432 protein-coding genes, 2 tRNA genes, 1 other RNA gene and 3 pseudogenes (2 of these 438 cut by a window edge) are annotated in these 452672 nt (G+C 71.1%); 214 read left to right on the top strand and 224 right to left on the bottom strand.

The window, feature by feature from the left end; all coding sequences use genetic code 11:
• Window positions 1–251, bottom strand: partial view of a 3'(2'),5'-bisphosphate nucleotidase CysQ gene (locus LTT61_RS11740; RefSeq protein WP_233019966.1) — the 5' end (the start) only. Its footprint begins 463 nt before the window's first position; 251 of the gene's 714 nt are visible here — the first part of the coding sequence; the start codon lies at window positions 249–251; the stop codon falls past the left edge of the window.
• A gap of 257 nt (window positions 252–508) precedes the next feature.
• Here LTT61_RS11740 and LTT61_RS11745 point away from each other — a divergent pair, with 257 nt between their 5' ends.
• Complete coding sequence (locus LTT61_RS11745) at window positions 509–1927, top strand: ArnT family glycosyltransferase (protein WP_233019967.1); 1419 nt, start codon at window positions 509–511, stop codon at window positions 1925–1927.
• A 5-nt stretch (window positions 1928–1932) separates the two neighbouring features.
• Here LTT61_RS11745 and LTT61_RS11750 read toward each other — a convergent pair whose 3' ends face one another.
• Genes LTT61_RS11750 through LTT61_RS11775 form a run of 6 tightly spaced genes read right to left on the bottom strand, consistent with a single transcriptional unit; the run spans window position 1933 to window position 7202 of the window.
• Window positions 1933–3147, bottom strand: a complete 1215-nt coding sequence (locus LTT61_RS11750) for a cytochrome P450 family protein (protein ID WP_233019968.1) — start codon at window positions 3145–3147, stop codon at window positions 1933–1935.
• Window positions 3148–3157: 10 nt separating this feature from the next.
• Window positions 3158–4399 (bottom strand): cytochrome P450, encoded by a 1242-nt coding sequence (locus LTT61_RS11755; RefSeq protein ID WP_233019969.1) that lies wholly within the window; start codon window positions 4397–4399, stop codon window positions 3158–3160.
• Complete coding sequence (locus LTT61_RS11760; RefSeq protein WP_233019970.1) at window positions 4396–5001, bottom strand: GTP-binding protein; 606 nt, start codon at window positions 4999–5001, stop codon at window positions 4396–4398. Before LTT61_RS11760 ends, LTT61_RS11755 begins: the two co-directional genes overlap by 4 nt.
• A complete protein-coding gene (locus tag LTT61_RS11765; protein WP_233019971.1) occupies window positions 4976–5320 on the bottom strand; it encodes a DUF742 domain-containing protein in 345 nt (114 codons plus the stop codon). Before LTT61_RS11765 ends, LTT61_RS11760 begins: the two co-directional genes overlap by 26 nt.
• The gene (locus LTT61_RS11770) at window positions 5317–5742 is read right to left on the bottom strand and encodes a roadblock/LC7 domain-containing protein (RefSeq protein ID WP_233019972.1); all 426 of its coding nucleotides are present in this window, start codon (window positions 5740–5742) and stop codon (window positions 5317–5319) included. Before LTT61_RS11770 ends, LTT61_RS11765 begins: the two co-directional genes overlap by 4 nt.
• Entirely contained in the window at window positions 5742–7202 is a 1461-nt protein-coding gene (locus tag LTT61_RS11775; protein ID WP_233019973.1) for an ATP-binding protein, read from the bottom strand. The genes LTT61_RS11770 and LTT61_RS11775 overlap by 1 nt, the downstream gene beginning before the upstream one ends.
• Before the next feature lie 520 nt (window positions 7203–7722).
• On the opposite strand from LTT61_RS11775, the gene LTT61_RS11780 reads away from it, so the two are divergent.
• The 7 genes from LTT61_RS11780 to LTT61_RS11810 all read left to right on the top strand — a co-directional run bounded on the left by LTT61_RS11780 (window position 7723) and on the right by LTT61_RS11810 (window position 12448).
• Entirely contained in the window at window positions 7723–8529 is an 807-nt protein-coding gene (locus tag LTT61_RS11780) for a hypothetical protein (RefSeq protein ID WP_233019974.1), read from the top strand.
• Between the two features lie 151 nt (window positions 8530–8680).
• Window positions 8681–8962 carry a hypothetical protein gene (locus tag LTT61_RS11785; RefSeq protein WP_233019975.1) on the top strand — a complete coding sequence of 94 codons (282 nt, stop codon included), beginning with the start codon at window positions 8681–8683 and terminating at the stop codon, window positions 8960–8962.
• 323 nt (window positions 8963–9285) lie between these two features.
• Window positions 9286–9900: a hypothetical protein gene (locus LTT61_RS11790; protein ID WP_233019976.1), complete on the top strand. Its 615-nt coding sequence runs from the start codon at window positions 9286–9288 to the stop codon at window positions 9898–9900.
• A gap of 496 nt (window positions 9901–10396) precedes the next feature.
• Window positions 10397–10780 carry a MarR family winged helix-turn-helix transcriptional regulator gene (locus LTT61_RS11795; protein ID WP_233019977.1) on the top strand — a complete coding sequence of 128 codons (384 nt, stop codon included), beginning with the start codon at window positions 10397–10399 and terminating at the stop codon, window positions 10778–10780.
• A gap of 95 nt (window positions 10781–10875) precedes the next feature.
• Window positions 10876–11487 carry a hypothetical protein gene (locus tag LTT61_RS11800; RefSeq protein WP_233019978.1) on the top strand — a complete coding sequence of 204 codons (612 nt, stop codon included), beginning with the start codon at window positions 10876–10878 and terminating at the stop codon, window positions 11485–11487.
• 409 nt (window positions 11488–11896) lie between these two features.
• Entirely contained in the window at window positions 11897–12175 is a 279-nt protein-coding gene (locus LTT61_RS11805) for a hypothetical protein (RefSeq protein ID WP_233019979.1), read from the top strand.
• Window positions 12176–12226: 51 nt separating this feature from the next.
• A complete protein-coding gene (locus LTT61_RS11810; RefSeq protein WP_233019980.1) occupies window positions 12227–12448 on the top strand; it encodes a hypothetical protein in 222 nt (73 codons plus the stop codon).
• A 61-nt stretch (window positions 12449–12509) separates the two neighbouring features.
• Here the strand turns inward: LTT61_RS11810 and LTT61_RS11815 are convergent, their stop codons facing one another.
• Genes LTT61_RS11815 through LTT61_RS11825 form a run of 3 tightly spaced genes read right to left on the bottom strand, consistent with a single transcriptional unit; the run spans window position 12510 to window position 14171 of the window.
• Complete coding sequence (locus LTT61_RS11815; RefSeq protein ID WP_233019981.1) at window positions 12510–13352, bottom strand: helix-turn-helix domain-containing protein; 843 nt, start codon at window positions 13350–13352, stop codon at window positions 12510–12512.
• On the bottom strand, window positions 13349–13864 hold the full coding sequence (locus LTT61_RS11820; RefSeq protein ID WP_233019982.1) for a DUF6879 family protein: 516 nt from the start codon (window positions 13862–13864) through the stop codon (window positions 13349–13351). The genes LTT61_RS11815 and LTT61_RS11820 overlap by 4 nt, the downstream gene beginning before the upstream one ends.
• Window positions 13842–14171, bottom strand: a complete 330-nt coding sequence (locus LTT61_RS11825; protein WP_233019983.1) for a hypothetical protein — start codon at window positions 14169–14171, stop codon at window positions 13842–13844. Before LTT61_RS11825 ends, LTT61_RS11820 begins: the two co-directional genes overlap by 23 nt.
• 255 nt (window positions 14172–14426) lie before the next feature.
• Between LTT61_RS11825 and LTT61_RS11830 the strand changes: the two genes are divergently transcribed.
• The gene (locus tag LTT61_RS11830; RefSeq protein WP_233019984.1) at window positions 14427–14780 is read left to right on the top strand and encodes a hypothetical protein; all 354 of its coding nucleotides are present in this window, start codon (window positions 14427–14429) and stop codon (window positions 14778–14780) included.
• Between the two features lie 66 nt (window positions 14781–14846).
• On the opposite strand, the gene LTT61_RS11835 is transcribed toward LTT61_RS11830, so the two are convergent.
• From LTT61_RS11835 to LTT61_RS32935, 6 genes are all read right to left on the bottom strand, one after another.
• Window positions 14847–15677, bottom strand: coding sequence for a hypothetical protein (locus LTT61_RS11835; RefSeq protein ID WP_233019985.1), 831 nt, complete (start codon window positions 15675–15677; stop codon window positions 14847–14849).
• Window positions 15678–15681: 4 nt separating this feature from the next.
• Window positions 15682–16140, bottom strand: a complete 459-nt coding sequence (locus LTT61_RS11840; RefSeq protein ID WP_233019986.1) for a hypothetical protein — start codon at window positions 16138–16140, stop codon at window positions 15682–15684.
• A gap of 1458 nt (window positions 16141–17598) precedes the next feature.
• Entirely contained in the window at window positions 17599–18846 is a 1248-nt protein-coding gene (locus LTT61_RS11845) for an AAA family ATPase (protein ID WP_233019987.1), read from the bottom strand.
• Window positions 18843–20369: a bifunctional DNA primase/polymerase gene (locus LTT61_RS11850; RefSeq protein ID WP_332909247.1), complete on the bottom strand. Its 1527-nt coding sequence runs from the start codon at window positions 20367–20369 to the stop codon at window positions 18843–18845. The genes LTT61_RS11845 and LTT61_RS11850 overlap by 4 nt, the downstream gene beginning before the upstream one ends.
• A complete protein-coding gene (locus LTT61_RS11855) occupies window positions 20326–20832 on the bottom strand; it encodes an HNH endonuclease (protein ID WP_233019989.1) in 507 nt (168 codons plus the stop codon). Before LTT61_RS11855 ends, LTT61_RS11850 begins: the two co-directional genes overlap by 44 nt.
• Before the next feature lie 34 nt (window positions 20833–20866).
• On the bottom strand, window positions 20867–21088 hold the full coding sequence (locus LTT61_RS32935; protein WP_420094772.1) for a helix-turn-helix domain-containing protein: 222 nt from the start codon (window positions 21086–21088) through the stop codon (window positions 20867–20869).
• Window positions 21089–21451: 363 nt separating this feature from the next.
• On the opposite strand from LTT61_RS32935, the gene LTT61_RS11860 reads away from it, so the two are divergent.
• Window positions 21452–22636, top strand: a complete 1185-nt coding sequence (locus LTT61_RS11860; protein ID WP_233019990.1) for a tyrosine-type recombinase/integrase — start codon at window positions 21452–21454, stop codon at window positions 22634–22636.
• Window positions 22637–22757: 121 nt separating this feature from the next.
• Here the strand turns inward: LTT61_RS11860 and LTT61_RS11865 are convergent.
• From LTT61_RS11865 to pgm, 4 genes are all read right to left on the bottom strand, one after another.
• Window positions 22758–22830 (bottom strand) — tRNA-Ala (locus LTT61_RS11865).
• A gap of 89 nt (window positions 22831–22919) precedes the next feature.
• On the bottom strand, window positions 22920–23624 hold the full coding sequence (locus LTT61_RS11870; RefSeq protein WP_233020969.1) for a DsbA family protein: 705 nt from the start codon (window positions 23622–23624) through the stop codon (window positions 22920–22922).
• A 60-nt stretch (window positions 23625–23684) separates the two neighbouring features.
• Entirely contained in the window at window positions 23685–25013 is a 1329-nt protein-coding gene (locus LTT61_RS11875; RefSeq protein WP_233019991.1) for an MFS transporter, read from the bottom strand.
• Entirely contained in the window at window positions 25006–26643 is a 1638-nt protein-coding gene (pgm, locus tag LTT61_RS11880) for a phosphoglucomutase (alpha-D-glucose-1,6-bisphosphate-dependent) (protein ID WP_233019992.1), read from the bottom strand. Before pgm ends, LTT61_RS11875 begins: the two co-directional genes overlap by 8 nt.
• 427 nt (window positions 26644–27070) lie before the next feature.
• Here pgm and LTT61_RS11885 point away from each other — a divergent pair, with 427 nt between their 5' ends.
• Window positions 27071–28342 (top strand): lipase family protein, encoded by a 1272-nt coding sequence (locus tag LTT61_RS11885; protein WP_233019993.1) that lies wholly within the window; start codon window positions 27071–27073, stop codon window positions 28340–28342.
• A gap of 52 nt (window positions 28343–28394) precedes the next feature.
• Here the strand turns inward: LTT61_RS11885 and LTT61_RS11890 are convergent, their stop codons facing one another.
• Window positions 28395–29888, bottom strand: a complete 1494-nt coding sequence (locus tag LTT61_RS11890; RefSeq protein WP_233019994.1) for an MFS transporter — start codon at window positions 29886–29888, stop codon at window positions 28395–28397.
• Window positions 29889–30012: 124 nt separating this feature from the next.
• On the opposite strand from LTT61_RS11890, the gene LTT61_RS11895 reads away from it, so the two are divergent.
• Both LTT61_RS11895 and LTT61_RS11900 read left to right on the top strand, forming a co-directional pair.
• Window positions 30013–30696, top strand: a complete 684-nt coding sequence (locus tag LTT61_RS11895) for a TetR/AcrR family transcriptional regulator (RefSeq protein WP_233019995.1) — start codon at window positions 30013–30015, stop codon at window positions 30694–30696.
• Window positions 30697–30756: 60 nt separating this feature from the next.
• On the top strand, window positions 30757–32058 hold the full coding sequence (locus LTT61_RS11900; RefSeq protein WP_233019996.1) for a D-arabinono-1,4-lactone oxidase: 1302 nt from the start codon (window positions 30757–30759) through the stop codon (window positions 32056–32058).
• Here the strand turns inward: LTT61_RS11900 and LTT61_RS11905 are convergent.
• The 10 genes from LTT61_RS11905 to LTT61_RS11950 are packed head-to-tail and all read right to left on the bottom strand — an operon-like array spanning window position 32051 to window position 36923.
• Complete coding sequence (locus LTT61_RS11905; protein WP_233019997.1) at window positions 32051–32779, bottom strand: SIR2 family NAD-dependent protein deacylase; 729 nt, start codon at window positions 32777–32779, stop codon at window positions 32051–32053. The genes LTT61_RS11900 and LTT61_RS11905 overlap by 8 nt on opposite strands.
• Window positions 32780–32789: 10 nt before the next feature.
• Window positions 32790–33359 (bottom strand): alkaline shock response membrane anchor protein AmaP, encoded by a 570-nt coding sequence (locus LTT61_RS11910; protein ID WP_233019998.1) that lies wholly within the window; start codon window positions 33357–33359, stop codon window positions 32790–32792.
• Window positions 33356–33961 (bottom strand): DUF6286 domain-containing protein, encoded by a 606-nt coding sequence (locus tag LTT61_RS11915; protein WP_233019999.1) that lies wholly within the window; start codon window positions 33959–33961, stop codon window positions 33356–33358. Before LTT61_RS11915 ends, LTT61_RS11910 begins: the two co-directional genes overlap by 4 nt.
• Window positions 33958–34329, bottom strand: coding sequence for an alkaline shock response membrane anchor protein AmaP (locus LTT61_RS11920; RefSeq protein ID WP_233020000.1), 372 nt, complete (start codon window positions 34327–34329; stop codon window positions 33958–33960). The genes LTT61_RS11915 and LTT61_RS11920 overlap by 4 nt, the downstream gene beginning before the upstream one ends.
• Window positions 34326–34514 carry a hypothetical protein gene (locus tag LTT61_RS11925; protein WP_233020001.1) on the bottom strand — a complete coding sequence of 63 codons (189 nt, stop codon included), beginning with the start codon at window positions 34512–34514 and terminating at the stop codon, window positions 34326–34328. Before LTT61_RS11925 ends, LTT61_RS11920 begins: the two co-directional genes overlap by 4 nt.
• Before the next feature lie 2 nt (window positions 34515–34516).
• A complete protein-coding gene (locus tag LTT61_RS11930) occupies window positions 34517–35011 on the bottom strand; it encodes an Asp23/Gls24 family envelope stress response protein (RefSeq protein WP_233020002.1) in 495 nt (164 codons plus the stop codon).
• Between the two features lie 58 nt (window positions 35012–35069).
• Window positions 35070–35390, bottom strand: a complete 321-nt coding sequence (locus tag LTT61_RS11935) for a hypothetical protein (RefSeq protein WP_233020003.1) — start codon at window positions 35388–35390, stop codon at window positions 35070–35072.
• A complete protein-coding gene (locus tag LTT61_RS11940; RefSeq protein ID WP_233020004.1) occupies window positions 35387–35755 on the bottom strand; it encodes an Asp23/Gls24 family envelope stress response protein in 369 nt (122 codons plus the stop codon). Before LTT61_RS11940 ends, LTT61_RS11935 begins: the two co-directional genes overlap by 4 nt.
• Window positions 35752–36375, bottom strand: coding sequence for an anti-sigma factor family protein (locus LTT61_RS11945; RefSeq protein WP_233020005.1), 624 nt, complete (start codon window positions 36373–36375; stop codon window positions 35752–35754). The genes LTT61_RS11940 and LTT61_RS11945 overlap by 4 nt, the downstream gene beginning before the upstream one ends.
• Window positions 36366–36923 (bottom strand): RNA polymerase sigma factor, encoded by a 558-nt coding sequence (locus LTT61_RS11950; protein ID WP_233020006.1) that lies wholly within the window; start codon window positions 36921–36923, stop codon window positions 36366–36368. The genes LTT61_RS11945 and LTT61_RS11950 overlap by 10 nt, the downstream gene beginning before the upstream one ends.
• Window positions 36924–37134: 211 nt before the next feature.
• Here LTT61_RS11950 and LTT61_RS11955 point away from each other — a divergent pair, with 211 nt between their 5' ends.
• The 3 genes from LTT61_RS11955 to LTT61_RS11965 all read left to right on the top strand — a co-directional run bounded on the left by LTT61_RS11955 (window position 37135) and on the right by LTT61_RS11965 (window position 39086).
• Window positions 37135–38052: an oxygenase MpaB family protein gene (locus tag LTT61_RS11955; protein ID WP_233020007.1), complete on the top strand. Its 918-nt coding sequence runs from the start codon at window positions 37135–37137 to the stop codon at window positions 38050–38052.
• A gap of 174 nt (window positions 38053–38226) precedes the next feature.
• A complete protein-coding gene (locus tag LTT61_RS11960; RefSeq protein WP_233020008.1) occupies window positions 38227–38640 on the top strand; it encodes an arsenate reductase ArsC in 414 nt (137 codons plus the stop codon).
• A gap of 50 nt (window positions 38641–38690) precedes the next feature.
• Window positions 38691–39086 (top strand): VOC family protein, encoded by a 396-nt coding sequence (locus LTT61_RS11965; protein ID WP_233020009.1) that lies wholly within the window; start codon window positions 38691–38693, stop codon window positions 39084–39086.
• A 70-nt stretch (window positions 39087–39156) separates the two neighbouring features.
• On the opposite strand, the gene LTT61_RS11970 is transcribed toward LTT61_RS11965, so the two are convergent.
• Window positions 39157–39852 carry a helix-turn-helix transcriptional regulator gene (locus LTT61_RS11970; protein ID WP_233020010.1) on the bottom strand — a complete coding sequence of 232 codons (696 nt, stop codon included), beginning with the start codon at window positions 39850–39852 and terminating at the stop codon, window positions 39157–39159.
• A gap of 19 nt (window positions 39853–39871) precedes the next feature.
• Window positions 39872–40363, bottom strand: a complete 492-nt coding sequence (locus LTT61_RS11975) for a hypothetical protein (RefSeq protein WP_233020011.1) — start codon at window positions 40361–40363, stop codon at window positions 39872–39874.
• Between the two features lie 295 nt (window positions 40364–40658).
• On the opposite strand from LTT61_RS11975, the gene LTT61_RS11980 reads away from it, so the two are divergent.
• Window positions 40659–41084: a PRC-barrel domain-containing protein gene (locus LTT61_RS11980; RefSeq protein WP_233020012.1), complete on the top strand. Its 426-nt coding sequence runs from the start codon at window positions 40659–40661 to the stop codon at window positions 41082–41084.
• 58 nt (window positions 41085–41142) lie between these two features.
• Here the strand turns inward: LTT61_RS11980 and LTT61_RS11985 are convergent, their stop codons facing one another.
• Window positions 41143–41472 (bottom strand): plasmid stabilization protein, encoded by a 330-nt coding sequence (locus LTT61_RS11985; protein ID WP_233020013.1) that lies wholly within the window; start codon window positions 41470–41472, stop codon window positions 41143–41145.
• A gap of 104 nt (window positions 41473–41576) precedes the next feature.
• On the opposite strand from LTT61_RS11985, the gene LTT61_RS11990 reads away from it, so the two are divergent.
• Complete coding sequence (locus tag LTT61_RS11990) at window positions 41577–41777, top strand: hypothetical protein (RefSeq protein WP_233020014.1); 201 nt, start codon at window positions 41577–41579, stop codon at window positions 41775–41777.
• A 43-nt stretch (window positions 41778–41820) separates the two neighbouring features.
• Here the strand turns inward: LTT61_RS11990 and LTT61_RS11995 are convergent, their stop codons facing one another.
• From LTT61_RS11995 to LTT61_RS12005, 3 genes are all read right to left on the bottom strand, one after another.
• Window positions 41821–42693, bottom strand: coding sequence for an IS5 family transposase (locus LTT61_RS11995; protein WP_233018227.1), 873 nt, complete (start codon window positions 42691–42693; stop codon window positions 41821–41823).
• A 143-nt stretch (window positions 42694–42836) separates the two neighbouring features.
• Window positions 42837–43265 carry a DUF4254 domain-containing protein gene (locus LTT61_RS12000; RefSeq protein WP_233020015.1) on the bottom strand — a complete coding sequence of 143 codons (429 nt, stop codon included), beginning with the start codon at window positions 43263–43265 and terminating at the stop codon, window positions 42837–42839.
• Window positions 43266–43430: 165 nt separating this feature from the next.
• Window positions 43431–44735 (bottom strand): glycosyltransferase 87 family protein, encoded by a 1305-nt coding sequence (locus tag LTT61_RS12005; protein WP_233020016.1) that lies wholly within the window; start codon window positions 44733–44735, stop codon window positions 43431–43433.
• Window positions 44736–44910: 175 nt separating this feature from the next.
• Here LTT61_RS12005 and LTT61_RS12010 point away from each other — a divergent pair, with 175 nt between their 5' ends.
• A complete protein-coding gene (locus LTT61_RS12010; protein WP_233020017.1) occupies window positions 44911–45462 on the top strand; it encodes a TerD family protein in 552 nt (183 codons plus the stop codon).
• A 4-nt stretch (window positions 45463–45466) separates the two neighbouring features.
• Here the strand turns inward: LTT61_RS12010 and LTT61_RS12015 are convergent, their stop codons facing one another.
• Window positions 45467–45733 (bottom strand): hypothetical protein, encoded by a 267-nt coding sequence (locus LTT61_RS12015; protein WP_233020018.1) that lies wholly within the window; start codon window positions 45731–45733, stop codon window positions 45467–45469.
• Window positions 45734–45876: 143 nt separating this feature from the next.
• Between LTT61_RS12015 and LTT61_RS12020 the strand changes: the two genes are divergently transcribed.
• Complete coding sequence (locus tag LTT61_RS12020; protein WP_233020019.1) at window positions 45877–47535, top strand: TerD family protein; 1659 nt, start codon at window positions 45877–45879, stop codon at window positions 47533–47535.
• Window positions 47536–47539: 4 nt separating this feature from the next.
• Here the strand turns inward: LTT61_RS12020 and LTT61_RS12025 are convergent, their stop codons facing one another.
• Window positions 47540–48589 carry an alpha/beta hydrolase gene (locus LTT61_RS12025; protein ID WP_233020020.1) on the bottom strand — a complete coding sequence of 350 codons (1050 nt, stop codon included), beginning with the start codon at window positions 48587–48589 and terminating at the stop codon, window positions 47540–47542.
• A gap of 115 nt (window positions 48590–48704) precedes the next feature.
• On the opposite strand from LTT61_RS12025, the gene LTT61_RS12030 reads away from it, so the two are divergent.
• Entirely contained in the window at window positions 48705–49736 is a 1032-nt protein-coding gene (locus tag LTT61_RS12030; RefSeq protein ID WP_233020021.1) for a hypothetical protein, read from the top strand.
• Here the strand turns inward: LTT61_RS12030 and LTT61_RS12035 are convergent, their stop codons facing one another.
• Entirely contained in the window at window positions 49737–50528 is a 792-nt protein-coding gene (locus LTT61_RS12035; RefSeq protein WP_233020022.1) for an SAM-dependent methyltransferase, read from the bottom strand.
• Between the two features lie 204 nt (window positions 50529–50732).
• On the opposite strand from LTT61_RS12035, the gene LTT61_RS12040 reads away from it, so the two are divergent.
• The gene (locus LTT61_RS12040; RefSeq protein ID WP_233020023.1) at window positions 50733–51413 is read left to right on the top strand and encodes a DUF899 domain-containing protein; all 681 of its coding nucleotides are present in this window, start codon (window positions 50733–50735) and stop codon (window positions 51411–51413) included.
• Here LTT61_RS12040 and LTT61_RS12045 read toward each other — a convergent pair whose 3' ends face one another.
• Window positions 51414–52493, bottom strand: coding sequence for a hypothetical protein (locus LTT61_RS12045; protein ID WP_233020024.1), 1080 nt, complete (start codon window positions 52491–52493; stop codon window positions 51414–51416). It abuts the gene before it with no gap.
• A gap of 102 nt (window positions 52494–52595) precedes the next feature.
• On the opposite strand from LTT61_RS12045, the gene LTT61_RS12050 reads away from it, so the two are divergent.
• Window positions 52596–52955: a hypothetical protein gene (locus tag LTT61_RS12050; protein ID WP_233020025.1), complete on the top strand. Its 360-nt coding sequence runs from the start codon at window positions 52596–52598 to the stop codon at window positions 52953–52955.
• On the opposite strand, the gene LTT61_RS12055 is transcribed toward LTT61_RS12050, so the two are convergent.
• The 5 genes from LTT61_RS12055 to LTT61_RS12075 form a co-directional block, all read right to left on the bottom strand.
• Window positions 52947–54149 carry a hypothetical protein gene (locus LTT61_RS12055; protein ID WP_233020026.1) on the bottom strand — a complete coding sequence of 401 codons (1203 nt, stop codon included), beginning with the start codon at window positions 54147–54149 and terminating at the stop codon, window positions 52947–52949. The genes LTT61_RS12050 and LTT61_RS12055 overlap by 9 nt on opposite strands.
• Window positions 54146–54550 (bottom strand): hypothetical protein, encoded by a 405-nt coding sequence (locus tag LTT61_RS12060; protein ID WP_233020027.1) that lies wholly within the window; start codon window positions 54548–54550, stop codon window positions 54146–54148. The genes LTT61_RS12055 and LTT61_RS12060 overlap by 4 nt, the downstream gene beginning before the upstream one ends.
• A gap of 563 nt (window positions 54551–55113) precedes the next feature.
• On the bottom strand, window positions 55114–55947 hold the full coding sequence (locus tag LTT61_RS12065) for a GAF domain-containing protein (RefSeq protein WP_233020028.1): 834 nt from the start codon (window positions 55945–55947) through the stop codon (window positions 55114–55116).
• 95 nt (window positions 55948–56042) lie between these two features.
• Entirely contained in the window at window positions 56043–57191 is a 1149-nt protein-coding gene (locus tag LTT61_RS12070) for a hypothetical protein (RefSeq protein WP_233020029.1), read from the bottom strand.
• Window positions 57192–57382: 191 nt separating this feature from the next.
• The gene (locus LTT61_RS12075) at window positions 57383–58684 is read right to left on the bottom strand and encodes a hypothetical protein (RefSeq protein ID WP_233020030.1); all 1302 of its coding nucleotides are present in this window, start codon (window positions 58682–58684) and stop codon (window positions 57383–57385) included.
• Between the two features lie 404 nt (window positions 58685–59088).
• On the opposite strand from LTT61_RS12075, the gene LTT61_RS12080 reads away from it, so the two are divergent.
• Together LTT61_RS12080 and LTT61_RS12085 are read left to right on the top strand one after the other, a co-directional pair.
• Window positions 59089–61182 (top strand): hypothetical protein, encoded by a 2094-nt coding sequence (locus tag LTT61_RS12080; protein WP_233020031.1) that lies wholly within the window; start codon window positions 59089–59091, stop codon window positions 61180–61182.
• Between the two features lie 294 nt (window positions 61183–61476).
• A complete protein-coding gene (locus tag LTT61_RS12085) occupies window positions 61477–62211 on the top strand; it encodes a transposase (RefSeq protein ID WP_233020970.1) in 735 nt (244 codons plus the stop codon).
• A gap of 133 nt (window positions 62212–62344) precedes the next feature.
• Here LTT61_RS12085 and ssrA read toward each other — a convergent pair.
• From ssrA to prfB, 9 genes are all read right to left on the bottom strand, one after another.
• Window positions 62345–62713, bottom strand: a transfer-messenger RNA (tmRNA) gene (gene ssrA, locus LTT61_RS12090).
• A gap of 47 nt (window positions 62714–62760) precedes the next feature.
• Complete coding sequence (smpB, locus tag LTT61_RS12095; protein ID WP_233020032.1) at window positions 62761–63234, bottom strand: SsrA-binding protein SmpB; 474 nt, start codon at window positions 63232–63234, stop codon at window positions 62761–62763.
• Window positions 63235–63282: 48 nt separating this feature from the next.
• Window positions 63283–63498: a hypothetical protein gene (locus LTT61_RS12100; RefSeq protein ID WP_233020033.1), complete on the bottom strand. Its 216-nt coding sequence runs from the start codon at window positions 63496–63498 to the stop codon at window positions 63283–63285.
• A 50-nt stretch (window positions 63499–63548) separates the two neighbouring features.
• Window positions 63549–64604 carry a metallophosphoesterase gene (locus LTT61_RS12105; protein ID WP_233020034.1) on the bottom strand — a complete coding sequence of 352 codons (1056 nt, stop codon included), beginning with the start codon at window positions 64602–64604 and terminating at the stop codon, window positions 63549–63551.
• A complete protein-coding gene (gene recQ / locus LTT61_RS12110; protein ID WP_233020035.1) occupies window positions 64604–66460 on the bottom strand; it encodes a DNA helicase RecQ in 1857 nt (618 codons plus the stop codon). Before recQ ends, LTT61_RS12105 begins: the two co-directional genes overlap by 1 nt.
• Window positions 66461–66543: 83 nt before the next feature.
• Window positions 66544–67449, bottom strand: coding sequence for a permease-like cell division protein FtsX (ftsX, locus tag LTT61_RS12115; protein WP_233020036.1), 906 nt, complete (start codon window positions 67447–67449; stop codon window positions 66544–66546).
• The gene (gene ftsE, locus LTT61_RS12120) at window positions 67449–68138 is read right to left on the bottom strand and encodes a cell division ATP-binding protein FtsE (protein ID WP_233020037.1); all 690 of its coding nucleotides are present in this window, start codon (window positions 68136–68138) and stop codon (window positions 67449–67451) included. Before ftsE ends, ftsX begins: the two co-directional genes overlap by 1 nt.
• 187 nt (window positions 68139–68325) lie before the next feature.
• Window positions 68326–69090 carry a mechanosensitive ion channel family protein gene (locus LTT61_RS12125; RefSeq protein WP_420094805.1) on the bottom strand — a complete coding sequence of 255 codons (765 nt, stop codon included), beginning with the start codon at window positions 69088–69090 and terminating at the stop codon, window positions 68326–68328.
• Between the two features lie 217 nt (window positions 69091–69307).
• A complete protein-coding gene (gene prfB / locus LTT61_RS12130) occupies window positions 69308–70429 on the bottom strand; it encodes a peptide chain release factor 2 (RefSeq protein WP_233020039.1) in 1122 nt (373 codons plus the stop codon).
• Window positions 70430–70743: 314 nt separating this feature from the next.
• Here prfB and LTT61_RS12135 point away from each other — a divergent pair, with 314 nt between their 5' ends.
• From LTT61_RS12135 to LTT61_RS12160, 6 genes are all read left to right on the top strand, one after another.
• Complete coding sequence (locus LTT61_RS12135; RefSeq protein WP_233020040.1) at window positions 70744–72126, top strand: AAA family ATPase; 1383 nt, start codon at window positions 70744–70746, stop codon at window positions 72124–72126.
• Window positions 72123–72632, top strand: coding sequence for a hypothetical protein (locus tag LTT61_RS12140; RefSeq protein ID WP_233020041.1), 510 nt, complete (start codon window positions 72123–72125; stop codon window positions 72630–72632). The genes LTT61_RS12135 and LTT61_RS12140 overlap by 4 nt, the downstream gene beginning before the upstream one ends.
• Complete coding sequence (locus LTT61_RS12145) at window positions 72629–73303, top strand: RNA ligase family protein (protein ID WP_233020042.1); 675 nt, start codon at window positions 72629–72631, stop codon at window positions 73301–73303. The genes LTT61_RS12140 and LTT61_RS12145 overlap by 4 nt, the downstream gene beginning before the upstream one ends.
• Before the next feature lie 86 nt (window positions 73304–73389).
• Window positions 73390–74172, top strand: coding sequence for a histidinol-phosphatase (hisN, locus tag LTT61_RS12150; protein ID WP_233020043.1), 783 nt, complete (start codon window positions 73390–73392; stop codon window positions 74170–74172).
• Window positions 74173–74360: 188 nt separating this feature from the next.
• Window positions 74361–75770, top strand: coding sequence for an acyl-CoA dehydrogenase family protein (locus LTT61_RS12155; protein ID WP_420094773.1), 1410 nt, complete (start codon window positions 74361–74363; stop codon window positions 75768–75770).
• 38 nt (window positions 75771–75808) lie between these two features.
• A complete protein-coding gene (locus LTT61_RS12160; RefSeq protein ID WP_233020045.1) occupies window positions 75809–77029 on the top strand; it encodes an acyl-CoA dehydrogenase family protein in 1221 nt (406 codons plus the stop codon).
• 85 nt (window positions 77030–77114) lie between these two features.
• Here the strand turns inward: LTT61_RS12160 and LTT61_RS12165 are convergent, their stop codons facing one another.
• Window positions 77115–77540, bottom strand: a complete 426-nt coding sequence (locus tag LTT61_RS12165) for a DUF4189 domain-containing protein (protein WP_233020046.1) — start codon at window positions 77538–77540, stop codon at window positions 77115–77117.
• A gap of 228 nt (window positions 77541–77768) precedes the next feature.
• Here LTT61_RS12165 and LTT61_RS12170 point away from each other — a divergent pair, with 228 nt between their 5' ends.
• From LTT61_RS12170 to LTT61_RS12205, 8 genes are all read left to right on the top strand, one after another.
• Complete coding sequence (locus LTT61_RS12170) at window positions 77769–78347, top strand: DUF4352 domain-containing protein (protein ID WP_233020047.1); 579 nt, start codon at window positions 77769–77771, stop codon at window positions 78345–78347.
• Between the two features lie 40 nt (window positions 78348–78387).
• On the top strand, window positions 78388–79032 hold the full coding sequence (locus tag LTT61_RS12175; RefSeq protein WP_233020048.1) for a hypothetical protein: 645 nt from the start codon (window positions 78388–78390) through the stop codon (window positions 79030–79032).
• Between the two features lie 182 nt (window positions 79033–79214).
• On the top strand, window positions 79215–80840 hold the full coding sequence (locus LTT61_RS12180; RefSeq protein ID WP_233020049.1) for an acyl-CoA synthetase: 1626 nt from the start codon (window positions 79215–79217) through the stop codon (window positions 80838–80840).
• A 230-nt stretch (window positions 80841–81070) separates the two neighbouring features.
• Window positions 81071–82711, top strand: coding sequence for an acyl-CoA synthetase (locus LTT61_RS12185; protein ID WP_233020050.1), 1641 nt, complete (start codon window positions 81071–81073; stop codon window positions 82709–82711).
• A gap of 50 nt (window positions 82712–82761) precedes the next feature.
• Window positions 82762–84054, top strand: a complete 1293-nt coding sequence (locus LTT61_RS32655; protein WP_269821877.1) for a TerD family protein — start codon at window positions 82762–82764, stop codon at window positions 84052–84054.
• A gap of 91 nt (window positions 84055–84145) precedes the next feature.
• Complete coding sequence (locus LTT61_RS12195; protein WP_233020051.1) at window positions 84146–84724, top strand: hypothetical protein; 579 nt, start codon at window positions 84146–84148, stop codon at window positions 84722–84724.
• Window positions 84725–84852: 128 nt separating this feature from the next.
• A complete protein-coding gene (locus LTT61_RS12200) occupies window positions 84853–86301 on the top strand; it encodes a PepSY-associated TM helix domain-containing protein (protein ID WP_233020052.1) in 1449 nt (482 codons plus the stop codon).
• 241 nt (window positions 86302–86542) lie between these two features.
• Entirely contained in the window at window positions 86543–87022 is a 480-nt protein-coding gene (locus LTT61_RS12205; protein WP_233020053.1) for an SRPBCC family protein, read from the top strand.
• Between the two features lie 66 nt (window positions 87023–87088).
• On the opposite strand, the gene LTT61_RS12210 is transcribed toward LTT61_RS12205, so the two are convergent.
• Complete coding sequence (locus tag LTT61_RS12210) at window positions 87089–87358, bottom strand: hypothetical protein (protein WP_233020054.1); 270 nt, start codon at window positions 87356–87358, stop codon at window positions 87089–87091.
• A gap of 12 nt (window positions 87359–87370) precedes the next feature.
• A complete protein-coding gene (locus LTT61_RS12215; RefSeq protein ID WP_233020055.1) occupies window positions 87371–89062 on the bottom strand; it encodes a sodium:solute symporter family protein in 1692 nt (563 codons plus the stop codon).
• Window positions 89063–89391: 329 nt separating this feature from the next.
• Between LTT61_RS12215 and LTT61_RS12220 the strand changes: the two genes are divergently transcribed.
• From LTT61_RS12220 to LTT61_RS12230, 3 genes are read left to right on the top strand one after another with little or no spacing between them, the layout of a single operon-like run.
• Window positions 89392–90003, top strand: coding sequence for a pyruvoyl-dependent arginine decarboxylase (locus LTT61_RS12220; protein WP_233020056.1), 612 nt, complete (start codon window positions 89392–89394; stop codon window positions 90001–90003).
• A complete protein-coding gene (locus tag LTT61_RS12225) occupies window positions 90000–90569 on the top strand; it encodes a hypothetical protein (RefSeq protein ID WP_233020057.1) in 570 nt (189 codons plus the stop codon). The genes LTT61_RS12220 and LTT61_RS12225 overlap by 4 nt, the downstream gene beginning before the upstream one ends.
• Window positions 90569–92092: a GGDEF domain-containing protein gene (locus LTT61_RS12230; RefSeq protein WP_233020058.1), complete on the top strand. Its 1524-nt coding sequence runs from the start codon at window positions 90569–90571 to the stop codon at window positions 92090–92092. The genes LTT61_RS12225 and LTT61_RS12230 overlap by 1 nt, the downstream gene beginning before the upstream one ends.
• Here LTT61_RS12230 and LTT61_RS12235 read toward each other — a convergent pair.
• On the bottom strand, window positions 92089–92877 hold the full coding sequence (locus LTT61_RS12235; RefSeq protein WP_233020059.1) for a DUF6319 family protein: 789 nt from the start codon (window positions 92875–92877) through the stop codon (window positions 92089–92091). The two genes, LTT61_RS12230 and LTT61_RS12235, sit on opposite strands and share 4 nt — an antisense overlap.
• 157 nt (window positions 92878–93034) lie before the next feature.
• Here LTT61_RS12235 and LTT61_RS12240 point away from each other — a divergent pair, with 157 nt between their 5' ends.
• A complete protein-coding gene (locus LTT61_RS12240) occupies window positions 93035–94459 on the top strand; it encodes a DoxX family protein (protein WP_233020060.1) in 1425 nt (474 codons plus the stop codon).
• Between the two features lie 69 nt (window positions 94460–94528).
• On the opposite strand, the gene LTT61_RS12245 is transcribed toward LTT61_RS12240, so the two are convergent.
• The 3 genes from LTT61_RS12245 to LTT61_RS12255 form a co-directional block, all read right to left on the bottom strand.
• The gene (locus LTT61_RS12245) at window positions 94529–94969 is read right to left on the bottom strand and encodes an STAS domain-containing protein (RefSeq protein ID WP_233020061.1); all 441 of its coding nucleotides are present in this window, start codon (window positions 94967–94969) and stop codon (window positions 94529–94531) included.
• A 192-nt stretch (window positions 94970–95161) separates the two neighbouring features.
• Entirely contained in the window at window positions 95162–95485 is a 324-nt protein-coding gene (locus LTT61_RS12250) for a hypothetical protein (protein ID WP_233020062.1), read from the bottom strand.
• 47 nt (window positions 95486–95532) lie between these two features.
• Window positions 95533–96354 (bottom strand): mycofactocin-coupled SDR family oxidoreductase, encoded by an 822-nt coding sequence (locus tag LTT61_RS12255; protein WP_233020063.1) that lies wholly within the window; start codon window positions 96352–96354, stop codon window positions 95533–95535.
• A 215-nt stretch (window positions 96355–96569) separates the two neighbouring features.
• On the opposite strand from LTT61_RS12255, the gene LTT61_RS12260 reads away from it, so the two are divergent.
• Complete coding sequence (locus LTT61_RS12260; RefSeq protein WP_233020064.1) at window positions 96570–96851, top strand: hypothetical protein; 282 nt, start codon at window positions 96570–96572, stop codon at window positions 96849–96851.
• Here LTT61_RS12260 and LTT61_RS12265 read toward each other — a convergent pair whose 3' ends face one another.
• Complete coding sequence (locus tag LTT61_RS12265) at window positions 96852–98174, bottom strand: cryptochrome/photolyase family protein (protein WP_233020065.1); 1323 nt, start codon at window positions 98172–98174, stop codon at window positions 96852–96854. It abuts the gene before it with no gap.
• 7 nt (window positions 98175–98181) lie between these two features.
• Window positions 98182–98805, bottom strand: a complete 624-nt coding sequence (locus LTT61_RS12270; RefSeq protein WP_233020066.1) for a lipocalin family protein — start codon at window positions 98803–98805, stop codon at window positions 98182–98184.
• A 154-nt stretch (window positions 98806–98959) separates the two neighbouring features.
• Here LTT61_RS12270 and LTT61_RS12275 point away from each other — a divergent pair, with 154 nt between their 5' ends.
• Complete coding sequence (locus tag LTT61_RS12275) at window positions 98960–99838, top strand: MerR family transcriptional regulator (RefSeq protein WP_332909241.1); 879 nt, start codon at window positions 98960–98962, stop codon at window positions 99836–99838.
• A 10-nt stretch (window positions 99839–99848) separates the two neighbouring features.
• Here the strand turns inward: LTT61_RS12275 and LTT61_RS12280 are convergent, their stop codons facing one another.
• A complete protein-coding gene (locus tag LTT61_RS12280) occupies window positions 99849–101201 on the bottom strand; it encodes a TIGR01777 family oxidoreductase (protein WP_233020067.1) in 1353 nt (450 codons plus the stop codon).
• A gap of 83 nt (window positions 101202–101284) precedes the next feature.
• Between LTT61_RS12280 and LTT61_RS12285 the strand changes: the two genes are divergently transcribed.
• On the top strand, window positions 101285–102067 hold the full coding sequence (locus LTT61_RS12285; protein ID WP_233020068.1) for a nuclear transport factor 2 family protein: 783 nt from the start codon (window positions 101285–101287) through the stop codon (window positions 102065–102067).
• A gap of 5 nt (window positions 102068–102072) precedes the next feature.
• On the opposite strand, the gene LTT61_RS12290 is transcribed toward LTT61_RS12285, so the two are convergent.
• Window positions 102073–103059, bottom strand: a complete 987-nt coding sequence (locus tag LTT61_RS12290) for an AurF N-oxygenase family protein (RefSeq protein WP_233020069.1) — start codon at window positions 103057–103059, stop codon at window positions 102073–102075.
• A gap of 121 nt (window positions 103060–103180) precedes the next feature.
• On the opposite strand from LTT61_RS12290, the gene LTT61_RS12295 reads away from it, so the two are divergent.
• Window positions 103181–103579, top strand: a complete 399-nt coding sequence (locus LTT61_RS12295; protein WP_233020070.1) for a hypothetical protein — start codon at window positions 103181–103183, stop codon at window positions 103577–103579.
• Between the two features lie 353 nt (window positions 103580–103932).
• On the opposite strand, the gene LTT61_RS12300 is transcribed toward LTT61_RS12295, so the two are convergent.
• Complete coding sequence (locus LTT61_RS12300; RefSeq protein WP_233020071.1) at window positions 103933–105009, bottom strand: alkene reductase; 1077 nt, start codon at window positions 105007–105009, stop codon at window positions 103933–103935.
• Between the two features lie 61 nt (window positions 105010–105070).
• Window positions 105071–105646 (bottom strand): hypothetical protein, encoded by a 576-nt coding sequence (locus tag LTT61_RS12305; RefSeq protein WP_332909242.1) that lies wholly within the window; start codon window positions 105644–105646, stop codon window positions 105071–105073.
• 116 nt (window positions 105647–105762) lie between these two features.
• On the opposite strand from LTT61_RS12305, the gene LTT61_RS12310 reads away from it, so the two are divergent.
• On the top strand, window positions 105763–105930 hold the full coding sequence (locus tag LTT61_RS12310) for a hypothetical protein (protein WP_233020072.1): 168 nt from the start codon (window positions 105763–105765) through the stop codon (window positions 105928–105930).
• 52 nt (window positions 105931–105982) lie between these two features.
• Here LTT61_RS12310 and LTT61_RS12315 read toward each other — a convergent pair.
• Window positions 105983–106056: transfer RNA gene (locus LTT61_RS12315), tRNA-Met, on the bottom strand.
• A 428-nt stretch (window positions 106057–106484) separates the two neighbouring features.
• Here LTT61_RS12315 and LTT61_RS12320 point away from each other — a divergent pair.
• Complete coding sequence (locus LTT61_RS12320) at window positions 106485–107036, top strand: transglycosylase family protein (protein ID WP_233020073.1); 552 nt, start codon at window positions 106485–106487, stop codon at window positions 107034–107036.
• A 63-nt stretch (window positions 107037–107099) separates the two neighbouring features.
• Here LTT61_RS12320 and LTT61_RS12325 read toward each other — a convergent pair whose 3' ends face one another.
• Window positions 107100–110072: a UPF0182 family protein gene (locus tag LTT61_RS12325; RefSeq protein ID WP_233020074.1), complete on the bottom strand. Its 2973-nt coding sequence runs from the start codon at window positions 110070–110072 to the stop codon at window positions 107100–107102.
• A 113-nt stretch (window positions 110073–110185) separates the two neighbouring features.
• Between LTT61_RS12325 and LTT61_RS12330 the strand changes: the two genes are divergently transcribed.
• Window positions 110186–110782 carry a PPA1309 family protein gene (locus tag LTT61_RS12330; RefSeq protein ID WP_233020075.1) on the top strand — a complete coding sequence of 199 codons (597 nt, stop codon included), beginning with the start codon at window positions 110186–110188 and terminating at the stop codon, window positions 110780–110782.
• Between the two features lie 85 nt (window positions 110783–110867).
• On the opposite strand, the gene LTT61_RS12335 is transcribed toward LTT61_RS12330, so the two are convergent.
• The gene (locus tag LTT61_RS12335) at window positions 110868–111893 is read right to left on the bottom strand and encodes a PDZ domain-containing protein (protein WP_233020076.1); all 1026 of its coding nucleotides are present in this window, start codon (window positions 111891–111893) and stop codon (window positions 110868–110870) included.
• 105 nt (window positions 111894–111998) lie between these two features.
• Here LTT61_RS12335 and LTT61_RS12340 point away from each other — a divergent pair, with 105 nt between their 5' ends.
• The 3 genes from LTT61_RS12340 to LTT61_RS12350 all read left to right on the top strand — a co-directional run bounded on the left by LTT61_RS12340 (window position 111999) and on the right by LTT61_RS12350 (window position 115866).
• Complete coding sequence (locus LTT61_RS12340) at window positions 111999–113489, top strand: zinc-dependent metalloprotease (protein ID WP_233020077.1); 1491 nt, start codon at window positions 111999–112001, stop codon at window positions 113487–113489.
• 89 nt (window positions 113490–113578) lie between these two features.
• Window positions 113579–114439: a hypothetical protein gene (locus LTT61_RS12345; RefSeq protein WP_233020078.1), complete on the top strand. Its 861-nt coding sequence runs from the start codon at window positions 113579–113581 to the stop codon at window positions 114437–114439.
• 71 nt (window positions 114440–114510) lie between these two features.
• On the top strand, window positions 114511–115866 hold the full coding sequence (locus LTT61_RS12350; protein ID WP_233020079.1) for an ABC1 kinase family protein: 1356 nt from the start codon (window positions 114511–114513) through the stop codon (window positions 115864–115866).
• Window positions 115867–115938: 72 nt separating this feature from the next.
• On the opposite strand, the gene LTT61_RS12355 is transcribed toward LTT61_RS12350, so the two are convergent.
• The 3 genes from LTT61_RS12355 to LTT61_RS12365 all read right to left on the bottom strand — a co-directional run bounded on the left by LTT61_RS12355 (window position 115939) and on the right by LTT61_RS12365 (window position 119043).
• Window positions 115939–116259 (bottom strand): WhiB family transcriptional regulator, encoded by a 321-nt coding sequence (locus LTT61_RS12355; protein ID WP_378650884.1) that lies wholly within the window; start codon window positions 116257–116259, stop codon window positions 115939–115941.
• Between the two features lie 136 nt (window positions 116260–116395).
• A complete protein-coding gene (locus LTT61_RS12360) occupies window positions 116396–116731 on the bottom strand; it encodes a hypothetical protein (protein WP_233020080.1) in 336 nt (111 codons plus the stop codon).
• A 134-nt stretch (window positions 116732–116865) separates the two neighbouring features.
• Window positions 116866–119043: an ATP-dependent DNA helicase UvrD2 gene (locus tag LTT61_RS12365; RefSeq protein WP_233020081.1), complete on the bottom strand. Its 2178-nt coding sequence runs from the start codon at window positions 119041–119043 to the stop codon at window positions 116866–116868.
• Window positions 119044–119135: 92 nt separating this feature from the next.
• Between LTT61_RS12365 and LTT61_RS12370 the strand changes: the two genes are divergently transcribed.
• A complete protein-coding gene (locus LTT61_RS12370) occupies window positions 119136–119369 on the top strand; it encodes a mycoredoxin (protein ID WP_233020974.1) in 234 nt (77 codons plus the stop codon).
• A 1-nt stretch (window position 119370) separates the two neighbouring features.
• Here LTT61_RS12370 and nudC read toward each other — a convergent pair whose 3' ends face one another.
• Together nudC and LTT61_RS12380 are read right to left on the bottom strand one after the other, a co-directional pair.
• Window positions 119371–120270: an NAD(+) diphosphatase gene (nudC, locus tag LTT61_RS12375; protein ID WP_233020082.1), complete on the bottom strand. Its 900-nt coding sequence runs from the start codon at window positions 120268–120270 to the stop codon at window positions 119371–119373.
• 20 nt (window positions 120271–120290) lie between these two features.
• The gene (locus tag LTT61_RS12380) at window positions 120291–121343 is read right to left on the bottom strand and encodes a potassium channel family protein (protein ID WP_233020975.1); all 1053 of its coding nucleotides are present in this window, start codon (window positions 121341–121343) and stop codon (window positions 120291–120293) included.
• A gap of 144 nt (window positions 121344–121487) precedes the next feature.
• Here LTT61_RS12380 and LTT61_RS12385 point away from each other — a divergent pair, with 144 nt between their 5' ends.
• Window positions 121488–121883: a hypothetical protein gene (locus tag LTT61_RS12385; RefSeq protein WP_233020083.1), complete on the top strand. Its 396-nt coding sequence runs from the start codon at window positions 121488–121490 to the stop codon at window positions 121881–121883.
• 124 nt (window positions 121884–122007) lie between these two features.
• On the opposite strand, the gene LTT61_RS12390 is transcribed toward LTT61_RS12385, so the two are convergent.
• Window positions 122008–125562, bottom strand: a complete 3555-nt coding sequence (locus tag LTT61_RS12390) for an ATP-dependent helicase (protein WP_233020084.1) — start codon at window positions 125560–125562, stop codon at window positions 122008–122010.
• A complete protein-coding gene (locus LTT61_RS12395; protein WP_420094774.1) occupies window positions 125493–128960 on the bottom strand; it encodes an ATP-dependent helicase in 3468 nt (1155 codons plus the stop codon). Before LTT61_RS12395 ends, LTT61_RS12390 begins: the two co-directional genes overlap by 70 nt.
• Window positions 128961–129066: 106 nt before the next feature.
• On the opposite strand from LTT61_RS12395, the gene LTT61_RS12400 reads away from it, so the two are divergent.
• The 4 genes from LTT61_RS12400 to LTT61_RS12415 all read left to right on the top strand — a co-directional run bounded on the left by LTT61_RS12400 (window position 129067) and on the right by LTT61_RS12415 (window position 132754).
• Window positions 129067–129843, top strand: a complete 777-nt coding sequence (locus tag LTT61_RS12400; RefSeq protein ID WP_233020085.1) for an alpha/beta hydrolase — start codon at window positions 129067–129069, stop codon at window positions 129841–129843.
• On the top strand, window positions 129840–130145 hold the full coding sequence (locus tag LTT61_RS12405) for an MGMT family protein (RefSeq protein ID WP_233020086.1): 306 nt from the start codon (window positions 129840–129842) through the stop codon (window positions 130143–130145). The genes LTT61_RS12400 and LTT61_RS12405 overlap by 4 nt, the downstream gene beginning before the upstream one ends.
• A gap of 100 nt (window positions 130146–130245) precedes the next feature.
• Window positions 130246–130968, top strand: coding sequence for a VOC family protein (locus LTT61_RS12410; protein ID WP_233020087.1), 723 nt, complete (start codon window positions 130246–130248; stop codon window positions 130966–130968).
• 10 nt (window positions 130969–130978) lie between these two features.
• Window positions 130979–132754 (top strand): NTP transferase domain-containing protein, encoded by a 1776-nt coding sequence (locus LTT61_RS12415; protein ID WP_233020088.1) that lies wholly within the window; start codon window positions 130979–130981, stop codon window positions 132752–132754.
• Between the two features lie 47 nt (window positions 132755–132801).
• Here the strand turns inward: LTT61_RS12415 and LTT61_RS12420 are convergent, their stop codons facing one another.
• From LTT61_RS12420 to LTT61_RS12430, 3 genes are all read right to left on the bottom strand, one after another.
• Window positions 132802–133743, bottom strand: a complete 942-nt coding sequence (locus tag LTT61_RS12420) for a hypothetical protein (protein WP_233020089.1) — start codon at window positions 133741–133743, stop codon at window positions 132802–132804.
• 368 nt (window positions 133744–134111) lie between these two features.
• The gene (locus tag LTT61_RS12425) at window positions 134112–134897 is read right to left on the bottom strand and encodes a helix-turn-helix transcriptional regulator (RefSeq protein ID WP_233020090.1); all 786 of its coding nucleotides are present in this window, start codon (window positions 134895–134897) and stop codon (window positions 134112–134114) included.
• Between the two features lie 258 nt (window positions 134898–135155).
• Entirely contained in the window at window positions 135156–135941 is a 786-nt protein-coding gene (locus LTT61_RS12430) for a helix-turn-helix domain-containing protein (RefSeq protein WP_233020091.1), read from the bottom strand.
• A gap of 346 nt (window positions 135942–136287) precedes the next feature.
• On the opposite strand from LTT61_RS12430, the gene LTT61_RS12435 reads away from it, so the two are divergent.
• From LTT61_RS12435 to LTT61_RS12460, 6 genes are all read left to right on the top strand, one after another.
• A complete protein-coding gene (locus LTT61_RS12435) occupies window positions 136288–139980 on the top strand; it encodes a nitrate reductase subunit alpha (RefSeq protein WP_420094775.1) in 3693 nt (1230 codons plus the stop codon).
• A 10-nt stretch (window positions 139981–139990) separates the two neighbouring features.
• Window positions 139991–141691, top strand: a complete 1701-nt coding sequence (narH, locus tag LTT61_RS12440; protein WP_233020977.1) for a nitrate reductase subunit beta — start codon at window positions 139991–139993, stop codon at window positions 141689–141691.
• Window positions 141688–142368: a nitrate reductase molybdenum cofactor assembly chaperone gene (narJ, locus tag LTT61_RS12445; protein WP_233020093.1), complete on the top strand. Its 681-nt coding sequence runs from the start codon at window positions 141688–141690 to the stop codon at window positions 142366–142368. Before narH ends, narJ begins: the two co-directional genes overlap by 4 nt.
• Entirely contained in the window at window positions 142365–143099 is a 735-nt protein-coding gene (narI, locus tag LTT61_RS12450; RefSeq protein WP_233020094.1) for a respiratory nitrate reductase subunit gamma, read from the top strand. Before narJ ends, narI begins: the two co-directional genes overlap by 4 nt.
• Window positions 143100–143165: 66 nt before the next feature.
• Window positions 143166–143354, top strand: a complete 189-nt coding sequence (locus tag LTT61_RS12455; RefSeq protein ID WP_233020095.1) for an antitoxin VbhA family protein — start codon at window positions 143166–143168, stop codon at window positions 143352–143354.
• A gap of 10 nt (window positions 143355–143364) precedes the next feature.
• Complete coding sequence (locus tag LTT61_RS12460) at window positions 143365–143940, top strand: Fic/DOC family protein (protein ID WP_233020096.1); 576 nt, start codon at window positions 143365–143367, stop codon at window positions 143938–143940.
• Here LTT61_RS12460 and LTT61_RS12465 read toward each other — a convergent pair whose 3' ends face one another.
• From LTT61_RS12465 to LTT61_RS12475, 3 genes are all read right to left on the bottom strand, one after another.
• A complete protein-coding gene (locus LTT61_RS12465) occupies window positions 143941–145680 on the bottom strand; it encodes an N-acyl-D-amino-acid deacylase family protein (protein ID WP_233020978.1) in 1740 nt (579 codons plus the stop codon).
• 8 nt (window positions 145681–145688) lie between these two features.
• Window positions 145689–147323, bottom strand: coding sequence for a class I adenylate-forming enzyme family protein (locus LTT61_RS12470; protein WP_233020097.1), 1635 nt, complete (start codon window positions 147321–147323; stop codon window positions 145689–145691).
• An 80-nt stretch (window positions 147324–147403) separates the two neighbouring features.
• Complete coding sequence (locus LTT61_RS12475; RefSeq protein ID WP_233020098.1) at window positions 147404–148441, bottom strand: NAD(P)-dependent alcohol dehydrogenase; 1038 nt, start codon at window positions 148439–148441, stop codon at window positions 147404–147406.
• Between the two features lie 122 nt (window positions 148442–148563).
• Here LTT61_RS12475 and LTT61_RS12480 point away from each other — a divergent pair, with 122 nt between their 5' ends.
• Window positions 148564–149178, top strand: a complete 615-nt coding sequence (locus LTT61_RS12480; RefSeq protein WP_233020099.1) for a TetR/AcrR family transcriptional regulator — start codon at window positions 148564–148566, stop codon at window positions 149176–149178.
• Here LTT61_RS12480 and LTT61_RS12485 read toward each other — a convergent pair whose 3' ends face one another.
• The 8 genes from LTT61_RS12485 to LTT61_RS12520 form a co-directional block, all read right to left on the bottom strand.
• Window positions 149179–149634: a VOC family protein gene (locus tag LTT61_RS12485; RefSeq protein WP_233020100.1), complete on the bottom strand. Its 456-nt coding sequence runs from the start codon at window positions 149632–149634 to the stop codon at window positions 149179–149181.
• An 81-nt stretch (window positions 149635–149715) separates the two neighbouring features.
• On the bottom strand, window positions 149716–150660 hold the full coding sequence (locus tag LTT61_RS12490) for an alpha/beta hydrolase (protein WP_233020101.1): 945 nt from the start codon (window positions 150658–150660) through the stop codon (window positions 149716–149718).
• A gap of 58 nt (window positions 150661–150718) precedes the next feature.
• Window positions 150719–151420 carry a sirohydrochlorin chelatase gene (locus LTT61_RS12495; protein ID WP_233020102.1) on the bottom strand — a complete coding sequence of 234 codons (702 nt, stop codon included), beginning with the start codon at window positions 151418–151420 and terminating at the stop codon, window positions 150719–150721.
• A complete protein-coding gene (locus tag LTT61_RS12500) occupies window positions 151417–152667 on the bottom strand; it encodes a uroporphyrinogen-III synthase (protein ID WP_233020103.1) in 1251 nt (416 codons plus the stop codon). Before LTT61_RS12500 ends, LTT61_RS12495 begins: the two co-directional genes overlap by 4 nt.
• A 10-nt stretch (window positions 152668–152677) precedes the next feature.
• Window positions 152678–153073 (bottom strand): nitrite reductase small subunit NirD, encoded by a 396-nt coding sequence (gene nirD / locus LTT61_RS12505; protein ID WP_233020104.1) that lies wholly within the window; start codon window positions 153071–153073, stop codon window positions 152678–152680.
• Between the two features lie 65 nt (window positions 153074–153138).
• Window positions 153139–155670, bottom strand: coding sequence for a nitrite reductase large subunit NirB (gene nirB / locus LTT61_RS12510; protein ID WP_233020105.1), 2532 nt, complete (start codon window positions 155668–155670; stop codon window positions 153139–153141).
• 29 nt (window positions 155671–155699) lie between these two features.
• Window positions 155700–157133 carry a nitrate/nitrite transporter gene (locus LTT61_RS12515; protein WP_233020106.1) on the bottom strand — a complete coding sequence of 478 codons (1434 nt, stop codon included), beginning with the start codon at window positions 157131–157133 and terminating at the stop codon, window positions 155700–155702.
• Window positions 157134–157377: 244 nt separating this feature from the next.
• Entirely contained in the window at window positions 157378–158631 is a 1254-nt protein-coding gene (locus tag LTT61_RS12520; protein WP_233020107.1) for an MFS transporter, read from the bottom strand.
• Between the two features lie 65 nt (window positions 158632–158696).
• On the opposite strand from LTT61_RS12520, the gene LTT61_RS12525 reads away from it, so the two are divergent.
• Together LTT61_RS12525 and LTT61_RS12530 are read left to right on the top strand one after the other, a co-directional pair.
• Window positions 158697–159368 carry a FadR/GntR family transcriptional regulator gene (locus LTT61_RS12525; protein ID WP_233020108.1) on the top strand — a complete coding sequence of 224 codons (672 nt, stop codon included), beginning with the start codon at window positions 158697–158699 and terminating at the stop codon, window positions 159366–159368.
• A 133-nt stretch (window positions 159369–159501) separates the two neighbouring features.
• Window positions 159502–160977: an MFS transporter gene (locus LTT61_RS12530; protein WP_233020109.1), complete on the top strand. Its 1476-nt coding sequence runs from the start codon at window positions 159502–159504 to the stop codon at window positions 160975–160977.
• A gap of 50 nt (window positions 160978–161027) precedes the next feature.
• On the opposite strand, the gene LTT61_RS12535 is transcribed toward LTT61_RS12530, so the two are convergent.
• The 3 genes from LTT61_RS12535 to LTT61_RS12545 all read right to left on the bottom strand — a co-directional run bounded on the left by LTT61_RS12535 (window position 161028) and on the right by LTT61_RS12545 (window position 164318).
• Window positions 161028–161879, bottom strand: coding sequence for a TIGR02569 family protein (locus LTT61_RS12535; RefSeq protein WP_233020110.1), 852 nt, complete (start codon window positions 161877–161879; stop codon window positions 161028–161030).
• Between the two features lie 102 nt (window positions 161880–161981).
• The gene (moeZ, locus tag LTT61_RS12540) at window positions 161982–163178 is read right to left on the bottom strand and encodes an adenylyltransferase/sulfurtransferase MoeZ (protein ID WP_233020111.1); all 1197 of its coding nucleotides are present in this window, start codon (window positions 163176–163178) and stop codon (window positions 161982–161984) included.
• A 99-nt stretch (window positions 163179–163277) separates the two neighbouring features.
• A complete protein-coding gene (locus tag LTT61_RS12545; protein ID WP_233020112.1) occupies window positions 163278–164318 on the bottom strand; it encodes a DUF3152 domain-containing protein in 1041 nt (346 codons plus the stop codon).
• 170 nt (window positions 164319–164488) lie between these two features.
• On the opposite strand from LTT61_RS12545, the gene LTT61_RS12550 reads away from it, so the two are divergent.
• The gene (locus tag LTT61_RS12550) at window positions 164489–165181 is read left to right on the top strand and encodes a TetR/AcrR family transcriptional regulator (protein ID WP_233020113.1); all 693 of its coding nucleotides are present in this window, start codon (window positions 164489–164491) and stop codon (window positions 165179–165181) included.
• 56 nt (window positions 165182–165237) lie between these two features.
• Here the strand turns inward: LTT61_RS12550 and LTT61_RS12555 are convergent, their stop codons facing one another.
• Window positions 165238–165465, bottom strand: coding sequence for a DUF3107 domain-containing protein (locus LTT61_RS12555; RefSeq protein WP_233020114.1), 228 nt, complete (start codon window positions 165463–165465; stop codon window positions 165238–165240).
• A gap of 122 nt (window positions 165466–165587) precedes the next feature.
• Entirely contained in the window at window positions 165588–166127 is a 540-nt protein-coding gene (locus LTT61_RS12560) for a YceI family protein (protein WP_233020115.1), read from the bottom strand.
• A gap of 100 nt (window positions 166128–166227) precedes the next feature.
• Between LTT61_RS12560 and LTT61_RS12565 the strand changes: the two genes are divergently transcribed.
• Window positions 166228–167061 (top strand): helix-turn-helix domain-containing protein, encoded by an 834-nt coding sequence (locus LTT61_RS12565; RefSeq protein ID WP_233020116.1) that lies wholly within the window; start codon window positions 166228–166230, stop codon window positions 167059–167061.
• 9 nt (window positions 167062–167070) lie between these two features.
• Here the strand turns inward: LTT61_RS12565 and LTT61_RS12570 are convergent, their stop codons facing one another.
• The 3 genes from LTT61_RS12570 to LTT61_RS12580 all read right to left on the bottom strand — a co-directional run bounded on the left by LTT61_RS12570 (window position 167071) and on the right by LTT61_RS12580 (window position 169784).
• Window positions 167071–167760: a ferritin-like fold-containing protein gene (locus LTT61_RS12570; RefSeq protein ID WP_233020117.1), complete on the bottom strand. Its 690-nt coding sequence runs from the start codon at window positions 167758–167760 to the stop codon at window positions 167071–167073.
• A gap of 17 nt (window positions 167761–167777) precedes the next feature.
• Window positions 167778–168857, bottom strand: a complete 1080-nt coding sequence (locus LTT61_RS12575) for an alpha/beta fold hydrolase (protein ID WP_233020118.1) — start codon at window positions 168855–168857, stop codon at window positions 167778–167780.
• Window positions 168858–168926: 69 nt separating this feature from the next.
• Window positions 168927–169784 (bottom strand): SCO6745 family protein, encoded by an 858-nt coding sequence (locus LTT61_RS12580; protein ID WP_233020119.1) that lies wholly within the window; start codon window positions 169782–169784, stop codon window positions 168927–168929.
• A 344-nt stretch (window positions 169785–170128) separates the two neighbouring features.
• On the opposite strand from LTT61_RS12580, the gene LTT61_RS12585 reads away from it, so the two are divergent.
• From LTT61_RS12585 to LTT61_RS12605, 5 genes are all read left to right on the top strand, one after another.
• Window positions 170129–171985, top strand: coding sequence for a DEAD/DEAH box helicase (locus LTT61_RS12585; protein ID WP_420094776.1), 1857 nt, complete (start codon window positions 170129–170131; stop codon window positions 171983–171985).
• 119 nt (window positions 171986–172104) lie between these two features.
• Entirely contained in the window at window positions 172105–173334 is a 1230-nt protein-coding gene (locus LTT61_RS12590; protein ID WP_233020120.1) for a hypothetical protein, read from the top strand.
• 24 nt (window positions 173335–173358) lie between these two features.
• A complete protein-coding gene (locus tag LTT61_RS12595) occupies window positions 173359–173979 on the top strand; it encodes an acid phosphatase (protein ID WP_233020121.1) in 621 nt (206 codons plus the stop codon).
• Window positions 173976–174461, top strand: coding sequence for a GNAT family N-acetyltransferase (locus LTT61_RS12600; protein WP_233020122.1), 486 nt, complete (start codon window positions 173976–173978; stop codon window positions 174459–174461). Before LTT61_RS12595 ends, LTT61_RS12600 begins: the two co-directional genes overlap by 4 nt.
• Window positions 174461–175129, top strand: a complete 669-nt coding sequence (locus LTT61_RS12605; RefSeq protein WP_233020123.1) for an endonuclease V — start codon at window positions 174461–174463, stop codon at window positions 175127–175129. The genes LTT61_RS12600 and LTT61_RS12605 overlap by 1 nt, the downstream gene beginning before the upstream one ends.
• Window position 175130: 1 nt before the next feature.
• Here LTT61_RS12605 and LTT61_RS12610 read toward each other — a convergent pair whose 3' ends face one another.
• Window positions 175131–175565 (bottom strand): hypothetical protein, encoded by a 435-nt coding sequence (locus LTT61_RS12610; RefSeq protein WP_233020124.1) that lies wholly within the window; start codon window positions 175563–175565, stop codon window positions 175131–175133.
• Window positions 175566–175628: 63 nt separating this feature from the next.
• On the opposite strand from LTT61_RS12610, the gene LTT61_RS12615 reads away from it, so the two are divergent.
• On the top strand, window positions 175629–176582 hold the full coding sequence (locus LTT61_RS12615; RefSeq protein WP_233020125.1) for a diacylglycerol/lipid kinase family protein: 954 nt from the start codon (window positions 175629–175631) through the stop codon (window positions 176580–176582).
• A 246-nt stretch (window positions 176583–176828) separates the two neighbouring features.
• The gene (locus LTT61_RS12620; protein WP_067659745.1) at window positions 176829–177083 is read left to right on the top strand and encodes a WhiB family transcriptional regulator; all 255 of its coding nucleotides are present in this window, start codon (window positions 176829–176831) and stop codon (window positions 177081–177083) included.
• Window positions 177084–177184: 101 nt separating this feature from the next.
• Here the strand turns inward: LTT61_RS12620 and LTT61_RS12625 are convergent, their stop codons facing one another.
• Window positions 177185–178699 (bottom strand): sensor histidine kinase, encoded by a 1515-nt coding sequence (locus LTT61_RS12625; protein ID WP_233020126.1) that lies wholly within the window; start codon window positions 178697–178699, stop codon window positions 177185–177187.
• A 12-nt stretch (window positions 178700–178711) separates the two neighbouring features.
• Complete coding sequence (locus tag LTT61_RS12630) at window positions 178712–178927, bottom strand: biotin/lipoyl-binding carrier protein (protein WP_233020127.1); 216 nt, start codon at window positions 178925–178927, stop codon at window positions 178712–178714.
• 92 nt (window positions 178928–179019) lie between these two features.
• Here LTT61_RS12630 and LTT61_RS32940 point away from each other — a divergent pair, with 92 nt between their 5' ends.
• Window positions 179020–179094, top strand: coding sequence for a 50S ribosomal protein bL37 (locus tag LTT61_RS32940; protein WP_110293457.1), 75 nt, complete (start codon window positions 179020–179022; stop codon window positions 179092–179094).
• A gap of 65 nt (window positions 179095–179159) precedes the next feature.
• Here LTT61_RS32940 and rsrA read toward each other — a convergent pair whose 3' ends face one another.
• Together rsrA and LTT61_RS12640 are read right to left on the bottom strand one after the other, a co-directional pair.
• Window positions 179160–179462 carry a mycothiol system anti-sigma-R factor gene (gene rsrA / locus LTT61_RS12635; protein ID WP_269821879.1) on the bottom strand — a complete coding sequence of 101 codons (303 nt, stop codon included), beginning with the start codon at window positions 179460–179462 and terminating at the stop codon, window positions 179160–179162.
• On the bottom strand, window positions 179459–180103 hold the full coding sequence (locus tag LTT61_RS12640) for a sigma-70 family RNA polymerase sigma factor (protein WP_233020128.1): 645 nt from the start codon (window positions 180101–180103) through the stop codon (window positions 179459–179461). Before LTT61_RS12640 ends, rsrA begins: the two co-directional genes overlap by 4 nt.
• Before the next feature lie 201 nt (window positions 180104–180304).
• Here LTT61_RS12640 and ybaK point away from each other — a divergent pair, with 201 nt between their 5' ends.
• The gene (gene ybaK, locus LTT61_RS12645) at window positions 180305–180796 is read left to right on the top strand and encodes a Cys-tRNA(Pro) deacylase (RefSeq protein ID WP_233020129.1); all 492 of its coding nucleotides are present in this window, start codon (window positions 180305–180307) and stop codon (window positions 180794–180796) included.
• 149 nt (window positions 180797–180945) lie between these two features.
• Window positions 180946–181221 (top strand): hypothetical protein, encoded by a 276-nt coding sequence (locus LTT61_RS12650; protein ID WP_233020130.1) that lies wholly within the window; start codon window positions 180946–180948, stop codon window positions 181219–181221.
• Window positions 181222–181224: 3 nt separating this feature from the next.
• Here the strand turns inward: LTT61_RS12650 and LTT61_RS12655 are convergent, their stop codons facing one another.
• Window positions 181225–181998, bottom strand: a complete 774-nt coding sequence (locus LTT61_RS12655) for an SOS response-associated peptidase (RefSeq protein WP_233020131.1) — start codon at window positions 181996–181998, stop codon at window positions 181225–181227.
• A gap of 169 nt (window positions 181999–182167) precedes the next feature.
• Between LTT61_RS12655 and LTT61_RS12660 the strand changes: the two genes are divergently transcribed.
• From LTT61_RS12660 to LTT61_RS12700, 9 genes are all read left to right on the top strand, one after another.
• Window positions 182168–183676, top strand: coding sequence for an aldehyde dehydrogenase family protein (locus LTT61_RS12660; protein ID WP_233020132.1), 1509 nt, complete (start codon window positions 182168–182170; stop codon window positions 183674–183676).
• A gap of 144 nt (window positions 183677–183820) precedes the next feature.
• Window positions 183821–185131: a 3-phosphoshikimate 1-carboxyvinyltransferase gene (gene aroA / locus LTT61_RS12665; RefSeq protein WP_233020133.1), complete on the top strand. Its 1311-nt coding sequence runs from the start codon at window positions 183821–183823 to the stop codon at window positions 185129–185131.
• Window positions 185080–186132, top strand: coding sequence for a ribosome small subunit-dependent GTPase A (gene rsgA / locus LTT61_RS12670; protein WP_420094806.1), 1053 nt, complete (start codon window positions 185080–185082; stop codon window positions 186130–186132). Before aroA ends, rsgA begins: the two co-directional genes overlap by 52 nt.
• A 244-nt stretch (window positions 186133–186376) precedes the next feature.
• Complete coding sequence (locus LTT61_RS12675) at window positions 186377–186847, top strand: Panacea domain-containing protein (RefSeq protein ID WP_233020134.1); 471 nt, start codon at window positions 186377–186379, stop codon at window positions 186845–186847.
• 432 nt (window positions 186848–187279) lie between these two features.
• The gene (locus LTT61_RS12680) at window positions 187280–187618 is read left to right on the top strand and encodes a DUF732 domain-containing protein (RefSeq protein WP_233020135.1); all 339 of its coding nucleotides are present in this window, start codon (window positions 187280–187282) and stop codon (window positions 187616–187618) included.
• Window positions 187619–187722: 104 nt separating this feature from the next.
• Entirely contained in the window at window positions 187723–188337 is a 615-nt protein-coding gene (locus LTT61_RS12685) for a CatB-related O-acetyltransferase (RefSeq protein WP_420094807.1), read from the top strand.
• Window positions 188338–188426: 89 nt separating this feature from the next.
• Complete coding sequence (locus LTT61_RS12690; protein ID WP_233020137.1) at window positions 188427–188837, top strand: helix-turn-helix domain-containing protein; 411 nt, start codon at window positions 188427–188429, stop codon at window positions 188835–188837.
• Between the two features lie 64 nt (window positions 188838–188901).
• A complete protein-coding gene (locus LTT61_RS12695; protein ID WP_233020138.1) occupies window positions 188902–189903 on the top strand; it encodes a DUF3039 domain-containing protein in 1002 nt (333 codons plus the stop codon).
• Between the two features lie 45 nt (window positions 189904–189948).
• Window positions 189949–190635 carry an AIM24 family protein gene (locus tag LTT61_RS12700; RefSeq protein WP_233020139.1) on the top strand — a complete coding sequence of 229 codons (687 nt, stop codon included), beginning with the start codon at window positions 189949–189951 and terminating at the stop codon, window positions 190633–190635.
• Here the strand turns inward: LTT61_RS12700 and LTT61_RS12705 are convergent.
• From LTT61_RS12705 to LTT61_RS12715, 3 genes are all read right to left on the bottom strand, one after another.
• Window positions 190623–191759, bottom strand: coding sequence for a Fic family protein (locus LTT61_RS12705; RefSeq protein WP_233020140.1), 1137 nt, complete (start codon window positions 191757–191759; stop codon window positions 190623–190625). The two genes, LTT61_RS12700 and LTT61_RS12705, sit on opposite strands and share 13 nt — an antisense overlap.
• Window positions 191760–191852: 93 nt before the next feature.
• Window positions 191853–194693 carry a preprotein translocase subunit SecA gene (gene secA / locus LTT61_RS12710; protein ID WP_233020141.1) on the bottom strand — a complete coding sequence of 947 codons (2841 nt, stop codon included), beginning with the start codon at window positions 194691–194693 and terminating at the stop codon, window positions 191853–191855.
• Between the two features lie 179 nt (window positions 194694–194872).
• Window positions 194873–195349 (bottom strand): Rv3235 family protein, encoded by a 477-nt coding sequence (locus LTT61_RS12715; protein ID WP_233020142.1) that lies wholly within the window; start codon window positions 195347–195349, stop codon window positions 194873–194875.
• 350 nt (window positions 195350–195699) lie between these two features.
• Here LTT61_RS12715 and LTT61_RS12720 point away from each other — a divergent pair, with 350 nt between their 5' ends.
• The 6 genes from LTT61_RS12720 to bluB all read left to right on the top strand — a co-directional run bounded on the left by LTT61_RS12720 (window position 195700) and on the right by bluB (window position 202317).
• A complete protein-coding gene (locus tag LTT61_RS12720) occupies window positions 195700–197082 on the top strand; it encodes a WS/DGAT/MGAT family O-acyltransferase (RefSeq protein ID WP_233020143.1) in 1383 nt (460 codons plus the stop codon).
• Between the two features lie 10 nt (window positions 197083–197092).
• Window positions 197093–197599 (top strand): DUF6912 family protein, encoded by a 507-nt coding sequence (locus LTT61_RS12725; RefSeq protein WP_420094808.1) that lies wholly within the window; start codon window positions 197093–197095, stop codon window positions 197597–197599.
• A gap of 129 nt (window positions 197600–197728) precedes the next feature.
• Complete coding sequence (locus LTT61_RS12730; RefSeq protein ID WP_233020144.1) at window positions 197729–198865, top strand: ferredoxin reductase; 1137 nt, start codon at window positions 197729–197731, stop codon at window positions 198863–198865.
• A 44-nt stretch (window positions 198866–198909) separates the two neighbouring features.
• A complete protein-coding gene (locus LTT61_RS12735) occupies window positions 198910–200280 on the top strand; it encodes a fatty acid desaturase family protein (protein WP_233020145.1) in 1371 nt (456 codons plus the stop codon).
• A gap of 67 nt (window positions 200281–200347) precedes the next feature.
• On the top strand, window positions 200348–201583 hold the full coding sequence (locus LTT61_RS12740; RefSeq protein ID WP_233020146.1) for a fatty acid desaturase family protein: 1236 nt from the start codon (window positions 200348–200350) through the stop codon (window positions 201581–201583).
• Window positions 201584–201696: 113 nt separating this feature from the next.
• Window positions 201697–202317 (top strand): 5,6-dimethylbenzimidazole synthase, encoded by a 621-nt coding sequence (gene bluB / locus LTT61_RS12745; protein WP_233020983.1) that lies wholly within the window; start codon window positions 201697–201699, stop codon window positions 202315–202317.
• Window position 202318: 1 nt separating this feature from the next.
• Here bluB and LTT61_RS12750 read toward each other — a convergent pair whose 3' ends face one another.
• From LTT61_RS12750 to cofD, 17 genes are all read right to left on the bottom strand, one after another.
• Entirely contained in the window at window positions 202319–203608 is a 1290-nt protein-coding gene (locus tag LTT61_RS12750) for an acetyl-CoA C-acyltransferase (RefSeq protein ID WP_233020147.1), read from the bottom strand.
• A gap of 104 nt (window positions 203609–203712) precedes the next feature.
• The gene (hpf, locus tag LTT61_RS12755) at window positions 203713–204408 is read right to left on the bottom strand and encodes a ribosome hibernation-promoting factor, HPF/YfiA family (protein ID WP_233020148.1); all 696 of its coding nucleotides are present in this window, start codon (window positions 204406–204408) and stop codon (window positions 203713–203715) included.
• A gap of 226 nt (window positions 204409–204634) precedes the next feature.
• The gene (locus LTT61_RS12760) at window positions 204635–205279 is read right to left on the bottom strand and encodes a ComF family protein (protein WP_233020149.1); all 645 of its coding nucleotides are present in this window, start codon (window positions 205277–205279) and stop codon (window positions 204635–204637) included.
• Window positions 205280–205314: 35 nt separating this feature from the next.
• Window positions 205315–207120, bottom strand: coding sequence for an MtrAB system accessory lipoprotein LpqB (lpqB, locus tag LTT61_RS12765; RefSeq protein ID WP_233020150.1), 1806 nt, complete (start codon window positions 207118–207120; stop codon window positions 205315–205317).
• On the bottom strand, window positions 207117–208868 hold the full coding sequence (gene mtrB, locus LTT61_RS12770) for an MtrAB system histidine kinase MtrB (RefSeq protein ID WP_420094777.1): 1752 nt from the start codon (window positions 208866–208868) through the stop codon (window positions 207117–207119). The genes lpqB and mtrB overlap by 4 nt, the downstream gene beginning before the upstream one ends.
• Window positions 208865–209542: an MtrAB system response regulator MtrA gene (mtrA, locus tag LTT61_RS12775; RefSeq protein WP_067659671.1), complete on the bottom strand. Its 678-nt coding sequence runs from the start codon at window positions 209540–209542 to the stop codon at window positions 208865–208867. The genes mtrB and mtrA overlap by 4 nt, the downstream gene beginning before the upstream one ends.
• Window positions 209543–209620: 78 nt before the next feature.
• Window positions 209621–210268, bottom strand: a complete 648-nt coding sequence (locus LTT61_RS12780) for a dTMP kinase (RefSeq protein WP_233020151.1) — start codon at window positions 210266–210268, stop codon at window positions 209621–209623.
• A 51-nt stretch (window positions 210269–210319) separates the two neighbouring features.
• Window positions 210320–211801: an adenosylhomocysteinase gene (gene ahcY, locus LTT61_RS12785; RefSeq protein ID WP_233020152.1), complete on the bottom strand. Its 1482-nt coding sequence runs from the start codon at window positions 211799–211801 to the stop codon at window positions 210320–210322.
• A 116-nt stretch (window positions 211802–211917) separates the two neighbouring features.
• Window positions 211918–212655 carry an esterase/lipase family protein gene (locus LTT61_RS12790; protein WP_233020153.1) on the bottom strand — a complete coding sequence of 246 codons (738 nt, stop codon included), beginning with the start codon at window positions 212653–212655 and terminating at the stop codon, window positions 211918–211920.
• A gap of 39 nt (window positions 212656–212694) precedes the next feature.
• On the bottom strand, window positions 212695–213855 hold the full coding sequence (locus tag LTT61_RS12795) for an alkane 1-monooxygenase (RefSeq protein WP_233020154.1): 1161 nt from the start codon (window positions 213853–213855) through the stop codon (window positions 212695–212697).
• Window positions 213856–214066: 211 nt separating this feature from the next.
• The gene (locus LTT61_RS12800) at window positions 214067–214687 is read right to left on the bottom strand and encodes a TetR/AcrR family transcriptional regulator (RefSeq protein WP_233020155.1); all 621 of its coding nucleotides are present in this window, start codon (window positions 214685–214687) and stop codon (window positions 214067–214069) included.
• Between the two features lie 40 nt (window positions 214688–214727).
• Window positions 214728–214910: a rubredoxin gene (locus LTT61_RS12805; protein WP_233020156.1), complete on the bottom strand. Its 183-nt coding sequence runs from the start codon at window positions 214908–214910 to the stop codon at window positions 214728–214730.
• Entirely contained in the window at window positions 214907–215074 is a 168-nt protein-coding gene (locus tag LTT61_RS12810; protein ID WP_233020157.1) for a rubredoxin, read from the bottom strand. Before LTT61_RS12810 ends, LTT61_RS12805 begins: the two co-directional genes overlap by 4 nt.
• Window positions 215071–216294 (bottom strand): alkane 1-monooxygenase, encoded by a 1224-nt coding sequence (locus LTT61_RS12815; RefSeq protein WP_233020158.1) that lies wholly within the window; start codon window positions 216292–216294, stop codon window positions 215071–215073. The genes LTT61_RS12810 and LTT61_RS12815 overlap by 4 nt, the downstream gene beginning before the upstream one ends.
• Before the next feature lie 105 nt (window positions 216295–216399).
• Entirely contained in the window at window positions 216400–216918 is a 519-nt protein-coding gene (locus LTT61_RS12820) for an NUDIX hydrolase (protein WP_233020159.1), read from the bottom strand.
• The gene (locus LTT61_RS12825) at window positions 216915–218309 is read right to left on the bottom strand and encodes a coenzyme F420-0:L-glutamate ligase (RefSeq protein ID WP_269821880.1); all 1395 of its coding nucleotides are present in this window, start codon (window positions 218307–218309) and stop codon (window positions 216915–216917) included. Before LTT61_RS12825 ends, LTT61_RS12820 begins: the two co-directional genes overlap by 4 nt.
• Window positions 218306–219364: a 2-phospho-L-lactate transferase gene (gene cofD / locus LTT61_RS12830; protein ID WP_233020160.1), complete on the bottom strand. Its 1059-nt coding sequence runs from the start codon at window positions 219362–219364 to the stop codon at window positions 218306–218308. The genes LTT61_RS12825 and cofD overlap by 4 nt, the downstream gene beginning before the upstream one ends.
• Window positions 219365–219812: 448 nt before the next feature.
• On the opposite strand from cofD, the gene LTT61_RS12835 reads away from it, so the two are divergent.
• From LTT61_RS12835 to LTT61_RS12865, 7 genes are all read left to right on the top strand, one after another.
• The gene (locus LTT61_RS12835; protein ID WP_157103768.1) at window positions 219813–220046 is read left to right on the top strand and encodes a WhiB family transcriptional regulator; all 234 of its coding nucleotides are present in this window, start codon (window positions 219813–219815) and stop codon (window positions 220044–220046) included.
• A gap of 103 nt (window positions 220047–220149) precedes the next feature.
• Window positions 220150–220638 carry a metallopeptidase family protein gene (locus LTT61_RS12840; protein ID WP_233020161.1) on the top strand — a complete coding sequence of 163 codons (489 nt, stop codon included), beginning with the start codon at window positions 220150–220152 and terminating at the stop codon, window positions 220636–220638.
• A 98-nt stretch (window positions 220639–220736) separates the two neighbouring features.
• Window positions 220737–221111, top strand: coding sequence for a DUF3499 domain-containing protein (locus LTT61_RS12845; RefSeq protein ID WP_233020986.1), 375 nt, complete (start codon window positions 220737–220739; stop codon window positions 221109–221111).
• Between the two features lie 121 nt (window positions 221112–221232).
• Window positions 221233–222609, top strand: coding sequence for a phosphomannomutase/phosphoglucomutase (locus tag LTT61_RS12850; RefSeq protein WP_420094778.1), 1377 nt, complete (start codon window positions 221233–221235; stop codon window positions 222607–222609).
• Between the two features lie 112 nt (window positions 222610–222721).
• Complete coding sequence (locus tag LTT61_RS12855; RefSeq protein ID WP_233020162.1) at window positions 222722–223921, top strand: tobH protein; 1200 nt, start codon at window positions 222722–222724, stop codon at window positions 223919–223921.
• Complete coding sequence (gene manA / locus LTT61_RS12860; RefSeq protein WP_233020163.1) at window positions 223921–225192, top strand: mannose-6-phosphate isomerase, class I; 1272 nt, start codon at window positions 223921–223923, stop codon at window positions 225190–225192. The genes LTT61_RS12855 and manA overlap by 1 nt, the downstream gene beginning before the upstream one ends.
• A 64-nt stretch (window positions 225193–225256) precedes the next feature.
• Complete coding sequence (locus LTT61_RS12865; RefSeq protein ID WP_233020164.1) at window positions 225257–226180, top strand: cation diffusion facilitator family transporter; 924 nt, start codon at window positions 225257–225259, stop codon at window positions 226178–226180.
• Here LTT61_RS12865 and LTT61_RS12870 read toward each other — a convergent pair.
• Both LTT61_RS12870 and LTT61_RS12875 read right to left on the bottom strand, forming a co-directional pair.
• On the bottom strand, window positions 226156–227628 hold the full coding sequence (locus LTT61_RS12870; protein ID WP_233020165.1) for a phytoene desaturase family protein: 1473 nt from the start codon (window positions 227626–227628) through the stop codon (window positions 226156–226158). The genes LTT61_RS12865 and LTT61_RS12870 overlap by 25 nt on opposite strands.
• A gap of 107 nt (window positions 227629–227735) precedes the next feature.
• Complete coding sequence (locus tag LTT61_RS12875) at window positions 227736–229124, bottom strand: cation:dicarboxylate symporter family transporter (RefSeq protein WP_233020166.1); 1389 nt, start codon at window positions 229122–229124, stop codon at window positions 227736–227738.
• Between the two features lie 183 nt (window positions 229125–229307).
• On the opposite strand from LTT61_RS12875, the gene LTT61_RS12880 reads away from it, so the two are divergent.
• Together LTT61_RS12880 and LTT61_RS12885 are read left to right on the top strand one after the other, a co-directional pair.
• Window positions 229308–230822 (top strand): sensor histidine kinase, encoded by a 1515-nt coding sequence (locus LTT61_RS12880; protein WP_233020167.1) that lies wholly within the window; start codon window positions 229308–229310, stop codon window positions 230820–230822.
• Entirely contained in the window at window positions 230819–231511 is a 693-nt protein-coding gene (locus LTT61_RS12885) for a response regulator (protein WP_233020168.1), read from the top strand. The genes LTT61_RS12880 and LTT61_RS12885 overlap by 4 nt, the downstream gene beginning before the upstream one ends.
• 3 nt (window positions 231512–231514) lie before the next feature.
• On the opposite strand, the gene LTT61_RS12890 is transcribed toward LTT61_RS12885, so the two are convergent.
• Genes LTT61_RS12890 through rfbD form a run of 3 tightly spaced genes read right to left on the bottom strand, consistent with a single transcriptional unit; the run spans window position 231515 to window position 234430 of the window.
• Window positions 231515–232594, bottom strand: a complete 1080-nt coding sequence (locus LTT61_RS12890; protein WP_233020169.1) for a sugar phosphate nucleotidyltransferase — start codon at window positions 232592–232594, stop codon at window positions 231515–231517.
• A gap of 22 nt (window positions 232595–232616) precedes the next feature.
• A complete protein-coding gene (locus LTT61_RS12895) occupies window positions 232617–233510 on the bottom strand; it encodes a glycosyltransferase family 2 protein (protein ID WP_233020170.1) in 894 nt (297 codons plus the stop codon).
• A gap of 11 nt (window positions 233511–233521) precedes the next feature.
• Window positions 233522–234430 (bottom strand): dTDP-4-dehydrorhamnose reductase, encoded by a 909-nt coding sequence (gene rfbD / locus LTT61_RS12900; RefSeq protein WP_233020171.1) that lies wholly within the window; start codon window positions 234428–234430, stop codon window positions 233522–233524.
• A 398-nt stretch (window positions 234431–234828) separates the two neighbouring features.
• Between rfbD and LTT61_RS12905 the strand changes: the two genes are divergently transcribed.
• The 3 genes from LTT61_RS12905 (at window position 234829) to LTT61_RS12915 (ending at window position 238422) form a co-directional block, all read left to right on the top strand.
• On the top strand, window positions 234829–236286 hold the full coding sequence (locus LTT61_RS12905; RefSeq protein ID WP_420094809.1) for an LCP family protein: 1458 nt from the start codon (window positions 234829–234831) through the stop codon (window positions 236284–236286).
• Entirely contained in the window at window positions 236286–236996 is a 711-nt protein-coding gene (locus LTT61_RS12910) for a TIGR03089 family protein (RefSeq protein ID WP_233020172.1), read from the top strand. The genes LTT61_RS12905 and LTT61_RS12910 overlap by 1 nt, the downstream gene beginning before the upstream one ends.
• A gap of 115 nt (window positions 236997–237111) precedes the next feature.
• Window positions 237112–238422 carry a cytochrome P450 gene (locus tag LTT61_RS12915; RefSeq protein WP_233020173.1) on the top strand — a complete coding sequence of 437 codons (1311 nt, stop codon included), beginning with the start codon at window positions 237112–237114 and terminating at the stop codon, window positions 238420–238422.
• Here the strand turns inward: LTT61_RS12915 and LTT61_RS12920 are convergent.
• A complete protein-coding gene (locus tag LTT61_RS12920) occupies window positions 238415–240022 on the bottom strand; it encodes a carboxylesterase/lipase family protein (RefSeq protein ID WP_233020175.1) in 1608 nt (535 codons plus the stop codon). The genes LTT61_RS12915 and LTT61_RS12920 overlap by 8 nt on opposite strands.
• Before the next feature lie 113 nt (window positions 240023–240135).
• Between LTT61_RS12920 and LTT61_RS12925 the strand changes: the two genes are divergently transcribed.
• On the top strand, window positions 240136–240354 hold the full coding sequence (locus LTT61_RS12925; RefSeq protein WP_233020176.1) for an FmdB family zinc ribbon protein: 219 nt from the start codon (window positions 240136–240138) through the stop codon (window positions 240352–240354).
• 5 nt (window positions 240355–240359) lie between these two features.
• On the opposite strand, the gene LTT61_RS12930 is transcribed toward LTT61_RS12925, so the two are convergent.
• The 4 genes from LTT61_RS12930 to LTT61_RS12945 are packed head-to-tail and all read right to left on the bottom strand — an operon-like array spanning window position 240360 to window position 244172.
• Window positions 240360–240641: a SelT/SelW/SelH family protein gene (locus LTT61_RS12930; protein ID WP_233020177.1), complete on the bottom strand. Its 282-nt coding sequence runs from the start codon at window positions 240639–240641 to the stop codon at window positions 240360–240362.
• A gap of 11 nt (window positions 240642–240652) precedes the next feature.
• Window positions 240653–241033, bottom strand: coding sequence for a YchJ family protein (locus LTT61_RS12935; RefSeq protein ID WP_233020178.1), 381 nt, complete (start codon window positions 241031–241033; stop codon window positions 240653–240655).
• A gap of 26 nt (window positions 241034–241059) precedes the next feature.
• Window positions 241060–241485, bottom strand: coding sequence for a hypothetical protein (locus tag LTT61_RS12940; RefSeq protein ID WP_233020179.1), 426 nt, complete (start codon window positions 241483–241485; stop codon window positions 241060–241062).
• Window positions 241482–244172 (bottom strand): AAA family ATPase, encoded by a 2691-nt coding sequence (locus tag LTT61_RS12945; protein WP_233020180.1) that lies wholly within the window; start codon window positions 244170–244172, stop codon window positions 241482–241484. The genes LTT61_RS12940 and LTT61_RS12945 overlap by 4 nt, the downstream gene beginning before the upstream one ends.
• 335 nt (window positions 244173–244507) lie before the next feature.
• Between LTT61_RS12945 and proS the strand changes: the two genes are divergently transcribed.
• The 5 genes from proS (at window position 244508) to LTT61_RS12970 (ending at window position 253378) form a co-directional block, all read left to right on the top strand.
• On the top strand, window positions 244508–245947 hold the full coding sequence (gene proS / locus LTT61_RS12950; RefSeq protein WP_233020181.1) for a proline--tRNA ligase: 1440 nt from the start codon (window positions 244508–244510) through the stop codon (window positions 245945–245947).
• Window positions 245948–246034: 87 nt separating this feature from the next.
• Complete coding sequence (locus LTT61_RS12955; RefSeq protein ID WP_233020182.1) at window positions 246035–248899, top strand: SWIM zinc finger family protein; 2865 nt, start codon at window positions 246035–246037, stop codon at window positions 248897–248899.
• Window positions 248896–249996 (top strand): ATP-binding protein, encoded by a 1101-nt coding sequence (locus LTT61_RS12960; RefSeq protein WP_233020183.1) that lies wholly within the window; start codon window positions 248896–248898, stop codon window positions 249994–249996. Before LTT61_RS12955 ends, LTT61_RS12960 begins: the two co-directional genes overlap by 4 nt.
• Complete coding sequence (locus LTT61_RS12965; protein WP_233020185.1) at window positions 249993–252239, top strand: DUF5682 family protein; 2247 nt, start codon at window positions 249993–249995, stop codon at window positions 252237–252239. The genes LTT61_RS12960 and LTT61_RS12965 overlap by 4 nt, the downstream gene beginning before the upstream one ends.
• Window positions 252236–253378 (top strand): VWA domain-containing protein, encoded by a 1143-nt coding sequence (locus tag LTT61_RS12970; protein WP_233020186.1) that lies wholly within the window; start codon window positions 252236–252238, stop codon window positions 253376–253378. The genes LTT61_RS12965 and LTT61_RS12970 overlap by 4 nt, the downstream gene beginning before the upstream one ends.
• A gap of 64 nt (window positions 253379–253442) precedes the next feature.
• Here LTT61_RS12970 and LTT61_RS12975 read toward each other — a convergent pair whose 3' ends face one another.
• On the bottom strand, window positions 253443–255974 hold the full coding sequence (locus tag LTT61_RS12975; protein WP_233020187.1) for an ABC transporter permease: 2532 nt from the start codon (window positions 255972–255974) through the stop codon (window positions 253443–253445).
• Window positions 255974–256747, bottom strand: coding sequence for an ABC transporter ATP-binding protein (locus LTT61_RS12980; RefSeq protein WP_233020188.1), 774 nt, complete (start codon window positions 256745–256747; stop codon window positions 255974–255976). Before LTT61_RS12980 ends, LTT61_RS12975 begins: the two co-directional genes overlap by 1 nt.
• A 103-nt stretch (window positions 256748–256850) precedes the next feature.
• On the opposite strand from LTT61_RS12980, the gene LTT61_RS12985 reads away from it, so the two are divergent.
• Entirely contained in the window at window positions 256851–257279 is a 429-nt protein-coding gene (locus LTT61_RS12985; protein WP_233020189.1) for a DUF1877 family protein, read from the top strand.
• A gap of 107 nt (window positions 257280–257386) precedes the next feature.
• Here LTT61_RS12985 and LTT61_RS12990 read toward each other — a convergent pair whose 3' ends face one another.
• The 3 genes and pseudogenes from LTT61_RS12990 to LTT61_RS13000 all read right to left on the bottom strand — a co-directional run bounded on the left by LTT61_RS12990 (window position 257387) and on the right by LTT61_RS13000 (window position 260411).
• Window positions 257387–258310: a hydroxymethylglutaryl-CoA lyase gene (locus tag LTT61_RS12990; RefSeq protein ID WP_233020191.1), complete on the bottom strand. Its 924-nt coding sequence runs from the start codon at window positions 258308–258310 to the stop codon at window positions 257387–257389.
• Window positions 258311–258456: 146 nt separating this feature from the next.
• Window positions 258457–259644: pseudogene (locus LTT61_RS12995) on the bottom strand (CaiB/BaiF CoA transferase family protein); the annotation flags it as partial.
• Window positions 259641–260411 (bottom strand): deoxyribonuclease IV, encoded by a 771-nt coding sequence (locus tag LTT61_RS13000; RefSeq protein WP_233020194.1) that lies wholly within the window; start codon window positions 260409–260411, stop codon window positions 259641–259643. The gene LTT61_RS13000 and the pseudogene LTT61_RS12995, both read right to left, overlap by 4 nt.
• Window positions 260412–260529: 118 nt before the next feature.
• Between LTT61_RS13000 and LTT61_RS13005 the strand changes: the two genes are divergently transcribed.
• The 3 genes from LTT61_RS13005 to LTT61_RS13015 all read left to right on the top strand — a co-directional run bounded on the left by LTT61_RS13005 (window position 260530) and on the right by LTT61_RS13015 (window position 266151).
• Window positions 260530–262212 carry a serine/threonine-protein kinase gene (locus LTT61_RS13005; protein ID WP_332909243.1) on the top strand — a complete coding sequence of 561 codons (1683 nt, stop codon included), beginning with the start codon at window positions 260530–260532 and terminating at the stop codon, window positions 262210–262212.
• 170 nt (window positions 262213–262382) lie between these two features.
• The gene (locus LTT61_RS13010; RefSeq protein ID WP_233020195.1) at window positions 262383–264125 is read left to right on the top strand and encodes a serine/threonine-protein kinase; all 1743 of its coding nucleotides are present in this window, start codon (window positions 262383–262385) and stop codon (window positions 264123–264125) included.
• A 4-nt stretch (window positions 264126–264129) separates the two neighbouring features.
• The gene (locus tag LTT61_RS13015) at window positions 264130–266151 is read left to right on the top strand and encodes a serine/threonine-protein kinase (protein WP_233020196.1); all 2022 of its coding nucleotides are present in this window, start codon (window positions 264130–264132) and stop codon (window positions 266149–266151) included.
• Window positions 266152–266181: 30 nt separating this feature from the next.
• On the opposite strand, the gene LTT61_RS13020 is transcribed toward LTT61_RS13015, so the two are convergent.
• Window positions 266182–266562, bottom strand: a complete 381-nt coding sequence (locus tag LTT61_RS13020) for a hypothetical protein (RefSeq protein ID WP_233020197.1) — start codon at window positions 266560–266562, stop codon at window positions 266182–266184.
• Between the two features lie 303 nt (window positions 266563–266865).
• Between LTT61_RS13020 and LTT61_RS13025 the strand changes: the two genes are divergently transcribed.
• Window positions 266866–267345 carry a hypothetical protein gene (locus LTT61_RS13025; RefSeq protein ID WP_233020198.1) on the top strand — a complete coding sequence of 160 codons (480 nt, stop codon included), beginning with the start codon at window positions 266866–266868 and terminating at the stop codon, window positions 267343–267345.
• Between the two features lie 65 nt (window positions 267346–267410).
• Here LTT61_RS13025 and LTT61_RS13030 read toward each other — a convergent pair whose 3' ends face one another.
• Together LTT61_RS13030 and LTT61_RS13035 are read right to left on the bottom strand one after the other, a co-directional pair.
• Window positions 267411–268538, bottom strand: a complete 1128-nt coding sequence (locus LTT61_RS13030) for an acyl-CoA dehydrogenase family protein (RefSeq protein WP_233020199.1) — start codon at window positions 268536–268538, stop codon at window positions 267411–267413.
• A 10-nt stretch (window positions 268539–268548) separates the two neighbouring features.
• On the bottom strand, window positions 268549–269721 hold the full coding sequence (locus tag LTT61_RS13035; RefSeq protein WP_233020200.1) for an acyl-CoA dehydrogenase family protein: 1173 nt from the start codon (window positions 269719–269721) through the stop codon (window positions 268549–268551).
• A 183-nt stretch (window positions 269722–269904) separates the two neighbouring features.
• Here LTT61_RS13035 and LTT61_RS13040 point away from each other — a divergent pair, with 183 nt between their 5' ends.
• Window positions 269905–270663 carry a hypothetical protein gene (locus LTT61_RS13040; RefSeq protein WP_233020201.1) on the top strand — a complete coding sequence of 253 codons (759 nt, stop codon included), beginning with the start codon at window positions 269905–269907 and terminating at the stop codon, window positions 270661–270663.
• A gap of 234 nt (window positions 270664–270897) precedes the next feature.
• On the opposite strand, the gene LTT61_RS13045 is transcribed toward LTT61_RS13040, so the two are convergent.
• Window positions 270898–271776, bottom strand: coding sequence for an SMP-30/gluconolactonase/LRE family protein (locus LTT61_RS13045; RefSeq protein WP_233020202.1), 879 nt, complete (start codon window positions 271774–271776; stop codon window positions 270898–270900).
• Window positions 271777–271841: 65 nt separating this feature from the next.
• Between LTT61_RS13045 and LTT61_RS13050 the strand changes: the two genes are divergently transcribed.
• From LTT61_RS13050 to LTT61_RS13065, 4 genes are read left to right on the top strand one after another with little or no spacing between them, the layout of a single operon-like run.
• Window positions 271842–272471, top strand: coding sequence for an alpha/beta hydrolase (locus LTT61_RS13050; protein WP_233020204.1), 630 nt, complete (start codon window positions 271842–271844; stop codon window positions 272469–272471).
• Between the two features lie 48 nt (window positions 272472–272519).
• Window positions 272520–272894, top strand: a complete 375-nt coding sequence (locus LTT61_RS13055; protein ID WP_233020205.1) for a hypothetical protein — start codon at window positions 272520–272522, stop codon at window positions 272892–272894.
• Window positions 272887–274185: a hypothetical protein gene (locus tag LTT61_RS13060; RefSeq protein WP_233020207.1), complete on the top strand. Its 1299-nt coding sequence runs from the start codon at window positions 272887–272889 to the stop codon at window positions 274183–274185. The genes LTT61_RS13055 and LTT61_RS13060 overlap by 8 nt, the downstream gene beginning before the upstream one ends.
• A complete protein-coding gene (locus tag LTT61_RS13065) occupies window positions 274182–275099 on the top strand; it encodes an ESX secretion-associated protein EspG (protein ID WP_233020209.1) in 918 nt (305 codons plus the stop codon). Before LTT61_RS13060 ends, LTT61_RS13065 begins: the two co-directional genes overlap by 4 nt.
• On the opposite strand, the gene LTT61_RS13070 is transcribed toward LTT61_RS13065, so the two are convergent.
• Both LTT61_RS13070 and LTT61_RS13075 read right to left on the bottom strand, forming a co-directional pair.
• A complete protein-coding gene (locus tag LTT61_RS13070; protein WP_233020210.1) occupies window positions 275100–275747 on the bottom strand; it encodes a phosphoribosyltransferase in 648 nt (215 codons plus the stop codon).
• Window positions 275748–275759: 12 nt separating this feature from the next.
• Window positions 275760–276575, bottom strand: a complete 816-nt coding sequence (locus tag LTT61_RS13075; protein ID WP_233020211.1) for a carbon-nitrogen hydrolase family protein — start codon at window positions 276573–276575, stop codon at window positions 275760–275762.
• Window positions 276576–276636: 61 nt separating this feature from the next.
• Between LTT61_RS13075 and LTT61_RS13080 the strand changes: the two genes are divergently transcribed.
• Together LTT61_RS13080 and LTT61_RS13085 are read left to right on the top strand one after the other, a co-directional pair.
• Window positions 276637–278556 (top strand): DEAD/DEAH box helicase, encoded by a 1920-nt coding sequence (locus LTT61_RS13080; protein WP_233020213.1) that lies wholly within the window; start codon window positions 276637–276639, stop codon window positions 278554–278556.
• An 85-nt stretch (window positions 278557–278641) separates the two neighbouring features.
• On the top strand, window positions 278642–281767 hold the full coding sequence (locus LTT61_RS13085; RefSeq protein WP_233020214.1) for an AAA domain-containing protein: 3126 nt from the start codon (window positions 278642–278644) through the stop codon (window positions 281765–281767).
• Between the two features lie 104 nt (window positions 281768–281871).
• Here the strand turns inward: LTT61_RS13085 and LTT61_RS13090 are convergent, their stop codons facing one another.
• Both LTT61_RS13090 and LTT61_RS13095 read right to left on the bottom strand, forming a co-directional pair.
• Complete coding sequence (locus LTT61_RS13090) at window positions 281872–283074, bottom strand: alanine racemase (RefSeq protein ID WP_233020215.1); 1203 nt, start codon at window positions 283072–283074, stop codon at window positions 281872–281874.
• Window positions 283075–283121: 47 nt separating this feature from the next.
• Window positions 283122–283601, bottom strand: coding sequence for a TetR family transcriptional regulator (locus LTT61_RS13095; RefSeq protein ID WP_233020217.1), 480 nt, complete (start codon window positions 283599–283601; stop codon window positions 283122–283124).
• Window positions 283602–283995: 394 nt separating this feature from the next.
• On the opposite strand from LTT61_RS13095, the gene LTT61_RS13100 reads away from it, so the two are divergent.
• The gene (locus tag LTT61_RS13100; RefSeq protein WP_233020219.1) at window positions 283996–284748 is read left to right on the top strand and encodes a tyrosine-protein phosphatase; all 753 of its coding nucleotides are present in this window, start codon (window positions 283996–283998) and stop codon (window positions 284746–284748) included.
• A gap of 8 nt (window positions 284749–284756) precedes the next feature.
• Here the strand turns inward: LTT61_RS13100 and LTT61_RS13105 are convergent, their stop codons facing one another.
• The gene (locus tag LTT61_RS13105) at window positions 284757–286004 is read right to left on the bottom strand and encodes a class I adenylate-forming enzyme family protein (protein ID WP_233020221.1); all 1248 of its coding nucleotides are present in this window, start codon (window positions 286002–286004) and stop codon (window positions 284757–284759) included.
• Between the two features lie 91 nt (window positions 286005–286095).
• Window positions 286096–286890, bottom strand: coding sequence for an enoyl-CoA hydratase/isomerase family protein (locus LTT61_RS13110; RefSeq protein ID WP_233020222.1), 795 nt, complete (start codon window positions 286888–286890; stop codon window positions 286096–286098).
• 53 nt (window positions 286891–286943) lie between these two features.
• Here LTT61_RS13110 and LTT61_RS13115 point away from each other — a divergent pair, with 53 nt between their 5' ends.
• The 8 genes from LTT61_RS13115 to LTT61_RS13150 all read left to right on the top strand — a co-directional run bounded on the left by LTT61_RS13115 (window position 286944) and on the right by LTT61_RS13150 (window position 300388).
• A complete protein-coding gene (locus LTT61_RS13115; protein ID WP_233020224.1) occupies window positions 286944–287972 on the top strand; it encodes a glutathione S-transferase family protein in 1029 nt (342 codons plus the stop codon).
• 104 nt (window positions 287973–288076) lie between these two features.
• On the top strand, window positions 288077–288862 hold the full coding sequence (locus tag LTT61_RS13120) for a hypothetical protein (RefSeq protein ID WP_233020990.1): 786 nt from the start codon (window positions 288077–288079) through the stop codon (window positions 288860–288862).
• The gene (locus LTT61_RS13125) at window positions 288859–289938 is read left to right on the top strand and encodes an ATP-binding cassette domain-containing protein (protein ID WP_233020225.1); all 1080 of its coding nucleotides are present in this window, start codon (window positions 288859–288861) and stop codon (window positions 289936–289938) included. The genes LTT61_RS13120 and LTT61_RS13125 overlap by 4 nt, the downstream gene beginning before the upstream one ends.
• Complete coding sequence (locus LTT61_RS13130) at window positions 289935–290717, top strand: ABC transporter permease (protein WP_233020227.1); 783 nt, start codon at window positions 289935–289937, stop codon at window positions 290715–290717. The genes LTT61_RS13125 and LTT61_RS13130 overlap by 4 nt, the downstream gene beginning before the upstream one ends.
• Window positions 290718–290831: 114 nt before the next feature.
• Window positions 290832–294491, top strand: a complete 3660-nt coding sequence (locus tag LTT61_RS13135; RefSeq protein WP_233020991.1) for an ABC transporter ATP-binding protein — start codon at window positions 290832–290834, stop codon at window positions 294489–294491.
• A 187-nt stretch (window positions 294492–294678) separates the two neighbouring features.
• Window positions 294679–298509: a multifunctional oxoglutarate decarboxylase/oxoglutarate dehydrogenase thiamine pyrophosphate-binding subunit/dihydrolipoyllysine-residue succinyltransferase subunit gene (locus tag LTT61_RS13140; protein ID WP_420094779.1), complete on the top strand. Its 3831-nt coding sequence runs from the start codon at window positions 294679–294681 to the stop codon at window positions 298507–298509.
• Window positions 298510–298740: 231 nt separating this feature from the next.
• A complete protein-coding gene (locus LTT61_RS13145) occupies window positions 298741–299841 on the top strand; it encodes a helix-turn-helix domain-containing protein (RefSeq protein WP_233020231.1) in 1101 nt (366 codons plus the stop codon).
• Window positions 299834–300388, top strand: coding sequence for a hypothetical protein (locus LTT61_RS13150; RefSeq protein ID WP_233020233.1), 555 nt, complete (start codon window positions 299834–299836; stop codon window positions 300386–300388). Before LTT61_RS13145 ends, LTT61_RS13150 begins: the two co-directional genes overlap by 8 nt.
• Before the next feature lie 405 nt (window positions 300389–300793).
• Here the strand turns inward: LTT61_RS13150 and LTT61_RS13155 are convergent, their stop codons facing one another.
• Window positions 300794–301156, bottom strand: a complete 363-nt coding sequence (locus LTT61_RS13155; protein ID WP_233020234.1) for a hypothetical protein — start codon at window positions 301154–301156, stop codon at window positions 300794–300796.
• 25 nt (window positions 301157–301181) lie between these two features.
• Window positions 301182–304211, bottom strand: a complete 3030-nt coding sequence (locus LTT61_RS32660) for an AfsR/SARP family transcriptional regulator (protein WP_269821881.1) — start codon at window positions 304209–304211, stop codon at window positions 301182–301184.
• 108 nt (window positions 304212–304319) lie between these two features.
• On the opposite strand from LTT61_RS32660, the gene LTT61_RS13170 reads away from it, so the two are divergent.
• The 8 genes from LTT61_RS13170 to LTT61_RS13205 are packed head-to-tail and all read left to right on the top strand — an operon-like array spanning window position 304320 to window position 308932.
• Window positions 304320–305381: a class I SAM-dependent methyltransferase gene (locus LTT61_RS13170; RefSeq protein WP_233020236.1), complete on the top strand. Its 1062-nt coding sequence runs from the start codon at window positions 304320–304322 to the stop codon at window positions 305379–305381.
• Between the two features lie 55 nt (window positions 305382–305436).
• Window positions 305437–305745, top strand: coding sequence for a WXG100 family type VII secretion target (locus LTT61_RS13175; protein ID WP_233020237.1), 309 nt, complete (start codon window positions 305437–305439; stop codon window positions 305743–305745).
• Window positions 305745–306044 carry a WXG100 family type VII secretion target gene (locus LTT61_RS13180; protein WP_233020239.1) on the top strand — a complete coding sequence of 100 codons (300 nt, stop codon included), beginning with the start codon at window positions 305745–305747 and terminating at the stop codon, window positions 306042–306044. Before LTT61_RS13175 ends, LTT61_RS13180 begins: the two co-directional genes overlap by 1 nt.
• Window positions 306041–307336, top strand: coding sequence for a hypothetical protein (locus LTT61_RS13185; RefSeq protein ID WP_233020241.1), 1296 nt, complete (start codon window positions 306041–306043; stop codon window positions 307334–307336). Before LTT61_RS13180 ends, LTT61_RS13185 begins: the two co-directional genes overlap by 4 nt.
• Window position 307337: 1 nt before the next feature.
• Entirely contained in the window at window positions 307338–307853 is a 516-nt protein-coding gene (locus tag LTT61_RS13190) for a hypothetical protein (RefSeq protein ID WP_233020243.1), read from the top strand.
• Entirely contained in the window at window positions 307853–308080 is a 228-nt protein-coding gene (locus tag LTT61_RS13195) for a hypothetical protein (RefSeq protein ID WP_233020245.1), read from the top strand. Before LTT61_RS13190 ends, LTT61_RS13195 begins: the two co-directional genes overlap by 1 nt.
• Entirely contained in the window at window positions 308053–308379 is a 327-nt protein-coding gene (locus LTT61_RS13200) for a hypothetical protein (RefSeq protein WP_233020247.1), read from the top strand. Before LTT61_RS13195 ends, LTT61_RS13200 begins: the two co-directional genes overlap by 28 nt.
• Window positions 308380–308404: 25 nt before the next feature.
• Window positions 308405–308932: a hypothetical protein gene (locus LTT61_RS13205; RefSeq protein ID WP_233020248.1), complete on the top strand. Its 528-nt coding sequence runs from the start codon at window positions 308405–308407 to the stop codon at window positions 308930–308932.
• Here the strand turns inward: LTT61_RS13205 and LTT61_RS13210 are convergent.
• Window positions 308929–309588 carry a TetR/AcrR family transcriptional regulator gene (locus tag LTT61_RS13210; RefSeq protein ID WP_233020249.1) on the bottom strand — a complete coding sequence of 220 codons (660 nt, stop codon included), beginning with the start codon at window positions 309586–309588 and terminating at the stop codon, window positions 308929–308931. The two genes, LTT61_RS13205 and LTT61_RS13210, sit on opposite strands and share 4 nt — an antisense overlap.
• Window positions 309589–309648: 60 nt before the next feature.
• Between LTT61_RS13210 and LTT61_RS13215 the strand changes: the two genes are divergently transcribed.
• The 5 genes from LTT61_RS13215 (at window position 309649) to LTT61_RS13235 (ending at window position 316590) form a co-directional block, all read left to right on the top strand.
• Window positions 309649–311172 (top strand): flavin-containing monooxygenase, encoded by a 1524-nt coding sequence (locus tag LTT61_RS13215; RefSeq protein ID WP_233020250.1) that lies wholly within the window; start codon window positions 309649–309651, stop codon window positions 311170–311172.
• On the top strand, window positions 311169–312002 hold the full coding sequence (locus LTT61_RS13220; protein ID WP_233020252.1) for an SDR family NAD(P)-dependent oxidoreductase: 834 nt from the start codon (window positions 311169–311171) through the stop codon (window positions 312000–312002). Before LTT61_RS13215 ends, LTT61_RS13220 begins: the two co-directional genes overlap by 4 nt.
• Window positions 312003–312007: 5 nt before the next feature.
• On the top strand, window positions 312008–312934 hold the full coding sequence (locus LTT61_RS13225; RefSeq protein ID WP_233020253.1) for an alpha/beta hydrolase: 927 nt from the start codon (window positions 312008–312010) through the stop codon (window positions 312932–312934).
• A gap of 124 nt (window positions 312935–313058) precedes the next feature.
• Entirely contained in the window at window positions 313059–314852 is a 1794-nt protein-coding gene (locus tag LTT61_RS13230; protein ID WP_233020254.1) for an AMP-dependent synthetase/ligase, read from the top strand.
• Window positions 314853–314925: 73 nt separating this feature from the next.
• Window positions 314926–316590: a molybdopterin-dependent oxidoreductase gene (locus LTT61_RS13235; protein ID WP_233020255.1), complete on the top strand. Its 1665-nt coding sequence runs from the start codon at window positions 314926–314928 to the stop codon at window positions 316588–316590.
• A 134-nt stretch (window positions 316591–316724) separates the two neighbouring features.
• Here the strand turns inward: LTT61_RS13235 and LTT61_RS13240 are convergent, their stop codons facing one another.
• The 3 genes from LTT61_RS13240 to LTT61_RS13250 all read right to left on the bottom strand — a co-directional run bounded on the left by LTT61_RS13240 (window position 316725) and on the right by LTT61_RS13250 (window position 319894).
• On the bottom strand, window positions 316725–318203 hold the full coding sequence (locus LTT61_RS13240; protein WP_233020256.1) for a DHA2 family efflux MFS transporter permease subunit: 1479 nt from the start codon (window positions 318201–318203) through the stop codon (window positions 316725–316727).
• Window positions 318203–318892, bottom strand: a complete 690-nt coding sequence (locus tag LTT61_RS13245; RefSeq protein WP_233020257.1) for a helix-turn-helix transcriptional regulator — start codon at window positions 318890–318892, stop codon at window positions 318203–318205. The genes LTT61_RS13240 and LTT61_RS13245 overlap by 1 nt, the downstream gene beginning before the upstream one ends.
• Before the next feature lie 78 nt (window positions 318893–318970).
• On the bottom strand, window positions 318971–319894 hold the full coding sequence (locus LTT61_RS13250) for a glycine betaine ABC transporter substrate-binding protein (RefSeq protein WP_233020258.1): 924 nt from the start codon (window positions 319892–319894) through the stop codon (window positions 318971–318973).
• A 157-nt stretch (window positions 319895–320051) separates the two neighbouring features.
• On the opposite strand from LTT61_RS13250, the gene LTT61_RS13255 reads away from it, so the two are divergent.
• The 6 genes from LTT61_RS13255 (at window position 320052) to LTT61_RS13280 (ending at window position 325505) form a co-directional block, all read left to right on the top strand.
• On the top strand, window positions 320052–320975 hold the full coding sequence (locus tag LTT61_RS13255) for an ABC transporter substrate-binding protein (protein ID WP_233020992.1): 924 nt from the start codon (window positions 320052–320054) through the stop codon (window positions 320973–320975).
• A gap of 7 nt (window positions 320976–320982) precedes the next feature.
• A complete protein-coding gene (locus tag LTT61_RS13260) occupies window positions 320983–322110 on the top strand; it encodes an ABC transporter ATP-binding protein (protein ID WP_233020259.1) in 1128 nt (375 codons plus the stop codon).
• Between the two features lie 4 nt (window positions 322111–322114).
• A complete protein-coding gene (locus LTT61_RS13265; protein ID WP_233020260.1) occupies window positions 322115–322756 on the top strand; it encodes an ABC transporter permease in 642 nt (213 codons plus the stop codon).
• On the top strand, window positions 322753–323427 hold the full coding sequence (locus LTT61_RS13270; RefSeq protein WP_233020261.1) for an ABC transporter permease: 675 nt from the start codon (window positions 322753–322755) through the stop codon (window positions 323425–323427). The genes LTT61_RS13265 and LTT61_RS13270 overlap by 4 nt, the downstream gene beginning before the upstream one ends.
• Before the next feature lie 141 nt (window positions 323428–323568).
• Window positions 323569–324906, top strand: a complete 1338-nt coding sequence (locus LTT61_RS13275; protein ID WP_233020262.1) for an AAA family ATPase — start codon at window positions 323569–323571, stop codon at window positions 324904–324906.
• A gap of 2 nt (window positions 324907–324908) precedes the next feature.
• A complete protein-coding gene (locus LTT61_RS13280) occupies window positions 324909–325505 on the top strand; it encodes an RloB family protein (protein WP_233020264.1) in 597 nt (198 codons plus the stop codon).
• Window positions 325506–325575: 70 nt separating this feature from the next.
• Here LTT61_RS13280 and LTT61_RS13285 read toward each other — a convergent pair whose 3' ends face one another.
• Window positions 325576–325797: a hypothetical protein gene (locus tag LTT61_RS13285; protein ID WP_233020265.1), complete on the bottom strand. Its 222-nt coding sequence runs from the start codon at window positions 325795–325797 to the stop codon at window positions 325576–325578.
• Window positions 325798–326093: 296 nt separating this feature from the next.
• On the opposite strand from LTT61_RS13285, the gene LTT61_RS13290 reads away from it, so the two are divergent.
• Window positions 326094–327302 (top strand): helix-turn-helix domain-containing protein, encoded by a 1209-nt coding sequence (locus LTT61_RS13290; RefSeq protein ID WP_233020266.1) that lies wholly within the window; start codon window positions 326094–326096, stop codon window positions 327300–327302.
• Window positions 327303–327359: 57 nt separating this feature from the next.
• On the opposite strand, the gene LTT61_RS13295 is transcribed toward LTT61_RS13290, so the two are convergent.
• The 4 genes from LTT61_RS13295 to LTT61_RS13310 form a co-directional block, all read right to left on the bottom strand.
• Window positions 327360–328571 carry an NAD(P)-dependent malic enzyme gene (locus LTT61_RS13295; protein WP_233020267.1) on the bottom strand — a complete coding sequence of 404 codons (1212 nt, stop codon included), beginning with the start codon at window positions 328569–328571 and terminating at the stop codon, window positions 327360–327362.
• Between the two features lie 437 nt (window positions 328572–329008).
• Complete coding sequence (locus LTT61_RS13300; protein ID WP_233020268.1) at window positions 329009–330574, bottom strand: FAD-binding protein; 1566 nt, start codon at window positions 330572–330574, stop codon at window positions 329009–329011.
• Window positions 330575–330681: 107 nt separating this feature from the next.
• A complete protein-coding gene (locus LTT61_RS13305; protein ID WP_233020270.1) occupies window positions 330682–330948 on the bottom strand; it encodes a hypothetical protein in 267 nt (88 codons plus the stop codon).
• Window positions 330945–331799 carry a PHP domain-containing protein gene (locus LTT61_RS13310; RefSeq protein ID WP_233020271.1) on the bottom strand — a complete coding sequence of 285 codons (855 nt, stop codon included), beginning with the start codon at window positions 331797–331799 and terminating at the stop codon, window positions 330945–330947. The genes LTT61_RS13305 and LTT61_RS13310 overlap by 4 nt, the downstream gene beginning before the upstream one ends.
• Window positions 331800–331837: 38 nt before the next feature.
• Between LTT61_RS13310 and LTT61_RS13315 the strand changes: the two genes are divergently transcribed.
• Window positions 331838–332920 carry a magnesium and cobalt transport protein CorA gene (locus LTT61_RS13315; protein WP_420094780.1) on the top strand — a complete coding sequence of 361 codons (1083 nt, stop codon included), beginning with the start codon at window positions 331838–331840 and terminating at the stop codon, window positions 332918–332920.
• Here LTT61_RS13315 and LTT61_RS13320 read toward each other — a convergent pair.
• From LTT61_RS13320 to LTT61_RS13330, 3 genes are read right to left on the bottom strand one after another with little or no spacing between them, the layout of a single operon-like run.
• Window positions 332917–333498 (bottom strand): suppressor of fused domain protein, encoded by a 582-nt coding sequence (locus LTT61_RS13320; RefSeq protein ID WP_233020273.1) that lies wholly within the window; start codon window positions 333496–333498, stop codon window positions 332917–332919. The two genes, LTT61_RS13315 and LTT61_RS13320, sit on opposite strands and share 4 nt — an antisense overlap.
• A gap of 2 nt (window positions 333499–333500) precedes the next feature.
• Window positions 333501–333992 carry a general stress protein gene (locus LTT61_RS13325; RefSeq protein ID WP_233020275.1) on the bottom strand — a complete coding sequence of 164 codons (492 nt, stop codon included), beginning with the start codon at window positions 333990–333992 and terminating at the stop codon, window positions 333501–333503.
• Window positions 333993–334004: 12 nt separating this feature from the next.
• Entirely contained in the window at window positions 334005–334961 is a 957-nt protein-coding gene (locus LTT61_RS13330; protein ID WP_233020277.1) for an HpcH/HpaI aldolase/citrate lyase family protein, read from the bottom strand.
• 76 nt (window positions 334962–335037) lie between these two features.
• Between LTT61_RS13330 and LTT61_RS13335 the strand changes: the two genes are divergently transcribed.
• The 10 genes and pseudogenes from LTT61_RS13335 to LTT61_RS13375 all read left to right on the top strand — a co-directional run bounded on the left by LTT61_RS13335 (window position 335038) and on the right by LTT61_RS13375 (window position 342908).
• On the top strand, window positions 335038–336327 hold the full coding sequence (locus LTT61_RS13335) for a magnesium transporter MgtE N-terminal domain-containing protein (RefSeq protein WP_233020279.1): 1290 nt from the start codon (window positions 335038–335040) through the stop codon (window positions 336325–336327).
• A gap of 43 nt (window positions 336328–336370) precedes the next feature.
• Window positions 336371–336985, top strand: a complete 615-nt coding sequence (locus tag LTT61_RS13340; RefSeq protein ID WP_233020994.1) for a DUF1003 domain-containing protein — start codon at window positions 336371–336373, stop codon at window positions 336983–336985.
• A gap of 96 nt (window positions 336986–337081) precedes the next feature.
• Window positions 337082–338455, top strand: coding sequence for a lytic transglycosylase domain-containing protein (locus LTT61_RS13345; protein ID WP_233020995.1), 1374 nt, complete (start codon window positions 337082–337084; stop codon window positions 338453–338455).
• Between the two features lie 151 nt (window positions 338456–338606).
• Window positions 338607–339500, top strand: a complete 894-nt coding sequence (locus LTT61_RS13350; protein WP_233020280.1) for a lytic transglycosylase domain-containing protein — start codon at window positions 338607–338609, stop codon at window positions 339498–339500.
• A 20-nt stretch (window positions 339501–339520) separates the two neighbouring features.
• Window positions 339521–340657 carry an Mrp/NBP35 family ATP-binding protein gene (locus LTT61_RS13355; protein WP_233020281.1) on the top strand — a complete coding sequence of 379 codons (1137 nt, stop codon included), beginning with the start codon at window positions 339521–339523 and terminating at the stop codon, window positions 340655–340657.
• A 26-nt stretch (window positions 340658–340683) separates the two neighbouring features.
• Entirely contained in the window at window positions 340684–341181 is a 498-nt protein-coding gene (locus tag LTT61_RS32945) for a DivIVA domain-containing protein (RefSeq protein WP_420094781.1), read from the top strand.
• Window positions 341178–341780: a DNA-3-methyladenine glycosylase I gene (locus tag LTT61_RS13365; RefSeq protein ID WP_233020282.1), complete on the top strand. Its 603-nt coding sequence runs from the start codon at window positions 341178–341180 to the stop codon at window positions 341778–341780. The genes LTT61_RS32945 and LTT61_RS13365 overlap by 4 nt, the downstream gene beginning before the upstream one ends.
• A gap of 113 nt (window positions 341781–341893) precedes the next feature.
• Window positions 341894–342061, top strand: a complete 168-nt coding sequence (locus tag LTT61_RS13370; RefSeq protein ID WP_011211259.1) for a DUF3117 domain-containing protein — start codon at window positions 341894–341896, stop codon at window positions 342059–342061.
• A pseudogene (locus LTT61_RS32805) lies at window positions 342048–342152 on the top strand (methyltransferase type 11); the annotation flags it as partial. The gene LTT61_RS13370 and the pseudogene LTT61_RS32805, both read left to right, overlap by 14 nt.
• 183 nt (window positions 342153–342335) lie before the next feature.
• A complete protein-coding gene (locus tag LTT61_RS13375; RefSeq protein WP_332909249.1) occupies window positions 342336–342908 on the top strand; it encodes a methyltransferase domain-containing protein in 573 nt (190 codons plus the stop codon).
• Window positions 342909–343042: 134 nt separating this feature from the next.
• Here the strand turns inward: LTT61_RS13375 and glgA are convergent, their stop codons facing one another.
• Window positions 343043–344206: a glycogen synthase gene (gene glgA / locus LTT61_RS13380; protein ID WP_233020996.1), complete on the bottom strand. Its 1164-nt coding sequence runs from the start codon at window positions 344204–344206 to the stop codon at window positions 343043–343045.
• A 138-nt stretch (window positions 344207–344344) separates the two neighbouring features.
• On the opposite strand from glgA, the gene glgC reads away from it, so the two are divergent.
• Window positions 344345–345559, top strand: a complete 1215-nt coding sequence (gene glgC / locus LTT61_RS13385) for a glucose-1-phosphate adenylyltransferase (RefSeq protein WP_233020284.1) — start codon at window positions 344345–344347, stop codon at window positions 345557–345559.
• Here glgC and LTT61_RS13390 read toward each other — a convergent pair.
• Both LTT61_RS13390 and LTT61_RS13395 read right to left on the bottom strand, forming a co-directional pair.
• Window positions 345556–345801 (bottom strand): hypothetical protein, encoded by a 246-nt coding sequence (locus LTT61_RS13390; RefSeq protein ID WP_233020285.1) that lies wholly within the window; start codon window positions 345799–345801, stop codon window positions 345556–345558. The two genes, glgC and LTT61_RS13390, sit on opposite strands and share 4 nt — an antisense overlap.
• Window positions 345802–345885: 84 nt before the next feature.
• Window positions 345886–346524, bottom strand: coding sequence for an O-methyltransferase (locus LTT61_RS13395; RefSeq protein WP_233020286.1), 639 nt, complete (start codon window positions 346522–346524; stop codon window positions 345886–345888).
• Between the two features lie 234 nt (window positions 346525–346758).
• Here LTT61_RS13395 and sigE point away from each other — a divergent pair, with 234 nt between their 5' ends.
• The 7 genes from sigE to LTT61_RS13430 all read left to right on the top strand — a co-directional run bounded on the left by sigE (window position 346759) and on the right by LTT61_RS13430 (window position 351624).
• Window positions 346759–347433, top strand: a complete 675-nt coding sequence (gene sigE, locus LTT61_RS13400; protein WP_233020287.1) for an RNA polymerase sigma factor SigE — start codon at window positions 346759–346761, stop codon at window positions 347431–347433.
• A gap of 65 nt (window positions 347434–347498) precedes the next feature.
• The gene (locus LTT61_RS13405; RefSeq protein ID WP_233020288.1) at window positions 347499–347870 is read left to right on the top strand and encodes a zf-HC2 domain-containing protein; all 372 of its coding nucleotides are present in this window, start codon (window positions 347499–347501) and stop codon (window positions 347868–347870) included.
• A 10-nt stretch (window positions 347871–347880) separates the two neighbouring features.
• Window positions 347881–349410, top strand: coding sequence for a S1C family serine protease (locus LTT61_RS13410; protein ID WP_269821882.1), 1530 nt, complete (start codon window positions 347881–347883; stop codon window positions 349408–349410).
• A 34-nt stretch (window positions 349411–349444) separates the two neighbouring features.
• Entirely contained in the window at window positions 349445–349879 is a 435-nt protein-coding gene (gene tatB / locus LTT61_RS13415; RefSeq protein ID WP_233020289.1) for a Sec-independent protein translocase protein TatB, read from the top strand.
• Between the two features lie 74 nt (window positions 349880–349953).
• A complete protein-coding gene (locus LTT61_RS13420) occupies window positions 349954–350805 on the top strand; it encodes a hypothetical protein (protein ID WP_233020290.1) in 852 nt (283 codons plus the stop codon).
• Window positions 350806–350926: 121 nt separating this feature from the next.
• Window positions 350927–351445: a hypothetical protein gene (locus LTT61_RS13425; protein ID WP_233020291.1), complete on the top strand. Its 519-nt coding sequence runs from the start codon at window positions 350927–350929 to the stop codon at window positions 351443–351445.
• Window positions 351442–351624 carry a hypothetical protein gene (locus LTT61_RS13430; RefSeq protein ID WP_233020292.1) on the top strand — a complete coding sequence of 61 codons (183 nt, stop codon included), beginning with the start codon at window positions 351442–351444 and terminating at the stop codon, window positions 351622–351624. The genes LTT61_RS13425 and LTT61_RS13430 overlap by 4 nt, the downstream gene beginning before the upstream one ends.
• 6 nt (window positions 351625–351630) lie before the next feature.
• Here the strand turns inward: LTT61_RS13430 and LTT61_RS13435 are convergent, their stop codons facing one another.
• From LTT61_RS13435 to dapE, 6 genes are all read right to left on the bottom strand, one after another.
• Window positions 351631–352569 (bottom strand): glucosyl-3-phosphoglycerate synthase, encoded by a 939-nt coding sequence (locus LTT61_RS13435; protein WP_233020293.1) that lies wholly within the window; start codon window positions 352567–352569, stop codon window positions 351631–351633.
• Window positions 352566–353465 carry a dihydropteroate synthase gene (gene folP, locus LTT61_RS13440; protein ID WP_233020294.1) on the bottom strand — a complete coding sequence of 300 codons (900 nt, stop codon included), beginning with the start codon at window positions 353463–353465 and terminating at the stop codon, window positions 352566–352568. The genes LTT61_RS13435 and folP overlap by 4 nt, the downstream gene beginning before the upstream one ends.
• 47 nt (window positions 353466–353512) lie before the next feature.
• Window positions 353513–355264 carry a long-chain-acyl-CoA synthetase gene (locus LTT61_RS13445; protein WP_269821883.1) on the bottom strand — a complete coding sequence of 584 codons (1752 nt, stop codon included), beginning with the start codon at window positions 355262–355264 and terminating at the stop codon, window positions 353513–353515.
• A 13-nt stretch (window positions 355265–355277) separates the two neighbouring features.
• Complete coding sequence (locus tag LTT61_RS13450) at window positions 355278–355835, bottom strand: TIGR00730 family Rossman fold protein (RefSeq protein WP_420094782.1); 558 nt, start codon at window positions 355833–355835, stop codon at window positions 355278–355280.
• Window positions 355832–356626, bottom strand: a complete 795-nt coding sequence (locus LTT61_RS13455; protein WP_233020296.1) for a TIGR00730 family Rossman fold protein — start codon at window positions 356624–356626, stop codon at window positions 355832–355834. The genes LTT61_RS13450 and LTT61_RS13455 overlap by 4 nt, the downstream gene beginning before the upstream one ends.
• A 73-nt stretch (window positions 356627–356699) precedes the next feature.
• The gene (gene dapE, locus LTT61_RS13460) at window positions 356700–357797 is read right to left on the bottom strand and encodes a succinyl-diaminopimelate desuccinylase (protein ID WP_233020297.1); all 1098 of its coding nucleotides are present in this window, start codon (window positions 357795–357797) and stop codon (window positions 356700–356702) included.
• Between the two features lie 77 nt (window positions 357798–357874).
• Here dapE and LTT61_RS13465 point away from each other — a divergent pair, with 77 nt between their 5' ends.
• The 4 genes from LTT61_RS13465 (at window position 357875) to dapD (ending at window position 362178) form a co-directional block, all read left to right on the top strand.
• Entirely contained in the window at window positions 357875–358846 is a 972-nt protein-coding gene (locus tag LTT61_RS13465; RefSeq protein WP_233020298.1) for a LacI family DNA-binding transcriptional regulator, read from the top strand.
• 68 nt (window positions 358847–358914) lie between these two features.
• Window positions 358915–359979, top strand: a complete 1065-nt coding sequence (locus tag LTT61_RS13470; protein ID WP_233020299.1) for an ecdysteroid 22-kinase family protein — start codon at window positions 358915–358917, stop codon at window positions 359977–359979.
• Between the two features lie 79 nt (window positions 359980–360058).
• On the top strand, window positions 360059–361234 hold the full coding sequence (locus LTT61_RS13475) for a PucR family transcriptional regulator (protein ID WP_233020300.1): 1176 nt from the start codon (window positions 360059–360061) through the stop codon (window positions 361232–361234).
• A complete protein-coding gene (gene dapD, locus LTT61_RS13480) occupies window positions 361231–362178 on the top strand; it encodes a 2,3,4,5-tetrahydropyridine-2,6-dicarboxylate N-succinyltransferase (RefSeq protein WP_233020301.1) in 948 nt (315 codons plus the stop codon). Before LTT61_RS13475 ends, dapD begins: the two co-directional genes overlap by 4 nt.
• Here the strand turns inward: dapD and LTT61_RS13485 are convergent.
• On the bottom strand, window positions 362175–363626 hold the full coding sequence (locus LTT61_RS13485; RefSeq protein WP_233020302.1) for an acyl-CoA synthetase: 1452 nt from the start codon (window positions 363624–363626) through the stop codon (window positions 362175–362177). The genes dapD and LTT61_RS13485 overlap by 4 nt on opposite strands.
• 68 nt (window positions 363627–363694) lie before the next feature.
• Here LTT61_RS13485 and LTT61_RS13490 point away from each other — a divergent pair, with 68 nt between their 5' ends.
• Window positions 363695–364540, top strand: coding sequence for an oxygenase MpaB family protein (locus LTT61_RS13490; protein ID WP_233020303.1), 846 nt, complete (start codon window positions 363695–363697; stop codon window positions 364538–364540).
• Between the two features lie 22 nt (window positions 364541–364562).
• Here the strand turns inward: LTT61_RS13490 and LTT61_RS13495 are convergent, their stop codons facing one another.
• Together LTT61_RS13495 and LTT61_RS13500 are read right to left on the bottom strand one after the other, a co-directional pair.
• Window positions 364563–364958 (bottom strand): contact-dependent growth inhibition system immunity protein, encoded by a 396-nt coding sequence (locus tag LTT61_RS13495; RefSeq protein ID WP_233020304.1) that lies wholly within the window; start codon window positions 364956–364958, stop codon window positions 364563–364565.
• Window positions 364959–364966: 8 nt separating this feature from the next.
• Window positions 364967–365617 (bottom strand): TetR/AcrR family transcriptional regulator, encoded by a 651-nt coding sequence (locus tag LTT61_RS13500; protein WP_233020305.1) that lies wholly within the window; start codon window positions 365615–365617, stop codon window positions 364967–364969.
• Between the two features lie 125 nt (window positions 365618–365742).
• Between LTT61_RS13500 and LTT61_RS13505 the strand changes: the two genes are divergently transcribed.
• The gene (locus LTT61_RS13505; protein WP_233020306.1) at window positions 365743–366588 is read left to right on the top strand and encodes an oxygenase MpaB family protein; all 846 of its coding nucleotides are present in this window, start codon (window positions 365743–365745) and stop codon (window positions 366586–366588) included.
• A gap of 1 nt (window position 366589) precedes the next feature.
• Here LTT61_RS13505 and LTT61_RS13510 read toward each other — a convergent pair whose 3' ends face one another.
• The 5 genes and pseudogenes from LTT61_RS13510 to LTT61_RS13530 form a co-directional block, all read right to left on the bottom strand.
• Window positions 366590–367528 carry a proline dehydrogenase family protein gene (locus tag LTT61_RS13510; RefSeq protein ID WP_233020307.1) on the bottom strand — a complete coding sequence of 313 codons (939 nt, stop codon included), beginning with the start codon at window positions 367526–367528 and terminating at the stop codon, window positions 366590–366592.
• Window positions 367525–369153 (bottom strand): L-glutamate gamma-semialdehyde dehydrogenase, encoded by a 1629-nt coding sequence (pruA, locus tag LTT61_RS13515; protein WP_233020308.1) that lies wholly within the window; start codon window positions 369151–369153, stop codon window positions 367525–367527. The genes LTT61_RS13510 and pruA overlap by 4 nt, the downstream gene beginning before the upstream one ends.
• An 8-nt stretch (window positions 369154–369161) precedes the next feature.
• Window positions 369162–370034, bottom strand: a complete 873-nt coding sequence (locus LTT61_RS13520) for a CPBP family intramembrane glutamic endopeptidase (RefSeq protein WP_233020309.1) — start codon at window positions 370032–370034, stop codon at window positions 369162–369164.
• A 284-nt stretch (window positions 370035–370318) separates the two neighbouring features.
• A pseudogene (locus LTT61_RS13525) lies at window positions 370319–370595 on the bottom strand (WhiB family transcriptional regulator).
• Between the two features lie 491 nt (window positions 370596–371086).
• Window positions 371087–371521 carry a hypothetical protein gene (locus LTT61_RS13530; RefSeq protein WP_233020310.1) on the bottom strand — a complete coding sequence of 145 codons (435 nt, stop codon included), beginning with the start codon at window positions 371519–371521 and terminating at the stop codon, window positions 371087–371089.
• 367 nt (window positions 371522–371888) lie between these two features.
• Between LTT61_RS13530 and LTT61_RS13535 the strand changes: the two genes are divergently transcribed.
• Window positions 371889–372743 (top strand): helix-turn-helix domain-containing protein, encoded by an 855-nt coding sequence (locus LTT61_RS13535; RefSeq protein ID WP_233020311.1) that lies wholly within the window; start codon window positions 371889–371891, stop codon window positions 372741–372743.
• Entirely contained in the window at window positions 372740–372934 is a 195-nt protein-coding gene (locus LTT61_RS13540) for a DUF397 domain-containing protein (protein WP_233020312.1), read from the top strand. The genes LTT61_RS13535 and LTT61_RS13540 overlap by 4 nt, the downstream gene beginning before the upstream one ends.
• Window positions 372935–373161: 227 nt before the next feature.
• Here LTT61_RS13540 and LTT61_RS32950 read toward each other — a convergent pair whose 3' ends face one another.
• Window positions 373162–373410 carry an integrase core domain-containing protein gene (locus tag LTT61_RS32950; RefSeq protein ID WP_420094783.1) on the bottom strand — a complete coding sequence of 83 codons (249 nt, stop codon included), beginning with the start codon at window positions 373408–373410 and terminating at the stop codon, window positions 373162–373164.
• A 1072-nt stretch (window positions 373411–374482) separates the two neighbouring features.
• On the opposite strand from LTT61_RS32950, the gene LTT61_RS13550 reads away from it, so the two are divergent.
• Entirely contained in the window at window positions 374483–376045 is a 1563-nt protein-coding gene (locus LTT61_RS13550; protein WP_233020313.1) for a site-specific DNA-methyltransferase, read from the top strand.
• Complete coding sequence (locus LTT61_RS13555) at window positions 376042–378474, top strand: DEAD/DEAH box helicase (protein WP_233020314.1); 2433 nt, start codon at window positions 376042–376044, stop codon at window positions 378472–378474. Before LTT61_RS13550 ends, LTT61_RS13555 begins: the two co-directional genes overlap by 4 nt.
• 17 nt (window positions 378475–378491) lie before the next feature.
• On the opposite strand, the gene LTT61_RS13560 is transcribed toward LTT61_RS13555, so the two are convergent.
• From LTT61_RS13560 to LTT61_RS13575, 4 genes are all read right to left on the bottom strand, one after another.
• A complete protein-coding gene (locus LTT61_RS13560) occupies window positions 378492–379655 on the bottom strand; it encodes a PIN domain-containing protein (RefSeq protein WP_233020315.1) in 1164 nt (387 codons plus the stop codon).
• A 288-nt stretch (window positions 379656–379943) separates the two neighbouring features.
• Window positions 379944–381062, bottom strand: a complete 1119-nt coding sequence (gene dapC / locus LTT61_RS13565; protein ID WP_233020316.1) for a succinyldiaminopimelate transaminase — start codon at window positions 381060–381062, stop codon at window positions 379944–379946.
• Window positions 381059–381379 (bottom strand): ferredoxin, encoded by a 321-nt coding sequence (gene fdxA, locus LTT61_RS13570; RefSeq protein WP_233020317.1) that lies wholly within the window; start codon window positions 381377–381379, stop codon window positions 381059–381061. The genes dapC and fdxA overlap by 4 nt, the downstream gene beginning before the upstream one ends.
• Before the next feature lie 101 nt (window positions 381380–381480).
• Window positions 381481–384078: a bifunctional FO biosynthesis protein CofGH gene (locus LTT61_RS13575; protein WP_233020318.1), complete on the bottom strand. Its 2598-nt coding sequence runs from the start codon at window positions 384076–384078 to the stop codon at window positions 381481–381483.
• Window positions 384079–384238: 160 nt separating this feature from the next.
• Here LTT61_RS13575 and LTT61_RS13580 point away from each other — a divergent pair, with 160 nt between their 5' ends.
• The gene (locus LTT61_RS13580) at window positions 384239–384826 is read left to right on the top strand and encodes a PH domain-containing protein (RefSeq protein ID WP_233020999.1); all 588 of its coding nucleotides are present in this window, start codon (window positions 384239–384241) and stop codon (window positions 384824–384826) included.
• Window positions 384823–386445 carry a PH domain-containing protein gene (locus tag LTT61_RS13585; RefSeq protein WP_233020319.1) on the top strand — a complete coding sequence of 541 codons (1623 nt, stop codon included), beginning with the start codon at window positions 384823–384825 and terminating at the stop codon, window positions 386443–386445. The genes LTT61_RS13580 and LTT61_RS13585 overlap by 4 nt, the downstream gene beginning before the upstream one ends.
• Here LTT61_RS13585 and LTT61_RS13590 read toward each other — a convergent pair whose 3' ends face one another.
• The 5 genes from LTT61_RS13590 to typA all read right to left on the bottom strand — a co-directional run bounded on the left by LTT61_RS13590 (window position 386446) and on the right by typA (window position 391692).
• A complete protein-coding gene (locus LTT61_RS13590; protein ID WP_233020320.1) occupies window positions 386446–386811 on the bottom strand; it encodes a hypothetical protein in 366 nt (121 codons plus the stop codon).
• Window positions 386808–386966, bottom strand: coding sequence for a hypothetical protein (locus LTT61_RS13595; RefSeq protein ID WP_233020321.1), 159 nt, complete (start codon window positions 386964–386966; stop codon window positions 386808–386810). The genes LTT61_RS13590 and LTT61_RS13595 overlap by 4 nt, the downstream gene beginning before the upstream one ends.
• 29 nt (window positions 386967–386995) lie before the next feature.
• Entirely contained in the window at window positions 386996–387913 is a 918-nt protein-coding gene (gene mshB / locus LTT61_RS13600) for an N-acetyl-1-D-myo-inositol-2-amino-2-deoxy-alpha-D-glucopyranoside deacetylase (RefSeq protein WP_233021000.1), read from the bottom strand.
• A complete protein-coding gene (locus LTT61_RS13605) occupies window positions 387913–389718 on the bottom strand; it encodes an ABC transporter family substrate-binding protein (RefSeq protein ID WP_233021001.1) in 1806 nt (601 codons plus the stop codon). Before LTT61_RS13605 ends, mshB begins: the two co-directional genes overlap by 1 nt.
• A gap of 72 nt (window positions 389719–389790) precedes the next feature.
• Window positions 389791–391692 carry a translational GTPase TypA gene (typA, locus tag LTT61_RS13610; protein ID WP_233020322.1) on the bottom strand — a complete coding sequence of 634 codons (1902 nt, stop codon included), beginning with the start codon at window positions 391690–391692 and terminating at the stop codon, window positions 389791–389793.
• 172 nt (window positions 391693–391864) lie between these two features.
• On the opposite strand from typA, the gene LTT61_RS13615 reads away from it, so the two are divergent.
• Both LTT61_RS13615 and LTT61_RS13620 read left to right on the top strand, forming a co-directional pair.
• Window positions 391865–392038 (top strand): hypothetical protein, encoded by a 174-nt coding sequence (locus tag LTT61_RS13615; protein ID WP_233020323.1) that lies wholly within the window; start codon window positions 391865–391867, stop codon window positions 392036–392038.
• 32 nt (window positions 392039–392070) lie between these two features.
• On the top strand, window positions 392071–392367 hold the full coding sequence (locus LTT61_RS13620) for a 4a-hydroxytetrahydrobiopterin dehydratase (protein WP_233020324.1): 297 nt from the start codon (window positions 392071–392073) through the stop codon (window positions 392365–392367).
• Here the strand turns inward: LTT61_RS13620 and LTT61_RS13625 are convergent.
• A complete protein-coding gene (locus LTT61_RS13625; RefSeq protein ID WP_233020325.1) occupies window positions 392306–393529 on the bottom strand; it encodes a mannosyltransferase in 1224 nt (407 codons plus the stop codon). The genes LTT61_RS13620 and LTT61_RS13625 overlap by 62 nt on opposite strands.
• Window positions 393530–393834: 305 nt before the next feature.
• Here LTT61_RS13625 and LTT61_RS13630 point away from each other — a divergent pair, with 305 nt between their 5' ends.
• On the top strand, window positions 393835–394620 hold the full coding sequence (locus LTT61_RS13630) for a hypothetical protein (RefSeq protein ID WP_233020326.1): 786 nt from the start codon (window positions 393835–393837) through the stop codon (window positions 394618–394620).
• Between the two features lie 70 nt (window positions 394621–394690).
• Window positions 394691–395011, top strand: a complete 321-nt coding sequence (locus LTT61_RS13635) for a hypothetical protein (RefSeq protein WP_233020327.1) — start codon at window positions 394691–394693, stop codon at window positions 395009–395011.
• An 82-nt stretch (window positions 395012–395093) separates the two neighbouring features.
• On the opposite strand, the gene LTT61_RS13640 is transcribed toward LTT61_RS13635, so the two are convergent.
• Together LTT61_RS13640 and LTT61_RS13645 are read right to left on the bottom strand one after the other, a co-directional pair.
• Window positions 395094–395813, bottom strand: a complete 720-nt coding sequence (locus LTT61_RS13640; protein ID WP_233020328.1) for a DUF1906 domain-containing protein — start codon at window positions 395811–395813, stop codon at window positions 395094–395096.
• Between the two features lie 167 nt (window positions 395814–395980).
• Complete coding sequence (locus tag LTT61_RS13645) at window positions 395981–397174, bottom strand: hypothetical protein (protein WP_233020329.1); 1194 nt, start codon at window positions 397172–397174, stop codon at window positions 395981–395983.
• A 341-nt stretch (window positions 397175–397515) separates the two neighbouring features.
• Here LTT61_RS13645 and LTT61_RS13650 point away from each other — a divergent pair, with 341 nt between their 5' ends.
• Genes LTT61_RS13650 through LTT61_RS13665 form a run of 4 tightly spaced genes read left to right on the top strand, consistent with a single transcriptional unit; the run spans window position 397516 to window position 401238 of the window.
• A complete protein-coding gene (locus tag LTT61_RS13650; RefSeq protein WP_233021002.1) occupies window positions 397516–398163 on the top strand; it encodes an ABC transporter permease in 648 nt (215 codons plus the stop codon).
• Window positions 398160–399494 (top strand): ABC transporter ATP-binding protein, encoded by a 1335-nt coding sequence (locus LTT61_RS13655; RefSeq protein WP_233020330.1) that lies wholly within the window; start codon window positions 398160–398162, stop codon window positions 399492–399494. The genes LTT61_RS13650 and LTT61_RS13655 overlap by 4 nt, the downstream gene beginning before the upstream one ends.
• The gene (locus LTT61_RS13660) at window positions 399491–400252 is read left to right on the top strand and encodes an ABC transporter permease (RefSeq protein WP_233020331.1); all 762 of its coding nucleotides are present in this window, start codon (window positions 399491–399493) and stop codon (window positions 400250–400252) included. The genes LTT61_RS13655 and LTT61_RS13660 overlap by 4 nt, the downstream gene beginning before the upstream one ends.
• Complete coding sequence (locus tag LTT61_RS13665; protein ID WP_420094784.1) at window positions 400249–401238, top strand: glycine betaine ABC transporter substrate-binding protein; 990 nt, start codon at window positions 400249–400251, stop codon at window positions 401236–401238. Before LTT61_RS13660 ends, LTT61_RS13665 begins: the two co-directional genes overlap by 4 nt.
• On the opposite strand, the gene LTT61_RS13670 is transcribed toward LTT61_RS13665, so the two are convergent.
• Window positions 401225–402583 (bottom strand): MFS transporter, encoded by a 1359-nt coding sequence (locus tag LTT61_RS13670; RefSeq protein ID WP_420094810.1) that lies wholly within the window; start codon window positions 402581–402583, stop codon window positions 401225–401227. The two genes, LTT61_RS13665 and LTT61_RS13670, sit on opposite strands and share 14 nt — an antisense overlap.
• Window positions 402584–402741: 158 nt before the next feature.
• Here LTT61_RS13670 and LTT61_RS13675 point away from each other — a divergent pair, with 158 nt between their 5' ends.
• The 3 genes from LTT61_RS13675 to LTT61_RS13685 all read left to right on the top strand — a co-directional run bounded on the left by LTT61_RS13675 (window position 402742) and on the right by LTT61_RS13685 (window position 404811).
• A complete protein-coding gene (locus tag LTT61_RS13675) occupies window positions 402742–403248 on the top strand; it encodes a MarR family winged helix-turn-helix transcriptional regulator (protein ID WP_233020333.1) in 507 nt (168 codons plus the stop codon).
• Window positions 403249–403372: 124 nt separating this feature from the next.
• Window positions 403373–403921, top strand: a complete 549-nt coding sequence (locus LTT61_RS13680) for a hypothetical protein (protein WP_233020334.1) — start codon at window positions 403373–403375, stop codon at window positions 403919–403921.
• On the top strand, window positions 403918–404811 hold the full coding sequence (locus LTT61_RS13685) for a hypothetical protein (RefSeq protein WP_233020335.1): 894 nt from the start codon (window positions 403918–403920) through the stop codon (window positions 404809–404811). Before LTT61_RS13680 ends, LTT61_RS13685 begins: the two co-directional genes overlap by 4 nt.
• 55 nt (window positions 404812–404866) lie before the next feature.
• Here LTT61_RS13685 and LTT61_RS13690 read toward each other — a convergent pair whose 3' ends face one another.
• The 7 genes from LTT61_RS13690 to LTT61_RS13720 form a co-directional block, all read right to left on the bottom strand.
• Window positions 404867–405448 carry a TetR/AcrR family transcriptional regulator gene (locus LTT61_RS13690; protein ID WP_233020336.1) on the bottom strand — a complete coding sequence of 194 codons (582 nt, stop codon included), beginning with the start codon at window positions 405446–405448 and terminating at the stop codon, window positions 404867–404869.
• 76 nt (window positions 405449–405524) lie between these two features.
• A complete protein-coding gene (locus LTT61_RS13695) occupies window positions 405525–405998 on the bottom strand; it encodes a MarR family winged helix-turn-helix transcriptional regulator (protein ID WP_233020337.1) in 474 nt (157 codons plus the stop codon).
• Between the two features lie 14 nt (window positions 405999–406012).
• The gene (locus tag LTT61_RS13700; protein WP_233021004.1) at window positions 406013–406774 is read right to left on the bottom strand and encodes a dioxygenase; all 762 of its coding nucleotides are present in this window, start codon (window positions 406772–406774) and stop codon (window positions 406013–406015) included.
• A 270-nt stretch (window positions 406775–407044) separates the two neighbouring features.
• Complete coding sequence (locus LTT61_RS13705) at window positions 407045–407407, bottom strand: hypothetical protein (RefSeq protein WP_233021005.1); 363 nt, start codon at window positions 407405–407407, stop codon at window positions 407045–407047.
• A 22-nt stretch (window positions 407408–407429) separates the two neighbouring features.
• Window positions 407430–407909 carry a roadblock/LC7 domain-containing protein gene (locus LTT61_RS13710; RefSeq protein ID WP_233020338.1) on the bottom strand — a complete coding sequence of 160 codons (480 nt, stop codon included), beginning with the start codon at window positions 407907–407909 and terminating at the stop codon, window positions 407430–407432.
• Entirely contained in the window at window positions 407903–408724 is an 822-nt protein-coding gene (locus tag LTT61_RS13715) for a hypothetical protein (RefSeq protein WP_233020339.1), read from the bottom strand. Before LTT61_RS13715 ends, LTT61_RS13710 begins: the two co-directional genes overlap by 7 nt.
• The gene (locus LTT61_RS13720) at window positions 408721–409101 is read right to left on the bottom strand and encodes a hypothetical protein (RefSeq protein ID WP_233020340.1); all 381 of its coding nucleotides are present in this window, start codon (window positions 409099–409101) and stop codon (window positions 408721–408723) included. The genes LTT61_RS13715 and LTT61_RS13720 overlap by 4 nt, the downstream gene beginning before the upstream one ends.
• 424 nt (window positions 409102–409525) lie before the next feature.
• Here LTT61_RS13720 and LTT61_RS13725 point away from each other — a divergent pair, with 424 nt between their 5' ends.
• A complete protein-coding gene (locus tag LTT61_RS13725) occupies window positions 409526–409948 on the top strand; it encodes a DUF4259 domain-containing protein (protein ID WP_233020341.1) in 423 nt (140 codons plus the stop codon).
• A gap of 4 nt (window positions 409949–409952) precedes the next feature.
• Here LTT61_RS13725 and LTT61_RS13730 read toward each other — a convergent pair whose 3' ends face one another.
• Window positions 409953–410861 (bottom strand): LppP/LprE family lipoprotein, encoded by a 909-nt coding sequence (locus tag LTT61_RS13730; protein WP_233020342.1) that lies wholly within the window; start codon window positions 410859–410861, stop codon window positions 409953–409955.
• 165 nt (window positions 410862–411026) lie between these two features.
• Between LTT61_RS13730 and LTT61_RS13735 the strand changes: the two genes are divergently transcribed.
• A complete protein-coding gene (locus LTT61_RS13735; RefSeq protein WP_233020343.1) occupies window positions 411027–411455 on the top strand; it encodes an iron chaperone in 429 nt (142 codons plus the stop codon).
• Between the two features lie 122 nt (window positions 411456–411577).
• Here the strand turns inward: LTT61_RS13735 and LTT61_RS13740 are convergent, their stop codons facing one another.
• The 3 genes from LTT61_RS13740 to ychF all read right to left on the bottom strand — a co-directional run bounded on the left by LTT61_RS13740 (window position 411578) and on the right by ychF (window position 413357).
• Window positions 411578–411991 carry a PIN domain-containing protein gene (locus LTT61_RS13740; RefSeq protein ID WP_233020344.1) on the bottom strand — a complete coding sequence of 138 codons (414 nt, stop codon included), beginning with the start codon at window positions 411989–411991 and terminating at the stop codon, window positions 411578–411580.
• Window positions 411988–412206: a type II toxin-antitoxin system VapB family antitoxin gene (locus LTT61_RS13745; protein WP_233020345.1), complete on the bottom strand. Its 219-nt coding sequence runs from the start codon at window positions 412204–412206 to the stop codon at window positions 411988–411990. Before LTT61_RS13745 ends, LTT61_RS13740 begins: the two co-directional genes overlap by 4 nt.
• A 71-nt stretch (window positions 412207–412277) precedes the next feature.
• Complete coding sequence (gene ychF, locus LTT61_RS13750) at window positions 412278–413357, bottom strand: redox-regulated ATPase YchF (RefSeq protein ID WP_233020346.1); 1080 nt, start codon at window positions 413355–413357, stop codon at window positions 412278–412280.
• A gap of 35 nt (window positions 413358–413392) precedes the next feature.
• On the opposite strand from ychF, the gene LTT61_RS13755 reads away from it, so the two are divergent.
• The 6 genes from LTT61_RS13755 to LTT61_RS13780 all read left to right on the top strand — a co-directional run bounded on the left by LTT61_RS13755 (window position 413393) and on the right by LTT61_RS13780 (window position 419368).
• Window positions 413393–414223 (top strand): AraC family transcriptional regulator, encoded by an 831-nt coding sequence (locus LTT61_RS13755; RefSeq protein WP_233020347.1) that lies wholly within the window; start codon window positions 413393–413395, stop codon window positions 414221–414223.
• Between the two features lie 10 nt (window positions 414224–414233).
• Entirely contained in the window at window positions 414234–414635 is a 402-nt protein-coding gene (locus LTT61_RS13760; RefSeq protein ID WP_233020348.1) for a VOC family protein, read from the top strand.
• Between the two features lie 105 nt (window positions 414636–414740).
• Window positions 414741–416984: a carbon starvation CstA family protein gene (locus tag LTT61_RS13765; RefSeq protein WP_233020349.1), complete on the top strand. Its 2244-nt coding sequence runs from the start codon at window positions 414741–414743 to the stop codon at window positions 416982–416984.
• Window positions 416933–417202, top strand: coding sequence for a YbdD/YjiX family protein (locus tag LTT61_RS13770; RefSeq protein WP_420094785.1), 270 nt, complete (start codon window positions 416933–416935; stop codon window positions 417200–417202). Before LTT61_RS13765 ends, LTT61_RS13770 begins: the two co-directional genes overlap by 52 nt.
• Window positions 417203–417359: 157 nt before the next feature.
• Window positions 417360–418817, top strand: coding sequence for an Ada metal-binding domain-containing protein (locus tag LTT61_RS13775; RefSeq protein WP_233020350.1), 1458 nt, complete (start codon window positions 417360–417362; stop codon window positions 418815–418817).
• Complete coding sequence (locus LTT61_RS13780) at window positions 418817–419368, top strand: methylated-DNA--[protein]-cysteine S-methyltransferase (protein WP_233020351.1); 552 nt, start codon at window positions 418817–418819, stop codon at window positions 419366–419368. Before LTT61_RS13775 ends, LTT61_RS13780 begins: the two co-directional genes overlap by 1 nt.
• Before the next feature lie 39 nt (window positions 419369–419407).
• Here LTT61_RS13780 and LTT61_RS13785 read toward each other — a convergent pair whose 3' ends face one another.
• Together LTT61_RS13785 and LTT61_RS13790 are read right to left on the bottom strand one after the other, a co-directional pair.
• A complete protein-coding gene (locus LTT61_RS13785; protein WP_233020352.1) occupies window positions 419408–422479 on the bottom strand; it encodes an AAA family ATPase in 3072 nt (1023 codons plus the stop codon).
• Window positions 422476–423639, bottom strand: coding sequence for an exonuclease SbcCD subunit D (locus LTT61_RS13790; RefSeq protein WP_233020353.1), 1164 nt, complete (start codon window positions 423637–423639; stop codon window positions 422476–422478). Before LTT61_RS13790 ends, LTT61_RS13785 begins: the two co-directional genes overlap by 4 nt.
• 120 nt (window positions 423640–423759) lie before the next feature.
• On the opposite strand from LTT61_RS13790, the gene LTT61_RS13795 reads away from it, so the two are divergent.
• Entirely contained in the window at window positions 423760–424542 is a 783-nt protein-coding gene (locus LTT61_RS13795; protein ID WP_233020354.1) for a DUF6542 domain-containing protein, read from the top strand.
• On the opposite strand, the gene LTT61_RS13800 is transcribed toward LTT61_RS13795, so the two are convergent.
• Window positions 424539–425543: a 4-hydroxy-3-methylbut-2-enyl diphosphate reductase gene (locus tag LTT61_RS13800; RefSeq protein WP_233020355.1), complete on the bottom strand. Its 1005-nt coding sequence runs from the start codon at window positions 425541–425543 to the stop codon at window positions 424539–424541. The two genes, LTT61_RS13795 and LTT61_RS13800, sit on opposite strands and share 4 nt — an antisense overlap.
• Before the next feature lie 115 nt (window positions 425544–425658).
• Here LTT61_RS13800 and LTT61_RS13805 point away from each other — a divergent pair, with 115 nt between their 5' ends.
• From LTT61_RS13805 to LTT61_RS13815, 3 genes are read left to right on the top strand one after another with little or no spacing between them, the layout of a single operon-like run.
• Window positions 425659–426360 (top strand): lipid droplet-associated protein, encoded by a 702-nt coding sequence (locus tag LTT61_RS13805; RefSeq protein ID WP_233020356.1) that lies wholly within the window; start codon window positions 425659–425661, stop codon window positions 426358–426360.
• On the top strand, window positions 426357–427601 hold the full coding sequence (gene xseA / locus LTT61_RS13810) for an exodeoxyribonuclease VII large subunit (RefSeq protein WP_269821884.1): 1245 nt from the start codon (window positions 426357–426359) through the stop codon (window positions 427599–427601). The genes LTT61_RS13805 and xseA overlap by 4 nt, the downstream gene beginning before the upstream one ends.
• 2 nt (window positions 427602–427603) lie before the next feature.
• The gene (locus LTT61_RS13815) at window positions 427604–427846 is read left to right on the top strand and encodes an exodeoxyribonuclease VII small subunit (protein ID WP_420094811.1); all 243 of its coding nucleotides are present in this window, start codon (window positions 427604–427606) and stop codon (window positions 427844–427846) included.
• A gap of 187 nt (window positions 427847–428033) precedes the next feature.
• On the opposite strand, the gene LTT61_RS13820 is transcribed toward LTT61_RS13815, so the two are convergent.
• A complete protein-coding gene (locus tag LTT61_RS13820) occupies window positions 428034–428609 on the bottom strand; it encodes a DUF4245 domain-containing protein (RefSeq protein WP_233020358.1) in 576 nt (191 codons plus the stop codon).
• Between the two features lie 110 nt (window positions 428610–428719).
• On the opposite strand from LTT61_RS13820, the gene glpX reads away from it, so the two are divergent.
• Together glpX and LTT61_RS13830 are read left to right on the top strand one after the other, a co-directional pair.
• Window positions 428720–429763 (top strand): class II fructose-bisphosphatase, encoded by a 1044-nt coding sequence (gene glpX, locus LTT61_RS13825; RefSeq protein WP_233020359.1) that lies wholly within the window; start codon window positions 428720–428722, stop codon window positions 429761–429763.
• 99 nt (window positions 429764–429862) lie between these two features.
• On the top strand, window positions 429863–431263 hold the full coding sequence (locus LTT61_RS13830) for a class II fumarate hydratase (protein WP_233020360.1): 1401 nt from the start codon (window positions 429863–429865) through the stop codon (window positions 431261–431263).
• Window positions 431264–431305: 42 nt separating this feature from the next.
• Here the strand turns inward: LTT61_RS13830 and LTT61_RS13835 are convergent, their stop codons facing one another.
• Entirely contained in the window at window positions 431306–432163 is an 858-nt protein-coding gene (locus LTT61_RS13835; protein ID WP_233020361.1) for an acyl-ACP desaturase, read from the bottom strand.
• Window positions 432164–432304: 141 nt separating this feature from the next.
• Window positions 432305–433681, bottom strand: coding sequence for a PhoH family protein (locus LTT61_RS13840; protein ID WP_233020362.1), 1377 nt, complete (start codon window positions 433679–433681; stop codon window positions 432305–432307).
• Between the two features lie 295 nt (window positions 433682–433976).
• On the opposite strand from LTT61_RS13840, the gene LTT61_RS13845 reads away from it, so the two are divergent.
• Entirely contained in the window at window positions 433977–434252 is a 276-nt protein-coding gene (locus LTT61_RS13845; protein WP_233020363.1) for a hypothetical protein, read from the top strand.
• A gap of 24 nt (window positions 434253–434276) precedes the next feature.
• Here the strand turns inward: LTT61_RS13845 and LTT61_RS13850 are convergent, their stop codons facing one another.
• From LTT61_RS13850 to LTT61_RS13860, 3 genes are all read right to left on the bottom strand, one after another.
• Window positions 434277–434747 carry a limonene-1,2-epoxide hydrolase family protein gene (locus tag LTT61_RS13850; protein ID WP_269821885.1) on the bottom strand — a complete coding sequence of 157 codons (471 nt, stop codon included), beginning with the start codon at window positions 434745–434747 and terminating at the stop codon, window positions 434277–434279.
• A gap of 38 nt (window positions 434748–434785) precedes the next feature.
• Window positions 434786–436078 carry a serine hydroxymethyltransferase gene (gene glyA, locus LTT61_RS13855; protein ID WP_233020364.1) on the bottom strand — a complete coding sequence of 431 codons (1293 nt, stop codon included), beginning with the start codon at window positions 436076–436078 and terminating at the stop codon, window positions 434786–434788.
• A 280-nt stretch (window positions 436079–436358) separates the two neighbouring features.
• Window positions 436359–437567 carry a DUF885 domain-containing protein gene (locus LTT61_RS13860; RefSeq protein WP_233020365.1) on the bottom strand — a complete coding sequence of 403 codons (1209 nt, stop codon included), beginning with the start codon at window positions 437565–437567 and terminating at the stop codon, window positions 436359–436361.
• Between the two features lie 169 nt (window positions 437568–437736).
• On the opposite strand from LTT61_RS13860, the gene coaA reads away from it, so the two are divergent.
• The gene (gene coaA / locus LTT61_RS13865) at window positions 437737–438669 is read left to right on the top strand and encodes a type I pantothenate kinase (RefSeq protein WP_233020366.1); all 933 of its coding nucleotides are present in this window, start codon (window positions 437737–437739) and stop codon (window positions 438667–438669) included.
• Between the two features lie 13 nt (window positions 438670–438682).
• Here the strand turns inward: coaA and LTT61_RS13870 are convergent, their stop codons facing one another.
• On the bottom strand, window positions 438683–439489 hold the full coding sequence (locus LTT61_RS13870) for an isoprenyl transferase (RefSeq protein WP_269821900.1): 807 nt from the start codon (window positions 439487–439489) through the stop codon (window positions 438683–438685).
• 95 nt (window positions 439490–439584) lie between these two features.
• Between LTT61_RS13870 and trhA the strand changes: the two genes are divergently transcribed.
• Both trhA and LTT61_RS13880 read left to right on the top strand, forming a co-directional pair.
• A complete protein-coding gene (gene trhA / locus LTT61_RS13875; RefSeq protein ID WP_233020368.1) occupies window positions 439585–440277 on the top strand; it encodes a PAQR family membrane homeostasis protein TrhA in 693 nt (230 codons plus the stop codon).
• A gap of 18 nt (window positions 440278–440295) precedes the next feature.
• The gene (locus LTT61_RS13880; protein WP_233020369.1) at window positions 440296–441777 is read left to right on the top strand and encodes an adenylate/guanylate cyclase domain-containing protein; all 1482 of its coding nucleotides are present in this window, start codon (window positions 440296–440298) and stop codon (window positions 441775–441777) included.
• A 4-nt stretch (window positions 441778–441781) separates the two neighbouring features.
• On the opposite strand, the gene LTT61_RS13885 is transcribed toward LTT61_RS13880, so the two are convergent.
• The 7 genes from LTT61_RS13885 to LTT61_RS13915 all read right to left on the bottom strand — a co-directional run.
• The gene (locus LTT61_RS13885; RefSeq protein ID WP_233020370.1) at window positions 441782–443836 is read right to left on the bottom strand and encodes a thioredoxin domain-containing protein; all 2055 of its coding nucleotides are present in this window, start codon (window positions 443834–443836) and stop codon (window positions 441782–441784) included.
• 180 nt (window positions 443837–444016) lie between these two features.
• Entirely contained in the window at window positions 444017–445597 is a 1581-nt protein-coding gene (locus LTT61_RS13890; protein ID WP_420094786.1) for a DUF6932 family protein, read from the bottom strand.
• On the bottom strand, window positions 445570–446772 hold the full coding sequence (locus tag LTT61_RS13895) for a DUF2201 family putative metallopeptidase (RefSeq protein ID WP_233020372.1): 1203 nt from the start codon (window positions 446770–446772) through the stop codon (window positions 445570–445572). The genes LTT61_RS13890 and LTT61_RS13895 overlap by 28 nt, the downstream gene beginning before the upstream one ends.
• The gene (locus LTT61_RS13900) at window positions 446769–447935 is read right to left on the bottom strand and encodes an AAA family ATPase (RefSeq protein ID WP_420094787.1); all 1167 of its coding nucleotides are present in this window, start codon (window positions 447933–447935) and stop codon (window positions 446769–446771) included. The genes LTT61_RS13895 and LTT61_RS13900 overlap by 4 nt, the downstream gene beginning before the upstream one ends.
• A 50-nt stretch (window positions 447936–447985) precedes the next feature.
• Window positions 447986–449296, bottom strand: a complete 1311-nt coding sequence (locus tag LTT61_RS13905; RefSeq protein WP_233020374.1) for a hypothetical protein — start codon at window positions 449294–449296, stop codon at window positions 447986–447988.
• Between the two features lie 52 nt (window positions 449297–449348).
• Window positions 449349–450770 carry an MFS transporter gene (locus LTT61_RS13910; protein ID WP_233020375.1) on the bottom strand — a complete coding sequence of 474 codons (1422 nt, stop codon included), beginning with the start codon at window positions 450768–450770 and terminating at the stop codon, window positions 449349–449351.
• 108 nt (window positions 450771–450878) lie between these two features.
• Window positions 450879–452672, bottom strand: partial view of an MMPL family transporter gene (locus tag LTT61_RS13915; RefSeq protein ID WP_233020376.1) — the 3' portion only. Its footprint extends 396 nt past the window's final position; 1794 of the gene's 2190 nt are visible here — the last part of the coding sequence; the start codon falls outside the window, past its right edge — the gene reads right to left on this strand; its stop codon occupies window positions 450879–450881.

Raw genomic sequence — 452672 nt, forward strand, 5'->3', positions numbered from 1 at the left:
CGACCGGCCTCGCCGTACTCCCTGGTGCCGTCGAGCGGGTCGACGATCCAGACCCGCTCGTACCGCAGCCGGGCCGCGTCGTCCGGCGCCTCCTCGGAGAGCACCGCGTCGTCCGGCCGGGCCGCGCGCAGCCGCTCCAGCAGCAGCGCGTTGGATTGCCGGTCGCCCGCGGCGCCGCCCTGATCCCGGATGCGGAGCAGCAGTTCGCCGGCTTCGGCGGCGAGGGACGCGGCCAGTTCGTGGTCGTTCACCCGCTTCACTCTCGCCGGGAACGATCGTTTTGTCACCCTCCGCGATGCCGCACCCGCGCCACCGGGGGCTTACAGGGCGTTATCGCCCCTCGATCGCGACGCCGCCGACCCGGAGCTGAAACACCTCCGGGTGGTCGCGTGGCGGTGATTCATCCTCGAGGATGAGCCCGCCGCGGGCGCATCCCTCCCCGGTGCCCATCCGCACCCACCCCGCGCGGCGGATGCGCCCACCGCGGCCCGGCCGCAGAATCGAATCCATGAGCGCGACCGAACGGGGAACGGAGTTCGCGGCCCGCCCGGTGCTGCTGGTGGCGGCGGTCGTCGGGCTGGTGCAACTGGTGGCCGCGGGTATCGGCGGCGGCTACTGGTTCGACGAGGCCTACATGCTGGCGATCGGCCGCGATCACCTGGACTTGGGCTCCGCCGACCAGCCGCCGATCACCCCCGCACTGGCAGCCGCCGTCGACTGGCTGGCCCCCGGCAACATTCTGATCCTGCGCCTCCCGGCGATCCTGGCAACCGCGGGAGCCGTGGTGCTCGCCGCGCTCATCGCCAGGGAACTCGGCGGCGACCGGCGTGCCCAGCTCGTCACCGCGCTGGCCCAGGCGACGACGCTGTGGATCACCATGGCCGGGCACTGGCTCACCCCGTACACCCTGGAACCGGTGCAGTGGCTGCTGATCCTCTGGCTGCTGGTGCGCTGGCTCCGGCTGCGCGACGACCGGCTGCTGCTCGCGCTCGGCGTGGCCGCGGGGCTCGCCGTGCAGACCAAGTTCCAGGTCGTGCTGCTCGGCGCGGTACTCGCGGCGAGCCTGCTGGCCTGCGGGCCGCGCGAGCTGCTGCGCCGCCCGCTGCTCTGGGCGGGCGCCGGAATCGCGCTGCTGCTGGCGCTGCCGACGCTCTGGTGGCAGGCGCGCAACGGCTGGCCGCAGCTGCGCATGGGCGAGATCGTGGCGAGCGAGGCGGACGCGCTGTACGGCGGGCGGCCCGGCGTCGCGATCGCGCTGATCGTCATGGCAGGCATCGCCGGAACAGCGCTGGCGCTGTACGGGACGTGGCGGCTGCTCCGCACGCCGGAGCTGCGCTTCCTCGGCGTCACCGCGGTGGTGCTGTACGTCTTCTTCGTGGTCACCGTCGGCCGCCCCTACTACCTGAACGGCCTGTACGGCGTGCTCTTCGCGGCAGGCGCGCTCGGATTGCAGCAGCGCAGGCTGGCGGGCAGCCGCTTCGGCTGGGTGGTCTGGCCCGGCTTCGCGCTGAGCGCCGCCGCGGCGGCCGGCATGCTCGCCTTCTCCGTGGTCTCCGCGAAACCCGATGTGCCGCAGCACATCGCGCGCGAGGCGGTAGGCGCCTACGACGAGCTGCCCGCCGCCGAACGGGAGCGGACGGCGGTGTTCGGCGAGTCCTACATCGTCGCCGCCTACATCGACCTCTACGCGCCGCGGCTCACCCCCGCGTACAGCACCAACCGCAGCTACGGATACTTCGATCCGCCACCGGATTCCGCCCGCGATGTGCTCTACGTGGGGAAGGCACCGGACGAGCTGCGCCCGCACTTCGCCGACTGCCGGGAGCTGCGCCCGGTCCAGGAGGAGATGGCGGTGTGGCACTGCACCGGCCGCGGCGAACCCTGGCCGCAGCTCTGGCCCCGGCTACGGCACCTGAACGTCGGCTGACGGCATCAGCCCAGCAGCACCGGCAACCGCCTGTGCCCGTTCGAGATGAAGCTCGGCACCCGCCCCAGCTCCCCCTCGGACACCGCGAGCCGCATCGCCGGAAAGCGCGCGAAGATCGCGGGCAGCGCGATCTCGGCCTCCAGCCGGGCCAGCGGCGCACCGAGGCAGTGGTGCGTGCCGTACCCGAAGGCCAGGTGCTCCTTCGCCGACCTGGTGAGGTCGAACTCGTCGGCGTTCGCGCCGTACACCGCGGGATCCCGGTTGGCCGCCGCGTAACTGGCGAGGATGGCGTCGCCCGCCGCGATCCGCACCCCGCCGACCTCGAGCTCCTCCACCGCGAAGCGCAGCGGCAGGTGCGCCAGCGGCGCCTCGTAGCGCAGCGCCTCCTCGATCAGATCGCTCCACGGCACCGCGCCCGAGCGCAGCCGATCGGCCTCGGCGGGCCGGGTGAGCAGCGCGTGGATGGCCTGGTCGAGCAGGTTGACCGTGGTTTCGTGACCGGCGCCGATCACCAGCAGCAGGGTGTCGAGCAGCTCCTGCTCGTTCAGCCTGCCGCCGTCCTCCTCGTCCCGGTACGTGATGAGCAGGCTGGTCATGTCGTCGCCGGGCTCGGCGCGCCGGATCTCGACCAGCTCGCCGAGCAGCCGGTACATCTCGGCGTAGTTGGCCTGCGCCGCCTCGGGCGGCAGCGACGTGTCGAAGAAGCCGTCGACGCAGCTCCGCAGTCCGGCGTGCAGCTGCTCCGGCACCCCCATCAGGGTGCTGATCACCCGGATCGGGAGCGGATAGGCGTACCCCTCGCGCAGGTCGACGACCCCGTCCGCCGCCGCCAGCTCGTCGAGCAGCTCGTCGGCGATGGCCTGGATCCGGGGCCGCAGCGCGGCGGTGCGCCGATGCGTGAAGGCGGGCGCCACCAGCTTGCGCAGCCTGCGGTGCTCCTTGCCGTAGGCGCTGAGCATGTTGGTCACCGCGACCCACGGCAGCAGCGGCCAATCCGCCGCGATCTCGCCCGCGATGAACGGGGGCCAGTGCTGTCGCGCGTCCTTGGAGACCCGCGGGTCGACGAGCAGCCCCTTCAGCAGCGCCGCGTCGGTGACCGACCAGGCGGCGATCCCGCCGGGCAGCTGCACCCGGGTGACCGGGCCGAGCGCGCGGAGCCGCGCGCCCTCGCCCTGGATGTCGGCGCCGGTCGGGTCGAGGACGAGGGGTGGCTGGGCCATGGCGGGCTCCTCAGTAACTCTGCAGCGGTGGAGAGGGTGGGAAGGTGACCGGCAGCGCGACCAGAGCCCGGTGGAACGGGCCGGGCCGCCAGGCGAGCGCCTCCGGCGGCACGCCGAGCGAGAGTTCGGGCAGCGCGTCGAGCAGCAGATCGATCGCGTCCTGCACGATCAAATAGGCCACCGAGCGGGCCGGGCAGGCGTGCGGGCCCGCGCTCCAGGCCAGGTGCGAGCGGTTGTCGGTGTAGCGGCCCGCGTCGATGGCCGGGTCGTTGTTGGCGCCGGCCATGCTGATCAGCACCGGCTGGTTGGCCGGCAGCCAGACGTCGTCGATGAGGATCGGCTGGCGCGGGTAGGTCATGCAGAAGTTGGCCAGCGGCGGGTCGGTGAAGAGCACCTCGTCGAGCGCGTCCCTGGTGGAGAGGCTGCCGCCGAGCATCTTGCCGCCGAACCGCTCGTCGGTGAGCATGAGCCGGACCGTGTTCACGATCAGGTTCATCATCGGCTCGATCCCGGCGCCGTACAGCGTGAGCAGCTGCTGGATGGCCTCGTTGTCGTCGAACCCGGCCGGGTGGTGCACCACCCTGGACGCCATGTCGGGGCCGGGGTCGCGGCGCTTGAGCAGCACGAGCTCGTGCAGCCCCGCGGTGAACATCGCCGCGCCCTTCTCGGCGTGCTCGACGTCGAAGACCAGCGCCATGCCCTCGGCGATGGTCTGCCCGATCTCCGGCGGGCAGCCGACCAGCTCGTTGACGACCGCGAAGATCAGCGGGAACGCGAACTGGCCGACCAGGTCGGCCGAGCCGACCTCGCAGAAGCTGTTGATCAGCGGGGTGGCGATCCGCTCGACGGCGCGCTGCGCCCCGTGCATGTCCACGTCGGCGAGCGCGGCGACGCTGGCGGCCCGGTACCTGGCGTGCTCGGCGCCCGCGCTGCGCAGCGCGTTCGGCCGCCACTCCAGCATGGGCAGCACCGGGCAGTCGCTCGGGGCGTCGCGCTGCCACATCCGCGGGTCGGCCGGGAAGTGGTCGGGGTCGTTGAGGATCTGGACCGCGGTGCGGTACCCGATCACCAGCGTGGCGGCGACGCCGGGCGAGAGCTCCACCGGCACCAGCGACCCGAAGCGCCTGCGCATCTCGCGGTACGCGCTGTGCGGATCGGCGGCGAACTCATCGGACCAGAGCGGATACCTGGGCCCCTCGGTGTCGAACGGCGACCCGTGCGGGACGGGGCACCCGGGTGCGGGTTGGCTCATTGCTGAAACTCCAGACGGTGGAACAGGAATTCGACGAGGGTGATCAGCGAACGCAGACAGGCACCGCGATCCCTGGCGTCGAGGTGGACCAGCGGGGTGCTCGGGGCGAGGTCGAGCGCGTCGCGGACCTCCTCCAACGGATACGTCCGCGACCCGTCGAACTCGTTGATCCCCACCGCATACGGAACCCCACGCTCCTCCAACACCGACAACACCTCATCGGCCTTGTCGATCCGGCGCGTATCGATCAACACCAACGCCCCCAACGCCCCCCGCGCCAACTCCTCCCACAACGGCACGAACCGCTGCTGCCCCGGAGTCCCGAACAAATACAACGCCAACTGCGGATTCAACGTGATCCGCCCGAAATCCATCGCCACCGTCGTCGAGGACTTCCCCGGCAACCCCGCCATGTCATCCACCCCGACACTGGCCTCGGTGATCGTCTCCTCGGTCCGCAACGGCCGAATCTCGGAAATACTGTTGACGAACGTGGTCTTCCCGACCCCGAAATTCCCCGCCACCAGCAACTTCACCGACCGCGTCACCGTCTCCGGCACATAATCGACCGACCGGTCAGGCCGGGAGAGCACGGAGCCCATTGAGAACCTCCTCGAGCAGAGCGATATCCGGCACCGCTTCCAACGGCCGCGGACTGGAAAGATGCTCACTGTCGAGCAGATCCGACACCACGATCTTCACCACCGACGGCGGCATATCCAGATACGCCGCCACCTCGGCGATCGACAGCGAACCCTTGGTACTGCAGAGCGACAGCACGCGGCGGGCGTCCGGCGCCAGCCCGATGGGCGGCTCGGAACCCGCGACGACCAGCGTCACCAGATCGAGCAGCCGGGTGGCGCGGGTGCGGCCCCCGGTGCGGACGTAGGCGCGGACCAGATCGGGGTCGCGGCCGCTCACCGCAGACCGCCGTCGTCTCTCCGCCGGGGCGCGCTGGCCAGCTCGTGCCCGACCCGGGCGGCGAGCTCGTTCATTCGGTGCGCGATCAGCCCGACATCCAGATCGACGGTGGTCGCCACGCCGAGCAGGGCACCCTCGCCTGCCGCGGTGATCATGATCATGCCCTCGTCGTACTCGGTCATGTTCTGCCGCACCGTGTTACCGCTGGTCCCGCAGAACTCACCGAGCGCCTTGCCCAGCGACCGCAACCCCGACGCCGCCGCGGCGAACCGCTCGGCGTCATCCTTGGAAATCCCCGCACTGTGCGCAATGCGCAACCCGTCATCGGACAACAGCACCGCGAACCGGACCCCGGGCACCTCGAGATCCTCGAGAAGCCACCCCAGTTTGTTGCTGCTGTCGGTCACGCTCGGTGTGCCCATCAGGATGTCGTCCCTTCCGTCTGTTCGGATGCGGCGGCACGGCCGCTCTTGGAACCGGACTGCCACGCCGCCGCGATATCCGGCCGCGCCAACCCGGGATCGGTCCGCGGACCGCTCGTCTTCACCATCGCGGCGACGGTCGCCCGGCGCCTGCGCCGCGGCAGACCACCGCCCGCGATCTCCCGCACCGACGCCTCCGGCTCGGGATCCGATGCCGGTTCGGGGCTCGGCACCGCGGCGACCACCGGCTCGGCGCGCACCGATGCGACGGGCTGCGGGGTGCCGTTCTGCTGCTGCGCGCCGAAGCGGTCGGCGGTGCTGCGGGCGATCGGCGCCGCGGGGATCTCGATGGGCTCGGGGGCGGGCGCTGCGGGAGGCGGGGTGATCAGCAGGGTCTCGGGGATGTAGACCATCGCCCGCATACCGCCATACGCATTCGGCCCATCGATATACACCGTGAACCCATACCGCCGAGCAAGCGCCGCCACACCCGGAAAACCCACCTTCGGCGACGGACCCAGCTGATGGATATCCACCGACCGCTCCCCCGCCAGAACCTGACGCGCCTCCTCCATCTGCTCGGAATTCATCCGAACACCCGCATCATCGACAATCACGGTCACCCCGTGATGCCCCTCCTGAAACCCGACATCCACATACGACGTCGGCGGCGAATACCGCAACGCGTTATCCAGCAACGTCGCCAGCGTATGCACCAACGGCTCCACCGCCCGCGAGATCACCATCCGATCCAACTGATTCGACCGAACCCGCAGATAATCCCGCACCCGCCCCGTCGCACCACCCACCACATCGGTCAACGACTGCGACGGCCACCGACGACCAGGCAAACCACCACACACGATCACATACGACTGCGCCTGCCTGATCATCTGCTGCACCGAATGATCGATCCGCGTCAACGTCGCATACACCTCGTCATCACGATGCTCACGCAACGCCGCCGACACGACCTGACTCACATCGGCACCCAAACTCACCACCGACGTACCGAACGACCGCACCGCACCACTCGTGGCATCCCGCGCCGAACTCGACAACCGCTCCCGCACCGCCTCCTCGGCAGACTGCACCGCGACCCGCGACTTCTCTTCGGCGTCCCGGATGGTCTGGTCGCGCACCTCCGACTGCAGCATCCTGAGCTCGTCGGCATAGCGCTCGGCGGTCCACCGCAAACCTTGGGCGAACCGTGAATTCTCGGTGCCCGGCGCGACTTCGGGGATAGGCGCGGGCTCGTGCCTGCGCACCGAGGCGGCGACCGCGGGCAGGGTGGTAGCGGCGAGCCGCTCCAGCGCCTCGTCGTGCAGGCGCTGCTCGGCGATCAGCGCATCGATACGGGACTGCTTGCGGCGCACTACCTGCACCGCGTAGATCGTGGTGACCGTGACCAGCACGACGGTCACGATCCAGGGAAGCACCACGGCAAAATCTGAACTCATCAGTTCTCTCGTGTTGAGGGACTCGAGGACCGGGGGGATCGGGGTGCCCGGCGAGCCGCGCAATACCCCTGCTGCCGAACGTCTTTGATCGCGCACGGCCTGCCACACCGATCCCGGCGATCGGCACACAGTAGCAGTATCACGAAGAAGTCTCGATTCGCGAGATGGCGAACAATTGCGGTCTCCGAGAGGGTTAACAGTGCGCAAAATAATCATGACCGAAGGATTCCGTCCGGTAGCGATGATCTTTTACCACAGTGTTAAATACTTGCTACGGATCCCGTTGCCCGACAGTGAGTTTCGCTGTATCAGACAGTAGCCGCTCCGGCCGTGCCGACGCATGACTCGTCAATTATGGAAGCCCGTTCCCATCGCTTTCCGCACCGAACCGAACAATTGTTTTCTGTTTCCCCGGTCACTTATAAACCGACCGGTTGCCCGGGTTACCCCCGAACCCATCCGTGCGGCCGGGCGGCTCCGAAGGTGAATCGACAGACACTGTTCGAACGAAAGGTGATCGATGGGCACCGGCAAGCACAGGGCACTCGCCCCGGCTCGGAGGCGGATGGGCTACGCGGTGGCGGCGGGGGCGGTTCCGGTGGCGCTGTCGCTGGTGGCAACCGGGACGGCGCACGCCTCGCCCGAGCCGCGGGCAGCGGTCGGCCCGGTCGAGGTGGCACCGATCGCCGACGAGCAGGCGCCCGCGGCCGCCGAGGTGCCGAACGTCAACCCCTACTACGGCGTCCGCTACCCGGACGAGGTACTGAGTTCGCTGCAGGGCGCGCGCTCGATGCCCGCCTACGGCTACCTCTCCCCCGTCGAGAACCTGCACGGCCCAGCGCCCGCCAAGCCCGTCCCGCCGATCACCCCGCCGGCCGGCGTGCTGCGCTTCGGCGACGTCCAGGTGGAGTCGCCGGACTGGCTGCCGCGCGAGCAGGCCATCCAGATCAACGACGCCGCCGCCGCACAGGAGGCCGGGCTGGCCACCTACTTCGACTCCGTGGGCATGGAGCGCACCCGCTCGGATCGGGTCGCGAGCCAGACCATCGGCTCCGCTGCGGCCGGTGCGGCGGCGGGCGCCGCCTTCGCCGCGCCGTTCGGTGTGATCGGGGCGGCGGCGGGCGGCACGATCGGTGCGCTGGTCGGGGTGCCGTTCATGCCGATCGGTCTGGCGGCCGTTCCGCTCGGCGCCGCCTACGGCGCCGGGCTCATGGTGGCGCCGCTCGCCGCCATCGGCGCGGGGCTCGGCGCCGGGGTCGGAGTGGTGCAGGGGCTGGCCGCGCCGCCGCAGGCGCTCGGGCCCGCTCCGGAGGTCGTCCAGAGCTGAGCCTCCCTTCCCTGCGCGCCGCCATCCGGCTTCCGGGTGGCGGCGCGTTTTCTGTGCCCGCGTAACGCCTCGACCACACCGTCCGACAGTGAACATGAGTGTTCGCAAAAGGCTGCGGAACTCGATCCGTTGCGACAGTGAGGATTTCACCATGAAGAAGCCGACCACCGTGCTCGCCGAGGTCGCCGTGGCGCTCGGCGCCGCGGCGAGCGTCGCCACGCTCGCCGCACCGGCCGCTTCGGCCACCGTCACCGGCATCACCGTCGCGCCCGGGCGCACCCTCGGCGCGCACGACTACGGCACCGGCTGCTCCTACACCGTCACCGCAACCGTCGACGACTCCGCGCCGGTCTACTTCTTCGAGGAGGGCCAGGGCCCGACCGACTACGTCGGCACCGGGATCAACCTCGGCTCCGCCTGCGTCGCGCTGTAATCGAGGAGCAACGCGCACCCGCTCATCCAGCTGTGGTGCTTCGTCAGCCGGTCCGCCCAGCACGGAGTCCGCGCAGCCCTACCGCCGTCGGGGACCGTTCGAGATTGCGATGAAATGCGGTCGTACCACCCACAGAAATGCGATGATCTTGCCGGGAATTAACTATGAAGAATGGATATTCAACAGCGGATAAAAACATTCCTGTCATGCTTTAATTGGCGATTCCGATTCACAGCAAGAAGAGAACGGGCTATATTTCAAACACCCGATTCACGGGGTTCGACACCCCGTCGTACCATTGCTCGAAATTCCTGGAGATTGCCATGAGACCGACCTCCCTGCTCCGCGCCTGCGTTATCGCCCCGATCGCCGTCGCCTCCGTCTTCTGCCTCGCGGCACCGGCGAGCGCCGCCCCCGTCAGTGTCAACTGGAGTTGCCGTGGCACGGTCTTCGGCATCGGCCAGACCTCGACCATGACCACGTCGGTCACCGGCACCGCGCCGGGTTCGGCGGCGTCGGGTTCCGCGGTGGCCATCACCATCACGCCGGGCGCCTCGTCGGTGCCGAGCTCGGCCTCCGGGTTCACCGTGAACAACATCAGCAACCTGAAGATGACCATCCCGACGCCGGCGAACTCGACCCTGGTCTCCGCGACCGCCTCCGGCGGCACCGTGGCGGGCAGCGTCGCCACCTCGGGCGGGAACGTGGTGCTGACCGTGCCGGGGCCGATCGCGGGCGGCACCAGCTTCACCCCGCCCGCGGTGACCGTCAACGTCACCGCGGGCAGCCCCGGGACCTCGATCACCAGCAAGTACGCGGGCACCAGCTACACCAGCCCCGGCATGACGATGACGACCAACGTCGCCTTCGTCGGCAATGTCGCGACCTCGTGTTACCCGAACCCGTCGCCGACCCTCACCACCACGTCGGTGACCTGATTCCGGGGGCGTGCGGCACGGAACGGTGACCGATGCCGCAGGCCCGCGGTGCACGCGCCCGGACCGGGCTGCCGAGCAGCCCGGTCTCGGTCCCGGCCCAGCTATCGGCCCGACAACGGTTGTCCCGCTTAATGTTTGATGGGCAATGTCCACTTCGGCCGAATTCGGCATCGTATCGGTCACTGTGTCGTACAGTGCATGTCCGGCACCGCCACGACCGCTTCCACGGTCGGCGCGGTGCCCGCTTTCGTGATGTTCGGCAGCCGCTCTCCGCCCTGCCGACGAACGATCGACAGGAGTCACCATGCCTGCGCCGAACGCCCGGCGGCGATCCCTGCCGCACGCGGGGAAAGCGGCAACCGGCACTCGCGATTCCAAGCCCCGGTGCCCGAGAACGACCCAGCCCGCCCGGATCTCGGCCGAACTCAAGCGGGCCCTCGAGTTCTACCACGGCACCGCCGAGGACCTGATCCGGGAATTCATCCGGGTGCTCGGCGTGAACGAGACCGACCGGCGGGCCCTGGAGATCGTCCTGCTGGAGAACGAGAAGGATACGACACCGGGGCTGCTGGCCGAACGCCTCGGCCTCACCGCCGCCGGCGTGACCATCATGCTGAACCGACTGGAGAAGCAGGGCTACATCGCCCGCACCCTGCACCCGACCGACCGCCGCCGCGTGATCGTGCTGGCGACCGACCTCGCGGCGCATCGCGTTCAGGAACTCGTCGTTCCGATGATCGTCGAGAGTTACAAGATGCTGCTCGACTCGTACGACCCCGCGGAACTCGACACCATCGCCGATTTCCTCACCCGCGCGGGCGAGCTGCAGAAAATTCACCGGCAACGGTTGCGAGACGTGGACCCCTACGCGAGGCCCTGAATTCCTCTTCGCCGCGGTCGACAGTTACTCGACGGGTGATCGCGCTGTCAGCACAGTGCCGTTCGGCAATTCGCGAGCGAGAAAGCGGTAGTGCAATGCAGACCGGCGACAAAGACAGTCCGGCCGATCGTTTCCGGCGACAGGTGCCGGGTGTGGTGATCGCGGTAATCGTTACGGCGATCGGAATAACTTTCCTGGCCGGGCCCGAGCCGAGCCCGCCGGTGCGAGCCGACAATCCCGGCCGACTCACCGCCCTGGCTTTCGAGCGCACCACCATCCGAGCGCGGACCTCTGTGTCAGCCTCGAGTCCAGCGGGCTCTGCCACGGAGGTATCCGTACCTGGCGATGTCATCGGCTCCGGCACGGCCACCGAAACCACCCAGCCGCCGGCGGATTCCACCGCCCCCGAAACCACCGCGAATGTGCCGCCGGATCCCCCGCCTGGAGACTCGACGAACCCATCGGTAGGCGCCGGTTTCTCCGCCACGGCGAGTTTCTCGGTCGAGGCGACATTCAGCGTCCAGCTCTCGGCGACACCCACGACCACTCCGTCAACGATCATCGTCACGTCGACCCCGCTGCCGACCACCTCCACGATCACCACAACGACAAAGGCTCCGCGCACCACCACGACCTCGATCCCGGCGAGTTCGACCACCGCACCCACCACCCCGTCACCGACCAGTGCAGTGCGGCATCCGCGCTGAGAAATGCGGGCATGAGCCCACAGAACCGTCTGTCAGCATGACGACGTGTGTTCCCCCGCGCTCCTCGTCACCGACACAGCCGGAAAAGAAATCAGGCCCGGTCGGAGACCGGGCCTGACCTGCGGAAAATGGGTGGAGCTAAGGGGACTCGAACCCCTGACCCCCACACTGCCAGTGTCGCAAGAGCCATCGGGCGGGTAGCTCGGATATAGAACCGCGTGGTCAGGGCGGTGCACTCTCGGCGGTGCACCGCCCCTCGCCCGTTCACGAAGCCTGCTAGGCACACTGTCGGCACAGCCATAATGCCCCCTGACCAGCATGAATAACGGCGTTCAGGCACAGCTCGGAGAACAGGAGCCGAGAACTCGGCGCGGCACCGACTGTCGGTCTCTCGTGGTCCACTTCAGCCATGACAAACAGCTATGGATTGCAGAAGGTCCCGGTCGGAGCAGTGGAGACCGGGGACCGGGTGTTCCAGTCCCACGACGGGATCGAAGTCCTCATGCGGGTCAAGGGGAAGACGCTCGGATGGAAAGGCCAGGAGACGTACTACGAGCTCAGCGGGACCGTCGCTGCGCGCCGAGCAGGCGAATCGACGTGGATCAACGTCGGCTCGCAGCGGTGGAAGTACCCAGACTACGACCTGATCGACAAGGTCGTGCCGTACTTCCGGAGGAATGCCGCCTGACCTTGGGCTCGGGCTCGATCGCTCATCCTCCTGAACGATGACAAGCTCCCGATGCCAAAGACGGTGTTCCTGACGAAGGTCGTCAAGGACATCGCCGCGTCGGCGTCGCGGGCCGTCATCGCGTACTTCTCCCACAAACCTCGGGACGGTCAAGTACTCGGACAAGAAGAACAGCAACAAGGGCAAGGCGAACGTCAGGGACACCCTCACGACGTTCGCCTTGCTCATCTCCACCCGACGCCGAGCGACGCCGTCGGCTCATGGGGCGAGTAGTCCGATGGCTGCCGCAGCACCATGCCGATGCGCCATACCGGCGAGCAAGACCGCGCACCGGTCAGCTTGCACCACCCTGCCGCGCTTCCAGCTCCGCCCTGATCAGCGTGCGGGCATCGTCGCCGTAAACAGCTTGATCGGCGAGCCGGGCGAACACCTTCTCGTAGAGCGCGATCTCTCGCGGCTGCGTGATCGCGGACTCGGCGGTGATGGTCTCGACCAGCACCTTGCGGGGACCGTAGAGAACGAAGTCGGTGAGACGGCGGAAGTACAGGGCGCGCCCCGGCACGATGCCGAAGACCAGGCGGGGAAGCTCCATGAGGGTCAGGACGTGTCGTAGCTGCTCGGCCATCACCTCATCCCCGCCGACGGTGGTCCCGAGTGCTGGCTCGCCGATCAGCAGACAGAACCGGTGCCGACCTTCTCGGAGCACCCGTTGCCGCTCCACTCGCGCCGCCACTGCCGCGTCCAGGTCGCGTTCGGTACCGAGAAATTCCATGCCCGCCACGAGCAGCGCGCGGGCGTAGTCGGGGGTCTGCAACAGGCCGTGGAAGACCTGCGGGTCGAATCCGCGCAGCAGTTCGACGTGGTCTTCCATCGTCCCGATGCGGCGCTGGTGAGATGCATAGCCGTGGCCGACGATGCGCCGCCATTCCGTCCAGGCGGCGGAGATGTTGCGGACGGTGGCAAGCAGGTCAGGCAGCTCGTCCTCGGCACCGGTGATCCGACACCACGCGTCCACGTCGTCCTCGGATACCGCCTGCGCGCCGTTCTCGATCCGAGAGACCTTCGCGGGATGCCATCCGGCATGTCCAGCGAGCTGATATCCACGGAGCCGCGCCGAGACCCGGAGGCCACGCAACCGCGCCCCCAGGTCTCGACGGGCCTCACCGACGTTCGTCACGTCCGGTAGTCAGCGTGCGGAACGGCTTTCGCCCAAAGGTCGTCGCGCCGCCGCGCGTAGTAACCGGTGATCACCGGATCGGTGGTGGCAGCCCAGCCGGGCAGCGCGGAGCCGTCGTCGGCGAACACGGTGAACGCGGCCACCTCGTCGCCGAACAGCCACCAGTCATCGTCGGGAAGGTCGACGGGCGCGCTGGACCTCGGCAGCCACCGGATGTCCTCGCCAACGTCGATGTTGGCAGCGGTGGTCCCCACGGAGAACCGCGTGTAATCCCCATGCGGCTCGGAGGTCACCCGGACCCGTTGCACTGCGCAGCCCGCGCCGGTGACCTCTCGCATCAGTTCGTGCCACCGCGCGCTCGCCGCTGGGTCTTGCTCTTCCCCGGCGAGGAACCGGCGCACTCGGTCGGCTTCTCCGGCTACGCCGCTGTAGTCGTCTCTGACCTCGAGGTGGAACGCACGGTCGTACGTGCGGAAGTGCGCGGCCAGCTCATCGAATCCCAGGTGCCGCATCCCGCCGCCTCTCCATTCCGATCGAGACCTCCACCGCCGACTCGTGGCCGGGCAGCCGAATCTGTGCCAGTGCCTCGGCATCGGTGACGGTCTCCCCGGTCACGGTGAACGTGCCGTGACCGGTGTCATGCAGCAACGCACCCAGACAAGTTCCGGGTTGCAGATGCCGGATCAGGCGGTGCGGAATCTCGATCGTGTCCGGTCGCTCAGTGCTCCAGCCCTGCACGACGTAGGTATCCCGGTCGCTGCGGTACAGGGTCGGACTCTGCCCGTCGGTGCTGTCGCCGCCCAGCCATTCCAGTCTCATGCGCTTCTCCCCTTGGTGTGTGTCCGTCCATCATCGGGGCTGCTCGCGCGCCGCGTGAGGCAGTTCGGCGCAATATTGCGCAATTTCCTGTTGGAGCCCAACAGAGTGCGCATAGCGTCCATTTCGGCCCCGCCGCCGGGTCGACACCGCGCGAACCTCATCCGCGCACCGCTCCGTATCCGGCCGCGCACCGATCCGAATCGGGACGTCCTCGGCGGCGGGTGCCCACCAACAGAACAAACAAGGGGGCACGGCATGGGTGAACTCGGGACAGCGTTGCTGATCGGAACCGCAATCGTCGCCGTGGTCGGAGCGGTGCCGTTGCTCGTTTCTCTGTGCTGGCCGAACCACCTGCCACCGGATCAGCGCGCCGCCGCGATCACCGAGAGCCTGCACGCGGAGGGGCTGGACGAGGACATGCAGAGCCAGTACTGGCCCGCCGGTTGGCCGCACGAAGCACCAGACCGGCGGCTGTCCATCACGGAAGCGCACCAGGCAGTGCAGCGGCACCGAGCCTGCGAGGCCGACGAGTGCCCGCGCAAGGACGCCGCGTTGCGGGTGCTGGTGCAGTCCGGCCGGGTGGTGCTGGACCCGCGCCGGGGCTACTGAGGGGGACAGGCGCTCAGAGCTTCCCGGCCGCAGCCGATCACTCTAATCTCGGCGTTCGCCGTCCCTTCAGACCGACGCGAACGCAGCTGCCTGGGCAGCGGTGTGAACCACCGGCCCGGCACCGTTGACCACCGCACCGCAGGTCCACCCCGGTTCGGAGTGCGCGCTTTCCACGCTCGGCAGCAGGTGAGGTGCCTGCCACCGGTAGCGCGACGCGGGGACGTTCGGGTCGGTGACGATCGGCACGAACCCGCGCTGCCGCAGCTCGTCCACCCGCTCCCACACCGCAAGCAGCTCTTCGACCTTCGCCTCTGCTCGGAGGACGGCGAGGTGCTGTTCGACTGCAACACTGCCAAGCTTTTCCCACATGGCGAGCTTGTGCGTATCCCCGATGGAGAAAAAGTTCTCTTTGGCCCAGGTCCACGCGGAGTAGACACCCGCGCGCCCGATCTGCGCCACGACAGCGGCGTCCGGCTTCAGCTCGCCGACCAGCCGTTGCACCCAGGGGGCGGCGATGTCTTCGAGGATGCCGTCACCGAGACGACGCAAGATCAGCGCAGCACTGCGGGAGGTCCGGAAGATCGCCGAGTTCCGCAGATGCCGCCGATCCTTGGCGGTGTTGCGCGCGCTCGACGCGAGCTGCTCGAGCGCCTCGGCGGCGGTGATCTTGCGGTTCACGAACCCGTCGGCGGCAGCGTGGAGCACCGCGTCCGGATCGGGGTCGGTGAGCTTGTCGACCTCGGCCAGCAGTTCGCGTTCGTCGTCGGCAACGGCAGCGATCTCGGCGCGCGCAGCGGCGACCCGCTTGCTCGGCTCCACTCCGGACTCGGTGATCAAGCGGTCCAGTTCGGCGAGGGTATCGGCGGCGGTAGCCCATCCGCGCGGGTAGCCGGTCATGTGCTCACGTCCTCCGATTTCGGTGGTCGATCCGGTTCTGTTCCTGCCGGATCAGCTTGTTCATGCGCTTGTCATCGGTCGCGCGCGACACCAGCGGACCATCTGCGATCCGGTCACCGATGAACCGGCGCAGCTCTGCGTCTCGGCCGGGGAAGTGCTCCGCCACCACCTCGGCGAGTTCTGCGAGCGCGGCGGCTGTGCGCTGCTGAACAGCGTGTCTGGAACCGAGGGACGGGGTCGCGTGCAGCAGGTCGACATCGGCGCGCAGACGCTTGAACACGGGCGCGAACGGCACGAGCTGCGGCCACTGGAACAACTGCCACTGCGGGCCGGACAGGCCGCGTTTCGAGGACGCCAGCACCACCAGCGCGACCAGGGGGTGATCCAGCGGCAGCGGAGGCGCGCAAACGGCGGGCGCGCGGCTTCCACCGCTCGCTCGCTCCGGCTGCCGACCCTCGGTCATTTAGCCAGGCTAACCTTCTCGCGCGTCGCGCGCGAGGGCGCATGGCATGCTGCGGAGCGCTGTGTCTCGTTCTTGCGCAACCACTTACGTCCGGACCTCCTGTCCCCCAGTAGCGCAACGCTGTTTCCCAGACCTGAGATGTGATCGCCGTATGCCGGAACGGATCGCGAACGAATCGGCGAGCTTCGACCGAAAGCAGGTGAGCCCCGGACTCCAGCCCCCGGCACTCTTCGTGACGCCACGAAAAATCCTCCGCCACCCTCTCGGCAGGAGCCCCGGAAGGCCACCGACGCGCGCAGGTGCGCACGCGCGAACCACGACGTATCTCCTGATCAGAGCCACCGAAGCGCGGTCCGAACCACTTCGACCCCTCACCCTCGACATGTGCGCTTCGCATCCCGGCACTGCGGAAGCGCTCGAACAGCCGTCGCACCCTGCGCTTAGCGTGCCGCACTCGCACAACTTCGATGGCAATCTCCGGCAGATGTTCGAATTGCATTCTGTGCCAGTGCTATTCGGTTCCAAGTTGCACACTGAGCCCTCATGTCTCCGAGTAGCGCAACTACTCACCCCCCAGGCGCATCCCCAAGTTCTCCATGTTCCCGAAGCTGTGCATCCCGCACCCGCTGCCCATGCCTTAACCGCATACCATCGAGGTTGCGCCATGTTTGCCTGATGTGCCCTGCACTGCGGCGCTGCCTACCCGCCCGCTCAGGCGCGTCTCTGGGAGCAAGCCCCCGGAGCACCACCGGCGGATGCTCGATCGGCTGAAGCAACCCGCCCACCGGACCCTGCCCCGTTTTCGGGGCCCGTGCGCCGTTCTGCGGGCCGTTCCCGTCCCCGGCGGGGTTCTGCCGCACCGTCGCGACATACAGGACGCCAGAGCGCTTCTGGCCGCTGCTCTTCCGGAACCTCCGCCACAGCGGCGGTCGGCATTCCGCCCCGGCGCGCAGTAGGTCCACAGCGGCGTCCCGGGACAGTCCCGTACTCCTGGCGACGGCGCACACTTCACCGTGCCGGTGCACCCGGCCGTCGGTGAGAAGGTCCCGCACAGCGCGCACGGCCTGTTGTCCGGAGGCACCGTCGAACGGCACCGGCGCTTCCACATCGGGGGTCACATCGGCCCCCTTTCAGACCGCTTCCGGCCGGACGTCCCGGCCCTTTCGAGATCGTTGGTTCGACCCTCAACACCCGCTGCAACTTGCTCCTCGAACATCCGCGAAGTCGGCGGGCGAGACGGCCGACTCCCCTCACCCGCGAACACCACTCGCTCGAGCAAGTGCGGTTTCCCACCCTTAAGGGGTGGGGAAAACCGAACATGAGGCCAAACATGACCGCACTTGCCTCCGCACTTGCTTGACCTGCGGATACGCGAGACGCGCACTTGCCCGCACGGAACAGCCCGAAAATGGCCCGCACTTGCTCGCGCACTTGCTTTCGGTCTCGCGCGCATGCCCCTCACACCGCCGTCGGCAACGCCAGCACCGCCGCCGTCCACACCGTCTCGGTGCGCGCCGAGCCGCCTCCGGGACTGCCCTTGTGCTCGACAGTCAGTCCCTTCTTCGTCAGTCCGGCAAGCTTGCGGCGCGCTCGGTCGATCTCATTCCTGTCGGGCTCCGTCTTGCCGAACATCGCGGCAGCGCACGCCTTTGCGGTGATCCCGTCGCTGCCAGCCGCCGCGACCAACTCCAACACATCGGTCTTGGGGTCCGCCGAGGTGACGCCGGTCCTGTGGTCGTGGACGATCGTCAGCGGCCCGAACGGTTCCATCGGCGTCTTCAAGTGCGTCATGGTGACGAAGGTGTCCCCCGCATCTCCAGTCAGCACGAACACCGAACCGGCCCCGCTCGTCAACCAGGTGGAGCCATACACATCGGCGAGCGTCTTCGGTGGACCGGACCCGTCACCTGCGCGTTTGACCATGTGGTGCAGCTCGAACACGTCGATCCCAGCGTTCAGCACCATCTGCCGAGCACGGTTGTAGCCCGACCCAACAACATCCTCCGAGAGGCCGACCGCCGCGTCCTTGAGGGAGTCCACGAACAACCGGTCGCCCGCCTGCAACCCCGCTGCCTCGCAGATCGCGAGCAGTTCGTCCGGGTTCTTCGCAATATCCACGGCGGGCGGGCCGGGGCGCAGCACGAGGCGTTCACTCAACACCGACTCATCCGCCGCCGTGAAGATCCGCCCGAAGGCGCGGGCGATCTGCTGGGGCCGGTCCATCGCTAGAACGAGCACCCGGCGGCACTCGACCACCGGTTGACCCAGCACTGCCCCGGCCAGCCCGAGCGACGCGTGCACCAACTGGCCTTCCAGAGTTGTTTTGCCGAGACCTGAAGTGCCGCAGAGCATCGTGGCTTCTCCCCGCGCAGCGAGCACTACCGCGCCATCACCCCACCACGCCGGGGGGATGCTCGGCGCGCGGAGGATGAAGTCGGCACCATTCACGAACTCGACAGGCAGTCCCCCACCGGTCGCGGGAAGACCGGAAGCCGTACCGCTTCGCGCCCTCGCACGGCTGGCGGCGGCATAGTCGCCGTGGGCCAGCTCTCGGCCGTCCAGCTTCGCCAACTCCGTGACGCGCGCCTTGCTCCGCTCCACCCTGTAAAGCGTCTCCAGCTCGGCCTTCTCCGCCTCCTGCTCCGCTGTCGAATGTGGCAATACCGAGACAGCGGCCGTCTCGGTGTCGGTCGGCTGCTCGCTCACCGTTGGGTCTCCTCATTCGTGTCGGTGCCCGCCGAAGTCAACAACTCGGCTGGAGCGGGGGTGTGGGTGAAGAGCAAGTCAGGGACCGCTTCTCGAACGAATGCGTCGAAGTCCGGCATCTCGCTGGCCGGGATTTCCTCCCGAACGATCGCCTCAAGATCGGGCTCATCGGTGTCGCTGCCCTCGTGCAGCCGTTCCAGCCATTCAGCGATATCGGCCAGCTCGTCCTCATCCAGTTCGGGGCCGTACAGCCCGCCGCTCGGCTGCCGCGATCCGTCCTCGATCTGGGCACGCAATCCCGCGATTGCCCAGGTCAGCATTCGTTCGGCTTCACCTGCCCCGGTGCGGTTCCGCTCGGCGTTGCGGATGCGGATCAGTTCTTCGGCGACTGCCCACAGCGCCTGCGCGCCTCCCGCGTTGCCCGGCGTCACCCCCCCGTCCGGTTTGGCCTCGCCGCCAGCGGCCAGGCACAGCAGGTTCCACATGGCCGAGCGGGCATCGTCGTGGCGGCTGCCGCTGCGGCGGAGCTGGTCCACTACCTGCTCGATCCGGTTATGCATGAACTCGTTGGGATCGTCATCCCAGCCCGGCAGGGTGGTGCGTGCCCAGCTCTCGGCCTCGCCCACGCTCATCCGCTCGTACGCGGTCGAGCGGTCGAGACGCGCACGCGGTACGACTCGTGCGCGGCGACGCTTCTCCGGCGGCGGCATCTTTTCCGCAGCTTCGATGATCTCCCCGTAGCGCATCGCCGTGTCCGGCTTGCACAGACGGTCCCACCAGGCGACCGGCAGAACCGGCAGGTCGCCGACGTCCGGGGGCAGTTCGGCCGGTGCGCCGTCCAAGCCGTACCAGCGGTACGCCATGCCCTCCAGCACCGTCGGCGCGCAGGCAATCACACGCTCGTGGTACTGCACCACCTCGATGTTGTCGCCCAAGGTGGAGCGCAATTTCGGGTAGTCCGAGCTGGCGAACGCCTCCGGCGGCAGCTGGAACAGGTAGATCGCCGAGCGCGCCGTGCCGGTCGGTGGCTGCGGTCCCCGTCGGGTGGAGTGCCACGTCGGCGGCAGCGGCCCCAGCTCGGCCTCGAGCGCGCACAGGGTCGTCCCGCCCTGCTTCTCGCCGTAGGTATCCACGTCGATGCCGACCACTCCGACCGGCAGCGAGATACCGAGCGCGGAGCCGAGGCGGATCGTCTCGATCATCGCAAGCACTTCGGCGTCATCGGGCCGCCGGTAGCCGTGGTAACCGGCAATGGCTGGACTTTTCGGAGACCGAGAGCCATCGCCGCTTTCTCCGACGAGAGGAATCGGCCAGTACCCCCGCTCGAAATACTCCCGTGCCGCCCGCTGCACGTCGTTCCCGCCCGCTGCCTCGGCTGGATTGCCGGTAGGCTGGTGCCGCATTGGTTCTGCCCCTTTCGATGCACTGATTCGGCCCCTCGGAATCGGCCCCGAGGGGCCGATCTCGTTCCCCGGAGGATTACGCCGCGCCAGCGGCAGCGAGCGCGCGGTACCGGCGCGCATGGAATCGGTGGCAGGCACGGCATCGACGGAATCCGGCCGGGTGCCGGTACAGATTCGTGCCACCGAAGAGATGGCCGCGATTGCACTCGAGTTTGTCGGCGTTCACCGCCGACGGCCCCGTTCCGAGCAGCACGTTCAAACGGTTCGTGACCAGCTCGAGGTGATCCTGTCGGACACATGCCCGGTTTCGGCAGTGGTGGTGCGTCACCAGTTCCGGATTGTCTCGCACTCCGGCAACAACGAGCGCCATCCGGTGCGCGCGGAAACGCTCGCCCCGCACAAGGATCACTCCGTATCCGCTGTCATCGCGGCTACCGGTCCACTCGAAGCACGGCGTTCCCACGAGTGCATTCGGCCTGGTGCTGGGCACCGAGCGCGCTGCCAGCGCGGCCGAGAGTGCCAGCCGGTCGGCCTCCGGCCAGGTGGCGACGAAATCGAAGTAGCAGCGAAAAGAAAGCCCCATTGGACTGCCCCGTCTATCCCGTAATCAGTTCGACCTAGTGCGTATCCGCAGCGGTTTCACGGCCGCGTTGCATAAATTCGGCGACCTCGTCCGCCGGGAACCGCCAATGGTGCCCGAACTTCACCGGGCGCGGACCACGCCCGTCGGCGATCCACCGTCGAACCGTGGTCGTACTGACACCAGCTAGGCGAGCGAACTCGCCGGTGCTAATGAATTCGACCGGACGAGTCACCGTCAAGGTCAGAGTCCGTCGCATGTTTCCTCCAAAGCAGTGTTGCGTTTGTCGCGACCCAAACGTACATGCGCGCCGATCTGGCGGCGAATCACCCGGTTGGACCTGCGCTAGCAAATGGACTGAGCAGAGGCTACTAATTGCTAATTGCGCTGGAAGGCAGCCCCGCCGAGCTGGGGTTTTGCCGATCGCGAGGCGACATGTGTCTCGCCTTTTCACAATTTCTTCTCAGAATTCGTCGGCGCTCCGGAATGGCGTTGGAGTGGGTGGAGTCGGTGTTAATCTGTGGGGGTCGGTGGATTTCTTCCGACGCAACCCACCCATTACCCATGCGGGGCGTTGTCTGCCCCGGACCCATTACCCACCGGATCACCCAGGAGACACCCGATGACCACCCCCGGCGCTGCCCGCACACCGAAATCCCGGCGCGCGGAGCCGATCGACACCCGCACGGCCCGGAACGGCACCGTGACCTACACGTTCCAGCTCGACATCGGGACCAAGCCGGACGGCTCCCGCATCCGGCAGCGGTTCACCTACGCCACCAAGACCGAAGCGCGCCGCGAGTACCGCCGGATTTCGGCTGAGGTCGCCGCCGGAAGGTTCGTCGGGCGGACCGATCTCACCGTCGCGCAGGTCGCCGCCGAGTGGCTGGCCTCCCGCCGCGACATCCGGGCGAACACGCTGCGCAACTACCGGGATTCGCTGAAGTACGTCACGCGCGATCTCGGTGCGATGAAGGTGCAGGCGCTCCGGCAGGCGCACGTGGACGAGTGGGTCTCCACGATGCTGGAAGCCGGTTCGATGAAGGGCAAGCCGCTGGCTCCGGCAACGGTCCGCCTGGCGCTGGTGCTGCTCCAGCAGGTGACCGAGTACTCCGCCCGGCAGGGGCTCGTACCGCGCGACCCGGCCGAGTACGTGCAGGCTCCCCGGCAGCGGCCCGGCAAGGTGACCGCCGCCGATGTGTGGACCAAGGAGCAGGTGCACACCTTCGCAGCGAAGGCGACCGATGACCGGCTGTACGCGGCGTTCTTGCTGGCTACCTACGGTCTGCGCCGTTCCGAGGTGTGCGGGCTGCGCTGGTCCGACATCGACCTGACGCGCGGCACGCTCTCCGTCGAGCAGAGCCACGTGGAGGTCGACGGCTCCGAGCACGTAGTGGACGAGCCCAAGACAGAGCGCTCGCGCCGCACTCTCCCGCTGCCTGTCGACGTCGCTGCCGCCCTGCGGGAGCTGAAGACCAAGCAGAAGCGGGAGCGGTTGGCTGCGGGCAAGCCGTGGAGCGAGGATGCGCACATGTGCGCTGCTGCCGACGGGGAGCCGGTGTTGCCTCGGACGTTCACCGGCAAGTTCCATCGCATCCGGTTTGCGGCCGAGCTTCCCCGAATCACCCTGCGGAATCTGCGGCACACGTCGGTGTCGGTGATGCTGCACGCGGGCATCCCGGCCTCCACCGTCGCCGCCTGGCACGGGCACGACGTGCGGATGACCACCACGGTCTACAACCGGGTCTACGACGAAGGTCTGACCGCTGCCGCCTCGGCGATGTTCGGCACCGACAAAGCCGTCTGACGACCTACCAGGGCGGTCGAGAATCGAGAGTTCTCCCGCCCGTTAGCACACTCTTGGCACACTGACCGGCGGAAAGAAATCAGGCCCGGTCGGAGACCGGGCCTGACCTGCGGAAAATGGGTGGAGCTAAGGGGACTCGAACCCCTGACCCCCACACTGCCAGTGTGGTGCGCTACCAGCTGCGCCATAGCCCCGAGATGGTGTACCGCCGGGCTTCCCCGGCTGCCTGAACGAAGTTACACCACCCTCCGCACGCCCACCAAATCGCCCCCTGAGCTGCGAGTCAGCGGGTGAGCTCGACCACCCATTCCGCGTTGTTCACGTCGACGTCGTCTCCACCGGCGATCACGGTCGGGGTGCCGACCTTGTCGGAGGCGGCGCGCAGGGCGTCCAGGTTGGCGGCGGCGGCGGTGCGGGCGGCCTCGGTCCGGGCGCCGGTGGCGACGCACTGGACGGCGGTGTCGGGGGCGCCGGAGGTGCGGGCGATGGCGGCGAGCTCGTCGGCGGTGTGGTCGCTGTCGGCGCTCTCCTCGGGCTGCTCGGCGAGGAAGAGGGCGTCGTGGAAGCGGGCGTAGGCGACGGCCTGGCCGCTCTCGGCGACGCAGCGCAGGGCACCCGCGGCGCGGGTGGAGTAGTCGCCGGAGGAGCTGCGGGAGTCGAGGAAGTTCACCAGGTGGTAGCGGACGGCGAGGGCGCCCTCGTCGACGCGCTGGGCGATCTCCTGGCCGTAGACGCGCTCCAGGACGCCGCAGGCGGGGCAGATGGGGTCCTCGTAGATGTCGACGGTGGTGCGCGCGTCGGGCTTGCCGAGGCGGATGGCGTTGCCGTCGACGGCGACCTGCACGGTCGCGTCGCGCACCGAGCCGTAGCCGTCATTGCGGGTGACGGCGTCCTCGCCGCCGGAGGACCAGCGGTAGGCGGCGAAGACGATGATGCCGATGATCACGACGGCGAGCGCGCCGAGCGCGTAGGTGGTGTTGCTGGACATCGGGCGCGGGGTGTAGCCGGCGGACGGTGTGCTCACCCCGTCCACTCTGCCGTATCCGCGCTACCGCGCGCCGCCGCGCCCACCGAGCCCCTCCGATTCGGCGCAGGGTGGAAGCGGCGCGGCGGCTCCGGGGTCGGGTGGCAGGGGCGCGATGCCGGGCTTCCCGCTCGAACCGCTCCCGTCCCCTGCGGTGCGGCTCGACGGATCGGTCTCCCGGCGCATGGGCTCGGGAACCAGGAGCCAGAAGACCGCGGCGAGTGCGAGCAACCCGCCGGTGACCCCGAGCCCGACCCCGTACGACAACTGCTGCGCGAGGAAGCCGACCAGGATCGGCCCGAGCACGGTCCCGAGATCCGCCGACATCTGGAACCCGGCCAGCACCGGCCCACCGCGCGCATTCGGCCCGATGATGTCGGCGACGGCGGCCTGCTGCGCGGGGCTGAACATGCCGGAGCCGACCCCGGCAACAAAGCTCGTGATCAGCAGCAGCGGGACAGTATCCGCGAGGCCGAGCCCGCCGGTGCCGATGGCGCAGATGAACGAGCCGAGCACGAGGAACGGCTTCCGGCCGAGCCGATCGGAGAGCCTGCCACTGGTGAAGAGCACCACGGCATTGCCCGCGGCGAAAACGGTGAGCGTGATCCCCGCCATGGAAGGCTCCTGCCCGAGCACCTCGACCACGAGCAGCGGCACCAGCGCCATCCGGACGCCGAACACCGCGGCGCCGTTGCAGAAGTTGGACCAGAGCACGGCCCGGTACTCGGGGCGGCTCCAGCCCTCGGCGAAGCTCATGGTGCGCTGCGGCCCGCTCTCCACCGTGTTGATCAGGGTGGAGCCGCGCAGCGCGTACCAGACGACGGCGACGGTGATCAGCAGCGCGATCATGTAGAGCACGAAGGGCGCGCGCAGGCCGAAGCCGGCGAAGAGCCCGCCGATCAGCGGGCCGCCGAGCGAGCCGACCAGGAAACTGGTCGAGTACAGCCCGGAGACGCGGCCGCGCGCGCCGGGCGGCGACATCCGGATCACCAGGGCCAGCGAGGACACGGTGAACATGGTGGAGCCGATGCCGCCGAGCGAGCGCAGCACCAGCAGCTGCCAGTAGCTCTGCGCGAGCGCGCTGGCCCCGGTGGAGAGCGCGACGACGAGCAGCCCGCCGAGATAGACCGGGCGCTCGCCGAGCCGCTGCACCAGCCGCCCGCTCATCGGCGCGAACAGCAGCCGCATCAGGGCGAAGGCGCTGATGATGGCCGACGCCGCGGCCACGCCGACGCCGAAGCCGCGGGCGAACTGCGGGAGCACCGGGGCGACCAGCCCGAAGCCGATCGCGATCACGAACGAACCGGCGATCAGTACCCAGATCTCGCCGGGCAGCCGGTCCGCCCTATTCACCGGCTAGTGCGCGGCCGACCATCTCCTCGGCCGCCGCCTGGACCTGCGCGAGGTGCTCGGCGCCGTGGAAGGACTCGGCGTAGATCTTGTACTTGTCCTCGGTGCCGGAGGGGCGCGCGGCGAACCAGGCGTTCTCCGTGCTCACCTTGACCCCGCCGAGCGCGGCGCCGTTGCCCTTGGCGCTGGTCAGTACCTCGGTGACGGGCTCGCCCGCGATCTCCCGCTGCGTGATCATGTCCGGTGTCAACTTCTTCAGCTTGGCTTTCTGTTCCGCGGTGGCCGCGGCGTCGATCCTGGCGTAGGCGGGGGCGCCGTAGCGCCGCTCCAGCTCGACGTAGCGCGCGGACGGGGTCCGGCCGGTGACGGCGGCGATCTCGGCGGCGAGCAGCGCCAGGATGATGCCGTCCTTGTCGGTGGTCCAGACGGTGCCGTCGGTGCGCAGGAAGGAGGCGCCCGCGCTCTCCTCGCCGCCGAAGGCGAGGCTGCCGCTGAACAGCCCCGGCACGAACCACTTGAAGCCGACCGGCACCTCGTAGATGTCGCGGCCGAGCACCCCGACCACCCGGTCGATCATGGACGAGCTCACCGCCGTCTTGCCGATCTTGGAGAGCGCGTCCCAGCCCGTCCGGTTCGCCACCAGGTACTCGATGGCGACGGCGAGGAAGTGGTTCGGGTTCAGCAGCCCGCCGTCCGGGGTGACGATGCCGTGCCGGTCGGCGTCGGCGTCGTTGCCGGTGGAGATGTCGTAGTCGTCCTTGATCGAGACCAGGTTCGCCATGGCGTAGCGGGAGGAGGGGTCCATTCGGATCTTGCCGTCGCTGTCCAGCGGCATGAACCGCCAGGTCGGGTCGACCAGCGGGTTCACCACCTCGAGCTCGAGGTCGTAGCGCTGGCCGATCTCCTCCCAGTAGTCGACGCTCGCGCCGCCCATCGGGTCGGCGCCGAGCCGGATGCCCGCGCCGCGGATGGCGTCCAGGTTGGAGACCGAGGGCAGGTCGGAGACGTAGTGGTCGAGGTAGTCGTAGCGCTCGGCCGTGGCGAGCGCCGCGGTCAGGGTGGCGCGGCGGACGCCGGTGAGGCCGGTGCGGAGCAGTTCGTTGGCGCGCTCGGCGATGGCGTCGGTGGCGGTGGTGTCGGCGGGGCCGCCGTGCGGCGGGTTGTACTTGAAGCCGCCGTCGCGGGGCGGGTTGTGCGAGGGGGTGACCACGATGCCGTCGGCCTGATGCCTGGGGTTGCCGCGGTTGTGCCGGAGCACGGCGTGGCTCAGCGCGGGGGTCGGGGTGTAGCGGTCGCGGGAATCGATCACCACCGCGATGTCGTTGCCGGCCAGCACCTCGAGCGCGGTGGTCCAGGCCGGCTCGGAGAGCGCGTGGGTGTCCCTGGCCAGGTAGACCGGGCCGGTGATGCCGCGGGTGGCGCGGTACTCGACGATCGCCTGGGTGACGGCGAGGATGTGCGCCTCGTTGAAGGCGGTGTCCAGGCTGGAGCCGCGGTGCCCGGAGGTGCCGAAGACCACCTGCTGCGCGGGCTCGGCCGGATCGGGCACCCGGCTGTAATAGGCCGTGACCAGGTGCGGGATGTCTTCCAGATCGGCGACGCGGGCCGGGCGGCCCGCTCGATCGTGGGCCATGGTGGTGGCTCCCTTCCGTGTCGGCTGCGCCAGGCTCGTCATCGGGATCACGCGCACACCCGGTCGCGTGCGGCCGCGTTCGCGAAGGTCATACCCGCGCTCCCTTCCCCGTACCGCCCCCTGGTGTGCGGGCGGCTCCCGATCCGAGCAGTCTACGAAGCGGGGGCGCGGAGCGGGAAACGTCGCGCGGCCCCTGCCGCGGGCACCCCCGAGAACGGCGTCGGAAAGGCACCGCCCGAGCCTATCGCCAGGGTCCGACACGGGTCGGCCCGGAGAACCGCGCGGTTGGTTCTACCAGCGAAAACAAGCTTTCCGACGGCTCGAGCCCCCGTGTTGACAATCCCCCCGGCGCGCCCGTACGAATGCCTGGAGTCCGGCCGAGAAGTTCACGTTCGATCCGATCCATCCCGAGTCTGGAGAAACAACGATGGCGGTACAGCGGGCAGTCTCCCGAACGCGGCGCGCGGCGGCGCGCTTCGGTACCCGGCGGCGCGGGCCCGACGGCAGGCGCTTCGGCCGGGCGGGACTCGTCGGCATCGCCGCGCTCCTGCTCGCGGCGGGCACCGGGCTCGGCGCGGGCCCGGCCGCGGCGGGGCCGATCTACCCGGCTCCCGACCCCGACGCCTTCTACGCCGCCCCCGCGGACGTCGCCCGCTTCAACCTCGGCGACGTCATGCGCAGCAGGCAGGTGCCCGCGCCGAGCTACCCCGGCGCCACCGCCTGGCAGTTGCTCTTCCGCAGCACCGACTCGCAGGGCGGGCCGATCGGCGCGGTGACGACGGTGCTGGTGCCGCCGGGCGGTGGCGCGAACCGGCCGGTGGTGTCGTACCAGCCGTTCGTCAACGCGCTCGGCCTGCGCTGCGCCCCCTCGCACGCGCTCTTCGACGGCGGGCTGCGCGAGGGTCCGGTGCTGAACCTGCTGCTCGGCCGCGGCTGGGCGGTCGCGGTGCCGGATCACCTCGGCCCGAACAGCGCCTACGGCGCGGCCCGGCTCGGCGGCCGGATCACCCTGGACGGCCTGCGCGCGGTGCAGCGGTTCGCCCCGGCCGGGCTCGGCGGCAGCCCGATGGGGCTGGCCGGCTACTCCGGCGGCGGCATGGCGACCGGCTTCGCGGCCGCGCTCGCCCCGGACTACGCGCCGGAGCTGCCCCTGGTCGGGGTGGCCGAGGGCGGGGTTCCGATGAACATCGGCAAGCTGGCACTCGACCTCGGCATGCAGCCGAACCCGCTGTTCGGGCTCGGCTTCGCGGCCGCCATGGGGCTGGAGCGGGAGTACCCGGGGCAGCTGCCGATGGAGGCCATCCTGAAGCCGGCGGGCGCGGATATGCGCAACCGGATCGCGAACGGCTGCACCGACGAGATCATCGCGGCGGGCGCGAACCGCAGCCTGCCCGACGTCTTCTCCGGCCCGCTCGACACCGCCGACCCCGAGACCGTGCGCATCCTGCACGAGAACAGCCTGGAGATCTTCCCCGGCGTGCCGCGGATCCCCACCTACGTCTGGCACGGCACCAACGACGCGGTCTCGCCGCAGCTGGTGCGCGAGGTCGTCGGCCGCTACTGCGGCTCCGGGGCCAGGGTGCAGCTGGACATGCTGCCCGGCACCGACCACGGCACCGCCATCCCGGAGGGCAGCGCGCGGGCCTTCGACTTCCTGGCCGACCGCTTCGCCGGAGTCCCCGCCCCCGCCAACTGCTGACGATGACGCCGAAACGCCCGGACCAGCCGGTCCGGGCGTTTCGGCGTTGAACTCAGTGCGCGAGAACGGGTTCGCCCTCGGCGGGGGCCGGGACGGTGTTCGGCATCAGGAAGCCGACGATCACCGCGCCAGCCGCGAAGATCGCGGTGGCCCACCAGAAGCTGGTGGTGTAGCTCTCGATCGCGGACTGCGCCACCGCCTCCGGGCTCAGCGTCCGGCCGGCCAGGTAGTCCGAGGCCGCCGATGCCGCGATGGTGCTGAGCAGCGCGGTACCGATCGAGCCGCCGACCTGCTGGCTGGTGTTGATGGTCGCCGAGGCGACCCCGGCGTCGGTGTGCCCGACGCCCGACGTCGCGCCCTGGAAGGCGACCGACATGGCGCCGCCGAGGCCGAGACCCAGGATCACCAGCGCGGGCAGGATAGCGGTGGCGTAACTCGAATCCAGCTCGATCCGGGTGAGCAGCAGCATGCCGACCGCGGCGATCGTGAAGCCGCCGCTGACCACGACCTTCGGCCCGACCCGTGGCAGCAGCACCGAGGGCGCGGTGGTCGAGGAGATCACCATGCCCGCGACCATCGGCAGGAAGGCGAGGCCGGTGGTGATCGGGGTGTAGCCGAGCGTCAGCTGCAGGTAGTAGGTGAGGAAGAGGAAGATCGCGAACATCCCGATCCCCATCACGAAGACGGTGAGGTAGGAGGCGCCGCGGGTGCGGTCGAGCACGATCCGCAGCGGCAGCAGCGGATGCGCGACCCGGGTCTGCAGCCGGACGAAGACCGCGAGCAGCGCCGCGCCGCCGACCAGGAAGCCAAGCGTCAGCGGGTCGGACCAGCCCTCGGACTCGGCGTGCGAGAAGCCGTAGACGATGGCGAAGAGCGCGGCGGTGACGCTCAGCGTGCCGGGCAGATCGAGCCGCGGGCGATCGGTGGCGACGTGCTTGGCGAGCAGCAGCGCCGCGCCGACCAGCGCGACGGCGGCGAAGCCGAGGTTGACGAACATCACCCAGCGCCACGAGGCCCACTCGGTGAGCGCGCCGCCGAGCAGCAGCCCGATGGCGCCGCCGGTGCCTGCCACCGCGCCGAAGATGCCGAAGGCGCGGGCCCGCTCGGCGGGCTCGGTGAAGGTGACGGTGAGCAGCGAGAGCGCGGCGGGGGCGAGCAGCGCGCCGAAGACGCCCTGGCCGACGCGGGCGGCGACCAGCATCTCGAAGCTGGTGGCGGCGCCGCCGATGGCGGAGGCGACGGCGAAGCCGATCAGCCCGGTGATGAAGGCGGTGCGCCTGCCGAAGAGGTCGCTGAGCCTGCCGCCGAGCAGTAGCAGGCTGCCGAAGGCGAGCGCGTACCCGGTGATCACCCACTGCCGGTCGCCGTCGCCGAAGCCGAGGTCGGCCTGGGCAGCGGGGAGCGCGATGTTCACGACGGTGGCGTCGAGCACCACCATCAGCTGGGCGATGCCGATGACGGCGAGCACCCACCAGCGGACGGCGGCGGAGCCGCGCCTGCCGGTCTCCGCGGCGGCCGGGGCCGCGGTATCGATCGTGGTAGTCATTCTTCTCCCCTGGGGATCGGAGTCGAGCTGCGAATGTGGAGGCATGGCCTCCACTTACTCGGAGACTATCACCATAACGGAGAGACCGCCTCCGGTTAATCCCGAGCGTTGCTAGACTGAGGTTGTGAGTCCCACCACGTCGACCTCTCCCAGCCATGCCCCCCGCCGCCTCCGCGCCGACGCCGCGCGCAATCAGGAGCGCATCGTCGCCGCCGCGCGCGAGCTCTTCGGCGAGCGCGGGCTGGAGATCTCGCTGGACGACGTGGCCGAGCGCGCCGGCGTCGGGGTCGGCACCGTGTACCGCCGCTTCGCGAGCAAGAAGGAGCTGATCGTCCAGGTCTTCGCCCAGCAGATGGACGAATTCGTGGCCGCGGCCGAGACCGCGGCCCGCAACCCGGACCCATGGGCGGCGCTGGTCGAGTTCTTCGAGTACGCCTGCGAGCACCTCGCGGGCAGCCGCGGCCTGAGCGAGGTGCTGCTGGAGCTCGACGATCAGATCGAGCGCTTCCGCGACCTGCGCGAGCGGATGCAGACGCCGCTGAACCGCATCGTCGAGCGCGCCCGCGCCACCGGCGACCTGCACCAGGACGTGCAGCCGACCGACCTCTTCGCGCTGGTGCACATGATCGACAGCTTCGCCGAGTTCTGCCGCCCGGTGGCGCCGGAGACCTGGCGCCGCTACATGGCGGTGGCGCTGAACGGCGTGCGCGGCGACGGCACGGCACGGCTCCCGCTCTGCGAATCGGCGCTCACCGAGGAGCAGGTGGAGCAGGCCAAGGGCAAACTCTGCCCGCCACGCCGCCGATAACTTCGGACTATCCTGCGAATTCCTGGCGACTCGCCGCACCCATCCCCTACTGTTGGACACATGACCAACTCGCCGTGGGTGAACTGGGCAGGCGATCAGCGTTGCCACCCCGCCGTCGTCGCGCACCCGCGGGATACCGCCGAGGTCGCCGCGCTGGTCACCGCCGCCGCGGCGCGCGGCCGGAACGTGCGGGTGGCCGGAGCGGGCCACTCCTTCACCGACGCGGTGCTCACCGACGGTGTGCTGCTCGACCTCTCGCGGATGAACCGGGTGCTGCACGTGGACCGCGCGGCCGGGCTGGCCCGGGTGCAGGCGGGCATCACGCTGCACGAGGCCAGCGCCGCGCTGCACACGCACGGCCTCGCCTTCCCCAACCTCGGCGACATCGACGTGCAGACCGTCGCGGGCGCCACCGCCACCGGGACGCACGGCACCGGTTCCCGGCTGCGGAACATCTCCGACGCGCTGCACTCCATCGAGCTGGTCACCGCCGACGGCAGCGTGCTCGAGCTGAACGAGGAGACCGACCCGGACGGCTGGCGCGCGGCCAGGGTGAGCATCGGCGCGCTCGGCGTCGTCACCGCGGTCACGCTGCGGCTGGTGCCCTCCTTCGTGCTCGCCGGGGTGGAGCGGCCGCTCCCGCTGGAAGACGTGCTGGCCGAGCTGGATTCGCACGTCGACGGCAACGAGCACTTCGAGTTCTACATGTTCGGTCACAGCACGCTGACCATGACCAAGCGCAACAACCGGACCGAGGCGCCGGAGCGGCCGCGCGCCCCCGCGGTCGACTGGCTGGACGGAATCCTGCTCTCCAACCACGTCTTCGACGCGCTCTGCCGGGTGGGCAGGCGGCGGCCCGAGCTGGTCCCGCTGATCCAGCGGACCGCCGCGCGGGCGGGCGGGCACCGGCAGAAGGTGGACCGCTCGTACCGGGTCTTCGCCACCCCGCGGCTGGTGCGCTTCACCGAGATGGAGTACGCGCTGCCGCGCGCGCACGGTGCCGCCGCGATCAGGGAGATCAAGGAGATCGCGCGGCGGTTCGACACCCCGATGCCGATCGAGGTGCGCTGGGTGGCCCCGGACGACGCCTTCCTCTCCCCGGCGGGCGGCCGGGAGACCTGCTACATCGCCGTGCACCAGTACCGGGACATGGAGTGGGGGCCGTACTTCCGCGCCTGCGAGGCGGTCTTCGCCCGCTACCGGGGGCGGCCGCACTGGGGGAAGCGGCACTTCCGCACCGCGGAGACGCTGCGCCCGCGCTACCCGGAGTGGGAGCGGTTCGCGGCGGTGCGCCGGAAGCTGGATCCGGACGGGCTCTTCCGCAACGACTACCTGGACCGGGTGCTCGGGCCGGTCAGCTGAGCAGGGATCGGACCAGCGCGGGCACCGCGGTGCCGATCGGCTCCCGGATCACCTCGGTGGCGATCCGGTCGTAGGGGGTCGGCTCGGCGTTGACGATCACCAGCTCGGCGCCCGCGTCCACCGCGACCGAGCAGAGCGAGGCGGCCGGCTCCACCTGCAGCGAGGAGCCGATGGCGAGGAAGAGCTCGCTGCGCTCGGCGATCGCCAGCGCGGCGGCGACCGTGCGCCGGTTCATCTGCTGGCCGAACATGATGGTCGCGGCCTTGAGGACGCCGCCGCAGCGCGGGCACGGCGGGTCCGGCTCGCCGGCCGCGACCCGCTCGAGGGCCGCCGCCATGGTCGTGGTGTACGGGCACTCGACGCACTCGACGCCGAACATGGTGCCGTGGATCTCCACCACCCGCTCCGGCGTCGAGCCCGCCCGCTGGTGCAGCCCGTCCACATTCTGCGTGACGATGCCGATCTCGTGCCCCGCGTGCTCCAGCTCGGCGAGCGCGCGGTGCGCGGCGTTGGGCTCCGCGGCCCAGGCGGGGTTCTCCCGGCGGGCCTGCCAGGAGCGCACCCGGACCTCGGGGTCGCCGAGGTAGGCGTCGTAGGTGGTGAGCAGCTCGGCGATCGGGTTCGTCGTCCAGACGCCCCGCGGGCCGCGGAAGTCGGGGATTCCCGAGTCGGTGGAGATGCCCGCCCCGGTCAAGACGCCGATCCGGCGCGCCGCGCTCATGGTTCCCAGCCTATTGCAGGGCGCGCTGCTCGTCGGCGAAGCGCAGCTCCAGGGTGACCGGGATGATCTCGACCTCGAGCGCGGCGCGCAGCCGGGTCACGGCGTGGCCGAGGATGCGGCGGCGCAGCTCGGCGACGTCGGCGGCGGGCGCCGCGGTGACCAGCAGGTGCAGCTGCGGGGTGTCCGGGCCGCCGGAGAGCCATGCCTCGGCGGCGCGCACGCCCGGGTAGCGCTCGATGTCGGCGGCGACCGGGGCGGCGGCGGTGCCGGAGCGGAGCACGGTCCGGCCGGTGCGGTCGTCGCCGCCGACCTGCCAGCCCACCGACTTCGGCATGCGGAAGGGTTGCGCGAGCAGCCAGCGCAGGCACAGCAGGCCGAGCAGCGCGGCGCCCGCGATCACGGCGAGGAAGACCCAGGTGGGCGGGGCCGCCGGGCCGGGTACCAGCGGGGCGCCGGTGTCGACCCAGGTCAGGCGGCCGTAGTGCGCGGCGAGGGCGTAGCCGCCAGCGGCGAGCAGCGCGAGCCCGGCGAGCCCGAGCAGCGTGCGGTTGGCCGCGGCGGGCCGGTTCATCCGATTCATGCTCCACCTTCGATGTTCGTGCGGTGCGCCTGCCCCGGGCCGAGGGGCGCGGCCGTCCCGCGGGCAGGCGAGTTCGCCACCTCCGGCGTCCGCAGCGACGTGCGCACCCGGCGCACCGAGCGGGTTCCGATCTCCCGCAGCCGGTTCGACACCCGGTCGCACACCGCATCGGCGGTGCCCGCCGACTCGACCCGATCGGTTCGCGCCTCGATCCTGACCGACCGGCGGCCCAACCGCACCCCGCGGGCGGTCACCCCGTCCACCGTCTCGGCGCTCTCCCGGATCGCGGCGCGCAGCCCGCGCCGGGACACCCCGGCGCGCAGCCCCTCCTCGTCGACCAGCGGAACCAGCAGCGCGCGCCCCGGCCAGACCGCCGCGACCAGCAGCAGCGCGCCGAGCGTCAGCGCGCCGATGCCGGTGACCAGCACCGGCGTCTCGCCCCACTCGACCGCGTACAGCTCGGCCGCGACCCGGTCGTAGGAGACGAACTCGCGGGTGTCGGTGAGCCGCTGCACCAGCGAGACGATCACCGCGATCGCCGCGGCGAGCAGCACGAGGGCGAGCAGCACCGCGGGAACGACCCGGCGCGGCCGCCTGGTCACGACACCCGCCCGGTGGCGGGCGCCGCGTCACCGACGAGCGCGGGCACCAGGATCTCCACCCGGGCCACCCGCAGCCCGGTGAGCTCGCCGACACGCGCGGTCAGGTGCGCCCGGCAGGCGTCGGTGACCCTGCGGACCGGCTCGGGATACCGAATCGGCACCTCGGCGTCGAGCAGGGCGTGGTCGCCGCGCACGACGGCCTTGACCTGCACCGGCCCGGCGACGCCCGGCACCTCACCGGCCGCCTGCGCGGCGATCCGCCGCACCGCGCGCGGCGCCACCGTGGTGACTCCGCGCGCCTCCGGCGCACGGAGGCCGGTGGCACTCCCCTCCGGCGCGGCGGTGACCGCCGCGGGCGCGGCGGTCACCTCCCGCCCCGCCGCTGCGCGGAGCGGACCAGCTCGGCCACGTCGAGCTCGCCGTCGAGCCAGCGCCCGACCAGCAGCCCGAGCGCGCCGAAGAGCAGCACCACCACGAACGCGCCGAACCCGCCGAAGGCGCCCGCGAAGCCGAGCGCGAGCCCGGCGAGCAGCCCGAGTGTCGTCCCGTTCACGGCTACTGCACCCGGCTCGGCGGGGCGGGCGCGTCCTCGTCGTCCCCGGGGATGAAGACGTCGTTGACGTTGATGTTGACCTCGACGACCTCGAGCCCGGTCATCTGCTCGATCGCGGTGATCACGTTGCGCCGCACCGCCCTGGCGATCTCGGCGATGGCGACGCCGTACTCGACGACGATCTCCACGTCGACCGCGGCCTGGGTCTCGCCGACCTCGACGGAGACGCCCTGGCCGATGCTGGCCGACGCACCGGGGATGCGGTCGCGCAGCGCGGCGAAGGCCCGGCTGGAGCCCGCGCCGAGCGCGTGCACCCCGCGCACCTCGCGGGCGGCGAGCCCGGCGATCTTCTGCACCACCATGTCAGCGATGGTGGTGGTGCCCTGATCGGTCACCAGGGCATTGGCCTTGCGGATCGGATCCTTCTGCAGGGTCTCCCCGGCGACGGGCTTGGCCGCGTCGGCGTGGTTCTTCGGTTCGGTGAGCGGTGCGGACATCGTTCCTCCTCTGGTCTTTTCGGGTTCGTGGTGTTCGACCCGCCGGGGTGCGGGTTCGTCATGGGGGTGTGACCGGCGTCACCTTGGTGAAGGCGGCGGCATCCAGCTCGCAGACCACGAGCCGCAGCGCCGCTCCCGCCAGCGCCGTGCCGGCCAGCGCCGCCCGGATGCCGTGCTCGGCCGCGGTGAGCAGCGGCGGCAGCGGCAGCGCGCGGGCGACAACGCGCACGGTGACCAGGCGGGGCGTCAGCTCGACGCCGTCGCCGCCCGGCCGGGGCAGCCAGGAGGGGCCCGCGGGGCCGAGCGGCTGCGCCGGGCGCAGCCCGGGCACGGCGCGGACGGCGTCGGTCACCGCGCGCACGAGCTCGCTCTCGGTCACGGGCCGACCTCGATGTCGAGGATGCTCACGGTCACCGCGGCAACCCGCTGACCGGTGTGCTCGGCCAGCACCCTGGCAATCTCGCGCTGCACCGCGATCCCGGCCGCTGCCGCCGGGCGCTCGGTGGAGAGCACCACGTCGACCTCGACGGTGATCCGGCCGTCGGCGTGGTTGCGCACCCTGACCCCGTCCGCGATCGCGGCGTCGGTGCCGCCGAAGCGCTGCCTGCCGGTGCGCACCCAGGTCGAGACCAGGCCACGCATGCCCGGCTCCAGCCGCAGCACGCCGGGCACCGCGAGCGCGGCGCGCGCCGCGACCGCCGCGAGCACCGCGGGCTCGACCACGAATTCGGTCACCTGGGTCATCGCGGACCGCCGTCGTCCGAACGCCGCGGTGCCGCGTCGTCGACGTAGAGATCGGCGACCACCACGTCCAGCCGGCGCACCGAGACCCCGATGTCGCCGTTCAACGCGGCGCTCACCCGCTGCCTGACCACCGGGAGTACACCGCCGACCGGCGTCCCGGCGGCGAGCGCGAAGGCCAGCTCGACCTCGACCGCGGCCCTGCCGTCCGGCTCGGTGCCGACCGGCTTGATCCGGCAGCGCCTGGTCCGCACGCCGGGCACCGAATCGGCGGCGAAGCGCAGCACCGCGGCGACCGCGCGCTCGGAGACCTCGACCCCGCCCGGCTCCGGCGTGGCCAGCGACATGGTCCGGCCGCGGCGCACCTCGGCCCGCACCGCGGACATGATCCGGGCGGTGAGGTCGGGCGGGGCGGGCTCCGGCTCGGCGATCAGCTCCGCGGTGGCGACGCGCAGCGCGCGCAGGCTCTCCCGCGCGGTGGCGCAGTGCGGGCAGTGCGTCTCGTGCTCGTCGCCGAGCCCGGCCTCGACCGCGTCCAGCCTGTCCCAGACCTGCTCCAGATCGCGGCCACAGGGCAGCCGGTACCCGGTCGCCTCGTGGTCTGCTGCGGAGTTCACCGCCATGGCTTCATCACCTCGGACAATTGCGCTCGGGCGCGGGCGATCCGGCCGCGCACCGCCGCGGGGCCCGCACCCACCGCGTCGGCGATCTCCTCGTACGACAACCCCTCGACCTCGCGCAGCAGCCAGCAGGCGCGCTGCTCGGGGGTGAGCGTCGCCAGCGCCGCGTGCAGCGCGCCGAGCTGACTGCTCACCTGAACAGCGTGCTCCGGTCTGGTGTCGGTGCGCGGCGATTCGGCGGTCTCCGGATCCAGCTCGGCCTGCGGCCGCCTGGCCCGGATGACGTTCAGGCACCGGTTGGTGGTCATCCGGTAGAGCCAGCCGACGAAGGCCGTCTCGTCGGCCAGCTGGTCGAGCCGGCGCCAGGCGGTCAGGAAGACCTCCTGGACCACGTCCTCGGCGTCCGCCCGGTCGGCGAGCACCCGCACCGCGAGCCGGAACATCCGCGCCTGGTAGCGCAGCACCAGCTCCTCATAGGCGCGGACGTCGCCGTCCCTGGCGCGCCCGACCAGCGTCGCCTCGTCCGGCGCGACGGTCTGCGAACTCGTCACGAAATCCTCCCGTTGTCATCCGTCGGACACGCCGTAGCGGGGATGCGTCACGGAGGATTCGCTGTGTTCTGTGTCACATGATGCTGCGGCGCGGTATTCGTCGCATGACCGCAGGCGGCTCTTCCAAACGTCCGGGGATGCGTAGACACTGAGAGTGTTAGGCACTTACCATCTCATCTATACGCTCTCGGCAGATCATAAGGAGATCGCAATGACCGCCTCCGCCCCCGTCGCCGTCGATGACACCGGCAAGCGCGTCCTTCCCCCGCGCCGCGCCATCGAACCGGGAACCCGCATGTGGGACGAGACCGGGCTGGTCACCTTCTCGCTGACCGCGGGCTCGGCGTTCCTGCTGCAGACCATGGAGCCGACCATCTCCGCGGTCGTCGACGAGCACTCCACCTTCCGCACCGACCCCATGGGCCGCGCGCTGCGCAGCGTCTCCTCGGTGATGATGTGGGTCTACGGCGGTGACGAGGCGCTGGCCGAGGCCGATCGGCTGCGGGCGATGCACGCCTCGCTGAACACCACCGACGCGAGCGGCAGGCAGCACAGGGCGCTCTCCAGCGGCCCGTGGGCCTGGGTGCTGCACACCGGCACCTACGCCTTCTGCGCGAACTCGAAGTACTTCGCCCGCACGCCGTTACGGGACGAGGACAAGGAGGCGTACTACCAGGAGGCGCTGCAGCTGCTGCGCAACTTCACGGTGGCGCCCAAGGAGATCCCGGCGACCTTCGCCGAGTTCGAAGAGTTCTTCGCCGCCGCCGTCGAGAACAACCTCGAAGCCACGCAGACCGCGCGCGACTACCTGAAGACCATCCGGAAGGTGGCTCCGCCCAAGGAGCTGCCGCGACCGCTGCACCCGCTGTGGCACGCGCTCTTCGCGCCGATCGGCAAGCTGCAGTACTTCTGCACCGTCGGCACCACCCCGGAGCCCGCCCGGCGCAAGCTCGGCCTCACCTGGACCGCCGCCGACGAGCGCAGGCTGAAGCTGATCGGCTGGGTGGTCTCGCGCGGCACCCCGCTGCTGCCGGAGCGGGTGCGCTACTTCCCGATCGCCTACGAGGCGCGCAAGCTGGAGCGCGACCGGCAGCGGCTGCGCAAGGTGATCGACCTGCGGCCGCTCTGATTCGATTCGCGCATCACACCCCGCCCGGCGGCCGCAACTCCGGCCGCCGGGCGTTCGCGTGTCCGGGTATCCCTTACGCTACGACAGCGTTTCGGTATCGACCCGACAGCCGGACGTGGCACGGACCCAACGGCGATCGGACCCGATCGGCCCGAACCCCGGAAAGGCGTTTCCATGGCCCACAGGCCCACAGTGCTGTTCGTCTGCGTGCACAACGCGGGACGGTCGCAGATGGCGGCGGGATTCCTCAGCGCGCTGGCGGGTGATCGGATCGAGGTGCGCTCCGCGGGCAGCGAACCGGCCGCGGCGCTGAACCCCGCGGCGGTGGCCGCCATGGCCGAGGTCGGGATCGATATCGCCACGCGCACCCCCGCCCAGCTCACCGAGGAGGCCGTCGGCCTCTCCGACGTGGTGGTGACCATGGGCTGCGGCGACGCCTGCCCGTTCTTCCCCGGCATCAGCTACCGGGACTGGGTGCTGCCCGACCCCGCGGGCCAGCCCATCGAGGCGGTCCGGCCGATCCGCGACCACCTGCGGATCCTGGTGGAGAACCTGATCGCCGAGCTGGTGCCCGCGCACACCCGCTGACGTCCGATTCGTTCAAGCCGCGCGCGGCCCCCGCTTCGTAGGCTCGCGGTATGACTCTTCGACTCGATGCCATCGGCCTGGTGGTCGCCGACATGACCGCCTCGCTCGCCTTCTACCGCGGGCTCGGCCTGGAGTTCCCCGACGGCGCCGAACAGGCGCCGCACGCCGAGGCCGAGCTCGGCGGCGGGTTCCGGCTCATGCTCGACACCGAGGAGACGGTGCGCTCCTTCCAGCCCGGCTGGCAGCCGCCGAGCGGCGAGGGCCGGATCGGCCTCGCCGTCCGCTGCCCCGACCCGGCGACCGTGGACGCCACCTACGCGGCGCTGGTCGAGGCGGGCGCGCACGGCGAACTGAAGCCGTTCGACGCGCCCTGGGGGCAGCGCTACGCCTCGATCCAGGACCCGGACGGAAACGGCGTCGACCTCTACGCCGCGCTCGACGGCTGAGCGGGCCCGGCCACCCGCGTAGGGCGCGGGTGTAGGTCGGCGCCGCTGCCCGGCGGCGCGGCAGGCCCGCTCAGCCCCCGCCGCGGAGGAGCCCGGCCGGAGTGAGGCCGGTCAGCTCGCGGACCTCGCGGGTGAAGTGCGCCTGGTCGGCGTAGCCCGCACCCACCGCGGTCTCGGCCAGCGGCACCCCGGCGCGGGCGCGCGCCAGCCCGCGCTGCAACCGCAGCACGCGGGCCAGCGTCTTGGGGCCGTAGCCGAAGGCGGCGAGCGAGCGGCGGTGCAGGGTGCGCGCGGTCCAGCCCGCGCGCTCGGCGACATAACGCACCGGCTGCCCGGCGTCCAGCGCCGCCACCACCCGGCCCAGCGCCGGGTCGGGGGCGGGCCGCTCGGCGGCGCGGCGCAGCACGGCGGCCTCCAGCGCGGCGGGGCGATCCGCGGCATCGTCCACCCCGGCGAACAGCGCTCTGACCCGGGCGGCGGGCCACAGCTCGGCCAGGTCGACCCGGCGATCCCGCACCTCGGCCGCGGGCACCCCGAGCACGGCAGGCGCGGTGCCAGGCGCGAACCGGAAGCCGGCGAACTCGCCACCGCCGGGATCGGGGCGGTACGCGACGGTGTCCGGCCCGGCCACGACCAACCTGCCCTCGGTCCAGATCAGATCCATGCAGCCGTCCGGCAGCACCGGCAGCTCGAACTCCGCCACACCCGTGCGCGCCCAGACGACGGCCCCGGCCAGCCGCGCCCGCCGCTCCCGATAACCGGCCATGGCCGCGAGATTACGCCCGCTACCGCGCGGCGGGCGGGGCGGAGGAGCGCGGCACCACCCGGACGAACGGCTGCCCCTCCGGCGGCACCCGGCGCTCCGGGTCGGCGCAGCCGACGGTGAGCTCGGCGTTCGGCGCGGCGGAGAAGGTCCACAGCGTCATCCACTCCTGGCCGCCCGCCTCCTCCCGCTTCTTCACCTCCGAGGAGTGCAGGTCCTCGTTCCGCCCGGTGCCGTCGGTGACCGTGCAGCGCAGCGCGGCCGCGGCATCGCCCCAGGCCGCCGGTACCCGGATCTCCAGCACCGACCCGGGCGGCATGGTGGCGGTGCCGGTCTCGTCGATCGGGACCCGCACGGCGCCCTCCGGCTCGACAATCGGCACCGTCGTGGTCGGCGCCGCGGTCGCGCTGCCGTCGGTGGCGCTCGCCTCGCCCGTCGCCTCGCCATCCTTGACCTCGTCCGAGCAGGCCGCCAGCGCCGCAACCGCGAGCGCGGATACCAGGAGCCGGGTCAAGCGGAACTTCCTCACGGGTCGACCTCCCTGCAGCGTTTCCCACCCTTTCCGCCTCACCATGCCGCAGAAACCGGCAATTACCGAGCGAATCGCCGGACACCATGTGAAAATCCTTGTGCCGGGGTTGATTACCAGAGCAGGCACCCTTTCGGCGAACTCCCCGCATTCCTGTAGCGATTCCTTCGGGGTGGCGCTACCCGTTCCGGGAAATGTTTGCCAGAATATTGCTCGGGTAGTGAAGCAGTAGCTGATCAGCGTTTTTCCGACCGGACCGCCCGGACACCGAGGAGAAATCGTGAGCGAAGCGACGCTGGAGGCCCTGATCGGGCACACCGTGTACGACCGCGACGGCGAGAAGATCGGCAAGGTCCGCCGCCTGTACCTGGACAACGCCACCGGCGCCCCCACCTGGATGGCCGTCTCCGCCGGGCTCTTCGCCGGCGACGCGCTCATCCCGCTGATCGGTGCCAGTCACCAGGAGGCCAGCTCCTCGATCCGGGTCAGCGTGCCGAAGGGCGCCGTCCGCACCGCCCCGTACCTGGACGAGGACGGCCACATCAGCGGCGAGGCCGAGCGCGAGCTGCTCGTGCACTACGAGCTGGAGGAGGGGCGGCCCGCGGCCGCGGAGTACCGCCCGCGACACGCCATGCCGGACATCGAGGCGGGCGGCGACGAGCCGCTCACCTACGGCAGGCCGGACCCCGACCCCGGCGCGGGCTGAGCCCCTGGGCGGCGGCGCGCGCCGGGCCGGCACCCGGCACGCGCCGCCCGGATGCGGGTCAGGACTTCCCGAGCGCCTTCTGCAGCTGACTCTTCGTCATCTTCGAGCGCCCCTCGATGTTCTTCTTCCGCGCCTCGGCGTAGAGCTGGTCGCGGGTGAGCCCCTTGGGCCGGTCCGTGCCGGAGCGCTGCCCGCCGCGCTGCTGCGGTGACTTGTCCCGCACCGACGAGCGGGTGGCCGTCTTCGTCTGCCCGGCCTGCGCCCGGTTCTTGTTCACCGTGCGCGCCGCGACCTCCTTCGCCCGCTTCGTGCTCGCCCCGCGATCCTCCGCGGAGTCCTTCACGTGCTCGTACTGGCGCTCCTGCTTCGCCGTCCATTCCTTCGGCATGTCACACCTCCTGCCTCCGCCGTACCCCGTGCCGACCGAGTGAAATCGGCGCGGCCGGGTCACGAAAAGGTTTCGGAAAACAACCGCTCGGGTACCTGGGTGAGATGACAGCGATCCGCAACCACACCCGAATCCTCGGGCTGGAACGCGGAACCGCGGTGCTCGCCTTCGTGACCTGCTCCACCTTCGCGTGCGGTATCGCAGCTCTGACCCAGTCCGTTCTCACCGGCCTGATCGCGGCGTTCGGCCTGTCGGCCGCGCTCGTGCTCACCCTCGGCACCCTGCCGGGCGATATCGCCCGCTAGGGCCACTGTCGGCAGCCCGCTAGGCAGTGTTGCGAAGTAGCTGTCATTGGTCGCGCAGCCAGTGGTTGATGGCAGCGATGTGGACGCTGGCGAGGTAGCGGACGGCGAGTTTGTCGTAGCGGGTCGCGACGGCGCGGTGTTGTTTGAGCTGGTTGATGCCGCGTTCGACAGCGTTGCGGTCGCGGTAGGCAACCGGATCGCATGCCGGAGGCCGGCCACCGGCCCTGCCGCGGTTGCGGCGATGACGGAGCTGGTCAGCCGGGCTCGGGATCGTGGCCGCGATGCCGTGGCGACGCAGCCAGGTGCGGTTGGCGCGGGAGGAGTAGGCCTTGTCGGCCAGCACCCGATCCGGCCGCTGCCGTGCCCGCCCCGGTCCTCGGCGTGGCACCGCGATCGCGTCGAGAACCAGCGGCAGGTGCGGGCTGTCGCCGGCTTGGCCGGCGGTGAGCAGGATCGCCAGCGGTTTGAGTCCTTGCTCGCAGGCCAGATGTAGTTTCGTGGTCCACCCGCCCCGTGAGCGGCCCAGCCCGTGATCGCCGGGCTCACCGGCAGGACCCGACCGGGCTCCGGCGGCGTGCTGGTGCGCGCGAACGATCGTGGAGTCCACGCTGAGCTGCCAGCGGATCGAACCGGAGGCGTCGGCATAGACCTGCAGCATCTTCCAGATCAGCACCCACGCTCCGTTGTGCTGCCACCGCCGGAACAGCCCGTAGACCGCTTGCCAGGACCCGTACTGCGGCGGGACGTCGCGCCAGGGTGAGCCTACGCGGGTTCGCCAGCGGATTCCGTCGATGAGCTGGCGTCTGCTCCATTGCGGCGGGCGGCCCGCCTTCTTCGCGCGGGGCAGCAACGGTTCCAATCGAGCCCATTGGGCATCGGAGAGATCCGCTCGCCCCGCGGCCGTTACGCTGGCCACGAGGTCTCCGGTGGGTGATGTTTTGCTTGGTCGCTGAACACCACTACCGGAGACCTCGCCTCGTCACCTCACCGGGACATGCGACGGGTCAACAGATTCCAGGACACCTCACGCGACCTGCGCGCGCTACTTCGCAACACGACCTAGGGCCACTGCTGGTAGGTCGTCGGCACCCGGCGCACGCCGCGGCCCACCTCGGTGATGAGGTCGTCGTAGGCGTCGGCCAAATCGGTCACCAGCATGGCCAGCTCGTACCGCTCGTGCTCCGAGTCGACGGTCGCCGCGTACGCCTGCGCACAGTACGAGGCCAGCCGGTCGACCACCTCGCCCACCGTCTCGGTGTGCCGCGCGGCCCCGCCGTGCGGCACCGGGACGACCCGGGCGATCCAGCGATCGATCGCCAACACCAGCCGGCCGCGGTGGCCGTCGATCTCGCCGGTGCCGCCCGCGCCGATCCGCGCCTCGTGCAGCGCGGCGAGCTCACCGGCCGCCTCCAGCATCGGATGGTCCCGGTGCGGAAAGCCACGGAGCGCGGCGACGAGCGAATCCTTGTCCGGCAGCGCGTGATTCACCACCACCCCCGGCCCGCACGCCGACCGCAACGCTCGTCCGTTCTGCCGGGGACACGCACCCGGGACAACCACACCACGACACAGACGTATACCGGAGTCGGGGCACCGGCGCTGGTCCCGAGCCGGACAATGCAACCAACTCGTAGCGAAACACCCGGTCTGCGCCTACGCTTTGGCGGCTGATCCGACCGCGGGATCGACGGTGATCGGAGCGGGTTGTTCCGGCACCGCCGCGGACGCGGTCACCCGCCGCCGCCCGGTCGCCAGGAAGAGCAGCACCAGCAGCACGCCGAGCCACACGTAGGTATCGCCGACGAGGTGCTGCACCGGAGTCCAGTCGTACTCCCGATCCTCCCCGCCGGGCAGCCAGTTCTGCGGGCCGTAGACGAAGACCGCCGCCGTCACCGCCGTCACCGCGAACCAGCCGAGCGCGCGGCGCCACGGCAGCGTGGCCGCGTAGCAGGCCATGCCGAAGAGCGCGGGCGCGATCCACACCCAGTGGTGCGACCACGAGATCGGCGACACCAGCAGCGTGAAGACCGCGTTGATCGCCAGCGCCAGCGCGGGCACGTCCGCCGCTCGGCGCATGGCGACCACCACCAGCGCCAGCAACACCGCGGCACAGGCCAGCCAGACCACGGTGAACGCGGGCTCCGGCACCCGGAGCCGGGAGAGCACCCCCTGGATCGACTGGTTGGTGTGGAACGCCGACCCGCTCAGCCCATCGACGTTGCCCATGCCGCCGAACCAGTACTCGAACGACTCCGACGGCAGTACCGCGAAGCCGACCAGCGTCGCCACCGCGCCGGAGATCGCCGCCGTGATCGCCGCCTTGTAGTCGCGGCGGACCAGGAAGTAGAGCACGAAGGCGGCCGGGGTCAGCTTGATCGCGGCGGCGATGCCGACCAGCATGCCGCGCCGCCAGCGCGGCTTCCCGGTCAGGCAGTCGGCGGCGACCAGCACCATGAGCAGTAGGTTCACCTGGCCGAAGTCGAGCGTCGAGCGGGTCGGCTCCAGCAGCATGGCCAGCGGGGTCGCGGTAGCGGTGGCCAGCAGCGCCAGCTCCAGGGTGGCGCGGTCCGGCCAGAAGCGCCTGGCGACGAGGTAGAGCGTGAGCGCCAGCCCGGCGGTCGAGGTGGCGAAGAAGGCGAAGGCCGCCGCGTCCCATGGCAGCAGCGCGAAGGGGGCCAGCACCAGCGCCGCGAACGGCGGGTAGATGAAGGGCAGGCTGATCCCGAGCGTGGTCTGCGGCAGCTCGCCGTACATGTCGCCGCCGCTGCGCAGCGCCTCCACCCCGAGCCGGTAGACCTGCAGGTCGATGAAGCCGCGGGAGATCTCCTCGATCGGCCAGATCGGCTGGGTCAGGCACAGCGCGGCCAGTACGGTCGTCAGTACCGGCGCGAGCCAGGCGACGCGCCACAGACGGGGGCGCGGCCTCGGCACGGCACGGTCGGCGGCGGAACTAGTCATCCGCGGCGACTATACCGACCGGGTCCCGGCTACCCGACGGGTACCGAGCGGCGCCCGCCCGAATCGTCCGGTTCGCCTCCCGTCCCGGTCAATACCGTTCCGAGCGGGCGCTTTTCACCCCTCCGAACCGCGACACGGCTTGTAGAGTGGCGGCGGGACACAGCGAGGAGGGCGCATGGCACCGGCGGGGAGCGACCGGGACCGGGAACCACTGCGATTCGTGACCATGGGGCTGGGCTGGGATCCCGTCCGCGACGGCGTCTGGTCCGGCGGCTACCGGCCCGAGATCGACCTCAACGCCGCCGCCCTGCTCTACGCGGGCGACCGGCTCACCGACGTGGTCTACCACGAGCAACTGCTCTCCCAGGACGGCGCGGTCCGGCTGCTCGGCGACAACCTCACCGGCCACGGCGCGGGCGACGACGAGGTGATCACCGTCGACCTCACCCGCAGCTCACCGCGGATCACCAGCGTGCTGCTCCTGGTCACCTCGTACTCCGGCCAGGCCTTCGACGTCATCGAGAACGGCTTCTGCCGCCTGGTCGACGGGCTGACCAGGCGGGAGGTCGCCCGCTTCGCGCTGCCCGCCGGGCCGGACCACACCGGTTTCGTACTCGGCAGGCTGCACCGCGACGACGGGAACTGGCAGTTCCACATCATCGGGGTCGCCATCCCGGCCCGGCACCCCGCGGAGGCCGTCCCGCACCTGGAGCAGTTCCTGGGCTGACGGATCAGTGCTCCTCGATCTGCTCCGCGATCGTCTCCAGCCTCGCCTCGGCATTGCTGCCGTCCAGCTGCCCGGTGAACGCCGCCCGCGCCGCCGCGATCAGCGCCCCGTCCACCTCCGGGTACGTCTCCGCGATCCGGATCAGCGCCGCGCTCGTCTGCACGTCCAGCGCCGATCCGGGATGCAGCCCGCCCCCGGTCGTCACCGACGCCAGCTCACGCTCGAAATCGGCCCGCAGTTCGTCCGCGCCGGGATGTGTCACCTCGGTCATCGTTACCTCCTCGTCGCTCCATGGAGTGTCCCGAACGGGAGGTCTCATGCGTCCGGATCGCGCGGAACAGTCGCACACCACGAACCGACCGAACGGCATTCTCTCTGTGTAACAGGTCACCACAACATCGCGACGGGTAGCTCGTGAAACTCAGCAGGGGTGGTAACGCGCCCGTTCCGGCCGATACCGTCGTCGTCGCCCTCGGATGGCGTGGCGGCGAGGTCGATCCGCAGGCGCTGCTCGTGGATACGAGCGGGCGAATCCGGACCGATGACGACTTCGTCTTCTACAACGCACCGAAGCATCCGTCCGGCGCGGTGACGCTGCGCGAGGCCACCGGCGACGCGGCCGCGCTGGAAGTGGCACTGCCGAAAGTGGAGCCGTCGGTAGAGCGCATCGTGATCACGGGGTCGGTGGACACCGGCAGCTTCCGCGATATCGCCGGTCTGACGGTCGAGGTCCGCGCGACCGGCGCACCGGCCTTCGATCTCGACCTCGACCAGACCGAGAACGTGAGCGCCGTCATCTTCGGTGAGTTCTACCGGCGCGGCGGCGGCTGGAAGTTCCGCAATGTCACCCAGGGCTGGGACAGCGGCCTGCGCGGCCTCGCCAAGGAGTTCGGCGTCGGCATCGATGACGACGAACCGGTGCCCCCCGGCGAAGCACCCGCTCCGGCCGCACCGAGCGGAGTTCCCGCTCCGGCGCCGGCCCCGACCGCACCACCCGCGGTCGCTCCCGACTGGTACACCGACGCCCAGGACCCGTCCCGGGTCCGCTGGTGGGACGGCGTGCGCTGGGCCGACGAGACCCGCCCGATCGTTCCGGTCGCACCCGGTGTCTGCGGACGCTGCGGCCGCGCCACCCGGATACCCCGCTTCGGCGCTCCCCCGCCGTGCCGCTGGTGCGAGAACGATGTCTCCGGATTCCTCGACATGTGGCGCAGCCAGGTCTGGCAGGTGCTCACCGCGACCGGCCCGCAAGGCCCGGCCTGGGAAGATCTGTGGGTCGCGCTCCGCTTCCAGCGCATCGACCCCGCGACCGGCAGCACGGCAATGCGCCCGCTCGCCGTCGCCCACCTGGAGCGCGTGGTCACCTTCGCCTTCGCCGACGACGAGATAGACGAGCACGAGATGACCGGCTTCGACGCTGCCGTGACCGCGCTGCGGAGCTGCTGCGACCTCAGTTCCGCCGGTTCGCACATCGAGCAGTTACGCCAGCGCATGCTGCGCGGCCGCAGCCTCACCCAGGTCAGGGCGGGCGAACTTCCCCGCATCCAACGCCAGGGGCTGCATCTCTCGGCGGACGAGATCGTGCACGTCGACGTCGCGGCGACGCAGGTGCGGTACCTGGCCAGCGGCCCGAGGCAGCAGTCCGGGCGGCTGATCGGCAGCAACCGCAAGCTCCGTTTCGTCGGCACCGGACCGGGCACCGAGACGCCGTGGGAGAAGATCGTGTCGGTGGGGTACGAGTACGGCAGCGTCGTCATCGCGGCGAGCACCGCCCGCGGCGGCGGCACCTACCGCGTACCCGACCCGGACTATGTCGCCGCGGTCCTCGAGGGCGCGCTCCGGGTGGCGAAGCGACTGGTGCTCGCGCCGGGCCGCCGTGACACCCGCACCATCCCCCAGCACATGAAGAGCGAGGTATGGCAGCGCGACGGCGGCCGCTGCGTGGAGTGCGGCGCCGGCCACTACTTGGAGTTCGACCACGTCATCCCGCTCAGCCGGGGCGGCGCCACCAGCGTGAGCAACCTGCAGGTACTGTGCCGCGGCTGCAATCTCGCCAAGGGCGCGCGGATCTGACCGCTCAGCGGACCTCGGTGTTCAGCCAATCCACGACGGCACTCTGGTACTCGACCGTATTCGTCGCCAGATTCACCGAATGCCCACTCCCGGGCAGCACGAAGGCGCGCAACCGGGCGGCGGGAGCGAAGTACGGCGCCTCGGAGGCGTGCAGCGTGGCGGTATCGGTGCACGCCGCGAAGCCCTGCCCACACGAGAGCCGGTCCACCGACCCGTTGACGACCATGACCGGCACGTCGATGTCGTTGGACATCGGCGGCAGCGTCGAACTCAGCCCGTCCGGGTATTCGGTGAGCGAGAAGACCTCCTTGGTCCGCTCGTCTTCGGCGAGTACCGCGGGGTCGGTGGTGTCCGGCCCGTAGAAGGCGGCGGCGCGGGTGCCGGGGCGGGTGGTCAGGTAGCCGTCGTCGTAGCTGCGACCGGCGAACACCGGGTCGCCCGCGGCCGGGTGGTACGACGAGATCACGCCCATGACCTGCGACACCTCGAGGGTGTGCGAGTAGCCGGTGAGCAGGACGCCGTCCACGTCGTGGTGCCGCACCGCCTCCAGCACGGCGATGCCGGAGCTCAGCGAGTGCCCCGCGGTGACGACCTTGGCGTACGGCCGGGCGCCGTCCAGCCCGCGCCGCGCCGCCTGCACGATGTCGTGCAGCGCGTTGGCGCTGGTGGTGGCGGAGAGCGTGCCGCTCGGCGGCTTGCTGCTCGCGCCGTTGCCGAGCCGGTCGACGATCAGCGTCGCGTAGCCCGCGCGGTTCAGCGCCTGCCGGAAGTTGTAGGTCTCCGGCCGGTAGCCGAAGTCCCAGTAGCCGTGGTTGTAGTTGGAGCCCGCCATGAGCACCACGACGGTGTCGGCGGCAGCCGGTGCGCAGAGCGTCGCGGCGAGCTGTCCCTGCGGCACCGCGAAGGAGAGCGCGCGGCACGCCGGATCGGGTTGCGCCTGTGCGATATTCGGTGCGAGCGCCGGTATCAGCGCGGCCACCGCGAGCAGCGCGCGGGCACCCCACCTCCGTCCGTTCCGCCCGGAAATGCCTGCGGTACTGCTGTTCCCCGTCATCGTGGGCGACGCTAGCCCCGTCCGGGACATCGCGCAAGGGCGGCAATGATGCTGCAACCCATCATGTTCCACTGCGCTATGACTTAACCTGATCCGCGAGCGAAAGGATCGGGTGATGCAGAACGAGGCCGTCAGGGCCGTCCACTTCGTCGGGAGTTTTCCGGCAGCAACGCCGGAAGAAGCCATGCGCGCCATGCTCTCCGCCGAGCTGCTGCACACCCTCCCGACCGGCGAGACACACCGCTACGAGTACTACATCCAGCCCGTGATCGAGGACCTGGTGCGCCAGGGCGCGCTGGAGGTCAAACGGCAGGGCACCTGGCAGTCCAGCAAACAGCGAACGCTGCACCGCCCGGCCCGCGGCACCCGGCTCACCGCCGACCGGATGGACCTCGGCTATCTGCGCGAGGCCGAGGCGGTGCTACCGCTCTTCCGGGGGTTGCGCGGTAACCGCGAGTTCGCGCTGCAGATCGGCATGCCCACCGATTTCACCCTCGCCTTCATCGCCGTCGGCCCCGGCGGGCTGCGCGCGAACCGGGCCGCCTTCACCGCCGCCACCGTGCGGGAGATCACCGCCATCCGCGAGCTCGCCGGTGACGACGTGGTGATCCAGCTGGAGGCGACCGCCGAACTCGTGCTCTCGGCCCGGCTGCAACCAGCGCACCGCAGGGCCGACGCGGTACTCGGGCTGAGCCGCGGAATCGCCACGCTGGCCGCCGCGGCACCGGAGGGCACCCGCTTCGGCGTCCACCTGTGCCTCGGCAGCCTGCACAATCGGGCGCGGGCGCGGCTGCACGACACCAGGCCGCTGGTCGACCTGGCGAACGCCGTGGTGCGGCAGTGGCCGGCGGGCCGCCCGCTCGAATTCGTGCACGGCCCGCTCGCCGCGGGCGATGTCCCGCCCCCCACCGAGCAGGCGTTCTATGCCCCGCTGCGCGACCTCGCGCTGGACGAAGCCCGCTTCCACGCCGGCTTCGTGCACGACACCCCCTCCACGGCCGAGCAGGAGGAGACGCTGCGCACCGTCGAACGCGCCCTCGGCCGCAGGGTCGACGGCGTCGCCTCGGCCTGCGGGCTCGGCCGGGTGCCGCGCGACATGGCGGATCGGCTCGTGACCAGGGCGATCACGCTCGCCGCCGCGCCCTGACTACCCGACCTCGGCGATCCCGCCGAGCAGCACCAGCTTGGTCTCCGGCAGATCGTCGCCGAGCCAGTCCTGGATCGGCGCCACACCCGGCTCCAGCAGCTCGAAGCCATCGAAGAGGGCGCGCACCTGCTCCGCCGAGCGGTAGGCGACCTGGGCCGGGCTGCCGACGGTGTCGTTCTCCGAGCGCTCGATGAACTCGCTGTTGCTCTCCGCCGCGCCGTGCGTGAAGACGACGTAGCTGCCCGGCGCGAGCACCGCCCGCAACCTGCGCAGGATCTCCGCCGGGCGCTCGTCGTCCATCACGAAGTGCAGCACCCCGACCAGCAGCACCCCGATCGGCCGGTCGAAGTCGAGCAGCCGCTGCGCGCGCACCCGCTCGACGATGTCGTCCACGTCGCGGACGTCGCCGAGCAGGGCGGTCACGCCGTCGATACCGGTCAGGATGGCATTGCTGTGCACGAGCACGACCGGGTCGTTGTCGACCGCGACCACCGGGATCCGCTCGTCGTACTCGCGCGCCGTCTCGTGCACGTTCGGCGAGGTCGGCAGCCCGGAGCCGAGGTCGAGGAACTGCCGCACCCCGGCCTCGGCCGCGTGCCGCACCCCGCCGAGCAGGAACTGCCTGCTGAACCAGGCCAGCGTGCGGGTGTCCGGCGCGACGGCCAGCATGCGGTGCGCCACCTGCTGGTCGACCTCGTAGTTGTCCTTGCCGCCGAGCAGGTAGTCGAAGACGCGCGCCGAGTTCGGCCGCGAAGGATCGACCCCGGCCGGTGTGCGCTCGTGCTCCGCCATCGCGCAGCCCCTTCCGTTCGGGCCGATGGTAACAACTCCGACATTCCCCATGTTCCGGGGCGACGAAGTTGTCCCGCAATGGTTTTCGATGCAGACGCGGCGGTTTGTCGCATTGCAAGGGCATTTGCACGCGCACCGATGAATTCGTCGTGCCCGTCCCGTCTAGATCCGAAGGACCGTTTTTCACCGACCAGTGAGGACACCATGAGCACGAACGCACTCCCGCCCGTCGTCGACACCGCGACCTGGCAGCGCGAACTCGCCGAGCTCCGGATCCGGGAAAAGGCCGCGACCAGGGAACTCGACGCCATCGCCGCCCAGCGCAGGCGGCTGCCGATGGTCGAACTGCCGGAGTACACGCTGGAGGGCGCGGACGGCCCGCTGCGGCTGGCCGACGTCTTCGAGGGCAAGTCCCAGCTCATCGTCTACAGCCACATGTGGTTCCCCGGCAAGGAATGGCAGTGCCCCGGCTGCACCGGCCTCACCTCGCAATACACGAGGCTGCATTTCCTGGACAATTACGACGCCCGATTCGTGATCGTCACCCAGGGCCCGATCGACGAGGCGCTCGCCTACAAACGCAAGGTCGGCAACGAGATGACCTGGTATTCGACCGCGAACAGCCCGTTCGGCAGCGATATCGGCGCCCCGCCGGACGCCGGCTTCGCGGTCAACGTCTTCCTGCGCGACGGCGACACCGTCTACCGCACCTGGCACACCGACGGCCGCGGCACCGAGCAGCTCAGCCACACCTTCCCGCTCATCGACCTGCTGCCCTACGGGCGCCAGGAGGAGTGGCAGGACTCGCCGGAGGGCTGGCCGCAGTCGCCCACCTATTCCAAGTGGAGCGATTCGAAGGAGATCGCGGCGGCCTACGGGAACTAGCTACAGCAGCGGCGAGCTCTGCTTGTCGCCCTCGGCCCGCACCGCCTCCTCGAACCCGGAATCGTGCTCCTCGCGGTAGAGCAGCCAGCAGCCGCGGATGCCGTCGAGCAGATCCTCCAGCAGGTCGACAGCGGGCCGGGACGGGTCGAGGCGGCAGATCCGGAACTCGTCGGTGAGCGCGGCGAGCCCGTCCTCGTCGAGTTCGTCACCGCGCATCCGCCGCTCGATCGCCTCCGCGGCCTCGACGATGCGGGCCGGGTTGCGCACCCGGCCCTCGGCGGCCGCGAGCGCGTCGGCGATCAGGTCGACCACCACCTCGGTGGGGCTCTCGCCCGCGCACAGCCGCTCCAGCACCAGCGTCGGCGTCTCCACCTGCAACGCCTCCAGATTGTCCGCCTCCGCGACCACGTGCACCGGGTGCACGCTCGCCGCCTCCGCCGTGACCTGCGCGGCCAGGTGCAGCCAGCGCGCCGCCGCCACCGCGGCGGCCGCCGGGTCGATATCGGTGAACAGGTCGATCGAGCCGAGCGGGTCGGCGTGCAGCAGCGCGTCCGCCGCGAACACCTGCACCGGCGAGATATCCGCCCGCGACAGCTCCACCGCCTGCCGCGCCCGCCCGGACAGATCGCCCAGCTCCGCCGCCTCGATCGCCACCTGCTCGGTCCGCACCTCCGCCGCGAGCAACTCGATCAGCTCCGCGTCCCCGATCAGATGCGCCACCCGCCCGATCCGGTGCGCCGCCTCCTCCACCACGCTGTACGACACCGCCATCAGCCCGTCGTCATCCGGCAGATTCGGCTCCCGCACCGCCCCCTCCACCTCAGCGAACCGATTCCGCTCCTCTGCCCGATGCCAGGCCACACTGTTCGGCACCTCGGAATCGCCCGCCGCCGACGCGGGATGGGTATAGGTGCGCCACTGAAACTCGGACAATTTGGTCAGCGCCGCCGTCAGGACCAGCGCCACCTCGGGCTCCACCGTCTTCGGCAGGGTGGCGATGGTCTCGGCGGTGTCTCCCCTGCCGGTCCCCCAACTCGCTACCAGTGCGCCCGACTTCGGCTCGTATGCGTACCGCGTCACGCTGTCATTTCTACCCGTGTTGCGCACTGAAGGGCGAGGCGGCGCAGCGGTCTGTCGGCGCGACGCGCAGACGACGAAGGCCCGGTCCTCGCGGACCGGGCCTTGCTGGTGGACCTAGCGGGAAGCTACTCGAAACAAGCGGACCTCCTCAACTACCTGACCGGCCTCCAGATCGAGGCGTCACAGGACCAGAGGCGTCATGACAGGAAGGATGAGCAGCCGAACCCAAGGCAGCGCAAGTATCTGGATGCCGAGGAGGTGGGGCAGATGGTGGGCAAGTACGAGGCAGGGGCATCCCTGACCCAGCTGAAAGCTGAGCATCACATGGCCAAGGCGAACGTGGCGAAGGTGCTGCAGCAGGCCGGTCTAGCGATCCGGCCAGTGGCGGACGGAAACGTCGCGATCTTTGAACAATGTCTAATTCAAATTCGCATACTCATTCCCGAAAGGAATTCAGCCTAATCTGTCGAGAGCGAACTGAACTCTGCCACGTCGGCGACGAGATGGATTCTCACCGAACATGTAGAGAAACAACCACTTACTCCGATCATGATGTGTGTTTTCCAGTAAACCGAGCTGCCTTGCCAAATCGCGACCTACCCCAAACACTCCAGTAGCGACACCGAGTAGCGCAATAGCATCGAGCTCGGGAGGCATATCAGCAGCGAGTCCTAGTACGCCCGCTATGGTAGGGGAACTTGTCAGGATATCCACCCATCGCTCTTCTAAGGTATTATTTTCAAACTCTGCTTGAAGTTTTCCCAACACCTTCTCTCGCGCACTCCTCGGATCAAGGCTATGAAGGTCCCGGATGAGCAACGACATCCAAGTCGCGATAAGATAGTGTCCTTCACCTTTAACGAATTTATTCAGCTTTGGATTACCGTCCCGCTCTAGCAACCGAAGGATCCTCACGATTTCAGCCGTGAGCTCAGCCAGGTCTTCCGGCATCAAATTCGACGAATAGCTTGTCGGCAAGGTAGGAAAAACTATCCCAGTTCTGGTTCGTATGTTCTCCATGAGAGTCTGGAATCGACTCTCCCGAGGCGCCAGCATAAATGGAGTGCGAGTAAACGAATCCGCGAGTGCAGCATCATGATTGTAGGCGTCGCGTAAGATCCAAGTCACAGCTTGCAGACGATCACCTTCGGCACGCTCGACTTTTTCAAGAACTCCAACTGGAAAGTCGATTCGTCTAGTTGCTCCTGTCAGCTTCCCCCACAGGTCGTCAACAATGTCAGGGTTACTTTGAGCGTAAGTCTCCGCCCAACCCCTGCCTCCCTCCGCTCCGACTGCAGCAACCCTACGCTTCGCCTCCGGCTCCCCTTCATCCTCCCGATAGATCCGAAGGATCGCGTCATCGATTTCCGGGACCCAACCAGCATATGACCACTTCTCGGCCGCGTAACGGTTGCGCTTTACCTTGTCAGTTATCCATTCTTCGCGTCCAATGATGCGAATGAGTCCCTGATCGACCAATCCAACGAACTGCTTCGGGCTCAACTTACAGACGCTTGAGGCGATCTTCATTGATGACGGCGCCCATAGGACGAGAGGCCAACTCGTGGCAACCATACGATGGAGGTTCTTGTAACCCGCATCTTCATACTCGTTGATATGACAGAAGGTCCTGAAGTACTCTTTATCGACGCTCACACTAATGGCCTTCGCTCAGTGTCGTTAGAATCCGAACTCGAATCGAAGGCAATATCACTCGCTGCAAAAATCCACAAACTCGAACTACCGATATTCTTGATAGCATGAGACCATCCCACCGGCGGGAAGAGGGCATAGCCCCCGCCTTCGAAAACAAGCGAATGCGTATCGGTACCCCATCCTGTGTCCCAATGCACCGACCACTTCTCGGCCGCGACAACCGCGATCAACTCAGTCCTCTTGGTATGAAAATGGTTTCCGCGCACGGAGCCTGGGCGCACCTCGGCTATGTGAACATCCTTCACCGCCTTCAGTCGCGAAAGGAGAACCTCGGGCACAGTGAAGCTTACCCCTCTCGCATCCGTCGATTCGCCTAGCCTGATAACGGGGAGCTCGTACATCGCAACCACCTTCAGCGCGGATTCTATTCAAAGTTCGTGGGCGAGTCTATCCGCCAATCGCATGACACTTCCAGTCCACGATCGATCATCGGCCTTTTTTGCGCTGCCGCGACGCCGCTACCCGGATGCGCGACACGCACAGGCGGGAGTAGGAACACAGACGCCAATTCCTGCTCGCCCTCACTCCGACGAGGCGCTGAGTGCGCGGCGGACATAGAAGGCAGAAGTCACCGCAGCGATTAGAGCAACAGTGCCAGCTATTGCAGCGGCAAGAGTTGCTTCCTCAGCAAAAACTACCGCGGCAATGAGCGCCGACGCTGCAAAGAGCGCAGTCACAATCGCTCGTGGGCCAGCTTCCTTCTTGTCTCGACCCAAGTCGGCATCCACACGCTGCGCGGCCTGAGCCAAAGTTCGTCGCCTGCGGGCCGCAGGGCCCTCAGGTCGTTCCTCGTTCTCATCAGTGCGGCCGTACCAGTCGAACGGAGAGAGCTGTGGCTCGTTGTCGGGATCTGGCGCGGGGTGACCAGCCATAGTTGCCCTACTTCCAGTTGATGCCCTATTGCCTAATTGTGGACTAGAAGCAGGTTCGCAGCAAGCACATCTCCCAGCGCTGTAATCAGGTGCTCGTGGTCGGGAATGAAATCAGATGCGCTAGGCACATCCACAGATAACATCCCGAACAAACGACCACCGGCCGCCACTGGAGCCGCTATGACAGCCTCGTAATTACTGTGTGACGTAGGCCTCATATAGCTAATATTTGTAGGCGTACCATCGACGACCCATGTTTTTGGGGTAGACCCAAGAATGTCGGATGATATGTGAGCCGCTTGAGGCTGAGAGCTGAGCCATTTATCGCGGGGCGTCCTCGATGGATCTGGAGGATAACTAGCCTTTAGAATGTAGTCACCGGTTGGGGACTTCTCGAAATATGCAGCCCGTGCCCTATAGCGAGAAGGTGTTGCAGCAGGGGGGGAAATCAGCTGAACAGTACGTTCAAGAACCCCGGCGAGCAAAGTGTCGAACTCCATCAACGTCATAGGCCCTGCGGGGATGGGGCGCGGAGCAAGGGTCACATACGCCGATACTTGCTCTTTGGTGATCTTCAACATAGGCGCAAGCAGTCCTTTATAGAACTCTGCCATTCGCGCTTCGGCCTCGATAGCACGATCACGGGCTTCTGAGCGGGCTCTTTCTGCCATATGATTCTCAATGAATGTACCCAGCACCGCCGTGGCCGCTAGGGCACCCCCCAGGATGTATAAGTTCTTTTTATCATCATCTTTCTGAAAACCCTCGCCATAAATTCCAACAGCGACAATCCCCACGCCAGCCGTGGCGGCAAGGACGAAGAATCCGATCGCATTTCGCCAGTATTTCCAATTTTTCACTGACATCCCTCGAAACTCCGGGCTTCGGTGCACACCTCAACTACTCAACCGATCAGGCATACCATAAAGCGCGCCGCCCCTTCGATTTAGCGCTGATACGGTTACGGATCTATCGGCAATTCTTGTTGTTCGGCCTCCCCTTTTGATACGCCCGAGAACTCCGAAACACCGTGTTTGACAGGATCGAATGGAGCACTCACACCCGTACGAAATGGGAGGTTCGAGATATCCTGGAGCGGATCTGCGACATAACCCCCACCTATTCTTCGCAGGCATCGAAGTGCAACCATCAAAAGACCGCGATGCGCCGGAGTGAACAAGTGCTCGAACGATTCAGCTCGCCATGCAGTTCCCCCGAGAAGCGCGTCGAAACACACGAGTTCCGTTGTTTGCAGGAGTTCTCGACCAACCAACGGGTTTGCGCGGAGCCGCAGAACAAAGTCGATGTAGTCGTCGATGAAATCTGGAGGCGAAGCAATCGTATCCCGCAGTGAGGGCACGTCGATATTCAGGCGGTCCGCCCCATTCTCGACGTAAGCACGATGCAACTTGTCCTGAGACCAGCGCACAACTGCATCCGCGCGCTCCAGCACCTGCAGGATATAATCGTCATCGGCATCACCGAGCGTGAGAGCACGCTCAAGCCTACGGCGAAGATCAGCATGTCCAATCTGATCCACACGCCCCGCATCCAATACGGCTGCCAGCACTAGTGCATTGAGTGCGTGGCCACTCAGCACTTGCGCTGTCGGTTCCGGGACTGCGCCCTGCCTATCAAAGGACGATCCCAGAGCTACGACAGCTGAAATAAGAGCCGGCGAATCTGCAAGAGTCCCGTGGCCTCGCAAAAATCGGACTAGATCTAGAGAAATCGTCGGCAGACCCTTTAGTTGCTTGTCAGTTCGCTCTTCTGCAAGAAGACACTCAGGGCCATCAACATGCGCGAACCGTTCGGGAACGGCTTCATATGCGCTCTCCAGCCGCTTGAGCGCTTGATCGTCAATAGCTACTATCCCAAGCCGTCGGGCAAGCGCTCGTCCTCTTGAAGTTACAGCTTGTCTGACGATTGTGACTTGATCGAGCCTAAGCAATTGCCGAAACCCGGCAAGCCAGACAATCGTATACGCCTCGCCGCTCTGCCCCTTCCCACTCTTGCATTCGAGACTTGCCGACGATAGATGGAGCCTGTTGTCTATAGAGAGCGAAAGCACATCAATATCAGTAAGGATATCTCTTCCGATCTCGTTCACGTCCGCAGGCACGGGCACTCGAAGGCGAACGAAAGAACCTTGTGCGAACTCGATCCTCGCGATTCTTCGTTCGAGAGCGCCGCCCACTGTATCGCTTGGCTTCGTACCCGCCTGAGGCCTCCGGCGCCGGGAGTTGGGAGCAGTCACATTGGTTCCATCATCTTGCTCGTCAACCTGTTGGCTTACATCCATCAGTTACCCCCGCGGAAGGTACGTTCCGCAGTGACCTCGCGCAGCGCTGCAAGCAACCGCTGCTGTTCGACATCGTCAGCCTCGGCCGACACTGCCAATCGAGCCCTTTGTCGCTCCACATGAACATAGGCGCGTTGCGCGCGGACTGCCGCAATATCGTCGTTGCTGCCAGAAGAGTTACCTCGAACCGTCAGCAGCTTCGCAGCCTCTTCTGCAACATCGGCCCTTAACAACTCCAGCCGAAAACGATTGACTCGTGAACCAGGCACAACCTTAACGATCCCTGCCTTCTCAAGCATGGGGTAGTCAGTACCGATTGAGGTTACATCTCCTGCTAGGCCGTTCTCAATCAACCTAGTCAGGAACAGACCCGGATCTTTGAGCTTGTACCGCGCAAAAGTCGCGGCGTACACCATCGACCCGACAAGTTGACGCACTTGCCCTGAAGCGTCGCCAGCTGTTCCACCAAAGGGATCTCGAAGCAGATGCGGAGTGAAGAGGAACCCTTGTTCGTCTCCTTCGGACGTCTGGATCACCGACCGCTGAATAAGGCCCTGTGCGACTGCGAAGTTGATCCACCTCGGCTCTGTTGATTTCACGTTGGCCTCCGGGAGGCCGGGCTGTTCAGCGAGTTCCTCAAGCAGCGCCCTAACTTCGCTGGTTGCCTTGGCGTCAGCTGTCCGGATAGCGGCCTTGGCAATCTCGTCTCCCTGCGTCCATACATTTGGGTTGTATAGCACTCGACCGCTATCCGTCTGCACATCGCGAAGCAACCCGACCGCCAGCAATCGCCGTACCGCGTCGTTGGCAGACTGCTCGCTCGTTCCTTGCGCTGCCACTGCAAGCGCCTCGGTCAACAAAAGCGGCTGAAGTGTGGTGGCGCGCAATAACTCAAGTAGTGCGTAGTCGCTCGGATTCGCGTCACAAGCTTGCAGAATCTTTGGCGTAGCTTTGACGAGGTCCGCCGGAGCCGGTATTGCCTCAATCACCGACAGCGGTTTTCTCTGCTGGTCACGATCAACTGCCAGCCATCCAAGCGCTTCCATCTTGGCGATGACGAACTGCAGGTCACGCTGCCCGAGACCGATGTCCATACCGATAGCCCAGACTCGGTCTGGAGTACTCGACGTGTTGCCACGCAGACGGAAAGCCATGTCAACGATCCAGCCAGCGGCCTGGAGGGTGTCCAGCGAAGCAGTCTCTGCGCTCCGCGCGTAGGCGCCCAGGTGGCGAGACAGGCCCAGGATCAGTTCGGCATCGGACAAGATCATCGGAAATTCACCGCAACCATTGCTGCACACCTTCGGTAAGTCTAGTGGGACAGAGTCACGATCGAGCCTCCCCTCAGCGCCGCGCGCAGGCGCACCGCTCGTCAGCGACTCAGCGTACCGCCCGCATACACATCCGCGAAAGCCAGTTAATCAGCAGCTAGAGCCATAAGGAACTGGACGGTCTACCTTTTCCACCCTGCACACTCACCGACCCGACCTTGATCAGATCAACTTGCCCTTGCCTGCACAGCGCATATTCACGGATCCAAACACGGGATCAGCCCTATCACCCTCTACCACCAGAAGATCTTTCACTGCACCGCTATACATCCGCTTAAAGCTGCCGCATGCGCTAGGTTAGCTCAGTGCCTGTAACTACATCACTATCACTTGCGCCTGGCGGAGTTGAGGAGCTGGGACGTGCACTTGACGATATGATCAATAATCAGTTCGAATCATCTTGTAACGAAATGGAGGAGTTTCTTCATTTACCTCAGATCGTCCAGACTGCAGTACGATCAAATCTCGCAGACTCTTCAGAAACAGTCAAATCTGTTGTTCGAGCCCGGCTTGACTCAATTGAGGCGGGCATCTGCAGTTTCGAAACGGATAAGAGGAAACAGTGGGGCAAACTGGCCGCACTGGTTGGGCTCGCCTGCCTGGTAACGCTTGCAACTTTCTGGTTCGCATTGTTAGTGTGGCCCAGTTCGCCGAGAGTGCAATTTACAGATACGTACCCTTTAATGACCTTAGCTCTATCGTTGTATGGCGTTGGTGGCATCGCTGTTTCCGTACGCTATCTATACCTCTCGCCGCAAGTTGGCCCTGAATCAGTGACACGTCAGTTTAGGCAGGGCGGCAGTACCGTCGAGCTCCAAGATCTCTTAGCTGCCTTAGTGACTGAAGTTAGGATTGAATCAGAAGCCGTCATACGACGCATCGCTAATAATCAGCTCGACAACGGACGGTCGAGCGCCGTACTTGGTATCAGTCAAAGTCCACGGCTCGTGGAAGTGCACACAATCGATACCTTCGAGTCCGACGCCGCCCGCAGTTGCATGGCCTTCATCGAAGCACACGATACTTCCGCGCTGGGTATTTGCGGCCCTCGAGGCGTCGGAAAAACAACGATAATGCGTTACTTGTGCCAGCCTAGGGAGGGGTTTCTAGGCGTACATGTCCCAGCCCCGGTAAGCTATAGCGCTTCCGAGCTTGTCGTGTTGATCCACCAGTCAGTTGGCAAAGCCATATTGACCAAGCACGAAGTCTCGGTATCGCCCATTCGAGCCGTCGCCGGAGCTGTTCTCAACCGAGCGATAGCAGGGCTCATCTGTTTAGGAGCAGCTTTGATTCTCGGAGTTGTGGACTTCTCCGGTGTCGAGCCTGATCTGATCATTAGCTGGACTAAAGTCGGTTTGGGTGCACTGGTATTCATCGGGCTGACCCTGATCGGAAGCTCAGCGTGGGCCCTGTACCACGAATTGGTTCTGCAACGCCGAAGGGTAAGAAGTCCCCTCGACCTCGCCCGTGCCGAGTTACACCAACTGAAATGGTTAACTAAGAGGCAAAATTGGTTCAAGAACTCACTGAGTATGAAACCGTTCACGGTTGAAGATCAATTTATTCACGAAGAGTCTGAACGTGAGCTTTCTCAGCCGCAGCGAGTTGATGCACTAAAAAGATTCTTGACGTTGTATACCACCATGACGGATACGAACGTGGTCATCGCTTTGGATGAGCTCGACAAAATTGCGTCACCCGAATTGGCGGTCGAAGCGGTAAACGGTGTAAAAGATTTGCTCCATATCGACCGCGTGCACTTTATAGTATCTGTTTCGGAAGATGCGTTGGCGAGTTTTGCCCTGCGGGGAGTTCCAGTTCGCGACGCATTCGACTCAGCCTTTGATCTAGTTGTTGGAGTGAAGCGGCTCACTTTCGATGACTCGCTACAGCTTGTCGTGCGTCGAGTGATCGGAACACCCGACAGAATCGTACAGTTGTCCCACGTTCTGAGCGGTGGGCTTCCTCGCGATCTCATTCGTTTCCTGCGGGCTTGCATCGATGTACGGCGCACGAGCGAGGTCGATGTCAGTGTCTCGTCAGTAGCAAAAGTTGTCACTCGAGCGCAAGCGCTAGTGTTACTGGAGGGCGTTACGTTGCAGGTCAGCAACGAAGCAGACCATATTGCAGTTTGTATATACGAGGTGCGTCGAGCGGTAGCCGACTGCGAGGACGCGATCCTCTACCGAACCCTTGAGCGCGCCGCCGTGCACATCTGTAACTCTTTGCCGGACTCCGATGTATCTAATGCTTCAGTTCGAGCCATCGGTCCAGTTCTCGGCGGACTCGCCACGGCTGGAATTGTTTTTGGTGCCGACTCTGAGGAGTCTATATCAATCGAGGCGCAACCCTTCACTGACGACATGGCGAGATACTTTGCTGATCTCGGCATGAGTGCGGCCGTAAGCCGTACCGAATTGAATAGGATCCGCCGGGAAGCCGGTTTACCGACGCTTGATTTCAAGTAGCTATCGGTCGAAGTCGCAACCAAGGAAGTGGTCATAATCGCAGAAAAGGCGAAATTCTAAAGCGGTTTCAATCCGCGCGCGCCCGCGGCTGGACCGGCGAGGTGCAGACTACAGACTGCGCGAGGTCGACAAAGGAGGAGGGACAAGCCGCATTTCGGTAACTTAGTGAGCTCTGGGATAATCGTAAGCGATGCCGCAAGGGTCACTGAAATCGACCTAAAGCCTGTCCCGTAAGCCGTTGTGGCGCAGCGGTAATCTGCTGTCGTGGCGGTGATCTCGGCGTCTGACCCGGTGATGGTGGAGCTGTTCAGCGGACTGCAACCGCGCAAGTTCGCCCGCCTGATCACCGCGCTGCGGCGCGAGGGCGCCGACCCTCCGCTGCGTGGACGGCCCTGGACGCTGTGTTTCGAGGACCGGGTGCTGCTGGTGGCGTGCTACTGGCGCACGAACCTGACGATGCGCCAGCTCGCAGCGGTGTTCGGGACTTCGAAGTCGGCGGCGGCCCGGGTGATCGACGACCTCGGGCCCGCCCTGACGGTACGACCGCGGACCCGCTTCCCACGGGGGACGGTGCTGATTGTGGACGGCACCCTGGTCCCGACCCGGGACCACAGCATCGCCGCGCAGTCGAAGAACTATCGGTACTCGACCAACCACCAGGTCGTCATCAACGCCGACACCGAACTCGTGGTCGCACTCGGTCGACCCTTGCCGGGCAACCGCAACGATTGCCGCGCCTACGCCGAGTCCGGCGCCGCCCACGCCTGCCGCAACGCCCTGGTCATCGCCGACGGCGGCTACCAAGGAACATCCGCGATCATCCCGCACCGCAGACCTCCAGGAGGTCAACTGCCGGCCTGGAAACAGGCACACAACGGCTCTCATCGGCTGGTCCGGGCGCGGGTGGAGCACGTTTTCGCGCGGATGAAGACCTGGAAGATCCTTCGTGACTGTCGCCTGCGCGGCGATGGGGTAGCCGTCGCGATGGCCGGAGTGGCTCGGCTCGCGAACCTCGCTCACGCAGCCTGATACTCCGATCCGTCACCGCCCTTGACGCCTCGCATGACTTACGGGACAGCGTTTAGTCACTCTCCACGAGACGAAGAAAGCGGTCTTACCCTCCCCCGGGTCCTTAAGGACCCCGGTTCGAGTAAGACCGCTGTGGTGGAGCTGCCGGGAATCGAACCCGGGTCCTCCGTCGTGTCTTCAGGGCTTCTCCGTGTGCAGTCCGCTGTGCCTCTACTCGGATCTCCCGGTCCCGCGGACAGGCCGGGATGACGATCCCAGTCGCTGTTTGCTCTCCCGTACGACTCCGCGACCGAGCCGGACGGTAAGCCCTCTAGCTGATGCCGGCACCGGAGCCGAGGGCATGCCCTGGGCCGACAGAGACGCTATCGCTTAGGCAGCGAGGGCGTACTCGCGCTGATTGGAATCGGCGCTTAATTGGTTGCAGCGACGCTCACGGTGGTCTCCTGCCTGCACCGACACGCTTCCCCTGAATCAACGTACGCAGTCGAAACCGTTCAGCCCCGTACGCGCCCGCGCTCTGCGGGCTAGTCATATTAACATTCTACGCGGTCAGCGCATTCCCTTTATCCGTCTGCCGAGGATGCGGGTGACCTCGCGCTCGGCGTCGCGTTTGGCCAGGTCCTGGCGCTTGTCGTAGTCCTGCTTGCCGCGGGCCAGCGCCAGCTCGACCTTCACCTTGCCGTCGGAGAAGTACATGGAGAGCGGGACCAGGGTCTGGTTACCCTCGCGGGACTTGCCGACCAGGTGCTCGATCTCCTTCTTGTGCAGCAGCAGCTTGCGGACCCGGCGCGGCGAGTGGTTGGTCCAGGTGCCGTGGCTGAACTCTGGGATGTGCAGCCCGCGCAGCCAGACCTCGCCGTTGTCGACCGTGGCGAAGGCGTCGACCAGCGAGGCCTTGCCCTCGCGCAGGCTCTTGACCTCGGTGCCGACGAGCGCGATCCCGGCCTCGTAGACATCGAGGATCGAGTAGTTGTGCCGCGCCTTGCGGTTGCTCGCGATGACCTTGCGCCCCTGTTCCTTCATGACGTCAACCTTAAAGGCGCGGCGCAACGCTTTTGTTCCCGGTCGAGCTCAGCGCAGCATGATGTAGGTGGTCAGCAGGGCCGCGAAGGCGAGCACGAGCAGCACGGTGGAGAGCCGCGGCCTGCCGAGCCGGGGCGGCGGGGGCCGCCGGGTGCCGAGCCACGTCGTCTCGACCGGGTCGTGCGTGCGCGGGGTGCGCGGGCCCGCGTCCTCACCGCCGCCACCGCCGCCGATGATCTCCGGCGCGCCATCGTCGTCCGCCATGCGAGCACGGTAACCGGCGCGGGCTTTCCGCGCCGGGTGTTCGCGGCGTGTCAGGCCAGCGCACCGCGGAATTCGGACGCGGCCGCGCCGGAGCCGGGATCCACTGTGACGACCTCCAATTCGATACCGCCGCGGCGGAACTCCGCGACCATGAAACCGAGCTGGTGCCTGGTGTCGAAGCGGGCCGGGTGGGTGCCGGTCCCCGCGGTCTGCGAGCCGGTCGCGGTCTTGGCGGCGGCGCCGCTGACCAGCTGGACGGTGCCGCGCGTCCCCGGCCCCGGCTCGAGCACCTGCAGGGTGTGGTCATGGCCGGAGAAGAGCAGCTGGCAGCGGCCGAGGACGTGCTCGTCCAGGAAGCGGCGCACGTGCACGCCGTTCACCGGCTCGATGTCGAGCCCCTCGTAGCGGCCCGCGTCGCCGTGCGGGCCGTTGCTCCAGAACGGCTGGTGGGTGCAGGCCACCTTCCACCGCGCGGGTGATTCGGCGAGCGCGCCGTCCAGCCAGGCGGCCTGCTCGGCCATGAAGACGCCGGTGCCGGACCAGTACGGGTCGAGTGGCGGCAGGTAGGCGGCGGCCGGGTTGATGTCGAGCACGAAGAACTCGACGACGGGGTTCTGCTCCGGCACCCGCACCGAGTAGTACCGGCTCGGCATCCACCAGCGCGCGGAGAGCGCGTGGTAGGCGACCTCGTCGTTGCCGCGCAGCAGCCAGCCGCCGTCGCCGGGCAGCGCGGAGCTGTTGTCGTGGTTGCCGAGCACCATGAGCCAGGGAAAGTCGAGGCCGTGGTTGGGATTCTCGAACTTGTCGGCGAACTGCACGTCGCCCGACCCGTCCGGGCCGTGCTCGTAGATATTGTCGCCGAGGCCGAGCGCGAGGCCGAAGGGGGCGCGGGCGTGTGCGGCGCGGGCCGCGTCGGCCACCGCCCACTGGGTCGCGGTGCCGGTGCCGGCGTCGCCGGTCACCAGGACGCGCACCGATTCACCGGAGGGGAACGGGTGCTTGGCCACCTCGGGCGTGACGGCCTGGGCCGGAGTCAGCCCGAGCAGCGGAACGCCGGCGACCGTGATCGCGGCGCCTGTGAGGAAACCGCGTCTGTCCAGTGCCATCAGCTCTCCTCGGCGAGCGCGGCGAGCACCTGCTCGCCGTACTTGGCCAGTTTGTTGTCGCCGACGCCGCCGACGGCGCCGAGCTCGCTCAGGCTGCCCGGCTTGCGGGCGGCGATCTCGCGCAGGGTGGCATCGTGGAAGACGACGTAGGCGGGGACGCCCTGCTCCTTGGCAGCGCCCGCGCGCCACTGCCGCAGCCGCTCGAAGACCGGGACGTCGGCGGCGGGCAGGTCGGCGACGGCGGCCTTGGCGCCGCGGCTGGACCGGGACGGCCGCGCCGCCCGCTCCGGCTCCCGGCGCATGGGCACCTGGCGGCCCTCGAAGAGCACCTCGTTGCCCGCGTCGGTGATCGAGAGCACGCCGTAGTCGCCGTGCACCGCGAGCAGCCCCTGGGCCAGCAGCTGCCGGACGACGCCGCGCCACTCGGTGTCGCGCAGGTCGGTGCCGATGCCGAAGACGCTCAGCTCGTGGTGGTCGTACTGCAGCACCTTCGGGTTCTGCTTGCCGAGCAGGATGTCGATGATGTGCCCGGCGCCGTAGGACTGGCCGCGCTCGCGCTTCAGCCGCAGCACCGCGGAGAGCAGCTTCTGCGCGGCGACGGTGCCGTCCCAGGTCTCGGGCGGGGTCAGGCAGGTGTCGCAGTTGCCGCAGGCGTCGCCGGGCTGGCCGAAGTAGGCCAGCAGGCGGGTGCGGCGGCAGCTCACCGTCTCGCAGAGCGCGAGCATGGCGTCCAGGTGCAGCTGCAGCTGCCTGCGGTGCGCGGCGTCGCCCTCGGAGCCCTCGATCAGCTTGCGCTGCTGCACCACGTCGCTCAGGCCGTAGACCATCCAGGCGGTCGACGGCAGGCCGTCGCGCCCGGCGCGGCCCGTCTCCTGGTAGTACCCCTCCACCGATTTGGGCAGGTCGAGGTGGGCGACGAAGCGCACGTCGGGCTTGTCGATGCCCATGCCGAAGGCGATGGTGGCGACGACGATCAGCCCGTCCTCGCGCAGGAAGCGAGACTGGTTCGCGGCGCGGGTCCGCTGATCGAGCCCGGCGTGGTAGGGCACCGCCGCGATGCCGTTCTGGTTCAGCATGGCGGCGGTCTTGTCGACCGAGTTGCGGGAGAGGCAGTAGACGATGCCCGCGTCGCCGGGGTGCTCGGCCTTGATGAAGTCGAGCAGCTGCTTGTCCGGGCGGTTCTTGGGCTCGATCCGATACTGGATATTGGGGCGGTCGAAGCCGGCGACGAAGCGGCGGGCGGTGCCGAGCTCCAGCCGCTGGACGATCTCCTCGCGGGTCTTCTCGGTGGCGGTGGCGGTGAGCGCGATGCGCGGGACGTCCGGCCAGCGCTGGTGCAGCATCGAGAGTTCCAGGTAGTCGGGGCGGAAGTCGTGGCCCCACTGGGAGACGCAGTGCGCCTCGTCGATGGCGAAGAGCGCGATCTTGCCGCGGTCGAGCAGCCTGCCGGTGGACTCCAGCCGCAGCCGCTCCGGCGCCAGGTAGAGCAGGTCCAGCTCGCCGGCGGCGTAGCGCCGCTCGACCTCGCGGCGCTCGTCCTGGTTCTGCGAGGAGTTGAGGAAGCCCGCCTGCACGCCGAGCGCGGCCAGCGCGTCCACCTGGTCCTGCATGAGCGCGATCAGCGGCGAGACCACCACGCCGGTGCCCGGCCGCACCAGCGCGGGCACCTGGTAGCAGAGCGACTTGCCGCCGCCGGTCGGCATCAGGACGAGCGCGTCGCCGCCGCCGACGAGGTGCGAGACGATGGCGTGCTGCTCGCCGCGGAACGCCCCGTAGCCGAAGACGCGGCGTAGCACTTCGTGCGCGGCGTCATCGGTGTCGAGGTCGAGTTGGGCGGTCGCAGCGGGTGAATCCACGCGGCCATCCTATGGGTGCGCGGCGACGGCGAACAGCCGCGCAGGCCCGCCTGTGGATGAACCCCCGGCTGGGGACGAAGCGCTCACTCCCGGACGTAGTAGCGCAGCGTCGCGTACGCCGTGATGGCGGCGAAGACGATGCCGACCGGCGCGATCACCAGCGCCGTCGTCGCGATGTCCTCACCGGTGATCCGCGGGAACACCTTGCTGTCGAAGAGGTCGCCGAGCGCGCTGTCGATCACCAGCGGCCGCGCCAGCGCCAGGCCGAGCACCGCGAGCAGCGAGCCCGCCAGCGCGGCGACCACCGCCTCCAGCAGGAACGGCAGCTGGGTGTACCAGCGGGTGGCGCCGACCAGCCGCATGATGCCGACCTCGGTGCGGCGGGTGAAGGCCGCGATCTGCACCATGTTGGCGATCAGCATGATCGCCGCGATGGCCTGCAGCACCGCGAGCCCGAAGGCGGCGTTGCGCAGCCCGTCGAAGAGGCTGACCAGCCGGTCGACGATGTCCTTGTCGTTGCGCACGGTGCCGACCCCCGGCCGGAGCGAGTACTCCTCCAGGATCCGGGGGTAGTTGGAGGCGTCGGTCATCTTCACCCGCAGCGAGGCGGGCAGCGGGGTCTCGCTCACGTACTGGGCCAGCTCGGGCTGGTCCTTGAAGGTCTTCTCCTTGGCCTCGCGCACCGCGTCGTCCCGGTTCAGGAACTGCACCGAGACCACGCCGGAGGTCGCCTTGAGGTCGGCCGCGAGGCCACTGCAGAGCGGCTGCGAGCAGTCCGGGTCGGTGGCCGAGATCTCCTCGGTGAGGTAGAGCCGCACCTCGAGCCGGTCCAGGAAGTACTGCTCGGTCTTGTCCGCGATGCGGACCGCGAGCAGACCGCCGCCGAGCATGGTGAGCGAGACCGCTGTGGTCAGGATCATGGCGATGGTCATGGTGATGTTGCGGCGCAGCCCCTCGGAGACCTCGCCGAACAGGAAACTCAGCCGCATCAGCGATCCACTCCGTAGACGCCGATCGCGTCGTCGCGGACCAGCCTGCCGTTGTCGAGTTCGACCACGCGCCTGCGCATGGCGTCCACGATGTTGTTGTCGTGCGTCGCCATCACCACGGTGGTGCCGATGCGGTTGATCCGCTCCAGCAGGTACATGATGTCGGCGCTGGTGTCCGGGTCGAGGTTGCCGGTCGGCTCGTCGGCGAGCAGTACGAGCGGCCGGTTGACGAAGGCGCGCGCGATGGCGACGCGCTGCTGCTCACCGCCGGAGAGCTCCGACGGCAGCCGGTCGGCCTTGCCGCCGAGCCCGACCATCTCCAGCACCTCGGGGACCGTCCGCTCGATGAACTCGCGCCGCTTGCCGATCACCTCCAGCGCGAAGGCGACGTTCTGCTGCACCGTCTTCTGCTGGAGCAGCCGGAAGTCCTGGAACACGCAGCCGATGCGCTGCCGCAGCTTCGGCACCTTCCGCCCCGGTAACCGGTTCACCCGGAAGTCGGCGACCCGGATCTCGCCGGATGTCGGCGACTCCTCCTTGATCAGCAGCTGCATGAAGGTCGACTTGCCGGAGCCGGATGGGCCGATCACGAAGACGAACTCACCCTTGCCGATCTCGACGGTGACGTTGTCCAGCGCGGGCCGCGTCGACGTCTTGTACGACTTGGTGACATTGCGCATGGTGATCACGGGGAGCCAGTGTAACCAGCGCGCCTGCCGGATCCGCGCACGCCGCTACGGCGTGGGAAGCGGGACACTGTCCACCACCGAGACCAGCGACGGCCACTGCGGGCCCGAGGTCGAGGGCTCCGCAGGCTTGACGAACAGATACAGGACGAATGTGGACACCCAGGCGGTGACCAGGATCGCCGTGGACTTACGAGGTCTCACTGATACCTTCCCGGCGCAGCGCCGCGGCGACCCGGACCCGCAGCTCGCGACCGACTTCGAATTGTTTGCCCGGCAGCGTGCGCGCCACCATGCGGATGTTCATCTGATCGCGGGTGAGATCCTCGACGCCCATCACCGACGGCTCGTCGAGCAACAGCGGCTGCAGCTTGCTGTCCTGGTAGGCCCGGGTGCCGACCTCGTGCAGGATCTCGTTGACGCGGGTGATGTCGGCGCTCGCCGACACCGGGACGTCGATCGCGGCCCGCGCCCAGTCCTTGGACAGGTTGGTGACCTTCACGATCTGCCCGTTCGGCACCGTGATCACCTCGCCGTCCGCGTTGCGCAGCGTGGTGATCCGGAGCGTGACGTCCTCGACCGTGCCCTCGGCCTGCTCGGCCGAGCCGGTGACCGAGATGCTCACCACGTCGCCGAAGCCGTACTGCCGCTCGGTGATCAGGAAGAACCCGGCCAGGATGTCCTGCACGATCCGCTGCGCGCCGAAGCCGAGCGCGGCGCCGAGCACCGCGGCCGGCGCGACCAGCCCGCTGACCGCGAAGCCGAGCCTGCCGAGCACCTCCATGCCGACCAGCACGTAGGCGACGGTGAGCACCACCCAGGTGACCACCTGGGCCAGCGCGTGGCGGTGCTTGGCCGCCTCGGACCGCACCAGCGCGTCACTGCTGCGGAACCCCGCGTCGATCTTGCGGGTGACCCGATCCCGGATGTAGGTGGCGAACCGGCTGAACAGCATCGCCCCGAGGAGCAGCAGCACGATCTCCAGCCCGCTCGAGCGTAGCCAGGCGGTGGTGTCCGCCGCGGGCGCCAGTGCCAGGGCCGTATCGAGCCCGTTCACCGCCACCACCTCCGAGATTCACCGCTGTCCGGAACACCCACGCCGACCACATTACAACGATTCGGCCACGATCCAGACCTCAGCGGGGAATAGCCGAAAAAGGTTGCGCGGCAGGCTACCCGGACTGCTGCGCGTCCGACATGCGCCAGCGGATGCCGGATTCGATGAAGGCGTCGATCTCGCCGTCCAGCACCGCGCTCGGGTTGTTCACCTCGTAGCTGGTGCGCAGGTCCTTGACCATCTGGTAGGGGTGCAGCACGTAGGAGCGCATCTGGTTGCCCCAGGAGGCGCCCTCGTTGGTCTTGAGCGCGTCCATCTCGGCGCGCTCCTCCAGCCGCTTGCGCTCCAGCAGCTTGGCCTGCAGCACGCGCATGGCCGAGATCTTGTTCTGCAGCTGCGACTTCTCGTTCTGGCAGGTCACCACGATACCGGTCGGGATGTGCGTGAGCCGCACCGCCGAGTCGGTGGTGTTGACGCTCTGCCCGCCCGGGCCGGAGGAGCGGTACACGTCTACCCGGATGTCGCCCTCCGGGATCTCGATGTGGTCGGTCGTCTCCACCACCGGAAGCACCTCGACCTCGGCGAACGAGGTCTGCCTGCGGCCCTGGTTGTCGAACGGGCTGATCCGCACCAGCCGGTGCGTGCCCATCTCCACCGAGAGCGTGCCGTAGGCGTACGGCGTCTTCACCGCGAAGGTGGCGCTCTTGATGCCCGCCTCCTCGGCGTAGGAGGTGTCGTAGACCTCGACGCCGTACTTGTGCCGGTCGGCCCAGCGGATGTACATGCGCATGAGCATCTCGGCCCAGTCGGCGGCGTCGACGCCACCCGCGCCCGCGCGGATGTTGATCAGCGCGTCGCGCTTGTCGTACTCGCCGGAGAGCAGCGTGCGCACCTCCATCGCCTCGATGTCGGCGTGCAGCGCGATGCGCTCGGCGTCGGCATCGGCGTACGCGGCGGTGGCGGCCTCGCCCTCTTCCCCCTCGGCCAGCTCGTAGAGCACCGGCAGATCCTCCAGCCGCTGCCGCAGCTCGGAGACCCGGCGCAGCTCGCTCTGCGCGTGCGAGAGCTCGCTCGTCACCTGCTGGGCGTGGTCCTGGTCGTTCCACAGGTCCGGATCCGACGCCTGGTGCTCGAGTTCATCGATGCGGCGGCGCAGCTCCTCCACGTCGAGCACCGACTCCACCGTCTTGAGGGTGGTGTCGAGTTCGGCCAGATCTGCGGAGACGTCGGGATGCACGAGGGTCAAGGTTACCGGGCGGGGAGTTGGAGTCCGGCATCGTGGTGGCCTGTGCCGGGTGCGAGGGGCATTGAAGAGGTCTTGCGGCGCCGCGCAGGGGCGATCCGCGGCTGAATGAGAATCAGCACTTCAGCGAGCAGCGGGGCCGGATTGCTAGTCTGCTTGCCGTGCCCGAGCGATCACTGACCTGCTCAGGAGCGGTTCAGTACTCACCGCGGCGATGGACCGCCGGACCGTGTCGCGGGCGTCAACGGACAGGATTCAGGTTCGGTGGCAGCCCTGAATACAGACTACTTGCACACGGAGGGAATGGTGTGTTTACCCGATTGCGGCTCAGGAATTTCAAGGCATGGGAAGACACGGGCGACATCGAACTGGCTCCGCTAACCATTCTGTTCGGCGGAAACTCGTCGGGTAAATCAAGCCTGCATCAATTTCTGCTCATGCTCCGGCAGACCGTCGAGTCGCCGGACCGCCGACGGGTCCTGCACACCGGAGGCGACCGAACACCCGTCGATCTCGGCGGATATGCAAGCCTTCTGCGCAATGGCAACCTCGACGCACCGCTGGCCTTCGAGCTAGACTGGAGGCGCAACGATCCGCTGAGCGTCACCTACGAGCGGGATGGCACCAGCTTTCGCGGCACCGACATGGGATTTCGCGCAACGGTCAGTGCGACAGCGGATTCACCGCCACGCTTGCGCGTAGACAACTACGAGTACCGCCTCACCTCAAGCGACTCGGGCAGCATACTGCGGTTGGGAAGTGAGCTTGCTGCCAGAGGCGGCTACGCCGTTCGGGCCGAGGGCATCGAACTCATCAAAACCATGGGGCGAAAGTGGCCGGTGTCGGCCCCATCGCAGTTCCACGCCTTTCCTGAAGATCTGCCGACTCGCTATCAGTTCCTGGACTTTGCCGCAGATCTCACTTTGGCTCTCGAGGAGCAACTGCTTGCAGTGAACTACCTCGGACCGATTCGAATCCAGCCCAGCCGGACCTACCGGTGGTCCGGAGAAGAGGTCAGCCATGTCGGCTGGAGCGGAGAACAAACCATCGACGCCCTACTGGCCGGCCAAGCGCGAAAGTTCAATTTCGCCGTGAAACAGAGGCTCAAGCCTCTGCAAGAACTGGTTGCCGAATGGTTGGAAACGCTCGGGGTCATCGAGACATTCACGGTGACTCCCATCGGGGAAGGCCGTGACGAGTACGAGGTTCAAGTGACCACACCAGGCGGCAGCAGGGAGGTCCTACTCACCGATGTAGGGTTCGGCGTCTCGCAGGTACTACCGGTGATCGTGGAAGCTTTCTACTCCGCCCCGGGATCCACGGTAGTCGTAGAACAACCGGAGATTCACCTTCACCCGGCGGTACAGGCCGGACTGGCGGACCTTTTTCTCGCTGCCATCTCAGCGCGCGAAGGCAGCAAAGCACGCCGCACACAGTTCATCATCGAGTCTCACTCCGAACACCTGCTACGGCGTCTTCTGCGTCGGATCGCCGAGGGAAAGGTAGATCCCGCAGACGTGCGGTGCTATACCGTCAATCCCAGCAAAGAGGGATCGACCATAGAGGCACTCGACGTCGACGAGTACGGCAATGTGAGAAATTGGCCTACCGATTTCTTCGGAGATCCGGCGGAAGACCTGATCGCCCAGTCCCGTAGCGCTCGGCTTCGCCGTCACGGCAGGCACGTATGACTAAAGTGGTCGACACTAATGTTCCACTCGTTGTCAAGTTCTCCGATGACCACCCCCCTGAACTCGTAGATGGGTGCGAAATAATTTTGGAATACATTCTTGAGAATAGAATTCCCATCTTCACAGATGATGCGGGCGAGATAGTGGACGAGTATCTCCATCAACTCAACCGCAGCGGGCAGCCCACGCTTGGTGATGCATTTATCAAGTACGTCCTCGAAAATCGCTATAGTTGGAACGACGCCATGCGGCCCGATATAGAACCCGACACGGTCACTGCAAACAGCTACGCGGTTCTAAAAGGCGACGATGACGAGATCGATCCATCGGACAGAAAATTCGTCGCGACAGCAAAGGTAGCGGCAGCCCCGGTAGTTCAGGCCACAGACACCAAGTGGCTTGACTGGGCTGCGGTGCTGGGCCGCCACGGCGTCACCGTAGAGTTCGTCCACGAGCCTTCTATCCGGGCTGCGTATCGCGCAAAATTCGGCTACGACGCGCCGTGACCGAGTTCGTCCGATTCCCGTCGACGCCTTACCTGGTCACGCCGCAAGGCGTCGATGTACGCGACGATAAGGCACTGGAAGAAAACGAACAAACCGCTTTCCTGGCCGGACCGCTGCACGTCGAAGAGAAGGTCGACGGGCAGAACCTCGGCATCTCGGTCGGAACGGACGGGCTTCGATTTCAGACACGCGGTAGCTACGTGCACCTCGGTGGTCGCCACTTCCGTGGTCTGTCTACCTGGATCGAGCCTCGCCGTCATCGGCTCACCGAAGCGCTCGGTGACGACCTTATACTTTTCGGAGAGTGGTGCGCGGTAATGCACAGCGTCCGCTACGACCTATTACCCGATTGGTTTCTGGTTTTCGACGTCTACGACACCACAACCAGACGATTCTGGGACCCCGACATGCGCAATGCGCTTGCCGAGGATATCGGACTTCACACCGTTCCTTTCCTCGGTTGCGGGCACTTCACTCTGGGCGAGTTGGCCAGGCTGATTCGGCAAAGCCAGGTGGGGCACGAGCAGATGGAGGGGGTTGTCGCGCGCGCATCGACCTCCGACGAGCGGCAGCGGCGTGCGAAATTGGTCCGCCCGGATTTCGTTCAGAGCATCGAGAAGCACTGGATGACGAAGCCACACACGATGAACCGCCTGCGGACATCGGCATAGCTCAAGGAGCCCGCTACCGCGCGAGCTGCTGGATCAGGTGCACTGGTGGGCGAGCGCGCTGGCGGCGGCTCGATAGGGTCGACGCCGTGGCTGCCTACACCGATGACCTCGCACTCGCGCTCACCCTGGCGGACGCCGCCGACGCGATCACCGCCGACCGTTTCGGCGCGCTGGACCTGCGGGTCGACGCCAAACCGGACCTCACCCCGGTCTCCGATGCCGACCTCAGGGTGGAGCGGGAGCTGCGCAGGCTGCTGAGCACCGAGCGCGAGGACGACGCCGTGCTCGGTGAGGAATTCGGCGGCGAGGCCGAGTTCGGCGGCAGGCAGTGGGTGATCGACCCGATCGACGGCACCAAGAACTTCGTGCGCGGCGTCCCGGTCTGGGCCACGTTGATCGCACTGCTCGAGGACGGCGTGCCGGTCGTCGGCGCGGTGAGCGCGCCCGCGCTGGCCCGGAGATGGTGGGCGGCACAGGGTTCCGGGGCGTGGACCCGGTTCCACGAGAACGCCGCGCAGCCGATCACGGTGTCGAAGGTGGGCGGGCTCGCGGACGCGAGCCTGGCCTTCTCCAGCCTCTCCGGCTGGCGCGAGCGCGGGCTGCGGGAGAACTTCCTCGCGCTCACCGACGATGTCTGGCGGGTCCGCGGCTACGGCGATTTCTTCGGGTACTGCCTGGTGGCGGAGGGCGCGGTCGACGTCGCCACCGAGCCGGAGGTGTCCCTGTGGGACCTGGCCCCGCTCGACATCCTGGTCCGCGAGGCGGGTGGCCGCTTCACCGCGTTGAACGGCAACCCCGGCCCGCACGGCGGCGATGCGGTGGCGAGCAACGGCCTGCTGCACGACACGGTGCTCCAGCGGCTCACCTGATACTCACCGTTTGATCGAAACGGACCCCTCGACGCCTGCGATGGCGCGCTCACGGCGGCCCGGCGGACACTGGCGCCCGGCCCCGGTCAACCACGCTCTCGACGCACTTCTTACTCTGCAGTAAGGTAGTCTTACTCAGGAGTAAGATAGCTGGGACCAGATCTCACCCCCGCCCTCGAGAAAACCAGGTGATGATGAGCACGCGAGACAGCGCGACGAAGCGACGTCCGGAGTCCGGCCGGAGCGAGGACTCCGCCGTCGGCCTGCACCAGCCCAAGCGGGACTGGATGGGCGCGGCCATGCGGGTGATGACCACCATCACCGGCTCGGAGCTCGCCGAGAAGTACAACCTGCGCAAGCCGCTCGAGCGGGCCACCTACGAGGGGACCAGGACCGGGTTCCGCACCCTCGGCGCCGCGACCCGCGCCTTCGGCAAGGTCGCGGGCAACGGCGCGCCGAAGCGGCTGCCGGACAACGAGTCCAAGGCCAAGGGGTACTTCGACCTGACCCCGTCGGACGACCAGAAGATGATCGTCGACACGGTCAAGGAGTTCGCGGCCGAGATCCTGCGCCCGGCCGCGCACGACGCCGACCACGCCGCCGCCGCGCCCAAGGACCTGCTGGAGCGCGCCGCCGAGCTCGGCATCACCCTGATCAACGTGCCCGAGGAGCTCGACGGCGCGGCCAGCGAGCGCGGCGCGGTCACGAACGCGCTGGTCGCGGAGGCGCTGGCGCACGGCGACATGGGGCTGGCGCTGCCGATCCTGGCGCCGAGCGGGGTCGCGGTCGCGCTCTCGCAGTGGGGCACCGACGCGCAGCAGAAGACCTACCTGCCCGCCTACACCGGTGAGAACGTGCCGCAGTCGTCGGTCGTGATCTCCGAGCCGCGCGCGCTCTTCGACCCGTTCGCGCTGCAGACCAAGGCGGTCCGCTCGCCGAGCGGCTACCGGTTGACCGGCGTGAAGAGCCTGGTCCCGGCGGCGGCGGAGGCCGAGCTGTTCGTGATCGCCGCCGAGCTGGACGGGCGTCCGGCGCTCTTCCTGGTGGAGTCGGACAGCAAGGGGCTGGTCGTCGAGGCCGACCCCAGCATGGGGCTGCGCGCCGGTGGCCTCGGCAGGCTGATCCTGGACGACGTCGCGGTGAGCACCGAGGCGATCCTCGGCGACGGCGACGCCGCCACCCGCGCCGCCGAGTACGCCGACGCGGTGCGGCTGGCCCGGCTCGGCTGGGCCTCGCTGGCGGCCGGCACCGGCCGCGCCGTGCTCGACTACGTCATCCCGTACGTGAACGAGCGCGAGGCGTTCGGCGAGCCGGTCTCGCACCGGCAGGCGGTGGCCTTCATGGTCGCCAACATCGCGATCGAGCTGGACGGGCTGCGGCTGGTCACGCTGCGCGGCGCCTCCCGCGCCGAGCAGGGGCTCTCCTTCGGCCGCGAGGCCGCGCTCGCCCGCAAGCTGGCCTCGGACAAGGGCATGCAGATCGGGCTGGACGGCGTGCAGCTGCTCGGCGGCCACGGCTTCACCAAGGAACACCCCGTCGAGCGCTGGTACCGCGATCTGCGCGCCATCGGCCTCGCCGAGGGCGTGGTCCTGATCTAAGCGGCCCTCACTCGATTTCTCTCCAGGAGACCTGAACAATGATCAACCTCGAACTCCCGAAGAAGCTGCGGGCCAGCGCGAACCAGGCGCACCAGGTGGCCGCGCACATCTTCCGCCCCATCTCGCGCAAGTACGACCTCGCCGAGCACGAGTACCCGGTCGAGCTGGACACCATGGCCGCCATGGTGGAGGGGCTCAACGACTCCGGCACGCAGAAGATCGGCGGCGCCGCAGGCGGCCGCTCGGACGAGAACGGCCACGCCACCGAGCTGCTCGGCAACACCAACGGCGGCAACATGTCGGCGCTGCTGAACGCGCTGGAGACCTCGTGGGGCGACGTCGGGCTCATGCTCTCGATCCCCTACCAGGGGCTCGGCAACGCCGCCATCGCCGCGGTCGCCACCGACGACCAGCTGGCCCGGTTCGGCAAGGTGTGGGCCTCGATGGCGATCACCGAGCCCTCCTTCGGCTCGGACTCGGCCGCCGTCAGCACCACCGCCGTGCTCGACGGCGACGAGTGGGTGCTGAACGGCGAGAAGATCTTCGTCACCGCCGGTGAGCGCTCCACCCACATCGTGGTCTGGGCGACGGTGGACAAGTCGCTCGGCCGCGCGGCGATCAAGTCGTTCGTGGTGCCGCGGGACGCCCCGGGCCTCTCGGTGGCCCGGCTGGAGCACAAGCTCGGCATCAAGGCGTCGGACACCGCCGTGCTGCTGCTGCAGGACTGCCGGATCCCGGCGGACAACATCCTCGGCAGCCCGGAAGTCAACGTGGAGAAGGGCTTCGCGGGGGTCATGCAGACCTTCGACAACACCCGCCCGCTGGTCGCCGCCATGGCCATCGGCGTCGCGCGGGCCGCGCTGGAGGAGCTGCGCGGCATCCTCGCCGACGCGGGCGTCGAGATCGACTACGACGCCCCGGCCAACAACCAGCACGCCGCCGCCGCCGAGTTCCTGCGGATGGAGGCCGACTACGAGGCCGCCTACCTGCTCGCGCTGCGCGCCGCCTGGATGGCCGACAACAAGAAGCCGAACTCGCTGGAAGCCTCGATGTCCAAGGCGAAAGCGGGGCGCACCGGCACCGACATCACGCTCAAGGCGGTCGAGCTGGCCGGTGCGATCGGCTACTCGGAGCGGCTGCTGCTGGAGAAGTGGGGCCGGGACAGCAAGATCCTGGACATCTTCGAGGGCACGCAGCAGATCCAGCAGCTGATCGTGGCGCGCCGGGTGCTCGGGCTCACCAGCACCCAGCTGAAGTAGTCGACGGACCGACGAAACCGGCCCGGACCGTACTGGTCCGGGCCGGTTCGCGTGCGGGGCCGGGACCCCCGATCCCGGCCCGCGCTCAGCGGGCGTTGGCGGTGCAGACCACGTCGACGATGTGCGCGCCGCTCAGCTGAGCCGAGCCGGTGGTGGCGAGCACCGCCGTCGGGGTGATCTGCGCGATCAGCTCGTAGGCGGCGCGCTCGGCCTCGGCCCGGTTCGGGCCGGAGGTCGCGGCGTAGCCGTCGTCGCTGGCGACCAGCGCGCCGCAGCCGTTCGCCCAGGCCGCGAGGACCTCGCAGTCGGCCACGCCGCACTGGTCCAGCGCGACGCTGTTGGCCTCGTCGAAGTTCGCGAGGTCGACGCTGACCCCGTAGTACAGCGAGCTGTTGCTCACCGCGATCGCCGCGTACTGCCCGGCGGCGTGCGCCGTGCCCGCGCCGAACACGCTCCCCACCGCAAGGGCGCCCGCCGCCACGGCGAAGCCGACCTTACCCATAACCCTCATCGATACATCCCTCGGTCGAAACACGCTCCGGGTCCGGAACCCGGTCATCATTCCCGCCGGTGGGTAATACGTCCAGATAGACCTCTGCATGCCGGTTTGCCAGGCAGGCTGGCAAATTTCTAGCCAGTAAATTATCTGGCGATGCTCGATCCCTATCGTCCCAACGTAGGCCCCACTATTCCCTTCTGAAGGGTGATGACGCACACTCCTATGATGCAGGGGAACACCGTGAGCCGCGGATTGCCGTGGCATCGGCGATCAGGGGGCAACCACACCGCGGGGGCGGCGCGGCCGATCAGCGACGAGCTGCCGCCCGGCTTCACGACGCCACCGCCGGGCTTCCGGGCCCGTCCGGCCCGCTCCGGCGCGCTCATGGTGCCGCTCGCGATCATCGGCGGGATCCTGCTGCTCTGGGGCGGAGCCTTCGCCGTCGCCAGGATGACGACCGACCCGGCCCCGCTGCCCACCGCCGAGGTGCGGGACGCGGCGCTGGCCTTCCAGGTCACCGGGATCGAACCGCCGGTGAAATCGCTCGGCCCGGCCACCGCGACCGGTGAGTACCGGGTGCTCACCGTGGTGGTGCGCAACACCGGCGACCGGCCGCGCTCCTGCGCGGACTGCGACCAGACGCTCGTCGACGACCTCGGCCGGGAATTCCCCGCCGCCGCGATCCCGAATTCCGCGGTGCCGCCCGGTGACACCGTTACGGTGAAGGTCGCCTTCGACGTCCCGGTCGGCACCGTTCCCGCGGTGCTGGAGGTGCACGGCTCGCAGTCGTCCGCCGGCGCGAAGGTCGATCTGCGCTAGACCAACCAGCGTTACCACGACTCTTCGAGGAGAACTGGGTATGCATCGAGTGGGTTCACTGCGTCGTCTCGCCCTCGCCGCCGCCGCGCTCGCGGCCGGCGCGTTCACGCTCGCGGGGCCGGCGGCCGCCGCGCCCGAGGCGACGCCGGTGATCGATCCGATCGCCGCCGCGCGGCAGCTGCGCACGGTGGCGACGGGCAATCCGGAGGCCGTCGCGGCGCTCGACCGGCTGCTCGCCGACACCGCCGCGATCGCGAAGGCCGGTGAGGTGGCGCTGCCCGCGCAGCCGTTCCAGGTGCCCGCGCAGTCCGATATCGGGCGCGGCGACGGCGGCAGCCTCTACGGCAACGGCATCGCCTTCGGCTACGACGGCTTCCGCTTCGCCTTCTTCGGCGGGCCGGGGACCATCGCGCCGAACCAGAACGACGCGAGGCTCGAGGTGATCTGGCTCAACCTGGCCACCGGCGAGAGCGGCACCAACCAGCTGATCGAGCACCAGGACATCCCGGTGGACACCACCATCCGCACCGCCAAGCTCAGCACCGGCGCGGGCACCGTCGTCGCCGCCATCTACGGCTCGCTCTGGCACCGCTGGCCGATGCCGGTGAGCGCGGAGCACCCGGACGGCTTCGCCTACCAGCGCGGCACCGTCATCATGCCGACCTTCGGAGCGGTGTACAACTGACCCGGCCCGGCCGCTCGGGCGCGCGGGCGCCCGGGGTTACGCGCGAGTAGGTACCGCAGGTCCGGTTTGTCGGCTTTCCCTGTGATCTGTCGCACTCACACTGCTACGGTATGCGTTCGTAGAAGTCCGGTGGGTCCGCGCTTCGGGCACGAGGGCGGACCCCGCTTGTGGAGGTGTCGCCCATGAAGTTGGCCCATGCGCTCGAGGTCGTCAAGGCGCTGGGGGTGCTGCGGCAGAACGGGGTCAGCAATCCCAAGGCGCCGGTGGAGACGCTGCGCACCATGCGGGAGTCGCAGATCTACGGTCCGCAGGCAACCCTGGTCCGGCACTCCGCCCGGATCGTGCCCGACCAGGTCGCGCTGGTCGACGAGCGCGGCGAGCTCACCTACCGGGAGCTGGACGACCAGTCCACCGCGGTCGCGCGCGGCCTGGAGGCGGCGGGCATCACCCCGGGCACCGTGATCGCGGTGCTCGCCCGTGACCACCGCGGCCTGCTGCTCTCGATGATCGCGGCGGGCAAGCTCGGCGTCCGGATCGCGCTGATGAACACCGGTTTCGCCAAGCCGCAGTTCGCCGAGGTGTGCGAGCGCGAGAAGGTCAAGGCGGTGCTGCACGACAGCGAGTTCCTCGGGCTGCTCGACGCCCTGCCCCCGGAGCTGCCGCGCTACCTGACCTGGGCGGACGAGGGCACCGAGCTGCCAGCGGGCGCGCAGACCCTGGACGACCTGGTCGCCGCGAACTCCGCCGAGCCGCTCCCGGCGCCCCCGCGCCCCGGCGGCTTCATCATCCTGACCAGCGGCACCACTGGGCTGCCGAAGGGCGCGCCGCGCACCAAGGTCTCGCCGCTGGCGACCGCGCAGATCGTGGATCGGCTGCCGTTCGTGCAGCGCGGCACGATGGTGATCGTCTCGCCGATCTTCCACAGCACCGGCCTCGCCACCTGGCTGGTCGGCACCGCGCTGTCGAACAAGATCGTCGTGCGGCGCCGGTTCGACGCCGAGGGGACGCTGAAGGCGATCTCCGACAACAAGGCGAACATGCTGGTCGCGGTGCCGACCATGCTGCACCGCATGGCGGAGCTGCCCGCCGAGGTGCGCGCGAAGTACGACCTCTCCTCGCTCACCGGCATCGTGCTGGCCGGCTCCGCGCTCTCGCCGGAGCTGTGCGTGAAGGCCACCGAGGTGTTCGGCCCGGTGCTCTACAACCTGTACGGCTCCACCGAGTGCGCCGTCGCCACCGTCGCCCAGCCGGACGAGCTGGCGCTCGCGCCCGGCACCGTCGGCCGCCCGCCGATCACCTGCGAGGTGCGGCTCTACGACGACGAGGACAAGCAGGTGAGCGCGAAGAACACCACCGCGCGCATCTTCATCCGCAGCGGCGCGCCGTTCGAGGGCTACACCGACGGCCGCCACAAGCAGATCATCGACGGCTTCATGTCCAGCGGCGATGTCGGGCACTTCGACGAGCACGGCCTGCTCATGGTCGACGGCCGCGACGACGACATGATCGTCTCCGGCGGCGAGAACGTCTTCCCGCAGGAGGTGGAGAACCTGCTGCTGGAGCGGCCGGACATCTTCGACGTCGCGGTGGTCGGCGTGGACGACGTGGAGTTCGGCAAGCGGCTGCGCGCCTTCGTCGTCCCGGAGCCGGGGCAGAGCCCGGACGCCGAGGAGATCAAGGCGTACGTGAAGAACAACCTCGCCAGGTACAAGGTGCCGCGCGAGGTGGTCTTCCTGGACGACCTGCCGCGCAACCCCACCGGCAAGCTGCTGCGCCGGGTCCTGGTGGAGTACGAAGTCACCGCCTGAGCCTTTTCCGCCGCCCGGCGCGTCCCCCGGACGCCCGGGCGGCGGCTCCAGGTTCACTTCTTCCGCCGCCCGACCTCCGCCACCTGCGGATACACCGCGGGCTGCGGCGCGAGACGTGCGACACAGCCGATACCGGCCGCTGCTATTGTCTGGCTAGCACTGGATCTCGAAGCTGCGGTTCCCGCCACCTCCCGCTCGCCGGTGGCCGGGCCGCGCGGAAGGCGTAGCAGATGGCACTCCCGGCCCCGATCCGCAAGGCGAGCGATCTCGCTCTCGGCGTCAACGTCATGCTCAAGCGGCGGCTCTTCAATCCGCTGCGGCTCGACCACGCCGCCCGCTCGGCGATCAACGTGCTCAAGTTCGGGCCGTTCGCCGGGGTCGTCATGCACGCCGCGCAGACCAGGCCGGATGCCGCCGCCATCGTGGACGAGCTCGGCGAGATCACCTTCGGCGAGCTGGACCGCCGCGCCAACGCGCTGGCCCGCGGCTTCACCGAGAACGGCATCGGCCCCGGCGACGTGGTCGCCGTGCTGGCCCGCGACCACCGCGGCATGGTGCTCAGCCTGCTCGCCGCGGGCAAGCTCGGCGTGCGGGCGGTGCTGATGAACACCGGCTTCGCCAAGCCGCAGTTCGCCGACGTGGCCGAGCGCGAGAAGGTCAAGGCGGTGCTGCACGACAGCGAGTTCCTCGACCTGATGAGCGCCATCCCGTCCGGCATCCCGCACGTGCTGACCTGGGTGGACGAGAAGGACGGCGCCGATCCGGCCATCCCGACGCTGGACTCGCTGATCGCGGGCCGCGACACCACCCCGCTCCCCGCGCCGGAGAAGCCGGGCGGCATGGTGATCCTGACCAGCGGCACCACCGGCACCCCGAAGGGCGCCCCGCGCGACCGGGTGAGCCCCTTCGCCTCCGCGCAGTTCATCGACCGGGTGCCGCTGCCGCGCAACGGCACCATGATCATGGCGGCGCCGATCTTCCACGGCACCGGGCTCTCCCAGTTCACCCTCGGGCTCGCGCTCGGTAACCGGGTGGTCTTCCAGCAGCGCCGGTTCAGCCCGGAGGGCACGCTCGCGAACATCCAGAAGTACCGGGCCGACTCGCTGGTCGTGGTGCCGACCATGCTGCAGCGCATGCTCGACCTCGGCGACGAGGTGCTGGCGAAGTACGACGTCGGCAGCCTGAAGGTGATTTTCGCGGCCGGTTCGGCCATCGCGCCGGACGTGGTCACCCGCGCGCTCGACCACTTCAACGACAGCCTCTACAACCTGTACGGCTCCACCGAGTGCGCGGTCATGACCGTGGCCACCCCGGCCGACCTGCGCAAGGCGCCGACCACCGCGGGCAAGGCTCCGGTCGGGATCCGGATCGTGCTGCTGGACGAGAATCGGAAGCCGATCACCGAGCCCGGCGTCACCGGGACCATCTTCGTCGACAACGGCTTCGCCTTCACCGGGTACACCGACGGGCGCAGCAAGGAGATCGTCGACGGGATGATGAACAGCGGCGACGTCGGGCACGTCGACGCCGACGGGCTGCTCTTCATCGACGGCCGCGACGACGACATGATCGTCTCCGGCGGCGAGAACGTCTTCCCGCTCGAGGTGGAGAATCTGATCGCCGGGCGCGAGGACGTCTTCGAGGCGGCGGTGGTCGGGGTGGACGACCGCGAGTACGGGAAGCGGCTGCGCGCCTTCGTGGTGCCCGGGCCCGGGTCGAGCCGGGATCCGCAGGAGATCAAGGAGTACGTCAAGGCGAATCTGGCGCGGTACAAGGTGCCGCGCGAGGTGGTCTTCCTGGACGAGCTGCCGCGCAACGCCACCGGGAAGCTGCTGCGCAAGCCGCTCGCCGAGATGGACGTGGATGGCTGATCCCCTAGGCTCGGAACCGTACGAATCGGACGAGTGACGAGGGGTCCGCAGTGAACTCGAGCCCGGGTAGTGCCCTGCCGAAGGGCGGCAATGTGCCGCTCGGCGGTGGGCAGGTGCGGATCACGGTGGCGCCGAACGGCATCGACGTCTCGGTGCTGTGCGTCGGGGCGGACGGGAAGGTCGGCGGGGATGCCGACTTCGTGTTCTACAACCAGCCGGAGTCGCCGGACGGGGCGGTGCGGCTGGCCGGTGGGGCGATCAGCGTCGACCTTTCCCGGGTCGCCGCGCGGGTCGAGCGGCTCGTCGTCGCCGCCTCCGTCGACACCGGGACCGTCGCGGGGGTTCCGCTGGCGGTTCGGGTGAGTGACGGTGTCGCCGCGCACGACCTGGCCGTCGGGGGGTTGAGTACCGAGACGACGGTGGTGCTCGGGGAGATCTACCGGCGCGGCGGGGCGTGGAAGTTGCGCAATGTCGGGCAGGGGTACGCGTCCGGGTTGGCCGGGTTGGCGACGGACTACGGGATCACCGTCGACGATCCCGGAACCCCGGCCACGCCCGCGCCCGGCGCCGTCCCGCCGCCGCCGAGCGGTTTCGCCACACCGCCGGGTGCTCCGGGCGGATTCATGCCCCCACCTCCCGCTCCCGCCGGATATCCGCCACCGCAGCAAGGCGCGCCCGGCGGGTTCACGGCACCGCCCGGGGCGGGCGGCCCGGGCCCGAACCTGGTCAAACGCTCGATCACGCTCGAGAAGAACTCGGCACCGGTACTGCTGCGGAAGGCACCGGTGGTGCGGCTGCGGGTGGGGTGGACCTCGGGCACCGACTACGAGGCGTACGCGCTGGTGGTGCTGACCGACGGCACGGTGGTGCACGTCGCCACCTTCGACGCCCAGGGCATCCCGGCGAACCCGCAGTTCAAGGACCTCGTGCGGCACCTGGGCGACCGGGGGCGCGGCGACGTGAACCGCGGCGGCGGGAGCACCGAGGAGATCATCGAGGTGCGGTTCGCACCGGAGATCGCCGCGGTGGTGCCGGTGGCGTACTCGGCGATCAACAACGGCACCGGGTCGTTCCACAAGTACCGGGTGACGCTCGCCATCGACAGCGGCGGCGAGGAGGAGGTCACCATCCCGGCCGACCAGGCGAAGAAGTCGAGCTGGATCTTCACCTGCGTCCCCGGCATCGTCTACAACCGCCCGGACGGCGTGCTGGTCGAGCGGCTGGAGCTGTACAGCAGGCGGATGTCGGAGCACCGCCCCAAGGCGATCCTGCACCCGGATGGCCGGGTCGAGGTCAGGATGGACAAGGGCCCGCTCAACACCTTCAAGCGCGACAACACCTGAGCCCGGCACCGATTCCGCTGCCGCGCAAGCTTTCCGGTCCGGCCGCGCCCGATGGGGCGGCCGGGCCCGCGCACCCGGGTAAAATCGGCCCGTGCTGTGCCGGTCCGGCCGCGGGAACGCGGATGCTCCCGCCGCGGTCGCGCGGGTGCGCGGCGCGGCGGCGGGAGCGCTGTCCGCGTGCCTGTCGGTGGCGGCGCACGGGTGGGCCGCCGCCCGCGCCGGGGTCGGGCTCGAGGCGCCCGGCTCCACCGCACTGGTGCTGCTGTTCGCGGCCGCCGCGGTCACCGGGGCGCTGATCGCAGGCGCGCCCGCACTGCGGGAGAGCGCCACCGCCCTGGTCGCCGCGCTCGGCACCGCCCAGGTGCTCGGGCACATCGGGCTCGGGTTCGAATCCGGGCACCTGCACGGCGGCGATCTCCAGCTGACGCCCGCCATGCTCGCCGCGCACGCGGCCGCCGTCCTGGTCGCCGCGCTGCTCGTACACGGGACGGGCGCCGCTTGCCGCGCCGCCCTCGGCGCCCTCGCGCGAGCGTTGCCAGCGCGCGCCCCCGCCCTTCCGGTCGCGGACCGGACTCTGCTGCCGATCGCGCACCGCGATCGGGTCGTGCTGCGCGTCTTCGCGCGCCACGGGCTGAGCAGCCGCGGCCCACCGCTGGGTTTCGTCCACTAGACACCCTTCTCGCCGCCGGTCGTAGCACCGGCGAGCGCCGTCGCGCCCCGCCGGGGCACCGGCCGTCCCGCCGTGCCCGCGCCGCCGCCGCGAGAAGAGCCGACAGCCCTTCGACGAAACGAAACCCCATGAGCATCACCGATGTCAGCCCACCCGACACCTCCCCCGACGACGTCCCCACCCCGGCACCCCGCCGCACCCTGCAACCCCTCGCCCTGCGCCTGCACTTCTACGCGGGCCTCTTCGTCGCCCCGTTCATCCTGATCGCCGCCGTGACCGGCGCCCTCTACGCCATCTCCCCCACCCTGGAGGCCATCACCTCCAAGGACCTCCTGCGCGTCCCGGTCGGGCAGATCGAGGCCCCGCTCGCCGAGCAGGTGCGCAACGGCGTCGCCGTCCGCCCCGACCTCACGCTGGTCGCGGTGGCCCCCGCCCCCACCCCCGGCGACACCACCCGGGTGCTCTTCGCCGACCCTGCCCTCGGCGAATCCGAACGCCGCGCGGTGTTCGTGAACCCCTACACCGCCGAGCCGGTCGGCGACGCGGTGGTCTACGGCAGCTCCGGCGCGCTCCCGCTGCGCACCTGGATCTCCCAGCTGCACCGCCACCTGCACCTGGGCGAGCCGGGCCGGCTCTACAGCGAGCTGGCCGCCTCCTGGCTGTGGGTGATCGTGCTGGCCGGGCTGGCGCTGTGGATCCGCCGGGTGCGGGCGCGGCGGGCCCGCAACTCCGCGGCCTGGCTGCTCGCCCCCGACTCCGCGCAGCGCGGCCGCAACCGGCTGCTCACCTGGCACGGCGCGCTCGGTACCTGGGCACTGCCGATGGCGCTGGTCCTCTCCGCCACCGGCATGACCTGGTCCACCTACGCGGGCGCGAACATCGACGAGCTGCGCGCCCAGCTGAGCTGGGTCACCCCCGCGGTCAGCGGCACGCTGCCCGGCGCCGAACCCGCGCACGCGCCCGGCGGCGACCACCACCCCGCCGGGCACACCCCCGCCCCCGAGGTGGACCCGGCCACCAGGATCGCCGAGCTGGACGCCGTGCTCGCGGCCGCCCGCGCCGACGGCGTCACCCAGCCCGCCGAGATCACCGTGCCGAGCGCGGCCGATGAGGCGTTCATCGTGAAGGAGCGGCGGATCCCGGGCACCTACAGCGCCGACGCGGTCGCGGTGGACGGCACCACCGCACAGGTCACCGACCGGCTTCCGTACGCGGAGTGGCCGCTCATGGCCAAGTTCACCAACTGGGGCATCCAGTTCCACATGGGGCTGCTGTTCGGGCTGGTCAACCAGCTGCTGCTGCTGGCAACGGCGATCGGGCTGAGCACGGTGATCCTGCTCGGCTACCGCATGTGGTGGCGCAGGCGCCCGGCGCGCGCGACCGGCCGGAGCCTCGGCGCCACGGCGCCACGCCGCGGTGCGCTGCGCTCGACGCCGCTGCCGCTCGCGGTGGCCGCGGTGGCGGCCGCGCTGCTGGTCGGCTGGTTCGTCCCGCTGTTCGGGCTGAGCCTGCTCGGCTTCCTCGCGGTCGACTTCCTGCTCGGGCTGTTCAACCGCGCCCCGGCCGTAACCGACTGACCCACAGCGAGCTTCGCCGAAAATTTGCCAACGGCTGAGGCGGCACCTCCGCACCGCCGCCTCAGCACGGCAGATCGCGTCCACTGCCGCGATAACCGCTGAACCACCCCGTACCGAGCCGAAATGCCGGGCGTTTGTGCCCCGAGACCCCGGGTAGCCGATGAGTGTCCCGGTCGTCCAGCAGGACGACACACCAGCCCCGTTTCCCGGAGTGATCCCGGAGTGGGAAAGGAGTTACCCCATGAGCACGATGACCGCGGCAGTCGACGTCGAGGTTCCGATCCGGACCGCGTACAACCAGTGGACCCAGTTCGAGTCCTTCCCGCACTTCATGGAGGGCGTCGAGGAGATCCGCCAGCTCGACGACAAGCACACGCACTGGCGCATCAAGGTCGGCCCGGTGACGAAGGAGTTCGACGCCACGATCACCGAGCAGCACCCCGACGAGCGGGTGGCCTGGAAGTCGGACAGCGGCCCCGAGCACGCGGGCGTGATCACCTTCCACCGCCTGGACGACACCCACACCAGGGTGACCGCCCAGATCGATGTCGACCCGGACGGCTTCCTGGAGCAGGTGGCCGACAAGACCGGTGTGCTGAAGCACCGGGTCAACGGCGACCTCGATCGCTTCAAGACATTCATCGAGAAGCAGGGGCACGAGACCGGTGCCTGGCGCGGCGATGTCCCCCGCCCGGATCAGCAGGCGCCCGGCACCATCTGATCCGACGCACCGACAGCACGAGGGCCCCGGCCGCGCGATTCGCGGCCGGGGCCCTCGCCGTGTGCGCTACTCGGCGGGCGCGATCTTCTCCGAGTCGAGCGGCGCCTCCGGGTCGGCGACCGGCGTGGTCTGGGCGACGTGCACCGGGCGCAGCAGCACCCAGGCGATGAAGGCGAGCCCGACGGCGAGGATGCCGATCCCGGCCCACAGATTGATGTTCCAGCCGCCGGTCTTGGCCTGCTCGGCGGCGGTGTTGTTCACCAGCCCGGTGACGAGCAGGACCACGCCGTAGATGCTCAGTAGCGAGCCGACGATGGTGCGAATGTCGAAAAGCATCGGGGAAGCTCCTTATCCGACGAAGATGTTCAGCGCGATGACCAGCACCAGCGCGATACCGGCGAGCAGCACCGGCCGCTGGTACCAGGGCAGCGAGTCCGCGTCCGGGTCGGTGCGCATCTCCTTCGGCGTCTCCGAGTACACCAGCCCGGCCAGCTCGGCGGCCGGCTTCGGCGCGGTGAACCGGGTGACCACCACGCTCACCACGATGTCGACCACGAACGCCGTTCCCGCGGCCACGAAGCTCGCGCCCTGCCCGGAGAGCGAGGTCACCTCGAACTCGTTGAGCAGGAAGACGAAGATCGCCGATGCGGTACCGGCGACCAGCCCGGCCCAGCCCGCGGTCGGGGTCATCCGCTTCCAGAACATGCCGAGGATGAAGGTGGCGAAGAGCGGCGCGTTGAAGAAGCTGAACAGCGTCTGCAGGTAGTCCATGATGTTGGCGAAGTTGCCCGCGATGAACGCGGTGAAGATCGCGGCAACGGTGGCGCCGATCGTCGCGAGCCGGCCGATCCGGAGGTAGTAGCCGTCCGGCCGGTCCTTCTTCACGTACTGCTGCCACAGGTCGTAGCTGAACACCGTGTTGAACGCGGAGATGTTCGCGGCCATGCCCGCCATGAACGCGGCGAGCAGCCCGGCCAGGCCGACGCCGAGCAGCCCGTTCGGCAGCACGTCCTTCATCAGGTACAGCAGCGCCTGGTTGTACGAGGTGTCCCCGGTGAAGTCCGGGTTCGCCGCCCGCTGCGCCTTGTACTCGGCCATCTCCGGCACCAGCACCGCGCTGATCATGCCGGGGATCACGACGATCAGCGGGATGAACATCTTCGGGTAGGCGCCGATGATCGGGGTGCGCCGCGCCGCCGAGATGGAGTGCGTGGCCAGGGCCCGCTGCACCTCGACGAAGTTCGTCGTCCAGTAGCCGAAGGAGAGCACGAAGCCCAGGCCGAAGACGATGCCGAGGACCGAGAGGAAGTTGTTGCTGAACCCGCTCAGCTCGTTGCCCGGCCAGGACTCCAGCTGCGCGGCGCCGCCGGGCGAGTCGATGATCCGCTCCTTCAGCCCGCTCCAGCCGCCCGCCTTGTGCAGCCCGACCAGGGTGAGCGGCAGCAGCGCCGCCACGATCACGAAGAACTGCAGCACCTCGTTGTAGATGGCGGCCGAGAGCCCGCCCAGGGTGATGTAGGAGAGCACGATCACCGCGGCGACCACCACCGACACCCACAGCGGCCAGCCGAGCAGCACGTTCAGGATGGTGCCGAGCAGGTACAGGTTCACCCCGGCGATGAGGATCTGCGCCACCGCGAAGCTCAGCGCGTTCACCAGGTGCGCGCCGGTGCCGAAGCGCCTGCGCATGAACTCCGGCACCGAGCGCACCTTGGAGCCGTAGTAGAAGGGCATCATCACCACGCCGAGGAAGAGCATGGCGGGGATGGCGCCGATCCAGAAGTAGTGGAACGTCGGGAAGCCGTACTCGGCGCCGTTGGCCGACATGCCCATGATCTCGACCGCGCCCAGATTCGCCGAGATGAAGGCGAGGCCGGTCACCCAGGCGGGCAGCGAGCGGCCGGAGAGGAAGAAGTCGATGCTGGACGAGACGCGCTGCCGCGCCAGCAGCCCGATGCCGATGACGAACACGAAGTAGAGCGCCACCAGCGCGAAGTCCACGGCGCTCGCGTCCAGCCGGAGGGACTCGGCGGCGAGCACCGCTCTGTCGGTCGGTAAGGGGACTGCCGGTGGTACGGAGGACAACACGGATGAGTCGGGAAGCGGCACTGCATTCCTCCTGTCGAACCTGATCGGGTCCTGTCCGGAGATTGTGCACCACGATCGCGCTCCGCAGTGGGAGAAATCCTGGACAGTCGCCCAGGCGATGCCGAAGCTCCATCGCCGCAGGCCGGAGGGGTGTGGACGCCCGAGCGGTCAGCACCGTTTCGGCGAACCGCCCTGCGAACCCGGCCGAGTTGGCGCACAGTCGAATTCGTTGCTGAACGCGGCCCGCGCATCCGGCGGGCCGGGGGAATCGGAGGGGCACCATGATGCACAACACCGCGCGCGGAGCGGTCTCGGCACAGCGCAGCGCGCTGCTCGGGCTGCCGTGGGTGGAGCGATTACGCACCCCGGCGAGCAGGCCCGCCCGCGCGGCCCGGTCGTCCGGTATACCACTGACCATCGAGATCGGCGCGGCGACCGGAACCGGCCCGACGGCGCTGGCGGCGTTCGACGCGGCGCTGCGCGAGCTCGGCGTCGGCGAGGCGAACCTGATCCGGCTGTCGTCGGTGATCCCGCCGCGCGCCCGGCTGGTGCGCGGCGCGCGGGTGCGCAAGCCGATCGCCTGGGGGGACCGGCTGTACTGCGTGTACGCCGCCGAGCACACCGAGGAGCCGGGCACGCTGGCGGCCGCGGGCATGGGCTGGGTGCTGCGCACCGACGGCTCGGGGGCCGGGCTCTTCGTCGAGCACGAGGCCGGGAGCGCGGCCGAGGTGGAGGCGCTGATCCGGGCCAGCCTCACCGACATGACCCGGCGCAGGAGCGCCGACTTCGGCCCGATCCAGCTGTGCGTCACCGAGATTCGCGCGGAGGCCGAGCCCGTCTGCGCGCTGGTGCTCGCCGCGTACCGGGCCACGGGCTGGGACGGCGCCCGGTGAGCGAGCTGCACGTGACCGTGGAGACCAACGTTCCCGAGGCACAGATCGCGCTCTTCCAGGCCCTCTACGAGGAGGCCTTCGGCCCGCTGCGCACCACCGCCGCCGCACGGCAGGTGTTGCACCCCGGTGAGTTTCGCGCGGAGATGGTCGACCCGCGGATCCACAAGCACGTGGCGCGGCTGCCGTCGGGGGAGCCGATCGGCGTCACCACGCTGACCCGCTGCCTGGAGACGGTACCGTGGATCAGCCCCGAGTACTTCGCCGCGCGTTACCCGGAACACGCCGCGCGAAACGCGGTTTTCTACGCGGGATTCACCCTCGTTGCGCCGAGCGCGCGCCATGGCGCCGCGTTCCATGTCATGATCGAATCAGTGGTTCGGGTACTCGTGGCCGAGCGTGCGGTGGTCGGCTGGGATATCTGCTCGTACAACAACACTCGCTTCTCGTTCGCGGACGGCATCAGGGCCGCGCTGGACGAGCGGGCGAGCGTCGACGTCGCGGTGGAGGACTCCCAGATCTACTACGCGGCACGGTTCACCGGGAACGGCGCGACCGAGGGGGGCTGATGAACGTGCACGACGGACGAACGGCCGGGAAGCTCGCGCAGCCGGGGGCGCGCTGCTGCGCGCTGTTGCTGGCGGGCGCCGCCGCCATCGGGGTCGACCTGCTGGCGGGCACCGGCCCGGTGGCCTTCGGCGCCACCGCGTTCGTCGTGCTGGGCTCGCTGGGCATGATCGGGTTCGGGCTGTGGCGGTACCGCCCGGCGCACCCGCTGCCCTGGTACCTGCTCTCCGCCTCGGCGGTGGCCTTCGCCGCCGGCACGGCGCTGCGCGGCACCGGGCTGCAACCGCTGGACGACATCTGCACCCTGACCGGGTACGCCGGGATCGGCGCGGCCGCCACGCTCTGGCTGCGGCCGCGGCAGGCGCGCGCCAACCACGACCTGCTGCTCGACTCCGGGCTGATCGGGCTCGGCGCGCTGCTCGCCTCCTGGACCTTCCTGATCTCGCCGATCCTGAGCTCGACCGGGCCGGGCGCGGTGGCGCTGATCGCGGCGGCGTACCCGGTGCTGGACGCGCTGCTGCTGACGCTGGTCGCCTACTCGATGGCGACCGGCACCTCGGAGCCATCGCTGCGGCTGCTGCACATCGGGCTGCTCGCGATCCTGATCGGCGATCTCGGCTACAGCCTGGACACGGTCGGCGCGCGGCTGGTCGGCGACGACGTCCTGCAGGCGCCGCTGCTCGTCGCGTACCTGGCCGTCGGGGTGGCCGCCGTGCACCCGACCATGACCTCGCTCGGCGCCCAGCGGCACATCCACCCGCAGCACTCGCGGCAGCGCGCCAGCATGATCGCGGTGGCGCTGATCGTCGCCGCGCTGGTGCCGGTGGTCGGCTCCAGCCCGACCTTCCTGGACCGGGCGGTGGTCTCGGCGCTCTTCGCGCTCATGCTGATCGGCGTGCTGGTCCGCAGCGAGCGCGCCATCGTGCGCAGCGCCCGCAGCGAGCGCAGGGCCCAGTACCAGGCCGACCACGACATGCTCACCGGGTTGCTCAACCGCTCGGCGCTGCTGCGCGCGCTCGGCCACAGCCGGGAGCGCTGGCCCGAGCACCCGCTCTGTCTGCTCTTCCTCGACCTGGACGGCTTCAAGATGGTCAACGACAGCTACGGCCACGCCGTCGGCGACGAGCTGATCGCCAACGCCGCCGCCCGGATCCGCCGGGTGGTCGGCAACCGGGATGTCGCCGCCCGCTACGGCGGCGACGAGTTCGTCGTGCTCGCCCCGCTGGACCGGGAGCGGGCGGGGGCGCTGGCCGAGCGGCTGCTCGCCGCCTTCGTGCGGCCGTTCGAGCTGAGCGTCGGCGAGATCCCGATCACCGCCAGCATCGGCGTCGCCTGCGACGGCCCGCGCAGCTTCGACGCGGGCGTCTACGAACTACTACGCGAGGCCGACTCGGCGATGTACCACGCCAAGGAGCGCTCGCTGGGCTATGCCTACCGCGAGGACGTCCGGCACCTGCCCACCGAGCCGGGGCGGCGGGTCTGGCTGCCGAAGGGTATCGACAGCACGGTGAACACTGCGGTCTAGTCGCCGAGCTCGGTGAGCAGTTTCCTCGCCTGCTCCAGTTCGGCCTGGAGCTGGGCGACCTTGGCCTGCTGATCGCGGCGGACGGCCTCGAGGATGCCCGTGACGACCTCCTCGACCTCGGGGTGCAGGATCTTGGCCGCCTGCGAGATCGCGGTGGTGCTGATCGCGAGGCCGCGCACCGTGCGCTTCTTGCCGCTCACCACGTCGACCGTCCACTCGCCCTCGGCGGTGCCGTTGAGCGTGATGGTGACCTCCGGCGTCTTCGCCTTGCGGGCCGGGGCCTTGGCCGGGCGCGGCTTGGGCTCGGCGGTGGCCGCCGGGGCGGCGGGCTTGGGGGCCGTGGTCGGCTGTGTCACGGGGGTGTCCTCCCTGGGGGTCGGTGTCGGGGCAACAGTATTCGCGGGCGCCTGGCCCGGGGGCGCGGGGGCAGGGCGGGCAGGCCCCGGCCCGGGAGCGACGGCGCCGGAGGCTGCGGCACCGGTGCCGGGCGCGGCACCGGCAGGCGCCTTCGGCGGGGCCGGCTTGGCCGGGCGGACGGGCTTGACCAGCGTGACCTCGACCGGGGAGAAGGCGAGCACGTCCTTCGAACCGGTGGGTTTGACCTGCAGGAAATCCCCGTCGGATGGATCGCCGAGGGAGAGCACCTTGCCGGATCTGCCCTCCGGCACGCCGACCGCGGCCGAGGTGAACCACACCATCGGCGGCCTGCCCGCGGCTATCTCCGCCGCGATCTGATTGATCTCGCTGTCGGACAGGGGTTTCGGCCGGTTACGTGGCGAGGGCATGGCGGGCTCCGAGCAATCTGCGGGGTGTGCTGACGGGTGTGCGTCGATGATGCCGCACGGCACCGACAGCCGAGCACCGAGCCGGGCGGAACGGCCCCCGTTTGAGGGCGGCGGGGGCGGGAACCCGGTCCGTATCCATCGAGGAAGGGGTTCTGTCATGTTGTTGCGCCGACTCGCGCGACCCTTGCTGGCCAGTGCGTTCGTCGTGGACGGGATCGATACCCTGCGTAATCCGGAACCGCGGGTGAAGGCAGCGACCGACCTCGTGCAGAAGGGTCAGCGGACGCTGCCCGAGGATGTCGCCACCAGGTTGCCGTCCGATACCGCCACGCTGGTCAAGGTCAATGCCGCCGCTCAGGTCGGAGCGGGCACGCTGCTCGCGCTCGGCAAGGCGCCGCGGCTCGCGGCACTGGTGCTGGCCGCCACGGTCGTCCCGGCCACGATCACCGAGCAGGATTTCTGGGCTGAGGACGATCCGGAACGCAAGTCCGCGAAGCGGGCCGCGTTCCTCAAGGACGTGGCGCTGCTCGGCGGGCTGATGATCGCCAGCGCCGACACCGAGGGCAAGCCCTCGCTGGGCTGGCGCGGCAGGCGGGCGGCGAAGAACGCCGCGGCCACCGTCTCCGCGGCGCTGCCGATCGGGGCGAGCGCCGCCGACGGCACCGGTGACGCGCTGCGCAAGCACGCGCACGAGGTGGCCGACGCGGCGCGCAGTATCGCGGGCACCGCGGGCGCCAGGGGCGCGGTGATCGCCGAGGTCGCCAAGGACCGGGGTTCGGATCTCGCCGACGTCGCGAAGGACCGCGGGGCGAAGCTCGCCGTGGTCGCGAAGGATCGCGGCTCCGATCTCGCCGATGTGGCGAAGGACCGCGGCGGCGACTGGGCCGAGACGGCGCGCAAGCAGAGCCGCAGGGCGGCCAAGAAGGCGCGCAAGCGGGCGCCGGTGCTGGCCGAGGCGGCGCGCGAGCGCGGCGCGGAGCTGGCCGAACTCGCCCGCGAGCGCGGTTCCGAGCTGGCCGACGTCGCGAAGGACCGCGGCGCGAAGTTCGCCGATGTGGCGAAGGACCGCGGCGGCGACTGGGCCGACCTCGCGAAGGACCGCGGTTCGGATCTCGCCGACACCGCCAAGGACCGCGGCGCGAAATTCGCCGACCTGGCCAAGGACCGCGGCTCCGACCTCGCCGACACCGCGAAGGATCGCGGCGCGACGCTGGCGGCGCTGGCGAAGGACCGGAGCTCGGACTTCGCCGACACCGCGCGGGACCGTGGCGGCGACTGGGCCGGCACCGCCCGCAAGCGGGCCCCCGAGCTCGCCGACACGGCGCGCAAGCAGAGCCGCAGGGCGGCGAAGAAGGCGCGCAAGCGGGCGCCGGAGCTGGCCGAGGCGGCCCGCGAGCAGGCGCTCACGGCGCGTGAGCGCAGCGCGCGGCTGGCCGAGATCGCCCGCGAGCGGGCCCCCGAGCTCGGCGACGCCGCGCGCTCGCGGGCCGAGCTGGCCCGCGACCGCAGCGTGCACCTGGCCGAGCTGGCCAGGGCCCGCGCCGAGGTCGCGCGTGACCGGGCCGAGGCCCGGCTGCGCTGAGGTGGAGTTCTCCGGCCGCGGGTTTCGCCGAACCCGCGGGCCGGAGACGTCGGGACGCCGGTGACCGGCTCAGCCGGTCGCCGGCATTCGGCGTTCCCGGTGCCCGAGGATGCTGGCCAGCGAGGAGACCCGGCGCAGCCGGTCTCCGGCCCCGCCGATCTCGACCGCCCGATCCACCGGGCGGGCCCCGGTGATCCAGACCAGCCGCAGCTGCGAGCGGTCGGCCGCGCACTGCGCGTCGAGCAGCACCCGCAGCCCGGCCGCCGCGAGGAACGTCACCGGCGTCAGGTCGACGACCAGCGTGCCCGCCCCGTCCGCGGCGGAGCTGAGCCGCTCCTTGAGGACCGGCGCGGTGGAGAGGTCGATCTCACCGCCGACGGTGAGCAGTGTGATGTCGCGCCGCAGCCTGGCCTCCGAGAAGCACACCGCCGCATCGGTTCCCGGCGACACCAGATCGGGCTCCGGGCGGCGCGGGCGATCGGCACCGGGCCCTGCCGGATGAGCGGCCATCGAACTCCTCGACCGGGCGGCACGGAACCGGGCCGGGACCGGCCGCCCATGCCTCTCCCGGCTTACAGCGATACCGAGAGCATAGGGCTCCCCGCGCATTTCGTCCGCGTGTCTTCCCGGCGGCGTGGCAGTGAGCAGGTAAAGGGTTGTCCCCCAGCATGATCCGAACGACCGAGACCGGACGTCCCGGCGCTACACCGTGTCCGACTCCGGGAACAGCGCCGTCAGCGAGTCCGACACCGCGCCGCAGCCGCTGCACTCGAAGCGGACGCCGAGCGCGAACCACCACTCCAGCCGCAGCGCGCAGTTCTCGCAGAGCAGGTCGATTCCGCTCGCCCGGCAGCAACCGCGGCCGCGCGCCCAGCGGTCGGCCCTGGTCGCGCAGGGCGACCCGTCGATCCGGAGGGTGCAGTGCGGCAGCTCCGCGAGACCGGGCAGCAGCGCGTCGAAATGCTGTGCCGCCGTGGTGTTGTCCACCGCTCTCCCCTTCTCCTTCGCTTCGTCCACCCCGTTCATCGAGCCCACCCCGAGCGGCGTTACCGCAGGTGGGGCGGGTCACGCGCTCAGACGGTCCCCCCGGACATACCGTCCGAGATGCTCAGCGCCTCGCCGTTGAACCGGCCGCCGTGCGGGCCGACGAGCAGCAGCACCAGCCGGGAGACCTCCTCCGGCTCGATCAGCCCGCCGCCCTCGGCGAACATGGCCTCGGCATCCTCCCGCGTTGGGTTCTCCAGATCGGGGAGCAGTATCCGGTAGGTGGCTGGATTCATGACCATGTCGGTGCGCACGCCGGAGGGGAGCACGGCGTTGGCGGTGATGCCGGACTCCCCCACCTCCAGTGCGAGCGACTTGATCAGTCCGATCACACCCCACTTCGCGGCGGCGTAGGCGCCGGAGCCGGCGGCGCCCATCCGCCCGACGATGGACGAGGTGGCGACGATCCGGCCCCAGCGCCGCTCCAGCATGCTCGGCAGCACCGCCTTGATGCTGTGGAAGACGCCGGAGAGATCGACGTCGACGGTGTCGCGCCAGGTGCGCTCGTCGAGGTCGGCGATGGTGCCGTTGGTGGCGATCCCGGCATTGGCGAGCAGGATGTCGATCCGGCCGAATTCGCGGAGCGCCTCGGCGGCCACCCGCTCCATGTCGTCGCGGCTGCGCACGTCGGCGCGCACGGTGTGGCAGCGCCCGCCGGCCGCGCGCACCAGCTCGGCGGTCTCGGCGAGGTCGCCGGGGGTGGCGAGCGGGTACTGCAGCCCGGGCAGCGGCGCCGCGAGGTCGGCGAGCACTATGTCGGCGCCCTCCCCGGCGAGCAGCACGGCGTGCGAGCGGCCCTGCCCGCGCGCCCCGCCGGTGATCACGGCGACGCGGCCGTCCAGCTGTCCCATTCCCGCTCCTCACGCGAGGTCGTGGTCTCGGTCGCAGGCGACCCTACGCGCGCGCACCGGCCCGCGCGCGCAGCCCGCTGCGCGGACGGGAGCGGCGCGTCGTACCATGCGTCACAATCCGCGCACCCGTCTCGAGGACGTGGCCGTTCCGGCGGCGACACCTTCCGCCCGTTCGTGGTGGACGAACGAAATCCACAGATTGAGAGCACTGCGCCGTGAAACTCGACCAGGACGAACACCGGACCGTCGACGACCTGCTCGGCGGTGGCGTCGCGACCGTCGTCGCATCGGACGAGCCGGAACCCGGACCGGACGAAGCGCCGACCGGCGACGCCGCCACCGCGGCCCGCTTCGCGCTGCCCGGCCTGCGCAGGCTGATGCGCAACGCCGCCGGGCTCTCGCCGGAATCCATCGACCTGCTCGCCGCCATCACCGACCGGCTGCGCGCCGCCGAGGGCGCGCTGGCCGATCCGGCGACCTGCGATTCGGTGCGCTGACTACATTCCGTTGACGTCGACGATCGGCGCCGGGTAGTCGGCGCCCGCCCGCCACGGCCGGTGGATCTCCGCGCCGGGCAGGTGCGCGAGCTCCGGAATGTAGCGGCGCACGTAGGCGCCGTCCGGGTCGTACCGCTCGGCCTGGCGCAGCGGGTTGAGCACCCGGTTCGGCCTGGTGTCGGTGCCGGTGCCCGAGGACCACTGCCAGTTCAGCTGGTTGTTCGCGATATCGCCGTCGACCAGCCAGTGCAGGAAGTGCGCCGCGCCGACCCGCCAGTCGATCCGCAGCGACTTGGTCAGGAAGCCCGCGGTGACGAGGCGGCCGCGGTTGTGCATCCAGCCCTCCTCGTGCAGCTGCCGCATGGCCGCGTCCACCAGCGGATAGCCGGTGCGCGCTTCCTTCCAGGCCGCCGCCGACTCCGGATCGTCGCGCCACTCGATCGGGCCGGTGCGGTAGTCCCGCCGGGCGATCTCCGGGTTCGCGCCGAGCAGCTGGGCGTAGAAGTCGCGCCAGGCCAGCTGCCGGACGAAGGCGTGGCCGCCCTCGGTGTCCATGTCGACCCGGTGCACCAGCTCGGTCGGCGAGAGACAGCCGAAGTGCAGGTACGGCGAGATCTTCGAGGTGGCGTCGCCTGCCAGGTCGTCGTGGTTCTCGGCGTACTGCCCCACCGGCCCGGCCAGCCAGTCCTTGACGATCTTGCGCCCCGAGGTCTCGCCACCGACCGCGAGCCGCGGCGACGGTTCCCCGCTGCTCAGCTCGGTGGCGTCCGGCAGCCGCTCGCCGCGCACGTCGGGCACGGTGAGCGCGCGCGGCGTGCCGAGCGGGCGGCGCTGGTGCGCCTGGCTCCAGCGCCGGAAGTACGGCGAGAAGACGGCGAAGTGGTCGCGGCCGGTGGAGGGCGTGAGCACCTCGGGGTCGGCCGCGGTGACGACGGCGGCGTGCACCCGGAGCGTGCGGCCGTCGGCGGCGAGGCCGTCGCGCAGCGCGTGCTCCCTGCGGCTGCTGTAGCCACTGGCGTCGGCGGCCACGTGCACCTCGGCGGCGTCCACCTCCGCGGCCAGCCGGAGCACCTCCGCGGCGACCCGGCCGCGGCGCAGGATCAGCCTGCCGCCGATCCGGCGCAGCTCGGCGTCCAGCTCGTCCAGCGCGGCGAGCAGGAACCGGACCCGGTTCGGGGCGGCGTACGCGCCGCCGAGGATGGCGTCGTCCAGGACGAAGACCGGTACGACCGCGTCACCCCCGCGGTGGGCCGCGGTGAGCACCGGGTTGTCGTGCACCCGGAGATCCCGGGTGAACAGGGCGAGGGTGACGCGCGCTGTCACCGCCGGGTCACCGGGTGCACAGCGGGGCGACGGTGTCGATGCCGCCGGTGGTGGGCGAGGTCAGGTAGAGGCACGGGCTCTGGCCCGCGGCCTCGATGGCGCCGCGCACCTGGTCCCAGCTCGCCTCGTCCAGCGCCGGCGTCCGGGAGAGCACGAAGCCGGAGAGCCGCGACGGGTCGGTGACGACGGCCCACGAGTAGTCCGGGCCGAGCGCGGTCACGATGTAGTTCGGGGTGCCGGCCGGGTCCTCCTGGAAGGGGACGTTCGGGAACTCCACCCGCAGCTGAGCCTTGGTCACCTGATCGACGATCCTGGCGGTGCCGCGGATCTCGTTGCTGCCGCCGTCCCAGGTGGTGCAGCGGTTGAAGACCGCGACATTGCCCTGCGGGTCGAGGGTGTAGTTCGCCTGGGTGTCGCGGGCGCACTCCAGGTTGAACGGCGCGGGCACCGCGGCCAGCTGGTTCCAGGTGCCGAGGTAGCTGGTCACCTCGAGCGCGGGCACCGGGGCCGGGCCCGCCGCGGCCGCCGGGCCCGCGGTGAGCGCGGGGGCGAGCGCGGCGACCGTCGCCGCGGCCAGCGCGAGCAGCCTGCCCCCGCGCTTCGTGGGACGTTGCGTGCGGAATGGGTTCACCGGAACTCCTCGTTCTCGACGTCGTCGCCCACATGGTAGCGGAAACGATGCATAATCGATTCAGCGTCGGGACGGGCGTGCCCCGAATCGGGCACGTCGTCCGCCGGATACCCCGGACGCGCCGCGCTACCCGGCCCCACCGCGAGGAGGACCCATGACGGGGATCGCCTACAGCGGGCAGAATGATGTCATGCCCGCCGGTTCCACCCCAGTCACCGATACGGCCGGCTACACCGTCCGCGCCGTCGCCGACCGCCTCGGAATTCCCACCGCGACGCTGCGCAGCTGGACCCGCCGCTACGACATCGGCCCCGCCCAGGAGCGGCCAGGCAAGCACCGGCTCTACTCCGAGGCCGATATCGCCCAGCTCGGCCGGATGCTCACCCTGATCAAGGAGGGCGCCAGCCCGGCTGGCGCCGCCGCCGCGGTGCGCGGCCACGCTCCGCTCCGCGGCGACCGCACCGGGCTGCTCGCCGCCGTCTTCGCGCTGGACACCACGACTGTCGGCGCGATCATCGAGGCGCACGTGCGCGCCTTCGGCGTGGTGGACACCTGGGACCTGATGTGCCGCCCGACCTTCGCCGACATCGTCGCCCGCCAGCTCGGCGGGGAGCGCTGCATCGACGTCGAGCACTCGCTCTCCTGGAGCATCGCCTCGGTGCTGCACCGCAGCTGCCCGCCGCCCCCCGCCGCGCGGACCACGGTGGTGCTGGCCTGCACCGGCGGTGAGACGCACACGCTCCCGCTGGAGGTGCTGCGCGCCGCGCTCGCCGAGCAGGGGGTCGGGGCGCACATGCTCGGCGCGAACGTGCCGACCGAGGCGCTGGCCGACACGCTCGGCCGCGGCACCGGGGCGAAGGCGGTGCTGCTCTGGTCCCAGCTGGAGCCGACCGCGCTCACGTCGGCCGTGCTCACCTGCATCGACGCGGGCGCGCGGGTGCTCGCGGGCGGGCCGGGCTGGGAGTCGGTGATCCTGCCCGACGGCGCGCGGCGGGTCGGCAGTCTCGCCGACGCCGTCGCCCGGCTGCGCTGAGCGGCGGCGTTCAGCGCTCGGTGCGGCCGAGCACGTGGCGCAGCGCGGAGTCCAGATCGGGGTTGCGGAAGTGGTGCCCGGCGGCGCGCAGCCGCGTTGGCTCGACCCGCTGACTCGCCGCCGCGACCTCGCGCGCGCCCTGCTCGCCGAGCAGCAGCGCGGGCCCGAACTTCGGCACCGGGAGCAGCGCCGGGCGGCGCAGCACCTTGGCCAGTACCTTCGTGTACTCGGCATTGCGCACCGGCTCCGGCGCGACCGCGTTGACCGGCCCGCTCAGGCTCTCGTCCCAGAGCGCGCGGTGGTAGACGTCGACCAGGTCGTCGATGCCGATCCAGGAGAACCACTGCCTGCCGTCGCCGATCCGGCCGCCGAGCCCGGCGCTGAACAGCGGCCGCAGCAGCTTCAGCGTCCCGCCCGCCGGCGACTGCACGATCCCGGTGCGCACCGCGACCGTGCGCACCCCCGCCTCGGTCGCCGGGCGCAGCTCGGCCTCCCAGTCCGCCACCACGTCGGCGAGGAAGCCGTCGCCACGGCCGGAATCCTCGGTGAGCATCTCGTCACCGCGGTCGTAGCCGTAGAAGCCGATGGCCGACGCGCTCACGAAGCTGCGCACCCCCGCTCGCGCGGCGACCTCGGCCAGCTTCCGGGTCGGCCCGATCCGGCTGCTCGCCACCGCGTCCCGGTGCGCCTCGGTGAAGCGGCCCGCGATCGAGGCGCCGGCCAGGTGCACCACCGCGTCGACGCCGTCCAGCAGCTCGGGCGCGGGATCGTCGGGCTGCCACCGCCGCTCGTCGGCCGCCTGCGGCGCGTGCCTGACCAGCCGAAGCACCCGGTGCCCCCCGGTGCTCAGGAAGGCAGCGACCGCCGAGCCGACCAGCCCGGAGGCGCCGGTCACCGCGACGGTGCCCGGCCGGTACCCGTGCCCGGCCGCCGCGGCGTGCGCGGCCAGATCACCGGCGAGCTGGCGGTACCGGTAGTCGAACATGGCGCGCAGCGCGAGCTCGGGCACGGTGCTCTCGACCCGGTCGAGCACCCGGGTGTGCTCCGCGTCGACCTCCTCGAAGTCGTGCACGTGCCGCCAGCGCAGCAGCGTCCCGGCCGGGGCCGAGGCGATGCCGTCCACCGCGATCTCGTCCACGAAGCGATGCGGCGGGTCGTACTCCGCCTGCTGGTGCCGCGCGACCCAGCGCAGCCCGCCCGGCAGCCGCAGCACCGCCGTGCCGTCGCGCAGCGAATCCGCCTCGGCGGCCAGCGTGACCGGCTGCCAGGGCGGGGTGAGCCGGGCGAACGCGCCCGGCCTTCCGTACCAGGCGAAGACCTCCGAACGCGGCGCCGCGACGACGGCGCTCGACTCGATTCCCATGTTTCGACAGTAGCCCCCGGAGCACCCGGCGAAACGTTCCCGCATCGTTCCGCAATAATTGCAACACGTTCTAGAATTACCGGATGGCTCCGGATCCCGCCCCCGCCCGCGACGACCTGCTCACCGCCGTGCTGGCCTCACCCGCCGCGGTGGCGGCGAAGGACCGGGCCGGGTGGCTCGCCCTGTTCACGCCGGAGGCGGTGGTGGAGGATCCGGTCGGCTCGCGCCCGCACGTCGGGCTCGCGGCGATCGGCCGCTTCCACGACACCTTCATCGCGCCGAACACCATCACCTTCCAGCCGGACGCCGACATCGTCACCGGCCGGACCGTGCTGCGCGACTTGGCGATCACCATCCGGATGTCGACCGGCGCCACCGTCCGGGTGCCCATGCACCTGCGCTACGACCTCGTGCGGCACCAGGATTCCTGGCGCATCGCGCACCTCGCCGCGCACTGGGAGTTCACGCCGATGGTGCTGCGGTTGCTCGGCACCGGGCCGCGCGGGCTCGGCGCGGGGACGCTGCTCGGCGGGCAGCTGCTCACCAACCTCGGCCCCGGCGGCGCGCTCGGCATGCTCGGCGCGGTGCGCGGAGTCGGGGCGCGCGGGCGGCGCAGCGCGGAGCGGGTGCTGCGCGGCGCAGCCGACGGGGAGGCCGCGGAGCTGGCCGGGGTGGCGACCGAGCTGCCCTCCGGACGCGTGCGGCCCGCCGACTTCGCGGCGTACCTGCGCGGGGCCACGGTGTCGAAGGTGCTCGCCGCGGGCCGGACCGTGACCGCATCGGTCCGGCTCGGCGACCGCCCGGCCGTCGCGGTCGCGGAGTTCACCGGCCGCCGCGTCGCGCGGCTCCGGCTGATCGCCGAGTAGCGGGCTCAGGCGACGGCGTGCCTGGACCGCGCGGGCTCCGAGCGGTACCTGGCCCGCGGCCCGTCGATCCCGAGCGCGCGCCAGAGCCGCCTGGTGACCGGGGTCATCAGCCCGAGGTCGTCGGCGAGCGCGCGGACGTCGGTGAAATACCCGGCGAGAATCCCCTTGGCCTGCGGCGACCGCCAGAACGCCTCGCGGAACACCGCGTCCGGGATGTCGAACTCGCGGGCGAAGGAGCGCGGCGGCACCATGATCTCGCCGGCCAGCCACCGCATGGCGAGCGGGAAGGCGAGCCCGCAGACGGTGGTCGTGACCGGCCCCAGCTTCGGCACCTTGGCCTTGAGGAACTCGTTCGCGAAGGAGATGTGCCGCGCCTCCTCGGCGATGTGGATCTCCATCGTGCGCAGCACGGCGGGCGGCAGCTCGGCCCCGCGCCGGATCAGCGCCTTCTGGTAGTGGTCGATCGGCTCCTCGCCGCCGAGAATGCCGATGAAGAGCACCACGTGCGCGTACCCGCCCGCGACACCGATCAGCGGAGCCAGCTTCCGGAAGAGCGGCCGCATGCCGGGCACATCCACCCCGACGCGGTTCACCAGCTCCTGGAACATCTGGATGTGGTTGCACTCCTCGGTCATCTCGTGCATGCAGTAGCGGAATTCCGGAGCGCCGTTCGGCAGCTTCATCGCGTACTGCATCATGCCGCGGATCAGGACGCTCTCGAAGGCGGCGCCGACCTTGATGGCGTTCACCATCCGCCACTTGCCGATCTCGATCTGCCGCTCCCGCGGCAGGCTCCGGTACCAGGCGGTGGCGCCGAGCGGGTCCAGCTCCGGGATGAGGATCCAGCGCGGGTCGTCCGGGTCGATGGCGAACTCCGGGGAGTCCCAGGCGATGTCCAGGTAGGGGTCGAACTTCCGGTGCACGGAGCCCTCGGAGAGGGTGCGCACCATGTCGCGGTAGGCATCGGTCGAGCCTGAAGTGGACAGCGTCATCGGTGTCTCCTCACGTAGGCGGTGTGATCCGCCGCACCCTCCAATTTAGCGAAACTCACGGTATCAGTAAACAGCTCCATGAAGATACCGACCGGTTTGCTGAATGGGCTAGGATTCGAACATGAGTTCGACGGACGACGAGCTACCAGCGGCCGGACCCGACCGAACCACCCCGCGCGCGCGGCCGATACCGCGCACCGAGGGCACCGTCCCCGAGCTGCGCTTCCCCAGCGCGACCGGGCACTACTACCGCACAGCGACCTATCCGCCGCGCCCGGTCTGGGTGCGGTTGGACGCCATCCTGATCCGCGACCCCGGCACCCCGAAGCACGTGAACGGCGCCGGGGTGGAGATGAACGGCGAGTGCGCGGGCACGCTCACGCACTGGGTGCCGACGGTGGACGGCTTCTGGCTCGGCCGGGTCTCCTACACCGTCCGCTACGCCGACGGCCGCCCGCCGCTGCACGTGCGCGACCAGCTGGTCCCCGCCTACGCGCTGCGCCCGCGCGACCTCGGCTGAGACGCGCCCCCGCGCCATCCTCGTGGGTGAGCACGCAGGACACCGGCGAGCCGTCGGCCGCGCCCGCCACACACTCCGCGAAGAACTCGCGTGCGGTGCCCCCGGGCGTGGCGGCCCGCCAGGCGTCGGCGGCGCGCTTGCCGTCCCAGAACCAGCCGTCGAACATGGCGTCCGGGTCGGCGATCGCCGCGGGCGCCGGGATCGGGGTGTCGAGCCGGCGCTCGAAGCTCTCCCTTGGCATCGGGATACGGGTGGTCAGCAGGAAGCTGCCCGACACGGGGTCTCCTCGCACGCGAAACGCCGGAGCCGGAACGGTTTCCGGCTCCGGCGAGGGAGCGTAGCAAGGGCGGGTGTCAGACTCCGGCGAGGAACGGGTAGTCGGTGTACCCCTCGGCGCCGTCGGTATAGAAGAACTCGGGGCGCAGCGGGTTCTCCGTGTGCGCGCCGCGCCAGCGCTCCGCGAGGTCGGGGTTGGCGATGAGCGCACGGCCCACCGCGACGGCGTCGGCGTGCGAGTCCTCGATCAGGGCGAGCGCCTCCTCCCGGCTGGTCGGCGCGGCGAAGCCGCTGTTGCCGATGATCGGCCCGGCGAACCGCTCGCGCAGCTCGCGCACCAGCTCGCCCGCGGGCTCGGCGTGCAGCACCGAGAGGTAGGCGAGGCCGAGCGGGCGCACCCGGTCGAGCAGCGCGCCGTAGGTGGCGCGGACGTCGGCGCGGTCGGCCTCGAAGGCGTCCTGGATATTGTGCTCCGGCGAGATGCGCAGCCCGACCCGCCCGGCGCCGATCTCCGCGGCCACCGCCTCGACCACCTCGGCGACGAAGCGCGCCCGGTTCTCCGGCGCGCCGCCGTAGCCGTCGGCGCGCCGGTTCGCGGCCGGGCTGAGGAACTCGTGCAGCAGGTAGCCGTTGGCGCCGTGCACCTCGATGCCGTCCAGCCCGGCCTCGACGGCCCGGCGCGCGGCCGCGACGAAGTCGTCCCGGACGGCGTGCGCCTGCGCCACGGTCAGCTCGGCCGGCACCGGGTAGGGGTGCTTGCCGGACGGCGTGCGGGCGACGCCGTCGATGGCGATCGCGCTCGGCGCGGTGATCGGCCCGCCGCCGTTGATCTCCGGGTGCGACACCCGGCCCGCGTGCATGACCTGCAGCACGATCCGCCCACCGCGCGCGTGCACCCCCTCCGCGACCCGGCGCCAGCCCGCCACCTGGGCGTCGGTGACGATGCCAGGCTGCCCGACGAAGGCCTGCGCGTCGCGCGAGCTGTAGGTGCCCTCTGTGATGATCAGCCCGGCGCCCGCCCGCTGCACGTAGTACTCGGCGACCAGCTCGCCGGGGATGCCGTCCGGCCCGGAGCGGCCGCGGGTGAGCGGCGCCATGACCAGGCGGTTGGCGAGTTGCAGGTCGCCGAGGGTGACAGGGGTGAACAAGTCCATGCCTGGACGCAACCGCCCGGCCGCCGGAGGGATTCCGGGGGCCGGGCGGTTGCGAGAAGGGTCACTGCGGGCAGTTGACCACGTACTGCCAGTGCGTGCTGTCGCCGCCGGTGACCCGGACGGTCACCGAGGACGCGGCGCCGGCGGGCAGCGTGATCCGCGCCGAGCCGTTGCCCTCGTTGATGCTGTCGCCGATCCAGCCGGTGGTGTGCACCAGGGCGCCCTCGTAGAAGACGTCGATCAGGTCGGGGACGCTCTCGGTGTCGTAGCCGAGCACGAACGAGGTGGGGCCGCTCCGGCCGAGCTCGTGCCGCGTGGTGGTGACCCCGTCGGTGCCGGACTGCGTCGACTGGTTGCACTGCTGGGTCTGCACGCCCCCACCACCACCCCCCGACCCGGTGTCCGGCAGCCCGAGCCCCAGCCCCAGCCCGTCCAGCACCGCGCTGCCGCTGTCCAGGACGCCGCTCCCGCTGTTCAGGATCCCGCTCCCGGTATCGATCACCCCGCCCGCGCTTCCGGTGTCGATTCCCGCACTCCCCGACGGCTGCGCCGACACCCCGGCGGCACCACCGGCCGTGACCAGCGCCGCCAGCGCGCCGACCACGGCGACCCGTCGAATCCCGTTCCTACCCAACACTGTTCCCTCCGCGGTTCCGGTTCGTCCTCTCCCGGATCAGACTTCCACCGCCGCCGGGTGTCCGATATCTACTGTTCGGGCGACAGCCGTTCGGCCGACGCGGTTATCGTCGAGGGATGGGTGTCATAGGCGAGATGTTCCCCGGCGGCAAGCTGCAGGACGAGTCCGGGCAGTCCGGCGACGGCCAGTCCCATCGGCCCGCCGTCGAGCTGGACCTGGATTCCGGCGTCGTGCGGCTGACGGCGCCGCGGCGCGACGACGCGGACGGCGATACCGAGCAGTAGCCGGAGACGAAAACGGCCCCCGGAGAAATTCTCCGGGGGCCGATCCCACTAGTAGCGGGGACAGGATTTGAACCTGCGACCTCTGGGTTATGAGCCCAGCGAGCTACCGAGCTGCTCCACCCCGCGTCGGTGAATACAACATTACACACGGGTGCGCCGCGAACGCAAATCGCCCCGCTACCTGCGCGGATGCGCCCTGGACGCGCGTCGCCCACTCGAGGCCGCCCACAAACGTGAGCCACGTCACTATTTCGAGGTGATCTCTGGCACATAACGGTGCAATCACGGCCGGTATTCGAATACGGGAATCGCCGAATTCATCTGCGCATTCGCCGGATGCTTGCGGATGAAACCTCTCCGCATCCATCGTTACCGAGGCGTGATCTTCCCGAGATTTACCGTTACCGTCGGATCCGGCTCGGGGCATATGCGCCGGGCCAGAACACGGATCGTCGAACGCCGGCAACCCTGCCCCGCGGCCGTGTCACCCCGACAACCCGGGGGCAGGGATACGTGCGATGGGCGCGGCGGTGGGCGCGGGGAGGGAATCCCACATGTCTCGAAACCGGAAGTTCAGCACCCGCGCCCTCGGCTTCGCCGCCGTCACCGGCGCCCTCGTTGCCGTCCCGTTCGGTCTCTCGGCCGGAACCGCCTCGGCCGCCACGCACAACTGGGACGGCGTCGCCCAGTGCGAGAGCGGCGGCAACTGGAGCATCAACACCGGCAACGGCTACTACGGTGGCCTGCAGTTCTCGCAGAGCACCTGGAACGCGCACGGTGGCGCGGGCTCCGCGCACACCGCCAGCAAGTCCGAGCAAATCCGGGTCGCCGAGAACGTGCTCGCCACCCAGGGCGTCGGCGCCTGGCCGAGCTGCGGCCGGTACCTGACCCAGGGCAGCTCGAACGATGTCGAGCCCGCCGCCGAGCCGGAGCAGGCCCCCGCGCCGGAGCCCGCCGCCCCCGCGCCCGCCCCCGGCAGCCCCGCGGCGCTGGTCGACCAGGCCAAGACCGCCGGTGGCGACCTGGCAAAGCAGTACGGCCTGGAGGGCCCCTTCCAGGCCCTGCTCGAGCAGAACGCCGGCCTGATCGACTCCATCGGACGGTAATTTCGGCGTACGACAGCGGGGCCCCGTCACCTGGTGACGGGGCCCCGCTGTCGTACTACCGGGCTACCGGTTGGCGTCCTGGTACGCCTTGACCGCGGCCTCCAGGTCGTCCAGCGCCTGGCCGAACTGCTCGAAGTTGCCGGTGCGCATGGCCGTGCGCGCCGCCTCGATCCTGCGGTTCAGGTCGGCGGCGGCGGCATCGCGGGCCGCCGTCGACGCGGGCGGCGGCGCGGTGCCGTTGCTCGCGGGCGGTGGCGTGCTGCCCTGCGCCGGCGGCGTGGAACCACTACCGGTGCCCGGCGGCACCGTGCCCGGCTTGGTGGCCACCCCGCCCGCACCGGGCAGGATCTGGTTCAGCGCCTCCTCCAGCGTGGGGGCGTAGCCGACCTTGGGGCTGTTCGACCCCGGCTCCTTGTAGCTGACCAGCACCTTGGCCAGCTGCGGGAAGGTCGCCGACGGCGGCGCGTTGCGCGGCTCGGTGTAGAGCGGCTCGACGTAGAGGATGCCGCCCTGAGCGATCGGCAGGGTGAGCAGATTGCCGTACTTGATGTTGTTCGACGCCAGCAGCGTGCGGTCGCTCGACACCGGCGGGAACGTCGTCATCGAGTTCTGCGTCTGCTGCGGGCCCTGGGTCTGCGAGTCGGTCGGCAACCGCAGGATGGTGAACTTGCCGTAATCCTGCGGGTCCGAGTGCACCGAGATGTAGGCCGAGAGGAACTGCCGGTTGTAGCCGACCATCGCGCTGGTCAGGTTGAACACCGGCTTCCCCGTCTCCGGGTCGCCCATCAGCATGTAGTAGGGCGGGAGCGCGCCGGTGCTTCCCTCCACCGTCGGGTCGGCGGGCACCGACCAGAAGGCGTTGTTGGTGAAGAACTCGCGCGGATCGTTCACGTGGTACTTGGCGAGCATCTCGCGCTGCACCTTGAACAGGTCGGCCGGGTAGCGGAAGTGCGCGCGCAGCTCGGGGCTGATCTCGCTCTCCGGCTTGACCACGCCGGGGAAGACGCCGCGCCACGCCTGCAGCACGGGGTCGTTCGCGTCCACCTCGTAGAGCGTGACGGTGCCGTCGTAGGCGTCGACGGTCGCCTTCACCGAGTTGCGGATGTAGCTGACCTCCTCGCGCGGCAGCATCCGGCCGGTCTTCTGGTCGATGCTGTCCTCGACCGCGCCCTCGAGCGAGGTGCGCTGCGAGTAGGGGTAGGCGTCCAGCGTGGTGTAGGCGTCGACGATCCACTTGATCCGGCCGTCGACCACCGTCGGGTAGACGTCGCCGTCGGCGGTCAGCCAGGGCGCCACCTTCTCGACCCGCTCGCGCGGGTTGCGGTTGAAGATGATCTTGGAGTCCGGGCCGATCGCGCTGGAGAGCAGGATGTTGCGCTCGGCGTACTTGGCGGCGAAGGCGAGCCGGTCGAACCAGTTCCCGATCGGGACGCCGCCCGCGCCCTCGTAGGTGAACTGCGCGATGTCGCTGTCGTACTCGCGCGGGCCCTGCCCGTCCACCTGGCCGACGATGGCGTAGTCGGCGTCGGTCTGCGAGATGAGCTCGCCGAAGTAGATGCGCGGCTGGTCGACCTCGATCAGCTGGTTCTCCTTCGGCGTGGCCAGGTCGCTGGTCACGGTGTACTCGGGGTAGCCGGTGTCGGTGCTGCCCGCGGCGGCCGCGTCCTGGGCGGGCGGGCGGTTCACCCGGTTCGCCGGGGCCGCGACGAAGCCGTCGCCGTGCGTGTAGACGGTGTGCCGGTTGATCCAGTCCGTCTGGTTGCCGGTCAGGCTGCTCGGGGTGAGCTCGCGCGCGCCGACGATGTAGTCCTGCACCTCGCCGTCGATGGTGTAGCGGTCGATGTCGAGCGGGTCGCGGAAGCCGTAGAAGTTCTTCAGCTGCTTCTGCTGGGTGAAGGTGCGGGAGAGGATGTTCGGGTCGAGCAGCCGGATCTTCTGGATGGTCTCGACATCGGCGGGCACGTCCACCGGGTTCTTGGTGCCGTCGCCCTTGTAGTCCTGGTAGTCGATCTTGTCGTCGGTGATGCCGTACGCCGTGCGGGTGGCGGCGATGTTCCGCTCGATGTACTCGCTCTCCTTGTCCGCCGCGTTCGGGCGCACCGAGAACTGCTCGACCAGCAGCGGGTACACCGAGCCGACCAGGATCGAGGAGAGCACGAGCAGCGCCGCGGCCATGGCGGGCACCCGCAGGTCGCGCAGCACGATGCCGGCGAAGAAGGCGATCGCGCAGATCACCGCGATGGCGAGCAGGATGAGCTTGGCCGGGAGCACCGCGTTGATGTCGGTGAACGAGCCGCCGAAGAAGGTGGGCTCCTTCCTGGCGCTGGAGAGCAGCTCGTACCGGTCGAACCAGTACGCCACCGCCTTGAGCAGCACGAAGATCCCGGCCAGCAGCGCGAGCTGCACCCTGGCGGCGGTGGTGAGCGTGCCCTCGCGGCCGCTCAGCCGCAGCCCGCCGAAGATGTAGTGCGTCACCAGGTTCGCGAAGAACGCGATCACCACGGCGACGAAGAGCCAGTTCAGCACCATCCGGTAGAACGGCAGGTCGAAGACGTAGAAGCCGACGTCGATGTGGAACTGCGGGTCCTCGGTGCCGAACGCGCCGCCGTTCAGGAAGAGCTGCAGCGTCACCCAGTTCGACTGCGCCACCAGCCCGGAGAGCAGCCCGAGCAGCACCGGGATGCCGATGCCGAAGAGCCGCAGCCTGCTCATCACCGTGGTGCGGTACCGCGCGATCGGATCGTTCGGCCCGGCGACCGGGACGAAGACCGGCCGCGAGCGGTAGGCGAGCAGCAGCGCCAGCCAGACCACGAGCCCGACGACGATGGCCACCGCGGCGAACAGCAGCAGCCGGCTGCGCAGCACGGTCAGGAAGACCCCCCGGTACCCCACCTCCCCGAACCACAGCCAGTTGGTATAGGTGTCGACCAGCCGGGGGCCGAGCAGCAGCAGAGCCGCGAGCACGACGGCCGCCACCAGCAGCACGCGGCTGCGTCGGGACAGTGATGGTAAGCCGGTGGGGGGCCGCATGCCCACGATGCCACGCTCCAGGGTCCGGGTGAATGTTGTGCGCGGGCCGTTGCCGGACCGCCCGAGCCCACTCTACGGAAATCGGACACCATGCCGGTGCCAGGGGCGAATTTGACAGGATGTGCGACGTGACCGCTGACCTGCACGCCGAACTCGCCCTCGCCCGCTCCGTCCGGGAGGTCGCCGAATTCGTGGACGCCGAGGGCTGGGACCGACCGCCGCAGATCTTCGCGCTGGTACCGACCGGCGACCTGGTCGTCGCCGAACCCGGGCTCGTCGATCAGCTGGATCAGGGCGCCGAGTACACCCCGATCGCGCAGGAGCCGTTCCCGGAGGACATCACCGGCGGGTCGTGGGCGCTCGACGAGTTCCTGGCGACCACCACCTGGCCGCCGAGCGTGAGCGGCTGCCTGCTGGTGCAGGAGATCGTGATCCTTCCGCCCGATGCCGAGACCGCGCTGGACGAGGCGCTGGCGCCGCTGCTCGCCGACCCGGAGGCCGCGGACGAGGCGGCGCGCACCGCCGCCGCCGAGCACCCGGGGCGGCGGGAGGCCAGGCTGTTCGCCGCGGTGCTGCGCGGCGGGACGTCGCTCTGCCTGCTCCAGGTGCGCCCGGACGAGGACGCGGAGAGCGACGACTTCGGCGACCTCGACCTGCGCACCTACCCCGGCCTCGCGCCGAACGTGATCGAGGCGCTCAGGCACACGCTCGACTGACGCCGGTCAGCGGCGCGGCGGGACCTCGCGGCCCGGTCGGCTCGCGGGCCGGACGCGCGGCACCCGCCGCGGCCCGGCCAGGGGCTCAGCCGCAGTTCGGGGTCTCGCGGCCCGCGGCGATGTCGGCGAGCGACTGGACGGCGCCGTTCAGCGTCTCCACCTTGACCAGCCGCAGCCCCTCGGGGGTGCGCTGCCTGGCCTCCGCGCAGTTGGCGGCGGGGACAAGGAAGGTCTCGGCGCCCTCGTCCGCGGCGGCCATCATCTTGTACTGGATGCCGCCGATGGGGCCGACCGCGCCCGCCTGGTCGATGGTGCCGGTGCCCGCGACGAAGCGGCCGTTGTCCAGCTCGCCGGGCGAGAGCTTGTCGATCAGCGCGAGGCTGAACATCAGCCCGGCGGACGGGCCGCCGATGTCAGCGAGGTTGAAGGTCACCTGCAGCGGCGGGCGCGCGCCCTCGGTCGGGGTGATCCCGAGGTACCCCTTGGCGGCGTCGTCCGGGCGCGAGCCGAGCGTGACCGAAAGCGTCTGCTCGGCGGCCTCCCGCCGCACGACCAGGCTCAGCACGTCGCCCGGCTTGCGTGCGGAGACCGCGTCCACCACGCCCTTGGGCGCGGTGATCGGCGTGCCGTCGATGCTGACGATCTCGTCACCGGGCCGCAGCACCCCGTTGGCCGGGCCGTCCTCGCCGACCTCGCCGATCAGCACCACGGTCGGCAGGTTCAGGAAGTGCAGCGCCGCCACCTCGGCCGAGGCCTCGGAGTTCTCGAATTCCTGCTGGTTGGAGCGGTCGATCTCCTCGCGCGGCACGCCGGGCGGGTAGACCTCGGCGCGCGGGACCAGGCCGTGCTCGCCGCTGACCCAGAAGCCGAACGCCTCGAAGATATTGAGCCGGTCGCGCACCGACACCGTGGTCATGTTCAGGTTGCCCGAGGTCGGATCCACCTCGGCGCCCTGCACATCCACCACCTGCTTGCCGTCCACCTCGCCGAGGGTGTTGAAGGTGGGGCCGGGCCCGAGCGCGACGAACGGCACCGTGCAGACACTGCCGGCGAGCCCGAGCACGAGGACGGGGACGAGCGCGGCCAGCAGAGTGAGGATGCGGCGATTCACCCGGCCCACAGTAATGAGCGGCGGGCACGCCGCTCGGCACCGGCCCGCCGCGATTTCGCGCTGCGCGAACACAGAGGTGGGGGAGGTTCCGCGTACCGTTGGGGCATGAGTGACACCCCGTTCGGCTTCTCGAACCGCGACGACGACGAGGAAAAGCGCGGCGACGAGCCCGGTGCCGGCAAGAGCGGCGATCCGGCGGGCGGCGCCCCGTTCGGCGCCGCGGGCAACCCCTTCGGCGGCGGCGCGGGCAACCCGTTCGGCTTCCTCTTCGGCGGCGCGGGCCCGGCCGGGGCAGGCGCGCCCGGCGCGGTCCCCGGCTTCGATCCGGCGCAGCTCGGGCAGATGTTCACCCAGCTCGGCCAGATGTTCAGCGGCGCGGGCACGCAGCCGGGCAGCGGCTCCGGCCCGGTGAACTACGACGTCGCCAAGCGGCTGGCCCGCCAGCAGCTCGGCACCGCCGGCAACCCGGTCTCCGAGCAGCAGAAGAAGGCCGTCGCGGACGCCGCGCACCTGGCCGAGCTCTGGCTCGACGGCGCGACAACGCTGCCCGCGGGCGCGACCCGCACCGTGGCCTGGACCGCGACCGAGTGGATCGAGCAGACCCTGCCGACCTGGCAGCGGCTCTGCGATCCGGTCGCCGAGCAGCTCGGCGGCATGTGGAGCAGCCAGCTACCGGAGGAGGCCAAGCAGTTCGCCGGGCCGCTGCTCGGCATGATGACGCAGATGGGCGGCATGGCCTTCGGCTCGCAGCTCGGGCAGGCGCTCGGCCAGCTGGCCAAGGAGGTGCTGACCGCCACCGACATCGGGCTGCCGCTCGGCTCGGACGGCACCGCCGCGCTGCTGCCGGCCGCCGTCGCCGAGTTCAGTGCCGGGCTCGAGCAGCCGGAGAGCGAGATCCTGGTCTTCCTCGCCGCCCGCGAGGCCGCGCACCAGCGGCTCTTCGCGCACGTCCCCTGGCTGCGCCAGCAGGTGCTCGGCGCGGTGGAGAGCTATGCGCGCGGCATCAGGATGGATTTCTCCGCGCTGGAGCAGGCCGCGCAGAACCTCGACCCGATGGCGCTGGCCGACCCGTCCAAGCTGGAGGAGATCCTCGCCGCGGGCGCCTTCGAGCCGCAGACGACGCCGGAGCAGAAGCAGGCGCTGGAGCGGCTGGAGACGCTGCTCGCCCTGATCGAGGGCTGGGTCCAGGTTGTGGTCGCCGAGGCGCTCGGCGACCGGCTGCCCGGCGCGGGCGCGCTGGCCGAGACGCTGCGGCGCAGGCGCGCCACCGGCGGCCCGGCCGAGCAGACCTTCGCCACCCTGGTCGGGCTGGAGCTGCGGCCGCGCAAGCTGCGCGAGGCCGCGGTGCTCTGGCAGCGGCTCACCGACGACGCCGGGGTCGACGCCCGCGACGGGGTCTGGGCGCACCCGGATCTGCTGCCCGGCTCGGACGATCTGGACGATCCGGCCGGCTTCATCGACGGCGTGCTCGGCGGCACCGCCTCCAGCTTCGACGACCCGCTCGCGCAGCTCGCCGCTACCGAGGAGCGCGAGCGCAGGGAGCAGGCGGAATCCCAGGGTGAGCCGGACCGCGACGACGAGTCCGGCAAGTCCTGAGCGAATGCCCCTGTGAACAGGGGAGATCCTGTGGATAACTCGCGCTCGCCGGCACCCGGCCGGACCGCGGAGTGGCAATACTGCGACCCATGACGCCACGACCGCGAGGACCCCTGCTACAGCCGGGGGTCGCCATCCTGGTACGCCCCTCCGGGTCGATCCAGCTCGGCTGGGATCCCGAACGCGCCGTCGTGCTGCGCCCGCCCGGCCTCGACCCCGCCGTCGTCGAGCGCTTCCTGCGCACGCTGGACGGACTGCAGACCCGGCCGCAGGTGCTCTGGCGGGCAGGCGAGCTCGGGCTCCGGCCGGAGCAGGCGGACGCCCTGCTCGACGCGGTGCAGCACGCCGGGCTGCTACTCCTCCCCGCCGACGGCCCCGCCCTGGTCCGCAGCGTGCGGGTGCACGGCCGCGGCCCGCTCACCGACCGGGTGCTGGACTGGTTGCGCGCCGAAGGCGTCGAGCCGGCCCGCTCGCCCGGCGGCTACCGCCGCGGTGAGGTGCGGGGCTGGCGCGAGGACCTGGTGATCCTCACCGACACCCTGGTCGTCGACCCGCGGCTCGGCGCCGAGCTGGTGCTGGCCAGGATCGCGCACCTGCCGGTCCGGATCCGGGACGGCCGCGGGGTCGTCGGGCCGCTGGTGCTGCCCGGCGCGACCAGCTGCCTGCGCTGCGCCGACCTGACCCGCAGCAGCGGCGACGCCGAGTGGCCGCACCTGGCCGCGCAGCTACTGGACCGGGTCGGCGCGGCCTCGCCCGCCATGGTCGTGCGGACCAGCGCGCTCGCGCTGACCGAGCTGGAGGCGATCTTCGCATGTTCCGCGCGCCGCGAGCCGGAGACGCTCGACGCGACGCTGGAGCCGGATCCCGATTCGCACGCGGTACACAGCAGGCGGTGGCCGGCGCACCCGGACTGCGGCTGCCGGCTCGTCGCGGCAGGTCCGGCCGCATGAGCTCGAGGCCGGATCGGGGGTGTGGCGCACAGACCACTGATTTTCATGGCACTGCAGGGGAGGTTTCGGCCATGATGGGAACTGTGTCCGACATTGCGCGCCGCAGCTCATCCCGCAACGCGAAGTTAGCCAAGATTCCACTCGGGATCGCCGGCCGCGCCGCCATGGGGTTCGGCAGGCGGCTGGCGGGCGGGGATCGCACCGAGATCAGCGCCGACCTGAACCAGAAGGCGGCCGAGCAGCTGTTCTCGGTCCTCGGCGAGCTCAAGGGCGGCGCCATGAAGTTCGGCCAGGCGCTGAGCGTCATGGAGGCGGCGGTCCCCGAGGAGTTCGGCGAGCACTACCGCGAGGCGCTGACCAAGCTGCAGGCCGCGGCACCGCCGATGCCGACCGCCACCGTGCACCGGGTGCTCGACCAGCAGCTCGGCACCCGCTGGCGGGAGCGGTTCAGCGAGTTCGACGACGAGCCGACGGCGTCGGCGAGCATCGGGCAGGTGCACCGCGCGGTCTGGTCGGACGGCCGCCAGGTCGCGGTGAAGGTGCAGTATCCCGGCGCCGACGAGGCGCTGCGCGCCGACCTCAAGACGCTCTCCCGGATGTCGGGGCTGTTCGCCTCGGTCATCCCCGGCGCGGACGTCAAACCCCTGCTCGCCGAGATCACCGAGCGCACCGAGGAGGAGCTGGACTACCGGAACGAGGCCGGGCACCAGCGCGCCTTCGCGAAGGCGTTCGCGGACCACCCGGACTACGTGATCCCGAAAGTTGTCGCGGGTTCGCCGAAGGTGATCGTGACCGAGTGGGTCACCGGCACCCCGCTCTCCGGCATCATCCGCACGGGCGCCGAGGATCCGGACGGCACGGTGGAGCTGCGCAACCGGGTGGCGGCGCTGCTCGGCGCCTTCCACTTCTCCTCGCCGAGGCGGGCCGGGCTGCTGCACGCCGATCCGCACCCGGGCAACTTCATGATGCTGCCGGACGGCAGGCTCGCGGTGATCGACTTCGGCGCCTGCGCCCCGCTGCCGAACGGCTTCCCGCCGGAGCTCGGCCGGATGCTGGCGCTCTCGGTGTCGGAGCGGTACGAGGAGCTGACCGCGCTCATGCACGACAACGGCTGGGTGATTCCCGGCCGCACGGTGACCGACCGGGAGATCGCCGACTACCTGCGCCCGTTCACCGACCCGATCAAGACCGACTCGTTCCACTTCACCCGGCGGTGGATGCAGCGGGTGGCGGGCAAGGCGACCGACATCTCCAGCTCGGAGATGAAAACCGCACGGGCGCTGCAACTCCCGGCGGAGTACGTGATGATCTTCCGGGTTCTCGGCGGCTCGATCGGGATCCTGGCCCAGCTCGACGCCGAGCTGCCCTTCATGCAGCTGGCCCGGGAGTGGCTGCCGGGCTTCACCGAGGAATCGTCGCTGCGCTGACCCCGTCAACCAACGAACCGCCCACCGGAAAACGGTGAGCGGTTCGTCGGCGGACAGTCGGGAAGCCGGGCCTCATGCCGGGATCGCGACCTTACGCGGCCGGCCACGCGGCCGCTTGCGGGCGATCACGACCCCCTGATCGAAGATCTCGCCACCCCAGACCCCCCACGGCTCGCGGCGGTCGATGGCGGCGCTCAGGCAGCGCTTGCGGATCGGGCAGCTGGCGCACAGTGCCTTGGCCTCTTCCAGCTGGACCGGGCTCTCGGCGAACCACAGGTCGGGGTCGCCCGCTCGGCAGGGCAGGGCGGCCACCGCGCAGGCGCGCGGGGACTGGGCCACGGTCAGGCATGTCACGTCAGTAGCGGCCTGTGGCCATTCCTGGGCGGTGAACACGTCGTTCTCCTTCAGCTCGTTGCAGCGGTTCGGGTGTTCGGTGCGAAACCGGTGCCACTGCGGCTGAAAGAGCCGGAGAATACTGGCCACGATTTCGCGCTGTGCGATCCGTGGCCAGGAGGTCGGGGAGAATTCCCTACCTAGGTCGACATCTCTGTCGAATCCTGATCACGGACGCTGGGTGTGCATTGCGGAGGCGTGCTGCCGCATTGCCGAGCTCCTCGGCGAATGCGGGCTGCCAGCCTGCACTGGGCTTGTCCTGCGAGATGGCGTAGACGGGCAGTCGCGTGCCGTGCGAATCGCAGACCTGCGCATTGCCGCCGCCGATACCGGACAGACCGATCCCCTGCACGGCGAGGATCCCCCGGGAGGCCGACATGGCTTTGCCCATCGCGCCGTCGACGCGCACGGCTTCGCCACCGCGCGGTGCGGTGCCGGTCCCGGTGCTGCCGAAGATCGTGATGTTGTCCACTGGTCTGCCTCCCTCCTGTACTCGTCGGATGTCGTGTTCGGTGTTCACCGGGTACGAGCCCGGCCAGGTGCGCGCGGGAGAGACCTCCCGTTGCGCGCTTCTCACCTTAAAGGTGCGCCCCATAACGCCACAACCTATTTTCTACCTGCAGTTTCAGGGGCGTTCGCCGGCTCGGCGGGAGTGGTATGGCGGCGCCGCGAGCGCACGATCGCGAGCACGTCGGCGCCGTACTGCTCGAGCTTGCCGGCGCCGACGCCGGCGATGCTCGCCAGCGCGGCGTCGTCGGCGGGCAGCTGCTCGGCGATGGCGGTGAGCGTGAGATCGGTGAAGACGGTGAACTCGCGCACCCGCATGGCCTCGGCCTTCTCCCCGCGCCAGTCCCGCAGCGCGCCGAGGAGCGCCTGGTCGAGCTCGGCCGGGCAGCGCCTGCAGCGGCCGAGCATGGTGGCGTAGGTGCCGATCAGCGGCTTGGCGCAGACCCGGCAGAGCGGGCGCTCGGTGGAGCGCGCCGGCGCCGCCGCCGCGGCGATCCGCGAGGCGGGCGATTCGTCGGGGACCAGGCCGTTGAGAAAGCGGGAGCGGCGGCGATTGCGCCTGCCGCCGGTGTTGCGGGCCAGCGCCCACGACAGCCGCAGGTGCTCGCGGGCGCGGGTGACGCCGACGTAGAGCAGCCTGCGCTCCTCCTCCAGCTGGTGCTGGTCGGAGACCGCGCCGTCGTCGCCGAGCACGTGCCCGATCGGCAGCGTGCCGTCGGTCAGCCCGACGAGGAAGACGGCGTCCCACTCCAGCCCCTTGGCGGCGTGCAGCGAGGCCAGCGTGACGCCCTGCACGGTGGGCGGGTGCCTGGCCTCGGAGCGGGCGGCCAGCTCGCGGAGCAACCCGGCCGCGTCCAGCTCGGGATCGTGCGTGACCAGCTCGTCGACCAGCCCGGCCAGCGCGGAGAGCCCGGACCAGCGCTCCCGCATGGTCGCCCCCGCCGGCTCCTCGGCGGTGAGCCCGATACCGGCCAGCTCGGCCCTGGTCAGGGTGGCCAGTCCGGCTCCGCTGCGGGATTCCGCAGGCAGGTCGTCGCGCCCGAAGGCCCGGCGCAGCGCCGAGACGCCCTGCTTGATCTCGGCCCTGGCGAAGAACGCCTCGCCGCCGCGCACCTGGTAGGCGATGCCGAGCGCGCCGAGCGCCTCCTCGTACGCCGCGGACTGGGCGTTGATCCGGAAGAGCACCGCGATCTCGGCCGCCGGGGTACCCGCCGCGATCAGCCGCTCGATCTCCTTCGCCACCGCGGCGGCCTCGGCCGGGGCGTCGTCGTACTCGGCGAAGACCGGCTCCGGGCCGTCCGCGCGCTGGCCGATGAGCTGCAGCCTGGTGCCCGCGATCCGGCCGCGGGCGGCGCCGATCACCCGGTTCGCCAGCGACACCACCTGCGGGGTCGAGCGGTAGTCGCGCTCCAGCCGGACCACGGTGGCCTCCGGGAAGCGCCGGGAGAAGTCGAGCAGGTAGCGCGGGCTGGCGCCGGTGAAGGAGTAGATGGTCTGGTTGGCGTCGCCGACGACGGTGAGGTCGTCGCGCTCGCCGAGCCAGGCGTCGAGCACCCGCTGCTGCAGCGGGGTGACGTCCTGGTACTCGTCCACCACGAAGCTGCGGTAGCGCTCGCGGAACTCGTGGGCCACCGACGGGTAGTCCTCCAGCGCGGCCGCGGTGTGCAGCAGCAGGTCGTCGAAATCGAGCAGCATGCCGTCGGCGGAGGACTTGGCGGTCTCGTAGGCGTCGTAGACCCTGGCCACCCGCAGCGCCTCGCGGGGGGTGTCGCGGCGGCGCTCGGCGACCGCGGCCGGGTAGTCCTCCGGCGCGATCAGCGAGGCCTTCGCCCACTCGATCTCGCTCAGCAGGTCGCGCACGCTCTCCACGTCCGAGGGCAGCCCCTCGGCGTGCGCGGCCTTCGCGACCAGCGGGAACTTGTTGTCGATGAGCCGCCACGGCACGTCGCCGACGATCTGCGGCCAGAAGTAGCGCAGCTGCCGCAGCGCGGCGGCGTGGAAGGTGCGGGCCTGCACCCGGCCCGCGTCGCCGCCGAGCCCGAGGCCGCGCAGCCGCCCGCGCAGCTCCCCCGCCGCCCGCGCGGTGAAGGTGACAGCGAGCACCTGGTCGGCCTTGACGTGCCCGGCCGAGACCAGGTGTGCGATCCGGTACGTGATGGTGCGGGTCTTGCCGGTGCCCGCGCCCGCGAGCACGCACAGCGGCCCGCGCGGCGCGCGCACGGCGGCGGCCTGCTCGGGGTCGAGCGCGGCGAGGTCGAAGGGGGGCACGGCTCCCATCATGGCAGTGCGCGCCGACAGGTCCCGGCGGGAACAGGTTCGGCCGCGGCGGCGTTGTTCCGGTCGTGAGTGACGCAACCCCGCAGCTGACCATGTACTCGACCACCTGGTGCGGCTACTGCCGCAGGCTGAAGAAGCAGCTGGACGAGAACGGCATCACCTACGCCGAGGTCGACATCGAGCAGGATCCCGCCTCCGCCGAGTTCGTCGGCTCCGTCAACAACGGCAACCACGTGGTGCCGACGGTGAAGTTCGCCGACGGCTCCACCGCCACCAACCCGACGCTGGTCGACGTCAAGCGCATCCTGGCGGGCATCTCCTCGTGAACTAGACGCCCGCCCACGACTCCACGATGGTGCGGGCGATCGAGATGCTGCTGGGCAGCAGCAGCCGGGAGCCGCTCTCCCGCGCGGACCAGTCGCCCTGCTCCAGGGCTTCCCTGACCTCCGCGCGGGTGAACCAGTGCGCCTCGGCGATCTCGCCGTCGGAGAAGACCAGCTCCTCCTCGGGGTCGCCGACGGCGGCGAAGCCGAGCATGAGCGAGCGCGGGAACGGCCACGGCTGGCTGCCCAGGTAGGTGATGTCGCGCACGTGCACGCCCACCTCCTCCAGCATCTCCCGCTCGACGCAGCGCTCCAGCGACTCGCCCGCCTCGACGAAGCCGGCGAGCAGCGAGAACAGGGTGGGCGGCCAGCTGTGCTGGCGGGCGAGCAGCACCCGGTCGCCGCCGTCGTGGATCAGGCAGATCACCGCGGGGTCGATGCGCGGGAACTCCTCGTGCCCGGCCTCGGTGGTCCGGGACCAGCCGCCCCTGCTCGTCGCCGTCGTCGCGCCGTCGGCGCCGCTGAAGCCGGCCTTGTCGTGCCAGTTCAGCAGGGCCATGGCCGCGGTGAGGATGCCCGCGGTGTAGTCGTCCAGGTCGCCGGCGAGGGCGCGCAGGTCGGTGAGGTCGCCGGTGAGCTCGGGCTCCCGGATCGCCCAGAGGTGCCTGCCGTCGGGGTCGGTGCCGAGGAAGACCGCGTTCGGGCTCGGCTCGGCCGAGTAGTCGACGGCGGGCTCGAGCACCAGCGCGCCCGCGGTGCGGCGGAACCGGCCGCGCCGATCGACGTGCAGCAGCAGCGCCCGGGCCCAGCCCTCCTTCAGCGCCTGCTCATCGGCCCTGATGTGCTCGGCCCGATCGATCGTGGAACGCGACAGCAGCGGAACATCCTTGAGCGTGAAAGACACGCGTCGAGCCTAGCGTGCGGCTATTTCGCGACGCGTTTGATGTAGAGCAGCTTGTCGCCGGTCTCGATCGCGTCCACCTCGGGCTCGCCCACCCGGATCAGGTCGCCACCGCGCACGACACCGAGCACGATGTCGCTGAGGTGCCGCGGCGAGCCGCCCACCTCGGAGAGCTCCACCTCGCGCTCGGCCACCGCGAAGCCGTGCTCCGGGGTGAGCAGGTCCTCCATCATCTCCACCACCGACGGGGTGGTGGTCGCGATGCCGAGCAGCCTGCCCGCGGTCTCCGAGGAGACGACCACCGAGTCGGCGCCGGACTGCCGCAGCAGGTGGATGTTCTCCGCCTCGCGGATGGCGACGACGATCTTGGCCTTCTTGTTCAGCTCGCGGGCGGTCAGCGTGACCAGCACCGCGGTGTCGTCACGGTTGGTGGCGACCACCACTGAGCTGGCGTTCTGCAGCCCGGCCAGGCGCAGCACGTCGGACTGGGTGGCCGAGCCGTGCACGGTGACCAGCCCGGCGTTGGCGGCGGCCTCCAGCGCGGTCAGGTCGGTGTCGACCACGACGATGTCGCCGGGCTGGACGTTGTCGCCGAGCATGGCGTCGATCGCCGTGCGGCCCTTGGTGCCGTAGCCGACGACGACGGTGTGGTTGCGCACGCGGTGCCTCCAACGCTGGATCTTGAACGCCTGCCGGGACCGCTCGGTCAGCACGCCGAGGGTGGTGCCGACCAGCACGATGAGGAAGAGGACCCGCAGCGGGGTGATGACGATGATGTTGACCAGCCTGGCCTCCGGCGAGATCGGGGCGATGTCGCCGTAGCCGGTGGTCGAGAGCGAGACGGTGGCGTAGTAGAACGCGTCGAGGAAGGAGAGCTCGTCGCCGGAGTTGTCGCGGTAGCCGTCCCGGCCGAGCCAGACCACGAAGGCGGCGAAGAAGAGCAGGAAGACCGCGAACAGCACCCGGCGGGTGAGCGAGATCCACGGGCTGCTCTGGATCTCCGGGATGCGCAGCACGCCGACGAGCGCGAAATCCGGGCGCCCGGTCAGCCCGACGGCACGCGGCCGCAATCGCAGATCGGCGAAGACCCGCCCGCTTCGTTCGCCGGGCCGATCCTCGCGGAGCCCAGCATCTTCCTCCGGCACAGGACGGCAGCCTAACCGATGCCGGGGACGGCGGCGGGGCTCGACGCGAACGGGGGGCGAATGTCAGGGTGAACCATGGCAACCACCACCGACCCCGCCCGCCGTCCCGCGCTGCTGCTCGCAGGCGGGCTGGCCGGCGCGGGCGTGATGCACTTCGTCACCCCCAAGTTCTTCGACTCGATCGTGCCGCCCGCGCTGCCGGGGCAGGCGCGCACCTACACCTACGCCTCCGGGGTCGCCGAGCTCGCCGTGGCAGGCACCCTGCTGGTACCGCGGAGCAGGGGGCTCGGCGGCAAGCTCGCCGCGCTGCTCTTCCTCGCGGTGTTCCCGGCGAATGTGCAGATGGCGGTGGACGTGGTGACGAATCCCAAGGCGTCGCCGCTGTTCAAGCTGGGCTCGATCCTGCGGCTGCCGCTGCAGATTCCGATGATCACGACCGCGCTCTCGGTGAGCCGCAAGGCACGGGGCTGAGTTCTCCTCCCGGCCGGGAGGCGCGCGCTTCGCGGCGGATCGCCGCACCGGCGAGGGGCGCCGCCGGGCCGCGGTCCGATCACCGCTCGGCTCCCGCACGGCAGGCACCTCTTGCGCCGTGGCCTCAGCCCTCCGGGTCCTCGTCGATCCGGTCGCCCGCGTTGCCGACCGTTTCCGCCTCGCGGGCGGGCGCGGCGGCGCGGACGAGTTCGGCGAGCTCTTCCGGGCCCGCCAGGCCGGTGGGGGCGACGGTGCGGCCGGTGCGGACGTAGTAGAAGGCGGCGGTGACCTTGTCGAGCAGCTCGGCCTCGGTGGCGCCGGTGCGCCCGGCCATGAGCCGGGCCCAGGCGACGCGGTAGACCGCGAGCTGCATCGCCAGCGCGGGCTCGTCGGCGTTGTCCGGCTCGGCGCCGGTCTTCCAGTCGACGACGGTCCAGCCGTCCGCGTCGGCGAAGACGGCGTCCATCCGGCCGCGGACGACGGTGCCCGCGATGGTGGTCTCGAAGGGGATCTCGACGTCGATCGGGGAGCGGTTGGCCCAGGCCGAGCCGAGGAAGCGCTCCTGCATGCGGGCGAGTTCGGCATCGCCACCCTCAGCGCCCGCGTCCGCCGCGCCGGGCAGATCGTCCAGGCCGGGGAGCTGGTCGGCGGCGAACCAGCGCTGCACCCAGGCGTGGAAGGCGGTGCCGCGGCGCGCCATCGGGTTCGGCGGGTACGGCAGCGGTCTGCGCAGCCGGGCCGCCAGCGCGGCCGGGTCGGCGCGCAGGTCGACAAGGGCGGTGGCCGGAATCCGGCCGGGCAGCTCGACCTCCCGCTCCCCCGTCGCCCGCTCGGCGGCGATCTCGGCGAGCAGCGCGTCCACGTCATCGGCCCAGCCGTCCGGGTCGGGTTCGGTGTCGGACCCCGCTGCCACACTGGGGTCGTCCGGGCTCGACGACCCAGGGGGGACGGCATGATCGGAATCTTCGGCGCGCAGGCGGGCGAGTGCGTTCCGCACCCGCTCGGCCCCGCCGGTCACCGCGGCGCGCCGGTGCCCGAGCGGGTCGCGCGGCCAATCGGCGCCGATCGGCTCGTCGGTGAGCGGGTTCTCCGCGCCGTCCGGCGGCGGGTCGGCCCACTGCGCCTGCTCCAGCAGGCCGTCTGCCGCCTCGCCCGCCGCCCGCAGCTCGAGCAGGAAGTCCGACGGGCCCTTCGGTTTCGAGCCGGTCTCCGCCCACCAGAAGCCGGAGACCAGCAGCACCCGCTCGGTGCGGGTGAGCGCCACGTAGAAGAGCCGCCGCTCCTCCTCGAGCCGGCGGGCGCCGAGCGCCTCCCTGTGCTCGGCGATGGCCCGATCCAGGTCGGCGCGGTCGCCGAGGTCGAGCAGGTCGAGCACCGGGACGCCGTCCACCGACTCCGCGGAGGCCCGGTCGCCGCGCAGCGCGGTCGGCAGCTCGGCGGGGGCGCCGAGCCAGGTCGAGGAGCCGGTGCCGGAGGGGAAGACGCCCGCCGCGACGTGCGGCACCGCGACCACCTCCCACTCCAGCCCCTTGGCGGCGTGCACGGTGAGGATCTGCACCCGGTCCTTGGCGACCTCGATCTCGCCGGGCTCCAGCCCGTTCTCCACCGACTCGGCCGCGGTGAGGAAGGCGAGCAGCCCGGCCAGCGTGGCATCGGAGTCGGCGGCGTAGCCGGAGACCACGTCGGCGAAGGCGTCCAGGTGCTCGCGGCCCGCGCCCGCGCCGAGCATGGCCCGCCTGGCCTGGGTCTCCACCGCGACGCCGATGGTCCGCTCGACGTCGGCGACCAGTTCGGTGAGCGGCTGCCCGGCCCGCTCGCGCAGCGCCGCCAGTTCCCGTGCGAGCGCGGCGATCCTGGCGTACCCCTGCTCCGAGTAGTTGGTCGCCGGGCCTGGGTCGGCGACGGCGTCGGCCAGCCCGGCCTGCTCGGCCGGCTCCGGCGCCACGTCGCGCAGCGCCGCGGCGAGCCCGGCGGCGTCGGTGATGTCGCCCCCGGCCTCGCCCTGGCGGCGGGCAATGGAGAGTTCGCGGGCGCGCCTGGCCAGCGCGGCGACATCGGCGATGCCGAGCTGCCAGCGGGCGCCGGTGAGCACCCGCAGCGCGGCGCTGCCCGCGCCCGGCTCCGCGATCAGCCGCAGGGTGGCGACCACATCGGCGACCTCGGGGGCGGCGAGCAGCCCGCCGAGCCCGACGATCTCCACCGGCAGGTCCCGCTCGCGCAGCGCCTCGGCCAGCGGGGCGGCGTCGGCGTTGCGGCGTACCAGCACCGCCGAGGTCGGCGGCGGCTCGCCTGCCGCGCGCTTGGCCCGCCACTCCGCGGCCACCCGCTCCGCGACCCAGTCCCGCTCGGCGGTGACGGTGTCGGTGAGCGCGAGCGCCACCGTGCCCGGCCCGGCGTGCGGGGCGGCGCGCAGCTGCGCAACGGTGACGCCGCCCGCGTCGATCGCCGCGCGCCGCAGCGGCTCCGAGATCAGGTTGGCCAGCACCAGCGGCTCCGGCGGGTTGCGCCAGCTGGTGAGCAGCGAGAGCGTCGGAGCGGGCACGCCGGGCGCGGCGGGGAAGTCGGTGGTGAAGCGCGGCAGGTTGGCCGCGGAGGCGCCGCGCCAGCCGTAGATGGACTGCATGGGGTCGCCGACCGCGGTCACCGCGAGCGGGAGCCGGTCCGCTTCCCGCTGCGGGCCGTCGCCGCCGAAGAGCGCCGCGAGCAGGATGCGCTGGGCGTGGCCCGTGTCCTGGTACTCGTCGAGCAGCACCAGCCGGAAGCGGTCGCGCTCGGCGGCGCCCACCTCGGGGTGCTCGGCGGCGAGCCGGGCGGCGAGCGACATCTGCGAGCCGAAGTCCAGCGCGCCGCGCTTGCGCAGCGCCTCGGCGAGCCTGCGCACCAGCGGAAGCAGCGCGACCCGTTCGCGCTGCGCGCCGACGATGTCCTGCAGGCTCTTGCTCGGCCCGCCGCGCTGCCGCGGCCCCGCCGGCAGCGTGAACACCAGCTTCTCCAGCTCGGTGTGCGCCTCGGCCAGCTGCTCCGGCTCCACCAGGTGCTCGGCGAGCTGGCCGCTCAGCGCGAGCACCGCCTCGGTCACCGAGACCGGGGTGCGGTCGGTGTCCAGCTCGCCCTCCCAGCTCCGCACCACCTGGTGCGCGAGCTGCCAGAGCTGGGTCTCGGTGAGCAGGGTGGCGGACGGCTCGACCGGGAGCAGCAGGCCGTGCTCGGTGAGCAGCCTGCCCGCGTACGAGTGGTAGGTGCTGATCTCCGGCTCCGCGCCGGCCAGCAGGGTGCGCAGCTCGCCGCCGGGGTCGAGGTCGCGGAGCAGGGGTGCGCCTGCCAGCCGGGCCAGCCGGGTGCGGATCCTGGCGGTGAGCTGCTGCGCGGCCTTGCGGGTGAAGGTCAGGCCGAGCACCTGGTCGGGGGCGACGAGGTGGTTGGCGACCATCCAGACCACCCGGGCGGCCATGGTCTCGGTCTTGCCCGCGCCTGCCCCCGCGACCACGAGGGCGGGGCCGGGCGGGGCCGCGATCACCGCCGCCTGCTCGTCGGTCGGCGGGGGGAGGCCGAGTGCGTCGGCCAGTGCGTGCGGGGTCACGGCCGGGCCGGGGTACGCGCCTGCGGCGCTCACTCGTCGGTCACCTGCCTCCCCGTGTCGCGCGTCGGGCAGCACCCGGTGACCGGGCAGTGCCTGCATCCGTCGTTGCGGACGGCGCGGAAGCCGGGGCCCTTGGTCGCGCCCGCCGCATCGTGCACGGTATCGCGCCAGCCGTCCAGTGCCTCGTCGGTCAGCGGGGGCTGGGCGCGTTCGGCCGCCCCCTGCTTGGTGTTCGGGACGGCCACGTAGACCAGCCGGGCCCCGCCGGGGGCTTGTGGTTCGGTCGCGGTGCCCGCACTGGGCTCGGGGCCGGAAACGGCACCCGTGGCCGCGCCGTCGCCAGCCGCTGCCTCGCCCCCGGGCGCGGCCTCGCCGGAGTTGGCGGGGGGACCGGCATCGGGGCTGTCGGCGGCCGCCGCGGCGGCGAGGGCGGCGTCGATGGCGCCCGCGGCTACGGCTACCTGGTAGGTGGCGAGCTGGGCGTGGTCGGCGGCGGCCTGCCGGGTGACCGGGCTCTTGCCGGTCTTGACGTCGACGATGACGAACCGGCCGTCGGCATCGCGCTCCAGCCGATCCACCCGGCCGCGGATGCGCACCGGCGGCTCGCCCTCGCCACGGGCGGGCAGCAGGCAGTCCACGGCGATCTCCACCCCGGCCTGGGTGAGCTCGGCGCGGGTGGCGCGGAACCAGGCGAGGAAGTTCTCCAGCATGCCCTCGGTGCGGCGCAGCTCCTGGCGCGAATGCCAGCCGTTGCCCGGCTCGACATTGGCCCACGCCTCGTAGAGCGCCGCCCGCACCCGCTCCTCCGGCACCTTCCCGGCCAGCGCCTGTACCAGGGTGTGCACCAGGTTGCCCTTGAGCGCGTACGGGTTCTCGCCGTCGCTGCCGCCGTTGCGCTCGAGCGCCCAGCGCAGCGGGCAGGTGCGCAGCAGCTCGACGGTGGATGGCGAGAGGTTCACCGGGGTGCCGTCGTCGGCCCAGAGCGGCTCGGCGGTGCTCGGCGCGCCGGTGCCGTACCACTCGTCCGGGTGCGTGCCGCGCACCCCGGCGGCGGCCAGCCGGGCCAGCTGGTGCGCGGCCCGGTCGCGCCGCTCCCCGTCCGCCTCCGGATCGCAGACGACGCCGCGCAGCTCGGCGACGAGCGCGTGCAGCACCAGCGCGCGGCCCGGATCGGCCACCGGGAGCACCCCCGGCTCGCCGTCGTCGCTGTGCCCGAGCAGCTCGGTGAGGAAGCGCGACGGCACCAGATCCCGGTCGCCGGTGACCGATTCGACCGCCGTGACCAGCAGCGAGCGCCGCGCCCGGCTGCACGCGACCAGCAGCAGCCTGCGCTCCTCGGCCAGGATCGGCGCCGCCCGGCTGACCCGCTCGCCCGCGCCGGAGACCCCGCCGTACAGGTCGACCAGGTCCTCGGTGTGCAGCAGGGTGCCGCGCGGGCGCGGGTTGGGCCAGAGCCCCTCCTGCACCGCGGCCACCGCGACCACGTCCCACTCGCGGCCTGCGGCGGCGTGCGCGCTGAGCAGCTCGACGGCCTCGCCGGGGGCGGCCGGGGCGGAGAACTCCTGCGGGATCTCCTGCTGCCGCACGTACTCGACGAACCCCTCGAGGCTGGCCCGCGGCAGCCGGTCGACGTAGGCGGCGGCCGCGTCGAAGAGCCCGACCGCGGCGTCCAGGTCGCGGTCGGCCTGCATGCCGACGGCGCCGCCGCGCTCGGACTGCGCGACCCAGCGGCGCTCCAGCCTGGAGCCGGTCCACAGCGCCCAGAGCACGTCCTCGACGGCGCCGCCGCGGCTGCGGGCTGCCCTTCCGCGCTTCAGCGCGGCGAGGGTGCGGCGCAGCGGGGCCGACTCGACCTCGGTGAGCCGGGCCAGCAGGGCGCTGTCGCCGGTGCCGACGATGATGTCGCGCAGCGCCTCCGCGGACGAGCGGTCGTCCGGCTCCGGTTCGCGGTCGAGCGCGGCGCGGCGGATGCCCCGGCGGAGTCTGCGCAGCGCGATCTGGTCGGCGCCGCCGAGCGGGCCCGCGAGCAGGTCGAGCGCGTCCTCCGGCTCGAAGAGCTGGGCGGTGGAGCCGTCGGGGCCGCGCCGGGTCTCGTCGCCGGCGAGCAGGGCGCGGACCGCGAGCAGCAGCCAGGCGGCGCCGCGCCTGCGCGCCAGCGGGACGTCGGGGGCGGGCTGGTGCACGGGGACGCCCGCCGCGAGCAGGGCGCGGCGCAGCGGGGCGAGCGAGGCGGGCACCGAGCGCAGGATCACCGCCATCCGCGACCACGGGACGCCGTCGCTCAGGTGCGCGCGGCGCAGGTGGTCGGCGACCAGCGCCGCCTCCTTCGCCGGCGTCGACAGCACCCGGACCCGCACCTCCGCGGGAGGGAGGTCGTCCTCGGTCGGCTCGCCGTCGATGTCGAGCGCCGATTCCACCACCCGGTGCGGCGGATTCCCGGGCAACCGCCCGGCGATGCGGGCGACCGCGAGCTCGATCGGGCCCTCGGTGCGGTGGTTGCGGCGCAGCAGAATCCGCCGGTCGGCGGGGGCACCCGGGTCGGCGATGAAGGCGGGGTCGGCGCCGCGGAAGGTGAAGACGGCCTGGTCGGGGTCGCCGGCGAGGACGGTGGTGGCCGATCCGGTGCCGATCACGCGCACCAGCAGCGCGGCCTGCGGGTCGAGGTGCTGCGCGTCGTCGACGAGCAGGTAGCGGATGCGCTCACGCTCCTCGGCGAGCAGCTCGGGGTCGGCGGCGAGCGCGTCGAGCGCGGCGCCGACGAGCTCGGCGGCGTCCAGCGCGGGCGCGCTCGCCTCCGGCGCCTCCACCCCGACCGACCAGCGCAGCAGCAGCGACTCCTCGAACCGGCGGGCGAACCGCCCGGCCGCCACCCACTCCTCGCGGTCGTGCTCGCGGCCGAGCCGGACCAGGTCTTCCGGGCCGAGCCCGCGCTCGGTGGCGCGCAGCATGAGGTCGCGCAGCTGGTCGGCGAAGCCTGCCAGCCCGAGCGCGGGCTGCAGCCGCTGCGGCCAGAGCCGGGCGCCGGCGGCCATGTCGAGCAGGTCGCCCTGCAGCAACTCGCGGACGACGGCGTCCTGCTCGGCACCGGTGAGCAATCGGGGCGGTGGATTGCCGTGCCTGGTGGCGTGGCTGCGCAGGATGCCGAAGGCGTAGGAGTGCAGGGTGCGGGCCAGCGGCTCGCGGCTGGCGCCGGGCACGCCGCCCTCGTCGGCGCCGTCCGGGCGCAGCCGGGCCGTGACGGCGTCCCGCAGGGTGTTCGCCGCCTCCTTCGAGTAGGTGACGACCAGCACCGATCCCGGGTCGACGCCCGCCGCGATCCGCTCCGCCGCGTACTCGACCAGCAGCGTGGTCTTGCCGGTGCCCGGCCCGCCGAGCACCTGCCACGGCCGCCACCCCGGCCGGACCGACCCCGCCTCCTCGGCGGCGAAGAGCGCGCGCACCTCGGCGCCCCGGACGGGGATCCGGGGCGCGGTTATCCGCCGGCGAACGAGCCGCACCGCGCTATCCGATCGCACCACGCCGGCTATTCCAACAGACGCCCCCGACAGCTCCACTTCGGCGGCCGCCGCGACACCGCCGTTCGACACGCGTCAAAATGATCGGATGCCCGATCTGCACGTCCATCGCTTCGGTCCGGAGACCGGCCGGGTCGTCCTCGCGCTGCACGGCGTGACCGGGCACGGCAGACGCTGGGAGGCGCTCGCCGACGAGCACCTGCCCGAGCTCCGCGTGCTCGCGCCCGACCTGCGCGGGCACGGCCGCTCGACCGGGGTGCCGCCGTGGAACTTCGAGACGGTGGTCGCCGATCTCGTCGCGCTGCTGGAGGCGGAGGGCACCGGGCCGGTGCTGCTGGTCGGGCACTCGTTCGGCGGGGCCTGCGCGCTGCACCTCGCGCACCGGCGGCCGGACCTGGTGCGCAGCCTGGTGCTGCTGGACTCGGCGATCGGGCTGGAGCCGGAGCGGATGCTCGACATCGCGCTCGCCTCGCTGGCGCACCCGGACTACGACAGCGTGGCGCAGGCGCGCCGGGACAAGCGGGAGACCGGGTGGGGCTCGGTCGCGCCGCGGCTGCTGGAGGCGGAGCTGGCGGAGCACCTGGTGCCGACCGCGAACGGGCAGGTGGGGTGGCGGATGAGCCTTCCGGCGGTGAACTCCTACTGGGGGCAGCTGGCGCGCGGGTACGTGCTGCCGCCCGCGGAGCTGCCGACCGTGCTGGTGCAGGCCATGCGGGTGCAGCCGCCGTTCCTCACGACGGAGTTCCAGGCGGCGATCTCCGAGCGGCTCGGGTCGAATTTCCGGCTGCTGCAGTGGGACTGCGATCACATGGTGGCGCAGGAGCTGCCCGCCGAGACGGCGGCGCTGATCCGGTCGATGCTGTGACGACCGGTGACGAGCAGATCGAGCGAGTGCGGGCGCTGGTGGCCGCGGTCCCGGCCGGGCGGGTGACCACCTACGGCGACCTGGCCGCGGCGGCGGGGCTCTCCAGCCCGCGCACGGTCGGCTGGATCATGCGCACCGACTCCGGCGACCTGCCCTGGCACCGGGTGCTCGGCGCGAGCGGGCGCCCGGCCGCGCACCTCGCCGAGCGGCAGTTGCGGCTGCTCGCCGCCGAGGGGGTGCCGATCGTCGACGGGCGAGTCCGGCTGCGGGCGGCGCGGCACCGGTTCGCCGAGCTGGACTGAGCGTTCGGGCGGGCGGCGGCCGTCGCGCACCGCTCCGCCGCGCCGCACGCGACCGCGGCGTTCGGCCTCGGGGACGGAATCCGCGCACTACCGTGGGGACATGTCCACCCGCCTGGTGTACGTCGCGGTCCGCGCGCAGCGCCCGCGGGCGCTCGCGGAGTTCTGGGCCCGGCTGCTCGGCTGGACCGTGACCCTCGACCGCGGCGACCGGGTCGACATCGCCCCGCCGGACCCCGGCCTGCCCGGCCCGGCGCTCACCTTCCGCGCGGCTCCGCCGGACGCGCCCGCGCACGCGGCCCCCAACCGCCTGCACCTCGACCTCGCCTCGTACAGCCCGCGCCAGCAGGACGACCGCGTGCGCCTGGCACTGGAGCTGGGCGGCGCCCACCTGGACATCGGCCAGGGCGCGGTGCCGTGGGTGGTGCTCGCCGACCCGGAGGGCAACGAGTTCTGCGTGCTGGAGCCGCGGCCGGAGTACACGGGCACCGGCGCGCTGGCCGCGGTGGTGGTCGGCGCGGCGACGCCCGCCCGGCTGGCGGCGTTCTGGTCGCTGGCATCGGGGTGGCCGGTCGCGCGGGACGGCGCGGTGGCCGGGCTGCGCTCGCCCACCGAGCTGGGCGCCTGGCTGGAGTTCATCCCGCATCCGGGGCCGGGCGACGACCGGCTGCACCTGGAGCTCGGGACGCGCGCGGGTACCGCCGCGGCCGAGCGGCTCACCGCCGCGGGCGCCGTCGCGCGGCCGGATGGCGGCACCCGCTTCCTCGACCCGGAGTGCAATCCGTTCTGTCTGGTCGAGGCCGAGCGCGGGAAGCCGACGAACTAGCATCGCCCGCATGGGGAACCGCGCCGCACAACCGCCGGAGCGGGCCGACGCGGTCGTGCTGGCCGGCGGCCGGGCGAGCCGGATGGGCGGCGTCGACAAGCCGGGCATCGTGGTCGGCGGCCGGTCGCTGCTCGACGCCGCGCTGGCCGCGGTCGCCGGATGTGCGCGGATCGCGGTGGTCGGCCCGGAGCGCGCGGGGCTCGGCCCGGCCGTGCACCAGACCAGGGAGCAGCCGCCCGGCTCCGGCCCGGTCGCGGCGCTCGCCGCCGGGCTGGCCGCGCTCGGGGCGGAGCCTGCGCCGCTGGTGGTCGTGCTCGCCGCGGACCTGCCCTTCCTCACCGCCGACACCGTGCGGCGGCTCATCGAGCACCTCGGCGCGGCGGACGCGGCCTTCGCGGCGGATCGGGACGGCCGCCCGCAGTACCTGATCGGGGTGTGGCGGCGCAGTGCGCTCGATGCCGCGCTCGCCGGGCTCGGCTCGCCGGTGAACCACCCGATGAAGGCGCTGGTCCCGGCCGCGAGCACGGTGCTCGAGCTGCCGGGCACCGACGACTGCGACACCGCCGAGCAGGTGCTGCGCGCCCGCACCGTGCTCGGCGACACCCTCGACGACGCCCGCGCCGCCCTGCGCACCGGCCTGACCCCGCTGCCCGCGCGCGGCACCGCGCTCGCCGCCGCCCGCGGCGCCGCGCTGGCCGAGCCGCTGCGCGCCGCGGGCCCGCTCCCCCGCTTCGACGTCTCCGCGATGGACGGGTACGCCGTCGCCGGGCCCGGCCCGTGGCGGATCCGCCGCGATATCGGGTACGCGGGCGGCGAACGCCCCGCCGGGCTGGAGCCGGGCGAGGCGGTACGGATCGCCACCGGCGCGCACGTCCCCGACGGGACCACCCGCGTCGTCCGCGACGAATTCGCCGGCCTGCTCCCCGGCACGGCCGCCGATCCACAGCAGGCCCGCACGGATACACTCGCGCTGCTCCCCGACTCCCCGCTCCGCGACGACATCCGCCACCGGGGCGAGGACCGCGCGCCCGGCGACGAGATCGCCCCGGCGAACACCCCGATCACCACGGCGCTGATCTCCGCCGCCGCCTCGGTCGAGGTCACCACCGCCACCGTGCGCGGCCCGGTCCGCGCTCGAATCGTGATGACCGGCGACGAGATCCGCGCCGACGGCCCCCTGCACGCGGGCCAGACCAGGGACTCCATCGGCCCCGTCCTCCCCGACCTCCTCGCGACCTGCGGCATCACCACCGTCGACCGCGTGCACCTGCGCGACACCGCGCACGGCTTCGACGCCGTCCTCGACGCCGCGCACGACCGCGACCTGCTGGTCGTCGTGGGCGCGACCGGCGGCGGCGCGGCCGACCAGCTGCGCGGCGCGGTGGCGAGGGCGGGCGCGCGCATCCTCGTTCCCCGCCTCCGCCTCCGCCCCGGCGGCTCCACCCTCGTGGCCGAGACACCGGGCGGCACAACGATTCTCGGCCTCCCCGGCAACCCCTACGCCGCGGTGGCGACCCTGCTCGCGCTGGCCCCCGCCCTCGTCTCCGGCCGCACCGGCGCCACCCCGAACCGCACCCTGCGCGGCCCCCTGCACAACGCCGCCGAGATCGCGGCCGCGGTGCCGCGCGTCGTCCCGGCCAGGTACGCCCCGGGGGGCGGATTCCTCGGCGACCCCGCCATCCGCACCGCCCACCTCGGCGGGCTGGTCGGCCGCGACGGGCTGGTGGTGGTCCCGGCGGGCGCCGCCGACGGCGCGCTCGTCGAGTTCCTGCCACTTTCCCGCTGATTCGATCCCGGCGGGCACCGCGGGATCGCGGAGTCCGGCGCCCCCGGCTACGCGCCGTGCGCGCGCAGCTGCATCTGCCTGCCGGAGCGGTCGGTGGCGAAGATGCGGCGCGCGTGCAGCGCGACCGGGCTGGTCGACCACGGCGCCAGCGCCGTGGTGAACATGAGCTCGCACCAGGAGAGCGCGGGCACCTCGCCCGCGGCGAGCGTGGCGATCAGCGAGAGCTCGGTGTCCTGCTCCTGCCAGGCGGCGATCAGCCAGGCCGCGTCGAGCCTGCCGAGGAACTCGATGGCGTCCTCCGGGGGGCCGTGCGGGGTGTCCACCGCGAGGTGGACCACCGCGGCGATCGCATGCCGCATCTTGGCGTCGAGCCCGACCGCGTCGTGCAGCAGCAGCGCCTCCAGCGCGGCGCGCAGCTCGACGCTCTCGTCGATGGGGTCGAAGGAGTCCGGACGGTCGGCGGTGGCGTGGTACATGGTGGCAAGCCTTTCCTCAGGGGCCGTATGGAGTTGTCGGTGCACGAGCCTGGCGGTGGAGCCGGGGTCGGCGGCATCGTCGAGCGCCGCGGGTTCGCAGTCGCCGATGAGGTCGTCGAGGATTCCGGCGCGCCAGTTCAGCCGCCCGTAGGCGTGGCACCAGTCGAGTGCGGGATTGTCGTCGGTGACGATCAGATCCAGCGCCAGCCCGGCCAGCGAGGCCGCGCAGGCCAGTGCGGTCGCGTCGATGTCGGAGTCGATGACGCAGAGGTGCAGGGTGGCCTCGTCCAGCCCGGCGTCGGTGCGGGCCCGGCCGGCCAGCCAGACCGCGCGGGACGCCGCGGCGGTCGCCGCGGCGAGCCGGTCACCGCGCGGGTGGTCCGGATCGTCGGCCGCGAACGGCCCGTACCACAGCGCGTTCCCCTCCTCGCCGCACACCGCGAAGGTGCCGGAGCTGCCGTCTCCGGCGGCGGCCAGCGAAATATGCGGTACGGACTCGAAACCCTGCACCATTCCGGCTCACTTCCCCGCGGTCCACGATTCCGGTCCGGTTCGGTACGAACCACTGGATCCCTGCTCCGGAATACGTCTCGCCCATTCGAGCTGAATTGTCTCGGAGTCAGGTCTACCGAGGCGGACAGGCAGATGTCCACGAATCGCCGTTGTTCCGGCAAACCCCTTGTTGTACATACACCCGGCAGTGACACACCGGATTCCGCTGAACCGCAGGCGGAATCGATCGTGGTCGGGCAAAATCTCGGCATCCGCTCCGAAGCAGGCATTGCGAACCACGCGATCCCGCCGCACGGGTCGGACACACCACCGGCGGACCGTTTCAGCTAACTTCTAGTTAATCGAATTCGCCCGTTTGCCGGTCGATCTCAGCGCACCCGCATCCCGAGGTAGTACTGCACGAAGCCCGGGTACGGCCCCGCGTCCAGCCGGAAGGTCTGCACCGCGATGTGCTGCGGCACCCCGGTGCGCGGGTCGCGCAGGTACATGGCGAGCCGCTCGCGCCCGTACGAGGCGCCGCCGCGCTCCCACAGCCTGCGGAACTCCGGGAACTCGGCCAGTTCGGCGAGAAAACCGACCGCCCATTCCGATTCGGCGTAGCGGCCGATCGCGGCGCGCAGCGACTGCACCGCGAGCATGGCCTCGTCCTCCCACTCCAGCACCACCCGCGCGGCCACCGGATCGGCGAAGAACCAGCGCAGCACATTGCCTGCCGCCTCCAGCCCGGGGAACGCGCCGCGGTAGGCATCGTTGCAGGCCAGGACATTCCAGCGAATGTCGAGGTAGGCCGCGAGGTTGGGCTCCTGCATGGCGAGCGTGCGGTGCATGTCCCTGGTGATGGCGGCCCGCAGGGTCTCCGGCTCGGGCAGCTCGGCGTGGTCGAGCCCGGCCAGCTCGAGCAGGTGCCTGCGCTCGTCGTCGCCGAGCACCTCGATCCGGTCCAGGTACGCGATCAGCGCCGCGAGCACCGGGCGGGTGGGGCGGTCCCGGTCGCCGTTCTCCAGGTGGGTGATGTAGCTGGCGCTCACGCCTGCCGCGAAGGCGAGCTTCTCCCTGGAGATCCGGCGGCTGTCCCGCAACTCCCGGAGCAACCCCCCGAGCGTCGGCAGCCGCAGCTGCCCCTCCGCACCCGACCCGGGTGTCTTGCGTGCCACAGCAACCCCGCTCCCGATTCGCCATCCGACGCAGCACCGTAGTTGACCACACGCGGCCCGGCTTTCCGGTGGCAAACCGAAGGCGCGCGACGGTGCGAGACATTTCCCACAGCGCGTGCCATATCGGCGGCCCACCCCGTCGAGCACGCTGAGCCGATATTAAACGACGAATTACCGGGGAAATGACCAGCGCCGGTCGCCCCGGCGAAGTGGGGACTTTCGGCCCTGCCGATCGACCCTGCGCGGACGAGCCCGCGCTCAGCTGCTCCGGAAGCCGAGGAAGAAGCGGATCCAGCCCGGGTGCACGCCGGAGTCGACCTCGTAGACCTGGAACTCCAGCAGGCAGGTGGCGCCCGCGGCGGCATCGTGGAAGCGCAGCTTCGGGAGGTCGCCCCCGTAGGAGATGGCGCCGGTGCTCCAGAGCCTGCGGAACTCCGGGTAGCGGCTCAGCTCGGCGAGCAGCCCGCCCGCCCACGCGGCCTCGCCCGGCCTGCCGATCCGGCCGCGCAGGTTCGCGACGCTGAGCGCGGTGACCCGCTCCCAGTCCGGCAGGGCGCGGCGCGCGGCCGGGTCGCCGAACATCCAGTGCAGCATGTTCCCGCCCTCGGCGAGGCCGGGGAACATCGCCGCGGCCACCCGGTTCACCGCGAGCAGGTTCCAGCGCGCGTCGAAGAAGCCCGCCGGGTTGGGGTCGTGCAGGCTCAGCCCGCGCCGCATGGCCGGGCCGATGCCCGCGCGCAGCTCATCGACGGTCGGCACCTCGGTGACGGCGAGCCCGGCCAGCTCGAACAGGTGCCTGCGGTCGTCGGCGGGCAGCCGGACCACCCGGTCCAGGTAGCGGAGCAGCGCGTCGACCACCGAGCGGGTGGGGTGCTCGCGCTCGCCGCTCTCCAGGTGCGCGATGTAGCTGGCGCTCACCCCGGCGGCGAAGGCGAGTTTCTCGCGGGAGACGCCGCGATCGTCGCGAATCCGGCGCAGCGTGCCCCCGAAGGTCGGGGGCACCACGTCGAGGCGGTCGCGAGCTTCCAGCACACCATCCGGCACGGCACACCACTCCCTGCGCTGTCGTACACCGCGAACCGGCGGAGCTCATCGACGCGTCGGCCGCGGTGTGTGGGCCGATCCTGTGTTGCCCCATGCTCAGCGATCCGGGCGGAAACAGCGCGCGGAGCCACGAAACTTTATCGATTCTTTACCTAAGGTCCCGTCGCCGGCTGTGTAAACAAATGTAAAGCGCCCGAGAACCGGCTGTTTCCGAACCATCACAGCGGCGCCGGCCAGGCCCGTTCGGCCAGGTGATCCGCGGCCTCCGTGACCGGGGTGTTGCTGCCGCCTCACAGCTCACCCCGGACCGAAGCGGGTTGTGAGACAACCGTTTTGACCTGCGACGATGCCTCCTTACCCTCGGGTGGTGGCCGATACGCGAGAAACGCAGGATCCGGGTGACGCGCTGCTCCGGCTCGGGCGCTACTTCCGGCGCGACGAGACCTCGGACGATCTGCGCAGCGTGCACCGGGTGGGCGGGCGCTCGGCCGACGAGTTCTACCGGGACCGCTGGTCGCACGACAAGGTGGTGCGCTCGACGCACGGCGTGAACTGCACCGGCTCCTGCTCCTGGAAGATCTACGTCAAGGACGGCGTGATCACCTGGGAGTCGCAGCAGACCGACTACCCGTCGGTCGGCGCGGACAAGCCGGAGTACGAGCCGCGCGGCTGCCCGCGCGGCGCCTCCTTCTCCTGGTACACCTACTCCCCCGCCCGGGTGCGCTACCCCTACGTGCGCGGGGTGCTGCTCGAGCTGTACCGGGAGGCGAAGGAGCGGCTCAAGGATCCCGTGCTTGCCTGGGCCGACATCGTCGAGGACCCGGCGAAGGCGAAGCGGTACAAGGCGGCGCGCGGCAAGGGCGGCTTCGTCCGGGCCGAGTGGTGGGAGGCGGCCGAAATCGCCGCCGCGGCGCACGTGCACACGGTCAAGGAGTACGGGCCGGACCGGGTCGCCGGGTTCTCCCCGATCCCGGCCATGTCCATGGTCAGCCATGCCGCGGGCGCCAGGTTCATCTCGCTGCTCGGCGGCTCCATGCTCTCCTTCTACGACTGGTACGCGGACCTGCCGGTGGCATCGCCGCAGGTCTTCGGCGACCAGACCGACGTGCCGGAGTCGGCGGACTGGTTCGACGCGAGCTACCTGATCATGTGGGGCTCGAACGTCCCGGTGACCAGGACCCCGGACGCGCACTACATGACCGAGGCCCGCTACCGCGGCCAGAAGGTCATCGTGGTCTCGCCGGACTACGCCGACAACACCAAGTTCGCCGACGAGTGGGTGCCCGCGCGGCCGGGCACCGACGCGGCGCTGGCGATGGCGATGGGCCACGTGATCCTGCGCGAGTTCTTCACCGAGCGGCGCACCGAGCGGTTCCACGACTACGTCACCCGCTACACCGACCTGCCGTACCTGGTCTGCCTGGACGGCGAGCTGCCCGGCAAGTTCCTCACCGCCGCCGACCTGGGCGAATCCGGTGAAGGGGCCGCGCACAAGCCGGTCCTGCTGGACGAGGGCGGCGAACCGGTGGTGCCGAACGGCGCGCTCGGCCACCGCTTCAACGCCGCCGACGCCGGCCGCTGGAACCTCGATCTGGGCGATACGCGCCCGCTGCTCACCCTGCTCGGCGGCGAGCCCGCGACCGTGCGGCTTCCCCGCTTCGACGCCGACTCGCCCGAGGTGCTGCTGCGCGGGGTGCCGACCCGCGAGGTCGCCGGGAAACGGGTCACCACCGTCTTCGACCTGCTGCTCGCGCAGTACGGGGTCGGCCGCGACGGGCTGCCCGGTACCTGGCCCACCGGCTACGACGATGCCGAACAGCCCTACACCCCGGCCTGGCAGGAGCGGATCACCGGCGTCCCGGCGGTGCAGGCGCAGCGGATCGCGCGCGAGTTCGCCGACAATGCCGAGAAATCCGGCGGCCGCTCGATGATCCTCATGGGCGCGGGCACCAACCACTGGTTCCACTCCGACCAGATCTACCGCTCGTTCTTCACCCTGACCCTGCTCACCGGCTGCCAGGGCGTGAACGGCGGCGGCTGGGCGCACTACGTCGGGCAGGAGAAGTGCCGCCCGGTGACCGGCTGGTCGACGCTGGCCTTCGGGCTGGACTGGCAGCGCCCGCCGCGGCAGATGCAGGGCACCGTCTTCTGGTACCTGAGCAACGACCAGTGGCGCTACGACCCCTTCACCGCCGAGACCTTCGCCTCTCCGCTCGCCACCGGCCGCTTCGCCGGGCGCACCGCCGCCGACAACATCGCATTGGCGACCCGCCTCGGCTGGATGCCCAGCTACCCCACCTTCGACCGCAATCCGCTCGACCTCGCCGACCAAGCCGCCGAAGCAGGCAAGCCCGCCGCCGAATACATCGTGGACGAGCTGAAATCGAACGCTCTTCGCTTCGCCTGCGAGGACCCGGACGCCCCGGAGAACTTCCCGCGCTGCCTCACGGTCTGGCGGGCCAACCTGCTCGGCTCCTCCGGCAAGGGCAACGAGTACTTCCACCGGCACCTGCTCGGCTCCGACTCCAACCTGCAGACCGACGACACCCCCGGCGTGCGGCCGCAGGAGCTGGTCTGGCGCGACGAGGCCGCCACCGGCAAGCTCGACCTGCTGCTCTCGCTCGACTTCCGGATGACGAGCACCACGCTCTTCAGCGATATCGTGCTGCCCGCCGCCACCTGGTACGAGAAGCACGACCTCTCCTCCACCGACATGCACCCCTTCGTGCACGCCTTCTCCCCGGCCATCTCGCCGCCGTGGGAGGCGAAGACCGATTTCGACGCGTTCCACCGGATCGCCCGCGGCTTCTCCTGGCTCGCGGAGAAGCATCTCGGGGTGCGCAGGGACATCGTCGCGGTTCCGCTGCAGCACGACTCCCCGGACGCGCTGGCCCAGGCGGGCGGGAAGGTGCTGGACTGGCGGGCCGGCGAGTGCGAGCCGATCCCCGGCCGCACCATGCCCAAGCTGGTCGAGGTCGAGCGCGACTACCCGCGGCTGGCGGAGAAGATGGCGGCGCTCGGGCCGCTGGTCGAGACGCTCGGCGTCACCACCAAGGGCGTCACCACCTACCCCGAACCGGAGGTGCGCTACCTGGCCGGCACCAACGGCACCGTCGTCTCCGGGGTCGCGCAGGGCAGGCCCTCGCTGGCCAAGGACACGCACGCCGCCGAGGCGATCCTCGCGCTCTCCGGCACCACCAACGGTCGGCTGGCGGTGGAGGGGTTCGAGGCACTGGAGCGGCGCACCGGCACCGAACTCGCCGACCTGGCCCGCGAGCACGAGGGCAAGCGGATCACCTTCGCCGACACCCAGGCCCGCCCGGTCCCGGTGATCACCTCGCCGGAGTGGTCGGGCAGCGAGACCGGCGGCCGCCGCTACTCCCCGTTCACCATCAATGTCGAGCGGCTCAAGCCCTGGCACACGCTCACCGGCAGGCAGCACTTCTACCTCGACCACGACTGGATGATCGAGCTGGGCGAGCAGCTCCCGGTGTTCCGGCCGCCGCTGGACATGTCCGCGCTCTTCGCCGAGCCCGGCATCGGCAGCGTCACCGAGCGCGGCGTCACCGTGCGCTACCTGACCCCGCACTCCAAGTGGTCCATCCACTCCGCCTACCAGGACAACCTGCACATGCTGACGCTGAGCCGGGGCGGGCAGTCGATCTGGATGTCGGAGCGCGACGCCGCCAAGATCGGGGTGGCGGACAACGACTGGATCGAGGCGGTGAACCGCAACGGCGTCGTGGTCGCCCGCGCGATCGTGAGCCACCGGATGCCGGAGGGCACCGTCTTCATGTACCACGCGCAGGACCGCGCGGTGGACGTGCCGCGCATCGAGGGCACCGGCGCCGCCGACTTCAAGGGCAAGGGCAAGCGCGGCGGCATCCACAACGCGCTCACCCGGATCATGATCAAACCCTCGCACCTGATCGGCGGGTACGCGCAGCAGTCGTTCGCGCTGAACTACCACGGCCCGACCGGGAATCAGCGCGACGAGGTCACCACCATCCGCCGCCGCTCGCAGAAAGTCGAGTACTGATATGCGTGTCATGGCCCAGCTCGCCATGGTGATGAACCTGGACAAGTGCATCGGCTGCCACACCTGCAGCGTCACCTGCAAGCAGGCGTGGACCAACCGGGGCGGCACCGAGTACGTCTGGTTCAACAATGTGGAGACCCGCCCCGGCCAGGGGTACCCGCGGCAGTACCAGGACCAGGAGCGGTGGAAGGGCGGCTGGACGCTCACCAAGCGCGGCAAGCTCACGCTGAAATCCGGGTCGCGGTTCAAGCGGTTGCTGAACATCTTCGCCAACCCGGAGCTACCAACCGTCGCGGACTACTACGAGCCGTGGAGCTACGACTACGACAACCTGCTCTCCTCCCCGCCGACCGACACCGTTCCGGTGGCCAGGCCGAAATCGCTGATCACCGGCGAGGACACCCAGGTCACCTGGGGGGCGAACTGGGACGACGACCTCGGCTCCGGGCCGGAGCAGGTGGGCCGCGACCCGCTGCTCGGCAAGCTCTCCGAGCAGGTCAAGCTGGAGTTCGAGCAGACCTTCATGTTCTACCTGCCGCGCATCTGCGAGCACTGCCTGAACCCGTCCTGCGCGGCCGCCTGCCCCTCCGGCGCCATCTACAAGCGCGCCGAGGACGGCATCGTGCTGGTCGACCAGGACAAGTGCCGCGGCTGGCGGCAGTGCGTCACCGGCTGCCCGTACAAGAAGATCTACTTCAACCACAAGACCGGCAAGGCCGAGAAGTGCACGTTCTGCTACCCGCGGGTGGAGGTCGGCATCCCGACGGTCTGCTCGGAGACCTGCGTCGGGCGGCTGCGCTACATCGGCGTCATGCTCTACGACGCGGACAAGGTGGCCGAGGCGGCGTCGGTGACGGAGGTCGCCGACCTCTACCCGTCGCAGCTCGGGGTGTTCCTGAACCCGCACGACCCGCGCGTGATCGCCGAGGCGGAGCGCGCCGGGATCTCGCCGGAATGGATTCAGGCGGCGCAGGATTCGCCGGTCTACAAGCTCATCGTCGACTACCAGATCGCGCTGCCGCTGCATCCGGAGTACCGGACCATGCCGATGGTCTGGTATGTGCCGCCGCTCTCCCCCGTGGTCGACGTGCTGAGCGAGACCGGGCACGACGGCGAGGACGCGGGCAATCTCTTCGGCGCCATCGACGCGCTGCGCATTCCGGTGGAGTACCTGGCCGAGCTCTTCACCGCCGGTGAGATCGGGCCGGTGCGGGCGGCGTTGCAGCGGCTCGCCGGGATGCGGGCGTTCATGCGCTCGGTGAATCTGGGTCAGGAGCCGGATCTCACTATCGCGCCGTCGATCCGGCTGGAGCCGGAGGAGATCGAGGCCATGTACCGGCTGCTCGCCATCGCCAAGTACGAGCACAGGTATGTGATCCCGAACGGCGCGGGATCCGAAGCGCACCAGCTGGATTCGCTCGCCACGGGGTGCAGTCTGGATACCGACGGCGGGCCGGGGATGACGGCGCTGGATCAGATGGTCGAGAAGTTCCATCTGACGGATGCGAATTCGGCTGCGCCGGAGGGGAAGTCGGGGCGGATCAACCTGCTCGATTGGGATGGGCAGAGCACGAAGGGGTTGGTGCCGGTGGGCGGTGACGGCGCACCCGACGGCGATGGCGTCCCGCGCGGCAACGGCGCCGCGCCGGCGGGTGGCAACGGCGCCACCCGATCCGGTCCCGCAGCGGCGGACGAGGCGGCCGTGCGATGAGCCTGCTCAAACTGCGCCACCGCCCGGAGCCCGCGGTCTCGCTACCCGAGCCGGACCGGCTGCTGGTCTGGCGGCTCGCCGCGCTGCTCCTCGACTACCCGGGGCGCGAGACGCTCGAGCTGCTCGACACCGTGTCGTCCGCTCTCCCGCGGCTCCCCGCGCCGATCGGCCCCGCGCTCGCCGGGTTCGTCGACTACCTGCGCGACACCGGCGAGATCGAACTGGCCGCGACCTACGTCGAAACCTTCGACCTGCGCAAACGCGCCAGCCTGCACCTGACCTTCTACGCCTACGGCGACACCCGTAAACGCGGCATGGCGCTGCTCCGCTTCAAACACGCCTACCAGCACGCCGGCGTCGAACTCGACGACCGCGAACTCCCCGACCACCTCCCGGTCCTGCTGGAATTCGCCGCCACCGTCGACCCCATCGGCGGCGAACGCCTGCTCGGCGAGCACCTCCCGGTGATCGAGCTGCTCCGCCTCTCGCTGTCCGACACCGGCTCCCCCTACGCCGCCGTCCTCGGCGCGGTGACCGCGACCCTGCCCCCGCTCACCACCGCCGACCGCCGCCGGATCGCCGAACTCGCCGCACAGGGCCCGCCGGACGAAGACGTCGGGTTGGAGCCGTTCGCCATGGACCCCAGCCTGTTCACCGAGGGAGAGGGCCGCCGATGAGCACCATCGTCTGGATGACGCTGCCGTACATCGCCTTCACCTCGTTCCTGCTCGGGCACGTGTGGCGATACCGCACCGACCAGTTCGGCTGGACCACCCGCTCCTCCCAGCTGCACGAGAGCCGGTTGTTGCGGCTCGGGTCGCCGCTGTTCCACTTCGGCATGCTCGGCGTCTTCGGCGGGCACGTGCTCGGCGTCCTCATCCCGCAGTCCTGGACCGACGCCATCGGCATCTCGCACCACACGTACCACGTGGTCGCCGTCGCCGCGGGCTCCGTCGCCGGTCTCGCCGTAATCACCGGCATCGGCATCCTGCTCTACCGCCGGTTCACGGTGGCCGCCGTGCGCCGCGCCACCACCCGCTCCGACAAGGTGATGTACTTCCTGCTCGCCGGCGCGCTGCTCACCGGTCTGCTCAACACCGTCGGCAGCAACCTGCTCTGGGGCACCTACAACTACCGCGAAACCGTCTCCCCCTGGTTCCGCAGCCTCTTCACCGTCGACCCACAGCCCGAATTGATGGTCGGCGTGCCGTGGACGTTCCAGGCGCACGGGTTGTTCGTCCTGGTTTTGGTGGCGATCTGGCCGTATACGCGGCTGGTGCACATGTTCAGCGCGCCGATCGGGTATCTGACGCGGCCGTACATCGTGTACCGGAGCAAGGAGACGAATGCCGCGGATACGCGGCGGTATGCTCGGGCATGGGAGTCGACGGCTCTGCCGCCACGCTGAGGTCTTCGGGGCAGCTTGGCGTATAGAATGGGGTACAGCAGCCCGACCAGCGAAGCAGGAGTTGACATGAGCAACAGCCCCGACGTCGAGCGGCGTGTGAAGTCGGTCGTCGCTGGCAATCGCATGGCCGGCCACGAAACGCCACCCCGTACCGTCAAGCGCATGCGAGATATCGCGGCGGGTAGGATCACAGCCGATGAAGCCGTCGCGGCAAGCATTGCCAAGCACCGTAGGCGTCGCCTGAAGGCATCCTGATCTGACGCTGGTGGGGGATCCATACGTCTACTCAGGAACGAACGTACTCCGTAATCTGCTCGATGAGCGGAGTCCTGTAGAAGCAGCCGGTCTAGAACTCGAACTGTCGTCGTTCCGTGCCACTGAACTGACCGTCAAGCCTATCTTCGGCGATTTCGATTTCGATCATCTATGTGCGATTCATAGGCATCTATTCCAGGATTTCTACGACTGGGCCGGTACGCTGCGGACGGTGCAGACCTCCAAAGGCATGCCCTTTTGTCTACCAGCCAATATTCAAGAACAGAGCCGCTTCGTCCACGCACGCTTGGCACGCGATGCGGACCTCCGAACCGCGAACCTCGATGTTTTCGCTGACCGGCTTGCCTTTCACTGGGGTGAGGTGAATGTCATCCACGCTTTTCGCGAGGGGAATACCCGCACTCAGCGAGCCTTCTTCGAGCAACTCGCGGCGAGCAACGGCTGGGTGATGAACTTCGACGCACTCGATTACCAATCATTCAAAGCGGCACGTCACCAAGCTTTCATTACCCACGCCCAGCTTGCCGAGGTGCTGCAACCGATATTGGAGCGACAAGAGAAATAGTTAGCGGCTCTCCGCGCGCAGGAAACGACCGGTGCGGACGGTCCCGAGGCGCTCGGCGGCAGCACCCTCTCCGAAGACGAACTCACCGTTCACCAGGACGGCGGTGATCGCGCGGTCGTTGCGGTTGACCATGCGGGAGAGCCCGTCGTAGGCGGGGATGGCTGCTTCGGCGTAGTCGTCCAGCGACGAATCCAATCCCTCGGGGTCGAGGACGACGAGGTCGGCGCGGTCGCCGAGGCGGAGGTGGCCGGCGTCGAGCCCGTACCAGTCGGCGAGTTCGCCGGTGAGGCGGTGTACCGCGTGCTCGATGGTCATGAACGGCTTCCGAGCCTGGTGGACGCGGCGGAGGAAGCGCAGACCGAAGTTGTAGAAGGCCATGTTGCGCAGGTGCGCTCCGGCGTCGGAGAAGCCGAGCTGGACGCCGGGGTCGACGGCGATGCGGTTCAGGACGTCTTCGCGGTGGTTGGAGATGGTGGTGCGCCAGCGCAGCTTGCGGCCGTGCTCGACCACCAGGTCCAGGTAGGCGTCGACCGGGTGCAAGCCGCCGCGGTCGACGCCGACCTGGCCGAAGGTCTTGCCGATCACCGAGTAATCGGGGCAGTCCACGATCTCGGCGTCGAAGAAGTCGCGGTGCCAGACGCGGGGGCCGAAGCTGCTGTCGTAGTCGGCGCGGAAGCGGCGGCGGTACTCCTCGTCCTGGAGCATGGCGCGTTGCTCCTCGATGCGGTCGGCGAGGTGCAGGGCGGCGGCGCCGGAGCCGAACTCCTCGAAGATGACCAGGTCGATGCCGTCGGCGTAGACCTCGAAGGGCACCGGGAGGTGCTGGAAGCGGAGGTTGCCGCCGAGGCCGTTGAAGAGCCGGGCGAGCAGCGGGAAGACGCGGATGATGAACGGGATGGCTTTCAGGTCCGCGGCGGCGAGCAGGCTCACCGGGAGCGGCTTGCGGAAGAGCCCGACGGTGCTCGCGGCCATGGTGACCAGGCTGTGTGGGCGCGCCACGTCGGGGCCGCCCTGCAGGGCGCGGCCGTAGCGGCGCAGCACGGAGTTCAGCCGGTGCCGTTCGCGGCTGCGCGCGTAGGTGGAGGGCAGGGTGCGGGAGCGGCAGGTGTCGCCGTCGAGCTTGTCGAATTCGAGCTGCTGCGAGGACATGCCGACGAAACCGGCTTCCAGCGCGGCGGTGAGCCGGTGCTCCATCTCGCCCAGCTCGGAGGCGCTGGGGCGGAACGAACGGTCGGTGGCGCGGTCGAGGCCGAGCACATCCGCCCTGATGTCGGAGTGGCCGATGAAGGCGGCGATGTTCGGGCCGAGCGGCAGCGCGTCCAGGTAGGCGGCGTACTCGTCGGCATCGCGCCACACCTGGTGCGTGCGGACGCCGTCGACGACGTGCTTGCGCGGAATGGCCTCGACCCGGGCGAAGAGATCGGCGGCGGTGGTGGCGTCCACGTGCACGGTGGAGAGCGAGCAGGAGCCGAGCAGCACGGTGGTGACGCCGTGCCGTACCGATTCGGCGAGCCCGGGCTGCTGCAGCACCTCGATGTCGTAGTGCGTGTGCACGTCGAGCATGCCGGGCAGCACCCAGCGGCCCTCGGCGTCGATCACCCGCTGGCAGCCGGTCTCGTCCAGCGGGACGGTGGAGACGGTCGCGACCCGGCCGTCCACGATGCCGAGGTGCCGCACGGCCGACGGCGCGCCGGTGCCGTCGAACCAGCGGCCGCCCTTGACGATGGTGTCGTACACGATGTCTCCTCTCAGAGCGATAGGTCGCGCCGGACGACTTTGCCGGTCGCGTTGCGCGGCAGTGCCTCCGGGGTGAACCGCCAGTGCGCGGGCACCTTGAAGTAGGCGAGCCGGGCCGCCGCGAACTCGCGCAGCTCCTCGGCGGTGACCGGGCTGGTGGTGACCACCAGCGCCGCCACCGCCTGCCCGAGGTCGGGGTCGGCGACGCCGAAGACCGCCGATTCGGCGACCGCGGGGTGCTCGTCCAGGACGTTCTCGATCTCGGTCGGGTACACGTTCTCGCCGCCGCGCAGGATGAGGTCGCTGCGCCGCCCCACCAGGTAGAGCCGCCCGTCGCGGAGCAGCCCGAAGTCGCCGGTGCGCAGCCAGCGCTCCCCGTCGAGCGCTGCGGCGGTGGCGGCCGGGTCGTTCCAGTAGCCGAGCATGACGTACGGGCTGCGCACGCAGATCTCGCCCTCGGCTCCGTCGGGCAGGTCGTTGCCCTCGGGGTCGCGGATGGCGAGGGTGACGCCGATGATCGGGCTGCCCACCGTCTCCGGGAAGGCCGCCAGCTCCGGCGGCGTCGCCAAGGTGCCCGCGGTGCCCGCCTCGGTGAGGCCGTAGCTGGTCGCGAGCTGCACCGGCAGCGCCTCCCGCAGCCGCTGGTGCAGCGCGGGCGAGGAGGGCGCGGTGTTCAGCGAGAAGGCGCTGAGCGAGGAGAGGTCGTACTCGGCCAGGTTCTGCTCCAGCAGCCGGATCGCCATGGTCGGCACCGCGCCCCAGTGCGTGACCCGTTCGCGCTCGATCAGCCGCAGTACCCGGTCGGCGTCGAACTTGTTGTCCGGGAAGATCACCGCCGCACCGGTGGCGATCCGCGGCACCACCAGGTTGTGCAGGCTGGCGATGTGGAAGAGCGGCGAGCTGAGCAGCCAGCGCTTGGCGCTCGGGCGCTCGGGGTCGAAGGCGAGCCCGGCGAAGGTGTCGGCCATGGCCTCGGTGAAGCGGTGGTACTCGGTGACGGCGAGCAGGTTGCGGTGCGTGTGCACGACGCCCTTGGGCCTGCCGCTGGTGCCGCTGGTGTAGAGGATGACCGCGGGGTCGTCCTCGTCGACCGGGGTCTCCGGGGCGGCGCCGGCGAACTCGGCGAGCAGCGCGGGGAGGTCGTGCTCGATGGTGAGCACGGGGATGTCGGTGCCGGTGATGCGCTCGGCCCTGGCGGCGTCGGCGATCACCACGGCCGGGGTGGAGTGGCCGAGCGCGTAGTCGATCTCGCGCGGCGCCCACCAGGCGTTGTACCCGGCGGCGATGGCGCCGAGGCTCTGCGCCGCCCAGAAGGCGATCACCCACTCCGGGGAGTTGGCGGCGAGGATGGCGATCCGGTCGCCCCTGCCGACTCCGTAGCGTGCGGCCAGCCCGGCGGCCAGCGCGCCAGCGGCGTCGGCGTGCTCGGTGTAGGTCCAGCGGCGCTCGGCGGTGACCAGGTAGTCGCGGTCGCCCCAGCCCCTGGAGTCGGTGAGCGCGGTGCCGAGCGAGCGTCGGCGGTGCACGAAGACCGGGAGCTGCGTGCCGAGCACCGGCTCGACGGTGAGCGCGAACGGGCCGCCGGGTCCGGCGAGTTTCGCCGCCACCTGCGCGGCGAGCTGCCGCGGATCTGCCGCCATCGTCATCGGGACACTCTCCTGCCTCAGGGAACCAGTACCGCGCGGCCGCGGATCTGCCGCCTTGGTCATCGGGACACCCACCCGCCTCAGAGAACCAGTACCGCGCGGCCGCGGATTTCACCGCGCGCCAGCCGATCGAACGCGGTGCGGCCGTCGGCCAGCTCGAACCGCTCCACCGCCACCGAGAGCCGCCCGGCGCGGGCCAGCGCGACCGACTCGACGAGGTCGGACTTGGTGCCGCCGTACGACTTCCGCACCGAGGCGCCCCACGGCCAACCCGGCCCGCCGGACGGCCCCGCGGTGAGCTCCGGGGCGCCGCCGCCGAGCCCGACCATGCGGTACGCGCCGTTCGGCGCCACCGCCTGCACCGCGAGCGCGGCGGTGGCGTCGGTGCCGACGAAGTCGAAGACGGCCTCGGCGCCGCGGCCGTCGGTGAGCGCGAGGATCTCGGCGGCGGTCTCCGGGCCGGCGATCAGCCCGAGGTCGGCGCCGCACTCGGTGGCGAGCTCCAGCTTGTCCGGGCCGAGGTCAACCGCGATCACCCGCACCCCGTCGATGGTCTTCAGGATCTGCACCGCGACGTGCCCGAGCCCGCCGATCCCGATGGTCACCGCGGTGGCCCCCGGGTACAGCTGCTCGCGGGCGCCGCGAATCGCGTGGTAGGAGGTGAGCGCGGCGTCGGCGAGCGGCGCCGCGGCGGCGAACTCCAGGTCGCCGATCGGCACGAACGAGCTCGCCGGGACCTTGATGTACTCGGCCATCCCGCCGTCCGGGCCGAGACCGGGGCACGGCGGCATCGCGGTGCGGCCCGCCGCCAGGCACACGTTCTCGTTGCCGCGCTCGCACTCCCGGCAGACCCCGCAGGACCAGCACAGGTAGATCAGCCCGCGCTCGCCATCGGCGATCCCGGTGACCGCGCTGCCGACCGCGGCGACGGTGCCCGCGATCTCGTGCCCCATGGTGAGCGGATCCGGCAGCGGGAACTCGAGTTCCAGCACGTAGAGATCGGAGTGGCAGATGCCGACCGCGCCCACCCGGACCAGCAGCTCGGTGGGGCCCGGCTCCGGGATCGGCACCTCGCGCAACTCGAGGGTTCCTGGCCCGGTGAGCTGCAGCGCTCGCATCGTCGAGGTATCGCCCACCACACGCTCCTGTTCGCGCCGGGCCCGACGTGACCTGGCACACAGGACGCTAGCAGTCGCTGGACACAGCGTCCAGTGAACGACGGAATGTCTATGATCGGACGATGCCCGCCCACACGGAGCCTCGGCGCACGCTGCGCGCGGAGCAGAAGCTGCGCACCAGGGAGCGCATTCTGCAGGCGGCGAGCGCGCTCTTCGTCGAGCGCGGCTACGGCGCCGTGCGGGTCGACGACATCGCGGCCGCCGTCGGGTGCAGCCGCGCCACCTTCTACCTGCACTTCACCGGCAAGATGGAGGTGCTGAGCGTGCTCGGCGAGCGCACCGCGCTGCCGAACGCGCTCGCCTTCTGCGAGGATCTGGACCGGGTGCTGGAGACCGGCTCGCGCGCCGAGTTCGAGGACTGGATGCGCCGCGCCATCGACTGGTTCGAGCAGCACCGCGACCTGCTCTCGGCCTGGGACGAGGCGACCGCGCTGGAGCCGGAGTTCCGCGACCTCATGCGGGCCGGCTTCGCCGCGCTGCCCGAATCCATGACCGCCTACCTCGCGCGCTGGCCCGCCGAGCGCCGCGACGAGGCACGGCTGCGGGTGGAGATGCTGGTGGCGCAGCTGGAGCGGTTCTTCACCCGGTGGGCGCTGCTCGGCACCATCGACGTCACCGCGGACCGGGCGGCCGCGGTGCTCGCCGACATCTGGTTCCCCGCGCTGCAGACGCCCTGATCAGCCCTGGTCGTGCGCGGCGCGCAGGGCGGCGACGTCGATCTTGGACATGGTGCGCAGCGCGGTGGCGACCGCACCGGCGCGGGCCGGGTCCGGCGAGCCCATGAGCTCGGGCAGCTCCGCCGGAACGACCTGCCAGGAGAGCCCGAAGCGGTCGGTGAGCCAGCCGCACGGGCCCGGCGTGCCGCCGTCTGCGGTGAGCGCGGCCCAGAGCCGGTCGACCTCGGCCTGGCCGTCCACCGAAAGCTGCAAGGACGCGGAGTCGGAGAGCGGGTGGCCCGGCCCGCCGTTCATCAGGGTGACGGCGTGGCCGTCGAGGTCGAGGCCGAGGATGAAGGCGCGGCCGTCCGGGCCGGGGGTGCTCGAGGTGATCCGGGAGTTCGGGATCGCGGCGGTGTAGAGCGCGGCGGCTTCTTCGGCGCCGGACTCGAGCCAGAGGAAGGTGGTGACGGTCATGGTGTCTCCTCGATCGGTGAGCTGCTGTCACCCTGCGGTCGGAGCCGGTTTCCGGTTCTCGACACAGTTGGCGGAAAGATCTCAGGCGCCGACCGCAGCGGCGATCACCGGCCAGGAATTGCGCAGGTCGTCCTGCCAGTAGGGCCAGGCGTGGGTGCCGGTGCGCAGGTCGGTGGCTGCCGGGATGCCGAGCTCGGCGAGCCGGGCGAGGAACGAGCCGGTGCAGGGCCCGATCACCGACTCCATGATGCCGCCGACCACCGCGCGGTCCGGCTCGGCGAGCGAATCGTGCCTGCCGGGCAGGCCGTTGCCCGCGGAGATGTAGAGCGCGGTGCCGCGCAGGCGGTCGGCGTTGAGCGTGGGGTCGTGCGCGGGCCAGGCCGGGTCGGCGGGGCCGCCCCACATGTTCGTGGCGTTCGCGCCGAAGACGCCGAGCTGGGCGTAGACCATGGCGCGGGCGGCCGGGTCGCTGGTCCGCGGGCAGCCGCTGAAGGCGCCGACCGCCCGGAAGCGGCCGGGGTGCTCGATGGCGAGGTTGAGCGCCGAGGTGGCGGACATGGAGACGCCCGCGACGGCCATCCGGTCCGCGGCGCCGAAGCGCTGCTGGAGCAGCGGCGGGAGTTCGTCGCCGAGGAAGGTGGACCAGCGGTTGCGGCCGAGGACCGGGTCGTCGGCCTGCCAGTCGGTGTAGTACGAGGCGCGGCCGCCCATCGGGACGACCACGGTGATCGGCTTGTCCGCGTAGAACTCGGCGACGTCGGTGCGGCGGGTCCACGGGCCGCCGTCCTCGCCGCCGTCCACCGCGTTGAGCAGGTAGAGCACCGGCGCGCCCTGGCCCGCGTTCGAGACCCAGAGCGTGATCGGCCGGTCCATGGCGGCGGAGTGCACGACCACCTCGAGCTGCCTGCCGCCGAGCGGGCGCACGTCCAGGATGCGGGCGGGGCCGGGGTCGGCGGTGGCGGTCACTGGCGGCAGTACTACACCGGCGAGAGCCGTGAGCAGGACGAGCAGGGTCCGGCGGATCATGTCTGTAGTGTGCTGCACCGGGCGCGGTGGCGCTTGGAACGCACCGCGCGTGTTCCGATCAGCGGGCGTGCGTCAGCTCCCTGACCCCCGCGCGGTAGCGCGACAGGATCAGCCGGACGACGGCCGGGTGCACGCCGATCGGCTCGGCGACGGCATCCGCCCCGGCATCGTGCAGCCGCTGGTGGAACAGCCCGTGCGCGAGCAGGTACGAGGCGACGACGACCCGTTCGGCCCCGGCGGCGCGCAGCTCGGCGACGACCTCGGGCACCCGGGGCGTCCCGGTGGCGACGTAGGCGATCCGCACCGGAACCCGCAGCTGCTCGGCGAGCAGCCCGGCCGCCCGCCGGACATCCGCGCGCGCCCTGGCATCCGACGAACCCGCCGCGGCCAGCACCACCGCGTCCCCGCGCCGCCAGCCGGCCGCGCGCAACCGCAGCACCAGCACCCCGGCCAGCGCCGCATCCGGCCCCATCGCGGGCGTCACGGTGACGGCACCGTGCCCGCTCTCCGCCACCTCGCGCGGCACGTCCTGGTAGACGTGGTACCCCGAGGCCAGGAACGCCGGAACCAGCACCGCCGCTTCGGAATCGAGATCACGGAGCACCTCGGCGGGCGACGGCCCGAGCACGTCGACGAAGGCGGTCCGCACCCGCGGCGCAGCCGGCTCCGCGGCCACCGCCTCGGCCAGCGCCGCGATCATCTGCACGCCCCTCGTGCTCCGCGTCCCGTGCGCGACCAGCACCAGCGCGGGGGCGCTCACCAGGCCCCCACGACGCGCCTGCCGGGCACCTGCCTGCCGCCGCGGAACGGCTGCACCGCACCCGCCCCGCCACCCGGCGTCACCACCGGCGGCGGCGGATTGTTGTCGATGCACTCGGCGGCGTCGAGCGCGAGCCGGTAGCCGCGCTTGACCACGGTCTGGATCGCCTTCGGCGTGCCGAGCCCGGCGCGCAGCCGGGCGATGGCGGTCTCCACCGCGTGCGTGTCGTCGCCCCCGCCGGGCAGCGCGGCAAGCAGGTCCTCCCTGGACACCACCCGCCCCGGCTGCCTGGCCAGCGCCCGCATCAGCGCCATCGGAGCAGGTGCGAGCTGGCGCACCTCGCCGTCGACCACCACGCAGGCGCCACGCACGCTGATGTGGTGCCCGGCGGCGTAGATCCGGTTCGCCCGCCGCGGCAGCTCCTCGGCGACGTGCCTGGCCAGCGCGCCGAGCCTGGCCCGCGCGGGCTGGGTGGTCGGCACGCCGAGCTCCTCCAGCGGGGCCGCGGTGATCGGCCCGACGCAGGCGGCGAGCACCCGGCCGCGCAGCGCGTAGAGCAGCCCCTCGAGCAGCCCGGTCGCCTTGGCGCGCATGAGCATCGAGGCCACCGCGGGCGCGCTGGTGAAGGTGACGCAGTCGATGCTGCCGGTGACGACGGATTCGATCAGGGTGTCCATCGGGCCGTTGTCGTCCGGCGGCACCCAGCGGTACACCGGGACCGGCACCACGTCGGCGCCCGCGCAGCGCAGCACCTCGCAGAAGTCGGGGACCGGCTCCCACTCGGTGGTGGCGCCGTGCAGCTGCACCGCGATCCGCACCCCCTCCACGCCCTCGGCGAGCAGGTGGTCGAGCACCTCGGCGGAGGATTCCGAGGCCGGCGACCACTCCTCGCGCAGCTCGGCGGCGCGGATGGCGCCCTTGGCCTTGGGGCCGCGGGCCAGCATCCGGACGCCGGAGAGGGTCTCGCGCAGCTCCTCGGCCAGCCCCCAGCCCTCGGCGGCCTCCATCCAGCCGCGGAAGCCGATGCCGGTGGTGGCGACGACGATCTGCGGCGGCTCGGCCATGAGCTGCCTGGTGACGCGCTCGAGCTCGGTGTCGTCGGCGAGCGGGATGATCCGGATGGCGGGCGCGGAGACGATGCCCGCTCCCCGCCGGACGAGCAGGGTGGCGAACTCCTCGGCACGGCGCGCGGCCGTGATGCCTATGGTGAAGCCCGCTAGGGCAGCGCTCGGGTCGGGCGTCGTCATGGGCGTGGCCTCATCCATCCGAGGCGGTGTCACCGACCGGCTTGTTCGAAATCGACACCAGCCCGTCGTCGACCCGCACCGCGTAAACCGGCAGCGCTGCCGAATCATCGTCCAGGCAGCGGCCATCCACCAGGGAGAAGGCCTGCTTGAGCAGCGGCGACGCCACCACGGGCACGCCGCCGCGATCGCCGACGATCCCGCGCGACATCACCGCGGCGCGACCGAACGGGTCGATATTGCCGACGGCGTAGAGCACGCCGCCGGGGAGCAGGAACAGCGCTGCCTGGCGGCCGCCGCGCAGCAGGACCGCGACGCCGCGGCCAGGGGTCAGGTAGTCGAGGCGGCAGGCCTGTGTCCACCCGGTCGTCGTGGCCGGCGCGTAGCCGGGGGTGTCGATAACGGTCATCACTCTTCTCCTCGCCGAAGCCCTACCTATTGGTACCGGCGTCCTGTTTCCACGCGGTTAATCGGTCATTTCCCGGCTGTAGCCGCGATCGGGGGCATGCCGAGCAGAACCGGCACCTTGCGCTCGCCGCTGTCGTCGAAGGAGATGGTCGGGTCGGACTCCTCCGGCGCGTTCACGAACGACACGAACCGGGAGAGCTTCTCCGGATCATCCAGCACCGCGGCCCATTCGTCGCGGTAACCGTCCACGTGCTGGTCCATGGCCCGCTCCAGCTCGTCGGCGATACCGAGGCTGTCCTCGCACACCACCGAGCGAACGTAGTCGATGCCGCCCTCGAGTGATTCCTGCCACGGCGCGGTGCGCTGCAGCCGGTCCGCGGTGCGGACGTAGAACATCAGGTAGCGGTCGATGTAGCTGATGAGGGTGGCGTCGTCCAGCTCGCCCGCCAGCAGCACCGCGTGCTTGGGGGTGAGCCCGCCGTTGCCGCCGACGTAGAGGTTCCAGCCGTTCTCGGTGGCGATCACCCCGACATCCTTGCCGCGCGCCTCGGCGCACTCGCGGGCGCAGCCGCTGACCCCGAGCTTGATCTTGTGTGGCGAGCGCAGCCCGCGGTACCGCTTCTCCAGCAGCACCGCCATGCCGACCGAGTCCTGCTGGCCGTACCGGCACCAGGTGGAGCCGACGCAGCTCTTCACGGTGCGCAGCGACTTGCCGTAGGCGTGCCCGGACTCCATGCCCGCGTCAACCAGCCGCTGCCAGATCAGCGGCAGCTGCTCCACCCGGGCGCCGAAGAGGTCGATCCGCTGGCCGCCGGTGACCTTCACGTACAGGTCGAACTCCTTCGCGACCTGGCCGATGGTGATCAGCTGCTCGGCGGTGACCTCGCCACCAGGCATCCGCGGCACCACCGAGTAGGTGCCGTTCTTCTGCAGGTTGGCCAGGAAGTGGTCGTTGGTGTCCTGCAGCGCGGCCTGCTCGCCGTCCAGGATGTGCTCGCTGGAGGTGGAGGCCAGGATGGAGGCGACCGTCGGCTTGCAGATGTCGCAGCCGGAGCCCTTCCCGTGCTTGGCGATCAGCCCGGAGAAGGTGCGGATCCCGGTCACCTGGACGATCTGGAAGAGCTCGGCGCGGGACTGCTCGAAGTGCTCGCAGAGCGCCTTCGACATGGCGACGCCGGACTGCTCGAGCAGCTTCTTGAGCATCGGCACGCAGCCGCCGCAGGAGGTGCCGGCCGAGGTGCAGCTCTTGATGCCGGGGACGTCGCAGGCGCCGTCGGCGATGGCGCCGCAGATGGCGCCCTTGGAGATGTTGTTGCAGGAGCAGATCTGCGCGTCGTCCGGCAGCGCGTCGGCGCCGAGCTCGGCGCCTGCCGGGGAGATCAGCGCGGCGGGCTCGGCGGGCAGCGGCCGCCCGACCAGCGGGCGCAGCGCCGCGTACTGCGAGGCGTCGCCGACCAGGATGCCGCCGAGCAGGGTCTGCGCGTCGTCGGAGACGACCAGCTTGGCGTAGGTGCCCTTGGCGGCGTCGTGCAGCACCACCGAGAGCGCGCCCTCGGTGGTCCCGTGCGCGTCGCCGAAGCTGGCGACGTCGACGCCGAGCAGCTTGAGCTTGGTGGAGAGGTCGGCGCCGGGGAACTCGCCCGCGCCGCCGAGCAGCCGATCGGCCACGATCTCGGCGGTGGTGTAGCCGGGGGCGACCAGGCCGTAGCAGACGCCCTCGACCGCGGCGCACTCGCCGATGGCGTAGATGTGCGGGTCCGAGGTCCGCAGCCCCAGGTCGGTGACGATGCCGCCGCGCGGCCCGACCTCCAGCCCGGCGTCCCTGGCGATCTGGTCGCGCGGGCGGACGCCTGCCGAGAAGACCAGCAGCCCGGCCTCGATCACGCTCTCGTCGCTCAGCGTGATCTTCAGCCGGTTCGCCGCGGTGTCGCCGGTGGCCTCGATGGACGAGGTGCCGACGCCGGTGTGCACGTGCAGCCCGAGGTCGCTGACCAGCCGCTCCAGCACCGCGCCGCCGCCCTCGTCGACCTGCGCGGGCATCAGCCGCTGGTTGTACTCGACGACGTGCGGGGTCATCCCGAGCATCCGCAGCGCGTTCGCCGCCTCCAGCCCGAGCAGCCCGCCGCCGACGACCACGCCGTGCGCGCCGGGACCTGCGGCTTCCGCGGCGGCGCGGATGCCGTCCAGGTCGTCGAGGGTGCGGTAGACGAAGCACTCGGCGTGCTCGTGGCCGGGCACCGGCGGGACGAAGGGGTACGAGCCGGTGGCGAGCACCAGCGCGTCGTAGGCGAGCACGTCGCCGGTCGTGGTGGTGACGGTGCGCGCGTCCCGGTCGATGGCCGCGCCGCTCTGGCCGAGCCGCAGCTCCACCAGGGGGTCCCCGGCGTACTCGTTGCCGGGCAGCGCCAGCGCGGCGGTCTCCCAGTTGCCGACGTAGGAGGAGAGCCCGACCCGGTCGTAGGCGGGCAGCGCCTCCTCGCTGAGCACGATGACCCGCCAGGTGCCCTCGGTGTCCCTGGCGCGCAGCGCCTCGACGAAGCGGTGGCCGACCATGCCGTGACCGACGACCACGGCGGTGCGAGTTGCTGTGGATGTCATGGGGAGTCCCTTCGGGGAGTCGTTGCGGGTCAGCGGGCGGGGACGGCGTCGGCCTCGGCTTCGAGGACCAGCGCCTCCGCCTCGACGACGATGTCGGTGGCCGCGGCGGGACGGCGGACGAACACCAGCCAGCTGAGCGCGACACACGCGACGTAGAAGCCGGTGAAGACCCAGAAGGCGGTGGTGGCCGAGCTGGTGGAGGCGTAGGAGGAGCGCAGCACCAGGTTGATCCCGACCCCGCCGAGCGCGCCGATGGCGCCGACGAAGCCGATCAGCGCGCCGGAGGTGTTCTGCGACCACGCGGCCCGCTCCGGCTCGGCCAGGCCGAGCGTGCGGGACTCCTCCTCGAACACCGACGGGATGAGCTTGGTGACCGAGCCGTTGCCGAGCCCGGAGAGCACGAAGAGCGCGATGAAGCCGATGACGAGCGCCGTCATGGTGCCGCCGGTCGGGACGCCGCCGTTGCTGTCACCGACGGTGCTCGCCCCCGCCACCAGCACGGCCGCCGCGGTCATCAGCACGAAGACCACCGCGGTCACCCGGCCGCCGCCGACCCGGTCGGCCAGCTTGCCGCCGTAGGGCCTGGCCAGCGAGCCGAGCAGCGGGCCGAGGAAGGCGATCGAGGCGGCGTGCAGGGTGGCCTGGGCGGCGGTGTCGCCGCCTGCCCGGAAGCTCAGCTGCAGTACCTGGCCGAAGGCGAAGCCGTAGCCGATGAACGAGCCGAAGGTGCCGATGTAGAGGAACGCGACGGCCCAGGAGCGGCGCACCTTCAGCGCGGTGAGCATGTAGCCGAGGTCGGCCTTCTGGTTCGCCAGGTTGTCCATGTAGAGCGCGGCGCCGACGCCTGCCAGCGCGATCAGCACCAGGTAGACGGCGCAGATCACCGAGGCGTACCCGTTGCCGAGCGTCGCGATCACCGCCAGCCCGACCAGCTGGATCACCGGGACGCCGATATTGCCGCCGCCCGCGTTCAGCCCGAGCGCCCAGCCCTTGAGCCGCTGCGGGTAGAAGGCGTTGATATTGGTCATCGACGAGGCGAAGTTGCCGCCGCCGAGCCCGGCGAAGGCCGCCACCACCAGGAAGGTGGTGTACGAAGTGCCGGGCTGGTTCACGAAGTACAGCGTGAGCAGCGTCGGGATCAGCAGCATGAGCGCGCTGAAGACCGTCCAGTTGCGGCCGCCGAAGCGGGCCGTGGCGACGGTGTAGGGGATGCGCAGCAGCGCACCGACCAGCGTCGGCACCGCGACCAGGAAGAACTTCCCGGCCGGGTCGATGCCGAACTGGTCGGCCGGCATGAACAGCACCATGACCGACCAGATCGACCAGACGGAGAACCCGACGTGCTCGGCGAAGACCGACCAGATCAGATTGCGCCTGGCGATCTCCTTGCCGCCTGCTTCCCAGGCAGCGACATCCTCGGCATCCCAGTCGGTGATGGTGTGCGTGCGGGTCGACGTGCTCAACGGGGCCTCCCTGTCGTGCGGATGGCCCAACGGTAGGGAACGGGTATTGCCGGAATGCTGCGCGAAATTGCCGCCGGATCAACGGTTGCTCACCTGCCGCGCGGAGCGGGGGTGAGACCCGGAGCTTTGTTTCGGGCGTGTGACACAACGGTTCTCGTCGCGTCACGAAGAGCCGAAACCGCAGGTTACCGCCGGTGAGGTGTGACCTACAGCATGAACCGGGCAGCCGCGGGGCGCAACCGGATCACCAGCTGTCCTCGAGCATCCGCGGCTTGCAGGCCTGCCAGGCCCCGAGCAGCATCACCACGGCCACCACCGAGAGCAGCCCGAGACCGGCGGCCCAGCCGCCGGTCGCCGTGTGCAGCACGCCGAAGAGCAGCGGGCCGACGCAGGCCACCGCGTACCCGACGCCCTGCGCGAAGCCGGAGAGCGCGGCCGAGCCCTCCTGGGTGCGGGTGCGCAGGTTGATGAGGGTGAGCGCCATCGGGAAGGTGCTCGGGCCGAGGCCGAGGATCACCACCCACAGCACCGGGGCCGCCATCGGCGCGAAGTACAGCCCGGCGAAGGCCACCCAGAAGCACACCGCGCAGCCGAGGACGATCGGGAACGGGTTCGCGAAGCGGGCGATCACCACCGGCGAGCCGAGCGCCGCGACCAGCCCGAGCAGCGCGAAGAGCGCCACCATGGTGCCGCCGAAGGCGGCGTCGGCGCCCGCGTCGACGAGCACGGCGGGCAGCCAGGCGAAGATCGCGTAGGTGGAGAGCGAGGTCATGCCGAACATGACGGCCATGCCCCAGGCCACCGGCGAGCGCCAGACCCGGCCGCGCGCGGCACCGGATTCGGGCAGCGCGGTGCCGTCGGCGCGGTCGCGCCCGCGCCGGACGCGCAGCACGGCGAACCACGGCAGCGCGGCCGCGAAGCCGACCAGCGCCCAGACCCCGATCGAGATCCGCCAGCCCTGTGCCTCCGCCAGCGGCACCGCGACCAGCGCGGGCAGCACCGTTCCGAGCTGCACCATGGTGATGTAGAGCGCGCTCAGCACCGCGACCCGGTCCGGGAAGTACCGCTTGACCAGCGGCGGGATCACCACGTTGCCGATGCCCATGCCGACGAGCGCGAGCGCGGAGAAGACCAGCAGCGCGCCGGTGCCGGAGACGGTGGCGCGGATCAGCATGCCGGTGCCCGCGGCCAGCATGGCCACCAGCGCGGTGCGCTCCAGCCCGAGCGGGCGCACCAGCAGCGGCGCGAGCACGCCGGAGAGCGCGAAGGCCGCGGTCGGAATCATGCCGAAGACCCCGACCACCGCGGTGCCGTAGCCGATGTCGGCGCCGATCCGCTCGGCCAGCGGGCTGAACGCGGTGACCGCCACCCGGAGGGTGAAGGCGGACATCACGATCGCGGCGAATACCAGCAGGCGACCCTCCAGCAACGCGCGCCGACGCGCCGCGGGCTGCGTCGACGTGGATTCGGTCACCGATGGGTCGAGTGTGGCAGTCACCCGGAAATCATAGGATGACCCGATGATGTCGGGCAACCCTGTGTGAGCAGCGGTACCCTGTTGCGGTGCAACCCGTCCGGCGCACCAGCCTCATCGCCCAGGTGACCGAACAGCTGCGAGCCGAAATACGCTCCGGCCGTTGGGTGATCGGCTCGCGCATACCCACCGAACCCGAACTCACCGAGCTCACCGGCACCGGCCGCAACACCGTGCGCGAGGCGGTGCAGGCGCTGGTGCACGCGGGCATGCTGGAGCGCAGGCAGGGCTCCGGCACCTACGTCATCGCCGCCTCCGAGGTGGGCGGCACGCTCGGCAAGTACTTCGCCGACGCCGAGGAGCGCGACATCCTCGAGCTGCGCAAGGCGCTGGACACCACCGCCGCCGGGCTGGCCGCGCGCCGCCGCGACGACGCCGACATCGAGAACCTGCTCCGGTTGCTCGCGGTGCGCAACGAGCAGAACTGGGACCACTACGACGCCCGCTCGGTCGCCGCCGACGTCGAGCTGCACCGCGCCATCGTCGTCGCCAGCCACAACGCGGTGTACCTGGAGTTCTACGATTCGCTGCTGCCGACCATCGAGCGGGTGATCGCCGCGCGGGCGGTGAAGCAGCCTTCCGGGTACCAGGAGGAGCACACCGACCTGGTGCGGGCGGTGATCGACGGCGACCAGGAGCGCGCCGAGCGGGCCGCGAACTGCTTCCTCGGCTCGCTCATCGCCGAGTACCCGGACCACTGAGGTAACCGAAGGGTCACCATCCGGTTGCCGCCGATGTGAGCGGGAATTGCCGCCCGCGTCATCGGGGGCCACGGGGACGCAACAACGATTTCCTACCTTGTGATGGACCGAGGTGTCGAGGGGAAGGAATCCGATGACAGCGGTGGCCGAATCCGGTACGCAGACAGAACCGTTCATCCATCAGAAGCGCGGCCGCTGGCTGGAGCGCTGGGAGCCGGACAACACGCAATTCTGGGAGTCCGGCGGCAAGCGCACGGCGAAGAAGAACCTGTCCTTCTCGGTCTTCGCGGAGAACCTCGGCTTCAGCGTCTGGGTGATCTGGGGAACCGTGGTGACCAGCATGGGCGCCGCGGGCTTCCCGTTCCTGGCCGGGCTCGGCAAGGGCGACCCCGTCGCGGTGAGCAACGCGCTGCTGCTCACCTCCACCCCGACCCTGGTCGGCGCGGCGCTGCGCATCCCGTACACCTTCGCCATCCCACGCTTCGGCGGGCGGGCGTTCACGGCGTTCAGCGCGGCGATGCTGCTCATCCCGACGCTGGGGCTCGCCTGGTTCGTCAACCAGCCGGGCACCCCCATGTGGGTCTTCCTGGTGCTGGCCGCGCTGGCCGGGGTCGGCGGCGGCAACTTCTCCTCGTCGATGGCGAACATCTCGTTCTTCTTCCCGGAGGGCAAGAAGGGCGCGGCGCTCGGAATCAACGCCGCGGGCGGCAATCTCGGCGTCGCGCAGACTCAGCTGGTGCTGCCGCTGCTGATCACCCTCGGCACCCACCTGACCGCGAAGGACCCGGCCGGGTACCGCTTCGGCATCACGCTCTCGGTGCTGATCTGGGTGCCGTTCATCCTGGTGGCGACCTTCGGCGCGCTGCGCTACATGGACAGCATCGCGACCGCGAAATCGGACGGCCGCTCGTACAAGCTGGCGCTCACCAACCAGCACACCTGGGTGATGTCGTTCCTCTACATCGGCACCTTCGGCTCCTTCATCGGCTTCTCCTTCGCCTTCCCGACCCTGATCAAGGCCAACTTCCCGAACCTGGCGCAGATCGGCTGGATCACCACGCTCGGCAACCTGGCCTTCCTCGGCGCACTGGTCGGCTCGTTCAGCAGGCCGTTCGGCGGCTGGATCTCGGACCGGGTCGGCGGCGCCAGGATGACCGTCGGGGTGTTCGGCGGAATGGCGGTCGCGGTGGTGCTGATCATGGCGGCGCTGGAGATGAAGAGCTTCCCGCTCTACCTGATCTCGTTCCTGCTGCTCTTCGTGCTCACCGGGATCGGCAACGGCTCCACCTACCGGATGATCCCGTCGATCTTCAGCGCCGAGGTCACCCGGCGGGCGGATGCGCACGGCATGAGCGCCGCGGAGGCGACGGCATCGGCCCGGCGCCAGGCCGGGGCGGCGATCGGCGTCATCGGGGCGGTCGGCGCCTCCGGCGGGTACCTGCTGCAGCAGGCGCTCCGGCTGTCGAACATCAACTTCGGCAGCATGGCGCCCGCCTTCTGGGCCTACGCCGTCGCCTTCCTGGTGATGGCCGGGGTGACCTGGTGGTTCTACCTGCGGTCCTCGTTCGCGGTGCAGCGCGCGCCCTCGCTCGCCTACGCCAACGTCTGACCCGCGCACTCGAACGGCGCACCGGAGCCCCCGGCGCGCCGTTCGCGCGTTCAGACCAGGAGCCGGACCATGTCGGCGGTGCGGGCGAGGCCGGGAAACGCCTCCGCGCTGGAGCGCGGGTGCAGGGCGTGCACGGCGAGCCGGAACATGACCGCGCGCAGCAGCATCTGCGGCCACTCGGGCAGCTCACCCCAGCGCTCCAGCAGGCCGTCGTCGGCGCCGCCCCAGGAGAGCGCGTCCACCACGATCACCCCGGCCGCCCAGGCGACGGGGCGCCAGTAGGGGGTGAGGTCGGTGAGGCCGGGTGTGCTGAGGCCGTTGAAGAGCACGGTGCCGAAGAGGTCGCCGTGCACCAGCTGCGCGGGGGTGCGCACCGGGCGGCGCAGCGTGGCCAGCTGGCCGATCAGCTCCATGCTGCGCACGCCGTCCGGCGAGGTCGGCGGCGGCGCACCCGCCCCGCGCAGGCTGCGCAGCGGGATGGCCTCCCAGGCCGCGCGGTCGGCGGCGACGAAGACGTCGACGTCCAGCCACGGCGCGACCGGCGGCTGCGCCAGGAACCGCGGCCGCTCCAGCCCCGCGGTGGCCTCGTGCAGCCGCAGCGAGACCGAGACCACCTCGTCGTGCCTCGGCTCGGGGACGCCGTCCAGGTAGTGGTCGGCGCGCCAGCCGGAGACGACGTAGCGGCCGTCGGTGGCGCGCACCGGACGGGCCAGCCGCACGCCGTCCACCGTCAGCGTCTCGCGCACCCGCGCCGACCACGCGGAGCGCGCGTGGTCGGCCACCGGGCTGAGCACCACATCGTCGAGCAACCAGCCACCGTCCCAGTCGCCCAGCGACACCGGGGTGACCGACTGCAGGCCGAAGGTGGCTCGCACGTGATCGGGAGGTTCCTCGGAGGTCACGGCGGTACCGTAACTCCGCTTCCGGAACCCCGACGGTCGCCGCGCCGCAGCGGGAAACTGCTGTAGCACATCCGTAGCATCCGCCGTGACCAGCGGCTGCGGTCAGTACACGGGCAGTGTCCTGTCCACCTGGTTGGCCCAGGCGATGACGCCGCCCTGCAGGTGCGTCGCGTCCGCGAAGCCGGCCTGCTTGAGCGCGGCCAGCGCCTCGGCCGAGCGGATCCCGGTCTTGCAGTGCAGCACGATGGGCCGGTTCTGCGGCAGCTCGGCGAGCGCCTCGCCGGAGAGGATCCGGTCCTTGGGGATGAGCGTGGCGCCGTCGATGTGCACGATGTCCCACTCCACCGGCTCGCGCACGTCGATCAGCTCGACCTTGTCCGCGGCGAGCAGCGCCTCCAGCTCGCGGGCGGTGATCGTCGAGCCCGCGGCGGCGGCCTGGCCCTCGTCGGAGACGACGCCGCAGAAGGCGTCGTAGTCGATCAGCTCGGTGATCGGCTGCCGCTCCGGGTCGCGGCGCAGCTTGATGGTGCGGTAGTTCATGTCCAGTGCGTCGTAGACCATGAGCCTGCCGAGCAGCGGCTCGCCGATGCCGGTGAGCAGCTTGATCGCCTCGGTGACCATGACCGAGCCGATCGAGGCGCAGAGCACGCCGAGCACGCCGCCCTCGGCGCAGGACGGGACCATGCCCGGCGGCGGGGCCTCCGGGTAGAGGTCGCGGTAGTTGATGCCTCTCTTTTCACCATCCGGCGCGTCGGGGGCGTCCTCCCAGAAGACCGAGACCTGACCCTCGAAGCGGTAGATCGAGCCCCAGACGTAGGGCTTGCCCGCCAGCACGGCGGCGTCGTTCACCAGGTAGCGGGTGGCGAAGTTGTCGGTGCCGTCCACGATCAGGTCGTACTCGCGGAACAGCTCGACGGCGTTCTCCGGCTCCAGCCGGATCTTGTGCAGCCGCACGTCGATGCCGGAGTTGATCTCCAGGATGGAGTCGCGCGCGCTGTCCGCCTTCGGCCGCCCGATGTCGGACTCGCCGTGGATGACCTGGCGCTGCAGGTTGGAGGCGTCCACCTCGTCGAACTCGACGATGCCGAGCGTGCCGACGCCCGCCGCGGCCAGGTAGAGCAGCGCCGGGGAGCCGAGTCCGCCCGCGCCGATCACCAGGACCCTGGCGTTCTTCAGCCGCTTCTGCCCGTCGACGCCCAGGTCCGGGATGATCAGGTGCCTGCTGTAGCGGGCCACCTCGTCCCTGGTGAGTTCGGCGGCCGGTTCGACCAGTGGCGGCAGCGACTTCGATGATGACACGTCAAGGACTCCTCGCGTCGATGGCCGGTGAGTTTCTCCGTGCAACGCCGGTGACCGGCCGCTTCTTCCCGGCCATCGTCGCGCACCGGGAGACCGCGCTCACCCGCGGGGGTAGGGCCATGGGTTGAACCGGCAGCGCTTGCCGTCCATGGGAACGACCCCGCTCGGATCGAGCGTGGCGATGGCGTTGTTGTCGGTGCCGAAGGTCTGCTGCATCATCACCGGCGCCAGCCCGCCGTCGGTCTCGCACGGCTGGTGCTGGTGGTAGCCGATGGCGTGGCCGATCTCGTGGTTCACCAGGTACTGCCGGTAGGAGCCGATATCGCCCTCGAAGGCCGGCGCCCCGCGCACCCAGCGCGCCTCGGAGAGCACCACCTGCTCGGAGTCGGCGTTGTAGCAGGACGAATCGATCGGGATGTCGAAGCCGCAGGCCTTCCTGGTGCTCGCCCTCGTGCTCAGCGCCACCCGGAAGTCCGGGTCGCCCTGGTCGACCCGGCGGAAGCCGAAGCGCGAATCATGGCTCCAGCTCTTGGGGTTGGCGAGCGTGGAGTCGACCATCTTGGCGACCGCCGCGTCGCCGCCGTACGCCGCGGTGTCGACCCCGTCCTCCACCTCGACGGTGTACCGGAAGACGTACTGCGTGCCTGGCCCGACCTGCTCGGTGCCGCCCGGGACGACGCGCCAGCTCCCCGCCCCGACCTCGGTGAACGGCCCGCCGTCCGGCAGCGCGCCGGTGGGCAGGTCGGCCGGGAACTTCCCCTCACCGGGCGGCGCGCCGATGATGCCGACGTCGTCCGCGCGCGGGCTCAGCGTGCCGAAGCCGGGCACCCCGCCCGCCACCACCACCGCGGGCGGCCCGCCGCCGCGCACCGCGTCCACCCCGACCAGCACGGTCACCGCGAGCAGCACCGGCAGCGCGTAGGCGCGCCAGCCGTAGGTGGCGAGGAACCGCCGGATCGGGCCGCGCCGCGGCGGCTCCGGCTCGCTCGCGAACGGGCCGTCCTCGATCGGATTCCAGCTCGCGGAGAGCGGCTGAAAGGAGCGATCCGGCGGGCTGTACTGGACGGGCGGGGCCCCACCGGCCGCGACGGGAAGGCGGTCGAGCTCGGCGCCGGACGGTGGTTCCGGTCGGTCGGTCACGGAAGACAGACTCTCACAGCGGCCAGTCTGCCCCGAATCGCCGCACGCCGCAGCGGGGTTGGGCCGGTAATCACGGCCGGGCACGGGCGGCGCCCGACAATTGGTATCGTGCTTGGGATACCCGGTGCAAACCCCCCACTCTTGCCGGGGCGTCGACTGGGAGAGCCGAAATGACTGACCTCGTGGATCGGATGGCGCGCAACGCGTCGCCCGATCCCAAGCCCGCGGGCAACCGCGGTGCCACCGCGACCAAACGTGGCACCAGGCTGCCGCGCGACGAGCGCAGGCAGCAGCTACTCCAGGCCGCGAGCGAGGTCTTCGTGCTCCGCGGCTATCACGCCTCCGGGATGGACGAGATCTCGCAGTGCGCAGGAGTGAGCAAGCCGGTGCTGTACCAGCACTTCACCAGCAAGCTCGAGCTGTACGTCGCCGTGCTGCAGAACTACGTCGACATGCTGGTCTCCAGCGTGCGCCAGGCGCTGCGCTCGACCACCGACAACCGGCAGCGCGTGCGCGCCGCCGTCCAGGCGTACTACGACTTCGTCGACAACGAGCAGCAGGGCTTCCGGCTGGTCTTCGAATCCGACCTCACCAGCGAGCCGCAGGTGCAGCGCCGGGTCGAGCAGGCCACCGAGGCCTGCGTCGACGCCGTCTTCGACGTGGTGGCGCACGACTCCGGGCTGGACCCGTACCGGGCCCGCATCCTCGCGGTCGGGCTGGTCGGCGCCAGCCAGTTCACCGCGCGGTACTGGTTGGAGGCGGATCGCCCGATCCCCAAGGAGGAGGCGGTGGACACCACCGTCGCGCTGGCCTGGGGCGGCCTCTCGCACATCCCGCTGCAGCACCCGCTCGAGCGGCCCTGACCCGACGACGAGGGCCCCGCACCGAATCGGTGCGGGGCCCTCGTCGTCGGTTGGGTTCAGACGGCGGCGAAGCCGACCCGGCCCGCGGCGGAGGCGCCGATCTCGACGTAGGCCACCTTCGCGGCCTGGATCAGGTACTTGCGGCCCTTCTCGTCGGTCAGCGACAGCACCCCGTTCTCGCCGGCGAGCGCGCCGCTGACCAGGGACTCGACCTCGGCCGGGGTCTGCGAGCTGGCGATCACGAGCTCCCGCGGGCTATCCGAAATACCGATCTTGACCTCCACGGCCAACCTCCGAACCTAGAGTCCTGTGCTGTCGGTCCCAGGCTAGTCGAGCACGCGACGGGCACCTCGCGCGGACGCTTCGCTCTGCGCGAAACGCGGCTTCACCACGGCAGGCGCACAGCTCAGGCCGGCTCCACCAGCTGGATCTCCAGCTCGATCTTGACCGCGCTGCTCAGGAAACCGGGAGCGGGCGCGCCGACGCCGAGCGCGGTGCGGTCGATGCTGCCGGTGGCGGAGAAGCCGGCGTGCAGCTTCTCGTCGCCGGGGAACTGCTGGAGACCGCCCCACTCCACCTCCAGCGTCAGCGGGGTGCTCTTGTCGCCGAGCGTGGCCTCGCCCTCGACGGTGAAGGTCTCGGCGATCCGCACCGGCGCGGCGGCGCGGAAGGTGAGGGTCGGGCGGTTGGCGACGTCGAGGAAGTCGGCGGCGCGCACGTGCTCGTCGCGGCCGGGGTTGCCGGTGTCGAAGGAGTCGAGCTGGATGCTCGCGCCGAGGGTGGCGAGCCCGGCCTCGTCGACGGCGAACTCGGTCTCGAAGCTGGTGAACCGGCCGCGCACCTTGGCGATGCCGAGGTGCCGGACGGTGAAACCGACCGAGGAGTGATGGGCGTCGAGGGTCCAGGCGCCGGGCTTCAGCAGGGTGTCGTTCGTGCTCGTGGTCATGGTTCCACGGTGCCCGTACCCGGCGGGGGTACCAAGGCCGCGGTTATCCTGGCACCGACAGGGCGAGGCTGGCGCTCCTCGGATTCGGCATCATGGAGCGATGTCAGGCAACAGGTTCGCCGAGTTCCTCGTCGCGCGCAGGGCCGAGCTGCGCCCCGCCGACGTCGGGCTGCCCGGCGCAGGCCGCCGCCGGACACCGGGGCTGCGCCGCGAGGAGGTCGCCGTGCGTGCCGGGGTGAGCGTGGACTACCTGGCCCGGCTGGAGCAGGGCAGGGACATGAACCCGTCGATCGCGGTGGTGGACGCGCTGGCCGACGCGCTGCTGCTGGACGACGCGCAGCGGCGCCACATCGGGCTGCTCGCGCTCACCGCGGGCCGCGAGGAGCGCTGCCCGGGTGCAGGCACCGCGGCGCGGGTGGTCCCGGAGAGTGTCGAGGCCATCGTCCGCGCGCTCGACCCGACCCCCGCCTTCGTGCTCGGCCGCGGCCTCACCGTGCGCACCGGCAACCGGGCCTGGACGGAGTTCGCCGAGCCGCTCGGCCTGCTGGACCACCCCGGCGACCTCGCGTACTGGGTCTTCCGGCACGAGGCCGCGCGCCGAGTGCTGCACAACCGGGCCGCCGTCGCCGAGTCCTTCACCGCCATGCTCTACCGGGCGAGCACCCGCTGGCCGACCGACCGGGAGCTGCGCGAGATCATCGACGACCTGCGGCGGATCCCGGAGTTCGCGCAGCGCTGGCAGCCGCGGCTGGCCGCCGAGCCCGCCCCGACGCCGCTGCGGCTGGAGCACCCGGTGCACGGCGCCGTCACGATCACCACCGAGCTGCTGGAGACGCAGCGGGACCACACCGTCGTGGTGTGGCTACCCGATCGCGAGCTCGCCCGCGGACAGGGGCTCCGGCTGGTGCGCGGCGACCGCGCGGCCAACGAGTAGCAACCGGGATCAGAGGCCGAGGGCGGACATCCGCGCAGCGTGCCCGGCCTGCATGCGCTCGATCAACTTCGCCATGCCGTTCAGGTCGCCGGTGGCGCTGAGCACCAGCTCGGTGAGATCGTCCCGCTGCGCCATCACGTACTGCGCCTGGGTGATCGCCTCGCCGAGCAGCCTGCGCCCCCAGAGCGTGAGCCGGTCGCGCTCGGACCCGTTCTCCCGCACCGCGTTCCGCACCTCGTCGACGACGAACTGGGAGTGCCCGGTCTCGGCGAGCACGTCGCGCACCACGGCGCCGACCTCGATGGGCAGCGAGCCCGCGATCTCGGTGTAGAAGTCCGCGGCGATCCCGTCGCCGACGTAGAACTTGACCATCGACTCCAGCCAGGTCGACGGGTCGGTGGAGGCGTGGTAGTCGTCGAGCGCGCGGATGAAGGGGGCCATCGCCGCGTAGACGTCGACGCCGCGTTCGGCGAGCGCGGTCTGCAACGTGCCGAAGTGCCCCATCTCGGCCGCCGCCATCTTCGCCGCGAGCACCTTGCCCGACAGCGTCGGCGAGAGCGCGGCCTCCTGGGCCAGCCGGTAGAAGGCGGAGATCTCGCCGTAGGCGAGGACCGCGAAGAGATCGTTCACCCCGGGGTGCTCCGCGGGCACGGCCGGCTCGGACGAGGACACGTCGGCAGCAGGCGACTCGACTCCCATGCGCACAGGGTAGCCCGCTACCGGACCGGCGCTACCCCACCGGCCACCTCGACCTGTTCGGTGAGGAATTTGTCCAGGTAGGTCCAGGTGGAGTGGGCGGCGTCGGGGCCGGTCAGGATGCCGAGGTGGCTGCCGGGCGCGGTCTCGTACCGCACCGCGCGGGCGCCGGTCAGGGTGCGCAGCCCGGTCTGCACCGCGCCGGCCGGGGTGATGGCGTCGCGCGGGCCGCCGACGAGCAGCACCGCCGCGGCGACCTCGGCCAGCGCGATCCGGCGCGCGCCGAGCCGGAGCACGCCGGACTCGAGGTCGCCTGCCAGCACGAAGCGCTGCCAGACCTGGTCCATGAAGCGGCCGGGGTAGCCGGCCATGTCGGCCAGGAACCGGTCGATGGTCTGCATCTTGGCCAGCGCGTCGGTGTTCGCCAGGTTGCGCGCGAGGAAGAACGGCCGGGTGAGCTCGCGGTCCCAGGCGGAGAGGCGGTAGGAGAGCCTGGTCAGCGGCGCGGGCACGCCGCCCGCGGCCCGGATCGCGGCCGAGGTGAGCTGCCCGCCGGTCGGCGCCGCCAGCAGCCGCAGCTGCGGCACGCCGAGCATCCCGCGGTAGTCGAGCGGCGAGCCGACCGCGGTGACCGAGCGGATCGGCAGCTCCGGGTGCGCGGCCGCGGTGAGCAGCGCGAGCGTGCCGCCGAGCGACCAGCAGACCAGGTCGACCGGGGCGCCGCCGCGATCCGCGGAGGTGCGCAGCACCGACTCCGGCAGGATGCGGTCGATCCAGTCCGCCAGCCCCAGCCGCCGGTCCGCGTACCCCACCGGCCCGTAGTCGACCAGGTACGGCGCCCGGCCGGAGCCGCGCAGGAACTCGACCACGCTCTGCCCCGGCCGCAGGTCGAAGCAGCTCGCGGGGGCGGCCAGCGGCGGGACCAGCAGCACCGCGGGGGCGTCGGCGGGGCCACGGTGGTGGTAGCGGCGCAGGGTCAGCTGCGGCTCGGCACACAGCACGTCGGACGGCATCGGCTCCGACGCTCCGACGCCGGAGCCGAGCGGGGTCAGCGCCAGCGCGTTGCGGGCGGCGCGGGAAACAGCGGCGACGATGCTCACCGCATCAATCTCGCACATCACGGTACCGCCGGTACCGGGTAACTCGATTTCGTGACGAGGACCACGCCGTCACTCCCGCCGCAGCCCGACCGGGCTCACCGCGGGGACGATCTCCCGCTGCACCGCGTCGACCAGCGGCGCCAGCGAGGTGGTGAGCTCGGTGGCGGCGTCGCTCGGCAGCGCGGCGAGCGCGCCGTTCCAGGCCGCCTCGTCGGTCACCCGCTCGACCCGCTGTAGCAGCGCGGAGCCGCTGCCGGTGAGCGTCGGACCGTCCGGCTCGCCGGCGACCAGCCCGGCGGCGCGCAGCTCGTCCACCGCGTCCGCCCACTCCCGCTCGGAGACCCCGCGCGCGGGCCGGATCACCGAGACCGGCGTCTTGCCCGCCGCCGCCTGCAGCACCAGCGCCTGCCGACCGGTGACACCGGCCCCGACCAGGGCGGCGACGTGCCCGTCGCCGCGGTGCTCGCGCAGCGCCGTCGCCAGCTGCCAGAGCGCGGCGACCGGGTCGGCGGGGAGCGGCAGCGCCGCGTTGGCGGCGAAGAGCGGGCGGCCGGTGGGGTCGGCGGCGCGCTGCACCGGCGCGAGCAGCTCGACCGCGCGGGCGCACTCGGCCGCACCGGCGCCCGCGCCGCGGAGCAGCTCGGTGGCGATCGCGGAGCGGGCGGTCAGGCAGGCATCGGGGGTCGCGCGGGCCCAGGCGTCCGGAAGTGCCGTGGTGACCATGGAACGGTGGAATCCGGCGAAGGTGGCGAGCACCGCGGCAGGCCCGACGGCGCCGAGCGGCGCGGCCCGGAAGGCGAAGTAGGTCTGCCAGTACCCGCGCAGCCCGACGGCGGTACCGGCCTCCTTGACCCCGGCCCCGAAATACACCACATCGTGCAGCGGCTCGAGCGTGGTCCAGATTCGACGGGCCGGATGAATTGCCATGCGCGGCAGCGTACGTGGGCGTTCACCGAGGACAAACGGCCGGGCGGACGCAATTGTGCGAACCCGGCATTCCGAGCGCGGAACAATAGCACGCTACAATCATTGCGGACAACGGAAGTTTGCCGGGTAATCGACCCGGGGAAACGCGCCCGATCTCGGGACTCCGTTGCCGGGAAATGTGCGCGCACCGAATCCGCGGCACTGCCGCGCCGCGCCGACGATCCTGCGAGCGGGCCCCGCGAGGGGCTGCCTGCCCCGACCGTCCGGAAGCGAGCCGAGCGGGTGTCGTCCGAGGAGAAACGTGGTCGTCGCGGGCCACCGGCCCCCACACCTCGTGCGCGCTGATGCGATCGACGAGGAAAGGCACGAACCTGAGCAAGATCACTGTCGAACAGGAACCGGGGCTGGCGGAGACGCTGCTGACCGCCGAACTGGACGCGACCCACACTGCTCCCACATTCGCCGAATTGGGCGTGCGCGACGAAATCGTCCGCGCGCTCGACGAGCGGGGAATCGAACGTACTTTCGCCATTCAGGAACTCACCCTGCCGCTGGCGCTCGCGGGTGAGGACCTGATCGGCCAGGCCCGCACCGGAATGGGCAAGACCTACGGATTCGGCGTTCCGCTGCTGCACCGGATCGCCGGCGCCGACGGCACCGCGCCGCTGGACGGCACCCCGCGGGCACTGGTCATCGTGCCGACCAGGGAGCTGTGCATCCAGGTCACCCAGGACCTGGAGAACGCGAGCAAGTACCTGCGCAACCACCAGGGCCCGCTGAAGGTCACCTCGATCTACGGCGGCCGCCCGTACGACACGCAGATCGCCGCGCTGCGCGCGGGCGTCGACGTGGTGGTCGGCACCCCCGGCCGGCTGCAGGACCTGGCCGACCAGCAGCACCTGATCCTCGGCAAGGTCGGGGTGCTGGTGCTGGACGAGGCCGACGAGATGCTCGACCTCGGCTTCCTGCCCGACATCGAGCGGATCCTGACCATGGTCCCGGAGAAGCGGCAGACCATGCTCTTCTCGGCCACCATGCCCGGCCCGATCATCACGCTGGCCCGCACCTTCCTCTCCCGGCCGACGCACATCAGGGCCGAGGAGCCGCACGACTCCGCGATCCACGAGCGCACCGCGCAGTTCGTCTACCGGGCGCACGCGCTGGACAAGGCGGAGCTGGTCGCGCGGATCCTGCAGGCGGAGACCCGCGGCGCCACCATGGTCTTCACCCGGACCAAGCGCACCGCGCAGAAGGTCGCCGACGACCTGGCCGAGCGCGGCTTCGCGGTCGGCGCGGTGCACGGCGACCTCGGGCAGGTCGCCAGGGAGAAGGCGCTGGACCGGTTCCGCAGCGGGAAGATCGACGTGCTCGTCGCCACCGACGTCGCGGCGCGCGGCATCGACATCGACGACGTCACGCACGTCGTCAACTACCAGTGCCCGGAGGACGAGAAGACCTACGTGCACCGGATCGGCCGCACCGGCCGGGCCGGGCGCACCGGCGTCGCCGTCACGCTCATCGACTGGGACGAGCTGAACCGCTGGGCCGCGATCGACAAGGCGCTCGGGCTCGGCATGCCGGAGCCGGTCGAGACCTACTCGCGCTCGCCGCACCTCTTCGCCGAGCTCGGCATTCCGGAGGGGGTCACCGGCACGCTGCGCAAGGCGCGGGTGGAGCGGGACGACGATGCGGTCGTCGTCGAGCGGCCGGCGCGGGAGCCGCGCAGTAATCGGTCGCGGCGGCGGACGCGGGCCGGGCAGCCGCTGGATGCCGGGGCCGATGGTGCCCGGGTCGCCGATGGCGGCGCAGGGGTCTCCGATAACGGTGCCGAGGGCGGCGCGGCGGCCGATACCGCCGACGCGCCGGGGCGCAAGCGCCGTCGCAGGCGTCGCGGTGCGGACGATGCGGCGGGCGAGGTGTCCGGCGCGGACGACGCGGCGGCCGACACCGTGACGGCAGGCGCTTCCGCCCTCGCGGCGGATCGCGGCGTCACCGCCGAGGTCGACGCCACCGCCGGGGTCAACGGCAATGCCGAGGTCCACGCCACCGCCGCGGGCAGCGACAACGCCGCGGCCGACGGCACCGCCGAGTTCGCGGACTCCGACGACGCCGGCGACAAGCCCGCCCGCCGTCGCCGCAGGCGGCGCAAGCCGGCCGGCGAGGGCGCCGCCGCCCCGGCCGAGGCCACCGCCGAAGCCTGAGTTCACCCACGAGCCGCCGGCGCACCGATCACGGTGCGCCGGCGTTCGCGTCTCCGGAGCAGCGAGCTCCGGGTCGCTCAGGCCCGGGCGCGGCAAACCCCTGCGCTACGCTCGCGGGCGTGCTCGAACCCGAGCGGCAGACCCGCGCCGACCTCCTGACCGCCGCCGGGATCGGCGTGCTCGTGCTGCTCGCCGCGCTGGTGGTCTGGGTCAACTCGGGCGCGCGGCAGACCGATTCGGCGACGGCGGCGACGGCCGCGGCGCCCCCGCCCGCGGCGGGCACGGTCCCCACCGCGCTGCGCGAGCTGTGGCAGGCCCCCGACCCGATCTCGGCCAGGGTCCTGGTCTCCGGCGCCGTGCTGATCACCGGCGACGGCGGCACCGTCACCGGCCGCGACGCAGGCACCGGCGCCGAGCTCTGGCACTACCGCCGCGACCTCCCGCTCTGCGGCCTGGAGACCCAGTTCGGCACCGTCATCGCCACCTACCGCGACGACCGCGGCTGCAGCCAGACGACCATGCTCGCCGCCGACACCGGCGCCAGGCGCACCGCACGCAGCAGCTACCTGGACGGCGCGATCCGGCTCACGGTGGACGGCACCTACACCCTCGCCGCAGGCGACCGCAGACTCGAGGTCTGGCGCTCGGACCTGGTGCGCACCCTCGAGTACGGCTACGTGGACGCCCCGGTGAACGTGAAGACCCAGCCGCGGCACGGGTGCGAGCTGCGCTCGGCGGCCTCCTCCGCCGCCCGGCTCGCGGTGCTGGAGCGCTGCCCCGGCGACGCCTCCACCCGGCTCACCGTGCTCGACCCGGCGCCGAAGGACAACACCGTGCCCGAGGAGTTCGGCTCCCGGGTGCTCACCGGCCCCGGCGCGGACGCGCCGGGGGCGAGGGTGCTCGCGGTGACCGAGAACCGCGTCCTGGTCGCGCTGCCCGGCGGCCCCGGCCCGGACGGCACCGCGGTGACGCCGCGGCTGGAGGTCTTCGACGGCACCGGCAACGGCGTCACCACGCACGAGCTCTCCGCACCGCTCGCCGAGTCGGCGACGCTGACCCGGGTCGGCTCGGCCGCGCTGCTCTTCACCGGCAACAGCGTGATTGCGCTGAACGTGAGCTCGTTCGACCCGCTCTGGGTGGCCACCGAGGCGATCGGCTCGCCCGCGACCATGGCGGGCAGGCTGCTGCTGCCCGCACCAGGCGCGATCCTCGTCCTCGACCCGATCACCGGCGAGGTGCTCGGCCGGATCCCGGTCGACCGCGGCGCGAGCACCGGCCCGGTGGCGGTCGCGGTGAGCGGCAACACGGTGCTCGAGCTGCGCGACGGCCGGGTGCACGCCCTGGGCTGAGCGCGGGGGGACATGATGGATGCCATGTCCGCACTCGACGAGGCCAGGCTCGTACTGCTCCGGCACGGCGAGACGCCGTGGTCGACGCTGCGCAAACACACCGGCCGCACCGACCTGCCGCTGACCGCGCTCGGCGAGCGCCAGGCCGCGGCGGCGGGGCCGGTCCTCGCCGGGCTCGGCCTGCGCACCCCGCTCGTCCGCACCAGCCCGAGGCAGCGCGCGCGGCACACCGCCGAGCTGGCCGGGCTCACCCCGGACGGCGTGGACGAGAACCTCGCCGAGTGGGACTACGGCGACTACGAGGGCCGCACCACCGAGGAGATCAGGGAGACCGTGCCGGACTGGACCATCTGGACCGGCGCCGTGCCGGGCGGCGAATCGGCCGCGCAGGTGAGCGCGCGGGCCGACGCGGTGCTGCGCCGGGTGCTCGACGAGCTGCCCGAGCGCGACGTGGTGCTGGTCGGCCACGGCCACTTCTCCCGCTCGCTGATCGCGCGCTGGAACGAGTTCCCGGTGCTGGAGGGGCGCCGCTTCTCGATGTCGACCGGCGGGATCTCGGTGCTCGGCTTCGACCGGGACGTCCGCACCCTGCGCGCGCACAACCTGGTCGGCAGCACCCCCGAACCCGAAGGAGCCCCCGAGTGATCCGCCGCGCAGTCCCCTCCGACATCCCCGCCATCGTCGGGCTGGTACACGACCTCGCCGAGTACGAGAAGGCCGCCGACCAGTGCAGGCTCACCGTCGAGCAGCTGCACGGCGCGCTCTTCGGCCCCGCCCCCGCGCTCTTCGCGCACGTCGCCGAGGAGCCGGACGGGCGGGTCGTCGGCAGCGCCGTCTGGTTCCTGAACTTCTCCACCTGGGACGGCGTGCACGGCATCTACCTGGAGGATCTCTACGTCACGCCGGATGCCCGCGGCAGCGGCCACGGCAAGGCCCTGCTGACCGCGCTGGCCGCCGAGGCGGTCGACCGGGGCTACAGCCGGGTGGCCTGGTCCGTGCTCACCTGGAACACCCCGTCCCTGGAGTTCTACCGCGCGCTCGGCGCCGTCCCCCAGGACGACTGGATCGGCTACCGCCTCGCCGGCACCGCCCTCACCGAGCTCGCCGCCACCGCGGACCGAGGCTGATGCGGCTCCCCGCACCGGAGCTGCCCGCCGACGCGGACGCCGCGGTCGCGCTGCAGGAGCGGCTGCGGCACCGGGTGGCGATCACCCCGCTACCCGCGCGCATCCGCACCGTCGCCGGGCTCGACTCCGCCTACACCGAGTCGGGTGCGGTGGCCGCCGCGGTCGTCGTCCTCGACGCGGCGACCCTGACGCCGGTCGCGACGGCCGTCGCGCACGGCCACACCGATTTCCCCTACCTGCCCGGGCTGCTCGCCTTTCGCGAGCTCCCGACCGCGCTGCGCGCCATGGAGCAGCTCCCCACCCCGCCGGACGTGCTGGTCTGCGACGCGCACGGGCTGGCGCACCCGCGCCGCTTCGGCCTCGCCTGCCACCTCGGCGTGCTGACCGGGCTGCCCACCGTCGGCGTCGCCAAGAACGCCTGGGGCGAGCACGCCGAGCCCGGCCCGGAGCGCGGGGCGAGCGCCGACGTCACGGTCGACGGCGAGGTGGTCGGCCGGGCGCTGCGCACGCGGGACGGCGTCAAACCGGTGTTCGTCTCGGTCGGGCACCGGGCGGACCCGGACTCCGCCTGCGCCCTCGTCCTCGCCCTGACCCCGCACTACCGCCTGCCGGAGACCACCCGCGCGGCCGACCGGCTGTGCCGGGACGCGCTGCGCGACGGCCCCTGACTCAGGGCGCGTCGACCCCGTACTCCGCGGCCATCCAGCGGTTCGTTCCCGGCGCGAAGAGCAGGACGAGGGCGGAGACGACGATCACGCCGAGTACCGCGCCGAGCAGCGGCTGGTGCGAATCGGTGAGCAGCGACCAGGTCACCGGGAGCAGCAGGACCTGCGCGATCACCGCGATGGCCCGGCCCCAGCGCTGCCCGGCCAGCAGCGCGATCCCGGCGGCGAGCACCGCGCCGCCGAGGATGCCGAACCAGGCCGCGGTGCCGTACCCGCTGGCCTGGCTCTGGTCGTGCCCCCGCAGGCCGCGCACGACCAGCACGACCACCACCACCACCGCTACCGCGCCCTGCAGCGCCACCAGGGCACCGGCGCCGCGCACCGAGTTCGGCGTCGCGGCGCGCGCACCGGGCACCTCGTCCTCGTCGCTCTCGACCACCCGCCCAGCCTAGCGATGGCCGCCCCGGCGGCACCGGCGTACTCCGCCAACTAGGCTTCCGGTGTGCGGACGCTGCTCATCGTCAACCCCAACGCCACCTCCACCACCGCCGCGACCCGCGATCTGCTGGCGCACGCACTGGAGAGCCGAACCCAGCTGACCGTCGCGCACACCCAGCACCGCGGCCACGCGGCCGAGCTGGCGCAGTGGGCGTCGACGAACGAGATGGACCTGATCGTCGTGCACGGCGGCGACGGCACCGTCAACGAGACCATCAACGGCTTCCTTCCGCTGCCCGCGGTGGACGACGGCGAGGCCTGGCTGCCCCGGCTCGGCGTGATCCCGGGCGGCTCGGCCAACGTCTTCGCCCGCGCGCTCGGCATCTCCCCGGACCCGGTGACAGCTACCAACCAGCTCATCGGGTTGCTCGGCACCGGCTCGGACCGCAGGATCGGGCTCGGCCTCGCCGAGGACCGCTGGTTCACCTTCAGCGCGGGCGTCGGGCTGGACGCCGACGTCTGCGCGGCGATCGACGCGAGCCGGGCGCGGGGCCGGGCCGCGACGCCGGCGCGGTACGTCCGTACCACGGTTCGCGAGTTCTTCCGGGCGAAGGGCCGGGAACCGAGGGTCCGGTTGCACATCCCCGGCCACGGACCGATCGATGATGTGCATTACGCCTTCGTCACCAACACCACACCGTGGACCTACCTGGAGAGCACCCCCGTGCACACCAACCCGGGCACCAGGTTCGAGACCGGGCTCGGGCTCTTCGCGGTCCGCACCACCGCCGTCGTACCCACCATCCTGCTCGCCGGGCAGCTCCTCCGACCGGCGGGAAACCCCAAGTCACGCAACCTTTTCCGGGACGACGACGTGAAGTCGGTTCGAGTCGAGGCGCGCGAGCCGATCGGCCTGCAAATCGATGGCGACTACCTCGGGAAGCGCACCGCGGTGGAGTTCACCGCGGTGCCGGACATGCTCGGCGTCATCGCCCCGCCACCCCTCCCCCCGGTGTGATCCCGGCCGAACCCGCCCGGTTGGGCTGCACAATTCGGGTATAGCGAGTACAAAGGACCGAGCAGGATCCCTGAGGGGTTCCTTCGCAGCGTGAGCTTCCACACGGTGCACCGCGGACCTATTGACATCTACGGTGTTCGTGAAAGCATTCACAAGCAACCGTGCGGAAACATTCGATACGCACAAGTGAACTGATCACCAACAAAGCAAAGCGTCTTTCGGGGCGCCCAGACAAGGAGCAGTGGAATGGACTGGCGCCACAATGCCATCTGTCGCGACGAGGACCCTGAGCTGTTTTTCCCGGTGGGAAACAGTGGTCCGGCGCTCGCGCAGATTGCCGATGCCAAGCTGGTCTGCGCTCGCTGCCCTGTCACTGCCGACTGCCTTTCCTGGGCCCTGAAGTCCGGGCAGGACGCCGGCGTGTGGGGTGGTATGAGCGAGGACGAGCGCCGGGCGCTGAAGCGTCGCAACGCCCGCACCCGCACCCGCACCGTCGTCTAGTTTCGACGACCGGCTGAAACCGAGCCCAGCCCGGCTCGGCGGATGCCACCCGGCCCGGCACCCCCGTGGTGCCGGGCTTCTCTGCTTCCGGCGCCGGTTTCCTAGCGTCCCTGACGCCTGCCGAGCGGCACCCGGAGCACCGCGTCGGTGCCGATGTCGGCGCCGGGGTGCAGCCCGATCGAGCCGCCCAGCTCGGCGGTGACCAGGGTGCGCACGATCTGCAGCCCGAGCCGGTCCGACGCCTCCAGGCTGAAGCCGGGCGGGAGGCCGCGGCCGTCGTCGCTGATGATCACGTCGAGCCAGCGCGCGGAGCGCTCCGAGCGGATGGTGACGGTGCCGTTCTCGCCGGCGTCGAAGGCGTGCTCGATGGCGTTCTGCACCAGCTCGGTCAGCACCATGACCAGCGGCGTCGCCCGTTCGGCGGAGAAGACACCGAGCGAACCGGCGCGGCGCACCTTGATCCGCGCGGTGTGCACGGTGGCCACGTCGGCCATGATCGGCAGCAGCCGGTCGACCACCTCGTCGAGATCGACCTCCTCGTCCACCGACATGGAGAGCATCTCGTGGACCGAGGCGATGGAGGTCACCCGGCGCACCGACTCGGTGAGCGCGACCTGGGCCTCCGGGTTCTCGGTGCGGCGGGCCTGCAGCCGCAGCAGCGCGGCGACGGTCTGCAGGTTGTTCTTCACCCGGTGGTGGATCTCCCTGATGGTCGCGTCCTTGCTGAGCAGCGCGCGGTCCCGGCGCTTGACCTCGGTGACGTCGCGCACCAGCACCGCGGCGCCGGCCAGGTCGCCGTGCGGGCGCAGCACCAGGGTGCGCAGCAGCACGGTGGCGCCGCGCGCCTCCACCTCCATCCGCCGCCCGGTGCGCCCGGCCAGCGCGGCCTGGATGTCGCCGACCACCTCCTGCGCGTCGAACGGGTCGGTGACCAGTGAGCGGGTGGTGATGGCGAGGTCCTGACCGGCCAGATCGCTCTGCAGCCCCATCCGGTGGTAGGCGGAGAGCGCGTTCGGGCTGGCGTAGACGACGGTGCCGCCGGTGTCCAGCCGGATGAAGCCGTCGCCTGCGCGCGGGCTGGAGTGCGTGGCCGCGCGGTCCTCGGTGGTCGGGAAGGTGCCGTCCGCGATCATCTGGCACAGGTCGTCGGAGCAGGCCATGTAGGCGGTCTCCAGCGCACTGCGCACCCGGGAGCGCTGCTGGTCGGTGTCCCGGCTGAGCACCGCGATCACGTCGTCGCCGCAGCGCACCGGGATGGCCTCGCGCAGCGCGTAGCCGGGGTGCGGGTGGTAGACGCCCTCGGCCTCGGTCTCGCTGTCCGCCCGGACGATCCGCCCGGTGCGCAGCGCCTCGAAGACCGCGCCGTGCTCGCCCCTGGAGGCGGCGGTGCCGACCCGGTCCTCCAGGTGCACGGTGGGCGCGGTGGTCGGGCGGCACTGCGCGACGCAGACGATGTCGGCGCCGTCGGCGATCGGGCCCGCCCCGACCCAGAGCAGCAGGTCGGCGAAGGAGAGGTCGGCCAGCAGCTGCCAGTCACCCACCACGCGCTGCAGGTGGTCGACGGCGAGGCCGGGGAGGTCGGTATGTTCTGCGAGCAGTTCACTCAGAGTGGCCACGAACGCTCCGGATCAGGAGATGACGGCGATCAGGTCGCCCTGCTGCAGGACCTGGCCGGGCTCGACCGCGATCGAGGTGACCTCGCCGTCGGACTCGGTGAGCACCGGGATCTCCATCTTCATGGACTCCAGCAGGACGAGGGTCTGGTCGGTGCGCACCGCGTCACCCACCGCGACCTCGACGGTCAGCACCGTGGAGACCATCTCCGCACGCACTTCCTCAGCCATGACACCCCGTCCTCGCATCGGCCCATCCGCTGCGGTTACAGCCAACCACACGTGGAAGAATGGCGGTGAATCAGTCAGAAGGGAGACTACCTATGGGTAAGCGCGGACGTAAGAAGCGCAGCCGCAAGGGGAACGCGGCCAATCACGGCAAGCGGCCCAATTCCTGAATCGCGGCCAGAACGCACGAGCGGCACGCTCCTCCACCGGAGGCGCGTGCCGCTCGTTTTCGATATCAGCCCTGGTCGGCGCGGTCGATCCGGGTGATCGTGACCGATCGCCTGATCTCCAGCGTCAGCCGGTCGCGGAGCGAATCGGGCGCCCGGTCGCCGCCGCACTTGCGGCTGAGCAGGCCCTTGATCTTCTCCTCGATGCCGTACGCCTCGATACACGGCGAGCAGTGGTCCATGTGGTGCTGCAGCCTGGCCCTGGTGGCGGCGTCGCACTCGCCGTCCAGCATCAGCCAGACGTCGGTGAGGACCGCGGTGCAGTCCAGCTCCAGGTCGGGTTCGGGCGTGCCCTCGTCCAGCTCGCTCACTGCCTGACCTCCTGCCGATCCGCCCGGTTGAACCCCCGCTCGCGCGCCACGTCGGCGAGCAACCCCTTCAGCTGCTTGCGCCCGCGGTGCAGCCGGGACATCACCGTACCGATCGGAGTGCCCATGATCTCGGCGATCTCCTTGTACGGGAAGCCCTCGACGTCGGCGTAGTACACCGCCATCCGGAACTCCTCGGGGAGTTCCTGCAGCGCCGCCTTGATGTCGTCGTCCGGCAGCGCGTCCAGCGCCTCCACCTCGGCGGAGCGCAGCCCGGTCGAGGTGTGCTCGGCGGTGGCCGCGAGCTGCCAGTCGGTGATCTCCTCGGTGGGGTACTGCGCGGGCTGGCGCTGCTTCTTGCGGTAGGAGTTGATGTAGGTGTTCGTCAGGATCCGGTAGAGCCAGGCACGCAGATTGGTGCCCTCCCGGAAGGACTTGAAGCCCTGGAACGCCTTGATGTAGGTCTCCTGCACCAGGTCCTCGGCGTCGGCCGGGTTCCTGGTCATCCGCAGCGCGGCGCCGTAGAGCTGGTCGAGCAGCGGCAGCGCATCGCGCTCGAACCGCTGGGACCGCGCGTCGTCGCTCTCCTGTCCGGCGCCGCTGTCGTCCGCGGGGCCGGCTCCGGTGTCATCGTCGCTCGTCACACGAGTCCCTTCGGTCGCCGTACCCGCCAAATCTACCGGCAGTTCCGCGGCGACCGGGAACCGCAGGTTCTTCGGCGAAGCCGCGACCCACGCCGGGCGTTCCTCGACCAGAACGGGCACCACTCCTCCTTCGGTTGTTTCGCTCCCTCACGGCATGCAACACCGCGAGCACCGTGCCATGTTCCCGCTACCCTTGCGCACATGCCAGGAGCCGCCACCCCCGCGACCGCGGCGCTGACGGCGGCGGGCGTCGCGCACCGGGTGCACGCCTACAGCCACGATCCGCGCGCCGGCTCCTACGGCACCGAGGCGGTGGACGCGCTCGCCGCGGAGCTCGGCATCGTCGGCGAGCAGGTCTTCAAGACCCTGGTGATCAGCCTGAACACCGGCGGGCTCGCGGTGGCCGTCGTCCCGGTGCCGCGCTCGCTCGCGCTCAAGGCCGCGGCCGCCGCGCTCGGCGCGGGCAAGGCGGTCATGGCGGAGGCCACCGCCGCGCAGCGCAGCACCGGCTACGTGCTCGGCGGCATCTCCCCGCTCGGCCAGCGCAGGCGGCTGCCGACGGTGATCGACGAATCCGCGCTCGGCTGGGATCGGGTGCTGTGCAGCGCCGGGCGCCGCGGCCTGGAGATCGAGCTCGCCCCGGCCGATCTGGTCCGGCTGACCTCCGCCCGTACGGCGGCGATCGCCGCCTGAGCGACGCCCCGCGCGCGGCGGATCCGGCGCCCCATCAGCGGGATCATGCCTGGCGGCCACCGGAGCCGCCGATCGCGATTCCACTGCCACACTGGGGGTATACGTGATCCGTATCACCGCGTCCGCGCCGAACCGAGGAGTGATGTCGAATGTCCGCGTCCCGCCTGCTCGCCGCCCTGTGCACCGCCGCCGCACTGACCGGGATGGCGAGCGCCCAGGCCACCGCCGCGCCCGCGGTGACGCCGGTGGCCGACTTCCCGTTCGACGGCAAGGGCGCGGACGACGCCCCGAACCGCGGCGCGAACCCCGGTGACCGCGCAGCGGAGTACGGCGGCGACCTGGCCGCCGAGATCATCGACCTGCTCGCGGACGCGGCCAAGTGCGGGCTGAGCGTCGCCAACCCGGCGGTGGACTGCCCGCTCTGAGCCTCAGAGCAGGCTGATCTGCCCGGACCGCGCGCTCGGGTCGACCGGCTCGAGCAGCTCCGGCCCGTTGTTGCGCACGCTGTTCACCAGCGGCGAGACCGGGCGCGGCACGATGTCGGCGACCGCGTCCGCGCCGGGGGTGGCGAGCAGCTCCGCCGGGGCGGGGTGGTCCGGGTCCAGCCAGGCGTCCCAGTGCGCGCGCGGCATGGGCAGCGGCATCCGGTCGTGGATGCGGGTCAGCTCGCCGACCGCGTCGGTGGTCAGGATGGTGCAGGAGAGCAGCGGCGCGGAGTCCGGCACCGCGCGATCGCGCCACACCGACCACAGCCCGGCCATGTACAGCCGCTCCCCCTCGGCCGCGGCCATGAAGTACGGCTGCTTGGCGGCCTTGCCCTTCCCTGCGCCCGGCTCGACCAGCCACTCGTACCAGCCGTCCATCGGGACGAGGCAGCGCCGCTTCCGCACCGCGTCGCGGAACGCGGGGGTGGTCGCCGCCTTGTCCGCCCGCGCGTTGAACAGCGGCTTCCCTTTGACCGGCACGCCGGGCTCGGCCGCCTTGGCCCACAGCGGGATCAGCCCCCAGCGCATCCGGCGCACCCGCAGCCGCGGTTCGTCGTCCGGCTGCTCGTGGTCGTGCCTGCGCACCACCGTGAGCACCTGGGTGGTCGGCGCGACGTTGTAGTTGGGGATGGTCTCGGTGGCCCCGACCTCGTCGATGGCGTCCAGCTCCGCTGCCAACCGCCCTGGATCGGTCGTGGTCGCATATCGTCCGCACATCCTTCGATAGTCCCACCACGCGCCGACAGCGTCGGGAACAATCGACTACAGCAGGGGTGACCTGGTGAGAAATATGGCCTAGCATTCTCTCAGTGGTGGTGACGCACGCCACCCTCACGCGCCGGTCGCGCACCGACCGGCCAACCCAGGCACAAGGAGAGAACCCACCGTGACAACCACCGAGACCACCCCGGCAGCTCCCGAGACGGCGTTGAAATCGGTCGACCCGGCCACGGGTGAGGTCATCGCCACCTATCCGATCGCCGACGCGGACGCGGTGCGCGCGGCCGTCGCCAAGGCCCGCGCCGCCGCCCCGGCCTGGGGTGCGCTGAGCTTCGACGACCGCCGCAAGGCCCTGCTGCGCTGGTCGACCCGGCTGGTCAGCGAGTCGGACGCCTTCACCGAGCTCATCCACCGGGAGACCGGCAAGACGCACGACGACGCCTTCCTCGAGCTCATGCTCGCGCTGGAGCACATCGCCTGGGCCGCCAAGAACGCCAAGAAGGTGCTCGGCCCCAAGCGCATCGCCTCCGGGCCGCTGATGTCCAACTTCTCGGCGCGCCTCGAGTACCGCCCGCTCGGCGTGGTCGGCATCATCGGGCCCTGGAACTACCCGGTCTACACCCCGAACGGCTCGATCGCGTACGCGCTCTCCGCGGGCAACACCGTCGTGTTCAAGCCGAGCGAGTTCTCCACCGGCATCGGCAACTTCCTCGCCGAGGCGTTCCGCGCGGCCAACCCGGAGCTGCCGGACGGCGTCTTCGTCGCGATCAACGGCTTCGGCGCGACCGGCGCCGAGCTGGTCAAGGCCGATATCGACAAGATCGCCTTCACCGGCTCCACCGCGACCGGCAAGAAGATCATGGCCGCGGCCGCCGAGCGGCTCACCCCGGTGCTGCTGGAGTGCGGCGGCAAGGACGCGGTGATCGTCGCCGCCGACGCCGACGTCAAGGCCGCCGCCGACGCGGTGGCGTTCGGCGCGGCCGGCAACAGCGGCCAGACCTGCGCGGGCGTCGAGCGGGTGTACGTGGAGCGCTCGGTGCGCGAGCCCTTCGTCGCCGAGCTCACCCGGATCTTGAAGGATGTCAAGCCGGGCTCCGGCGACGACGCCAACTACGGCCCGATGACCATGCCGAGCCAGATCGAGATCGTGCGCAAGCACATCGACGCGGCGCTGGCCAGCGGCGGCAAGGCCGTGCTCGGCGGCCCGGAGTCGATCAAGGGCGCGTTCATCGAGCCGGTGGTCTTCGTCGACGTGGACGAGTCGTCGGAGGCGGTGGTCGAGGAGACCTTCGGCCCGACCGTCACCGTGCGCACGGTGGACAGCATCGACGAGGCGATCGAGCTGACCAACAGCTCCAAGTACGGCCTCTCCTCGGCGGTCTTCTCGAAGAGCAGGGGGCTGGAGATCGCGCGCAGGCTGCGGGTCGGCGCCACCTCGGTGAACTCGGTGCTCGGCTTCGCCGCCATCCCGGGGCTGCCCTTCGGCGGCGTCGGCGACTCCGGCATCGGCCGGATCCACGGCGAGCCGGGGCTGAAGGAGTTCGCCCGCCCGCACTCGATCGCGATCCAGAAGTTCACCGTGCCCGGCATGGCGCTGCTGAGCTTCAGCCGGACCAAATCCACCGTGAACCTGCTGCGCAAGGTCGTCCCGGTGCTGCACGGCCGCAACAAGTAAGGGGCCGGACCGCCCCGATTCAGGGGCGGGGGTGCGTGGCGCGACAACGGCGTCGGTCACGCACTCCATCCGCGGGCCGGAACCGTCGAGGGGCGGCTCCGGCCCGTACCGCGTGCACAGGTCGATGGGGAGGTTGTTGCTCACATGCGCGAAGATGGACGGGTGAGTCTCTGGCCAGCGCCCCATGTCGACGTCCCCGTGCACGCGACCGTGACCTTGCCCGGATCGAAATCGATCACCAACCGGGCACTCGTCCTGGCCGCGCTCGCCGACGGGCCGTCCACTCTCACCGGCGCGCTGCGCAGCCGGGACACCGAGCTGATGATCGAGGCGCTGCGCGCGCTCGGCGCCGACATCGCCGGCGACGGCGACACGCTCGTCGTCACGCCCGCCCCGCTGCGCGCGGGCACCGTCGACTGCGGCCTCGCGGGCACGGTGATGCGGTTCCTGCCGCCGCTGGCCACGCTGGCCACCGGCGAGGTGCACTTCGACGGCGACGCGCAGGCCAGGGTCCGCCCGCTGCGCACCATCCTGGACGCCCTGCGCGAGCTCGGCGCCGACATCACCGGCGACACGCTCCCGTTCACCGTGCGCGGCGCGGGCGGGCTGCGCGGCGGCCCGGTGACCATCGACGCCTCCGGCTCCTCGCAGTTCGTCTCCGGGCTGCTGCTCTCCGCGGCCCGCTTCTCCGACGGCATCACGGTGCACCACAGCGGCGCGGCGCTGCCGTCCATGCCGCACATCGAGATGACCGTCGAGATGCTGCGCCAGGCCGACGTCAAGGTGGAGGCGCCGGAGGACCCGCGCGCCCCGCAGACCTGGACCGTGCTGCCCGGCCCGATCCGCGCGCTCGACCGCGACGTGGAGCCGGACCTCTCCAACGCCACCCCGTTCCTCGCCGCGGCCGCCGTGACCGGCGGCGAGGTCAGCATCCCGCACTGGCCGCGGCTCACCACCCAGCCCGGCGACGTGATCAGGGAGATCGTGGTCCGGATGGGCGGCGAGGCCGGGATCGTCGACGGCGTGCTCACCGTCCGCGGCCCGGAGCGGCTCGCGGGCATCGATATCGACCTGCACGACGTCGGCGAGCTGACCCCGACCGTCGCCGCGCTCGCCGCGCTCGCCGACTCGCCCTCGCGGCTGCGCGGCATCGCGCACCTGCGCGGACACGAGACCGACCGGCTGGCCGCGCTCTCCACCGAGATCAACCGGCTCGGCGGCAAGGTCACCGAGACCGAGGACGGGCTGGAGATCGAGCCGGCCGAGCTGCACGGCGGCACCTGGCACTCCTACGCCGACCACCGGATGGCGACCGCGGGCGCGATCCTCGGGCTCCGGGTGCCGGACGTGCGGATCGAGGACATCGGCACCACCGCCAAGACGCTGCCCGATTTCGTCGCGCTCTGGGAGCGCATGCTCGACCCGGAGCCGGCCGGACAGGGCGTACCGCGCTGAGCAGGCAGAACCGCTCGGCGGGCAGCTCCTACGACGAATCCGACGTCCGGATCCGCCCCGGCGGGCGGTCGCGCCCGCGCACCAAGACCCGTCCGCTGCACAGCGACGCCGAGCAGGCGATGGTGGTGGCGGTTGACCGCGGGCGCTGGGGCTGCGTGCTCGCCGGCGACCCGGCGCGGCGCCTGGTCGCCATGCGGGCGCGGGAGCTCGGCCGCACCCCGATCGTGGTCGGCGACCTGGTGGACGTGGTCGGCGATCTCTCCGGCGCGCCGGACACGCTGGCCAGGATCGTCCGGGTGGCCGAGCGCAGCACCGTGCTGCGCCGCACCGCCGACGACACCGACCCCTTCGAGCGGATCGTCGTCGCCAATGCCGAGCAGCTCTTCATCGTGGTCGCGCTGGCCGACCCGCCGCCGCGCACCGGCTTCGTCGAGCGCACCATGGTCGCCGCCTTCGTCGGCGGGCTGCAACCGGTGCTCTGCCTGACCAAGGACGACCTCGCCACCGAGTCCGACTTCGCCACCGACTTCGCCGACCTGGACCTGATCATCGTGCACGGCGGCATCGAGGACCCGCTGCAGCCGGTGCTCGACCGCATCACCGGCCGGCTCACCGCCTTCATCGGGCACTCGGGGGTCGGCAAGTCCACGCTGGTCAACCGCCTGGTGCCGGATGCCTTCCGCGCCGTCGGCGAGGTGTCGGGGGTCGGCAAGGGCAAGCACACCTCCACCCAGTCGGTGGCGCTGCCGGTGCCCTCCGGCGGCTGGGTGATCGACACCCCCGGCGTCCGCTCCTTCGGCCTCGCGCACATCACCCCGGACGACGTGATCGCCGCCTTCAGCGACCTCGCCGACGCCATCGAGGACTGCCCGCGCGGCTGCACCCACCTCGGCCCGCCCGCCGACCCGGAGTGCGCGCTCGACGAGCTGCCGGGAAAGGAGCGCCGGGTGGCCGCCATCCGCCGCCTGCTGGTGGCGCTGAACTCGAACGACCCCTGGTGAGGGCGGGGCTCGGAGCGTCGAATCGCACCGGGCGTTCGCACCCCGGCCCGACTCGCTGCTTCGCCCTGGTGATGCAGCCGCCGCAGCGCTCGCCGAAGTCCGCTCGCACCTAGCGGACTGTCGACTGTTCGAAGGACAGCCCGGACAACGAGGTTCGCGTCTTGATCAATTACGGTCGCGGCGGTTCGGCCGTAAACTCGGATTGCACGACACGGGTGGGGACGTCGATGGGCAGGAGCACCGCATGGCAACGCCGGAACCCGTGCCCTGCTATCCGGCCCCGACCATCGCCCGCTGGTTCGTCGACTGGGCGACCACCGAGGACGCCGGGGTCTCCAACCTCAAGCTGCAGAAGCTGCTCTACTACGCGCAGGGGCACCACCTCGCCGAGTACGAGGCTCCGCTCTTCGAGGATCCGGTGCAGGCGTGGCGCTCCGGGCCGGTGGTGCCCGCGGTCTTCCGCGAGTTCGAGGGGTTCGGCGCGGCCTGGGTGGTGCTCGCCGAGGACGACCCGTTCCACTGGGACGCCGTCGACGCCGACACCACCCGCTTCCTGACCAAGGTCTGGAACACCTACGGTGGCATCGCGGGCTGGAAGCTGCGCAATATGACGCAGGCCGAGCCAGCCTGGCAGGAGTACGTCGAGCAGGACGAGGGCAATGTCGAGATCCCGGCCGACGTGATCGCCAAGTACTTCCACGCCCGGCGCGGCTGACCCGCGAAACTTGCAGACCGCCCGGCTTTTCCCGGTGCGGGAAAACCAACCACACCGGCGCACCGGCGAGCCCCGACCGCCCGCCGGTGATGCCCCGAACACTCGCTGCCCGGACGGGTGAAACCGGTATGGCGGCAGCCTTTTCCATTACCGTTCGGACCGCCGCCAACCGGAGTACCCGATCGGCGGCGTGCTCAAGCGTGCTGCTCTCGCTCGACAGAAAGCCGTCTCGAATGCCCGGATCGCCCGAACCGCTGCCCACCCCGGACCCCAGGGAGGGCCGTGCCGAACCGCTGCCCGAGCTGTATGGTTCGCCCGCGTATCCGGCTGCGCCGCAACGCATGACAACGGTCGCCGTGCGGCCGTTCCACCCCGTCTACGGCGCGGTGCCGCAGGTCCCGCCCGTTCCCGGATAACCAATCGAAAGGTCCCATGCGCACTCTCGTCACCGCCATCGCCGCGACCGCGCTGCTGCTCGGCGGCGGGCCGGCCGTCCTCGCCGCCCCGCAGTCGAACATCGTCGGGAGCACGACCCCGGACAGCGCCGCGGACCGGCAGTTCCTCCGGGACAGCCACTACGACGAGAAGACCGCGGCGGTGCAGGACGCGGCGATCAAACTGGCACACACCCAGTGCGACTACCTGACGGCTGTCGGCAACTCCCCCGACGAGCACATCTACCTGGCCGAATCGGCGGCCGAGACGATCGAGTTCCCGTACCTCTTCGTCTACGCCGCGGTCGAGGCGTACTGCCCCGAGAACCGGGCCTGAGCCGAAAAGCGCTGTCCCTCCCGGCGATCGGTGGGCTACCGTCGCACCGACCGCCGACGCCGAGGAGCCCCGTGACCGCACCGGACCCGACCACCCTGCACCCGATGGCCGGGCAACCCCGGGTCGTACTGCTGAAACCGCTGGTCACCTCGGCGTTGATCGAGGTCGGCGAGTACTCGTACTACGACGACCCCGGTGACCCGACCGCCTTCGAGACCGCCAACGTGCTCTACCACTACGGCCCCGAGAAGCTGGTGATCGGCCGGTTCTGCGCGCTCGCCACCGGGGTGCGGTTCATCATGAACGGCGCCAACCACCGCATGGACGGCCCGTCCACCTTCCCCTTCCCCACCATCGGCGGCGGCTGGGCCGAGCACATCGACCTGCTCATGGAGCTGCCGAACCGCGGCGACACCGTCCTCGGCAACGACGTCTGGCTCGGCTACGGCGTCACCGTCATGCCCGGAGTCCGGATCGGCAACGGCGCGATCGTCGCCGCGGGCTCCGTCGTCACCCGCGACATCCCCGATTACGCCGTCGCCGGCGGCAACCCGGCCCGCGTCCTCCGCATGCGCTACCCCGACGCCGACATCGCCCGGCTGCTCGACCTGGCCTGGTGGGACTGGCCGATCGAGCATCTGACCGCGCAGGTGCGGGTGCTCATGTCCGGAAGTGTGGACGACCTGGTCGCCGTGGCGCCGAGGGCAGCCCGCGGTTGACAAACTACAACCAGGGGTTGTAGTTTCATCTGTGACATCTACTGCTGATGTGACATCTGAGCCGACCCGATCGCACGAGGAGCCCTGTGATGGCTGCCGCCATTCACGAAGTCAAGGCCGCGGGCGTCCCCGACGGCCAGCTCGACGCGCTTCACTCGTTCGCCAGCGCGCTCGCCCCCTCCGGACTGCGCGATGCCCTGCTCGAGATGAGCAAAGGCGCCTGGACCGGGATGAATGTCGCGGTATTCGACGACACCGCGACCTGCACCCCCGCGGACGCCGCTGAACGGCTCGGCATGAGCCGCACGCACCTGTACAAGTTGCTCGACAAGGGAGCGCTGCCGTTTCATCATGTCGGTCGCGATCGACGTCTCTACGTCAAGGACGTCATGACCTTCGCCGCCGAGCGGGACCGTGACCGCCGTGAACTCGCCGAACGCTTCGCCAGAACCGAGAGCGATCGAGATGCTGCGATCACGGAGCTGATGGACGAGCTGTAGATCGAACGACGGACACGGGGTGTTGCGCCCGCCGGAATGCCAAAAGTCTTGGCACGATGGACTAATGGAGCACAACCGCCGTGCGCGGCCGACGCTGCGGCTGCTCACCGATGATCTGCCCACCGGCTGGGCGAATCCCGATCATCTCCGCCTCATAACCGAAGGCCGATGGCAGCAGCTGCACCCGCTCGCCGAGCTGTCACATCCGCTACTGCGGAAGGCGGTCGACCTGTACGGCTCCGACCCACTGGCGGATCCGGCGCCGCGGCTCATCAAGGGCTCGGGTGAGCTGCGGCTCCAGGAGTTGCGGAATGCGCAGTGGCGAGCCGGGATCTGGACCGATCCCGATTCGGGCGTGCGTTGGGTGGTCTCCGCTGGTTTGGCGAAGGGCGGCCATCGCGACGAGGATGACTTCTATCAGGTGCTCGAGCGAAGAATCGGCTCCGGGTCGGCGACACTACTTCCCACCGAACACGATGCTCTGCTGCTCAAGCGGGAGACCGCCGCGGCGGCTCTCACCCGTTGGCATCTGAAGCTGCAGTCCGAGGTGGCCCAGGCTCTCGGCAGCCTGGAGAGAGTCGCGAGCACCCGTATCTCGCTGCCGCATCCGTCCGAGCCCGGTGCCATCGGCACCGTGGAGATCGAACTCGATATCGTCCGCGAAGACGGAACGCCCCGCGAGGACTTCTTCCTCACCTTCGACCTCCGCTCCGAACACCGGGTGAGCACTTGGGGCTGGCGAGCGATCGAACGGGTCCTCATCTCGGTCGCGCCACCGGTGCAGGACTGGGATCGACACGGCAACCACTACTTCGTGATGACGGAACCCGGGCATCGAAGCAGGCAGTACGCCCGTCTCGGCACCGCCGGCAGCCGGAAGGAAACCTTGTTCGCCGAGCAAGGCACGGTCAGCCACTACACGCACAAAAGTCACATCGCCGAGGCGAGCGTGGCAGGCACAGCGGTTCGCGCCATGTGCGGGGTGGTGTTCGTCCCGACCCGGGATCCCGACCCGCTCACCGTCTGCCCGCGCTGCGCCGAGAACTTCGCCGCCCTGCCGGGGTGATCGCGTCCTCGCGAACCCGGGCCCGCGCTCCGTACCCTGGAAACCATGCGAAGCGTACTGTTCGACCAGGCCAATCTCGAGGTGCAGGCGCAGCAGCGGTTCTCGTTGCAGAACTCCCAGATGCTGCGGGTGGGGCTCGGGCCGGATGTGCTCGCGGTGAAGGGGGCGATGGTCGCCTACCAGGGCGATATCCGCTTCGACCACCAGGGTTCGGGCAGCGTCGGGAAGCTGCTCAAGCGGATGGTCACCAATGAGGACGTGCCGCTCATGCGGGTCTCCGGGCAGGGTGAGGTGTTCTTCGCCAACCAGGCCGGGCACGTCTTCCTCATCGACCTCACCGGCGACGCGCTGAGCGTCAACGGCACCAACCTGCTCGCCTTCGACGCCGCGCTGGAGTGGGACATCAACCGGGTCAAGGGCGCCGGGTTCTTCACCGGCGGGCTGTTCAATACCACGGTCACCGGCACCGGAACCGTCGCGCTCTGCGCGGTCGGCAAACCCGTTGTGCTGGATTGCAGTACCCAGCCCACCTACGTCGACACCCAGGCCGCGGTGGCCTGGTCGGCGAACCTGGCGCCCAAGGTGGTCTCCAGCATGAACCTCAAGTCCATGCTGCGCGGGGGCAGTGGCGAGGCGTTCCAGTACGCCTTCCACGGCCCCGGTTTCGTCGTGGTGCAGCCGTTCGAGTGGGAGCCGCCGAGCAAGACGGACAGCACTACTCAGTCGACGTAGGGGTCGCGGAGCGTGATCGGGGTCCCGGCGACCTCCGCGACACGCTCCGGGAAGCGCGGGCCTGCGACGTAGAACCTGGCCCTGGTGCGCCCGACCGGATCCAGGAGCTGCCGCCGCACGAGATCACGCAGGTCGCGCTGCGCCTGCTGCAGGTTGAGCCCCTCGCTCTGCTCGTACCGGCTCCGCCGCACCCGGCCGGACATGGCGACGTCGTGCAGCGCCGTCACCGAGCGCGGATCCAGCTGCTCCGCGGCGGCGAACTCAGCCAGCCCCGCCCACACCCGCCCGGAGCGCTCGAAGCGCGCGTGCACGGTCTGTGCCTGCTGGTGATAGGCGATCAGATTGAAGCGCAACCACTCCGCTACATCTTGATCCGGCCGGTAGACGGCGCCGCGGCGCCCGAGCACCCCGTAGTACTCCCAGGTATTGCCCGGTCGGCCGAGCCACGCTTCGATCGAGGAGAACTCCGGCGCCAGCACGCCCTCCCTGGCGATCATGAGCGTCTGCAGTGAGCGGGACATGCGACCGTTGCCGTCCGGCCAGGGGTGGATCGCCACCAGGTGCAGGTGCGCCATCGCGGCCCGGACCAGCGTGTGCGCGCCGTCGTCGGCTTCCAGCCAGTCGACGAGTTCGCGCATCAGCGCGGGGACGTCGCCGGCGTCGGGGGCGGTGTAGGCGGCGATACTCGGATCCCTGGCGTCGGTCACGTAGACCGGGCCGCGACGCCACTGCCCCGCGGGCTTGCGCGCGGTGTGCCGATGACCCTGCAAAATCCAATGCAAGGCATTCAAGAAGCCGGTGCTGTAAGTGAAATCCTCGACGTCATGCAACGTCTGGATGTAGGTCATCATGCGCTCGTAGGCGAGCGTCTCGGCCCGGTTCTCCGGCGAGACGTCGACGTCCTGCTCACCGGCCATGAGGTCCTCGACATCGACGGTGGAGACCTTGAAGCCCTCGATCGAGTTCGACGCCGCCACCGCGTCGGCGGTGAGAAACTTGCGCAGCCCGCCCGTCCGCTTGGCCGGCGTGCTGCGCAGTTGATGACGCAACTCCTCCCGCATGGCATCGACCTCGCCGAGCACTCGCATGTCAGCGCTGGTCAGAGCAGGTGTGGGGAACAGCATGGAGCCCACAATAGATTGACGTAATCATTACGTCAATCGTTTCGCAGGAGCGAAGGCGCCCGCCGAGGTTCGGTGGGCGCCTTCGAGGGGAGATCAGTGCCTGCGGCGGGTCTTCGGGCCGCGCTTACCCCTGGTCTCCGTCCGCGCGGCTTCGCGCCGCTCGCGACGGGAACCGGAGCTGTCACCGCCGTACTCCTCGTCGTCGGTGTGCACGGCGGTGCGGCCGCCCTCGTCCGGCCCGGAGTAGCTGAGTCCGCGGGGCCCGGAGTCGTCGATGCCCTTGGCGAGCAGGGCGGCGGGGGCGCCGCTCGGCGCTGCCTTGGCGGGCGCCTCCTGGGTGGGGAGGGGGCGGGGGGCGCCGGCACCGACCGGGGAGCGCAGGCCGGGGTCGACGGCGACACCGGCGGGCTGCGGCTGCTGCACCTCGACCTGGAGGTTGAAGAGGAAGCCGACCGACTCCTCCTTCAGCCCCTCCAGCATGGCGGTGAACATGTCGAAGCCCTCGCGCTGGTACTCGACCAGCGGGTCGCGCTGGGCCATGGCGCGCAGGCCGATGCCCTCCTTGAGGTAGTCCATCTCGTAGAGGTGCTCGCGCCACTTGCGGTCGAGCACGGAGAGCAGCACCTGGCGCTCCAGGTTGCGCATGGCGCCCTGGCCGGCCAGGCCGTCGATCTCCTCCGCGCGCTTCGCGTAGGCCTCGTGCGCGTCGTCGAGCAGGATCTCGAGCAGTTCGTCGCGGGTCAGATCACCGGCTTCGCCGACCTCGGTCTCGCCGGTCAGGTCCTTGTGGTTCAGCGCGATCGGGTACAGCGTCTTGAGCGCCGTCCACAGCTTCTCCAGATCCCAGTCCTCGACGTACCCCTCGGCGGTGGCGCCGTCAACGTAGGCGGTGATCACGTCGCTGATCATGCCCTGGACCTGGCCCTCCATGTCCTCGCCGCGGAGGATCCGGTTGCGCTCGCCGTAGATGATGGTGCGCTGCTGGTTCATCACCTCGTCGTACTTGAGCACATTCTTGCGGATCTCGAAGTTCTGCTGCTCGACCTGGGTCTGCGCGCTCTTGATCGCCTTGGAGACCATCTTGGCCTCGATCGGCACATCGTCGGGCAGGTTCAGCCTGGTCATGATGGCTTCCAGGGCGGCGCCGTTGAAGCGCCGCATGAGCTCGTCGCCCAGCGAGAGGTAGAACCGGGACTCGCCCGGGTCGCCCTGGCGGCCGGAGCGGCCGCGCAGCTGGTTGTCGATGCGCCTCGACTCGTGCCGCTCGGTGCCGAGCACGTAGAGCCCGCCCGCGTCGCGCACCGCCTCGGCGTCCGCCTCGGTCTGCCGCTTGACCTGCTCCAGCGCGGGCAGCCAGGCCGCCTCGTACCGGTCGGGCGTCTCGACCGGGTCCAGCCCCTCCTTGCGGAGCAGGATGTCGGCGATGATGTCCGGGTTGCCGCCGAGCACGATGTCTGTACCGCGTCCTGCCATGTTGGTGGCGACGGTGACGGCGCCGGGGCGGCCCGCCTCGGCGATGATCGCGGCCTCGTTCTCGTGGAACTTGGCGTTCAGCACGCTGTGCGGGATGCCGCGCTTGGTGAACTGCTTGGACAGGTACTCCGAGCGCTCCACGCTGGTGGTGCCGATCAGCACCGGCTGGCCGTTCTCGTGCCGCTCGGTGACGTCGTCGACGACCGCGGCGAACTTGGCCTCCTCGGTCTTGTAGATGAGGTCGGCCTGGTCCAGACGGACCATCTGGCGGTTCGTCGGGATCGGGACGACGCCGAGGTTGTAGATCTGGTGCAGCTCGGCGGCCTCGGTCTCGGCGGTGCCGGTCATGCCGGAGAGCTTGTCGTAGAGCCGGAAGTAGTTCTGCAGCGTGATCGTCGCCAGGGTCTGGTTCTCCGGCTGGATCTCGACCTTCTCCTTGGCCTCGATCGCCTGGTGCATGCCCTCGTTGTAGCGACGGCCGACCAGGATGCGCCCGGTGAACTCGTCGACGATGATGACCTCGCCGTCGCGGACGATGTAATCCTTGTCCCGGTTGTACAGCTCCTTGGCCTTGATGGAGTTGTTCAGGTAGCTGACCAGCGGGGAGTTCGCGGACTCGTACAGGTTGTCGATGCCGAGCTGGTCCTCGACGAACTCGACGCCCGCCTCGTGCACGCCGATGGTGCGCTTCTTGATGTCGACCTCGTAGTGCAGGTCCTTCTTGAGCAGCGGGGCGATCCGCGCGAACTCCGCGTACCACTTGGAGGAGGCGTCGGCCGGGCCGGAGATGATCAGCGGGGTCCGCGCCTCGTCGATCAGGATGGAGTCGACCTCGTCGACGACGGCGAAGTTGTGCCCGCGCTGGACCAGGTCGTCCAGCGAGTGCGTCATGTTGTCGCGCAGGTAGTCGAAGCCGAACTCGTTGTTCGTGCCGTAGGTGATGTCCGCGGCGTAGGCGTGCCTGCGCTGCGCGGGCGTCATGCCGGAGAGGATCACGCCGACCTCGAGCCCGAGGAAGCGGTGCACGCGCCCCATCCACTCGGCGTCGCGCTTGGCGAGGTAGTCGTTCACGGTGACGACGTGCACGCCGCCGCCGGAGATGGCGTTCAGGTAGGCGGGGAGCACGCAGGTCAGGGTCTTGCCCTCACCGGTCTTCATCTCGGCGATATTGCCGAGGTGCAGCGCCGAGCCGCCCATGATCTGCACCTTGTAGTGCTTCTGGTTCAGCACCCGCCAGGAGGCCTCGCGGGCCACCGCGAACGCCTCGACCAGCAGATCGTCCAGGTCCTCGCCGTCGGCGTAGCGCTCGCGGAACTCGTCGGTCTTGGCCCGCAGCTCGGCGTCGGTCAGCTCCTCGAGGTCCGATCCGTACGCGGTGACCTGGTCGGCGACCTGGCCGAGCCGCTTCACGACGCGACCTTCACCAATCCGTAGCAACCTCGAAAGTGTCAGCGCAGGCACGGGTCTCGTCAGTCCTCTGGTCGGTGTGCGGGTGTCGCCGGAGTCCCGTCGTTCGGCCGGGCCGTTCGGCGAGACGACCCGCGTCGTCATCGGCACGTTTCATGGTAATGCGGCACCCATGGTAGGCGCCGACGAGCGGAGGGCGCCGAGCCGCGACGACCCACCCGACCGCCCCGGACCTACCGTACCCGCAGCACGCAGAGCCGCCACCCGCCCCGGTGCGCCCGCAGGCAGGCCGCGACGGCGAAGACGCGCTCGCCGCGCCGGTACCGGCCGAACACCTCGACCCGGCCGCGCGCGCCCGGCGCGCAGCTCACCCGCTCCAGCACGGCGGCGCCGAGCCTGCACTCCCGCTCGCCGGTGCGGGCGTAGGTCTCCAGCACGGCGACCACCTCGGGGTCGGCGATATCGCGCAGGTGCAGGGCCCGGCGGCGGCCGTCGAGCACCTCCAGCGCCGCGCGCACCGCCCGCTCGGCGAAGCGCTGCGCGTCGCGCTCGGCGCCGGAACGCGGCGCGGGCCGCCCCGGCGCGCAGTTCCGCGCCGCCTCACGATGCCGCGCCGGGCGCGCTTGCGCGCCACCCCGGGCCCCACCCGCCGGAGCCTCCTCCGCCGCCGCCACCGTCCGTGCGCCCGCCACCGTCCGTGCGCCCGCCACGGGCTGCGACGCGGCGGGATCCGCGGAGGGAATTCCTCCGGGGCCGCCCGAGCCGGGGCGGCGGACCGCCTCCGTAGGCGTTGCCCCAGCCGGCGAACGCGGCACGACCTGCCCTCGCCTGCGCAGCGGCGGCTCCCCGTGCGGCGCGCACGACAACGACACCTTGCTTTCCATCCGAATTCCCCCTGTGCCGAATCGAGTCCCCCGAGCTCGATGCGCGACATACTGCCACGCGGCCCCGACACGGTAAAGAACGATGTCGATCACACCACGGACGCACAGGCTACGAGCCAAAACGCGGTCCTGCCCGCACAATGGGCGGCAAGCCAACGGAAGGAGCAGCGGGCAGCGTGATCACCAGACTGACGGCGCAGGACGCGTCGTTCCACCGTCAGGAACAGGGCAGCAACCCCGTCTACATCGGTTCCCTCGCCATCGTGGAGGGGCCACTCGACTACGACCGCCTGCTCGATCTGGTGGAGAGCAGGCTGGCGATGGTGCCGCGGTACCGCCGCAAGGTGCGCGTGATCCCGCTCGCGCTGGGCAGGCCGGTGTGGGTGGAGGACAGCGGCTTCGACCTGACCTACCACATCCGGCGCTCCGCGCTGCCCGCTCCCGGCAGCGAGGTCCAGCTGCACGACCTGGTGGCGCGGCTCGCCTCGCGCCCGCTCGACCAGGACCGCCCGCTGTGGGAGATGTACCTGATCGAGGGGCTCGCCGACGGCCGCACCGCGGTCTTCACCAAGACCCACGCGGCGCTGGTCGACGGCGAGACGGCGCTGGAGATCGGGCACGTCATCCTGGACGACGGCCCCGACCCGCGCGCCCTCCCGCCCGACTCCTGGCACCCGCCCCGCGAGCCGGGCGACGCCGAGCTGCTCGCGGGCGCCCTGAGCCACCTGGCGGCGCAGCCGCGGGAGGCGCTCGAGGTCGCCAGGGACGCGGGAACGGCGGCGTTCACCGTTCTCGGCGCGGCGAGCAAGGCGGTGGACTCGGTGGTGTCGGCGGTGCGCACCGCCACCGCGGGCGCGCCGGACAGCCCGCTCAACGCCAGGATGACCCGCAACCGCCGCTTCGACGTCGTCCGCACCGAGCTCGCCGACTACCGCCGGATCCGGGCCCGCTTCGACTGCTCGATCAACGACGTCATCCTCGCGGTGATCACCGGCGCGCTGCGCGAGTGGCTGCTCTCCAGGGACCAGGCCGTCACCGAGTCGGCGACGCTGCGCGCGGTGGTGCCGATGTCGGTCTACTCCGAGGATCCGCCCGGCGACACGGCTGGCGAGATCTCCTCGTTCCTGATCGACCTCCCGGTCGGCGAGCCGAATCCGGTGATGCGGCTCTCGCACATCACGCACGCCACCGCGGCGGCGGGCAGGCAGCGCCGCGGGGTGCGCGCCCGCACCCTGGTGCACCTGGCCGGCTTCGCCCCGGCCAGCCTGCATGCGATGAGCGTCAGGGCGGCGAGTACGTTCGCAGACCACACGTTCAATCTGGTGATCACCAACGCGCCGGGTCCGCAGTCCCCGATGTACATCGGCGGGGCGCGGATGCTGGAGATGTACCCGGTGTCGCCGCTGCTGCGCAATCAGGCGCTGAGCCTCGGGCTGACCTCCTACGACGGGAAGGTCTGCTACGGGCTCAACGCCGACCGCGACGCGATGGCGGATCTCGGGGTGCTGGCCGCGTCGGTGCACGAGTCCCTGGAGGAGCTGCTCGGTGCCTGCGCCTGACGATCGCCCGCTGCGCGTCTACGTGCCCGCGACCATCGCGATGCTGCGCGCGCTGGTCGCCGACCGCGAGCTGCGCGCGGTCAGCGGAACCGCCTTCGCGGTCACCCCGGCGCTGCGCGAGGCGTACGCCTCCGGCGACGAGGAGGAGCTGGCCGAGGTCGCCATGGGCGAGGCGGCGCGGGCGGCGCTGCGGCTGCTCGCGGCCGAGGCCGAGGACTCCGACACGCCGCCGATCCAGCGCCGCGCGGTGATCGCCGCCGACGTCACCGGCGCGGCCCCGCGGCCGGACCTGGACGACGCGGTGGTCCGGCTGGCCGGGCCGGTGCCGTACGCGACGATCGCCTCGGTGCACGTCGACCTGGCCGACGCCGAGGCGGACGTGGCGAAGGCCGTCGAGGTGATCGATGCCGCCGATCTGGGCGACCCGGACGCCGAGTTCACCCTCGGCGACGCGGAGGACCACCAGCTGGCCTGGTATGCCACCCAGGAGCTGCCCTTCCTGCTCGAGCTGCTCTGAGCGGAACCGTCGGGAGTAGTCACAAAGCCGCTCCGGCCGTCTCCACAGGGCAACCTACGATGCCGTAACCTTGCGACACGGGACGGGCCCCGACGGGGCCCGCGGCAACTCAGGAGACGACCGGCGACGATGTTCGAGAATGTGCGGCAATGGCTGGAGGAGCCCGCGGCCGAGGTGGCCGACCGAGGTGGCCGGTTGAACGTACTGCGCGGCGCGGTCGCCCGGATCACCACACCACTGCTCCCGGACGACTACCTGCACCTGGTGAACCCGCTGTGGTCGGCGCGCGAGCTGCGCGGCCGGGTGCTCGAGGTCCGCAAGGAGACCGCGGACTCGGCGACCCTGGTGATCAAGCCGGGCTGGGGCTTCGACTGGGCCTTCGAGCCGGGCCAGTACATCGGCTTCGGCGTGCTGGTCGACGGCCGCTGGCACTGGCGCTCGTACTCGCTGACCTCCCCGCCGAACTGGTCCGACGACCCGGCGGCGCGCGGCAAGCGGCTGATCTCGATCGCCGTGAAGGCGATGCCGGAGGGGCTGCTCTCCAGCCACCTGGTGAACGGCGTGACGCCGGGCACCGTGGTGCGGCTGGCCGCGCCGCAGGGCGGGTTCGTGCTGCCCTCGCCACCGCCGCCGAAGGTGCTCTTCCTCACCGCGGGCAGCGGCATCACCCCGGTGATGTCCATGCTGCGCGCGCTGGATCGGCGCGACGCCTTCACCGACGTGGTGCACGTGCACTCGGCGCGCACCGCCGACGACGTGATGTTCGGCGGTGAGCTGACCGGGCTCGCCGAGCGGCACCCCGGCTTCACCTCGCACCTGCACCTCACCGGGGTGCACGGCAAGCTCGACCTGGCCGACCTGGACACCCTCTTCCCGGATTGGCGCGAGCGGCAGACCTGGGCCTGCGGCCCGGCCGCCATGCTGGACGACATCGAGAAGCACTGGGCCGCGGCCGGTCTCGCGGGCAAGCTGAACGTCGAGCGGTTCGACGTGGAGCGCTCCGCGGTCGGGGAGGGCGGCACCGTCACCTTCGGCAGGAGCGAGCGCAGCACCGTCGCCGACGGCGCGACCAGCCTGCTGGAGGCGGGCGAGGCGGCAGGCGTGCGGATGCCGTTCGGCTGCCGGATGGGCATCTGCCAGACCTGCGTGCTCACCATCACCGCCGGGCACACCCGTGACCTGCGCAACGGTGACGAGCGGCGCGAGGGCGACAAGGTACAGACCTGCATCTCCGCCGCCGCGGGCGACTGCACCCTCGACGTCTGAAACCCGGTACGCTCGCGCACAGATCGAGCAGGGAAAGGGAACCGGTGGCCATCACCGATATTCGCGCATTCGCACACCTCACCGCCGCTGACATCGAGACCCTCGGGGACGAACTCGACGCGATCCGCCGCTCGGTGGAGCTGTCCCGCGGCGCACGGGACGCCAAATACATCAGACACACGATCGCCGCCCAGCGCGGGCTCGAGGTCGCCGGCCGCGCCGTGCTCTTCGGCAGCAGGAACCGGTGGGCCTGGCTCACCGGCACCGCGCTGCTCTCGGTGGCGAAGATCATCGAGAACATGGAGCTCGGGCACAACATCAGCCACGGGCAGTGGGACTGGATGAACGACCCGGAGATCCACTCGGGCACCTGGGAGTGGGATCAGACCGGGCCGTCGGCGCAGTGGCGGCGGGCGCACAACTACTCGCACCACACCTACACCAACGTGCTCGGCAAGGACGAAGACCTCGGCTTCGGCATCCTGCGGATGACGCGGGACGAGCCGTGGCGCCCGGTCCACCTGGTGCAGCCGTTCGCCAACCTGGTGCTCGCCGCCACCTTCGAGTGGGGAATCGCGCTGCACGACTGGCACATCGACAGGGAGCTCTCCGGGGTACCGCCCAAGCAGCTGAACTCCGAGCCGAATGTGCAGTTCGCGCGCAAGATCGCGCGTCAGGTCGGCAAGGACTTCGTGTTCTACCCCGCGCTCACCGGCCCGGCCTGGAAGAGCACGCTGAAGGCCAACATGACCGCGAACCTGGTGCGCAACCTCTGGGCCTACGCGGTGATCTTCTGCGGGCACTTCCCGGACGGCGCGGAGAAGTTCGCCATCGAGCAGCTCACCGGCGAGACCCGCGCCGAGTGGTACCTGCGGCAGATGCTCGGCAGCGCCAACTTCCGGGCCGGGCGGTCGATGGCCTTCATGAGCGGCAACCTCTGCTACCAGATCGAGCACCACCTCTTCCCCGACCTGCCGAGCAACCGGTACGCGGAGATCGCGCAGCGGGTGCGCGAGCTGTGCGACAAGTACGACCTGCCCTACACCACCGGCTCGCTCGGCAGGCAGTACCTGCTCGCCTTCCGCACCATCCACAAGCTGGCGCTGCCGGACAGCATGCTGCGGCGCACCGCGGACGACGCGCCGGAGACCTCGTCGGAGCGCAAGTTCGCGGGTATCACGCTGCCCGCCCAGGTCGACCCGGCAACCGGGAAGCGTCGCGGCCTCCGCTCCGCGCTGACCGAGGCCAAGGTCGCGCTGCGGCAGAAGGCGGAGCAGGAGAAGCAGGTGCTCCGCGAGGCGAAACAGGCGTTGGGCGAGAAAGCGCGGCACGAGCAGGACGTGCTGCGCGAGGCCCGGATCACGCTGCGGGACAGGATCGGAGCTCGGGGCCGGCGACGCCGGGGAACGGCGTGACCAAGACCACAGCCGGAGCAAAGAAGTCGTAACCTACGGTCTCGTAACTTACGATAGAGTAACCACCATGGCTATTTCGGATGTCAAGGAGTACGCGCACCTCACGGAGTCCGACGTCGAGGCGCTCGGCGAGGAATTCGACGCGATCCGGCGTGACATCGAGTCGTCGCGCGGCGCGGCCGACGCCCGCTACATCCGCAACGTCATCCGGTTACAGCGCGCCCTGGAGATCGTCGGCCGGGCGGCGCTCTTCGCCAGTGACAAGCGCCCGGCGTGGCTGGCCGGCGTCGCCCTGCTCGGCACGGCCAAGATCATCGAGAACATGGAGATCGGCCACAACGTCATGCACGGCCAGTGGGACTGGATGAACGATCCGGAGATCCACTCCAGCTCGTGGGAGTGGGACAACACCGGGCCGTCCAAGCACTGGAAGCAGACGCACAACTTCCTGCACCACAAGTACACCAACGTGCTCGGCATGGACGACGACATCGGCTACGGCCTACTGCGCGTCACCAGGGACCAGCGCTGGAAGCCGTTCAATATCGGCAACCCGGTGTACAACCTGCTGCTGCAGCTCTTCTTCGAGTTCGGGGTCGCGGTGCAGCACCTGGAGCTGGGCAAGGTCGCTGCGGGGCGGTTCAAGGGCGACGCCGAGCGCGCGGAGTTCGAGCGCAAGCGCCAGGAGGTGCTGGTCAAGGTCGGCCGCCAGATGGCCAAGGACTACGTGGTGTTCCCCGCGCTCACCGGCCCGGCCTGGAAGAACACCCTGACCGCGAACCTCGCCGCCAACATGGTGCGCAACGTCTGGACCAACGCGGTGATCTTCTGCGGGCACTTCCCGGACGGCGCGGAGAAGTTCACCAAGGCCGATATCGACGGCGAGTCCAAGGGCCAGTGGTACCTGCGGCAGATGCTCGGCAGCGCGAACATCAGCGGCGGCCCGGTGATCCACTTCATGACCGGTAACCTGAGCCACCAGATCGAGCACCACCTCTTCCCCGACCTGCCGAGCAACCGCTACGTGCACATCGCGGTGCGGGTGCGCGAGCTGGCCGACAAGTACGACCTGCCGTACACCACCGGCTCGCTGCCGGTGCAGTACTTCAAGGCGTGGCGCACCATCCTCAAGCTCTCGCTGCCGAACAAGTACCTGCGCGCCACCGCCGACGACGCGCCGGAGACGGCGTCGGAGCGCAAGTTCGGCGGCAACGCCGTGCCGGTCATCGACCCGGAGACCGGGCGGCGGCGCGGGCTGCGCAGCGCGCTGACCGCGGGCAGGCGGCGGCTCAGCCGACGCTGACCACGCTTCCCGAACGGCCCCGCACCTGCCCGGTGCGGGGCCGTTCGGCCGTTCGGGGCGCGGAAACCTGATTCACTGATGGGGTGTGTGCCAACGATGTCCACCAGCACGCCCTGAGCGTCTACGAAGCCATCCGCCTGCGCCGCGACGTGCGCGCCGAATTCACCGGTACCCCGATCGACGACGACACCCTGTGGCGGCTGCTCGACGCCGCGCACCGGGCGCCGAGCGTCGGCAATTCGCAGCCGTGGGACTTCGTCGTCGTCCGCGAACCGGCGACGCTGGAGCGGTTCGCCGACCACGTCGCCGAGAAGCGCCGCGAGTTCAGGGCGAGCCTGCCGCCGGAGCGGGCCGCCACCTTCGACCCGATCCGGATCGAGGGCATCCGGGAGAGCGGGACCGGCGTCGTCGTCAGCTACGACCACGCCCGCGGCGGGCCGAACGTGCTCGGCCGCGCCACGGTGCCGGAGACCGGGATCTTCTCCACCGTGCTCGCCATCCAGAACCTGTGGCTCGCGGCCACGGCCGAGCAGATCGGCGTCGGCTGGGTGTCGTTCTACGAAGCCGACCAGCTCGCCGAGCTGGTCGGGCTGCCGCCCGGGGTGCGGCCGGTGGCCTGGCTCTGCGTCGGTCCGGTGCGCGAGTTCCAGCGGGTGCCGGATCTGGAGCGGTTCGGCTGGCGCAGCGGGCGCACCCTGGACCAGGCGGTGCACCGCGAGCGGTTCGGCGGTTGAGCTAGACCCGCTCCAGCACCGCCGAGGCGCCGATTCCGCCCGCCGCGCAGATGCCGAGCAGCGCGGTCTGCGCGCCGGTGCGGGCCAGCTCGTTGGCCATCGTCGTGACCATGCGGGCGCCGGTGGCGCCGAACGGGTGGCCGAGCGAGACCGAGCCGCCGTGCACGTTCACCCTGGCGGGATCGACCTCGCCGACCGCGGTCTCCCGATCCAGCCGGGTCTTGGCCCACTCGTCGCTGGCCAGCGCGGCGAGAACGGAGAGCGTCTGGGCGGCGAACGCCTCGTGGATGTCGACCAGGTCGACGTCGGCGAGCGCGAGCCCCGCCCGGTCCAGCGCGCGCGGCATGGAGATGGCCGGGCCGATCAGCACCTGGTCGGTGGGATCGACGCTGACGTAGCTCCAGGAGCGGAAGGCGGCGAGCGGGGTCAGCCCCAGCTCGCGGGCCTTCTCCTCGCTCATCAGCAGCACGGCGGAGGCACCGTCGGTGAGCGGGCTGGCGTTGCCCGCGGTGACGGTGCCGTCGGCGGCGAAGACCGGCTTCAGCCGCGCCAGCTTCTCGACGCTGGTGTCGCCGCGGACCAGGCCGTCGCGGGTGACGGTGCGCCCGTCCGGGGTGGTGACCGGCACCACCTCGGCGTCGAAGCGGCCGGAGGCGATGGCGGCAGCGGCCCGCTGGTGCGAGCGGACGGCGAACTCGTCCTGCGCGGCCCGGCCGATGCCGTGGATCCGCGCCATCTTCTCCGCCGACTCCCCCATCACCTCGCCGGTGGTGCGCTCGGCGATCTTCGGCCGGGTCGGCAGGATGTCGGTGAAGGGCGCCAGCTGCCGCACCGCGGCCAGGTAGTCCCTCGGCTTCGGCTTGCCGAGCGCGATCGGCGCGGCGGCGTGCACCACGTGCTGCGGCAGCTTGATCTCGGCATTGCTGGTGGAGTCGCTGCCGCCCGCGATCATCACGTCGTACTCGCCGCGCTCGATGGCGGCGGCCGCGGTGGTGACGGCCTGTAGCCCGGAGGCGCAGGCCCTGGTCACCGTGTGGCCCTCGCAGCCGGGGTCGAGGCCGAGGTCGAGCGCGATCTCCCTGGCGATGTTCGGCGCCGCGCTCGGCAGGATCACACCGCCCCAGACGATCGCCTGCACCAGCTGCTTGGCCAGCCCGGTGCGCTCGAGCAGCCCGCCGACGGCGGCATCCGCGAGCGCGATCGAATCGAGCCGGGTGAAGTCGGTGAAGGCGCGGACGAAGGGGGTGCGGGCGCCTGCGACGACGACGGCGCGGCGAGCGGTGGAGGCCATGGCCGTAACTTACCCTACGGTAAGGTCCGCCGGGCCGGATCGTCCCGGACACACCACCGGCCGGTGCGCGAGGCACCGGCCGGCGGCTGGAGGCGGGGGATGGATCAGGCCAGTCGGATCAGGCCGTAGTCGAAGGCGTGCCTGCGGTAGACCACGGACGGCCGATCGGTCTCCTTGTCGTGGAACAGGAAGAAGTCGTGGCCGACCAGCTCCATCTGGTACAGCGCGTCGTCGACCGTCATGGGCGCCGCGGAGTGCACCTTGGTGCGGACGATGTGGCCGGGGCCCTGGCTCTCGTCGGCGGGGGCCCAGGGGTCGGGCTCGCTCTCGGCCTGGGCGTCGGGGTGCGCGTGCGTGGAGCCGTTCCGGCCGAAGAGCGTCTCGTCGACCAGCTCGGCGGTGGCCTCGGCGACCGAGAGCGGCGTCTTCTCGCCGTAGTGCACCTTGCGCCGGTCCTTGGTGCGGCGCAGCCTGCTCTCCAGCTTGGCGGTCACCGACTCGAAGGCGGCGTAGAAGCTGTCGGCGCAGGCCTCGGCCCGGACGATCGGGCCCTTGCCGCGCGCGGTGATCTCGACGCGCTGGCAGCTCTTGCGCTGCCTGCGGTTGCGTTCGTGGAACAGCTCGACGTCGAAGAGGAAGATCGACGGGTCGAACCGTTCGAGTCGGGAGAGTTTGTCGGCGACGTAGATGCGGAAGTGGTCGGGCACTTCGACATTGCGGCCCTTGACCACGATGTCGGCCCGGCCGGCTCCGCCCTCGGCGGTGGTTTCCGGTTCGTCCAGCGTGCCGCCGCGCGGCATCGAAGGATCTGCGTCTTGGACTGAAGGACGTGATGACGTCACGCGTACCTCCCGGATAGGGCCGCACCGTCGAAATGGCGGGCGGCGGGGATTGATCGTGCCGATCGGCTCTCCGCTCGGCACCGAATGTCCGAGGCCCCACCTCCAACTCCCGTGTCGGGTGTGTGTTCGCGACGCTAGTCCGCCCGCGACCGGTCCGCCACTGTTCACGCAAATTTCCCGACGATCACGTTCCGCATGTCACCAGCACGTCATGAATGGGTATCCGGTAGCGCCGCGCGACCCGGACCGACTCGGCCGCGGTCGCCCCCGTTGTCAGCACATCGTCGACCAGGAAGACCTGCGGATTCACTGTCCCGGACAGCGTGGCGAGCACCTCGGGCCTGACCACGACCCGCGCTGCCAGATTGCGCCTGCGTTGCGCCGGAGTCAACCCGACCGAATCCCGCGTACCGTGCCGCGATCGCAACAGTGGCGCCATCCGGCAACCGGGCAGCCAACTCGCCGCCACCGCCGCTGTCCGGGCCACCGGATCGCCGCCGCGGCGACGGGCCGCGGTGGCCCGGCCGGGCGCGGGGATCAACAGCAGCGGGCGGCCGGGGGCGCGCAGCCGGTGCAGGCCGCGCGCGAGGGCGTAGCCGAGCGGGGCCGCCAGGTCGCGGCGGCCGCGCTCCTTGAGCGCGAGCACCGCGCGCCGCCCCGGCCCCGCGTACGGGCCGAGCGCCCAGCACGGCACCCCAGGATCGGTGCGCGGGCGCAACCGGGTCGGCGGGCCGTCGAGCGCGCTCGCGCACTCGGGGCACCACGGGAGGCCGGGCAGGCCGCAGCCGCCGCACTCGACGGGCAGGATCAGATCCAGCAGGGTCCGCATGCCCTGCAGAGTCTGGCGGGGCCCACTGACACCGCTCAGCCCGGCAGCACCGGGACCACGTTCTCGCCGGTCAGCCCGGGCACCTCGCGCCAGAACCCCTCGGTGGTCACCGGCTGGCCGTACTGCAGCTGCAGCACCGCGCGGGAATCGGCGACGTACCAGGTGTCCAGCGCCGCGCTGACCACCCGCATCGGCGGGGTCAGGTTCTGCGAGGTCTGGGTGATCTGCTCGGAGCCGTCGATGGAGACCGTGACCACCGGGTCGACGTTGCCCTCGCGGGCGATGATGATGGTGTCGCCGCTGAGCCAGCTCAGCGAGACCGCCCTGGTGCTGAGCCCGACGGCGAGCGGCTGCGGCGCGGTGAAGGCGTAGCGGCCGTCCGGGCGGCGCTCCACCACCGCGACGTACACCTTGCCGTCCGCGATCAGCGCGGCGCGCACCCCGCTGCCGGAGATCCGCAGCTCGGTGATGGGCAGCCGGGGCGAGAGCGCCGAGGTGACCGCGGTCAGCGCGGAGATGTCGACGTCCTGCTTGGAGACGGTGCCGGTGGCCCGGTCGGCGGCGGCCCTGACCACCCGCTCGCCGTTCACGACGGCCCAGGCGGCGCTGCCGTCGGAGTTCCAGGTGGGTCTGCTGATGGTGGCGCCCTCGGCGACCGGGAAGGCGTCGCCGCCGTAGCTGCCGACCATGAGGGTGGCGCGGCCCGCGTCGCCTGCCACCGCGGCGACCAGCTGGCCGTCCTCGGAGAGCGCGGCCGACTGCAGGTTGTTCACAGCGCCGAAGTAGCCGGGCACCGGGGTGATGCCGGTCTCCCGCACCTGCATCAGCGTGCCGTTGCGCAGCGCGAAGAGCCCGATCTTGTTCCGCAGGTGCGCGTCGGGGGTGTACTGCTCGATATCCGCGACCGACCAGCCGTTCGCGGCGAACCGGTCGTCCAGCGCCTTGCCGTCGGCGAGCAGCACGTACGGGCCGAGCACCTCGGCCGCCGAGAGCGTGGCGACCACCTGGGCCGCGAGCAGCTCCCTGTCCCGCGGGGCCAGCGCCGCGGCGCCGGCCAGGTCGATCCGGACCCCGCCGAGCCCGACCCCGACCTCCTCCGGGTCGCCGTTGGCCTTGGTCACCGCCCCGCGCAGCGCCACCGGCGGCGCGACGACGGTGCGCACGTTCTCGGTGAGCGCGGGCTGCGGGCCGTCCAGCAGCAGGTCGAGCAGGCGCTGGGTGCGCTGCGCAGGCGGCACCGAGACCCAGCGCAGGTCGGGAACGAGCGAGCTGCCGTTCGGGTCGAGGAAGTAGAGCGCGTGCCGCTGGTACGCCTTGGCGAAGGCGGCGTTGTCCATGACGACGCCGTCCGGCAGCTCGTCGATCCGCCACTCGCCGCCGACCCTGGTCATCTCGATCTTGTTCTCCAGCATCGAGCCGTCCGACGGCCGGTACGACCCGTCCGCGGAGAGCTCGCCGACCTTGCGCGCCCGGATGACGTAGGTCGCGGCGTCGCCGCCGCGCGATTCGCGCAGTGTGTCCGGCTTCTCCACGATCACGGTGCCCGCCGCGTCGTCCCAGCGGGTGGAGGCGGAGGCGGTGAGGTACTGCCGCGCCGCCTCGTGCCGGTTCGCCGGGGTGGCGGTGGCCTGCAGGAAGTCGCGGAGCAGCAGGTCGGGGTCGCGGCCGGAGATGGGCGGCGGCGGGCCGTCCGAGGTCGGTTCGCGGTCCAGCGTGCCGAGCGCCTGCGGGGCCGACGACTCCGGCAGGCTGGCGCAGCCGGTGAGCAGCACCAGCGCGCCCACCAGCACGCCGAGCACTCCCCGGCGCACGGCGGCGAGGGGTCGGGTACGCATCGTCATGACTGTACGTCCCGGTTCTCGGCCAACCCCCGACCGGTGGAGTACGTGCCGTTCTCCACACTCGCGACGAACTCCGCGATGGCGTCCCGGGGAAGGCGGACGGTGTCTGCCTCGTCCGGTTCGGGCTCGGTGCGGATCGGCACCTTGCGCGGTGCGTCCAGCGGCAGCGGGCTCGGGCCGAGCTTGCTCCCGCGGGCCATCGGCAGGGTGAGCCGGAAGCTGGCGCCGCTGCCGAGCTCGCCCCACGCCTCCAGCCTGCCATCGTGCAGGTGCGCGTCCTCCTGGCTGATCGAGAGCCCGAGGCCGGTGCCGCCGGAGCGGCGCATGCGCGAGGGGTCGGAGCGCCAGAAGCGGTTGAAGACCAGCTTCTCCTCGCCCGGCCGGAGCCCGACGCCCTGATCGCGGACGATGACGGCGAGCGCGTTGGCCTGCTGGTCGCCGCGCATCCGGATCAGCACCGGCTTGCCGTCGCCGTGGTCGATGGCATTGGCGAGCAGGTTGCGCAGCACCCGCTCGACGCGGCGCGGGTCCACCTCGGCGACCAGCGGATCCTCCGGCAGGTCGGCGACGACCTCGACCCCGGCGTCCTTGGCCAGGTGCCGCACGGTGGAGATGGCGGCCTTGGCGCACATCCGCACGTCCAGCGACTCCACCTGCAGCTCGGCGACGCCCGCGTCGTGGCGGCTGATCTCCAGCAGGTCGTTGAGCAACCCCTCGAACCGATCCAGCTCGTTGACGAGCAGCTCGGCGCTGCGGGCCAGCGCGGGCGAGAGCTCGTCGCTGCTGCTGTGGATGAGGTCGGCGGCCATCCGCACGGTGGTGAGCGGGGTGCGCAGCTCGTGGCTGACGTCGGAGGTGAAGCCCTTCTGCAGGTTGCCGAACTCCTCCAGCTGGTTGATCTGGGTGGAGAGGCTTTCCGCCATTTCGTTGAAGGCCTGCGCGAGTTTGGCCATGTCGTCCTCGCCGCGGACCAGCATGCGCTCCTTGAGCCGGCCGTCGGCGAAGCGCCCCGCGATCCGGGCGGCCGACCGGATCGGCAGCACCACCTGCCTGGTCACCAGCGCGGAGATGGCGGCGAGCAGGACGAGCAGCACGGCGCCGCCGACCAGCATGGTGCCGCGCATGAGCGCGAGGCTGCGCTCCTCGTTCACCAGCGGGAAGACCAGGTAGATCTCCAGGGTCGGGATCTCGGCGCTCGGGCTGCCGATCACCAGCGCGCGGCCGCGGTAGCCGTCCGGGTCGTCGACGGTGGCGAACTGGTAGCTGATCTGGCTGCGCTGCACGAAGCGGCGCAGCTCCTCCGGCACCTCCTGCACCGGCCCCGAGGCCATCTGCTGCGGCGGGGTGCCGCCGATGACGGTGAGCGCGGAGTCGAAGCTGCCCGCGACGCCGCCGGACTGCCCGGTGCCACCGCGGTTGGAGAGCGAGTCCCGCGCCTCGGCCAGCTGCTGCTGCTGGATGCCGTTGCCGTGCGCGCCCGCCAGCTGGCTCTCCACCGTGTTCCTGGCGCGCTCCATCTCCTCGATCGCCGCGTTCAGCTTGGCGTCCAGCAGCCGGTCGGTGATCTGGCTGGTGAGCACGACGCCGAGCACGGTGATGACGATGAGCGAGAGGGTGAGGGTGGAGACGATGACGCGCAGCTGCAACGATCGCCGCCACAGGTGGCCGAGTGCGACGCCCTGGCGCTGCGCCCACGCCGCGGCGATCTCGACCGCCGGTCGCAGGCGCGCGATCAGGCGGTCGATCACGGCGGTCCGGCCTTGTACCCGACCCCGCGAACGGTCAGTACGATCTCCGGATTCTCCGGGTCCTTCTCGACTTTCGCGCGCAGCCGCTGCACGTGCACGTTCACCAGTCTGGTGTCGGCGGCGTGCCGGTAGCCCCAGACCTGTTCCAGCAGCACCTCGCGGGTGAAGACCTGACGCGGCTTGCGGGCGAGCGCGACGAGCAGGTCGAACTCCAGCGGGGTGAGCGAGATCTGGGTGCCCTCCCTGGTCACCTTGTGCGCGGGCACGTCGATCACGATGTCGGCGATGGAGAGCTGCTCGGAGGGCTCGTCCTCGGTGCGGCGCAGCCGCGCCCGCACCCTGGCCACCAACTCCTTGGGCTTGAACGGCTTGACGATGTAGTCGTCGGCGCCGGATTCCAGGCCGAGCACCACGTCGACGGTGTCGGTCTTGGCGGTCAGCATGACGATCGGCACGCCGGAGTCGGCGCGCAGCACCCGGCACACGTCGATGCCGTTCATGCCGGGCAGCATGAGGTCGAGGAGCACGAGGTCCGGCCGGATCTCCCGCACCGCGGAGAGCGCCTGGGTACCGTCGCCGACCACGTGTGGGTCGAACCCTTCCCCGCGCAGGACGATGGTCAGCATCTCGGCGAGAGCCATATCGTCGTCGACGACCAGAATCTTCGGCTTCATGATTCCTATGTTGTCATCTCGGTGGCGGGCGACGGGCCGCCACGCCAACACTGGCGAATTCGCACCGTACCCGCCACGCTATCGGCGCAGTACCGCGGCAAGCCGATCGGTGACCGTGGCCGGATCGTCATCCGGGCGGTAGCGCCACCAGGGACCGGCCCAATCGCGTTCGGCCAGCTCACGGTACACCGCGCCGGTGCGCAGTTGCAGCTCGGCATCGCGTTCGTAGGCGTCGAGCCCGCGGCCGGGATCGAGGCGGCCGCGGCGCAGGGCCCGCTCGGCGGCCAGCTCGGTCGGCACGTCGAGCAGGATCTGCAGGTCGGGGCGGGGCAGCCCGAACCGGTCGTACTCCAGTTCCGCTGTCCAGGAGACGATCTCGCCGTCCGCGGTCTGGCCGAGCCGGGCCGCGCTGTAGGCGGCGTTGGAGGCGACGTAGCGGTCGAGCACCACGAAATCGTGCTCGGCGAGCAGCTTCTCCAGCTCGTCCTTGGCCCCCGCCCGGTCCAGCGCGAAGAGCAGCGCCATGGCGGAGACGGAGGCGGCCAGGTCGCCGTGCTCGCCGCGCAGCGCCTCGGCGGCGAGGTCGGCGTGCACCGAGCGCCCGTACCGCGGGAAAGCGAGCGTGGCGGTGCGCGATCCGCGCGCGGCCAGATCGCCGACGACCCGCTCGGTGAGCGTGCGCTTGCCGGAGCCGTCCAGCCCTTCCAGCGCGATGAGGGTGCCCATGCGCAGGGAGACTACGCGGGGCCCCGCCGGCTGCCCGGCGGGGCCGGTGCGTCAGTACCGGTAGTGGTCCGGCTTGAACGGGCCCTCCACGTCCACGCCGATGTACTCGGCCTGGTCCTTGGTGAGCTTGGTCAGCGTGCCGCCGAGCGCCTCGACGTGGATCTTGGCGACCTTCTCGTCCAGGTGCTTGGGCAGCCGGTAGACCTCGTTGTCGTACTCCTCCGGCTTCGTCCACAGCTCGATCTGGGCGATCACCTGGTTGGAGAAGCTGTTCGACATCACGAACGACGGGTGCCCGGTCGCGTTGCCCAGATTCAGCAGCCTGCCCTCGGACAGCACGATGATCGCCTTGCCCGAGTCGAAGGTCCACAGATCGACCTGCGGCTTGATGTTCAACCGGTCCGCACCCGAACGCTCCAACGCGGCGATATCGATCTCGTTGTCGAAGTGGCCGATGTTGCCCAGGATCGCCTGGTCCTTCATCGCCTTCATGTGCTCGAGGGTGATGATGTCCTTGTTACCGGTGGAGGTGATCACGATATCGGCGTGCCCGATCGCCTGCTCCACGGTGACGACGTCGTAGCCGTCCATCAGCGCCTGCAGCGCGTTGATCGGGTCGATCTCGGTGACCTGCACCCGCGCGCCCTGCCCGGCAAGCGATTCCGCGCAGCCCTTGCCGACATCGCCGTACCCGCAGATCAGCACCTTCTTGCCACCGATCAGCACATCGGTGCCGCGGTTGATCCCATCGATCAGCGAGTGCCTGGTGCCGTACTTGTTGTCGAACTTCGACTTGGTCACCGAATCGTTGACGTTGATCGCCGGGAACACCAGCTCCCCCGCGGCCGCGAACTGGTACAGCCGCAGCACACCGGTCGTGGTCTCTTCGGTCACCCCGCGCACCGACTCCGCGATCGCCGACCACTTCCCGCCCTCGGTCGCCAGCCGCTCACGCAGCAGGTTCAGGAAGACCTTGAACTCCGCGGAGTGATCCTCGTCCTCGGGCGGGACGACCCCGGCCTTCTCGTACTGCGCACCGCGCAGCACCAGCATCGTGGCGTCGCCACCGTCGTCGAGGATCATGTTCGCCGGCTCGCCCGGCCAGGTCAGCATCTGCTCCGCCGCCCACCAGTACTCCGCCAGCGTCTCGCCCTTCCAGGCGAAGACGGGGGTGCCCTTCGGCTCGTCCACCGTGCCGTGCGGGCCGACCACGACCGCGGCGGCCGCGTGGTCCTGGGTGGAGAAGATGTTGCACGACGCCCAGCGCACCTCGGCCCCGAGGGAGGTCAGCGTCTCGATCAGCACCGCGGTCTGCACCGTCATGTGCAGCGAACCGGAGATCCGCGCACCCTTCAGCGGCTGCACCTCCGCGTACTCACGGCGCAACGCCATCAAACCGGGCATCTCGTGCTCGGCGAGCCGGATCTCCTTACGGCCGAACTCGGCCAGCGACAGATCCGCCACCTTGTAGTCGATGCCATTGCTGACGTCGGCCGTCAAAGCGGTTTCAGCGGAAAGTTCGGAAGTCGTCATCTGCCTCTCCAGGGATTGGGCGGCGGTACCCGGCAAGGCTAGCCGCTCGGTCGTGTGCCGTGCCGGGGTGTCCCCGGCTGCGGCGGCGAGCGGCACCGAGCCGAATTCGGTGCGGCTCAGCCGAACGGAACGCCGCTCGGGAAGAGCGTGGACTCCGCGGTGATCGCGCCGTCCGGTTCGTCCGCGTATTCGCCCGCGCAGCCGCCGGCGAGCGCGGAGCGCAGCTGGTCGAGCACCGCGGGCAGCACCGGTTCCAGCGAGTGGTCGATACCGCCGTTGCCGAGGGTCGGGAAGGGGGTGAGGCGGCACTGGCCGCCGTCCAGCCTGCCGTCGCTCCATTCGCGCTCGCTGCGAATGGAGTAGTAGGTGGTGGCGCCGGGGGTGTCGTCCCCGGCGTTCAGCTGCTCCATGAAGGGCGTGCCGGGGCACGCCTCCGGTGCGGCGGGCTGCCCGCAGGCGCCGGGCGAGCCGTACTGCGGTGCGCCGATCCCGACGTACCGCGCCACGGTGCCCGCGCCGCCGAGTTCCCGCAGGTAGTACCGGCTGCTGAGCGCGCCGATGCTGAACCCGGTCAGGGTGACCGGCAGCCCCGGATTCGCGGCGGCCGCCGCCGCGACGGCGCCGTCGATGGCAACGGCGTCGACGGCGATGTCGAAGCCCTTCAGGTCGAGCACGACGGGTTCGTAGCCGTCGGCCCGGAGCGCGGCGGCCAGCGGCTGGTAGGGCAGCGCGCCGAGGTACTGGCCGGGCACGATCACCACGACCCCGCGGGCGGGCTCGGCGTGCCCGGTACCGGCGGTGCCGAGCGTGGCGAGCGCGGCCGTGAGACCGACGAACAGAATCCGCTTGAGCATGAAGCGCAGCCTAACCTCACCCGGCAGCGGTGTGGGGTGCTAGCCGGCGCTGCCGTACTGCGCGAGCAGTTGCTCGCGCTTGGCCGGTTGCAGGTTGGCCCTGGTGATGTCGCCGCCGTAATGAGCAAGGACACGCTGGTCCATGACCCGCCGCCACAACGGCGGGAACGCCGCGAACACGATCATCGACGCATACCCCGCAGGCAACTGCGGCGCCACCTCCGAAGTCCGCAACGTCTGATACCGCCGCCCCGGATTCGCATGATGATCACTGTGCCGCTGCAGATGGAACAAGAAAATATTCGTCACCAGACGATCACTGTTCCACGAATCCCGCGGCGAACACCGCGCCCACCGACCATCCGGACGCCGCTCCCGCAACAACCCGTAATGCTCCACATAATTCACCGTCTCCAACAACGCCGCACCGATCACCGCCTGCAACAGCAACCACGGCAACACCCCCCACCCGAACGCCACCACCAGACCACCGAACAACACCACCGTCATCGACCACGCCTGCAAAACATGGTTCCGCGGCGACCACCAACCCACACCCCGCCGCGCCAGCCGCTCCCGCTCGATCCGGATCGCCGACCGGAAACCACCCGAGACAGAGCGCGGCAGGAACGCGTACAGCGACTCCCCCAACCGGGCACTCGCCGGATCCTCCGGCGTCGCGACCCGCACGTGATGGCCCCGGTTGTGCTCGACGAAGAAATGCCCGTACCCCGACTGCGCCAGCGCGATCTTGGCCAGCCACCGCTCCAGATGCTCGACCCGATGCCCCAGCTCGTGCGCGGCATTGATCCCGATACCGGAGACCAAACCGAGAGTCGTGGCGAGCCCGAACTTGTCGAGCACACTCAACTCCGAACCAGCCCACATCCAGCAGGCGATCAACAACCCCACCATCTGGATCGGCAGGAACAGATACGTACACCACCGGTAATACCGATCCGCCGACAACCGCTCATAGTCCTCGTCACGCGGATTCGACCCGTCCTCCCCGACCAGCCAATCCAACACCGGAATCGCCACCAGCACGATGAACGGCCCGATCCACCAGAACACCGCCAACCCCGTCTGCAACACCAGCTGCGACGGCAACAGCGCCGATGCCGGAGCGATCAACCCCAGGAACCACAGGTGTCGTTTCGAGTCGGGCGACGAGCCTGCCCGTGAGTCTGCCGATTGCACCTTCGCTCCGCTACGTATAGCCGTACTTTCTGTGTCATAGGAATAGTTCCAGATCACGCGCGTGTTACACCCCCCTTACAGACAAAAACGTGGCCACAAGCACAATGACAGCGGTCGGTATTTGTCGGGTTCCCCCAAGCGATCTCACGTACGAGGTTACAACCTCCACAAGCCGGAGGCGAGGGCGGATCCGGCGCCTGTGGACAACTCCTCAGGAGGGGGCGCGGGCCGCGAGGATGGCCTCCACGTACGGGCCGAGCAGCAGGCTCAGCTCCGCGGGGGTGTCGCGGTCGGGCGCGGGCGGGGTGGGGATGTAGCTCATGGCCAGCCGCACCATGGCGTGCGCGAGCACCTCGGATTCCGCGGCCGATGCCGCGACCCAGCTGTGCTGGAACGCCGCCGCGAGCCGCTCCCCCGCGTGATCGAGCAGCGGCCCGGCGTCCAGGGTGATGAGCCGCAGCAGGTCCAGCTTGACCTCGCCGACCACCAGCGAGCGGACCAGCGGGTCGGCGGCGGCGTCGACCAGGAAGTTGGCGATGCCGTCGCGGATGGCGGCGCGGGCGTCGCCCACGTTCGCGGCGATGGCCGCCGCGACGTGGTCGACGAGGTCGTCGGTGAGGCGGAGAGCGTAGGCCTGGGAGAGGCCGGTGCGCGAGCCGAACTCGTTGTAGAGCGTCTGCCTGCTCACCCCGGCGCTGGTCGCGACGTCACCGAGGGTGATCTTGGACCAGTCGCGCTCGGTGAGCAGGTCGCGCACCGCGTCGAGCACCGAGGTGCGCAGCAGTTCCCGCGCGGCCTCCTGATACGAAGGCCTTGATCCCGAGCGCGGCATACCCGCGACAGTGGCACGGGCGTGCGCCGCAGTCAAAGTGTCACGTCCGCTCGATCTCGACCATGAAGAAGTCGGCTTTGGCGGCGCCGCAGTCGGGGCAGCTCCAGTCGTCCGGGATGTCGTCCCAGCGGGTGCCGGGCGCGATGTCGTCGTCCGGCCAGCCCTTCGCCTCGTCGTACTCGAAGCCGCACTGGATGCACTGGTAGAGCTTGTAGTCGGTCATGCCGGAGCCTCCTCGAAGTCGATTTTCTCGCGGACCCCGCAGTCCGGGCAGGCCCAGTCGTCCGGGACCGCCGACCACGCCGTCCCGGCCGGAAAGCCCTCGTGCGGTTCGCCTTTCGCCTCGTCGTAGGTGTACTCGCAGACGGGGCAGCGGAATGCGCTCACGAGGCGGCGCCGTAGCGGGCGAGCACCTGCTCCCGCCGTGCGGGCAGGATGTTGGCCCTGGTGACGTCGCCGTCGTAGTGCGCGAGCACCTTCGGGTCCATCACCTTGCGCCAGAGCGGCGGGAGGTACGCGAGCAGGATCATGGTCGCGTAGCCGGCGGGCAGGTTCGGGGCGCCCTCCCAGCTGCGCAGGGTCTGGTAGCGGCGGGTCGGGTAGGCGTGGTGGTCGCTGTGCCGCTGCAGGTGGTACAGGAAGATATTGGTGACCAGGTGGTCGCTGTTCCAGCTGTGCGTCGGCGCGGCGCGCTCGTACCTGCCGCTCGGGGTGCGCTGCCGGAGCAGGCCGTAGTGCTCCAGGTAGTTCACCGCCTCCAGCAGGCTGAACCCGACGACGGCCTGCAGCAGCAGGTACGGCAGCAGGTCGAGTCCGAAGATGGCGCAGAGCGCGCCGAAGAGCAGCACCGTCATGGCCCAGGCGCTCAGCACCTCGTTGTGCACGGACCACGGCCCGGAGCCGGTCCGCTCCAGCCGCGCCTTCTCCAGCCGCCAGGAGGAGGTGATCCCTCCCCACACGGTGCGCGGCCAGAAGCGGTAGAAGCTCTCGCCGAGCCGGGAGCTCGCCGGGTCCTCCGGGGTGGCGACCCGCACGTGGTGACCCTTGTTGTGCTCGATGTAGAAGTGGCCGTAGCCGGACTGGGCCAGCGCGATCCGGGAGAGCCAGCGCTCCAGCTCGACCTTCTTGTGCCCGAGTTCGTGCGCGGTGTTGATCCCGACGCCGCCGATTATGCCGACGGTGACCGCCAGCCCGATCCGGTCCACCGTCCACAGCCCGCCGTCGATGTGCAGCCAGGAGAGGTTGTCCGCGGTGATCAGGTAGCAGGCCAGGATCAGCGAGGCGTACTGCAGCGGCAGGTAGAGGTAGGTGAGGTAGCGGTAGTACCGGTCGTTCTCCAGGTACTCCATCACCTCGTCCGGCGGGTTGTCGCCGTCCGGGCCGATGAAGACGTCGGCGATCGGGATGACCAGGTAGATCAGGATCGGCCCGAGCCAGAACGGAACGTGCGCGGCGCCGTCCCAGCCCAGCCGGTTGCAGAGGTAGATCGTCGGCAGCCCGATGAGGAACAGCCCGGCGGGGGCGAACAGCCCCCAGAGCCAGTAGAGGCGCTTGGTGTCGCGCCACGCGGACGCCTCGATGGACGAAGGTTCGGCTTCGGTGGACATCGTCGTCTCCCATCCCGGTTGCACGGTGTGACATGCGTTACCGCTTTGGATTGACGATACCGCCGATCCTGTCTGAAAACTATACAAATCTGGGGATTTGTAAAATCAGCGCAGAATGACGTCCGCGTCCGGGGGCAGCGCGTCCACCGCCCACCAGCGCAGGTCGGTCGACTCGCTGCTGCGCACCGGCACGGCGCCCGGGGGCGCGGTGATCCGGAAGAGCAGGTCGAGGTGGCGGGTCGGCCGCCCGAGCGAGCAGGTGATGGGGTGCGCCTGGGCGCCGTAGAGCCCCGGTTCGAGAATGAGGTCCGGAATGCCGGACTCCTCGACGGCCTCGCGCAGCGCCGCGTCGGCGACCGTGCCGTCTCGCTCCTCGCAGTGCCCGCCGAGCTGGATCCAGCGCCCGACCCGGGGGTGCAGGGTGAGCAGCACCTCGCGGCCGTCGTGCGACCAGACCACCGCGGATGCCGTCACGTGACCGGGCGCGTGCTCACGCAGACAGCCCCGTGGCGCCGAGCCGAGGAAGGCGAGCATCGCCTCGCGCAGCGAGCGCTCGACCGGCTCGGCCGGGGTCCACTCCGTGAGCAGCGCGGTCGCGGAGGCGTGCAGCGACTCCGCGCTCACAGCTCGACCAGGCCGTCGCCGGGCGGACGCGGCGAGCGCGCGGTGAGCTCCTCCTCCGTGTGCCCGATGGCGATGGCGCCCAGCGGTTTCCACTCCGCGGGCAGCCCGAGCACGGCACGGGTGGCGGCGGGCGCGAAGATGGTCGAGCCGATCCAGCAGCTGCCGAGCCCCTCGGCGGCCAGCGCGACCAGCAGCCCCTGCACCGCCGCCCCGACGGCGACGGTGAACATGGTGTCCTCGGCGGCGCGCCGGGTGGCGTCGGGGTAGTCGTGCGCGCCGTCCGGCACGCAGAACGGGATCACCACCTCGGGGGCGTCGAAAAGGATGCGCCCCCTGGCGATCCGGCGCTCGATCCGCTCCGGGTCGAGCCCGTCGCCGGTCAGGTCGGCGCGCCAGGCGGCGGCCAGTTCGGCGAGCAGCCGTGCGCGCAGCTCGGGGCTGCGCACCCAGACGAAGCGCACCGGGCGGGTGTGGTGCGGGGCGGGCGCGGTGAGCGCGACCCCGATGGCGGCGCGCACCCGCTCCGGCTCGACCGGCTCGGCGCTGAAGCTCCGCACCGAGCGGCGCAGCAGCACCGCCTCCCTGCGGCCCTTCTCGATCGCCTCCGCGGTGCCGAGCCAGAAGAGATCCTCCTCGCCGCGGCGGATCAGGTCGGCGGCGGTGGAGCCGTCGTCGGTGACCGGGAGCCCGCGGACGACCGCCACCGGAACGCCGCCGAGCTTGCCCTTCACCAGATCCGCCGCAGCGGCGAGTTCGTCGGCGACGGCGACCAGCGTCACTTGGAGCTCGTTGCCCTGCCCGTCGATCGCGCCGTTGTAGTCGTGCAGGACGCGCAGGCCGCTGGAGCCGATGGCGGCGTCGGTCTGGCCGTTGCGCCAGGCCCGGCCCATGGTGTCGGTGATCACCACGGCGACCCGGACGCCGAGCCGCTCGGCGAGCGCGCGGCGCAGGGCCGCAGCGCTGCCGTCCGGGTCGGCGGGGAGCAGCACCAGCTCGTCGCGTTCGACATTGGAGCCGTCGACGCCGGAGGCGGCCTGCACGATGCCGAGCTTGTTCTCGGTGATCAGGGTGCGGCCCTTGCGGGCGAGCACGCGCACGGCCTCCTGCGCGACGAGGGCGCGGCGCGCGGCGTCGCGCTCGTCGGGGTCGCTGGGCGCGTGCGCGATCCGGCCCTCGACCTTGGCGACGATCTTGCTGGTGACCACGAGGATGTCGCCGTCGGCGAGCCAGGGGGCCCGCTCGGCCAGGTGGGCGGCGATGTCGTCGCCGGGGCGGAACTCGGGCAGGCCGGTGATCGGCAGGATGCGCAGTTCTCCGGCGGCATGATCAGCGAGCGGCTCGCCGCCGGAATCTGCGGCGCTTCCGGGTGCGTGCCCCGCTTCGAACGTCACGGCCGCACCCCCGCCAGATCCAATGCCGCCTTGACCATTTCCGCCGTCGCGGCGGGATCGGTCATGAGCAGCGGGACGCTGCGCACCTCGACGCCGTCGATCGCGGCGGTGTCGCTGCTGTGGATGAGCCAGCCGTCCAGGATGCCGGTGCCGGAGCGCGCGCCGTAGTGTCTGCCGACGGCCTCGGCGGTCGTCTCCACCCCGATCACCGAGAGGCACTCGTCGGCCATGCCGCGCAGCGGCTTTCCATCGATGACGGGCGAGAGCCCGATCACCGGCGCCGCGGTGGTGCGCAGCGCGCCGCGAATGCCGGGCACGGCAAGGATCGAACCGACGCTCACCACGGGGTTGGAAGGGGCCAGTAATACCGCGTCGGCACCTTCTATGACTTCGATCACATTAGGTCCGGGTTTCGCTTCATCCGCCCCGATTGTGGCGAATCCATGGGTCCGGATGTTCGCGCGATAGCGAACCCACCACTCCTGGAAATGGATCGCGCGACGTTCGCCGGGGTTGTCCGCGTCATCGACAACGACGTGGGTTTCGCAGCGATCGTCGGTTGCCGGGAGAAGTTTCACCCCCGGTTGCCACCGATTGCAGAGCGCTTCGGTGACCGCCGACAGCGGATACCCGGCACGCAACATTTCACTGCGAATCAGGTGGGTGGCGATATCTCGATCACCGAGCCCGAACCAGTCCGGCTGCGCCCGATAAGCCGCCAGCTCCTCCTTCGCGTGCCAGCTCTCACCGACCCGGCCCCAGCCGCGCTCCGTATCGATCCCGCCGCCCAGCGTGTACATGCAGGTATCCAGGTCGGGGCAGATGCGGAGGCCGTGCATCCAGACATCGTCGCCGACATTCACGATCGCCGAGATCTCGGCATCCGGCAGCAATTCCCGGACGCCCTGCAGGAAGCGCGCGCCACCGACTCCGCCGACCAGCACCGCGATCCGCCGCGCCGCGCCCGGCGCCGCATCCGCTCGTTGTCCACTCACATCCGCAGAGCCTAGGCCCTGGCGCGATGGAGTACTCTCGACGGTATATTTGCTGCTCATTTGCTATTCCCCCGGGGGACCCCACCGCGTAATGCGGTGCCGGATAGTAACGGAATAGCTTCATCGGCTTGACCACCGCTGGCACCGGCGTGTCTAATCACAAGCATGTCATTCCGGGTTCGCGCGAGAGATCAACGCGCGAACAAGTTTTCGAACACCTGTTCGCATCGGGACGGCACGTTCGGGGATGTCCGCGGGACTACGTCGCGGGGTAGGGCCGTCGGTGGGCGCATCGGTCCGACGGAAAGAATCTTTCTGCGCTAACACACAGTGAGGAGGCGGAGCGATGGCCATTGAGCTGGACCCTTCGGGCATACCGGACGGCGTATCGCACACCGATTCCACCGCAGGCGCAGTTCGTAGCGTCTGCGAAGACACCGGTCGTGGCCAGGACGAGGGCGGTGCCGAGGCACCCCGGTTGAGCCTGATCATCACCGGCTTCGACGAGATGTTCGACTCGATCGAGGAGCAGTGGCAGGAGCGGGCGCTCTGCGCCCAGACCGATCCGGAGGCGTTCTTCCCCGAGAAGGGCGGCTCCACCCGCGAGGCGAAGCGGATCTGCCTCGGCTGCGAGGTGCGCGACGAGTGCCTCGAGTACGCCCTGGCGCACGACGAGCGCTTCGGCATCTGGGGCGGCCTCTCCGAACGGGAGCGGCGCCGGCTCAAGCGCGGCATCGTCTGAGCGGTCGCTCACGCCGCCCCGGCGCGCGAGCGTCCGGGGTCCGGCGCGGGCGGCCGTGCCACGCGACAGCAACGACATCGGGCGCAACGACTAGGTTCGAGCCATGGCCCGTTCCCGTCACCGCCGCCCGCCGACCGCGAGGTCGGTGATCCGCCGCGGCCGCGGTCTGCGCGGTCCGATGCTCCCGCCGACGGTGCCCGCGTGGCGCACCAGGGGGCAGAAGTTCGACCGGCTCGTGCTCGAGGCCTTCGCGCCGCTCGACTCCAAATGGCACGACCGCTTGACCAAACTGGACATCGCCGTCGACGATGTCCCCAAAATCCGTCCGCTGCACCCGGATTCGGTCACCTGGCCGGACGAGGTGGTGGCGGACGGCCCGGTGCCGCTCTCCCGGCTGGTCCCCGCGGGCATCGATCGGCACGGCACCGCGACCAGGGCGCGGGTCGTGCTCTTCCGGAAGCCGCTGGAGCTGCGCGCGGGCGATCCGGACGATCTGGTCGATCTGCTGCGCGAGGTGCTCGTCCAGCAGATCGCCACCTATCTCGGGGTCGACCCGGATGTCATCGATCCGGCGGACGACGAGGAGGAGTAGTCCGTGGTATGCCTTTCCGCTGCCGGTGCGACGAATTCCCCAGGCGTGTCTGTCCACATGACGGGGCCCGCGGGGTTACTCTCACATTCGTGATCCCCATGCGTCGCTGCGTCCGGCCCGGCTGCAAGAATCCAGCCGTCGCGACGCTGACGTTCGTCTATTCGGACTCGACCGCCGTGGTCGGGCCGCTGGCCGTGGTCGCCGAGCCGCACTCCTGGGATCTCTGCGAAACGCACGCCTCCCGGATCACCGCCCCCAAGGGCTGGGACATGGTCCGGCACGAGGGTGGCTTCAGCACCCCGGACGACGACGACCTGACCGCGCTGGCCGAGGCGGTCCGCGAGGCCGGGCTGCGCCGCAGGCCGCCGGAGCACGACCAGCGCGGGTATCGCGAGCACCTGCCCCCGCCGCCGCGACCGGGACGCACCGGCCGCCGCGGGCACCTCCGGGTCCTCCCGGATCCGCCCAACTGACCACACGTCGCGCGCCACCGCCGCCGATCGCGCGCCGCTCGCGGCATGCCCCCGCCGTGCTCCCCGCCGCGCCAACGGCCACCGTCGAGCCCGCGCGCCCCCGCCTACTAGGGTGTTCCCCATGACAGTGCCCCGCTCCGCCGACGCCGTGAACGCGGTGATCAAGGCCTACGACGTCCGCGGTGTCGTCGGCGAACAGATCGATGCCGCGTTCGTGCGCGAGGTCGGTGCCGCGTTCGCCCGGCTGATGCGGACCGAGCACGCGAACCGGGTCGTCATCGGGCACGACATGCGGGCATCGTCGCCGGAGCTGGCCGATGCCTTCGCCGACGGCGTGCGGGCGCAGGGCCTCGACGTGGTGCATATCGGGCTCGCCTCCACCGACCAGCTCTACTTCGCCAGCGGCGATCTCGACTGTCCCGGCGCCATGTTCACCGCGAGCCACAACCCGGCCCGCTACAACGGCATCAAGCTGTGCCGGGCGGGCGCAAAGCCGGTCGGGCAGGACACCGGGCTCGCCACCATCGCGGCCGAGGTGGTGGCGGGGGTGCCCGGCTACGACGGCGCGGCGGGCGAGGCGGTCCGCACCGACCTGCTGTCGGACTACGCCAAGTTCCTGCGCGGGCTGGTCGACCTGGACGGCTCCCGCCCGCTCACCGTCGCGGTGGACGCCGGCAACGGCATGGGCGGGCACACCGTGCCCGAGGTGCTCGGCGGGCTGCGGCAGCTGAGCATCGTCCCGCTCTACTTCGAGCTGGACGGCACCTTCCCGAACCACGAGGCCAACCCGCTCGACCCGGCCAACCTGGTCGACCTGCAGGAGCTGGTGCGGCGCAGCGGCGCCGACATCGGCCTCGCCTTCGACGGCGACGCCGACCGCTGCTTCGTGGTGGACGAGCGGGGCGAGCCGGTCTCGCCGTCCGCGATCACCGCGCTGGTGGCCGAGCGCGAGCTGGCCAAGGAGCCGGGCGCGAGCATCATCCACAACCTGATCACCTCGCGGACCGTGCCCGAGCTCGTCACCGAGCTCGGTGGCAACCCGGTGCGCACCAGGGTCGGGCACTCCTTCATCAAGCAGCAGATGGCCGAGACCGGCGCGGTGTTCGGCGGCGAGCACTCGGCGCACTACTACTTCCGCGACTTCTGGGGCGCCGACTCCGGCATGCTGGCCGCGCTGCACGTGCTGGCCGCGCTCGGCGAGCAGCAGCGCCCGGTCTCCGAGCTGATGGCCGCGTACACGAACTACGCCGCCTCGGGCGAGATCAACTCCACGGTGGCCGACGCCGCCGAGCGCACCGCGGCCGTGCTCGACGCCTTCGCCGAGCGCGCCCGCTCGGTGGACCGGCTGGACGGCGTCACCGTCGACCTGCCCGAGCACGCCTGGTTCAATCTGCGCGCGTCGAATACCGAACCGCTGCTGCGGCTGAACGTCGAAGCCCGATCGGCGGCCGAAGTAGACGCACTCGTGACCGAGATCCTGAACATCGTCCGCTCCTGACTGGAATAGTGGAATCACAGAGACCGCATTCGCCCGAGTCCTCGGTGTGGACGCCGGGGCGGCGGGTACGGCCCGACCGATCACACCGCGATGAGGGGAGGTGGGACGCCCGATGATCGCTGGAACACCGGTGCTCGACCTCGATGATGCCGCGTCGATCTCGGCCGCCGACGCCAACGGCGCACTGCGCTCCGCCGCGTCCGGCGGGGCCCAGGTGCGCGCCACCGCGGCGGCCGTCACGGAGAACGCGCTCGCCACACTGCCGAGGACCGGCGCCCGCAGCCTGGTGATCGTGACCGGCTCCGGCCGCGCCGCGCGGGCCGCCGCGCTGCTGATCGCCGCGCTCGGGCCGCAGTCCGGGCTGCCGGTCGTCCCGGTCTCCGCGCTGCCCGCCTGGGTCGGCGCGCTGGACGTGGTGCTGGTGGCCGGGGACGACGCGGGCGACCCGCGGCTGCTGGAGGCGGTGGACCGGGCCCAGCGGCGCGGCGCCGCGGTGGTGGTCGCCGCGCCGATCGAGGGGCCGCTGGCCGCCGCGGCGGGCGGAAGGGCCGCGCTGCTGGAGCCGCGCGTCACGGTCCTCGACCACAACCGGTTGCTGCGCTACTTCGCCGCCGGGCTGGCCGTGCTCGCCGCCATCGACCCCGGCCGCGCCGGGGTCGCGGTGCCGGACCTGAACAAGCTGGCCGACATTCTCGACGCCGAGGCGCTTCGCGACGGCCCCGAGAACGAGGTCTTCCACAACCCGGCCAAGACGCTCGCCGCCCGGATGCGGCAGCACCGCGTGGTCTTCAGCGGCGACTCCCCCGGCACGGCGGCGCTGGCCGAGCACGGGGCCGAGGTGCTGCTGCAGTCGGCCGGGCAGGTCGCGGCGGCGGTGACCCTGGCCGAGGCGGTGGCCGCGCAGCCGCGGCTGGTCGCGGTGGCGGCAGGCGCCGCGCCCGACTTCGACCCGCTCTTCCACGACGAGGAGCTGGACGGCCCGGCCCCGGTGGAGCGGGTGCGGATCTTCGTGCTCAGCGCGGACGCCGACCAGGCGGCCGCGGGCAGGCGGATCGCCCGCTTCGGTGGCGAGGGCGCGGGCCCGGTCGACGCGGAACTGGTGAACGCCGAGCTGGATCTGCTGCACAGCGGGCTCACCGACCCGGCAGCGCCGAGCACCCCGCCCGCCGACGCCGCGCCGGAGCCGAGCCGCGGCGGCGAGGTGGAGCAGCTCGCGGTGCTCGCGCTGCGGCTGGAGATGGCCGCGGCCTACCTCGGGCTGCTCGCCGCCCCCGGCGGCACGCCGGACCGGTACGACGGGGGACGCTTCTAGTGCACGAACTGGTGGGTGCGCTGCGCTCGTACGCCTGGGGGTCGCGCACCGCGCTGGCGGAGCTGTGCGGCAGGCCGGTGCCGTCGGCGCACCCGGAGGCCGAGCTGTGGTTCGGCGCGCACCCGGCCGACCCGGCGCACGTCGTGCTCGACGGCGCGGGCAGGCGCTCCCTGCTCGACCTGGTCGCCGCCGACCCGGCGCGCGAACTGGGCTGGGCCGCGGCGCCGTTCGACGGCACGCTGCCCTTCCTGCTGAAGCTGCTCGCGGCCGAGGAGCCGCTCTCGCTGCAGGCGCACCCGAGCCGGGAGCAGGCGCTGGCCGGCTTCGGCCGGGAGAACGCCACCGGGGTCGCGCTGGACTCGCCGCTGCGCAACTACCGGGACGACAACCACAAGCCGGAGCTGGTGGTCGCGCTGGAGCGGTTCGAGGCGCTGGCCGGATTCCGGGAGCCGACCAGGACGGTCGAGCTGCTGCGCGCGCTCGACGTCGGCGAGCTGGCGCACTACGCGGAGCTGCTCGCGGCGCAGCCGGACGCCTCCGGGCTGCGCATGCTCTTCACCACCTGGATCACCCTGCCGCACAACGCGCTCGCCGGGCTGCTGCCCGCGGTGCTCGACGGCTGCGTGCGCTACCTCTCCGGCACCGGGCCGCGGCCGTTCACCGCCGAGGCCAAGACCGCGCTGGAGCTGGCCGAGGCCTACCCCGGCGACGCCGGGGTGCTGGCCGCGCTGCTGCTGAACCGGATCACGCTGGAGCCGGGCCAGGGGCTCTTCCTCGCGGCAGGCAACCTGCACGCCTACCTGCGCGGGCTGGCCGTCGAGATCATGGCGAACTCGGACAATGTGCTGCGCGGCGGGCTCACCCCCAAGCACGTCGACGTCCCCGAGCTGCTGCGGGTGCTCGACTTCGAGCCGATCGCGCTGCCGGTGGTGCTGCCCGAACCGGCGGGCGACGGCTCGGTGCGCTACCGCACCCCGGCCCCGGAGTTCGCGCTGCGCCGCTTCGACCTCGCCCCCGGCGCCGCACACGTTCCGCTCACCGACGCCGGACCAGGCATCGTGCTCTGCACCGCAGGGCGGGTACGGCTGCACGACCACACCGGCGCGCCGATCACCCTGGAGCGCGGGGGCGCGGCCTGGGTCTCCGCCGCCGACATCGACATTCGCGCGCAGGCGCTGGACGGCGGGGCCCAGGTGTTCTGCGCCTGCGTCGGCAGCACCGCCGGGGTCCGGGTCCCGGTCCGCCCGGAGCAGCGGGCCGGGCTGGCCTAGTCTGAGTCCCGCGCGCAGCGCACCGTGCCGGAGCGGCGCGGGTATCGCTAGAGAAGGGGCCACGATGTCGGCTGGTGGTGGCAGGAAGGCGATCATCGCCGCGTTGGCGGCGAACGCGGGCATCGCCGTGGCGAAGTTCATCGGCGCCGCGATCACGGGGTCGGCGTCCATGCTTGCCGAGGGCGTGCACTCGGTCGCCGACACGGCGAACCAGGGGCTGCTGCTGCTCGGCCAGAAGCGCGCCGCGCAGGAGGCCGACCAGCTGCACCCGTTCGGCTACGGCCGGAACCGGTACTTCTACTCGTTCGTCGTCGCGCTGGTGCTCTTCACGCTCGGCTCGGTGTACGCGCTCTACGAGGGCATCCACAAGGTGCAGCACCCGGAGGAGCTGAGCTCGCCGATCGTGGCGATCGTGATCCTGCTGGTCGCGATCGGGCTGGAGACCTTCAGCTTCCGCACCGCGATCAAGGAGTCCCGCCCGCTCAAGGGCTCGGCGAGCTGGTGGCGGTTCATCCGCAACTCGCGCAGCCCGGAGCTGCCGGTGGTGCTGCTGGAGGACGCGGGCGCGCTGATCGGCCTGGTCCTCGCGCTCGGCGGCGTCGGGCTCACCGTGGTGACCGACGACCCGATCTGGGACGGCATCGGCACGCTCGGCATCGGCACGCTGCTCGGCGTGATCGCGATCGTGCTCATCATCGAGATGCAGAGCCTGCTGATCGGCGAGGGCGCGACCCCCGAGGAAGACAGGGCGATCCGCGCCGGGCTGGTCGACGGCGAGCGCATCGACACGGTGATCCACCTCAAGACCCAGTACCTGGGCCCGGAGGAGCTGCTGGTGGCGGCGAAGATCGCGGTCACCCCCGGCCTCGACATCGAGCAGATCGCGGCCGCCATCGACGCGGCCGAGCAGCGGGTGCGGGCCGCGGTGCCCGCGGCGCGGGTGATCTACCTGGAGCCGGACCTCTACCGGACGCCCGCGCCCGCCTGATCGCCGAGCAGCGCGAGCGGGTCGGTCTCGATGCCGAACCGCTCGCGCAGCGCGTGGCCGGCGGCGTGCATGCCGGACATCCCGTGCACGCCGGGGCCGGGCGGGGTCGAGGACGAGCACAGGTACACCCCGGGCAGCGGGGTGCGGTACGGGTTCCAGCGCGGCGCGGGCCGGAAGGCGGTCTGCCACAGGTTCATCGCGCCCGCCGAGATGTCGCCGCCGACGTAGTTGGCGTTGTGCGCGGGCAGCTGCGCGGCGGTGTAGACGTGTTTGTCCAGGATCAGGTCGCGGAAGCCGGGGGCGAAGCGGGAGATCTGGGCGATGATGTCCTCGCTGACGTCCCTGGTGGAGCCGTGCGGGACGTGCGCGTAGGTGTAGAAGGTGTGCTTGCCCGCGGGCGCGCGGGTCTCGTCCACCACGCCGGGCTGGATGGCGAGCACGTACGGGCGCGGGGCGTGGTTGCCCGCGGCCACCGCCTGCTCGGCGGCCATCGCCTCGGCCCTGGTCCCGACGACGTGCAGGGTGCCCGCGCGGTCGCAGCCCTCGGCCTGCCACGGCACCGGGCCGGAGAGCGCGAAGTCGACCTTGCAGGCGGCGCCGCCGTATTTGAAGCGGCGCAGCGTGGCGGCGTAGCGCTCGGGCAGCTCGGTGGTGGCGAGCCGGAGCAGCTCGGCGGGAGCGGTGTCGAGCAGGACCGCCTTCGCGTCCGGGAAGTCGTGCAGCGAGTCGACCCGGTGGCCGGTGACCACCCGGCCGCCGAGCCGCTCCAGCTCGGCGATCATGGCGTTCGCGATGGCCTGGCTGCCGCCGCGCGGGATCACCCAGCCGCCCGCGTGTGCCAGCGTGCCGAGCAGCAGCGCCGCGCCGACCGCGGGCAGCTTGCGCGGCGGGGTGATGGCGTGCGTGGCGATGCCGGTGAGCAGGGCGGGGGCCGCCGTCTCCCGGAAGCGCAGGTTCCAGGCGGGGCTGCCCTGCTCCAGCATGCGCAGCCCGAAGCGGATGGTGCTCGCCCTGGCGATGGGCAGGTGCCGCATGTCCGACATGGCCAGCTCGACCACCTCCGGCCACTGCCGGACCAGCGGGGCGAAGAGGCGGCGCCAGGCCGGGCCGTCGACGCCGAGCCCGGCCACCGTGCGGTCCAGGTCGCGCCAGGCCAGCCCGGCGGTTCCGCCGTCGAGGGGGTGCGCGTAGGAGACCTCGGGGGCGAGCAGCTCGACGCCGTGCGCGGCCAGGTCGAAGGCGCGGAAGAAGGGGGCGGCCAGCGCCATGGGGTGCGCGCCCGCGCAGACGTCGTGGTGGAAGCCAGGGAGCGTCAGCTCGGCGGTGCGGGAGCCGCCGCCCGCCGCCTCGAACGCCTCGTACACCTCGACCGAGAGCCCGGCCCGCGCCAGCACGACGGCGGCGGCGAGCCCGTTGGGCCCGGAGCCGACGACAACCACATCTGCCATATTCAGACGCTACCCGGTGCACGACGGCGCAATCGGTGTTTGTGGCCCGCTGGCGCGGGCGGGGTTAGCGGCCCCTTGTGTCCCGGCCGCGAACCCGGGGCTGCCGATCAGGCGGTGACCAGATCCTTCTGGGCGGCCGGGGCCGGCTCGGCTCGGTCGCCGTGGTCGTCGTCGAGCATGGTCTGCTCGTCGAACGGGATCTTGCGGTCGAGCACCTCGCTCACCCTGGCCTTGTCGATGGTGCCGGTCCAGGTGCCGATCAGCACGGTCGCGACGGCATTACCGGAGAAGTTGGTGAGCGCCCGCGCCTCGGACATGAAGCGGTCGATGCCGACGATCAGCCCGACGCCGTCGAGCAGGTCCGGGCGGTGGCTCTGCAGCCCGCCCGCCAGCGTCGCCAGCCCCGCGCCGGTGACCCCGGCGGCGCCCTTGGAGGCGACGATCATGAACACCAGCAGCCCGAGCTGCTCGGTCAGCGTGAGCGGCTGGCCCATGGCGTCGGCGATGAAGATCGAGGCCATGGTCAGGTAGATGGCGGTGCCGTCCAGGTTGAAGGAGTAGCCGGTCGGCACGACGACGCCGACGGTGGTGCGCTCGACGCCGAGGTGGTCCAGCTTGGCGATCAGCCGCGGCAGCGCCGACTCCGAGGACGAGGTGGCGACGATGAGCAGGTACTCGCGGGCCAGGTAGCGGCAGAGCTTGAAGATGTTGACCCGGGAGACGCTCCACATCAGCGTGCCGAGGACGCCGAAGACGAAGACCAGGCAGGTGAGGTAGAAGGCGATCATCAGCGTGGCCAGCTGCAGCACCGCGTCCAGCCCGGTCCGCCCGACCACGTTGGCGATGGCGCCGAAGGCCCCGATCGGGGCCAGCCAGAGGATCATCGAGAGGATCCGGAAGACCAGCTTCTGCAGCACCCCGACGGCGCGCAGCACCGGCTCGCCCGCGCTGCCCATGGCCTGCACCGCGAACCCGACCAGCAGCGCAACGAAGAGCGCCTGCAGCACGCTGCCCTCGGTGAGCGCGGAGAGCAGGCTGGTCGGGATGATGCCCTGGATGAACTCGACGGTGCCGCCGCCCGCGTGCGCCTGGTCGGCGTACTGCGCGCCCGCTCCCGAGTCCTGGCCGAGGTTCATGCCGCTGCCCGGGTCGAGCAGGTTGCCGACCACGAGGCCGATGCCGAGCGCCACCGTCGACATGGCGAGGAAGTAGCCGATCGCCAGGCCGCCGACCTTGCCGACGGTGGCCGCCTTCCGCACCGAGCCGATGCCGAGCACGATGGTGCAGAAGATCACCGGCGCGATCATCATCTTGATCAGGTTCACGAACATGGTGCCGAGCGGGCCGAGCGCCTTGCCGGTGCCCGGCGCGAGCCAGCCGACCAGGATGCCGCCGGCGACGGCGACGATGACCGCGAGGTAGAGCCAGTGCGTGCGGTCGCGGCGGGCCGGTTGGCCCTCGGTCTCCGGGACCGGAGGCTGCGTGGTGTCGCTCATTGCGATGTTCCTTCTGTCGGTGCCCCCGCGATGACGACCGATGCCGCCCGTTTGCTCAGAATGTTCCCTGCCAGTGACGTGGGTCACTGTTTGGTGCATTACGTTCAGGTGGTGCGGTTTTCCAGCGGACAACAACGAAACAAAGGGAACAGAACGGGCTTCTCCCTGGCCGGGCAGGCCTTCGTGCTGCAGCTCGCGGTGGTCGCGCTGATCGTGGCCGCGGGCGCGGTGCTCGCCGTCGTCGACGCCAGGCACGACAGCGACTCCGCCACCGCGCAGGAGGTGGTGGACGTCGCGGTGAGCCTGGCCCGCTCCCCCGGGCTGGTCGACGCGGTGCGCTCGGCGGAGCCGACGCTGCGGCTGCAGCCCGTCACCGAGCAGATCCGGCGCGAGACCGGGATGGACTTCATCGTGGTCATGGCCCCGGACCGCACCCGCTACACGCACACCGACCCGGAGCGGATCGGCCAGGCCTTCACCGGCACCATCGACCGCGCGCTGGCGGGCCAGACCTTCACCGAGACCTTCACCGGGACGCTCGGCCCCTCCATCCGCGCGGTCACGCCGGTGTACGACGGCGACACCGTGGTCGCGCTGGTCTCCGCCGGGGTCACCAGGGCGCGGATCGGCGACGAGGTGGGCGCGCAGCTGAGCTCGATCCTCGCCGTCGCGATCGCCGGGCTCGCCACCGCGGCGGGCGGCTCGTTCCTGATCGGGCGCAGGCTGCGCAGGCAGACGCACGGCCTCGGCCCCGCCGAGCTGCGCGCCATGTACGAGCACCACGACGCCGTGCTGCACTCGGTGCACGAGGGGCTGGTGGTCTTCGATGCCGACGGCCGCGCCGACGTGGTGAACGACGAGGCGCGCAGGCTGCTCGACCTCCCGGCGGGGCCGGTGCTCCGCGACGACCTGCCGGTCTCGCTGCGCCGCACCGGAAGCGGCGAGGTGCGCGACGAGACGCACGTCACCGAGGACCGGGTGCTGCTGGTCAACCAGGACGTGGTGACCTGGGCCGGCCGCCCGATCGGCACCGTGATGACGATCCGCGACCACACCGAATTGCGCACCGTGCTCGGCGAACTGGACTCGGTGCGGAACTTCGCGGAGTCGCTGCGCGCGCAGGCGCACGAGGCGGCGAACCGGCTGCACACCGTGGTCACCATGGTGGAGCTCGGCCGCTACCGGGAGGCGGTGGAGTTCGCCACCGCCGAGCTGGAGCTCTCGCAGGCGCTGGTGGATCGGATGCTCACGGCCGTTGGCGATCCCGCGCTGGCGGCGCTGCTGCTCGGCAAGGTGAACCAGGCGGCCGAGCGCTCGGTGGAGCTGACGGTGAGCGACGAGACCGCGCTGGAGACCGTCGAGCCGCTCTCCGCGCACGAGGGCGTGACGCTGGTCGGCAACCTGGTGGACAATGCCATAGACGCTGCCGCTGCCTCCTCCGACCGCTGGGTGGAGGTGACGATCGGGCGGCACGACGAGGCACTGGAGGTCCGGGTGACGGACAGCGGGCCCGGCATGTCGGCCGAGCTGTTCGCGCGGGCCGCCGAGCGCGGGTACACCACCAAGAGCGACCACCACGGGATCGGTCTCGCCCTGGTGCATCGTCTGGTGTCGCGGCACGGTGGCACAATCCGGACCGACCGGGTACCAGGGAGCGCCGTGGTGGTGACGATTCCGCGAAAGGATCAGCCGGAGTGATCAGAGTTCTGATCGTCGAGGACGAACCGCTCATCGCGGAGGCGCACCGCGCCTACGTCGAGCGGCTCACCGGATTCACCGCGGTCCGGGTCGCGCACACCGCGCGCGAGGGGATGCGGGCCGTCGCCGAGGCGTCGGCGAACGACGCCCCCATCGACCTGGTGCTGATGGATATCGGCCTCCCCGACGCCAGCGGCCTCGACCTGGCCACCGCCATGGCCGGGCTGACCCCGCGCCCCGACGTCATCGCCATCACCTCGGCCCGCGACCTCACCATGGTCCGCACCGCCGTGGCCTCCGGCGTCGTCCTCTACCTGTTGAAACCTTTCACCTTCGCCGCCTTCCGCGACAAACTCGAGCGCTACCGCGAATTCCGGCACGCCCTCCCCGAAGGCCAGTCCGCCGCCACCCAGCAGGAGATCGACCGCGCCTTCGGCATCCTCCGCACCAGCGATCAGCGCGCCACCACCCCGAAGGGGTTCGCCCCCCAGACCCTCCGCGAGATCTCGGAGGCGGTCCGCACCACCCCCCAGGGGGTGACCGCCACCGAAACCGCCTCCACGGTGGGCGTCTCCCGCATCACAGCCTGGCGCTACCTGGAGAAACTGGCCGACGACGGCCTGGTGGACCGCAGATCGGATTACGGCAAGGCGGGCCGCCCGAAGAGCCGCTACATCTGGAAGGCGTGACCGTCAGACGTCGGTGCTGAACCTGATCCCGCCGTCCGGGATCACGACGCCCGGCCACACCCGGGCACCGCGGAGCAGCTCGCATCGGGCGCCGACATGCGCCCCGTCGCCGATGACGCCGTCGCGGATCAGGGCGCGCGGCCCGATCCGAGCGCCGAACCCGATGATGGTCCGCTCCACGGTCGCCCCGGCTTCGACGATCGCGCCGTCGAAGACGATCGCCCCGTCCAGCCGGGCGCCCGCCCCGATCTCGGCACCGCGCCCGACCACGGAACCACCGATGAGCAGCGCACCCGGCGCGATCCCGGCCCCGGGGAGCACCAGCGACTCCCCCCGCTGACCCGGCAGCGCGGGCGAGGGCGCGATCCCGCGAACGAGATCGGCGGACCCCCGCACGAAGTCCTCCGGGGTGCCCATGTCCCGCCAGTACGACGAGTCCACGTGCCCCTGGACCCGAGCCCCCTCGGCGAGCAGCGCGGGAAAGACCTCACGCTCCACCGAGACCGGCCGCCCGTCCGGGATCTTCTCGATGTACTCCCGCCGGAACACGTAGCACCCGGCGTTGATCTGATCGGTCGGCGGATCCTGCGTCTTCTCCAGGAACGCCTGCACCCGCCCTTCATCGTCGGTCGGCACGCACCCGAACGCCCGCGGGTCGCTCACCCGGACGAGGTGCAGCGTGACGTCGGCACCGGTGGTGTGGTGCGTCCGCAACACCTCGCGCAGGTCGGTGCCGCCGAGCACGTCGCCGTTGAACACCACGACGGTGTCGGCGCGCAGCTTGGGCAGCACGTTCCTGATGCCGCCGCCGGTGCCGAGCGGCTCGCTCTCGTAGACGTACTCGATCTCCAGCCCCAGCTCGGAGCCGTCACCGAAGTGATCGGAGAAGACCTCGGCCTTGAAGGAGGTGCCGAGCACCACGTGCGTGATGCCCGCCGCCTTGATCCTGGCCAGCAGGTGCGTCAGGAACGGCAGCCCGGCCGTCGGCAGCATCGGCTTGGGGGCGGAGAGCGTGAGCGGCCGCAGCCGGGTGCCCTTTCCGCCGACCAGGATGACCGCGTCGGTACCTTCGTTGCCTGCCATCAGCTCCCCTGTCGAGAGTTTCCTAGCGCTCGCGGCCTTGCGCGCGCAGCGCAGATCGAACCGCAATCCGGGAGCGGACCGCAAGTCCGGCGCGCAGAGCGAGCCGCAAAGGCAGCTGCCACCAGTGCGGATGCCGGTCCGCCTGGAAGCGGTAGGCGCTGGCGTGGTGCGCGGGCAGCATGAGCTCGGGGTGCTTGCCCGCCGCGTGCCCCTTGGCATGGGTGACCTCGGCGGACGGCACGAAGACGTTGTGCCAGCCCGCCTTGCCGATGCGGTCGCCGAAGTCGACGTCCTCCATGTACATGAAGTACCTGGAGTCGAACCCGGAGATGCTGTCGAAGGCGGCGCGCCGGACCAACAGGCAGGAGCCGGAGAGCCAGCCGACGGTGCGCTCGGAGATCTCCTCGTTCTCCCGGCGGTACCGGCGGGTCCAGGGGTTGCCCTTCCAGACGGCGCCGAGGATGGCGTGGCCCGCGCCGTCGGCCAGGCCGGGCACCCGGCGCGCGGAGGGGTAGACGCTGCCGTCCGGCTCGCGGACCATCGGCCCGAGCGCGCCCGCGCGCGGCCAGCGCCGCGCGGCGGCGAGCAGCTCGTCGATGGACCCGGTGCCCCAGCGGATGTCCGGGTTGGCGATCACCACGAACTCGACCGAGGGGTCGATCTGGGCGACGGCCATATTGATGGCACCGCCGTAGCCGATGTTGCCGCCGGTGCGCAGCAGCCGCACCTGCGCGTTCGCCTCGGCGGCGAGTTCGGGTGCGCCATCGGTCGAGCCGTTGTCGGCCAGGATGACCTGTGGTTTCTCATCGGTCGCTGTGGCGAGGGTGGTGATGAAGTGCTCGAGGTGCTCGCCCGGTGAATAGGTCACCGTGACGACCACGAGCCCACCGGGGGCAGCGGATTCGGTTGCGCTCACGGCGGCTCAGCCTAGTCGCCGGTGGCCGCGCCCGCGCCCGCCCCGGCTCTGGCGAGCGCCGCGCGCAGCGCGACCTGCCATTCCCGCAGCGGCGTGAGCCGCGCCTCGGCCCAGGAGCGGGGGGAGAGCACCGAATAGGGCGGACGCCGTGCGGGTCTCGGGAAGGCCGCGGTGTCGACCGGCCGCACCCGCTCCGGGTCGGCGCCCGCGGCGGCGAAGACCGCGCGGGCCAGGTCGAACCAGCTGGCCTGCCCGGTGTTGGTGGCGTGCAGCAGCCGGGGCGCCTCCGGGCGCCCGGCCAGCTCCAGCAGCCCGGCGGCCAGGTCGGCGGCGAAGGTCGGGCTGCCGATCTGGTCGGCGACCACGTCGACGGTGTCGCGCTCGCGCTCCAGCCGGAGCATGGTGCTGACGAAGTCGGCGCCGCAGGCGGAGTAGACCCAGGCGGTGCGCACCACGTGCGCGCGGGCGGTGCTCGCCAGCACGGCCCGCTCCCCCGCCAGCTTGGAGCGGCCGTAGACGGTGACCGGGTCGGGGGTGTCGGTGGTGTCGTACGGCACGGTGTCGCCGGAGGCCGAGCGGGTACCTGAGAAGACGTAGTCGGTCGAGAGATGAACCAGCCTCGCCCCCGCCCGGGCACAGGCCGCGGCGAGCACCTCCGGTCCCGTCCCGTTGCCCGCGAAGGCGGCCGCGGCGTCGGTCTCGGCGGCGTCCACCGCGGTGTAGGCGGCACAGTTCAGCACGACGGCACCCGGCTCCAGCGCGGCCGACACCGCGTCCGGATCCCGGATGTCGAGTTCGTGCCTGCTGTACCCGCGCGCGTGCGGGGCGAGCCGGAGCAGCTCGCGGCCGAGCTGCCCGTTCGCCCCGGTCACGATCAGGGGGGTGCGGGTGGTGGCGGCTGCTTCCTGCACGTCGGTCACGGCGGCCAGTGTGGCACGCCGGGCTGGCGTGGCTCGGCGGCGTGCCGGTTGCCGTTGGTTAGCCTGATGGTCTCCCGACCGGCGCGCGAACGGCCGGGGCACGGGGAGCGCTCGCCGTACGGAAGACTTGCCGGTAGCGAGCACTGCGCTCGATTGGTGGAGAGGACGCACAGGTGCCGCAGCGCGGGTACGACGAGCAGGAACCGGGCCGCGACCCGCGCGCGTCCGGGCAGCGCGCGCCACGGCCCGCTTCCGAGCGGCGGCCGTGGCCGGAGCGGAAGCCACGCTCGGAGCGGCCGGAGCGAGCGGAGAAGCAGCCACGGCCGCAGCGGAAGCCGCGAGCGGAGCGGAAGCCGCGAGCGGAGCGGCGGCGCAGGCCGGTGCGGCCCCCGGCGCCCATCGCGGAGGAGAAGCCGCGGCCCGCCATCTTCGGCCCGGTGCGGGTGCTGGTCGCGCTGGTCGCGGTGGCCACCTTCGCGATCACCGGTTACGGCTGGCACGGCGTCGATTCCCTGGTCTCCGACATCGAACGGATCGACAATCTCTCGCTCGGCGGCGGCCGGGACGGCGCGGTCGACATCCTGCTGGTCGGGGTGGACAGCCGCACCGACGCGCACGGCGACCCGCTCTCCGACGACGAGCGCGCCATGCTGCACGCCGGTGACGAGGTCGGCACCAACACCGACACCATCGTGCTGATCCGGGTGCCGAACGACGGCAGCTCGGCGACCGCGATCTCGATCCCGCGCGACTCCTACGTCGACATCCCCGAGTTCGGCAAGGGCAAGATCAACTCGGCGTACGGCGCGACCAAGGAGACCGAGCGGCTGGAGCTGCTGAACCAGGGCGTCTCCGAGTCCGCCGCCGAGGACCGCTCCACCCAGGCCGGGCGCAAGGCGCTGATCTCCTCGGTCGCGAACCTCACCGGTATCACCGTCGACCACTACGCCGAGGTGAGCCTGCTCGGTTTCGTGCTGCTCACCGACGCGGTCGGCGGCGTCGAGGTCTGCCTGACCAACGCCGTGGACGAGTGGATGTCCGGCGCCGACTTCCCGGCGGGCGTGCAGAAGCTGGACGGGCCGCAGGCGCTCAGCTTCGTCCGGCAGCGGCACGACCTGCCGCGCGGCGACCTGGACCGGATCGTGCGCCAGCAGGTGTTCATGGCGCAGCTGGTGAGCCAGATGCTGAGCGCGGGCACGCTCGGCAACCCGGGGCGGCTACAGCAGCTCAGCGATGCCGTCGGGCGCACCGTCGTGCTGGACGAGGACTGGGACGTACTCGCCTTCCTGCGCCAGCTGCGCGACCTCTCGGCCGGGCAGGTGCGGTTCGAGACCATCCCGGTGGCCGACCTGAACGGCATGACCGCCTACGGCGAGGCGGTGGTGAAGGTGGAGCCGAAGACGGTGAAGAAGTACGTGGCCTCGCTCGTCGGCGAGCAGGGCGCGGGGGAGCCCGCGGTGCTGCCCGCCGCGGTCACGGTGGACGTCTACAACTCCTCCGGCGTGGCCGGGCTGGCCGGGCAGGTCTCGGAGGCGCTCACCGGCAAGGGGTTCCGCCCCGGCGAGATCGGCAACTGGACCGGGGAGACGGCGCTCGCCAGCACGGTCGTCGCCGCGGACGCGGACGACCCGAAGGCCGCCGCCGTCGCGGAGGCGCTCGGCGGGCTCCCGGTGCGCGCCGACGCGGCGGTGCTGCCCGGTGCGATCGGCGTGGTGCTGGCGAGCGACTACTCTGGTCCCGGCTCGTCCGCTGCCGGGGTGTTCGACTTCTCGGAGACGGCGGCGGCGACCGCGACGCCCGTGCCACCCGCCCCTCCGATCGCCGCAGGGAACACCGGACCGAAATGCGTGAACTGATGCGAGACGCCCTTACCCTCACCGAGGCCCTGCTCGACCCGGTGCTGGCCCGCGAGCCGGCCGCGCCGCGGGTCACCTGGTACGACGACGCGACCGGCGCCCGGATCGAGCTCTCCGGGCTGACGCTGGCCAACTGGGCGGCCAAGACCGCCAACCTGATCCGCGACGAGTTCGGCCTGGCGCCGGGCGCGCGGGTCGCGGTGCTGCTGCCCGCGCACTGGCAGACCGCGGCGGTGCTGCTCGGTTGCTGGTGGGCCGGGGTCGAGGTGGTGCTGCGCCCGGACCCGGACGCCGACCTGGCGCTGGTCACCGCGCAGCGGCTCGCCGACGCGGACGGCGTGCCCGAGGTGGCCGCGCTCTCGCTGGACGCGCTCGGGGCGCCGGTGCGCGACCTGCCGATCGGGGTCACCGATTTCGCCACCTCCGTGCGGGTGCACGGCGACCAGTTCCTCCCCGGCGGGCTCGGCACCGCGCTGGACGGGCTGACCGTGGCCGAGGTGCTGGCCGAGGCGCGCGGCTCCGCGCGCAGGCAGGGCTTCGCCGAGGGCGACCGGGTGCTCTCCAGCACCCCGTGGGAGACGCCGGCCGAGCTCATCGACGGTTTCCTCGCGGTGCTGGCGGCGGGGGCCTCGCTGGTGCAGGTGGTCAACCCGGACCCGGCGCAGCAGGAGCGGCGAGCCGAGGCCGAGCGGGTCACCGCTCGCCGCTGACCCGCCGCTCTCCGCCCCCGGTAGGAGAGCGCGGTCCGCCTCGGGCACGTTCCGCGCCCTGGCCGGCTCTCGTACGGTGGAGATCACCACGTCGAGGTGATTGCGAGGTCGCACCATGAAGCCCCAGTACTGGTTCCGGTGGCTCTCCGAGCACGGGGTGCCGCGCTACGCGCTGCGCGCCGCGGCGAAGCAGGGCGACCGCTTCGCCGAGCTGGTCGGCGGCCCCACCGGGGTCAGCGACCCCTACCCGCTGATCGAGCGGATGCGCGGCGACGGCCCGCTGCAGCGCACCCGGATCGCCTGGGCCAGCTTCGACCACGACGTGGTGCGCGGCATCCTGCGCGACAGCCGGTTCGGCGTGCGCAACCCCGTCGGGCTCACCACGCCACGGGCGCTGCAGTGGATCAAGGACGCGGCGCACGTGCCGGCGAATCCGGTGGAGCCGCCCTCCATGCTGGTCATCGACCCGCCGGAGCACACCCGGATGCGCAAGCCGGTGGCGTCGGCCTTCACCCCGCGCGCGGTGCGCAGGCTCGGCGACCGGGTGGAGAAGGTCACCGTCGAGCTGCTCGACGCGCTGCCCGACGACGGCCGCACCGACCTGATCGCGAGCTTCGCCTCCCGGGTGCCGATCGCCATCATCTCCGAGATGCTCGGCTTCCCCGACTCCGATCAGGATCTCTTCCTGGAGTGGGGCGACCGGATGACCCCGCTGCTCGACATCGGCATCTCCTGGCGCGACTACCGCAGCGCGTTCGGCGCCATGACCGTCATGGACGACTACCTCTCCGCGCATATCGGGAAGCTGCGCGCCGATCCCGGTGACGACATCCTGAGCACCCTGGTGAGCACGAGCGGCCTGGACGACTACGCGCTCGCCGCCACCGCCAGCCTGCTCATGGGCGCCGGCTTCGAGACCACGGTGAACCTGATCGGCAACGGCGTGGTGCAGCTGGCGACCCACCCGGAGCAGCTGGCCAGGCTGCGCGCCGAACCGGAGCTGTGGCCGAACGCCATCGAGGAGATCCTGCGCATCGACCCGCCGGTGCAGACCACCGCGCGCACCGCGCTGGAGGACGTCGAGGTCGGCGGGGTGCAGCTGCGCGCGGGCGCCACCGTCGTCGTCTCACTGGCGGGCGCCAACCGCGACCCGGCGGTCTTCACCGACCCGGATCGCTTCGACGTCGGCCGGGAGAACGCGCGCGAGCACCTGACCTTCAGCAACGGCATCCACGTCTGCCTCGGCGCGAGCCTGGCCCGGATGGAGGGCGTCTTCGCGCTGCGCTCGCTCTTCGAGCGCTTCCCCGACCTCGCGCTGGACGGCGCGCTGCGGCACCGGCAGCTCTACACCCTGCACGGGTACCGGGCGCTGCCGGTGCGGCTCGGGCACCGCGCGCCGCGCGAGGTGCCGCAGCCGGTCAGCTGAAGCCGACCGCCTGCGGCCCCCACGCGGTGTGGAACGGGCCGTCCGGGTCGTCGACCATGCGGTCGATGGCGTCGATGAGCAGCGTCGGCCTGGTCTCCGGGCGGTAGGGCGGCCAGTGCTTGGAGCCGTCGAGCGCGGCCGGGACTCCGTGCTCGGCGAAGGCCGTCCAGCGTCGCATCATCCGGCCGGAGACCGCCTGCGCCGCGCGCCTGCCGCCGAGCCAGAAGGTCGGGTCGTGGTCGAAGGTGCCGAAATTGCCGAAGACGTACGGCAGCTCGGTGGCGTGGCCCGCCCCGACCCGGGCCGCGCGGAGCATCGGGGTGGCGTGGTCGAAGCGGTAGACGAAGGTCGGCGAGTGCTGCGCGTGGCCGTCCGCCACCCAGCGCGCGGGCATCCGGAAGGCGGCGTCGGTGGAGATGGCGAGCGCGCCGCGGGCCGTCGCGATGTCCGGGTAGGCGGCGGTGATCTCGGCCAGCCGCTCGGGGCCGAGGTCGGGGTGGCCGGCGGAGATGTCGCGCAGCATGGCGTTCACCGCGTCCGGGGTCACCGGCATGATCGGCGAGCGGAAGAGCCGGAACAGCGAGGACTCGTCCCGGTTGCTGCCGATCACCAGCGGCACCCGCAGCGACTCCCCGCCCGCGAAGCGCTCCACCGGGTAGCCGGGCAGCAGCGTGCCGTCCACGACGGGGGCGGCGGCCAGCCTGCCCGGCTCGGCGACCGGCACCTCGTCGAAGAGTGTCCCCGCCACCTGTGCGAGCCGCTGGATGGGCAGCTCGGTGAGCTCGGCGGCCCGGCCGGCGGGCAGCTCCAGCAGCTCGAGGAAGCGGTGCGCCACCTTGGCCGCGCGCTCCTGCCCGAAGACCGTCGTCGCGGGCGGGCTCTGCGCGATGGCCTTGTGGAAGAGGCCGTCCGCGCGCGGGGAGGTGAGCAGGGCGGTGACGCAGCCGGCGCCGGATGACTCGCCGAAGAGCGTGACATTGCCCGGGTCGCCGCCGAACTCGGCGATGTTCGCGCGCACCCACTCCAGCGCGGCGATCTGGTCGTGCAGCCCCAGGTTCGGGACGAAGCCGGCGCCGAGCGCGGAGAGGTCGAGGAAGCCGAGCACGCCGACCCGGTAGTTCACCGTGACCACCACGACGTCACCGGATTCGGCCAGCCTGCGGCCGTCGTAGATCTCCTGGGCCGCGGTGCCGAGGCAGTACGCGCCGCCGTGCAGCCACACCATGACCGGGCGCGGCGGGGCGTCCCGGCGCGGGACGCGGGGCGCGAAGACATTGAGCCAGAGGCAGTTCTCGCCCATGCGCAGCTTGCCCGCGACCGGGACCATGGGGCCCATGGCCTGCGGCGCCACGTCGCCGACCTCGGTGCAGGGGCGCTCCCCCGACCACGGCTCCGGCGGGCGGGGCGCGCGGAAGCGGTCCGCCCCGGTCACCGGTGCGCCGTACGGGATGCCGCGCCAGACGGCGACGGGTCCGGCGGTGGTGCCGCGGACCGCGCCGTAGCGGGTACGGGCGACGGGCTCGGCGGGCGGATGGTCGACGGTGGCCTCGAAGGCACCGGCGGCCGCGTACTCCGGGCCGGTCTCGATCTCCATTGTCATGTTCTGTACCTCCTGACCTGCGCCGATCACCGAAAAAGCATGATCGTCCCTTCGAGGGTACGTCCGGAGGTGAGATCGAAACGGTTACTCGCGCCACCCGTTACCCTTGCGCTATGCCGAGTTACCAGTTCCGCTGCCGCAGCTGTGGGGACACCTTCGAGGTCTCGCGCCCGATGGCGCGCTCCGGCGATCCGGCCGAGTGCCCGGCCGGGCACGGCGATACGGTCAAGCTGCTCACCACCTTCGGGACCGTCGGGGCGTCGAGCGCGCCCGCGCCGATGCCGGCCGCGCCGAGCGGCGGCGGGTGCTGCGGCGGTGGCTGCTGCCGGTAGCCGGGTCAGGAGGTCCGGTCGCGGTCCAGGTGGCCGAGATCACGGTCCGGCGCGACCCGATCGCGTACCCGCTGCTTGAGCTGTGCCACGTCCGGGAAGCCGCCGTCGGCCTTGCGCTCCCAGATCTGCTCGGCGTCCACCGTGATCCGGAAGATTCCGCCGGTGCCTGGTACCAGCGCGACCTCGTCCAGGTCGGTGCCGAAGGTGTTCAGGAGTTCCTGCGCCATCCAGGCCGCGCGCAGCAGCCAGCGGCACTGGGTGCAGTACTCGATCGCCACGCGCGCCATGCCGGCCGACGCTACCCGACCTCGCCGTCCAGGTAGTGCCAGGCGCCGTCCACCCGCGCGAACCGGCTGACCTCGCGCAGCACGTGGCTGCCGTCCGGATCGCGGTGGTGCGCCGCGAATTCGACCACGCCCTCGTCGTCGAACGGGCCGCCGCGCTCGGTGCGCACGATCTCCAGGAAGCGCCAGCGGGTCTTTGGGTCGAGGTCGATCGAGTCCGGCCTGGTGCGCGGGTGCCAGGAGCGCAGCAGGTAGGCGGCGTCGCCGACGGCGAAGGCGGTGTAGCGGGAGCGCATGAGCGCCGCCGCGGTCGGGGCCGCGCGCTCGCCGGCCAGCACCGGGCCGCAGCACTCGTCGTACGCCTCGCCGCGCCCGCACGGGCATCGCCTCGCCATGCGGGTCATCGTCGCACGGCGGCGGTTCAGGTCAGGGCCGCGAGGGCGTCGGCGAACTCCTCCGCCTGCTCGCGCCAGCGGCGCAGCTCGGTGACCGAGGGGGCCAGCTCGTAGTCGTGGTGGTGCGCGGCGCGGGAGAGCGCGGTCCAGACCGCGGCGATCCGGGCGGCGAGCTCGGACCCCGCGTGCAGCCGGAGCGCAAGCAGCTGCGCGCGCATGGGGCAGCGGGCGAGCGCGGGCTCGCGGCGCGCCCACAGCTCGTCCACCGCCTGCTCGACGGCGAGCCGCAGGATCCACGAGGTGGCGCGGGACCAGACGCCGCCCGCGTCCGTCACGGTGCCCGCGAGCAGGTGGTCGGCGGCCTCGAAGCGGTCCGCGATCGTCGGCCGCGCGGCGCCGCGCTCCCGATTCCGCGCGCGCTGCCGGTTGCGGCGAACGGGATCGCCGGTCATCGGGCCCGCGGCGGGCTCGGCCTTCGCCTCGGCGCGCCGTTGTCACCGCGCTCCCCCGCGTCCGACCGGCCCTGCTGCCCACCGGCGCGGCCGCCCCGATCGCCCGCAGCGCCACCGTTCTTTTCCGCGCTCGGACGCCGGTCCTGCCGCTGCCGGCCACCGGGCGGTTCGGGCTGCACGCTCCCCGCGCGACCGCGGGTCCGGGCCTCCGCACGCTGCCCGCCGCCGTTCGACGCCGCGGCCCGGCGGCCGGGCGGGCGGTCGGCGCTGCCGTCGAGGTCGGCGGCGAGCCGGGCGATGAGCCGCTCGGTGTCGGCGATCAGCGCCCGCATCCCGCGGTCGATCGGGACGTGCGCGCCCGCGGTGGCGTCGCGCAGCACGTCGACCGCCCAGCCGCCCTCGGTGGCGGCCAGGTGCGCGTTCAGGTCGTCGACCTTGCCATCCACCCCCATGACGGCGAGCGCGACCATGGCCCGCGTTGTCTGCGCCGCCGAGACCCGGCGCTCCACCTCGGCATGGCCCATCCCACCGGCGAGCAGCGTGCGCCGTGCCCGCGCCAGCCCGGCCGCCTCCAGCGCGGAGCGGCAGCAGGTCGCCACCAGCTCGGTGGCGATCGCGGGCGGCAGCTGCCTGGTGTGCATGAGCGAGCGGGCGTCGGCGAGGTAGCGGCGCACCGGATCGCTCACCGTGCGCACCTCGACCACCGAGCGCTCCCGGCGCTGCACCTCGAGCACCCTGGCGTCCAGCTGCATCCGCCGCACCGCCTCGGCCAGCCGCTCGTCGTGTGTGAAGACGACCACCTGCCTGCTCCGCGCGACCTCGGCGAGCACCGTGGCCAGCCCGTCCACCTTGGCCGGGTCCATGGCCTGCACCGGATCGTCGATCAGCACGAAGCGGAACGGGCTGCGCTCGGCGGTGGCCCGCGGCAGGAAGAGCGAGAGCCCGAGCGCGTGCAGCTCGCCCTGGCTCATGACGCCGAGCGCGGCGCCGTCCACCTCGTCCACGGTGACGTCGAGCAGCACCCGGCGCGCGGTTCCCGCGCTGCCCTGCAGCCGGACCGCGCCCAGCTCGACGTTGCTCTGCTGGCGCAGCGTCTGCCAGACCCAGCGCGCCGTCTCCTGCAGCGGCGCCATCCGCTCGTCACGCAGGATGCCCGCCGCCGCCTTGAGCCACTCCTCGGCGCGCTTGACCGTGCGCAGCTCGGCGGAGTCCGCCTCGACCAGCCTGGCGCCGGTGATCCAGGCGGTGAGCCGGGGCACCAGCGGCGCCCACACCTCGTCCAGCCGCTCCAGCTCGGTGCGGGTGCCGCGGCGCACGTGCTCCAGCTCGTCCACCAGCCGGGTGTAGGCGGTGCGCACCCGCTCCGGCAGCGCCGGGTCGTCGTCCGCGCCGTCGTCGAAGCGCAGCGCGGCCCAGCGGGTCCACGCCCTGGCGACCGCGGCGGTGTCGACCGGGCGGCGGCCGGGCGCGACCAGCTCGTCCGGTACCGGCTGCGGCAGGCTGCGCAGCGCCGCGGCGGCCCGGCGCAGCTCGGCGCGGGCCTCGGCGAGCCCGGCCACCCTGGCCGCGAGCTCGCCGACGGCGATGTCGGTGGCGGCGCGCCAGGCGGCGTCCAGCTGCCCGGCGCCGCAGAGCGGGCAGACACAGTCCGCGTCGCCCGCGTGCGAGCGCGCCCGGCGCAGCAGCTCCAGGGTGCGCAGGTCGGCCTCGGCGTTCCCGGTGGCGTACCGCGCGACCTCGGCGCCCGCCCGCTCCAGCCGCTGCACCGCCGCGCGCACCACCACCGGGGCGGGCACCGCGAGCCGGACCAGCCCGCGCAGCCCGGCCACGTCGGCGGTGTCGTCGGCGCCGGTCAGCGCCGCCTCCACCGCGGCGACCTCCGGGTCGGGGGTGCGCAGCAGCGCGGCGAGCTCGACGGCCCTGGTATCGGCGGTGCGCTCCAGCGCGCCCGCGAGCTCGGTGCGCAGCGCCCGCGAGGCCCGCGCCGCGCGCTCCAGCGTCAGCCTGCGGGCGCGGATGCGCTCCTGCGCGGCGGTCAGCTCGTCCAGCCCGAGCAGCCGGTGCAGCGCGTCGAAGAGGTCGCTCGGCCTGCCGTCGATGAGCGAGCCGAGCTCGCTGTAGGAGAGGAACGGGCGGTGCAGCGCGAGCAGCGCCGACCAGGTCTCGACATCGAACGGCGCGGGATCGGCGGCGCCGCGCTGCTCGGTCCACTCCGGCGCGGTGAGCTCGGCCTCGGCGGGCCATGCGGCGCGCACCAGGATCTCGGCCGGGCTGCCCGCGGTGAGCAGGTCGAGCGCGATCCGGGTCTCGCCGGGGGCGTGCAGGTTGCGCCAGCCCTCGCGCCAGGCCGCGGAGCGCCCCTCCCAGCGCCGGTTGGCGCCGGTCAGCGCGAGCTCGGCGGCCTCGGCGAAGCTCGACTTGCCGCTGCCGTTGCGCCCGACCACCAGCGTCAGCCCCGGGCCGGGCGAGAGCCGGAGCACGCTCTCCGGGCCGATCCCGCGGAAGCCGCGAACGGCGATGCCGCGCAGGTAGATTCCGTCGTGCCGGGGAGCTCCCGCCGCCGCGGCGGGCTGGTCGATGTCGTCGAGCGCGGTCCGGACGACGGCGACGACCTCGGGGTCGGCAGCGGGCCCGTCCTCCAGCAGGCGCGCGAGCGACCCCGTGGCGTCGTCCGTCTCGGTCCGCATCCCCGTCCCCTCCCGCACGACCGGAATCGTGCCGAACGCTACCCGATGCGGGGAGCGGCGATACGCGGGGACGAACCCGCCCGCGCGGAGCTGGAGTTGGCCATCGAACGACGCGACCGCGCTCGATGTCCACCCCTCGCCAGCCCCGGCGGGCAGCTCGATGTGTCCGCACCCGGGCCGAGAGATACCGGGTGGTCCGGCACAGCCGAACAGGTCAGAATGCCAGAGCGGCCGTCCGGATGCAAGATCACCGATCGCCGCCGAAACCCGCTCGTGCGCAGCCCTTTTCGGTAGCCGCGCGGCGGCGCCCGCCGCGGGCGCTAGTCTGTGCGTCCATGGCACGGGATGAGCGTGGTGTGACCGCACAGAGTGTGGACTTCGCGGCCTGGTACAACGAGGTGGTCTTCAAGGCCGCACTCGTCGACCGCGGCCCGGCTCGGGGCACCATGGTCATCCGACCGTACGGCTACCGCCTCTGGGAGCGGCTCCAGGAGGAGCTGGACCGCCGGATCAAGGACACCGGCCACGAGAACGCCTACTTCCCGCTGTTCATCCCGGAGAGCTTCCTCGCCCGCGAGGCCGAGCACGTCGACGGCTTCGCGCCGGAGCTTGCGGTGGTCACGCACGCGGGCGGCAAGGAGCTGGAGGAGCGGCTGGTGGTCCGGCCGACCTCGGAGACCATCGTCGGCGAGATGATGGCCAAGTGGATCACCTCGCACCGCGATCTGCCGCTGCTGCTGAACCAGTGGTCGAACGTGGTGCGCTGGGAGCTGCGGCCCCGGATGTTCCTGCGCACCACGGAGTTCCTCTGGCAGGAGGGGCACACCGCGCACGTCGACGAGGCCGACGCCAGGCGCGAGACGCTGCTCGCCTTCGGGCTGTATCAGGAGGTGGCGCGCGATCTCGCCGCCATGCCGGTGATCGCGGGCGAGAAGACCGCGGGTGAGCGCTTCGCGGGCGCGGTGGCCACCTACACCATCGAGGGCATGATGCGCGACGGCCGCGCACTGCAGGCGGGCACCTCGCACTACATGGGCACCAACTTCGCCTCGGCCTTCGGCATCCGCTACACCGGCGACGCGGGCCGGGAAGAGCTGTGCCACACCACCTCCTGGGGCATGAGCACCCGGATGATCGGCGGCATCGTGATGACGCACGGCGACGACAGGGGGTTGGTGCTTCCGCCCCGGCTGGCGCCGTACCAGGTGGTCGTCGTGCCGATCACGCGCGGCGGCGACACCGCCGTCGAGCAGGCGGCCGATGAACTGGCGGTCCGGCTGCGGGCCGCGGGCATCCGCACCCACGTGGACGCGCGGCCGCAGCTCAGCCCCGGTTTCAAGTACAACGAGTGGGAGCTGCGCGGCGTCCCGATCCGGCTGGAGCTCGGCCCGCGCGATCTGGCATCGGGCAGCGCCGTGCTGGTGGAGCGGCTCGGCGACCGGGGCAAGCGCGCGGTGCCGCTCGACGCGCTGCCCGCGGTGCTGCCCGGCGTGCTGGACGAGTTCCAGGAGTTCCTGCTGGCGCGGGCCACCGCCTTCCGGGACGAGCACACCCACGTGGCGGGCGGCTGGGCCGATTTCACCGCGGCGGTCGGCACCGGCTGGGCGCTCGCGCTGCACTGCGGCACGTCCGCCTGCGAGGACGAGATCAAGGCGCTGACCGCCGCGACCCCGCGCTGTATCCCGCTCGACGGCGAGCCCGCGAGCGGGGTCTGCGTGCGCTGCGGGGCGCCGTCGGCGTACGGCAAACGGGTGATCTTCGGCCGCGCGTACTGAGCTCCGCAGCCTGTCGGTGCCCTGGTATAGAACTGCTTCCGACGACGCGATCGGCACCAGCCGGTCGGCCGGATCGGGGGGATACCGATGAGCACGATCACGGGAGGCAGCCGCGTGGGCACGACGCCCTGGAGCGAGGAGCAGGTCGCCGCGGCGGCGCCGGACCAGAGCTCGCTCGCCGCCGCGCGGAAGCTGGCAGGCAGGCTCGGCGACACCGTCGCGCAGGGCAGCGCGCTGGCAGGCACCTGCGCGGGGAGCGGGCGCACGCCGTACCGGGTCGTCGTCGATCTCGCCGGTCCGGCCTTCCGCTGCTCCTGCCCCAGCCGCAAGTTCCCCTGCAAGCACGCGCTGGCGCTGCTGCTGGCCTGGTCCGCCGGTGCGGTCCCGGCCGGCGGCGAGCTGCCGCCCTTCGCGGCCGAGTGGCTGGCAGGTCGCGCCGCGCGGGCGACGGCGGCGCCCGCGCGCCCGGCCGATCCGGAGGGCACCGAGCAGCGCCGCGCGCGGGTGGCCGCCGGGCTGGCCGAGCTGGAGGTCTGGCTCGCCGACCAGGTGCGCACCGGGCTGGCCAGGGCCGATCGGGTGCGCGGCTTCGAGGCCATCGCGGCCCGCATGGTGGACGCGCAGGCGCCCGCGGTGGCGTCCGCGCTGCGCAGGCTGCCCGCCGTCGCCGCAGGCCGCTCGGACTGGCCCCGGCTGGTGCTGCGTGAGTACGCCCGGCTGCACCTGCTCGCCACCGCGCACCGCGGGCTCGCGGAGCTGCCCGAGCCGCTCGCCGCGGCGGTCAGGGCGCACATCGGCTACCCGATGGCCGCCGAGCTGGTGCGCTCCGGCCCCGCGGTGCGCGACGACTGGATGGTGCTCGGCACCCGCTCGTTCGAGGAGGAGCGGCTGCACACCCGGCGAACCTGGTTGCGCGGCAGGCACTCCGGGCGCTGGGCCATGCTGGTCGAGCACAACTTCGGCGGCCGGGTACTCGCGAGCGCGGCGCCGCGGCTCGGCGCCATGGCCGACGCGAGCCTGCACTACTACCCCGGCGCGGGAAACCTCAGGGTGCAGTGGGGCGCCAGGCACGGCGCCGACACCCCGGTCACCTCGCTGCCGCTGCCCGACGGCGCAGGCCGGATCGACGCGGCGCTGCGCGCGCACGCGGCGGCGCTGGCCGACGACCCGTGGCTGCGGGCACAGCCCGTGCTGCTCACCGAGGTGGTCCCGGTGCCGGGGGAGACCGGCTGGTGGCTGGCCGAGCCGGACGGCGCCGCGCTGCCGATCGCGCCGGGCGAGCAGCCGTGGCGGCTGCTCGCGATCTCCGGCGGGCACCCGGTCGCCGTGGTCGGCGACTTGACCGCGGAGGGGCTGGTCCCGGTCGCGGTCTTCGCGGCGGGCGAGCTGCACCGGGCCGAGGAGCCGCTCGGCCCGGCGGTGCCGTCGCCGGAGCCGCCGCAGCCGGCGCCGGAGACGGCCGAGCTGGTCTCGGTGGCGCTGCTCGGCACCGCCCAGCGCAGGCTCGACGCCGGGCGGCTGCCCGCCCCGGTGGCCGGTGCTGTCGGGCGGATCGATGATCCGGCCGCCGCGCTGCTCGCGGCGGCCGCGCTGCAGGACCTGCTCGACCGCGGCGGCGTAAGGGCGGGGAGTGCCGCGCTGCCGGTACCGGCCGCGGATGACGAGCGCCCGCTGCTCCCCCGCGCGGCCGCGGAGCGGCTGGCGAAGCTGCTCGGGAGCCGCTCCCCCTTCCTGCCGGAGTGGTTCGCGGCGGCGGCGCCGCACGGCTTCCGCGCGCCGGACGCGCTCGGGGTCCAGCTGCTCGAGTACGCCCGCACGCTGCCCGAGTACCGCGGCCCGCTGCTCCGGCTGGCCGGGCCGCGCGGCCGCTGGCTGGCGGCGGCGCACCCGGCCTGGAACGACTTCCGCACCTCGTCGGCCGAGGTCGCCGAGGTCTGGGCCTACGGGAAGCCGGCGGCGCGGCGGAACCTGCTGCGCGAGCTGCGCCGGGACGACCCGGTGCGGGCGCGCGAGCTGCTCGCGAGCACCTGGGCCACCGAGTCGGGGGCGCAGGCCGCCGAGCTGCTCGCGGTGCTCGGCGACGGGCTCGACCCGGCCGACGAGGGGCTGCTGGAGACGGCGCTGGCCGGGCGCCGCGGTGACGTCCGGCGAACCGCCGCCGCCCTGCTGGCCCGGCTGCCCGGCTCGGCCTTCACCGAGCGCATGCGGCAGCGTGCCGAGCTGTGGCTGCCGGTCCGCGGCGGCGCGCGGCTGGAACCGGCGCTGCCGGCGGAGCTCCCGCCGGACGCCGAGCGGGACGGCCTCGCCGAGAGCGGCGCCGAGTTCGGCTACCGCTGGTCAGGCGGCCCGGACGACACCGCCGCGCTGCTGCGCAGGCTGGTCGCGGCCACCCCGCTCGCACACTGGGAGAAGGCGTTCGGCTCGCCGGTGCTGGCCGTCGCCACCGTGCTGGACGACCGGCTCCGCAGGCCGCTCTTCGACGGCTGGATGGACGCCGCGCTCGCCGCGGGCGACGGCACGTGGGCCGCGGCGCTCTTCGACGCCGGGGTGCCGACCGACCAGGCGCTGCTGCGCAGGCGCGAACTCTTCGCGCTGCTCCCCGCGCCGGAGCGGGTCACCCGGCTGCTCCGGCTCGACGGCGCCTGGCTCTCCGAGCTGGAGGCGCTGCTGCCCGCCATCGAGCACCCGTGGCCGGAGCAGGTGGCGCACCACGTCCTGCTGCTGCTGCACGAGCGGGCCAGGACGGCCGCCCGCAGACCGGGCGCCTCCGGCGCCATGCCGACCGCGCACCGCTCGCTGCTCGCCGTCGCCGCCGCCCACCTGCCACCCGATGCCGCCCCGGTGGTCGCCGCCACCGCGCACCGCTGTACCGACGCGGCCTGGGGCGATGCCTTCCAGCGGCTCGCCCGCGACCTGACCATCCGCTCGACCATGCTCGAGGAGCTGCAATGACCGCACCGACGACCGACACCGGCCTGCTCCGCCCGCACGCCGAACAGGCCTACGCGGCCGAGCTGGCCGCGCTGGCCGCGGCCGACGACCGCCCGCGCCCGCCGTCCTGGGAGCTCTCGCCCCGGGCCGTCGTCACCTACCTGCTCGGCGGCGTGCTGCCGGACGGCACCGCGATCGTCCCGAAGTACATCGGCCCCCGCCGCCTGCTCGAGGTCGCGGTCTCGACGCTCGCCACCGACCGCGCGCTGCTCCTGCTCGGCGTGCCGGGCACCGCCAAGACGTGGGTCTCCGAGCATCTCGCCGCCGCCGTCTCCGGCGACTCAACGCTGCTGGTGCAGGGCACCTCGGGCACCGCGGAGGAGGCCATCCGGTACGGCTGGAACTACGCCAGGCTGCTGGCCGAGGGGCCGAGCGAGGCCGCGCTGGTGCCGTCGCCGGTGATGACCGCCATGCGCACCGGGAAGATCGCCAGGATCGAGGAGCTCACCCGCATCCCGTCGGATGTGCAGGACGCGCTGATCACGGTGCTCTCCGAGAAGACGCTTCCGGTGCCCGAGCTGGGCAGCGAGGTGCAGGCGGCCAAGGGCTTCACGGTGATCGCCACCGCCAACGACCGGGATCGCGGCGTCAACGACCTCTCCTCCGCGCTGCGCCGCCGGTTCAACACGGTCGTGCTCCCGCTGCCCGCGGGCGAGGACGAGGAGGTCGCCATCGTGACCAGGCGGGTCGCCGAGCTCGGCGCGGCGCTGGAGCTGCCGCCGGTGCCCGCGGCGGCCGAGGAGATCCGCCGGGTGGTCCGGGTGTTCCGGGAGCTGCGCGCCGGGGTGACCGCGGACGGCCGGACCAAGCTCAAGTCGCCGTCCGGGACGCTCTCCACCGCCGAGGCGATCTCGGTGATCACCAACGGCATCGCGCTCTCCGCGCACTTCGGCGACGGGGTGCTGCGCGCCTCCGACATCGCGGGCGCGGTGCTCGGCTCGGTGATCAAGGATCCGGTGGCGGACTCGGTGGTGTGGACCGAGTACCTGGAGGCCGTGGTGCGGGAGCGGCCGGAGTGGGCCGACTTCTACCGTGCCTGCCGCGAGGTGTCCGGGTGAGCACCGCCGTGACCCGGGTGTTCGGCATCCGGCACCACGGGCCCGGCTCCGCGCGCTCGCTGCGCGCGGCGCTGGCCGAGTTCCGGCCGGACATCATCCTGATCGAGGGGCCCGCCGACGCCGATCCGCTGGTCGGCTACGTCGGCGCCGATGGCATGGCGCCGCCGGTGGCGCTGCTCGCCTACGTGCCTGGCGAGCCGGCTCGCGCCGCCTTCTGGCCCTTCGCCTCCTTCTCCCCCGAGTGGCAGGCGCTGCGGTACGGCGCCGAGCACGGCGTCCCGGTCCGCTTCTGCGACCTGCCCTCCAGCCACGTGCTCGCGGCCCGCGAGCACGAACCCGCCGAACACCGCGACCCGCTCGCCGAACTCGCCGCAGCCGCCGGCTACGACGACGCCGAGCGCTGGTGGGACGCGGTCGTCGAGTCCGCCGCCGACTCCGGCGCCTTCGACGCCATCGCCGAAGCCATGCGCGCCCTCCGCGAACCCGCCACGTCGCAAGGAGAACCGGGCGAGAGCGCAGCGCAACACGGCGACGCCCCGACCCTGCGCCGCGAGGCGTACATGCGCCAGACCATGCGCAAGGCCCTGCGCGAAGGCGCCGAACGCCTCGCGGTGGTCTGCGGCGCCTGGCACGCCCCCGCCCTCGACGGCCCGCTCGGCCCGGCCGCCCCGGACACCCGCCTGCTCACCGGCCTGCCGAAGGTCAAGACCGCGAGCACCTGGGTGCCGTGGACACACTCCCGGCTCGCCACCGCCTCCGGCTACGGCGCGGGCATCACCTCGCCCGGTTGGTACCACCACCTCTTCACCGAGACCGAGCAGCCGGTGGTGCGCTGGCTGACCCGGGTGGCGAATGTGCTGCGCGCACACGACCTCCCGGTCTCCAGCGCGCACGTGATCGAGGCGACCCGGCTCGCCGAGACCCTCGCCGCGCTCCGCGCCCGCCCGCTGGCCGGGCTCTCCGAGGTCACCGAGGCGGTGCGCGCGGTGATGTGCGGCGGCGAGGAGACCCTGGTCCGGCTGATCGCCGAGGAGCTGGTCATCGGCGAGGCGCTCGGCGCCGTCCCCGCGGACACCCCGACGGTCCCGCTCGCCGCCGACCTCACCGCCACCGCCCGCTCGCTCCGGCTCAAGCAGGAGCCGAGCGCCCGCAGCCTCGACCTCGACCTGCGCAAGGAGCGCGAACTGCGCCGCTCGCACCTGCTGCACCGGCTCCGCGTGCTCGGCGTCGAGTGGGGCGTGCCCGCGCAGAGCCAGGTCCGCGGCACCGGCACCTTCCGGGAGACCTGGACCCTGTGCTGGGAGCCGGAGTACGCGCTCGCGGTGATCGAGGCCTCGCGCTGGGGCACCACCCTGCGCACGGCCGCCGAGGCCAGGATTTTGGACCACGTCGCCGACGCCGACATCACCCTCGCCGACCTGGCCACCGCGCTCGACACCGCGCTGCTCGCCGACCTCGGCGCCGCCACCGACGGGCTGATCGCCCGGCTCGACGAGGTCGCCGCGCTCGACCACGACGTCACGCACCTGCTCGGCGTGCTGCCCGGGCTGCTGCGCACCCGGCGCTACGGCGACGTCCGCGGCACCGACGTCAGCGCGCTCGGCCGGGTGGCGGACGGCCTGCTGGTCCGGATCTGCGCCGGGCTGCCCGGCGCCGTCACCGGGCTGGACACCGAGGCCGCCGAGAACCTGCGCGACCAGATCGACGCCGCCAACGCCGCGCTGCGCACCGGCACCGACGGCATCGAGCAGTGGCAGGCCGCGCTGCGCGTGGTCGCCGACCGGGACGACGTGCACGGCGCGCTGGCGGGCCGCGCGGTCCGGTTGCTCGCCGATGTCGGCGAGATCGACGACGCCGAGTCCGCCCTGCGGCTCGGCGCCGCGCTCTCGGTGGGGCGCACCGCGCAGGCCAAGGCGGCCTGGATCGACGGCTTCCTCGGCGGGCGCGGGCTGCTGCTCGTGCACGACCGCGAGCTGCTCCGCCTGGTCGACGAGTGGGTCCGCGGCCTCGGCGACGACCAGTTCACCGAGGTACTTCCGCTACTCCGCCGCACCTTCGGCGCCTTCGAGCAGCCCGAGCGGCGCGCCATCGGCCGCGCGATCCGCGGCGGCGCCCGCGCCGAAAGCGTGCGCGGCGCCATCGATCTCGAACGCGGTGAGCTCGCGCTGCGCGCCGCCCTCACCATCCTCGCGGCGGCCCCGCGCCCCGCGGACGCCGCCGAACCCGCAGGAGCCATCCCATGACCGACGACGCGCACGCCCGCCGCTGGCGGCTCCTGCTCGGCGCCGCCGCCGAATCCGAGCTCGGCTCGCCGGGCGGGCAGCACGAGCAGGCCATGGACCGCGCCCTCGGCGCGCTCTACGACTCGGGCGACCCCTCCGGCCCGCGCTCCGGCGGGCTCGGCGCCTCGGCGCCGCGGGTCGCCCGCTGGCTCGGCGACATCCGCACCTACTTCCCGACCAGCGTGGTCGAGATCATGCAGCGGGACGCCGTCGAGCGCCTCGACCTCACCCAGCTGCTGCTGGAGCCGGAGCTGCTCGAGGCGGTGGAGCCGGACGTGCACCTGGTCGGGACGCTGCTCGGTCTCAACGGCGTGATCCCGGAGACCACCCGCGCCACCGCGCGCACCGTGGTCGCCGCGGTGGTGAAGCAGATCGAGGAGCGGATCGCGGCGAAGACCGTCGCCGCCGTCTCCGGCGCGCTGAACCGGGCCGCGCGGATCGCCCGGCCCAGGCACCGCGACATCGACTGGGACCGCACCATCCGGGCCAACCTCGCGCACTACCTGCCCGAGCACCGGACGGTGGTGCCGCAGCGGCTGATCGGCTACGGCAGGCGCAGCCAGGCGGTGCACCGCGAGGTGGTGCTCGCCATCGACCAATCCGGCTCGATGGCGGCCAGCGTGGTGTACGCCTCGGTCTTCGGCGCGGTGCTCGCCTCCATGCGCTCGCTGCGCACCTCGCTGGTGGTGTTCGACACCGAGGTGGTGGATCTGACCGAGCACCTGGACGACCCGGTCGACGTGCTGTTCGGCACCCAGCTCGGCGGCGGCACCGACATCAACCGGGCCATCGCGTACAGCCAGTCGCTGATCACCAAGCCGACCGACACGCTCTTCGTGCTGATCTCCGACCTCTACGAGGGCGGGGTGCGCGAGGAGATGCTGCGCCGGGTCCGGTCCATGACCGAGGCCGGGATCCAGGTGCTGGTGCTGCTCGCGCTCTCCGACGAGGGCGCGCCCTCCTACGACCACGACAACGCCGCCGCGCTCGCGGCGCTCGGCGTCCCCGCCTTCGCCTGCACCCCCGACCACTTCCCCGACCTGCTCGCCGACGCACTCGACCGCAGGGACATCAGCCGCTGGGCGGGCGCAGCGCGCTGAGCGGGGCGGCGCGGGCCGGAAGCCCGCGCCGCCCCGGCGTCACACGTCGGCGATCGCCGCGGCGTCACATGTCGGCGATCGCCGCCAGCGGCGGCGTGCGCGCCGCCCGCACCGCGGGCCAGAGCGCGGCCAGCACCCCGACCACGGCCGATCCGACCAGCACCAGCACCAGCTGGCCCCACGGGATCGCGATCTGATCGAGCCCGTAATCGCGGAGCGTGCGCAGGAACCCGATGCCGAGCCCGAGCCCGAGCAGCAGCCCGACCACCGCGCCGAAGATGGCGATCAGCATGGATTCCAGGTAGATGGTGCGGCGCACCTGCGGCCGGAGCATGCCGACCGCGCGCAGCATGCCGATCTCCCTGCGCCGCTCGACCACCGAGAGCGCGAGCGTGTTGACGATGCCGAGCACCGCGATCACCACGGCGAGCGCGAGCAGGCCGTAGAGGATGGCGAGCAGGGTGTCGATCTGCCTGCCCTGCTCCCCCTTGAATTCCTCGCGGTTCATCACCTGCACCACAACGAACTGCTCGGTGGCGCGCTCCAGGTCGGCGCGGAGCGCGGCCGGATCGGTGCCGGGCTTCGCCTGCACGAGGAGCACCACGTTGGCCCGGAAGGCGACCGGCGTTGTCCGCTCGTAGAGCTGCGGCGAGAGAATCACCTCGCCGAGCAGCGGGCTGTTCCGGTAGACGCCCTGCACGGTGACCGGCAGCGCCGTCCCGTCCAGCCCGTTGATGGTGACCTCCTGGCCCGGGCTCCAGCCGCGCTCCTTCCGCTCCTTCTCGGAGACCAGGATGTCGCGCTCGCCGAGCGTGTTCGTGCCCGCCGTCAGGTTGACCCGCATGACCCGGTCGAACGGCCCCTCCGGCGCGGAGCCGGGCACCTGGTCGCCGTCGATCCGCACCACCGCGCCGCGGAACCCGACCACCTGCTCGGCGCTGGGCACCCCGTCGCGCACCGCGGCGGTGGCACCGAGCGGCACCCCGATCTGCGGCGGCCCGGCCAGCACGAAGTCGGCGGTCACGTCCTTGTCCACCAAGCCGCCGATGCTGGCCTTGGCCGAGGCGCCGAGCATGCCGATCGCGGTGACCAGCATGAGCCCGAGGGTGAGCGCGAAGGCCGTCGCCGCGGTCCGGCGCGGATTGCGCCGCGCGTTGTTCCGCGCCATGGCGCCGACCGCGCCGAACGGGCGCATGAGCACGCCGAGCGCGCCGACCACCGGCCGGGAGAGCGCGGGCGAGGCCAGCAGCACCGCGAGGATCAGCGCCAGCGCGCCCGCCCCGACCGTCGATGCCGCGGTGCCGCCGGTGTACTGGGCGCCGCCCACCACCAGCGCCACCCCGGCGACGGCGAGCAACCCACCGGCGATGGTCCGGTTGCGCAGCGAATCGCCCGAGGTGGCGAACTCGGCGCGCATGGCCTCCACCGGCGGCACCTTCGCCGCCCGCCGGGCGGGGGCGTAGGCGCTGATCACCGTGACCGCGAGCCCGAGCGCGAGCCCGATCAGCACGGTCCGCGGCTGCAGCGTGAGCGTCCCGGTCGGCAGCCCGACGTCGAAGGCATTGAGCAGCGCGGAGAGCCCGTACGCCAGCCCGACCCCGCCCGCCAGCCCGAGCACGCTGCCGAGCACGCCGATCACCAGCGCCTCGGCCACCACCGAGCGCCCGACCTGCCCGCTGCTGGCTCCCACCGCGCGCAGCAGCGCCAGCTCGCGCAGCCGCTGCGCCACGATCATGGAGAAGGTGTTGTAGATGATGAAGGTGCCGACGATCAGCGCGATCGCGCCGAAGGCGAGCAGGAAGTAGTTGAGGAAGTTGAGCGCCTCGGAGACCTGCGCCTTCATGTCCTCGCGCACCTGGTCGCCGTTCTGCACCTTGTACTCGCCGCCGTACTCCAGCGCGAGCCGGTCGCGCAGGTCGTCGGCGGGCACCCCGGCCGCGGCGATGTCGACGTAGGCGACGTGCGTGCCGTCGGTGAACAGCTGCTTCGCCTGCTCCTCCGGGAACTGCAGCGCGACCAGCCCGCCGGTGCCGCCCGGCAGCTCGTAGACGCCGCTCAGCGTGGCCTCGATCGGCTCGCCGCGGGAGGGGATCAGCACCTTGGTGCGGTCGCCGACCTGGAGCCCGGCCCGCTCGGCGCCGCCGGTGTTGATCGCGAACTGGCCCGGCTGCGTCGGCGGCCCGCCCCGGGTGAAGGTCAGCGGCTCGGCCACCGCGCGCTCGGGCGGCAGGTAGGACTCGCCGAAGCTGGGGGCGCCGCCGGTCTGCACGGCGGTCTTGCCCGCCGGGTCGAGCAGCACGACCGGGCCGTTCACGCCGGGCGCGACCGCGCGCACGTCCGGACGGGCGGCGATCTTGTCCACCACGGTCTGCGGCAACCCGACGGACTGCTGGTTCTTCGGGCTCACCCGCACGTCGACGCCCTTGGCCTGGCTGGCGAAGATACCGTCGAAGGTGCGCTGCAGGGTGTCGGTGAAGACGAAGGAGCCGGCGATGAACGCCGTGCCGAGCACCACCGAGAGCAGCGTGAGCGCGAGCCGCACCTTGTGCGCGGCGAGATTGCGCAAGGCGACCTTGCGCATGGGACTGCCGGCCATCAGTTCTCCAGCGCCTTCATCCGGTCCAGCACCGAGTCGGCGGTGGGGTCGCGGAGCTCGTCCACGATCCGGCCGTCGGCCAGGAAGATCACCCGGTCGGCGTAGGAGGCGGCGCGCGGGTCGTGCGTGACGATCACGACCGTCTGGCCGAAGTCGTCGACGGCGGCGCGCAGGATGGAGAGCACCTCGCCGGAGGAGCGGGAGTCCAGGTTGCCGGTGGGCTCGTCGCCGAAGATGATGTCCGGTTTGCCCGCCAGCGCCCTGGCGCAGGCCACCCGCTGCTGCTGCCCGCCGGAGAGTTCGCTGGGGCGGTGCTCCAGCCGGTCCTCGAGGCCGAGCCTGCCGAGCACCGTCTCCAGCCAGCCGCGGTCGACCTCGCGGCCCGCGATGTCGAGCGGCAGCGTGATGTTCTCCAGCGCGGTCAGCGTCGGGACCAGGTTGAACGCCTGGAAGACGAAGCCGATGCGGTCGCGGCGGAGCTTGGTCATCTCGGCGTCGGAGAGGTCGGTCAGGTCGGTGTCACCGATCCGGACCGCGCCGGAGCTGGCCGAATCCAGCCCGGCGAGGCAGTGCATGAGCGTGGACTTGCCGGAGCCGGACGGCCCCATGATGGCGGTGAACTCACCCCTGGCGAAATCCGCGGACACCTCGTCGAGCGCGGTGACCCTGGTGTCTCCGGCGCCGTAGACCTTGCTCAGGTCAACGGCGCGGGCCGCGACGGAGGTCGCGGTGCCCGGCTCGGTCGGTTCGGCGCTCACGGCGTGCGATGTCATGGCAACCAGTGTTCCCGCGTTCGGGCGCGCACGCCATCGGGGGATCCCCGGAGCGGAGGGACCACCTCCGGGTGTATGCCCCGCGCCGGTATCGTCCGCCCGGATGGGTACGAGGATGGCGTTCGCCGCGGCGACGAGCATGGAGCTGGATCACGGGGTGGCCGACCCCGAGTGGTTGCGCGGCTCGGTGCGCGTCGGCTGTGACCTCGGAGCCCGCTGGGTCGCCGTGCAGTATCTGCTGGACGCGGCCGGGGTGCCGGTGGACCTGCGGGTGGACGGCGATCCGCTGGACGCCGGGCAGACGCTCGCCGCCTGGTACCCCGAGCTGGTCGCCGAGGCCGCTGCCGCGCTGTCCCCGAGAAGCCCGGAAGCGCTGGCCGGCCTGCACGACCCGGCCCGCATGGCGGACGAGGGGATCGATCCCGCCGATTCCGCCGCTCTCCTGGCCTCCCTCCGCGCGCTGACCCGGTTCTTCACCGAGGTCGCCGACCGCGGCGCGGGTGCGGTGATGCTGCTCCGCGCCGACGATTGAGGCGCGGCCGCCCGGGACACCACCGCCCCGCACTCCGCGCCCTGCGAGCGGAGTCGGCGGGGTGGCCGCGCGGGCAGGCGCTAAACGCGGTCGGTCGCGAGCCCCGGTCAGCCCGGGACGGGTGCCGCCCAGGGGAAGGCGGTGGTGGTGGAGCGGGCGCCGGTGACCGTGCGGGAGCGGTTCGGCTCGCCGAGTTCGGTGAGCAGGCCGTCGGTGAGATCGGCCAGCCCGGCCAGGGTGGCGGGGGTGAACCAGGACGGGCGGGTGGCGAAGAGGATGTCCTCGGTGGCGGTGTTGCCGCCCGCGCCGGGGGCGAACGGGCAGCCGCCGAGGCCGCCGAGCGCGCCGTCGACGACGGTGGCGCCCGCTTCGATCGCGGCCAGGGTGTTCGCGACGCCCATCCCCCAGGTGTCGTGGCCGTGGAAGACGATGCGGCGGTGCGGGGTGTGCTCGCGGACCGCCCCGACCAGGGTGGCGACCTCGGCCGGGCCCGCCTGGCCGAGGGTGTCGGCGAGGACGATGTCGGCGGCGCCGTCGGTGCGCGGGTCGGTGGCGATGGCGAGGACTCGGGCCGGGTCGACCGGGCCGGTGAACGGGCAGGTGAAGCTGGTCGCCAGGGTGAGCTGGAGGTCGCCGCCCGCCTGTTCGGCGAGGTGGACGGCGTCCGGCATGGCGGCGATGCTGGCCTCGGTGTCGCGGCCGATGTTCGCGCGGTTGTGTTCGTCGGTGACGGAGAAGCAGTACTGGAAGTGGGTGATTCCCGCTTCGGCTGCCTTTTCCACGTGGCGGGGGGTCGCTACCCAGACCCAGCAGTGGGTGCGTTCCTCCGGGGTCAGTTCGGCTATCAGTTCCAGGGTGTTCGCCATGGGTGGGACCAGGTCGCCCCTGGCGAGGGAGCCTATTTCCAGGGCTGGAACGCCGAGGGCGAGGAGTTTTCTGGCGATCTCCAGTTTTCGTTCGACGTCGAGGAGTTTGCCGGTGAGCTGGAGGCCGTCTCTGAGGGTGACGTCTCTCAGGATGATGTCGTTCATAGGCGCGGCTCCGTCGGGGTGACTCTCGCGTCGCCTGCGGCGGCTCGACTCGTCTTGCCCGAGGCAAGGGTGGAATCGGCGGTTTCGCCCGGGGCGGGGTTGGAACCGGCGGTTTCGCGCGGGGCGGAAAAGCCTGCGGCTTCGGCGATCTCGGCGGGGGTGAGGCCGAGGGCGGTGAGGATCTCGTTGGTGTGTTCGCCCAGGTCGGGGCCAACGTTGCGGATGGGGAGGGACTTCTCGCCGATGACCGGGACGATGCCGGGGAAACCGACCTGCTTGGGTTCGGGTTCGCCGACGTCGACGGGGAAGTGCTGGATCATGTCGCGGGCCAGGTACTGCTCGTCGGTGACGATGTCGGCGGCGGTGTAGATGGGGCCGCAGGGAATGCCTGCCTCCTCGAGGACGGCGAGCGCGGCGGGGCGGGTGCGCTGGACGGTCCATTCGCCGATCGCGGCGTCCAGCCGCTCGCGGTGCAGCCAGCGGCCCGCGTTGTCCTCGAGCTCCGGGTCGGCGGCGAGGTCGGGGCGCTCGATGACCTTCATGTAGCGCTGGAAGATGGCGTCGCCGTTGCCGCCGATGATGATGCTGGTGCCGTCGGCGCACGGGTAGGCGTTGCTCGGCGCGATGCCCTCCATCCGCCCGCCGACCCGCTGCCGGTTGATGCCGTAGGCCAGGTAGTCCGGCACCAGCGACTCCATCACCGAGAGAATGGCCTCGTTCAGCGCCACGTCGATGATCCGCTGCTCGAGCGGCACCGCACCGCTCGCGCGCTCCCGCTGGAACAGCGCCATGACGGTGCCGAAGGCGGCGTAGATCCCGGCGATCGAATCCCCGATCGAGACCCCGACCCGCACCGGCGGCCGATCCGGGTCACCGACCAGCTCACGCAGCCCGCCCACCGCCTCCGCGACCGCGGCGAAGCCGGGCCGCGCGGCGAGCGGCCCGGTCTGCCCGTAGGCGGAGATGCGGGTGACCACCAGCTCCGGGTTGGCCGCGTTCAGCTCCTCGGGCCCGAGCCCCCACTTCTCCAGCATGCCGGGGCGGAAGTTCTCCAGCAGCACGTCGCACTCGCGGACCAGGGCGAGCACGGTGCGCCTGCCCGCCTCGGTGCGCAGGTCGAGCGTGATCGACTTCTTGTTCCGGTTCACCGTGCGGTAGAGCATCGAGGTGGTGCCGCCGTAGAGCCGCCAGTTGCGCAGCTCGTCACCGGCGCCGGGGCGCTCGACCTTGATCACCTCGGCGCCGAAGTCGCCGAGGATCCGGGCCGCCGTCGGCGCCGCGATGTAGTTGCCGAGTTCCAGTACCCGCACCCCGTCGAGCGGCCGGATGCTCATCCCACGTGCTCGCGCAGGTAGGCCAGATCCTCGGCGAGACCGTCGCCCGGCGTCTCCAGCACCACCGGCGCGCCTGCGGTGCGGCACACCTCGGCGAGCAGCTCCGGGTCGATGGTGCCGTCGGCGAAGTTGGCGTGCCGGTCGGCGCCGGAGTCGAATTCGTCCCTGGAGGAGTTCAGGTGCACCAGGTCGATCCGGCCGGTGATGGCCTTGATCCGGTCGACGACGCCGACCAGCTCCTCGCCGCCGGCCCAGGCGTGGCAGGTGTCGAGGCAGAAGCCGGCGCCGAACTCGCCGACCGCGTCCCAGAGCCGGGCGATGGAGTCGAAGTGCCTGGCCATGGCGTGGTTGCCGCCCGCGGTGTTCTCGATCAGGATCGGCACCGCGAAGCCGCCCTTCGCCTCCTGGCGTTCGAAGAGCTTGCGCCAATTGGTGATACCGGCGTCGATCTCGGCGTCGGAGCGCACGTGCCCGCCGTGCACCACGAGCCCGAAGGCGCCGAGCTCGGCGGCGGCCTTCGCCTGCTGCGCCACCGCGTTGCGCGACGGCATGCGCAGCCGGTTGTTCAGGCTCGCGACGTTGATCTGGTATGACGAGTGCACGACGACATCGATCGGACTGGCCCTGATCTCCTCGGCGCGCGGGTGCGGCTGCGGCTTGTCCCAGCTCTGCGGATCGATGACGAAAAGCTGAATGACCTCGGCGCCGAGCTTCTCACCGAAGCCGATCGGATCGCTGTCCAGGCGAACGTGTGCTCCAATGCGCATAGGACTCACCCTAACGATCGGCACCGACACGCGGGGCCGCCGAGAGCGATGTTGCGCGCCGGGGCCACCCGGAGATAGATCGGTAGGAGCAGGCGCGCGACCCGGAGAGGGGGGTGGAGTGACGGAAGTGCTGCAGAAGGGCGACACCTTCGCCGGCTACACCGTGCGGCGGGTGCTCGGGTTCGGCGGAATGGGCACGGTCTATCTCGCCAGGCATCCGCGGCTGCCCCGGCTCACCGCGCTCAAACTGCTCGGTCGCGACCTGTACTCGGACACCGAGATCCGCAAGCGCTTCGAGCGCGAGGCGGATCTGGTCGCGCAGCTGGACCACCCCAACATCGTCACGGTGTACGACCGCGGCGCCGAGGACGATCAGCTCTGGATCTCCATGCAGTTCGTCGCGGGCGCCGACGCCTCCTGCGTCGACGTCGGGGTGCTTCCCCCGGCGCGGGCGGTGCGGATCATCGCCGACACCGCGGCCGCGCTGGACTTCGCGCACGTCAACGGGGTGCTGCACCGGGATGTGAAGCCGGCGAACATCCTGCTCGCCAAGGCGCCGATCGGGCAGCCGGAGCGGGTGCTGCTCACCGACTTCGGCATCGCCAGCGTGCGCGACGCCGACACCACGCTCGGCTCGGCCGGGTCGATCACCGCCACCCTGGCCTACGCCGCGCCGGAGCACCTCGTCGGGGATTCGCTCGACCACAGGGGGGATCAGTACTCGCTGGCCTGCACGCTGTTCTGGATGCTGACCGGCTCCGCGCCGTACCCGGGGGCGAATCCGGCCGCAGTGATCAACGGGCACCTCAACCTGCCGGTGCCGTCGGCGCGCACCGCGCGGCCCGACCTCCCGCCCGCCTTCGACGCGGTCGTCATGCGGGCGCTGGCGAAGGATCCGGCCGAGCGGTTCGACACCTGCGCGGCGTTCGCGGCGGCGGCGAAGGCGGCGCTGGACGGGGCGCGCAGCGGGCCGCACCGGTCGGTGCAGCCGCAGGGCGGGCAGCCGACCGGCTATCCGGGTGCGCCGCCCTACCCGGCGGGTCAGCCGTACCCCACCGCGCAGCCGTACCCCACCGCGCAGCCGTACCCCACCGCACAGCCGCGCCCCGGCGCGCAGCCCTACTCGACCGGTCAGCCCTATCCGACCGGTCAGCCCTATCCGACCGGACAGCCCTATCCGACCGGACAGCCGCGGCCGCACCCGCAGGGGCCGTACCCGACCGCGCAGCCGCGCCCGCCCTATCCGCAGTACCCGGCGCCGCCGCGCCCCTACTCGAACCCGCCCCGGCCGCACCCCAACGCGCGGCCCCAGCAGGGTCCACCGCCCTACCCCGGGCAGTCCTGGGGGCAGCCCGCCCGGCCGCCGTCCGGCCCGAACCAGCACCCCGGGCCGAACCACGGTGCGCAGCCCCCCTCCGGCGCACCCGTGTCCAGGCCACCGGCCGGGAACCCCGGCTCCGGTACGCACGCGCGCCCGCAACCCCCCGGCCCCAACCCCGGTGGCGGCTTCGGCGTGAACCTCCGCCCCGGCGCACCGGGCAACCAGCCACCCTCCGGCACACACGCCACCCCGAACCAGGGGCAACGCTCCGGCGCGCACCCGGTTGCCGGCCGTACGCCGAACCCCGGCGCGCACGAACCGGTACGCCCGGAGGACCCCACCGTCATCCCGGCTCCACCCCCGCCCGCAGGCCCGGCGCCGCGGCGGCGCGGGCGACCCGCGGCGATCGATCCGCCCGGCGGCCGGGTGCGCCCCGGCGGGGCCGAAAAGGGCGGCGAAACCCCCGCGGGGGAGGGCTGAGATGCACCCCGGATCCCGCGCCCGGCACGCCTCGGCGGAGGCCGGGCACCCGCCCGACTACTGCTATGGTTTCGATGTTTCCGCGCACGGGCCTGGCCTGATCGCGCGTTCTCGTGCTGTACGCCTGTGCGCCGGTGGGTCCCGGTCCGCGGCGGGAGATGGAGCGGACAATGCTGGCCAACGGTGAGGTGTTCGCCGGCTACGTCATCGAACGGCAGCTCGGCCGCGGTGGCATGGGCTCGGTCTACCTGGCGAAGCATCCGCGGCTGCCGCGGATGACCGCGCTGAAGTTGCTGAACCGCGAGATGTTCTTCGACAAGGAGGTGCGGGCGCGGTTCGAGCGGGAGGCGGACCTGGTCGCCCGGCTGGACCACCCGAACATCGTCACGGTGTACGACCGCGGCATCGAGGAAGAACAGCTGTGGATCTCGATGCAGTACGTCGACGGCATCGACGCGGCCTCGGTGGAGCCGCAGACGCTGCCCCCCGAGCGCGCGGTGCAGATCATCAAGGAGACCGCCGACGCGCTGGACTACGCGCACGGCATGGGCGTGCTGCACCGCGACGTGAAGCCGGCCAACATCCTGCTCGCCCGCTCCACCGCGGGCCGCGGCGAGCGGGTGTATCTGACCGACTTCGGCATCGCCCGGCTGCGGGACGACACCGGCCACCTCACCCAGACCGGCACCTTCACCGCCACCCTCGCCTACGCCTCCCCGGAGCAGCTCACCGGCGCCACCCTCGACCACCGCTCGGACCAGTACTCGCTGGCCTGCACGCTGTTCTGGCTCTTCACCGGTAGCGGGCCGTTCGCGGCCACCAATCCGGCGCAGGTGATCCAGGGCCACCTGCAGTCCGCGCCGCCCGCGCTGAGCAGCGCCCGCCCCGGGCTCTCCTACGCGCTGGACGGCGTGCTGGCCAAGGCGATGGCGAAGCGCCCGGACGACCGCTTCGAGTCCTGCTCCGCCTTCGCCGCCGCCGCGCAGCACGCGCTGAGCAACCCGAGCACGCCGTCGCTGCCGCTGGTGGGCGGGCCGGTGCCGCACCCGCAGAGCACCGGGCCGCGCCCGGTCACCGGGAACCAGATGAGCGGCGCCCCGATGACCGGCGCGCCGTACCCCACCCAGCACAACCCGTACGCCAGTGGCGCCGCCCCGCTCACCGCGGGCCCGGCCATGGCGCCGCCGCTCACCGCGCAGAACCCGCAGCAGAGCAACCCCTACACCCACCAGCAGGCGGTCGGCTACAACCCGGTCCCGCCGCCGCCGAACAACTATCCCCCGTACGGCCCGGCGCAGCAGCAGCAGCCGCCGCGGAAGAACAACACCACGCTGATCGTCGGCATCATCGTCGGCGTCGTCGTGCTGCTCGCCGCGGTGATCGGGATCGGTGTGGTGGCGAGCCAGAACTCCGCAGGCAACGGCGGCACCACGACGACCACCGCCGCTTCGGGCCCGAAGATCACGCCGTCCGCGGACGCGATCAGCAAGGAGTTCCCGCGCATGGTGCCGGCCTCCAGCGACGAGGAGACCGGGTACAACAACGCGACCTGCTGGGAGACCGACACCAGCTACACCCCGAGCCCGAACGACGGCGACCCGGAGTTCGGCTCGTGGGCCTGGCAGTGGCGCTGCTACGGCGGTGGCGACAGCGACGATCCGTTCTACCGGATCTACGCCTACAACTCGGCCGCCGACGTGCAGTCGGTGGTGGCCGGGCTGCCCGCGAACACCAAGTCGACCGATACCAACGGCGGCAAGCAGTACACGAACTACAAGTACAGCGACAATGGGAACAAGATCATCACGGTGTTCAGCGGCGATCCGGACCGCAGCCAGTTCCTCATGTTCACCGACGGGTACGGCACACCGGAGGAAGTGCTCAGCTGGTGGCGTTCGGCGCCGTTGAACTGATGTCATGCTGAGAACCGGCGAGGTATTCGCCGGGTACACCATCGAACGTCTGCTCGGCCGGGGCGGAATGGGTTCGGTGTACCTGGCCAGGCACCCCAGGCTGCCCCGGCTGACCGCGATGAAGCTGCTGAACCGGGAGCTCTTCGCGGACGCGGAGATCAGGGCCCGCTTCGAGCGCGAGGCCGATCTGGTCGCCCGGCTCGACCATCCGGGGATCGTGCCGGTGTACGACCGCGGGGTCGAGGACGAGCAGCTCTGGATCTCCATGCGCTACGTCGACGGCATGGACGCGGCGTCGCTGGAGCTCGGGTCGCTGCCGCCAGCGCGGGCGGTGCGGATCGTCGCGGAGACGGCGGCGGCGCTGGACTACGCGCACGGCAAGGGTGTGCTGCACCGGGACGTCAAGCCGGCGAACATCATGATCGAGCGGGTGAGCGACGGCGCCGAGGAGCGGATCTTCCTCACCGACTTCGGGATCGCCAGGCTGCGCGACGACACCGGGCACCTGACCAGGACCGGCACCTTCACCGCCACGCTCGCCTACGCCTCGCCGGAGCAGCTCTCCGGCGCGTCCCTCGACTACCGCTCGGACCAGTACTCGCTCGCCGTGACGCTGTTCCGGCTGCTCACCGGTACGGTGCCGTTCGAGGCGAGCAATCCCGTCGCGGTGATCCACGGGCATCTCAACGACGCGCCGCCGCTGGTGAGCAGGGTGCGCCCCGGGCTGCCCGCGGCGCTGGACGCCGTGCTGCTGCGGGCCATGGCGAAGCACCCCGGTGATCGCTTCGCGAGCTGCGCCGAGTTCGCGGCGGCCGCGCGGCACGCACTCGCCGGGGTCGCGAGCGGGCCGCACGCCGTTCCGGGGTCCGGTGCGACGCCGTCGGCGGCAACGGGATTCCCCGGCGTTCCGCCCGGGGCCGGGTACGGGTCGAGCGGGCCCGGGATGCCCGCAGGCGGGTACGGCACCCCCGCGAGCGGGTACGAGGTGGCGGGCGGGTCCGGCTACGGCACCCCCGCGGGCGGGTACGGATCCGGCACTCCCGCGACCGGGTACGGACCCGGCACCCCCGCGAGCGGGTACGAACACGGCACTCCCGCGACCGGGTACGGACCCGGCACCCCCGCGAGCGGGTACGGAGCAGCCGGTTCCGGCTACGGCACGCCCGCGGGCGGGTACGGCACGCCCGGCGGCCCGTCCGCTCCGGGCCACCCGATGCACGCGGGCCCGTATTCCGCACCGGGCCACCCGAGTCGGCACAGCCCGACGAACTACGCCGGGCACGGCGCCGCCCTCCACAACGGCGGCCGGGGCGGCAAACCGCCGGGCCGCTACCGCGGGCTCGCGGGCGCGGGCGTCGGCGCCCTGCTCGCGGCCGCGCTGATCGCCGGCATCGCCTTCGTCGGCGCGGACCGCGGCTCGGACGGCCCCGCCGCCGCCCCGACCCGCACCGCCCTGCCGACCACCACCGACGAAGAGCCGCAGGACATCGCGGACGAGACCACCACCCGCAGGCCGACGACCACGACGACGGCCGCGAGCGACGAGCAGGCGATGATCGATGGCCTCGCCGCACTGCACGCCGGCTTCCCCCGCATGGTCCCGGACGCCGACTCCGACGACATCGTCTTCAGCGACCCCGGCTGGAACGGCGCGACCTGCTTCGGCAAGGACCGCGCGGACGGCTCGGGGCTGGACGCGACCGGGCCGGATTTCGGTGCGTGGACCGCCGTCTGGTACTGCTTCGGCGGCCAGAACAAGGCCAGCTACGAGTTCTACGCCTACGCCGACCCGGCGGCGGCCGCCGCGGCGGTGGCGGCGCTGCCCACCGGCACCAGGCAGAGCGACACCAATGACGGGCGGTCCTACAGCAATATCGTGCTGGAGGGCTTCTCGTCGCTGCGGCCGCGCATGGTCACGGAGTTCTCCGATGATTCCGAGCGCTCGCGGTTCGTGCTGCACAGCATCGGATTCATCGCCACGCGTACGGAATTCATGAACTGGTGGAGCACCGCGCCATTGCGGTGAACCGTCCTTTCCGGACGGTAGTTCCGATCGTCAGAAATCCGGTTCCCGGACGACGCTGTCCGAGCGCAGTTTCAGCAGGATCAGCCCGGCCGTGCAGGCCAGGATGAGGCCGGCCACGGTGATCTCGACATGCAGTCCAGCGATGCCGAGTACCGCACCGACGAGGCCACCGACGAAGAACAGCCAGCCGAGGCCACGCGCGAGCGTGGTGGCAGGGGTGCGTTCGCGGGGGGCCGTCGCGTAGGGCGGCACCGATTCCCCGGTGCCCGTGCCGTCCGGATCGGCGGCTGCCGATTCGGTCGCGATGGATGTGGATTCGCCGGCGGCGGAGTCCGGTACCGCGGATATCGCGGTGACCGATTCGGCGCCGTTGGACGAGGCATCCAGCGGAATGGCCGAGTAAGCTCCCATCATCTACTCCTCGTTGACGCCGATCAGAGAACAATCCGACGCCGGAAGTCGCTGTGCGCGACGACCGTTCACGTCTCTCATGTGGTTACAGGCGTCTCACGCGTAACTTCGATCACGCTACGACCACACTCGGCTGTTCTACTACGACACGTGCCCTCGACACGCCTCCGATACCATTTCGATATCTGAAATGCTAGCGTTTAGTTTTGTGTTTCTGTCCCGGGGGTGCCGCCGCTCACCTGGCTCCGCCCACCGGCCTCGTTTAGGGTGAGGCCATCCGATCCAGCTACAGGAGCGTCACCGATGGAGAGCAGCAGAGCCAGGATCGCCGGTCCCGCGGTCGCGGCAGGCGCGGTCTCGGTCGGGCTGGTGCTGATCGGCATGTTCGGCATCGAGCGCGAGGACACCTACGTCGCCCCGCCGCCGCTGAAGTCGGATCCGTACGCGGGCGCGCCGATGCGCGACGACGGCGGCGAGACCGGCAGCGGCGTCCCGCGAATCACCATCCCGCCCTCGCCGAGCTGGCAGATCGCCCCCGCCGGGCCGCCGCGCCGCCCGGCCGGGTACACCCTCGTCGTCGACCCGTCGGCCGACCCGTCCGATGACCCGTCGGCCACCGAGTCCGCCACCAGGACCCGGACCCCGACCACCCGCCCCCGCGAGGCCGAGCCGACCACCACGCGCACCCGCACGCTCACCCTGGAGCCGAGCACACCGGCCGGCGAGGAGCCGTCCTCGGAGCTCGTCGAGGACGAGCCGTACGGCACCGAGAGCACGGAGTGATCAACGCCACGTGACGGCAGCGGGCGACGGGCCCGGAGGCCCGCCGCCCGCGTCCGGACACCGGTCTAGAGCTCGACCAGCGTGTGGTCGGCCACCCGGTCGCCGAGCACCCGCAGGTGCTCGAGCGTGCCGCCGAGCGTCCGCTCGATGGCGGTGAGCCGCGCGACGTAGTGGCTCACCGGGTACTCGGTGGTCACGCCGATGCCGCCGTGCATCTGCACCGCCTCCTGCCCGACGTGCCTGGCCGAGCGGGCGATCCGCAGCCGCGAGCGGGACGCGATCACCGGGTCCTCCGAGCCGTCGGCGAGCGCGGCGGTGAGGTACAGGCTCATGCTGCGCGCCAGCTCCAGCGAGACGTACATGTTCGCGGCGCGCTGGGTCAGCGTCTGGAACTTCGAGAGCGTGACGCCGAACTGCTTCCTGGTGCGCAGGTACTCGCTGGTCAGCCGCAGTGCCTCGGCCATCGCGCCGATGGCCTCGGCGCTCAGCGCGGCGTGCGCCCGCAGCTCGGCGGCCGCGATGGCCGCGCTGGCGTCGGTCGCCGTGCCGAGCAGCTCCGCCCGCGCGCCGTCCAGGACCAACTGGGCGCCGCGGCGCTCGTCGAGCGTGCGGTACGGGGTGCGCCGCACGCCCGCGCCCGCCGGGTCGATCAGGAACAGCCCGGTGCCGCCCTCCGGCAGCGCCGCGCTGACCACGATGCGGTCCGCGCTGTCGCCGTGCGGCACCGGGTTCTTGGTGCCGGAGAGGCGGTAGCCGTCGCCGTCCGCGGTCGCGGTGGTGCCGAGCTCCAGGTCGGGCCAGCGCGAGCCGGGCTCGGCGTGCGCGAAGGCGAGCAGCAGGCTGCCAGCGGCCACCTCGGGCAGGATCGCCTGCCGCTGCTCGGCGGTGCCGGCGAGGGTGATCAGCGCGCCGGGCACGATCACCGCGTCCAGCAGCGGCTCGGGGGCCAGCCTGCGGCCCACCTCCTCCAGGACCAGCATGGCCTCGACGGGCCCCGCCTCGACGCCGCCGTCCTCCTCGGAGAAGGTGAGCCCGAGCACGCCGAGCTCGGCCAGCCTGCCCCAGACGTCCCGGCTCCAGCCGAGGTCGGTCTCGACGACCTTCAGCCGCGACTCCGCGGTGTAGTTCTTGGCGAGCAGGTCGCGCACGGTGTCGCGGAGCAGCGCCTGCTCTTCGGTGAGCTCGAAATCCATGGCTCGCCCCTCACAGTCCGAGGATCGTGGAGGCGATGATGGTGCGCTGCACCTCGCTGGAGCCTCCGTAGATGGTGGTCTTGCGGTAGTTCAGGTAAGCCGGGCCGCTGCGCTGCGCCCACTCGGGCGAGGCGATGTCACCGGCGCCGACCGGGAGGCCGTCCGGGCCCGCGACGTCGAGCAGCAGCTCGGTCACCTCCTGCTGCAGCTCCGAGCCGCGCAGCTTGAGCACCGACGAGGCCGGGTTCGGCTTGCCCTCCTCGGAGTGCGAGACCACGCGCAGCTGGGTCAGCTCCAGCGCGAGCAGCTCGTTCTCCAGCTCGGCGATCCTGGCCGCGAAGATCGGGTCGGTGAGCAGCGTGCCCGAGCCGGACTTCGTCTGCGCCGCGAACTCCTTGGCCACCGCCAGCTTGACCTTGCTGCGGCCGACCGCGGTGATGCTGGTGCGCTCGTTGCCGAGCAGGAACTTGGCGTAGGTCCAGCCCATGTTCTCCTCGCCGACCAGCTGGTCGGCGGGCACCCGGACGTTCTCGAAGAACACCTCGTTCACCTCGTGGCCGCCGTCGATCAGCTTGATCGGGCGGATGGTGACGCCGGGGCTCTTGACGTCGAAGAGCAGGAACGAGATGCCCGCCTGCTTCTTCGGGGCGTTCGGGTCGGTGCGGACCAGGCAGAAGATCCAGTCGGCGTACTGGGCCAGGGTGGTCCAGATCTTCTGGCCGTTGACGATGTAGGAGTCGCCGTCGCGCACCGCGGTGGTGCGCAGCGACGCGAGGTCCGAGCCGGCGTCCGGCTCGGAGAAGCCCTGGCACCACCAGATGTCGAGCGCGGCGGTGGGCGGCAGGAAGCGCTCCTTGATCTCCTGCGAGCCGAACTGCGCGATCACCGGGCCGACCATCTGGGCGTTGAAGGTGAGCGGCTCGGGGACCGAGGCCAGCTGCATCTCGTCCTGCCAGATGTGCCGCTGCATCGGGGTCCAGTCCTTGCCACCCCATTCGACGGGCCAGTTCGGCACCGCGAGGCCGTTGTCGTTCAGCAACTTGTGCGTGGTCACGACGTCCGCGCGGGAGATCTCCCGCCCGTACTTGACCCGCTCCCGAATCTCCTCGGGGATCTGCGTCCGGTAGAACGTGCGCAGCTCGTCGCGGAAGGCAACCTCATCGGAGGACAGGGATATTTTCATACAAGGCTCCCGTTGTGTCTCGTTTCATCCGACTCGAACCCTACCCCCCGGTAATACACCGAGTCGATTGGATCACACGAGGTGCGGGCGATATCGCGGTTTGCGGTGCGGAGCGGCCCGGTGGAAACCAGGCCCACCTGGTACGTTGCTGGCGAAACAGGAGCCGCATCGAGGAGTGTTCGAGTGAAGCGCAAGTCCACCGCACGGATCGCCGCGACGGCGGCGTCGCTCGGCATGACGCTCACCCTCGCCGGAGTGCTCGCCGGCGGGGCGACCGCCGACACCGAGGCGACGGTGCGCGACCGGATCGCCGAACTCACCGCGGCGGCGGGCGAGGACGCGAGCGCCAGGGCGGGCGTCGGCGCCCTGCGCGACTACACCGAGCTGGTCGACGTGGCCGCGCTGCGCGACATCGCCAGTAACTTCACCCCGTTCGCCTACGCCGCGCCGACCTTCGGCTGCGGCAGCAACGGCCCGATCACCACGATCATCGCGGCCGGGGTGACCGACGGCACCCAGGCCAACTCGGCAGGCGCCGACCTGCACCCCGGCCAGCTGCGGTTCACCGCCTCCCCCGCGCACTCGGGCGCGCCGCTCGCCTCCGGACTCGCCGTCGCCTGGGTGAACGTGAACACCGGCGTCAGCGGGATGGATCCGCTGGACGACCACACCGAGCTGAACCTGCCCACGCTGTCCAAGACGGTGAACAGCGGCCCCGGCACGGTGGTGGCCTCGATGTGGGGTGTCATCGACTACCCCGGCGCGCACTGCGTGATGACGCCGACGGTCGGCGCCTTCGTCGTGCCCGACGTGCCTGCTCCGCCCGCCCCGGCCCCGGCCCCGGCTCCCGCCCCGGCCCCGCAGCCCGCGCCCGAACCCGCGCCCGCGCCGCCCGGCATCCCGGTGCCGGAGCTTCCGGTCATCCCGCTGCCCACTTTCTGAGCGCGCCGAGCCGTCCTCGGCTCCCCGCGCTGCCGACCCGGGCCACTCGCCCGGGGTGAGAGCCGGGATTACTCGCCCGGGGCCACCCGCCCGGGGTGAGCCGGGGTTACCCGCCCGGGATTACTCGCCCGGGGCCACCCGCCCGGGGTGAGCCGGGGTTACCCGCCCGGGGTTACTCGCCCGGGGTGAGCCGGGGTTACTCGCCCGGGGTGAGCCGGGGTTACTCGCCCGGGGTTACCCGCCCGGCGTGATCCGCAGGATCGAGCCGGCCTCGGTGCTCGCCAGCAGGGTGTCCGGGCGGGCCGGGTCGGCGGCGAGCGCGGTCAGCGGCTGGGTGCCGAGCACCGCGCAGCTGCCCCCGGTGGCCGGGTCGACGCGGACCAGCCTGCCGGTGAGCGTCGCCGCGTACAGCGCGCCGTCGTGGCTCAGCAGGTCGTCCACGTAGTCGGGGAGCCCGGCGGCGGTGAGGTCCGCGACGACGGTGTGCGCGCCCGGATCCGCGAGCGGAGCGCGGGAGACCCGGCCGAGGGCGTCACCGTTGCTGGTCAGGTAGGCGGTGTCGCCGTCGATGGCGATGCCGTTGGCGGCGGGGGCGGCGATGGACCAGCCCGGGTCGACCGTGCCGTCGGCCCGGAGCCGGACGACGCCGGTGGCGGTGGCGACGTAGAGCAGCCCGTCCGCGCCGAAGTCGGCGCCGTTGGGCATGGTCAGCCCGGTGGCGACGACCTCGGGCACCGGCGTGGCGGCGGCCGGGTCGAGCCGGAGCACGCCGCCGCGGTCGCCCGCGACCGGCGCGTCGCCGAAGACCACGTAGAGCAGCCCGTCCGGCCCGAGCCGCGGCGCGCCCGGGTACTCGACCGGAACGGTCGCGGTGAGCGCGCCCGCGGCGTCGTAGCGCTGCAGCTGCTGCCGCCACAGCCGGGCGACCCACAGGTTCCCCGCCGCGTCGACGGTCAGGTTCTCCGACCAGTCAAGCACCGGAACCCCGGCGGGCACCGCCACCTCGACCCCGGCCCGCGGGCAGCTCGGCGCCGCGTGCGCGGCGGGGACGGCCGCCCCGGCGGCGAGTACCGCGGCGATCAGGGAAAGCCGGACGGCGGTGCGGAACTTCACGAAGTGACCTCGGCTCGGGAGGGCCGGGCGGATTCGGTCCCCGGCGGCGCGGGCATGATCGTCGCATGCCCTACCTCACCGGCGCACGCGGCAGGCTGCACTATCGGCGCCGTCCGCTGGCCGATCCGCGCGCGGTGCTCGTGCTGCTGCCCGGCAGCGGGCAGCACAGCGGGCACTACCACCGGTTCGCCGCCCTGCTCGGCCGGGCGGAGATCGAAACGTGGCTCCTCGACACCGCCGGGCAGGGGCTGAGCGAGGGCGATCCGGCCGCGCCGGGCACGCTCGCCGAGCTCACCGCCGACGCGTCCGCGCTGCTCGGCGCGGTGCGCGCCGAGCGCCCGGCGGAACCGGTTGTGCTGATGGGACATTCGCTGGGCTCGGCCACCGCGCTCGGGCTGCTCGCCGATTCCGCGCCCGCGCTCGCCGGGCTGGTGCTCTGCGGCACGCCGCCGCGCGCGATCACCGCGCCCCCGCCGCCCGGATTGCCCGTTCTCGCCGTGCACGGCGTCGATGACCGGCGGACGCCGATCGATCCCGTCCGGGACTGGACTGCGCGCCACGAGTCGGTACATTTGTGCGAGTACTCCGACGCCGGCCACGATCTGCTGCACGAGCCGGTGCACGCGAAGGTCGGCGCGGACATCGCGGCGTGGGTACAGGATGTGACGGAGGGGCGGTCGCATCCGATTCGGTGATACGGACGGCGCCGGCGCGACCGCGGCGCTCCGGAGAGGGGGCTGGCGATGCGATCCAAGGTGGATGTCCTGCGCACGGCGGTGGACGACGGCGAACTGTGGATCGACGGGGTCCTGGTCGCCGACGGCGCGCCGGAGCGCTGCGCGCAGCGCTACGAGCAGCTGGCCGATCGGGTCGACGAGCAGATCGCGGCGCTCGCCGCGGCTGGCACGCTGCCCGGCTTCGGCGGCCTCGCCTCCGGCGCGGCGCTGCGCGGTGGTTTCGAGCGCAAGGCCGGGAACGCGGTCACCGCGCTGCGCGAATACGCGGCGGGCGCACGGGAACTCGCTGCCACGCTGCGCGCGGCGGGCGCGGCCTACGCCGCCGCCGACGTGACCGCGGCCGGGCAACTGGCGAGCGTGGCCGCGGTGCACCATGCGTGAACTGCCCCGCTCCGCCCAGCGCGGCGAGCACCTGCGCACCGACCCCGACTACGCGCCCCGGGTGGAGACCTTCGACAACCTCTCGCACCGGGAGCTGCACGCCGCGGTGAACCTGCTCGACCCGGCCGCGCTGAACGCGGGCGGCCGGCTCTGGCGCGGTTCCGGCGCCGGGCTCGCCGCCGCCGTCGAGGCCGCGGGCGCCGAGGTGCGCGCGGCCATGGCCGACGGGTGGCGCGGGCCCGCCGCCGCGAACGCGGCCGCCGCCGTCGCGGCGTTCGAACAGCGCGGGCGGGAGCTCGCCGATGTCATGGGCGTGGTCGGCGAGCGGCTGAACCGGGCCGGTGACGCCGCCGAGACGGTGCGCGCCGGGGTCGGCGCGCCCGCGGGCGGCGAGCCGGATCTGACGGCGGCGCTGCTGGATCCGGGGAGCGCTGCGGCCAATGTGGCGGCGCAGAAGGCGGCGGAAACGGCCAGGCTCGATGTCGTCCGGGTGATGGAGGACGTCTACGCGGGCGCCTTCCTGCCCACCGGCAACGGGATTCCGGCGTTCCCGGAGTTCGACGCGCCGGGTGGCATCGGCGCGGCGCCTCCCGCCGACGCCGCGGTGAGTGCGCGCGGCGGGTCCGGCAGCGAGGCCGGAGCCGCGCCGATCGCCGCGCCCGTAGCGCTCGCCACCGGCACCACGACGGACGACGAGGCTGCCGGGGCCGCTGCCGCGGCGGACGATTCGGCCACGCCGGAGGACGAAGCCGCGAGTACGGCGGTACCGGCCGGTGCGGAGTCAGGCACGGCCGCCGCCGCTACCCAGGCGGCCGGCTCCGCACCGGCGGGCACCGTCGCGGCTTCGCTCGCCGGCGCCGCCATGCCGCACATCGCCGTCCCGCACGCGGCCACCCCGCACTTCGCGAGCGGCACCGCGCCGGTCTCGGCCGGCGTTCCCGGCGTCATCCCGCCGACCGTGCCCGCCGACGATCGCAAGAAGCGGCAGGAGGAGCGGCGTACCTCCAAGCCACGCGAGTCCAGCGGCACCGAGGCCGTCACCGGGCTCGGCGCGGGCGCCATGGGCGGGCTGCTCGGCGGCGCGCTGGCGGCCTCGGAGACGACGCGCGCGGGCCACGGGATCAGCGCGCACCTGCCGCCGCGGCCGCCCGCCGCCGACCCCGACGACGACCTGCACTTCCCGGACGAGGAGCTCACCTACCTCGAGCCGGGCGACGACAACGGCACGCTCATCGGCTCGCTCGATCCCACCACGCCCCCGGTGCTCGGGGAGTGGTCCGAGCGCGAGTGAGGCGGACGCTGACGCCGGACCAGTTCGCGCTGGCCTGGAGCCGGACCGACGGGGACCGCATCCCGTACCCGCTCGCGGTGCGGCTCTCCGCCGCCGACAACGTGGAGCGCGCCGCGCAGCTCCCCGCTCTGCACCGCTGGCGCGACGAGCACCTGGACGCCGACCTGGAGGCGGCGCTCCGCGTCCTCGCCCGCCCTGCCCTGCGCGTCGAGCTCTTCGGCTACGGCCCCGCCGAGCCGGAGCGCCCGGCATCGGCGGCCGGGCAGCCGGAGTTCCGCCCCGCACAGCTCGAGCCGACGGCCCGGCGTACCGGCTTACCCGGAGACGCCGAATCCAGGGCCGGGCGAGGCGAATCGGGCACCCACCCGGCCGACCCCGGAACGAACCCGCCGAATTCCGGGCTCGGGGCGCCGATTCGCGTGCTCGGGGCGGTGGCGGGCGAGATCGCGGTCGTGGTCGCGCAGCTGCCCGGCTCCACGCCGGACCGCGGCGGCGACCTCCGGATCGCGGTCGGTTCGCCGGGCACCTTCGCCGCCCGGATGATCACCCCGCTCCCGCGCAACCGCGCGGGCACCCTGCCCGCGCTCACCACCCCGCTGGCCCGGGTCACCGAGGACAGCCGCGACCTGGTGACCGTCCCGGTCTCCGGCCCCTCGGTGCCCGCCCGCATCCGCCGGCTGCTCCGCGCCCCGCGCGACGGCATCGGCCAGATCGTGGTCTCGGTGCGCCGCGACGCGGGCGCGCTCGCGCCGTTCGGCGTGCTGTGCTGGATCGACGTCGCCGGGGACGGCCGCTACGCGGTGCGCACCGGCGCCGAGGTGGAGGTCACCCCGGTCACGGCGGAGAGCTTCGCGGGCAGGCTGCGGCCCATGCTCACCGCCGCGGGCCGGGTGACGCCGCGCGCGGTGTGGTGATCAGCGGGCCCGCAGCACCGCGGTGACCTCGGCGTCGGCGAGCTGGTGGAAGTCCTGGTACACGGTGCCGACCCCGCCGAGCTGCTCCGGCACCAGCGGGCACACCACGTCGTCGGCCTCGGCGGCGGCCCGGCGCAGCGCCTCCGGCGAGGAGACCGGCACCGCGACAAGCACCAGCGCCGGACGCTGGCGGCGCAGCACCCGGCAGGCGGCCACCATGGTCGCCCCGGTCGCCATGCCGTCGTCCACCAGCACCACCACCCGCCCGGCCCGCGGCACCGCCGCCGCCCCGGCCCGCCAGGTGGCGCGGCGCCGCTCCAGCTCGGCCCGCTCGGCCACCTCCACCCCGGCCAGCGCCACCCGCGTCAGCCCGGTGTGCGCGAGCACGTCGTCGTTCAGGACCCGGGCTCCGTCCTCGCCGATCGCCCCCGCCGCCAGCTCCGGCTGCCAGGGCACGCCGAGTTTGCGGACCAGCAGGATGTCGAGCGCGCCCCCGACCACCTCGCGCGCACCGGCCGCCACCGGCACGCCGCCGCGTGGCAGCCCGAGTAGCAGCGGACCGGGGGCTCCCGCCGCCGCGACGAGGCCCCACTCGGCCAGCTCGCCCCCGAGCACACGACCGGCCGAAGTCCGATCGGTGTAGATCATCGTCCCCCGACGCTACTCCGGAACGCGCTCCACCACGGTGAATCGGCGCAGCTCCAGGCTCGGATTCGCGCGCCGGACGGCGGCGAGTTCCGCGGCGTCGACGGCGGCGGTCAGCACACCGGGCTCGGCGCCCAGTTCGGCGAGCACCGCGCCCGCCGGGCCGACGATCATCGACGCGCCCGCGCCGCGCGGCTCGGCCTGGTCGGCGGCGGCGACGTAGACGGTGTTCTCGATGGCCCGCGCGCGCAGCAGCGTCGTCCACTGGTCGACCTTGCCCGGACCGGGGATCCACTGCGCGGGCAGCAGCAGCACCTGCGCACCGGCCGCAGCCACCCGCCGCGCGCCCTCGGGGAAGCGCAGGTCGAAGCAGGTCTGCAGCCCGAAGACGGTGTCGCCGACGGTGAACACCGGCGGCTCGGTGATGGCGCCGGGCGCGACCACGTCGGACTCGCGGTGCCCGAAGGCGTCGTAGAGGTGCACCTTGCGGTAGGTGGCGACGAGCTCGCCGCTCGGGTCGAGCACGACGAGGGTGTTGTGGATGCGCTCCGGCTCGTCCGGCACCTCCTCCACGATCCCGGCCACCAGGTGCACGCCGAACTCCTTCGCCAGCGCCCCGAGCCCGGTGACGAAGGGCCCCGTGAGCGGCTCGCGGACCGCGACCACCCGCTCGTCGAGCCTGGTCACCGCGTACATCGCGTACTCGGGGGCGAGCACGACGGCCGCGCCGCGCCCGGCGGCATCGGCGACCGGTTCGCGCAGCGCGCGGAGGTTGGCGACCGGATCGGTGGATGGCGCGAACTGGACGACCGCGACGATCGGTGACGACATGGGAACCACGGTATGGCCCGGCTGCGGGTGAGACCACCGCCACGCAGTAAACTGCTGGTCAATGAGCATCAATGAGGTCGACACCGTTCCCGGCGACAATGGGGACCCCCGCGAAGGCGAGGGTACGACCGGCGATTTCGCGACCGGCAGCCCGGTCACAGCGGCGACGCACGGTTCCACCGGCAGCACCGAGGGCGGCTCCACCGTCGAGACCAGCGCCGATTCGCCCGCAGAGCCCGCAGCCGACGCACCACCCACCTTCGCCGAACTCGGCATCGATGAGCGGATCCTGCGCGCCATCGCCGATGTCGGCTACGAGTCGCCGTCGCCGATCCAGGCCGCGACGATCCCGCCGCTGCTGGCAGGCGCCGACGTGGTCGGCCTCGCGCAGACCGGCACCGGCAAGACCGCGGCCTTCGCCATCCCGATCCTGATGGGGCTGGACACCGCGGACCGGAAGCCGCGCGCGCTGGTCCTCGCGCCGACCCGCGAGCTCGCGATCCAGGTCGCCGAGGCGTTCGGCCGCTACGCCACGCACATCCCCGGGCTGAACGTGCTGCCCATCTACGGCGGGCAGAGCTACGGCGTGCAGCTCTCCGGGCTGCGCCGCGGCGCCCAGGTGGTGGTCGGCACGCCCGGCCGCGTCATCGACCACCTGGAGAAGGGCACGCTCGACCTCTCCGGGCTGCGCTACCTGGTGCTCGACGAGGCCGACGAGATGCTCAAGATGGGCTTCCAGGAGGACGTCGAGCGCATCCTCGCCGACACTCCGAACGACAAGCAGGTCGCGCTCTTCTCCGCGACCATGCCCGGCGCCATCCGCAAGATCTCCAAGCAGTACCTGCACGACCCGGTCGAAATCACGGTCAAGTCGAAGACCTCGACCGCCACCAACATCACCCAGCGCTGGGTGCAGGTCTCGCACCAGCGCAAGCTGGACGCGCTGACCCGGATCCTCGAGGTCGAGTCGTTCGAGGCGATGATCCTCTTCGTCCGGACCAAGCAGGCCACCGAGGAGCTCGCCGAGAAGCTGCGGGCCCGCGGCTTCTCCGCCGCCGCGATCAACGGCGACATCGCGCAGAACCAGCGCGAGCGCACCATCGGGCAGCTCAAGTCCGGTGCGCTGGACATCCTGGTCGCCACCGACGTCGCCGCCCGCGGCCTCGACGTCGACCGCATCTCGCACGTGGTGAACTACGACATCCCGCACGACACCGAGTCGTACGTGCACCGGATCGGCCGCACCGGCCGGGCCGGGCGCTCCGGCGAGGCGCTGCTCTTCGTCGCCCCGCGCGAGCGGCACCTGCTCAAGTCGATCGAGCGCGCCACCAGGCACCCGCTCACCGAGATGCAGCTGCCCAGCGTCGACGACGTGAACGCGCAGCGGGTCAGCAAGTTCGGCGACGCGATCACCGACAACCTCTCCTCGGAGAACCTGGCGCTCTTCCGCACCCTGATCGAGGAGTACGAGCGCGAGCACAACACCCCGCTCATCGACATCGCGGCGGCGCTGGCGGTCGGCTCGCACGACGGCAAGAACTTCTTCATGCAGCCCGAGCCGGAGCCGGTCGAGCGCCCGCGCCGGGAACGCCCGGAGCGGCAGCGCGGCTTCGACGACGAGGGCGGCGGTGGCGGTGGCGGCCATCACCGCGGCACCGGCGCCGAGCTGGCCACCTACCGGATCAGCGTCGGCAAGCGGCACCGCGTGGTGCCGGGCGCGATCGTCGGCGCCATCGCCAACGAGGGCGGGCTGCGCCGCAGCGATTTCGGGCACATCAGCATCCGGCCGGACCACAGCCTGGTCGAGCTGCCCGCGAACCTGCCCGCCGAGACGCTGGAGGCGCTGCGCCGCACCAGGATCAGCGGCGTGCTGATCCAGCTGCAGCTCGACCACGGCTCGCCGCAGCACCGCGCGATGCCGCGCGGGCCGCGCCGCGAGGGGCCGTGGCGCGCGCCGGAGCGGCGCAAACCGCGGTCCTGATCCCCCGTTTCGCGCGGTGAGCACCGTAGTCTTGCCGTCGATTCGCCGACACCGGTGAGCCCGCGACGAGACAGGAGGGCCGCGTTTGCTCGTCATCGGTGACGTGGTCGTCGCCGCACCGGCCGACCTGATCGCTGCCGCGCGCTGCGAATTCACGGTGCTGCGCGCCCTGGACGCCGAGATCGCCGCGCCGCGCGCGGATTCCGCCGCCGAGCTGGACCGGTTGCTGGCCGGGAACGAGCGCACGCTCGCCGCGCTGCGCGGCGGCGTGGCCGAGATCACCGATGCCGTGCTCTTCGACGGGCGCACCGCCGCGAGCGCGGAGCGGCTCGTCCGCGCGGACCACCGGGTGCGGTACACCCCGGTCGCCGCGAACGCCGCCGACCCGGTGCGCGCCGCGCTCGAGCTGGCGGCCTGCGCCGACCTGCTGAGCGCCGCGGGCGCGCTGCCCGCGCCGGTGCTGCGGATCGGCGGCACCGAGCTCCCGCTCGACGCCGCGCTCCCGGTCTACCTGGCGCGGCGGGCGCGCTTCGAGCACATCGTCGCCGAGCAGTCCGCCGAGCTGCTCCCGGTGCAGTGGGGCGACCCGCGCTACCTGGCCTGCGGGCGCTGCGCCGCCTGCCGGGCGGCGGCGCGCAGCGCGCGGGACGTCGGGCTGGTGGCCGGGATCGACCCGGGCACGGCGGCGCTGCTGCGCGCCGCCGGGATCGGCACCGTCGACCGGCTGGCGAGCTCCACCGCCGAGCTGCCCGGGCTGCCGGTGCGCACCGCGACCGCACTGCGCAGGCAGGCGCGGGTGCAGGTGCGCGCGGAGGCCGCCGGGCACCCGGTCGCCGACACCGCGGGAGCCGACGCGCTCTCCGCGCTGCCGCCGAGCACGCCCGGCGATATCGGGATCGCGGCCGCGCCCGGCCCCGCCCTGCTCGTGGCGGGGCCGGACTTCGCGCTGCGCATACCCGTCGGCGCGAACGGGTTACGGCCGGTCCTCGAGCGGCTGCGGGCCGAGCTCCCCGGCGCGCACCTCTACCACCACGGCGCCGAGGTGCGCGCGCTGCTGCACGCGCACCAGACCGGCCCCGGCGACGAGGAGCTGCTCGAGGAGCTCTTCGCCGCGGACGCCGTCGTCGACCTCGCGCCGGTCGTGCGCTCCACGCTGGTCCTGGCGGGGGAGCCGGAGCCCTCCCCCGAGCCGCTGCTGCCCGGGGTCAGGGCGCCGGTCTACCGGGTGACCCAGGTAGCCGCCGCCCTCGACCGCCTGGTCCCCCGCGACGCGGGCGAACCCGTCGCGGAGACCGACGCCGACCGCGTCCTCCGCATCCGCGCCGCCCTGCGGGCACTCGCGGACCGGTACGGCATCCCGCCCCGCCCCCCGCTCCCCCGCGTGCCCGACCCGGACGGCCCCTCCTCCCTGGAGGCGGCCCTTGCCGAATTCGCCCGCGCCCGCGCCGATTCCGGGCACCCGGCGGCGCTGCTCGCCGATGCGCTCGGCCACCACCGCAGGCAGCGCGGCCCGCTCTGGGACGCGCACCGGGCGCGCCGCGCCGACCCGGTGGCGGACTGGGCCGACGAGCCGGGCGTGCTCGTCGCCGAGTGGGGCACCGTCGACACCAAGTGGCACCGCCCCCCGCACGGCACCGGGCTGCGCCGCTACCTCACCCTCACCGGCCGCTTCGGCACCGGCGCAGGCAGCCGCCTCGGCTCCACCGTCCCCGCCCCCGGCACCCCCGTGCACGCCTACTACGACCACCCCGACCCCGCAGCCCCCGGCCTGCGCACGGTCACCGCCGCCGTGGTGCTCGGCTGCTCCCCCGACACCGAGTTCGCCGACACCGTCCGGCTGGAGGAGGTGCTCCCCGAGGGGAGGGAGCCCTCCGACGCCATGCCCATCGCCCTTGCCCCGCGCCCTCCGCACCCGGACCGCGCCGTCGAGCGCGCCCTGGAGGAGCTCGCCGACACCGTCCTGGTCACCCTCCCGGACATGCCCGCGGGCGCCCCCTTCGACCTGCTCGCCCGCCGCCCCCCGCGCCTGCGCGGTGACCTGTCCGGCCTCCCCCCGGTGCACGGCGACCACGCCGCCGCCATCACCGAGGCCGTGCGCGCGCTCGACGATTCGGTGCTCGCGGTGCAGGCGCCCGCGGGCACCGGCAAGATCTCCACCATCGCGCGGGTGGTGGCCGGGCTGCTCGCCGGGGACCGGTGGCGGATCGGCATCACCGCACCGGACGGCCACCGTACCGTCGAGCAGCTGCTCGATGCCGTGGTGCGGGCCGGGGTGCTCCCCGAGCTGGTGGCCAAGAAGGACGTGATCTCGGTGGCCCCGGAGTGGGCGGTGATCGACGGCGCCCGCTACCCGCGCTTCCTGGAGACCGCGGTGAACGGCTGCGTCGTCGGCGGGCTGCCCGCCGACTTCGCCGACCCCGCGCGGGTGCCGCGCGGCGCGCTCGACCTGCTCATCGTCGCCGACGCGGGCCGCTGCGCCCCGGCCGACGCACTGGCCGCCGCGGTCAGCGCCCGCTCCCTGCTGCTGCTCGGCGACCTGGAGCACGCCGGGCCGCCGCGCTCGGCGCTCGGGCTGCGGATCGGACCGCACCGGACCGTCCCGGCCGCCACCGGCTATCTGCTCGACCGCACCAGGCGGCTGCACCCGGCGGTGTGCGGCCCGCTCTCCGCACTCTGGTACGACGGGCGGCTCGGCGCGGCGCGGACGGTGCCCGGCGGCCGCGCCCTCGACATCGTGCCGCCGGGCATCGAGACCGTGCTCATCCCGCACCGCGGCCACAGCACCGTCTGCGAACCCGAGGCGCGGGAAGTCGTGCGCCGGGTCCGCACCCTGCTCACCGGCACCTGGACCAGCGGGAGCGGCGCCCGCAGGCTGCACCCGCACGACATCTTCGTGGTGGCGCCCTACGGCCCGCAGGTGGCGCTGATCCGGACCCTGCTGGAGCGCGCCAGGATCGACGACGTGCTGGTCGGCACCCCGGAGCGGTTCCGCGGCAGGGAGGCGGCGGTGGTGCTGGTCTCGGCGACCGTCTCGGCGCCGGTGGACGCGCCCGGCGCGGTGCGCGCGCTGGTGGCCGCCCGGATGCTGCGCGCCGCGCTCGGCCGCGCCCTGTGGCACGCCACCATCATCCGCTCACCGCTGCTCACCGAGTACCTGCCCGCCGACCCGGCCGAACTGGCCGAACTCTCGGCGCTGCTGCGGCTGAGCTGAATTCACCCACACAATTCCAGGCGGAAGTTTGTGCGCCGTACCGACCGTCACAGATAAATGGACCAATCGGTATGCGAACAATTCTCACCACTACCGGACCGAATTCAGCCGAAGCACTTTCCTTCGCCGCGATAGGTCGGCACCTCGGTGCGGCCGCCGTCGGCGTCGACGAGGAACAGCCGGTCGAAGCGCTCGCACAGCTCGCCCGCCTTGGCATGCCGGAACCAGACCCGGTCGCCGAGCCGCAGCCCGCGCGCCCCGGCCAGCGGAGTCTGCACCTCGCCCGCGCCCTCGGCCCCGAGCAGCCGCAACCGCCCCGGCCACACCGGCTTCGGCACCCGGGCGGCACCGGCCGGGCCGGAGGCGATGTAGCCGCCGGCGAAGACCGTCGCGATCGACGGCGTCGGCCTGCGCAGCACCGGGAGCGCGAAGTAGAGCGCGGGGCGCGGGGTGAAGGAGCGGTAGTTGTCGAAGAGCGTCGGCACGTACAGCCCGGACCCGGCGGTCACCTCGGTGACCGCCGCGCTGCCCGCGCTGACCTCGACCGAACCGGTGCCGCCCGCGTTCACGATCTCCAGCTCGCCGACGACCGCTCGCACCGCATCGACGACCCGCGCGCGCCTGCCCCCGATCTCCGCGGCCGAGGCCCGCTTCACCAGCCGCACCGCGGGGTTGGCGTCCGGCAGCCCGGCGATCTGCGCCTCGTAGGTCATCACCCCGACCACCGCGAACCCCGCGCGCTTCGCGGCGTAGGCCAGATCCGCGGCCTGCTCGGGGGTGCGCAGCGGGGAGCGGCGCACGCCGAGGTGCAGCGGGCCGAGCCGCAGCGAGGCGTCCACGTCGAGGCAGACCCGCAGCCCGGCGCGGTTGCCGGTGGCGGCGGCGATCAGCTCCAGGTGCGCGGGGTCGTCGATCATCAGGGTGACGGCGGCGCGGGCGGCGGCGTCGGCGGCGAGCTCGGCCAGCGCGGCGCGGTCCACCGTCGGGTAGCCGAGCAGCACATCCGCGGCACCGGCCCGGACCAGCCACAATGCCTCGCTGAGCGAGTAGGCCATGATGCCGCGGAAGCCACCGGAGGCGGTCAGCCCGGCGCCGAGCACCTCCTCGAGCACCGCGCGGCAGCGCACGGATTTGCTCGCCACCCGGATCGGGGTGCCGCCTGCGCGGCGCACCAGATCGGCGGCATTGGCGCGCAGCCGGCTCAGGTCGAGCGCGGCGAGCGGCGGGTCGAGATCGGCCGTCGCGGCATGCAGGCGGGCGATCGGCGGGGTCGCGGCCGCGGGCCGCGCGAGGTCGATGGCGGGCACCCAGTAACTAGACCACCCAATTGGTCAAACGTCCAGCAAAGCGCCGATCAGTTCTCGACGGCGCGCGCGGCCAGGCTGCTCACCAGGTCGTCCAGCACGACGAGCATGGTCTCGTCGTCGCAGTCGGAGAGCCAGCGCAGCACGGTGCCGTGCAGCACCGAGACGGCATACGCGGCCACCGCCTCCACCGGCTCCAGCCACTTCATCCCGGAGCGCTCCGCGCACAGCTCGAGGAAGGCGACAGCCTGCCGATCCATCTCGGCGAAGATCCCGGCCGTGCCCGCGCTCGGCAGGCAGCCCGCCCCCGTCTCCCAGCGCAGCCGCAGCGACTGCAGGGTGCCCTCGTAGGCCCGCACCTGCTTGACCGGCGCGCCCTTGACCAGCGGCCAGTACGCGCTCATCCCGGCGTGCAGCAGCACCCGGAGCCCGCGCATGCCGCCGTGATCGAGCGAAGCGGCAGCCTGCTCGACCGCTTCGGAGATCGTCGGCCGCAGCCGGGTCTTCACCATCTCTCCCCGTACGCTCAACAACGACTCCCTCGACAGAACTGGAGCACCGGAAACCGAACGCTCATCCCCGAAATTGCGGGACTCCCGGTCTATCATCCGGCAATGGTAAGTGCTTCCGGGGTTTGAGCCCAGCGCTCACCGGTTATTCCAGACTAAAAGAATGTTTTGTTATCCAACCGGAACGCCTTCGCAATCGACCATGCTCGCCGCCATCCCCGCGGGACGCATGTTCCGGGCCGTCGGCAACCGACGGCCGACATGGGGGCAGCACCGATGCTGCCACCTCGAACGACCACTGTACGGCCGAATCCGGACCACGCTGTCCGGATGTGCGTGATGCCACAGGCTACATCGATTCGTTGCAGGCATACAGCCCGGTGCCGCCCCGGCACCAACCGTTAGCCTGGGCAACGTGACCGTCTCGCCCTCCGCCGACCACCTGCGGCTCTCCGGCACCTTCAACTTCCGTGACGTGGGCGGGCTCCGCACCGCCGGGGGCGGCACCGTCCGCTCCGGCGTGCTGCTCCGCTCCGCCGCGCTCGCCAACCTCGACGCACGGGGACGCACGCAGCTCCGCGATCTGAACGTCACCGCGGTGCACGACCTGCGCGGCCTTCGTGAGATCGATCACTTCGGCGCCGACGTCGTCCCGGACGGCGTGCGCGTCGCCGTCACCCCGTTCGACTCCAGGATGGGCGAGGCGCCGCCGCACGACGCCATGGCGACCGACACCGCCCGCACGCACATGCTCGAGGTCTACCGCCTCTTCCCGGCCATGCCGGAGGCGAACCTGGCCATCCTCGAGCTGGCCGGGTCGATCGCGAACGGCACCGGGGCGACCCTGGTGCACTGCGCGGCGGGCAAGGACCGCACCGGCTGGGCGGTGGCGACGCTGCTGCGCGCGGTCGGCGTCGCCGAGGACGAGGTGCTCGCCGACTACCTGCGCAGCAACGACGCGGTGCCCGCGCTGCGCGAGATGATCGCCGCCGCTGGGGCCGAGCAGGACACCGAGGTCTCCGACGACCTGCTCGGCGTGCGCCCCGAGTACCTGGCCGTCGCCACCGACGGCGTGCGCGAGTTCCACGGCGACCCGGAGCGCTACTACACCGCGCTCGGCCTCACCGGCGAGCTGCGCGACCGGCTGCGCGCCCGCCTGCTCGACTGACAGCCCGCTCAGCGCGCGACGCCGCGCCGGACCAGCCCGTCCGGCTCGATGGTGACCAGGTCGCCGGTGTGGAACCAGGTGCCGGTGAAGCGGGCGGCGGTGGTCGCCGGGTCGTTCCAGTAGCGCCGGGTGACGTTGGGCCCGCGGCAGAGCAGCTCGCCGCGGCCCGCGTCCGCGCGCGGCCCCCAGAGCGCCAGCTCGGTGCCGCCGAACGGGAAGCCGAGCACGCTGCCGGTCGCGCGGAACGCCGCGGCATCGGCGGTGTCCTCGGTCGAGAGCCCGATCCCGCTGGTCTCGGTGGCCCCCCAGACCGACCACTGCCTGGCCTCGGGGAAGGCCGCGCGCAGCGCGTCGGCGAGCACGCCGGGCGCAGCGGCCCGGTCCGCCCGGTGCCCGGCCTTGCTGATCCTGGCCACGTGCTCGCGCCCGGCCCCGCCCGCGGTGAGCGCGGGCAGCAGCTCGGTGAAGATCCGCGGGGTGCCGGAGACCATGTCCACCCGCTCGGTCTCGATCGCCTCGGCCAGCCGCGCCCGATCCGGGACGAGCACCACCGTCCCGCCGACCGCGAAGGTGGGCAGCACCTGGTCGACGCAGCCGCTCGCGTGCGCCAGCGGCAGCAGCACCAGGTTGCGCAGCCCGTCGGTGGGCAGGTCGAGCGCGGAGACGACCGAGCGAATCGCGGAGAGCAGGTTCTCGTTGGTCAGCTCGACCCCGCGCGGGGCGGACGAGCCGCTGGTGTAGCAGAGCAGGGCGAGGTCGTTGAGCGCGGCGCCGTCGTCGATGAAGGCGGCGCCGTCCGGCATGCCGGACGCGGCGGAGTTCCTGATGCCGCCGGTGCCGAGCACGAAGTCGGCGCCGCTGTCGGCGATCACCCGCGCCGCCGCGGCGGCGGGCAGCGCGGCGTCGACCAGGACCGGCACCGCACCGCTGAGCAGCGCGCCGAGGAAGGCCTGCACCCAGCGCGCGCCGCCGGGCAGCTGCACCGCCACCCGGTCGCCGTAGCCGATGCCGTGCTCCTGCAGCCCGCCCGCGATCCGGGATGCGGAGTACCACAGCTCCCGGTAGGTGAGCCGCGGCCCCCCGATCTCCACCACGGCCTCGCGGGTGGAGAAGGCGTGCGTCTGCAGGTCGAGCAGCTCGGTGAGCGCCGGGGTCAGGTTGCCGTAGCGGAGCACGCCGTCCGCGCCGCGGGCGAGCGGGTTGTCGCAGACGCGCTGCGCAGACAGCGGAAATTCGACGATGAACTGCTGCGACATGGATCCTCCGGTGCCTCTACCGTCCAGGCACCTCCGACTATATGACCCACATCACAATCTCGTGGCGATAGCCGGAGAACGTGTCCGCCGATCACCGCCCGGTGTAGGTCGCCTTCCCTGGCCCCTGCTGCAGGAAGCTGCGCACCCCGCCGCGCAGATCCTCGGTGCCGAAGAGCGCGCCGGAGACCTCGGGCGTCACCGAATCCGCGTGCGCGACACCGCCGGAGCGCCAGGCGCCGATGATCTCCTTGGTCGCGGCGTGCGCCCGGGTCGGGCCGTCGGCCAGCCGGGTGACGAGCGCCTGCGCCGCCGCCTCGACGTCCTCGTGCACCCCGTTCACCACGCCCCACTCGGCCATGACGGTGGCGGCGTAGAGATCGCCGGTCATCACGAACTCGCGGGCCCGGCCGGAGCCGGCGCGCTCGGCCAGCCGCTGCGGCCCGCCCATCGACGGGGTCAGCCCGACCACCGTCTCCACCAACCCGAATCTGGCCGTCGGCGTCGCCAGGATGATGTCGCAGGCCAGCGCGATCTCGAAGGCCGCGGTGAGGGTGAGGCCGTGCGCGGCGAAGACCACCGGGCAGGGCAGCGCCTCGAGCGGCTGGATGATCGTCTCGAAGAGCGAGCGCCACAGCTGGGCGCCCTGCTCCACCGTCAGCCCCTCGAAGACGTGCACGTCCACCCCGCCGGAGACCACCTTGCCCTCGGCGCGCAGCAGCAGCGCGCGCGGCGGGTGTGCGGTGAGCTCGGCGATATCGGCGACCAGCGCGTCGAACAGCGGCTGGTCGAACAGGTTCAGCGGCGGGTTCGCCAGGGTGAGGACGGCGAGCTCGGCGCCGGAATCGGTGCTGCGGCGTTCCAGGCGTGTCGGTTCGGTTCCGCTCATGTCGGGAGAGCGTAGGCGGTGGGTTCCCGGCCCGGCGTGCCAGACTGGGGCACGTGACCACGTCGGCAGAGGATCGCTCCGGTTCGCAGGGCAGTTACGTGGAGCCGGGCGAGTTCAAGCGGGACACCAACTACATCACCACCCGGATCACCGCGGACGGCCGCGACGGCTACCCGGCGGAGGCCGGGCGGTACCGGCTGGCCGCGGCGCGGGCCTGCCCGTGGGCCAACCGCACGCTGATCGTGCGCAGGCTGCTCGGCCTGGAGGGCGCGCTCTCGCTCGGGCTCTGCGGCCCCACTCACGACAAACTGAGCTGGACCTTCGACCTGGACCCCGGCGGCGTCGACCCGGTGCTCGGCATCCCCCGGCTGCGCGACGCCTACCTCGCCCGGTTCCCGGACTACCCGCGCGGCATCACCGTGCCCGCCGTGGTCGAGATCGCCACCGGCCAGGTGGTCACCAACGACTACCCGCAGATCACCCTCGACTTCTGCACCGAGTGGACCGAGTTCCACCGGGAGGGCGCGCCCGACCTCTACCCGGCGCACCTGCGGGACGAGATCGACGAGGTCGCGCGGAAGAACTTCACCGAGGTCAACAACGGCGTCTACCGCTGTGGCTTCGCCGGCGACCAGGACGCCTACGAGCGCGCCTACGCCCGGCTGTTCACCCGGCTGGACGAACTCACCGAGCGGCTCGCCGGGCAGCGCTACCTGGTCGGCGACACCATCACCGAGGCCGATGTCAGGCTCTTCACCACGCTGGCCCGCTTCGACCCCGTCTACCACGGCCACTTCAAGTGCAACCGGACCAAACTGAGCGAGATGCCGGTGCTCTGGGCCTACGCCCGCGACCTGTTCCAGACCCCTGGATTCGGCGACACCATCGACTTCGGCCAGATCAAGACGCACTACTACGCGGTGCACCGGGACATCAACCCAACCGGTGTGGTCCCGGTCGGCCCCGACCTGGCGAATTGGCGCACCCCGCACGGCCGCGAGCAGCTCGGCGGGCGCCCGTTCGGCGACGGGACGCCGCCGCCCCCGCCGCGCGCGGGCGAAGAGGTTCCGGCCCTCGGCTGAGCGGGGAACCCGGCGGACTGGGTACTTCGTTGTCGAGGGGAGCTGTGTCGGCACCGTGCCCTACAGTTCCAACCAGCCGAGCGGGACAGGAGGAGACGCCCATGATGTTCAAGGACGCCTTCGAGAAGACGGTGGTACAGCTGCTCGACACCGGTTCGCGGCTACAGGGCCCCGCGGTGGCCAAGTACGTGGACCGGCTGCGGCGCGCCCACCCCGACGAGACCCCGGCGCAGATCATCCAGCGGCTGGAGAACCAGTACCTGATGGCCGTCACCGGCAGCGGCAGCGCGGTCGGCGCGACGGCGGCGGTGCCCGGCGTCGGCACGATGGCCGCGCTGGCCGCGGTGAGCGCGGAGACCACCTTCTTCATGGAGGCCTCCGCGGTGTACACGCTCGCGGTGGCCTCGGTGCACGGCATCACCCCGCAGGCGCAGGAGCAGCGCCGCGCGCTGGTGCTCGCGGTGGTGCTCGGCGAGAGCGGCATGGACATCGTGCAGAAGTCCATCGGGCACTCGGCCAAGAACTGGGGCACCGCCTTCGCCAAGCAGCTCCCCGGGCTGCAGACCATGAACGACTCCCTGCTCAAGCGCTTCATCGTGCGGTTCCTCACCAAGCGGGCCGCGCTGATGGCGGGCAAGGTGGTGCCCGCGGGCATCGGCGCGGTGATCGGCGGGCTCGGCAACCGGGCCCTCGGCAAGACCACGGTCGAGAACTCGCGCAAGGCATTCGGGCCCGCGCCGACGCACTGGCGGGATGCCCCGCTGGTGATCGACGCCGATCCGCTGCCCGCCATCGACTCCGGCCGGGGCCAGCGCAAGTCGCCGCCCGCCCGCGCCGCCGGGCACCATCCGGCGCCCACCCGCAAGCCGCACCCGCCGACGGCGCGATGACCGGAGGCATCGGCGTCCGGGCCGCCGACGGAGTGCGCGGTTCGGACGCGGGGGACGTGGGTTCGGCAGGTCACCTCGGGGCGGAGGCGGCGCTGGCGGTGCGCGGGCTCGCCGTCCGGTACGGCGCGAGCACCGCGCTCGAGGACATCTCGTTCGCGGTGCCCGCGGGCACCGTGACGGCGGTGGCCGGGCCGCCGGGCTCCGGGAAGTCCACGCTCGCCCGGGTGCTGCTCGGGCTGCGCGCGCCGACGCACGGCACGGTCGAGGCGTTCGGCGCGGCGCCGCGCACCCCGCACACCGTGAACGGCGTGCTCGTCCCGCGCGGGCTGCCCGCCAAGCGCCGGGTCCGCGACCACCTGCTCGCCTACGCCGCCGCGGCCGACGTACCGGACGGCCGCGCCGACGAGGTCGCCGCGCTGGCCGGGCTCGGCGACGAGACCCGCACCAGGATCGAGGTGCTCGGCATCGGCGAGCAGACCAGGCTCGCCATCGCCACCGCGCTGCTCCCCGACCCCCGGGTGGTTGTCCTCGACGACCCGGTCGACGGCCTCGACCCGGCCGAGCGCAACTGGCTCGCCGAACTGCTGCGCGCCCACGCCGCACGCGGCGGCGCCGCGGTGGTCACCGGTCGCAGCCTGGCCGCGCTGCTCCCCGCCGCCGACGCGCTGCTGCTGCTGGCCGGTGGCGCCGCCGTCTACCAGGGCACCCCGGCCAAGCTGCGGCGCGGCTACCCGGACCGGCTGATCGTCGACGCCGCCACCCCGATCGCGCTCGCCACGCACCTCGCCGCGCGCGGCTACACCGACGCGGTGATCCGCCCGGACGGCCGGCTGGCGGTGGCCGAGGCCACCGAGGCGGTCATCCGTGAGGCCGCCGCGGCCGCGCAGGTGCGCGTCGCCGCCGTCGTCCCCGACCCCATCCACCCGGACCGGGTGCTGGCCGCGCTCACCGACCGGGCCGCCACCGCGCCGCGCACGCCCGGCGGCATCTCCGGCGTGCTCTCCCCGTTCGCCGGACACGCCGCGGTCGGCGCCGGGCGCGTGGAACCGCCCGCGCCGTACGGTGTTTCCCGATGATCGATTACCTGCCGACCGAGCTCCTGCCCGCGCTGCGCTCCGAGCTCCGCAAACTCCTCGGCGTCCCCGGCATCGGCTCGGCCGCCGCCGTCGTGGCTGGCGCCGCGCTGATCTCGACCGTCGCCGCCGCACTGACCGCGGGGCCGCTCGACCCCACCGGCGAGCCTGCCACCGGCGCCGCCTCGATCGGGCTCTACCCGGCCTTCGGGGTGGCCGCACTGGCCGCCGCCGTGCTCGGGGTGTTCGCCACCGCGGGCGAGTACTGGAACGGCGGCATGCCGACCACCGTGCTCTTCACCCCGAACCGGGATCGGCTGGCCGCCGCCAAGCTCGCGCTGCCCGCCGCGGCCGGGCTGGCCGCCGCCGTGGTCACCGCGCTGATCGGGCTCGGTGTGCTGGTCGGGCTCGGCCGCGGGAAGGTCGAGTTCGGGCTCGGCCTGGGCACGGTGTTCGGCGGCGGGCTCTTCGCCGCGGTGTGCTGGGCGGTGATCGGCGCCGGGCTCGGACTCGCGCTGCGCAGCGTGGCCGCCGCGCTCGCGGTGCTGCTCGGCTGGCTGGTGCTGCTGGAGCCGCTGATCTGGCTGGTGGCGCGCGCCGCCGAGGTGGAGTGGCTGGTCGCGCTGCTGCCCGGCTCGGCGACGATCTCCACCGTCGCGGTCGGCGCCTTCCCGGAGAGCGGCTTCCTGGCCCCGACGCCCGCGGCCTACGTCGTGCTGCTGCTCTGGGCCGCCGGGCTCGGCGGTTTCGGCTGGTGGACGCTGCGCGAAGCCGAGCTCTAGATTCTCCCCCACCTCCGGGGAATTCCGGTGTCGGTGCCGATCGTTACCGTCGGTGAAGTATCCGCGCACCCGAGGAGGCGGCCCACGAACACCCCGACCACCGGAGCAGGCTGGATCCGCAGGCTCTGGACCCGATGTCTCGAACACCGCCCCACCGTGGCCGGTGTCGTCACGACCATCCTGATCGGCGCACTCGTCGAGATCGCGGCACCGCTGCTGCTCAAGCGCGCGGTGGATGCCGCCGGGATCGGCGACACCGGGGTGATCGGCACCGTGGCGCTGCTGCTGGTCGCGCTGGCCGCCGCCCGCTTCGCCGCCGCCTTCGGCCGCAGGCTGCTCGCCGGGCGGCTCTCGCTCGACGTCCAGCACGGCCTGCGGCTGGATCTGCTCGGCTCGCTGCAGCGCCTTGACGGCGCCGGGCAGGACGCCATCCGCACCGGTCAGGTGGTGTCCCGTTCGATCACCGACCTGCAGCTCGTGCAGGGGCTGCTCGCCATGGTCCCGCTCTCGGGCATGGCGCTGGTGCAGTTCGTGCTCGCCGCCGCCGTCATGTTCTGGCTGGCACCCCAGCTCGCGCTGATCGCGCTGCTCGTCGTCCCCGCCATCGCGATCGTCGTCTACCGGCTGCGGCCCCGGCTCTACGCCGCCACCTGGTCGGCCCAGCAGCGCGCCGCCGAGCTGGCCCAGCACGTCGAGGAGACGGTCACCGGCGTCCGGGTGGTGAAGGGCTTCGGGCAGGAGTCGAGGATGGTCGACCTGCTGGAGCGGCACGGCCGCTCGCTCTTCGCCGAGCGCATGCGCGCCGCGAGGCTGAACTCCCGCTTCGCGCCGACCGTCGCCGCCATCCCGCAGGTCGGGCTGGTCGCGGTGATCGGCTTCGGCGGGCTGCTCGCGCTGCGCGGCAGCATCGGGATCGGCACCTTCCTCGCCTTCGCCGCCTACGTCGCGACCATGACCTCCACCGCCCGCACCATGACCTCGGTGGTGATCATGGCCCAGCTCACCAGGGCCGCCGCCGAGCGGGTGAACCAGGTGATCGACACCGCGCCGACGCTCACCGACCCGCCCGCCCCCGCCACCCTGCCCGACGGCCCGCTCGGCGTCGAGATCGAGGACCTGACCTTCGGTTTCGGCCCGGACCGCCCGGTGCTGCGCCACGTCGACCTCACCGTCCGCCCCGGCGAGACGGTCGCGATCATCGGCCCGGCAGGCTCCGGCAAGACCACGCTCTCGCTGCTGCTCCCGCGCTTCTTCGCACCGGAGTCGGGGCGGATCCGGCTCACCGCCCCCGGCGCCGAGCCGGTCGACATCGCCGACCTGCGCGCCGCCGACCTGCGCAGCGCCGTCGGCGTCGTCTTCGACGACCCCTTCCTCTTCTCCGACACCATCGCGGCCAATATCGCGCTCGGCCACCCCGACGCGACCGACGCCGAGATCAGCCACGCGGCCCGGCTGGCCGCCGCCGACGAGTTCATCGCCGAGCTGCCGGACGGCTACGACACCGTGGTCGGCGAGCGCGGCCTCACCCTCTCCGGCGGGCAGCGGCAGCGCGTCGCGCTGGCCCGCGCACTGCTCGCCCGGCCGCGCGTCCTCGTGCTCGACGACGCCACCTCCGCCGTCGACGCCGTCACCGAGGCCGCCATCTTCGCCGCGCTGCCCGACCGCGGCGGCCGCACCACCATCGTGCTCGCGCACCGGGAATCCACCCTCGCGCACGCCGACCGGGTGATCCGGCTCCCCGCCCCGGAGCACGTGACACCCGAGCCGCTCGCGCCGGAGCTGCCCGCCGCCGCCGGAACCCGCCGCGCCGGAGCCGGTTTCGCGGGCGCCGCGGCGGGGCTCGGCGAGACCCCCCAGCTGCGCCGCGCGCTCGACCGGCTGCCGCCCGCCACCGAGCAACCCGGCTTCGACGGGCAGCGGCTGCGCGCCCCCGACCCCGGCTTCCGGCTGGCCAGGCTGCTGCGCCCGGTGCGCACGCTGGTCCTCACCGTCATGGGGCTGCTCGCGCTGGACGCGCTGCTCGGCATCGCCTTCCCGCCGCTGGTCCGCTACGCGCTGGACAGCGGCGTCGGCCGCGGCGACACCGGCGCGCTGGAGCTCGCCGCGCTGATCGGGATCGCGCTGGTTGCGGCGGGCTGGCTGGTCTCCGCGGTGACGACGGTGCTCACCGCGCGCACCGGCGAGCGGGTGCTCTTCGGGCTGCGCGTGCGCAGCTACGCGCACCTGCAGCGGCTCGGGCTCGACTACTACGAGCGCGAGCTCTCCGGCCGGATCATGACCAGGATGACCACCGACGTGGACGCGCTCTCCACCTTCCTGCAGACCGGGGTGGCGACCACGCTGGTCGGCGGCCTCACCCTGGTCGGCATCGCGGTGGCGCTGATCGTCATCGACCCGGTGCTCGCCGCGGTGGTGCTGGCGACGCTGCCGCCGCTGATCCTGGCCACGGTGTTCTTCCGGCGCTTCTCCGCCACCGCCTACGCCGTCTCCAGGGAGCGGGTCTCCACGGTCAACGCCGACTTCCAGGAGAACGTGAGCGGGCTGCGCGCGGTGCAGGCCAACCGGCACGAGCCGCGCGCGGCCAGGCGCTTCGCCGAGTACTCGCGCGGCTACCGGGACAGCAGGGTGCGCGCGCAGACCGCGATCGCGCTCTACTTCGCCTTCGTCGTCGCCTGGGCCGACCTGGCGCTGGCCGCGGTGATCTACGTCGGCGCGCGCGAGGTCGCGGCGGGCACGGTGACCGCGGGCACGCTGGTCGCCTTCGTGCTCTACCTGCAGCTGCTCTTCGGCCCGGTCACCCAGCTCTCCCAGGTCTTCGACGGGTACCAGCAGGCGCGGGTCGGGCTGCGCCGGATCGGCGAGCTGCTGCGCACGCCATCCTCGATCGCCGCCGACCCGGCCGACGCGGTGCCGATCGAGCACGGACTACGCGGCGCGGTCGCGCTGAGCGACGTGCGATTCCGCTACCCGGGCACCGACCGGTTCGCGCTGGACGGGGTCGAGCTGAACATCCCGGCCGGCTCCACCCTCGCGCTGGTCGGCCCGACCGGCGCGGGCAAGTCCACGGTGGTGAAGCTGCTGGCCCGCCTCTACGACCTGCCCCGCGAGCAGCCGGGCGCACCGGCCTCGGCCGTCGGCGGCGAGGCCGGGCCCCGGGAATCGGCGGGCGGTGCGGTACACGTCGACGAGGTCGACATCCGCGACTACCGGCTGGCCGAGTACCGCTCCCGGCTCGGCATCGTGCCGCAGGAGGCTCACCTCTTCGCCGGCGACGTTGCCGGCAACATTGCATTCGGGAAACCTTCCGCAAGTGACGCGGAGATCGCGGACGCCGCCGCGGCGGTCGGCGCCGCGGAGATGATCGCCGCGCTCCCGCACGGCATGCGCCAGCCGGTCGGCGAGCGCGGCCGCGGCCTCTCCGCGGGCCAGCGGCAGCTGATCGCGCTCGCCCGCGCCGAACTGGTCCACCCCGACCTGCTGCTACTGGACGAGGCCACCTCCACACTCGACCCGGCGGCCGAGGCATCGGTGCTGGCAGCGGCCACCTCGCTGGCCCGCGGCCGGACCACGGTGGTGGTCGCGCACCGGCTCGCGACCGCCGCCCGAGCCGACCTGATCGCCGTCGTGGAGAACGGACGTATCACTCAGCTCGGTCCGCACGATGCCCTTGTAGGGGCCGATGGGCCCTATGCCCGCCTCTGGGCTGCCGCTCAGGGGACCGGGGGAATATTCTCGTTGGAGGACGAGTCGTCGACAACGAGGGCCGGAGCTTGAGCGGTGGTCGGTGAATCCACCGATTTGCTGCGGGGCCTATCCTCGAACAGGGCGCACCGGCGCGTATCCGCCGGTCCCCCGCCGGGCACGTCACAAACGTCGCAGCGCGAAGAACGGAATGAGGCGAACACCTGCTGTGAGCAGTTCAACTTCCCAGTTCGGACAGAACCAGTGGCTAGTCGACGAGATGTATCAGAAGTTCAAAGTTGATCCATCGTCGGTCGATGAGAGCTGGCACGAGTTCCTGGCGGACTACACCCCGGAAGTCAGCACGGATTCCGAGCAGGCGGGCCCGGCCGCCACGAGCACCGCCGGTTCCGCCTCGACCGGTAACGGGGCCGCTCGCTCCGGCGCCAACGGCTCGGCCGCGAAGGCGAAGCCCGCGCAGGCCGCGGCCGCCCAGCCGAAGGCCGAGCCCGCCAAGGCTCAGCCCGCCAAGGCCGAGCCGGCCAAGGCGCAGCCCGCCGCCGCGAAGGCCGAGCCCGCCAGGACCCAGCCCGCGAAAGCGCAGCCCGCCAAGGCCGAGGCCAAGCCGGCCGCGAAGGCGCAGCCCGCCCAGCAGGCGCGCACCCCCAAGACCACCCCCGCCCCCACCTCCAACGCGGCCCCCACCTCGGGCAAGCCCAAGCAGGAGGCCGCGGAGGACCAGTCGAAGGTGCTGCGCGGCGCGGCGGCCGCGGTCGCCAAGAACATGTCGGCCTCGCTGGCCATCCCGACCGCCACCAGCGTGCGGGCCATCCCGGCCAAGCTGATGATCGACAACCGCCTGGTCATCAACAACCACCTCGCCCGCACCAGGGGCGGCAAGATCTCCTTCACCCACCTGCTCGGCTACGCGATCGTGCAGGCGGTCAAGAAGTTCCCGAACATGAACCGGCACTTCGCCGAGGTGGACGGCAAGCCGAACGCGATCACCCCCGCGCACACCAACCTCGGCCTCGCCATCGACCTGCCCGGCAAGGACGGCAGCCGCTCGCTGGTCGTCGCCGCCATCAAGGGCACCGACGAGTTCTCCTTCGGCCAGTTCCACACCGCCTACGAGGACATCGTGCGGCGCGCGCGGGACGGCAAGCTCACCGCCGAGGACTTCGCCGGCGTCACCATCTCGCTGACCAACCCCGGCACCATCGGCACCGTGCACTCGGTGCCCCGGCTGATGAACGGCCAGGGCGCCATCATCGGCGCGGGCGCCATGGAGTACCCGGCCGAGTTCCAGGGCATGGCCGACGAGCGCATCGCCGATCTCGGCATCGGCAAGTTGATGACGCTGACCTCGACCTACGACCACCGCATCATCCAGGGCGCGGAGTCCGGCGACTTCCTGCGCACCATCCACCAGCTGCTGATCTCGGACGAGTTCTACGACGAGATCTTCCACGGCCTCGGCGTGCCGTACGAGCCGATCCGCTGGCGCAAGGACGTGCGCGAGCGCGGCGTCGACAAGAGCGCCCGGGTGCTCGAGATGATCGCCGCCTACCGCAACCGCGGCCACCTGATGGCCGACACCGACCCGCTGCGGCTGGTCAAGGAGAAGTTCCGCAGCCACCCCGACCTGGACGTCACCCAGCACGGGCTGACCCTGTGGGATCTGGACCGCGAGTTCAACGTCGGCGGCTTCCACGGCCAGGAGCGGATGAAGCTGCGCGACGTGCTCTCCATCCTGCGCGACGCGTACTGCCGCCACGTCGGCGTCGAGTACACCCACATCCTGGAGACCGACCAGCTCCAGTGGATTCAGGACCGGGTCGAGCAGAAGCACGCGAAACCCACTGTCGCGCAGCAGAAGTACATCCTGAATCGGCTGAACGCGGCGGAGGCGTTCGAGACCTTCCTGCAGACCAAGTACGTCGGCCAGAAGCGCTTCTCGCTGGAGGGCGCCGAGGCCGTCATCCCGATGATGGACGCCGTCATCGACCAGTGCGCCGAGCACGCCCTCGACGAGGTCATCATCGGCATGCCGCACCGCGGCAGGCTGAACGTGCTGGCCAACATCGTCGGCAAGCCCTACTCGAAGATCTTCACCGAGTTCGAGGGCAACATGAACCCGGCGGGCACGCACGGCTCCGGCGATGTGAAGTACCACCTCGGCGCGGGCGGCACCTACCTGCAGATGTTCGGCGACAACGAGATCGAGGTCTCGCTCACCGCCAACCCCTCGCACCTGGAGGCGGTCGACCCGGTGCTGGAGGGCCTCGCGCGGGCCAAGCAGGACCTGCTGGACAAGGGCGACGGCCCCGAGGGCTTCTCGGTCGTCCCGCTCATGCTGCACGGCGACGCGGCCTTCGCCGGCCAGGGCGTCGTCGCGGAGACGCTGAACCTCTCCGGGCTGCGCGGCTACCGCGTCGGCGGCACCATCCACATCGTGGTGAACAACCAGATCGGCTTCACCACCGCGCCGGAGAACAGCCGCTCCACCGAGTACTCCACCGACATCGCGAAGTTCATCGGCGCGCCGATCTTCCACGTCAACGGTGACGACCCGGAGGCCTGCGACTGGGTGGCCCGGCTGGCGGTCGACTTCAGGCAGAAGTTCCGCAAGGACGTCGTCATCGACATGGTCTGCTACCGGCGCCGCGGGCACAACGAGGGCGACGACCCCTCGATGACCCAGCCGTCGATGTACGACGTCATCGACACCAAGCGCTCGGTCCGCAAGGCCTACACCGAGAGCCTGATCGGCCGCGGCGACATCTCGCTCAAGGAGGCCGAGGACGCGCTGCGCGACTACCAGGGCCAGCTGGAGCGGGTGTTCAACGAGGTCCGCGAGCTGGAGAAGTTCCCGCCGGAGCCCAGCGAGTCGGTCGAGGACGACCAGAAGGTCCCCTCGACCGTGCAGACCGCGGTGGACAAGTCGGTGCTGCAGCGCATCGGCGACGCCTTCCTGAACGTGCCGGACGGCTTCAACGTGCACCCCAGGGTCAAGCCGGTGCTGGAGAAGCGGCGCGAGATGGCCTACGAGGGCAAGGTCGACTGGGCCTTCGCCGAGCTGCTCGCCTTCGGCACCCTGATCGACGAGGGCAAGGCGGTCCGGCTCACCGGCCAGGACTCCCGCCGCGGCACCTTCACCCAGCGGCACTCGGTCATCATCGACCGCAAGACCGCCGAGGAGTACACCCCGCTGCACAACATCGGCAGCGAGAACCCCGGCTGGTTCGCGGTGCACGACTCCGCGCTCAGCGAGTACGCCGCCGTCGGCTTCGAGTACGGCTACTCGCTCGGCAACCCCGAGGCGCTGGTCCTCTGGGAGGCGCAGTTCGGTGACTTCGTCAACGGCGCGCAGTCGATCATCGACGAGTTCATCTCCTCCGGTGAGGCCAAGTGGGGCCAGCTCTCCGACGTCGTGCTGCTGCTGCCGCACGGCCACGAGGGCCAGGGCCCGGACCACACCTCCGGCCGGATCGAGCGCTTCCTGCAGCTCTGCGCCGAGGGCTCGATGACGGTCGCGGTCCCCTCGACCCCGGCGAACTACTTCCACCTGCTGCGCAGGCACTCGCACGACGGCATCCGCCGCCCGCTCATCGTCTTCACCCCGAAGTCGATGCTGCGCAACAAGGCCGTGGTCTCGGACGTGAAGGACTTCACCGAGTCCAAGTTCCGCTCGGTCTTCGACGAGCCCGGCTACGAAACCGGAACGGGTGACCGCTCCAAGGTCAAGCGGGTGCTGCTCACCAGCGGCAAGCTCTACTACGAGCTGGCCGCCGAGAAGACCAAGCAGAAGCGCGAGGACGTCGCGATCGTCCGGGTCGAGCAGCTCTACCCGCTGCCCAAGTACCGGCTGAACGAGGCGCTCGACGGCTACCCCAACGCCACCGACCTGGCCTGGGTCCAGGAGGAGCCGGCCAACCAGGGCGCCTGGCCCTTCTACGGCCTCAACCTCCCCGAGTTGCTCCCCGAGCGGTTCGGCCGCCTGCGCCGCATCTCCCGGCGCGCCATGTCCGCCCCGTCGTCGGGGTCGAGCAAGGTGCACGCGGTGGAGCAGGCGGAGATCATCGAAGAGGCGTTCGCGCCGACGAAGTAGTTCCTGCCCCCGCTCGGGACGGTGTACCGCGGTATACCGTCCCGAGTGATATCCGGAGATCGCACGAGGCACTGGTCCCGGCAGTCGCTCGGAGCGGCGGCCGGGTGCGACGGGGTGACGTCTAGAACAGCAGGCAGCGTCGGATTCGCACCCTAATCAGCCGTGCTTCTCAAGCCTGTGTACCCCGCAGCCCGCTGTACGCCACGTCCTCAATGTGCCAAAATCGCAAACATGGACGCGAAGATGCTCGGTAGGCGAATCGCAGAAGCGCGAGTCGCTGCTGGCATGTCACAGGGGGACCTGTCCGCAGCACTACAACAAGCAGATCACACGACGATCAGCAAGATAGAATCCGGCGTCCGTCGAGTCTCGGCGACGGAGATATTCGCCATTGCTGAGGTGCTCGGTAGGCCATTGCAATGGTTTGTCATGGAGGAAGTGCCTGCGGCGATCAGTCGACGCACCGACGCTGGCTTCGACCCCGAACTCGGCGTCGTTCTGGATGACGCGATCGAGTTGCTCGCCGACGACATACGCTCACTCCTCCGCAAGGGACTGATCGTCGCCCACCCTCGGCAACCGGCAGCCGTGCCGACCACACACACCGATGCCGAACGCGTCGCTCAGGAGGCTCGGGAGCGCGCGGGCTTGCGAAACGAGCCGATCGCCGACATCTTGGCCGTGTGCGAGAAGCTTGGAATGCACGTGTATGTCGGCAACTACGGAGAGTCTGCGGACGGTACGTGCGTGACGGTTGACGGCACGAACGAGACCTCGACGGCCGTCGCGGTGATTAATGCGGCGCGCCCCCCCGGGCGCAAACGAGTCACCGTGGCTCACGAGCTCGCACACTGGCTGGTCGGAGACGCGTACGACGCACACAGCGCCGACTCCGAGACAATGGTCAAGGCGGTGGCAATCCACTTCTTGATTCCTCGCGGGGGCGCGACGGTGCTATGGAACGACTATCCGCACGACAGTTTCCGTCGCCGTGCCACTAGAATCGCAGGTACCTATCGGGTGTCATGGACAGCGACTGTCAATCAGCTGAAGAATATCGGGCTGATCAACGATTACGACAGAGTAATGCTGGCGCAGGGAAGGCCTCTTGTTAGCGAGTTCGCAGCAGCAGGAGTTTCTCTCGTCCCGGACGATCTGGTGGCTCCTCGATTATCTCCACAACTAGCCGCCGCGATCGTGCGAGGCTATGAGGGGGCAAAAATAACCCGTAAGCGGGCGCTGAAGATGCTGCGAGGATCCATCAGCGATGCACAGCTCCGCCAACGAGACGACTCCCCGTTCGAAGTCATCCAGGGAGATGCTGGTGCCTGATCAATGGGTGATGGATACGAGTGTATTCACCCATTGGCACAGAGCGGGCCACGGCGAGATACTTCGAAGGCTCTCCCCCGGCGGGCAGGTGATCCTCATCCCCGACGCGGTGAACACTGAAATTGAGGACGCGCGTTCGACTTACATCGGAATTCCCGCTATCGCCGAATGCGCGTGGGTTGAACTGGTTGTCCTTGAGCCCGATGAGGGAGCAGAGCAACTCGCGATCCAGTTTGATATGGGCGCAGATTCCCCTGCCGAGCACGCTGGCGAAGCTGCGGTAATCGCCTACGCGCACGCCCACAAATGCACGGCAATAATTGACGAGCGTGAGGCAATCGTTCAAGCCAAGGGATACGATGTCACATGCCGAGACTCTATGTGGATCGCCGTGGAAGCACTGCACACTCTCGCTGATGTCGATCGTACCCGCGCGGAGCAGATCGTCGACGACCTTCTGGCTACCGATATGTGGCTGCCAGTGAAATCCGGAGCAAGTCTCCACGCGTGGGCATACACCGTGGGATATATGCCTCGTGACGAGTGAAGTCGAATGAACGGTAATTCGTGTTCAAAGGACGTCTATTTCTCTTTTGACGCCGAAGATTTCGGCGTCATCAGGCAACCACTGTCGAACTGTCGAACGGTGATGTCGAGACGTCGACCAGCAAGGGCTGGACTCCCGAGGTGAACGCCGATCTGCGCGCCGTTGAGAGGTCTGTCCCCCGGCAACCAGCGGACTCCCGGGTTACAGTCGTCAGTCGCGCCGGCGGGTTCGATGCCCCTCGGCCACCGACCACGATTTCGGTTCCGCGTCACCTCTACGTAGCGTGGCCCGCCAGTAACGGCCCGAGCGCAAGCGCCGCAACCGCTATCGCCCACCGCCGCATTTCCCGCCCCTCCCGCCGAAAATCGTGGGCCAAGCATAGCGACGTGGACGATCCGACCGGCCTCACCCGTTGTAGACCTCCACGTACGCGTTCGTGACCACCGCGACGACTCCCGGCCCCATACCCGTGCACCCCGCGGTCACCCGCTGCCCCTCCGGCGTGAAGGGGTAGCTGAGCACCGGGTAGGGGCCGATGGCGTAGATCGGGAAGGGCCCGCCGGCGTAGAGGCCGAAGCAGTCGACATGCAGGACGTAGCCGGTGCCGCCGTCGGGCGGGCAGGTGGCGGAGGCGTCGAGGAGAGTGCGTTGGACGGCGCAGTTCTGCGGTGCGGCTAGGGCGGCACCTGCGCCGAGGGCGGTGACGCAGGCCAGGCCGGTAGCGGCGGCCGCGGCGACTCCTGCGGCGGTTCGAAGCGTCTTCTGCATGCGGATCCTCCTGCTCGACGGGGTGCTACGGGTCCAGCGTGCCGTCGATCCCGGCGAAACGGTCGAGTTCGCCGATGAGCGTGTCGGCGGCGGCGGCGAGTGTGCGGTGCCTGCCGGCTGCGAAGGATGTGTCGAAGGCGGCGCCCAGCGCTTCCCGGGCCCGGGCGAGGGCGGCGTCGAGGCGCAGGCGTTCGGTTCCGGCGGCGTCGGTAACGCCGGTGGCGGCGGCGAGTTCGACGACTGCCGCGGCGGCACCGAGGCGGTCGAGGAGGGGGACGAGGTTGCGGAGGCAGGTGCGGAGGAGCTGGTCGCTGCCCGCCCCTGACCAGTAGCCGACAGCGGCGCGGGCGTCGGCGAGGGTGGCGCGGTCGAGCGGGGCGGTGCGGGCGCGGACGGCGGTGGCCGCGGTGCGGCTGACGCCGGCGATGATCCGGTTGTGCACGGATTCGGCTCCGGCAATCGCCTTTTCGAGTGCGGCGAGGGCGCGGGCGGGATCGGTGTCGGCGTGCAGTTCGCCTTCGGTGTAGGCGACCCAGGCGAAGCTGGTCGGGTTGCCTGAGCTGCGCGCCTCGGCGGCGGCGCGGGCGAGGAGCGGGTCGGCGGGGCGGCCACTGTAGGCGGCGGCGAGGGTGTGCGCGATGGTGGCGAGGGTGGCGGCGACCTGGTCATCGCGGGCGAGGGCGCCGCGGTGGGCGCGGTCGTTCAGCTCGGCGACGGTGTCGAAGTCGCCGTCGGCGAGGGCCTGGTCGGAGAGCGCGTCGAGCGCCACCGATTCGGCGCGGCTGCCCGGCTCGGCAGCCGCGAGTGCGGCGGCACCGCGACGGCGGGCCTTGGCGGCATTGCCGACCAGCCAGTGGTGCAGCGTCGCCGCCGCGTGCACGCCCGAGCTCGCCTCGCGCTCGTCGATGTCCAGCGCCCAATCGAGGATGTCGGCGCGCAACCGCAGGTAGGACCAGTGCCGGTAGGCGGTGACGATGCGGCAGGCCGTCTCCGGCTCCGCGTCGAGTGCCCAGCGGAAGGCGATGGCGGCGTCGGGAACCAGGTCGTCGAGCCGCAGCGACCATCGGGGTTCGTCGGGGCCGCGGAGTCCGGTGTCGGCGTCCTCGGCCGCCGCGACGAGCCAGGCCGCATGGGCGCGGCGAGCGGCGGCGAGTTCGCCGGCGGGGCTCTCCGCGCGGGCGAACGTGCGCAGGGTTTCGAGCATGCGGTAGCGGCCGGTGCCGGTCAGGCCGGGGCGCACCAGAAGGGAACGTTCGGCGAGGCCGGCGACCACATCGGCGGCGTACGAGTCCGCCGGCCGTATCCCCTCGCCCGGATCCTCGGGGTCGACAGTGCGCGGTTCCCCGGCGAGCACGGCCGTCGCGGCGGCCAGATCGAACTCCCCGGCGAAGACCGCGAGCAAGCGGAAGGCGCGCGCCTCAGGCGGGTCGAGCAGGTCGCAGGACCAGGCGATGGTCGCGGCAAGGGTGTGCTGGCGGCGGCCGGCCAGCGGTGACCCGGCGCGCAGCAGGTCGAGGCGGTGGGTCAGGTGGGCGGCGAGGTCGTCCAGGGTGAGCGCCCCGAGCCTGCCTGCGGCGAGTTCGATGGCGAGCGGCAGCCCGTCCAGGCGGCGGACCAGGTCGGCGACGGTGCGGCGGACGGCGGGGTCGTCGCCGCACGCGGCGAACTCCGGGGCGGCGGCGGTCGCGCGCTCGATGAAGAGCGCGACGGCGGGGGCCGCGGCCGAGTCGGGGGCAGGCAGTTGCAGCGGGGGAAGCGGGGAGACCTGCTCGGCGGCGATGCCGAGGCGTTGCCGGGAGGTGGCGAGTACGCGCAGCCCGGTGGAGGCGGTGAGGGCTTGCTCGGCGATCGCGGCGGAGGCGGCGAGCAGGTGCTCGCAGTTGTCGAGCACCAGCAGGCCGTTCAGCTCCGCGAGCCGGTGCCGCAGTGCGGTCTCGAAGACGGCGCCGGGGCGCACCTCGACGCCGATGGCGTCGGCGACGGTGCGGGCGACCGCGTCGGCGGTCGTCACCGCCGCCAGATCGGCCCACCAGTGCCGGTGCCCGGCGGTGGCGACGGCGGCGAGGCTGGTCTTGCCGACGCCGCCGGGGCCGACCACGGTCACCGCGCGGTGCAGCTCGAGCAGCGTGTTCAATGCGGTGAGCTGGGCGGCGCGGCCGATCAGCTGACGCGGAGCCGGGGCTCGCGTGCCCGCGGGGGCGGGGCTCGGCGCACCGCCGACGCCGGCCTGCCGCTGTGGCTCGGCCGTGGCCGAGCCGGTGTCGCCGAAGCGCTCCGAGGCAGCGCCACCGGCGACGACATCGCGCAGGCTCGTTTCGTGTCGCAGCACCCGCCCGTGCAGCGCGACCAGCGCGGGGGACGGGTCCAACCCCAGCTCGCCGGCGAGCCCCCGCCGATACTCGTCGTAGACCCGCAACGCCCCGACCTGGTCATCCGGCATGAGCGCCTCGATCAACAACCGCACCCGACGCTCCCGCAGCGGCGCTGCCGCGAGCAACGCCCGCAACTCGGCGACAACCTCCGCACCGCGACCGAGCGCGAGCAACGCACCGGCCCGCTCCTCCCGCGCCACCTCGAATCGCTCACCCAGCTCCGCCGCCTCCGCGTACGCCGGACCCGCGGCGAACCGCCCCCACGGCTCCCCGCGCCACAATCCGAGCGCGCTCTCCCAGCGCACCAGGGCCGCCGCGGCGAGCTCTCCGACCGGCACGGTGGTGCGGGTCAGAAACTCATCGGCGTCCAGCACGACCCCCTCCCGATCCAGGCAGTACCCGGCATCGGAGTGCCGCAGCACCGATCCCCCGATCACCCGCCGCAACCGCGCGACCGTCGTGTGCAGCGCGGCCCGCGGATCACCTGGCTCCGACTCCGGCCACAGCTCCTGCACCAGCCGTGCGACGGAGACCGCCCGCCCGCGCGCCAGCAACAGCAGCGCGAACAGCAGCCCCGGCCGCCCGGCCGGAAACGGCCCGTCGCCCAGCCGCGGCTCCCCCAGCACCCGGATCTCGAGCACAGCGCACCTCGTGGTCGACATGGACACGGTCGCGTTCAGCATGCCGACTGTCCCGGGCCCGGGCCACCCCTGTCAGCGCGGTGCCAGCCGGCTGTCAGCGCCGCGGCGCACGGTGGAGGCGCCACGAACCCCGACCACCCGGAGCAGACCATGAAATCGGACGAGCTCGCCGACCACCTCTTCACCGCCGTCCTCGGCACCTTCGACGTGCTCGGAGTGCATATCGGCGCCACCTTCGGCCTCTACGACCTGCTGGCCACGCAGCCGCACACCTCCGCCGAGGCCGCCGCGGCGGCGGGCATGGCCGAGCGGTACTGCCGGGAGTGGCTGGAGCAGCAGACCGTCGCCGGGCTGCTCGAGGTCGACGACCCCGCGCTGCCCGCGCACGAACGCCGCTACACGCTGCCCGCCGAACACGTCCCGGTGCTCTGCGACCGCGACAGCCTCAGCTACTTCACCCCGTTCGCCCGGATCGTCGCCGCGGCGGCGGTTCAGCTGCCCGCGCTGCTGGCGGCGTACCGCACCGGCGGCGGGGTCGGCTGGCACGAGTACGGCGAGGTCATGCGGACCGGTCAGGCCGAGGCCAACCGCCCGCTGTTCCTGCACGTCCTCGGCTCCGACTGGCTGCCTGCGCTGCCGGCGGCGCACGGCGCGCTCACCGCGGGCGGGCGGGTCGCCGATATCGGCTGCGGCGACGGCTGGTCCTCGATCGGCATCGCGCTCGCCTACCCCGACGCGCACGTGGACGGCTTTGACCTCGACCCCGCCTCGGTGGCGGCCGCCCGCGCCAACGCCGCCGCCCACGGCGTCGGTGACCGGGTGCGGTTCCACCACGCCGATGTCGCCGACCTCACCGACGCCGAGCGGTACGACCTGGTCACCGCCTTCGAATGCGTGCACGACATGCCCGACCCGGTAGGCGTCCTGCGCGCCGCTCGCGCCCTGGCGCGCCCCGGCGGCACCGTCCTCGTCATGGACGAGCGCGTCCCGGAGACCTTCTCCGGCCCCGGCGACCCCGTCGAACAGCTCATGTACGGCATGTCCCTGCTGATCTGCCTGCCCGACGGCATGTCGCACCCCGGCTCGGTCGGCACCGGCACCGTCATGCGCCCGGACACCCTGCGCCGCTACGCCCGCGAGGCCGGCTTCGCGCAGGTCGACGTGCTCGATATCGAGCACGACCTGTTCCGCCTCTACCAGCTGCACCCGTGATCGGAGCCGCCGCGAGCACCGCGGCGGCCCCCGCTCGGCTGCTACCGTCGATTGCGTGAGTGACACCGGGGGAACACCTGTCGCCGTCGTACCGGAAAAAGTGCGCGAGGTCGGCCAATACGTCTACGACCTCGCCGAAACCCTGCGCGGCGCCCTGCAATCCGCCGCCCGCGACGTCGACCGCCTCACCACCGAGAGCTGGACCGGTGACGCCGCCACCGAATTCGGCACCGGCTGGACCGACGTCCGCGAGGGCGGCACCGCGATCATCGACGCGCTCGCCGTCCTCGCGGAGAAGCTCGGGGTCAGCGCGGCGAATTACGAGAAACAGGAGTCGGATTCCACGACCCTGCTGAACATGTAATGGGCTCCCAGTTCTCGGTCGACCTCGAAGAGCTCGACAACATCGTCACCCGCGTCTCCGCGCTCGCCACCTTCATCGCCGACAACCTCGACGAAGTCGACGACCGGATCGCCACCCTGACCGGCACCGGCTGGGAAGGCGTCGCCGCCGCCGCCTATTCCGACGCACACCGCCAGTGGTCCGCCGGCGCCAGGGAATTCGTCACCGGCCTCCGCGACATGAGCGACGCCGCCCGCACCATGCACACCCGCTACACCCGGGCCAACGACCTGAATCGGCGGATGGTCAACGGCGGATGAGTCAGACCGTCGACTGGCAGGTGTACTACGACGCCGCTCAGAAGTGCCACGACCTGGCCGGTGAAATTCGACAAGCGGACGCCCCGCTGCACGCGGTCCTGAAGAACGATTGCGCCGGAATGGCCGGCGATGCGCCCGGCTGCCGGGAGTGGGCAGGCGCCTACGACGGCGTCGCCAACGACACCCTCCAGACCTGCACCAATACCGCCGACGCGCTGACCAACCTCGGCTACGTCTTGTCCGCCTTCGGCTACAACCACGGCATCGCGAACCGCAGCAACCCGGCACCACCGCGCCCCACCGTCGAGCAGGTCGACGTGTACCGGGTCTCGCTACCGACGGCCGTCGGTGACAACGGTCTCGGGACCAGCCGCGACGACAACGACAGCGAAGGAATCTTCGACCTCTTCGCGGACAAGATCGTGGAAGCATTCGGCAAACTGCCCAACGGCAGCATTCCCGAGCTGGCCAAGGCAGCCACGGGCTGGCAGACGTTCGCCGAGCACACCACCCTCAGCGGTGCAGCCGCGCAGGTAGCCACGATCCGGGCCTCGTTCGACAACATCACCGACCCGAACCTCGGACCGATCCTCGACGGCCTCGACACCCTCAGGACCTCCACCGAACAGCTCGCCTCCACCTCGCTGAAGATTTCCGAGCAGGTCAGCGCGTATCACGAAGCAACGGCGGCGGTGCGCAACCAGATCTCCTCGGACGTCCAAGTCGCGGCTGTCGCGCTCACCGCGACGGTGGTCGCCGCCGCGGCCACCGCGTTCTTCACCTTCGGTGCCAGCGCGGTCGCCGGGGCAGGCGGTGCGACGGCGCTCATCGCGAACACGGTGAACACGATCCGCACCGTCTACCAGACGAGCAACCTGATCAAGATTGTCGGTCTCGGCGCTGCCACCGCGACCGCTCTCGTCACGGTCGCCGCCTTCGAGGACATTCCCAGCTTGACCGAGGTCGGCACCGGCCTGGCCGCGATCATCGGAATGCGGGTGTTCCTGGACGACGACGGCGATATCAACCCCGGCAGCCCGAGTGGCACGTTCACGAGCGCCTCCATGACGACCAAGGTCGGAAAGATCGCCAACCACTATGGCGTTCCGCCGGCTCAGGTGCGCGATGCGATTCACGAGGTGAAGCGGTACGGCGACTGGCGCGGCGACGGTGGGAACAAGAACCCGGATGTGGTGGTCGATCTCGAGTCGGGCGAGGTGTATGTGAAGATGCCGAACGGCCAGCCGTCGGAAGACAGTATCGGCAATATCCGCGACTACCTGGAAGATTGAGATGCCCAAGCCCTCGGCCATCGTCGAGTACGACGATCGTTGGATCATCAATCCGCTGCGGAACCGCGCATTCACCGGGATCGATGTCGACGCGGCCGCGACCGTGCTCCGCTTCGATTCCGGATTCGTGCTGCGTACGTCGGCCGGAGCGGAACTGTCGGCGCGATCGATCGCCGATGGCGCCGTCGATCGGCATCCTCTCGACTTCTGGAGCCAGGAAGATGCCGCACGCAACCTGTCATCCACAGTCGTCTCCCCGGTCTTCTTCAAGAAGGGCAGTCTCCGCCTCGGCTTCGCGAACGGATGGAGCCTCTTCGTCTCGCCGACGAAACCGGAGGTTCCCGCTGAGCTGTGGCACGAAGAGCGGTTGGTCTGGAGCCGCGCCGGTCTTCCCGACGACCTGCCGTTCCCGGTCGTGCAGATCGACCGATGGACCGGACAGGAGATCACCGCGCCCCCGTGGCCGGAGCGCCCGGCCGAGCTCGATCTGAGCAGTTCGGACGACATCAACGGCTGATGGACGCGAAGTCAGAACACTTTCTGCTGCACGCGATGGCCGACGACCGGATGCCGATCACCGACTTCGACGGATACGTGGAAGGCTTGCAGCCGGAGGCGTACAGCCGCCCCTCCGTGCTCCACCTGATCCGCGAACTCGCCGAAAGCGGATACCTTCGCTCCGGTGCGTTCGGTGGCCCCGGCACATCGTGGCAGCCGTGGAAAGCGTCGCTGGAAAGGCGATAGCGCGGATAGCTGATGGTCACAATGGGGAGCGTGGCTACCTCGACTGTCCGGACGACGAGGTGGGCCGCTGTGAAGTGTTCCGGGCCGATCTGACCGAAGCGGGAAGCGAACGGCTCCGCCAACTCGGCGATCCATACGAGATTCATGGCGATCCCTGGGCAGACGACCGTTCCCGAAACGAAGCCGTGAACGACCGCACCACAGCTCGGAGTAAAGCACCGGTGGCGGTGCACCGATTGTTATCGAGCATTCGGGTGCCCGAGAGCAAACTGCCGTTGAAGCGTCGGCACATACCGTGAACGCAGCCGATGACAGGGTGGCCGAGTGACAGTGGAATCGATACTCACCTTCCGTGAGCGCAGATTCGTCAACTTCAAGGATTTCGACTTCGACCAGGACGGTCATCACGGATTCCGCTGGGTCAACAGCAAGCTGTACGTCGTTCAGCAGCTCGAAGCCACCGACGCCGAGATCCTGCGCGCGGTGATCGAATCCCCGGCATACCGAGACAACTACATCGGGGGCGGAATCGAACCGGAAGGGACCCGGCACGGGCCATATTGGCTGCGGAACATCTCGGTCGACTCCTACCGGAGGCTCTTTCCCGAAGCGGCGGCCGACATCGTTCAGCGCTGGCTTCGAGCCGACGGGTCCGTCCCCGGGCGACTCCTGGAACGTATGACCGCAGAGGTTTTCGAGCCGATCAGCACAGCCGCGGCGATCTACGAACTCCGCGATCTCGGCGAAGGTGCCATGAGCGATCTCGGCCTGAGCAACGGCGAGTTCCACGAACTGGTACTTCTCGATCGGGCGAACGCTTCGGTGCGGATGATCGTCGCCTCCGACGACTAACCCCCCACGACCTCTCCCCGCAACGCCTCCCCCAACCCCGGACTCAACGAAGAAGCAAACGCCACCAGCGAATCCACCAGCAACTCGATCAATTCCTCGCGTGACACCGCATCCGTGCGCAACCAGGTCAACGTCGTCTCCTCGACGAACGCGATCCACCCGCGCATCCCCAGCAGCAACCGCGGCCGCTCCGCTTCGCCGATGTGCACCGGCGCCTCGGCCAGGATGATCCCGATGATGGCGTCGCGCGTCTGGTCGACCAGCGGGGCGAGTTCCGGGCTCATGCTGGTGGGCCCGCGGAGCAGGGCGGCGTACGAGGTGCGGTTCTCGCTGACGTAGTCGATGTAGCGCTCGATGGAGTCGCGCAGTTTGGCGTAGATGCCGAGCCCGGGGTCGGGGGTGACGCGCTCCAGGAGCTCGGCGTTGGCGTGGTGGACGATCGCCAGGTGGAAGTCCTGCTTGGTCGGGAAGTAGTGGAAGAGCAGGCCACGGGAGATGCCTGCCTGTTCGGCGATCTCGCTGACCGAGATGTCCTCGATGGCGCGCCGGCCGAGCATGCCGGCGCCGAGGGTGATGAGTTGCAGGCGCCGCTCGTCCGGGCTCAATCGGACACGTTTCGTGCTCTCCCCTTGGCTTCTGCTCTTCACCGGGCTCATCCTACTGACCGATGCTCAATACTGTTGACTGCTGCTCAATAAACTCGTACTCTCGGTTACATGAGTCGCAAGGTTACAGACAAGGGTGTCGAGCGGCGGCACGTGCGCACCATCGTCGTCGGCAGCGGATTCGCCGGGCTGGGGCTCGCGATCCGGCTGAAGCAGCAGCGGCGCGACGACTACCTGGTGCTGGAGCGCGGCAGCGAGGTCGGCGGCACCTGGCGGGACAACACCTACCCGGGCGCCGCCTGCGACGTGCCCTCGCACCTGTACTCGTACTCCTTCGCGCTCAACCCGGACTGGACGCGCTCGTTCTCCAAGCAGGGCGAGATCCAGCAGTACATCCGCGGCGTCGCCGAGAAGTACGGCGTGCTGGACAAGCATGTCTTCGACTGCGATGTCACCTCGGTCCGCTGGAACGCCGAGACCGCCCGCTGGGACATCGAGTCGAGCAAGGGCTCCTTCACCGCCGACACCGTGGTCTCCGCGGTCGGCGCGCTCTGCGAGCCCGCGCTCCCGGACATCAAGGGCATCAACGACTTCGAGGGCGAGATCTTCCACTCCGCCCGCTGGAACCACGACGCCGACCTGACCGGCAAGCGGGTCGCGATCATCGGCACCGGCGCCTCGGCCATCCAGATCGTGCCGACGATCGCCCCCAAGGTCGCGCACCTGGACGTCTACCAGCGCACCGCGCCCTGGCTGCTGCCGCGCTTCGACCGGCCGTACACCACGCTGGAGAAGCTGGCCTTCAAGCACATCCCTGGCGCACAGCGGCTCTCCAGGGCGGGCATCTACGCCGCGCGGGAGACCCAGGTGGTCGGGCTGGCGAAGTTCCCCGCGCTGATGAACATCTTCGAGTTGATCGCCCGCGCCAAGTTGCGCTACGAGATCTCCGATCCGGCGCTGCGCGCGAAGGTCACCCCGAACTTCCGGATCGGCTGCAAGCGCATGCTGATCTCGAACGACTACTACCCGGCGCTGGACCGCGACAACGTCGACGTGATCACCGACGGCATCGCCGAGATCCGGGCGAACTCCATCGTCACCAGGGACGGCACCGAGCGCGAGATCGACGCGCTGATCGTGGCGACCGGCTTCCACGTGACGGATTCCCCGACCTACAACGCCATCGTCGGCCCGGACGGCCGCACCCTCTCCGAGGTCTTCGACCAGCAGGGTCAGCAGGCCTACAAGGGCGCCGCGATCGCCGGCTTCCCGAATCTGTTCTTCCTGGTCGGCCCGAACGTCGGGCTCGGCCACACCTCGATGGTCTACATGATCGAGTCGCAGATCAACTACGTGGCCGACGCGCTCGGCACGGTGGCCGGGCAGGGGCTGCGCACGGTCGAGGTGCGCCGCGAGGCGCAGCAGAGCTACAACGCCGAGCTGCAGCAGAAGCTCGCGGGCACGGTCTGGAACACCGGCGGCTGCGCCAGCTGGTACCTGGACAAACACGGCAACAACACCACGCTGTGGCCGGACTTCACCTTCCGCTTCCGCAGCCAGACCAAGAAGTTCGACGTCGAGGCCTACTCCACAACGAAGGCCGCGGCAGATCAGAAAGTAGTGGTACCGCAGTGAGCAGCAAAGACGCGTACTTCACCGGCAAGGTCTGTGTGATCACCGGCGCCGGCTCCGGCATCGGGCGGGCGCTGGCCGAGAACCTGGCGCGGCGCGGCGCCAAGCTCGCGCTCTCCGACATCGACACCGAGGGGCTGGCCGAGACGGTGCGGCGCTGCGAGGCGCTGGGCGCGCAGGTCAAGTCGGACCGGCTCGACGTCTCCGAGCGCGAGGCCGTGCTGCTCTACGCCGACGCGGTGCAGGCGCACTTCGGCGTGGTGCACCAGATCTACAACAACGCGGGCATCGCCTACCACGGCGACGTGCTGCACTCGGGGTTCAAGGACATCGAGCGGATCATGGACGTCGATTTCTGGGGCGTGGTGAACGGCACCAAGGCGTTCCTGCCGCTGCTCCTGGAGTCCGGCGACGGCCACGTCGTCAACGTCTCCAGCCTGTTCGGGCTGATCGCGGTCCCCAGCCAGAGCGCCTACAACTCGGCCAAGTTCGCAGTGCGCGGCTTCACCGAGTCGCTGCGCCAGGAGATGCTGCTCGGCAAGCAGCCGGTGCAGGTGACCTGCGTGCACCCGGGCGGCATCAAGACCGCGGTGGCCCGCAACGCCACCTACGCGGAGAACGTCGACGGCACGGACGCGGCCTCGCTCTTCGACAAGAAACTCGCCATGCACACCCCGGAGATGGCCGCCGAGACCATCACCGAGGGCGTACGCAGGGGCCACGGCCGGGTGCTGATCGGCTGGGAGGCCAAGCTGCTCGACCTGTTCGTGCGCATCACCGCCTCCGGCTACCAGCGGATCTCCGCGCGGGCGCAGCGCGGCGTCCTGCGGTGAGCGACATGCGGGAACTGAACCTGCCGCTCCCGGTGGCGCGGGCCGTTCTCACCCCGCTCTACTGGGCGTCGCTGCACGCCAGGTTGCCGTTCCGGGTGCAGCGCAAGCTGCTCGACATCTCGTCGCACGCGCAGCTGCTGCCCGCGGGCACGGTGGTCCGCAGGATCCGGCTGGCCGGGCGGCCCGCCGAGCGGCTCACCGTCACCGCCACCCCGACCGACACCGAGGCGGGCGCGATCCTCTACCTGCACGGCGGCGGCTACGTGGTCGGCTCGCTGGCCACGCACCGCTCGCTCGGCGCCCGGCTCGCCCGCGCCGCGGAGTGCCCGGTGTACTCGCTGGACTACCGGCTGGCTCCGGAGCACCCGCTGCCCGCCGGGCTCGACGACGCCGAGGCCGCCTTCCTCGAGCTGGTCTCCAAGCACGGCTACCGCCCGGAGCGGATCGCCGTCTCGGGCGACTCCGCGGGCGGCGGGCTCGCGCTCGCGCTGGCCCAGCGGCTGATCGCGAACCACGGAATCACCCCCGGCGCGCTCGGGCTGATCGCGCCCTGGACCGACCCGAACGAGGTCCCGGAGCGCAACCGCGACCTGGTGATCAGCAAGCCCTGGTCGCGGCTCTGCGCGGCCGCCTACCTCGGCGCCGCGGACGGCACCGACTTCGGCTACGCCCCGCTCACCGGTGTGCTGCACGCGCTGCCGCCCACCTACATCCAGGTGGACGAGAGCGAGCTGCTGCACCCGCAGTGCGTCGCGCTGGCCGAGGCGCTGCGCGGGGCAGGTGTGCACGTGCGGTTCACCGAGACCCGCGGGCTCTGGCATGTGGCGCAGCTGCAGGCGGGGCTGGTCGGCCCCGCGGCCGCCGCGCTGTCCGAAATGGCGGAATTCTTGAGTGACGCATTACACCCGGCCGACCTGCGGGAACTAGGATAGTCCCAGCGGTTCCAGCAGACCGGGTGGCTTGCTGCTCGCTCGGCGCCGAAGCGGTGGCCGAGGTCACGTGCCCGCCCGGGGTGTCGTAGATTACTGGCGAGTAAACCCACGTGGAAGGGCACTGATGCGAGAGTTCGAAGTCCCGGCTTCCTACCGAATTCCGGAAGACGCGAACAATTCCGACAACGTTTTCCGGCACGCCGAGCGGACGCCCGACGTGGTGGTCTTCAACGTCCCGAACGGCACCAACACCTGGCGTGACGTGACGGCGGCGGAGTTCGCGAAGGCGGTCACCGGCGTGGCGAAGGGGTTGATCGCCTCCGGCATCGAGCTCGGCGACCGGGTCGGGATCATGGCCGCGACCCGCTACGAGTGGGCCGTGCTGGACTTCGCCATCTGGGCCGCCGGCGGCTGCACCGTCGCGATCTACGACAGCTCGGCCGCCGAGCAGGCCACCTGGATCCTGCAGGACTCGGCCACCAAGCTGCTGGTGATCGAGAACGCCAAGCACCGCGCGGTGATCGCCGAGATCGCCGACGGCGCGCTGCCCGACCTGCGCGAGACGCTGGAGATCGACGGCGGCGCGATCGAGACGCTGACCGACCGCGGCGCCGAGCTCGCCGACGACGCGGTGCACGAGCGGCGCAAGCAGGTGAACGCGGCCTCGCCGGCCACCCTGATCTACACCTCGGGCACCACCGGGCGGCCCAAGGGCGTCATGCTCACGCACGCCAATCTCTACGCCGAGTCGCAGTCCGACCGGATCGCGCTCGGCAAGTACGTGACCGAGGGCAAGAAGACCCTCATGTTCCTGCCGCTGGCGCACGTCTTCGCCCGCGCGGTCGCGCTCGCCGCCTTCGACGCGAAGGTCGTCGTCGCGCACAGCGCGGACTGGACCACCCTCGTCGACCAGTTCGGCGCGTACCAGCCGCACTTCATCCTCTCGGTGCCGCGGGTATTCGAGAAGGTCTTCAACAGCGCGAAGCAGAAGGCGCACGACGGCGGCAAGGGCAAGATCTTCGACGCCGCCGCGGCGACCGCCATCGAGTGGTCCGAGGCGCAGGAGAAGGGCGGCGCCGGCCTGGTGCTCAAGGCCAAGCACGCGGTCTTCGACAAGCTGGTCTACAGCAAGCTGCGGGCAGCGCTCGGCGGGCGCTGCGAGGCGGCGGTCTCCGGCGGCGGGCCGCTCGGCGCGCGGCTCGGGCACTTCTTCCGCGGCGTCGGCGTCACCATCTACGAGGGCTACGGCCTCACCGAGTCGACCGCCGCGGTCACCGTGAACACCCCCGAGCACATTCGGGTCGGCTCGGTCGGGCGGCCGATCGAGGGCCACGCGGCCAAGATCGCCGAGGACGGCGAGCTGCTGCTCAAGGGCTCGGTCATCTTCGGCGGGTACTGGGGCAACTCCGAGGCCACCGAAGATGCCTTCGCCGACGGCTGGTTCAAGACCGGCGACCTCGGCGCCATCGACGGCGACGGCTTCGTCACCATCACCGGCCGGAAGAAGGAGATCATCGTCACCGCCGGTGGCAAGAACGTCTCCCCCGCCGTGCTGGAGGACGCGCTGCGCGCGCACCCGCTGATCAGCCAGGTCATGGTGGTCGGCGACGGCAAGCCGTTCATCGCCGCGCTGGTCACGCTCGACCCGGAGGCGCTGCCCGGGTGGGCCGAGCGAAACGGGCTGCCCGCCGACACGTCGGTGACCGAGCTCGCCGAGAACCCGGACCTGGTCGCCGAGATCGACGCGGCGATCGCGGAGACGAACAAGAAGGTCTCCAAGGCCGAGCAGATCAAGAAGATCAAGGTGCTCGACGTGGACTGGACCCAGGAGGGCGGGCAGCTCACGCCGAAGATGTCGCTCAAGCGGGCCGTGGTCATGAAGGAGTTCGCCACCGAGGTGGAGAAGATCTACTCCTGACGATTCTGTGAACAGCGCCGTCGCCGGAACTTTCCGGCGGCGGCGCTCTCCGTTCGCTGCGTACAGTCGGGACATGATTGTGCGGGCCGCCGCCGGTGTCGCCGCCGGCATCGTGACACTGGGAACCGCCGAGCTGCTCGCCGGCGTGCTGGAGCCGGCCGCTTCGCCGCTGCGGCTGCTCGGGGACGCCGTGGTCGACCACGCGCCGCGCGGGCCGCGCGAGTGGGCCATCGAGACGTTCGGGACCGCCGACAAGATAGTGCTCGTCGTCGCCGTGCTCGTGGTGGCGGTGCTCGTTTCGGCGGTCGCCGGGGTGCTCGGGCGGGCCGGGGCCGCGGTTTTCGCGGTGTTCGGGGTCGGGGTGGTCGCGCTCGCCGTCGCCGAGGCGGGGGTCTTCGCGGCGGTGCCGACCGTGGTCGGCGTCGCGGCGGGGATGTGGGTACTGCTGCGGGCAGTCGATGGTTCGCGGGCCGGAAGCGCCACTCGCCGCGGTACCGGGATGAGCGAGCAGGTAGCTGATGCCGGGGTGAACCGAGCGGCGGCTGACACTCGACCGCGCGAACGAATGGGCGATGTTGCGGGCCGCGCAGGCGACGACGCAGCGAGCGCGGGCGGTGAGTCACCGAGCGTGGGCAGCGCGGCGACAAGTGCGGGACGCGAGGCAGGCGGGGCGGAGCGGCGGCGGGTGTTGCGCGGGCTCGCGCTGGCGACGAGCGCGGGGATCGCGGCGGGGCTGGCGGGGCGCGCGCTGGCGGCGCTGCGGACCGACGTCTCCGGCGAGCGCGCCGGAATCGCACTGCCACCGGCGCGGGAACCCCTGCCGGAGACGCCGTTCGGCGCCGACCTGCGCACCCCGGGGATCACCCCGTACCTCACCCCGAATGCCGAGTTCTACCGCATCGACACCGCGATCACCGTCCCGCAGGTATCGATCGAGGACTGGTCACTGCGCATCCACGGCATGGTCGAGCGCGAGATCATCCTGCGCTGGGGTGATCTCGCGAGCCGCCCCGCGGTCGAGCGGCTGACCACGCTGGCTTGCGTCTCCAACCCGGTCGGCGGCGACCTGATCGGCAATGCGCGCTGGCTCGGCTACCGGCTGGACGCGCTGCTCGCCGAGGCTCGGCCGCTGGCGGGCGCCGATATGGTGCTCTCCCGCAGCGTCGACGGCTGGACCGCGGGGAGCCCGCTCGGCGCGCTCACCGACGGGCGGGACGCGCTGCTCGCCATCGGCATGAACGGGGAGCCGCTTCCGGTGGCGCACGGGTATCCGGCGCGGCTGGTGGTGCCCGGGCTGTACGGGTACGTCTCGGCCACCAAGTGGGTCACCGAACTGGAGGTGACGCGGTTCGATCGGGCCACCGCCTACTGGACCAAGCTAGGCTGGGCGGCCGAGGGGCCGATCAAGACCGGGACCAGGATCGATACGCCCGCGGCGAGTGCTCGGTTGAAGCCGGGGCGGATTTCGGTCGCCGGGGTGGCGTGGGCGCAGCATCGCGGGATCGCCGCGGTCGAGGTTCAGGTCGATGACGGGCCGTGGGGGCAGGCTCGGCTCGCTGCCGATGTATCCGTCGATACCTGGCGGCAGTGGGTTTACGAGTGGGACGCCACTCCTGGTCCGCACACGCTGCGGGCTCGGGCTACCGATGGGGCCGGAGCCGTGCAGACCGCTGAGGTGGCGGCGGCCGTTCCCGACGGGGCCAGTGGGTATCCGGCGGTTTTCGTCCGGGTCGGGTGAGCAGAAAGTTCTTGTTCGCGGGGCTCCGCCCCGCACCCCGGCGGCCGGCGCCGACGCACGACCCGGCCGGCGGTTCCGCGAGACAGCACCGCCGCGCGCGGCGAGAGCCGGGCGCGGCGGTGTGAGCTGGAGTTCTAGGCGGTGGAGCCGGCTGGTTCCGCTTCCTTGGGCGCGGCGCCCGCACCGTTCGCACTGCGATCGTGCCGGACGAAGAGGGCGGAGGCGACGACGCCGATGAGCAGCAACGCGGCGGGGAGCAGGATGGACTCGGCGAGCGCGGTACTGAACTTGTCCCGGACGAACTCCGGGACCGGCCCGCCCATGCCCTCGGCGGCGGGCCCGCCACCGAGCCCGGCCGCCGCGATCCGCGCGCTGATCAGCGCGGAAATAGCGGCGCTGCCGAGCACCGAGCCGACCTGGCGGGTGGTGTTGTAGATCCCGGCACCCGCGCCTGCCTGCCGCACCGGCAGGTTGTGCGTCGCGGTCGAGGCGAGCGGCGCCCAGATGCAGGCATTCGAGAACCCGGCGAGCACGCCGGCAACCATGAACAGGATCAGCGGGCTGTCCGGCGTCATGATCGCGGCGATCCAGAACAGCGCCACCGCGAAGAGCGTGAAGCCGACGGTCGGTACCAGCCGCGGATGCAGCCGGTCGGAGAACCGCCCGATCACCGGGGCCAGGATGCCGGTCGCGATCGCCATCGGCGCGAAGATCAGCGCCGACCGGGTCGGTGAGAGCTCGCGCACCGCCTGCAGATAGAAGTAGGCGGGCACCATGAACGCGGTCACCGCCGCGCCCATGGCCGCGATCGCCAGGTTGGAGAAGGCGAAGTTGCGGTCCTTGAACAGGCCGAGCGGCACCAGCGGCTCGCCGGTGTTGCGCGACTGGTTCCAGAGGAAGTAGGCGAGGACGACGAGCCCGCCGCCGATCATGATCCAGATCAGCCAGTCCCAGTCGCGGGTGTTGCCCTCCTGGATCCCGAAGACCAGCAGGAACATGCCGACGGCGCTGAGCACGACGCCGGGGATGTCGAACCGGTGCCGGTTGGTCGGCAGCGACGGCACCAGCCAGACGGCCAGCGCGAAGGCGATGATGCCGACCGGCACGTTGACGAAGAAGATCCACTCCCAGCCGAGGCTGTCCACCAGCACGCCGCCCAGGATCGGGCCGACCAGGGTGGCCAGCCCGGCCACGCCGCCCCACAGCCCCATGGCCGCGCCGCGCTTGTCCGGCGCGAAGGTGCGGGTGATCACGGCCATGGTCTGCGGCGTCATCAGCGCGGCGCCGATGCCCTGCGCGGCGCGCGCGGCGATCAGCATGCCGATGGTGCCGGAGAGGCCGCACCAGAGCGAGGCGGCGGTGAAGACGGTGAGGCCGACCAGGTACAGGTTCTTGGGGCCGAAGCGGTCGCCGAGGCGGCCGGTGATGAGCAGCGGCACCGCGTAGGTGAGCAGGTAGGCGCTGGTCACCCAGATCACCGAGGAGATCTCGGCGTTCAGCTCCTCCATGATGGCCGGGTTGGCGACCGCGACGATCGTCATGTCCAGCAGGATCATGAAGAAGCCCACCACCATGGCAAGCAGCGCATGCCACGGATTGCGGGTTTCGGACATCAGGAGCTCCTCGTTCGGGGCGTCGCCCCCGGCTCGGCCGGGAGCGGTGGTGGGTCCGCGCGGGCCGCGGTGGCCCAGGCGTCGATGGGGACCGCGATCCGGCGGCCGGTGCCGGGATCGAAGCGATCCCAGGCCAGGGTTCCGTCGTCGAGATCGCCGAGCAGGGCGTCCACCCAGCCGATCTCGGCCTCCCGCATGGTGCGCAGGTAGGTGAGCACCATCCAGTAGCGGCGCGGGAGGGCATGGTCGCCCGCCCAGACGCCGAGTGCGCGAATTTCGTCGAGATCGGCGCCGAGCTGCGCGCGGCGCTGTGCCAGCAGTTCCCGCACCTGCTCCTTCGGCAGGTTGTGGGCCTCGGCCAGCGCGAGGGGGAATTCGGGGTATTCGGCGGCGGGGGTGCGCAGCAGGTCGGCGACCCGGTCGCGCAGTGCCGCGCGGCCGGCGGCGGTGATCCGGTAGGTGGTGCGCTCCGGGCGGCGGCCGTCGCGGTCGACGCCATCGGCGCGGATCAGTTCGCAGCCGGTGAGCCGGGCGACGGTGTGGTAGAGCGAGCCGGGGCGGACCTTGACCAGGCGGTCCATTCCCCGCTCGAGCAGGGTCTGGTGCATGTCGTAGGGGTGCCGGGGGCGTTCGTCGAGGAGCGCGAGGACCGCGACGGCCAGAGGCGTCACCGTGCCGAGCGCTCCCATGGGTGATCCTTCCGTGCCGAATACTCCAGACGGAATATACGCCCGGGCAACGACAGGAAGCGATCCGTTATTTCCGGGTCAGAGCGCGTGCGCGTCCAGCCAGCTCCTGGCCAGGTCGGCCGGGGAATCCCCGGCCTCGGCGCGCTGCACCAGCGTGACCAGTTCGTCGGTGGTGAGCTCGCCCGCCACCTGGTTGAGGCGCTCGCGGCCGCGGTCGTCGAGGACACCGTCGCGGAAGACGGGGACGACGTTCTCCGCCGGAACGGTCGCGTCGGCGATGACGGTCGATCCGGCGGTGCTGTCGGCGGGGACCGGGCCGGCCAGGATGCCCGCTCCGATTCGGCCCTCCAGCAGCGCGGCTCGCAGGGCGGCGGGATCGGCGAACCGCTCCGTGGTGGCGAAGATGCAGCTCGGGAGGGTTTCCGGCGGGGCAGGATCGAGGAGGCCGAGAGCGGGGGCGAGACCGCCGGTGCGCGCCGCACAGATTGCCATGACGGACTCGGGGTCGGTGCGGGATTCGAGGCGCGCGGTATCGGTGCCGACCAGGAGCCGGGGGCGCACGTCGGTGCCGTCGGCGGGGTCGGAGACGACGATGCCCTGCGGGAGGGAGCGGGCCAGCGCGGCGGCCGCGGTTTTCACCGGGTCGGCGGATGTTCCGGGCGTGGGCGCACCACCATCGGGCGACGCGATCGTGCTGAGCGCGGTGGCGTCGAAGAAGCGGGTGAGGGCGCCGGTGTGGTCGGCGAGCAGGTCGATCGAGCCGGAGTCGAGCGCGGCCAGCCGGGCTCCGCGGTCCCCGGGGGCGGGGGAAACCTCCGCCGGGATCCCGCCGCGGGAGAGCGCACCCGCATAGATCTCGGCGAGCACCGCCGACTCCGCGGTGTCCCCCGCGCCGACCGTCACCACGGACTCCCCCACCCCGTCACCACAGGAAACGACGGCGGCGAACGCGAGCAGCGCCGGGATCAGCGCCGTCCTGCGCGCCAACGCGGGCAACTCCATTCGGCGACACCAACTCTCTCCAGCCGACGCGAACACCGCCGAGCGGGCAGTATGGACTATCGGCAAATGTACCGGGGTAGCCCCGGCACCGCCGCCGCCCCGTACCCGGACGCAAAGGACTCCCGTGGCACGCACGCTCCCGACTTCCGCTCACCGGATGCTCACCGCCGCGCTCGCCGTCGCGGTGGCTGCGACGCTCGCGGCCTGCGGCGGCAACTCCGATCCGCTCTCCGGCGGCGGCAGCTGCGAGGGTGACGCCATCACCGTCGGCTCCGCGAACTTCCCGGAGTCCGAGACGGTCGCCGAGATCTACGCGGAGGCGCTGCGGGTCAACGGCTTCGAGGTGGACACCAAGCTCGGCATCGGCAGCCGCGAGGCCTACATCCCCGCCCTGCGCGACTGCTCGATCTCGGTGGCGCCCGAGTACACCGGCAACCTGCTGCAGTACTTACAGCCCGACGCCACCGCCACCACCCCGGCCGACGTGGAGGCCGCACTGGCAGGCGCGCTCGGCGATCAGCTCGCGCTCGGGCAGCCGGCCCCGGCCCAGGATTCGGACGCCGTCGTGGTCACCAAGGCCACCGCCGACCGCTGGAACCTGCGCTCGATCGGCGACCTGGCCGCGTACTCGGCCGAGATCACCTTCGGCGCGCCCGCCGAGTTCGCCGAGCGCCCCGGCGGGCTGCCCGGCCTCGCGAAGAACTACGACGTGCGGATCGCCGCGGACAAGTTCGTCCCGATCGCCGACGGCGGCGGCCCGGCCACCGTCCGCGCGCTGGTGGACGGCCAGGTGACGGCGGCCAATATCTTCACCACCTCCCCCGCCATCACGCAGAACAACCTGGTGGTGCTGGCAGACCCCAAGCAGAACTTCCCCGCGCAGAACGTGGTGCCGCTGCTGAACGCGGCCAAGAAGACGGACGCGCTGGTCGCCGCGTTGAACGCGGTCTCGGCGAAGCTCACCACCGCGGAGCTGATCGAGCTGAACACCGCCGTCTCCGGCGACGCCAAGACCGAGCCGAAGGCCGCCGCCGCGGCGTGGCTCGCCGAGCAGGGGCTGAACAAGAAGGCGGGCGGCTGATCCGACCGTGTCCGACATCGAATTCAGCGACGTCAGCAAGACCTACCCGGACGGAACGCACGCGGTCTCCCAGCTGAACCTGGCGATCGAGTCCGGCTCGTTCACCGTGTTCGTCGGGCCGTCCGGCTGCGGCAAGACCACCTCCATGCGGATGATCAACCGGATGATCAGCCCCACCTCGGGCACCATCACGGTGGGCGGCGCCGACATCGCCGGCGTCGACCCGGTGCAGCTGCGCCGCGGCATCGGCTATGTGATCCAGGGCGGCGGGCTGCTGCCGCACCGCACCGTCGTCGACAATGTGGCGACCGTGCCGGTGCTGCAGGGCACCTCGCGCAAGCAGGCGCGCGCGGCGGCGCTCGAGGTGCTGGACCGGGTCGGGCTCGATCGGCAGCTCGCGCAGCGCTATCCGGCGCAGCTCTCCGGCGGCCAGCAGCAGCGGGTCGGGGTGGCGCGCGCGCTCGCCGCCGACCCGCCGGTGCTGCTCATGGACGAGCCGTTCAGCGCCGTCGACCCGGTGGTCCGGGCCGAGCTGCAGGCCGAGATGCGCCGGTTGCAGGCCGAATTGCGGAAGACCATCGTCTTCGTCACGCACGACATCGACGAGGCCATCACGCTGGGCGACAAGGTCGCGGTGTTCGGCCGCGGCGGCGTGTTGCAGCAGTACGACCCGCCGCGCACGGTGCTCGCCCAGCCCGCCACCGATTTCGTGGCCGGCTTCGTCGGGCGCGACCGCGGCTACCGCGGGCTCTCCTTCCGCAGCGCCGAGCGGGTGCCGTTGCGCGACATCGCCACCGCCACCGAGGCCGAGGCGGCGAAGCTGGCGCCCGGCCCCGGCGAGTGGGTGCTGATCACCGACGGGGCCGGGGCGCCGGTCGGCTGGCTGGACGCGGGCGGCGCCGCCGGGTTGCAGGCCGGGCGCGCGCTCGCCGACAGCATGGCGGCGGGCGGCTCGCTCTTCGCGGTCGGCGGCGACCTGCGGCAGGCGCTGGACGCGGCCATCTCGTCGCCATCCGGCGTCGGCGTCGCGGTGGACGATTCCGGCGCGGTGCGCGGCGGGATCAGCGCCGACGACGTGCTCGCCCTGCTGGCCGAGCAGCGCGCGGCCGAGGATTCCGCGCGCGCGGGAGCGTGAGCGCATGCGCTACCTCCTCGAGAACGCGACCGAGATCTGGGGCTACACCAGGGAGCACCTCTACCTCGCGCTGATCCCGCTGCTGGTGGGGCTGGTGATCGCGGTGCCGGTCGGCACACTGGTGCGCCGGGTGCCCTGGCTGCGGCGGGTGACCGTCACCCTCTCCGGGCTGGTGTACACGGTGCCGTCGCTGGCGCTGTTCGTGATCATTCCGCCGATCGTCGGGATCGCGACCATCGACCCGCTGAACGTCATCATCGCGCTCACCCTCTACTCCACCGCGCTGCTCGTGATCGCGGTCCCCGCCGCGCTGGACTCGGTGCCGGCCGCGGTGCTCGACTCCGCCGACGCCGTCGGCTTCGGCCCGCTGCGCCGCACGCTCACCGTCGACCTGCCGCTGGCGCTCCCGGTCTTCGTCTCCACGCTGCGGGTGGTGGTGGTCACCAATATCGCCATGGTGTCGGTGGGTGCGCTGGTCGGCGTCGGCGGGCTCGGCAAGCTCTTCACCCAGGGGTACCAGCGCGACTACCCGGACGAGATCATCGCCGGCATCGTCGTCACGCTGGTACTCGCGCTGATCTTCGACCGGGTGGTCTACCTGCTCGGGCGGCTCGCGACGCCCTGGGTCACCAAGGGGGCATCGTGAATCTCTTCCTGGACGCCTGGCAGTACTTCACCGACCCCGACAACTGGGGCGGCCCCGCCGGAATCGATCAGCGGCTGCTGCAACACCTCTGGTACAGCGCGCTCGCGATCGGGCTCTCCGCGGTGATCGCGGTGCCGCTCGGGCTCGCGGTCGGGCACTACCGGCGCGGGGCCGCGGCGCTGGTCGGCTTCGCCAACGCCATGCGCGCGCTGCCCACCCTCGGCCTGCTCACCTTCCTGGTGCTGCTCATGGGGCTCGGTTTGATCCCGCCGCTACTCGCCCTGATCACCGTCGGCATCCCCCCGCTGCTCGCCGGGGCTTATGCGGGGATCGCCAACGTCTCCCCCGAGGTGGTCGACGCCTCTCGCGCCATGGGCATGACGGAGTGGCAGGTGCTCTTCCGGGTCGAGGTACCGAACGCCCTCCCGGTGCTGCTCACCGGTCTGCGCGGGGCGACGTTGCAGGTGGTCGCCACCGCCACCATCGCCGCCTACGTCAACCTCGGCGGGCTGGGCCGCTACATCTTCGACGGGATCGGGTTGCACCGCTACGACCGCGTCCTCGTCGGCGCCATCCTGGTCGCCCTGCTGGCGATGATCCTGGACGGGCTGTTGGCGCTGGCGGTCTGGGCCGGGGCGCCGGGGACCGAGCGGTTCCGCCGCCGCGCCTGATCGAAAGGTTTGATCGCAGCGCCCGCTGTCAAGCAAGCGACCAGTTCAAGTTGCACACCTCAAGCCGCATCTGCCAGCCCAGCCTCTCTCCTTGCTCGGAAAACGTAGAAATCGATGGGCTCCGACTGTTAGAGTCGTCAGATGATCCTGCTGAGCTTCACGGTGCGCAATCACGGGAGCATCCGGGATGAGATCACCATCGACCTCGCCCGCCCTTCGTTGCGGACTCTCCAGCCACGGGACGGCGACTGGGGTGCGGTGATTTACCCGATCGCGGGGATCTTCGGCGGTAACGCGACCGGCAAGTCCGCTGTGCTGGACGCGTTCCGGTACGCGTTCACAGCGATCGGCCTGTCCGCCACGGTGTGGCAGGCATCGAAATCAATGCACCGGGCGCCGTTCCGGCTCGACGGGACGGCGCGCACTTCATCGAGCACCTACGAGCTCGATTTCGTCCACGATGGACGCCGCCATCTGTACGGCTTCGAAGTGGACCACGACGGGATCGAACGCGAGTGGCTGCGCGACGTACCGAACTCGCGGTGGCGCACGCTGCTCGATCGCGACCGGGAAGCCGGCACGCTGACCTTCCACCCGAGCCTGCGCGCCAAGATCGAGGTAACCGGCCGTGAACTCGTGCTCAGCCGGGCCTTGCTGCTGCGCGACTCATCCCTGTTTCCCCTGGCCGATGATCTGGTCGCCGGCTTCGACTGCGTCCTGGTGAAGGACTCCCATCGCGAGGCGCGCCTGTCGAACATCGCGGATTTGCTGGCCGAGGGAAGCATCACGTTCGCCGACCTCGAGGCGCTGCTCCAGGTCGCCGACATCGGCGTCGTGAAGGTCGGTATCGAGGAGACCGAGATCCCCGATCACATACGCCGAGCGCTCAGCCGAATCCGGCACGAGCTGCGCGAAAAGGACGGCGAGCCCAGCGACGCTGCTGTGAGCGAGGACGACGAAGAGCCCACCGACCTGGATGACGACCAGCTCGCCCAGGTGGTGCGGCATCTCGTCTTCACCCACCGCGGCACCGCCGACGAATCCCCGGCCTTCTCCATCCACGACGAAAGCGACGGGACGATCGCCTGGCTCGCCATCGCCGTGCCCGCGCTCGAGGCACTACGCAAGGGCGGGCTGCTCCTCGTGGACGAGATCGACGCGAGCCTGCATCCCCACCTCCTCGAAGTCTTGTTGGGAGCGTTCGCGGACCCCCTCGTCAACAACCGGCAGGCGCAGCTCATCTTCACCAGCCACGAGTCCTACGTCCTCTCACCGCTGAGCGAGGTGAAGCTGGAGCCCGAACAGGTCTGGCTCACGGACAAGAGTTACGCGGGCGTCACCGAGCTGACCTGCCTGGCCGACTTCCCGAAGCACCCGGACGCGAACGTGGCGCGGCGCTATCTCACCGGCCGGTATGGCGGAACCCCCCGGCTCTCACCGAGCACGCTTGCCGCACTCGTCGACTCCGAAATCCGCTGAGGATGGCGGCACGCCGCCAGAACGGGCGTACCGGCAGGCCCACGAGGCAGCCCGCCCGCCGCATTCTCGTGGTTACCGAGGGAACGCGGACGGAACCCCAGTACGTCGAGGGCTTGAACAGCTTTCTGCGCAGCAGGGGCGCAACCGCCGTCGTGAAATCAGTTCCTGTCGGCAAGGACCCGATAAAGGTGGTCCGGAAGGGCATCGAGATTCGTGACAGAGCAGCAAGCGATGGGAAGGATTACGACGTCTGCGTCTGCCTGGTCGATGTCGACCAGCACGAGGCGCTGTCGGCGGCCTGCAGACTTGCCGCCCGCGAATCGATCCTGCTGCTGGTCTCGAACCTGAAGTTCGAGGCTTGGCTGCGGTGGCACGCCGAAGTCAAGCACTCTGCGTTGAGCACCTCGCAGCTCGACGAACTCACCGCGAGGCTGGGGCTGGTCACGAAGAAGGCGCTCGCACTGCATTTTCCGTTCCACGCCGTACACCAGGCATGTGAGGTCGCTCGTCGAGTGGACCCCGACCTGGAGGCCGGGAGAGTGGGACCCGATCCCTCCTCGGCGATGCCGATCCTCGTAGATCTCATGCTCGGGCGATGAGAACTGGTGCCGGGCTGCTCGCGCTCGCGGTCTGGGCCGGTGCACCGGGACGAGCGGCGCCGATGACCGCTCAGGGCTCCAGATAGAGCCGCTCGTTGGGCAGGCGCGGCAGTTCGTCGGCCCCGGAAGCGGTTACGCTGACCGCTTCGACGTAGTGCCGCTGCTGATGCTCTTGAACGAAGAGCAGCGCCGCCGTCACGCAGGCGGCGAAGTCGAACCGCGTGCCACGGAGGAATACAGACAGCCGCACGTCGGGCTCGTGCGGTAGCGGCGACATGGCGGAAGCGCTCATCGGGCGTGCTCTCTCTGCAATCCTCGTCGGAGGCACCCGGCACCGAGGGCGGTAGCCACTGATCCCGACCTCGTCGCGGGGCCAATGCGCCGACGGCTCAAGCCATTTCGGCGGCTGCCCGGTACCGGGTGCGGATATGACGGTATTCCGCTCGGACGTCCGGAACCGGGCCGGAATCGGTAGTTGTTCTGCGTTATGCGAACCCCGTATATCGTCGATACCGGGGGCGGAATACTCATGCCGGAGAACATTTTCCGGCTCGGGCGGATCTTGGGGACGGGGTGGACGGATTGCGCATGACAACCGGGGAAGTCATTCGCCGGGTACGCCGGTCGATCGGTATGACCCAGGCCGAACTCGGTGCGATCCTCGGCTACACCCAGCCCGCGATCTCGCAGATGGAGCACGACGGCTCCGCCGTCAACGATGTCCGCGTTCTTCGTCGCGTAGCCCGTGCACTACACATTCCGCTTGCCATACTGGTGGTGGATGGCGAAGAGGAGGCGGACGTGAAGCGACGCGAATTCTTCAGAGCCGGAGCCATCGGCGCTGGTGCGGCGGCCGTCGGCGCCACGCCTGCGGCTTCCGAGACTCCGGGCACGCTGCGCGTCGGCGCGTCCGACGTCGCAGCGCTCGCCGAGAGTGTCGAGCAAATCCACGGCCTGGACCTCGTGCTGGGCGGGGATCGTCTGCGTGGTCTGGCGGCGGGCCAGGTGCGCTACGCCCGGCAACTGCTCAGCATCGGCAGCTACAGCGCTGCCGTCGGCCGGGAGCTGACCGGTGCGACCGCCGAGCTGATGACCGCCGCCGGGTGGGTGCACTACGACTCAGGTCATCCCGATGAGGCCGCCCGCTACTACACCGAGGCCGCTCAGACGGCGACAGCCGCGGACGCCGGCATCGCCGCGGCACACGCGCTGGGCAATGCCAGCCACCTGATGGTCAATCGGCACGGCTCCCGAACCACCGGGGATCGGCTGGCCGTGCAGTATGCCCAGGCCGCCACCCGTGCTGCGCAGAGCCACGGCGGCCCGAAGCTCCGGGCTCTGATGGCACTCAGGGAGGCTGAGGCGAACGGTGCCCGCGGGGAGCGGGGCGAGATGACCAAGGCGATCTCGCGCGCCTTCCGTGCCTACGACTCCAGCCGGGGCTACGACCCGGACTGGGTCTATCTGCCGGAGGCCGAGATGAGCGGCGTCTCCGGCAAAGCCCACATGCGCCTCGGCGACCACGCCGCCGCCACAGCCGACCTCGAAGCCGCTATCGCGAGTTCGGCCGCCTGGCCGCGCGAACGAGCATCCTGGCAGCTGCATCTGGCGCACAACCTGATGCAGAGCGGCGATGTCGCGGCTGCCTGCGGCCGGCTCACCGACACCTTCGCCACCATCGCGGATCTCGCGTCCGCCCGGCTGCAACGGCGACTGGGAGACCTCGTCACTACCGTGCGTCCGCACTCCACGGTGCCCGAGGCGCGCACACTCCTCGGGCTGTGGGCGAATCGCTGAAAACGCAGGAACTCCCGCCGCGACAGAGCGCCTCGGCGGGAGTTCCGTAGGAAAAGATCAGGCGACGCCCTCGGCGCGGGCGGCGGCGGCGACCGCTTCGGCGACGGCGGGGGCGACCCGCGGGTCGAGCGGGCTGGGCACGATCTTGTCCGGGCCCAGCTCGTCGGCGACGACGCCGAGGATGGCGTTGGCGGCGGCGAGCTTCATGCCCTCGGTGATCCGGCGGGCGCCCGCGTCGAGCGCGCCCTTGAAGACGCCGGGGAAGGCGAGGACGTTGTTGATCTGGTTCGGGAAGTCGCTGCGGCCGGTGGCGACGATGGCGGCGTACTTGCGCGCCACCTCGGGGTGGATCTCCGGGTCCGGGTTGGACATGGCGAAGACGATCGACTCCGGCGCCATCGAGGCGATGAGCTCCTCGGCGATCAGCCCGGCGGAGAGCCCGAGGAAGACGTCGGCGCCTGCCAGCGCCTCGGCGGCGCCGCCGTTCAGCCCGCGCGGGTTGGTGCGGCCTGCCAGCTCGGCCTTGACCGCGTTCAGGTCGCCGCGCTCCCGGCTCACGATGCCCTTGGAGTCCAGCACGGTGACGTCGGCGACGCCGGCCAGGAGCAGGATGTTGGTGCACGCGACGCCCGCCGCGCCCGCACCGGAGACGACGACCTTGAGGTCGGCGATGTCCCGGCCCTGCACCCGCGCGGCGCCGTTCAGCGCGGCGAGCACCACGATGGCGGTGCCGTGCTGGTCGTCGTGCATGACGGGGCAGTCGAGCGCCTCGATCACGCGCTGCTCGATCTCGAAGCAGCGCGGGGCGGAGATGTCCTCCAGGTTCACCGCGCCGAAGCTGGGGCGCAGCCGGATCAGGGTCTCGACGATCTCGTCGACGTCCTTGGTGTCCAGCACGATCGGGATGGAGTTCAGGTCGGCGAACTTCTTGAACAGCGCCGCCTTGCCCTCCATGACGGGCAGCGAGGCGCGCGGGCCGATGTCGCCGAGGCCGAGCACCGCGGTGCCGTCGCTGACCACGACCACCAGCCGGTCGGTCCAGGTGTAGCGCTTGGCGAGCGCCTCGTCCTGCGCGATCGCGCGGCTCACCTGGGCGACGCCCGGGGTGTAGGCGATCGACAGGTCCCGCTGGGTCTCCAGCGGGGACGAGAGCTCGACGGAGAGCTTGCCGCCGAGGTGGCCCGCGAAGATTTCGTCGTGGGTGATCGCAGAAAGGCTGGCCGCGTCGTCGGCGCTGCGGTCCGCGGTGGCGTTCGGTGCGTCAGTCACAGGTGACACGATTTCACTCCTGCTCGGGGCGTGGCTAGACCGGGAAACGGTTACCGCCGGGTATTCGGTATGAGGTGTCTCACGAGGTTCATCGATGCCGCTACCGGCCCTTTCCGGACTGGTTGTGATTTTCGTCACGCAGCATCGGATACCGGCGAGTACCGGGCGGGCGGAACGAGAGCGCGGAGCCGGACGGGGTCATCCGGACCTGAGATCGATACTGATCCACGTGGTGCGACGGTACGTCGCGCGACGGAGCCAGCGGAACTCCGAACCCGGCGGTGGCACAGGAGCGGAATCCGACCCATTGTGCCAGCCGGCCTCGCTCGGCGCCAATCCGGTGCGCCCGTCGCAACCTCATCGTCCGAGCGTAGGCCCTCGGAATTACCCGCAGGTGAGCAAAGGCTTGCCGTTCTCCCCCGCGCTGCGGTGAGGGATCAGGCGGTGCGCGGCGGCGCCGCTGTGAGGCTCACGGGCAGCGGGTCGCGGCGCAGCCAGACGGCGTCCAGCCCGCCGACCCGGATGCGGGCGCGCCCGCTCGGCTCGGCATCGGGGTGATCGGTGCGGCGGTGCAGCCCCCGGCTCTCGGTGCGGGCCAGCGCGGCGTGCGCGCTCCAGCGGGCGGCGGCGAGCAGCGCGACGGCCTGGCGCGAGCGCAACGCGCTCGCGCCGCTGCCGCCGAGCTCGAAGCGGGCGGCGGGCCAGAGGCCGTCGAGTTCGGCGACGGTGTCGCGCAGCGTGCCCGCGCTGCGCCAGTAGCTGCGGCGCGGCGGGACGGTGTGCTCGCGCACCGAGCCGACCACGGCGCGCGGGTCGAAGCGGCACACCGCGCGCAGCCCGGCGGGCACCGCCCCCGACCCCTGCGGCACCCGCACCGGCACCGGCCCGCCGACCCCGGCGAAGACCGCGGCCCCCGAACCGGCCCACACCCCGGAGGCGATGGCCCATGCTCCGCCGTGCCCGCCACCGGCCCCGACCACCCCCTCGCGCGAGGTGACATCGCCCGCGGCGAAGAGCCCGGGCACGGTGGTCGCGCCGTCACCGGCGGTCACCAGCCCGCCCGACCCGAGCACGGTCCCGTGCAGCACCGGCCGCAGCGGTACCCGGCCCTGCTGGTCGAGCACCCGGTACCGCAGCACCTGCCTGCGCGCGGCGGCGGAGAGCGCCGCGGTCCCCGCGAAGACGCCGCGGCCGCGGGCCAGCGCCTCGAAGAGCTCGGCCCCGGCGAGCGGGGCGCCGGCGCGGTCGTGCAGCGCGGCGCCGTGCAGCGGGGAGCCCGCGCCGAGCCCGAAGGGCGCGCCGCCCATGGCCGGGATCAGGGCGTAGGCCCCGGCGAACTCCATGCCGGAGAGCTCGGCGCCCACCTCGGCCCCGAAGAGCAGCCCGTCACCGGTGTCCACCTCGGTGCCCGGCGCGCCGGAGCCGAAGGCGCAGCCGCCGGTCGCGAGCACGACGGCTCGCGCGCTCGCCGTCCAGGTCCGGCCGCCGGAGCGCAGCCCGGTGGCCGCGCAGACCACGCCGTCGACATCGGTCAGCAGCCGCAGCGCGGGGTGGCTGTCCCGGATCACGACGCCGAGCGCGAGCGCGTAGCGGCGCAGCGCCCGCAGGTACATGACCCCGCTGACCCGCACCCGGGCGGGCAGCGGGCCGCCGGGCCCGGCCGGATCGTCCTCACCCGCGACGACGGTCGGCACCGGTGTCGCCCGCAACCCGCGGTGCGCGAGCCGGGTGAGCCGCTGGTAGCTCTCGTCCAGGACGGCGTGGATCAGCCCCGCGTCGCCGAGCCCCGCGCCGTGCGCCAGCGCGGCCGCCACCGCGTCGGCCCGCCCCGACGGCAGCACCGCCCAGAGCGCGGTGCTCCCGACCGCCATCGGGCCGGAGGCACCGCAGCGGCCCTTGTCGGCGAGCACAACGCGGGCACCGGCCCCGGCCGCCGCGATCGCGGACCAGAGGCCGGCCGGTCCCCCGCCCAGGACGAGCACATCGGTCTCGAAGGCCTCCACGGAAACCAATGTTCGGGCACAGTTCACCGACCCGCAACCATTGGGACCACCACCGAAAGGTGTGTCGTGTCCCGACCGTTACCCAGGTCGCGGAGAGCGCCGGAAACCTATCCCCACCACTGCGTCCACAGCAACCACCCGGCTGCCGCCAACACCACCAGCGCGGCCCCGAGAACGGCGAACCCCCGCTTCCGATCGGCGAACACCTGCGCCACCACGACCACCACCGCCAGCCCCAGGTGCCAGGCCAGCGACTCCCCGCCGGGCCCGGGAAACCCGCGCCGCCCGGCCAGCACCGCGGCGCCGAGCACCACCAGCGCCAGGATCACCACCCCGGCCGCGACCGCGCCGCTCAAGCCGCGCAGCAGCCTCACGGCGCGATCACCTCGGCGCCGGTCGCCGCCGCCACCAGCTTCTCGAACTGCGCGGGCTCGGTGCTGCACGCGCCGAGCGCGATGGTCTTGTTCGCGCCGTGATAATCCGAGGAACCCGTGCACAGCAGCCCGAGCTCGGCGGCGAGCTCGCGCAGCAGCGCGCGGTCGGCGGCGGGGTGATCGGGGTGGTCGACCTCGAGCCCGCCCAGCCCGAGCGCGGCCAGCTCGCGGATGTCGGACACCGCGAGCAGCCTGCCCCTGGCCCGCGCCCTGGCGTGCGCGATCACGCTGACCCCGCCCGCGGCCGCGATCATCTCGACCGCGCGGTGCAGCGGGGTGTCGGCCTTCTCCTCGTAGTAGGGGCCGTCGGGCGCGAGCAGGTGCCGGAAGGCGGCGTCCACCGTCGGCACCACTCCCGCCTCGACCAGCGCGCGGGCCAGGTGCGGCCGCCCCGCCGCCGGACCCGCCGCGGCCAGCACCGCCTCGGGATCGACCGGGAGCCCATCGGCCGCCATCCGCTCGGCCATGGCGCGCAGCCGCTCGACCCGCTCGCCGCGCAACCGCTCGCGCTCGGCGGCGAAGGCGGGGTCGGCGGGGTCGAAGAGGTAGGCCAGCAAGTGCGTGGCGACCGGGTAGCCGTCCTCACCGAGCCCGACGCACGACATCTCCATGCCGCGGACGAGGGTCAATCCGGGTGGCCGCGCGTCCACCGCCTCGGCCCAGCCCGCGGTGGTGTCGTGGTCGGTGATGGCGACGACGTCCACTCCGGCGGCAGCGGCATTGCGCACCAGTTCCGCCGGGGAGTCGGTGCCGTCGGAGGCCGTGGAGTGGGTGTGGAGATCGATGCGCACGGCGCCCAGTCTTCCAGCGCCGGCCGTAGCATCGTCCGGTGCCTACCATTCCGCCGCTGCCGTTCCGCGGCCGCGGCACCGGGTCGTCGGCGGCCACCGCCGTCCACCGGGTGCCGGTCCCGACCGCGCGCGCCATCGTCGACTGCGCGGTCTACGTGGACGGCGAGCGGCTGCCGGGCCGCTTCACCCACGAGTCCGCGCTGGCCGAGGTGCGCAGCCGGGGCACCGGGTTCGTCTGGATCGGGCTGCACGACCCGGACGAAACCCAGATGCGCGACGTCGCCGCCGTGTACGGGCTGCACCAGCTGGCCGTCGAGATCGCCACCGAGCAGCACCAGCGCCCCAAGCTGGAGCGGTACGACGACACCCTGCTGCTGGTGCTGCGCACGGTCAAGTACGTCGAGCACGACCTGCACAGCGTCAGCGAGATCGTGGAGACCGGGCAGATCGTGGTCTTCACCGCCAAGGAGTTCGTGCTCGCGGTGCGCAGGGGCGAGCACTCCGGGCTGATCGAGCTGCGACACACCCTGGAGCAGAACCCGGCGCAGCTGGCGCTCGGCCCCGGCGCGGTGCTGCACGCCATCGCGGACAAGATCGTGGACGCCTACATCGCGGTGGCGCAGTCCATCGAGGAGGACATCGACGAGATGGAGGAGGAGGTCTTCACCCCGCGCAGCCGGGTCGGCATCGAGTCGATCTACCAGCTCAAGCGCGAGGTGGTGGAGCTGCGCCGGGCGGTGAACCCGCTGGCCGCGCCGCTGCAGCTGCTCAGCCGCAACACCGACCTCCCGGTGCCGAAGGAGGTGCGGCGCTACCTGCGCGACGTCGCCGACAACCACACCTCGGTCGCCGAGCGGATCAACGACTTCGACGACGCGCTCAGCGCGCTGATCAGCGCCGCGCTGGCGAAGGTCGGCGTGCAGCAGAACACCGACATGCGCAAGATCTCGGCCTGGGTCGCGATCGCCGCGGTGCCGACGATGATCGCCGGCATCTACGGCATGAACTTCGACCACATGTGGGAGCTGCACCAGACCTGGGGCTATCCGGCGGTGCTCACCCTGATCGCGGCGGTCTGCACCCTGCTCTACGTCAACTTCCACCGGAACAACTGGCTCTAGAGCTGGGCCACCCCGCGGTTCGGGTCGCGCACGTCGATCCCGGCCTCGGACCACGCCTCGCGCAGCGCGTCGGCGCCGCGCAGCCGCACCCAGGCCGCCTCGGTGGCGGTCACCGGGGTCACCGTCAGGTAGCGCACCGGCTCGGCGGGCTCGGGCAGCTCGACCTCGGGGATGTCGCTCGCGCCGAGCAGCACCGCGGTGAAGGGGGCGTCCCGCCAGATCGGCTCGCTCAGGTCGAGCAGCGCGTCGGCCTGCAGCACGACGCCCTCCACCGCGGGCGAGGCGGCGAGCACGCCGAGCGTGCGGGCCAGCCCGGCGGCGGCGCCGAGCCCGGCGTGCAGGGTGAGCGTGAGCTCGGCGCGCGGGCCCTTGACCGGGTCGGCGAGCAGGTCGCCCGGGTCGCCCATCGGGTGCCGGGAGCCGCCGAGTGTGAGGTAGTGCACATAGTCCCCGGAGACCAGCCGCAGGATCTCGATGGGCTCCAGGCCGAGGAAGGTCACCGAGGCCGAGTCGACCCCGGTCCGGTCCGTGCCGAAGTGCCCGAGCACGCCGGAGCGGACCCGTTCGATCACATCCATGCTCAGATCGCCAGCCGCGCCAGCATGTCCCTGGCCTGCTCGGCCGCCTTGGGATCGCAGAGGACGTCGTAGCGCCCGGCCACCAGCTGCATGGTGGAGGCGAAGTCGCGCTGGCCGCGGGTGGCGGCGTACGGAATCGAGGTGGAGATCACCCCGAACACGATGCCACCGAGCAGCCCGACCAGCAGCGGGCCGATCGCGCCTCCGGTGGTGAACAGGCTGAGCAGCAGGCCGAGGAAGAGCCCGAGCCAGGCGCCGGAGACCACGCCGCCGCCGATCACCTTGCCCCAGTTCAGCCGGTAGAGCACCCGCTCGACCTGCATGAGGTCGACGCCGACGATGGTCACGTTCTGTACCGGGAACTGGTTGTCGGCCAGGTAGTCCACGGCCCGCTGCGCCTCGGCGTAGGTCGGGTAGGAGCCGACCGGCCAACCCGACGGCGGGGTGGGCAGGCCCTGCCCACCCCGGCCGGAATTCCCCAGGGGATTCGTCATGTCCCCATTGTGCTATTCCGCCGCGGACTCCGGCGGGGTGAAACGCGTGGTTCGCGTCATCCCCGCGGCCCTGCCCTGCTCCGCGACCACCTGCGCCATCTTCGCGCTCGCCTCGTCGATCATCTCGTCGCCGAGCATGACGGCGCCGCGCGCGCCGCCGTCGACGGAGGTGTGGAAGGCGTAGGCGTCCAGGATCTCCTCGGCCTTGTCGTACTCGGCCTGGCGCGGGCTGAAGATCTCGTTGGCGGCGTCCACCTGGGTCGGGTGCAGCACCCACTTGCCGTCGAAGCCGAGCGCGGCGCTGCGCCCGGCGGCTCGCCGGAAGCCATCGAGGTCGCGGATTTGCAGGTAGGGGCCGTCGATCGCCTGCAGCCCGTGCGCGCGGGCGGTGAGCAGGATGGTCATCAGGATGTGGTGGTAGGCGTCGCCCGGCTCGTACCCCTGCGGCTGCTCGCCGACGACGAGGGTCCGCATGCGGATGCTCGCCATGAAGTCGGCCGGGCCGAAGACCAGGGCCTGCACCCGCGGGCTGGCGGTGGCGATCTCGTCGATGTTGCGCAGCCCGATGGCGTTCTCGATCTGCGGCTCGATGCCGATCCGCCCCGGCTCCAGCTGATGCGCCTGCTCCAGCTGGGTGAGCAGCAGGTCGAGCGCGCGCACCTGGCCGCCGTCGGTGACCTTGGGCAGCACGATGGCGTCGAGCTGCGAGCCCGCGCCCTCGACGACGGTGATCACGTCGGCGTAGGTCCACGGCGTCGTCCAGTCGTTCACCCGGACCACGCGCAGCTGCTCGCCCCAGCCACCCTCGTTCAGCGCGGCGACGATGGTGGCCCTTGCCGCCGCCTTGGCGACCGGCGCGACGGCATCCTCCAGGTCGAGGAAAACCTCGTCCACCGGAAGCCCCTTGGCCTTGGCGATCATCTTCGGATTGCTGCCCGGTACGGCGAGCACGGAACGGCGCGGCTTCATGAACCCTCCTCCTGTAGTCGCTCAGCTGCCGTGGCGCGACGCGGAGCCCGAACGGGGAACCTCTAGCCTGGCAGCCATGGCAGCTACCAGGGTGTACGTCGCCCGGCTCGCCGGTCTGGCGGTGCTGGGACCGGACGGGGAGTCTATCGGCAGGGTGCGCGACGTAGTGGTCGCCGTCCGCTACGACCGGCAACAGCCCAGGGTGCACGGGTTGGTGGTGGAGCTGCCGACCCGGCGGCGGATCTTCGTGCCCATGCTCAGGGTGACCGCGATCGAGCCCGGCGTGGTGACGCTGAACACCGGGACGGTGAGCCTGCGCCGCTTCACCCAGCGCCCCGGCGAGCTGCTCGCCATGGCGCAGATCGTGGACTCCTCGGTCCGGGTGCACGACTCCGACCTGCCCGACCTGGACGACATCGACGTGCTCGTGGTCGACCTCGGCATCGAGCTCGGCCGGACCAGGGACTGGCGGGTCACCCGGGTCGCGGTGCGCGGGCACCGCAGGCTCGGCAGGCGGCGCACCGTGCACGTGGTCGACTGGGTGCGGGTCACCGGGCTCACCCCGTACGAGATCGGCAGGCCGGGGCAGGACGTCACCCAGCTGCTGGCGCAGTTCGAGGGGCTGCGCGCGGCCGACGTCGCGCAGATGCTGCGCGAGCTGCCGGAGAAGCGCCGGGTCGAGGTGGCCGAGGCGCTGGACGACGAGCGCCTCGCCGACGTCGTCCAGGAGCTCTCCGACGACGACCAGGTGCGGCTGCTCGGCAAGCTGGAGGTCGGCCGGGCCGCGGACGTGCTGGAGGCGATGGACCCCGACGACGCCGCCGACCTGCTCGGCGAGCTGCCGACCGGCGAGCGGGAGTCGCTGCTCGCGCTGATGGACCCGCAGGAGTCGGAGCCGGTGCGCAGGCTGCTGCAGCACTCCCCGGACACCGCGGGCGGGCTCATGACGCCGAAGCCGGTGATCCTCACCCCGGCGACCACCGTCGCCGAGGCGCTGGCCCGGGTGCGCAACCCGGACCTCACCCCCGCGCTCGCCTCGATGGTCTTCGTGGTGCGCCCGCCGACATCCACCCCCACCGGCCGCTACCTCGGCTGCGTGCACCTGCAGGCGCTGCTGCGCGAGCCACCCGCCCACCTGATCGGCGGCATGCTCGATTCCGCGCTCTCACCCCTGCTGCCGGACATGTCGCTCTCCGCGGTCACCCGGTACTTCGCCACCTACAACCTGGTCTGCGGCGCCGTCGTGGACGCCGAGAACCACCTGCTCGGCGCGGTGAGCGTGGACGACGTGCTCGACCACCTGCTCCCCGAGGACTGGCGCGACCAGGAAGAACTACCGGAAGGGGTCACGACCGGTGACCGATGACAGCCTGGTCCGCACCGTCCCGAACACCGGAGGCAGCCGCCCGGTGAACCCGGCGCGGCAACGGCTGGAGACCCCCGCCGCGGGCGGCCGCTTCCGCATCGACTGGGACTCCGACGCGCTGGCCAGGGGCAGCGAGCGGGTGGCGCGCTTCCTCGGCACCGGCCGCTACCTGGCGATCCAGACCTGCGTCGTCATCGTCTGGATCCTGCTCAACGTCTTCGTCATCGCGCTGCGCTGGGACCCGTACCCGTTCATCCTGCTCAACCTGGCCTTCTCCACCCAGGCCGCGTACGCCGCGCCGCTGATCCTGCTGGCGCAGAACCGGCAGGACAACCGCGACCGGGTCTCGCTGGAGGAGGACCGGCTGCGCTCGGCCCAGACCAAGGCCGACACCGAGTTCCTGGCCAGGGAGCTGGCCGCGCTCCGCATCGCCGTCGGCGAGGTCGCCACCAGGGATTACCTGCGCCGCGAGCTGGACGAGATGCGCGAGGTGCTCGACCGCATCGAGGCCGCCGCGGGCGGGCCCGGCGACCCGGGACGATCCGGGAAGCCGGTCAAGGCGAATCGCAAGAAGAGTGCCGTGCGGACAGCGGCGCCGCCGGCCGGACCGGAGGAGCGTACGGAAAACGATCTCGGGAATCGACCGACAACGTTCTGACCGGTGGGTAACCTGGATACCGTTGTCCAGAGCAGCTGCAGGGAAGGGGATGTCCCGGACAGTTGCTCCCAAGACGATAGATTGGTGAGTGGTCACGTGCGCAAATCTGCCCCGATCACGGTGTCACTACTGGTAGCAGCGGGTTTGGCGTCCGTCGGCTCCGGGTCGATGGTCTCGGCCCGCGATGTCGGCGACGCGGGCGAAGCGCTGCTGGTGGGGTCCACCGGGAATGGCACAGACATCGGAGTCGATCCGTCCCAGACACCGCAGTCCCGGGTTGTCGGGCTGCTTCCGCTCGACAACAGCGGGATAGCGCGCGAATTGCGGGCGGTTGTCCCGCCGGCGGATGGTGCTGTTCCGGTGGGTGCCGGGCCGGTGCTGCGGAGTATCGCGTTGCCGTCGGGGTCGGGGTTGCTCGGTATTCCGGAGGTGGTGTTGGCGGCGTATCGGAATGCGGAGTTGGCGTTGGCGTCGGCGCAGCCGGGGTGTGGGGTGTCGTGGAGTCTGCTGGCGGGGATCGGGCGGATCGAGTCGGGGCATGCGGGTGGGGGCCGCACGGATGCGGCGGGGACGACGGTGACGCCGATTTTCGGTCCGGCGTTGGATGGTTCGTTGCCGGGTAACGAGGTGATCGCGGCGTCGGGTGGTGGGTTCGTGCGGGCGGTGGGGCCGATGCAGTTCCTGCCGTCGACGTGGGCGCATTACGCGGCGGACGGTAATGGTGACGGTGCGTCGGATCCGCACAATGTGTTCGATGCGGCGTTGGCGGCGGGGAAGTATCTGTGCAGTGGGGGGTTGGATCTGCGGGATCGGGCGCAGGAGTTGCGTGCGGTGTTGCGGTACAACAATTCGATGTCGTACGCGGCGGATGTGTTGAGTTGGTCGGCGGCGTATCGGACGGGTGGGTCGCCGTCGGCGGGGCGGGTCTCGCCGGAGGCGATCGCTCCGGGGTCGGGGGGCTGGGGCAATACGCCCGGCGTGCTCGCCGCCTCCGCGCCGGGCACCACCGTCCCGGCCGCCGTTCCCGGCACCACCGGGCCGGACGGCCTGCCGCTGGAGGACCCGGCGCCCGCTACGACGAGCACCCCGGTCCCCGAGCCGATGATCACCATTCCCGGGCTGCCGCCGATCCCCTGCGGCATCTTCTGCCCGCCCGCGCAGCCGCAGGGCCGCACGCTGCCGCAGACCGGCCCGCAGCCGCCGCAGGGCGAGAACCTGCCGCAGCCCGGCCCGCAGGCCCCGCGTGGCGAGAATCTGCCGCAGCCGGGTCCGCAGGCTCCGCAGGGGCAGGCACTGCCGCAGGGCCAGCCGGATCGCCCGCTCGGCCCGGACGGCAAACCGCTGGAATTCGGCCCGGACGGGCAGCCGGTCGCCCCGGCCCAGGACCCGGCGGCCCCGCCGCCCGGACTGGTGCTCCCCTTCGGGATCACCATCCCGCTGCCCGCACCCCCGGCCCCGCCCGTTCCGTGATCGGCAGAAACCGCCGATCACAATCGGATCACGAATAAACCGCCAGGTCAGCCCGGTTAAACACAATGCGCATCACGAAGGGGTAACAAAAACATCTCGGCTGCGGTAGCCTCTGATCGTCCGAGCGTCGAGCATGGAGGGTCACCGCACCGTGGGGCGTCACCGTAAGCAGCATTCCGCGTCCTTCAAGCGCAGCTCGGTTCTCGCGCTGACCGGCCTGGTACCGGCCGGCCTCGCGGCCGTGACCGCGACGACGAACATCAGCCCGGCGGCCGTCGCGCAGCACCTGCCGAACCCGCGTGACCTGCTCACCAACGAGCAGGGCGACGTGCTGGAGCCGGAGACGACGAACCCGGACGCCGCCGAGGTCGTCGGCGCCCAGCCGGTCGCCGCGGTGGCCACCGCCGAGCACGCCATGGCGAAGCCGTCCGCGCCCCCCGTGGTCAAGACGGTGGCGCTGGCGGGCGACCGGGCCATGGCCGACCTGCCATCGGGCTCGCTCGGCATCCCCGGCATCGCGATCGCCGCGTACCAGAACGCCGAGGACCGGCTCGCCGTCGAGAACCCCGACTGCCACATGGGCTGGTCCACCCTGGCCGGGATCGGCCGGGTCGAGTCGACGCACGTCTACGGCGGCAAGGCCGACCGGGACGGCAACCCGCTCAAGCCGGTCTACGGCCCGGTGCTGGACGGCTCGCTCTACGGCAACAACGTCATCCGCGACAGCGACGGCGGCTCGCTCGACAACCTCGGCGGCTACGACCGCGCCATCGGCCCCATGCAGTTCCTGCCTGCGACCTGGACCAAGTTCGCCGCCGACGGCAACGGCGACGGCATCGCCGACCCGCAGAACCTCTTCGACGCCACGCTCACCGCGGGCAAGTACCTCTGCCACGGCGGCCTCGACATGCGCGACCTCTCGCAGCAGACCAAGGCGATCCTGCGCTACAACAACTCGATGGCCTACGTCGCCAACGTCATGGCCTGGGCGAACTCGTACAGCAGCAACGTCGCGCCGAAGCCCGCGGACCTGCCCCGCATCTGACGCCACTAGACTCGGTTCTCATGTCAGTGGTAACGGAAGCGGACGTGCGGGGCGCCCTCGCCAAGGTGGACGACCCGGAGATCCGCAAACCGATCACCGAACTGGGCATGGTGAAGAGCATCGGCGTCGCCGACTCCGGTGACGTGCACGTCGAGGTCTACCTGACCACCGCCGGATGCCCGATGCGGACCGAGATCAGCCAGCGGGTCAGCCGCGCGGTCTCCGACGTGCCCGGCGTCGGCGCGGTAACCGTCGAACTCGACGTGATGAACGACGAGCAGCGCACCGAGCTGCGCAAGTCGCTGCGCGGCGACTCCGCCGAGCCGGTCATCCCGTTCGCCCAGCCCGGGTCGCTCACCCGCGTCTACGCGGTCGCCTCCGGCAAGGGCGGCGTCGGCAAATCCAGCGTCACGGTGAACCTGGCCGCCGCCATGGCGGCGCGCGGGCTCTCCGTCGGCGTGCTCGACGCCGACATCTACGGCCACTCCATCCCGCGCATGCTCGGCACCGACGCCCGCCCCACCCAGGTCGAGCGGATGATCATGCCGCCGGTCGCGCACGACGTGAAGATGATCTCGATCGCGCAGTTCACCCAGGGCAACACCCCGGTGGTCTGGCGCGGCCCGATGCTGCACCGGGCGCTGCAGCAGTTCCTCGCCGACGTCTTCTGGGGCGATCTGGACGTGCTGCTGCTCGACCTGCCGCCCGGCACCGGCGACGTCGCCATCTCCATCGCCCAGCTCATCCCGGGCGCGGAGATCCTCGTCGTCACCACGCCGCAGCCGGCCGCCGCCGAGGTGGCCGAGCGCGCGGGCGCCATCGCGCTGCAGACCAGGCAGCGGATCGCCGGCGTGGTGGAGAACATGTCCTGGCTGGACCTGCCGAACGGCGACCGGATGGAGCTCTACGGCTCCGGCGGCGGCCAGGCGGTGGCCGACCGGCTCACCCGCGCGGTCGGCGCGACGGTGCCGCTGCTCGGGCAGATCCCGATCGAGCAGGCGGTGCGCGAATCCGGCGACGACGGCACCCCGATCGTGCTGCGCGACCCGGACAGCCCGGCGGCCAAGGCGCTGCTCGAGGTCGCCGACAAGCTGGCCGTGCGCAGGCGCGGGCTGGCTGGCATGTCGCTCGGCATCGACACCACCCGGCACCTGTAGCCCGGCCGCACCAATAAGCTCGGGGCATGCTCACGCTGCTGCTGTACGTGCTGATCGTCGGGTTGGTGGCCGCGGTGCTCTTCCTGCTGGCGGGCGCCGTCTTCGGCCGGGCCGAGGAGCTCGGGCCGCTGCCCGAGAGGACGACCGCGACCGTGCTGCCCGCCGCAGGCATCGCGGGCGCCGACGTGCGCTCGCTCCGCTTCCAGCAGGTGGTCCGCGGGTACAAGGCCGTCGAGGTGGACTGGGCGCTGGCCCGGCTCGCCGAGCGGATCGACGAACTCCAGCACGAACTCGCGCTGGCGCACGCCGGGCGCGACGGTGCGTCCTCGGAGCAGCGGGCCCCGCAACCCGCGGTCCCCGCTGTCTCGCACCCCGGCTCGGGAGAATTCCCGCCTCCCGCCCGGAACGGGATATTCCGCACCGGAGAATTCGCCGTGCCGTCCACCGGCGACATTTCGGCCCCCGTCCCGGAACAACCCCGCCCGCGCCGCATCTCCCGCCCCGGCGATTCGGCGAATCCGTGACCTCCCCGGCCGACGACGGCCGCATCCGCTGCCCCTGGCCGCTCGGCTCTCAGCTCTACCTCGACTACCACGACACCGAATGGGGCCGCACCCTGCACGGCGACGACGCGCTCTACGAGCGGATGTCGCTGGAGGCATTCCAGTCCGGGCTCTCCTGGATCACGATCCTGCGCAAACGCCCCGCCTTCCGCGCCGCCTTCGCCGATTTCGCGATCGAGCGCGTGGCCGAGTTCGGCCCGGCCGAGGTCGAACGGCTGCTCACCGACGCGGGCATCGTGCGCAACCGGGCGAAGATCGAGGCCACCATCGCCAACGCCAGGGTCGCCGCCGAGCTGGACGGCGGGCTGGACGCGCTGCTCTGGTCGTTCGCCCCGCCCGCGCGGCCACGCCCGCGCACCGGGGCCGAGATTCCCGCCGTGACCCCGGAATCCACCGCCATGGCGCGCGCGCTGAAAAAGCGCGGATTCCGCTTCGTCGGGCCAACGACGGCATATGCCCTGATGCAGGCGGTGGGAATGGTGGACGACCATGTCGCCGACTGCTGGGTGCGGTTCGAGGACTCGTTTTCGAACGCACCTGTCCGAGAAGAAGCGGGATAGGGAAGAATAGAACCCGGTGTATCTCGTCGATTGTCGGCGGGGTGCGCCGGTTGGTGACAACTGGAGTTCCGAGAAGTGCGCGAAATAGCGCGCAGATCTGGAGGGAGCAGAGGATGGCGGCCATGAAGCCCCGTACCGGGGACGGTCCCCTCGAGGCAACCAAGGAAGGGCGTGGGATCGTCATGCGGGTTCCACTCGAGGGTGGCGGACGGCTGGTCGTCGAGCTCACACCGGATGAAGCGGCTGCACTGGGTGACGAACTGAAGAGTGTCACCAGCTAGCAGCGCGGTACTCGCCGAGCTCGCCGAGTTACTCGCGTGTCCGAATTGCGGACTCGCGCTCGACGCCGCCGGCGGCGCGCTGCGGTGCGCCGGCGGCCATAGTTTCGACCTCGCACGCCAGGGATACGTCAGCCTGCTCACCGGTGCCGCCAGCCGGTTCACCGGTGATACGGCCGACATGCTCCAGGCTCGTTCCGATTTTCACGCGCGGGGTCATTTCGCTCCGGTCGCCGCGGCGGTCGCCACCGCCGCGGCGCCCCCGGAGGGAAACGGCGTGCTGCTCGAAATAGGGGCGGGCAACGGCTACTTTCTCGGCGCGGCGCTCGATGCCGCGCCCGGCGCCTGCGGGATCGCGCTCGACATCGCCAAACCCGCCGCGCGCCGCGCCGCCCGGGCCCATGCGCGCGCCGCCGCGGTGCTCGCCGACGTGTGGCGCGGGCTCCCGCTGCGCCCCGCCGCCGTCGACACCGTGCTCACGGTCTTCGCCCCGCGCAACCCGGCCGAGGTGGCGCGGGTGCTCGCCCCCGGGGGGCGGTTCGTCGTCGCCACGCCCACCGAGCGGCACCTCGCCGAGCTGATCGGGCCGCTCGGGCTGGTCCGGGTCGACCCGGACAAGGAGCGCAAGCTGGCGGCCGCGCTGGCCGCGGATTTCTCCGCGCTGGGAACAGAGATCGTCGAGTACCCGATGACGCTCACCCGCGCCGACGCCGCGCTCCTGGTGCACATGGGCCCATCGGCCTTCCACGCGGGCGCCGAGACCGTCGCTCGGATCGCGGCCCTGCCGGACGAACTCCGGATCACCGCATCCGTCCGCATCGGCACCTACGGCCCCCGCGCCGCGTCCTGACCTGCCGCAGCCCCCGGTGCCGCCCGGCAGCCCCCCGAGCGGCACCCCGCACCCGCGCACCTCGGTGAACACCGAGCGGACCGCACACCCGCGCACGTCGGTGAACCCCGCGCGGCACCGCACAGCCGCGTGCGTCAGCGCAGCGAGCGGTACACCGCTTCCGTCTGCTCGGCGATGCGCGCCCAGTCGAATTCGGCGATGGCCCGCTCGCGCCCGGCCGCGCCGTACCGCGCCGCCAGCTCCGGATCGGCGGCGACCCGGTTCACCGCCTCGGCCAGCCCGCGCTCGTACTCCGCGGCGGCGGCCGGGTCGTAGCGCACCAGGTTCCCGGTCACGCCCTCGACCACCACCTCGGGAATCCCGCCGACATCCGAGGCGACGACGGCGGTCCCCGCCGCCATCGCCTCCAGGTTCACGATGCCGAGCGGCTCGTACACCGACGGGCAGACGAAGACCGCCGCGGCGGCGAGGATCTGCCTGATCTGCTCGGTGGGCAGCATCTCGCGCACCCAGAAGATCCCGCTCCGCCGCTCGCGCAGCTCGGCGACGGCCGCGATGACCTCGGCCTCCAGCTCGGGCGTGTCCGGTGCGCCCGCGCAGAGCACCAGCTGGATCTCCGGGTCGAAATCGCGCGCGGCGGCGAGCAGGTGCCCGACCCCCTTCTGCCGGGTGATCCGCCCGACGAAGGCGACGATCGGCCGATCGCGGCGCACACCGAGCTCGTCGAGCACCCGCGGCGCCCCGTCCGCGGCCGCGCCCGGATGCCAGAGCGTCGCGTCGATGCCGTTGCGCACCACGTGCACCCGCCCTGCGTCCAGCGCCGGGTAGGCGTCGAGCACGTCGTGCCGCATGCCGTCGCTGACCGCGATCACCGCGTCCGCCAGCTCCACGGCGTTGCGTTCGGACCACGAGGAGAGCCGGTACCCGCCGCCGAGCTGCTCGGCCTTCCACGGCCGCCGCGGCTCCAGCGAGTGCGCGGTGAGCACGTGCGGGATCCCGTAGAGCGTGCTCGCGAGGTGCCCGGCCAGCCCGGTGTACCAGGTGTGCGAATGCACCACGTCGAAGTCGCCGACGGCGCCGGCCATCCGGACCTGGGTGGAGATCATCCGCAGCGCGGCATTGGCGCCGTCCAGCTCCGGATCGGGGGCGTGCACAACGGCATCCGCCCGCGGAACGCCCATGCAGTGCACCGTGACCTCGCACAACCGGCGCAGCCGCGCGGTCAGCTCGGTGACGTGCACCCCGGCACCGCCGTATACCTCGGGTGGGTACTCCCGAGTCATCATCGCGACCCGCAGCCGCGGGTCCGAATGCCCCTGCCCGTCGGAGCGCGCTGCCGAGCGTTCGCCGTCCGTGCCGAAACTCACCGGTCCCAAACTAGACGCTCCTGCCTGCCCGGGCCACTCGCCCGGCGGTGGCACGGTAGTTTGGGCTTCGTGAGGAGCCAGCCGCACGTACTCGGGATCGTGCTCGCCGGTGGCGAGGGCAAGCGACTATTTCCCCTCACCGCGGATCGTGCCAAACCGGCCGTTCCGTTCGGAGGGGCCTATCGACTCATCGACTTCGTGCTGAGCAACCTGGTCAACGCCGGGTTCCTCCGGCTCTGTGTGCTGACGCAGTACAAGTCGCACTCGCTGGACCGGCACATTTCGCAGACGTGGCGGCTCTCCGGCTTCGCCGGCGAGTACATCACCCCGGTGCCCGCTCAGCAGCGGCTCGGGCCGCGCTGGTACACCGGCAGCGCGGACGCGATCATGCAGTCGCTGAATCTCATCTACGACGAGGACCCGGAGTACATCGTGGTCTTCGGCGCCGACCACGTGTACCGGATGGACCCGGAGCAGATGGTGCGGCACCACATCGACTCCGGCGCGGGCGTCACCGTCGCCGGGATCCGGGTGCCGCGCAGCGAGGCCAGCGCCTTCGGCTGCATCGATTCGGACGAGACCGGCCGGATCACCCAGTTCCTGGAGAAGCCTGCGCACCCGCCGGGCACCCCGGACGACCCCAACGTGACCTTCGCCTCGATGGGCAACTACGTCTTCACCACCAAGGTGCTGGTCGACACGATCAAGGCGGACGCGGAGAACTCCGACTCCGACCACGACATGGGCGGCGACATCATCCCCACCCTGGTCGCCGCGGGCGAGGCGAGCGTCTACGACTTCGCCGACAACGAGGTGCCCGGCGCCACCGCCCGCGACCACGGCTACTGGCGCGACGTCGGCACCATCGACGCCTTCTACGACGCGCACATGGACCTGGTCTCGGTGCACCCGGTCTTCAACCTCTACAACCGGCACTGGCCGATCCGCGGCGCGGCGGAGAACCTGCCGCCCGCCAAGTTCGCGCAGGGCGGGCTGGCGCAGGAGTCGATCGTCGGCGCGGGCAGCATTCTCTCCGCGGCCACCGTGCGCACCTCGGTGCTCAGCTCCAACGTCATGATCGACGACGGCGCGACGGTGGAGGGCAGCGTGCTCATGCCCGGCGTGCGGATCGGCCGGGGCGCGGTGGTGCGCCGGGCCATCCTGGACAAGAACGTCGTCGTCGGCGAGGGCGAGATCATCGGCGTCGACCTGGAGCGCGACCGCGAGCGCTTCGCGGTGAGCAACGGCGGCGTCGTCACCGTCGGCAAGGGCGTCTGGGTCTAGCGGCAGGCGAACGGGTAGCAGTTGCCCGGCTGGCTCGGGATGGTCGTGTTGGTGTGCGGCCGGTCGCTGGAGTTGCCGCCGCCGAGCATGATGGCGAGCACGATGGCGATCACCACCACCAGCAGCACGCCGATGAAGGCGCGGATCAGCCAGCGCTGCAGGCCGTCCCCGCCGCTGTTGGTGGCGGCCGCCTCGGTGGTCTCCACCGCGATGTACGTACTGCCGCCGCGTCCCCAGATCATGCCGCACCTCGATCTCGTTGCCGGGCCGTCCCTTTGAACAGCTTACGGCCCGAATACCCCCGTGCGGGACCGGAAATCGCCGGTTCAGCCCCGGCTGGCGCAGAGCAGGCCGTCACCGACCGGGATGAGCACGCTGGTCAGCCGCGGATCCTCGGCGACCGCGCGCAGCGCGGCGCGCACCGCGTGCGTGGTGGCATCGCGCTGCGCCGGGTCCGGCACCCGGCCGCCGAGCAGCGCGTTGTGCAGCAGGATGGCGCCGCCGTCGCGGAGCAGCCGCACGCCCTCCGCCACGTATTGCGGGTGCTCGATCGGCGCGGCGTCGACGAAGACCAGGTCGTAGGCGCCGTCGGCGAGCCGGGGCAGCACGTCGAGCGCGCGGCCGTTGATCAGCCTGGTGCGCGCGGTGGGGATCTCCGCGGCGCGGAACGCCTCCTTGGCGGCGCGCTGGTACTCGTACTCCGGGTCGATGGTGGTCAGCGTGCCGTCCTCGCGCATGCCGTCCAGCAACCACAACCCGCTGATGCCTGCCCCGGTGCCGACCTCGACCACCGCGCGGGCGGCGAGCAGCTGGGCGTACATGCTCAGCAGCGCGCCCACCGACGGCGGCACCGGTGCCACGCCGAGCTCGAGTGCCCGTTCGCGGGCGCCGACGAGGATCTCGTCCTCCACGACCGAGTCCTCGACGTAGGCGAGGGTGCGCTCCAGGTTCGATGCCACGACCATGAGGCTAATGCGGACCAGGCGGTACCGGGTCGCTCCACGCGCCCGCGCGATTTTCTCAGCTCACCCTCAGCCTCTATATATCCAGGGCATATGACGGCAGGAGAGAGTGTGAACCACGCGGAAACCGCTGGACGGTAAACGCGGGCGACGGGAACAACGATGCACCCCCTGTCGGTTGTCACCGTCGACGACCCGCGGCGTTTACGGTCCCTAGTAGGAGGTAGCCCCATCCACATGGTCGATGCGGCGAGAGAATACGCCACCCTGCCGGAACATCCCGAGCCGGGCGACTTCGATGCCACCGATGCGGTTGCCGAGGATTCGCCGGAAAACCTGACCGGAACCGCCGCCTTCGACGCGACCGGTGACCGCTCCGCCATGCCGTCCTGGGAGGAGCTCGTCCGCGAGCACGCCGACCGGGTCTACCGGCTGGCCTACCGCCTCTCCGGCGACGCCCAGGACGCCGACGACCTCACCCAGGAGACCTTCATCCGGGTGTTCCGCTCGCTGCAGAGCTACCAGCCCGGCACCTTCGAGGGCTGGCTGCACCGCATCACCACCAACCTCTTCCTCGACATGGTCCGCAGGCGCAACCGCATCCGGATGGAGGCGCTGCCGGAGGACTACGACCGGGTGCCCGCCAACGGCCCGACCCCGGAGGACGTCTACCACGACGCCAGGCTCGACCCGGATCTGCAGTCCGCGCTGGACTCGCTGGCCCCCGAGTTCCGGGCCGCGGTCGTGCTGTGTGACATCGAGGGGCTCTCCTACGAGGAGATCGGCGCCACGCTCGGTGTCAAGCTGGGTACCGTGCGCAGCCGGATCCACCGCGGCCGTCAGGCCATCCGGGATCACCTTGCGCATAATGGAGCACAGCAGCGGTCCAACGCTGACTCGACGATCGGGTGACCCGGCAGGGTCGGCGTCACCCACCTGCTGTGGTCGATGTCGATAGTCGGAAGGGTGAGCACCGAATGAGTGGCGACTCCAGCGCGTCGGGCCGGCCGCCCCGGTTCCACGCCACCGAGCACCTGGCCAGCGAAGCCGTCGCGGCCTATGTCGACGGCGAGCTGCGGATGAACGCCTACCTGCGCGCGGCCCAGCACCTCGCGGCCTGCCCGGAGTGCGCCGCCGAGGTGGACGCCCAGCAGCAGGCGCGGATCGTGCTGCGCCGCTCCGGCGCGGTGTCGGCCCCGCACGGGCTGCACGACAGCCTGAGCCGCATCCCGTTCGCCGAGCCGCAGCCCGGCCCCGCGCACCGGGAGAACCGCCGTGACGAGGCGGTCTTCGGCTTCCTGTCGGAATCGTTCACCGCGACCCGGTGGACAACGTGGTGGCGCAAGTAGAGTTCACCGGGTGACCACCGAATCGACGAATCCCGGATCGGCCGACACCTCGGATTCGGCGCCGAACCGGGGGAATCTGCGGCCGCCGGACGCCCCGGTGCTCGGCCCGCGCCCGGTGTACCGGCCGCACATCGATACGCACACCGCCTCCACCTTCCGCAGGCCCTCCGGGCTGAGCGGCTCGTTCGCCGCGCACGACCAGGCGCGCGCCGCCGGAAGCGGCCCGGACCCGGTCCCGCAGCGCCCGCCGGACACCGTGCTGGCCGAGGCGTTCGGCAGGCCGGAGGGCTCCGCCGAGCTGCTGCAGCGCGACCCGGACGCCACCGAGCGGGACGATCGGATCGCAGGCCCCGCCGACCCGTGGCGCGATCCCGCCGCGGGCGCCAGGCTCGGCGCCCCCGCGCTGCCCACCCCGAAGCCGGCCACGCTGCCCGCCGCCGAGCGGCTGACCGCGCGCGAGGTGCTCTTCGGGTCGCGGGTCGCGCCGCGGGCGCTGGCCGTGCTCGCCGCCGCCGCGCTGGTGATCGGGCTGCTCGGCGGGCTGGTCGGCAGGCTCACCGCGGAGACGGCCTCCACCCTGACCTCACGCAAGGTCACCCTGGAGCAGGTCGAGGGCGGCGAGGAGCCGCACGGCCAGATCGCCGCGGTGGCCGACGCGGTGCTGCCCGCGGTGGTCTCCATCCGGGTCACCGTCGGCGACAACGGCGCCACCGGCTCCGGCGTGGTGATCGACGGCGCCGGGTACGTGGTCACCAACAACCACGTGATCTCGATGGCCGCACAGGACACCAGCGGCCGCGCCGCCATCCAGGTCACCTTCAACGACGGCACCCGGGTGCCTGCCAGGATCGTCGGCCGCGACCCGAAGACCGACCTCGCCGTGATCAAGGTGGAGGCGAACAACCTGACCGTCGCCCAGCTCGGCAAGTCCGAGGAGGTGCAGGTCGGCGACGACGTGCTCGCCGTCGGCTCGCCGCTCGGGCTGAGCAAGACCGTCACCTCCGGCATCGTCAGCGCGCTGCACCGGCCGGTGAAGCTCTCCGGCGAGGGCAGCGACACCAACGCCGTGATCGACGCGGTGCAGACCGACGCCTCGATCAACCCGGGCAACTCCGGCGGCGCGCTGGTGGACATGCAGGGCCGGGTGGTCGGCATCAACTCCGCGATCCGCTCGGAGACCGGCGGCTCGGTCGGGCTCGGCTTCGCCATCCCGGTGGACGTGATGACCGAGGTCGCGCAGACGCTGATCCGGGACGGCGAGATGCACCACCCGATGATCGGGGTCAGCGCCAACACCAGGCAGGTCGCGAACGAGGTGATGAGCGGCGCCGCGGTGGCCGACGTGCAGCCGGACGGCCCGGCCGCCAAGGCCGGGATCGTCGAGGGCGACGTGATCGTGAAGGTCGGCGACCGCGAGGTCACCGGGCCGGACGAGCTGGTGGTCGCGGTGCAGACGCGCAAGATCGGGGAGACGGTGAACGTCACGCTGATCCGGGACGGCAGGCAGGTGGACGTTCCGGTCACGCTGCAATCCGACTGACCGGTCGGCCGCGGTCGGAGGGTAGCCTGGAGCGGTGTTCAGCAATATCGGCTGGGGCGAGTTCGTCATCCTCATCGTCGCCGCCCTCGTAATCCTCGGTCCGGAGCGGTTGCCCGGCGCCGTGCGCTGGACCACGCGCAGCCTCAGGCAGGTACGTGACTACGCCAGCGGCGCCACCTCCCAGCTCCGGGAAGAACTCGGGCCGGAATTCGACGATCTGCGCAAGCCGCTCGCCGACCTGAACGAGCTGCGCGGAATGTCGCCGCGGGCGATGGTCACCAAGCATCTGCTGAACGGCGACGAGTCGATCTTCCGCGATCTGGAGCGGGCCGTGCCGGACACGAACGACCTGTTCGGTACGGGTGGCGCCATGCCGGACTACCCGAAACCGACCGGTCCGAGCCTGACGAAGGACGTCAAACCGTTGGGGCACAACGAGCGTCCGCCGATCGACACCGACGCCACCTGATCATGCCGCTGACCGGCCGGGAAGCGTCAAGCAGGCTAGACGCAGGATGCTGGTCGTCTGTCTAGACTTCGCACATGTCGGCCGATGACGTGGCACGGGTCTTTGCGATCGAGGACAAGGTCGATCGACTCAAGGCGGCAACCGAGGGAGTCGCGGCGGCCCAGCAGACCATCAACGAGCTCACCCGGATCCGCCGCGCGGTCATCCGCGAGTTGCACGACGAGGGCTGGACGTTCGCGAGAATCGGTGCCGCCGCGGGTCTTTCCCGGGCCAGAATCCACCAGGTGAGTACCCAGGGCCCGGCGCCCGAGGGGTTGTTCTTCGGGCACGGGGCATTGCGCGTGCTCGTCCCCGAGGTCAGGGCGGGGCGCGTGCTCGGCGCGCCGGACCCGGCGGCCGCGCAGCGGCTCGCGGAGCTCCTGCGCCAGCTGGGCTTCGCCGTGGTGGTGGAGAACTTCCTGCCCGGGCGCCCGCTGGACCTCAACCGGGACGGGCTGATCGTGCTCGGCGGCCCCGAGCTCTCCCCCAGCCTGCGCCAGCTGGTGACCGCCGATCCGCGGTTGCGCCGCACCATCACCCGGGCGGGCGATGCCAGGCGCGGGATCGAGGATCGCGCGGCGCGGCGGGTCTACCGGCCGGGCGGCCCCGAGCCGCACGACATCGCCTACCTGGCCCGGCTACCCCGGCCCGACGGGCGCGGCACGATCCTGGTGATCGACGGGCTGCATCCGCCCGGCTCGCTCGGCGCGGTGCGGCTGCTCGCCACCCGGCTGGCGACGCTGCACGAGCGGGCCGACAGCCACCTGTTCTCCGTGCTCATCGCGGTGAAATACGAACGGGCGACCGGGGAGCCGGTCGATGCCGACCTGCTCACCCCGGTCTACCGGCACGATGCCGACCCGCGCCCGGCCCGGCTGCGGCGCTGAACCGGCCATACCCCGCCGCACTCGATTGTGTTGGAGTTCACCGCCGCTTCCGGCCCACCTTTCCTACGTTCGTGTTTGAATTGCTGCGCGATAACTGATGGGCAGTAAGGTGAACTCCGTGGTGGCGACCTCCGATGACGGCGGGTTCCGCGTCCCGGCCGTGGCGAGCGATACCGGCGCGCTGGTGACCCATCGGATGACCTACAGCGACCGGCTCCGCGTCTTCATCGGCCCCGACGAGGCGGTGGCGCGGTACCTGCGCCCGCTGCGCGGGCTCGACGGCAGGCGGCGCTACGCGCTGAACCTCGCCCGGCTGCCGATCCCGCTGCCCGCCACCGGGATCACGCTCGCCGACAGCACCGCCTTCGGCGGCAACTTCGTGCAGTGCCTCGGCGCGGCCGACGCGCTCACCATCGAGCTGTGCCGCACCGGTGGCGGCGGGCCGCCGCGGCACTACGTGCTCGGGTTGCCCGGCGCCAGGACCGGGGCGCCCGGCGTGCCCATCCCGTGCGGCAGCGCCGACCGGTACGTGCACGCGGACGAGATGTTCACCGCCGCGCACGCCGCCCAGGTCTTCACCGAGTACTTCCACAGCGGCGACGTGCCCGCCGGATTCCAGCTGCGCGGGAACGGGCCGTGAGCGAGCCGGCCTTCGTCCTGCTCGCCCTGGCGATCTCGGCGCTGGCGCTCGGCACCGCGCTGATCCTGCGCCTGCGCCGCCCGCGCGAGAACGAACAGGTCTCCGTGGACGAACTGCGCGCCCGCCTCGCCGCCGAATCGGAGCCGCCGGGGGCGACGACCGATTCGGCGGACGGGTAAGCGAATTCAGGCTGCGACCTCGGCGGGGCGCAGCGTGTTCATCGGGGGGCGGTCGGCGAGCGAGACGTGCGTGCTGTGCGCGGTGAACTCGTCCCCGATCAGCGGGAACTGGGTGAGCGCCGCCCCGGAGTCGGGGATTCCGCAGCGCCCGAGCACCGTCCCGAGGATCTGCCGCGACATCACCCCGAGGTCGGAGAGCGGCCGGTTGCGGTGGGTCCGCACCCCGAGGTTCACCTGCCCGATGGCGTGCAGCCCGAGCCGGTCGTAGGTGTCGAGCAGCAGCCCGATCTCGACGCCGTAGCCGGGCGCGAACGGCACCGAGGTGAGCAGCTCCCTCGTCCCCGCGTACTCCCCGCCGAGCGGCTGCAGCACGGGGGTGAGCCCCGGCCGCAGCGCGGCGAGCAGCGGCCGCGCCACCAGCTCGGTGACCCGCCCGCCCCCGGTGGCGTCCACCGCGGCGCCCTGCCGCAGCGGCCGCCGGTAGTACGCCTTCACCAGGTGCAGATCCGGCACCGTGAGCAGCGGCCCGAGCAGCCGCGGCACGAAGGACGGGTCCGGGTCGATGAGATCGGAGTCCACGAAGGCGACCAGATCGCCACCGGTGGCGGCGAGCGAGCGCCAGAGCACCTCGCCCTTGCCGGTCACCGGCTCCAGCTCCGGCACCGCCTGCTCCCGGCTCACCACCCTGGCCCCGGCGGCGCGGGCGCGCGCGGCGGTGGCGTCGGTGGAGCCGGAGTCGAGCACGACCAGCTCGTCCACCAGGGTGCCGAGCAGCGGCCGGATGCTGGCCACCACGTCGGCGACGGTTTCCTCCTCGTTCAGGGCGGGCAGCACCACGGAGACCGTGCGCCCGTCCTTGGCGTCGACCAGTTCGTCGACGGTCCAGTCGGGGGCGTCCCAGGTGTGGGTGTTCGCCCAGCCGTGCTCGCGATAGCGGTTCGTCATACCAGTCCTCGCAATGTTCGCGCCGGCGGCCGGATGCCCTGGATCGCCGCGGTCATGTCCACCACCCGGCGGGTGGCGGCGACCTCGTGAACCCGGAACACTCGGGCGCCCTGTGCCGCCGACAACGCCGTCGCCGCCAGGGTGCCCTCCAGCCGTTCGGATAGTCCGACACCAAGAGTCTCCCCGATGAAATCCTTGTTGCTCAGCGCCATCAAGACTGGCCATCCGGTCTTTACAAGAACGTCCACTCCGCGCAACAGAGCGAGCCCGTGGTAGGTGTTCTTGCCGAAATCGTGGGTCGGATCGATGAGGATTCCGTCCCGCCGCACCCCCGCCGCGAGCGCCGCCTCGGCCGCCGCGGTGACCACCGCGGTCACCTCGGCCACCACGTCGGCGTAGCGCACCCGGAACGGGCGGGTGCGCGGGATCGCGCCGCCGGTGTGGCTGCAGACGATCCCCATACCGCGCTCGGCGGCGACCAGGACCAGCTCGGGGTCGGCGCCGGCCCAGGTGTCGTTCACCAGGTCGGCGCCCTCCTTCCCGGCGGCCAGCGCGACCTCGGCGCGCCAGGTGTCGACGCTGATCAGCAACTCGGGGTAGCGGGACCGGATGGCGGCGACGAAGGGAACCACCCGACGGCTCTCCTCGGCGGCGTCCACCTCGGCGCCCGGGCCTGCCTTGACGCCGCCGATGTCGACCAGGTCGGCGCCCTCGTCCACCGCGCGCGCGACGGCGTCCATCGCGGCGGCGTCGGTGAAGGTGGCGCCGCGGTCGTAGAAGGAGTCCGGGGTGCGGTTCACGATCGCCATGACCAGGGCCCGATCCGTCGCCACCGGCCTGCCGCAGAGGGTGGGCGGCGGGGCACTCCCCTCCGGGAGATGGCTGGCGCTGATCATGCTCCGACTGTACCGAGGGGGATGACGACCGGTCGGTGGTGTCCGGATCAGCCGCGCGGGGCGCGGCCTGCGGCGACCTCGGCCGGGTAGCCGGCGCGGAACGGCACGTAGCCGGCCGCCCTGCCGTCCAGCACGTACAGCTCGCCGTCGGCGTCCGGGTCGAAGCCCTGGTTCCGCAGCTCCACCTTGCGGCTCTTGAAGGTCGAGGTCTGCTCCAGCTCGCCGACCACCCGGACGAAGAGCGGGCGGGCGTACCCGGGCAGCCGGTCGTACACCAGCGCGGCGAGCGCAGCGCCGTCGAACTCGGCGTCCGGGCGCAGCACCACCGCCGCCATCCCGGCCCTGCCGTCCGCGCCGGGCACCTCGACCCCGTACACGACGGCCTGCGCGAGCTCGGGGGCCGCGCCGAGCGCACCCTCCACCTCGGTGGTCGCCACGTTCTCGCCCTTCCAGCGGAAGGTGTCGCCGACCCGGTCCACGAAGGCGATGTGGAACCAGCCCTGGTCGCGCACCAGGTCGCCGGTGTCGAACCAGACGTCGCCGCGGCGGAAGCCGTCGCGCACCAGCTTGGCCTCGCCCGCCGCCGGGTCGGTGTAGCCGTCGAACGGGGTGAGCCTGGTGACCTTGGCGAGCAGCAGCCCGGCCTCGCCGGTGCGCACCCGGCGCAGCTTCCCGTCCCGGCCGCGGCGCGGTCCGCCCGCCTCCTCGTCGTACTCGACAACGGCGTACGGCAGCGGCCCGAACCCGGCGGTGCGCGGCACCCCGAACCCGTTCACGAAGGCGATATTGCCCTCGCTGGCCCCGTAGAACTCGACGATCCGGCGCACCCGGAAGCGGCGCTGGAAATCGTCCCAGAGCTCCGGGCGCAGCCCGTTGCCGACGGCGAGCCGCACCCGGTGCCCGCGGTCGGTGGCGCGCTCCGGCTGGTTCAGCAGGTAGCGGCAGAGTTCGCCGATGTAGACGAAGGCGGTGGCGCGCTCCCGGATCACCTCGTCCCAGAACCGGGAGACCGAGAAACTCCGGCCGAGCGCGAGCGTCGCGTTGCCCGCGAGCACCGAGGCGAGCGCGACCGTGAGCGCGTTGTTGTGGTAGAGCGGCAGGCAGCAGTAGAGCGTGTCCGAGCCGCGCAGCCGCACCCCGAACCCGCCGAGCCCGGACATCGCCCTGCTCCAGCGCAGGTGTGTCATGACGCTGGCCTTCGGCATGCCGGTGGTGCCGGAGGTGAAGATCAGGAAGGCGCGCTCGCTCGCCCGCACCCGCGCGCAGGCGGGCGGGTCGTCGGCGGCGGCGGTGCGCGCCCGCTCGGCCAGCTCCTCGGCCGCGAGCAGGTTGCCCGGGCGCTCGTCCAGGGAGTCCAGCGCCTCCGCGCACTCCGCCCCCGCGACCAGCACCCGGCTCGCCAGCAGCTCGATGCTGTGCGCGAGCACCTCGCCGCGCTGGTGGTGGTTGAGCAGCCCGGCGGTGGCGCCGAGTTTGACCGTCGCGAGCACCGCGAAGAGCGCCTCCGGCCGGTTCTGCAGCAGGATCCCGACCACGTCGCCGCGGCGCACCCCGGCCGCGGTGAGCACCGCGGCGTACCGGTTCACCTCGGCGTTCGCCTCGCGGTAGGTGAAGGCGGCGCCCTCGAAGCGCAGGAACACCCGGTCCGGAACGCTGTGCGCGACCTGCTGGAAGGCGAACCCCACCGAGCGGGCGTGCAGCAGCCCGAAGGCGTTGCGCAGCATGGCAGGCGCGTCCGGCACCATGCCGGGCAGCCGGGTGACGATGTCGAGCAGGCCGACCGTCGACGGGGTGCTCACCGCGGTTCTCCTCTCAGGCGGACGCGGGCTCCAGCGCCGCGAAGGCGGACGGCAGGTCGGGGGCCACCACCACCCGGTCCAGCGCCGCCGCGGTGACGAAGCCGCGGTCGCGCAGGGTCGCGATCCAGTCGAGCAGCCCGGTGTAGAAGCCGTCGGCGTCCAGCAGGACCACCGGTTTGCCGTGCTCGCCGAGGTAGCCGCCGGTCCAGGTCTCGAAGAACTCCTCCAGGGTGCCGATGCCGCCGGGCAGCACGAGGAAGGCGTCCGCGCGCTCTTCCATGACCTGCTTGCGCTGGCGCATGGTGTCGGTGACGACCAGCTCGTCGGAGTCGACGTCGGCGACCTCCTGGTGCACCAGGTGCTTCGGGATGACGCCGAGCGTGTGCGCGCCGCCCGCCCGCGCCGCGGTGGCGACCGCGCCCATCATCGAGACGTGCCCGCCGCCGGAGACCAGCCGCCAGCCGCGGTGCGCGATCTCGGTGCCGACGCGGGCCGCGAGCCGCACGTACTCCGGGTCGGTGGTGCTTGCCGAGCAGTACACGCAGACGGCGTACCCGTTCGCAGCGGTCACCACTCGTCCTCGGTGCCGAGCGCGTCCACCTTGCCGGTGCCGCCGGAGGTGCGGATGATCTCCACCACCTCGGCGACGTCGTCGGTGACGTAGAGCAGGTCCAGGTCCTCCGGCGAGATCTTGCCGGAGGCGGCCAGCGAGTCCCGGATCCAGTCGACCAGCCCGCCCCAGAACCTGGTGCCGAAGAGCACGATCGGGAACCGGGTGACCTTGCGGGTCTGGACCAGGGTGAGCGCCTCGAAGAGCTCGTCCAGGGTGCCGAAACCGCCGGGGAGGCAGACGAATGCCTGCGAGTACTTGACGAACATGGTCTTGCGCACGAAGAAGTAGCGGAAATTGATGCCGAGGTCGACCCACTCGTTCAGCCCCTGCTCGAACGGCAGCTCGATGCCGAGCCCGATCGAGTAGCCGCCCGCCTCGCAGGCGCCGCGGTTCGCGGCCGCCATCGCGCCCGGCCCGCCGCCGGTGATCACCGCGTACCCCGCCTCGGCCAGCGCCGCGCCGATGGCGAGCCCGGCCTGGTACTCCGGGTGCTCCTCCCCGGTGCGCGCCGAGCCGAAGACGGTGACCGCGCGCGGCACCTCGGCGAGCGCGCCGAACCCCTCGACGAACTCGGCCTGGATGCGCAGCACCCGCCACGGGTCGGTGTGCACCCAGTCCGAATCGCCGCGCCTGTCGAGCAGGTTGCGATCGGCGGTGCTGCCGTCCCGGCGCGCCCTGCGGAAGACGAGCGGGCCGCGAAACCTGGTGGAGGGCCTGCGCTGACCGGCAGCTTCGGCGTCGGTGGACATGCGCCCCACGCTACCGGCCGCGACCTCGCCCGAGCGCGGGGACCGAGTTGTTCGCCCGGCTGTTGCCCCGGCGTCACGCGCCGTCGGTCAGGTACCCCCTGAGCACCTCGGTGACCTGGGTGATCTGCCGCACCGGCACCCGCTCGTCGCGCTTGTGCGCCAGGTTCGGATCGCCGGGCCCGAGGTTCACCGCCGGGATGCCGCGGGCCGCGAACCGGGCCACATCGGTCCAGCCGTACTTGGCCCGCACCCCGCCGCCGCCCTGCTTGCGCACCGCCGCGATCAGGTCGGCCGCCGCCGGCGCTCGCAACCCCGGCAGCGCGCCCGCCGCCGAGTCGGTGACCTCCAGCTCCAGCTCCAGCCCGGAGAAGACCTCGGCGACGTGCTCGGCGGCCTGCTGCACCGAGCGGTCGGGGGCGAAGCGGAAGTTCACCTCGACCTCGGCGGCGTCCGGCACCACATTGCCGGCGACCCCGCCGCCGACCCGCACCGCGGAGAGCCCCTCACGGTAGACGCAGCCGTCGATGTCGACCTCGCGGCCGCGGTAGCTCGACAGCCGCTCCAGCACCGGGGCGAGCCGGTGGATGGCATTGTCCCCCAGCCACGACCGGGCCGAGTGCGCGCGCACGCCCGCGGTGCTGAGCTTGGCCCGCAGCGTGCCCTGGCAGCCGGCCTCGACCCAGCCCGCCGACGGCTCGCCGAGGATCGCGAGGTCGGCCTCCAGCCACTCGGGGAGGTCACGCTCGATGCTGTTGAGGCCGTTGTAGCGGGCCGCGATCTCCTCGCAGTCGTAGAAGATCAGGGTGAGATCACAGACCGGATCGGCCACGGTGGCGGCGAGGTGCAGGAAGACCGCGTCGCCGGATTTCATGTCCACGGTGCCGCAACCGGCCAGCACCCGGTGGCCGTCCTCCATGACGTAGTGGCTGGGCAGGTTCTCCGCGATCGGCACGGTGTCCAGGTGCCCGGCCAGGATCACCCGATCCCGCCTGCCGCGGTCGGTACGTGCGAGGACGACATTGCCGTGCCGCAGCACGGTGAAGCCCGAGGTCTGTTCGCGCAGCGCGGTTTCCACCACGTCGGTGATGGCCGCCTCGTCCCGGGAAACACTCGGGATGTCGACGAGGGCGGCGGTCAGCTCGATCGGGTCGGCGCGCAGGTCGATGCTCACGGCGTCAGCCTACGTCCAGTTCGCCGCGCGGATGCCGTGCCATCATGGTCGCGGCCGGGGCGAGGAGAAGGGGTGTGATGACCGCGAGACCGACCAAGGCGGACGTGGCCAGGCAGGCCGGTGTCTCCACGGCGACCGTCAGCTACGTCCTGAACGACGTCCCCGGCCGCTCGATCTCCGAGCAGACCAGGGCCGCGGTCCGGCGCGCCGCCGACGAACTCGGCTACCGCCCCAATCTCGCGGCCCGCAACCTGGCCCGCCGGCGCAGCGGCGTCGTGCTCTTCGTGCTCCCGCAGGTGGCGCTGAACGCGCTGGCGATCGAGGTGAGCACCAGGATGACGACCGAGCTCGCGCGCCGCGGCGTCATGCAGGTGCTCCTCTTCGACACCGGCGACGAGGCCGCCGTCGTGAACGCCATCACCGACCTGGACCCGGTCGCCGTGACCGGCGTCTACCCGCTGCAGGGCGCCGCGCTCGCCGCCGTCGAGGCGGCCCGCATCCCCAACTTCCACCTGGGCAGCAGCCGCCTCGCCGACCTCGGCAACCTGCACCTCACCGCGGGCGAGGTCCGGATCGCGCACCTGGTGGAGCGCGGGCACCGGCGGCTGGCCTACGCCTTCTCCCCCGACGAGTCGGTGCGCCCGATCGGCGAGTACTGGCTGGCCGGGCTGCGCACCGCAATGACCGCCCGCGGGCTGCCCGAGCCGGAACTCGCCGAGGTACGCACGGCGAACGCGGCCCAGGTCGTGACCGAGTGGCGGGAGCGCGGGGTCACCGCGGTGTGCGCGCAGAACGACGACACCGCCTTCGTCGTCCAGCACGGCATGCGCCAGGCCGGGCTGGAGTGCCCGCGCGACCTGGCGGTGATCGGCGTCGACGCCATCCCGCTCGGCGAGGTCGCCGCGCCGCCGCTCACCTCGGTCGCCTTCGCCGCCGACGCCATCGTCGACATCGCCACCGCGGCCTTCATGACCGCGCTCGGCTACCCCACCGAGGCGGAGGCCACCGGCGCCGACCTGGTCGTGCTGCAGGTCCGCGAATCCACCTGATTTCTCCGGTTACGCGCGTAACCTCTCCCGAGAATGCAGTTCTCCTCGATGGCTGAGAGAGGTTCTCGATGACGCACGACCTCCCGATCCCCGCCGACTGGGCGGAGATCACCCCGGAGTGGATGACCGCGGCGCTCGCCGCCGACTTCCCCGGCGTCCGGGTGACCGCGGTGCAGGTGACGCTGCGCGACGACGGCACCAACCGCCGCGCCCGGCTCGGCCTGGAGTACGCGGGCACGCCCGGCCCGCGCTCGGTGTTCGTCAAGGCCGCCGACCCCGCGCACAAAGAGCTGATCAAGATGACCAGCGGCATGTACCACGAACCGCGGCTTTTCCAGAGCGGACTGCCGCTCCCCATCGAGCACCCGGCCGTGCACACCGCGCTGATCGACGAGCAGCGCGAGGACTTCCTGCTGGTCATGGAGGATCTCGCCGAACGCGGCGCCGACCCCCGCGACGCCACCCGCCCGCTCACCGTCGACCAGGCCGCCGACGGCGTACGCGCCCTGGCCCGGCTGCACGGCACCTACTGGGGCGTCCGGCTGGAGCAGCACCCGGAGCTCGCCTGGCTGGAGCCCTTCGTCCCGTGGGACGGCATGGAGATCGCCCCGCTGCCCGCCGCGCTCGACCGGCTCCCCGACGCCCCGCCCGCCGTACGCGAGCTGACCATCGGCGCGCTGATCGACGACATCTGGAAGCCGTACATCGCGAGCCTCACCACCGGCCCGCAGACGCTGCTGCACGGCGACGCGCACATCGGCAACACCTACCTGCTCGACGGCGCCCGGGTCGGCTTCCTCGACTGGCAGGTGGCAAGGCGCGGCTCCTGGTCGCTCGACCTCGGCTACTTCCTGCAGGGCTCGCTCACCATCGAGGACCGGCGGCGCGCCGAGACCGACCTGCTCGCCGAGTACCGCGGCGCACTGGAGCTCCCGGCCGCCGAGCTGCCGTCGGCGACCGAGATCAGGGACGGCTACCGCGCCTCCGTCGCACACGGGCTGACGCTCTGGCTCTGCACCGCGAGCGCGGGCGAGCTCTGGCAGCGCCCGGACATCGCGCTGGCGCTGGCCGAGCGGTACGCCGCCGCCTACGCCGACCTGGACACCGCGGGCGCACTCGCAGCACACCGTTGATAACCGGCGGTTACGCGCGTAACGTCTCCGAGTAACACCGTTATCGCCTGGTAGGCGCCGAGCAGTGGAGGAGCCTGTCGTGACCGTCACCCTGCCGGAACGCGAACTACTCGAGATCGCGGCGCTCGACGCGCCGGACGAGGTGACCGCGCTCACCAGGCAGTGCCTGGCGGCGGCGCTCGCCACCGCCGACGGCGACGACACCACCGAGCACATCGCCGAGATCGAGCGCGCCGCGGCGGGCTGGGCCAGGACCGGCGTGCCGATCGACGCCGTCCACCACGCCGTGCACTCCGGCTACCGGATCGGCCTCGACCTGGTGGCCGCCCGCCGCACCGAGGGCGAGGTGCGCCGCGACGACTACGACACCCTGGTGGCCGGGATGCGCGCCATGCTGACCGCGCTCGACCGGATGACCACCGCGATCAGCATGGCCTACGTCCGCGAGCTGCGCTCCGCCGCCGCCGACCACCACACCGCCGTGCACACCCTCACCTCCGCGCTGCTCGGCGGCTACTCCACCAGCACCATGACGCGCGAGTGCGGCATCGAGCCCGCCGAGCGGTACGCCGTGCTCGCGCTGCAGATCCCCACCCACCCCGACGCCGCCGACCCCGCGCTCGACGGCGACGTCGTGGTCCGGCGCACCCTGCGCCGCGCCCAGGCCGCGCTCGCCGCGCACGCGGGGCGCGACACCCTCGCCCTGCTCAGCGTGGACGGCGGCACCGTGCTGCTGCCCGCGCACACCGTCAACGACGCCTCGCTGGAGGCGCTGATCGCCGAGCTGACCGCGGCCGCCAGGGTGCCGATCACCGCCACCGTCGTGCACGCCGACAAGCACGCCATTCCCGACGCCGCCGACCGCGCGCACCAGCTGCTCGACACCGTCACCCTGATCGGCGCCCGCGGCGGGCTGCACCGCTTCGAGCGCATGGCCCTCGAATTCCAGCTCACCAGGCCCGGCCCGGCCCGCGACTGCCTCGCCGCCATCCTGAACCCGCTGGACGAGCACCCCGAGCTGCTCGCCACGCTGCGCACGCACCTGGAGAACGACTTCAACCGCCAGCTGACCGCGCGGCAGCTGCACATCCACGCCAATACCGTCGACCACCGGCTCAAGCGGATCGCCCAGTTCACCGGGCTCGACCCCACCTGCGGCGCCGACATCTGGAAGCTGCGCTCGGCCCTGGTCGCGCGGTCGGCGGACGTGGCGGCACCACGCGCCGGTGGCGATCGGTACGCTCTCTCGACGTGAGCACTCAGGGAGCAGCAGCAGTCGGCATCGCCACCGTGACCTCGTCCGGGACCGTTCTGGACACCTGGTACCCGGCCCCGGAGCTCGGCAGCTTCGACAGCACCGGCACCGAGCGGCTGGACGCGCCGCCCGCCGAGTACTCCACCCTGGTCGGCCCCGACGACGCGCGCGATGTCGAGGTGGTCGCCGTGCGCACCACCATCGCCGACCTCTCGGCCCCCCCGGTCGACGCGCACGACGTCTACCTGCGGCTGCACCTGCTCTCGCACCGGCTCGTCCAGCCGCACGGGCTCAACCTGGACGGTCAGTTCGGGCTGCTCGCCAATGTCGTGTGGACCAACCACGGCCCCGCCGCGGTGGACGGGTTCGAGAACGTCCGGCTGCGGCTGCGCGGCCGGGGGCCGGTGACCGTGTACAGCATCGACAAGTTCCCGCGGATGGTCGACTACGTGGTGCCCACCGGAGTGCGGATCGGTGACGCCGACCGGGTCCGGCTCGGCGCGCACCTGGCCGCCGGGACCACCGTCATGCACGAGGGATTCGTGAACTTCAATGCCGGGACGCTCGGCACGTCGATGGTCGAGGGCCGGATCTCGGCCGGTGTCGTGGTCGGGGACGGGGCGGATGTGGGTGGCGGCGCCTCCACCATGGGCACGCTCTCCGGAGGCGGCACCACCGTGATCTCGGTCGGCGCGCGCTCGCTGCTCGGCGCCAACTCCGGGCTCGGCATTCCGCTCGGCGACGACTGCGTGCTCGAGGCGGGGCTCTACCTCACCGCGGGCACCAAGGTCTCGACGCCGGACGGGACGATCGTCAAGGCGGCACAGCTGAGCGGGCAGCCGAACCTGCTGTTCCGGCGGAACTCGCAGTCCGGCGCGGTCGAGGTGGTTTCGCGCACCGGCACCGGAATCGAGCTGAATTCCGCGCTGCACGCGCACAACTAGCTCAACTGCTTCTTCTGCACCTTCCCCATGGCGTTGCGCGGCAGCGTCTCGACGAAGCGAATCTCGCGGGGCCGCTTGTGGTTCGACAGTTCCGTCGCCACGAGCGCCACCAGCTCCGCTTCGTCGGGTGCCGCGCCGCGCGGCACCACAAAGGCGACGATGCGCTGGCCCAGATCGTCGTCGGGCAGGCCGACGACCGCGACCTCGGCCACCTCCGGGTGCCCGAGCAGCGCCGTCTCCACCTCCCCCGCCCCGACCCGGTACCCCCCGGACTTGATCAGATCCACCGACTCCCGCCCGACGATCCGATGGAACCCGTCGGCATCGATCACCGCCACATCCCCGGTCGCGAACCACCCGTCCGCGAGCCAGCTCTCGGCGGTGGCGTCCGGCCGGTTCAGGTACCCGTCGCCGAGCATCGGCCCCCGCACCTGCAGACTGCCGATGCTCTCCCCGTCGTGCGGCACCTCGGCCCCGCGCTCATCCAGCAGCCTGGTCTCGACCCCGCGCACCGGAAGCCCCACCCAGCCCGGCCTGCGCTCACCATCAGCCCTGGTGGAGAGCGTAATCATGGTCTCGCTCATCCCGTACCGCTCCACCGGCGCGTGCCCGGTGAGTTCGTGCAGTTTCCGAAACACCGGCACCGGCAGCGGCGCGCTCCCGGAGACCAGCAACCGAGCCTCGGCAAGCTTTCGCGCCGACTCCTCGTCCTCCGCGATCCGCGACCACACCGTCGGCACCCCGAAATACAGCGTCCCGCCCGCCGCGGCATACGCCTCCGGCGTCGGCTTCCCGGTGTGGATCACCCGGCTCCCGACCCGCAACGGCCCGAGCAACCCGAGAATCAGCCCGTGCACGTGGAACAGCGGAAGCCCGTGCACGAGCGTGTCGTTCCTGGTCCACGCCCACGCCTCGGCCAGCGCATCCAGCCCGGCCGCGATCGCCCCCCGGCTGAGCAGCACCCCCTTCGGCGCCCCGGTGGTCCCCGACGTGTAGAGCACGAACGCGATCCCCGCCGGATCCGGCTCCGCATACCGATGCCACGACCGCGCGTGCTTCCGCACCGGAATCCGCGGCAGCTCACTCCCCTCGGGAGCGTCCCCGAGCCAAGCCTGCGCACCGGAGTCCCCGAGAATGTGCCGCAACTCCGCGGCACCCGAATCCGGCGGCACCGGCACCACACTCACCCCCGCCAGCAACGCCCCCGTCACCGCGAGCACGGTGGTCACGGTCGGCCGCGCCAGCACGGCGACCCGCTCCGCCCCCGCCACCCGCTCGGCCACCGAGGTGGCCGCCCCGAGCAGGTCGGAGCGGGAGAGCGTCTCCCCGGCAATGGTCAGGGCATCCGGGAGGTCGTCGCCGGCGGCGACGGCGGCCGGGTTCAGCGATCGCAGCAGCACCCCGCTCACGCTACTGATCACAGATCGGTCACCGCTCACGGGCGTCATTGACACGCTTTGCGAAACAGTGAAACCGTGGCTGTGTATCCATCTCACCGTCGAGATCGGAGGTCGGAGTGTCCCGACCGTCGCCCGTGCCCCCCGAGCCCCCGGCCGACTTCGACGTCGCCGCCTTCCTACCGGTGGTAGCGGGCGGCCTCGCCGCCGCCCCCAACGTCATCCTGCAACTCGCCACCCCCGGCGTCGGCTACGGCGTGCTGGAGAGCAAAGTGCACAGCGGCAACGTCATGATCCACCCGATCAAACGCCTCCGCACCACCATGACCTACCTCGCCGTCGCCCTGCTCGGCACCGACGAGGAGCGCGCCGCCTACCGCGAGGCCGTGAACACCGCGCACCGCCAGGTCCGCTCCACCGCTTCGAGCCCGGTCGAATACAACGCCTTCGACGTCCGCCTCCAGCTCTGGGTAGCCGCCTGCCTCTACTGGGGCCTCGCCGACCTGCACGAACGCCTGCACGGCCCGATGGACGGCCCCGAAGCCGACGCCTTCTACCAGTACGCCGCCCGCCTCGGCACCACCCTCCAGGTCCGCGCGGACATGTGGCCCCCCGACCGCGCCGCCTTCGACCGCTACTGGTCCGAGAACCTGGCCGCCACCACCGTCTCCCCTGCCGTCCGCGCCTACCTCCGCGACCTCGTCGACCTCAAGATGCTGCCGCTACCGGTCCAGCTCCTCCTGAGCCGCCCGCACCGCTACCTCGTAGCCGGAATGCTCCCCCCGCACGTCCGCGACCAGATGGGGTTGCGCTGGACGCCCCGCGACGAATGGCTCCTCTCCCACACCCTCCGTCTCCTCGGCCACGTCGACAACGCCCTCCCCTACTCGGTGCGCCGCCTCCCCCTCAGCATCTACCTCAGCGACCTGCGCTTCCGCCGCAAGCACGGACTCCCGCTGGTCTAGCAACAGCCCGGAACTCGAAGCCTCAGGCGATTCCGAGGGAAGCCGCTCGTTCCCAGATCTCGCCCACCACAGAGCCGTCGTCGATCTGCCGAATCCGCTCGATCGCCACCCGCAACCGATCGATGTCCTTCGAGTTCAGCGCCCCGGCTTCGCCGAGCCGCAACACGACAACCAGAAGATCGCCGGGATACATATCCCCAGAGGTCAGCGGATCGGCGTCGATCAGGTCGAGAGCGCGCGGCAGCACCGCCGAGACAGCTTCCCGCTGCCCGAGGAGAATCCGGAGGTCCTCCGCTGTCAGCGCGGAAATAGGCAGCCGGCGCAGGCCGTGCACGACCCGGATCAGCCTGCTGGCATCGGGATCCGACTCAGGCCACCGCCCCTCCAACTGTTCGATACTCGCATCGCTCTCGAGCATTCTCGAATTCAGCTCTCGGCCAACCGCCCCGGCACCCGGAACGAGACAGCGATATGGTCCCGCGCGAAATCGCGCACCGCCCGCTCGTCCTCGAACGGAATCACCGTCTGCGGCGTGAGCGCCAGCGAGAGCGACGTCCGGGCGATCATCTCGGCAATCGGCGCCGGATCGTACTCCGGCAACTTCCCCTCCCGCTGCAACCGAGAGATGAACTCCACCAAGTAATCCCGCCCGAGCTCGATCACCGGAGCCCCCTGCACGGTCAGATAGGGAAGCACGATCTCCGGCTCGGTCTGCAACAGCCGATCCAGCAGCTTGTTCCCCCGCAACCCCTCCAGAAACACCACGAACAGCTCAACGATCTGATCCTCGGCCCCGGCATCCCGATCGACCTGCCGCTGCAACGCCGCATCCACGTCCTCGACGAACTGCTTCGCCTGCCGCAACCCCACAGCTTGGATGAGATCGGATTTGCTGGCGAAGCGCCGGTAGAGCGTGGCCAGCGAGAGCCCGCACCGCCGCGCCACCTCGACCATGCTGGTCCGCTTGATGCCGAAGTCGAGGAAGGCGACGAGCGCCGCGTCGAGCACGCGCGTCTGGTTGCGATCCTCCGGGCCCGCGGACCGCACCAGATGCAGCAGTCGGGTCAGCTTCGCCATGTCGGCCACCCTATCCATCCGCGAAACGATGACAGCTTCAGCATCGCATGGTCACAACCCCGATTGACAGCGTTTCGAGATGATGAGAGCTTTACCGGTGAATCTTCTCACGGAAGGTGGCAACGATGCCAGCACCGCACCCCGCGCCGACGGCGACCCCCGTCGACGACTTCGACATCGCCGCCCGATGGACCGGCGCGGGCGCCTTCCTCGGCGGCACCGCGAACGTGATCATGCAGCTCAGCCATGCCCCCGTGGCCTACGGCGTGCTGGAGAGCTCGGTCGATTCGGGCAAGGTCATGCTGCACCCGATGAAGCGGCTGCGCACCACGCTCACCTACCTCGCCGTCGCGCTGATGGGCACCGACGAGGAGCGCGCCGCCTACCGCGACGCCGTGAACACCTCGCACCGCTCGATCCGCTCCTCGAAGCAGAGCCCCGTCAAGTACAACGCCTTCGACCCGAACCTGCAGCTCTGGGTCGCCGCCTGCCTCTACTACGGCGTGATCGATATCGAGCGCAGGCTGCACGGCGAGTGGGACGACGACACCGCCGACACCTTCTACCGCTACGCCGCCCGCCTCGGCACCTCGCTGCAGATGCGCCCCGACATGTGGCCCGCCGACCGCGCCGCCTTCGCCGAGTACTGGGAGTCCGGCCTCGCCACCCGCGCCATCGACGACCGCACCCGCGAGTACTTCGACACCCTCATCGACCTGCACATGCTGCCCAAACCGCTGCGCGCCTTCGCCCCGTTCCAGCGCTTCCTGGTGACCGGCCTGCTCCCGCCCCGGCTCCGCGAGCAGATGGGGATGACCTGGTCGGAGCGCGAGGAGCGGCGGCTCGAGCTGCTCATGCGGGCCATCGGCGCCGGCCAGCGCAAACTGCCGACGACGCTGCGGCTCTTCCCGATGAACTTCTACCTGGCCGATTTCCGGCTGCGCCGCAGGCTCGGCAAGCCACTGGTCTGAGTCACGAACGGCTGACCAGGGCGCGCAGGAAGAAGCCCAGGTTGGCCGGGCGCTCGGCCAGGCGGCGGGTCAGGTAGCCGTACCACTCGGTGCCGTACGGCACGTAGACCCGCACCGCCCGGCCCTCCGCCGCCAACCTGCGCTGTTCCAGATCGCGCACGCCGTACAGCATCTGGTGCTCGTAGCGCGGGATTCCGGCTCGGATGGCCGCCTCGACCAACGCCGGGTCGTGGCTGGCGACCATCGGGTAGCCGTCGCCCTTCATGAGCACATCCAGGCAGCGCAGGTAGGAGTCGGTGACCTCCGCACTGTGCTGGAACGCGACTTCGGGCGGCTCGTTGTACGCGCCCTTGCACAGCCGGACCCGGGAGGCTTCGCTGGCGAAGCCGCCGCAATCCGCCTCGGTGCGGTGCAGGTAGGACTGGAGGACAACGCCGAGCCAGGGGAATTCCGGGCGCAGGGCGTGCACGGTGGCGAGGGTGCCGGCGGTGGCGGTGTGGTCCTCGGCGTCGACGGTCACCCAGACGCCCGCGCGCTCGGCGGCTTCACAGATCGTGCGCAGCCGGTCGATGGCCGTGGGTTCCGGCAGTGCCTGGCCGAGCGCCGAAAGCTTGACCGACACCTCCAGCGGCACCGCCCACTCCGGCCCCCGTTCGACGCCCGGCGCATCGGCCAGCGTCGCCAGATCACCGATCAACGCCAGGTACTCGGCGACGACGGCATCGGCCTGCGCCGGGTCGGTGGTGTTCTCGCCGAGGAAGTCGACGCTGACCCGCCGCCCGTCGGCGAGCAGTTCGCGGAGCACCGGGAGCAGCGCAGCCCGGTCGGCGCCCGCCACGAAGCGCCGCACCACCGCCGCTGTGGCCGGCACCGTGGTGACCGCCTTCGCCAGCCGCGGTGATCCGGCCGCCGCGAGGATCACCGGGCGCAGCGGGTTCACGGTGTGCCCATGTGCGGGTAGCGATGGTCGGTGGGCGGGACGAACGTCTCCTTGATCGTCCGCGGCGCGACCCAGCGCAGCAGGTTCAGCGGCGACCCCGCCTTGTCGTCGGTGCCGGAGGCCCGCGCCCCGCCGAAGGGCTGCTGCCCGACCACCGCGCCGGTCGGCTTGTCGTTGACGTAGAAGTTCCCCGCCGCGTATCGCAGTCGGGTGCTCGCCTCGGTGATCGCCTGCCGATCGCGGGCGAAGACGGCGCCGGTCAGCGCGTACGGCGCGGCGCTGTCGACCTCGTCCAGCACGGCGGGCCAGGCGTTGTCGTCGTAGACGTGCACCGCGAGGATCGGGCCGAAGTACTCGGTGCCGAACGCCTCGTCGCGCGGGTCGTCGACCAGCAGGACGGTCGGCTGCACGAAGTACCCCTCGCTGTCGTCCGCGGTACCGCCCACCGGGATCTCGATCCCCGCTTCCCGTGCCCGGTTCAGCGCGGCCACGTTCTTGTCGAAGGCCCTGCGGTCGATCAGCGCCCCGCCGAAGTGGGTCAGCTCGGCCACGTCTCCGTAACTCAATTCACCTGTGGTGTGGAGGAATTCGTCGCCCATGGCGGTCCAGAGCGATCGCGGGATATAGGCGCGGGAGGCAGCCGAGCACTTCTGACCCTGGTACTCGAAGGCGCCGCGGACGAGCGCGGTGGCGAGCGAGGCCGGGTCGGCGGAGGGGTGCGCGACCACGAAGTCCTTCCCCCCGGTCTCGCCGACCAGCCGCGGATACCCGCGATACCGGTCCAGGTTCGCGCCGACCTGCTGCCACAGGTACTTGAAGGTCTTCGTCGAGCCGGTGAAGTGGATCCCCGCCAGGTTCGGATCGGTGAGCGCGACTTCGGACAGAGCCTGCCCGTCCCCGGTGACCAGATTGATCACCCCCGGCGGCAGCCCCGCCTCCTCCAGCAGCTTCATCGTGTGGAACGCGGCGACGGTCTGCGTCGGCGACGGCTTCCACACCACCGTGTTGCCCATGAGCGCCGGCGCGGTGGGCAGGTTGCCCGCGATGGCGGTGAAGTTGAACGGGGTGATGGCGTAGACGAACCCCTCCAGCGGGCGGTAGTCCATGCGATTCCAAGTGCCCGCGCTCGACTCCGGCTGCTGGGCGAGGATGTCGCGAGCGAAGGCGACGTTGTAGCGCCAGAAGTCGACCAGCTCGCACGGGGCATCGATCTCCGCCTGCTGCGCGGATTTCGACTGGCCGAGCATGGTCGCGGCGGCCACGGTTTCCCGCCACGGGCCGGACAGGAGGTCGGCGGCGCGCAGCAGCACGGCGGCGCGTTCATCGAACGGGAGGGCGCGCCAGGCCGGGGCCGCGGCTGTGGCGGCGTCGATGGCCGAGCGGGCTTCCTCGTGCGTGGTGTCGGTGTAGGTGCCGAGCACGTGGCTGTGCCGGTGCGGAGTGACGATCTCGTGCCTGGTACCGGTGCCCGGGCGATGTTTGCCGCCGATGACCAGCGGAATTTCCAGCTGTTGCTCGGATATTTTGGTGAGTTTCGCACGCAGGCGCTCGCGTTCCGGGGTGCCCGGGGCGTAGGTGTGGATCGGCTCGTTGTCCGGGGTGGGGACAACCGTGACAGCATCCATATCTCAGGCTAGCGCCGGAATCGCGGGGTGTCCGTGAGGCCGCGCGGATCTACCGGCTCGAGCCCCGACGACATCCGGGCCGCCCCGCTCTCCGCGGCGCCGAGCCGCCCGCGAGTGACGACCATGGCAAACACCCCCGCAGCGGCCATCACAACGACATCGACCCACTGGTACACGGGCTCGATGGCCCCGGCCTGCAAGCCGTAGGCCAGGTTGGCGAAGGTATGGGCGGTGACGACAACCATGACGTTGCCCGCCGAGGCGTTGTACAGCCAGCCCAGCACGAAGCAGAAGCCCGTGGTCGACACGATGTACAGCGGGAAGTTCAGATCGGATTGCGCGACAGCGGGATTCCACCACAGCGGCAGGTGCCACAGCGACCACAGCAGCCCCAGCAGCAGGTTCGCCGCCCAAATCGGCAGCAGGGCCTGCAACCGCGGCAGCGCGAAACCGCGCCAGCCGAACTCCTCGTCGATGCCGCCGCCGAGCACGAAGGTGAAGACCAGCACGGCAGGCAGCGCGACCAGTCCCGACAACGCGCCCGCGCCGTCCCAGCTCGCCCCGGCCAGCAGGTGCACGGGTACGGTGCCCAGGATCAGCGCGGCCATCCCCACGGTGGCGAGGAGATAGAAGCGGGGTGCGGCCCGCCACCGGAACGCCCGCCGCAGAAACGGCCGGATGCCGTCGCCGCCCGTGCGCCGACCGGCCCAGATGAGCGCCGCCACCAGCGGGCCCAGGCCGCCCGGGATCATCAAGGCGATCCAGGGCAGCTCGAGCGAGAGGACGCCGCGTTCGATCAGGGCAGCGGGAATCCACCAGACCCAGGTGAGCGCGAACGCCGTCACAAAAAATCCGATGAGCCGTCGACGTTCGTGTTTCATTCGCTCCCCGCCCTCCGAGTTCATGCGATGCCCGGAACGTATCGGCCGATTTCTCGCTCGTCCTCGGTCCACGGCGCTGCATTCGCCTCATACCCGGGAGTGAGGTGCTGCGCTACCTCCGCTATCGCGGCCAGGCGCGCGGCTCCTGATCGACCCGAACCAGCGAACGATCGTCGGCGCCACCTTCGCCGGCCCCGGCGTCGCGGAGCTGATGCACTCCATCACCATCACCAGCCAGGTCCCGATCGACCGCCTCTGGCACACCGTCCCGCCCTTACTGACCATCAGCGAAGTCTGGCTGCCCCTCCTGGAGACCTATCGCGACCGCTAATCCGCCTGTGTTCCCGCTCCGAGAGCCCGCCCCAAATCCCGAACCGCTCGTCCTTGGCGATGGCGTACCAGGCAGCTCTGTCCCACCCCGCACCCGGCGCAGATGCTCTTGGCGTCGCGCGCCGATTCGCCCTGGCTCGGCAAGAAGGCGTCGGGGTCGGTCTGTGCACACAGTCCGTCGGCTCGCCACGAGAGTTCCTCGAAGGCGGTGTCGCACGGAGTGGAGAGCATTGTCGACATGCTGTGAACTTTCGCCGATCCGGAGTCCAGCGTCGCCACCGCTGATAGGGGATTCCGGTGGGGGTTTCCCAATTGGACGTACCTGCTACCTGGAACACAGGCTGCGGCTACGGCTCGAGGAATAGGCACTCGTTGGGGAGTCGCGGTGTCTCGTGCGCACCGTACGCGGCGATGTGCACGTGTTCCGCGAGACGGTGGCGTTGCAGGTCGCAGACGAAGATGAGAGCGGCGGTGAGGCAGGCGACGAAGTGGAATTCGAGTCCACCGAGGGTGAGGGTGAGCCAGATATCGGGTTCGTCCGGATGCGGAGAGGTCGGTGCCGAGCCGTTGCGGCCGGTGTGGGCTCGGTCCCCGGCGGTTGTGCTGCGGTGAGGGGGCATTGGGGTTCGCCTCCGTGGACTGGGGTACGGGAGCGCTTTCCGTGGGGCGGGGTGGCAATCGGGCGAAGGGGTCTTGCGGGCAGGGGGAAGGCGGTGCTTCGCTCATCGGCGGGCACGGGGTCGAGACCAGCGGATGGCGTCGACGATCCAGTCCCTGGTGGGCAGGTAGGTGTCGGTGGGCGGGACGACCCACGTGCGCTGCGTGGCGCTCGGCGGTCCTGGCGCAGGGAGGGGGAAGGTCGCTGCATCGGTGATTCCGACGTTCACCGCGGCGAGTTCGAGGTCGGCACAGGTGTCGACGGGGCCGACTCGGGCGAGGAACATCCAGCGTCCGCTGAGAGCGGACGACGAGACGGGTCCGCATCGTCCCGGTACGTCGTCCATGCGTGATCGCACAGCGGCGCCGAGGCGTGGTGGTGTCGTGACCACACAGAAGCCGTCGCCGCCGGCACGGATGGTGTTGATCCCGTCGGTGCTGATGAAGGCCGGGATACCGCACACCTTGCGGTAGAAGTCGCAGCACTCTTCGAGCGTCATCCCCCACGGTGGCGTCCCGACATGCATTCGTTTCCCCCTCGGTTGCTGACCTTCAGATTCGAGGGCGCCCAGCCCCGGACCGGGGCGGTGGGTCCGGTGGGCGGGAGGAGCCGCCTGACGTTCCTCCCGGGCCGGGCGCCGGGGATAGCAGACCGCATCGGCGAGCGCGTTTCGACGGTGTTCGGATGATCCGGGGTAATCGCGCCGATCGCCCTGACAGATCTCCAGATATGATGTAAACCGTTGTGCGTGATGAGTTTTCCTTCATCCAAAGGGGAGATCTGTGGCATCCAAAAATAGGGGCCCCAGTGTTCAAAACGGGGAATCCAAAAGTGGGGGGCGGTCCGACGCTCACGCGGGCTCGACAGTGCCGCGCAGACAGTTGGGGCGGCATCTGCGTGAGCTACGGCAGGAGTCCGGGCTGACGATTGCGGAGGTTGCTCGACTGATCGAGCGCGGCGCCGGGACGGTACAGCGGCTCGAAACCGGTACGCCGCATCGCATCCGGCTGCTCGACATCGAGGCGCTGTGCCGCGTGCTACACGCCGATCAGACGTTGACCGACGCGATGATGGGCCTGGCTCGGCAAGGCAACGACCCCAGCTGGTGGCATGAGTACGGCGACCTCATTCCCGAGGGCTTCGACGTGTACATCGGGCTCGAGGCAGCGGCCGCGTCGTCAACCTCCTATGGCATCATCGTTCCGGGCCTATTGCAGACGCCGTCGTATGCCGAGGTCATGATCCGCACGGTCTACCCCGACAACGAGTCCTCGGACATCTCGCGGCGCGTGCAGATGCGGCTGCACCGCCAGAAGCTCGTCACCCGGACGTGGCGACCGATGCACGCAACAGTGCTGTTGGACGAGCACGCGCTCCACCGGGTCGTCGGGAGCCCAGCGATCATGTCGCAGCAACTGCGGCACCTCGCCGACCTCAGCACCCGAGAAAACATTGAGGTCAGGGTGGTGCCATTCAATGCCGCATCCCCTCTGGGCGATGTGATCGGCCCCTACTTCATCCTCGACTTCGCGCCGGACGCGAAGGGCACGAGCGAACCGCCAGTCGTGCACCTCGAAAGCTTCACGGGGAGCTTGTATCTGGAGCAATCCGAAAGCGTGGAGCGTTACCGGATGGCGCATCGAGCGCTGACCCGCGTAGCGTTGAATCCGCAGCAGACACGTGACCTGCTCAGGCAGGCGGCAAGGAGGTATGTGCGATGAACTTCGCCGGTGCCCGTTGGTTCAAGTCCTCCAAGAGCGGCGACAGAGACTGTGTCGAGGTCGCCTTCGAGGGCGCTCAGGTCGGTGTCCGGGACTCCAAGAACATCGCCGTCGGGCACCTGACCTTCCCTGCCCACACCTGGGACGCGTTCACCGCCGGTATCGCGCGCGGCGACTTCCACCAGGCGTAGCGGCACGACCGGAGCCCGGTTTCGCGTCCAGCGGGACCGGGCTTCTGCCTTTCCGGACCATCGACATCCCTGTTCATCCCGCCCCGAACCTGTGTCGGCGCGCTCGGCGGTGCCGCTCGAGCGCGGCCGATCCCGCCGCGGGGACCGGCTCTCCACCAATCTTGCGGTCGGCCAGAGTCAGGTTCAAATGCGGGTGTAGCGGGATAGTCACCGCGTGATCGGGTGGGTCAGGCGGTCAGGCTGCGGGGTTGTCCTCCTATTCGGTAGCCCAGTGCCGAGTGCCGATGGCATAGGTTGTGGCCGGTGTCGAAGTCGCCGACGACCACGCGGGCCTCGCGCAGAAAGGTCCAATGGTTGTGGTCGAGGCACTCGGTGCGCAGCCGACAGTTGAACGACTCGATGTAGCCGTTGTTCCAGGGCATGCCAGGCGGGATGTAGGCGATCCCGACCCGGTCGAAGCAAAGGCCATGCAGCACTGTGGGAATCGCTCCGGGCCGTTGTCACAGCGCAGCACCCGAGGGACACCACGGACGGCGAAGACCCGGGCCAGTTTGGTGACGAGTCTCTCGCCGGTGATATAGCGTTCTACCACGTGCAGCAGCGACTCGCGGGTGTGTTCATCGACCATCGAAGCGATCGTCAATGCCTACAGAGTCTTTGGCGCATACTTGGCAACAGCCGGTGCCGACGAGGCCCCGGCACGTCTGCGCCGACAATGTGTGCGGGCCTGTAGGCCTTCCTGCTTCCACAGCCGGTGGACCCGTTTGCGGTTGCCCCGGAGCATTCCTCGAACCGCAACGCCGCTCGGGCCCGGCCGAACCCGTAACGCGGGTTCTCACGCGCGTACTCGCGCAGCCATGCCCGGGCATCAAGGTCGGGATCAGGAGCTGTATGAGCGGCTGGCAGCCGCCGGAAGGTGGACCGATGCACCCCGATGACCCTGCAGGCGAAACGTTCGGGTATGCGCTGACCCGTTGGAGCATGCCCACCACCCGCGGCTTGGCCGCCGGGGTCAAAAGCTTCCCTGGGCGACCTCCCGCAACGCGTCCTTCTCCAGCTCAGCATCCGCGACCAGCCGCTACAACCTGACGTTCGCTCGCGTAGCTCCTCGACCTCCTTGGCGACGTCGGTGTCCATCCCGCCGAACGAACGCCGCCAGTTGTAGGAGGTCGCCGCAAAGATCCCCAGCTCAGCGGCTATATCCTCACCGCCTGCGCGCGCCGCGGCCCGCTCATCGGCACGGCGCAGTTTCCGCACGATCGCCTCCGCGGAATGCCATTTCCGTCCTGCCATAGTCCTCAGTGTCTCTTCCAGGCCCTCACCAGGCTCAACCGCACTGCAAATCCAGGCGGTCTCATCCATAGGGGACAGGCCACACCGAGGACAGGCCAGTGTCGCCCGTCTGCCGACGGCGCTCTGTCTCCCCTGCATGTGGTTGCAGGGCGAGCCACCACACCGCCGCTTCGACGACACTTATAGGCTGATGACGTGACTTCACCTGCTGCGCCACACGGGGCCACAACGTTCGGTCGGCTCACGCTGTCCTGGGTGGGGAAGGATCAGGCGCTCTTGAGGACTGCGGACGGAGGCTATATGTGGGTGCCTCGCGACGATCCACGCTTCGGCGAGGTACGACTGCTGCACGAAAAGGAAGCCGTAGGTGACGTACAGTCCCCTGAAAAAGCAACAACCGACAACCTGCTGATCGTCGGAGACTCTTACGACGCTCTCCAGTCACTCAATCGGATACCGGAATATGCTAGCGAGTATCGCGGACGCATTAAACTAGTATATATTGATCCACCATTCAACACTGGGCAGGCATTCCAACACTACGACGACGCCCTGGAACACTCGGTGTGGTTGACTATGATGCGCGATCGCCTACTGCTAATCAGAGATCTGTTGGCTCCCGACGGTTCAGTTTGGGTGCATCTTGATGATGCAGAGATGGCGTACTGCCGAGTGCTCATGGACGAAATATTCGGGCGCAGCAGCTTCATCACTTCTATAATTTGGCAAAAAGCAGATAGCCCGAGAAACAGTGCGAGACACTTCTCGGTAGACCAGGATTACATCCACGTATACGCCAAAGACGCAGATATATGGCGGCCCAATCGACTGCCACGCACCGAAGAGACTGACAAGAGTTACCGCAATCCGGACAACGATCCCAACGGTCCCTGGATTGCTGGCGACCCATTCGCGAACAAACCGTATTCTCTCGGCCGATACGAGGTAACCGGCCCCACAGGAAATGTTTTTAGCCCACCGCCCGGCCGATACTGGCGTGTCTCGAAAGAGCGATTTGAAGAACTGGACCGAGAAGGCCGTATCTGGTGGCGCGGAGGTGGCGATGCCCGCCCTAGAATCAAACGATACCTATCTGAAGTTGCCGATCTTGTCCCCCGGACTGTGTGGGATTTCAAAGAGGTAGGAAGCAGCGGAGAGAGTAGCCGCGAGATGCGTCGCCTTCTGCCTGACGTGCCCGTTTTTTCTACGCCGAAGCCGGAGCGTCTTCTTCACCGCATCTTGACTATCGCTACGAAGCCAGGCGACATCGTGCTGGACTGCTTCGCCGGTTCTGGGACAACCGCCGCAGTAGCGCATAAAATGGAACGTCGCTGGATCACTGTTGAGCTATCACAAGAAACGGTCGAAACTTTCACTCGGTCCAGACTAAGTAAAGTTGTAAACGGTGACGACCCCGGCGGAGTTACCAAGACGGCGGAATGGAGTAAAGGCGGCGGATTCCGCATTCTTGAAGTTAGCCCGTCCATGTACAGCCTGGCCGAAGGACACCTATTTCTCGCAGAATGGGTGACTAATGGCGCATTCTCTAAAGCAGTCGCTGCGCAATTAGATTTTGCCTTTAGAGATGAGCCTCCATTCTGCGGCACGAAGGGGCGGTCCCGACTCGCAGTAATCGATGGTGTGGTTGACGAGCAGATAATCCGCGCGGTAGTTGCTCACCTGAATGACGATGAGCGCGCCGTGGTTGTCGGAAAAGGAGCCACCGCAGACGCGGGAACATTACTCAAGGAGCTAAATTCAGGTTCGCGGCTAAGAAAAGCTCCGAAAGATCTTCTGAAACGAGGTGTGGTGCGGTGACGTGGTTGCAGTACGACCAAGAGCTGATTGATGAGATCGCCTCACGCATGAATCTGCGCGCCCCAAATAAAGCTGCTTTGACCAGAATAATTGCCAGCATTCATACAGACGAATTTCACGAGGTTGTGTGCGACCTCGCGACTGGGGTGGGTAAAACCTACCTGGCAGCCGCTCTCGTCGACTATTTGGCCTGCCAGGGTCTGCGCAATATTTTGATTGTAACGCCAGGCCGGACGATCCAAGAGAAAACTATCGGAAATTTTAGTGCCGACAATCCTAAGTTCGTGCCGGGAGCACTCTTCAAACCTTTGCTAATAACAGCAGAGAACTTTTCACGGGGCCAAGTGGGCGATGCACTCCACGAGCCCGGAACACTCAAGCTGTTTGTTTTCAACGTACAGCAGTTGATTCGGCCGGCCATGAACGCCTCGCGAAAAGTGCGAGAGATTGATGAGTTCATTGGTGGCGATCTCTACTCGCACCTCCAATCGGCTCAAAACCTGGTAATTATCGCGGACGAGCACCACGTGTATCGCGCACAGGCCCAGGCCTTCTCATCGGCTATACGAGATCTCGAGCCGCGAGCACTCGTGGGACTAACGGCGACACCAGACCCCGCAGACGAGGAAAAGGTGATCTACCGTTATAGCCTGGCGGAAGCAATAGCCGACGGTCTAGTGAAAATACCGGTAATCGTGTATCGCCAGGACGGGCACAAAGATACCGCGACTCAACTTGCTGATGCTTGCCACCTTCGAACAGTCAAAGCGGCCGCATACAGAACATGGGCTGAAGCAGCTGGCGAGCGACCAGTAAATCCGGTGTTGTTTGTGGTGTGCCAGACCGTAGAAGACGCCAATGATACGGCCAATATGCTCGCGGATACTTCCTATATAGGCGACCCGGCCGCAGTACTTGAGATCACTTCCCAGTCGTCGGACACAGCACTAGAAGCGCTGGCTGCAGTCGAGGATCCAAACTCCCCTATACGGGCAGTGGTAAGTGTCGACAAGCTGAAGGAAGGCTGGGACGTCAAGAACATTGGCGTTATTGTCGCGCTCCGTCGGCTCGCATCACAGGCGTTGACTGAACAGATACTTGGACGCGGCTTGCGCTTGCCATACGGGCGACGAGTAGGGGTTCCGATGATCGATACAGTGGATTTGGTTGCGCATGACTCCTACCGCAAGTTACTAGAGCAGAAGGACGCGCTAATTGAGCGAATAAGCCCCCGCGGCGAGAGTGCTGAAGCACGAGAACTCACCGAGGCGGGAAACGAACAACACCTGACGCGCCCGGTTGAGGAAGTTGGGTTTCAGGGTGAATTGCGACTTGTTACACCCTCGCGAATTATCGACGGGGAGCGGGTCGATGGCACCGCCGGCTTGATTCTGCAAGAGTACAGTGTCACCGAGGCTCTAGGGCAGCGAGATGCTGCAGAATATCGAATTCTGCAGCGCGTCAGCGGCGCTCCTCAGATCAAGTTTCCTCGGCGAGAGCGGGAAGTTTTGCCAGTGCGATTCAGCCTCTCGTACGTCGACGACGCTGACGCGCGAGCCTCTGGAGCTGCGTTCGCGCACGAAATCAAAATTCCACTGATCCGGGAGGCACTCGCTGCGCGGCGCACTGTGTGCGGCGAGGTAGAAATAAGGCGTGAAGCTCAAGATCCGGGAGAAGCTTTTCAAGGCTGGATCCCCATTGACCGAGTCGCCACGAATCTTGAGTCGCGAATTCTTGGCTTAGGATTAGTAGAAGAGTCTTTGCCCGAATTCAACGCGGTCCGGCGCGTAGTACGCGCCTTTCTCTCAGGCGCTGGAGCACTGAAAGGGAGCGAAGTCAATTGGGGGACCGAACGCGAGCGCCTAGCCCTTGAGGGTATAGATGCTCTTATACGGCAGAAGTATAATTCGCGCCGCCTTCAACCTCAGTACGCTATTCATCCTGTCATCCTGCCAGTTGAACCACGCCCAATGCCTACGGATGTACTCGATAGGTACGAGGAATTCGAACGAGGGCGATGGTATTCAGGCTGGCGGAAGTCTGTGCTTCCGGTAGCGTCGTTCGATGCTAGAACGACTGAGCGCCGTTTAGCTGAGATACTTGACAGCTCTTCGCGAATTGAATGGTGGTTGCGCCTACAGCCTAACGATCCGGCATATATCGCACTCGACTATGGTGGCCGCTACTTTCCCGACTTTATCGCAGTAGATGATGCGGACGTGCATTGGCTCATCGAAGGCAAATCAGATCATGACGCCCAACGTCGAGATGTGGAAGCTAAAATAGCTGCTGCGGAAGAGTGGGCCCGGTTTGTGAATGACGATGGCCGGTTCGGAACTTGGCGCTACTTATTCTGCTCGGAAAAGACGCTTAAGAATAGCCGTGGAGGCTGGGACACTCTTGTTGTAGCTGCAAATGCTGCTCGGTAAATGCTACGTGGCCAACGCTAGCTTCGATCTTCAATCGCGGAAATTCTGTTCAGATCGACACCTTGAATCTCGCGCTGCAAAAGCACGTAAGAGAAATCCATTCTGGCAGTGAACTGACTCCCAACGTGCATCATCTGATCATTCCAGTCGCTGTCGAGTACGTCGACCTTGTCGACAACATCTTTCAACTCGTGCTTGTATATAAAACCATCATAGGCAACTCCTGCTTGAACAATAAGACTACCGACCTCGGTTTGATCTTCATACGATTCAGCAGAACCTACCACGATAGAATCAAGCGCAGGTGTAACCGTCCGGAAAGTAAGCGTTTCAATTTCCGAAGGAAGCTCCAAATTTTCCACCCACCCCTCCGTGCCCGCATCGGCTGTCTCCCAGAAGAGGGGCTGACCAGCCATTGCGGTACAACGGTATTTCACAGCAGTAGAGAGCAACAACTGGCGATCGGCATCTGACAGCGTCTCATGTGAAACAGACTTGGGAAGAAGCCCCAAGACATGGTCTACTTTTTTGGCGATGAACACACGATCAATCAATAGCAAGTCAATCAGATGTTGGTGGAGTTTCGCATGAAAGGTGGCGACGCCGCTGATCGCTTGAGGTCCGAAATCATTATCGGACGAAACTAGAATAACCTCGCTCGCCAGAAAGCGGCGATCCCGAGCCACATCACAAAAGCAGAACCACGTCAGAGCGTCGCGATAGCCCTTATCGGAGTTATCGAACGGTGGTTCACCCGATAGAGACCAGGTCAACATTTCATCTTGGGTCACCTTCGGAATAGGCGCTACAACAAAACCTGCCCTGACGATCTCGTGTCGCAACTCTCGCTCGGCGTCGGCCTGAGAGAACTCACCAAGCACTGCCTCAACCGAGGCGGTGTCAGGCACCCTGAACAGAGAGGAGTCCGCACGACTCGGACCCAGTTTTCGATTGATGGTCGCTACGGCTGTACGTAGCTCCTCTCGGTCCTTATTCATCTGCTGTCGGCGGTGGCGGGCCGACTCTCGGAGCACCACCTCCGGGATCACAACATGAAGCTGACCACTCCGTATGCCTGCCGCAAGTCTTTGCCATATCGTTGCTCCCGGGAAAGGGTTCGCACGCAATATATTGGTGTCAAGTACCAGGACCGGCGCGTGATGGAAGGTCGGTAGGCTCACCCCAACATTAATACCAAAGTTTGCGCAAAGGCGTCTAGTCTACTTGCAAGCTCACCTTGGTGCCCAGATCGGCAATTGTTAGCGGATACAATCTGCCGTCATTGCCGCGCGACGCTACTCCTCGAACCGGCGGGGGTTAGGTTAACGCGCAAGATGCAACCAGTTTCTTGGCTACTGGCCTCTGTGCGAGCTCAGCGGCCGGGATCCAAAGACCGGAGTATCGGTATTTCTATTCCCGCATCCCGAGGCATCATGCGCCCTTCTGCTCCGCGTAGGGATACGCCTACTTTATACAGCTACGGATAGACGTGCAGCGGCGGCGGCGACGCGCTCGTCTGTAGCGGTTAAAGCCACCCGGATATGCTGCGCCCCCGCCGGACCGTAGAAATCTCCTGGCGCCGTGAGGAGGCCGTCGGTTGCGAGTCTATCGACGGTTGCACGAGAGGGCTCGCCGCGCGTAGCCCAAAGATAAAGACCTGCGGCTGAGTGGTGGATCTCGAAACCGGCCCCTTCGAGGGCCTGTCGCAGGACCTGCCGGCGAGCGCGGTAGCGCTCACGTTGGCGGGACTCGTGGGCGTCGTCGCCGAGGGCCGCGGTCATAGCGGCTTGGATGGGGAAGGGGACGATCATGCCGGAGTGTTTGCGGACCTCCAGCAGTTCGGCCACCAGCTCGGGATCGCCGGCGACGAAGCCGGCGCGGTAGCTGGCCAGGTTCGAGGTCTTCGAGAGCGAGTGCACCACGAGCAGGCCGGTGTGGTCGCCGTCGCAGACCTCGGGGTCGAGCAACGAAGGGGCTCGGCCTTCCCAGGTGAGGCCCAGGTAGCACTCGTCAGAGGCGATGATGGCGCCGCGTTCGCGGGCGAAGGAGACGACCTTGCGGAGGTGGTCTACTCCGAGGACCTTGCCGGTGGGGTTGGACGGGGAGTTGATGAAGATCAGGGCCGGGTTGCGGGGGCCGATCTGGGTCAGGGAGTCGGCGCGGAGGATCTCGCAACCGGCGAGCAGGCCGCCCACCTCGTAGGTGGGGTACGCGATCTCGGGGATGACCATCAGGTCACCGGCGCCGAGGCCGAGCAGGCGGGGCAGGCCGGCGATAAGTTCCTTGGTGCCGATCACCGGCAGGACAGCGGCCGGAGAGAGGCCGGTGATGCCATAGCGACGTTTCAAAGCGTCCACAGCGGAACCCCGGAGCTCCGGGGTGCCGTGCGTGGTCGGGTAACCGGGCACATCGGAAACCGAGGCCAGCGCGGAACGAATCAGCGGGTCGACAGGGTCGACCGGCGTCCCGACGGACAGATCGACGATCCCATCCGGATGCGCGGCAGCCCTCGCCTTGGCGTCAGCAATCGTGTCCCAGGGAAAATCAGGCAGCAAACTGCTGACCCGGTTACGCAGAACCACGCTCATTCACCCATCGGCGGCAGCGCCTTGATGAACGCGGGATCGGACTCGACAACCCCGACCTTGGTGGCCCCACCAGGCGACCCCAGCTCGTCGAAGAAGTCGACGTTGGCATTGATGTACCCGGACCACTGATCCGGCGTGTCGTCCTCGTAGAAGATCGCCTCGACGGGGCAGACCGGTTCGCAGGCACCACAGTCGACGCACTCGTCGGGGTGGATGTACAGCATCCGGCCGCCCTCGTAGATGCAGTCCACGGGGCATTCCTCGATGCAGGCCTTGTCCTTCACATCGACGCACGGTTCCGCGATGATGTACGTCACTGCCGTTCTCCTAGTCTTCCGCGCTCGGGGAAATCTCGCCCGCACCAGTATCCCGGCAGCCTCAACGCTACTCGTGGTGAGCCTGTCCTAACTTGTGCCGCTCAACCCACCGTGAGCGGGAGCACAGCGGGGCGGTGGGGTGGGACGCCGTAGACGGTGGTGCGTTCGCGGACCGGTCGGCCGATGCCTTCGCCGATCTCGACGAGCTCGGCGACGGTCTTCGCCGAGCCGTGCTGGGAGCCGGCCATGCGGGAGATGGTCTCCTCCATCAGGGTGCCGCCGAGGTCGTTGGCTCCGCCGTTCAACATGACGCGGGTACCCGCGGTGCCGAGCTTCACCCAGCTGGTCTGGATGTTGTCGATGCGGCCGTGCAGCATGATGCGGGCCAGGGCGTGGGCTGCCCGGTTGTCGCGGACGGTGGGGCCGGGGCGGGCGGCGCCCGCCAGGTAGAGGGGGGCGCTCTGGTGGACGAAGGGGAGCAGGACGAATTCGGTGAAGCCGCCGGTTTCGTCCTGGATTCCGCGGAGCACGTTCAGGTGGCCTACCCAGTGTTTCGGGTTGTCGACGTGGCCGTACATCATGGTCGAGCTGGAGCGGAGGCCGACCTGGTGGGCCGTCGTTATTACCTCGATCCAGGCAGACGCCGGGAGCTTGCCCTTGGTGAGGACCCAGCGGACCTCGTCGTCGAGAATCTCCGCGGCGGTGCCGGGGATGGTGTCGAGGCCGGCCTCGCGGAGCGCGGTCAGCCAGTCGCGGATGCTCTGGCCGCCGCGGGAGGCGCCGTTCACGATCTCCATCGGGCTGAAGGCGTGGACGTGCATCTCGGGGATGCGCTTCTTCACGGCGCGGACCAGGTCGGCGTAGCCGGTGACGGGGAGATCGGGGTCGATGCCGCCCTGCATGCAGACCTCGGTGGCGCCGTCGACCCATGCCTCCCAGGCGCGGTCGGCGACTTCCTCCGTGCTCAGGGTGAAGGCGTCGGCGTCGCCCTTGCGCTGGGCGAAGGCGCAGAAGCGGCAGCCGGTGTAGCAGATATTGGTGAAGTTGATATTGCGGTTCACGACGTAGGTGACGTCGTCGCCGTTGGTGTCGCGGCGCAGCTGGTCGGCGAGGGTGGTGACGGCTTCCAGGTCGGGGCCCTCGGCGGTGGCTAGGGCCAGGTATTGGTCGTCGCTCAAACCGGCGGGGTCGGCTTCGGCGGCGCGGAGGGCGGCGAGGACATCCGAGCCGAGGCGCTGGGGGGCGTTCTGCAGGCCGGCGGCGTGTTCGCGGATGGTGTCCCAGTCGCCGAAGGCGCCGACCAGGTCCTGGTCGAGGCCCGAGTCGCTGCGGGATTCGGTGTTGCGGCCCTCGGTGTCGATGGCGGTGTTCAGGTCGACTCGTCCGGTGGAGTCCCAGGACTCGTCCGGTTCCTGCCAGGGGCGGCCGATGACCTCGGCGTCGGGGTTCGCGAGGCCGGTCGCGGGGTCGGTGAGGGCGGCGACGTGGACCGCGATCCTCGGGTCGGTCCACGGGTTGCCCGCGCGGACGTACCTGGGGTGCGCGGAGGTGCGTTCGACCAGCTCGAAGCCGGATTCCGCAGTGATCTCGCGGAGGGTGTCGAGGTTGGGCCAGGGGCGCTCGGGGTTGACGTGGTCGGGGGTGAGCGGGGAGACGCCGCCCCAGTCGTCGATGCCGGCGTCCAGCAGGTCGCGGCACTCCTGGGCGGAGACCAGGTTGGGCGGGGCCTGTACGTGCACGTCGGGGCCGAGGAGCAGGCGGGTGACGGCGATGGTGGCGCGGAATTCCTCGAGGCTCGCGTCGGGGGTGTCGCGCATGGCGGTGTCCGGCTTGGCGCGGAAGTTCTGCACGATCACCTCCTGGATGTGGCCGAACTCCTTGTGCTGCTTGCGGATCGCCATGATCGACTCGGCGCGCTCGGTGATGGTCTCGCCGATGCCGACCAGGATGCCGGTGGTGAACGGGACCGAGAGGCGGCCCGCGTCGGTGAGGACGCGCAGGCGGACGGCCGGGTCCTTGTCGGGGCTGCCGTAGTGGGCCTGGCCCTTTTCGGTGAAGAGGCGGGTGCTGGTGGTCTCCAGCATCATGCCCATGGATTGCGCTACCGGCTTGAGGCGGGAGATCTCGGCCCAGCTCATGACGCCGGGGTTCAGATGCGGAAGGAGTCCCGTTTCCTCCAGGACCAGGATGGAAACGGCGCGGAGGTAGTCGAGGGTGGAGTCGTAGCCGCGTTCATCCAGCCACTGGGCGGCCTCGGGCCAGCGGGCCTCGGGGCGGTCGCCGAGGGTGAAGAGGGCTTCCTTGCAGCCCAGTTCGGCGCCGCGGCGAGCGATCTCCAGGACCTCGTCGGGCTCGAGGAACATGCCCTTGCCCTCGGCGCGGAGCTTGCCCGGCACGGTGACGAAGGTGCAGTAGTGGCACTTGTCCCGGCACAGGTGGGTGAGCGGGATGAAGACGTTGCGGGAGTAGCTGATGGTTTTCGGGCGGCCCGCGGACTCCAGGCCGGCGTCGCGGACGCGGGCGGCGCTGGTGGTGAGGTCTTTCAGGTCTTCGCCGCGGGCGTGCAGGAGGACGGCGGCCTCGTCGACGTTCAGGGTGACCCCGTCGCGGGCCCGGCGCAGGGCCCGGCGCATCGCCGAGGCCGTGGGCGGGGCGGGCGGGACGGCGGGGTTCGGAAGGTCGGTCACGTCCTCGATCATGCGCTACCCATCCCGAGCTGTCTCCTCCGTGTCGTCGACACACGAGTGCTTCCGGGTGGCAACCCGGGGAACCGGCGCGGGTATTCCCCGTGCCCTTTCGTGCCACCATGGGGCCATGACGCCGAACCTGCCCGGCTCGGCCGGGGAAGAGGGGCCGGGGATGCGCTCGGCGCGCGCCGGGGAACCGCTCGTTCCGCCCGCACCCCGGGACGAGGCGGTCGATGCCGGGCACGTTCAGGCGAGTGCCGCTGGGCGGGGAACCGGGACAATCCTCGCCGATCCGGCGTGGCGGCCGGATCCGCGGGCGCAGCTGCTGTGGGGTACGGAGATCGTGCTGAGCTGGCTGCTGCCGGTGATCGGGTTCGTGGTGTGGGCCGTGCTCGACGACGGGCGGCGCGGGTTGCAGGCGGTCGTCGGGACGGTGCTGGTGATCGCGGTGGTGGCGACGGTGGCGGTGATTCCGGTGTGGCGGTATTCGGTGCATCGGTGGGAGATCACCGACGAGGCCGTGTACACGCGGGTGGGGTGGTTGACGCAGGAGAGCCGGGTGGCGCCGATCTCGCGGGTGCAGACGGTGGATATCGAGCGGGGGCCGCTGGATCGGGCGTTCGGGCTGGCGACGGTGACGGTGACGACGGCCTCCTCGGCGGGGGCGGTGCCGATCGCGGGGCTCGACCTGCCGGTGGCGGAGGACGCGGTGGCGCGGTTGACGCGGATCGCTGCCCTGCACCGGGGCGACGCCACGTGAATCCGTGGCTGCGGCTGGACAAGCGGATGCTGCTGGTGCATCCGGTGACCGAGGTGGTCAAGTACGTTCCGGTGCTGATCGGGTCGGTCATTCTCGGGGCGAGCAGCGGGAATCACCTGTGGAGCCTGATTCCGACCGGGATCGTGGTCGGGCTCGCGCTCACGCGGTGGTTCACCACCACCTATCGGGTCGGGCCGACGCATGTGGAGCTGCGGACGGGGTTGCTTCAGCGGCGCAGCCTGTCGGTGCCGCGGTCGCGGATCCGGTCGGTGGATATCGAGGCCGACCTGCTGCATCGGGCGCTCGGGCTGGCGGTGCTCGCCATCGGGACCGGGCAGCAGGCGGAGGCCGGGGAGCGGTTCAAGCTGGACGCGCTGGACGCGCGGCTGGTGCCGGGGCTGCGGGCCGAGCTGCTCGACGATCCGGTCGCGGCGGCGCGGGATGCCGTGGTCGAGGAGCCGTCGGGGCGGGAGATCGGGCACTGGCGGGCGGGGTGGGTGCGGTACGCGCCGCTCTCGCTCACCGGGTTCGCGATCGTGGCGCCGGTGGTGGGGTTCGGGTTCCAGTACGGGTTCGGGGAGCGGGTGTTCCGGTCGGCGGTGCGGGGGGTCGGCGGCGGGAATCCGGTGCTCGGGGTGACGGGGCTGGTGCTGCTCGTGGTGCTGGTCATCAGCGTGGCGGCGTGTGCGCAGTACCTGGCGACGTACTACGGGCTGCGGGTGCTCGACGACGGGCGGACGCTGCATCTGCGGCACGGGTTCTTCACGACCAGGCAGATCACGCTGGATCTGGCGCGGTTTCGCGGGGCGACGGTGAAGGAGCCGCTGCTGCTGCGGGTGGCGGGTGCGGCTCAGCTCGAGGCGATCATGACCGGGGAGAATCCGCGGCAGCGGATCCTGCCGCAGGCGCCGGGGGCGCGGGTGCACCACACGCTCGCGCATCTGCTGACGCCCGCGGCGCGGCGGGTCGGGGCGCACGCGCCGGTGCTGGTTCCGGGGGAGCCGGACGATTTCGCCGAGGGCGACGCCTTGGCGGCCGAAGCCCCGCCGAGGACGCGGTCGGTCGGGCTCGATGTGCCGACAAGGACGGATCTGCCCGGGTCAGGGATAGAGCTCCCCGGTACAGCCCCGGAGGCCGCTGAGGCGCCGGGGTCGGTGGAGCTGATTTCGCACGGCCGGGCGGCGCGCTATCGGCGGTACACGCACGCGGTGAACCCGACTGCGGCGACCGCGCTGGTCCCGCTCCTGGCGAGCCTCGCCGGGGTGCGTTACTCCCCCTGGTGGTGGCTGGCACCGGCGCTGCTCACGCTCGCCGCGGTCGCGCTGGCGGAGGACCGCTACCGCGGGCTCGGCCACGCGGTCCTGCCCGCGACCCCGCTCGCCCCGACCTGGCTGGTCACCCGCTCCGGCTCGCTCGATCGGGACCGCGACTGTCTCGCCGCGCCCGGCGTGCTCGGCTGGACCGTCCGGCAGACGTTCTTCCAGCGCCGAGCCGGGCTCGCCACGCTGGTGGCCGCCACCGGGGCAGGCAAGAAGCGCTACCAGGTGCTCGATGTGCCGGTGGCCCGCGCGTACGAGATCATCGAGCAGGTCACGCCGGGACTGGCCGGAACCCGCTGATCAGGTGCGGGCGACGTAGATCATCGGCGGAATAAGCCCGCAGAAGAGCAGCAGCAACGTCTGCCAGTTGCTGCCGAGCAGCACGTCACCGCCGGGGCCGGAGGTGGCGCAGATCAGGAACCCGAGCGTCCACACCAGCAGCGGGAGCAGCCGCAGCCCGGCCCGGTCACTGACCGTGCCCGCCGCGTACACCAGCCCGACGTTCACCGCCCCCGCGATCAACGCGGACAGCGGAAAGGCCACCGCGCCGAGATAGGTGGGCAGATACAGCACCTCGAGCACCAGCGTCAGCAGCGCGTCGACGGCGAGCACCACCAGGATGATCGGGGCGAGGGCCGCGTAGAGCGGCCTGGTGTCCGCGGTCACGGAACCGGCGGGTATCCGAGCAGCTCGAGCAGGTGGCTCTGCATGTCGACGAAGGCGTAGAGCGCCGACATGTACATCTCGTGCTGGTGCGCCCCGTTCGGCCGCAGGGTGTCGACGAACGCGATGATCGCGTTCTGGAGATCCCAGTTGTACATGGGCGAAGTCTATGCCCCGGTGGCGCCGGTCACGCCGGGCCCCGCACCGGTTCGGCGGAATCCGGGAACTCGGCGATTCCGGCGAACAGGTCGTCCTCGCGGCCGTCCGGCCCGACCGCGCCGAGCTCGCCGCGGACCAGCACGAAGTGCTCCTCCGGCAGCACCGGCTGGGCGACGCCGTTGGAGAGCGCGAACTCGCGGCCCGATGGCGCGACGGTGACCTGGGTGGCGTGCGCGCGCAGCGCGGCCCGCTTGGCGGCCAGCTCCTCGGCGACGTCGATCGTGGTGGTGACGGTGCTGCCGGGCACGCCGGGGAGTTCGTCCTCGGCGGGCAGCCGCCAGCCCTGCGGCAGCCTGCCGGGCAGCCCTTCGACGGTGCGCCTGGCCAGCGCGGTGGTGTGCTGGCGGAGCAGGTCGGCGTCGGTGACGGTCCAGTAGAACTTGGGCACGTCCCAGCCCTGCTCGGCGGCCGCGGCCACCGCGGCGGTGGTGATCTCGTGCGCGCGGATGTGGTCGGGGTGGCCGTAGCCGCCGTGCGGGTCGTAGCTGACGACCACGCGCGGCTTGCGCTCCAGGATTTCAGCGGTGAGCGCCTCGACCGCCGCCTCACCGGAGTGGATGAAGGCGCGCGGATTCGACGCGGAGGGGGTGCCCGCCATGCCGGAATCGCGCCAGCGGCCCGCGCCGCCGAGGAAAACAGGCGGTCCCGCGTCCAGGGCGGCGAGCGCGCGGGTGAGTTCCAGCACCCGGTACCCGCCGAGCTGGTCGGCGTGCTCGGCGGTGAGCTGGGCCCAGCGCTCGCCGATCACCTCGCCCTCCTCGCCGAGCGTGCAGGTGATCACCGCGACCGGAATGCCGCGCCTGCGGTAGTGCGCGATGGTGCCGCCGGTGGTGATGGTCTCGTCGTCCGGGTGCGCGTGCACCAGCAGCAGCCCGCCGGTGGCGATCACGGGAGCCGCCGCCACATCGCGGCGTCGCCGAAGATGCCGACCTGGATGGCGCCGCTCAGCGAGGCGCCGTCCACCCGCGGGCCCGCGGCGGCGACCACGTTGTCCTGCATGATCGGCAGCACGGTGTTGAGCGCCCAGAGCTTGGGTTCGGCGTCGGCGAGCACCGCGGCGACGTCGATGCCGCGCAGCGCCGTCTCGATGGCGGGCTGCAGGGTCGGGTCGCAGACGCCGGAGAGGTTGCTCGGGGCCTGCCTGGCGGCCTCGACATCGGCGGGCTCGTCCTCGCCGTCGCCGAGCTGCGGGCGCGGCGGCGGGCAGCCGTAGCGGGAGGCGAGCACGGTGGCCGGGTCGGAGCCGGCGACCTCCCAGCCGACGATGACGTCGATGTTGCCGTCGACGAGCTCCCTGCCGTACAGCTCGTCGGCGGGGAGGCTGCGCACGGTCGCGTCTATTCCGGCGCTGCGCAGCTGGTCGGCGGCGGTGTTGGCGACCGCGAGGGTGCTCGCGTCCTGCTGCACCGCACCGATCCGGACGGTGAGCGCCCTGCCGTTCTTGCCGACGGTGCGCGGCTGCGGGGCGGGCGAGGTGACCGAGGTGTTCGGCGGCGGCTCGGGGGCCCGGCCGAACCCGGCCTCGGCGAGCATGGCGAAGGCCTGCTCGGGGCTCGGGCGGGGCGGGGCGGTCGGGACGTAGCCGGGGTCGGAGGGGGACAGGATCTGCGCCTTGGCCGGTTCGTACCAGTCGCCGGTCTGCGCGCCGACGGTGGCGAGCAGCGTCGGGTCGAGCAGCGCGAGCACGGCGGCGCGCACCCGGGGATCGCCGAGGTCGCCGGAGCGGCTGTTCAGCACCATCTGCATGACCCGGGACTGCGGCATGATGCCGGTCCGCACCGACGGGATGGCGGCGAGCTGCGCGCGGGTCGCGACGCCGCCGTGCACCAGCGCCATCTGGGTGTCGTTGGTGCGCAGCGACCCGGCCAGCTGGGCGGGGGTGCCGCCGCGGCGCAGCAGGATCTGGTCCGGCACCGCGGGCGTGCCCCAGTAGCGGTCGTTGCGCTCCAGCAGGATCTCCTCGCGGCCGGTGTCGGCCGAGCGGATGCCGAACGGCCCTCCGGAGACCCTGACCCCGTTGACCTCGCCGTTCATTCCGCGCTCGAAGCCGCCGGGGGCGTCCTTGAGCAGGTGCGACGGCAGCAGGTTGGTGAAGAGTTCCCGCCAGGCGGGGTAGGGCTGGGTGAGGGTGACGGTGACGGTCTTGCCGCCCGCCGACGACTCCACGTCCTCGATCAGCCGGTAGCCGGCCGGGTCGGTGACGCCGGGCTGGGAGATCATCTCCTGCCACAGGTAGCGGAAGTCCTCGGCCGCGATCGGGGCGCCGTCCGACCAGGACGCCTCGTTGCGCAGCTTGTAGGTGATGGTGAAGGGCTCCTGCGCGGAGATGTCCGCCGCGAGGACCAGCGCGGAGTCCGGCACCCAGTCGGTCGCGCCGGGCGCGGCCAGGCTCGGGATCGGCCGGAACGGGCTGGGCAGCACCATGGAGGCGATGGCCGAGGTGGCCTGCGACTGGTCGGCCCGCAGGTGCGGGTTGAAGGCGCTGCCGATGCTGTCCAGCGCCACCACGACCGTGGTGGCGGCGGGCTTCACCGGTGTGGTCTGCGGGCTGTTGGTGCTCTCGATCGGCGGCGGCGGGTTCGCCGCGCAGCCGCCGAGCAGCACCACGAGGGCAGCCAGGGCGAGCGCGGTACGCGCCGCTCCCCGGTGCCGGATCCGCGCACGACGGCGTGCGCGCTTGCTCCCACCCATCACCACGCCACGGACTCTACTGGGCCGTCCCGCATCCGGCCTCGGTGCGGGACGGCTTCCACCCGGCACGATCTACTGCGCCGCGGCCCGATCCCGAGCCTTGCGCCGGGACAGCTCGCGACCCCGCTCGGTGGCGCCGAGAATGACCTTGCGCACCCGGACCACCTCGGGGGTGACCTCGACGCACTCGTCGCCCGCGCAGAACTCCATCGCGGCCTCCAGGTCCAGCTGCAGCGGCTTGGCCAGGGTCTCGAACACATCCGCGGTGGAGCTGCGCATATTGGTCAGCTTCTTCTCGCGGGTGACGTTGATGTCGAGGTCCTCGGCGCGCGGGTTGATCCCGACCACCATGCCCTCGTACGTGTCGGCACCCGGCTCGACGAAGAACTGCCCGCGGTCGCCGAGCTGGATCATGGCGAACGGGGTGACGCTGCCCGCGCGGTCGGAGACCAGCGAGCCGGTGTGCCGCGCCCGGATCTCCCCCGCCCACGGCGCGTAGCCGTGCGCGACGGCATTGGCGATGCCGGTGCCGCGGGTCTCGGTGAGGAAGTCGGTGCGGAAGCCGATCAGGCCGCGCGAGGGGACGATGAACTCCATCCGCACCCAGCCCGCGGAGTGGTTGGTCATCTGCACCATCTTGCCCTTGCGGGCGGCGAGCAGCTGCGTGATCGCGCCCAGGTACTGCTCCGGCGCGTCCACGGTGAGCTCCTCGAAGGGCTCGTGCACCTTGCCGTCGACGATCCTGGTGACCACCTGCGGCTTGCCGACGGTGAGCTCGAAGCCCTCCCGGCGCATCTGCTCGACCAGGATGGCCAGCGCCAGCTCGCCGCGGCCCTGCACCTCCCAGGCGTCCGGGCGGCCGATGTCGAGCACCCGCAGCGAGACGTTGCCGACCAGCTCCTGGTCCAGCCGCGACTTCACCATGCGGGCGGTGAGCTTGTGCCCCTGCACCCGGCCGACCAGCGGCGAGGTGTTGGTGCCGATGGTCACCGAGATGGCGGGCTCGTCCACGGTGATCCGGGGCAGCGCCACCGGGTTCTCCGGGTCGGCCAGGGTGTCGCCGATCATGATCTCCGGGATGCCCGCGATGGCGACGATATCGCCCGCGACCGCGCGCTCGCCCGGCGTGCGCTCGACGCCGATGGTCTGCAGCAGCTCGGTGATCCGGACCTGCTTGACGCCGTCGGCGTGCATCCAGGCCACGGTGGAGCCCTTGACCAGCTCGCCGCTGTAGATGCGGACCAGCGCGAGCCTGCCGAGGAAGGCGGAGGCGTCGAGGTTGGTGACGTGCGCCTGCAGCGGGCCGGTGGGGTCGCCCTTGGGCGCCGGGATGTACTCGAGCAGGACGTCGAAGAGCGCGTCCAGGTTCTCCGCGGAGGGGGCGTTGCCGTTCTCCGGGCGCTCCTTGCTGGCCTTGCCCTCGCGGCCGGAGGCGTAGAGCACCGGCAGGTCGAGCGCCAGCTCGGCGGCCTCGGCGGCGGCGTCGTCCAGGTCGGAGGCGAGGTCGAGGAGCAGGTCGTGGCTCTCCTCGACGACCTCCTCGATCCTGGCGTCCGGGCGGTCGGTCTTGTTGACCACCAGGATCACCGGCAGCGAGGCGGCGAGCGCCTTGCGCAGCACGAACCTGGTCTGCGGCAGCGGCCCCTCGGAGGCGTCCACCAGCAGCACGACACCGTCGACCATGGAGAGGCCGCGCTCGACCTCACCACCGAAGTCGGCGTGGCCGGGGGTGTCGATGACATTGATGACGGTGACGGAGCCGTCCGGGTGGTGCCGATGCACCGCGGTGTTCTTGGCGAGAATGGTGATGCCCTTCTCGCGCTCGAGATCACCGGAGTCCATCACTCGATCGACGAGTTCGGCGCGTTCGGCGAACGCCCCCGACTGCCGGAGCATAGCGTCGACCAGGGTCGTCTTGCCGTGGTCGACGTGGGCCACGATGGCGACGTTGCGAAAATCGCGTGCAGACGACACGCCTGATCCTCCTGCTGTTGATGTGCGGTGCCGGCCGTCGCGTGGAAAATATGGGCGAGGACAGAACTCGCCGGGCGTACGGCCGCATCACACACTACCGGCAGGTCGCTTCGGACCCACGGTCGCGTGCGGGGTGTTCTCCCGCACGCAAAGTTAGGCTAAGCTAACCAACGTGGGTATCAAGGCGGAGAAGGTTTCCACGTTGAAACCGAAGAAGAAGTGCTGTCGGAAGAAGACGCGCTGCGTGAAGTGCCCCGTGGTCGTCATGCGGATGAAGAAGCTGGAAGCGGCGGGCGTCTGCGGCAAGGACCTGAAGAAGGGGCTCAAAGCCGCGCGCGCCGCGTAGCTTCTCGCCGCTCGAACGGGTACCCAGGCTCTATGGGTACGCCACTGCTGACCGATTCCGAGATCACCGAGGCACTGTCCGAGCTGGACGGCTGGTCCCGCGACGGTGCCGCGATCACCCGCGCGATCGAGGCCGAGTCCTTCCTGGCAGGCATCGATCTGGTGCGCCGGGTGGCCGAGGCCGCCGAGCGGGCCGATCACCACCCCGACATCGATATCCGGTGGCGCACCGTCACCTACACCCTCAGCACGCACTCCGCGGGCGGGCTCACGGCACAGGACGTGGCGCTGGCTCGGGAGATAGATCGGCTGGCTCGCTCCGGCGGCTGAGCCGCCCCGAGCGGATCACCCACAGGTAGGTGGCCACCGCGCCGATCACATCGACGGCGCCGAGCCAGGAGAGCACGGCCGGGCGCGGGATGGTCCAGATGGAGTCCTGGGCGAAGGACAGGATCCAGGGCACCCCGATCAGGGTGGTCACCAGCCAGTAACCGGCCAGGAGCCGCGCGCCTGCCGCCTGCTTCAGCGGGCCGTACAGCAGCCAGAGCACCGTCGGGACCAGCCACACCCAGTGGTGCGACCACGAGATCGGCGAGACCAGCAACCCGAAGATCTGCACCACGATCAGGGTGCCGAGCAGGTCGTCCGGGGCCAGCGCGCGCCAGGCCAGGAACGCGAGCACCGCCGCGACCAGCACCGCCACGATCCACACCGGGCCGCTCTGCACGTCGTGCCCGAGCAGCCGGCTGAGCGTGCCGCGCAGTGACTGATTCCACACCGACCCCACCGGGCCGATCCGGTCCGCGTCGCCGAGCAGCGTGGTGAAGTAGCGCCGCGCGTCGGCCGGGGCCACCAGGAAACTGAGCCCGACGGTCGCGCCGAAGACCACCGCCGAGAAGACCGCGGCGAGCCAGCGCTTGCGCGCCACGAAGTACAGCCCGGTGATGGCCGGGGTGAGCTTGATCCCCGCGATCAGCCCGACCAGCCCGCCGGAGACCCACCACCGGCCGCTGCGCACCGCGAGCATCGCGCCGAGCACCAGGAAGACGTTCACCTGGCCGTAGTCGATGGTGGTGCGCACCGGCTCGGTCCACATCCCGATCGCCGTCCACCAGATCGCCGCGGTGCGCCACCCGGGTTCGGCTGCGGCCTCCTTGCCGAGCAGCAGCTCGAAGCTGATCCGGATCACGGCGTAGAGCCCGGCCACGATGGCCAGCAGCCAGCCCACCGCGACCAGGGTGAACGGCAGGTAGTGCAGCGGGAGGAAGACCATCGCCGCGAACGGCGGGTAGGTGAAGGGCAGCGGGAAGTCGGGGGTCTTCTCCGAGTAGGTGAAGTCGTAGAGGGTGTCGTTCAGCAGCCCGGCCGAGCCGTCCACGTAGACGTGCAGGTCGACGACGTTCATCCCGTTCGGGACGACGAGCAGCCAGGTCAGCCGAGCGAGCAGGGAGAGGCCCAGTACCGCGACCGCCCAGCGCGGGTGTCGATTCACATCGCGAGCTTTCGAACTGGCCGCGGCGGGACCCGGCGCGACGGCGGAAAGGGCTGCTCCACCTTAGCGGGAGCGGAATCGGCGCGGCGTCCCAGGCCCGACCTCGCTCGGCAGTAACATAGGTCACACTGTCAACTCCGGTAACAGACGCTCGAGTGTCCCATCCAGCACTGGCACAGCTCGACGCGCGCATCGGGGCGGTGGCGCTGTACACGCGGCGACGTTGTCCCTAAAGTGACCCCGACACGATGGCGTTCTCGCCTTCGCGTCCCCCGATGTACCCGAAGGTAAGGACGGCTAGCCCAGTGCTTCGCACCCGATCGCGGATCGCCCTTTCCGCCCTCGCCCTCACGGCGAGCGCCACCCTGGCCGTGCCCGCCACCTCGGTGGCCGCCCCGGCGCCTGCGGCGACCGCGGCCGGCTACAGCGTGCCGATGGTTCCCGAGGGCGTCCCGGTGGACGCGCTCGCCGCCCTCGCCCCCGCCATCGCGGGCGCCATCGCCGGTCCGGCGGATATCGCCGCGGGCCCGCAGGCCGCCATCCTCGACCAGGCGAAGGCACTGCTCGCGAGCCTGAACCTGCCGCCGCAGATCCGCTCGACGCTGGAGCGGATCATCACGTTCCTCGACGGCAGCGGCGGCGGCGGCCCGGAGATCCCCGGCGACGGTCCGGTCATCGCGCAGTTCCTCTACCCCTCGATCGGCAAGGGCTGCATCAGCGCCTCCGCCGATTCGATCGGCACCGCACTCGCGGTTCCCGGCCCGGCCCAGCTGCCGCCGCCCGGACCGGCGTCCGGCCAGACCGGTTTCGTCTTCACCGCGCTCGGCACCAAGGAGCCGACCGAGGTGCAGAACCCGCCGTTCACCGTGCAGTGGCTGAACCTGGACACCAGGCAGTCCGGCGTGCAGGTGCTGACCAACGAGGCGAAGATCAACCCGGGTGGCCCGGCCACGCTCTCGGCGATCGTCGACACCGGCCGCGGCCGGGTCGCCGCCGTGGTCTCCGGTTCGCTGACCACCCAGGCCGACGCGGAGTCGGAGCCGCGCACCTGCTCTTTCCTGCCGACGCTCGGATTCTTCAGCGTCGCCTGATATTTCCCGCCACGACGGCGCCCCGCGAGCCACGCTCGCGGGGCGCCGTCTTGTGTGATAGACCACAGGCATGGTGAGCACCAGACGGTCGATCCGGAGCAGGCGGTCGCTGCTGTCCATTCGTTCCGAGGGGTCGATCCTGTCGATCGGCTCGGCCTACTCGATCCTGTCCGTCGGGAGCGTGGGGTCGGTGCTCTCGGTCGGTTCGGTGGGGTCGTTCGGCTCGCTGCTCTCGTCCGGGTCGTTCCTCAGCCTCGGCTCGGCCTTCTCCGGGCTCTCCCGCTGGTCACTGCTCTCCTGGCGCGGGCTGCACGCCGAGCCGGAGCGCAGGCCGGTGCTGCGCGTCGTCCCCGACGCGGAGCCGGATCCGGTGCGGCACAGCCAGACCTGACGCCGGCGCCGCCCGGCACCCGCCGCGGTCAGCGGACGCGCGGTGCCCGGACCGGGATGCGGCACGGCTACTGCCGCCGCGATCACCACTGCCCGTATTGCGGGCGCAGGATGTGGTTCCGGTCGATGCCGACGCCGTCGATCGCGCGCTTGTCGATCTCGAACTGGTGCAGGTGCGCTGCGGGGTGCACGAAGCCCTTGGGCGTTCCCCAGTCGTGCTGCCAGAACCAGGTCGCCAGCCCGGCCACCCTGGCCAGCTCGATGGTCGGCGCGTTGGCGTAGATGCCGGTGTTGCTCTTACCCACCACCCCGTTCCAGCCGAGCAGGTAGGGCGCGATCAGGGTGGCGAACTCGACCGCGGTGGGGTTGTCGTCGATGGCGGCGTAGATCGGCCGGTCCTCCGCCCCGCCCGCCTCGAGGTGCAGCTCCAGCCCGCGCTCGGCGTGTTCGCGCCCGGCCGCGAGGCCGCCGCGCCAGTCCGCCGTCGGGCCCTTGCCGAACTGGTAGCAGGAGACGATCTCCAGTCCGGCGTCCCGCAGCTCGGCCACCTCGCCGGAGAGCAACGGCTTGCCCGCCATCCATTCGGCGCCCGGCCTGCGGTCGGAGACGTACCGGATGACGCCTGCGTGCCCGGCCTCCGCGATGGCCTCGGCCGAGGGAACGCCGCCGGAGTAGTCGATCAGGGTGCCGAGCGGGGCGGCGGAGGCGCCGGGGGCGCGCATTCCGACCGCAGCGACGGCGGCTCCGGCGGCCGCGAGACCGAACACGGCGCGGCGGGAGAGGGCAGCGGAAGACGAGCACATCGCAGGACTCCTTCGTGACCCCCCGTGCACCCTGTCGAACTCGAACGAACAGCGTGCCCGGCGCACCTTCCCCTGGTCACACGCGCCGGGAGCCTCGAACGTGGACTCATTCCACCACAACCCCACGCGAACCGCCAGACTCATGGACAACACCGGTCACAGCGGCGTCAGACGGCCTTCCCGATCCGCGCGCCCACGTCGATCACCCGGCCGGAGCCCGAGGTGAGCTCCTTGCGGATCACCGCCGCGACCTGCGCGACCACCTGCTTGCGGATCTTCGCGAGCGCGCCGAGCGTCGCCGCCCTTACCCCTTCGGCGGCGAGCTCGAGCCGGATCTCGGCCGGGTCCGGCGGGTCGACGTCGATGACGAGCAGCAGTGGGTCGGCGGCGCGGGCGGCCAGCACCAGCGGCACCTCCAGCTCGGCCCGGTACCGGTTCGCCTTGAGCACGTCGACGGTGATGTCGAGCGCGACCGGGAGGGTGATGTCGTAGACCACCGGCTCGATATGGCCGGGCGCGGGCTCGCGGGCGCGCAGCGTCGGCAGCCGGACGGCGCCGCGCACGGTCACCGTCGCCCGGCGACCCGGTCCGGTGCGCAGCGGCCCGATCTCGATCGGCCTGCCCGCCAGCCGCTCCTCGAGCACCGCGTTCACCCGCTCCGGGGTGACCAGCAGCGGGAAGAAGCGCCTGCCGAACTCGGCGTAGTCGATCCAGTCGAAGGCCCACTCCGCCTCGGCCCTGCGGCGGTGCGCCGATTCGGTGCCCGCGACGATGGCCTCGATGTCGAAGACCCGGCGGCGGCGGGTCTGCGGGTCGGCCAGCATGGGGTTCACCCGGTTGGCGACCTCGCGCTGCACCACGCCGGCGATGGGGTCGAGCAGCATCTCGTTCACGGCGTCGCCCGCCTGGGTGCGCAGCACCACGCTGACATCGTCGGGGCTGATGGCGGGGATGTCGATGACCACGAGCAGCGGGCTCGCGGTGCGGGCGTGCAGCGCGATCTCCACCGAGACAACGGCCTCCAGCCGCAACTTGCGCCCACCGAGCAGCGCCTTGAGCGCCAGCGAGACCGGAACCGTCACGGTGTAGTGCACGTGCGGGCCGTGCCGGACGATCCGCGGCTCCCCCACCTTGCCCTCGGCCACGAACCCGGCGAGCCCGGCCGGGCCGAGCTTGAACGGCCCGAAGGTGATCTTGCGCCCGGTGACCCCGGCGACCGCGGCGGCCACCCGCTCCTCGGTGACGGCGTGCGCGACGAAGCGCTCTCCGAACTCGGCGTACTCCAGCCACCGCTGCTCACGCGCGGGCTCCCGCTCCGCGCGCGGGGCCGGAGCGTGCGGTGTCTCGTCGGTCGGTCGCATCTCGTTCTTCCGAAAAACCTCAACCTGGGCAGCGGACACAGCACACGCTACGCGACGAGGGGGGAGCCCTGTCCTGCCGATGAGGGGGAGGCAGGACAGGGCTCGCGGGCGACGCTGCCGGGCGCCGCGCTCCCATCGTAAGCCCCCGGCGCCGAAACGCCACCCTCGCATCGGCCATTCAGGTTGGGCGGCAACAGTTTTCCTCGGCCCGATCGGAAGCTCGGGCAGGCGGGCGACCTCGGCCGGAGAGCGCAACGCGCCGCTCCCGGCGCGCGGAACGCCCGCTTCGCGGGGTCGGAGGGGTTAATCTGCAACCCAACACCGGGCCGTGGGAGGCAATCCTGGACACCTTGTGGACCTTCGTGGTGAACCGGCGCGCGCAGCTGCTCACCGATTCCTATCTGCATGTCTCGGCGGTGGTGCAGTCGGTATTCCTGGCCACCCTGATCGCGGTGCTGATCGGGATCCTGGTGTATCGCAGCCCGTTCGGCTCCTCGGTGGCGACCGCGCTGGCCAGCGCGGTCCTCACCATTCCGTCCTTCGCGCTGCTCGGGCTGCTGATCCCGATCTTCGGCCTCGGCGTCGCGCCCACCGTGATCGCGCTGGTGCTCTACGCGCTGCTGCCGATCCTGCGCAACACGATCGTCGGGCTGGCGGCGGTGGATCCCGCTGTCACCGACGCGGCCCGCGGCGTCGGGATGAACTCGATGCGGGTCCTCACCCGGATCGAGCTGCCATTGGCCTGGCCCGCCATTCTCGCAGGCATGCGGGTCAGCACCCAGATGATCATGGGAATCCTCGCCATCGCGGCGTACGCCAAGGGCCCCGGACTCGGCAACCTGATCTTCTCCGGGCTGGCCCGGCTCGGCAGCCCGACCGCCGTGCCGATGGCGCTGACCGGCACCGTGCTGATCGTGATCCTGGCCCTGCTGCTCGACGGGATCCTCGTCCTCGTCGGACGACTCACCATCTCGAGGGGAACGACGTGACCGACACCGACCTGCACAAGTCCGCGGGCACCGACGCGGTCTCCGGCGTCGAGATCGTGCTCGACTCGGTGACCAAGCGGTACCCCGGCAGCGAGAAGCCCGCGGTCGACAATGTCTCGATGACGCTGCCGCCCGGGGAGATCGTGGTCCTCGTCGGCCCGTCCGGCTGCGGCAAGACCACGACCATGCGGATGATCAACCGGCTGATCGAGCCCACCTCGGGGAAGATCACCATCGGCGGCGAGGACGCGCTGCGGATCAACGGCGACCAGCTGCGCCGCAAGATCGGCTACGCCATCCAGCAGTCCGGGCTCTTCCCGCACCTCACCGTCGCCAAGAACATCGCGACCGTGCCGGGGCTGCTCGGCTGGGACAAGAAGCGGATCGCGGCCCGGGTCGAGGAGATGTTGGACCTGGTCGGGCTGGACGCCGCGACCTTCCGCGACCGCTACCCGCGCCAGCTCTCCGGCGGCCAGCAGCAGCGCGTCGGGGTGGCCCGCGCGCTCGCCGCCGACCCGCCGGTGCTGCTGATGGACGAGCCGTTCGGCGCGGTCGACCCGATCACCCGCGGCTTCCTGCAGGACGAGCTGCTCCGGCTGCAGGCCGAGCTGCACAAGACCATCGTCTTCGTCACCCACGACTTCGCCGAGGCGGTCAAGCTGGGCGATCGGATCGCGGTGCTCGGCAATCAGTCCCGCATCCTGCAGTACGACACCCCCGAGGCGATCCTGGCCGCGCCCGCCGACGACACCGTCGCCGGTTTCGTCGGAGCCGGCGCCGGGCTGCGGCAGCTCACGCTCACCCGGGTGAGCGATATCGAGCTGCACCCCACCCCGGCGGCGCTGGAGACCGACGACATCGCCGGGCTGCGCGCCGAGCTCGCCCGCAGCGGGGACTCCCTCGCGCTCGTGCTCGACGAGCGGCGCAGGCCGCTGCGCTGGGTCACCGCCGACCAGCTGGACCGCGCCGCCTCGCTCGCCTCGGTCGGCACCCCGGTGGCCGACTGGGTCGCGCGCCGCTCGACGCTGCAGGACGCGCTGGAGGCGCTGCTCGCCGAGCCGACCGCGACCGCCATCGTCACCGGCGACCGGAACGAGTACCTCGGCACCATCGCGGTCGACACGCTGGTCTCGCACCTCGCCACGGTGCGGCACGCGGCCGAATCGCCGGAGCACGAGGCGGCCAAGCCCCCGGCGGGCAACGCGTCCGCGGCCGACGACACCGCGAAGCCCGCGGCGGGCACAGCGCCCGAGCCGACCTCGGCGGCGGACGCGGAGGCGGCGGCCGGTGACACCGGCAAGCCGGGCAGCGGAACCTCGGAGCCTTCGTGAGCACCGCGACCTCGACCGGCGCCGAGCGCAGGGCCGAGCGGCTGCGGCTGCTCGCCCAGCCGCTGCTCGTCGCGATCCTCGTCGCCGGAGTGCTGATCTGGGCCTTCAACCGGGATCTCACCGCGACCCAGGAGGCGAGCGTCAACGTCTCCAATGTCGCCACCGTGACCTGGCAGCACATCCTGATCACCGTCACCGTCGTGCTGATCGTGGTGGCGCTGGCGGTGCCGATCGGCACCCTGGTCACCCGGCCCGGCTGGCGCAGGCTGGCACCGGTCTTCGTCGGCATCGCCAATATCGGCGCGGCGGCTCCGGCGATCGGCCTGATCGTGCTCTTCTACCTGGTCACCAGCACCACCGGGTTCTGGATCGGGGTGGCGCCGATCGCCTTCTACTCGCTGCTGCCGGTGCTGCGGAACACCATCCTCGGCTACCAGCAGGTCGATCCGGCGGTCGTGGACGCGGGGCGCGGGCAGGGCATGTCGCAGTGGGCCGTGCTGCGGCGCATCGAGTTCCCGCTCGCGATTCCCTACATCCTGGCCGGGCTGCGCACCTCGCTGGTGCTCGCGGTCGGCACCGCGACGCTCTCCTTCCTGGTCAGCGCGGGCGGGCTCGGCATCCTCATCGACACCGGCTACAAGCTGCGGGACAACGTCACCCTGGTACTCGGCGCGGTGCTCGCGGTCGCGCTGGCGCTGCTGGTGGACTGGCTCGGCGCGCTGGCCGAGCAGTACCTGGGGCCCAAGGGGCTCCGGTGACGACGGGCTGCTGTACGCGGCGGGGGCTGGGCGCGCTCCTGGCGGCGGCGGTCCTGGCGCTGACCGGGTGCGGGCTGGAGTCCGGCGGCGCGGTGCCGCTGAGCGTCGGGCCGGGCAGTATCCGGCCGGTGCCCGCGCTGGAGGGGGTCGCGGTGACCGTCGGCTCCAAGGACTTCACCGAGCAGCTGATCCTCGGCTACATCATCGAGTTCGCGCTCACCGCGGCCGGGATGGAGGTCCGCGACCTGACCAATATCCAGGGCTCGAACAGCCTGCGCGATTCCCAGCTCAACGACCAGATCGACATCGCCTTCGACTACACCGGCACCGGCTGGATCAACTACCTCGGCAACGAGAAGCCGATCCCGGATTCGCAGGGCCAGTTCGAGGCGGTGCGCGACGCCGATCTCGCCGCCAACGGCATGCGCTGGGCCGCGATGGCCCCGGTGAACAACACCTACGCGCTGATCACCAGCGCGGCGTACGCGCAGCAGACCGGGGTGCGCAGCCTCTCCGACTACGCGAAGCTGCTCAACTCCAACCCCGGCGCCGCCGTGACCTGCGTCGGCACCGAGTTCAACGTCCGGCAGGACGGCTACCCCGGCATGGCCCGCGCCTACGGCATCGACAACGGCAGCGCGCCCAAGCAGATCGTGCAGGACGCGGTGGTCTACAGCGCGGTGGCCGACGGCGGCTCCTGCCGGTTCGGCTCGGTGGCCGCCACCGACGGCCGTATCCCGGCGCTGGACCTGCTACTGCTCGCCGACGACCGCGCCTTCTTCCCCAAGTACAACGCCGCCCTGGTGATGACCGACGCCTACGCCACCGAGCACCCCGAGGTGATCACCGTGCTGGAGCCGATCACGAAGCTGCTCACCAACGAGTCGGTGACCGAGCTGAACCGGCTGATCGACGTGGAGGGCAGGGAGCCCGCCGAGGTGGCGCGGGACTGGATGGTCGAGCAGGGCTTCGTCACGAAGGGGTAGCGGCGTCCGCCGTGCGCTTCATCGGGATGCAGGCGGTGATCAGCACCGCCAGTGCGGCCGCGGCGACCGAGATGTAGAAGGTCAGCAGGAAGCCGTCCCGCGAGGGCAGCTGGTGCCCGCCGAGCTCCATCGTCATGTGCGCGAGCACGACGCTCATCACCGCCGCCGAGGTCGAGGTGCCGATGGCGCGCATCAGCGCGTTCAGGCCGTTGGCCGCGCCGGTCTCGCTGATCGGCACCGCGCCCATGATCAGCGCGGGCATGGCCGCGTAGGCCAGCCCGATGCCCGCCGCCACGATGCTCGCGGCCAGCACGATCTGCCAGACCGCGCCCATCCACACCGCCGCGCTCAGGTAGCCGAGCCCGACCACCGTCGCGCCGAGCCCGAGCGTCAGCTTCGGGCTGCGCGCCGCCGAGATCCGCGCCGAGACCGGCGAGAGCAGCAGCATCATCAGCCCGCCCGGGGCGAGCGCCAGCCCGGCCGCGACCATGGAGAGGCCGAAACCGTAGCCGGTGGCCTCGGGCGCCATGAGCAGCTGCGGGAAGGTCAGCGACATGCCGTAGAGCGCGAAGCCGATCGCGATCGATGCCAGGTTGGTGAGCAGCACCCGGGGGCGCGCGGAGACCCGCAGGTCGACCAGCGGCGCCTTCCGGCGCAGCTCGTACCAGCCGAAGACGAGCCCGGCGACCAGCGCGAGCGCGAGCAGCCCGAGGGTACTGCCGCTGCTCCAGCCCCAGTCGGTGCCCTTGGTGATGGCGACGAGCAAAGCGACCAGCGTCACGGCGAGCCCGATGGCGCCGAGGAAGTCGAAGGGGGCGGGCGTACGCACCGCCGACTCCGGCACCAGCAGGAAGACCAGCACCGCGCAGAGCGCGCCGAGCCCGGCCGAGGTCCAGAAGAGCACGTGCCAGTCCGCGTTCTGCGCGATCACCGCGGCGAGCGGGAGCCCGACGGCGCCGCCGACGCCGAGCGTCGCGCTCATCACCGCGATGGCCGAGCCCACCCGCTGCGGCGGCAGCTCGTCGCGCAGGATGCTGATACCGAGCGGAATCGCGCCGGTGGCCGCGCCCTGCAGCGCCCGGCCGACGATCTCCGGCCCGAGCGAGGAGGAGAGCGCGCAGACCAGCGAGCCGATGACCAGCAGCAACAGCGACACCAGCAGGATCCGCCGCTTGCCGAACATGTCGCCGAGCCTGCCGCTGATCGGCATCATCACCGCACCGGCCAGCAGCGTCGCGGTGATGACCCAGGAGGCGTTCGTCGGCGAGGTGCCGAGCAGCCCGGGCAGCAGCGGGACGATCGGGATGACCAGGGTCTGCATGAGCGAGACCACGACGCCGACCATGCTCAGCGTGGCGATCAGGACGGCGGGCGGCGGCAGGCGACGCTCGCCGCTGAGTGACCCGGTGTCGGATTCGGCGGTGATACTCACATGTGCACGGTACACATCATGTGCATCGTGCACAATTTGGCGCTCCCCCGGTCCTGGGACATAGTGGTCGAATGTCCGATTCCGGTTCCGGCGAGTACGACGCGGTCGAACGGCTCTCGTTCGAGCTGACCCTGCTCTCCCGGCACTACACCGGCGCCACCCCGCGACGCGCGGGGCACCAGCTCGAGCGCTCGGCCTTCCTCATCCTGACCCGGCTGGAGCTGGAGCACGCGCTCAGCCTGCGCGAGCTCGCCGAGGCGTTCCGGCTCGACATCTCGACGCTGAACCGCCAGGTCGCCGCGATGTCCAAGCAGCAGCTCGTGGTGCGGGTTCCGGACCCGGACGGCGGGGTGGCGCGCAAGGTGCGGGCCAGCGCCAAGGGGCTGGAGCTGCTCGCCGCCGACCGCGCGCTCGCGCACGAGGGGCTGCGGACGGTGGTCTCCGACTGGCCGGAGGCCGACCTGGCCCAGCTCGGCGCGCTGATCTCCCGGTTCAACCGGGATATCGAGCAGCGCGAAGAGAATCCGTGGCCGCGCCCCGCCGCCGATTCCGTCGCCGAACCAGGTCAGCGGCCGTAAATTCTCCGCCGCCCGGCGAAAACCTCCCGCTCGCTTCGGATCCGCCGCGGACAGCACCGTTTCGGATCGCGGTGGCGAGGCATTCCCGTCTCCGACACATCGGGTTCGGCAAAGGAGGAATCGGGTGTCTGCTGGAGTGTTGGCCATCGTGGTACTCGTGGTGATCGTCGCCGCGGCCGGGATCGCCCTATTGGTGCGGCCCGCGCTGCGGAGCAACAAGCTGAAGCGCAGATTCGGCCCCGAGTACGACCGCGTGGTGACCGCGGCGCCGGACAAGCGCAGCGGCGAGCACGAACTACTCGACCGCGAACGCAAGCACGCGGAGCTCGAACTGCGGCCGCTGGAGCCCGCGCGCACCGCGAAGTACTCCGAGCGCTGGAACGGCGTGCAGGAGCAGTTCGTGGACGACCCGGCCGGCGCGGTGCGCGAGGCCGATCGCCTGGTGACCGAGGTGATGGCCGAACGCGGCTACCCCACCGGCGGGTACGAGGAGCAGGCCGCGCACCTCTCGGTGCGGCACACCGCGGTCCTCGAGCACTACCGGAAGGGCCACGAGATCGCCGGCCGCGACGCCTCCACCGAGGATCAGCGCACCGCCATCGTGCACTTCCGCGAAATCTTCCGTGACCTGCTCGACGATGGCCATTACAGCACCAAGGACGTGAACGCATGAGCACCGACCAGAACAGCACCCGCGACCGGGACCAGGTCCGGATCAGCGGCGGGCCGGGGGCGCCCGGCGAATCCACCGCCGTCACCGAGCCCTCGGCGACCTCGCACGACACGACGCGAGATGATGTCGCCGGCCACGAGCCGCACGCCGGCGAGCGGCACGCGCCGACCGACCCCGGCACCGACGGCACGCACACCGCGTCGGACACCGACCTGACGCACACTCCGTCGGATACCGGCTTGACGCACACCGCCTCGGATACCGATCTGCCCCACACCGCGTCGGATACCGATCGTGCGCATACCGCGTCGGATACCGACGGGACGCACAGCACGACGCATTCCGATGGGGCGTACACCGCGTCGGATTCCGATGGAGCGCACGACAAGTCGCACTCCGCCGTCGTGACGGACGACGCGGCGAGCGCGGACGGACTGTCCGGTAAGCCGACGATCACGGCCGATCCGGTCGTCTCCGGCGAGCCCACCACCGACCACCACGCCGACCACGACACCACCCCGGACCTCGACGCGGAGCCACACTCCGCCACGGTCTCCCGCGAGCCCGCCGTCCCGGCCACCACCGCGACGACCCCGCAGTCCGTTGACACCGCCGACAAGCCGTTCTTCGACCGAGACCTGCTCGACGTCCTGGAGACCCGCTGGAAGGAAGTCCAGGGCTCCTTCGTCGACAACCCGCACGACGCCGTGACCAGGGCCGACCTGCTCGTGGCCGAGACCGTCGAGCAGATCACCACCCGCTGGTCCGAGCGCCAGCAGCAGCTGCAGGGCCGCTGGTCCCGCGGCACCGACGGCGACACCGAGGACCTGCGCCAGGCGCTGCGCGAGTACCGCGACTTCTTCCAGAAGCTGCTCACGCTCGGCAACTGACCCGAGCCCGAGAAAGCACCGGCCCGCGAATCCGATTCGCGGGCCGGTGCTTTCGTCATTCCCGCAGCACCCCGTGCAGCAGCAGGTCGACGAGCACCGTGTCGGCGCGCTCCGCCGTCCCGGTGAGCAGCCGGTAGAGCAGCGTGCCGATGAGCGCCTCGCCGATGGTGTCCAGCGCCGCACCCTCGCGCAGCCGCCCCCGCGCCGCCTCCGCGTGCAGCCGCGCGGTGATGGCGTCGCGCAGCGGACCGGTGAAGCGGGCGTAGAGGAGGGTGGCGTCGCCGGTGTTCTCGGCGGCGGCGACGACCAGCCCCCGCACCAGCCCCGCGGTCCGCGGCTCGGCCATGATCGCGAGCGTCTCCCGCCACCAGGTGCGCAGGTCCGCGGCGATATCGCCGGTGTCGGGCGGCGCGGCGCGCTCGGCGTCGACCAGCCCGGCCAGCACCGCCTCGGCCACCACCGCGGACTTCGCCGACCACCAGCGGTACACCGTCTGCCTGCCGACCCCGGCGGCCGCCGCGATGGCCTCGATGGTCAGCGCCTCGTACCCGGTGTCGGCGAGCAGGTCGCGGGTCGCCTCCAGGATCGCCCGGTGCGCCCGGTCGCTGCGCGGGCGGCCACCGCGGGGGGTCGACATGGTCCGAAGCGTAGCGTTCGGGTCGCTCCGGGCATGCGCACGATTCGTGCAGCCGCGCGGCGTGAGCGGATCCCGTTCAGCGCCCGGCTGATCCGGGGCCGTCGAGCCCGTCCAGCACCGCGGTACTCAGATCGCGCAGCTGATCCACCTGTTCGAGGGTGAGCCGGTCGAAGATCAGCCTGCGCACCTCGGCGACGTGGCTCGGCGCGACCTCGCGCAGCACCTCCAGCCCGGCGCTGGTGAGCGTGGCGTACTGGATGCGGCGGTCCGCGGGCGACGGCTTGCGCGCGACCCAGCCGCGCTCCTGCATCACCGAGATGGCGTGGCTGAGCCGGGACGGGCTGGTCGCGGTGTAGCGGGCCAGCTCGCCCATCGGCATGGTGCGGTCGGGCGCGTCGGAGAGCGAGGCGAGCATGGAGTAGTAGCTGTGCCCGATCCCGACCTCGTCGCGCAGCTGCCGGTCCAGCGCCTGCGGCAGCAGGTGGATGAGCTTGATCAGCGGCAGCCACGCCGCCATCTCGCGGTCGTCCAGCCAGCGTGGATCGGACACGGGCACCTCGGCTCTCAGGCGGTCTGGACCGACCTCTTGGCCAGGCCCATGGCGAATCCGTCGATCACGGTGGTGACCGCGGCGGCCGGTTCGGTCGCGGCGCCGAGGGTGACGAACAGCGGTGTGAAGTGTTCCACCGTCGGGTGCGCGTAGGCCAGTGCGGGCGCTCGATGCCGGTACTCCGTGAGTTCGGCCAGGTCGCCGGCGGCCAGCGCGGTCGCCGCCCACTCGTCGAACTCCCGCGACCAGCCGGGAACCCGCTCCGGGTGCGCCCAGTCGACGTAGGGCAGGCCGTGCGTCATGTAGCCGGAGCCGATCACCAGGACCCCCTCGGCGCGCAGCGCACGCAGCCGCTCGCCCAGCGCGAGCAGCCCGGCCGGGTCATCGGTGGGCAGGCTGAGCTGCAGTACCGGGATGTCGGCCTCCGGGTACATGACCTTCAGCGGGATCCAGGCGCCGTGGTCGAGCCCGCGGCCGCGGTGCTCGAAGACGTGCGTGCCATCCGGCAGCACCGCCCGCAGCCGCTCGGCGAGCGAACCGGATTCCGGTGTGTCGTACCGCATCCGGTAGTAGAGCGGCTGGAAGCCGCCGAAGTCGTAGACCAGTTCGGTCGGCGCCGTGCTGGTGATGCCGATGGCATCGGACTCCCAGTGCGCGCTGACGATGAGGATCGCGCGCGGCCGCGGCAGCGCGCGGGCCCAGCCGTGCAGCTGCCGCATCCACGGCGTGTCCTCCAGCAGCGGCGGAGCGCCGTGGCTGAGGTAGAGCGCGGGCAGCGGGCCGTCGCCCGGCGTCCAGCCGCGGTGCGGCTCGGTGCCGGCGGCGGCGTGCCGCAGGTGTCCGGCGAACGGGTGCGCGGCGGGGACCAGCGCATCGGCCGCGGCGGTGCGCGACGCTGCCGGATCGAGCAGGCGGGACGTGGTCACGGGTCACCTCGGGAAGTCGGTATTTCAAAGTTCAAATTCTACCGACTACAGCGCCGCGAGGTGCTGATTCATTCCCGCGATGCCCGGCCCCGGTGCCGGGCTCCGCGAGCGTGCGAGGTGCTAGACCTCGAGATCCTCCTCGATCCCGCGCAGCCGGTGCCTGGCCAGCGCCAGGTTGGCCCGGTTGCGGTCGAGCGCGATGTAGAGGAAGAGGCCCTTGGACTTGCGGCCGGTCATCGGGCGGATGATGTGGTACTGGCCCTGCAGCGTGATGAGGATGTCCTCGATGTCCTCGTTCAGCCCGAGCTGTTCCATGGTGCGCATCTTGGCCCGCACCACCTCGGTGTTGCCCGCGGCGGCGACCTGCAGGTCGAGCGACTTGGAGCTCCCGAGCATGCCGAGCGCCATGCCGCTGTTGTAGTCGACCACCGCGGCGCCGACAGCGCCGTCGATGACCATCATGTCCTTCAGAGCGAGATCCATGGTGGTGGACACAGGGTTCCTTTCAGTGGGTTTTCGTTGCCCGGTCTTTTCCGGGATCGTTCGTGATCGCCGTCAGGTGGTCGGCGATGGCGCGGGCCACGGGACGGCTCTCCAGGTGCAGCCGCCCGACGTTCACCTCGGGGCCCGCGAGCACGGTCAGCGAGGTCCAGCCGGCCGCGTAGATGACCACGTGGCCGCCGGTGCCGTTCACCACGACCTCGTGGAACCCGCCGCCGTGCGCGGTGGTCACGAGCCGGTGCGAGAGCGAGAGGTGGGAGGCGGCGAGCGCCGCCATCCGGGACGGCTCGATCTGCGGGGGTAGGTCGTGTGCGACCAGCAGGCCGTCGCTGGAGGCGACCAGCGCGCCGGTGAGCTTCGGCACGCGCTCGCGCAGCGCCCTGAGCTCCGCCAGCACGACGGCGTCGGGTTCGGGTCCGGACATCGACACCTTGCTCTTCCTTCCCATCAGATCGCCGAGCAGCTTCTTTCCCGCCGTCACCACTTCAGCTCCTCCAGCGCGGCCTTCAGCCGGACCAGCACCTCGCGGTCGACCGGCTCCAGCCGGTCGTACGGGGCGAGCGGCTCGACCGGCTGGGCGACGCGCCGCGGCAGCGGGGTGACCGGGAGCGCCGGGGTCACCGGAAGCGGCGTCACCGGAAGCGTCGGGATCTCGGCGACCGGCGGCTCCGGCAGCAGCACCGGATGCTCGATCAGCTCGGCGGCGGTCAGTTCGCGCACCGCCTCCAGCACCCCGTAGGCGGTGCGCCCGAGCGCCCGCGCGATCGAGGCGATGGTGCGGTGGCCGTCCGCGATGGCGAGCACCTCCGCCTGGCCGCCGGTCAGCACGACGCGCTTGCGCCGCACCCGGCGCACCGGAACGACGGCGGCGCGATCGACCAGCGCGGCGGGCCACGGCCCGGAGCGCGGATCGCCGCGGCGCGCGCACTCCCGCATGAGCGCCCGCGGCGGCACGTGGCAGACCGGGGCCAGCCAGTGCGCGGGCGCCGGGTGGAATTCGCTCCGCTCGGCGGTGGCGAGCAGAAAGTAGGCGGCGTCGAAGACCGACAGCAACGCCAGGGTTTCCAGCCGGGGTCGGCCCAGCACCGGCGCCGGATCGCCCGCGCCCGCCCGTCGCCAGTCCTCCTCGGTGGCGACTCCGGCCTCCACCACCAACCGGTCCAGCCCGGTGGTCCAGCGGCACTCGGCGGAGACGATCGCACCCTCGGCCAGGTGGAACTCGCCGTCGCTCGCGCGCAGGACGCCGGTGCTCCCCGCCTTTTCCAGCCGCTGCAGTTCGAGCTCGAGATCAGTGCTCATGCGGGATCGCCGGCCAATTCGCCGAGGATATTCTTGAGCCGGAATCGCGCCATTGCCAAGTTTCCGTTTTCCTCGTCGAAGAGGACGTGAACGAATAATCTTCCGTCGAAATCGCCGTTCACGAGATTCAGCAGGTGATATCCGCTGGTGCCGTAGACGATGATCTCGCTGACGTCGTCGCCGGCGGTCGCGAGCGCGGAGCAACCGAGCACCGCGCGCACCACGTCCGTGGTCCCCGCGGCGTCCTCGTGCTCGTCGACGTGGTCATGTCTACCTGCGGCTGCGATCGCCAAGCCACTGGCCCCGTCCACCAGTGTCACGCTGCGCGCACCAGGAATGTCCATGATGCGTTGCAGGCAGCCATCGATCCCGATCACCGATCCCCCGGCCTGTTCCGTGCGTAGGTTACGAATTCCAGACGCTACACACCGGCGCGAGTGATCGCACGTCGAACGGCAGATAATCCCCGGCAACCCCTGGATACGAGTGATTTACCCGCCGGTATTCAGACTTGTCGGTATTAAAACCTTTCGGTATCCAATTCCCGGCGGCATGAGAGACCTTTCGGTTCTCATTCTCGAGGTACTTCCTATATCGACCTGAGATAGGGACCAAGGACCCTTGCCCCGGCGCGCGGGGCGCACCGAGCGGTGCGTCCGTGCGGGGGTTACCGGGGCAGTCACTGGGCGACCGACCCGTATGTTTCATCGGCAACCGTGTCGTTACGCGCCCGCGACCACCGGGCACACCCTGTCGGTCCGGTGCCCTACGGTGGGCCGCGACACCACGGGAGAGGAACACATGGGCGCCTGGGATTTCGGACCCTTCGACAACGATCACGCCGGCGACTGGAGTGCGCGCCTGCACCACGCCGAGCCCGGCGACCGGCAGGCCCTGCTGCGCGACGCGCTGACCGAGGCGGCGGAGACCACCGGCTACCTGGAAAACGACGAGGCAGCCGCCGCCGTCGCCGCGGCCGCGGTCGTCGCGTCGACGCTGCCCGGCGGCACCCCCCTCACCTCCGCCTACGGCCCCACCTTCCTCACCGAAGGCGGGACGCTCGATATCGGCGAGGGCACACCGGAACTCGCGGTCCGGGCGCTGGAGCGGGTGCTCGGCCCGGACTCCGAGTGGGTCGAGCTGTGGGCCGAGGGTGGCGGCGACACGGCGCAGCACCCGGCGTTCGTGAGCGTGCACGAACTCCTGGCGGTGCTGCGCCGCTGACCCGCTACCCGCAGAGCTGCTCCGGTGCGCCGTACTCCGCGCACCGGATGGCGCTGCCGACGTCGACCGGCCGCCACGCGTTCGCGGAGTACTGGAACAGCACCCGGGCCGGCTGCGTCGTACCGCCGTGCGACCCGCTGCGCGCCGAGGCCCAGCCGTTCGCGCACCTGGCGTCCTCCAGTTCGATCGGCGTCGCCAGGCGGTCCTCGATGTCGGTGCCCTGGAGCGCGGTCACCAGTGTCGCGGTGTCCACCGGGCAGCCGGGGGCCGGTTGGAACGGGTCGGTGACCTCGCTCGGCACCTGCCGGTCCGGGGTCACCGCTTTGCCGTTCAGCGTGAAGGTGATGGTGACCGGGCCGCCCTGCGGGCAGCAGAACGGTTCGTCGCCGGTGAGCCAGCGGTACTGCACCTGAACCGCTGTGTCGGTCGCGCCGGTCGCCGAGGCGTAGGAGGTCTCGCGCGGGGTGGCGGTGCCGAGGTAGCCGGTGTGGTCGAAGAACAGGATGTACGAGGGGGAGCTCGCGGAGCCGCCCGCGGTCACGCGGGCCCACAAGAGTTGCGGGCACTGGCCGAGTGGGTTGTCGCTGGCGCCGTCCGGGAGGAAGGGTGCCTCGTTCCCTGCTCGCCCGAGGGTCGCGACGGCTGCTGTCACCACCGGCGATGCCGGGTCCAGGCACTTCCCATTGCCCGCCGTCGCGGGTTGGGCGGGCGAGCCCGGGCCTCCCGGTTGCTGCGTCCCACCCGGCTGCTGGCTTCCACCGGGCTGTTGCGTGCCACCCGGTTGCTGGGTACCGCTCGGCGCCTGCGTCACCGTCGTTCCCGGCGGCGCCGAGTCCCCGGTATCGCCCTGACACCCGGCCACCGCCGCGACCACCCCGATCGCCATGACCGCCGCCCCGAAGATCTTCCTCATTGCCTCCCCTTTCAGAACCCCGACACCAGCAGAATCGGAATCTCCCGCCCGGTATTACGCCCCCAGTTCCGGGGCTTGCCACAAACGATCAGTTTTCGAGAAGCCCCGGACGCTCCGCCGCCCCTACCGTTCTCCGTACCGGATCACCCCAGGCAGGAGCCACCCATGACCGACAAGCCGAAGAGCTACGACGGCTTCACCGCCGAGGAGCGCGACGCCATGAAGCAGCGCGCGACCGAACTCGAGTCGCGCAAGCGCGGCAAGGACACCGAGCCGGAAGTCCTCGCCAAGATCGCCGAGATGCCCGACGCCGACCGCGCCATCGCCGAACGCATCCACACCCTCGTCAAAACCCACGCCCCCGCGCTCGTCCCCAAGCTCTGGTACGGCATGCCCGCCTACTACCGGGACGGCAAGGTCCTGTGCTTCTTCCAGGCGGCCGACAAGTTCAAGGCGCGGTACGCGACGTTCGGGTTCGATGCGATCGCTCAGCTGGACGAAGGGGCGATGTGGCCGACGTCGTTCGCCATCACGGAGTTGTCGGAGGTGGACGCGGAACGTTTGGGGGCGTTGATCGCCAAGGCGGTGAACTGAGACCGGCTGTTCAGTAAAAGTGAACGCCACCCAGAACTGAACGCTGCACCCAACGACCTGAGCCGCCTCGGCAGGCTCGCCAGTGACCTACGGCACCCTGCGCATTCCGCCACGAAGCAACATCAAGTCGCAGGCGAGACGTATTCAAACTGCAGGTCCGACACCTTCGCGATGTGCTCGTAGTCGTGGTCGGCGGCAAGCACGGTCGCATCGTTCACGATGGCGTAGCCAGCGATGAGGATATCGAGGGATCCGGCCGCCCGGACGAGCCCCGCGTTCCACAGTGCCGCCTGAATATCGAGCACGAGCGACTCTTCAGGAGCGTGCTCGAGCGGGAACCCGAGCGAGATCTGCTCTCGGTAGTGCGCGTGCTCATCGGGCGTCCGAGCACTGTGGCAAAATTCGAGCACCTGTGGCGGGCAGGTGACGAACAGGTCGGACGGCGCCCGCTCGATGCGGCGCAGCCGGGCGGTGATACCAGGATCTCCAGTGGCGAGTCTTGCCCAGACCGAGTTGTCGACCAGGTAGTCGGTCACGGGGACCGGGACTCGTCCGGAGAGGCCACCGGCGCGCCGAGTTCGTTCTCCAGGTCGCTCAGCCCCGCGATACCGTCGATCATCGCGCCCTTCTGCTTCGAGGCGATCAGTCGGCGTAGCGCGAGATCGAGCACGGCCCGATTCGAGCGCTCCCCCGTGAGCACCCTGGCCCGCTCGACCAGCTGCATGTCGAGATCAACACTGGTAACCGTCATGACGCCTCCTCGGGCCGCTATATATTCGACTATATAGCGAGACTCGGCACGTCGCCAGAAGGCCGGTGCGGCTACACGTTGAAGCGGAACTCGACGACGTCGCCGTCGGACATGACGTAGTCCTTGCCCTCCATCCGAACCTTCCCCGCCGCCTTCGCCGCAGCCATCGACCCCGCCGCCACCAGATCGTCGAAAGCGACGATCTCCGCCTTGATGAACCCGCGCTCGAAGTCGGTGTGGATCACCCCGGCCGCCTTGGGAGCGGTGTCCCCCTGGTGGATGGTCCAGGCACGGGCCTCCTTGGGCCCGGCGGTGAGGTAGGTCTGCAGGCCGAGGGTGTGGAAGCCGGCGCGGGCGAGGCCGTGCAGGCCGGGCTCGGTCTGGCCGATGGATTCGAGGAGTTCCAGGGCGGACTCATCGTCGAGTTCGAGGAGTTCGGCTTCGACCTTGGCGTCGAGGAACACCGCATCGGCGGGGGCGACGGACGCCTTCAATTCGGCGACGCGGGCTTCGTCGGTGAGCACCGACTCGTCGGCGTTGAAGACGTAGAGGAACGGCTTCACCGTGAGCAGGCTCAGCTCGCGCAACAGCTCGGTGTCGATCTCGGCGGCGGCGGCGAAGAGGGTGCGGCCGGAGTCCAGGATCTCCTGCGCCTGCTTGGCGGCGTCGGCGGCGGGTTTGCGGTCCTTCTTGACCCGCGCTTCCTTCTCCAGCCGGACGACCGCCTTCTCCAGGGTCTGCAGGTCGGCGAGGATGAGCTCGGTCTCGATGACCTCGATGTCGGCGGCGGGGTCGACGCGGCCGTCGACGTGGATGACGTCGTCGTCGGCGAAGACCCGGACGACCTGGCAGATGGCGTCGGCTTCGCGGATGTTGGCGAGGAATTTGTTGCCGAGGCCGGCGCCTTCGGAGGCGCCCTTGACGATGCCGGCGATGTCGACGAAGGAGACCACGGCGGGGACGATGCGCTCGGAGGCGAAGATCTCGGCCAGTTTGTCGAGCCTGGGGTCGGGGAGGGGGACCACGCCGACGTTGGGCTCGATCGTCGCGAAGGGGTAGTTCGCGGCGAGCACGTCGTTCTTGGTCAGGGCGTTGAACAGCGTCGATTTTCCGACGTTGGGCAGCCCGACGATTCCGAGGGTGAGACTCACGAGGAGCAGAGTCTACGCGGCGTAACCTGTGAGCCATGCAGCCCACCTCCGAGGTGGTCACGGCTCGGCCCGCGCAGGCGCTCGCCGGGTTCGTCGACCACTACCTCGGCTATCGGCAGACCGGGTACGCGCCCGGGCTGCATCGCGGGCTGCCGTCGCGGCATCTGACCTTCATCGTCGCCATCGGGCCGCGGATCGAGGTGGTCGAGCAGGCCGATCCGGGGCAGCGGCCGGACGCCTACGGCTGCGTGCTCGGCGGGTTGCAGGCCGGGCCCGCGACCATCCGGCACGACGGCAATCAGGAGGGCGTCGCCATCGCGCTGACGCCGCTCGGCTGCCGCACGCTCTTCGGGGTGCCCGCCGGGGAGCTGTGGAGTCTCTCGCTGGAGCTGGCCGACGTCGCGGGGCCGCTGGGTGAGCGGCTCTGGGTCGAGCTCCAGACGGTGCCGGACTGGCCGGGGCGGTTCGCGGCGGTCGATCGGGTGCTCACCGACCTGGCCGATCACGAGCGGCAGGTCACGCCGGAGCTGGCCTGGGCGTGGCGCACGGTGGTGCGCGGCGGCCCGCCGATCGGGGCGCTGGCCGGGGAGATCGGCTGGAGCAGGCAGCACCTGACCAGGCGATTCACCGGTGAGTTCGGGCTCGGGCCGAAGCTGGCCGGTCGGATCGCCCGGTTCGAACGGGCGCGGCGGATGATCGAGCGGGTTCCGTCGCACATTTCGCTGGCACAGGTCGCGGCGGTCTGCGGGTACTACGACCAGGCACACCTGAACCGGGACTTCGCGGAGCTGGCCGGGTGCGCGCCGACGCTGTGGCGCACCGAGGAGATTCCATCCGTCCAAGACGGGACCACACCCCTGGCGTGAAGGTGGAGCCATGAGCGAAAACACTGTGGGCGTCTGGCCCTGCCTCTCCTTCCGCGACGCGGAGAAGACCGTCGATTTCCTGGTGCGCGCCTTCGGATTCCGGAAGGTCGCCGAATACACCAGGGAGAACGATCCCTCGATCGTGGAGCACGGCGAACTCCGCTGGCCCGCGGGCGGCGGCATCATGTACGGCACCGCGAACAAATCCGATGATCCGTTCTGCTCGCGCGCGACCGGCAACGACAACATCTACCTGGTGACCGACGAGCCGGACGCGCTGTTCGAGCGCGCCACCGCGGCAGGCGCCGAGCTGGTGCGCGGGCTGCGCGACGAGGACTACGGCTCGCGCGGGTTCAGCGTCCGCGATCCGGAGGGAAATCTCTGGAGTTTCGGAACCTACCGCGGGGAATGACGCGCCCGGGAACAATATGGAACAAGCCGGGGCCGGTGATCGCCCATCGGATACGTTGGCTGCTGTTTCGGCAATGGAGCTGGGCGTCGACGGGAGTGTGAGCAGATGGCGACGATCGAATATCTGCGGACGGATCCGGATCTGCCACCGGTCGGCGTGGTGGACAAGCGTCCGATCACACCGGTCAAGAAGGGGATCTTCGGCGCCATCGCGGTGCTCGGCGCCGTCGCCTGGGCGATTCTGGCGGTGGTCCGCGGCGAATCGGTGAACGCGGTGTGGATCGTGATCGCGGCGGTCTGCACCTACGTCATCGCGTACCGGTTCTACTCGACGCTGATCCAGCGCAAGATCACCAAGCCGCGCGACGACCTCGCCACCCCGGCCGAGATCCTGGACAACGGCAAGGATTTCGTGCCGATGGACCGGCGGGTGCTGTACGGGCACCACTTCGCCGCCATCGCGGGGGCCGGGCCGCTGGTCGGCCCGGTGCTCGCGGCGCAGATGGGGTACCTGCCCGGCACGATCTGGATCGTGGTCGGCGTGGTGCTGGCCGGCGCGGTGCAGGACTACCTGGTGCTGTGGATCTCGCTGAAGCGCCGCGGGCGGTCGCTGGGGCAGATGGCCCGCGACGAGCTGGGGCTGGTCGGCGGCGTCGCCGCCATCGTCGGCGTGCTGGTGATCATGATGATCCTGCTCGCGGTGCTCGCGCTGGTGGTGGTGAACGCGCTGGCGGAGAGCCCGTGGGGGATCTTCTCCATCGGCATGACCATCCCGATCGCGCTCTTCATGGGGGTCTACCTGCGCTACCTGCGGCCGGGGAAGGTCGGCGAGGTCTCGATCATCGGCTTCGTGCTGCTCATCCTCGCCATCGTCTCGGGCGGCTGGGTCGCCGAGACGAGCTGGGGCGCGGACTGGTTCACGCTCTCCCCGGTGACGATCGCCTGGCTGCTGATCGGCTACGGCTTCGTGGCCTCGGTGCTGCCGGTGTGGCTGCTGCTCGCCCCGCGCGACTACCTCTCCACCTTCATGAAGATCGGCACGATCGGGCTGCTGGCGATCGGCATCCTGGTGACGCTGCCGGTGCTGAAGGCGCCCGCGGTCTCGCAGTTCGCGATCAGCGGCAACGGCCCGGCCTTCGCGGGCAGCCTCTTCCCGTTCCTGTTCATCACGATCGCCTGCGGCGCGCTCTCCGGATTCCACGCGCTGATCGCCTCCGGCACCACGCCGAAGCTGCTGGAGAAGGAGTCGCACGCCCGGATGATCGGGTACGGCGGCATGCTGATGGAGTCGTTCGTCGCGGTGATGGCGCTCATCACCGCCTGCATCATCGACCAGCACCTGTACTTCGCGATGAACGCGCCGCTCGGGCTCACCGGCGGCACCCCGGAGACCGCCGCCGCCTACACCAACTCGCTCGGCCTCTCCGGGCCGCCGACCACGCCGGAGGTGCTCGGCCAGGCGGCGGCCGACGTCGGCGAGGAGAGCATCATCTCGCGCACCGGCGGCGCGCCGACGCTGGCGATCGGCATCTCCGAGGTGTTCTCCCAGTTCCTCGGCGGCGCGGGCATGAAGTCGTTCTGGTACCACTTCGCGATCATGTTCGAGGCGCTCTTCATCCTCACCACGATCGACGCGGGCACCAGGGTGGCGCGGTTCATGCTCTCCGATTCGCTGGGCAACTTCGGCGGGCCCGCGCGCAAGTTCAAGGATCCGTCCTGGCGGGTCGGGGCCTGGTTCTGCTCGGCCGCGGTGGTGCTGGCCTGGGGCTCGATCCTGCTCATGGGCGTCACCGACCCGCTCGGCGGCATCAACGCGCTCTTCCCGCTCTTCGGCATCGCGAACCAGCTGCTCGCGGCGATCGCGCTCACCGTTGTGCTCACCATCCTGATCAAGAAGGGCATGGTGAAGTGGGCCTGGATCGCGGCGGTGCCGCTGGTCTGGGATCTCGTGGTGACCATGACGGCGTCCTGGCAGAAGATCTTCTCCGCCGACCCCAAGCTCGGCTACTGGAAGCAGCACAGCATCTGCCGGCAGGCGCAGGAGGCGGGCACGCTGTGTTTGACCGCCAAGACGCCGGAGAGCGTGGACGCCGTCGTGCGCAACACCTTCATCCAGGGCACGCTCTCGATCGTCTTCGCGGTGCTGGTGCTCATCGTGGCGGTGGTCGGCGCGCTCGTCTGCGTGCGGGCGCTGCGCTCCGGCGGGGCGGAGACCACCGAATCGCCGGAGGAGCCGTCGAAGCTCTTCGCGCCGAGCGGGTTCTTCCCGACGGCGGAGGAGAAGGAGGTGCAGCGGCAGTGGGACGAACTGGCGGAGAAGCCGGCGCGGACGCCGGAGCCGGCGAGCTGACCGGGCGGGACGGCCGGACCGCGCTCCCGGCCGTCCTGCGCCGGGCGTTCGGCGGGGTGCTCTGGTGGTTCGACGGGGTGCTCGGGGGGCAGGATTACCAGCGGTACGTCGCGCACCGGCGCCGGGTGCACCCGGATCAGCCGGTTCCCTCCGAGCGGGAGTACTGGCGGGAGCGGCACGCCGAGGCGGAGCGGAATCCCGGCGCTCGCTGCTGCTGAGCGCAGGCTGTTCCGCGAACGATCCGCTGCGCGGCCGCGTGCGGGCTCGACCTGCGCGACGGCGACGGGCAGCCCGCGCGGCCGGTGCGATGCCCGCCGCACGGTCGTGTCCGATTTCCGCTGGCCCGCGGCCGACGGCGCTGCCAAGGTGGAGGGCGTGAACAACGCCGCACTCGACTTCGAACGCTGCTACCGGGCGGTCTCCACCCGGGACGCCCGCTTCGACGGGCAGTTCTTCACCGCGGTGCGGACCACCGGCATCTACTGCAGGCCGTCGTGCCCGGCGATCACCCCGAAGCGGGCCAACGTCTCCTTCCTCCCGACGGCCGCGGCCGCGCAGCAGGCCGGGTACCGGGCCTGCAGGCGCTGCCTGCCGGACGCCGCACCCGGCTCGCCGCACTGGAACACCAGGGCCGACCTGGCCGCGCGCGCCATGCGGCTGATCGGGGACGGCGTGCTGGAGCGCGGCGGGGTCCCGGAGCTGGCGGCCGGGCTCGGCTACTCGCCGCGGCAGCTGACCCGGGTGCTCACCGCCGAACTCGGCGCGGGTCCGCTGGCGCTGGCCAGGGCGCATCGCGCGCACACCGCGCGGCTGCTGATCCAGACCACGGCCATGCCGATCTCGGACGTGGCGTTCGCGGCGGGGTTCGCCAGCATCCGGCAGTTCAACGACACCGTGCGCGAGGTGTTCGGGGTGAGCCCGACGGTGCTGCGCACCGAGGCGCGCAGGCGCGGCGCCGAACCGGACACCACTGCCGGAACGCTGACCTTGCGGCTCCCCTTCCGGCCCCCGCTGGACCGGGCTTGGCTCGGCTGGTTCCTCGCCGCGCACACCGTGCCCGGACTGGAGGGCTGGGCCGAGGGCGTCTACACCAGGGCGCTGCGCACCCCGCACGGCCACGCGCTGGTCCGGCTGGCGCTGCTCGACGACCACGTGCGTGCCGAGCTCGCCCTGCGCGACATGCGCGACCTGGCGCCCACCGTGGCCCGGGTGCGGCACCTGCTCGATCTCGACGCCGACCCGGTCGGCATCGACGAGGCGCTCACCGCGGTGCGGCCCGGGCTCACCCCCGGCATCCGGGTGCCGGGCAGCGCGGACGGCGCCGAGCTGCTGCTGCGGACCATGATCGGGCAGCAGATCTCGGTCGCCGCCGCGGCCACGCACACCGCGCGGCTGGTGGCGGCGCTCGGCGAGCGGGTCGAGGGGGCGGTGCTCTTCCCCGAGCCCGCGGTGGTGGCGGAGCGCGGGGCCGAGGTGCTCACCGGGCCGGGGCGCCGGGTGGCGGCGGTGCTCGGGGCGGCGGAGGCGGTGGCGAGCGGCGCGCTGGTGCTGCACGCCGGGCGGACCGCCGCCGAACTGCGGCGCGACCTGCTCGCGCTGCCCGGCGTCGGGCCGTGGACCGCCGACTACGTCACCATGCGGCTGCTCGCCGACCCGGACATCCTGCTCGGCACCGACCTGATCGTGCGGCGCGGCGCGGAGCTGCTCGGGATCGACCTGGCTGCCACGGCGGCGTGGTCGCCGTGGCGGTCGTACCTCTCCATGCATCTGTGGCGGGTGGCGCTCGGGGATCGGGTCGCCGCCTTCTCCGACTCGAAAGCGAAGGTTCAGTGATGAATTCGACTGCCGACTACGCCGTGGTCCCGACGCCGATCGGGCCGTTCACCGCGCTCGTCGACGCCGACGGGGCGGTGCTGGCCAGTGGGTGGACCGGCGATGCGGAGGGGTTGCGGGGGTTGATCCACCCGGTGCTGCGGCCGGATGCGCTGCGCGAACGGGGTTCGCTCGGTGCGGTGAGCGAGGCGATCGTCGCGTTCCACGACGGGGAGGTCGGGGTGATCGACCGGGTGCCGGTGCGGCAGCGGTCGGGGCCGTTCCTGCTGCATGCCTGGGAGGTGCTGCGGACGGTGCCCGCCGGGGCGCCGATCACGTACACCGAGTTCGCCGCGGCGGCGGGGCGTCCGGCGGCCACCAGGGCGGCCGCCAATGCCTGCGCGCGGAATGCGGCGGCGCTCTTCGTTCCGTGCCATCGGATCCTGCGGATCGGCGGGGCGCTCGGCGGGTTCCGGTGGGGGCTGGAGGCGAAGCGGTGGCTGCTCGCGCACGAGGCGCGGGCGGCCGCCGGGTCCGGCGCCCCCGAGCTGGCGGCGGCCGTGCGCCGATAGCCGGTTGCCCTTCGGTGCTCCGCGCCCGCGGCACCCGCCTCAGGCGACGGTGGCGCGGAGGGAGGAGCCCTCGCGGCCGCGGACGACGTGCAGGCGGCTGGGGATGCGCTGGCGCATCTCGTCGACGTGGCTGACGATGCCGACCACGCGCCCGCCCGCGCGCAGTTCGTCGAGGACGCCCATGACGGCGTCGAGGGTATCGGCGTCGAGGCCGCCGAAGCCCTCGTCGATGAAGAGGGTGTCCAGGACGATGCCGCCCGATTCGGCGGCGACGGTGTCGGCGAGGCCGAGCGCGAGGGAGAGCGAGGCCATGAAGGTCTCGCCGCCGGAGAGCGTCTTGGCGGGGCGGACGCGGCCGGTGTAGTCGTCGCGGATGTCGAGGCCGAGGCCGCTGAGCCGGTTGCGGGCGTTCGCCCGGTCCGAGTGCACGAGTTCGTAGCGGCCGCCGGACATCCGGCGCAGCCGCGCCGAAGCCGCCGCGGCGACCTCCTCCAGCCGGGCCGCGAGCACGTACGACCGCAACGACATCTGCCTGTTGTTCTGGCCGCGCCCGGAAACCAGCTTGGCCAGCCCTTCCAGCTCCTCGAATCGGGCCTGCTGCGGCGCGAAGCGCTCGAGCTCGGACCACAGCTGCCCGCTGAGCTGTTCCAGCTTCGCCACCCGGCGCTGCGCGTCGGAGTGGTCGGCGACGGCTTGATCGCGCAGCTCCTGCGCTTCGACCAGCCCGCTCTCCAGCTCGGTGAGCTCCGCGGGCTCGGCGGCGAGCGCGGCGCCGACCTCCGGCTCGTCGAGGACGGTCTGCGCGCGGTCCCGCGCGAGCTCCGCCTCCTCCAGCGCCGTGGCGGTCTCCCGCTGCCACCGCGCGGGCCTGGCAGCCGGGCCGACCTGTGCCGTGATCGCTGCCCGGCGGCGCTCGGCCGCGAGCAGCCGATCCGCGATCGAGCCCGAATCCGGCTCCGCGACGGGGCCGTTCGAGACGAAACCCGCATCGTTCGCCAGACGCTCGGCCCGGGCCAGCGCCGAGTCGGCCAGCTGCACCGCGGCGGCCACCTGCGCACGGGCGCTGCGCAGCTCCTCGGTGTGCTGAACCAGGGCGCGCAGCCGGGTTCGACGGCGCGCGAGCGACCCATCCGCCCCGGCGGCGGCGCGCACCCGCGCGGTGACCTGCTCGAGCTGGCTCCCGGCCGCGTCCTGCTCGGCGACGGTGGCGCCGAGCTCGGTCTCGCAGCGGCGCAGCCGGTCCTGCAACCGCTCCGACTCGGTGCGCAGCCGGGCCAGCTCGCCCGCGGCCTGCTCCCTGCCGTTCGCGAGCTCCCGCGCGTCCGCCAATTCGAGCGCGGCCGCGCGCCTGCGCGCCTCCAGCTCTGCCCGGTCGGCGTCGCCACCGTGTGCGGCGAGCGTGCTCACCGTCCGCTCCAGCTCGTTGACGAGCGCGTGCGCACTGTCGCTCACCCGCTCCGCGGCCCGCTCCCGTTCGGCGGCGGCGGCCTCCGCGGCCTTCGAGACCTGCTCGGCACCGGCGACCGCGGGCCGCGGGTGCTCGGCCGAACCGCACACCTGGCAGGGCTCGCCGGCGCGCAGCCCGGTGGCCAGCTCGGCGGCCATTCCGGCCAGGCGCCGCTCCCGCAGGTGCAGTACGGCGGCCCTGGCGTCGTTGTGCGCGGCCTTGGCCTGCACGGAAGCCGTCTGGGCGGCGACGAGTTCGCCGCGGCACTCGACCAGGCGGATCGCCGCCGCCACCGCGGTGTCGCACCGCTCGGCGGCATCGGTCAGCCCGGGCAGCGCGACCGCGGCGCCGTCGGCTTCGCGCAGCCGCGCCTCTGCGGCCGCCAGCCTGCCGGGCAGGCTCTCCCGGAGACCGGCGAGTTCATCCCGTTCCCGATGCAGGGCGCGCTCGGCGGAGGCCAGCTTCTCCAGCCTGCCGGTGAGCCCGGTCACGGCGTCGGCATCGGCGGCGCGCTCGTCGAGTCTGCCGAGCCCACCGAGCCAGGCGTGCAACGCGGGCTCGAGATCGGCCGCTTCGGGAACCGCCCCGGCATCGACCGGCACCAGCTCGATGCCATCGATGTCGGCGGCGCCCGGATCGCCGACGGCCGCGCCGAGCCGGGCGGCGATCACGTCACGGTCGGCCACCCGGGTGCCCGCGGTCTCCAGCGCGTCCCGCGCCTCGTGTACCGCCGCCACGACCGGGTCGGCCCGGTGCGCCGCCTCCAGCTCGGCCCGCAGGGCGGCCCGGTGCGCCGCCTCCGCCGCATGATCGTCCAGCTGCGTGTGCGCGACGGCGGCGCGCTCGCGCAGGGTGCGTGCCCGCTGCTCCCGGTCCAGCGCACGCCGCGCGGTCTCGTAGGCGGCGCGGCGCGCGGTGGCCCGGTCACCCGTGCTGCCCACCTCGGCGCGGGTGGCGGCGAGCAGGTCCTGCGCCCAGACCTCGGCTTCGCTCAGCGGCGCCTCGTCCCTTGGCTGCCCGGTGACACCGGCGATCTGATCCATCAGCCCGATGACCTGCTGCCGCTGCGCCGCCAGCGCCTCCCCCGCCTCCCGCCGCCGCTCGGCCAGCCACTGTTCGACCACACCGAAGCGCTCGGTGTCGAAGAGCTTCTCCAGCAGCTTCTCCCGCTCTTCGTTGTCGGCGCGGAGGAAGCGGGCGAAATCGCCCTGCGGCAGCAGCACCACCTGGAAGAACTGATCGGCGCTCATACCGAGCAGCCGGATCACCTCGTCGCCGATCTCCTGGATCCGGGAGAGGTTCTGCCGCTCACCGTCGAGCCAGGTCAGCGTCGCTTTGGCGGCCACGGCGGTCTTCCGGCCCGGCCGGTGGAACTCCGGGCTGCGGGTGATCCGGAGGCGCTGCCCGCCCAGCGTCGCCTCCAGCACCACCTTGGGGGCGACGTCCTCCGGGGCGTGGTCGGAGTGCAGCCGCTTTCCCTCGGAGCGCGCGCCGGGCACCTTGCCGTACAGCGCGAAGGCGATGGCATCGAGGACCGTGGTCTTGCCCGCGCCGGTCCGGCCGTGCAGGAGGAAGAGGCCGTCGGCGCCGAGCACGTCGAAGTCGATGACGGTCGGCTGCGCGAACGGGCCGAACGCGAGGATCTCCAGCCGGTGCAGCCTCACTCGAAGAACCCGCTCTCGATCGCGGCGTCCGGCTCGGCGACGGCCGCCGCCAGCGCCTGTTCCAGCAGCCTGACCTCGCGCTGCGACGGCTCGTCGCGCACATCCGCGACGAAGCCGCTCGCGATCTGCACATCCGACCTGCCGCGCACCCGCTCACGGTAGCGGAACTCCGGATCTCCCTCCGGCCGTTGCCAATCCACGTGCACCGCGTAGGGGAAGCGGCTCTGTAGCCTGCGCAGCGGATCCATCGGCCGAACCGGGTCGGTCAGCTCCGCGGTGATGTAGTCGTCGACGGCGCGATCGAACACCGGGTCGGTCAGCAGTTCGTCCAGCGTGCCGGAGAGCAGCCGCAGGCCGCGGATCTCCGGCAGCTCGTGCCTTCGGACCGCCGCCAGCCCCGTTTCGTCCAGGTCGACGATCCAGACGGCCTTCCGATGCGACCGCTCGCCGAACGAGTACGGCAGCAGCGACCCCGAGTAGCGCACGGACTCCGACAGGGTCTGCGGCGAGTGCAGGTGGCCGAGCGCCACGTAGTCCATGCCGTCGAAGGCGGACGCCGAGACCTCCTCCACCCCGCCGACCGCGATCGAGCGCTCGGAGCCGGTGGCCTCGCCGCCGGTCACGAAGGCGTGCGCGAGCACCACCGCGCGCGGGGTGCCGCGGGCGGCCAGATCGGCCCTGATCCTGGCCATGGCGGCGTCGAGCACCTCGGCGTGCGAACGGGCCTGCGGCACCTCGAGTTCGGCGCGGGTGATCTCCGGCTCCAGGTAGGGGATGCCGTAGCAGGCGACGGTGCCGTGCTCGTCCTCGAGCAGGACCGGCCGGTCGCAGGCGGCGACGGTGGTGCAGAGGTGCAGCCCGCCCGCCGCGGCGAAACCGGCGCCCGCGCCGAGCCGGGCCGGGGAGTCGTGGTTGCCCGAGGTCGCCACGATGCGGGCGCCCGCTTCGCGGATCGCCTCGAAGCCGCGGTTGCAGACGGCGATGGCGTCGGCGCTGGGGATCGCGCGGTCGTAGACGTCGCCGGCGAGCAGCACGACCTCGACCGACTCGGCCGCGACGAGCTCGGCGACGGCGGCGAGCGAACGGGCCTGATCGGCAAGCAGATCGACGCCGTGGAAGGTGCGCCCGATGTGCCAGTCCGAGGTGTGCAGCAGCCGCATGCCGCGAAACCTAGGCCAACCCACCGACACAGTTCAAACTTCCACGCGGTGACCGGGGCGTCGGCGGTAACCGACCCGCCGTTCCGTCCCACCGGCCGACGGCGGGTTAGTGTGCATTCCGTGGCTGCTTCCCAACGTGTGCGACCCCGCGTGCCCGCCGCGCAGAGCTCGGTCCTGCCCGCGGTCCGTGGCGTCTCGGCACCGGTGGCGGTACTGATCGCGGTTGCCTGCACGATCGCGGGGTTTCTGGTCGATGCCGCCGGTGGCGGCAGTGAACTGACCCTGGTCTTCTCCGGGGCGTACGTGCTCGGCTGCCTGCTCGCGGTGCTCGCGGTGCGGTACCGGGGGCTCTTCACGACGATGGTGCTGCCGCCGCTGCTGCTCTTCGCCTCGGTGCCGCTGGCGTACCAGTTCCTCACCGCGGGCGGCTCGACCTCGATCAAGGACATTCTGCTCAACCTGGCGATTCCGCTGGTGAACCGGTTCCCGGCCATGCTGCTCGGCACCGTGCTCGCGCTCGCCGTCGGCGGACTCCGGATCTGGCAGCGGCGGCGCGAGGAGGCGAGCGAGCGGGCCGGTGCGGGGCGGCGGGGTACCAGCTGGGGGCGCGGGTCGTCGCTGCGCGATACCGCGGAGCGCGGGAAGCGGTCGCGGAGCGAGCCCGAGGACGACGTCCACGATATGAAGACCGAGTTGCTGCCGGGGCCGTCCCGGCGGTCGGCGACCCCGCCCGCAGAGGCGGCACCGCCGCGGAAACCGCGTGGTTCCAGCCGTGGGCGCGCCGCGACGCGCGATCGCGAGGACGAGCTCCCGCGCCGCCGCGAGGGTGCGGCGCCGGGGCGGCCGACGGTGCGCTACCGCGACCGCGACCGCGACGACGACCGGCGCAAGCCCAAGCGTTAGCGGCGGGCGGGGCGCAGCTCGCGGGGCAGGGCGAAGACCAGCGTCTCGTTCGCGGTGGTGACCGGCTGGACGTCGGCGAAGCCGTGCTCGGCGAGCAGCTGGATCACCCCGTCGACCAGGATCTCCGGCACCGAGGCGCCGGAGGTGATGCCGACCGTGCGGACCCCGTCCAGCCAGGCCGTGTCCACCTCGCGGGCGTAGTCGACCAGGTAGGCGGCCCGTGCGCCCGCGTTCAGCGCGACCTCGACCAGCCGGACCGAGTTGGACGAGTTGCGCGAGCCGACCACGATCACCAGGTCGCACTCCGGCGCCATCGCCTTGACCGCGGTCTGCCGGTTGGAGGTGGCGTAGCAGATGTCGTCGCTCGGCGGATCCTGCAGCAGCGGGAACCTCTCGCGCAGCAGCCGGACCGTCTCCATGGTCTCGTCCACGCTGAGCGTGGTCTGCGAGAGCCAGATGACCTTGTTCTCGTCGCGCACGGTCACCCCGTCGACCCCGCCCGGGCCGTCGACGAGCTGGACGTGGTCGGGCGCCTCACCGGCGGTGCCCTCCACCTCCTCGTGCCCCTCGTGGCCGATCAGCAGGATGTCGAAGTCGTCGCGGGCGAAGCGCTTGGCCTCCTGGTGCACCTTGGTGACCAGCGGGCAGGTGGCGTCGATGGTGCGCAGGCTGCGTTCGGCCGCCGAGGCGTGCACCGCGGGCGAGACGCCGTGCGCGGAGAAGACCAGCAGGGCGCCCTCCGGCACCTCGTCGGTCTCGTCGACGAAGATCACGCCGCGCTCCCGCAGCGTCTCCACGACGTGCCGGTTGTGCACGATCTCCTTCCGGACGTAGAGCGGCGCACCGTGCTTCTCCAGCGCCTTCTCCACGGTCTCGACGGCGCGGTCGACGCCTGCGCAGTAACCGCGCGGTTCGGCCAGCAGCACCCGCTTCGCGTCGGCGGCGCCGGAGGAACCGGCGGAGCGCGCGATTCCGACGTTCAGGGAAATAGCCGAGGACATGTCCCACAGAATACGGACCCGAGCCGGATGCCGCCCGCGGCGGTCACACACGGGAGAATCACACCCCGTGACACTCGTCCTTTGCATCACACATCGTTTCGGGCAGGCTGGGACCATGTTCCGACCACCGTTCCTGGCCAGGGTCGCGGCCGGCGCCGCCGTGTACGCCCTCGAAGAGAGCCGCAGGTTGCCGAGCGCGGCAATTCATTTCCCGATCACGGCGGTGAGCCAGCTGCTGCAGACGTCGATGCACGTGCAGCAGTTCGTCACCAGTTTGGCGCTGAAAGGCGACGCGGTCTTCGAACGCCTCGGCGGCAATCCGGTCGAACAACCGGAGTGGGCGACCTTCGACGAGGACGTCGACGAATACCGGGACGATTTCGCGCCGGGCGGCATCGCCGACCCCGGGGTCAGCCGTTTCGACCGCTACACCGGCGACGACATCGGCAGCGGCAACGGCCATCTCGCGACCGCGCCGAGCTACAGCGCGCCGGAGATCGCGGCCGAGCCGGTGCCGGACGACGCCATCGCGTCAGTGACCGATATCACCCCGGAGCAGCCGCTGGAGACCGGCTCCGCGCCGCAGCCGGTGGACGAGCCGGAGCCGAGCGCGCCCGAGCCGAGCGGCCCGGAGCTGCCCGAGGTCGCCGTCAAGTACGACTACCCCGGCATGACGCTGGCCCAGCTGCGCGCCCGGCTGCGCATGCTCTCGGTGGACGACCTCTCCGCGCTGCTCGCCTACGAGGAGCAGACCCTGGCCCGCGCGCCGTTCCTCACCATGCTCACCAACCGGATCGCCACCGTGCGGGCGCAGTGACCTCCAGCCCGGCGAACTCCGCGGAGCAGCCGTGGCCGGTGCGCACCGTCTCGATGAAGGTCGCGCAGTGGATCGACAAGCTGGGCAGCGTCTGGGTCGAGGGGCAGATCACCCAGATCTCGCTGCGGCCGGGGACGCGGACCGCGTTCCTGGTGCTGCGCGACCCGTCGGCGGACATGTCGCTCGCGGTGACCTGCGATCCGGAGCTGGTGCGCTCGGCGCCGGTGCCGCTGCGCGAGGGCACCCGGGTGGTCGTCTACGGCAAGCTGCAGTTCTATCCGGCGCGCGGCAGTCTTTCGCTGCGGGTGCTGGAGATCCGCGCGGTCGGCGTCGGTGAGCTGCTGGCCCGGATCGAGCGGCTGCGCGCGCTGCTGGACGCGGAGGGGCTCTTCGACCCGCGGCTCAAGCGGCCGCTGCCCTTCCTGCCCGGCACCGTCGGGCTGATCACCGGGCGCGGCGGCGCCGCCGAGCACGACGTGCTGAGCGTCGCCAGGAATCGCTGGCCCGCGGTGCGGTTCGAGATCCGCAACACCGCGGTGCAGGGCGCGGCGGCGGTGCCGCAGATCCTGAAGGCGCTGGCCGAGCTGGATGCCGACCCCGCGGTCGAGGTGATCGTGCTCGCGCGCGGCGGTGGCAGCGTCGAGGACCTGCTCCCCTTCTCCGACGAGGCGCTGTGCCGTGCCATCGTCGCGGCCACGACGCCGGTGGTGAGCGCGATCGGGCACGAGCCGGACAGCCCGCTCAGCGACTACGTCGCCGACCTGCGCGCCGCCACCCCGACCGATGCCGCCAAGCGGATCGTGCCGGACGCCGCCGCCGAGCTCGCCGGGGTGCGCGAGCTGCGCGAGCGCGCCGCCGGGGCGCTGCGCGGCTGGGTGCGCCGCGAGGAGCGGGCGCTGGCGCAGCTGCGCTCGCGGCCGGTGCTCGCCGACCCGCTGCGCGAGGTCGAGCGGCGCGCCGAGGAGGCGGAGCGGCTGCGCGGCGCCGCGCGGCGGTGCGCGGAGCATCGGGTGAGCGGCGAGCGGACGACGCTGCGGCACCTGCGGGAGAAGCTGGTCGCGGTGGGTCCGGCTGCCACCATGGCGCGCGGCTACGCTGTCGTGCAGCGCGTCAACGGCCGGGAGCGGCACGTGGTGCGCGCCGTCGACGAGGCGCCGGCGGGCAGCCAGCTGCGCATCCGGGTGGCGGACGGCGCGATCAGCGCGGCCGCGCTGGGAACCGAGCGGACAGGAGGGGCGTGAGCGTGCCGGACCGTGATGCCGGGAATGACATCGACGACGTTGCCGCATTCGGCTACGAGCGAGCCCGCGACGAGCTCGCCACCGTGGTGAAGATGCTCGAGCAGGGCGGGCTCGACCTGGACGAATCGCTCACGCTCTGGGAGCGCGGGGAGGCCCTGGCGAATCGCTGCGAGGAGCACCTCGCCGGTGCCCGCGAGCGCGTGGAGAACGCCCTCGCCCGCGCCGACCTGGAGAACGAGGAGTGAATAGGTCGCGCCGCCGCGCGGTGACTCTCGGCTGAGCCGGACCGGCACGGCTCGCGAATGAGCCCGCCTGCCTCGGCTCACGGTCGATGACGGCCCTGGCGCGCGGCGCGACAGCGGCTCGGTGCGTGCGGCGCACAGCGGCTCGGTGCGTGCGGCGCACAGCGGCTCGGTGCGTGCGGCGCCCGCGTCAGCGGGACGGCGGCTGCAGCGGCTGCGCGGCGGTGACGGCGCCCGCGAGGGTGCGGAAGGCCGCCTCGTTGCCGGCGCCGGTGACGAGCACCCGGACCGCGCCGAGGTCGGCGACCCAGGCGTTCTCCTCGGTCGGCTCGCTGTAGACCACCCATCTCGTCCCGTCGACCTCGACCGTCCCGGTCGGGTAGCGGGAGCCGAGGACGAAACGGGCCAGCTGCTCCTCGGTGGCGCTGCTCTGCGAGAACCGCAGGTAGGTGCCCTCCCCGGTGATATATCCGACGGAGCTGATCGGCCCGCCGCCCGCGCCGGTGATGGTCTCCCTGCTCCCCGAGTTCGGCGTCCAGTCGGCCGGGAGCTCCGGGTTGCGGATGGGGAACGGCAGGGTGCGGGCGTCCGAGCCGAGCGCCGCGTCGACGTCGAAATTCGGGATCCGCCCCTGGGTGGGCCCGGTGGCGGAGAAGCTGCACTGGCTGGCCAGCCCGGCGAAGACCACGGCGATCAGCACCAGCGGGATCAGCGAGAAGAACAGATCCCTGTAGTCGTGCAGAATGCGTGGCTTCGAAGATGGCACGCCTCCCAGTATCCCCACCAGCGGCGCAGCCCGTGCACAGGGGTGTACGGCCGTACCGGTCGTAGTGAGACAATCGCGGTGGATTTCCCGAACCAAGGAGGCACCCCGCGATGACGGCAACTTCGCCCGCACCGAGCCGCCGTGAGGCACCCGACCGCAACCTCGCGCTGGAGCTGGTCCGCGTCACGGAGGCCGGTGCCATGGCCGCCGGCCGCTGGGTCGGCCGCGGGGACAAGGAGGGCGGCGACGGCGCGGCCGTCGACGCCATGCGCCAGCTGGTCAGCTCGGTGTCGATGCGCGGCATCGTGGTGATCGGCGAGGGCGAGAAGGACGAGGCGCCCATGCTCTACAACGGCGAGGCGGTCGGCGACGGCACCGGGCCGGACGTGGACTTCGCGGTCGACCCGATCGACGGGACCACGCTGATGTCGAAGGGCTCCCCCGGCGCGATCTCGGTGCTCGCGGTGGCCGAGCGCGGCGCCATGTTCGATCCATCCGCGGTGTTCTACATGCACAAGATCGCGGTGGGCCCCGAAGCGGCGGGCGTGGTGGACATCTCGGTGCCGATCTCGGAGAACATCCGCCGGGTGGCCAAGTCGAAGGGGCTGCAGAAGTCCGACCTCACCGTCTGCATCCTGGACCGCCCCCGGCACTCGGACCTGATCGAGCAGGTCCGGGACGCGGGCGCCCGGATCCGGCTGATCTCCGACGGCGACGTGGCCGGCGCCATCGCCGCGGCCCGCCCGGACTCCGGCACCGACATCCTGGTCGGGATCGGCGGCACCCCGGAGGGCATCATCGCGGCCGCCGCCATGCGCTGCATGGGCGGCGAGATCCAGGCCAAGCTGGCGCCGAAGGACGACGAGGAGAAGCAGAAGGCGGTCGACGCGGGCCACGACCTGGACCGCGTGCTCGGCACCGAGGATCTGGTCTCCGGCGAGAACGTCTTCTTCTGCGCCACCGGCGTCACCGACGGCGACCTGCTGCGCGGCGTCCGCTACTTCGGCGGCGGCGCCTCGACGCACTCCATCGTGATGCGCTCGAAGTCGGGCACGGTGCGCATGATCGACGCCTACCACCGGCTGACCAAGCTGCGCGAGTACTCCTCGGTCGATTTCGACGGCGACGAGAACGCCAACCCGCCGCAGTTCTGAGCACCGGGGCCCCGGCCGGATGATTCCGCGCCGGGGCTGTGCGATTCCTCTCGACCGTGGCTCCCCCATCCCACCGGAGCGCCGCCTAGGGTCGCAGGTATGACCGAGGACACGCAGTATCGGATCGAACACGACACCATGGGCGAGGTTCGCGTGCCCGTGGACGCGCTCTGGCGGGCGCAGACCCAGCGCGCGGTGGAGAACTTCCCGATCTCCGGCCGCGGCCTGGAGCGGGCGCAGATCCGGGCGCTCGGGCTGCTCAAGGCGGCCTGCGCCACGGTGAACAGGGAGCTCGGGCTGCTCGACCCGGCCAAGGCGGAGGCCATCGTGGCCGCCGCGGGCGAGATCGCGGACGGTAACCACGACGACCAGTTCCCGATCGACGTGTTCCAGACCGGCTCCGGCACCAGCTCGAACATGAACGCCAACGAGGTGATCGCCTCGATCGCGGCGAACGCGGGCGTCACGGTGCACCCGAACGACGACGTGAACATGTCGCAGTCCTCCAACGACACCTTCCCGACCGCGGTGCACCTGGCCGCCACCGAGGCGATCGTCACCCAGCTGGTGCCCGCGCTGGACCACCTGCGGCTGGCGCTGCAGGACAAGTCGACCGAGTGGCGCACGGTCGTGAAGTCGGGCCGCACGCACCTGATGGACGCGGTCCCGGTCACGCTCGGGCAGGAGTTCGGCGGCTACACCAGGCAGATCGCGGCCGGGATCGAACGGGTGCTCGGCACGCTGCCCCGGCTCGGCGAGCTGCCGATCGGCGGCACCGCCGTCGGCACCGGGCTGAACGCGCCCGCCGACTTCGGCGCCCGGGTCGTCGCCGAGCTGCGCCGCCGGACCGATCTGGAGGCGCTGCGCGAGGCCGAGGACCACTTCGAGGCGCAGGCGGCGCGGGACGGGCTGGTCGAGGCGTCGGGTGCGCTGCGCACCGTGGCGGTGAGCCTCACCAAGATCGCGAACGATATCCGCTGGATGGGGTCGGGGCCGCTCACCGGGCTCGGCGAGCTGCAACTGCCCGACCTGCAGCCGGGCAGCTCGATCATGCCGGGCAAGGTCAACCCGGTGCTGCCGGAGGCGGTCACCCAGGTGGCGGCGCAGGTGATCGGCAACGACGCGACGGTGGCGTTCTCCGGGGCGAGCGGCGCCTTCGAGCTGAACGTCTACATCCCGGTGATGGCGCGGAACCTGCTGGAGTCGATCCGGTTGCTGGCGAATGTCTCGCGGCTCTTCGCCGATCGCTGTGTGCACGGGCTGGTCGCCAACACCGAGCGGCTGCGCACGCTGGCGGAGTCCTCGCCCTCCATCGTGACCCCGCTGAACTCGGCGATCGGCTACGAGGAGGCGGCGGCGGTCGCGAAGGAGGCGCTCAAGGAGGGCAAGACGATCCGGCAGACGGTGATCGACCGGGACCTCATCGGCGACAAGCTCAGCATCGAGGAGCTGGACCGTCGGCTGGACGTGCTGTCGATGGCGCGGGTCGAGGAGAAGTAGAGCGAAGCGCTCCCGCCGGGAACCCGGCGGGAGCGAAAGCCGTCAGCCCTTCAAGTGCGCCAGCTCGGCGCGGGCCTTCTCGCCCGCCTCGCCGAGGTCGGTGCGGGTGAAGACCTTCCAGCGGTCGAGCAGCGGGGCGAAGACCAGCCTGCCCTCGTCGGCGGCGCGGTAGATACCGGCCTCGGCCAGCACGTCGTCGCTGTTGCGGCCGTCCGGCAGCGCGACGGTCGGCACCCGGAAGTCGGCGATCCGGTCGGCGACGGCGCGCAGCGTCTGGTCCGGCGCGAGGTCGAAGGCGGCGGAGACCAGGTCGGCGAAGAACTCGGACTGCAGCTCGTCGTCGCGGGCGATGCGCTCGGCGATAGCGGTGACGATCGGGTTCTCGTCCAGCGCGGCGGTGTTGCGGTGCCTGATGGCGGCGGCGGCCTCCTCGAAGGCCCCGTTGGCCAGCACGTCGAGCAGGTGCAGCGGGGGGCGCCGGAAACCCGTGGTCATGTGCTCCATGCGCAGCCGCTCCAGCTGCACCGGGTCCACCGAGCGGGTGATCATCAGGTAATTGCGGATGACGATCTCGTGCCGGTTCTCCTCCGCGGTCCAGCGGCCGACCCAGCGCCACCACGGCCCGCTGCGCAGCGACTTGCCCAGCTCCCGGTGGTACGAGGGGAGGTTGTCGGCGATCAGCACGCTCACCGTGAGCGCCAGCTTGGCCGTCTCGCCGAGCGTGGTCTGGCTCGGATCCCAGTCCTCGCCGCCGAGGAAGCCGAAGTTGCGGCCGTCGGACCACGGGACGTAGTCGTGCGGCTGCCAGCCGTCGGCGATCTGGATGTGGCGATGCAGGTTCAGCTCAACCTCGTCGGTGAGCGAATCCAGCAACTCGCGGTCGGTCAACACAGTGTGCACCCGGACAAGGTAGCGGGTCGGCGGCCGGTACGGGGATGCCCGGTCGAGAAACTGGGCAGTACCCCAGCGGAACGACGCTCGGGCGAGAGGTGGTCACCAACCGGCGGCCCCCGGAAGGGGACCGCCGGACGGCTCAGCGGCTCAGGAATTCGGCCCGTACTCCTCCAGCATCTCGGTGACCAGCGCCGCGATCGGCGAGCGCTCGCTGCGGGTCAGCGTGATGTGCGCGAAGAGCGGGTGCCCCTTCAGCTTCTCGATCACCGCCGCGACGCCGTCGTGCCTGCCGACCCGCAGGTTGTCGCGCTGCGCCACATCGTGGGTGAGCACCACCCGGGAACCGCTGCCGAGCCGGCTGAGCACCGTGAGCAGGACGTTGCGCTCCAGCGACTGCGCCTCGTCCACGATCACGAAGGAGTCGTGCAGCGAGCGGCCGCGGATGTGGGTGAGCGGGAGGACCTCCAGCATGCCCCGGCTCAGCACCTCCTCCAGCACCTCCCGGCTGGCCAGCCCGTCGAGGGTGTCGAAGACGGCCTGCGCCCACGGCCCCATCTTCTCGCTCTCGCTGCCAGGCAGGTAGCCGAGCTCCTGGCCGCCCACCGCGTACAGCGGCCGGAACACCACCACCTTGCGCTGCGTCCGCCGCTCCATCACGGCCTCCAGCCCGGCGGTCAGCGCCAGCGCCGACTTGCCGGTGCCCGCGCGGCCGCCGAGCGAGACGATGCCCACACTCTCGTCCAGCAGCAGATCCAGCGCGATGCGCTGCTCCGCGGAGCGGCCGTGCAGCCCGAACGCCTCGCGCTCGCGCACCACCTGCACCCGCTTGTCCGGCGTGACCCGGCCCAGCGCGCTGGAGTTCGGCCCGAGCAGCCGGATGCCGGTGTGGCAGGGCAGCTCCCGCGCCTCCTCCAGGTCGACCGAGCCCTCCGAGTACAGCGCGTCCACCCGGTCGCCGGAGACGTCCAGCTCGACCATCCCGGACCAGCCCGAGGTCACCACGTCCTGGGCGTGGTACTCCTCCGCCGCCAACCCCACCGCGGAGGCCTTGACCCGCAGCGGGATGTCCTTCGACACGAGCACCACCCGCGCCCCCTCGGCCGCGAGGTTCAGCGCGCAGGCGAGGATGCGGGCGTCGTTGGTGTCGGTGCGGAAGCCGATGGGGAGCAACGCGGGGTCGGTGTGGTTCAGCTCCACCTGGAGGGTTCCGCCCTCGGTGCCGATCGGCAGCCGCTCGTCCAGCCTGCCGTGCTGCAGCCGGAGATCGTCCAGGTTGCGCAGCGCCTCGCGGGCGAACCAGCCCAGCTCGTGGTGGTGCCGCTTGGACTCGAGCTCACCGATCACCACCAGCGGGAGGACCGCGTGGTGCTCGCCGAACCGGGTGAAGGCCCAGGGATCGGAGAGCAGGACGGAGGTGTCGATGACGAAGGTCTTGCAGCCGTCCACGGCTTCCCCTCGCGGGGAATCTGCTTTTGCCGGCGATACGGACGACGCGGGAGCGGAAACGGAGCGTGCAGCAGTCACGGTGGGCTCCTAAAGTGTTCGCACGGCACCCGCACGAACGATCGCGCTGGACCGGTCCGTCCTGATGAAGGCCGACTTGCGTCAACCGTCACGAGGGCCGGGTGCCGGCCCCCTCGTACTGATTGCCTCAGTCACGGTCAGGACCTCCCGTACGAACCACAACGACGCGGTCCGCACCAACGAAGTTACCGCCGACCCCCGACACCGCGCTGCATCTAGCGCGGGACTGGTGGTGAATATGTCGTTAACGAGCAGGCAGCGGCGCTCCGGTCGGGCTGCGGTTAAAGTCGCGGACATGGCCGTACCAGAGGATCTCGCCGCACTGTCGTCCAAGGAGCTGCACGACCGAGCCGTCAAACTCGCCGTGCGCCGCGCCGACGTGAAGTACCTGTGGCAACTGCTGAAGCGCATCCCGGCGGCCGAGGCCGCGGCGGGCAAGGTCGGCGAGAGCGAGGCCGACATCACCTACGTGCTCCCGCTGATCGACGACTATCTGCACGCCGGGGAGGGCGCGGTCGCCGAGCAGTTGCGGCCGTTCTACCTGGAGTACCTCGCCGAGCACTCCGGGTAGCGAAGTCGACTCCGGGTAGCGAAGTCAGCGGCGGGAGAACGCCGCGCGGAAGACGCCGCCGACGGTGCCGCGCAGGAAGTTCTCCCAGCTGAAGTGGTCGTGCCAGAGCACGATCTTCCCCTCGCGGAGCACGAAGGTGCCCATCACCCAGAACCGGATGGCGACCGGGCCGAAGCGCAGCACGTCGGTCCGGTCGGTGAGCACCACCGCGCCGTCCGCGGCGATGTGGTGCACCTCGACCGCGAAGCCGAGGGCCGGGCGCTCCAGCCCGCGCAGCACGCCCGCGACCCGGCGCGCGCCGCGCACGTCGGGCAGCGTGGTGTTCTTCCACACCACGTCGGGGTGCAGCAGCTCGACGGCGGCGTCGGTCTCGCCGCGCTCCATCGCCTCCAGGAAGGTGCGGACGGTGCGCACCGACTGCGTGCCGGGGCTGCTGCCGTTCAACGACTGCGGCGCCGAGCCGCCGTTGCGGGTGGTCTCCAGGTTGTCGGCCATGTACCGACGATAGGCCGAACCCCGCGACGGCGACAGCCCTAGCCGAGCAGGCCCCACTCCTCCAGCCCGGAGTACAGCGGGAAGTCCTGCGCGAGCTTGCGCACCCTGGCCCGCAGCGGCTCGGGTTCGCCGCCCGCGAGCGCGGTGGCGATGATGTCGGCGACCTCGGTGAACTCGGTGTCGCCGAAGCCGCGGGTGGCCAGCGCGGCGGTGCCGATGCGCAGCCCGGAGGTGACCATCGGCGGGCGCGGGTCGAACGGGACGGCGTTGCGGTTCACCGTGATCCCGATCTCGTGCAGCAGGTCCTCGCCCTGCTGGCCGTCGAGCTCGGAGCTGCGCAGGTCGACCAGGACCAGGTGCACGTCGGTGCCGCCGGTGAGCACGCTGATGCCCTTGCCCGCGACGTCGGCGCCGGTCAGCCGCTCGGCGAGCAGCGCGGCGCCGGAGAGCGTGCGCTCCTGGCGCTCCTTGAACTCCGCGGTGCCCGCGATCTTGAAGGCCACCGCCTTGGCCGCGACCGCGTGCATGAGCGGCCCGCCCTGCTGGCCGGGGAAGACCGCGCTGTTCAGCTTCTTGGCCCACTCCTGCTTGGCCAGGATGATCCCGGAGCGCGGGCCGCCGAGGGTCTTGTGCACGGTCGAGGAGACGACGTCGGCGTGCGGCACCGGCGAGGGATGCAGCCCGGCCGCGACCAGCCCGGCGAAGTGCGCCATGTCCACCCACAGGTACGCGCCGACCTCGTCCGCGATCGAGCGGAAGGCCGCGAAATCCTGCTGCCTGGGGTAGGCCGACCAACCCGCCACGATCACCTTGGGCCTGGACTCCAGCGCGATCGTGCGCACCTCGTCCATGTCGATCCGGTGGTCTTCCTTGCTCACCCCGTAGGAGTGCACGTCGTAGAGCTTGCCGGAGAAGTTCAGCCGCATGCCGTGCGTGAGGTGCCCGCCGTGCGCCAGGTCGAGGCCGAGCAGCTTGTCGCCCGGCTCGAGCAGCGCGTGCAGCACCGCGGCGTTGGCCTGCGCGCCGGAGTGCGGCTGCACATTGGCGAAATCGGCGCCGAACAGCGCCTTGGCCCGCTCGCGGGCGAGGTTCTCGATCACGTCGACGTGCTCGCAGCCGCCGTAGTAGCGGCGGCCGGGGTAGCCCTCCGCGTACTTGTTGGTGAGCACGCTGCCCTGCGCCTGCAGCACCGCGCGCGGCACGAAGTTCTCCGAGGCGATCATCTCGAGGGTGTCGCGCTCGCGGGCGAGTTCGCCCGCCACCGCTGCCGCGACCTCGGGGTCGAGCTCTGCGAGGGACTGGGTGTTCACCGAAGCGGTCGTCTGCGTCACCCCGCCGATTCTATGGACCCGCTGGTTGCCGCCCGGCGGCGGGTGTGCGCTCCCGCCCGCGCCCGGGCGCCGCCGAATTCACGGGCCGGACATGCGGCCGACCACGGGTGTGCATCTCGGGGGACGACCGTGGCCGGTCATCTGTTGTGCGTCGAATCGAGGACCGATCGTGTTCATTCCCACCCCCATCTCCGACGGCGGGCTCGGCAGCCTGCTCCAGCTCTTCGTCAGCCTGATCTGCACCCTCTCCGGCGGCTCGGGGTGCCCGACGCCGATCTGATCAGGCGGGGGCGAGCTCCCGGCGCAGCGCGCCGGGGGTCAGCGGCTCGTCCAGCAGGCGGCGGAAGCGGTCGGCCCGCGCGGCGGGGTCGGCGGCCTCGTCCAGCCAGTCGCCGAGCAGCCGGTAGCCCTCGACGTAGGTGCTGATGTAGGCGCGCCAGAGCGGCGAGGAGAGGAAGCGCAGCGACTGCCGCGCGCGCTCCGGGGTGGTGAGCGCCCAGCGCTCCAGGAACCCGGCCACCTCGTCGGCGTCCCGGTGCCGGTCGTGCAGCAGCAGCGCGGCGTCCTGCCGCACCCCGAGCAGCCCGGCCGATGCCTGCGACAGCTGCTCGGCGCGCTCGCCGTCGAAGCGCAGCCCGAGGTCGGCGTAGATCTCCTGCGCCCACACGCCCCAGCCGGGGCCGACGACGGCCTTCAGCGCCAGGTCGGCGAGGCCCTCGGCCATCAGGCACTGCGGGGTGTTGACCAGGAAGAGCGTCTGCTCGTCCTGCCCGGCGGCGACCAGCCCGGCCTCCTTGCGGCAGTGCTCGGTGTGGTGCCCGGGGTAGGACTCGTGCGCGATCAGGTGCGGCAGGTTCGCCATCTGCTGGCGCAGGTCGGAGTTGATCGCGACGGTGGAGTGGTAGCCGCCGTTGTAGTAGTTGAAGCCGGACCACGGCTTGTCGCCGACCACCTCGTAGGTGACGTGCTCGCTGTCCGGCAGCGGGAAGCGCTCGCGCACCCGCTCGCGCAGCGCGCCGGAGAAGGCCGCCACGCAGTCGCGCAGCCGCTCCGGCGGGATCTCGTCGGCCCTGCGGTGCGCGGTGATCCGCTCGATCAGCGGGCCGTCGCCGGGCAGCACCTCGTCCAGCTGCCGGTGCGCCTCGCGGTAGAGCGCCTCGTCGCCGGGGGAGATCTCGACGTCGAAGTAGGCGCGCACCTCGTCCACGAAGCCGATCTCGGCGCCGGCGAACTTGCGCCCTGAGCACTCCAGCGCGCGCAGGTGCACGTCGACGAATTCGGCCCGCTCCGGCGGCAGTCCGGCGCCGGGCAGCTCGGCGCGCAGCGCGGCGGCCCTGCGGGCCAGCTCGGCGGGCTCCGGCGCGGGCGCGTCCCGGACCGCCCGGCGCAGCTCCGGGTCGCCGGTGAAGGCATCGACGAAGCCCTCTTCGATGCGGTCGAAGGCGAGGCCGAGCCGCAGGTACTCGGTGACGAGCGGATGCGCTTCCATTCGGCCGAGACTAGCGCGAAACGCACCGCCCCGGCATCCCGAATTCCCGACCCCGCGTGCGGTGCGCCCGCGGCGCGGAGCACAATTCGGCTGTGCGGCGACGGTGGCGGGCGACTTCACCGCGCCGGCGCGCGACGGAGCGTGTTTGCACGGAGGAGGCATCGGGTAAGTGGCACGAATGGGCGAGCCGAGTCCGTATGTGGAATTCGACCGGAAACAATGGCGAAAACTCCGCAAATCGACTCCGCTGGTACTGACCGAGGAAGAACTGTTCGGGCTGCGCGGGCTCGGCGAACAGATCGATCTGGAAGAAGTGGCCGAGGTCTATCTGCCGCTCGCCCGGTTGATCCACCTCCAGGTGGCGGCCAGGCAAAGGCTTTTCGCGGCGACCGCGACCTTCCTCGGCGAAACGCACCCGGACAGCCAGGTGCCGTTCGTCATCGGGGTGGCGGGCAGCGTCGCGGTCGGCAAATCGACCACCGCGCGCGTGCTGCAGGCGCTGCTGGCGCGCTGGGACCACCACCCGCGGGTCGACCTGGTCACCACCGACGGGTTCCTCTACCCCACCGCCGAGCTGATCCGGCGGAGCATCATGCACCGCAAGGGCTTCCCGGAGAGCTACGACCGCCGCAAGCTGCTGCGATTCGTCACCGAGGTGAAGTCGGGCGCGGCCGAGGTCTGCGCGCCGGTGTACTCGCACGTCTCCTACGACATCGTGCCGAACGAGAAGCACTGTGTGCACCAGCCGGACATCCTGATCGTCGAGGGGCTGAACGTGCTGCAGACCGGGCCCCGGCTCATGGTCTCCGACCTTTTCGACTTCTCCATCTACGTGGACGCGCGGATCGAGGACATCGAGAATTGGTATGTGCAGCGGTTTCTCACGCTGCGCGACGGCGCCTTCGCGGATCCGCGCGCGCATTTCCACCATTACTCGGCGCTCACCGACGAACAGGCGGTGGTCGCGGCGCGCGACATCTGGAACTCGACCAACCGGCCGAATCTGGTGGAGAACATCCTGCCGACCCGCCCGCGCGCCACCCTGGTGCTGCGCAAGGACGCGGATCACACCATCAATAGGCTGCGTTTGCGGAAATTGTGAGATATCCGACAGGTCAGATGCCGAAACGGCGGTGCCGCGCGGCGAAATCGCGCAGCGCGCGCAGGAAATCGACGCGGCGGAATTCCGGCCAGTACGCCTCGGTGAACCAGATCTCCGAGTAGGCGCTCTGCCAGAGCAGGAATCCGGAGAGCCGCTGCTCGCCGGAGGTGCGGATCACCAGGTCCGGGTCGGGCTGGCCGGAGGTGTACAGGTGCTGGCCGATGGCGGGGACGGTGATCGACTGCACCAGGTCTTCGCCGGTCTCGCCCGCGGCGATCTCCTGGCGCACCAGGGAGCGCACCGCGTCGGTGATCTCCTGCCTGCCGCCGTACCCGACCGCGACGTTGACGTGCACGCCCGGCTTGCCGATGGTGCGCTCGGCGGCGGTGTTCAGCCGCTTGGCGATCAGCTCGGGGAAGCCGTCGAGCGAGCCGATCAGCCGGACGCTCCAGTCCTGCTCCGGGTCGGCGAGCTCCTCGACCACGTCGGTGATGACTTCGAAGAGCGTCTCCAGCTCCTCCGGGTCGCGCCGCAGGTTCTCGGTGGAGAGCAGGTAGACGGTGACCATCTCGATGCCCTCGTCGGCACACCAGCCGACCAGCTCGGCGATCTTCAGCGCGCCGACGCGGTGCCCGTGCCTGACATCGGTGAAGCCGTTCTCCCGCGCCCAGCGCCGGTTGCCATCGCACATGACCGCGACGTGCCGGGGGTGCTCCTTGCCCGCGAGCTGCTTCGACAGCCGGGACTCGTAGAGGCGATAGGGCAGCCCCCGCACCTGACTTCCAAGCTCCACCCGGGTCACCCTACGCCTCGAGACCATGAACACAGCATCCGATGATTGCGCGCCGGTAGGGTGACTGCCACCATTAACCTACGGTTCCGTAGGTTACCGAAGAGTTAAGCAGGAGGCATCCCGTGTCCGAAACCGTCGGCACCGCCGCGTCGCCCGCCGAGGAGCTGGCCGAGGCGATCGGCAAGCCGCGGCTGCGCGGCTGGATCCACACCTGGGCCGTCGGTGTCGCCGCCATCGCGGTGGTCGCGCTGGTCGGGTTCGCGACCACGGTCTCGGTGACGGCCGTGCTGTCGACCCTGGTCTACGGCATCACGGTGTGCGCGCTGTTCGGGGTGAGCGCGGTGTACCACCGGGTCACCTGGCGCACGCCGCAGACGCGGATCCGGATGAAGCGCGCGGACCACTCCATGATCTTCGTCTTCATCGCGGGCAGCTACACCCCGTTCGCGCTGCTCGGGCTGCCCGGCTCGACCGGGCGGACGCTGCTCGCCGTGGTCTGGGCGGGCGCGCTGGCCGGGGTCGCGCTGAAACTGCTCTGGCCGACGGCGCCGCGCTGGGTCGGGGTACCGCTCTACCTGCTGCTCGGCTGGGCGGTGGTGCCGGTGGCCGGGCAGCTGCACGCCGAGGTCGGGCTGGCTCCGCTCATCCTGCTGGTCATCGGCGGCCTCATCTACAGCGCGGGCGCCGTCCTCTATGCCACCAAATGGCCGAATCCGTGGCCCGAGGTCTTCGGCCACCACGAGTTCTTCCACGCCGCCACCGTGCTGGCCGCGCTCGCCCACTACGCCGCGATCTGGCTGGTCCTGCTGCGCTGACCCGGTAGGTTTCACCCCGTGATCGCTCGCCTCATGCTGTGGGCGCTGCAGGCCCGCTGGGGGCTCGCCGTCGTCGTGATCGCGGCCAACCTCAGCGGCCTCGGCGTGATCGTCACCGCGCTGTGGCTGAACGGCTTCCTCGGCCGGCTCGGCCCGGACTGGCGGGCGGCGGTGCTGCTGGTCGCGATCTACCCGACCATCGGCTTCCTGGCCGGAGTCGTGCTCGCGGTCCGCGACCGGCGCACGCATTTCGGCTGGCTGGACGAGCTGCGCAAGCCGACCCCGGACGAGGCGCGCGAGCTGCTCGGGCTGCCGATCTCGATCACCGTGCGCGCGCTCGCGCTGTGGATACCGGGCGTGGCGATCGCGGCGGTGCTCTTCTCGCTCTTCGCCGACAGCACCAACCCGGCGGTCACCGCCGCGATCTTCACGCTCGGCGCCTTCGAATCGTCGGCGCTGACCTTCCTGATCGTGGACCGGCTGATCCGGCCCGCCGTCCCGGTGGTGGCGGCGGTGCTCGGCGCGACCATGCACTGGAGCTCCTCGGTGCTGGCGCGGGTGCTCGTCACCTGGGCGGTGGCCGGTGCCATGCCGATGCTGCTGCTCATCACGGTGCTCGCCGACCCGGTCGCGGGGGCACCGGACCGGGTGCGCACCGCCCTCTACCTCGCCAACGTCGGCTTCGTGGTCGGCGCGCTCGCGACCGCTTTCCTGGCGCGGGCGGTGGCCGCGCCGGTGCACACGCTGCGGCTCGCGCTGGACCGGATCACCCGCGGCGAGCTGGACGTCCGGGTGCCGGTCGGCAGCGTCGGCGAGATCGGCAGGCTGGAGCACTCGGTGAACGAGCTCGCGGCCAGCCTGCGCGACCGGCAGCGGCTGCGGGACGTGTTCGGGCGGCACGTCGGCGCCGAGGTCGCGGAGCGGGCGCTGGTGGCGCGCGGCGTCGACCTGACCGGGGACGTCCGGGTGGTCTCGGCGCTGTTCGTCGACGTCACCGGCTCGGTGGCGCTCTCCACCGGGCTGCCGCCGCAGGAGTTCGTCGCCAAGCTGAACCGGCTGCTCGGCACCGTGATCACCGCGACCGAGGAGAACGGCGGGCTGGTCAACAAGTTCGAGGGGGACGCGGCGCTCTGCGTCTTCGGGGCGCCGATCGCGCTGCCGGACAACGCGACGCCCGCGCTGCGCGCCGCCCGGCGGATCCGGGACGAGGTGCGGGCCGCCGGGGAGCTGGATATCGGGATCGGGGTGGCGCGGGGGCTGGTCTTCGCCGGGGACGTCGGAGCCGATACCCGGCTGGAGTTCACCGTGATCGGGGATGCGGTGAATCGGGCGTCGCGGCTCACCAGCGAGGCCAAGCGGGTGCCGCGGCGGGTGCTGGTGAGCGCGGATGCGATCGAGGCCGCGGCGGCCGAGGAGCGGACGCACTGGGTGCACCACGCGGATATTCAGCTGCGCGGTATGGCCGAGCCGACGCCGTGCTGGACGGATACCGAGCGGTGACCCGTCAGCGGCGGGCGAGTGCCGCCGTCAGGTCGATGGCGCCGGTGACGGGGAGGTCGCAGACGGTGCCGCGGCAGACGTAGGCGGCGGGCTCGGCGCCGACCGGCGGGCGGTCCGCGAGCAGCGGGGCCGAGTCCCGTTCGCCCGCGACGATCACCGTGCCGCCGGGCGCGGAGGCGCGGGCGGCGGCGAGCAGCTCGGCGGCGTCCCCGCCGGGCGGGACGGCGATCGCGATCTGCAGCGGCCCGTGGAACGCCGCCTCCGCCACCGTCAACCACTGCCCCGCCGAGCGCGGCGCCCGCGCCAGCACCACCGCGCCGCGCGCCAGCGTGCGATCCGCCAGCTCCCGGTACCGAACCGCGTTCTCCGGCTCGGCCAGCGCGGCGGCGGTGAGCAACGCCTCGGCCAGCGACGACGCCCCCGCCGGGGTGGCGTTGTCGACCGGGTCGCGCGGCCGCGCGACCAGCGTCTCGGCATCGTCGGCGGTGTCGAACCAGCTGCCCGGCTCGTCCGGGTCGGCGAAGTGCGCGATCGCGGCGTCAAGGAGCTGCTCGGCGTGCGTCCGCCACTCCGGCTCGCCGGTCACCTGGTGCAGCGCCAGCAATCCGGTGACCAGCCAGGCGTAATCCTCCAGCACCCCGGGCGAGGCTCCGGCGGCCCCGCCGAGCGAGGCCCGCAGCACCCGGCCGTCGACCACGTGCACCCGCAGCAGGAACTCGGCGCAGCGCCGCGCCGCCGCCACCCACGCCGGAACATCCAGCGCCGCACCGGCTTCGGCGAGCGCGGTGATCGCGATGCCGTTCCACGCGGTGACCACCTTGTCGTCGCGCGCCGGCTGCGGGCGGTGGTCCCTGGCGTCGCGCAGCAGCACCCGCGCTCGGTCGAGCCGCTCCGGGTCGTCCGGCTCGGCGAGCCGGGTGAGGACCGAGGTGCCGTGCTCGAAGGTGCCCGCCGTGGTTACACCCATTTGCGCAGCGGCCCATGCGCCTTCGATCGGGCCGAGCTCGGCGACGAGTTCGGCGGGGGTCCAGACGTAGGTGGCGCCCTCGACGCCGGGCTCGCCGGGGCGCACCGGGGTGTCGGCGTCCAGCGCGGAGGCGAGCCCGCCGTGCTCGGTGCCGAGATCGTCCAGCAGGAAGGCGGCGGTCTCCGCCGTCACCCGCGCGGCGAGCGACCGCCCGCCGCTGCCCGGCTCGGCCGGGAGTTCCCGGCGCGCCAGGTGCGCGTAGGCGCGCAGCAGCTGCGCGTTGTCGTAGAGCATCTTCTCGAAGTGCGGCACCAGCCAGCGCTCGTCCACCGAGTAGCGGGCGAAGCCGCCGCGCAGCTGGTCGTAGATGCCGCCGCGCGCCATGGCCTCGGCCGTCCGCTCGACCAGGGCGTAGGTCTCCGGGTCGCCGGTGCGCTCCCAGCTCCGCAGCAACCCGGCGAGCAGCGCCGACGGCGGGAACTTCGGCGCGCCGCCGAACCCGCCGAACGCCGTGTCCTCGTCCTTACTCACCGCGCTCACCACGTGATCGAGCAGGTCGGCGCCGATCGCGCCGCCCGCATCCGGCAGCCCGGTCGCCTGCGCGCGCAGCGCCTCGGTGACCTGCGCCGCCGCCTGCTCCACCTCGTCGCGCCGGTTCCGCCAGGTGTCGGTGATGGCGGTGAGCACCTGCGTGAACGACGGCGAACCGCCGCGCGGCACCCGCGGGTAGTAGGTGCCACAGTAGAACGGCGACCCGTCCGGGGCCAGGAAACAGGTCATCGGCCAGCCCCCGTGCCCGGTCATGGCGACGGTCGCGTTCATGTAGACGGCGTCCAGATCCGGCCGCTCCTCGCGGTCCACCTTCACGCACACGAACTCCGCGTTCATCTGCGCCGCCGTCGCCTCGTCCTCGAACGACTCGTGCGCCATCACGTGGCACCAGTGGCAGGAGGCGTAGCCGATCGAGAGCAGGATCGGCACGTCCCGCTCCCGCGCCTCCGCCAGCGCCTCGGCGCTCCACTCCCGCCAGTGCACGGGGTTGTCGGCATGCTGGCGCAGGTATGGCGAGGTCGCTGTTCCGAGCCGGTTCATACGTTCAGCGTTCCACAGAAGTCCGGGCGCACACGTTCTTCAGCAGCCCGCCCGCCACGACTCGCTTCAGATAGTCCCTGCACCGGAGCGTCGTCGAATGATCGAGGTGGTCACCCAGCCGCAAGGTTCATGGTCACTTGGACGCTTGCACCGTGGACACATGGCCGCTGCCCTGGCGGTTCACATCCCACCGTCCAGCTCGGGGATAGGGTCCTCCTGTTCCATCAGCCGAATGAACTGGTGCTCGGTGCGCCTGCGTTCGCCGAATCGATCTGCGGATGTCTCCGTCCGCACCTGTATCCGCAGGAACGAGTCCCACGGCAGCGCCTTCGCGATCGATGCTGGTATCCGCTCGATCTCCGTCTTACGCCGGTTGTGCAGCAGCTGAATTCGGGCGAACTCGTCCTGCAGGCCGACAGCGGACAGAAACCCGGCTTTGACGCTGAGTTCGACCTGCGGGACAGGTTCGAGCAGACGACGCGCATTGACACGCCCGCGCTCGGTCAACCGGGACACCTGCCGCCGCCCATCGTGTCCGGACAGATCGATCTCCACACCGGCGTCGGCCTTGTCGAGGGAGTCGACCAGGAGCCGCAGCCGGTGCCAGAGACCCGACGAGAAATCGGGGCCGACCTGCTCGCCCCGCTCGATCACGTCGTGCAGTTCGATCACCCGTTCCAGGGCTGTTTCGAGCGGCGACGGTCCCGATACCTCGATTTCACCGTCGGCCGGAGTGTCGGCGCCGAACGGCAGCAGCGGCAGCACGACACTCCCGTCACGAACCTCCCGGAAACCGATCGACAGCCCCTCGGCGATGTCGGCGGGAACAGCGGCACGGACTTCGCGGTCGATGAGGCCGAATATCTCGGCCGCGGCTGCGTCGAACACACCCTTGTCGAAGCGCTCTCCTACGAGCCTGATGCTGGCGAAGCCGGGCAAGGAGGCAGCCGAGTCGAATTGCCGCAGGCCGTCCAGCATGGCGGCACGAAGGAATGACGAAGCGGGAGCGTCGTCCACCTCGTCGATGTCGGGATCCGGTTCGAACCCGTCCAGGAACTCGGAGAACTGGTCGCGAATACTCACAGCCGAACCTCCAGGTAGCCGCGTCGACTGGCACAGCTCTCCACCGAGGGTAGGTCGGAATCCTCGATTCGACAGCGTTCCCACCAGTCGTCGAGCCGCCCCCGATCGTGCAGGTACGCCTGCTGGTCGCCATCCAGGTCGGCGTCCGGACGATGCGGATGCACCACAGGGAACCAGCGAAGGGGGGAACACCTCCAGACCATATTCGCTCTTGATGCCGTCCCGATGCTGGGTGAGCTTGGCGATCATCTTCGAGCCGGGTCTGCCGCGGGCGCGATCGGCGAGCACCCCATCGATGACCGGGGAGATATCGAGGTCACACGGGTCGACCTTGGACGAGGCAAAACTGCCCGCGATCCAGAAGGAGCGGAGCAGGGGTGCGGAAAACCCCAGCTTGGCGGACACTTCTTCCCAATTCACCAGATATCGAATCAAGCCACCGAACAGTTCCGAGCGGGTCCGGGAAGCGGTGAATCCCGCCGCCTCCACCAAAGTGGATCGAACTTCGCCCAGACTGCACCCGTATCGGCCCGGCGGTAGGTGACCGCTGAGCTCATTGAACGCAGGTATCACTGCTCCCCCTCCAGCTGCACCCCCCGGCGCGCGATACGACGAGCATAGTTTCCGCCCAGATCGGGTGAAAGGCGCTTTCACCCGATCTGGACGACCCGGGCCCACGGGGGTGGGCGGTCGGGGACGTGGTCGGAGTGCTCGGAGTAGCTCGGGAGCCGGCCGGGGAACAGTCCGACGACGGTGCGGCAGGGCGGGCGGGTGCTGGGCCAGGGGGTGTATCCGTCGGTGAGGACGACGATGACGTCGGGACGGAGGCGCAGGGCTCGGGTGAAGCCGGTGCGCAGGTCGGTGCCGCCGCCGCCGATGAGGGGGATGGCGGTGGCGCGGCAGAGGGGGGCGGCGATGTGGGCGGCAGCGTCGCAGGAGAGGACGGTGACGAGGTCGCGGCGGCCGCCTGCGGCGCGGGCGATGGCGGCGGTTTCGAGGAGGGCGCTGCCGAGGTCGGCGTCGGAGACCGAGCCGGAGGTGTCGATGACGACGGCGACGCGGGGTGGGGTGCGGCGCAGGCTGGGCAGGACCAGGCCGGGGAGTGCGGCGGAGCGGCGGGCGGGGCGGCCGTAGGTGTAGTCGTCGCCCGCGCCCGCGGCGGAGGCGGCGGCGCGGATGGCGGCGCCGAGCAGGTCGCGCCACGGCTGCGGCGGGTGCAGCGCCGCGTCGGCCCAGCGGCGCCAGCCGCGCGAGGCGGTGCCTGGGCGGCCCGCGATGCTCTGCGCGACGCGGAAGCGGGCGGCTTCGCGCTCCTGTTCGCCGAGCGCGTCGGCGCCGTCGGGGCCGAGTTCCCAACCGCGGTCGAGGCCGTCGGCGCCGCTGCCGCAGTCCAGCCAGGCCATGGCCTCGGTGAGCATGCCGAGGCGGAATTGACGCAGGTAGTCCTCCATGAGTTGGCCGCTGTCCAGCCCCAGTAGCGCGGGAAGCACGGCGCCCGATGGCTCGATCAGCCCGTCGCCGAAGGCGTCGTCGTTGATCTCGGCGTCGGCGGCGATGTTCATCCGGAGCCGCTCGGCCGGGCCGGAGAGGTCGTGCGCGCGGGCGAAGCGGTCGCTGCGGCCGTGGTGGTCGCGGATCAGGTGCGAGACCTCGTGCACCAGCACCGAGGCCAGTTCGGGGATCGGGGTGCGCTCGATGAAGGCGGGCGAGACGTAGCAGCGCCAGTACCGGTCGACGCCCATGGTCGGCACCCGGCGCGATTCGACGAGGTGCAGCGCGTACAGCACGGTGGCGAGGTAGGGCCGCGCCTGCGCGGCGAGCAGCCGGGCGGAGTAGAGCTTCGCGTCGATCACCGGCCCACCTCCGCCCCCCGCGCGACCGCGACCAGCCCGGCCAGCCGCTCGATGGCCGCGGGCACCACCCAGTCGTCCCGGCGCAGGGCGGCCAGGGTGGTGGCCGGGACGACGACCAGGTCCGGCGGCCCGGTCTCGACGGCGCGCACGAGCAGCGCGAACGCCGCGTCCCAGCGCGCCCGCTCCGGGCGCTTGCGGACGGCGGCGACGACGCCGTCGAGCGCGGCCTGGCGCAGGTCGCCGCGCTCGGGGAGCTCGGCGGCGGCGGGGTCGGCGAGCAGCGTTTCGGGGTCGGGCAGCTCCATCCGGTCCATGCTGCTGAGCAGCTCGAAGCCGGGGCCGTCGCCGACGGTGCCGCGGACCAGCAGGGAGAGCACCTCCCGGCCGACGCCCGACGCGGTGGCGAAGGCGACCAGCCGCACCGTCATCTCCCAGCTGCGCGGCGACGGCCAGGCGCCGCCGCGCTGCGTCTCCCCGCTCGGCAGCCGGTGCACGAGCAGCGGCCGGGCGGCGAGCAGCACGCACACCGCGCGGCGAGCGAAAGTTACGGCCGCCGCGAACTTTCCGGGGTCGAGCACGGGCAGCGTCGCCCGCGGCCAGGTGCCGCCGAGGCCGCGGACGACCACGTCGTGGTCGTGCGTCCAGTACAGGTGCACGAAGCGGTTGGCCAGCGGCGGGCTGAGTTCCCAGCCGTCGGCGGCGGAGGCGCGCGGATTGGCGGCGGCGACGATGCGGACACCGTCCGGCAACCGGAGCGCGCCGATCCGGCGCTCCAGCACCAGCCGGAGCAGGGCGGCCTGCACGGCGGGCGGCGCGGTGGAGAGTTCGTCCAGGAAGAGCAGGCCGCGGCCGGCGCGGACCAGCCGGACGGCCCAGTCCGGCGGCGCCATCGGGACGCCCTCGGTGGCGGGGTCGGCGCCGATCACCGGCAGCCCGGAGAAGTCGGACGGCTCGTGCACGCTGGCGATCACCGTGGTCAGCGGGAGCTCGAGGGTCTCGGCGAGCTGGGTGAGCGCGGCGGTCTTGCCGATGCCGGGCTCACCCCAGAGCAGGACCGGGAGGTCGGCGGCCACGGCGAGGGTCAGGGCGTCGAGCTGGGTGTCGGGGCGGGGTTCGGTGCTGGTGGCGTTGAGCAGGCCGAGGAGGTCGCGGGCAGCGTTCATTTGGGACATTTCAGGCATGGGGGCATCACCGTGGGGAGAGTAGGAGTGGGTCAGCGCTTGGTGGCGTGCCGCGGGTGGGCGCGGGCGGCCCGGCGCGGTGTGCGCCGGGGTGGCGGGCCGGTCGGGGTGAGCCCGGCGCGGTAGAGGCCGTGCGTGATTCGCCGCTCGGCGGCGGTTTCCAGTTCGTCGCGGAGCGGGCCGTCGCGCAGCAGGGCGCCGGGGCCGAGCAGCCCGTCGACGGCGGCGAGCGCACCGCGAATATCGCCGTGGCGCAGGCGTTCACCGATGCCGGCGAGGGCGTCCGGGTCGCGGTGGGCCCGGTCGATCACGCGCAGGCAGGGCAGGGGGGTTCCGGAGAGCGCGACCAGGAGTTCCTCGCGGCGGAGTTCGGCCGGGGTGTGGTCGATGGCGGTCAGTACGCCGTCGACCAAGCCGAGCCGGTGTTGCTCGCCCCGGCACTCGACGAGCAGTTGTTCCGGTGGGTTCGGCGCGGCGGGCGGTTCGTGGCCGGGGGCGAGCGCCGCGGCGACGAGGGGGTGCAGGCGGTCGGGGGTGATGGCGCCCGCGCGCAGGAGCTCCAGATCGGGAAGGGTCCAGGTCGCCGCGTCCGGGAGGATCGGGAGTGCGGAGAGCGCGCCGCGGGGGTAGGGCAGGTCGGGTGGGAGGTTCACCAGCACGCGGCGGCGGGCGCCGAGCCGTACCAGCACCGGTCCGGGCGGGCGGGCGTCGGCGTGCAGGAGGAGGCGTGCCTCGTCCGCCCAGCGCTCGGCGGCACAACCCGGCGGCAGGGGGCCGGACACCGGCACGCCGGGGGCGCGCGCTCCGGCCGCGCGCGCGTCGCCGGTGTCGGCCCCGACCGCGCGCAGGGCGAGATCGGCACCGAGTTCCGTTGCACCGCAACGCAGCGCCAACTCCCCCGCCCGTCGCGCATCCCACAGGTGCCGGTGCAGATCGAGCCGGAACCGCCGGTCGGGCCGCGGGTGCGGATGCGCCCCGGCCGCGCCCCCGTCCCACAGCGCGAGACTCACCCGCTGCCCGGCATCGGCCCAGGCGGGTGCGGTGCGCACCACGAGATGGACTGGCCCGTAGCGGGCCAGCGTCATGGTCAGCCCCGGATGCAACAGCCCGTCCGGGGCGATCCGGGGTAGGTGCCAGCGCAGCAGATCCGGTGCCAGGCAGCGGAGATCGGCGCGCACCGGCGGGGGAAGCGCACGGGGATCGAGGTCGAGATCGAACCCGGCCGCGGCGCACGCCCCGGCCCAGTCGCCGGCGAGCCGCCGGGCGGTACAGGTTTCGATCATCGCCGCGGGTACCGCGAATTCGCGGACGCGCAGCCAGAGGGAGATTCGGGCTTCGTTCATCAGCACACCCCGTGTGCGAACGAAACCTCCGTTCCGTACTCGGAAGAGGTAATCATCGTTTCGACGATAGCACCCACGGCGCGGCGCCGATGGTGGCCCTGCGGTCCGGCAACGCCAGCGTGACCCCGGCGAGCAGCAGTGCGACCAGCGCGATGGCGCTGAGCATGACCATGCTGCCGCCGAGCGTGTGCGCGCGGAAGAAGAGCGCGGCGAGCACGGCGAGCCCGACCGAGTTGCCGATCTGCTCGACGGTCGGCAGCAGCCCGGATGCCTCGCCCATGTCGCGGTCGTCGAGCCCCGCCAGCATGATCGGCTGCAGCGGGATCCCGAACACCCCGACGCCGAATCCGGCCAGGAAGACCGGGCCGGTGACGAGCAGCAGGTTCACCGTGCCGTCGGTGATGTGCAGGTAGCAGACGCCGACCACGACCCAGAGCCCGAACGAGGCGATCCCGGCGGCCAGGGTGCGGATACCGAAGCGCTGCACCAGGATCGGCGAGACGATGGCGCCCGCGCCCGCGCCGATGGCGAACGGTGTCATGGCGATGCCGGTGCGCAGCGCGGAGAAGCCGAGCACCTCCTGCAGCAGGATGGAGACGGTGAAGACGAAGGCGGTGAAGAGCCCGAAGAACACCGTCACCAGCACCGAGCCGACGGCGAAGCCGCGGTCGCCGAAGAGGTCGAGCCGGACGAGCGCGATCCCGCCGCGCCGCCGGGTGGCGCGCTCGTAGGCGACGAAACCCGCCCCGAGCGCCAGCGCCGCCACGATGCCGCAGGCGTGCACGATCCGCCACCCGGCCTGCTGGCTGTCGGCCAGCGCGAAGAGCAGCAGGAACAGCGCGGCGGTGGCGAGCACCGAGCCGCGGAGGTCGAGCGGGGGCCGCTCCGGCGCCGGGCCGATCTTCAGGTATTTGAGCGCGAGCCCGATGGCGATGATGCCGAGCGGCAGGTTCATCAGGAAGATGACGGGCCAGCCGAGCCCGAACGGGTCGACGGTGATCAGCACCCCGCCGAGGATCGGGCCGAGCATGCCCGCGAATCCGGCGACCGCGCCGTAGCCGGCGAAGGCGTAGGGCTGGTGATCGCGGCGGAAGGTCGCGGTGATCACCGCGATGGTCTGCGCCGCCATCCCGGCCCCCGCCACGCCCTGCACGATCCGGGCGATCACGAGTTCCAGTGCGCTGTGCGAGATTCCGCACCACACCGAGGCGGCGGTGAAGGCCGCCGCCGACCAGAGGAACATCCGGCGGCGGCCGGTGATCGCGCCGAGCCTGGCCGCGGTGAGCAGCGCGCAGGCGAAGGCCAGCGAATACCCTGCCACCACCCACAGCTGCTGCGCGCGCGTAGCGCCGAGTTCGGTGGTGATCACCGGGAGCGCGGTGTTGACGATGGTGACGTCGATCATCTGCATGAAGACCGAGAGCAGGCAGGCGCTGAACGCCCCGATCGCGACGGTCGCCTCCCGCCGGGTCACCGCGGCGCCTTCTCGAATATCGGACCATTCGACGAAGCGAGCAGTTCTCCGCTCGCCCGGCGCGGATTCTTCGGCATATTCACTCCTGGCCCGGGACCATGGTCGACGTTATTCACGGCCGGCCGCCACCGGTATTCGCGGACTTTTGTGATCGCTACCAATTCCGGCGCGCGGCGGTTCGATACGTTTCCCAATTCCCCACCACGAGGCATCGCCGGATATGCGCATGATCGCGGGGACGAGCAGCACCCGCAGAATCGCGGCATCGATGAAGAGCGCGGTCACCATGCCGACCGCGATGTACTGCATCATCACCAGGTCGGAGAGGGCGAAGGCGCCGCAGACGACGAGCAGGATGAGCGCGGCGGCGGTGATTATCCAGCCGGTGCGGGCGATGCCGTCGCGCACCGCCTCGGTGGTGGAGGCGCCCCCGGCCCGCGCCTCGACGATCCGGGCCAGCAGGAACACCTGGTAGTCGGTGGAGAGGCCGTAGATCACCGAGACGATCAGCACCAGGACCAGCGCCATGATCGGCTGCGGCGTGAAGCCGAGCACCCCCGCGCCGTTACCGTCGACGAAGATCCAGGTCAGCACGCCGAGCGTGGAGCCGAGGCCGAGCAGGTTCAGGAACCCGGCCTGCAGTGGCAGCACGATCGAGCCGAAGGCGACCATCATGAGCACCGTGGTGATCAGGAAGACCAGCACCACCATGAGCGGCAGCCGGTCGAGCAGCGCGGCCACGCTGTCCCGCTCGCTCGCGGGCTGCCCGCCGACCAGCACGATGGTGCCCGGCGGGGTCGGCATGGCGCGCAGGTAGTCGATGGTGGCGCCGGCATCGCTGACCACGGTGTTCGTCGTGAAGACGCCGAGGTCGGACTGCGCCTGCAGCGCGTCCGGGAACGGCGCCTCCAGCCCGGGCGCGCCGTTCGCGCGCCGCACCACCTCGCCGATCACCGAGGTGTCGAAGGTGATCACCACCAGGTCGACCGGGTTGATCTGGCGCAGCGGGAAGAGCTCGTCGAAGTGCTGCTGGGCGGTGCGGGTCGGGTGCTCGGGGGGCAGGAAGCGCTCGGAGATCCCGCCGAAGGCCACGTCCCGCACCGGGGCGATGAGGATCAGCAGCAGCGCCACCACCGGCACCGCGACCAGCCACGGCCTGCGCATCACCCGGCCCGCGATCCGGCCCCACGGATTGTCACGTTGCTCGATGTCGGCCCGGCGGGCGTGGAAGCGGTTGACGCCGAGCCGGTCCACCCGGTGTCCGAGGATGGCGAGCATGGCGGGCAGCACGGTCACCGAGACCGCGGCGGCCAGCGCAACCGTGATCATGGCGCCGAGCGCGAAGGAGCGCAGGAAACCATGCGGGAACAGCAGGATCGCGCCGGAGGCGACCACCACGATGGTGGCGGAGAAGGCCACCGTGCGGCCCGCCGTCGCCACCGAGCGGGCGACGGCGTCCGGCGCCGGGCGGCCCGCGGCCAGCTCCTCGCGGAACCGGCTCACGATGAAGAGCCCGTAGTCGATGGCGAGGCCGAGCCCGATCATCGACACCACCGGCGAGACGAACGAGTTCACCTCCATGACGTGCGTCAACAGCCGGACGACGCCCCACGCCCCGAGCACGGTGAGCCCGCCGACGATGAGCGGCAGCGCCGCGGCGACCACCCCGCCGAACAGGAAGAACAGCAGCACCGCCACCGCGGGGATGGCGAGGAGTTCCATCCGCCGCTGGTCGTGCGCCATGGTGTCGTTGAGCGCGAGCGCGACCGGCTGCGCGCCCGCCACCTCCAGCACCACCCCCGGCAGCACGAGCCCGTCGGCGATCTGCCGGTAGTTGTTCAGCACCTCGGTGTCGTCGCGGCCGCGCACCGCGACCGAGGCGAAGGCGTGCTCGCCGTCGGG

The sequence above is a fragment of the Nocardia asteroides genome, assembly GCF_021183625.1.
GTDB lineage: Bacteria > Actinomycetota > Actinomycetes > Mycobacteriales > Mycobacteriaceae > Nocardia > Nocardia asteroides_A.

What these genes read in the sequence shown, in the direction of transcription:
- LTT61_RS11745 (WP_233019967.1), top strand. Translation starts at nt 509, where the DNA reads ATGAGCGCGACCGAACGGGGAACGGAGTTCGCGGCCCGCCCGGTGCTG.
- LTT61_RS11750 (WP_233019968.1), bottom strand. Translation starts at nt 3,147, where the DNA reads ATGGCCCAGCCACCCCTCGTCCTCGACCCGACCGGCGCCGACATCCAG.
- LTT61_RS11755 (WP_233019969.1), bottom strand. Translation starts at nt 4,399, where the DNA reads ATGAGCCAACCCGCACCCGGGTGCCCCGTCCCGCACGGGTCGCCGTTC.
- LTT61_RS11760 (WP_233019970.1), bottom strand. Translation starts at nt 5,001, where the DNA reads ATGGGCTCCGTGCTCTCCCGGCCTGACCGGTCGGTCGATTATGTGCCG.
- LTT61_RS11770 (WP_233019972.1), bottom strand. Translation starts at nt 5,742, where the DNA reads ATGGGCACACCGAGCGTGACCGACAGCAGCAACAAACTGGGGTGGCTT.
- LTT61_RS11775 (WP_233019973.1), bottom strand. Translation starts at nt 7,202, where the DNA reads ATGAGTTCAGATTTTGCCGTGGTGCTTCCCTGGATCGTGACCGTCGTG.
- LTT61_RS11780 (WP_233019974.1), top strand. Translation starts at nt 7,723, where the DNA reads ATGGGCACCGGCAAGCACAGGGCACTCGCCCCGGCTCGGAGGCGGATG.
- LTT61_RS11785 (WP_233019975.1), top strand. Translation starts at nt 8,681, where the DNA reads ATGAAGAAGCCGACCACCGTGCTCGCCGAGGTCGCCGTGGCGCTCGGC.
- LTT61_RS11790 (WP_233019976.1), top strand. Translation starts at nt 9,286, where the DNA reads ATGAGACCGACCTCCCTGCTCCGCGCCTGCGTTATCGCCCCGATCGCC.
- LTT61_RS11800 (WP_233019978.1), top strand. Translation starts at nt 10,876, where the DNA reads ATGCAGACCGGCGACAAAGACAGTCCGGCCGATCGTTTCCGGCGACAG.
- LTT61_RS11805 (WP_233019979.1), top strand. Translation starts at nt 11,897, where the DNA reads ATGACAAACAGCTATGGATTGCAGAAGGTCCCGGTCGGAGCAGTGGAG.
- LTT61_RS11810 (WP_233019980.1), top strand. Translation starts at nt 12,227, where the DNA reads ATGCCAAAGACGGTGTTCCTGACGAAGGTCGTCAAGGACATCGCCGCG.
- LTT61_RS11820 (WP_233019982.1), bottom strand. Translation starts at nt 13,864, where the DNA reads ATGCGGCACCTGGGATTCGATGAGCTGGCCGCGCACTTCCGCACGTAC.
- LTT61_RS11825 (WP_233019983.1), bottom strand. Translation starts at nt 14,171, where the DNA reads ATGAGACTGGAATGGCTGGGCGGCGACAGCACCGACGGGCAGAGTCCG.
- LTT61_RS11830 (WP_233019984.1), top strand. Translation starts at nt 14,427, where the DNA reads ATGGGTGAACTCGGGACAGCGTTGCTGATCGGAACCGCAATCGTCGCC.
- LTT61_RS11835 (WP_233019985.1), bottom strand. Translation starts at nt 15,677, where the DNA reads ATGACCGGCTACCCGCGCGGATGGGCTACCGCCGCCGATACCCTCGCC.
- LTT61_RS11840 (WP_233019986.1), bottom strand. Translation starts at nt 16,140, where the DNA reads ATGACCGAGGGTCGGCAGCCGGAGCGAGCGAGCGGTGGAAGCCGCGCG.
- LTT61_RS11850 (WP_332909247.1), bottom strand. Translation starts at nt 20,369, where the DNA reads ATGCGCGCCGGTACCGCGCGCTCGCTGCCGCTGGCGCGGCGTAATCCT.
- LTT61_RS11855 (WP_233019989.1), bottom strand. Translation starts at nt 20,832, where the DNA reads ATGGGGCTTTCTTTTCGCTGCTACTTCGATTTCGTCGCCACCTGGCCG.
- LTT61_RS32935 (WP_420094772.1), bottom strand. Translation starts at nt 21,088, where the DNA reads ATGCGACGGACTCTGACCTTGACGGTGACTCGTCCGGTCGAATTCATT.
- LTT61_RS11860 (WP_233019990.1), top strand. Translation starts at nt 21,452, where the DNA reads ATGACCACCCCCGGCGCTGCCCGCACACCGAAATCCCGGCGCGCGGAG.
- LTT61_RS11870 (WP_233020969.1), bottom strand. Translation starts at nt 23,624, where the DNA reads ATGTCCAGCAACACCACCTACGCGCTCGGCGCGCTCGCCGTCGTGATC.
- pgm (WP_233019992.1), bottom strand. Translation starts at nt 26,643, where the DNA reads ATGGCCCACGATCGAGCGGGCCGCCCGGCCCGCGTCGCCGATCTGGAA.
- LTT61_RS11885 (WP_233019993.1), top strand. Translation starts at nt 27,071, where the DNA reads ATGGCGGTACAGCGGGCAGTCTCCCGAACGCGGCGCGCGGCGGCGCGC.
- LTT61_RS11890 (WP_233019994.1), bottom strand. Translation starts at nt 29,888, where the DNA reads ATGACTACCACGATCGATACCGCGGCCCCGGCCGCCGCGGAGACCGGC.
- LTT61_RS11900 (WP_233019996.1), top strand. Translation starts at nt 30,757, where the DNA reads ATGACCAACTCGCCGTGGGTGAACTGGGCAGGCGATCAGCGTTGCCAC.
- LTT61_RS11905 (WP_233019997.1), bottom strand. Translation starts at nt 32,779, where the DNA reads ATGAGCGCGGCGCGCCGGATCGGCGTCTTGACCGGGGCGGGCATCTCC.
- LTT61_RS11910 (WP_233019998.1), bottom strand. Translation starts at nt 33,359, where the DNA reads ATGAATCGGATGAACCGGCCCGCCGCGGCCAACCGCACGCTGCTCGGG.
- LTT61_RS11930 (WP_233020002.1), bottom strand. Translation starts at nt 35,011, where the DNA reads ATGTCCGCACCGCTCACCGAACCGAAGAACCACGCCGACGCGGCCAAG.
- LTT61_RS11940 (WP_233020004.1), bottom strand. Translation starts at nt 35,755, where the DNA reads ATGACCCAGGTGACCGAATTCGTGGTCGAGCCCGCGGTGCTCGCGGCG.
- LTT61_RS11945 (WP_233020005.1), bottom strand. Translation starts at nt 36,375, where the DNA reads ATGGCGGTGAACTCCGCAGCAGACCACGAGGCGACCGGGTACCGGCTG.
- LTT61_RS11955 (WP_233020007.1), top strand. Translation starts at nt 37,135, where the DNA reads ATGACCGCCTCCGCCCCCGTCGCCGTCGATGACACCGGCAAGCGCGTC.
- LTT61_RS11960 (WP_233020008.1), top strand. Translation starts at nt 38,227, where the DNA reads ATGGCCCACAGGCCCACAGTGCTGTTCGTCTGCGTGCACAACGCGGGA.
- LTT61_RS11965 (WP_233020009.1), top strand. Translation starts at nt 38,691, where the DNA reads ATGACTCTTCGACTCGATGCCATCGGCCTGGTGGTCGCCGACATGACC.
- LTT61_RS11970 (WP_233020010.1), bottom strand. Translation starts at nt 39,852, where the DNA reads ATGGCCGGTTATCGGGAGCGGCGGGCGCGGCTGGCCGGGGCCGTCGTC.
- LTT61_RS11985 (WP_233020013.1), bottom strand. Translation starts at nt 41,472, where the DNA reads ATGCCGAAGGAATGGACGGCGAAGCAGGAGCGCCAGTACGAGCACGTG.
- LTT61_RS11990 (WP_233020014.1), top strand. Translation starts at nt 41,577, where the DNA reads ATGACAGCGATCCGCAACCACACCCGAATCCTCGGGCTGGAACGCGGA.
- LTT61_RS12005 (WP_233020016.1), bottom strand. Translation starts at nt 44,735, where the DNA reads ATGACTAGTTCCGCCGCCGACCGTGCCGTGCCGAGGCCGCGCCCCCGT.
- LTT61_RS12010 (WP_233020017.1), top strand. Translation starts at nt 44,911, where the DNA reads ATGGCACCGGCGGGGAGCGACCGGGACCGGGAACCACTGCGATTCGTG.
- LTT61_RS12015 (WP_233020018.1), bottom strand. Translation starts at nt 45,733, where the DNA reads ATGACCGAGGTGACACATCCCGGCGCGGACGAACTGCGGGCCGATTTC.
- LTT61_RS12025 (WP_233020020.1), bottom strand. Translation starts at nt 48,589, where the DNA reads ATGACGGGGAACAGCAGTACCGCAGGCATTTCCGGGCGGAACGGACGG.
- LTT61_RS12030 (WP_233020021.1), top strand. Translation starts at nt 48,705, where the DNA reads ATGCAGAACGAGGCCGTCAGGGCCGTCCACTTCGTCGGGAGTTTTCCG.
- LTT61_RS12035 (WP_233020022.1), bottom strand. Translation starts at nt 50,528, where the DNA reads ATGGCGGAGCACGAGCGCACACCGGCCGGGGTCGATCCTTCGCGGCCG.
- LTT61_RS12040 (WP_233020023.1), top strand. Translation starts at nt 50,733, where the DNA reads ATGAGCACGAACGCACTCCCGCCCGTCGTCGACACCGCGACCTGGCAG.
- LTT61_RS12060 (WP_233020027.1), bottom strand. Translation starts at nt 54,550, where the DNA reads ATGTACGAGCTCCCCGTTATCAGGCTAGGCGAATCGACGGATGCGAGA.
- LTT61_RS12065 (WP_233020028.1), bottom strand. Translation starts at nt 55,947, where the DNA reads ATGTCAGTGAAAAATTGGAAATACTGGCGAAATGCGATCGGATTCTTC.
- LTT61_RS12080 (WP_233020031.1), top strand. Translation starts at nt 59,089, where the DNA reads ATGATCAATAATCAGTTCGAATCATCTTGTAACGAAATGGAGGAGTTT.
- LTT61_RS12085 (WP_233020970.1), top strand. Translation starts at nt 61,477, where the DNA reads ATGGTGGAGCTGTTCAGCGGACTGCAACCGCGCAAGTTCGCCCGCCTG.
- smpB (WP_233020032.1), bottom strand. Translation starts at nt 63,234, where the DNA reads ATGAAGGAACAGGGGCGCAAGGTCATCGCGAGCAACCGCAAGGCGCGG.
- LTT61_RS12100 (WP_233020033.1), bottom strand. Translation starts at nt 63,498, where the DNA reads ATGGCGGACGACGATGGCGCGCCGGAGATCATCGGCGGCGGTGGCGGC.
- LTT61_RS12105 (WP_233020034.1), bottom strand. Translation starts at nt 64,604, where the DNA reads ATGGCACTGGACAGACGCGGTTTCCTCACAGGCGCCGCGATCACGGTC.
- ftsX (WP_233020036.1), bottom strand. Translation starts at nt 67,449, where the DNA reads ATGCGGCTGAGTTTCCTGTTCGGCGAGGTCTCCGAGGGGCTGCGCCGC.
- LTT61_RS12125 (WP_420094805.1), bottom strand. Translation starts at nt 69,090, where the DNA reads ATGCTGTTCAGCCGGTTCGCCACCTACATCCGGGATCGGGTCACCCGC.
- LTT61_RS12140 (WP_233020041.1), top strand. Translation starts at nt 72,123, where the DNA reads ATGACTAAAGTGGTCGACACTAATGTTCCACTCGTTGTCAAGTTCTCC.
- LTT61_RS12160 (WP_233020045.1), top strand. Translation starts at nt 75,809, where the DNA reads ATGATCAACCTCGAACTCCCGAAGAAGCTGCGGGCCAGCGCGAACCAG.
- LTT61_RS12165 (WP_233020046.1), bottom strand. Translation starts at nt 77,540, where the DNA reads ATGAGGGTTATGGGTAAGGTCGGCTTCGCCGTGGCGGCGGGCGCCCTT.
- LTT61_RS12175 (WP_233020048.1), top strand. Translation starts at nt 78,388, where the DNA reads ATGCATCGAGTGGGTTCACTGCGTCGTCTCGCCCTCGCCGCCGCCGCG.
- LTT61_RS12180 (WP_233020049.1), top strand. Translation starts at nt 79,215, where the DNA reads ATGAAGTTGGCCCATGCGCTCGAGGTCGTCAAGGCGCTGGGGGTGCTG.
- LTT61_RS12185 (WP_233020050.1), top strand. Translation starts at nt 81,071, where the DNA reads ATGGCACTCCCGGCCCCGATCCGCAAGGCGAGCGATCTCGCTCTCGGC.
- LTT61_RS12200 (WP_233020052.1), top strand. Translation starts at nt 84,853, where the DNA reads ATGAGCATCACCGATGTCAGCCCACCCGACACCTCCCCCGACGACGTC.
- LTT61_RS12205 (WP_233020053.1), top strand. Translation starts at nt 86,543, where the DNA reads ATGAGCACGATGACCGCGGCAGTCGACGTCGAGGTTCCGATCCGGACC.
- LTT61_RS12210 (WP_233020054.1), bottom strand. Translation starts at nt 87,358, where the DNA reads ATGCTTTTCGACATTCGCACCATCGTCGGCTCGCTACTGAGCATCTAC.
- LTT61_RS12220 (WP_233020056.1), top strand. Translation starts at nt 89,392, where the DNA reads ATGATGCACAACACCGCGCGCGGAGCGGTCTCGGCACAGCGCAGCGCG.
- LTT61_RS12230 (WP_233020058.1), top strand. Translation starts at nt 90,569, where the DNA reads ATGAACGTGCACGACGGACGAACGGCCGGGAAGCTCGCGCAGCCGGGG.
- LTT61_RS12235 (WP_233020059.1), bottom strand. Translation starts at nt 92,877, where the DNA reads ATGCCCTCGCCACGTAACCGGCCGAAACCCCTGTCCGACAGCGAGATC.
- LTT61_RS12240 (WP_233020060.1), top strand. Translation starts at nt 93,035, where the DNA reads ATGTTGTTGCGCCGACTCGCGCGACCCTTGCTGGCCAGTGCGTTCGTC.
- LTT61_RS12245 (WP_233020061.1), bottom strand. Translation starts at nt 94,969, where the DNA reads ATGGCCGCTCATCCGGCAGGGCCCGGTGCCGATCGCCCGCGCCGCCCG.
- LTT61_RS12250 (WP_233020062.1), bottom strand. Translation starts at nt 95,485, where the DNA reads ATGAACGGGGTGGACGAAGCGAAGGAGAAGGGGAGAGCGGTGGACAAC.
- LTT61_RS12255 (WP_233020063.1), bottom strand. Translation starts at nt 96,354, where the DNA reads ATGGGACAGCTGGACGGCCGCGTCGCCGTGATCACCGGCGGGGCGCGC.
- LTT61_RS12275 (WP_332909241.1), top strand. Translation starts at nt 98,960, where the DNA reads ATGACGGGGATCGCCTACAGCGGGCAGAATGATGTCATGCCCGCCGGT.
- LTT61_RS12280 (WP_233020067.1), bottom strand. Translation starts at nt 101,201, where the DNA reads ATGGGAATCGAGTCGAGCGCCGTCGTCGCGGCGCCGCGTTCGGAGGTC.
- LTT61_RS12285 (WP_233020068.1), top strand. Translation starts at nt 101,285, where the DNA reads ATGGCTCCGGATCCCGCCCCCGCCCGCGACGACCTGCTCACCGCCGTG.
- LTT61_RS12290 (WP_233020069.1), bottom strand. Translation starts at nt 103,059, where the DNA reads ATGACGCTGTCCACTTCAGGCTCGACCGATGCCTACCGCGACATGGTG.
- LTT61_RS12295 (WP_233020070.1), top strand. Translation starts at nt 103,181, where the DNA reads ATGAGTTCGACGGACGACGAGCTACCAGCGGCCGGACCCGACCGAACC.
- LTT61_RS12300 (WP_233020071.1), bottom strand. Translation starts at nt 105,009, where the DNA reads ATGGACTTGTTCACCCCTGTCACCCTCGGCGACCTGCAACTCGCCAAC.
- LTT61_RS12310 (WP_233020072.1), top strand. Translation starts at nt 105,763, where the DNA reads ATGGGTGTCATAGGCGAGATGTTCCCCGGCGGCAAGCTGCAGGACGAG.
- LTT61_RS12320 (WP_233020073.1), top strand. Translation starts at nt 106,485, where the DNA reads ATGTCTCGAAACCGGAAGTTCAGCACCCGCGCCCTCGGCTTCGCCGCC.
- LTT61_RS12330 (WP_233020075.1), top strand. Translation starts at nt 110,186, where the DNA reads ATGTGCGACGTGACCGCTGACCTGCACGCCGAACTCGCCCTCGCCCGC.
- LTT61_RS12340 (WP_233020077.1), top strand. Translation starts at nt 111,999, where the DNA reads ATGAGTGACACCCCGTTCGGCTTCTCGAACCGCGACGACGACGAGGAA.
- LTT61_RS12345 (WP_233020078.1), top strand. Translation starts at nt 113,579, where the DNA reads ATGACGCCACGACCGCGAGGACCCCTGCTACAGCCGGGGGTCGCCATC.
- LTT61_RS12350 (WP_233020079.1), top strand. Translation starts at nt 114,511, where the DNA reads ATGATGGGAACTGTGTCCGACATTGCGCGCCGCAGCTCATCCCGCAAC.
- LTT61_RS12365 (WP_233020081.1), bottom strand. Translation starts at nt 119,043, where the DNA reads ATGGGAGCCGTGCCCCCCTTCGACCTCGCCGCGCTCGACCCCGAGCAG.
- LTT61_RS12370 (WP_233020974.1), top strand. Translation starts at nt 119,136, where the DNA reads ATGTACTCGACCACCTGGTGCGGCTACTGCCGCAGGCTGAAGAAGCAG.
- LTT61_RS12385 (WP_233020083.1), top strand. Translation starts at nt 121,488, where the DNA reads ATGGCAACCACCACCGACCCCGCCCGCCGTCCCGCGCTGCTGCTCGCA.
- LTT61_RS12390 (WP_233020084.1), bottom strand. Translation starts at nt 125,562, where the DNA reads ATGCAGGCACTGCCCGGTCACCGGGTGCTGCCCGACGCGCGACACGGG.
- LTT61_RS12400 (WP_233020085.1), top strand. Translation starts at nt 129,067, where the DNA reads ATGCCCGATCTGCACGTCCATCGCTTCGGTCCGGAGACCGGCCGGGTC.
- LTT61_RS12410 (WP_233020087.1), top strand. Translation starts at nt 130,246, where the DNA reads ATGTCCACCCGCCTGGTGTACGTCGCGGTCCGCGCGCAGCGCCCGCGG.
- LTT61_RS12415 (WP_233020088.1), top strand. Translation starts at nt 130,979, where the DNA reads ATGGGGAACCGCGCCGCACAACCGCCGGAGCGGGCCGACGCGGTCGTG.
- LTT61_RS12420 (WP_233020089.1), bottom strand. Translation starts at nt 133,743, where the DNA reads ATGGTGCAGGGTTTCGAGTCCGTACCGCATATTTCGCTGGCCGCCGCC.
- LTT61_RS12435 (WP_420094775.1), top strand. Translation starts at nt 136,288, where the DNA reads ATGCCTCCTTACCCTCGGGTGGTGGCCGATACGCGAGAAACGCAGGAT.
- narH (WP_233020977.1), top strand. Translation starts at nt 139,991, where the DNA reads ATGGCCCAGCTCGCCATGGTGATGAACCTGGACAAGTGCATCGGCTGC.
- narJ (WP_233020093.1), top strand. Translation starts at nt 141,688, where the DNA reads ATGAGCCTGCTCAAACTGCGCCACCGCCCGGAGCCCGCGGTCTCGCTA.
- narI (WP_233020094.1), top strand. Translation starts at nt 142,365, where the DNA reads ATGAGCACCATCGTCTGGATGACGCTGCCGTACATCGCCTTCACCTCG.
- LTT61_RS12455 (WP_233020095.1), top strand. Translation starts at nt 143,166, where the DNA reads ATGAGCAACAGCCCCGACGTCGAGCGGCGTGTGAAGTCGGTCGTCGCT.
- LTT61_RS12470 (WP_233020097.1), bottom strand. Translation starts at nt 147,323, where the DNA reads ATGACGATGGCGGCAGATCCGCGGCAGCTCGCCGCGCAGGTGGCGGCG.
- LTT61_RS12475 (WP_233020098.1), bottom strand. Translation starts at nt 148,441, where the DNA reads ATGCGAGCGCTGCAGCTCACCGGGCCAGGAACCCTCGAGTTGCGCGAG.
- LTT61_RS12480 (WP_233020099.1), top strand. Translation starts at nt 148,564, where the DNA reads ATGCCCGCCCACACGGAGCCTCGGCGCACGCTGCGCGCGGAGCAGAAG.
- LTT61_RS12485 (WP_233020100.1), bottom strand. Translation starts at nt 149,634, where the DNA reads ATGACCGTCACCACCTTCCTCTGGCTCGAGTCCGGCGCCGAAGAAGCC.
- LTT61_RS12490 (WP_233020101.1), bottom strand. Translation starts at nt 150,660, where the DNA reads ATGATCCGCCGGACCCTGCTCGTCCTGCTCACGGCTCTCGCCGGTGTA.
- LTT61_RS12500 (WP_233020103.1), bottom strand. Translation starts at nt 152,667, where the DNA reads ATGACGACGCCCGACCCGAGCGCTGCCCTAGCGGGCTTCACCATAGGC.
- nirD (WP_233020104.1), bottom strand. Translation starts at nt 153,073, where the DNA reads ATGACCGTTATCGACACCCCCGGCTACGCGCCGGCCACGACGACCGGG.
- nirB (WP_233020105.1), bottom strand. Translation starts at nt 155,670, where the DNA reads ATGACATCCACAGCAACTCGCACCGCCGTGGTCGTCGGTCACGGCATG.
- LTT61_RS12530 (WP_233020109.1), top strand. Translation starts at nt 159,502, where the DNA reads ATGACAGCGGTGGCCGAATCCGGTACGCAGACAGAACCGTTCATCCAT.
- LTT61_RS12550 (WP_233020113.1), top strand. Translation starts at nt 164,489, where the DNA reads ATGACTGACCTCGTGGATCGGATGGCGCGCAACGCGTCGCCCGATCCC.
- LTT61_RS12560 (WP_233020115.1), bottom strand. Translation starts at nt 166,127, where the DNA reads ATGACCACGAGCACGAACGACACCCTGCTGAAGCCCGGCGCCTGGACC.
- LTT61_RS12565 (WP_233020116.1), top strand. Translation starts at nt 166,228, where the DNA reads ATGTCAGGCAACAGGTTCGCCGAGTTCCTCGTCGCGCGCAGGGCCGAG.
- LTT61_RS12570 (WP_233020117.1), bottom strand. Translation starts at nt 167,760, where the DNA reads ATGGGAGTCGAGTCGCCTGCTGCCGACGTGTCCTCGTCCGAGCCGGCC.
- LTT61_RS12580 (WP_233020119.1), bottom strand. Translation starts at nt 169,784, where the DNA reads ATGGCAATTCATCCGGCCCGTCGAATCTGGACCACGCTCGAGCCGCTG.
- LTT61_RS12585 (WP_420094776.1), top strand. Translation starts at nt 170,129, where the DNA reads ATGCGATCGACGAGGAAAGGCACGAACCTGAGCAAGATCACTGTCGAA.
- LTT61_RS12595 (WP_233020121.1), top strand. Translation starts at nt 173,359, where the DNA reads ATGTCCGCACTCGACGAGGCCAGGCTCGTACTGCTCCGGCACGGCGAG.
- LTT61_RS12605 (WP_233020123.1), top strand. Translation starts at nt 174,461, where the DNA reads ATGCGGCTCCCCGCACCGGAGCTGCCCGCCGACGCGGACGCCGCGGTC.
- LTT61_RS12620 (WP_067659745.1), top strand. Translation starts at nt 176,829, where the DNA reads ATGGACTGGCGCCACAATGCCATCTGTCGCGACGAGGACCCTGAGCTG.
- LTT61_RS12630 (WP_233020127.1), bottom strand. Translation starts at nt 178,927, where the DNA reads ATGGCTGAGGAAGTGCGTGCGGAGATGGTCTCCACGGTGCTGACCGTC.
- ybaK (WP_233020129.1), top strand. Translation starts at nt 180,305, where the DNA reads ATGCCAGGAGCCGCCACCCCCGCGACCGCGGCGCTGACGGCGGCGGGC.
- LTT61_RS12650 (WP_233020130.1), top strand. Translation starts at nt 180,946, where the DNA reads ATGTCCGCGTCCCGCCTGCTCGCCGCCCTGTGCACCGCCGCCGCACTG.
- LTT61_RS12655 (WP_233020131.1), bottom strand. Translation starts at nt 181,998, where the DNA reads ATGTGCGGACGATATGCGACCACGACCGATCCAGGGCGGTTGGCAGCG.
- aroA (WP_233020133.1), top strand. Translation starts at nt 183,821, where the DNA reads ATGCGCGAAGATGGACGGGTGAGTCTCTGGCCAGCGCCCCATGTCGAC.
- LTT61_RS12675 (WP_233020134.1), top strand. Translation starts at nt 186,377, where the DNA reads ATGGCAACGCCGGAACCCGTGCCCTGCTATCCGGCCCCGACCATCGCC.
- LTT61_RS12680 (WP_233020135.1), top strand. Translation starts at nt 187,280, where the DNA reads ATGCGCACTCTCGTCACCGCCATCGCCGCGACCGCGCTGCTGCTCGGC.
- LTT61_RS12685 (WP_420094807.1), top strand. Translation starts at nt 187,723, where the DNA reads ATGGCCGGGCAACCCCGGGTCGTACTGCTGAAACCGCTGGTCACCTCG.
- LTT61_RS12690 (WP_233020137.1), top strand. Translation starts at nt 188,427, where the DNA reads ATGGCTGCCGCCATTCACGAAGTCAAGGCCGCGGGCGTCCCCGACGGC.
- LTT61_RS12695 (WP_233020138.1), top strand. Translation starts at nt 188,902, where the DNA reads ATGGAGCACAACCGCCGTGCGCGGCCGACGCTGCGGCTGCTCACCGAT.
- LTT61_RS12700 (WP_233020139.1), top strand. Translation starts at nt 189,949, where the DNA reads ATGCGAAGCGTACTGTTCGACCAGGCCAATCTCGAGGTGCAGGCGCAG.
- LTT61_RS12705 (WP_233020140.1), bottom strand. Translation starts at nt 191,759, where the DNA reads ATGCTGTTCCCCACACCTGCTCTGACCAGCGCTGACATGCGAGTGCTC.
- LTT61_RS12730 (WP_233020144.1), top strand. Translation starts at nt 197,729, where the DNA reads ATGTTCGAGAATGTGCGGCAATGGCTGGAGGAGCCCGCGGCCGAGGTG.
- LTT61_RS12740 (WP_233020146.1), top strand. Translation starts at nt 200,348, where the DNA reads ATGGCTATTTCGGATGTCAAGGAGTACGCGCACCTCACGGAGTCCGAC.
- LTT61_RS12750 (WP_233020147.1), bottom strand. Translation starts at nt 203,608, where the DNA reads ATGGCCTCCACCGCTCGCCGCGCCGTCGTCGTCGCAGGCGCCCGCACC.
- hpf (WP_233020148.1), bottom strand. Translation starts at nt 204,408, where the DNA reads ATGCCGCGCGGCGGCACGCTGGACGAACCGGAAACCACCGCCGAGGGC.
- LTT61_RS12760 (WP_233020149.1), bottom strand. Translation starts at nt 205,279, where the DNA reads ATGCGGACCCTGCTGGATCTGATCCTGCCCGTCGAGTGCGGCGGCTGC.
- lpqB (WP_233020150.1), bottom strand. Translation starts at nt 207,120, where the DNA reads ATGACGATGCGTACCCGACCCCTCGCCGCCGTGCGCCGGGGAGTGCTC.
- mtrA (WP_067659671.1), bottom strand. Translation starts at nt 209,542, where the DNA reads ATGAAGCCGAAGATTCTGGTCGTCGACGACGATATGGCTCTCGCCGAG.
- LTT61_RS12780 (WP_233020151.1), bottom strand. Translation starts at nt 210,268, where the DNA reads ATGGGCACCCTCATCGCGCTGGAAGGGCTGGACGGCTCCGGCAAGCGC.
- ahcY (WP_233020152.1), bottom strand. Translation starts at nt 211,801, where the DNA reads ATGACGACTTCCGAACTTTCCGCTGAAACCGCTTTGACGGCCGACGTC.
- LTT61_RS12790 (WP_233020153.1), bottom strand. Translation starts at nt 212,655, where the DNA reads ATGCTCAAGCGGATTCTGTTCGTCGGTCTCACGGCCGCGCTCGCCACG.
- LTT61_RS12800 (WP_233020155.1), bottom strand. Translation starts at nt 214,687, where the DNA reads ATGCCGCGCTCGGGATCAAGGCCTTCGTATCAGGAGGCCGCGCGGGAA.
- LTT61_RS12805 (WP_233020156.1), bottom strand. Translation starts at nt 214,910, where the DNA reads ATGACCGACTACAAGCTCTACCAGTGCATCCAGTGCGGCTTCGAGTAC.
- LTT61_RS12815 (WP_233020158.1), bottom strand. Translation starts at nt 216,294, where the DNA reads ATGTCCACCGAAGCCGAACCTTCGTCCATCGAGGCGTCCGCGTGGCGC.
- cofD (WP_233020160.1), bottom strand. Translation starts at nt 219,364, where the DNA reads ATGAGCAGCAAATATACCGTCGAGAGTACTCCATCGCGCCAGGGCCTA.
- LTT61_RS12835 (WP_157103768.1), top strand. Translation starts at nt 219,813, where the DNA reads ATGTTCGACTCGATCGAGGAGCAGTGGCAGGAGCGGGCGCTCTGCGCC.
- LTT61_RS12840 (WP_233020161.1), top strand. Translation starts at nt 220,150, where the DNA reads ATGGCCCGTTCCCGTCACCGCCGCCCGCCGACCGCGAGGTCGGTGATC.
- LTT61_RS12845 (WP_233020986.1), top strand. Translation starts at nt 220,737, where the DNA reads ATGCGTCGCTGCGTCCGGCCCGGCTGCAAGAATCCAGCCGTCGCGACG.
- LTT61_RS12850 (WP_420094778.1), top strand. Translation starts at nt 221,233, where the DNA reads ATGACAGTGCCCCGCTCCGCCGACGCCGTGAACGCGGTGATCAAGGCC.
- LTT61_RS12855 (WP_233020162.1), top strand. Translation starts at nt 222,722, where the DNA reads ATGATCGCTGGAACACCGGTGCTCGACCTCGATGATGCCGCGTCGATC.
- LTT61_RS12865 (WP_233020164.1), top strand. Translation starts at nt 225,257, where the DNA reads ATGTCGGCTGGTGGTGGCAGGAAGGCGATCATCGCCGCGTTGGCGGCG.
- LTT61_RS12870 (WP_233020165.1), bottom strand. Translation starts at nt 227,628, where the DNA reads ATGGCAGATGTGGTTGTCGTCGGCTCCGGGCCCAACGGGCTCGCCGCC.
- LTT61_RS12875 (WP_233020166.1), bottom strand. Translation starts at nt 229,124, where the DNA reads ATGAGCGACACCACGCAGCCTCCGGTCCCGGAGACCGAGGGCCAACCG.
- LTT61_RS12890 (WP_233020169.1), bottom strand. Translation starts at nt 232,594, where the DNA reads ATGGCAGGCAACGAAGGTACCGACGCGGTCATCCTGGTCGGCGGAAAG.
- LTT61_RS12910 (WP_233020172.1), top strand. Translation starts at nt 236,286, where the DNA reads ATGCGAGACGCCCTTACCCTCACCGAGGCCCTGCTCGACCCGGTGCTG.
- LTT61_RS12915 (WP_233020173.1), top strand. Translation starts at nt 237,112, where the DNA reads ATGAAGCCCCAGTACTGGTTCCGGTGGCTCTCCGAGCACGGGGTGCCG.
- LTT61_RS12920 (WP_233020175.1), bottom strand. Translation starts at nt 240,022, where the DNA reads ATGACAATGGAGATCGAGACCGGCCCGGAGTACGCGGCCGCCGGTGCC.
- LTT61_RS12925 (WP_233020176.1), top strand. Translation starts at nt 240,136, where the DNA reads ATGCCGAGTTACCAGTTCCGCTGCCGCAGCTGTGGGGACACCTTCGAG.
- LTT61_RS12930 (WP_233020177.1), bottom strand. Translation starts at nt 240,641, where the DNA reads ATGGCGCGCGTGGCGATCGAGTACTGCACCCAGTGCCGCTGGCTGCTG.
- LTT61_RS12935 (WP_233020178.1), bottom strand. Translation starts at nt 241,033, where the DNA reads ATGGCGAGGCGATGCCCGTGCGGGCGCGGCGAGGCGTACGACGAGTGC.
- LTT61_RS12940 (WP_233020179.1), bottom strand. Translation starts at nt 241,485, where the DNA reads ATGACCGGCGATCCCGTTCGCCGCAACCGGCAGCGCGCGCGGAATCGG.
- LTT61_RS12945 (WP_233020180.1), bottom strand. Translation starts at nt 244,172, where the DNA reads ATGCGGACCGAGACGGACGACGCCACGGGGTCGCTCGCGCGCCTGCTG.
- proS (WP_233020181.1), top strand. Translation starts at nt 244,508, where the DNA reads ATGGCACGGGATGAGCGTGGTGTGACCGCACAGAGTGTGGACTTCGCG.
- LTT61_RS12955 (WP_233020182.1), top strand. Translation starts at nt 246,035, where the DNA reads ATGAGCACGATCACGGGAGGCAGCCGCGTGGGCACGACGCCCTGGAGC.
- LTT61_RS12960 (WP_233020183.1), top strand. Translation starts at nt 248,896, where the DNA reads ATGACCGCACCGACGACCGACACCGGCCTGCTCCGCCCGCACGCCGAA.
- LTT61_RS12970 (WP_233020186.1), top strand. Translation starts at nt 252,236, where the DNA reads ATGACCGACGACGCGCACGCCCGCCGCTGGCGGCTCCTGCTCGGCGCC.
- LTT61_RS12975 (WP_233020187.1), bottom strand. Translation starts at nt 255,974, where the DNA reads ATGGCCGGCAGTCCCATGCGCAAGGTCGCCTTGCGCAATCTCGCCGCG.
- LTT61_RS12980 (WP_233020188.1), bottom strand. Translation starts at nt 256,747, where the DNA reads ATGACATCGCACGCCGTGAGCGCCGAACCGACCGAGCCGGGCACCGCG.
- LTT61_RS12985 (WP_233020189.1), top strand. Translation starts at nt 256,851, where the DNA reads ATGGGTACGAGGATGGCGTTCGCCGCGGCGACGAGCATGGAGCTGGAT.
- LTT61_RS12990 (WP_233020191.1), bottom strand. Translation starts at nt 258,310, where the DNA reads ATGAACGACATCATCCTGAGAGACGTCACCCTCAGAGACGGCCTCCAG.
- LTT61_RS13000 (WP_233020194.1), bottom strand. Translation starts at nt 260,411, where the DNA reads ATGCGCATTGGAGCACACGTTCGCCTGGACAGCGATCCGATCGGCTTC.
- LTT61_RS13010 (WP_233020195.1), top strand. Translation starts at nt 262,383, where the DNA reads ATGCTGGCCAACGGTGAGGTGTTCGCCGGCTACGTCATCGAACGGCAG.
- LTT61_RS13015 (WP_233020196.1), top strand. Translation starts at nt 264,130, where the DNA reads ATGCTGAGAACCGGCGAGGTATTCGCCGGGTACACCATCGAACGTCTG.
- LTT61_RS13020 (WP_233020197.1), bottom strand. Translation starts at nt 266,562, where the DNA reads ATGGGAGCTTACTCGGCCATTCCGCTGGATGCCTCGTCCAACGGCGCC.
- LTT61_RS13025 (WP_233020198.1), top strand. Translation starts at nt 266,866, where the DNA reads ATGGAGAGCAGCAGAGCCAGGATCGCCGGTCCCGCGGTCGCGGCAGGC.
- LTT61_RS13030 (WP_233020199.1), bottom strand. Translation starts at nt 268,538, where the DNA reads ATGGATTTCGAGCTCACCGAAGAGCAGGCGCTGCTCCGCGACACCGTG.
- LTT61_RS13035 (WP_233020200.1), bottom strand. Translation starts at nt 269,721, where the DNA reads ATGAAAATATCCCTGTCCTCCGATGAGGTTGCCTTCCGCGACGAGCTG.
- LTT61_RS13050 (WP_233020204.1), top strand. Translation starts at nt 271,842, where the DNA reads ATGCCCTACCTCACCGGCGCACGCGGCAGGCTGCACTATCGGCGCCGT.
- LTT61_RS13055 (WP_233020205.1), top strand. Translation starts at nt 272,520, where the DNA reads ATGCGATCCAAGGTGGATGTCCTGCGCACGGCGGTGGACGACGGCGAA.
- LTT61_RS13060 (WP_233020207.1), top strand. Translation starts at nt 272,887, where the DNA reads ATGCGTGAACTGCCCCGCTCCGCCCAGCGCGGCGAGCACCTGCGCACC.
- LTT61_RS13070 (WP_233020210.1), bottom strand. Translation starts at nt 275,747, where the DNA reads ATGATCTACACCGATCGGACTTCGGCCGGTCGTGTGCTCGGGGGCGAG.
- LTT61_RS13075 (WP_233020211.1), bottom strand. Translation starts at nt 276,575, where the DNA reads ATGTCGTCACCGATCGTCGCGGTCGTCCAGTTCGCGCCATCCACCGAT.
- LTT61_RS13080 (WP_233020213.1), top strand. Translation starts at nt 276,637, where the DNA reads ATGAGCATCAATGAGGTCGACACCGTTCCCGGCGACAATGGGGACCCC.
- LTT61_RS13105 (WP_233020221.1), bottom strand. Translation starts at nt 286,004, where the DNA reads ATGTCGCAGCAGTTCATCGTCGAATTTCCGCTGTCTGCGCAGCGCGTC.
- LTT61_RS13110 (WP_233020222.1), bottom strand. Translation starts at nt 286,890, where the DNA reads ATGAGCGGAACCGAACCGACACGCCTGGAACGCCGCAGCACCGATTCC.
- LTT61_RS13120 (WP_233020990.1), top strand. Translation starts at nt 288,077, where the DNA reads ATGTTCAAGGACGCCTTCGAGAAGACGGTGGTACAGCTGCTCGACACC.
- LTT61_RS13125 (WP_233020225.1), top strand. Translation starts at nt 288,859, where the DNA reads ATGACCGGAGGCATCGGCGTCCGGGCCGCCGACGGAGTGCGCGGTTCG.
- LTT61_RS13130 (WP_233020227.1), top strand. Translation starts at nt 289,935, where the DNA reads ATGATCGATTACCTGCCGACCGAGCTCCTGCCCGCGCTGCGCTCCGAG.
- LTT61_RS13140 (WP_420094779.1), top strand. Translation starts at nt 294,679, where the DNA reads ATGTATCAGAAGTTCAAAGTTGATCCATCGTCGGTCGATGAGAGCTGG.
- LTT61_RS13145 (WP_233020231.1), top strand. Translation starts at nt 298,741, where the DNA reads ATGGACGCGAAGATGCTCGGTAGGCGAATCGCAGAAGCGCGAGTCGCT.
- LTT61_RS13155 (WP_233020234.1), bottom strand. Translation starts at nt 301,156, where the DNA reads ATGCAGAAGACGCTTCGAACCGCCGCAGGAGTCGCCGCGGCCGCCGCT.
- LTT61_RS32660 (WP_269821881.1), bottom strand. Translation starts at nt 304,211, where the DNA reads ATGCTGAACGCGACCGTGTCCATGTCGACCACGAGGTGCGCTGTGCTC.
- LTT61_RS13170 (WP_233020236.1), top strand. Translation starts at nt 304,320, where the DNA reads ATGAAATCGGACGAGCTCGCCGACCACCTCTTCACCGCCGTCCTCGGC.
- LTT61_RS13180 (WP_233020239.1), top strand. Translation starts at nt 305,745, where the DNA reads ATGGGCTCCCAGTTCTCGGTCGACCTCGAAGAGCTCGACAACATCGTC.
- LTT61_RS13185 (WP_233020241.1), top strand. Translation starts at nt 306,041, where the DNA reads ATGAGTCAGACCGTCGACTGGCAGGTGTACTACGACGCCGCTCAGAAG.
- LTT61_RS13190 (WP_233020243.1), top strand. Translation starts at nt 307,338, where the DNA reads ATGCCCAAGCCCTCGGCCATCGTCGAGTACGACGATCGTTGGATCATC.
- LTT61_RS13195 (WP_233020245.1), top strand. Translation starts at nt 307,853, where the DNA reads ATGGACGCGAAGTCAGAACACTTTCTGCTGCACGCGATGGCCGACGAC.
- LTT61_RS13210 (WP_233020249.1), bottom strand. Translation starts at nt 309,588, where the DNA reads ATGAGCCCGGTGAAGAGCAGAAGCCAAGGGGAGAGCACGAAACGTGTC.
- LTT61_RS13215 (WP_233020250.1), top strand. Translation starts at nt 309,649, where the DNA reads ATGAGTCGCAAGGTTACAGACAAGGGTGTCGAGCGGCGGCACGTGCGC.
- LTT61_RS13225 (WP_233020253.1), top strand. Translation starts at nt 312,008, where the DNA reads ATGCGGGAACTGAACCTGCCGCTCCCGGTGGCGCGGGCCGTTCTCACC.
- LTT61_RS13230 (WP_233020254.1), top strand. Translation starts at nt 313,059, where the DNA reads ATGCGAGAGTTCGAAGTCCCGGCTTCCTACCGAATTCCGGAAGACGCG.
- LTT61_RS13235 (WP_233020255.1), top strand. Translation starts at nt 314,926, where the DNA reads ATGATTGTGCGGGCCGCCGCCGGTGTCGCCGCCGGCATCGTGACACTG.
- LTT61_RS13240 (WP_233020256.1), bottom strand. Translation starts at nt 318,203, where the DNA reads ATGTCCGAAACCCGCAATCCGTGGCATGCGCTGCTTGCCATGGTGGTG.
- LTT61_RS13245 (WP_233020257.1), bottom strand. Translation starts at nt 318,892, where the DNA reads ATGGGAGCGCTCGGCACGGTGACGCCTCTGGCCGTCGCGGTCCTCGCG.
- LTT61_RS13250 (WP_233020258.1), bottom strand. Translation starts at nt 319,894, where the DNA reads ATGGAGTTGCCCGCGTTGGCGCGCAGGACGGCGCTGATCCCGGCGCTG.
- LTT61_RS13255 (WP_233020992.1), top strand. Translation starts at nt 320,052, where the DNA reads ATGCTCACCGCCGCGCTCGCCGTCGCGGTGGCTGCGACGCTCGCGGCC.
- LTT61_RS13265 (WP_233020260.1), top strand. Translation starts at nt 322,115, where the DNA reads ATGCGCTACCTCCTCGAGAACGCGACCGAGATCTGGGGCTACACCAGG.
- LTT61_RS13275 (WP_233020262.1), top strand. Translation starts at nt 323,569, where the DNA reads ATGATCCTGCTGAGCTTCACGGTGCGCAATCACGGGAGCATCCGGGAT.
- LTT61_RS13280 (WP_233020264.1), top strand. Translation starts at nt 324,909, where the DNA reads ATGGCGGCACGCCGCCAGAACGGGCGTACCGGCAGGCCCACGAGGCAG.
- LTT61_RS13285 (WP_233020265.1), bottom strand. Translation starts at nt 325,797, where the DNA reads ATGAGCGCTTCCGCCATGTCGCCGCTACCGCACGAGCCCGACGTGCGG.
- LTT61_RS13290 (WP_233020266.1), top strand. Translation starts at nt 326,094, where the DNA reads ATGACAACCGGGGAAGTCATTCGCCGGGTACGCCGGTCGATCGGTATG.
- LTT61_RS13320 (WP_233020273.1), bottom strand. Translation starts at nt 333,498, where the DNA reads ATGGATGTGATCGAACGGGTCCGCTCCGGCGTGCTCGGGCACTTCGGC.
- LTT61_RS13325 (WP_233020275.1), bottom strand. Translation starts at nt 333,992, where the DNA reads ATGACGAATCCCCTGGGGAATTCCGGCCGGGGTGGGCAGGGCCTGCCC.
- LTT61_RS13330 (WP_233020277.1), bottom strand. Translation starts at nt 334,961, where the DNA reads ATGAAGCCGCGCCGTTCCGTGCTCGCCGTACCGGGCAGCAATCCGAAG.
- LTT61_RS13335 (WP_233020279.1), top strand. Translation starts at nt 335,038, where the DNA reads ATGGCAGCTACCAGGGTGTACGTCGCCCGGCTCGCCGGTCTGGCGGTG.
- LTT61_RS13355 (WP_233020281.1), top strand. Translation starts at nt 339,521, where the DNA reads ATGTCAGTGGTAACGGAAGCGGACGTGCGGGGCGCCCTCGCCAAGGTG.
- LTT61_RS32945 (WP_420094781.1), top strand. Translation starts at nt 340,684, where the DNA reads ATGCTCACGCTGCTGCTGTACGTGCTGATCGTCGGGTTGGTGGCCGCG.
- LTT61_RS13370 (WP_011211259.1), top strand. Translation starts at nt 341,894, where the DNA reads ATGGCGGCCATGAAGCCCCGTACCGGGGACGGTCCCCTCGAGGCAACC.
- LTT61_RS13390 (WP_233020285.1), bottom strand. Translation starts at nt 345,801, where the DNA reads ATGATCTGGGGACGCGGCGGCAGTACGTACATCGCGGTGGAGACCACC.
- LTT61_RS13395 (WP_233020286.1), bottom strand. Translation starts at nt 346,524, where the DNA reads ATGGTCGTGGCATCGAACCTGGAGCGCACCCTCGCCTACGTCGAGGAC.
- sigE (WP_233020287.1), top strand. Translation starts at nt 346,759, where the DNA reads ATGGTCGATGCGGCGAGAGAATACGCCACCCTGCCGGAACATCCCGAG.
- LTT61_RS13405 (WP_233020288.1), top strand. Translation starts at nt 347,499, where the DNA reads ATGAGTGGCGACTCCAGCGCGTCGGGCCGGCCGCCCCGGTTCCACGCC.
- LTT61_RS13420 (WP_233020290.1), top strand. Translation starts at nt 349,954, where the DNA reads ATGTCGGCCGATGACGTGGCACGGGTCTTTGCGATCGAGGACAAGGTC.
- LTT61_RS13435 (WP_233020293.1), bottom strand. Translation starts at nt 352,569, where the DNA reads ATGACGAACCGCTATCGCGAGCACGGCTGGGCGAACACCCACACCTGG.
- folP (WP_233020294.1), bottom strand. Translation starts at nt 353,465, where the DNA reads ATGATCAGCGCCAGCCATCTCCCGGAGGGGAGTGCCCCGCCGCCCACC.
- LTT61_RS13455 (WP_233020296.1), bottom strand. Translation starts at nt 356,626, where the DNA reads ATGTCCACCGACGCCGAAGCTGCCGGTCAGCGCAGGCCCTCCACCAGG.
- LTT61_RS13465 (WP_233020298.1), top strand. Translation starts at nt 357,875, where the DNA reads ATGACCGCGAGACCGACCAAGGCGGACGTGGCCAGGCAGGCCGGTGTC.
- LTT61_RS13470 (WP_233020299.1), top strand. Translation starts at nt 358,915, where the DNA reads ATGACGCACGACCTCCCGATCCCCGCCGACTGGGCGGAGATCACCCCG.
- LTT61_RS13485 (WP_233020302.1), bottom strand. Translation starts at nt 363,626, where the DNA reads ATGACGCCCGTGAGCGGTGACCGATCTGTGATCAGTAGCGTGAGCGGG.
- LTT61_RS13495 (WP_233020304.1), bottom strand. Translation starts at nt 364,958, where the DNA reads ATGCTCGAGAGCGATGCGAGTATCGAACAGTTGGAGGGGCGGTGGCCT.
- LTT61_RS13500 (WP_233020305.1), bottom strand. Translation starts at nt 365,617, where the DNA reads ATGGCGAAGCTGACCCGACTGCTGCATCTGGTGCGGTCCGCGGGCCCG.
- LTT61_RS13505 (WP_233020306.1), top strand. Translation starts at nt 365,743, where the DNA reads ATGCCAGCACCGCACCCCGCGCCGACGGCGACCCCCGTCGACGACTTC.
- pruA (WP_233020308.1), bottom strand. Translation starts at nt 369,153, where the DNA reads ATGGATGCTGTCACGGTTGTCCCCACCCCGGACAACGAGCCGATCCAC.
- LTT61_RS13520 (WP_233020309.1), bottom strand. Translation starts at nt 370,034, where the DNA reads ATGAAACACGAACGTCGACGGCTCATCGGATTTTTTGTGACGGCGTTC.
- LTT61_RS13530 (WP_233020310.1), bottom strand. Translation starts at nt 371,521, where the DNA reads ATGACGCTCGAAGAGTGCTGCGACTTCTACCGCAAGGTGTGCGGTATC.
- LTT61_RS13540 (WP_233020312.1), top strand. Translation starts at nt 372,740, where the DNA reads ATGAACTTCGCCGGTGCCCGTTGGTTCAAGTCCTCCAAGAGCGGCGAC.
- dapC (WP_233020316.1), bottom strand. Translation starts at nt 381,062, where the DNA reads ATGAGCGTGGTTCTGCGTAACCGGGTCAGCAGTTTGCTGCCTGATTTT.
- LTT61_RS13575 (WP_233020318.1), bottom strand. Translation starts at nt 384,078, where the DNA reads ATGATCGAGGACGTGACCGACCTTCCGAACCCCGCCGTCCCGCCCGCC.
- LTT61_RS13580 (WP_233020999.1), top strand. Translation starts at nt 384,239, where the DNA reads ATGCGCTCGGCGCGCGCCGGGGAACCGCTCGTTCCGCCCGCACCCCGG.
- LTT61_RS13595 (WP_233020321.1), bottom strand. Translation starts at nt 386,966, where the DNA reads ATGTACAACTGGGATCTCCAGAACGCGATCATCGCGTTCGTCGACACC.
- LTT61_RS13605 (WP_233021001.1), bottom strand. Translation starts at nt 389,718, where the DNA reads ATGGGTGGGAGCAAGCGCGCACGCCGTCGTGCGCGGATCCGGCACCGG.
- LTT61_RS13620 (WP_233020324.1), top strand. Translation starts at nt 392,071, where the DNA reads ATGGGTACGCCACTGCTGACCGATTCCGAGATCACCGAGGCACTGTCC.
- LTT61_RS13635 (WP_233020327.1), top strand. Translation starts at nt 394,691, where the DNA reads ATGGTGAGCACCAGACGGTCGATCCGGAGCAGGCGGTCGCTGCTGTCC.
- LTT61_RS13640 (WP_233020328.1), bottom strand. Translation starts at nt 395,813, where the DNA reads ATGTGCTCGTCTTCCGCTGCCCTCTCCCGCCGCGCCGTGTTCGGTCTC.
- LTT61_RS13645 (WP_233020329.1), bottom strand. Translation starts at nt 397,174, where the DNA reads ATGCGACCGACCGACGAGACACCGCACGCTCCGGCCCCGCGCGCGGAG.
- LTT61_RS13670 (WP_420094810.1), bottom strand. Translation starts at nt 402,583, where the DNA reads ATGGTCGGCGTCGTGGTCTCGCTCATGCAGACCCTGGTCATCCCGATC.
- LTT61_RS13675 (WP_233020333.1), top strand. Translation starts at nt 402,742, where the DNA reads ATGTCCGATTCCGGTTCCGGCGAGTACGACGCGGTCGAACGGCTCTCG.
- LTT61_RS13685 (WP_233020335.1), top strand. Translation starts at nt 403,918, where the DNA reads ATGAGCACCGACCAGAACAGCACCCGCGACCGGGACCAGGTCCGGATC.
- LTT61_RS13690 (WP_233020336.1), bottom strand. Translation starts at nt 405,448, where the DNA reads ATGTCGACCCCCCGCGGTGGCCGCCCGCGCAGCGACCGGGCGCACCGG.
- LTT61_RS13705 (WP_233021005.1), bottom strand. Translation starts at nt 407,407, where the DNA reads ATGGATCTCGCTCTGAAGGACATGATGGTCATCGACGGCGCTGTCGGC.
- LTT61_RS13715 (WP_233020339.1), bottom strand. Translation starts at nt 408,724, where the DNA reads ATGAGCACTGATCTCGAGCTCGAACTGCAGCGGCTGGAAAAGGCGGGG.
- LTT61_RS13725 (WP_233020341.1), top strand. Translation starts at nt 409,526, where the DNA reads ATGGGCGCCTGGGATTTCGGACCCTTCGACAACGATCACGCCGGCGAC.
- LTT61_RS13730 (WP_233020342.1), bottom strand. Translation starts at nt 410,861, where the DNA reads ATGAGGAAGATCTTCGGGGCGGCGGTCATGGCGATCGGGGTGGTCGCG.
- LTT61_RS13735 (WP_233020343.1), top strand. Translation starts at nt 411,027, where the DNA reads ATGACCGACAAGCCGAAGAGCTACGACGGCTTCACCGCCGAGGAGCGC.
- LTT61_RS13745 (WP_233020345.1), bottom strand. Translation starts at nt 412,206, where the DNA reads ATGACGGTTACCAGTGTTGATCTCGACATGCAGCTGGTCGAGCGGGCC.
- LTT61_RS13755 (WP_233020347.1), top strand. Translation starts at nt 413,393, where the DNA reads ATGCAGCCCACCTCCGAGGTGGTCACGGCTCGGCCCGCGCAGGCGCTC.
- LTT61_RS13760 (WP_233020348.1), top strand. Translation starts at nt 414,234, where the DNA reads ATGAGCGAAAACACTGTGGGCGTCTGGCCCTGCCTCTCCTTCCGCGAC.
- LTT61_RS13765 (WP_233020349.1), top strand. Translation starts at nt 414,741, where the DNA reads ATGGCGACGATCGAATATCTGCGGACGGATCCGGATCTGCCACCGGTC.
- LTT61_RS13780 (WP_233020351.1), top strand. Translation starts at nt 418,817, where the DNA reads ATGAATTCGACTGCCGACTACGCCGTGGTCCCGACGCCGATCGGGCCG.
- LTT61_RS13790 (WP_233020353.1), bottom strand. Translation starts at nt 423,639, where the DNA reads ATGCGGCTGCTGCACACCTCGGACTGGCACATCGGGCGCACCTTCCAC.
- LTT61_RS13800 (WP_233020355.1), bottom strand. Translation starts at nt 425,543, where the DNA reads ATGTCCTCGGCTATTTCCCTGAACGTCGGAATCGCGCGCTCCGCCGGT.
- LTT61_RS13805 (WP_233020356.1), top strand. Translation starts at nt 425,659, where the DNA reads ATGTTCCGACCACCGTTCCTGGCCAGGGTCGCGGCCGGCGCCGCCGTG.
- glpX (WP_233020359.1), top strand. Translation starts at nt 428,720, where the DNA reads ATGACGGCAACTTCGCCCGCACCGAGCCGCCGTGAGGCACCCGACCGC.
- LTT61_RS13830 (WP_233020360.1), top strand. Translation starts at nt 429,863, where the DNA reads ATGACCGAGGACACGCAGTATCGGATCGAACACGACACCATGGGCGAG.
- LTT61_RS13845 (WP_233020363.1), top strand. Translation starts at nt 433,977, where the DNA reads ATGGCCGTACCAGAGGATCTCGCCGCACTGTCGTCCAAGGAGCTGCAC.
- LTT61_RS13850 (WP_269821885.1), bottom strand. Translation starts at nt 434,747, where the DNA reads ATGGCCGACAACCTGGAGACCACCCGCAACGGCGGCTCGGCGCCGCAG.
- LTT61_RS13860 (WP_233020365.1), bottom strand. Translation starts at nt 437,567, where the DNA reads ATGGAAGCGCATCCGCTCGTCACCGAGTACCTGCGGCTCGGCCTCGCC.
- LTT61_RS13870 (WP_269821900.1), bottom strand. Translation starts at nt 439,489, where the DNA reads ATGGTCTCGAGGCGTAGGGTGACCCGGGTGGAGCTTGGAAGTCAGGTG.
- LTT61_RS13885 (WP_233020370.1), bottom strand. Translation starts at nt 443,836, where the DNA reads ATGAACCGGCTCGGAACAGCGACCTCGCCATACCTGCGCCAGCATGCC.
- LTT61_RS13900 (WP_420094787.1), bottom strand. Translation starts at nt 447,935, where the DNA reads ATGAACGCTGCCCGCGACCTCCTCGGCCTGCTCAACGCCACCAGCACC.
- LTT61_RS13905 (WP_233020374.1), bottom strand. Translation starts at nt 449,296, where the DNA reads ATGAACGAAGCCCGAATCTCCCTCTGGCTGCGCGTCCGCGAATTCGCG.